This window comes from Streptomyces sp. NBC_00224, from assembly GCF_041435195.1.
Lineage (GTDB): Bacteria > Actinomycetota > Actinomycetes > Streptomycetales > Streptomycetaceae > Streptomyces.
Window position 1 is genome coordinate 1,266,687 of record NZ_CP108106.1, and the last position, 449,564, is coordinate 1,716,250.

The 449,564-nt window shown below is 72.5% G+C and carries 411 protein-coding genes, 1 tRNA gene and 6 pseudogenes (2 of these 418 cut by a window edge); 209 read left to right on the top strand and 209 right to left on the bottom strand.

Going from position 1 to position 449,564, the window contains the following annotated elements; genetic code table 11:
• The 8 genes from OG965_RS05540 to OG965_RS05575 form a co-directional block, all read right to left on the bottom strand.
• A protein-coding gene (locus OG965_RS05540; RefSeq protein WP_371649709.1) for a hypothetical protein crosses the window boundary here: on the bottom strand, positions 1 to 394 show its 5' portion. Its footprint begins 146 nt before the window's first position; the window shows 394 of its 540 coding nt (coding positions 1–394); the start codon lies at positions 392 to 394; its stop codon lies off the left edge, out of view.
• 142 nt (positions 395 to 536) lie between these two features.
• Positions 537 to 908 carry a MerR family transcriptional regulator gene (locus OG965_RS05545; protein WP_371656850.1) on the bottom strand — a complete coding sequence of 124 codons (372 nt, stop codon included), beginning with the start codon at positions 906 to 908 and terminating at the stop codon, positions 537 to 539.
• A 26-nt stretch (positions 909 to 934) separates the two neighbouring features.
• Positions 935 to 1,720, bottom strand: a complete 786-nt coding sequence (locus tag OG965_RS05550) for an SDR family NAD(P)-dependent oxidoreductase (protein ID WP_371649711.1) — start codon at positions 1,718 to 1,720, stop codon at positions 935 to 937.
• A gap of 72 nt (positions 1,721 to 1,792) precedes the next feature.
• The gene (locus OG965_RS05555) at positions 1,793 to 2,017 is read right to left on the bottom strand and encodes a hypothetical protein (RefSeq protein WP_371649712.1); all 225 of its coding nucleotides are present in this window, start codon (positions 2,015 to 2,017) and stop codon (positions 1,793 to 1,795) included.
• A 684-nt stretch (positions 2,018 to 2,701) separates the two neighbouring features.
• Complete coding sequence (locus OG965_RS05560) at positions 2,702 to 3,337, bottom strand: disulfide bond formation protein B (protein WP_371649714.1); 636 nt, start codon at positions 3,335 to 3,337, stop codon at positions 2,702 to 2,704.
• 31 nt (positions 3,338 to 3,368) lie between these two features.
• A complete protein-coding gene (locus tag OG965_RS05565; protein WP_371649716.1) occupies positions 3,369 to 3,530 on the bottom strand; it encodes a hypothetical protein in 162 nt (53 codons plus the stop codon).
• Positions 3,531 to 3,674: 144 nt separating this feature from the next.
• Positions 3,675 to 4,133, bottom strand: coding sequence for a cytidine deaminase (locus OG965_RS05570; protein WP_371649718.1), 459 nt, complete (start codon positions 4,131 to 4,133; stop codon positions 3,675 to 3,677).
• 42 nt (positions 4,134 to 4,175) lie between these two features.
• Positions 4,176 to 4,946, bottom strand: a complete 771-nt coding sequence (locus OG965_RS05575) for an ArsR/SmtB family transcription factor (protein WP_371656851.1) — start codon at positions 4,944 to 4,946, stop codon at positions 4,176 to 4,178.
• A 398-nt stretch (positions 4,947 to 5,344) separates the two neighbouring features.
• On the opposite strand from OG965_RS05575, the gene OG965_RS05580 reads away from it, so the two are divergent.
• Positions 5,345 to 7,273, top strand: coding sequence for a helix-turn-helix domain-containing protein (locus OG965_RS05580; RefSeq protein ID WP_371649720.1), 1,929 nt, complete (start codon positions 5,345 to 5,347; stop codon positions 7,271 to 7,273).
• Between the two features lie 87 nt (positions 7,274 to 7,360).
• On the opposite strand, the gene OG965_RS05585 is transcribed toward OG965_RS05580, so the two are convergent.
• Positions 7,361 to 7,972: a TetR/AcrR family transcriptional regulator gene (locus tag OG965_RS05585; RefSeq protein ID WP_371649722.1), complete on the bottom strand. Its 612-nt coding sequence runs from the start codon at positions 7,970 to 7,972 to the stop codon at positions 7,361 to 7,363.
• 332 nt (positions 7,973 to 8,304) lie between these two features.
• On the opposite strand from OG965_RS05585, the gene OG965_RS05590 reads away from it, so the two are divergent.
• Positions 8,305 to 8,952, top strand: coding sequence for a hemerythrin domain-containing protein (locus OG965_RS05590; protein WP_371649724.1), 648 nt, complete (start codon positions 8,305 to 8,307; stop codon positions 8,950 to 8,952).
• Positions 8,953 to 9,086: 134 nt separating this feature from the next.
• On the opposite strand, the gene OG965_RS05595 is transcribed toward OG965_RS05590, so the two are convergent.
• Positions 9,087 to 9,950 (bottom strand): NAD(P)H-binding protein, encoded by an 864-nt coding sequence (locus tag OG965_RS05595; RefSeq protein WP_371649727.1) that lies wholly within the window; start codon positions 9,948 to 9,950, stop codon positions 9,087 to 9,089.
• Positions 9,951 to 9,988: 38 nt separating this feature from the next.
• Positions 9,989 to 11,569 (bottom strand): FAD-dependent monooxygenase, encoded by a 1,581-nt coding sequence (locus tag OG965_RS05600; protein WP_371649729.1) that lies wholly within the window; start codon positions 11,567 to 11,569, stop codon positions 9,989 to 9,991.
• A gap of 258 nt (positions 11,570 to 11,827) precedes the next feature.
• On the opposite strand from OG965_RS05600, the gene OG965_RS05605 reads away from it, so the two are divergent.
• The 6 genes from OG965_RS05605 to OG965_RS05630 are packed head-to-tail and all read left to right on the top strand — an operon-like array spanning position 11,828 to position 15,472.
• Positions 11,828 to 12,139 (top strand): antibiotic biosynthesis monooxygenase, encoded by a 312-nt coding sequence (locus OG965_RS05605; RefSeq protein ID WP_371649731.1) that lies wholly within the window; start codon positions 11,828 to 11,830, stop codon positions 12,137 to 12,139.
• A complete protein-coding gene (locus OG965_RS05610; protein WP_371649733.1) occupies positions 12,136 to 12,615 on the top strand; it encodes a nuclear transport factor 2 family protein in 480 nt (159 codons plus the stop codon). The genes OG965_RS05605 and OG965_RS05610 overlap by 4 nt, the downstream gene beginning before the upstream one ends.
• Positions 12,616 to 12,619: 4 nt before the next feature.
• On the top strand, positions 12,620 to 13,144 hold the full coding sequence (locus OG965_RS05615) for a nuclear transport factor 2 family protein (protein ID WP_371649735.1): 525 nt from the start codon (positions 12,620 to 12,622) through the stop codon (positions 13,142 to 13,144).
• Positions 13,125 to 13,586 carry a nuclear transport factor 2 family protein gene (locus tag OG965_RS05620; protein WP_371649737.1) on the top strand — a complete coding sequence of 154 codons (462 nt, stop codon included), beginning with the start codon at positions 13,125 to 13,127 and terminating at the stop codon, positions 13,584 to 13,586. Before OG965_RS05615 ends, OG965_RS05620 begins: the two co-directional genes overlap by 20 nt.
• Positions 13,583 to 14,359 carry an SDR family NAD(P)-dependent oxidoreductase gene (locus tag OG965_RS05625; RefSeq protein WP_371649739.1) on the top strand — a complete coding sequence of 259 codons (777 nt, stop codon included), beginning with the start codon at positions 13,583 to 13,585 and terminating at the stop codon, positions 14,357 to 14,359. The genes OG965_RS05620 and OG965_RS05625 overlap by 4 nt, the downstream gene beginning before the upstream one ends.
• A 57-nt stretch (positions 14,360 to 14,416) precedes the next feature.
• Positions 14,417 to 15,472, top strand: coding sequence for an LLM class flavin-dependent oxidoreductase (locus OG965_RS05630; protein ID WP_371649741.1), 1,056 nt, complete (start codon positions 14,417 to 14,419; stop codon positions 15,470 to 15,472).
• Between the two features lie 126 nt (positions 15,473 to 15,598).
• Here the strand turns inward: OG965_RS05630 and OG965_RS05635 are convergent, their stop codons facing one another.
• The gene (locus tag OG965_RS05635) at positions 15,599 to 17,068 is read right to left on the bottom strand and encodes an FAD-binding protein (protein ID WP_371649743.1); all 1,470 of its coding nucleotides are present in this window, start codon (positions 17,066 to 17,068) and stop codon (positions 15,599 to 15,601) included.
• 81 nt (positions 17,069 to 17,149) lie between these two features.
• Complete coding sequence (locus tag OG965_RS05640) at positions 17,150 to 18,223, bottom strand: phosphotransferase family protein (protein ID WP_371649745.1); 1,074 nt, start codon at positions 18,221 to 18,223, stop codon at positions 17,150 to 17,152.
• Positions 18,224 to 18,416: 193 nt separating this feature from the next.
• On the opposite strand from OG965_RS05640, the gene OG965_RS05645 reads away from it, so the two are divergent.
• Positions 18,417 to 18,959, top strand: a complete 543-nt coding sequence (locus tag OG965_RS05645; RefSeq protein ID WP_371649747.1) for a flavin reductase family protein — start codon at positions 18,417 to 18,419, stop codon at positions 18,957 to 18,959.
• 83 nt (positions 18,960 to 19,042) lie between these two features.
• Here the strand turns inward: OG965_RS05645 and OG965_RS05650 are convergent, their stop codons facing one another.
• The 3 genes from OG965_RS05650 to OG965_RS05660 form a co-directional block, all read right to left on the bottom strand.
• On the bottom strand, positions 19,043 to 20,002 hold the full coding sequence (locus OG965_RS05650) for an MBL fold metallo-hydrolase (RefSeq protein ID WP_371649749.1): 960 nt from the start codon (positions 20,000 to 20,002) through the stop codon (positions 19,043 to 19,045).
• A gap of 136 nt (positions 20,003 to 20,138) precedes the next feature.
• Entirely contained in the window at positions 20,139 to 21,086 is a 948-nt protein-coding gene (locus OG965_RS05655) for a zinc-binding dehydrogenase (protein WP_371649751.1), read from the bottom strand.
• Between the two features lie 108 nt (positions 21,087 to 21,194).
• Positions 21,195 to 21,932 carry an SDR family NAD(P)-dependent oxidoreductase gene (locus OG965_RS05660; RefSeq protein WP_371649753.1) on the bottom strand — a complete coding sequence of 246 codons (738 nt, stop codon included), beginning with the start codon at positions 21,930 to 21,932 and terminating at the stop codon, positions 21,195 to 21,197.
• A 216-nt stretch (positions 21,933 to 22,148) separates the two neighbouring features.
• Here OG965_RS05660 and OG965_RS05665 point away from each other — a divergent pair, with 216 nt between their 5' ends.
• The 3 genes from OG965_RS05665 to OG965_RS05675 all read left to right on the top strand — a co-directional run bounded on the left by OG965_RS05665 (position 22,149) and on the right by OG965_RS05675 (position 27,808).
• A complete protein-coding gene (locus OG965_RS05665; protein ID WP_371649755.1) occupies positions 22,149 to 22,985 on the top strand; it encodes a BTAD domain-containing putative transcriptional regulator in 837 nt (278 codons plus the stop codon).
• Between the two features lie 534 nt (positions 22,986 to 23,519).
• Positions 23,520 to 24,767: an IS701 family transposase gene (locus tag OG965_RS05670; RefSeq protein WP_371649757.1), complete on the top strand. Its 1,248-nt coding sequence runs from the start codon at positions 23,520 to 23,522 to the stop codon at positions 24,765 to 24,767.
• 227 nt (positions 24,768 to 24,994) lie between these two features.
• Entirely contained in the window at positions 24,995 to 27,808 is a 2,814-nt protein-coding gene (locus OG965_RS05675) for an alpha/beta hydrolase family protein (protein WP_371649759.1), read from the top strand.
• A 45-nt stretch (positions 27,809 to 27,853) separates the two neighbouring features.
• Here OG965_RS05675 and OG965_RS05680 read toward each other — a convergent pair whose 3' ends face one another.
• From OG965_RS05680 to OG965_RS05695, 4 genes are all read right to left on the bottom strand, one after another.
• Entirely contained in the window at positions 27,854 to 29,224 is a 1,371-nt protein-coding gene (locus OG965_RS05680; protein ID WP_371649761.1) for a S41 family peptidase, read from the bottom strand.
• A gap of 85 nt (positions 29,225 to 29,309) precedes the next feature.
• Complete coding sequence (locus tag OG965_RS05685) at positions 29,310 to 30,512, bottom strand: serine hydrolase domain-containing protein (RefSeq protein ID WP_371649763.1); 1,203 nt, start codon at positions 30,510 to 30,512, stop codon at positions 29,310 to 29,312.
• 135 nt (positions 30,513 to 30,647) lie between these two features.
• Positions 30,648 to 32,231: a glycerol-3-phosphate dehydrogenase/oxidase gene (locus OG965_RS05690; RefSeq protein WP_371649765.1), complete on the bottom strand. Its 1,584-nt coding sequence runs from the start codon at positions 32,229 to 32,231 to the stop codon at positions 30,648 to 30,650.
• A complete protein-coding gene (locus OG965_RS05695) occupies positions 32,228 to 32,827 on the bottom strand; it encodes a TetR/AcrR family transcriptional regulator (RefSeq protein ID WP_283145062.1) in 600 nt (199 codons plus the stop codon). Before OG965_RS05695 ends, OG965_RS05690 begins: the two co-directional genes overlap by 4 nt.
• Before the next feature lie 98 nt (positions 32,828 to 32,925).
• Between OG965_RS05695 and OG965_RS05700 the strand changes: the two genes are divergently transcribed.
• From OG965_RS05700 to OG965_RS05715, 4 genes are all read left to right on the top strand, one after another.
• Positions 32,926 to 34,524 carry an FAD-binding oxidoreductase gene (locus OG965_RS05700; protein WP_371649767.1) on the top strand — a complete coding sequence of 533 codons (1,599 nt, stop codon included), beginning with the start codon at positions 32,926 to 32,928 and terminating at the stop codon, positions 34,522 to 34,524.
• 64 nt (positions 34,525 to 34,588) lie between these two features.
• Complete coding sequence (locus OG965_RS05705; protein WP_371649769.1) at positions 34,589 to 35,470, top strand: diacylglycerol kinase family protein; 882 nt, start codon at positions 34,589 to 34,591, stop codon at positions 35,468 to 35,470.
• Positions 35,471 to 35,510: 40 nt separating this feature from the next.
• A complete protein-coding gene (locus OG965_RS05710) occupies positions 35,511 to 36,071 on the top strand; it encodes a VanZ family protein (protein WP_371649771.1) in 561 nt (186 codons plus the stop codon).
• Between the two features lie 247 nt (positions 36,072 to 36,318).
• Complete coding sequence (locus tag OG965_RS05715; RefSeq protein WP_371649773.1) at positions 36,319 to 37,098, top strand: VOC family protein; 780 nt, start codon at positions 36,319 to 36,321, stop codon at positions 37,096 to 37,098.
• A gap of 16 nt (positions 37,099 to 37,114) precedes the next feature.
• On the opposite strand, the gene OG965_RS05720 is transcribed toward OG965_RS05715, so the two are convergent.
• The 3 genes from OG965_RS05720 to OG965_RS05730 are packed head-to-tail and all read right to left on the bottom strand — an operon-like array spanning position 37,115 to position 39,509.
• Positions 37,115 to 37,648 (bottom strand): GNAT family N-acetyltransferase, encoded by a 534-nt coding sequence (locus tag OG965_RS05720; RefSeq protein ID WP_371649776.1) that lies wholly within the window; start codon positions 37,646 to 37,648, stop codon positions 37,115 to 37,117.
• Complete coding sequence (locus OG965_RS05725; RefSeq protein ID WP_371649778.1) at positions 37,641 to 38,978, bottom strand: MFS transporter; 1,338 nt, start codon at positions 38,976 to 38,978, stop codon at positions 37,641 to 37,643. Before OG965_RS05725 ends, OG965_RS05720 begins: the two co-directional genes overlap by 8 nt.
• A gap of 36 nt (positions 38,979 to 39,014) precedes the next feature.
• Complete coding sequence (locus tag OG965_RS05730; protein WP_371649780.1) at positions 39,015 to 39,509, bottom strand: hypothetical protein; 495 nt, start codon at positions 39,507 to 39,509, stop codon at positions 39,015 to 39,017.
• A 75-nt stretch (positions 39,510 to 39,584) separates the two neighbouring features.
• Between OG965_RS05730 and OG965_RS05735 the strand changes: the two genes are divergently transcribed.
• A complete protein-coding gene (locus OG965_RS05735) occupies positions 39,585 to 39,905 on the top strand; it encodes a hypothetical protein (protein WP_371649782.1) in 321 nt (106 codons plus the stop codon).
• A complete protein-coding gene (locus tag OG965_RS05740) occupies positions 39,902 to 40,270 on the top strand; it encodes a hypothetical protein (RefSeq protein ID WP_371649784.1) in 369 nt (122 codons plus the stop codon). Before OG965_RS05735 ends, OG965_RS05740 begins: the two co-directional genes overlap by 4 nt.
• A gap of 256 nt (positions 40,271 to 40,526) precedes the next feature.
• On the opposite strand, the gene OG965_RS05745 is transcribed toward OG965_RS05740, so the two are convergent.
• From OG965_RS05745 to OG965_RS05755, 3 genes are all read right to left on the bottom strand, one after another.
• Positions 40,527 to 41,054 (bottom strand): hypothetical protein, encoded by a 528-nt coding sequence (locus tag OG965_RS05745; protein ID WP_371649786.1) that lies wholly within the window; start codon positions 41,052 to 41,054, stop codon positions 40,527 to 40,529.
• A gap of 51 nt (positions 41,055 to 41,105) precedes the next feature.
• On the bottom strand, positions 41,106 to 42,995 hold the full coding sequence (locus tag OG965_RS05750) for a protein kinase (RefSeq protein WP_371649788.1): 1,890 nt from the start codon (positions 42,993 to 42,995) through the stop codon (positions 41,106 to 41,108).
• A gap of 183 nt (positions 42,996 to 43,178) precedes the next feature.
• Positions 43,179 to 43,385 carry a DUF1918 domain-containing protein gene (locus OG965_RS05755; protein ID WP_371649790.1) on the bottom strand — a complete coding sequence of 69 codons (207 nt, stop codon included), beginning with the start codon at positions 43,383 to 43,385 and terminating at the stop codon, positions 43,179 to 43,181.
• Between the two features lie 129 nt (positions 43,386 to 43,514).
• Here OG965_RS05755 and OG965_RS05760 point away from each other — a divergent pair, with 129 nt between their 5' ends.
• Positions 43,515 to 44,351 carry an NAD(P)H-binding protein gene (locus OG965_RS05760; protein WP_371649792.1) on the top strand — a complete coding sequence of 279 codons (837 nt, stop codon included), beginning with the start codon at positions 43,515 to 43,517 and terminating at the stop codon, positions 44,349 to 44,351.
• A gap of 60 nt (positions 44,352 to 44,411) precedes the next feature.
• Positions 44,412 to 45,617, top strand: a complete 1,206-nt coding sequence (locus tag OG965_RS05765) for a cation:proton antiporter (RefSeq protein WP_371649794.1) — start codon at positions 44,412 to 44,414, stop codon at positions 45,615 to 45,617.
• Between the two features lie 18 nt (positions 45,618 to 45,635).
• Here the strand turns inward: OG965_RS05765 and OG965_RS05770 are convergent, their stop codons facing one another.
• From OG965_RS05770 to OG965_RS05780, 3 genes are all read right to left on the bottom strand, one after another.
• Positions 45,636 to 45,902: a hypothetical protein gene (locus OG965_RS05770; RefSeq protein ID WP_371649796.1), complete on the bottom strand. Its 267-nt coding sequence runs from the start codon at positions 45,900 to 45,902 to the stop codon at positions 45,636 to 45,638.
• A 44-nt stretch (positions 45,903 to 45,946) separates the two neighbouring features.
• Complete coding sequence (locus tag OG965_RS05775) at positions 45,947 to 47,209, bottom strand: sigma-70 family RNA polymerase sigma factor (RefSeq protein WP_371649798.1); 1,263 nt, start codon at positions 47,207 to 47,209, stop codon at positions 45,947 to 45,949.
• A 177-nt stretch (positions 47,210 to 47,386) separates the two neighbouring features.
• Entirely contained in the window at positions 47,387 to 48,706 is a 1,320-nt protein-coding gene (locus OG965_RS05780; protein ID WP_371649800.1) for a tetratricopeptide repeat protein, read from the bottom strand.
• 147 nt (positions 48,707 to 48,853) lie between these two features.
• Here OG965_RS05780 and OG965_RS05785 point away from each other — a divergent pair, with 147 nt between their 5' ends.
• Positions 48,854 to 49,714 (top strand): SigB/SigF/SigG family RNA polymerase sigma factor, encoded by an 861-nt coding sequence (locus tag OG965_RS05785; RefSeq protein ID WP_371649802.1) that lies wholly within the window; start codon positions 48,854 to 48,856, stop codon positions 49,712 to 49,714.
• A gap of 62 nt (positions 49,715 to 49,776) precedes the next feature.
• On the opposite strand, the gene OG965_RS05790 is transcribed toward OG965_RS05785, so the two are convergent.
• Together OG965_RS05790 and OG965_RS05795 are read right to left on the bottom strand one after the other, a co-directional pair.
• Positions 49,777 to 50,142 carry an ATP-binding protein gene (locus OG965_RS05790; RefSeq protein WP_371649804.1) on the bottom strand — a complete coding sequence of 122 codons (366 nt, stop codon included), beginning with the start codon at positions 50,140 to 50,142 and terminating at the stop codon, positions 49,777 to 49,779.
• A 313-nt stretch (positions 50,143 to 50,455) separates the two neighbouring features.
• Positions 50,456 to 50,623: a hypothetical protein gene (locus tag OG965_RS05795; protein WP_371649806.1), complete on the bottom strand. Its 168-nt coding sequence runs from the start codon at positions 50,621 to 50,623 to the stop codon at positions 50,456 to 50,458.
• 359 nt (positions 50,624 to 50,982) lie between these two features.
• Here OG965_RS05795 and OG965_RS05800 point away from each other — a divergent pair, with 359 nt between their 5' ends.
• Positions 50,983 to 51,627: a BlaI/MecI/CopY family transcriptional regulator gene (locus OG965_RS05800; RefSeq protein WP_371649808.1), complete on the top strand. Its 645-nt coding sequence runs from the start codon at positions 50,983 to 50,985 to the stop codon at positions 51,625 to 51,627.
• Between the two features lie 109 nt (positions 51,628 to 51,736).
• Here the strand turns inward: OG965_RS05800 and OG965_RS05805 are convergent, their stop codons facing one another.
• Both OG965_RS05805 and OG965_RS05810 read right to left on the bottom strand, forming a co-directional pair.
• Complete coding sequence (locus tag OG965_RS05805; protein WP_371649810.1) at positions 51,737 to 51,976, bottom strand: hypothetical protein; 240 nt, start codon at positions 51,974 to 51,976, stop codon at positions 51,737 to 51,739.
• Complete coding sequence (locus OG965_RS05810) at positions 51,973 to 53,277, bottom strand: MFS transporter (protein WP_371649812.1); 1,305 nt, start codon at positions 53,275 to 53,277, stop codon at positions 51,973 to 51,975. The genes OG965_RS05805 and OG965_RS05810 overlap by 4 nt, the downstream gene beginning before the upstream one ends.
• An 85-nt stretch (positions 53,278 to 53,362) precedes the next feature.
• Between OG965_RS05810 and OG965_RS05815 the strand changes: the two genes are divergently transcribed.
• A complete protein-coding gene (locus tag OG965_RS05815) occupies positions 53,363 to 54,229 on the top strand; it encodes an ArsR family transcriptional regulator (RefSeq protein WP_371649814.1) in 867 nt (288 codons plus the stop codon).
• Between the two features lie 143 nt (positions 54,230 to 54,372).
• Entirely contained in the window at positions 54,373 to 56,043 is a 1,671-nt protein-coding gene (locus OG965_RS05820; RefSeq protein ID WP_371649816.1) for a sigma-70 family RNA polymerase sigma factor, read from the top strand.
• A gap of 6 nt (positions 56,044 to 56,049) precedes the next feature.
• On the opposite strand, the gene OG965_RS05825 is transcribed toward OG965_RS05820, so the two are convergent.
• Positions 56,050 to 58,131 carry a SpoIIE family protein phosphatase gene (locus tag OG965_RS05825; RefSeq protein ID WP_371649818.1) on the bottom strand — a complete coding sequence of 694 codons (2,082 nt, stop codon included), beginning with the start codon at positions 58,129 to 58,131 and terminating at the stop codon, positions 56,050 to 56,052.
• Between the two features lie 171 nt (positions 58,132 to 58,302).
• Entirely contained in the window at positions 58,303 to 58,581 is a 279-nt protein-coding gene (locus OG965_RS05830; RefSeq protein WP_371649820.1) for a hypothetical protein, read from the bottom strand.
• A 272-nt stretch (positions 58,582 to 58,853) separates the two neighbouring features.
• Here OG965_RS05830 and OG965_RS05835 point away from each other — a divergent pair, with 272 nt between their 5' ends.
• Together OG965_RS05835 and OG965_RS05840 are read left to right on the top strand one after the other, a co-directional pair.
• Positions 58,854 to 59,255: an STAS domain-containing protein gene (locus OG965_RS05835; RefSeq protein WP_371649822.1), complete on the top strand. Its 402-nt coding sequence runs from the start codon at positions 58,854 to 58,856 to the stop codon at positions 59,253 to 59,255.
• An 11-nt stretch (positions 59,256 to 59,266) separates the two neighbouring features.
• A complete protein-coding gene (locus OG965_RS05840; protein WP_371649824.1) occupies positions 59,267 to 59,743 on the top strand; it encodes an ATP-binding protein in 477 nt (158 codons plus the stop codon).
• Between the two features lie 10 nt (positions 59,744 to 59,753).
• Here OG965_RS05840 and OG965_RS05845 read toward each other — a convergent pair whose 3' ends face one another.
• Together OG965_RS05845 and OG965_RS05850 are read right to left on the bottom strand one after the other, a co-directional pair.
• Positions 59,754 to 60,656, bottom strand: coding sequence for a SigB/SigF/SigG family RNA polymerase sigma factor (locus tag OG965_RS05845; RefSeq protein WP_371649826.1), 903 nt, complete (start codon positions 60,654 to 60,656; stop codon positions 59,754 to 59,756).
• A gap of 189 nt (positions 60,657 to 60,845) precedes the next feature.
• Positions 60,846 to 61,355 carry a DUF6328 family protein gene (locus OG965_RS05850; RefSeq protein WP_371656852.1) on the bottom strand — a complete coding sequence of 170 codons (510 nt, stop codon included), beginning with the start codon at positions 61,353 to 61,355 and terminating at the stop codon, positions 60,846 to 60,848.
• A gap of 157 nt (positions 61,356 to 61,512) precedes the next feature.
• Here OG965_RS05850 and OG965_RS05855 point away from each other — a divergent pair, with 157 nt between their 5' ends.
• Genes OG965_RS05855 through OG965_RS05865 form a run of 3 tightly spaced genes read left to right on the top strand, consistent with a single transcriptional unit; the run spans position 61,513 to position 63,445 of the window.
• Positions 61,513 to 62,565: an iron-containing redox enzyme family protein gene (locus tag OG965_RS05855; RefSeq protein WP_371649828.1), complete on the top strand. Its 1,053-nt coding sequence runs from the start codon at positions 61,513 to 61,515 to the stop codon at positions 62,563 to 62,565.
• A gap of 48 nt (positions 62,566 to 62,613) precedes the next feature.
• Positions 62,614 to 63,267 (top strand): HemK2/MTQ2 family protein methyltransferase, encoded by a 654-nt coding sequence (locus OG965_RS05860; protein WP_371649830.1) that lies wholly within the window; start codon positions 62,614 to 62,616, stop codon positions 63,265 to 63,267.
• Positions 63,248 to 63,445, top strand: a complete 198-nt coding sequence (locus OG965_RS05865) for a CDGSH iron-sulfur domain-containing protein (protein ID WP_101386583.1) — start codon at positions 63,248 to 63,250, stop codon at positions 63,443 to 63,445. Before OG965_RS05860 ends, OG965_RS05865 begins: the two co-directional genes overlap by 20 nt.
• Before the next feature lie 3 nt (positions 63,446 to 63,448).
• Here OG965_RS05865 and OG965_RS05870 read toward each other — a convergent pair whose 3' ends face one another.
• The 3 genes from OG965_RS05870 to OG965_RS05880 are packed head-to-tail and all read right to left on the bottom strand — an operon-like array spanning position 63,449 to position 67,084.
• Positions 63,449 to 65,536, bottom strand: a complete 2,088-nt coding sequence (locus OG965_RS05870; RefSeq protein WP_371649833.1) for a xanthine dehydrogenase family protein molybdopterin-binding subunit — start codon at positions 65,534 to 65,536, stop codon at positions 63,449 to 63,451.
• Positions 65,537 to 65,558: 22 nt separating this feature from the next.
• Entirely contained in the window at positions 65,559 to 66,545 is a 987-nt protein-coding gene (locus OG965_RS05875; protein ID WP_371649835.1) for a xanthine dehydrogenase family protein subunit M, read from the bottom strand.
• A complete protein-coding gene (locus OG965_RS05880; RefSeq protein WP_371656853.1) occupies positions 66,542 to 67,084 on the bottom strand; it encodes a 2Fe-2S iron-sulfur cluster-binding protein in 543 nt (180 codons plus the stop codon). The genes OG965_RS05875 and OG965_RS05880 overlap by 4 nt, the downstream gene beginning before the upstream one ends.
• A gap of 281 nt (positions 67,085 to 67,365) precedes the next feature.
• Here OG965_RS05880 and OG965_RS05885 point away from each other — a divergent pair, with 281 nt between their 5' ends.
• Entirely contained in the window at positions 67,366 to 68,457 is a 1,092-nt protein-coding gene (locus OG965_RS05885) for a glutamate--cysteine ligase (RefSeq protein ID WP_371649837.1), read from the top strand.
• 40 nt (positions 68,458 to 68,497) lie between these two features.
• On the opposite strand, the gene OG965_RS05890 is transcribed toward OG965_RS05885, so the two are convergent.
• Positions 68,498 to 70,894: an ATP-binding cassette domain-containing protein gene (locus OG965_RS05890; protein ID WP_371649839.1), complete on the bottom strand. Its 2,397-nt coding sequence runs from the start codon at positions 70,892 to 70,894 to the stop codon at positions 68,498 to 68,500.
• A 324-nt stretch (positions 70,895 to 71,218) separates the two neighbouring features.
• Between OG965_RS05890 and OG965_RS05895 the strand changes: the two genes are divergently transcribed.
• Positions 71,219 to 72,031, top strand: coding sequence for a SigB/SigF/SigG family RNA polymerase sigma factor (locus OG965_RS05895; RefSeq protein ID WP_371649841.1), 813 nt, complete (start codon positions 71,219 to 71,221; stop codon positions 72,029 to 72,031).
• 139 nt (positions 72,032 to 72,170) lie between these two features.
• Here the strand turns inward: OG965_RS05895 and OG965_RS05900 are convergent, their stop codons facing one another.
• Together OG965_RS05900 and OG965_RS05905 are read right to left on the bottom strand one after the other, a co-directional pair.
• Positions 72,171 to 72,527 (bottom strand): PRC-barrel domain-containing protein, encoded by a 357-nt coding sequence (locus tag OG965_RS05900; protein ID WP_371649843.1) that lies wholly within the window; start codon positions 72,525 to 72,527, stop codon positions 72,171 to 72,173.
• Positions 72,528 to 72,677: 150 nt separating this feature from the next.
• The gene (locus tag OG965_RS05905) at positions 72,678 to 72,839 is read right to left on the bottom strand and encodes a hydrophobic protein (protein WP_371649845.1); all 162 of its coding nucleotides are present in this window, start codon (positions 72,837 to 72,839) and stop codon (positions 72,678 to 72,680) included.
• A gap of 189 nt (positions 72,840 to 73,028) precedes the next feature.
• Here OG965_RS05905 and OG965_RS05910 point away from each other — a divergent pair, with 189 nt between their 5' ends.
• Entirely contained in the window at positions 73,029 to 74,039 is a 1,011-nt protein-coding gene (locus tag OG965_RS05910) for an SDR family oxidoreductase (protein WP_371649847.1), read from the top strand.
• Positions 74,040 to 74,094: 55 nt separating this feature from the next.
• Positions 74,095 to 74,769 carry an HAD family hydrolase gene (locus OG965_RS05915; protein ID WP_371649849.1) on the top strand — a complete coding sequence of 225 codons (675 nt, stop codon included), beginning with the start codon at positions 74,095 to 74,097 and terminating at the stop codon, positions 74,767 to 74,769.
• Positions 74,770 to 74,920: 151 nt separating this feature from the next.
• Here OG965_RS05915 and OG965_RS05920 read toward each other — a convergent pair whose 3' ends face one another.
• Both OG965_RS05920 and OG965_RS05925 read right to left on the bottom strand, forming a co-directional pair.
• On the bottom strand, positions 74,921 to 76,738 hold the full coding sequence (locus OG965_RS05920) for a thiamine pyrophosphate-requiring protein (RefSeq protein ID WP_371656854.1): 1,818 nt from the start codon (positions 76,736 to 76,738) through the stop codon (positions 74,921 to 74,923).
• A 42-nt stretch (positions 76,739 to 76,780) separates the two neighbouring features.
• Positions 76,781 to 78,573 (bottom strand): annotated as a pseudogene (locus OG965_RS05925) (FAD-binding and (Fe-S)-binding domain-containing protein).
• A gap of 353 nt (positions 78,574 to 78,926) precedes the next feature.
• On the opposite strand from OG965_RS05925, the gene OG965_RS05930 reads away from it, so the two are divergent.
• Positions 78,927 to 79,169, top strand: coding sequence for a DUF6479 family protein (locus OG965_RS05930; protein ID WP_371649851.1), 243 nt, complete (start codon positions 78,927 to 78,929; stop codon positions 79,167 to 79,169).
• Positions 79,170 to 79,198: 29 nt separating this feature from the next.
• Here OG965_RS05930 and OG965_RS05935 read toward each other — a convergent pair whose 3' ends face one another.
• Positions 79,199 to 79,669 (bottom strand): Dps family protein, encoded by a 471-nt coding sequence (locus OG965_RS05935; RefSeq protein ID WP_371649853.1) that lies wholly within the window; start codon positions 79,667 to 79,669, stop codon positions 79,199 to 79,201.
• Between the two features lie 208 nt (positions 79,670 to 79,877).
• Here OG965_RS05935 and OG965_RS05940 point away from each other — a divergent pair, with 208 nt between their 5' ends.
• A complete protein-coding gene (locus OG965_RS05940; protein WP_371649855.1) occupies positions 79,878 to 80,465 on the top strand; it encodes a nucleosidase in 588 nt (195 codons plus the stop codon).
• Positions 80,466 to 80,479: 14 nt separating this feature from the next.
• Here the strand turns inward: OG965_RS05940 and OG965_RS05945 are convergent, their stop codons facing one another.
• On the bottom strand, positions 80,480 to 81,538 hold the full coding sequence (locus OG965_RS05945; RefSeq protein ID WP_371649857.1) for an aldo/keto reductase: 1,059 nt from the start codon (positions 81,536 to 81,538) through the stop codon (positions 80,480 to 80,482).
• Between the two features lie 127 nt (positions 81,539 to 81,665).
• Between OG965_RS05945 and OG965_RS05950 the strand changes: the two genes are divergently transcribed.
• Entirely contained in the window at positions 81,666 to 82,286 is a 621-nt protein-coding gene (locus OG965_RS05950; protein ID WP_371649859.1) for a TetR/AcrR family transcriptional regulator C-terminal ligand-binding domain-containing protein, read from the top strand.
• A gap of 28 nt (positions 82,287 to 82,314) precedes the next feature.
• On the opposite strand, the gene OG965_RS05955 is transcribed toward OG965_RS05950, so the two are convergent.
• Positions 82,315 to 84,537 (bottom strand): RICIN domain-containing protein, encoded by a 2,223-nt coding sequence (locus OG965_RS05955; RefSeq protein ID WP_371649861.1) that lies wholly within the window; start codon positions 84,535 to 84,537, stop codon positions 82,315 to 82,317.
• A 254-nt stretch (positions 84,538 to 84,791) separates the two neighbouring features.
• On the opposite strand from OG965_RS05955, the gene OG965_RS05960 reads away from it, so the two are divergent.
• The gene (locus tag OG965_RS05960) at positions 84,792 to 87,098 is read left to right on the top strand and encodes a family 20 glycosylhydrolase (protein WP_371649863.1); all 2,307 of its coding nucleotides are present in this window, start codon (positions 84,792 to 84,794) and stop codon (positions 87,096 to 87,098) included.
• 28 nt (positions 87,099 to 87,126) lie between these two features.
• On the opposite strand, the gene OG965_RS05965 is transcribed toward OG965_RS05960, so the two are convergent.
• A complete protein-coding gene (locus tag OG965_RS05965) occupies positions 87,127 to 88,080 on the bottom strand; it encodes a cupin domain-containing protein (RefSeq protein WP_371649865.1) in 954 nt (317 codons plus the stop codon).
• Positions 88,081 to 88,180: 100 nt separating this feature from the next.
• Here OG965_RS05965 and OG965_RS05970 point away from each other — a divergent pair, with 100 nt between their 5' ends.
• Positions 88,181 to 89,086, top strand: coding sequence for an MBL fold metallo-hydrolase (locus OG965_RS05970; RefSeq protein WP_371649867.1), 906 nt, complete (start codon positions 88,181 to 88,183; stop codon positions 89,084 to 89,086).
• A gap of 15 nt (positions 89,087 to 89,101) precedes the next feature.
• On the opposite strand, the gene OG965_RS05975 is transcribed toward OG965_RS05970, so the two are convergent.
• Entirely contained in the window at positions 89,102 to 89,968 is an 867-nt protein-coding gene (locus tag OG965_RS05975; protein ID WP_371649869.1) for an LLM class flavin-dependent oxidoreductase, read from the bottom strand.
• 189 nt (positions 89,969 to 90,157) lie between these two features.
• Between OG965_RS05975 and OG965_RS05980 the strand changes: the two genes are divergently transcribed.
• Together OG965_RS05980 and OG965_RS05985 are read left to right on the top strand one after the other, a co-directional pair.
• Positions 90,158 to 90,808: a hypothetical protein gene (locus OG965_RS05980; protein WP_371649871.1), complete on the top strand. Its 651-nt coding sequence runs from the start codon at positions 90,158 to 90,160 to the stop codon at positions 90,806 to 90,808.
• A gap of 104 nt (positions 90,809 to 90,912) precedes the next feature.
• A complete protein-coding gene (locus OG965_RS05985; RefSeq protein WP_371649873.1) occupies positions 90,913 to 91,686 on the top strand; it encodes a maleylpyruvate isomerase family mycothiol-dependent enzyme in 774 nt (257 codons plus the stop codon).
• A gap of 79 nt (positions 91,687 to 91,765) precedes the next feature.
• Here OG965_RS05985 and OG965_RS05990 read toward each other — a convergent pair whose 3' ends face one another.
• Both OG965_RS05990 and OG965_RS05995 read right to left on the bottom strand, forming a co-directional pair.
• Entirely contained in the window at positions 91,766 to 92,941 is a 1,176-nt protein-coding gene (locus OG965_RS05990; RefSeq protein WP_371649875.1) for an agmatine/peptidylarginine deiminase, read from the bottom strand.
• Between the two features lie 105 nt (positions 92,942 to 93,046).
• Positions 93,047 to 93,631, bottom strand: coding sequence for a TetR/AcrR family transcriptional regulator (locus tag OG965_RS05995; protein ID WP_371649877.1), 585 nt, complete (start codon positions 93,629 to 93,631; stop codon positions 93,047 to 93,049).
• A 174-nt stretch (positions 93,632 to 93,805) separates the two neighbouring features.
• Between OG965_RS05995 and OG965_RS06000 the strand changes: the two genes are divergently transcribed.
• The 15 genes from OG965_RS06000 (at position 93,806) to OG965_RS06070 (ending at position 103,934) form a co-directional block, all read left to right on the top strand.
• Positions 93,806 to 95,137, top strand: coding sequence for an NAD(P)/FAD-dependent oxidoreductase (locus OG965_RS06000; protein ID WP_371649879.1), 1,332 nt, complete (start codon positions 93,806 to 93,808; stop codon positions 95,135 to 95,137).
• A gap of 2 nt (positions 95,138 to 95,139) precedes the next feature.
• Complete coding sequence (locus OG965_RS06005) at positions 95,140 to 97,002, top strand: transketolase (protein WP_371649880.1); 1,863 nt, start codon at positions 95,140 to 95,142, stop codon at positions 97,000 to 97,002.
• Positions 97,003 to 97,061: 59 nt separating this feature from the next.
• Positions 97,062 to 97,376: a gas vesicle protein gene (locus tag OG965_RS06010; RefSeq protein WP_371649882.1), complete on the top strand. Its 315-nt coding sequence runs from the start codon at positions 97,062 to 97,064 to the stop codon at positions 97,374 to 97,376.
• A 47-nt stretch (positions 97,377 to 97,423) separates the two neighbouring features.
• Positions 97,424 to 97,843 carry a gas vesicle structural protein GvpA gene (locus tag OG965_RS06015; protein WP_371649884.1) on the top strand — a complete coding sequence of 140 codons (420 nt, stop codon included), beginning with the start codon at positions 97,424 to 97,426 and terminating at the stop codon, positions 97,841 to 97,843.
• Entirely contained in the window at positions 97,840 to 98,556 is a 717-nt protein-coding gene (locus OG965_RS06020; RefSeq protein WP_371649886.1) for a GvpL/GvpF family gas vesicle protein, read from the top strand. Before OG965_RS06015 ends, OG965_RS06020 begins: the two co-directional genes overlap by 4 nt.
• A 25-nt stretch (positions 98,557 to 98,581) precedes the next feature.
• On the top strand, positions 98,582 to 98,818 hold the full coding sequence (locus OG965_RS06025) for a gas vesicle protein GvpG (protein WP_371649887.1): 237 nt from the start codon (positions 98,582 to 98,584) through the stop codon (positions 98,816 to 98,818).
• Positions 98,815 to 99,381 (top strand): DNA primase, encoded by a 567-nt coding sequence (locus OG965_RS06030; RefSeq protein ID WP_371649889.1) that lies wholly within the window; start codon positions 98,815 to 98,817, stop codon positions 99,379 to 99,381. Before OG965_RS06025 ends, OG965_RS06030 begins: the two co-directional genes overlap by 4 nt.
• Positions 99,374 to 100,465 (top strand): SRPBCC family protein, encoded by a 1,092-nt coding sequence (locus OG965_RS06035; RefSeq protein WP_371649891.1) that lies wholly within the window; start codon positions 99,374 to 99,376, stop codon positions 100,463 to 100,465. The genes OG965_RS06030 and OG965_RS06035 overlap by 8 nt, the downstream gene beginning before the upstream one ends.
• Complete coding sequence (locus OG965_RS06040; protein WP_371649893.1) at positions 100,465 to 100,818, top strand: gas vesicle protein; 354 nt, start codon at positions 100,465 to 100,467, stop codon at positions 100,816 to 100,818. Before OG965_RS06035 ends, OG965_RS06040 begins: the two co-directional genes overlap by 1 nt.
• Positions 100,811 to 101,611: a GvpL/GvpF family gas vesicle protein gene (locus tag OG965_RS06045; RefSeq protein ID WP_371649895.1), complete on the top strand. Its 801-nt coding sequence runs from the start codon at positions 100,811 to 100,813 to the stop codon at positions 101,609 to 101,611. Before OG965_RS06040 ends, OG965_RS06045 begins: the two co-directional genes overlap by 8 nt.
• On the top strand, positions 101,589 to 101,855 hold the full coding sequence (locus OG965_RS06050; protein WP_371649897.1) for a gas vesicle protein: 267 nt from the start codon (positions 101,589 to 101,591) through the stop codon (positions 101,853 to 101,855). The genes OG965_RS06045 and OG965_RS06050 overlap by 23 nt, the downstream gene beginning before the upstream one ends.
• Positions 101,852 to 102,169, top strand: a complete 318-nt coding sequence (locus tag OG965_RS06055) for a gas vesicle protein K (RefSeq protein WP_371649899.1) — start codon at positions 101,852 to 101,854, stop codon at positions 102,167 to 102,169. Before OG965_RS06050 ends, OG965_RS06055 begins: the two co-directional genes overlap by 4 nt.
• Positions 102,135 to 103,142, top strand: coding sequence for a cation diffusion facilitator family transporter (locus tag OG965_RS06060; RefSeq protein ID WP_371649901.1), 1,008 nt, complete (start codon positions 102,135 to 102,137; stop codon positions 103,140 to 103,142). Before OG965_RS06055 ends, OG965_RS06060 begins: the two co-directional genes overlap by 35 nt.
• Before the next feature lie 105 nt (positions 103,143 to 103,247).
• Positions 103,248 to 103,418, top strand: coding sequence for a hydrophobic protein (locus tag OG965_RS06065; RefSeq protein WP_371649903.1), 171 nt, complete (start codon positions 103,248 to 103,250; stop codon positions 103,416 to 103,418).
• Positions 103,419 to 103,676: 258 nt separating this feature from the next.
• Positions 103,677 to 103,934 (top strand): DUF5133 domain-containing protein, encoded by a 258-nt coding sequence (locus OG965_RS06070; RefSeq protein ID WP_371656855.1) that lies wholly within the window; start codon positions 103,677 to 103,679, stop codon positions 103,932 to 103,934.
• 21 nt (positions 103,935 to 103,955) lie between these two features.
• On the opposite strand, the gene OG965_RS06075 is transcribed toward OG965_RS06070, so the two are convergent.
• Positions 103,956 to 105,089, bottom strand: a complete 1,134-nt coding sequence (locus tag OG965_RS06075) for an AI-2E family transporter (RefSeq protein WP_371649905.1) — start codon at positions 105,087 to 105,089, stop codon at positions 103,956 to 103,958.
• A gap of 60 nt (positions 105,090 to 105,149) precedes the next feature.
• A pseudogene (locus tag OG965_RS06080) lies at positions 105,150 to 105,263 on the bottom strand (protease); the annotation flags it as partial.
• 406 nt (positions 105,264 to 105,669) lie between these two features.
• On the opposite strand from OG965_RS06080, the gene OG965_RS06085 reads away from it, so the two are divergent.
• The 6 genes from OG965_RS06085 to OG965_RS06110 are packed head-to-tail and all read left to right on the top strand — an operon-like array spanning position 105,670 to position 109,427.
• Positions 105,670 to 105,846, top strand: a complete 177-nt coding sequence (locus tag OG965_RS06085; RefSeq protein ID WP_371649907.1) for a hypothetical protein — start codon at positions 105,670 to 105,672, stop codon at positions 105,844 to 105,846.
• A complete protein-coding gene (locus tag OG965_RS06090) occupies positions 105,843 to 106,304 on the top strand; it encodes an MrpF/PhaF family protein (protein ID WP_371649909.1) in 462 nt (153 codons plus the stop codon). Before OG965_RS06085 ends, OG965_RS06090 begins: the two co-directional genes overlap by 4 nt.
• A complete protein-coding gene (locus OG965_RS06095; RefSeq protein ID WP_371649911.1) occupies positions 106,297 to 106,557 on the top strand; it encodes a Na(+)/H(+) antiporter subunit B in 261 nt (86 codons plus the stop codon). Before OG965_RS06090 ends, OG965_RS06095 begins: the two co-directional genes overlap by 8 nt.
• Positions 106,554 to 107,312: a hydrogen gas-evolving membrane-bound hydrogenase subunit E gene (mbhE, locus tag OG965_RS06100; RefSeq protein ID WP_371649913.1), complete on the top strand. Its 759-nt coding sequence runs from the start codon at positions 106,554 to 106,556 to the stop codon at positions 107,310 to 107,312. The genes OG965_RS06095 and mbhE overlap by 4 nt, the downstream gene beginning before the upstream one ends.
• 22 nt (positions 107,313 to 107,334) lie before the next feature.
• Complete coding sequence (locus OG965_RS06105) at positions 107,335 to 107,682, top strand: sodium:proton antiporter (protein ID WP_371649915.1); 348 nt, start codon at positions 107,335 to 107,337, stop codon at positions 107,680 to 107,682.
• On the top strand, positions 107,679 to 109,427 hold the full coding sequence (locus OG965_RS06110) for a complex I subunit 5 family protein (RefSeq protein WP_371649917.1): 1,749 nt from the start codon (positions 107,679 to 107,681) through the stop codon (positions 109,425 to 109,427). Before OG965_RS06105 ends, OG965_RS06110 begins: the two co-directional genes overlap by 4 nt.
• Before the next feature lie 102 nt (positions 109,428 to 109,529).
• On the opposite strand, the gene OG965_RS06115 is transcribed toward OG965_RS06110, so the two are convergent.
• Positions 109,530 to 110,495 (bottom strand): LLM class F420-dependent oxidoreductase, encoded by a 966-nt coding sequence (locus tag OG965_RS06115; RefSeq protein ID WP_371649919.1) that lies wholly within the window; start codon positions 110,493 to 110,495, stop codon positions 109,530 to 109,532.
• 134 nt (positions 110,496 to 110,629) lie between these two features.
• Between OG965_RS06115 and OG965_RS06120 the strand changes: the two genes are divergently transcribed.
• Together OG965_RS06120 and OG965_RS06125 are read left to right on the top strand one after the other, a co-directional pair.
• Positions 110,630 to 110,857, top strand: a complete 228-nt coding sequence (locus OG965_RS06120) for a hypothetical protein (protein WP_371649921.1) — start codon at positions 110,630 to 110,632, stop codon at positions 110,855 to 110,857.
• Positions 110,858 to 110,950: 93 nt separating this feature from the next.
• On the top strand, positions 110,951 to 112,201 hold the full coding sequence (locus OG965_RS06125; protein WP_371649923.1) for an MFS transporter: 1,251 nt from the start codon (positions 110,951 to 110,953) through the stop codon (positions 112,199 to 112,201).
• Here the strand turns inward: OG965_RS06125 and OG965_RS06130 are convergent.
• Positions 112,189 to 112,785 (bottom strand): TetR/AcrR family transcriptional regulator, encoded by a 597-nt coding sequence (locus OG965_RS06130; RefSeq protein WP_371656856.1) that lies wholly within the window; start codon positions 112,783 to 112,785, stop codon positions 112,189 to 112,191. The two genes, OG965_RS06125 and OG965_RS06130, sit on opposite strands and share 13 nt — an antisense overlap.
• Before the next feature lie 180 nt (positions 112,786 to 112,965).
• On the opposite strand from OG965_RS06130, the gene OG965_RS06135 reads away from it, so the two are divergent.
• Positions 112,966 to 113,148 (top strand): hypothetical protein, encoded by a 183-nt coding sequence (locus OG965_RS06135; RefSeq protein WP_371649925.1) that lies wholly within the window; start codon positions 112,966 to 112,968, stop codon positions 113,146 to 113,148.
• Positions 113,149 to 113,165: 17 nt separating this feature from the next.
• A complete protein-coding gene (locus OG965_RS06140; protein WP_371649927.1) occupies positions 113,166 to 113,930 on the top strand; it encodes an alpha/beta fold hydrolase in 765 nt (254 codons plus the stop codon).
• A 23-nt stretch (positions 113,931 to 113,953) separates the two neighbouring features.
• On the opposite strand, the gene OG965_RS06145 is transcribed toward OG965_RS06140, so the two are convergent.
• From OG965_RS06145 to OG965_RS06155, 3 genes are all read right to left on the bottom strand, one after another.
• Positions 113,954 to 114,499, bottom strand: a complete 546-nt coding sequence (locus OG965_RS06145) for an N-acetyltransferase family protein (protein WP_371649929.1) — start codon at positions 114,497 to 114,499, stop codon at positions 113,954 to 113,956.
• 80 nt (positions 114,500 to 114,579) lie between these two features.
• Positions 114,580 to 115,272 carry an IclR family transcriptional regulator gene (locus tag OG965_RS06150; RefSeq protein ID WP_371649931.1) on the bottom strand — a complete coding sequence of 231 codons (693 nt, stop codon included), beginning with the start codon at positions 115,270 to 115,272 and terminating at the stop codon, positions 114,580 to 114,582.
• A gap of 198 nt (positions 115,273 to 115,470) precedes the next feature.
• On the bottom strand, positions 115,471 to 115,734 hold the full coding sequence (locus OG965_RS06155) for a UBP-type zinc finger domain-containing protein (protein WP_371649933.1): 264 nt from the start codon (positions 115,732 to 115,734) through the stop codon (positions 115,471 to 115,473).
• A gap of 130 nt (positions 115,735 to 115,864) precedes the next feature.
• Between OG965_RS06155 and OG965_RS06160 the strand changes: the two genes are divergently transcribed.
• Complete coding sequence (locus tag OG965_RS06160; RefSeq protein ID WP_371649935.1) at positions 115,865 to 116,137, top strand: DUF1876 domain-containing protein; 273 nt, start codon at positions 115,865 to 115,867, stop codon at positions 116,135 to 116,137.
• Between the two features lie 147 nt (positions 116,138 to 116,284).
• On the opposite strand, the gene OG965_RS06165 is transcribed toward OG965_RS06160, so the two are convergent.
• Positions 116,285 to 116,647 carry a cupin domain-containing protein gene (locus OG965_RS06165; RefSeq protein WP_371649937.1) on the bottom strand — a complete coding sequence of 121 codons (363 nt, stop codon included), beginning with the start codon at positions 116,645 to 116,647 and terminating at the stop codon, positions 116,285 to 116,287.
• Positions 116,648 to 116,983: 336 nt separating this feature from the next.
• On the opposite strand from OG965_RS06165, the gene OG965_RS06170 reads away from it, so the two are divergent.
• The 4 genes from OG965_RS06170 to OG965_RS06185 all read left to right on the top strand — a co-directional run bounded on the left by OG965_RS06170 (position 116,984) and on the right by OG965_RS06185 (position 120,562).
• The gene (locus OG965_RS06170; RefSeq protein ID WP_371649939.1) at positions 116,984 to 118,507 is read left to right on the top strand and encodes a chitinase; all 1,524 of its coding nucleotides are present in this window, start codon (positions 116,984 to 116,986) and stop codon (positions 118,505 to 118,507) included.
• A 170-nt stretch (positions 118,508 to 118,677) separates the two neighbouring features.
• Positions 118,678 to 119,454 carry a vWA domain-containing protein gene (locus OG965_RS06175; protein WP_371649941.1) on the top strand — a complete coding sequence of 259 codons (777 nt, stop codon included), beginning with the start codon at positions 118,678 to 118,680 and terminating at the stop codon, positions 119,452 to 119,454.
• A gap of 132 nt (positions 119,455 to 119,586) precedes the next feature.
• On the top strand, positions 119,587 to 119,970 hold the full coding sequence (gene gcvH / locus OG965_RS06180; RefSeq protein ID WP_371649944.1) for a glycine cleavage system protein GcvH: 384 nt from the start codon (positions 119,587 to 119,589) through the stop codon (positions 119,968 to 119,970).
• A 31-nt stretch (positions 119,971 to 120,001) separates the two neighbouring features.
• Complete coding sequence (locus tag OG965_RS06185; RefSeq protein ID WP_371649946.1) at positions 120,002 to 120,562, top strand: CchlQ; 561 nt, start codon at positions 120,002 to 120,004, stop codon at positions 120,560 to 120,562.
• Positions 120,563 to 120,620: 58 nt separating this feature from the next.
• On the opposite strand, the gene OG965_RS06190 is transcribed toward OG965_RS06185, so the two are convergent.
• On the bottom strand, positions 120,621 to 120,821 hold the full coding sequence (locus OG965_RS06190; RefSeq protein WP_371649948.1) for an antitoxin: 201 nt from the start codon (positions 120,819 to 120,821) through the stop codon (positions 120,621 to 120,623).
• A 97-nt stretch (positions 120,822 to 120,918) separates the two neighbouring features.
• Complete coding sequence (locus tag OG965_RS06195; protein ID WP_371649950.1) at positions 120,919 to 121,605, bottom strand: pyridoxal 5'-phosphate synthase; 687 nt, start codon at positions 121,603 to 121,605, stop codon at positions 120,919 to 120,921.
• A gap of 103 nt (positions 121,606 to 121,708) precedes the next feature.
• Between OG965_RS06195 and OG965_RS06200 the strand changes: the two genes are divergently transcribed.
• The gene (locus tag OG965_RS06200; protein WP_371649952.1) at positions 121,709 to 122,017 is read left to right on the top strand and encodes a putative quinol monooxygenase; all 309 of its coding nucleotides are present in this window, start codon (positions 121,709 to 121,711) and stop codon (positions 122,015 to 122,017) included.
• Positions 122,018 to 122,034: 17 nt separating this feature from the next.
• On the opposite strand, the gene OG965_RS06205 is transcribed toward OG965_RS06200, so the two are convergent.
• The gene (locus OG965_RS06205; protein ID WP_371649954.1) at positions 122,035 to 122,637 is read right to left on the bottom strand and encodes a phosphoribosylanthranilate isomerase; all 603 of its coding nucleotides are present in this window, start codon (positions 122,635 to 122,637) and stop codon (positions 122,035 to 122,037) included.
• 158 nt (positions 122,638 to 122,795) lie between these two features.
• Here OG965_RS06205 and OG965_RS06210 point away from each other — a divergent pair, with 158 nt between their 5' ends.
• The gene (locus OG965_RS06210; protein ID WP_371649957.1) at positions 122,796 to 124,661 is read left to right on the top strand and encodes an alpha-L-fucosidase; all 1,866 of its coding nucleotides are present in this window, start codon (positions 122,796 to 122,798) and stop codon (positions 124,659 to 124,661) included.
• A 157-nt stretch (positions 124,662 to 124,818) separates the two neighbouring features.
• Positions 124,819 to 124,892: transfer RNA gene (locus OG965_RS06215), tRNA-Met, on the top strand.
• Positions 124,893 to 124,954: 62 nt separating this feature from the next.
• Here the strand turns inward: OG965_RS06215 and OG965_RS06220 are convergent.
• The 4 genes from OG965_RS06220 to OG965_RS06235 form a co-directional block, all read right to left on the bottom strand.
• Complete coding sequence (locus OG965_RS06220; protein WP_371649959.1) at positions 124,955 to 125,710, bottom strand: dienelactone hydrolase family protein; 756 nt, start codon at positions 125,708 to 125,710, stop codon at positions 124,955 to 124,957.
• Between the two features lie 182 nt (positions 125,711 to 125,892).
• Positions 125,893 to 126,807 carry a hypothetical protein gene (locus OG965_RS06225; protein ID WP_371649961.1) on the bottom strand — a complete coding sequence of 305 codons (915 nt, stop codon included), beginning with the start codon at positions 126,805 to 126,807 and terminating at the stop codon, positions 125,893 to 125,895.
• A 114-nt stretch (positions 126,808 to 126,921) separates the two neighbouring features.
• Positions 126,922 to 128,328, bottom strand: coding sequence for an adenylosuccinate lyase family protein (locus OG965_RS06230; RefSeq protein ID WP_371649963.1), 1,407 nt, complete (start codon positions 128,326 to 128,328; stop codon positions 126,922 to 126,924).
• A complete protein-coding gene (locus OG965_RS06235; protein ID WP_371649965.1) occupies positions 128,325 to 130,292 on the bottom strand; it encodes an FAD/NAD(P)-binding protein in 1,968 nt (655 codons plus the stop codon). Before OG965_RS06235 ends, OG965_RS06230 begins: the two co-directional genes overlap by 4 nt.
• A 342-nt stretch (positions 130,293 to 130,634) precedes the next feature.
• On the opposite strand from OG965_RS06235, the gene OG965_RS06240 reads away from it, so the two are divergent.
• Complete coding sequence (locus OG965_RS06240) at positions 130,635 to 131,435, top strand: maleate cis-trans isomerase (protein ID WP_371649967.1); 801 nt, start codon at positions 130,635 to 130,637, stop codon at positions 131,433 to 131,435.
• A 33-nt stretch (positions 131,436 to 131,468) separates the two neighbouring features.
• On the opposite strand, the gene OG965_RS06245 is transcribed toward OG965_RS06240, so the two are convergent.
• Positions 131,469 to 132,443: an NADP-dependent oxidoreductase gene (locus OG965_RS06245; protein WP_371649968.1), complete on the bottom strand. Its 975-nt coding sequence runs from the start codon at positions 132,441 to 132,443 to the stop codon at positions 131,469 to 131,471.
• Positions 132,444 to 132,602: 159 nt separating this feature from the next.
• Here OG965_RS06245 and OG965_RS06250 point away from each other — a divergent pair, with 159 nt between their 5' ends.
• Both OG965_RS06250 and OG965_RS06255 read left to right on the top strand, forming a co-directional pair.
• Positions 132,603 to 132,968 carry a winged helix-turn-helix transcriptional regulator gene (locus OG965_RS06250; protein WP_371649970.1) on the top strand — a complete coding sequence of 122 codons (366 nt, stop codon included), beginning with the start codon at positions 132,603 to 132,605 and terminating at the stop codon, positions 132,966 to 132,968.
• 200 nt (positions 132,969 to 133,168) lie between these two features.
• Positions 133,169 to 133,633: a hypothetical protein gene (locus OG965_RS06255; protein ID WP_371649972.1), complete on the top strand. Its 465-nt coding sequence runs from the start codon at positions 133,169 to 133,171 to the stop codon at positions 133,631 to 133,633.
• Between the two features lie 90 nt (positions 133,634 to 133,723).
• On the opposite strand, the gene OG965_RS06260 is transcribed toward OG965_RS06255, so the two are convergent.
• Entirely contained in the window at positions 133,724 to 134,107 is a 384-nt protein-coding gene (locus OG965_RS06260) for a winged helix-turn-helix transcriptional regulator (RefSeq protein ID WP_371649974.1), read from the bottom strand.
• A gap of 62 nt (positions 134,108 to 134,169) precedes the next feature.
• Here OG965_RS06260 and OG965_RS06265 point away from each other — a divergent pair, with 62 nt between their 5' ends.
• Both OG965_RS06265 and OG965_RS06270 read left to right on the top strand, forming a co-directional pair.
• Positions 134,170 to 134,880 carry an NAD(P)-dependent oxidoreductase gene (locus OG965_RS06265; RefSeq protein WP_371649976.1) on the top strand — a complete coding sequence of 237 codons (711 nt, stop codon included), beginning with the start codon at positions 134,170 to 134,172 and terminating at the stop codon, positions 134,878 to 134,880.
• A gap of 46 nt (positions 134,881 to 134,926) precedes the next feature.
• On the top strand, positions 134,927 to 135,049 hold the full coding sequence (locus tag OG965_RS06270) for a hypothetical protein (protein WP_371649978.1): 123 nt from the start codon (positions 134,927 to 134,929) through the stop codon (positions 135,047 to 135,049).
• Positions 135,050 to 135,077: 28 nt separating this feature from the next.
• Here the strand turns inward: OG965_RS06270 and OG965_RS06275 are convergent, their stop codons facing one another.
• Positions 135,078 to 135,614, bottom strand: coding sequence for a GNAT family N-acetyltransferase (locus OG965_RS06275; RefSeq protein WP_371649980.1), 537 nt, complete (start codon positions 135,612 to 135,614; stop codon positions 135,078 to 135,080).
• A 92-nt stretch (positions 135,615 to 135,706) separates the two neighbouring features.
• Complete coding sequence (locus OG965_RS06280; RefSeq protein ID WP_371649982.1) at positions 135,707 to 136,648, bottom strand: acetyl-CoA carboxylase biotin carboxylase subunit family protein; 942 nt, start codon at positions 136,646 to 136,648, stop codon at positions 135,707 to 135,709.
• Between the two features lie 206 nt (positions 136,649 to 136,854).
• Here OG965_RS06280 and OG965_RS06285 point away from each other — a divergent pair, with 206 nt between their 5' ends.
• The 3 genes from OG965_RS06285 to OG965_RS06295 all read left to right on the top strand — a co-directional run bounded on the left by OG965_RS06285 (position 136,855) and on the right by OG965_RS06295 (position 140,193).
• A complete protein-coding gene (locus tag OG965_RS06285; RefSeq protein ID WP_371656857.1) occupies positions 136,855 to 137,766 on the top strand; it encodes an ornithine carbamoyltransferase in 912 nt (303 codons plus the stop codon).
• A gap of 223 nt (positions 137,767 to 137,989) precedes the next feature.
• Positions 137,990 to 138,991 (top strand): 2,3-diaminopropionate biosynthesis protein SbnB, encoded by a 1,002-nt coding sequence (gene sbnB / locus OG965_RS06290; protein WP_371649984.1) that lies wholly within the window; start codon positions 137,990 to 137,992, stop codon positions 138,989 to 138,991.
• Positions 138,992 to 139,062: 71 nt separating this feature from the next.
• The gene (locus OG965_RS06295) at positions 139,063 to 140,193 is read left to right on the top strand and encodes a PP2C family protein-serine/threonine phosphatase (RefSeq protein WP_371649986.1); all 1,131 of its coding nucleotides are present in this window, start codon (positions 139,063 to 139,065) and stop codon (positions 140,191 to 140,193) included.
• Between the two features lie 15 nt (positions 140,194 to 140,208).
• On the opposite strand, the gene OG965_RS06300 is transcribed toward OG965_RS06295, so the two are convergent.
• Positions 140,209 to 141,300, bottom strand: coding sequence for a glycosyltransferase (locus OG965_RS06300; protein WP_371649988.1), 1,092 nt, complete (start codon positions 141,298 to 141,300; stop codon positions 140,209 to 140,211).
• Positions 141,301 to 141,614: 314 nt separating this feature from the next.
• Between OG965_RS06300 and OG965_RS06305 the strand changes: the two genes are divergently transcribed.
• Entirely contained in the window at positions 141,615 to 142,445 is an 831-nt protein-coding gene (locus OG965_RS06305) for a hypothetical protein (protein ID WP_371649990.1), read from the top strand.
• 80 nt (positions 142,446 to 142,525) lie between these two features.
• Here the strand turns inward: OG965_RS06305 and OG965_RS06310 are convergent, their stop codons facing one another.
• The 4 genes from OG965_RS06310 to OG965_RS06325 all read right to left on the bottom strand — a co-directional run bounded on the left by OG965_RS06310 (position 142,526) and on the right by OG965_RS06325 (position 147,056).
• Positions 142,526 to 142,867: a hypothetical protein gene (locus OG965_RS06310; RefSeq protein ID WP_266990060.1), complete on the bottom strand. Its 342-nt coding sequence runs from the start codon at positions 142,865 to 142,867 to the stop codon at positions 142,526 to 142,528.
• 299 nt (positions 142,868 to 143,166) lie between these two features.
• On the bottom strand, positions 143,167 to 143,652 hold the full coding sequence (locus OG965_RS06315) for a lamin tail domain-containing protein (RefSeq protein ID WP_371649992.1): 486 nt from the start codon (positions 143,650 to 143,652) through the stop codon (positions 143,167 to 143,169).
• Between the two features lie 296 nt (positions 143,653 to 143,948).
• On the bottom strand, positions 143,949 to 144,746 hold the full coding sequence (locus OG965_RS06320) for a class I SAM-dependent methyltransferase (RefSeq protein ID WP_371649994.1): 798 nt from the start codon (positions 144,744 to 144,746) through the stop codon (positions 143,949 to 143,951).
• A gap of 135 nt (positions 144,747 to 144,881) precedes the next feature.
• The gene (locus OG965_RS06325) at positions 144,882 to 147,056 is read right to left on the bottom strand and encodes an FGLLP motif-containing membrane protein (RefSeq protein WP_371649996.1); all 2,175 of its coding nucleotides are present in this window, start codon (positions 147,054 to 147,056) and stop codon (positions 144,882 to 144,884) included.
• A gap of 43 nt (positions 147,057 to 147,099) precedes the next feature.
• On the opposite strand from OG965_RS06325, the gene OG965_RS06330 reads away from it, so the two are divergent.
• Complete coding sequence (locus tag OG965_RS06330) at positions 147,100 to 147,453, top strand: hypothetical protein (protein ID WP_371649998.1); 354 nt, start codon at positions 147,100 to 147,102, stop codon at positions 147,451 to 147,453.
• Between the two features lie 287 nt (positions 147,454 to 147,740).
• Entirely contained in the window at positions 147,741 to 148,481 is a 741-nt protein-coding gene (locus tag OG965_RS06335) for a hypothetical protein (RefSeq protein WP_371650000.1), read from the top strand.
• A gap of 192 nt (positions 148,482 to 148,673) precedes the next feature.
• On the opposite strand, the gene OG965_RS06340 is transcribed toward OG965_RS06335, so the two are convergent.
• The 4 genes from OG965_RS06340 to OG965_RS06355 form a co-directional block, all read right to left on the bottom strand.
• Complete coding sequence (locus OG965_RS06340) at positions 148,674 to 149,981, bottom strand: S1 family peptidase (RefSeq protein ID WP_371650002.1); 1,308 nt, start codon at positions 149,979 to 149,981, stop codon at positions 148,674 to 148,676.
• A gap of 190 nt (positions 149,982 to 150,171) precedes the next feature.
• Positions 150,172 to 151,257 carry a serine protease gene (locus OG965_RS06345; RefSeq protein ID WP_371650004.1) on the bottom strand — a complete coding sequence of 362 codons (1,086 nt, stop codon included), beginning with the start codon at positions 151,255 to 151,257 and terminating at the stop codon, positions 150,172 to 150,174.
• A gap of 163 nt (positions 151,258 to 151,420) precedes the next feature.
• A complete protein-coding gene (locus OG965_RS06350) occupies positions 151,421 to 151,663 on the bottom strand; it encodes a WhiB family transcriptional regulator (protein ID WP_371650006.1) in 243 nt (80 codons plus the stop codon).
• Between the two features lie 104 nt (positions 151,664 to 151,767).
• Positions 151,768 to 152,973, bottom strand: a complete 1,206-nt coding sequence (locus OG965_RS06355; protein WP_371650008.1) for a phosphodiester glycosidase family protein — start codon at positions 152,971 to 152,973, stop codon at positions 151,768 to 151,770.
• A gap of 117 nt (positions 152,974 to 153,090) precedes the next feature.
• Here OG965_RS06355 and OG965_RS06360 point away from each other — a divergent pair, with 117 nt between their 5' ends.
• The 3 genes from OG965_RS06360 (at position 153,091) to OG965_RS06370 (ending at position 154,920) form a co-directional block, all read left to right on the top strand.
• Positions 153,091 to 153,255, top strand: coding sequence for a hypothetical protein (locus tag OG965_RS06360; protein ID WP_371650010.1), 165 nt, complete (start codon positions 153,091 to 153,093; stop codon positions 153,253 to 153,255).
• A gap of 218 nt (positions 153,256 to 153,473) precedes the next feature.
• Positions 153,474 to 153,740, top strand: a complete 267-nt coding sequence (locus OG965_RS06365) for a hypothetical protein (protein ID WP_371656858.1) — start codon at positions 153,474 to 153,476, stop codon at positions 153,738 to 153,740.
• Between the two features lie 94 nt (positions 153,741 to 153,834).
• On the top strand, positions 153,835 to 154,920 hold the full coding sequence (locus OG965_RS06370) for a hypothetical protein (protein WP_371650012.1): 1,086 nt from the start codon (positions 153,835 to 153,837) through the stop codon (positions 154,918 to 154,920).
• A 303-nt stretch (positions 154,921 to 155,223) separates the two neighbouring features.
• On the opposite strand, the gene OG965_RS06375 is transcribed toward OG965_RS06370, so the two are convergent.
• Together OG965_RS06375 and OG965_RS06380 are read right to left on the bottom strand one after the other, a co-directional pair.
• Entirely contained in the window at positions 155,224 to 155,751 is a 528-nt protein-coding gene (locus OG965_RS06375) for an RNA polymerase sigma factor (protein ID WP_371650013.1), read from the bottom strand.
• 85 nt (positions 155,752 to 155,836) lie between these two features.
• Entirely contained in the window at positions 155,837 to 157,135 is a 1,299-nt protein-coding gene (locus OG965_RS06380) for a condensation domain-containing protein (protein ID WP_371650015.1), read from the bottom strand.
• A gap of 819 nt (positions 157,136 to 157,954) precedes the next feature.
• Between OG965_RS06380 and OG965_RS06385 the strand changes: the two genes are divergently transcribed.
• The 4 genes from OG965_RS06385 (at position 157,955) to ccrA (ending at position 172,026) form a co-directional block, all read left to right on the top strand.
• Positions 157,955 to 166,717 carry an amino acid adenylation domain-containing protein gene (locus OG965_RS06385; protein WP_371650017.1) on the top strand — a complete coding sequence of 2,921 codons (8,763 nt, stop codon included), beginning with the start codon at positions 157,955 to 157,957 and terminating at the stop codon, positions 166,715 to 166,717.
• Positions 166,710 to 170,516, top strand: coding sequence for a type I polyketide synthase (locus OG965_RS06390; protein ID WP_371650019.1), 3,807 nt, complete (start codon positions 166,710 to 166,712; stop codon positions 170,514 to 170,516). The genes OG965_RS06385 and OG965_RS06390 overlap by 8 nt, the downstream gene beginning before the upstream one ends.
• A 77-nt stretch (positions 170,517 to 170,593) precedes the next feature.
• Complete coding sequence (locus tag OG965_RS06395; protein WP_371650021.1) at positions 170,594 to 170,809, top strand: MbtH family protein; 216 nt, start codon at positions 170,594 to 170,596, stop codon at positions 170,807 to 170,809.
• A 56-nt stretch (positions 170,810 to 170,865) separates the two neighbouring features.
• On the top strand, positions 170,866 to 172,026 hold the full coding sequence (gene ccrA / locus OG965_RS06400) for a crotonyl-CoA carboxylase/reductase (RefSeq protein WP_371656859.1): 1,161 nt from the start codon (positions 170,866 to 170,868) through the stop codon (positions 172,024 to 172,026).
• 42 nt (positions 172,027 to 172,068) lie between these two features.
• On the opposite strand, the gene OG965_RS06405 is transcribed toward ccrA, so the two are convergent.
• From OG965_RS06405 to OG965_RS06415, 3 genes are read right to left on the bottom strand one after another with little or no spacing between them, the layout of a single operon-like run.
• The gene (locus OG965_RS06405) at positions 172,069 to 172,785 is read right to left on the bottom strand and encodes an enterobactin synthetase (RefSeq protein WP_371650023.1); all 717 of its coding nucleotides are present in this window, start codon (positions 172,783 to 172,785) and stop codon (positions 172,069 to 172,071) included.
• Positions 172,778 to 174,247 carry a class I adenylate-forming enzyme family protein gene (locus OG965_RS06410; RefSeq protein WP_371650026.1) on the bottom strand — a complete coding sequence of 490 codons (1,470 nt, stop codon included), beginning with the start codon at positions 174,245 to 174,247 and terminating at the stop codon, positions 172,778 to 172,780. Before OG965_RS06410 ends, OG965_RS06405 begins: the two co-directional genes overlap by 8 nt.
• Complete coding sequence (locus OG965_RS06415) at positions 174,247 to 174,498, bottom strand: acyl carrier protein (RefSeq protein ID WP_371650028.1); 252 nt, start codon at positions 174,496 to 174,498, stop codon at positions 174,247 to 174,249. Before OG965_RS06415 ends, OG965_RS06410 begins: the two co-directional genes overlap by 1 nt.
• 167 nt (positions 174,499 to 174,665) lie before the next feature.
• Between OG965_RS06415 and paaA the strand changes: the two genes are divergently transcribed.
• From paaA to OG965_RS06465, 10 genes are all read left to right on the top strand, one after another.
• Positions 174,666 to 175,697, top strand: a complete 1,032-nt coding sequence (paaA, locus tag OG965_RS06420; RefSeq protein ID WP_371656860.1) for a 1,2-phenylacetyl-CoA epoxidase subunit PaaA — start codon at positions 174,666 to 174,668, stop codon at positions 175,695 to 175,697.
• A complete protein-coding gene (gene paaB, locus OG965_RS06425; RefSeq protein ID WP_101386676.1) occupies positions 175,694 to 175,996 on the top strand; it encodes a 1,2-phenylacetyl-CoA epoxidase subunit PaaB in 303 nt (100 codons plus the stop codon). The genes paaA and paaB overlap by 4 nt, the downstream gene beginning before the upstream one ends.
• Positions 175,986 to 176,759 (top strand): 1,2-phenylacetyl-CoA epoxidase subunit PaaC, encoded by a 774-nt coding sequence (gene paaC, locus OG965_RS06430; protein WP_371650031.1) that lies wholly within the window; start codon positions 175,986 to 175,988, stop codon positions 176,757 to 176,759. The genes paaB and paaC overlap by 11 nt, the downstream gene beginning before the upstream one ends.
• Complete coding sequence (paaD, locus tag OG965_RS06435; protein ID WP_371656861.1) at positions 176,753 to 177,250, top strand: 1,2-phenylacetyl-CoA epoxidase subunit PaaD; 498 nt, start codon at positions 176,753 to 176,755, stop codon at positions 177,248 to 177,250. Before paaC ends, paaD begins: the two co-directional genes overlap by 7 nt.
• A gap of 9 nt (positions 177,251 to 177,259) precedes the next feature.
• Positions 177,260 to 178,375 (top strand): 2Fe-2S iron-sulfur cluster-binding protein, encoded by a 1,116-nt coding sequence (locus OG965_RS06440; RefSeq protein WP_371650033.1) that lies wholly within the window; start codon positions 177,260 to 177,262, stop codon positions 178,373 to 178,375.
• A gap of 112 nt (positions 178,376 to 178,487) precedes the next feature.
• Positions 178,488 to 179,270, top strand: coding sequence for an SDR family oxidoreductase (locus OG965_RS06445; protein ID WP_371650035.1), 783 nt, complete (start codon positions 178,488 to 178,490; stop codon positions 179,268 to 179,270).
• A 34-nt stretch (positions 179,271 to 179,304) separates the two neighbouring features.
• Complete coding sequence (locus tag OG965_RS06450; protein WP_371650037.1) at positions 179,305 to 180,156, top strand: tryptophan 2,3-dioxygenase; 852 nt, start codon at positions 179,305 to 179,307, stop codon at positions 180,154 to 180,156.
• Positions 180,149 to 180,946: an alpha/beta hydrolase gene (locus OG965_RS06455; protein ID WP_371650039.1), complete on the top strand. Its 798-nt coding sequence runs from the start codon at positions 180,149 to 180,151 to the stop codon at positions 180,944 to 180,946. Before OG965_RS06450 ends, OG965_RS06455 begins: the two co-directional genes overlap by 8 nt.
• A 199-nt stretch (positions 180,947 to 181,145) precedes the next feature.
• Positions 181,146 to 182,621: an MFS transporter gene (locus OG965_RS06460; RefSeq protein ID WP_371650041.1), complete on the top strand. Its 1,476-nt coding sequence runs from the start codon at positions 181,146 to 181,148 to the stop codon at positions 182,619 to 182,621.
• Positions 182,618 to 183,193 (top strand): TetR family transcriptional regulator, encoded by a 576-nt coding sequence (locus tag OG965_RS06465; RefSeq protein WP_371650044.1) that lies wholly within the window; start codon positions 182,618 to 182,620, stop codon positions 183,191 to 183,193. Before OG965_RS06460 ends, OG965_RS06465 begins: the two co-directional genes overlap by 4 nt.
• A gap of 72 nt (positions 183,194 to 183,265) precedes the next feature.
• On the opposite strand, the gene OG965_RS06470 is transcribed toward OG965_RS06465, so the two are convergent.
• Together OG965_RS06470 and OG965_RS06475 are read right to left on the bottom strand one after the other, a co-directional pair.
• Positions 183,266 to 184,468: an ATP-binding protein gene (locus OG965_RS06470; protein WP_371650046.1), complete on the bottom strand. Its 1,203-nt coding sequence runs from the start codon at positions 184,466 to 184,468 to the stop codon at positions 183,266 to 183,268.
• Positions 184,465 to 185,124 carry a response regulator transcription factor gene (locus OG965_RS06475; RefSeq protein ID WP_371650049.1) on the bottom strand — a complete coding sequence of 220 codons (660 nt, stop codon included), beginning with the start codon at positions 185,122 to 185,124 and terminating at the stop codon, positions 184,465 to 184,467. The genes OG965_RS06470 and OG965_RS06475 overlap by 4 nt, the downstream gene beginning before the upstream one ends.
• An 89-nt stretch (positions 185,125 to 185,213) precedes the next feature.
• Here OG965_RS06475 and OG965_RS06480 point away from each other — a divergent pair, with 89 nt between their 5' ends.
• The 4 genes from OG965_RS06480 to OG965_RS06495 are packed head-to-tail and all read left to right on the top strand — an operon-like array spanning position 185,214 to position 188,690.
• Positions 185,214 to 185,711, top strand: coding sequence for a hypothetical protein (locus OG965_RS06480; protein WP_371650051.1), 498 nt, complete (start codon positions 185,214 to 185,216; stop codon positions 185,709 to 185,711).
• Positions 185,708 to 186,766, top strand: coding sequence for an efflux RND transporter periplasmic adaptor subunit (locus OG965_RS06485; RefSeq protein ID WP_371650053.1), 1,059 nt, complete (start codon positions 185,708 to 185,710; stop codon positions 186,764 to 186,766). The genes OG965_RS06480 and OG965_RS06485 overlap by 4 nt, the downstream gene beginning before the upstream one ends.
• A complete protein-coding gene (locus OG965_RS06490; RefSeq protein ID WP_371650055.1) occupies positions 186,763 to 187,467 on the top strand; it encodes an ABC transporter ATP-binding protein in 705 nt (234 codons plus the stop codon). Before OG965_RS06485 ends, OG965_RS06490 begins: the two co-directional genes overlap by 4 nt.
• Positions 187,467 to 188,690, top strand: coding sequence for an ABC transporter permease (locus OG965_RS06495; protein ID WP_371656862.1), 1,224 nt, complete (start codon positions 187,467 to 187,469; stop codon positions 188,688 to 188,690). The genes OG965_RS06490 and OG965_RS06495 overlap by 1 nt, the downstream gene beginning before the upstream one ends.
• 67 nt (positions 188,691 to 188,757) lie before the next feature.
• Here OG965_RS06495 and cynS read toward each other — a convergent pair whose 3' ends face one another.
• On the bottom strand, positions 188,758 to 189,228 hold the full coding sequence (gene cynS / locus OG965_RS06500; RefSeq protein ID WP_371650057.1) for a cyanase: 471 nt from the start codon (positions 189,226 to 189,228) through the stop codon (positions 188,758 to 188,760).
• A 47-nt stretch (positions 189,229 to 189,275) separates the two neighbouring features.
• Positions 189,276 to 189,863: a carbonic anhydrase gene (locus tag OG965_RS06505; RefSeq protein ID WP_371650059.1), complete on the bottom strand. Its 588-nt coding sequence runs from the start codon at positions 189,861 to 189,863 to the stop codon at positions 189,276 to 189,278.
• 122 nt (positions 189,864 to 189,985) lie between these two features.
• On the opposite strand from OG965_RS06505, the gene cynR reads away from it, so the two are divergent.
• Positions 189,986 to 190,882 (top strand): transcriptional regulator CynR, encoded by an 897-nt coding sequence (cynR, locus tag OG965_RS06510; RefSeq protein WP_371650061.1) that lies wholly within the window; start codon positions 189,986 to 189,988, stop codon positions 190,880 to 190,882.
• Between the two features lie 10 nt (positions 190,883 to 190,892).
• Here cynR and OG965_RS06515 read toward each other — a convergent pair whose 3' ends face one another.
• Both OG965_RS06515 and htpX read right to left on the bottom strand, forming a co-directional pair.
• Complete coding sequence (locus OG965_RS06515) at positions 190,893 to 191,471, bottom strand: hypothetical protein (RefSeq protein WP_371650063.1); 579 nt, start codon at positions 191,469 to 191,471, stop codon at positions 190,893 to 190,895.
• Between the two features lie 62 nt (positions 191,472 to 191,533).
• Positions 191,534 to 192,439 (bottom strand): zinc metalloprotease HtpX, encoded by a 906-nt coding sequence (gene htpX, locus OG965_RS06520; RefSeq protein WP_371650065.1) that lies wholly within the window; start codon positions 192,437 to 192,439, stop codon positions 191,534 to 191,536.
• 154 nt (positions 192,440 to 192,593) lie between these two features.
• Between htpX and OG965_RS06525 the strand changes: the two genes are divergently transcribed.
• Complete coding sequence (locus OG965_RS06525) at positions 192,594 to 193,760, top strand: alpha-hydroxy-acid oxidizing protein (protein WP_371650067.1); 1,167 nt, start codon at positions 192,594 to 192,596, stop codon at positions 193,758 to 193,760.
• Positions 193,761 to 193,832: 72 nt separating this feature from the next.
• Here OG965_RS06525 and OG965_RS06530 read toward each other — a convergent pair whose 3' ends face one another.
• From OG965_RS06530 to OG965_RS06545, 4 genes are all read right to left on the bottom strand, one after another.
• Positions 193,833 to 194,648: a BTAD domain-containing putative transcriptional regulator gene (locus tag OG965_RS06530; RefSeq protein ID WP_371650069.1), complete on the bottom strand. Its 816-nt coding sequence runs from the start codon at positions 194,646 to 194,648 to the stop codon at positions 193,833 to 193,835.
• A gap of 294 nt (positions 194,649 to 194,942) precedes the next feature.
• Positions 194,943 to 196,175, bottom strand: coding sequence for an alpha/beta hydrolase family protein (locus tag OG965_RS06535; protein WP_371650071.1), 1,233 nt, complete (start codon positions 196,173 to 196,175; stop codon positions 194,943 to 194,945).
• Positions 196,176 to 196,310: 135 nt separating this feature from the next.
• The gene (locus OG965_RS06540; protein WP_371650073.1) at positions 196,311 to 197,009 is read right to left on the bottom strand and encodes a TetR/AcrR family transcriptional regulator; all 699 of its coding nucleotides are present in this window, start codon (positions 197,007 to 197,009) and stop codon (positions 196,311 to 196,313) included.
• Between the two features lie 2 nt (positions 197,010 to 197,011).
• On the bottom strand, positions 197,012 to 198,607 hold the full coding sequence (locus tag OG965_RS06545; RefSeq protein WP_371650076.1) for a DHA2 family efflux MFS transporter permease subunit: 1,596 nt from the start codon (positions 198,605 to 198,607) through the stop codon (positions 197,012 to 197,014).
• 356 nt (positions 198,608 to 198,963) lie between these two features.
• Between OG965_RS06545 and OG965_RS06550 the strand changes: the two genes are divergently transcribed.
• The 7 genes from OG965_RS06550 to OG965_RS06580 are packed head-to-tail and all read left to right on the top strand — an operon-like array spanning position 198,964 to position 208,159.
• On the top strand, positions 198,964 to 200,760 hold the full coding sequence (locus tag OG965_RS06550; RefSeq protein WP_371650078.1) for a fatty acyl-AMP ligase: 1,797 nt from the start codon (positions 198,964 to 198,966) through the stop codon (positions 200,758 to 200,760).
• Between the two features lie 45 nt (positions 200,761 to 200,805).
• The gene (locus tag OG965_RS06555) at positions 200,806 to 201,120 is read left to right on the top strand and encodes an acyl carrier protein (RefSeq protein ID WP_371650080.1); all 315 of its coding nucleotides are present in this window, start codon (positions 200,806 to 200,808) and stop codon (positions 201,118 to 201,120) included.
• Positions 201,117 to 204,170, top strand: coding sequence for a type I polyketide synthase (locus tag OG965_RS06560; RefSeq protein ID WP_371650082.1), 3,054 nt, complete (start codon positions 201,117 to 201,119; stop codon positions 204,168 to 204,170). The genes OG965_RS06555 and OG965_RS06560 overlap by 4 nt, the downstream gene beginning before the upstream one ends.
• A complete protein-coding gene (locus tag OG965_RS06565; protein WP_371650084.1) occupies positions 204,167 to 205,198 on the top strand; it encodes a 3-oxoacyl-ACP synthase III family protein in 1,032 nt (343 codons plus the stop codon). The genes OG965_RS06560 and OG965_RS06565 overlap by 4 nt, the downstream gene beginning before the upstream one ends.
• Positions 205,195 to 207,117, top strand: a complete 1,923-nt coding sequence (locus OG965_RS06570; RefSeq protein ID WP_371650086.1) for an HAD-IIIC family phosphatase — start codon at positions 205,195 to 205,197, stop codon at positions 207,115 to 207,117. Before OG965_RS06565 ends, OG965_RS06570 begins: the two co-directional genes overlap by 4 nt.
• A 2-nt stretch (positions 207,118 to 207,119) precedes the next feature.
• Positions 207,120 to 207,359 (top strand): acyl carrier protein, encoded by a 240-nt coding sequence (locus OG965_RS06575; protein WP_371650088.1) that lies wholly within the window; start codon positions 207,120 to 207,122, stop codon positions 207,357 to 207,359.
• The gene (locus tag OG965_RS06580) at positions 207,356 to 208,159 is read left to right on the top strand and encodes a thioesterase II family protein (RefSeq protein WP_371650090.1); all 804 of its coding nucleotides are present in this window, start codon (positions 207,356 to 207,358) and stop codon (positions 208,157 to 208,159) included. The genes OG965_RS06575 and OG965_RS06580 overlap by 4 nt, the downstream gene beginning before the upstream one ends.
• A 9-nt stretch (positions 208,160 to 208,168) precedes the next feature.
• Here the strand turns inward: OG965_RS06580 and OG965_RS06585 are convergent, their stop codons facing one another.
• The 4 genes from OG965_RS06585 to OG965_RS06600 are packed head-to-tail and all read right to left on the bottom strand — an operon-like array spanning position 208,169 to position 213,379.
• Positions 208,169 to 209,020 carry an MBL fold metallo-hydrolase gene (locus OG965_RS06585; protein ID WP_371650092.1) on the bottom strand — a complete coding sequence of 284 codons (852 nt, stop codon included), beginning with the start codon at positions 209,018 to 209,020 and terminating at the stop codon, positions 208,169 to 208,171.
• Between the two features lie 53 nt (positions 209,021 to 209,073).
• Complete coding sequence (locus tag OG965_RS06590; protein ID WP_371650094.1) at positions 209,074 to 211,011, bottom strand: AMP-binding protein; 1,938 nt, start codon at positions 211,009 to 211,011, stop codon at positions 209,074 to 209,076.
• Complete coding sequence (locus OG965_RS06595) at positions 211,011 to 212,183, bottom strand: acetyl-CoA C-acyltransferase (RefSeq protein WP_371650096.1); 1,173 nt, start codon at positions 212,181 to 212,183, stop codon at positions 211,011 to 211,013. Before OG965_RS06595 ends, OG965_RS06590 begins: the two co-directional genes overlap by 1 nt.
• Positions 212,183 to 213,379 (bottom strand): alpha/beta fold hydrolase, encoded by a 1,197-nt coding sequence (locus OG965_RS06600; RefSeq protein WP_371650098.1) that lies wholly within the window; start codon positions 213,377 to 213,379, stop codon positions 212,183 to 212,185. The genes OG965_RS06595 and OG965_RS06600 overlap by 1 nt, the downstream gene beginning before the upstream one ends.
• Positions 213,380 to 213,495: 116 nt before the next feature.
• On the opposite strand from OG965_RS06600, the gene OG965_RS06605 reads away from it, so the two are divergent.
• Positions 213,496 to 214,113: a TetR/AcrR family transcriptional regulator gene (locus tag OG965_RS06605; RefSeq protein ID WP_371650100.1), complete on the top strand. Its 618-nt coding sequence runs from the start codon at positions 213,496 to 213,498 to the stop codon at positions 214,111 to 214,113.
• Between the two features lie 73 nt (positions 214,114 to 214,186).
• Here OG965_RS06605 and OG965_RS06610 read toward each other — a convergent pair whose 3' ends face one another.
• The 4 genes from OG965_RS06610 to OG965_RS06625 form a co-directional block, all read right to left on the bottom strand.
• Positions 214,187 to 217,384 (bottom strand): amidohydrolase family protein, encoded by a 3,198-nt coding sequence (locus tag OG965_RS06610; RefSeq protein ID WP_371650102.1) that lies wholly within the window; start codon positions 217,382 to 217,384, stop codon positions 214,187 to 214,189.
• A 92-nt stretch (positions 217,385 to 217,476) separates the two neighbouring features.
• On the bottom strand, positions 217,477 to 217,848 hold the full coding sequence (locus OG965_RS06615; RefSeq protein WP_079126386.1) for a toxin Doc: 372 nt from the start codon (positions 217,846 to 217,848) through the stop codon (positions 217,477 to 217,479).
• Positions 217,849 to 217,850: 2 nt separating this feature from the next.
• Positions 217,851 to 218,099 (bottom strand): ribbon-helix-helix protein, CopG family, encoded by a 249-nt coding sequence (locus tag OG965_RS06620; RefSeq protein ID WP_101386713.1) that lies wholly within the window; start codon positions 218,097 to 218,099, stop codon positions 217,851 to 217,853.
• A 94-nt stretch (positions 218,100 to 218,193) separates the two neighbouring features.
• On the bottom strand, positions 218,194 to 219,354 hold the full coding sequence (locus tag OG965_RS06625) for a serine hydrolase domain-containing protein (RefSeq protein WP_371650105.1): 1,161 nt from the start codon (positions 219,352 to 219,354) through the stop codon (positions 218,194 to 218,196).
• A 149-nt stretch (positions 219,355 to 219,503) separates the two neighbouring features.
• Here OG965_RS06625 and OG965_RS06630 point away from each other — a divergent pair, with 149 nt between their 5' ends.
• Together OG965_RS06630 and OG965_RS06635 are read left to right on the top strand one after the other, a co-directional pair.
• Positions 219,504 to 220,307, top strand: coding sequence for an alpha/beta fold hydrolase (locus tag OG965_RS06630; protein WP_371650107.1), 804 nt, complete (start codon positions 219,504 to 219,506; stop codon positions 220,305 to 220,307).
• Positions 220,308 to 220,386: 79 nt separating this feature from the next.
• A complete protein-coding gene (locus OG965_RS06635; RefSeq protein WP_371650109.1) occupies positions 220,387 to 221,301 on the top strand; it encodes a hypothetical protein in 915 nt (304 codons plus the stop codon).
• 82 nt (positions 221,302 to 221,383) lie between these two features.
• Here the strand turns inward: OG965_RS06635 and OG965_RS06640 are convergent, their stop codons facing one another.
• Entirely contained in the window at positions 221,384 to 222,220 is an 837-nt protein-coding gene (locus OG965_RS06640) for a helix-turn-helix domain-containing protein (protein WP_371656863.1), read from the bottom strand.
• Between the two features lie 453 nt (positions 222,221 to 222,673).
• Here OG965_RS06640 and OG965_RS06645 point away from each other — a divergent pair, with 453 nt between their 5' ends.
• Positions 222,674 to 223,297: a histidine phosphatase family protein gene (locus tag OG965_RS06645; protein ID WP_371656864.1), complete on the top strand. Its 624-nt coding sequence runs from the start codon at positions 222,674 to 222,676 to the stop codon at positions 223,295 to 223,297.
• Here OG965_RS06645 and OG965_RS06650 read toward each other — a convergent pair.
• Positions 223,277 to 223,927: pseudogene (locus OG965_RS06650) on the bottom strand (hypothetical protein); the annotation flags it as partial. The gene OG965_RS06645 and the pseudogene OG965_RS06650 sit on opposite strands and share 21 nt — an antisense overlap.
• A 197-nt stretch (positions 223,928 to 224,124) precedes the next feature.
• Between OG965_RS06650 and OG965_RS06655 the strand changes: the two are divergent.
• A complete protein-coding gene (locus OG965_RS06655; protein WP_371650111.1) occupies positions 224,125 to 224,940 on the top strand; it encodes an SDR family NAD(P)-dependent oxidoreductase in 816 nt (271 codons plus the stop codon).
• 19 nt (positions 224,941 to 224,959) lie between these two features.
• Here OG965_RS06655 and OG965_RS06660 read toward each other — a convergent pair whose 3' ends face one another.
• On the bottom strand, positions 224,960 to 225,991 hold the full coding sequence (locus tag OG965_RS06660; RefSeq protein ID WP_371650114.1) for a LuxR C-terminal-related transcriptional regulator: 1,032 nt from the start codon (positions 225,989 to 225,991) through the stop codon (positions 224,960 to 224,962).
• 231 nt (positions 225,992 to 226,222) lie between these two features.
• Here OG965_RS06660 and OG965_RS06665 point away from each other — a divergent pair, with 231 nt between their 5' ends.
• Complete coding sequence (locus OG965_RS06665; protein ID WP_266990181.1) at positions 226,223 to 226,594, top strand: hypothetical protein; 372 nt, start codon at positions 226,223 to 226,225, stop codon at positions 226,592 to 226,594.
• Between the two features lie 65 nt (positions 226,595 to 226,659).
• Here the strand turns inward: OG965_RS06665 and OG965_RS06670 are convergent, their stop codons facing one another.
• Positions 226,660 to 228,885 carry an RICIN domain-containing protein gene (locus tag OG965_RS06670; protein ID WP_371650117.1) on the bottom strand — a complete coding sequence of 742 codons (2,226 nt, stop codon included), beginning with the start codon at positions 228,883 to 228,885 and terminating at the stop codon, positions 226,660 to 226,662.
• A gap of 548 nt (positions 228,886 to 229,433) precedes the next feature.
• On the opposite strand from OG965_RS06670, the gene OG965_RS06675 reads away from it, so the two are divergent.
• Positions 229,434 to 230,540 carry a sugar ABC transporter substrate-binding protein gene (locus tag OG965_RS06675; RefSeq protein ID WP_371650119.1) on the top strand — a complete coding sequence of 369 codons (1,107 nt, stop codon included), beginning with the start codon at positions 229,434 to 229,436 and terminating at the stop codon, positions 230,538 to 230,540.
• A gap of 100 nt (positions 230,541 to 230,640) precedes the next feature.
• Here the strand turns inward: OG965_RS06675 and OG965_RS06680 are convergent, their stop codons facing one another.
• The 5 genes from OG965_RS06680 to OG965_RS06700 all read right to left on the bottom strand — a co-directional run bounded on the left by OG965_RS06680 (position 230,641) and on the right by OG965_RS06700 (position 237,709).
• Positions 230,641 to 231,174: a hypothetical protein gene (locus tag OG965_RS06680; protein WP_371650121.1), complete on the bottom strand. Its 534-nt coding sequence runs from the start codon at positions 231,172 to 231,174 to the stop codon at positions 230,641 to 230,643.
• Between the two features lie 385 nt (positions 231,175 to 231,559).
• Positions 231,560 to 231,910 (bottom strand): VOC family protein, encoded by a 351-nt coding sequence (locus OG965_RS06685; protein ID WP_371650123.1) that lies wholly within the window; start codon positions 231,908 to 231,910, stop codon positions 231,560 to 231,562.
• 209 nt (positions 231,911 to 232,119) lie between these two features.
• Positions 232,120 to 235,521 carry a WD40 repeat domain-containing protein gene (locus OG965_RS06690; protein WP_371650125.1) on the bottom strand — a complete coding sequence of 1,134 codons (3,402 nt, stop codon included), beginning with the start codon at positions 235,519 to 235,521 and terminating at the stop codon, positions 232,120 to 232,122.
• 131 nt (positions 235,522 to 235,652) lie between these two features.
• Entirely contained in the window at positions 235,653 to 236,537 is an 885-nt protein-coding gene (locus OG965_RS06695; RefSeq protein ID WP_371650127.1) for a class I SAM-dependent methyltransferase, read from the bottom strand.
• Between the two features lie 47 nt (positions 236,538 to 236,584).
• Entirely contained in the window at positions 236,585 to 237,709 is a 1,125-nt protein-coding gene (locus OG965_RS06700) for a DUF5954 family protein (protein ID WP_371650129.1), read from the bottom strand.
• A 182-nt stretch (positions 237,710 to 237,891) separates the two neighbouring features.
• Here OG965_RS06700 and OG965_RS06705 point away from each other — a divergent pair, with 182 nt between their 5' ends.
• On the top strand, positions 237,892 to 239,328 hold the full coding sequence (locus tag OG965_RS06705; RefSeq protein ID WP_371650131.1) for a lipase maturation factor family protein: 1,437 nt from the start codon (positions 237,892 to 237,894) through the stop codon (positions 239,326 to 239,328).
• On the opposite strand, the gene OG965_RS06710 is transcribed toward OG965_RS06705, so the two are convergent.
• Positions 239,301 to 240,938: a phospholipase D-like domain-containing protein gene (locus tag OG965_RS06710; protein ID WP_371650133.1), complete on the bottom strand. Its 1,638-nt coding sequence runs from the start codon at positions 240,936 to 240,938 to the stop codon at positions 239,301 to 239,303. The genes OG965_RS06705 and OG965_RS06710 overlap by 28 nt on opposite strands.
• A 333-nt stretch (positions 240,939 to 241,271) precedes the next feature.
• Between OG965_RS06710 and OG965_RS06715 the strand changes: the two genes are divergently transcribed.
• The gene (locus OG965_RS06715) at positions 241,272 to 241,835 is read left to right on the top strand and encodes a dihydrofolate reductase family protein (protein WP_371650135.1); all 564 of its coding nucleotides are present in this window, start codon (positions 241,272 to 241,274) and stop codon (positions 241,833 to 241,835) included.
• A gap of 27 nt (positions 241,836 to 241,862) precedes the next feature.
• Here the strand turns inward: OG965_RS06715 and OG965_RS06720 are convergent, their stop codons facing one another.
• The 4 genes from OG965_RS06720 to rpmG form a co-directional block, all read right to left on the bottom strand.
• Positions 241,863 to 242,027 carry a hypothetical protein gene (locus OG965_RS06720; protein WP_371650137.1) on the bottom strand — a complete coding sequence of 55 codons (165 nt, stop codon included), beginning with the start codon at positions 242,025 to 242,027 and terminating at the stop codon, positions 241,863 to 241,865.
• Positions 242,028 to 242,163: 136 nt separating this feature from the next.
• Entirely contained in the window at positions 242,164 to 242,685 is a 522-nt protein-coding gene (locus OG965_RS06725) for a histidine phosphatase family protein (RefSeq protein ID WP_371650139.1), read from the bottom strand.
• Complete coding sequence (locus tag OG965_RS06730; protein WP_371650141.1) at positions 242,682 to 243,401, bottom strand: hypothetical protein; 720 nt, start codon at positions 243,399 to 243,401, stop codon at positions 242,682 to 242,684. Before OG965_RS06730 ends, OG965_RS06725 begins: the two co-directional genes overlap by 4 nt.
• Positions 243,402 to 243,496: 95 nt before the next feature.
• The gene (gene rpmG / locus OG965_RS06735; protein ID WP_044382365.1) at positions 243,497 to 243,661 is read right to left on the bottom strand and encodes a 50S ribosomal protein L33; all 165 of its coding nucleotides are present in this window, start codon (positions 243,659 to 243,661) and stop codon (positions 243,497 to 243,499) included.
• A 408-nt stretch (positions 243,662 to 244,069) separates the two neighbouring features.
• On the opposite strand from rpmG, the gene OG965_RS06740 reads away from it, so the two are divergent.
• A complete protein-coding gene (locus OG965_RS06740; protein WP_371650143.1) occupies positions 244,070 to 246,628 on the top strand; it encodes a LuxR C-terminal-related transcriptional regulator in 2,559 nt (852 codons plus the stop codon).
• Between the two features lie 264 nt (positions 246,629 to 246,892).
• On the opposite strand, the pseudogene OG965_RS06745 reads toward OG965_RS06740, so the two are convergent.
• Positions 246,893 to 248,299: pseudogene (locus tag OG965_RS06745) on the bottom strand (ATP-binding cassette domain-containing protein); the annotation flags it as partial.
• Between the two features lie 130 nt (positions 248,300 to 248,429).
• Positions 248,430 to 250,277 carry an ABC transporter ATP-binding protein gene (locus tag OG965_RS06750; protein ID WP_371650145.1) on the bottom strand — a complete coding sequence of 616 codons (1,848 nt, stop codon included), beginning with the start codon at positions 250,275 to 250,277 and terminating at the stop codon, positions 248,430 to 248,432.
• Between the two features lie 389 nt (positions 250,278 to 250,666).
• Between OG965_RS06750 and OG965_RS06755 the strand changes: the two genes are divergently transcribed.
• Complete coding sequence (locus OG965_RS06755) at positions 250,667 to 251,719, top strand: radical SAM protein (RefSeq protein WP_371650147.1); 1,053 nt, start codon at positions 250,667 to 250,669, stop codon at positions 251,717 to 251,719.
• Between the two features lie 25 nt (positions 251,720 to 251,744).
• Here OG965_RS06755 and OG965_RS06760 read toward each other — a convergent pair whose 3' ends face one another.
• From OG965_RS06760 to OG965_RS06775, 4 genes are all read right to left on the bottom strand, one after another.
• Positions 251,745 to 252,590 (bottom strand): NAD(P)H-binding protein, encoded by an 846-nt coding sequence (locus OG965_RS06760; RefSeq protein ID WP_371650149.1) that lies wholly within the window; start codon positions 252,588 to 252,590, stop codon positions 251,745 to 251,747.
• Positions 252,591 to 252,678: 88 nt separating this feature from the next.
• Complete coding sequence (locus OG965_RS06765; protein ID WP_371650151.1) at positions 252,679 to 253,566, bottom strand: peptidoglycan-binding protein; 888 nt, start codon at positions 253,564 to 253,566, stop codon at positions 252,679 to 252,681.
• A 332-nt stretch (positions 253,567 to 253,898) separates the two neighbouring features.
• Complete coding sequence (locus OG965_RS06770) at positions 253,899 to 254,255, bottom strand: hypothetical protein (RefSeq protein WP_371650153.1); 357 nt, start codon at positions 254,253 to 254,255, stop codon at positions 253,899 to 253,901.
• Between the two features lie 121 nt (positions 254,256 to 254,376).
• Positions 254,377 to 254,979 (bottom strand): formyltransferase family protein, encoded by a 603-nt coding sequence (locus OG965_RS06775; RefSeq protein ID WP_371650155.1) that lies wholly within the window; start codon positions 254,977 to 254,979, stop codon positions 254,377 to 254,379.
• Between the two features lie 254 nt (positions 254,980 to 255,233).
• On the opposite strand from OG965_RS06775, the gene OG965_RS06780 reads away from it, so the two are divergent.
• Positions 255,234 to 256,610 carry an AMP-binding protein gene (locus OG965_RS06780; protein WP_371650157.1) on the top strand — a complete coding sequence of 459 codons (1,377 nt, stop codon included), beginning with the start codon at positions 255,234 to 255,236 and terminating at the stop codon, positions 256,608 to 256,610.
• Here OG965_RS06780 and OG965_RS06785 read toward each other — a convergent pair.
• Positions 256,570 to 257,538, bottom strand: a complete 969-nt coding sequence (locus tag OG965_RS06785; RefSeq protein ID WP_371650159.1) for a helix-turn-helix domain-containing protein — start codon at positions 257,536 to 257,538, stop codon at positions 256,570 to 256,572. The two genes, OG965_RS06780 and OG965_RS06785, sit on opposite strands and share 41 nt — an antisense overlap.
• 225 nt (positions 257,539 to 257,763) lie before the next feature.
• Here OG965_RS06785 and OG965_RS06790 point away from each other — a divergent pair, with 225 nt between their 5' ends.
• Positions 257,764 to 258,063 (top strand): DUF2087 domain-containing protein, encoded by a 300-nt coding sequence (locus OG965_RS06790; protein ID WP_371650161.1) that lies wholly within the window; start codon positions 257,764 to 257,766, stop codon positions 258,061 to 258,063.
• Between the two features lie 31 nt (positions 258,064 to 258,094).
• On the opposite strand, the gene OG965_RS06795 is transcribed toward OG965_RS06790, so the two are convergent.
• A complete protein-coding gene (locus tag OG965_RS06795; RefSeq protein WP_371650163.1) occupies positions 258,095 to 259,300 on the bottom strand; it encodes an alpha/beta hydrolase family protein in 1,206 nt (401 codons plus the stop codon).
• Positions 259,301 to 259,541: 241 nt separating this feature from the next.
• Here OG965_RS06795 and OG965_RS06800 point away from each other — a divergent pair, with 241 nt between their 5' ends.
• Together OG965_RS06800 and OG965_RS06805 are read left to right on the top strand one after the other, a co-directional pair.
• Entirely contained in the window at positions 259,542 to 259,868 is a 327-nt protein-coding gene (locus OG965_RS06800; protein ID WP_371650165.1) for a plasmid stabilization protein, read from the top strand.
• 202 nt (positions 259,869 to 260,070) lie between these two features.
• Entirely contained in the window at positions 260,071 to 260,892 is an 822-nt protein-coding gene (locus tag OG965_RS06805) for a VOC family protein (RefSeq protein WP_371650167.1), read from the top strand.
• 57 nt (positions 260,893 to 260,949) lie between these two features.
• On the opposite strand, the gene OG965_RS06810 is transcribed toward OG965_RS06805, so the two are convergent.
• A complete protein-coding gene (locus OG965_RS06810; RefSeq protein ID WP_371650169.1) occupies positions 260,950 to 261,687 on the bottom strand; it encodes a 2OG-Fe(II) oxygenase in 738 nt (245 codons plus the stop codon).
• Between the two features lie 193 nt (positions 261,688 to 261,880).
• On the opposite strand from OG965_RS06810, the gene OG965_RS06815 reads away from it, so the two are divergent.
• A complete protein-coding gene (locus OG965_RS06815) occupies positions 261,881 to 262,444 on the top strand; it encodes a PadR family transcriptional regulator (RefSeq protein ID WP_371650172.1) in 564 nt (187 codons plus the stop codon).
• Positions 262,445 to 262,491: 47 nt separating this feature from the next.
• On the opposite strand, the gene OG965_RS06820 is transcribed toward OG965_RS06815, so the two are convergent.
• The 4 genes from OG965_RS06820 to OG965_RS06835 form a co-directional block, all read right to left on the bottom strand.
• Positions 262,492 to 263,706 carry a glycosyltransferase gene (locus OG965_RS06820; protein WP_371650174.1) on the bottom strand — a complete coding sequence of 405 codons (1,215 nt, stop codon included), beginning with the start codon at positions 263,704 to 263,706 and terminating at the stop codon, positions 262,492 to 262,494.
• Positions 263,703 to 264,512: a MerR family transcriptional regulator gene (locus tag OG965_RS06825; RefSeq protein ID WP_371650176.1), complete on the bottom strand. Its 810-nt coding sequence runs from the start codon at positions 264,510 to 264,512 to the stop codon at positions 263,703 to 263,705. Before OG965_RS06825 ends, OG965_RS06820 begins: the two co-directional genes overlap by 4 nt.
• A 167-nt stretch (positions 264,513 to 264,679) precedes the next feature.
• Complete coding sequence (locus OG965_RS06830; RefSeq protein WP_371650178.1) at positions 264,680 to 265,066, bottom strand: signal peptidase I; 387 nt, start codon at positions 265,064 to 265,066, stop codon at positions 264,680 to 264,682.
• A gap of 22 nt (positions 265,067 to 265,088) precedes the next feature.
• Positions 265,089 to 265,880, bottom strand: coding sequence for an SDR family NAD(P)-dependent oxidoreductase (locus OG965_RS06835; protein ID WP_371650180.1), 792 nt, complete (start codon positions 265,878 to 265,880; stop codon positions 265,089 to 265,091).
• A 221-nt stretch (positions 265,881 to 266,101) separates the two neighbouring features.
• Here OG965_RS06835 and OG965_RS06840 point away from each other — a divergent pair.
• The 5 genes and pseudogenes from OG965_RS06840 to OG965_RS06860 all read left to right on the top strand — a co-directional run.
• Positions 266,102 to 267,163, top strand: a pseudogene (locus OG965_RS06840) (type III polyketide synthase); the annotation flags it as partial.
• 129 nt (positions 267,164 to 267,292) lie between these two features.
• Positions 267,293 to 268,489 (top strand): cytochrome P450, encoded by a 1,197-nt coding sequence (locus OG965_RS06845; protein ID WP_371656865.1) that lies wholly within the window; start codon positions 267,293 to 267,295, stop codon positions 268,487 to 268,489.
• Between the two features lie 35 nt (positions 268,490 to 268,524).
• Positions 268,525 to 269,130 (top strand): cupin domain-containing protein, encoded by a 606-nt coding sequence (locus OG965_RS06850; protein ID WP_371650182.1) that lies wholly within the window; start codon positions 268,525 to 268,527, stop codon positions 269,128 to 269,130.
• Complete coding sequence (locus OG965_RS06855) at positions 269,127 to 270,365, top strand: cytochrome P450 (protein ID WP_371650183.1); 1,239 nt, start codon at positions 269,127 to 269,129, stop codon at positions 270,363 to 270,365. The genes OG965_RS06850 and OG965_RS06855 overlap by 4 nt, the downstream gene beginning before the upstream one ends.
• Positions 270,366 to 270,390: 25 nt before the next feature.
• Complete coding sequence (locus OG965_RS06860) at positions 270,391 to 271,029, top strand: maleylpyruvate isomerase N-terminal domain-containing protein (RefSeq protein ID WP_371650185.1); 639 nt, start codon at positions 270,391 to 270,393, stop codon at positions 271,027 to 271,029.
• A gap of 7 nt (positions 271,030 to 271,036) precedes the next feature.
• Here OG965_RS06860 and OG965_RS06865 read toward each other — a convergent pair whose 3' ends face one another.
• Positions 271,037 to 271,795: a trypsin-like serine protease gene (locus OG965_RS06865; RefSeq protein WP_371650186.1), complete on the bottom strand. Its 759-nt coding sequence runs from the start codon at positions 271,793 to 271,795 to the stop codon at positions 271,037 to 271,039.
• Between the two features lie 300 nt (positions 271,796 to 272,095).
• Between OG965_RS06865 and OG965_RS06870 the strand changes: the two genes are divergently transcribed.
• From OG965_RS06870 to OG965_RS06900, 7 genes are all read left to right on the top strand, one after another.
• Positions 272,096 to 272,764, top strand: coding sequence for a hypothetical protein (locus OG965_RS06870; RefSeq protein ID WP_371650188.1), 669 nt, complete (start codon positions 272,096 to 272,098; stop codon positions 272,762 to 272,764).
• A gap of 74 nt (positions 272,765 to 272,838) precedes the next feature.
• The gene (locus OG965_RS06875) at positions 272,839 to 273,522 is read left to right on the top strand and encodes a hypothetical protein (protein ID WP_371650190.1); all 684 of its coding nucleotides are present in this window, start codon (positions 272,839 to 272,841) and stop codon (positions 273,520 to 273,522) included.
• Positions 273,522 to 275,774, top strand: a complete 2,253-nt coding sequence (locus tag OG965_RS06880) for a tetratricopeptide repeat protein (protein ID WP_371650192.1) — start codon at positions 273,522 to 273,524, stop codon at positions 275,772 to 275,774. Before OG965_RS06875 ends, OG965_RS06880 begins: the two co-directional genes overlap by 1 nt.
• 103 nt (positions 275,775 to 275,877) lie before the next feature.
• Positions 275,878 to 276,180, top strand: coding sequence for a hypothetical protein (locus OG965_RS06885; RefSeq protein WP_371650194.1), 303 nt, complete (start codon positions 275,878 to 275,880; stop codon positions 276,178 to 276,180).
• Positions 276,181 to 276,239: 59 nt separating this feature from the next.
• Positions 276,240 to 276,737 (top strand): peptidylprolyl isomerase, encoded by a 498-nt coding sequence (locus tag OG965_RS06890; protein WP_371650197.1) that lies wholly within the window; start codon positions 276,240 to 276,242, stop codon positions 276,735 to 276,737.
• A gap of 138 nt (positions 276,738 to 276,875) precedes the next feature.
• Positions 276,876 to 277,379, top strand: coding sequence for a hypothetical protein (locus OG965_RS06895; RefSeq protein WP_371650199.1), 504 nt, complete (start codon positions 276,876 to 276,878; stop codon positions 277,377 to 277,379).
• Between the two features lie 48 nt (positions 277,380 to 277,427).
• Complete coding sequence (locus tag OG965_RS06900) at positions 277,428 to 277,982, top strand: DUF2165 domain-containing protein (RefSeq protein WP_371650201.1); 555 nt, start codon at positions 277,428 to 277,430, stop codon at positions 277,980 to 277,982.
• A gap of 12 nt (positions 277,983 to 277,994) precedes the next feature.
• Here the strand turns inward: OG965_RS06900 and OG965_RS06905 are convergent, their stop codons facing one another.
• Positions 277,995 to 279,527, bottom strand: coding sequence for an SDR family oxidoreductase (locus OG965_RS06905; protein WP_371650203.1), 1,533 nt, complete (start codon positions 279,525 to 279,527; stop codon positions 277,995 to 277,997).
• Between the two features lie 143 nt (positions 279,528 to 279,670).
• Between OG965_RS06905 and OG965_RS06910 the strand changes: the two genes are divergently transcribed.
• Positions 279,671 to 280,024, top strand: coding sequence for a nuclear transport factor 2 family protein (locus tag OG965_RS06910; protein WP_371650205.1), 354 nt, complete (start codon positions 279,671 to 279,673; stop codon positions 280,022 to 280,024).
• On the opposite strand, the gene OG965_RS06915 is transcribed toward OG965_RS06910, so the two are convergent.
• The 6 genes from OG965_RS06915 to OG965_RS06940 all read right to left on the bottom strand — a co-directional run bounded on the left by OG965_RS06915 (position 279,972) and on the right by OG965_RS06940 (position 286,071).
• Complete coding sequence (locus tag OG965_RS06915; RefSeq protein WP_371656866.1) at positions 279,972 to 282,863, bottom strand: NACHT domain-containing NTPase; 2,892 nt, start codon at positions 282,861 to 282,863, stop codon at positions 279,972 to 279,974. The genes OG965_RS06910 and OG965_RS06915 overlap by 53 nt on opposite strands.
• Before the next feature lie 95 nt (positions 282,864 to 282,958).
• On the bottom strand, positions 282,959 to 283,408 hold the full coding sequence (locus tag OG965_RS06920; RefSeq protein ID WP_371650207.1) for a VOC family protein: 450 nt from the start codon (positions 283,406 to 283,408) through the stop codon (positions 282,959 to 282,961).
• Positions 283,409 to 283,519: 111 nt separating this feature from the next.
• The gene (locus tag OG965_RS06925) at positions 283,520 to 283,882 is read right to left on the bottom strand and encodes a hypothetical protein (protein WP_371650209.1); all 363 of its coding nucleotides are present in this window, start codon (positions 283,880 to 283,882) and stop codon (positions 283,520 to 283,522) included.
• Positions 283,883 to 284,052: 170 nt separating this feature from the next.
• Positions 284,053 to 284,340, bottom strand: a complete 288-nt coding sequence (locus OG965_RS06930; RefSeq protein WP_371650211.1) for a hypothetical protein — start codon at positions 284,338 to 284,340, stop codon at positions 284,053 to 284,055.
• A gap of 93 nt (positions 284,341 to 284,433) precedes the next feature.
• Positions 284,434 to 285,471: a PHP domain-containing protein gene (locus OG965_RS06935; RefSeq protein ID WP_371650213.1), complete on the bottom strand. Its 1,038-nt coding sequence runs from the start codon at positions 285,469 to 285,471 to the stop codon at positions 284,434 to 284,436.
• Between the two features lie 147 nt (positions 285,472 to 285,618).
• Positions 285,619 to 286,071 (bottom strand): subtilase-type protease inhibitor, encoded by a 453-nt coding sequence (locus OG965_RS06940; RefSeq protein WP_371650215.1) that lies wholly within the window; start codon positions 286,069 to 286,071, stop codon positions 285,619 to 285,621.
• 423 nt (positions 286,072 to 286,494) lie between these two features.
• Between OG965_RS06940 and OG965_RS06945 the strand changes: the two genes are divergently transcribed.
• Entirely contained in the window at positions 286,495 to 286,704 is a 210-nt protein-coding gene (locus OG965_RS06945; RefSeq protein ID WP_371650217.1) for a hypothetical protein, read from the top strand.
• A gap of 37 nt (positions 286,705 to 286,741) precedes the next feature.
• Here OG965_RS06945 and OG965_RS06950 read toward each other — a convergent pair whose 3' ends face one another.
• The 5 genes from OG965_RS06950 to OG965_RS06970 form a co-directional block, all read right to left on the bottom strand.
• Positions 286,742 to 287,260 carry an ATP-binding protein gene (locus OG965_RS06950; RefSeq protein ID WP_371650219.1) on the bottom strand — a complete coding sequence of 173 codons (519 nt, stop codon included), beginning with the start codon at positions 287,258 to 287,260 and terminating at the stop codon, positions 286,742 to 286,744.
• Positions 287,261 to 287,550: 290 nt separating this feature from the next.
• Positions 287,551 to 288,855: a radical SAM protein gene (locus tag OG965_RS06955; protein WP_371650221.1), complete on the bottom strand. Its 1,305-nt coding sequence runs from the start codon at positions 288,853 to 288,855 to the stop codon at positions 287,551 to 287,553.
• A 385-nt stretch (positions 288,856 to 289,240) separates the two neighbouring features.
• Complete coding sequence (gene hemC / locus OG965_RS06960; RefSeq protein ID WP_371650223.1) at positions 289,241 to 290,176, bottom strand: hydroxymethylbilane synthase; 936 nt, start codon at positions 290,174 to 290,176, stop codon at positions 289,241 to 289,243.
• Between the two features lie 270 nt (positions 290,177 to 290,446).
• A complete protein-coding gene (locus tag OG965_RS06965) occupies positions 290,447 to 290,890 on the bottom strand; it encodes an SPW repeat protein (RefSeq protein ID WP_371650225.1) in 444 nt (147 codons plus the stop codon).
• Between the two features lie 148 nt (positions 290,891 to 291,038).
• The gene (locus OG965_RS06970) at positions 291,039 to 291,782 is read right to left on the bottom strand and encodes a hypothetical protein (protein WP_371656867.1); all 744 of its coding nucleotides are present in this window, start codon (positions 291,780 to 291,782) and stop codon (positions 291,039 to 291,041) included.
• Between the two features lie 317 nt (positions 291,783 to 292,099).
• On the opposite strand from OG965_RS06970, the gene OG965_RS06975 reads away from it, so the two are divergent.
• The 3 genes from OG965_RS06975 to OG965_RS06985 all read left to right on the top strand — a co-directional run bounded on the left by OG965_RS06975 (position 292,100) and on the right by OG965_RS06985 (position 294,393).
• The gene (locus OG965_RS06975; protein WP_371650227.1) at positions 292,100 to 292,621 is read left to right on the top strand and encodes a winged helix-turn-helix transcriptional regulator; all 522 of its coding nucleotides are present in this window, start codon (positions 292,100 to 292,102) and stop codon (positions 292,619 to 292,621) included.
• Positions 292,622 to 292,723: 102 nt separating this feature from the next.
• Positions 292,724 to 293,650, top strand: a complete 927-nt coding sequence (locus tag OG965_RS06980) for a ketopantoate reductase family protein (protein ID WP_371650229.1) — start codon at positions 292,724 to 292,726, stop codon at positions 293,648 to 293,650.
• A complete protein-coding gene (locus tag OG965_RS06985) occupies positions 293,650 to 294,393 on the top strand; it encodes a thioesterase II family protein (protein WP_371650231.1) in 744 nt (247 codons plus the stop codon). Before OG965_RS06980 ends, OG965_RS06985 begins: the two co-directional genes overlap by 1 nt.
• A 61-nt stretch (positions 294,394 to 294,454) precedes the next feature.
• On the opposite strand, the gene OG965_RS06990 is transcribed toward OG965_RS06985, so the two are convergent.
• Both OG965_RS06990 and OG965_RS06995 read right to left on the bottom strand, forming a co-directional pair.
• Positions 294,455 to 295,156, bottom strand: a complete 702-nt coding sequence (locus OG965_RS06990) for a 4'-phosphopantetheinyl transferase (protein WP_371656868.1) — start codon at positions 295,154 to 295,156, stop codon at positions 294,455 to 294,457.
• An 8-nt stretch (positions 295,157 to 295,164) separates the two neighbouring features.
• Complete coding sequence (locus OG965_RS06995) at positions 295,165 to 296,007, bottom strand: metallophosphoesterase (protein ID WP_371650233.1); 843 nt, start codon at positions 296,005 to 296,007, stop codon at positions 295,165 to 295,167.
• 142 nt (positions 296,008 to 296,149) lie between these two features.
• Here OG965_RS06995 and OG965_RS07000 point away from each other — a divergent pair, with 142 nt between their 5' ends.
• Positions 296,150 to 296,971 (top strand): hypothetical protein, encoded by an 822-nt coding sequence (locus tag OG965_RS07000; protein WP_371650235.1) that lies wholly within the window; start codon positions 296,150 to 296,152, stop codon positions 296,969 to 296,971.
• On the opposite strand, the gene OG965_RS07005 is transcribed toward OG965_RS07000, so the two are convergent.
• Positions 296,953 to 299,073: a BTAD domain-containing putative transcriptional regulator gene (locus OG965_RS07005; RefSeq protein ID WP_371650237.1), complete on the bottom strand. Its 2,121-nt coding sequence runs from the start codon at positions 299,071 to 299,073 to the stop codon at positions 296,953 to 296,955. The genes OG965_RS07000 and OG965_RS07005 overlap by 19 nt on opposite strands.
• Positions 299,074 to 299,331: 258 nt before the next feature.
• Between OG965_RS07005 and OG965_RS07010 the strand changes: the two genes are divergently transcribed.
• On the top strand, positions 299,332 to 301,386 hold the full coding sequence (locus OG965_RS07010; protein WP_371650239.1) for a histidine kinase: 2,055 nt from the start codon (positions 299,332 to 299,334) through the stop codon (positions 301,384 to 301,386).
• Positions 301,379 to 302,077: a response regulator gene (locus OG965_RS07015; protein WP_371650241.1), complete on the top strand. Its 699-nt coding sequence runs from the start codon at positions 301,379 to 301,381 to the stop codon at positions 302,075 to 302,077. Before OG965_RS07010 ends, OG965_RS07015 begins: the two co-directional genes overlap by 8 nt.
• A 179-nt stretch (positions 302,078 to 302,256) precedes the next feature.
• On the opposite strand, the gene lanL is transcribed toward OG965_RS07015, so the two are convergent.
• Positions 302,257 to 305,097 carry a class IV lanthionine synthetase LanL gene (gene lanL, locus OG965_RS07020; RefSeq protein WP_371650244.1) on the bottom strand — a complete coding sequence of 947 codons (2,841 nt, stop codon included), beginning with the start codon at positions 305,095 to 305,097 and terminating at the stop codon, positions 302,257 to 302,259.
• A 152-nt stretch (positions 305,098 to 305,249) separates the two neighbouring features.
• On the opposite strand from lanL, the gene OG965_RS07025 reads away from it, so the two are divergent.
• Positions 305,250 to 306,083 carry a helix-turn-helix transcriptional regulator gene (locus tag OG965_RS07025; protein ID WP_371650246.1) on the top strand — a complete coding sequence of 278 codons (834 nt, stop codon included), beginning with the start codon at positions 305,250 to 305,252 and terminating at the stop codon, positions 306,081 to 306,083.
• Positions 306,084 to 306,113: 30 nt separating this feature from the next.
• Here the strand turns inward: OG965_RS07025 and OG965_RS07030 are convergent, their stop codons facing one another.
• The 4 genes from OG965_RS07030 to OG965_RS07045 form a co-directional block, all read right to left on the bottom strand.
• Entirely contained in the window at positions 306,114 to 306,506 is a 393-nt protein-coding gene (locus OG965_RS07030) for an SsgA family sporulation/cell division regulator (protein ID WP_371650249.1), read from the bottom strand.
• A 495-nt stretch (positions 306,507 to 307,001) separates the two neighbouring features.
• Positions 307,002 to 307,250, bottom strand: a complete 249-nt coding sequence (locus OG965_RS07035) for a DUF397 domain-containing protein (RefSeq protein ID WP_371650250.1) — start codon at positions 307,248 to 307,250, stop codon at positions 307,002 to 307,004.
• Positions 307,251 to 307,407: 157 nt separating this feature from the next.
• Positions 307,408 to 307,911 (bottom strand): hypothetical protein, encoded by a 504-nt coding sequence (locus OG965_RS07040; protein ID WP_371650252.1) that lies wholly within the window; start codon positions 307,909 to 307,911, stop codon positions 307,408 to 307,410.
• 95 nt (positions 307,912 to 308,006) lie between these two features.
• Positions 308,007 to 308,465, bottom strand: coding sequence for a nuclear transport factor 2 family protein (locus OG965_RS07045; protein WP_371650254.1), 459 nt, complete (start codon positions 308,463 to 308,465; stop codon positions 308,007 to 308,009).
• Between the two features lie 130 nt (positions 308,466 to 308,595).
• Between OG965_RS07045 and OG965_RS07050 the strand changes: the two genes are divergently transcribed.
• The 4 genes from OG965_RS07050 to OG965_RS07065 all read left to right on the top strand — a co-directional run bounded on the left by OG965_RS07050 (position 308,596) and on the right by OG965_RS07065 (position 315,575).
• On the top strand, positions 308,596 to 309,153 hold the full coding sequence (locus tag OG965_RS07050; RefSeq protein WP_371650256.1) for a TetR/AcrR family transcriptional regulator: 558 nt from the start codon (positions 308,596 to 308,598) through the stop codon (positions 309,151 to 309,153).
• A gap of 170 nt (positions 309,154 to 309,323) precedes the next feature.
• Positions 309,324 to 310,751 (top strand): alkaline phosphatase family protein, encoded by a 1,428-nt coding sequence (locus OG965_RS07055; protein ID WP_371650258.1) that lies wholly within the window; start codon positions 309,324 to 309,326, stop codon positions 310,749 to 310,751.
• 155 nt (positions 310,752 to 310,906) lie between these two features.
• On the top strand, positions 310,907 to 314,353 hold the full coding sequence (locus tag OG965_RS07060; RefSeq protein WP_371650260.1) for a LamG-like jellyroll fold domain-containing protein: 3,447 nt from the start codon (positions 310,907 to 310,909) through the stop codon (positions 314,351 to 314,353).
• Positions 314,354 to 314,438: 85 nt separating this feature from the next.
• Positions 314,439 to 315,575, top strand: a complete 1,137-nt coding sequence (locus tag OG965_RS07065) for a serine hydrolase domain-containing protein (RefSeq protein ID WP_371650262.1) — start codon at positions 314,439 to 314,441, stop codon at positions 315,573 to 315,575.
• Here OG965_RS07065 and OG965_RS07070 read toward each other — a convergent pair.
• On the bottom strand, positions 315,559 to 316,392 hold the full coding sequence (locus tag OG965_RS07070) for an alpha/beta fold hydrolase (protein ID WP_371650264.1): 834 nt from the start codon (positions 316,390 to 316,392) through the stop codon (positions 315,559 to 315,561). The genes OG965_RS07065 and OG965_RS07070 overlap by 17 nt on opposite strands.
• A gap of 144 nt (positions 316,393 to 316,536) precedes the next feature.
• Between OG965_RS07070 and OG965_RS07075 the strand changes: the two genes are divergently transcribed.
• Complete coding sequence (locus tag OG965_RS07075) at positions 316,537 to 317,142, top strand: class I SAM-dependent methyltransferase (protein ID WP_371650266.1); 606 nt, start codon at positions 316,537 to 316,539, stop codon at positions 317,140 to 317,142.
• A gap of 37 nt (positions 317,143 to 317,179) precedes the next feature.
• On the opposite strand, the gene OG965_RS07080 is transcribed toward OG965_RS07075, so the two are convergent.
• Positions 317,180 to 317,938, bottom strand: a complete 759-nt coding sequence (locus OG965_RS07080) for a TNT domain-containing protein (RefSeq protein WP_371650267.1) — start codon at positions 317,936 to 317,938, stop codon at positions 317,180 to 317,182.
• A 352-nt stretch (positions 317,939 to 318,290) separates the two neighbouring features.
• Between OG965_RS07080 and OG965_RS07085 the strand changes: the two genes are divergently transcribed.
• From OG965_RS07085 to OG965_RS07105, 5 genes are all read left to right on the top strand, one after another.
• The gene (locus tag OG965_RS07085) at positions 318,291 to 319,643 is read left to right on the top strand and encodes an ABC transporter substrate-binding protein (protein ID WP_371650269.1); all 1,353 of its coding nucleotides are present in this window, start codon (positions 318,291 to 318,293) and stop codon (positions 319,641 to 319,643) included.
• The gene (locus OG965_RS07090; RefSeq protein WP_371650272.1) at positions 319,640 to 320,659 is read left to right on the top strand and encodes a carbohydrate ABC transporter permease; all 1,020 of its coding nucleotides are present in this window, start codon (positions 319,640 to 319,642) and stop codon (positions 320,657 to 320,659) included. The genes OG965_RS07085 and OG965_RS07090 overlap by 4 nt, the downstream gene beginning before the upstream one ends.
• A complete protein-coding gene (locus OG965_RS07095) occupies positions 320,656 to 321,543 on the top strand; it encodes a carbohydrate ABC transporter permease (RefSeq protein ID WP_371650274.1) in 888 nt (295 codons plus the stop codon). The genes OG965_RS07090 and OG965_RS07095 overlap by 4 nt, the downstream gene beginning before the upstream one ends.
• A 63-nt stretch (positions 321,544 to 321,606) precedes the next feature.
• Complete coding sequence (locus OG965_RS07100) at positions 321,607 to 322,584, top strand: carbohydrate kinase family protein (RefSeq protein WP_371650276.1); 978 nt, start codon at positions 321,607 to 321,609, stop codon at positions 322,582 to 322,584.
• Positions 322,581 to 323,927 carry an alpha-glucosidase/alpha-galactosidase gene (locus OG965_RS07105; RefSeq protein ID WP_371650278.1) on the top strand — a complete coding sequence of 449 codons (1,347 nt, stop codon included), beginning with the start codon at positions 322,581 to 322,583 and terminating at the stop codon, positions 323,925 to 323,927. Before OG965_RS07100 ends, OG965_RS07105 begins: the two co-directional genes overlap by 4 nt.
• Positions 323,928 to 323,994: 67 nt before the next feature.
• Here the strand turns inward: OG965_RS07105 and OG965_RS07110 are convergent, their stop codons facing one another.
• A complete protein-coding gene (locus OG965_RS07110) occupies positions 323,995 to 324,633 on the bottom strand; it encodes an NAD(P)-dependent oxidoreductase (RefSeq protein WP_371650280.1) in 639 nt (212 codons plus the stop codon).
• Between the two features lie 116 nt (positions 324,634 to 324,749).
• Between OG965_RS07110 and OG965_RS07115 the strand changes: the two genes are divergently transcribed.
• Positions 324,750 to 325,247 (top strand): MarR family winged helix-turn-helix transcriptional regulator, encoded by a 498-nt coding sequence (locus OG965_RS07115; protein WP_371650282.1) that lies wholly within the window; start codon positions 324,750 to 324,752, stop codon positions 325,245 to 325,247.
• A 441-nt stretch (positions 325,248 to 325,688) separates the two neighbouring features.
• On the opposite strand, the gene OG965_RS07120 is transcribed toward OG965_RS07115, so the two are convergent.
• Complete coding sequence (locus OG965_RS07120; protein WP_371650284.1) at positions 325,689 to 326,420, bottom strand: SDR family NAD(P)-dependent oxidoreductase; 732 nt, start codon at positions 326,418 to 326,420, stop codon at positions 325,689 to 325,691.
• Between the two features lie 245 nt (positions 326,421 to 326,665).
• Between OG965_RS07120 and OG965_RS07125 the strand changes: the two genes are divergently transcribed.
• Both OG965_RS07125 and OG965_RS07130 read left to right on the top strand, forming a co-directional pair.
• On the top strand, positions 326,666 to 327,157 hold the full coding sequence (locus tag OG965_RS07125) for a DUF2269 family protein (protein ID WP_371650287.1): 492 nt from the start codon (positions 326,666 to 326,668) through the stop codon (positions 327,155 to 327,157).
• A gap of 112 nt (positions 327,158 to 327,269) precedes the next feature.
• Positions 327,270 to 327,722, top strand: coding sequence for a nitroreductase family deazaflavin-dependent oxidoreductase (locus OG965_RS07130; protein ID WP_371650290.1), 453 nt, complete (start codon positions 327,270 to 327,272; stop codon positions 327,720 to 327,722).
• Positions 327,723 to 327,780: 58 nt separating this feature from the next.
• On the opposite strand, the gene OG965_RS07135 is transcribed toward OG965_RS07130, so the two are convergent.
• Positions 327,781 to 327,972 carry a ferredoxin gene (locus tag OG965_RS07135; RefSeq protein WP_371650292.1) on the bottom strand — a complete coding sequence of 64 codons (192 nt, stop codon included), beginning with the start codon at positions 327,970 to 327,972 and terminating at the stop codon, positions 327,781 to 327,783.
• 12 nt (positions 327,973 to 327,984) lie between these two features.
• A complete protein-coding gene (locus OG965_RS07140) occupies positions 327,985 to 329,172 on the bottom strand; it encodes a cytochrome P450 (RefSeq protein ID WP_371650294.1) in 1,188 nt (395 codons plus the stop codon).
• A 204-nt stretch (positions 329,173 to 329,376) separates the two neighbouring features.
• Between OG965_RS07140 and OG965_RS07145 the strand changes: the two genes are divergently transcribed.
• The 4 genes from OG965_RS07145 to OG965_RS07160 all read left to right on the top strand — a co-directional run bounded on the left by OG965_RS07145 (position 329,377) and on the right by OG965_RS07160 (position 333,297).
• Entirely contained in the window at positions 329,377 to 330,039 is a 663-nt protein-coding gene (locus tag OG965_RS07145) for a transcriptional regulator (protein ID WP_371650296.1), read from the top strand.
• A 115-nt stretch (positions 330,040 to 330,154) separates the two neighbouring features.
• On the top strand, positions 330,155 to 331,711 hold the full coding sequence (locus tag OG965_RS07150; RefSeq protein ID WP_371650298.1) for an alpha/beta hydrolase: 1,557 nt from the start codon (positions 330,155 to 330,157) through the stop codon (positions 331,709 to 331,711).
• Positions 331,712 to 331,850: 139 nt separating this feature from the next.
• Positions 331,851 to 332,540, top strand: a complete 690-nt coding sequence (locus OG965_RS07155; protein ID WP_371656869.1) for an esterase/lipase family protein — start codon at positions 331,851 to 331,853, stop codon at positions 332,538 to 332,540.
• A gap of 127 nt (positions 332,541 to 332,667) precedes the next feature.
• Positions 332,668 to 333,297, top strand: a complete 630-nt coding sequence (locus OG965_RS07160) for a histidine phosphatase family protein (RefSeq protein WP_371650300.1) — start codon at positions 332,668 to 332,670, stop codon at positions 333,295 to 333,297.
• Here OG965_RS07160 and OG965_RS07165 read toward each other — a convergent pair.
• Together OG965_RS07165 and OG965_RS07170 are read right to left on the bottom strand one after the other, a co-directional pair.
• A complete protein-coding gene (locus OG965_RS07165; protein ID WP_371650302.1) occupies positions 333,245 to 334,084 on the bottom strand; it encodes a RimK family alpha-L-glutamate ligase in 840 nt (279 codons plus the stop codon). The two genes, OG965_RS07160 and OG965_RS07165, sit on opposite strands and share 53 nt — an antisense overlap.
• Positions 334,081 to 334,959, bottom strand: coding sequence for a RimK family alpha-L-glutamate ligase (locus OG965_RS07170; RefSeq protein ID WP_371650304.1), 879 nt, complete (start codon positions 334,957 to 334,959; stop codon positions 334,081 to 334,083). Before OG965_RS07170 ends, OG965_RS07165 begins: the two co-directional genes overlap by 4 nt.
• Positions 334,960 to 335,390: 431 nt before the next feature.
• Here OG965_RS07170 and OG965_RS07175 point away from each other — a divergent pair, with 431 nt between their 5' ends.
• Entirely contained in the window at positions 335,391 to 336,830 is a 1,440-nt protein-coding gene (locus tag OG965_RS07175; protein WP_371650306.1) for a PP2C family protein-serine/threonine phosphatase, read from the top strand.
• An 86-nt stretch (positions 336,831 to 336,916) separates the two neighbouring features.
• Here OG965_RS07175 and OG965_RS07180 read toward each other — a convergent pair whose 3' ends face one another.
• Positions 336,917 to 338,410 carry a hypothetical protein gene (locus OG965_RS07180; RefSeq protein WP_371650308.1) on the bottom strand — a complete coding sequence of 498 codons (1,494 nt, stop codon included), beginning with the start codon at positions 338,408 to 338,410 and terminating at the stop codon, positions 336,917 to 336,919.
• Between the two features lie 233 nt (positions 338,411 to 338,643).
• Between OG965_RS07180 and OG965_RS07185 the strand changes: the two genes are divergently transcribed.
• On the top strand, positions 338,644 to 339,783 hold the full coding sequence (locus OG965_RS07185) for an aminoglycoside phosphotransferase family protein (protein WP_371650310.1): 1,140 nt from the start codon (positions 338,644 to 338,646) through the stop codon (positions 339,781 to 339,783).
• A gap of 125 nt (positions 339,784 to 339,908) precedes the next feature.
• On the opposite strand, the gene OG965_RS07190 is transcribed toward OG965_RS07185, so the two are convergent.
• From OG965_RS07190 to OG965_RS07200, 3 genes are all read right to left on the bottom strand, one after another.
• On the bottom strand, positions 339,909 to 341,243 hold the full coding sequence (locus OG965_RS07190) for an N-acetylmuramoyl-L-alanine amidase (protein WP_371650312.1): 1,335 nt from the start codon (positions 341,241 to 341,243) through the stop codon (positions 339,909 to 339,911).
• Between the two features lie 138 nt (positions 341,244 to 341,381).
• Positions 341,382 to 341,882, bottom strand: coding sequence for a hypothetical protein (locus OG965_RS07195; protein WP_371650314.1), 501 nt, complete (start codon positions 341,880 to 341,882; stop codon positions 341,382 to 341,384).
• Between the two features lie 57 nt (positions 341,883 to 341,939).
• The gene (locus OG965_RS07200; protein ID WP_371656870.1) at positions 341,940 to 344,861 is read right to left on the bottom strand and encodes an AAA family ATPase; all 2,922 of its coding nucleotides are present in this window, start codon (positions 344,859 to 344,861) and stop codon (positions 341,940 to 341,942) included.
• Between the two features lie 259 nt (positions 344,862 to 345,120).
• Here OG965_RS07200 and OG965_RS07205 point away from each other — a divergent pair, with 259 nt between their 5' ends.
• Positions 345,121 to 346,182: an isoafricanol synthase gene (locus OG965_RS07205; protein ID WP_371650316.1), complete on the top strand. Its 1,062-nt coding sequence runs from the start codon at positions 345,121 to 345,123 to the stop codon at positions 346,180 to 346,182.
• Positions 346,183 to 346,203: 21 nt separating this feature from the next.
• On the opposite strand, the gene OG965_RS07210 is transcribed toward OG965_RS07205, so the two are convergent.
• From OG965_RS07210 to OG965_RS07235, 6 genes are all read right to left on the bottom strand, one after another.
• Positions 346,204 to 346,893: an ABATE domain-containing protein gene (locus tag OG965_RS07210; RefSeq protein ID WP_371650318.1), complete on the bottom strand. Its 690-nt coding sequence runs from the start codon at positions 346,891 to 346,893 to the stop codon at positions 346,204 to 346,206.
• Between the two features lie 158 nt (positions 346,894 to 347,051).
• On the bottom strand, positions 347,052 to 347,291 hold the full coding sequence (locus OG965_RS07215) for a DUF397 domain-containing protein (RefSeq protein WP_371650320.1): 240 nt from the start codon (positions 347,289 to 347,291) through the stop codon (positions 347,052 to 347,054).
• A 172-nt stretch (positions 347,292 to 347,463) separates the two neighbouring features.
• A complete protein-coding gene (locus tag OG965_RS07220) occupies positions 347,464 to 348,630 on the bottom strand; it encodes a thiolase domain-containing protein (protein ID WP_371656871.1) in 1,167 nt (388 codons plus the stop codon).
• 11 nt (positions 348,631 to 348,641) lie between these two features.
• Entirely contained in the window at positions 348,642 to 349,697 is a 1,056-nt protein-coding gene (locus tag OG965_RS07225; RefSeq protein ID WP_371650322.1) for a thiolase domain-containing protein, read from the bottom strand.
• On the bottom strand, positions 349,697 to 350,653 hold the full coding sequence (locus OG965_RS07230) for a Zn-ribbon domain-containing OB-fold protein (RefSeq protein ID WP_371650324.1): 957 nt from the start codon (positions 350,651 to 350,653) through the stop codon (positions 349,697 to 349,699). Before OG965_RS07230 ends, OG965_RS07225 begins: the two co-directional genes overlap by 1 nt.
• A 186-nt stretch (positions 350,654 to 350,839) precedes the next feature.
• A complete protein-coding gene (locus OG965_RS07235; protein ID WP_371650326.1) occupies positions 350,840 to 351,640 on the bottom strand; it encodes a crotonase/enoyl-CoA hydratase family protein in 801 nt (266 codons plus the stop codon).
• Positions 351,641 to 351,805: 165 nt separating this feature from the next.
• Here OG965_RS07235 and OG965_RS07240 point away from each other — a divergent pair, with 165 nt between their 5' ends.
• Entirely contained in the window at positions 351,806 to 353,431 is a 1,626-nt protein-coding gene (locus OG965_RS07240) for an acyl-CoA synthetase (protein ID WP_371650327.1), read from the top strand.
• Positions 353,432 to 353,433: 2 nt separating this feature from the next.
• On the opposite strand, the gene OG965_RS07245 is transcribed toward OG965_RS07240, so the two are convergent.
• Positions 353,434 to 354,960: an alpha/beta fold hydrolase gene (locus tag OG965_RS07245; RefSeq protein WP_371650329.1), complete on the bottom strand. Its 1,527-nt coding sequence runs from the start codon at positions 354,958 to 354,960 to the stop codon at positions 353,434 to 353,436.
• A 220-nt stretch (positions 354,961 to 355,180) separates the two neighbouring features.
• Between OG965_RS07245 and paaK the strand changes: the two genes are divergently transcribed.
• Both paaK and OG965_RS07255 read left to right on the top strand, forming a co-directional pair.
• Positions 355,181 to 356,461, top strand: a complete 1,281-nt coding sequence (gene paaK / locus OG965_RS07250; protein ID WP_371650331.1) for a phenylacetate--CoA ligase PaaK — start codon at positions 355,181 to 355,183, stop codon at positions 356,459 to 356,461.
• Positions 356,462 to 356,768: 307 nt separating this feature from the next.
• Positions 356,769 to 359,138 (top strand): penicillin acylase family protein, encoded by a 2,370-nt coding sequence (locus OG965_RS07255; RefSeq protein ID WP_371656872.1) that lies wholly within the window; start codon positions 356,769 to 356,771, stop codon positions 359,136 to 359,138.
• Positions 359,139 to 359,222: 84 nt separating this feature from the next.
• Here OG965_RS07255 and OG965_RS07260 read toward each other — a convergent pair whose 3' ends face one another.
• Positions 359,223 to 360,782: an acyl-CoA synthetase gene (locus OG965_RS07260; protein ID WP_371650333.1), complete on the bottom strand. Its 1,560-nt coding sequence runs from the start codon at positions 360,780 to 360,782 to the stop codon at positions 359,223 to 359,225.
• The gene (locus tag OG965_RS07265) at positions 360,779 to 361,888 is read right to left on the bottom strand and encodes an NAD(P)H-dependent flavin oxidoreductase (RefSeq protein WP_371650335.1); all 1,110 of its coding nucleotides are present in this window, start codon (positions 361,886 to 361,888) and stop codon (positions 360,779 to 360,781) included. Before OG965_RS07265 ends, OG965_RS07260 begins: the two co-directional genes overlap by 4 nt.
• Positions 361,889 to 361,992: 104 nt before the next feature.
• On the opposite strand from OG965_RS07265, the pseudogene OG965_RS07270 reads away from it, so the two are divergent.
• Positions 361,993 to 363,177: pseudogene (locus OG965_RS07270) on the top strand (serine hydrolase domain-containing protein); the annotation flags it as partial.
• 26 nt (positions 363,178 to 363,203) lie between these two features.
• Here OG965_RS07270 and OG965_RS07275 read toward each other — a convergent pair.
• The 4 genes from OG965_RS07275 to OG965_RS07290 form a co-directional block, all read right to left on the bottom strand.
• On the bottom strand, positions 363,204 to 364,763 hold the full coding sequence (locus tag OG965_RS07275; protein WP_371650337.1) for a phytoene desaturase family protein: 1,560 nt from the start codon (positions 364,761 to 364,763) through the stop codon (positions 363,204 to 363,206).
• A 70-nt stretch (positions 364,764 to 364,833) separates the two neighbouring features.
• On the bottom strand, positions 364,834 to 367,047 hold the full coding sequence (locus OG965_RS07280; RefSeq protein WP_371650339.1) for a tetratricopeptide repeat protein: 2,214 nt from the start codon (positions 367,045 to 367,047) through the stop codon (positions 364,834 to 364,836).
• Between the two features lie 23 nt (positions 367,048 to 367,070).
• A complete protein-coding gene (locus tag OG965_RS07285; RefSeq protein WP_371650340.1) occupies positions 367,071 to 367,982 on the bottom strand; it encodes an oxygenase MpaB family protein in 912 nt (303 codons plus the stop codon).
• A gap of 27 nt (positions 367,983 to 368,009) precedes the next feature.
• Complete coding sequence (locus OG965_RS07290) at positions 368,010 to 369,200, bottom strand: acyl-CoA dehydrogenase family protein (RefSeq protein ID WP_371656873.1); 1,191 nt, start codon at positions 369,198 to 369,200, stop codon at positions 368,010 to 368,012.
• 264 nt (positions 369,201 to 369,464) lie between these two features.
• Here OG965_RS07290 and OG965_RS07295 point away from each other — a divergent pair, with 264 nt between their 5' ends.
• Positions 369,465 to 369,884, top strand: a complete 420-nt coding sequence (locus tag OG965_RS07295; protein ID WP_371650342.1) for a CBS domain-containing protein — start codon at positions 369,465 to 369,467, stop codon at positions 369,882 to 369,884.
• Between the two features lie 36 nt (positions 369,885 to 369,920).
• Here OG965_RS07295 and OG965_RS07300 read toward each other — a convergent pair whose 3' ends face one another.
• Entirely contained in the window at positions 369,921 to 370,121 is a 201-nt protein-coding gene (locus OG965_RS07300) for a hypothetical protein (RefSeq protein WP_371650344.1), read from the bottom strand.
• 373 nt (positions 370,122 to 370,494) lie between these two features.
• On the opposite strand from OG965_RS07300, the gene OG965_RS07305 reads away from it, so the two are divergent.
• Complete coding sequence (locus OG965_RS07305; protein ID WP_371650345.1) at positions 370,495 to 371,835, top strand: CAP domain-containing protein; 1,341 nt, start codon at positions 370,495 to 370,497, stop codon at positions 371,833 to 371,835.
• 20 nt (positions 371,836 to 371,855) lie between these two features.
• On the opposite strand, the gene OG965_RS07310 is transcribed toward OG965_RS07305, so the two are convergent.
• Positions 371,856 to 372,506 (bottom strand): TetR/AcrR family transcriptional regulator, encoded by a 651-nt coding sequence (locus OG965_RS07310; RefSeq protein WP_371650347.1) that lies wholly within the window; start codon positions 372,504 to 372,506, stop codon positions 371,856 to 371,858.
• 203 nt (positions 372,507 to 372,709) lie between these two features.
• Here OG965_RS07310 and OG965_RS07315 point away from each other — a divergent pair, with 203 nt between their 5' ends.
• From OG965_RS07315 to OG965_RS07330, 4 genes are all read left to right on the top strand, one after another.
• Entirely contained in the window at positions 372,710 to 373,753 is a 1,044-nt protein-coding gene (locus OG965_RS07315; RefSeq protein WP_371650349.1) for a zinc-binding dehydrogenase, read from the top strand.
• A gap of 593 nt (positions 373,754 to 374,346) precedes the next feature.
• Complete coding sequence (locus OG965_RS07320; RefSeq protein ID WP_371650351.1) at positions 374,347 to 374,775, top strand: tyrosinase cofactor; 429 nt, start codon at positions 374,347 to 374,349, stop codon at positions 374,773 to 374,775.
• Between the two features lie 53 nt (positions 374,776 to 374,828).
• Positions 374,829 to 375,656, top strand: a complete 828-nt coding sequence (locus OG965_RS07325; protein ID WP_371650353.1) for a tyrosinase family protein — start codon at positions 374,829 to 374,831, stop codon at positions 375,654 to 375,656.
• Positions 375,657 to 375,741: 85 nt separating this feature from the next.
• The gene (locus OG965_RS07330) at positions 375,742 to 377,142 is read left to right on the top strand and encodes a pyridoxal-phosphate dependent enzyme (protein WP_371650355.1); all 1,401 of its coding nucleotides are present in this window, start codon (positions 375,742 to 375,744) and stop codon (positions 377,140 to 377,142) included.
• 185 nt (positions 377,143 to 377,327) lie between these two features.
• On the opposite strand, the gene OG965_RS07335 is transcribed toward OG965_RS07330, so the two are convergent.
• On the bottom strand, positions 377,328 to 378,014 hold the full coding sequence (locus OG965_RS07335; RefSeq protein WP_371650357.1) for a FadR/GntR family transcriptional regulator: 687 nt from the start codon (positions 378,012 to 378,014) through the stop codon (positions 377,328 to 377,330).
• A gap of 284 nt (positions 378,015 to 378,298) precedes the next feature.
• Here OG965_RS07335 and OG965_RS07340 point away from each other — a divergent pair, with 284 nt between their 5' ends.
• From OG965_RS07340 to meaB, 3 genes are read left to right on the top strand one after another with little or no spacing between them, the layout of a single operon-like run.
• Positions 378,299 to 380,149, top strand: a complete 1,851-nt coding sequence (locus OG965_RS07340; protein WP_371650359.1) for a methylmalonyl-CoA mutase family protein — start codon at positions 378,299 to 378,301, stop codon at positions 380,147 to 380,149.
• Positions 380,146 to 382,335 carry a methylmalonyl-CoA mutase gene (gene scpA / locus OG965_RS07345; RefSeq protein ID WP_371650361.1) on the top strand — a complete coding sequence of 730 codons (2,190 nt, stop codon included), beginning with the start codon at positions 380,146 to 380,148 and terminating at the stop codon, positions 382,333 to 382,335. Before OG965_RS07340 ends, scpA begins: the two co-directional genes overlap by 4 nt.
• 6 nt (positions 382,336 to 382,341) lie before the next feature.
• Positions 382,342 to 383,343 (top strand): methylmalonyl Co-A mutase-associated GTPase MeaB, encoded by a 1,002-nt coding sequence (gene meaB / locus OG965_RS07350; RefSeq protein ID WP_371650363.1) that lies wholly within the window; start codon positions 382,342 to 382,344, stop codon positions 383,341 to 383,343.
• 57 nt (positions 383,344 to 383,400) lie between these two features.
• Here the strand turns inward: meaB and OG965_RS07355 are convergent, their stop codons facing one another.
• The 5 genes from OG965_RS07355 to OG965_RS07375 form a co-directional block, all read right to left on the bottom strand.
• The gene (locus OG965_RS07355; RefSeq protein ID WP_371650365.1) at positions 383,401 to 384,006 is read right to left on the bottom strand and encodes a sigma-70 family RNA polymerase sigma factor; all 606 of its coding nucleotides are present in this window, start codon (positions 384,004 to 384,006) and stop codon (positions 383,401 to 383,403) included.
• Between the two features lie 143 nt (positions 384,007 to 384,149).
• Positions 384,150 to 384,785: a hypothetical protein gene (locus tag OG965_RS07360; protein WP_371650367.1), complete on the bottom strand. Its 636-nt coding sequence runs from the start codon at positions 384,783 to 384,785 to the stop codon at positions 384,150 to 384,152.
• Positions 384,786 to 384,941: 156 nt separating this feature from the next.
• Positions 384,942 to 385,421 (bottom strand): luciferase family protein, encoded by a 480-nt coding sequence (locus tag OG965_RS07365; protein WP_371650369.1) that lies wholly within the window; start codon positions 385,419 to 385,421, stop codon positions 384,942 to 384,944.
• A 96-nt stretch (positions 385,422 to 385,517) separates the two neighbouring features.
• On the bottom strand, positions 385,518 to 386,762 hold the full coding sequence (locus OG965_RS07370) for a flotillin family protein (RefSeq protein WP_371650371.1): 1,245 nt from the start codon (positions 386,760 to 386,762) through the stop codon (positions 385,518 to 385,520).
• A 61-nt stretch (positions 386,763 to 386,823) separates the two neighbouring features.
• The gene (locus OG965_RS07375) at positions 386,824 to 387,066 is read right to left on the bottom strand and encodes a hypothetical protein (RefSeq protein ID WP_371650373.1); all 243 of its coding nucleotides are present in this window, start codon (positions 387,064 to 387,066) and stop codon (positions 386,824 to 386,826) included.
• Between the two features lie 509 nt (positions 387,067 to 387,575).
• Here OG965_RS07375 and OG965_RS07380 point away from each other — a divergent pair.
• Positions 387,576 to 389,027 carry a multicopper oxidase family protein gene (locus tag OG965_RS07380; protein ID WP_371650375.1) on the top strand — a complete coding sequence of 484 codons (1,452 nt, stop codon included), beginning with the start codon at positions 387,576 to 387,578 and terminating at the stop codon, positions 389,025 to 389,027.
• 214 nt (positions 389,028 to 389,241) lie between these two features.
• Here the strand turns inward: OG965_RS07380 and OG965_RS07385 are convergent, their stop codons facing one another.
• Both OG965_RS07385 and OG965_RS07390 read right to left on the bottom strand, forming a co-directional pair.
• Positions 389,242 to 390,327 (bottom strand): serine protease, encoded by a 1,086-nt coding sequence (locus tag OG965_RS07385; RefSeq protein WP_371650377.1) that lies wholly within the window; start codon positions 390,325 to 390,327, stop codon positions 389,242 to 389,244.
• 55 nt (positions 390,328 to 390,382) lie between these two features.
• Complete coding sequence (locus tag OG965_RS07390) at positions 390,383 to 392,149, bottom strand: adenosine deaminase (RefSeq protein WP_371650379.1); 1,767 nt, start codon at positions 392,147 to 392,149, stop codon at positions 390,383 to 390,385.
• Positions 392,150 to 392,334: 185 nt separating this feature from the next.
• On the opposite strand from OG965_RS07390, the gene OG965_RS07395 reads away from it, so the two are divergent.
• From OG965_RS07395 to OG965_RS07425, 7 genes are all read left to right on the top strand, one after another.
• The gene (locus OG965_RS07395; protein WP_371650381.1) at positions 392,335 to 393,600 is read left to right on the top strand and encodes a hypothetical protein; all 1,266 of its coding nucleotides are present in this window, start codon (positions 392,335 to 392,337) and stop codon (positions 393,598 to 393,600) included.
• A gap of 52 nt (positions 393,601 to 393,652) precedes the next feature.
• Positions 393,653 to 394,645, top strand: coding sequence for a dihydroxyacetone kinase subunit DhaK (gene dhaK / locus OG965_RS07400; protein ID WP_371650382.1), 993 nt, complete (start codon positions 393,653 to 393,655; stop codon positions 394,643 to 394,645).
• Positions 394,646 to 394,716: 71 nt separating this feature from the next.
• A complete protein-coding gene (gene dhaL, locus OG965_RS07405; protein ID WP_371650384.1) occupies positions 394,717 to 395,313 on the top strand; it encodes a dihydroxyacetone kinase subunit DhaL in 597 nt (198 codons plus the stop codon).
• Positions 395,310 to 395,723 carry a PTS-dependent dihydroxyacetone kinase phosphotransferase subunit DhaM gene (locus tag OG965_RS07410; protein ID WP_371650386.1) on the top strand — a complete coding sequence of 138 codons (414 nt, stop codon included), beginning with the start codon at positions 395,310 to 395,312 and terminating at the stop codon, positions 395,721 to 395,723. The genes dhaL and OG965_RS07410 overlap by 4 nt, the downstream gene beginning before the upstream one ends.
• A 212-nt stretch (positions 395,724 to 395,935) precedes the next feature.
• Positions 395,936 to 397,957 carry an FAD-dependent oxidoreductase gene (locus tag OG965_RS07415; protein WP_371650388.1) on the top strand — a complete coding sequence of 674 codons (2,022 nt, stop codon included), beginning with the start codon at positions 395,936 to 395,938 and terminating at the stop codon, positions 397,955 to 397,957.
• A 36-nt stretch (positions 397,958 to 397,993) separates the two neighbouring features.
• Complete coding sequence (locus OG965_RS07420; RefSeq protein ID WP_371650390.1) at positions 397,994 to 398,530, top strand: PadR family transcriptional regulator; 537 nt, start codon at positions 397,994 to 397,996, stop codon at positions 398,528 to 398,530.
• Positions 398,531 to 398,606: 76 nt separating this feature from the next.
• Entirely contained in the window at positions 398,607 to 399,041 is a 435-nt protein-coding gene (locus OG965_RS07425) for a MarR family winged helix-turn-helix transcriptional regulator (protein ID WP_371650392.1), read from the top strand.
• 22 nt (positions 399,042 to 399,063) lie between these two features.
• On the opposite strand, the gene OG965_RS07430 is transcribed toward OG965_RS07425, so the two are convergent.
• The gene (locus tag OG965_RS07430) at positions 399,064 to 399,732 is read right to left on the bottom strand and encodes a response regulator (RefSeq protein ID WP_371650394.1); all 669 of its coding nucleotides are present in this window, start codon (positions 399,730 to 399,732) and stop codon (positions 399,064 to 399,066) included.
• 22 nt (positions 399,733 to 399,754) lie between these two features.
• Positions 399,755 to 400,885, bottom strand: coding sequence for a sensor histidine kinase (locus tag OG965_RS07435; protein ID WP_371650396.1), 1,131 nt, complete (start codon positions 400,883 to 400,885; stop codon positions 399,755 to 399,757).
• Between the two features lie 145 nt (positions 400,886 to 401,030).
• Between OG965_RS07435 and OG965_RS07440 the strand changes: the two genes are divergently transcribed.
• Positions 401,031 to 401,807, top strand: coding sequence for a GNAT family N-acetyltransferase (locus OG965_RS07440; protein ID WP_371650398.1), 777 nt, complete (start codon positions 401,031 to 401,033; stop codon positions 401,805 to 401,807).
• Between the two features lie 19 nt (positions 401,808 to 401,826).
• On the opposite strand, the gene OG965_RS07445 is transcribed toward OG965_RS07440, so the two are convergent.
• Entirely contained in the window at positions 401,827 to 402,996 is a 1,170-nt protein-coding gene (locus tag OG965_RS07445) for a phosphodiester glycosidase family protein (protein WP_371650400.1), read from the bottom strand.
• A 118-nt stretch (positions 402,997 to 403,114) separates the two neighbouring features.
• Here OG965_RS07445 and OG965_RS07450 point away from each other — a divergent pair, with 118 nt between their 5' ends.
• On the top strand, positions 403,115 to 403,594 hold the full coding sequence (locus tag OG965_RS07450) for an NUDIX domain-containing protein (protein WP_371650402.1): 480 nt from the start codon (positions 403,115 to 403,117) through the stop codon (positions 403,592 to 403,594).
• Between the two features lie 4 nt (positions 403,595 to 403,598).
• Here the strand turns inward: OG965_RS07450 and OG965_RS07455 are convergent, their stop codons facing one another.
• Genes OG965_RS07455 through OG965_RS07470 form a run of 4 tightly spaced genes read right to left on the bottom strand, consistent with a single transcriptional unit; the run spans position 403,599 to position 408,193 of the window.
• Positions 403,599 to 404,963: a GH1 family beta-glucosidase gene (locus tag OG965_RS07455; protein WP_371650404.1), complete on the bottom strand. Its 1,365-nt coding sequence runs from the start codon at positions 404,961 to 404,963 to the stop codon at positions 403,599 to 403,601.
• Positions 404,964 to 404,998: 35 nt separating this feature from the next.
• Positions 404,999 to 405,856 carry a carbohydrate ABC transporter permease gene (locus OG965_RS07460; RefSeq protein WP_371650406.1) on the bottom strand — a complete coding sequence of 286 codons (858 nt, stop codon included), beginning with the start codon at positions 405,854 to 405,856 and terminating at the stop codon, positions 404,999 to 405,001.
• Positions 405,849 to 406,868: a carbohydrate ABC transporter permease gene (locus OG965_RS07465; RefSeq protein ID WP_371650408.1), complete on the bottom strand. Its 1,020-nt coding sequence runs from the start codon at positions 406,866 to 406,868 to the stop codon at positions 405,849 to 405,851. The genes OG965_RS07460 and OG965_RS07465 overlap by 8 nt, the downstream gene beginning before the upstream one ends.
• An 8-nt stretch (positions 406,869 to 406,876) precedes the next feature.
• Positions 406,877 to 408,193, bottom strand: coding sequence for a sugar ABC transporter substrate-binding protein (locus tag OG965_RS07470; RefSeq protein ID WP_371650410.1), 1,317 nt, complete (start codon positions 408,191 to 408,193; stop codon positions 406,877 to 406,879).
• Positions 408,194 to 408,378: 185 nt separating this feature from the next.
• On the opposite strand from OG965_RS07470, the gene OG965_RS07475 reads away from it, so the two are divergent.
• Both OG965_RS07475 and OG965_RS07480 read left to right on the top strand, forming a co-directional pair.
• Positions 408,379 to 409,743, top strand: a complete 1,365-nt coding sequence (locus tag OG965_RS07475; RefSeq protein ID WP_371650412.1) for an ROK family protein — start codon at positions 408,379 to 408,381, stop codon at positions 409,741 to 409,743.
• A gap of 212 nt (positions 409,744 to 409,955) precedes the next feature.
• Positions 409,956 to 412,133: a discoidin domain-containing protein gene (locus OG965_RS07480; RefSeq protein ID WP_371650414.1), complete on the top strand. Its 2,178-nt coding sequence runs from the start codon at positions 409,956 to 409,958 to the stop codon at positions 412,131 to 412,133.
• A gap of 78 nt (positions 412,134 to 412,211) precedes the next feature.
• Here OG965_RS07480 and OG965_RS07485 read toward each other — a convergent pair whose 3' ends face one another.
• Positions 412,212 to 412,838 carry an LAETG motif-containing sortase-dependent surface protein gene (locus OG965_RS07485; protein WP_371650416.1) on the bottom strand — a complete coding sequence of 209 codons (627 nt, stop codon included), beginning with the start codon at positions 412,836 to 412,838 and terminating at the stop codon, positions 412,212 to 412,214.
• Between the two features lie 452 nt (positions 412,839 to 413,290).
• Between OG965_RS07485 and OG965_RS07490 the strand changes: the two genes are divergently transcribed.
• Positions 413,291 to 414,676 (top strand): family 2B encapsulin nanocompartment shell protein, encoded by a 1,386-nt coding sequence (locus tag OG965_RS07490; RefSeq protein WP_371656874.1) that lies wholly within the window; start codon positions 413,291 to 413,293, stop codon positions 414,674 to 414,676.
• Entirely contained in the window at positions 414,663 to 416,039 is a 1,377-nt protein-coding gene (locus OG965_RS07495; RefSeq protein ID WP_371650418.1) for a SufS family cysteine desulfurase, read from the top strand. The genes OG965_RS07490 and OG965_RS07495 overlap by 14 nt, the downstream gene beginning before the upstream one ends.
• Before the next feature lie 40 nt (positions 416,040 to 416,079).
• On the opposite strand, the gene OG965_RS07500 is transcribed toward OG965_RS07495, so the two are convergent.
• Positions 416,080 to 416,586, bottom strand: coding sequence for a two-component system response regulator (locus OG965_RS07500; RefSeq protein ID WP_371650420.1), 507 nt, complete (start codon positions 416,584 to 416,586; stop codon positions 416,080 to 416,082).
• A 303-nt stretch (positions 416,587 to 416,889) separates the two neighbouring features.
• Here OG965_RS07500 and OG965_RS07505 point away from each other — a divergent pair, with 303 nt between their 5' ends.
• The 5 genes from OG965_RS07505 to OG965_RS07525 all read left to right on the top strand — a co-directional run bounded on the left by OG965_RS07505 (position 416,890) and on the right by OG965_RS07525 (position 420,668).
• Positions 416,890 to 417,678 (top strand): uracil-DNA glycosylase, encoded by a 789-nt coding sequence (locus OG965_RS07505; protein ID WP_371650422.1) that lies wholly within the window; start codon positions 416,890 to 416,892, stop codon positions 417,676 to 417,678.
• A 184-nt stretch (positions 417,679 to 417,862) separates the two neighbouring features.
• Positions 417,863 to 418,366, top strand: coding sequence for a hypothetical protein (locus OG965_RS07510; protein ID WP_371650424.1), 504 nt, complete (start codon positions 417,863 to 417,865; stop codon positions 418,364 to 418,366).
• Positions 418,367 to 418,470: 104 nt separating this feature from the next.
• Entirely contained in the window at positions 418,471 to 419,394 is a 924-nt protein-coding gene (locus OG965_RS07515; RefSeq protein WP_371650426.1) for an NADP-dependent oxidoreductase, read from the top strand.
• Entirely contained in the window at positions 419,391 to 420,116 is a 726-nt protein-coding gene (locus OG965_RS07520) for a GNAT family N-acetyltransferase (protein ID WP_371650428.1), read from the top strand. Before OG965_RS07515 ends, OG965_RS07520 begins: the two co-directional genes overlap by 4 nt.
• 114 nt (positions 420,117 to 420,230) lie before the next feature.
• A complete protein-coding gene (locus OG965_RS07525; protein ID WP_371650431.1) occupies positions 420,231 to 420,668 on the top strand; it encodes an STAS domain-containing protein in 438 nt (145 codons plus the stop codon).
• Here OG965_RS07525 and OG965_RS07530 read toward each other — a convergent pair.
• The 6 genes from OG965_RS07530 to OG965_RS07555 all read right to left on the bottom strand — a co-directional run bounded on the left by OG965_RS07530 (position 420,631) and on the right by OG965_RS07555 (position 430,699).
• Positions 420,631 to 423,678 carry an alpha-mannosidase gene (locus tag OG965_RS07530; protein ID WP_371650433.1) on the bottom strand — a complete coding sequence of 1,016 codons (3,048 nt, stop codon included), beginning with the start codon at positions 423,676 to 423,678 and terminating at the stop codon, positions 420,631 to 420,633. The genes OG965_RS07525 and OG965_RS07530 overlap by 38 nt on opposite strands.
• A gap of 59 nt (positions 423,679 to 423,737) precedes the next feature.
• Positions 423,738 to 425,780, bottom strand: a complete 2,043-nt coding sequence (locus OG965_RS07535; RefSeq protein ID WP_371650435.1) for an endo-beta-N-acetylglucosaminidase — start codon at positions 425,778 to 425,780, stop codon at positions 423,738 to 423,740.
• A 235-nt stretch (positions 425,781 to 426,015) separates the two neighbouring features.
• On the bottom strand, positions 426,016 to 427,266 hold the full coding sequence (locus OG965_RS07540) for a glycosyl hydrolase (RefSeq protein WP_371650437.1): 1,251 nt from the start codon (positions 427,264 to 427,266) through the stop codon (positions 426,016 to 426,018).
• Between the two features lie 243 nt (positions 427,267 to 427,509).
• Positions 427,510 to 428,385, bottom strand: a complete 876-nt coding sequence (locus OG965_RS07545; protein ID WP_371656875.1) for a carbohydrate ABC transporter permease — start codon at positions 428,383 to 428,385, stop codon at positions 427,510 to 427,512.
• Between the two features lie 47 nt (positions 428,386 to 428,432).
• Positions 428,433 to 429,404, bottom strand: coding sequence for a carbohydrate ABC transporter permease (locus tag OG965_RS07550; protein ID WP_371650439.1), 972 nt, complete (start codon positions 429,402 to 429,404; stop codon positions 428,433 to 428,435).
• 8 nt (positions 429,405 to 429,412) lie between these two features.
• Positions 429,413 to 430,699, bottom strand: a complete 1,287-nt coding sequence (locus OG965_RS07555; RefSeq protein ID WP_371650441.1) for an extracellular solute-binding protein — start codon at positions 430,697 to 430,699, stop codon at positions 429,413 to 429,415.
• Between the two features lie 374 nt (positions 430,700 to 431,073).
• Between OG965_RS07555 and OG965_RS07560 the strand changes: the two genes are divergently transcribed.
• Entirely contained in the window at positions 431,074 to 432,087 is a 1,014-nt protein-coding gene (locus OG965_RS07560; protein ID WP_371656876.1) for a LacI family DNA-binding transcriptional regulator, read from the top strand.
• On the opposite strand, the gene OG965_RS07565 is transcribed toward OG965_RS07560, so the two are convergent.
• A complete protein-coding gene (locus OG965_RS07565) occupies positions 432,074 to 434,194 on the bottom strand; it encodes a SpoIIE family protein phosphatase (protein WP_371650443.1) in 2,121 nt (706 codons plus the stop codon). The two genes, OG965_RS07560 and OG965_RS07565, sit on opposite strands and share 14 nt — an antisense overlap.
• A 440-nt stretch (positions 434,195 to 434,634) precedes the next feature.
• On the opposite strand from OG965_RS07565, the gene OG965_RS07570 reads away from it, so the two are divergent.
• Complete coding sequence (locus tag OG965_RS07570; RefSeq protein WP_371650445.1) at positions 434,635 to 436,236, top strand: phosphodiester glycosidase family protein; 1,602 nt, start codon at positions 434,635 to 434,637, stop codon at positions 436,234 to 436,236.
• 27 nt (positions 436,237 to 436,263) lie between these two features.
• On the opposite strand, the gene OG965_RS07575 is transcribed toward OG965_RS07570, so the two are convergent.
• The 3 genes from OG965_RS07575 to OG965_RS07585 all read right to left on the bottom strand — a co-directional run bounded on the left by OG965_RS07575 (position 436,264) and on the right by OG965_RS07585 (position 440,441).
• Positions 436,264 to 438,309 (bottom strand): SpoIIE family protein phosphatase, encoded by a 2,046-nt coding sequence (locus OG965_RS07575; protein WP_371656877.1) that lies wholly within the window; start codon positions 438,307 to 438,309, stop codon positions 436,264 to 436,266.
• Between the two features lie 92 nt (positions 438,310 to 438,401).
• On the bottom strand, positions 438,402 to 439,355 hold the full coding sequence (locus OG965_RS07580) for a phosphatidylinositol-specific phospholipase C (RefSeq protein WP_371650447.1): 954 nt from the start codon (positions 439,353 to 439,355) through the stop codon (positions 438,402 to 438,404).
• Positions 439,356 to 439,490: 135 nt separating this feature from the next.
• Complete coding sequence (locus OG965_RS07585) at positions 439,491 to 440,441, bottom strand: SDR family oxidoreductase (RefSeq protein WP_371650449.1); 951 nt, start codon at positions 440,439 to 440,441, stop codon at positions 439,491 to 439,493.
• Between the two features lie 67 nt (positions 440,442 to 440,508).
• Here OG965_RS07585 and OG965_RS07590 point away from each other — a divergent pair, with 67 nt between their 5' ends.
• Entirely contained in the window at positions 440,509 to 441,042 is a 534-nt protein-coding gene (locus OG965_RS07590; protein WP_371650451.1) for a GNAT family N-acetyltransferase, read from the top strand.
• Here OG965_RS07590 and OG965_RS07595 read toward each other — a convergent pair.
• Genes OG965_RS07595 through OG965_RS07605 form a run of 3 tightly spaced genes read right to left on the bottom strand, consistent with a single transcriptional unit; the run spans position 441,039 to position 444,383 of the window.
• A complete protein-coding gene (locus OG965_RS07595; protein WP_371650453.1) occupies positions 441,039 to 442,247 on the bottom strand; it encodes a sensor histidine kinase in 1,209 nt (402 codons plus the stop codon). The two genes, OG965_RS07590 and OG965_RS07595, sit on opposite strands and share 4 nt — an antisense overlap.
• A complete protein-coding gene (locus OG965_RS07600; RefSeq protein WP_371650455.1) occupies positions 442,244 to 443,992 on the bottom strand; it encodes a cation acetate symporter in 1,749 nt (582 codons plus the stop codon). The genes OG965_RS07595 and OG965_RS07600 overlap by 4 nt, the downstream gene beginning before the upstream one ends.
• A gap of 34 nt (positions 443,993 to 444,026) precedes the next feature.
• Complete coding sequence (locus tag OG965_RS07605; protein ID WP_371650457.1) at positions 444,027 to 444,383, bottom strand: hypothetical protein; 357 nt, start codon at positions 444,381 to 444,383, stop codon at positions 444,027 to 444,029.
• 178 nt (positions 444,384 to 444,561) lie between these two features.
• On the opposite strand from OG965_RS07605, the gene OG965_RS07610 reads away from it, so the two are divergent.
• The 3 genes from OG965_RS07610 (at position 444,562) to OG965_RS07620 (ending at position 448,450) form a co-directional block, all read left to right on the top strand.
• Positions 444,562 to 445,155: a TetR/AcrR family transcriptional regulator gene (locus tag OG965_RS07610; RefSeq protein ID WP_371650459.1), complete on the top strand. Its 594-nt coding sequence runs from the start codon at positions 444,562 to 444,564 to the stop codon at positions 445,153 to 445,155.
• Positions 445,148 to 446,005: an alpha/beta fold hydrolase gene (locus OG965_RS07615; protein ID WP_371650461.1), complete on the top strand. Its 858-nt coding sequence runs from the start codon at positions 445,148 to 445,150 to the stop codon at positions 446,003 to 446,005. The genes OG965_RS07610 and OG965_RS07615 overlap by 8 nt, the downstream gene beginning before the upstream one ends.
• 120 nt (positions 446,006 to 446,125) lie before the next feature.
• Positions 446,126 to 448,450, top strand: coding sequence for a glycosyl hydrolase family 18 protein (locus OG965_RS07620; protein WP_371650463.1), 2,325 nt, complete (start codon positions 446,126 to 446,128; stop codon positions 448,448 to 448,450).
• Between the two features lie 30 nt (positions 448,451 to 448,480).
• Here the strand turns inward: OG965_RS07620 and OG965_RS07625 are convergent, their stop codons facing one another.
• A protein-coding gene (locus OG965_RS07625; RefSeq protein WP_371650465.1) for a beta-ketoacyl synthase crosses the window boundary here: on the bottom strand, positions 448,481 to 449,564 show its 3' portion. It continues 440 nt past the right edge of the window; only the last 1,084 of its 1,524 coding nucleotides appear in the window; its start codon lies off the right edge, out of view; it ends in the stop codon at positions 448,481 to 448,483.

The following is a 449,564-nucleotide window of genomic DNA, read 5'->3' on the forward strand; positions in this document are numbered from 1 at the left end:
ACCCCCAGGCGGAGACGTCCTTCTGGGTGATCGGACCGCACACGTAAGGCTCGACCTTGCCGCTGGTGGGCGAAACCAGGGCCACGCAGACCGTGCCCTGGCTGTGGGCTCTCTGGAACGAATCTGCCCACTGCCAATGGGCCTGGAGCTTGTTGCAGGAGGAATCCCAGAGCTGCTGCACCTGCCCGGCGTAGGTGCCGTACATGGTGAAGTTGCCCGGGCTGCCGATGTAGTGCCAGTTGCCGGTACAGGTGCCGCCGTCCATCGGCTGTACGAGGGCGGGCGGCTGCCCACCCGCCTGCGCGGCACCGGCGCCGGACAGGGCGAGGGCGCCCCCGGTCAGCAGTGCGGCAACCCCGAGTAACGCGCGTCTTGTTCTGTGAAGCATGGCCATGTGGCTCATCTCCTGACGGTGACGTCGGTTGAGCCGCCCAGGTGGTGGCGGCTCGATGCCGCCAGCAACTAGACCACCCGTCGACGCCGGGGGCCAAGCCTTTCGGCGCAGAGCGAATAAGCCCAAATGGCGCCAACAGGAGCTACGCCACCGGCCGGATCCGGTCGCCCGTCTTCTCCCGGAGCGCGGCCCGCAGGCGGTCGCGGGCCTCCGTCTGGGCGGCGATGCGTTCGTTGAGGACCGCCAGTCGCTCCAGGGCGACCCGCAGCCCCCGGTCCGAGGGCGGCGCCGCGGTCACGTCACCGTCCAGGCAGGGCAGGAAGACCTGCACGTCGTCCAGGGTGAGGCCCGCGGCCAGCAGATGGCGGATGTTGCGGACCCGTACCACCGTACGGTCGTCGAAGACGCGGTAGCCGTTGGCGGCCCGCTCCGAGGCGATCAGCCCCGCCTCCTCGTAGTGCCGCAACGCGCGCGCCGTCGTCCCGGTCGCCTTCGCCAACTCACCGATCCGCACCCGTTCCACCTCCCGGGCCACTCTTATCACGCCACCACCGCACCCCCGTCGACCGGGAGGACCACCCCGGTGATGAACGACGCGGCCGGTGCGGCGAGGTGGGTGATGGCCCAGGCGACATCCTCCGGTCTGCCGATCCGGCCCAACGGAGTGTGCGCCAACTGCCACTCGCGCAGCGCGGCCAGCCGCTCGGGCGTCAGTCCCTGGTGTGCGCCGATCGGTGTGTCGATCGCGCCGGGGGCGACGGCCGCCACCCGGATGCCCCGGGGCGCCAACTCGACGGCCCAGCTGCGGGTCAGCGCTTCCAACGCGGCCTTGGTCGCCGCGTAGAGCGAGTTCCCGGGCCAGGCCCGCTGCCCCACCGAGGTGCTGACGTTGACGATCACCCCGCCGGACGCTTCCAGGGACGGCAGCGCGGCCCGGGCCAGCAGAGTGGGGGCGATCAGGTTGGTGGCGATCTGCGGTGCGATCAGCTCCGGAGTGAGGGTGTCGAGCGCACCACTGCGTACGATGCCGGCGTTGTTGACCAGCACGTCCAGGCGCCCGTGCAGTTCCAGCGCGGTCCCGATGATCCGCGCGGGCTCGCCCTCGGCGGTGATGTCGGCGACCAGCGGCGTGATCCGTCCCCGGTCGGCCGCGGTCTCGTGAAGCGGTTCGGCCCGCCGCCCGATGGCCAGCACATGGGCGCCCTCGTCGGCGAAGGCACGCGCGGTGGCCCGGCCTATGCCGGTACCGGCCCCGGTGACGACGACGATCCTGGTGGTCGGCGATTCGGTGGTGGTGTGGGTGATCGTGGTGTTCATGCCGGTCATCGTTCAACCCTGCCGCCAGTGGCAAGGTCAAGGAGAGTCGCCGCCCTGTCCGCCTGACACCCGGCACAGGCATCATCGGCACGCCGCAAGCGCGACCAGCCCCCCGCACATCAGGGCGTACGCGGCGAGTCCCGCCCACGCTCCCCGGTGGCTGAGCCGCTCCGCCCGGGCCGTGCTGCCGCCCCGGGCGGTCCAGCGCCAGGCCAGGACGGTGCCGGCCACCGCGAGGAGGAGGAAGGCGAGGGTGACCAGGTGGAGCCAGTCGATCAGGGTCAGCCCGATGGTGCTGGTGACCACCGAGTCGACCTGTTGCCCCTTCGTCGAGCGCGAAGCGGAAACGGGCGGTGTCGTCCGGCGCGGTCACCAGGACCTCGATGCGGTGCCGGTCGAAGGGGAAGTCGCGTACGTCCCACTCCTGGCGGAAGCTCGACTGCACCAGCACCTGGTCGAGCGTCCGGCCGCCCCGGTCGAGTACGTGCGGCTCCGAGGTCACGGGGCCGTCCGCGTTGGACAGGGACACGTGCGGCAGCGGGTCGGAGCTCCGGTCCGGGCAGATCGTCCACAGCCACAGCCGTGCGGAGAACCGGCTTCTGACCGGGTCGATGTCGAACAAGTCGCTGAAGTAGGCGCCCAGTTCGCAGCGGGCCACGCCCGCTCGCGTGGGTGCGGCCGCGTACGCGGCGGGGGCGGCCAGGGCCCAGTACGCCCACGCGCCGAAGGCGGCCGCCAGTACGGCCCCGAGCAGGGACAGGACAGCGCGACACTTGCGCGCGCAGGGTTTCGCGACGATGGGTTTCGCGACCATAGACGTCCATCGTCACCCGCCCCGACCGGGAGTGGACAGGCTCGCGGACCGGATGCGCCGGTGTGGGGGACGTCTCCGCTCCCGCGTCCGAATGCGGGCGGCCGCGCGTCCACGGACCCGTACGCCTCTTCCCCGGCCGAGGTCGGGGTCGGCCGGGGAAGAGGCGGGCTCGGGGGTCAGAGGAGGTCGGTGAGGAGCTGGTAACTGGTGGGGTCGCCGGGCATCTGCCAGTGGAAGCCCTGGAGGAGGAAGCAGGCGACGAGGTTGCTGGCCGCGAAGGCGAGCAGCACGGCGAGGGTCACGGCCGACGCCCTGCGCAGGGCGGGCGAGGCGACGGATGCGTCCAGGGGCTCGGCCTCGGGGGCCAGGAACAGGGCGGCTCCGGCGGCGACCGCGGCGGCGAGGAAGGCGATCAGGGCCCAGGTGTACAGGTGCAGGCCGAACAGGGCGCCCGCGTACCCGGGATCCGGGGGCACGATGTGCATCAGGACCTGGGTGGCGGAGACGGTGCTCCCGATCAGCGCGGCCACCACGGCCCACCCCCAGCCGGAGGCGAACTCGCGGGTGGTCACCGCGCCGTTGCGCGAGCGGGCGATGATCCAGGCCGGGCCGACCGCGCTGAGCAGGAAGAACATCCGCTGGAGCAGACACATGGGGCAGGGGTACTCCCCCAGCCCGAACTGGAAGAAGTAGGCACCGGCGAGGGTGCCGCACATGCCCAGGACGTAAGCGTGGGCGAACCACAGTCCGAGGCGGTGGGAGAGGCGGGCCGAGGTGGCGGGGGCGGGGGCGGCGGTGAGTGTGGCGGTCATGAGAGGTCTCCTCCTCCGAGGGGCGTACGGCTCAGAGGGCGATGTGGAAGGTGTGGTCGAGGACGTGGGGCAGGAACGCCAGCACCGTGACGGCCAGGGTTCCCGTCCACAGCAGCGTCCGGGACCGGCGGGGCCACTCACGGACCACCGCCATGACGCACAGGAAGATGAGGAGGAAGAGGAGGGTGTACATGGTGTCCCTGCTTCAGCGGAAGGCTTACGACCTCACCCTCCGCCCGCGCCCCGCACCCCGGTAGGGGCAACGCGTCGATGTACTCATAGAGCCGCTCTATGAGTGCGCACCGCGCGCACCGACCGGTTCGCCGCGGCCACCGCGCTACGGCGTGCCGGACTCCTCGCCGTCGTACACCGTCGAGACCGCGTCCGGGCTCCAGGCGTAGGCGAACGGCAGGAGGTCCTTGATCCCGACGCTTGCCACGACACCCTCGGCCGTGGGGAGGAGCACGCGGATGCCCGGGTGGTAGTCGAAGAGCACCTGCCGGTCCCTGCCGCACGGGCCGGCCACGCCGCGGCCCATGTTGCCGACGGCGACGATCGTGGAGAGTTCCCGGGCGCCCGAGGCGCGCGCGTGGCCGAGGGCGACGAGTTCCGCGCAGGGGCCGCCGGTGAAGTGGTAGAGGTTGATGCCGCCGTACATCGTGCCGTCGGCGGCGCGGACGGCGGCGCCCATGGTGTGGACACCGTCCTGCCCGTCGGTGTTCGCGTCGACGATGTCACGGGCGAAGTCGATGAGTTCACGGTCGGCCGCGGTCAGTTCGTGGATCGGGATCTGCATATCCGCAGGCTACGGAGGTGCGGCTCGCGCCGCGAACGCGGGTCAGTCCTCACTGCCGGGGTGGGTCCACATCGGCAGGGACAGCGGCTTGCCCGACTCCACATAGGTCTTGAGGTTGGACAGGACCGCCGACCAGCCGCCCGCGGCCTCGCGGCGCTCCTTCTCGTCGCGCAGGTTCTCGTGGGTGACGGTGAGCCGGACCGTACCGCCCAGCGGCTTGAGTGCGAACGTGACCGTGGCGGGGCCGTCGGGGCGGTCCTCATCGGGGCCGGCCCAGGTGAACACCAGGCGCTCGGGCGGGACGGACTCGACGATGGTGCCCACGACGTCGGCGACGCCGGAGCCGTCGGTGCGGCGGTGCTCCCAGGCGGAGCCCGGCTGCCAGTCCGAGACGTTGCTGTGGCCCCAGTACGCGGCGGTCATGTCGGGGTCGGTCAGGGCTTCCCAGACCTTCTCCGGGGTGGCCTCGATGTAGGTGGTGTAGACGAATTCCGGCTTGGCGGACATGGCGGACTCGGCTTTCCGTTTCAGTGCGCTCAGCGCCTGGAGGCGCGGGCGCTCGAACTTCTGGATCCACCGCTCCTGGATCTCGTGGAGCGGCACGGGGTTGAGGTAGTGGAGCTTCTCGCGGCCCCTGCGGACCGTGCTGACGAGATGCGCGGCCTCCAGCAGGCCCAGGTGCTGGGTGGTCGCCTGGCGGGACATCTCCAGACCGTCGCACAGCTCACCGAGGGTCTGGCCGTTGTCCTCGAACAGCCGGTCCAGCAGACGCCTGCGGGTCGGGTCGGCGAGGGCCTTGAAGACCTTGTCCATCTCATCGCTCACCCTTCCATCATGCAAGCATTTACTTGCATGTCAAGTTCCGGAAGCCCGTCCCGAGCCCCATCAGCGCCGATCCCCGCGGCGCCGCACAGTTCTGGCCAAAACACGGGAAATTACTTGATCGCGCCATCGTGATGAAGTCCTAATGGCCGCGGGGGGTCCTGTCGTGGTGACGAAGAATGCAGCCGGAGAACTCAAGAGCAGGTCAGCGGTCCCGCTACCGCTCTGCCGGGCGATCCGCCCGCCACGGCCCACCCCCGGGTGCCGTGCGTCCTTCCGCCGTGCGACGGACCGGCGGAGACTGGACACCCCCCATCACCCCCAGTCGCTCAGCCGCGTCGGCGCAACCCGTCGGCGGAGCGTCCCCCCTGCGCACAGTACGGAGTGAGATGTCCGAAGACACGGCCACCCTGAGCGGTGCCGTCACCTATCTGGAACTGCTGGCCATGCGGTCCTCCCGCGGAGCCTTCAGTCAACCGGCGCTGCAGGCACGGCGGGGAGGCGCTCCGCCCCACGTCGTGGACGACCTGGAGCGGGCCGAGCAACTCGCCCTAGGGGTCGAGCAGCAGATGGCCGACCTGGAGCGGCGCAAGAACGAGCTCGCGCTGCTGATGGACACGACCCGGGCCCTGGCGGAGCAGGAGGACCTCGACTCGCTGCTCACGACCCTCGTACGCCGCACCCGGCTCCTCCTGCACGTCGACATGGCCTGGGTGCTGCTCCTCGACGGCGAGGACGGCTCGTGCATCCGCGCCGCCGACGGCGCGATCTCCGTACTCGGCGGGGTCGCCCGCGTCCCCGTCTGGCAGGGCCTCAACGCCATCAAGGCGGTGGGGCAGTCGCCCGTGTGGACCTCCGACTGCCACCGGGACGACACGATCCCGCGCTCCGAGCACATCGAGGCCGTCGTCCTCGAAGAGGGGCTGACGGCGCTGCTCGCGGTGCCGCTGCGCAGCGCGGGCAAGGTGGTCGGCGTACTCTTCGGCGGCGACCGGGTCGCCCGCTCGTACACCGCGGACGAGGTCGCGACGATGTCCACCGTCGCCAACTACGCCGTCGCCGCCGTGAAATCGGTCCAGGCCCTGGAGCTCGCCCGCGGCCGGGTCACCGAGCTCGCCGCCGAGCTCGACCGACTGCGCACCGGGGAGCGGGCGCGGCGGCAGACGGCACAGGACGGTCGACGGCTCGTGGAACTCGCCCTCGGCGGAGTCGATGTGAAGGCGTTCACCGTCACCGCGGGCCAGACGCTCGACGGCTCGGTCTGGCTGCGCGACGAGAACGACGACACCATGGCCCGCACCAGCGGCCGGTGGGACGACGAGGAGGAGCTGGCCGCCGCCACCTTCACCGCCCGCGCCGAGCAGCGCGTCGTCCACCTGGACGACGGCACCGTGGTGGTGCCCGTCCGCACCGGCGAGGAGGACCGGGGCGCGTTCGTCCTGCGCTGCCCGGCGGAACGCACGCCCGACATGGACCTGGTCCGGTACGCGGTCCAGGCGGCGGCGATCCTGGTCACGCTCAGCCGCGGCGGCGAGTCCGCCGACCGCAAGTTCCGCGACGAGGCGCTGGACCGGCTGCTCAACGGCGTCCCCTTCAGCCGCCGTTGCCAGCGCCGCCTCAAGGGGCTCGGGCTCGATCTGAGCCGTCGGCACGCCGTGATCGTCACCCAGCTCCCGGTCGGCGACGGACACGCGCTGTCGACCTGGACGTCGACCTTCGTCTGGCTCCGCGGGGGCGCCAGAACGGTCCACAACGGCCATCTGGTGATCCTGCTGCCGCACTCCGACGCCCGTGAGGCCGCCCGCGATGTGAAGCAGCGCCTGGCCAAGACGCTCGGCCGGCCGGTCGCGGTGGGCGCGGCTTCGGCCGGTGGCGGCCCGGAGGAGCTCCTCGCCGCGTATCAGGAGGCCGCCGCCTGTCTGGACGTCCTGACGATCCTCGGCAAGGAGGACGCGGACACTCCGGCGATGGCCGACGAACTCGGCTTCGTCGGCATGCTGCTGGGCGGCAGCCGGGACATCGGCGCGTTCATCGAGCAGACGCTCGGCCCGATCCTCACCTACGACGAGCGGCGCTCCACCAATCTCGCCGCCACCCTGGAGGCGTACTTCGCGGCGGGCGCCAGTCCCACGTACGCGGCGGAGGCGCTGCGGGTGCACACCAACACGGTGGCCCGGCGCCTGGAGCGCGTCTCGCAGCTCCTGGGCCCCGAGTGGCAGCAGCCGGGCCCGGCCCTGGAGATCCAGCTCGCGCTGCGCCTGTCCAAGGTCAGCGCGTCGCTGCGGGGCCACGCGGTGGCCGGGCAGGTCGTGCGCTGACGTCGCTCCACGAGGCTCCCCGCGCCCGCCCCGGTACGGGCTCCCAGGAGCGTGTGCCGGGGCGGGTCCCGGTTCAAAGACAGGCTCTCAGGCGGGGGCGTGCGCCGTAAGGAAGTCGTCGACGACGCGCTCGACGTACTCGGCGGTGACCGAGCGCCCGGCGAGCAGACGGCGGTACATCAGCGGGCCCGCCAGCTGGTCGACGGCCAGGTCCGCATCGAGGTCCGCGGCCAGTTCGCCGCGGGCCTTCGCGTCGTCGAGCACGGTGCGGAAGACGCGGGAGCCCTCGCGGTAGAGCGCCTCCTTGAGCTGGGCGAAGACCGGGTCGACCCCGGCGCGTTCGATGACCGCGCGCAGCCCGCGGTCGCTCACCGGGTCGTGCAGCAGGCGCCGCAGCCCGTCGAGTTCGCGGATCAGGTCGTCGCGCAGGACGCCCGTCGGCGGTGTGTGCGCGGTGGAGATCCGCTCGGCGATGACGTCGCGGACCAGGCCCGAGGCGTCGGGCCAGTGGCGGTAGAGGGTGGTGCGGCCCACGCCGCTGCGGGCGGCGACGGCGACATGGGTGACGGCCGACCAGCCCTGCTCGATGAGCAGGTCGCGGGCGGCGGCCAGGGCGGCGGCCCGGCTGCGCTCGGCGCGCGGATCGGGCCCGCGGCCCGGCGCGTCGGAGGTGCGGCTCGGCTCGGTGGGCGCGGACATCCGGCTCCGTCCTGTCGTCGTCGTGGCACGAGTGTAAGTCGTACGGCCCTGCCGGCCGCGCCTCCTCCGCGTGGCGTATACGCAGGTCACACCCGTCGGCGGTACGGCTCACCACCATGCGCCCCGCCGCACCGGCCGCCGTGCGACCCGCCGCTGAACCGTCTTCCCCGACAAAGCTTATGGAACAGCTTGCCCCACAGCTAGGTGTGGGGCAAGCTGTTCCATAGGTTCGGAACAACGTGCACCGTTGAGTGCCGGCCCGGCGTCTTCCCCCACCGCCGCAATGACCGCAGCAGCGACACCCGACCCCGCTTGTGAGAGGACCCCCTGCCATGACCGCCACCGAGGGCCGCGCCCAGCCCGACCTGACGCTGATGTACGCGACCCACGACGCCTTCCGGCGCGACCTGGGCCTGCTGGCCGCGGCCGCCCGGGACAACGGCACCGCGCCCGGCTCGGCCTTCCGGACCGGGTGGGAGACCTTCCAGACCTTCCTGACGATCCACCACACCGCCGAGGACAAGGTGCTGTGGCCGCTGATGCGCGCCAAGCTCGCCGACGACCCGGAGCGGTTGAGGATGCTCGACGAGATGGACGCCGAGCACGAGGTCCTCGACCCGCTGCTGGAGAGCGTCGAGGACGTACTGGCCCAGCGGCAGCAGGAGCGGCTGCCCGCCCTGATCGCCACGGTCGCCGACAAGCTGGCCCACCACCTCGACCACGAGGAGCAGGCGGCGCTGCCCGTCGTCCTGTCGGTGCTCAGCGCCCCGGAGTACGACACGTTCGGCGCCGAGCAGCGGCGGATGCTGGGGGTCAAGGGCGGCGCCCTGTACTTCCCCTGGGTCCTTGACGGCGCCTCCGAGGAGACGCAGCGCACCGCGCTCGGCGTGGTGCCGCCGCCGGTGCGCTTCCTCTACCGGGCCGTGTGGCGCCCGCGCTACCAGAAGCGCACCCGGGCCTTCTCCCAGGCCGCCGCCTGACACCCCTCCGGCGAGCACGACGGTGCCCGGCGTCCATCCGATGGACGCCGGGCACCGTGCCGTAACGGGTCTGCCGGTCAGTCGAATTCAACCGAGGCCGAGACCGAGACCGAGGTCGAGGCCGCGACCGGGGCTCAGGCGAAGTCGGCCGTGTGCGCCTCGGCCCAGTCCCGGAAGCTGCGGGCGGGGCGGCCCAGCACGCTCTGCACATCCGGGAACAGCCGCCCGCGGAAGTCGTCGCCCGATTCGAGCGCCTTCCGCAGCGCCGCCACCACGCCGTCGGCAGTCGCCTCCCCATATACCCCCGCCATGACCGCGCGGTGCTCCTCGATCGAGATCTGCTCGAAGCGCAGCTTCCGGCCGAGCACCGATCCGAGCACCGCCACCTGCTGACGGGCCGTCAGTGCCTCGGGGCCGGTCAGCGCGTAGGTGCGGCCCCCGTGGCCCGGCTCGGTCAGCGCGCGCACCGCGACGTCGGCGATGTCCTCCGGGTCGACCAGCGCCTCGGGCAGATCGGCGACGGGGCTGCGCACCACACCGTCCCCGCGCGCCGCGTCCGCCCAGCCGAGGGCGTGCGTCATGAAGCCGTTGGGCCGCAGGATCGTCCAGGCCAGGCCCGACTCCGTGAGCGCCTTCTCGGCCTGGCGGTGCCACAGGCCCAGCGGGGTGTCGTTCTCCTCCTCGACCTCCGCGACGCCGAGCGTGGACAGCTGCACGATGTGCTCGACACCCGTCTTCCGCGCCACGGCCACCAGATTCGCGTCGTGAGTGCGCTTGTTGTGCCCGAGCGACATGAGGAAGACCTTGCGTACGCCGTCGAGCACGTCCGGCAGCGTGTCGGGCAGGCCGAGGTCGGCGCCCACCACTTCGATCCCGGCGGGCAGTCGGGCGCGGGCGGGGTCACGGGTCAGGGCCCGTACGGAATGGCCCGCCGCGTGCAGGCGCGCCAGCACCTTGCCGCCGACGTTGCCGGTCGCCCCGGTCACCAAAATGGTCATGGGTGTCTCCGATTCAGCTGGTTGGGAAGGTGCGGTGGTCAGTTGGCGGGGCGGTCCAGGACCGTGCGCAGGGCGTCCTCCAGGCCCGCCGCCCCCGAGTCGTCCGCCGCGCGCCAGGCGATGAAGCGGTCGGGGCGCACCAGCGCGGCGCCCGTGGGCGTCACGCCATAGCTCTTCTCCCAGCCGCTCGCCCGATGTACGGCGATCTCGATGCCGAGCCGCTGGGCGGCGCTCTTCGCCGCCTGCTCCCACCCCGTGGCGTCGGCCCCGGCGAGCAGGACGAAGGACCGGCCGAACAGGGCCGTGGTGGAGCCGCCGCCGTCGAGCGACACGTACGGCGCCCGTGAACCGGGGCGCCCGGTGGGGGCCGTGGGGTCTTCCAGGAGCTCGCCCTCGTCGCCCGGCTCCAGGACCACGGCGCCCTGGGCGCAGCGGTAGCCGAAGACCTGGACGACCGGGTGGATGGGCGCGGCCGCCGTACCGTCGTCGAGGTCGGGACCCAGGCGCTCCACCGTGTTGGCGAACTGCTGTTCCGCGATCATGTCGGAGACCGGCCTGCGCTCCGCGTCATGGCTGGCGAGCAGCCCGGGACCGGCCTGCCCCCGCACCGTCATGGCCAACTTCCAGGCGAGGTAGAAGCCGTCCATGATGGCCGTGTTGCCGCCGAGCCCGCCGGGCGCCGGCACCACCTTCGCCGCGTCGCCCACGAGGTGCACCCGCCCCACGGAGAACCGGTCCGCGACCTCGCACACGATCTCGGTGCGCCCCGAGCCGGCCACCGTCAGCTCCAGATCGGGCATGCCCAGACCGGTGCGTACGAGGGCGGCGCACTGCTCCTCGGTGTAGCCGCGGAAGTCGGGCTGGTCCTTGGTCATGCCGTGGATGTAGCCGTAACGGCCCGGGATGTCCGTGGTGTAGAAGACGCCCGGCACCGGCTGCAGGAGGTGGAAAAGGGCGAACCTGCGGGCCTCAGTCACCCCGCCCGCAAGCCCCTCCAGGGGGCCGCTCATGTCCGCGTCGAAGAAGACCCGGAAGACCTCGCCGAGCCGTCCGCGCCCGTGGATGCCGACGCCCAGGGCCCGGCGCGCCGGGCTCTTGCGGCCGTCCGCCGCCACCAACTGGTCGGCGTGCACGGTGCGTTCAGCGCCGGTGGCCACGTCCCGCAGGAGCGCGGTGACCCCGTCGGCATCCTGGGTGAAGGAGACCAGCTCGGTGCCGAAGGCGAGCTCGGCGCCGAGCTCGCGGGCGCGCTCGGCGAGGATGACCTCGGTGTGCTCCTGGCTGGCCATGGCCCAGTCCTCGGGCGAGACATGGCCCATGCTCATCTCGCCCTGTGTCATGATGCCGCGCAGCACCGGGCCGGAGAGCGTGTCGGCGAGCGCCATGTAGAAGTCGCCGGTGCCGCCCGGCGAGGCGGCGGTGATCCGGTCGGCCACGCCGCCGACGCGCAGCGCCTCCATCGTGTGCGGGTACTGCCCGCGCGCCTTCATCACGACGGAGGTGCCGGGGTGTTTCTCGACCAGCAGCGGCCGGACGCCGTGCAGGCCGAGGAAGAGCGCGGTGGACAGGCCTGACAGACCGCCGCCGGCGATGAGAACGGGCACGGATGCCTCGGACACGGACACTCCCGGGTTCGGTGGACAAGACGGTGCCTTCAGCATCGACAGCCGGGACGGTGACCGGATCGGGGCGCGATGCCGACGGGCTGGGGGCCCGGTCGTGACGTACGGCGCCGTCGTCCTCCAACGAGTCACCAACCAGGCATCAGCGGCGGAGCGGAGTGTGGAGAGCGCCCCGGGGGCCACCACCCCGCGATCCGGAGCCTTCCGGCCCGCACCGGTGCCCGGTGTCACCGTTCGTCCTAACGAGGAGTCTTCGTGGTCGTCTTCGTCAACAAGCTGACGCTCATCGGCAAGCCCGAGGAGCTGGAGCGGATCTACGCGCACGTCGCCGAGTTCATGGAGGTGCAGCCCGGTCTGATCCGCTACCAGCTGATCCGCTCCCAGAAGGAGCCGGGCATCTACTTCAACGTGGCCGAGTGGGACAGCAAGGAGTCCTTCGACACGGCGCTGACCGAGCCCGAGTTCCGGGCCCGCCTCAAGGCGCTGGGCACCGTCATCAAGGGCGAGCCGCACCTGAGCGACGTCGTGGTCGAGGGCGTCGCCCGCCAGGCCGGAGCGGCCCGGTGACCCCCGACGTCGCCGCGGTCATGGCGTCCGCCGGCACCCATGTGCCCGCCGTCTCGGCGGACACGTACGCCCAGATCCTCCAGTTCTACGCCCGCCACATGCAGCTGCTCGACGCGGGCTCCGCGGAGGAGTGGGCGGAGGGCTTCACCGAGGACGGGGTGTTCGCGCAGAACGTCAAACCCGAGCCGTGGAAGGGCCGTTCGCACATCGCCACCTCGATGCGGCGCGGCGTGGACCGCCTCGCGGGACGCAATGTCCAGCGCCGCCACTGGTTCTCCATGGTGGTCGCGGTCCCCGAGAGCGCCGGGGCGGGGGAGGAGGAGGCGGTCCGCACCCAGTACTACGCGGTGGTCTTCGAGACCCCGCACGGCGGCAAGGCCTCGGTGTATCTGAGCACCACCGGCGAGGACGTGCTGGTCCGGCGGGCCGGCCGGTGGCTGATCAAGCACCGCGACATCAACCACGACGGGTCCTGAACCGATGGCGCCCCCGCTCCCGGAGCTTCCCGAGACCGCGGACGGCCGCCTCTACGCCGAGATCCAGCGGTTCTACGCCCGCCAGGTGCGCCTCCTCGGCGAGGGCGACGTGGACCGCTGGGCGCTCACCTTCACCGAGGACGCCGTCTTCGAGCAGGAGGCCCCGGCGGACAAGGTCTTCGCCGGGAACGCGCCGCCCGTACGCACCGGGCGCGCCGCCATCGCGGCGGCGGCGCGCGGGGCGGTCGGCGAGCGCCGGGCGGACGGGCGGGTACGGCGGTATCTGATCGGGATGCTGACCGTGCGTCCCGCCTCGGACGGCGCCGTGCACACGCGCTACGACGCGGTGCTCGTACAGACCCCGCGAGGCGGGCCCTGCGAGCTCCACTTGAGCACCACCGGGCGGGACGAGCTGGTCCGTCACGACGACGGCTGGCTCGTCCGGCACCGGGTCAACTCCCATGACAGCGTGGCCGGTTCGCACACCGGCACCGAGCAGGAGGAACACCATGGCCGATCTGACACGTGAGCGGGTGGAGGCTGCCTACGCGGCCCTCATGACCGGCGACCGGAACAAGATCACCGAATACTGGTCCGAGGACCTGCGCTTCCAGATGCCCGGCAACCACCAGTTCGCCGGCTGGTTCAACGGCCTGGACGACTACCTCCAGAAGATGGGCAAGCTGGGCGAGGCATGCGGCGGCCGCATCCAGGCCGACACACTCAGCATCCTGATCAACGAGGCGGAGGGCATCTCCGTCGACATCTACCGGCTCGACGGCTACCGCGCGCACGCCGAGGAGGGCACCGTCTCCCCGTACGAGCGGCTCCAGGTCGAGGGCGTGCACATGCTGCGCTGGGAGAACGGCAAGATCGTCGAGGGCCGCAGCGCCCTGTTCGCCGACGGTGTCACCCGCGGCAACCTGTGGTGGTCGCCGGTCGGCACCGACGGAGAGCGCACGGAGCTGTGACCGGGCCGGCCACGGGCGCCGACACCGGCCTGGCCGGGCGGTGCGTCGTCGTCACCGGGGCCGGTACCGGCATCGGGCGGGCGGTGGCGCACGCGTTCGCCGACGAGGGCGCCCGGGTCCTGGTCGTGGGGCGCGGGGCCGCCCGGCTCGCCGAGACCGCGGCCGGGCGCCCCGGCATCCACCCGTTCGCCGCCGACGTCTCGACGCCGGACGGACCGCGGCTGGTCGTCGAGGCGGCCGTCCGCGAACTCGGCGGCCTCGACGTCCTGGTGAACAACGCCGTGACCATGCGGTCCGCCCCGCTCGGCACCATCGAGGCGGACGACACCCACCGCCAGGTCGCCACCAACCTGCTCGCGCCGCTCTTCCTCACCCAGGAGGCGCTCCCCCACCTGGAAGCGGCCAAGGGCACCGTCCTCAACGTCACCACCGCCGGCAACCAGCGCGGCTGGCCCGGCCATTCCGTCTACGGCGCCACCAAGGCGGCGCTCGACTTCCTCACCCGCACCTGGGCGCTCGAACTCGCGCCGCGCGGCATCCGGGTCGCCGCCGTGGCCCCCGGGCCCGTCGAGACACCCATCGGCGAGCACGCCGGGCTCGACCCCGCGGGCATCGAGCGGATGCGCGAGCGACAGCGCGCCCGGGTGCCGCTCGGCCGGGTCGGACAGCCCGAGGAGATCGCCTGGTGGCTGGTCCACCTCGCCCGCCCCGAGGCGTCCTTCGCCACCGGCCTCGTACTGCCGGTGGACGGCGGCGCCGGGGTCGTGTTCTGACCGCACCGCGAAATCGATACGTCCACACCGACACGTCTGCAACGACACGGAGTAGCAATGGAATTCGGTATCAATTTCTTCCCCACCGTCGGTCCGGAAGAGAAGCCCGCCGATGTGTACTTCGACGAGGCCCTGCGGCTGGTGGAGCTCGCCGAGGAGCTCGGCTACGACCACATCAAGACCGTGGAGCACTACTTCTTCAAGTACGGCGGCTACAGCCCTGACCCGGTGACGTTCCTGGCCGCCGCGGCCGCCCGGACCAGCCGCATCAAGCTGGTCACCGGCGCCGTGATCCCGGCCTTCACGCACCCGCTGAAGCTGGCGGGCAAGCTCGCCATGCTGGACAACATCTCCAAGGGCCGCCTCCAGGTGGGCTTCGGCCGGGCCTTCCTGCCCGACGAGTTCGACGCCTTCGAGCTGGCCATGGACGAGAGCCGGCCCCGCTTCCTGGACGGCCTGCGCGCCTGCCAGAAGCTGTGGTCCGAGGAGAACGTGGTCTGGGACAGCGAGTTCCACAAGTTCGGCCCGGTCACCCTGCTCCCCCGCCCCTACCAGCGCCCGCACCCGAGGATCCTGGTGGCCGCGGCCATCACGCCCTCGTCGTGCGAGCAGGCCGGTCACGACGGCCACGGGCTGCTGCTCGTGCCGTCCATCTCCAAGCGCGAGAAGGTGCAGGAGATGCTCACCCTGTACCGCAAGGCGTACGCCGACGCGGGCCACGCGCCGGGCGGCGACGAGGTGCACCTGAGCTACGGGTGCTACCTCAGCGAGGACTCCGCCGAGGCACGGGCCAAGGGCCGTGAGTACTCGCAGCGCACCAACGCCGTGATGGTCGACGCCGTCGCCGCGTGGGGCACCCGCCGCAGCGAGGGCTACGCCGGATACGAGGCCATCGTCGACAAGATCAAGAAGTCCGACTTCGACAAGTCGGTGGCCGAGAACAAGACGCTGGTCGGCACCCCCGACGAGGTCACCGAACGGCTGCGCACCATCCGCGAGTGGTACGGCGACGTCACCATCAGCCTCCAGATGATCTCCGGCAACCCGCCCTACGAGGAGACGGCCCGCACCGCCCGGCTCTTCGCCGAGCAGGTGATCCCGAACTTCCGGTAGGCACACGGCAGTTCGCACCACCGCGAGGCACGAGGAAGGGGCTCCCCCGAAACCATCGGGGGAGCCCCTCTCGTATGTCCGCTGTCAAAAGCGGTGCGTCAGACGCGGTGTATCAGGCGCGGTGCGTCAGGCGCCCGCGACCGAGGCCACCAGGAGCGAGGCCACGCGCGCGGCCACCGCCGAGATGGTCAGCGCGGGCGGTACGGCGCCGGACGAGCCGTGCAGCAGCGAGCTGTCGACGACGTACAGGTTGCGCGCGCCGTGCACACTGCCGTCGGCGGCGGTGGCGAGGCCGAGCGGCACACCGCCCACCACGTTCCCGCCCGTGGTGCCGATGCGGTTGAAAGCGGTCCTGCTGCCCGGGGTGACCGCGTTGAGCCGGTCCAGGGTGTGCTGGACCGCATGGGTCGCCCGCACCGCGCGCGGGTCCTCCACGGGCCAGTTCAGGACGACGTCGTCCTTGCCCGCGTCGTAGCGGAAGGAGCCCAGGGGTTCGGTCGGCGAGGCGCCGATCGTGGTGATCCACCCCTCGTCGGACGGGGCGTCCACCCAGGGGAAGTTGAGGAGGGTCACCGGGGCGTGCGGGTTGTCCTGCCAGTCCTTGACGACGACCGAGCACGGGCCGCCCTGCGCCGGGTTGTTGGGGGCCATCCCCGTCCGGGCGGTGATCACCTCGCTGTTGCCGACCCTGGTGCCCACCGAGGCGTCCAGGCCGGGCAGGTACCCCGCGGCCTTGGCGCGCAGCAGCAGCCGGGTGGTGCCCAGCGTGCCCGCCGCCAGGACCAGGTGCGTGGTGCGCACCTCGTGCCGGGCCACCAGCGTGCCGCGCTCGTCCAGTTCGTCGTACGAGACCAGGTGGCCGTCGCCCTGCGGACGGATCCCGGTGACCACGCTGAGCGGGCGCACCTCGACGCGGCCCGTCGCCTCGGCGCGGGCCAGGACGGTGAGGTCGACGCTGCGCTGGGCGCCGCTGTTCACCCCGAAGACGTTGAGCCCGGCGATGTGCGAGGCGGCCCGGCGGCCGGCCATCTCCTCGCGGACCGCGTCCCAGTCGACGGCCAGGTCGACCAGGTCGTAGGGGATGCCCGCCCGCTCCAGCTGGTCCATGAAGTCGCGCGAGGAGCGGTAGAAGTCCGAGTCGAGGACGTCCTTCGGTATCGGGGAGCAGCCGATCAGCTCCCGCGCCTGCGGGTACCAGACGTCGTGCATCTCCTGCTGGTCGAGGAAGTCCCCGAAGGCCCGGCGGAACAGCTCCGGCGAGGGCTCGACCATCGTGCCGTTGCTGAGCAGCGAGGCGCCGCCGACACCGGCCGCGGCGATCATCGTCAGGCCCTCGCCCTCCAGGGATTCGAGGACGCCGGGGTAGATGTCGAGCGTCTGGTCGGTGAGCGGGGACTTCGGGCTCAGCCAGGACGCGCGGCCGTCCGGTCGGTGCTGGGTGGCGAAGGTGTCGCCGTCGGCGCCGACCTGCCAGCGGCGGCCGCGCTCAAGCACGATCGTGGCGACCCCGGCCTCGGCGAGCCGCAGGGCCGCGATCGATCCGGCGTAACCGCTGCCGACGACCAGGGCGTCGGTGCGGTGCTGATGGGTTTCCATGGGACGGCCTCTCTGAACGGGTCCGAACATACGTAAGGGTTAGGCGAGTTGGGCGTGTGGGGGGAAGCGGGGGCATGGGACTCAGCCCAGCGGTTCCAGCGTGCGGGCGAGCAGGTTGGCGGCGTTGCGCGCCAGCGGGACGTCGGCCTCGGCGGCGACCAAGCCGTGTTCCACCAGGAGCCGTCCCACCCGGGAGGCGATCAGGGCGAACCGGAAGCCCGCGAACACCTCGTACCAGTCCATGTGTGCCGCGACGGGCCGCCCCGCCAGCTCCTCGTAGCGCCGTATCGTCTCGGCGCGCCCGGGAAGCCCGGCCAGCCGGGGTGCGCCGACGCCTTCGCTGAGGTGCCGGTCGAGGTAGAGGTACCAGCCGAGGTCGGCCTCGCCGGGGCCCAGGAAGGTCATCTCCCAGTCCAGTACGGCCACGGGGGCCACACCGGAGAACATCAGGTTGCCCAGGCGCGCGTCACCCCACAGCAGGCTCGGCCGCTCCGGCTCGGGCGGCAGCCCGCCCCGCAGCAGCGCCAGCGCCTCGCGGACCGGCACCGAGTCCGCGCCACCGAAGTGGTCCATGTGGGCTTCGTAGTAGTCGAGTTGGGCGCCGAGGCCGTACGGGCCGTGTGCCGAGAGGCGCAGGCCGTCGAGGCCGAGCGCGGTGACGTCGAGGCGGTGGATGCGGTGCAGCGCCTCCACACCGCCCCACCACACCGCCGCGCGGCCGCCTTCGTCGAGCGCGGCCACCGGTCCGCCGTCGCGGTGGTACGAGGGCAGGTCCGGCGGGACCCAGCCCTCGACGCGGTCCATGGCGTAGAAGGGCGCGCCGAGCAGTCCGGGGTCGGGCTCGAAGCCGATGACACCGGGCACCGGAACATCGGTGTCCCGCAGGGCGTCGAGGACGCGGTACTCCTCGTCGAGCCGGGAGCCCGGCATCACCTGATAGCGGGTGGGGGCGACCCGGACGACCAGGCGGCGGTGCCGCTCGGCGCCCGCCCGCCCCCACTTGGTGTCCACGAGCAGCGTCTCGTTGGAGAAGCCGAGGCCCTCGGGCACCTCGACGCGGACGCGCAGGTCCGCCGCCTCCGGCAGGCGTTCACCGAGCCAGGTCGTCAGATGTTTCCGGGTGAGTTCGGGATCACGTTGCTGGGGCACGGGCATGGCCGGCTCCTCCATCCATATACGGGTGTCCCCCATGGTCGAGGTGGCCGATGGGGGGCGGATGGAGGATGAACGGCGACGCCGGGCGCGGCGTGACGCGCTCATCGGCGGCTCTGCATCCGCCTCCGACCGGTTCCCCAACCGCCTCCCCCAGCATGGCTGTTGACCAGAGAACACCATTTGGGAGGTCGACATGTCCTGGGCACCGCCTGTGGGTGCGTTTGTGGAGCCGCAGCTGTTCCGGCACATACTCGGCCACGTCCCGAGCCCCGTCACCGTGGTCACCGCGGCGACGGCGGCCGGGCCCGCCGGGCTTGTGGTGGGGTCGTTCGTGTCGGTGTCGCTGGAGCCGCCGCTCGTCGGCATCTTCATCGACGAGAAGTCGGTGAGCTGGCCGCCGATGAGCGAGGCGGGGTCCTTCACCGTCAACATCCTCGCCCATGACCAGCAGGAGCTGTGCGCGCGCTTCGCCAAGAGCGGCGGGCCGGGCGACACCGCGGGCAAGTTCGCCGGTCTGACGTGGTGGGAGTCGCCGCACGGCAACCCGGTGCTGCCGGGCACCACCGCCTGGCTGGACTGTCTGGTGCGCCAGGTCCAGCGGCTCGGCGACCACTTCTTCGCCGTCGCCGAGGTGGTGGGTCTGGGGGTGGACGCCGCGCGCCCGCCGCTGGTCTTCCACCGGGGCGCCCTGCACACCGTCGCGCCCTCCTCCGAGGCGTCGGCCGAGCACGGCTAGCGTTCGCGCCGGACCATGACGTCGCCCCGCCGGTCGAACCGGCGGGGCGACGTCGTGCGCTGTGCGCTCGGGCCGGACAGAGCTCAGGCCAGACAGACCAGTGCGCTCCCGCCGTTGAGGCGGGCCATCTCGCCCATCACCGGGGCCGAGCGGATCTGGGTGTCCAGGGGCTTGCCGAGCGCCTCGGAGTAGGCGCGGTGCAGATTGGCCACCAGCCGCTCCGGGTCGCGCAGCTCCGCGTACGCGCCGAGCTGGGTGTCGCGGGCCGCCTCGAAGGGACTGATTCCCGCCTCGGTCCCTTTCCTGGCGACCTCCTGCAACCAGCGCAGATACGCCTCCGCCTCGTCGAGGGCCTCGGGCCCGGCCACCGGCCCGTGCCCGCCCACGACGGTACGGGGCTCAAGCGCCCGCAGCCGCGCGATCGCCTCCAGGGAGCCGACGATCGACCCCGCGAGCAGGAACGGCGTGCAGCCCGGCATCAGGACGTCGCCCGCGAACAGCACCCGGTGCTCGGGCACCCACACCACGACGTCGTTGTTGGAGTGCGCCGGGCCCACGTACAGCAGCTCGACCGCCAGCTCGTCGACGTACACCGTCAGCCGGTCCTCGAAGGTCACCATCGGCAGGGAGCGGCCGAGGTCGCCGAGGTCGCCCCAGTCGGTGTCGGGCCACACGTGTTTGAGGCCCTCGCCCTTCTCGGCCATCTCGGCGCGGGTGTGCGCGTGCGCGATGACGGTGGCGTGCGGGGCGGCGACGGCGTTGCCGAAGGTGTGGTCGCCGTGGTGATGGGTGTTCAGGACGGTGCGCGGCTCGGCGCCGCCGAGTTCGAGCGCGGCGGCGCGCAGGGCGCGGGCCCTGGCCTCGGTGGCCGCGGTGTCGACGAGCGCCACCGAGTGGGGGCCGGCGAGGATCCCGGCGTTGTTCAGGCACCAGCCCCCGTCGGGCTGGACGTACGCGAAGATCCGGTCGGCCACCTCCTCCACTCGGGGCGGCGGTACCTGGGCGAGGTGGCTGTCGGAGGGCGTTGTGGATGGCAGGCTCATGCGTTCCACGGTGGCCGGACCTCCTGGAGGACAGGAGGTGCGCCGATGACCGGCGGCTGGAGGGACCCGGGCCGCGTCACGGCAGGGGGAGGGCCCGGCGGTCCGCACAAACCGCCGGGCCCAGGGGAGGAAGGTCTCAGAGGGTGAGGACGACCTTGCCGTTTGCCTGCCGCTGCCGCAGCGCGTCGAGCGCGGGCTCGGGATCGCTCCAGGACCCGACGGCCGCGACCTCGGGAGTGAGCCGCCCCTCGGCCACCAGGCGCACCAGCGAGGCGAGGTCCCGGGCGACGCTGCGGCGGGTCACCTCGTCGAAGAGGTGGAGATAGCTGATCCGCAGTCCGGGGCGCGCATGGCCCCAGTCCAGCGGCAGCCGCAGTTCCTCACGCACGGTGTTGCCGTAGCACACGACCGTGCCTCCCGGCCGTACGCGCCCGAAGGCGCCGGCGAGCACCCGCCCGCCGACGCTGTCGACGAGGACGTCCACCGGACCGCCGGTGGCGTCGCCCTCCTCGTACGTCTCGACGGTGTGGGCGCCCAGGGACCGCAGGCCCTCCGCGCGGCCCGGGGAGCCGACCTGGGCGATCACCTCGGCGCCGGCCGCGGCGGCGAGCTGCACCAGCATCCGGCCCACGCCGCCGCCCGCGCCGGTGATCAGCACGGACCTGCCGAGCAGCGGTCCCGCGTACTCCAGTGCGTACAGCGCGGTCAGTCCGGCCACCGGCAGAGCCGCGGCGGCGGGCCACTCCATGCCGCTGGGCACGGGGGTGAGCCGGGTCGGCGACAGGGCTATCCGCTCGGCCCAGCCGTCGCGTTCGGCGAGCGCGGTGACGCGGGTGCCGGCCGCGGGCCCGGTCCCGTCGGCGGCGGCGCGCAGGACCGTGCCCGCCACGTCCCAGCCGAGCCGGGACCCCGGGGGAAGCTGCCCCATCAGTGCGAGCTCACCGCGGTTGACGGCGATCGCGTGCACCTCCACGAGCGCCTGGTCGGGGCGCGGCTCGGGCTCGGCGACCGAGTCGAGGCGCAGTCCGGAGTCACCGGACACCAGTGCCTTCACGAGGCCTCCGCCCAAGTCGCTTTGGTCCATGGGGACATGGTTGTGGATCTCCTTCTCGGAAGGTTACGAGGGCGACGAAAGTTACGAGGGTTGCTGCTCAGCGGTGCGTACGAGGTCCGGGCCGCGGGTGGTCGCCGGTCACCACCTCAGCCCGCCGTTGACCTCCAGGACATGGCCGTTGACGTAGTCGGAGCCGTCGTCGGCCAGGAAGAGCGCGGCGTCGGCGACCTCCTCGGCCCGCCCGGCGCGCCCGGCCGCGATCTTGCCGCGGTAGTAGTCCCAGAGGGCTTCGTGGCGGGCCAGCTGGCGCCCCATCCCCTCGTCGATGAAGCCAGGGCTCAGGCAGTTCACCGTGATGGGCTGTCCCGCCAGTTCGACGGCGACGACCCGGGTGAGCATCTCGATCCCGGCCTTCGACGCCGCGTACGCCGACGAGCCGGGGGCCACCCGGGTCGCCAGGGCCGACGACATGGTGATGACGCGGCCCCCGCCGTCGCGCAAGAGGTACGGCACCGCTGAACGCACGGACAGAAACGTACCGTTGAGGTTGGTGGAGATGACGTCCGCCCAGTGGGCGGCGTCCAGCCGCTCGGCCGGACCGGCCCGGCTGACGCCCGCGCCGGCCACCAGGACGTCCAGGCGGCCGTATGCCTCGTACGTGCCGCGCATCAGTGCTTCCACCGAGTCCGGGTCGCGGACGTCGACGGGGTGGTAGGCGAGGTCGCCCTCGCCCACCGGCGGCAGTTCGCGTCCCTCGTCGGGCTCGCGGGCGGCGCAGACGACGCGGCACCCTTCCTTGGCGTATGCCTGGGCGATCGCGTACCCCAGGCCTTTGGTGCCACCGGTGACGATGGCGACCTTCCCTGCGAGTCGCACGTGTGCCTCCTCGGGGATCGTGTCGACGGGGGCCGACGTTACGGAATCCCGAGGGAGGCTGACTGAACTCCCGATGGGGGGCCGCGATGGAGCGAGTTGACGGATCCTGAACTCTCCTGGGAGAGCTGCCCGGACCCCGGGGATAGTCTCGCTGAACAACGAAGCCGTCGGTCGTCGCCGGTTTCGTTATTACGGGGAAACAAGCGAGAGGTCGTCATGGAATTCTCGGTGCTCGGTTCGCTGCGCGTGCGTGAAAACGGTCACGATTACGCCCCCACGGCACCCAAACAGCGCCAGCTCCTCGCGCTGCTCGTCTTCAACGCCAATCAGGTCGTCACGGTCGGCACATGTATCGAGGAGCTGTGGGGAGAAAGCCCCCCGGATACCGGGCTTTCCACGCTCCAGTCGTACGTTCTGCAGCTCAGGCGCATCCTGAAGCGGGTGCCACGCATCGGCAGCCTCAAGGCGGCGCGCGAATTGCTGCAGACCAGGGACGGCGGATATCTGCTCGCCGTCCACCCCGAGGAACTCGACGTCAATCTCTTTCACGAGCTCGTACGACAGGGCAGGTCCGAACTCGGTAAGAACGACGCCGCCGCTTCCGAACTGCTGTCGACAGCACTGGGGTTGTGGCAGGGATCGGCACTCTCCGACGTCCAGGCGGGACCCGTTCTGCGTATTCATCTGGCGGGCCTGGAGGAAACCCGGATCAGCGTCCAGGAACAGCGCATCGACGCCGATCTCAGGCTCGGCAGGCACCATGACCTTCTCGGTGAACTGAGCGCGCTGTGCGCGTCGTATCCCACCCATGAGAATCTGCACGCCCAGTTCATGCTGGCGCTGAGCCGTTCCGGCCGACGCACCCAGGCGCTGGAGGTCGTACAGCGGCTGCGCAGGATGCTGGGCGACGAACTCGGGCTCGAACCGTCCCCCCGGATGAACCGTCTCCACCAGGCGGTGCTGGCCTGTGACCCGGTGATCGACGCCCCCAGGGAGACCATCCCGCTGCTCTCGCTCGACCTGCTGGCCCACAGCGGAGCCCGCTCGGCCTGACCCTGAAAGCACGCCGGAACGCCCGGCCGCGAAGACCTCCACGGTCTTCGCGGCCGGGCGTTTTCCGTATACGCGGCAGGGTGTTTCCCGCCGAGGACGCGGGCATACGCTGAGCGCGGCGGCCGTACCGCCGGTAGCAGGGTGCACCGCCGCTCCGGCGTCCTTTCAGGGTGTGCCCAGTGTGGCCGGACCACACATGCGCCGCCCTCGGCCACCACCACAACAGCGCCCTGACCAGGGAATTGGGGAGAGTACGCCAGTCGGCCGCCCTGCCCTTTGCCGGAGCATGCCGTTCCCCGTGGTGTCCGCCACCACCTCGGATCGGCACGTGTGACGGTTGTCTCCGGCAAGAAGTGGGGGCCGGAAGATTGGAAGCGGCAGGAGGGAGGTTACCCCTCTCCCAGGAGCGGTCAGAGGGTGCCCCCTCTACCTTGGCACGCGAGTGCGCGACGAGCATCGTTGGATCCGGAATCAAGTGGTTCGCCGGACTGCGCGAGCCTTCCTCCCACTCATTCCAAGGTCCACGGGGGACTCATGAACGCCGTTGCCGAGATACTGGAGAACTGCCCGCCGGACGACGACTGCCACCGGCCCAGCACACCCGCGGCCTGGGACGAGCGGGTGCTCACCGAGGTGAGCACGGTGCTGTTCGCCTCCTTGCGCCGCAGCGACCAACGCCTCAGGGGCATCGCGTACTTGCGCGGTCTCCTCGGAGCGAAGGGGCGCCGTTCGATACGCAACATGGCGGCCCTGCTGGGTGGTTCGGCCACCGAGCAGAGCCTCCACCACTTCGTGAGCGACTCGACCTGGGACTGGGTCCCGGTGCGCCGATCGCTCGCCCGTCACATCACCCAGCTGGACCCGCCGTTGGCGTATGTGGTGCGGCCCATGGTCATCCCCAAGACCGGTGAGAACTCCGTCGGTGTGGACCGGCAGTTCGTCTCCGAGCTGGGCCAGCTCGTCAACGCCCAGCAGGCGGTGGGCGTCTGGTCCGCCACCGAGCGGATGAGCGTGCCCCTCAACTGGCGGCTGCACCTGTCGTCCTCCTGGCTCAACGACCGCATGCGGCGCCGCCAGGCGTCGATCCCCGACGACCTCGGCGACCGCACCCTGGGCGACTCGGCGGTCGAGGCGGCCGTGGAGACGGCGAGCGCCTGGGGGCTGCCGCAGCGGCCGGTCGTACTGGACGCCCGGCACATGGACCTGGCCTCCACCATCGCGTCGTTCCGGGCCGCCGGCGTCCCCTTCCTCGCCCGGATCAACGGCGCGGTCCAGCTCACCGTGACCGACCCCGGGCTGCAGGGGCGGATGCCGGAGGTCCAGCAGGCCATCCAGATCATGACCGCCGCCCGGGACCGGATGCGCCCGGCCCCGCTGCCGGGACGCGGTCCCGAGAGCGGGCGGCCGATCCACCTCACCACCAAGATCCGCGTCCGCCCCTCGCCCGCCGTGCGGCAGTTGGCGGGACCGGGCGAACTGGTCCTGCTGGGTGTGGCGGAGAGCCGCCGCCAGGGCCCCGTGGAGCTGTGGCTCACCGATATGACGGAGACCCGGCTGCCCACCCTGATGCGGCTGAGCCGACTCGTCCGACGCGCCGACCACGACTTCCGCGAGACCACCGACCGCCTCGGCATCCGCGACTTCACCGGCCGCTCCTACGCCGGCTGGCACCGCCATGTGACCCTGGCCTCGGCGGCCCACGCCGTGTCCGTGCTGGACGCGGACGAGCCCGGGGTGAACGGGGCGGACCCAGAGGGGGCGGGTCGGCGGCGTCGGGGCTGACCACCCGTGACGGCCGGAGCTGACTACCTGTCAGTGAGCGTTCCCACTCCCGGCGACCTTCCCGGGTGGCGGACAAGTATCCGCCACCCGGCCGCGTTCCGGCCATGCTCGCGGCGCGCCGCACACCACGGGGCAACCCCCGCCCATCAGTTGCCGTCCTCCGGAAAACGAAGAGCCCTCGGCATTGCCCGGGGCGCTCGACGAGAACGATGACGAGGACGACCACTTTGATACGTGTGAAACGCATCGTGACCGCCACCCTGGCGGTACTCACGCTGGCGGCGGTGTCACCGGAACTGGCACAGGCGCAGCCGTCCGCCCTGTCCGCCCGGCCGTTGGCGAACCCCCTGTCCAAGACCGCCGACGGCGACCGTCTGCCGCCGGGTTGGCGGATCAGCGGCACCGGCGCCGCCCGGCAGCTCATCTGGACCTCCCCCGACCCGGTGCCCATGGGCGATGCCCGGGTCGAGTTCCACGCCGGGGACCGGCTCCTCGGGCGGCCGGTGGCCGCGCGGGACCGGCACTCCTTCCATCTGGCGCTCGACGGCGCGCGGATCGGGTCGGCCGCCGAGCTGAAGGTGCTGGCGGGTGGCCGCCGCCTCGACGCGGCCGGGACGGATGCCGGGGCCGGGCACACCACACCTCCGCCCACCGGCCTCGCCCCCGCCGCCCCGCAGCCGGAAGCCCCGCTCCCCGCGAACCAGGTGGATCCCGGAGTGCCCGGCCCGTACCGCACGGCCCGGGGCGCGTACACCCTCGACTCGGTGCGGCTGCCCGGCTTCAAGGCTCCGGTCGAGATGCGCGGCACCGTGGTGGGACCGACGAACGCCCCGGGCAAGCGCCCGCTGGCGCTGTTCCTGCACGGCCGCCACTACACCTGCTACACCACCACCGGCGAGGACGGCGGCGAGTGGCCGTGCAAGGCCGGTGCGCTGCCGGTGCCCAGCGAAGAGGGTTATCTGCGCGCCCAGCAGCTCCTGGCCTCGCAGGGCTATGTGACCGTGTCGATCGCCGCCAACGGCATCAACGGGCAGGACGGCAACGTCGACGACGGCGGCGCCCAGGCCCGTTCGTCCCTGGTCCGTCTGCATCTGGCCCGCTGGGCGCAGTGGGCCGCGAAGCGGTCCGGCGCACCCGCCGCCGTGCGCGCCGTCGCACCGCCGGACCCGTCCCGTGTGCTGCTGGTCGGCCACTCCCGGGGCGGCGAGGGCGTCAACCGGGCGGCCCTCGACAGCCTCTACGCACCGGCCGCCGACCAGGACGGCTACCACGGCCCGGTCCGCTGGAACATCCGCGGCACCGTCCTGATCGGCCCGACGATCTTCGGCCAGAACCCCGCCCCCGACGTGCCTTCGCTGACCATCCTGCCGGGCTGTGACGGCGATGTGTCCGATCTGCAGGGCGAGATATACGTCGACGGCACGCGCGGAGTGAGCCGCGGCGCCGCGCTGCACAGCGCGGTGTACATGGTCGGCGCCAACCACAACTTCTTCAACAGCGAGTGGACCCCCGGCCAGGCCAAGGCGCCCGCCACGGACGACTTCGGCTCCGACGACACCCCCGACCGGGTCTGCGCGCCCGGTACCAGGACCCGGCTGACCGCGACCGGGCAGCAGCAGGCGGGCGCCACCTACATCGCGGCGGCGGCCCGGCTGTTCGTCGCGGGCGACGACCGGGTGCGCCCGCTCCTCGACGGCTCCGGCCGCCGAGCGCCCTCGGCGGACCCCGCCCGGGTGCTGTCCCACGCGGTCGGCGCCCACCGCACCCCGGCGTTCCTGCCGGGCCCCGGACTCGCCGTGTCCGGCGGGCGGGTGTGCGCCCAGGTCGACCCCGATCCGGCCCGCGCCTGTCTGCCGCCCGACACCGAAGGGGCGTCGCCGCACTTCGCGGGGTGGGAGGCCGCGCGGGAGCCCGGCCGCGACGCGGTGGCGCTGCGCTGGTCGAGCGCGGGTTCGGCGGTCGCCGTGCGGCCCGCGCGGCCGGTCTCCCTGGCGGGCGGCGAAGCGCTGGCGCTACGGGTGATCGTCCCGCCGAACACCACCGGCACCCAGCTGGACGTCACCCTCGTCGACGCCTCGGGCCACCGGGCCACGCTGGGCCGGGCACGCGTCGACGGGCTGCCGGGCACCGGGCGCACCGCCTCGTACTGGGGGCGTGAGGTCCGTATGCCGCTGTCCGCCGCCGCCCGCGCCGGGCTCGACCTGAAGCGGGTCGCGGCCCTGGAGCTGACCCCGCGCACCAGGAGCGGGCAGGCGTGGCTGATGGACGCCTGGGGCTGGAAGCCCGGCACCCCGGCCGTGCACGCACCCGAGATGCCCCGGGTCGACATCGGCCGGCTGACGGTCAAGGAGGGCGACTCCGGTACGCGTACCTACCGCGTCCCGGTACGGGTCTCGGGCCAAGGCAGCGGCCAGGTCCGGCTGTTCGTGCCCGAGCCGGGCACGGACAAGGTCGCGGTCCGCACGGTCACGGTACGGCCGGGCAGGCATGACCTCGACGTGCCGGTGACGGTCCGGGGCAACACCCGCTACGGCTACGACGTCTCCCATGACGCGTTCGTCAAGGCGGTGCGCGGCACGGTGGTCGGCTCGCACCGCGGTGGCGTCACCGCGCAGAACGACGACCCGATGCCGACGGTCACGGCGACACCCGTCGCGGACCACGTGGTCGAGGGCCAGGCGCTGACCTGGCGGGTCTCCCTGTCGACGGCCGCCGACGCGGACGTCATGGGCGAGTTCGCCCTGCTGCCGGTCGGCAAGGGCGCGGAGTTGTCCACCCTGGATGTCAGCCCGCAGTGGCTCAAGGACACCTTCGACGCGTCCCCCGCCCCGGCCCGGCCGCTCTCCAAGGTGGTGGACGGCCCCTCCCTCGTGGCCACCGTGCCCGCGGGTCGGTTGAGCACCGACGTGACCGTGCCCACGGTCAAGGACGGACTCAGCGAGCCGGTGGAGTCGCTGCGGGCCCGTCTGATCACGTACGACACGTCCTGGGAGCCGCACCCCGGCCCGGAGTTCACCGGGACCGTACGCGACGCCTCGTAAGGCCGACCGGACCCCGGCGCTCGGAAGAGAGCCGGGGTCCACGCCCTAGGGCCTGTCCCCCAGCCACCCCACCGCACGGTCGAACGCCGAATCCCTGTCGTGGGCGAACTCCGTGTCCGTGAAGACGGGTTCGGGCAGCAGGGGCGGTACACCGGTCCCGTCGAACGTCGTCCTGCCGTCGCGGGTCAGGAACTCCTCGTTGGGCAGCCCGAACCACCACTTCCCGTGGCCCTCGCCCGGCAGCCCGCGCTCCATCACGTCGGAGAAGACACCCTGGGTGGGCTCCCCGATCCGTGTCGTCGGCGCGGGGCGCTCCATCATGGCCTGGGTGAACGTCTCCCCCGCGCTGAACGTCGACCCTCCGGTGAGCAGCGCGACCGGTCCGGCGTAGCGCGTGGCGGCGGACGGGCGGACGTGCTGGGGCTGGGGCGCGGTGTGACGGGTGCGCTTGGCGTAGGCGAAGTACGGGCGGTCGGTGAGGCGGGCGGCGAGGTCAAGGCCGAGGCTGTCGGAACCGCCGCCGTTGATGCGTACGTCGAGGATCAGCCCGCGCAGCCGGTGCACCCGGTCGGGGGTGAGGATCGCGTCGAGGGCGCGGTCGAGCTCGGCGCGGTTCGCCGCGTAGGTGTTCCGCTCGCTGTAGCCGCTGAACGCGGAGAGCCGCAGATAGCCGTAGCTTGCGCCGCCCGGCGCGGGCACGTCGGCGTACCCGATCCGGCCGCCCGCGTACCGCTGGAGCGGCCGTCCCGCCAGATCGCGCCGCTCGACGAACGCCGTGACCTTGGCGTCGAGGTCGGGGCCGGGTACGACGGTCCCGGGGCGGGTCATGCCGAAGAACCCGGTCTTGTCGGCGGAGACGACGACATGTGCGTCGTGCAGTGGCGCGACCATCTCGGTGAGGATGTCGTAGAGCTCGGCGTCCGTGCGCGCCGCCTCGGCGCGCGGCCGGTAGCGGTCGCGCACCTCCTGCCAGTCGATCCCCTTGGCGGCGAAGAAGGGGTAGTTCTCCTGGAACGTCCGCCAGAAGACGTCGAACGCGCCGGGCTGCGGTGCGCGGCAGGTGGCGGGCAGTGCGGCGAGCCGTCGCAGGGAGCGGTCCCCCGGCGCCCCGTCGATGTGCATCTTCGCCCGCGACCCGGCGCGGAGGGTGTATACGTCTCCGTCTGTCATCGCGTACCGCGCCGGGGCGCCCTTCTCGCGGGTGCCCGCGACGCCCTTCAGACAGCTGACGGCCGTCACCTGGTAGGTGTCGAGACGCCCGCCGTGTACGTCGAGCACGGTCCCGTAGTCGTCGACCTGCCACAGGCCGTCGGGGCCGGGCCGTTCCGCGGCGTCCGCCATACCGGTGGTGGTCAGTGCGCCGAGCGCGCACAGTCCGGCGACGAGCGCCGCGGTCTTCCTGAACTGCGTGATCATGCAGTCATGGTGGCCCGCCTGACCTGGGCGGGAACATCCGGCAGGCCGGTGAGTGGCGGGTGGGGATATCCCCCGGACCTCCCCCTCAGCGCCGCAGCAGCGCGCACGCGAAGTCCTCCTGCGCCTTGCGCACTTGGGCAAGGAGCGCGGGCTTGATGCTCTTGCTGGTCTGCGTCGTGATCGAGAACGTCAGGGACTTTTTGCCGTCCGGTGTCGCGGCGGCCAGCTGGGTGTATCCGGCGGTGTTGCCGGTGTGGCCGTACAGCACGCCGCAGCGGGTGGCGTAACGGAAGATCGCCAGTCCGGCCGAGTTGACGCCCGGGCCCGCCGGTTCGGACGCGCCACCGGGGACGAACTTCAGCTGTTCCTTGCGGGTGTGCGCGGACAGGAGGCTTCCTCCGGCGTAGCCGCGGATGAACCGGCCGAGGTCCTTCGGGGTCGCCACGACGGCCCCGGACGCCCAGAGGCCCGAGGAGCCGAAGAGCTCGGTGACGTCCTCGGGCGGGGCGGGCGGGTCGACCGCATAGCCGTGCAGATACGGCTCGGGCAGCCGGAAACCCTGGGGCAGGCTGGTCTGCCGCAGGCCCAGTGGGTGGTACACGAGGTGCTTGAGCAGGTCCTCGTAGCGGCGGCCCGTCGCGGCCTCGGCCATGAGCGCGACGGCGATGTTGTCGGAGTTGGAGTACTGGTAGCGCGAGCCCGGCGGGAAGGCGAGCGGTTCCCCGGCGGCGAACTCAAGGAGCCTGCGCGAGTCGAAGACGTGGTGGGGGTCCTCGCTGAGGATCCCGCGGAAGTCGTCGGAGGCGGTGAAGTCGGGGAGCCCGCTGGTGTGGTTGAGCAGCTGACGCAGTGTCACCTTGCGCCAGGCGGCGGGCAGTCCCGGCAGGCGCCTGCCGATGGTGGTGTCCAGCGTCAGCCGCCCCTGGTCGACCAGCCGCAGGGCCACGGCCCCGCTGTACGCCTTGGAGAGGCTGGCGAGCCGCATGTGGTCGGTGGGGCGGGGTGGCCGCCCGGTCTCGATGTCCGCGACCCCGGCCCGGTAGACCTCGGCCCGGTCGCCCCGCTTCAGTACGGCGATGACGCCGGGCGGGCCGCCGACCGCGCCCACGAGTTGATCGAGCCTTCGTTGCAGCCCCCGGTCCTGCGGCGGCGGAGGCGTCTGCGCGGCCTGCGCGGGCTGGACGAGTGCGCCGGCCGACGCGGCGGCGAGCAGAGCGGCGACGGCCAGCGGCAGACGGGCACGGCGTCCGGGCGGGTGTGCGACCACGTGGGTACCTCCTGAAGGCATGGCAGCGGCCGGGTCCGGCTCGCCCGTTTCCCCTGACCCAGCATCAGACGCCCTGGCGTCTCACGCCTTCACACTGCTCCATCCGGCCCAGGGCCACGTCTCCCTGCTGGCCCTGGGCAGGTGTCCCGAAGCGGCTCAGGACCCGGCCGGCTCGTGCGCCGCCGCGTCCAGTGCCTCGCGCGCCGCGTCGAGGGCCGCGGCCCGGTCGGTGGGCACCAGGCCGACGCGGGTGCGGCGGTCGAGGAGGTCGGACTCGTCGAGCGCGCCCTCGTGCCTGACCGCCCACCACAGTTCGGCCCGGGTGGTCTCCACTCCTTCGGCCACCGGTTCGCGCAGCCGGGGGTCTGCCTCGCCGAGCGCGTGCAGGGCGGTGGCCTCGGTCCCGTACCGGGTGAGCAGCCTGCGCGGTACCGGCAGGGCGGCGAGCTCCGCGGGCGCGGCGGCGCCGACCAGGGGCAGTCGCGCGGTGCGGCAGGGCGCCGCCGACATGCCCCGGGCGGTCAGCGCGGCGTCGAGGGCGTCCTGGGCCATCCGCCGGTAGGTGGTCAGCTTGCCGCCGACGACGGTCACGACGCCCTCGCTCGACGTCAGCACCGCGTGCCGCCGCGAGATGTCGGAGGTGCGGCCGCCCGGCGCGCCGTCGGGGGCGTCGTCGAGGAGCGGCCGCAGCCCGGCGAAGGCGCCCACCACGTCGTCGCGGTGGACCGGTGTGTCCAGGGCCGTGTTGAGGATGTCGAGCAGGAAGCCGATGTCGGACTCGGGGGGCGTGGGCTCGTCCTGGAGCGGCCCGTCGACGGGCTCGTCGGTGAGCCCCACGTACACCCTGCCGTCCCCTTGCGGCAGGACCAGGACGAAGCGGTTGCTCTCGCCCGGGACAGGGATGTGCAGCCCGGCGGTGAGGCCGGGCAGGGTGCTGCCGCGCAGCACCAGGTGGGTGCCGCGCGAGGGGCGCAGCTTGACGCCGTCGACCAGCTGGTCCGCCCAGACGCCGGTGGCGTTGACGACCGCCCGGGCCCGGATGGTCAGCTCCTGCCCGGTCAGTTCGTCACGTACGAGGGCGCCGGAGCCGGTGACGGACAGGGCGCGGGTCCGGGTCAGGATGCGTGCCCCGTGTCCGGCGGCCGTGCGGGCGATGGCGGTCACCAGGCGGGCGTCGTCGGCCAGTTGGCCGTCCCAGGAGAGCAGCCCGCCGTACAGACCGTGCGGGCGCAGACCGGGCGCGGTCCGCAGGGTCTCGACGGCCGAGAGCCGGCGCGGGCCGGGCAGGGTGCGCCGTGCGGTGCCCGCCGAGATGCGCAGCAGGTCGCCCGCGTGCAGCCCGGCCTGCACGACCGCCGCGTTGCGCCGGGAGGTCAGCGAGGTGAGGGGCAGCACGAACGGCTGCGCACGCACCAGGTGGGGGGCGGTGCGCTCCATCAGCACCCCGCGCTCCACCGCGCTCTCGTGCGCGACGCCGAGCTGCCCGGAGGCCAGGTAGCGCAGTCCGCCGTGGATGAGCTTGGAGCTCCAGCGGGAGGTGCCGAACGCCAGGTCGTACGCGTCGATCGCGGCGACCGACAGGCCGCGCGAGGCGGCGTCCAGGGCGGCTCCGGCGCCGGTCGCGCCGAGGCCGATGACCAGGACGTCGACGGCCGTCCCGGCGGCCAGCCCGTCCAGTTCGCGGGCGCGGCGGGCGGCGGTGAGGGAGAAGGAGTCCGAGCGGGGTTCGGTACGGCTCATGGGGCGAGGGTCCTCTCAAGGATGTGCCGGAGCTCGTCGTAGAACGCTTCGTCGGCGAGTTCGGGGTCCGCCGCGTCGGTCATGGTCTGCAGTGAGAGCGCGAAGGACTGGATCACCAGGAAGAGCGACCTGGTCTGGCGCAGCGGGTGGTCGGCGCGTACCGAACCGTCCGCGTGCCCCTGCTCCAGCGCCTCCTGGACGAAGGCGAGCAGCGCGTCCTGGCTGGCGCCCCGGCGGTCGAAGAGGTACGGCAGCAGCAGTTCCGGGTCGACGTCGAGGATCTTGCACAGCAGCGGATGGGACCGGAAGGCGCGCAGCCCCGCCACCAGCCCGTCGACCAACTGCTCGCGCACGGGTCGGGTGGTGTCGGTCGTGGGCGTGTCCCCGAGGGTGACGGACACCCACTCCCGTGTCATGACGTCGCCCACCAGGGTGCGCACGTCGGGCCAGCGCCGGTAGATGGTCATGCGGGAGACCCCGGCCCGGCGTGCGACGTCGGTGAGGGTCGTCCGGCGGACGCCGACCGCGAGAACGCAGTCCCGGGCGGCGTCGAGCACCGCCTCGTCGTCCCGACGGTTGTGACGAATGGGCTTCATCTGTCACAGTGTAACGACGGAACGGGCGACGGCAAGCCGCCCCCCACGCCGTGGGACCGGAACAACTGCGCGACGAAGCGGGTGATCAGGTGGGTTCGGTGGACATGCTGTGGAGTGGCTGGGGCGATCCGGCCAAGGCGGCGCCACTGCCCGAAGAAGTGGTGGGCCTGCTGCGGGACCTGCTGGGGGTGCGCCCGGCGGACGCCCCGGCGAAGGCCCTCGCGGCCGTCACGCCCGGCCCCTCGCGGCTGACCGAGGCGGCCGGGGCCGCCCTGGTGGCGGCGGTCGGCGAGGCGCACGTACACGGCGACGACGAGACCCGGGTGCGCCACACCCGCGGCAAGTCCACCCCCGACCTGCTGCGCATCCGGGCCGGTGAGGTCGGCGACGCGCCGGACGCCGTGGTGCTGCCGGCCGACCACGACGAGGTCCTGGCCGTCCTCACGGCGTGCACCGAGCACCGGGTCGCCGTCGTCCCCTTCGGCGGCGGCACCTCCGTCGTCGGCGGACTGGCCCCCCAGGCGCACGACGCCTTCGTCGCGCTCGACCTGCGCCGTATGAACCGCCTCGTCGCCCTCGACGAGGTCTCGCGCACCGCCACCCTGCAACCCGGGCTGCGCGGCCCCGAGGTGGAGGCGCTGCTCGCCGAACAGGGCTACACGCTCGGCCACTTCCCGCAGTCCTTCGAGTGGGCGACGGTCGGCGGGTTCGCGGCCGCCCGCTCCAGCGGCCAGGCCTCCGCGGGCTTCGGGCGCTTCGACGACATGGTGACGGCCCTTCAGGTCGCCACCCCGCGCGGCACCCTGGACCTCGGCCGGGCCCCGCGCTCGGCCGCCGGACCGGATCTGCGCCAGCTGGTCCTCGGCTCCGAGGGGGCCTTCGGCGTCATCACCTCGGTGACCGTACGAATCCACCCCACGGCCCGGGCCAAGGTCTACGAAGGCTGGCGCTTCCCGTCCTTCGCCCAGGGGCAGGCCGCCCTGCGTACGCTCGCCCAGGACGGGCCGATGCCCACCGTGCTGCGGCTGTCCGACGAGACCGAGACCATGATCGGCCTGGCCAAGCCGGACGCCATCGGCGGTGGCCTCGCCTCCGACGCGGGCTGCCTGGCGATCGTCGGGTACGAGGGCACCGCCGACGAGGTCGCCCACCGCAAGGCGCGCGTGCACACCGCACTGAGCGCGGCGCAGGGCGAGCCGCTCGGCGAGGACCCGGGCACCGGCTGGGCCCACGGCCGCTACAACGCGCCCTATCTGCGCGACGCGCTCCTGGACGCCGGCGCCTTCGCCGAGACGCTGGAGACGGCCGCGTTCTGGTCGGACATCCCCGCCCTGTACGAGGCCGTGCGCACCGCCCTCACCCAGTCCCTCACCGACGCGGGCACCCCGCCGCTGGTGATGTGCCACGTCTCGCACGTCTACCCGGCGGGCGCCTCGCTCTACTTCACGGTGGTCAGCGCCCAGGGCAAGGAGCCGGTGGCACACTGGGCCCCGGCCAAGCGGGCGGCCAACGACGCCATCCTCGCCGCCGGCGGCACCATCAGCCACCACCACGGCGTCGGCACCGACCACCGCGACTGGTACGCCCGGGAGATCGGCCCGCTCGGCGTCGAGGTCCTGCACGCGGTCAAGGACCGGCTCGACCCGGCAGGCATCCTGAACCCCGGGATCCTGCTGCCGCCGCTGCCCGCCGTCTGACCGCGCGCAGCACCCGCGTACCCCGCCCGCAAGCAACACCGTCGTCGCCCATCGGAGCGTAGCCATGCGACAGTTCACGGCCGTCGTCAACCCCACCGCGGGCGGGTCACAGGGCGCCGCCGCCCTGATCCCGCTGGCCCGGCTGCTGCGCGAAGGGGGTGCGGAGCTGGAGGTCGAGTACAGCCGCGGCCTCGATCACGCACGGACGCTGGCCCGCCGGGCCGCCGAACAGGGCCGCGTGGTGCTCGGGGTCGGCGGCGACGGCATGGCGGGATGCGTGGCCGGGGCCCTGGCCGGCACCGACGCCCTCGTGGGCATCGTGCCGGCCGGGCGCGGCAACGACTTCGCCCGCGCGCTCGGGCTGCCCTCCGAGCCCGCCGCGCTGGCCGAGCTCCTGCTGCGCGGCGCGCCCAGGAAGGTCGACGCCATCGAGGTCGAATCGGCCGTGCACGACAAGGTCGCCGTCCTCGGCAGCGTCTACGCCGGGGTCGACGCGGTGGCCAACCGGCACGCCAACGCCTCGCGGCTGCTGCGCGGCGCCGCCTCGTACTACATGGGCGGACTGCGCGCGGTCCTCGGCTGGCGCACCGCCCACTACCGCATCACCATCGACGGCACGCTCCACGAGCGCAGCGGCTACACCGTCATCGCCGCCAACTCCGGCTTCTACGGCTTCGGTCGGCACATCGCGCCGGGCGCTGCGGTGGACGACGGACTCCTCGACGTGGTCATCCTCAACGACTCCCCCCGCCGCCTGTTCTTCAAGGTCATGAAGGAGCTGGAGGACGGCAGCCACGTCCACCGGCCGCAGGTGGAGATCCTGCGCGGCCGCGAAGTGCGCATCGAGGCGGACCGCCCCCTGCCGTACGGGGCGGACGGTGAGGTCGAGGCCGTCCTGCCGGTCACCGCGCGCGTCCTGCCGGGAGCGCTGACCCTGCTGGCGTGACCCGGGGCGTACCGTCCGTGTTACGGGGAATCCGCACGGCATGACCACTCAAGTCGAGCGGGCCAAGGCACGAACGGCCAGGCGGGTCATGGCCGTTCGGATTCTGATCACGGTGGTGGCGATCGCGGCGCTGGTCGCGTTCTCCGTCGTCCTCGCCGAGGTGACCCTCACCCCGTCGCCCGCGTCGCGCGACATCGCGGGGTCGAATCTGCGGCCGGGGCACTCACTGCGCCAGTACGCCGACGACTACACGTTCCTCGACGCCTGCCGGCAGGCCGGCGGCAATCTGCTGCTGGGCGCGCCCTTCGGGCTGATCCTGCCGGTGCTGGTGCGCCGACGGCTGCGGGCGGTGCGCGTACTGCTGTACACGGTCGTCGTGATGGTCTTCATCGAGCTGGCGCAGGGGGCACTGGTCGAGGGGCGCGCGTTCGACGTGGACGACGTGCTGCTCAACACGTCCGGGGCGCTGCTCGGCTATCTGGTGCTCGGCCGCCGCATGGGACGCGGCTTCCACCACCTCGGGGAGCGGCGGCGCGCGGGCGGGAAGACGAGCCGGACGTGGCGCTTCGGCGAACGGCGGGCCGCCGCACCTCGCCGCTGAGGACCGCTGAAGGCCGCTGAGGACTGCTGAAGTCCGCGACCGGCCTCACCCGGTGGTGCGCGGCCCGCACGCCCGCGCGCGGCCGGGCCGTGTCCGTCCGGACGTCACCCGTTCCGCCGTTCCGTATGCCCGATGCGGGGTCTGTCACTACGATCCGTTATGGGCTGGTTCGCCCCCGGGAGTACACCGGCCCGGCCGCGGACTCCCCGCCCTCACGGCCAGACCCGCGAAAGGCAGGCACGCAACCATGCTCAGCACCGACTTCGTCACCGGCGCACCCAACTGGCTCGACCTCGGCAGCCCCGACACGGCGGCCGCGGCGGACTTCTACAGCGGCGTCTTCGGGTGGGACTTCCAGTCCGCGGGCCCCGACGCCGGCGGGTACGGCTTCTTCCAAAAGAACGGCAAGACGGTCGCCGCCCTGGGTCCGCTCACCGAGGAGGGTGCGAGCCCGGCCTGGACGGTGTACTTCCAGACGCCGGACGCGGACGCCACCGCCAAGGCGGTCCAGAAGGCCGGCGGGAAGGTCCGGGCGGAGCCCTTCGACGTCATGGACGCCGGACGGATGGCCTGTCTCACCGACCCGGGCGGCGCCGAGTTCTCCGTCTGGCAGCCCGCCGCCACGAAGGGCCTGGAGGTGACGTGCCAGGACGACACGCTGCTCTGGGCCGAACTGCACGCCAAGGACGTACCGGCCGCGCTCTCCTTCTACCGCTCCCTGTTCGGCTGGCGGTCCCAGGAGATGGAGTCCCCCGGCATGACCTACACCGTGCTGTCCACCGCCGAGGGCGACCAGAAGAACGCCTCGTTCGGCGGCCTCGCCCCGGCCCAGGAGGGCATGGAGCCGCGGTGGATCCCGTACTTCGCGGTGGCCGACGCGGATGCCACGGTCGGGCGGGCGCAGCAGCACGGCGGCTCGGTCATCATGCCCGCGGCGGACGTGCCGGACGTAGGCCGGATCGCCTGGCTCGCCGACCCCCACGGCGCCCCCTTCGCCATCCTCAAGCCCGACCCGCGGATGGCCTGACCTCGCCGTCCGGCACTCACATGGGGTACGAGAGCAGCCTCACCGGGCCGTCGGGCCACGGCTCGTCGTCGTGCAGCGGGATCCACATGGTCCGCAGCGGCATGACGACGGGGCCTGCGGGCTGCTCCACTTCGACGTCCCGGTCGAGGGTCCGCCAGCCGAGGCGCTGATAGAGGGCGACGAGCGGTGGCCGGCAGAACAGGAGCGCGTGCCGCGGCCCCCTGGTGCGCGCGTGGTCCAGAGCCGCGCCCACGACCAGCCGCGCCAGACCGTGCCCGCGCAGAGCCGCGGCGACGGCCACCCCGCCGACGCCCATCACCTGTGTGTCGGCGCCGCCGATCGACATCCGCAGCGGCAGCAGTCCCGCGTGCGCCACCAGCCGGCCCTCGTGGCGGACACCGAAGTGGTCCTCCTTGGGCAGCCAGGTCAGACCGGCGTCCGCGACACCGAAGGGATCGGCGCCATCGCCCAGGATCTCGCTCTGGTCGGCCTTCGTGTACCCGGGCAGCCGCACCGCGGCAAGCGGCGCCGAGGAAAGTGGATCAGTCATCTCGACATGATCCACTACGGGCCGACTCCTGGCCAGGCCCGCTCAGGACGGGGCCGCCCGCGACCGGCCCGGCCTGCTCGGGGCGGCGCGCGCGGACCGGGGTGAACAGCGCGAGCACCGCGGTGAGCAGACAGCACGCCCCGGCGACCAGGCACACCGACCCCGTTCCGTAGCGCTGCGCGGCCCAGGTGAGGACGGCCGCGCCGATGGGGGCCGCCGAGTAGTGGATGGTCCAGAAGGCCGAGGTGACCCGGCCGAGCAGATGGTCCGGGGTCACTTCCTGCCGCAGCGACATCGAGCAGGTCCCCGACACGCTGACGCACCCGAGGAACGCGGCGGTCAGGGCCGCGATGCCCGCCACGCTCCCGGCCGAGCCGATCGCCGCCAGGGCGAGCCCGCAGACCGCGACGCCGCCGGTCCAGGTCGCGCCGAAGCCGAGCCGGTGGCGGATCCGGGCGACGAGCAGCGCGCCGACGACCGTGCCCAGGGCGCCCACGGCGAAGACGGTGCCGACCGCGCCGTCGCCCTGGCCGAGGTCGTGCTTGAGGTGATAGATGATCAAGTCGTTGAGACCGAGCGTCAGAAAGCTGAAGACCGACAGCAGAACGGTGAGGCTCCGCAGCACCGGATGCCGCCGCAGGAACGACACCCCGGCGGCGAACTCCTTGCCCATCGACTCCCGCCGAGGGCCCGGCACCGCGTCATCGGACGGCGCGGTACGGCCCTTGAACCGTACGAAGCTCAGGCAGGCGGCCGACACCCCGAAGCTCGCCGCGTCCACGGCGACGGCCGCCGCCGGGCCCAGCCACGCCGCCAGCACGCCCGCGAGCAGCGGCCCGACGACTCCGGCCGCCGCCGCCGTCGCGTTGAGCCTGCCGTTGGCCTCCGTGATGCGGTCGCCCGGCACGAGCGCCCGTACAGCGGTGACGTAGGTGACGGAGAACAGCATCCCGACGGTCTCGGCCAGCGGAAGGACCACGTACAGCAGCCAGATCTGCGGGCCGAACGCCCACACCAGCGGAATCAGCGCGTACAGCACCAGGCGGGCGAGGTCGCACGCGATCAGCAGCTTCCTGCGGTCCAGCCGGTCGACCACGACCCCGGCGAACACCCCCGCGCCGACCGCGGCCGCGCCCGCGGCGCCGGTCAGCAGGCCCATCTGCGCGACCGAGCCCGTCGCGTGCAGCACCAGCAGCGGCAGGGCGATCAGGGCGAACGAGTCACCGACGACGGAGAGGGTCTGCGCGGCCCAGAAGACGCCGAAGTCGCGGTCGCGCGACAGCGAGCGCGACCGCCCGGACAAGGGCTCGTCACCGGTGAGTTGAGGCATTCGGGGAGGGTAGTACGCGGCGCACGCGAAGTCTCATCATTTCTCCACGGCAGGCGAGCTCGCCTTCGAAGCGTGCGCGGGTGCGGCCCGTCCGCCGGCGGACGAAGTCAGGTCCCGGCCGGGCCAGGGCGCGTCGTGGAGAGCGGTTCGTCGGATCCAGTCGTGGCGTGCCGCGTGCAGCGCGAGCTGGAAGCGGGAGACGGACCCCGCGAGCTGGTGGAGCTGTTCCAGGTTCCTCGACAGGGTGCGGCGGCTGATGCCGAGCAGGTCCGCGATGTTGTCGTCGCTCACCCCGGTGCCGAGCAGCTCCAGGATGCGGCGCTGGACGGGGCGCAGCGCACGCGGCACCTGACCGCTCAGATACATCGGGTAGGCGGAGCGCCAGGCCGTCTCGAAGAGGCCCGTCAGGGCGGAGAGCAGGCTGGAGGGGCGCACCACCGGCAGGGAGCCGTTCGACTCGGCCTCGACCGACGACGAGGTGCTGCGCACGGCGGACGCGGAGTACACCACGCCCCGCCCGAGTCGCTCCACCTCGGTCGGGTTGGGCCCGCCCGCCGTGTGGTACGGCGGTGAGTCGAAGCGCAGGACCTCGGCGGGGTGTATCTGATGCTCGGCAGCCCGCTGTCGGGCACACCGGCGACCGTGGCCTGCCTGTGCCTGTACGGGGCGTTCTACGCGGCCACGGACGGAGTGCTCATGGCGCTCGCGGCCCCCGCGTTCCCCGAGGCCCTGCGGACGACGGGACTGGCCTGCGTCCAGACCGCCCAGGCCCTCGCCTACTTCGCCTCGTCCGTCGCCTTCGGCCTCGCCTGGGCCGCCTGGGGCCCGGCCACCGCGTCCAGGGCCGCTCTGGTCGCCGTGCCGGTGGCCCTGGGCGTCACGATGACGGCCCTGCGGGGCCACCCCATGAAGGAGACCGTCCGATGACCGCCCGGACCACCTGGCTCACCCACGTCTCGCGCTCGCCCCGACGCCGTGTGGTGAGTGCGTCGATCGGTTTCACCGCGCTGGCGGTACTGGCCGGCTCTGCCATCGTCGCGGCTCGTCCGGACACCCCGGCCGCGGTGGCCGGGCAGGGCGCGGTGTCCCTGCTGCCCGTGTCCCCGTCCGTCCGGGAAGGGCCCGGGCTCGCGGCGTTGAGCACCGCGTCCGACAGCCACGGACGGCTGATCGCGGTACCCTCGGGAGCACCCGGCACCCCCAGGACGGTCTCCCGGCTGAAGTGCGCGAGGTTCCACGCGGCGGTGGGCACGGGGCTGTGCCTCCGCCTGGACGGTGTTCGTCACCCGTGACTCCTACAACGGCGGACGCTTCTCCACCCGGGCCGGCATCCTCGACACCCGCACCGACGCTCTCGTACCCACCCTGGAGGACTGGCCGGTCACGGTCGCGGACCGGCACCCGGATCGCGTTCAAGGCCGCGCGCGACGGCAACCCCCGGCACGGGTGGCGCCTGTCGGTGCTCAACCTCGCCACCGGCCGGGTCACCCCGCTCGCCGAGGAACACAGCGTCGATGACCAGGCGGTGTGGCTCGACTCCGCGGCCGTCTACAAGTCGTGCACCGCTGTGCGGGCGGCGGAGACGAAAGCCAGGACCGACTCCCAGAAGGGGTCGTAGCACTGGTCGAACAGTGCGACGGCGTCCGGCTCGCCCTCGATGGACGCTCCAAGTGCCCGGTGCGGAGGGCGGGTCGAGAGCCTGAGCGTCTCGGCGGCCGCGGCCACGTTGTCCGGGCCCTCCAGGTTGATCACCCATATGAAGTGGCGGAGCCTGCCGTACTCCACCCGCAGGCTGGACTGCACCTCTCGCAGCGCGGGGAGCTGTTCGGCGTGGCTGCCGCCCGACTTGTGGATGTCCGACACCGTCCAGTACAGCTCCGCCATCTTGTGCGCCTGCTCGATCAGGCTCACATAGGCCGACCGCCGAGCCTCGCTGATCCGGAGGGTGCGCTGGGTCCGCTCGGTGGCGGCGGCCTGGATCTGGGCCGCGCGGGCCGTGCCGCGGCTGGTGACCCAGCTGGCGAGCACGGCCGTGCCGGCGGTCAACGACGAGATCCAGAGGGCCGAGTCAGTCACGCCCCGGACCCTTCCCCGGCACGCCCCCTCCGACTCGCCGCTGGCCGAACCTCACGAGGCGGACCCGCCGTTGAACCACAGCTGGGCGTGCTGGGTGGAGTCGCACGGGGTCACCATCGCGCCGTTGCTGCCCACTTCGAGGCATTCACCGCTCGATGTGTTCTTGATGGTGCTGCCGGACGACGTGCGGGTACCTATCCGCCAGTGCTGGCCGCCGGCGGTCTGGCCGCAGGGGAAGGTGGTGGCGTAGCCGGTGAAACCGCCGCCCCCGCCGAAGTCGCTGCCGCCCACGAGGCAGTAGCCGCTGCCCCGGTTGATCAGCTGGAAGGTGCCGTCGGAGGCGTACTTGAAGGTCCACGCGTACGACGAGGTGGACTCGCAGGGTCCGTACGAGGCGCCGGTGCCGCCGGCGCTCAGGCACTGGCTGTTGGAGACGTTCTTGATGCGGTAGGTGCCAGGCGAGCCGATCGTCGAGCCGCCGGTCTGGGCAGGCGGATCCGCCGGGGGACGGTTGGTACGGGTGCCGCCTCCGGCTGGTGTGCCGCCGCCCGAGCCCGAGCCACCCGCATCGGAGCCGCCCGCCGCGCCGCCCGGACGCGGGCCGGATCCCGGGGGTGCGGCGGTCGCACCCGAGGATTCGGACGCTCCCGAAGGTCCCGAGGAGGCCGCGCCCGACGGGCCCGACGAGGCACCGGGGGCGGACGGCGACGGCGTGCCCGAGCGGTTCGGCTGCGCCGAAGAGGCTCCCCCGGACTGCCCGGCGGAGTGTGCGGCGGGGGACGACGCCCCGGTGGAGGGCCGGTCCGCGCCGCGCGTGTCGGATCCGTACGGCATGAGGCTGACGCCGATGACCGTACCGCTCACGACGACCACGGCCGGGACCACGGCGAGCAGCACGCGGGTGCGGCGTTCGCGCGGCTTCTTGGGGGCGGGCGCGTCCCGCACCACGCCCACCTCCGGCCCGGCAGCGGGGCGGAGGTTGACCGTCGAGCGGGTGAACTCGGCCAGGTCGGGCACCTTCGCGGCGAAGGCGGCCCGCTCGGACAGCCGCTCGGCGATGGCCGACGGCCACGCCGGGGAGCCGGACGGCGCCTTCTCGCGGGCGAGGTCGGCCAGGCCGGCCGCGGCGGGCCGGGCGGCGGGGTTCTTGGCCAGACAGGTTTCGAGGAGGTCCGCCAGGTCGGCGTCGACGCGGCGCACCGCTTCGAGGTCGGGCTCCTCGTGCACGATGCGGTACAGCTGGGCGTGCCCGGCCCCCTCGCCGAACGGCGGCCGTCCCGTCGCCGCGTACACGAGCAGACAGCCGAGGGAGAACACATCGGCGGCGCCCGTCAACCGGACGCTGCCCGCGGCCTGTTCGGGTGCCATGTAGGCGAGCGTCCCGATGACCATGCCGGTCTGGGTCAGCCTGCTCTGGTCCGCGGCCCGCGCGATCCCGAAGTCGATCAGGGTGAGGCCGTCCAGGGTCAGCATCACGTTGGAGGGCTTGAGGTCCCGGTGGACGATCTCCCGCGAGTGCACGGCGTGCAGGGAGGACGCGGCGTCCCGCAGCAGCCGCCAGAGCGCCTCGCGCGGCAGCGAGCCGCCGTGCAGCTCGACCGCCTCGTCCAAGGTCAGTCCGGGTACGTATTCGGTGGCGAACCACGGCGGCCGCGCGGTGCGGTCGGTGGCGAGGAGCGCCGCGCTGACACCGGTGGGCAGCCGGCCCAGGTTGTCGAGTTCGTGCCCGAAGTGCCGCAGGAAGTCCTGGTCTTCGGCCAGGACCGGGAGGACCTGCTTGACGGCGGTGTAACGGCCCGAGGCCAGGCCGAGGTACACCCGCCCCATTCCGCCGGAACCGAGCCTTCCGACAAGCGGGAACGAGCCGATCTGCCGAGGGTCGTCCGGCCCGAGCGGCTCCGCCCCACTGCCACTCAGATCGACACCATGCTCCCCGCCCACCGGCGTGCCCCCTTCACTCGTCCACCCCTGGTGCCCCACCCGTCACTCCAGGGAGATCGACACCTTCCCATGGATGACATGTTCCTGCACGGAAAGGTTCCCGGGAGGGGGAACTGGCGTACGAGAAGATCCCTCAAGTGGGGCTTGTCGGCAGCGATTTCAGGACGAGAGCCGAAAGCTCGCCTACCACTGCTCCTTCCTCGGTTCGGCCGACGGTCGAACCGCGCAGTCGGGGCCCGGCGCCATGATCGACTCATGGCCGTCCGAGAAGCGGACCCGGTAGGGCGGTGTGCCGTTCTCCCCCAGCACCTGGACGATCTCGCCCGTCTTGTCGTGCTGGCCCACGACCCTGCCGTGCTGCACCAGGTGGTCACCCTTGGTCGCTCGCATCGAGGCCTCCCTCGGAAGCGGACTGGTCGGTAACAGCATTTTATGACCGTCTGGCGCGACAAGCCCGTTCTGACGTCGTTGACCATGCGGGAGGGAACCCGGAAGGCACGGCGACCGAGGAGGACGTACATGACCACGCTGGTGATCGGGGCTCGCGGAAGCGTCGGACGGCAGGTGCTCGACCAGCTGCTCGCCCTGGGCGAGCCGGTCCGGGCGTCGGCACGCGACCCGAAGACGGCGGACCTGCCCGCCGGCGTCCCGGTGGTCGCCGCCGATCTCACCGAGCCGACGACACTCCCGGCCGCGCTGGACGGCGTCCGCAAGGTGTTCGTGTACGCCACCGCGGCGGGCATGGCCGGCTTCGCCGCCGCCGCCCGCGCGGCAGGCGTCGAGCACGTGGTGGTCCTCTCCTCCGGGAGCGTGCTCCTGCCGTACGCGCGGGGCAACGCGATCGCGGAGGAGCACCGGGCGATGGAGGCGGTGCTCGCCGCCTCCGGTCTGCGGTGGACTCCGATCCGGCCGCTCGTCCTCGCGAACAACGCGCTGACCTGGTCGTACTCGATCCGCGCGGAGGGCGTGGTGCGGATGTTGCACCCCGAGGCGGCCATGGCGCCGATCCACGAGCGCGATGTCGCCGCCGCCGCGGTCACCGCACTGACCGGCCGCCCGCAGGACGGGGTCAGCGACCTCCTGACGGGCGGCGAGCTGATGTCGCAGCGCCGCCAGGTCGAGCTGATCGGCGAGGCCGCCGGACGGTCCATCCGGATCGAGGAACTCACCGAGGCGCGGGCACGGCAGGAGTTCGAGCGGTTCGGGTCGCCCGCGGCCGCCGCCTCCATCGTGCAGTTCATCGTCGCCGCCACCCGGGGCGGTTCTCCGGCGACCGGGACCGCGCGGCGGATTCTCGGGCGGCCGCCACTGCCGTTCGCACGGTGGGCGGCCGACCACGCGGCCACGTTCGCCTGACCGCGACGCAGACAGGTCCCCTTTGATGGATCCTGTCCATATTTATGCTAGATACGAGCCATGCCGCACACCGGGACGCTCATCCTGATCATGGCCATCGCGGTCCTCGCACCCCTGCTCGCGTACGCCGTCGGCCGCTGGGCTCCCGTACCGGTCGCCGTCTTCGAGATCCTGCTCGGCGTCCTCATCGGCCCGGACGTCCTGGACTGGGCCGAGAAGGACCAGCTCATCGACGTGCTGTCACACCTCGGGCTGTCCATGCTGATCTTCCTGGCGGGGTACGAGATCGACTTCGGCGCCGTGCGCGGGGACACCCTGCGCCGGTCGGTCCGGGCCTGGCTGGTCACGCTCGCCCTGGCCCTCGGCATCGCGTTCGCGCTGACCGGCGGCGCCGCCGACAAGAGCTTCGTCATCGGCACCGCGCTCACCAGCACCGCCCTCGGGGCCGTGCTGCCGATCCTGCGCGACTCCGGCAACCTGCGCGGGCGCTTCGGCACCGTGGTGATGGCGTTCGGCGCGGTCGGCGAGTTCGGCCCGATCATCGCCATGGCCGTACTGCTCAGCGGACGCGGTCCCGGGCGGGCGGGTGTCGTGCTGCTCGCGTTCGCCGCCGTCACCGCCGCGGCCGTCGTCTGGGCCCTGCGGCCGCGGCCGCCCTGGTTCTCCCGGATCATCGCCAGGACCCTGCACAGCAGCGGTCAGTTCGCCGTCCGCTTCGTCATGCTGCTGCTCGCCTGCATGCTCGGGCTCTCGGCCGCCTTCGGCCTGGACTCCCTGCTCGGCGCGTTCGCCGCCGGTCTGCTCACGCGGCTCATCCTGGTCGGCGCCGCGCCCGACCACAGCGGCGACGTCCTGGGCAAGGTCGAGGCGATGGGCTTCGGCTTCCTCGTACCGATCTTCTTCATCGTCACCGGCATCGAGTTCGACCTCTCCGCACTCCTGCACGGCGGGCGTCCACTCGCCCTGGTCCCCGTCTTCCTCCTCCTCTTCCTGCTCGTACGCGGCGCCCCCGCCCTCCTCCTCGCGCCGAAGGACCTCCAACGCCGCGACCGCACGGCACTCGGCCTGTACTGCGCGACCTGTCTGCCCCTCGTCGTCGCCATCACCACCATCGGCATCGACGACGGCACGCTCGGCACCAGCGAAGGCGCGGCGCTCGTCGGCGCGGCCATCCTGTCCGTACTGATCCTGCCGCTCGTCGCCCTGCGCATCCGGGCGGCGGGAGCCGGGGAGCGGCACCGGGCCGAGGTGTCGGAGTCCTGGTGAGCCTTCCGGCCACCCCGCTCATCTGCTCGCGGCCCAGCCCAGGACCACGGCGGCGACGGCCGCGAGCGCGGCCACGGCGCTCCAGAGCACCGAAGTGCGGTGCCAGAAGGGCGGGTTGGGGATCGGCGGGGGCGCGGTCGCGCGACTGCCGCCGTCCGCCTTCGTGATCGCCGCGTCGACGCGCACCCGCGAGCCGCCGTGGACCGTGATGCTGATGACCGGGGCGGTCAGAGGCGCAGGCTCCGGGGGCGGGCCGGGGACGTTGTCATCGTTCTGGTCGCTCAACGAGTTCTCCTTCTTCGAACGTTGCCATGTGCATCCGGCGCGCCTCACCACTCCGCCTCATCGGCTCGCACTCCGAGCCTCGCGGCCAGGCGTCGTCGGGCCGCGTTCTGGTGGCTGCGGACGGTGGCGGGCCCCAGGCCCATGAGGTGGGCGACCTGATCGGTCGAATAACCCAGGACGTAGCGCAGCACGATCACGTCGAACTGGCGCTCAGGGAGCTCCGCGATGGCGTCGTAGAGGCCGAGCTCGCTCGGCATCCCGCCCAGCGACGCCCTCGCGTCCCGCATCGCCTGGCCCAGCACCTGCTGGGGTGACACACGGCGGGCCTGCTCCGCGACGCTGCGGCGGAGGATCTGCCAGGCCCAGGCGGCGGGTTGGGGCTGCTGCAGGAAGCGCAGCCAGTCCTGGAGAATGGCGTCGAAGGTCGCCAGGACGGCGGTGTCGACCATGTCCTTGCGCAGGTGCAGGCGGGCGTAGGCGGCGTAGCGCGAGACGTTCATGGCGAAGAACGCCTCGAAGGCGGGCGGCAGCCCTACCGCCCCGACCGGCAGGCCGGGACCGGAGGCCCGAGCGTCGGCGACCAGAGTCACGGCCACGCCGCGCTCGCCGTGGACTTCCCGCGCGGGCCCGGAACCTGCTCGCGGGGCGGGACCACCACGACCCGACCCACCCGGCCCCCTGCCCGGACCGTCCGCAGGCGGCTCGGGCCCCTCGGAGTCCTCGTCACCGGGCTCAGCGGAACCGGCCCGCTTCTCCAACTGCTCCGTCAGGCCCCGTACGGTCGACTGCGACGCCGAGAGGGCGCGCGCCAGGATGGCGCAGCGCCGCCGCAGTTCGTCGCGCTCGGACGTCAGCGCGGCATTGTCCTCCAGCGCCGCCCGCATCCGTCTGCGCATCTCCACGACGTTCAGCCGTAGTTGAGCGACCTCCTCGGGCGAGGGAGGCAGCGATACGGATCCACCGGCGGCCGACGGGATTCCGGCGAAGGCCTCGGGCGGGCGTACGGGAGAGGTGAGGAGCTCGCGCGCCTGCTTGATCCGGTCGGGCCTCTCGACGGCGTCGAAGCAGACCTCGGCCACCGCGTCGATGAACTCGCCGGTGAGGCGGTGGCCCGCCAGTCGTTCCGCCACCGTCGTGCGGCACGGCACCGGCCCGCTCAGGACGTCCCCGCGCCGCAGGGCGCTGTGCAGACCTCCAACGGTGACATCCGCCTCGTCCAGCCAGCTCCGCAGAAGGGTCGCGGCCTGGTTCTCCTGCGGGGTCGTGCCCCGTAACGGCCCCCACGGCCGGCCGCCCCGGCTTGCCATCCGCTCTCCTCGTGCTCGCTGGGTGCACCACTCTGGTGCAGGCACAGCACGTACGGCAGTTGTCCGCCCGAAGACGCGGACAACCCGGCCGGGATACGAACGCCCGGCCCCCGGGGCCGGTGGCTTCGCGCTCTGGGCGGCGGTCGGGTTCGACCCCGGGCGACACCGCGTCGGGCGTCAGGCGAACTTGGAACTGGGCACCGGGCCGGTCGACTTCAGCCCGGTGCGCTCGCCCCGGAGCCACGAGCCCCGTACGGCCGTGACGAACTCGGTGAAGCGCTCGTCCGGGTCCGCGGGCGTCTCGCCGTCGCCCTCGTCCGGGGACGGGTCGGCGCCGACGATCTCGGCGGCGATCAGCGCGTCCGGGCGCTCGTCCGCCCCGGCCCGCTCCACCTCGCCGCCCTCACCCGCGCGCAGCTGCCCGTCCCAGGGCGCGACCACCGCCTGGTGCAGCAGCGCGACGCTGTCGGCAGTGATGACGGGCGGGTCGGTCCAGCTGCTCGCGTGCTCGTGGAGCACCTGCCCGGGGACCCGCCCGTGGAGCTGCCCGAGGATCTCGGGGCCCTCGTCGACCGCCGCCAGCTCGTTCAGGTCGTACGCGATCACCACGGTGTCCTCGCGCCCCGGCGCGAACGGCTCGGCCGGGAGCCCCAGGAGCTCGGCGGCGGCCAGGCCGAGGATCCGGCTGCCCCGGTCGGGCAGCAGGGACACCGAGCACGGCCGCACCCCGGCGGCGTCCAGGAGCGCCTTCAGCCGCAGCAACCCCTGGAGGCACTCGCCGTGCGAGTCCTGCAGCCAGGCGTACCGGCCGTTCATCCCGGCGCCGAAGCCGAACGGGGAGAGCGCGCCCAGCACCGTACCGCCCGTGACGAACTGCCAGCCGCGCAGATCGGTGCGGTCGAGGGCGCTCACGGGACCGGCGCTCGCGGCGCGCTCCAGCATGTGGCGCTGGCGCTGGTGCGCGGGCAGCCACATCGGGTCCTCCGGTTCGGGCAGCAGCGCGTACTGGCGCTTCGCCAGGGCCAGTTCGCCCGCCATGATGGCGTTGAAGACCAGCAGGTAGCGGTCGGGCCACTCCTCGAAGCCGCTCTCGTGCCGCGCCAGCAGCTCGACCGCCTCGCCGTGCCGGTTCTCGCTCTCGTACGCGGCCACCAGCTCGCGCATCACCTGGAGCGCGCCCGGGTTGCGGGTCAGCACCTCGCGCAGGGCGGGTACGGCGAGGAAGGACAGGCCGCGCTCGATGCACGCGTACCCGAAGTCGTACAGGGCCCGGTCGTCGCCGGGGCGGGCCGCCACCGCCGCGGCGGCCCGGTCGAGGTCGTCGAAGCCGGCCGCCTTGGCGGCGCGCCCGGCCACGAGCGCCACCTCGCCCAGTGGCAGGTCCTCCCCGGCGGTCCGGAGCAGCCGCACGGCGCCGGGTATGTCACCCGCGTCCAGGCACTCCCACGCCTTGAGGAGTTCGGCGGACTTCGGACGGCGGTGCCTGCGCGAGAACATGCCCGCGATCCTCTCCGACGGCGGGTGCCGCGCTCAAATCATTTCGGCCTGTTCACGAATGGGCCCGTGTGCGAGGTGACTCCCCGGGTACACGCTCCTGGCACCGGAACACGTTGGAAGCTGTACAGGTCGGTCCAGGGAGGGATCATGACGACGGTCGAGGTCGGCACCATGGTGGGTCAGCGGAGCCAGGTGGCACCCGAGCTGCCTTTGGTCGAGTGCCCCGACAAGCTCGCACCACGTGACGCCAGGGAGTTGTCACGGCTCTTCTTCGAGCAGCTCGCGGTACTGGAGGAGGGGACGCCCGGCCATCAGTACGCGCGCAACACCCTCATCGAGATGAACATGTCGCTCGTGCGCTTCGCCGCGCGGCGCTTTCGCCAGTACGCGGACGAGATCGAGGACGTCGTCCAGGTGGGCATGATCGGACTGATCAAGGCCATCGACCGGTTCGAGCTGTCGCGCGAGACGCAGTTCGCCACGTTCGCCGTGCCCTACGTCGTCGGCGAGATGAAGCGCTTCTTCCGCGACACCACCTGGGCCGTGCACGTCCCGCGCCGTCTGCAGGAGCGCCGGACGGAGCTGGGCAAGGCCCGTGCCGAGCTGGAGAGCCGTCTGGACCGCTCGCCCACCGTGAAGGAGCTGGCCGAGCTGATGGACATCAGCGAGGAGGAGGTCCTGGAGGCCCAGCTGGCCGCCAACGGCTACCACTCCTCGTCCCTCGACGCCGCCCTGTCCGGCAACGAGGAGGAGGGCGAGGCGGCCCTCGCCGACATCATCGGCTGTGAGGACCCGGCCATGGAGCTGGTCGAGGACTTCCAGGCCCTCGCGCCCGCGATGGACACCCTGACCGAGCGCGAGCGTTTCGTCGTGCACCTGCGGTTCGTGGAGGAGCGCACCCAGGCGGAGATCGGTGAGACGCTCGGCGTCTCCCAGATGCAGGTCTCCCGCATCCTGCGCCGCATCCTCACCAAGCTCCGTACCGGCATGGGTGTCGCCACGGAGTGACGCGGCTGTTTCACCTGTTTCGCCCTCCGGGCCGCGCACCGCCTCGCGGTGCGCGGCCCGGATCACAGCGGCAGGAAGACCTGGATGCGTTTGCCTCCGGCGGGCAGCAGGCTGACGGTGACGCTGGTCGCCAGGCGGCAGATCATCGGCCATCCGTAGCCGCCGGGAGTGAAGTCGCCGCTCGGCTCCTTCGTCGACGGCAGCCCCGTGCTCGCGTCCTCGACCACCAGCCGCAGCCCGACGCGGTCCGCCATCGCCTCGAACGCGGTGACACCGCCCGCGTGCCGCAGCGCGTTCGTCACCAGCTCCGACGTCACGAGCAGCGCGTCCGCGACCACCGGGTCCCGTGTCGACAGCGGCGCTCTGCCCAGCGCGGCGCCCAGCAGCGTCTTCACGCGCCTGCGCGCCTCCGCGGCGTCGACCGGCACCAGTCCGGTCCTCCATGTAGGAGCCGTTTCCTCACTCACCTCAGTGCCCCCGTCCTGCATGCGGAACCGCCCGCACTCACCCCTTGCGCACTTGCCCAGGGTTCCCATGAGCCAATCCCCCTCGCTTTCACGAAAGAGCTGCCTCGCCCGCCGCCGGGCCGGACCGCACAGGGTACGGGGACGGGGGCGGCCCCGTCGCGACGGGGGACGCGACGGGGCCTGGAGTTCGGGTGCCCCGGTGCGACGGGACCATGCTCGTGATGCCGGTCACAGCCCACGTGGCAACATACGCACCGGCGCCTGTACGGCCCGGTCAGTTCTTGGTCGGGACGACCACCCGGCAGCCGTCGGTCAGCCACACGTCCTTGCCGCCGTTGTTCCGGGCCACCATGAACTCGATCGTGCCGCCGGTGTCCGGGCCCACCATCAGTGCCGCCGCACGCAGAGCGACCGACACCCGACGCCCGTCGACAGCACCCATACCGTCTCCCGATTTCGCGTTCGTTTCCGCATCCGTCTTCCCGTGCGAATTCCAGCAACCGCACACTTGGAGGGCGCTACTGACGGGGCATCAGGCGGCGGTTTCATCCGGGGTCAACTCTCGCGGCAGGCAACCTGGTCCACCTACCACGCCGGTCGTAGGACGTGTTCAATAACCAACGGTCCCCGCATGATCGAGAGATTCACCGTTTCTCTCATCAACTCTTTAGTGTGCAGGCGATTCAGACGGGCTGCGTTTATTTGGGTTGGGTGTGTATCTTTTTGCGTACTCGCCTGTGCTGTGCCCGCAGCAGGGCCGGCATCCGGCGGCATCATCCAGCACGAGGAAAGCGAACTCCCATGGCGGACGAGCCGGACACCACCACACTCAAGGACCAGTACGCGGCGCGGGTCACCGCGGATCTGGATGCCAACCAGCAGGACCAGTCACGTATCCGCGCCGAACTCGACACACTCAAGGGCCAACTCGAAGACCTGGAGCGGGACCACGGCCTGCTGCAGACCATGCACCACACCCTCGCCGGCGCCCCGGCGAAGGCCACCCCCACGAAGGCCGCCCCCGCCAGGTCTGTTCCCGCGAAGGACGCCGCACCGGCGAAGGTACCCACCCCCCGGACGAAGAAGCCCGAGGTCAAGGCCGCGGCGGCCAAGCCCGCGCAGGCCCCGCGCAAGAACACGGCTCCGGCGAAGACCGCTTCCCGGGGCAAGGCGGAGACCTCCGGACCCACCCTGCGCGAAGTCGTCCTCGGCCTCTTCGCCGGACACCAGGAGCCGCGTACGGTCTCCGACATCCTCACCGAACTGACGACCGCCCACCCCGACCGCACGACCAGCCCCCAGGTCGTCCGCAACACCCTCGAAGCACTCGTCGCCAAGGGCGAACTGGAGCGGGAGCGCAAGCAGGGCTCCGTCTTCTACACCGCCCGCACGGACAAGACGTCGGCCGTGACGCCCACCGCGGACACCGTTCCCGCGAAGGCCTGACACCTCTCATCCGCCGGGTTGGATCGGGTCGATGACTTTCTCGCCGTACGGCATCAGCCGCACGGAGCCCGGCGGACAGCACCTGTCCGCCGAGCCCCGTGCTCCCTGGTCAGGCGCAGCGGCCGGCGGGCCGGGTGCGCGTCACCACATCGCTGATGCCGGTGGTCGCGTCGAGCCACACCACCTGGCGGCCGCTCGCCGCGGCGGCCGACAACTGCTCGCCCCGGTTGCACGACATCCGCTCCCCGCGCACACCCTCACCGGTGGGTGAGGCCGCCGGGAACTGCCACAGCTTGGCGAGCGACTCGTTGCGGTACTCGGTGTCGGGGATCCGGGCGCCGACGGTCACCGCGTCCTCGGAGGCGGTGAGCTCGTAGGCGTCCAGCGCGTCCGGGCCGCACGCGCGCCCCGCACGGTCGCGAGGAGGACGGGCACCACGGCGAGCAGTTCGCCCAGCGCTCCCACCCACAGTGCCGCGCGGGCGCCGAAGTGCTCGCCCAGGGCGCCGCCCAGGAGCGCGCCGACCGGCATGGAGCCCCACACCACGAAACGGAACGTCGCCGTCATCCGGCCCAGGAGCGGTGGCGGGCAGAGCTGCTGGCGCAGCGCCACCGAGGTGATCTTGAAGGTCATGAAGGCCGTCCAGCCGAGGCCCTGGAGCGCGACGGCGAGCGCGAAGCGCCAGTCGGACTGGTAGAAAGGCAGCGCGAGCAGCCAGAGCACCCCACTGGCCAGCACGGACAGACACATCGCCGGTCCCTGGCCGAGGCGGGCGGCGATCCTCGTGGTGAGCAGACTGCCGAGGAAACCCCCGGCCGCCTCCGCGGTGAACACCAGACCGCACAGGAACGGCGAGAGGCCGAGGTCACCGGCGAGCAGGACGAGGAGCATGGACGCGCCGACCGTGCCGCACAGGTTGGAGATCGCCGAGGTGAGTGTGAGCGCCCGGAGGGTGCGGTGGGCGAAGAGGAAGCGCAGGCCTTCGGTGATCTCGGCCCGCAGGTCCGGCGCCTTCGTCGACGCGGGCGGGGCCGCATCCGGGCGGCGGACGCGGGTGAGGAGGAGCGCGGAGGCGAGGTAGCTGACGGCGTCCACCGCGACGGCGAAGGGCGCGGTGAGCGCGCCGACGAGCGCGCCTCCCGCGCCGGGGCCGGCGGCCTGGGTGAGGGTGCGACTGGCCTCCAGCTTGACGTTGGCCTCCATCAACCGGCTGCCGTCGAGGAGTTGGGGAAGGTGGCTCTGGGCGGCCACGTCGAAGAACACGGTGCACACGGACATGCCGAAGGCCACCGCGTACAGCTGGGGCAGCCTCAGCACATCCAGCGCGCTCGCGACGGGAACCGAGGCGAGGAGTGCGGCGCGGCCCAGGTCACCGGCGACCATGACGCGGCGGCGGCGCGCCCGGTCCACCCACGCCCCGGCGGGCAGCCCCAGGAGCAGGAAGCCGAGGTACTCGAACGTCACGAGCAGACCGGCCTGGAAGGGGGTCGCGTCGAGGGCACCGATGGCGATGAGAGGAAGGGCGAGCACGGTGACGGCCGTACCGGCCTGGCTGACGGTGTCGGCGGCCCAGAGTCTGCGGAAGTCGCGGTCGCGCAGCAGAGCGCCGGGCCGCGCCGGGGTGGTGTCCGTGGAGCAGGAGAGCGTCATGATCGCGCACTCCACCATCGGCGGGGCGGCCCGGCCATTGTTTTAGTCTGGCCGAAAACGTCATGGGGCGATCGGGGGCGCGGTCATGGGAGCGGTGCGGTTCGGGGTGGACGATCTGGTCAACCTGAGGTTCGCGATATCACCGTTGTGGGAGACGGTGGCGAGCCTGCGGGCCTCGGAGGACCCAGGGCGGCACGCCGTGCATCTGCCGTGGATCAAGAAGGCGTTGGTCCTGCGCCAGGACCCCCGACTGGCCCGGAAACTTGAGCCGCTGCGTACGGAACTCGCCCGTTTCGAGACTCCTCCCCCACGCTGTCCGCTCGCCGAGATCGAGGAGGAACTCGCGGTCTCCGGGGCGCCTTCCGAGGTGAACGACGCGGTGCTCGCCTGGTGGCGGGCCGCCGTACAGCCGTACTGGCCGCGCATCCGTGCCGTCCTGGAGGCGGACGTCGTGCACCGCACCCGCCAACTGGCCGAGGACGGCATCCAGGAGGTGTTCGCCCACCTCCATCCCACCCTGCGATGGACGCGGGACCGGTTGGTGTCGGTGGATCTGCCGCCGGGCGAGTCGGGGCTCGGCGGGGGCGGGATCACCCTTGTCCCCACCGCGTTCGCCACCCGCTGCCGCCTCCTGCCAGGCCGGGGCCCGACACCGCCTTGCGTCCTCTACCCCGCGCGCGCCGTCGGCACCCTGTGGGAGCGGCGCGGGACCGCCGAGGAGGGCCTGGCCCGCCTGCTCGGCCGCAGCCGCGCCCAGGTGCTCGCCGATACGAGCTCACCGGCCACCACCACACAGCTGGCCGCGCGGACGGGCCTCAGCCTAGGCGCGGTGTCCCAGCACCTCGCCGTGCTGCGCGACGCCGGTCTGGTCACCAGCCACCGCTACCGGCGCGAAGTCCACTACACGGCCAGCGGCATGGGCCTCGCACTGCTCGGGCGACGGACGGCGTGACGCGGCGTGACCGGGAGCGCGAAAAAAATCCCCTCCGCGTTTTTCGTTATCCGCCGGTCCCCCGTCGATCTCCCACGGTGGAGAAGCAGTCGGTTGGAGCCCGGAGACCACCGGGGCCCGGGGAGAGTGGACGAGGCGTGAACATGGAGTACGGGACAGCGACGGTCGAGGCGGCGCGAGCCGGTGATCAGCAGGCCCAGGACGAGCTCGTCGCGGCCTGCCTGCCGCTGGTGTACAACATCGTCGGGCGGGCGCTGAACGGTCACGCCGATGTCGACGACGTGGTCCAGGAGAGCGTGCTGCGGATGCTCGACGGCCTGGCGGGGCTGCGGGATCCCGGCAGCTTCCGGTCGTGGGTGGTGGCCATCACCATGAACCAGCTGCGCCAGTACTGGCAGCGCGCCCGCACCCGGCCGGACGGCACCGGCATCCAGGAGACGTGCGACCTGCCCGACCCCGGCGCCGACTTCGTCGACCTGACGATCCTGCGGCTCGGGCTCTCCGGGCAGCGCAGGGAGGCCGCCGAGGCCACCCGCTGGCTGGAGCCCGAGGACCGGGGGCTGCTCTCGCTGTGGTGGCTGGAGACGGCGGGGTGCCTGACCCGCGCCGAGGTGGCCGCCTCGCTGGAACTGTCCCCGCAGCACACGGCCGTACGCGTGCAGCGCATGAAGGAGCGGCTCGACGCGTCGCGCCAGGTGGTGCGGACCCTCGCGGTCGCCCCGCGCTGCCACGAACTCACCGGCCTGCTCTCGCTCTGGGACGGTGTGCCCTCCGCGCTGTGGCGCAAGCGCATCACCCGGCACACCCGCGTGTGCCCGGTCTGCTCCGGCCTGGGCAGCGGACTCGTACCGCCCGAAGGCCTGCTGGCGGGGCTCGCCCTGGTGCCGGTGGCTTCGGCGGCCGGTCTGTTCGCGGCCCTGGCCGCACACCGGGGTACCGCGCCCATGGCGTACGGGGTGGCCGACCCGGCAGAGCCCCTACGACCGCCGTCGGCGCCGGGCCGCCACCGCCAGGCACCCCGTGGCAAAGGCGCACACGCCGAGGCGGCGACCCGGGGCGAGCTCCGCCGCGACCGGGACCGTGCCAGGCGGCGCCGCCGTGCCGCCGCGGTGCTGGCGGGCGCCACCGCGATAGGCGGCCTGGCCGTGGTCATCCACATGTCGTCGGATCCGTCCGGGCCCGGCCACACCGTCGCGGACGCCCCGGCCGACGCCACCGTCACGGCGGCGAGCCCCGACGGCGCCGCCGCCGCCGGGCCGACGCCCACCCGAGCATCCAACTCGCCGTCCCCGAAGCCGAGTTCATCGCCGTCACCGAGCCGCTCGGCCGCCTCACCGAAGCCGACCGCGCACAGCCCCGCACCCCACAGCGCCGCCGCGCGGACTCCCGCCCCGCACTCCCCCGGCGCGCCGAACTCCCTCACCAAGCAGGGGTCGACCGCCCAGCAGGTGATCGCGCTGGTCAACACCGAGCGGGCCAAGAACGGCTGCGGACCCGTGACCGACAACTCCCGGCTCGCCACGGCCGCACAGCGCCACTCCGACAACATGGCGGCACAGAACTTCTTCGACCACACCGACCCGAGCGGGGCGGGCCCGGGCGAGCGCATCCACGCCGCCGGCTACCAGTGGTCCACCTACGGCGAGAACATCGCCCGCGGCCAGCAGACCCCGGCCGACGTCATGAACTCCTGGATGAACAGCCCCGGGCACCGCGCGAACATCCTCAACTGCGCCTTCAAGGAGCTGGGGGTCGGGATCCACAACGGCTCCGGGGGCCCCTGGTGGACCCAGGACTTCGGCACGCGGATGTGAGCCCGGTCAGGTGGCCGTGAGGGCGTGGGCCCGGGCGATGAGCAGGGCGACGTCGTCGTGGGTGTCCGGGCGGCGCAGGGCGGCGAGGAGGAAGTCGCAGGCGTCCTCCAGCGGGCGGCTGGGGCCGGTCAGCAGATCGGTGAGGGTCGCCAGGCGGGTGTCGATGTCCTGGTCGCGGGTCTCGATCAGGCCGTCGGTGTACAGGACGAGGTCGTCCCCCGGGTCGAGGGTGACGGCGGTGGTCGAGAACGGTACGCCGCCCACGCCCAGCGGCGCTCCGGTGGGCAGGTCCAGGAGCCGGGGCGGGCGGCCGGGCCGCAGGTGCACCGGGGGCGGGTGACCGGCGACGGCGATGTGGCACAGGTGAGTGTGAGGGTCGTACAGCGCGTACACACACGTCGCCGTCGCATCGCCCAGATCGGCGGTGGCGGCGTCCAGATGGGTCAGTACGGTGGCGGGGTCCAGGTCGAGACGGGCCAGCGCGCGGGCCGTGGCGCGCAGTTGGCCCATGGTGGCGGCGGCGTTGATGCCGCTGCCCATCACATCGCCGACGACGAGGGCCGTACGGTCGCCGCTGAGGGCGATGACGTCGAACCAGTCGCCGCCCGTCTCGTCGTCGGCGGCGGCCGGCTGGTAGCGGTAGGCGATGTCCAACCCGGCGGGGGCGACCGGGCGTTGGGGCAGGAGGTGGCGCTGCAGCATCAGAGCCGTCTCGCGCTGGCGCTGGTACCAGCGGGCGTTGTCGATGGACACCGCCGCGCGGGCGGCGAGTTCGGTGGCGAGCAGGACGTCGTCCTTGCTGAAGGGGGCGGGGTTGCGGGCGCGTTTGAGGTCGAGCGCGCCGAGGACCTGGCCGCGGGCGATGAGGGGGACGGCGAGGTAGGAGTGGACTCCGGCGGCGGCGAGGAGGTGGACGGCCTCCTCATTGCGGGCGATGCGCGGCAGGTCCTGGGGGCGCACCCGCGGGACGAGGACGGGGCGTCCCGTGCGGGCGCACTGGGTCACCAGCCGGGTGGGGCCGTACAGGGCGACGTCGCCGACCGGGTCGGCGGCTCTGGTGGCGGGGGTGGGGTAGGCCGCGTTGAGCGCCAGCGCGCGGAACCGCACGGCGCCGCCGTCCGCCTCCCCCGGCCGGGGACCGGCCAGGACGGTGTCGAGCACGTCGACGGCCGCGATGTCGGCCACCTCGGGGACGGCGACGTCGGCCAGCTCGCGGGCCGTCACCTCCAGGTCGAGGGTGGTGCCGATGCGGACGGACGCGTCCGCGATCAGTGACAGCCGGCGCCGCGCCTGGGCGGCGGAGACGGCCGCCTCGTGCTGCTCGGTCACATCGACGACGGACACCGCGATACCGAGGACGTGGCCCGCCTGGTCGTCGAGCCGGTACACCGACACCAGCCAGGCGTGATCCCGCTCGGGGTCGGCGGCGGTGCGGCCGGTGGTGAACTCGTCGAGCACCGGGCGTCCGCTCGCCATCACCTCGCGCATCCTCGTCTCGACGGTGGCCCCGTCCAGGAACGGCAGTACGTCGACGATCCGGCGCCCCAGGTGCTCGTCGGCCGGAACGCCGTTGATGCGTTCGAGCGCGGGGTTCACCAGGACGTACCGCAGTTCGGTGTTGAGGACCGCCAGGCCGATGGGCGACTGGTCCACGAGCCGCAGCGAGAGGGCCAGATCGCGCTCCACCCGCCGCAGCGTGGCCTGCTCGGAGGCCAGGCCGAGCGCGAACATACGGCCGTTGTCGGCTTCGAGGCGTACGTTGCGGAACTCCACGAGGAGCGTGCTGCCGTCCTTGTGCCGGACGGGGAACACCCCCGCCCAGGTGCCCTCACCGGACATCACCTGGGCGAAAAGACCCAGCACCACCTCACGGTGCTCCTCGTCCACCAGCAGCTTCGCGGCGTACTGCCCGAGGGCCTCCGCGGCGGTGTACCCGTACACCCGTTTGGCCTGCGGACTCCACAGCCGGATGCGGCCCTCGGCGTCGAGGACGACCGCGGCCACCCCGAGCACGTCCAGCAGGCCACCGGCCACCAGCGACGGATCCCTCGCCCCCGAACGGGCCGGGAAGGACTGCGCACCAGCCATCACCGGCCTCCTCACCCGTACGCCCCTGTGCGGGACACGCCCGCTGGCCAGGCCCAGGCCGATCGGCACGACTTTCCGCCTTCCATGCTGCGCCCGGACGCCCGCGCGTGCGACCGGGCGAGGTCCTCGTTCGGCCGAACGGCGTGCGGAGCGGCTTGGCGGCGGGCTCCGTCACTTCTTGTCGCGTCGGCCCCGCAGGACGAGAAATGCCGCCGCCACGGCCGCCGCGGCCAGCACGAGCTGCCGGGGGTGGGCGCGCCCGGCCACCGCTGCCACGGCCGTCGCCCGGCGTACGGGCGCGGGGGTGTGGTCCCGGACCGTGCGGGCCGCCTGGCCCACCGCCGTCTGGACCCCGGCCACCGCCTCGGTCGTCCGGTGGGTGGCGTGCGTCGTGCGTCCCTTCAGGTCCGCCTCGGCCGCGAGCCTGGCCGCGCTGTCGGTGATGCCCATCGGTGCCCCTCTCTCTCGTTCTCCGGGTTCTCACGCTGTCTGCCGGGTCACCCCGTATCAGCAGCTCAAACCGGGGAGGCCCCGATACGGGGCGCCGGCCGGGGCACGCACCCGGCCCGGCCACACCGATCGCGGAAGCCTGCCGGGCCGGGCAGGATGGGTGGGCCGGGCCCACGGCCCCGCCCACGCACTAGATCGCCGATCATTGGGCACTCTTCCTACAGGCGCCCGGTGCGGAGCATCGGGCAGTGGCGAAGGAGGCGGGTGAACCCATGGCATCGGACACGAGCGACGACACGCTCGGCGGGGGCACCGCCGGAGGCAGACGGTTCGCGGTCGGGGTACGGCAGATCGGCGGGGCCGCGGTGCTCTCGCTCACCGGTGAGCTGGACCACGACACGGTGGAGCCGTTGCATGCCGCCCTGGCGGAGCAGATCGCGGCCGCCCCGGCACGGATCGTGGTCGACTGCGCCGGCCTGTGGTTCTGCGACTCGACCGGGCTGAACGTGCTGCTGCGGGCCCGGGCGGCGGCCGCGCAGGCCACGGGTGCCGGCATCGAGCTCGTGGCGCTCCAGCCGCCCGTCGCCCGGATGTTCGCGATCACCGGTGCGGACTCGGTGTTCCGTATCCACGCCGACCTGGACCAGGCGCTCGCGGGCCGCCCGCCGGATTAGCGGAGAAGGCGATGGGTGAGACGAGCGGGGCCGGGCGGAGCCAGATCCGCCGCCTTGAGCTCTTCGGCACGAAGGGCGTGGTGACCCGCTGCCGGGACTTCACCGCGCACGCGCTGGCCGACTGGGGGTGGACCACGGCCGTGCGGGAGGACGACCGCGCGCGCGTGGACGATGTGCTCCTGCTCGTCTCCGAGGTCGTCACCAACGCCTGTCTGTACGCGGGCGGCCCCCGCGAGCTGGTGCTGCGCCACGAGGACGGCCACCTCCGGGTGGAGGTCGCCGACGGCAGTCCCGTCGCCCCCGTACGCCGCCCCCGGGCCCCCTCGCTGCCCGGCGGCCACGGCCTGATGGTGCTCGACCGGCTCGCCGGGAGCTGGGGCTCGATGCCGCTGGGGAGGGGCAAGGTGGTGTGGATGGAGGTCGTACTGCCGTCGCGGGCGGAGCACACGCACTCGCCCGGGTACCGCCGCTCACCCGAGAGCCTCTGACGGGCTTCGGCTATTCCGCGGTGACCGCCTCCGGGCCGTCTTCGAGCAGCCCCTCGCGCAGCCGCTCCAGGATCTGGGCCAGCAGGCGTGAGACGTGCATCTGCGAGAGTCCCACCCTGGCGCCGATCTCGGCCTGTGTGAGCTCCTCGCCGAAGCGCAGGGAGAGCAGCGTGCGCTCGCGGTCCGTGAGGCCCGCGATGAGCGGTTTGAGGGATTCCAGCGAGTCGACGACGTCGAACGCGCCCTCCTCCTCGCCGAGCCTTCGCATGAGGCCGGCGGCGGCCCCGGTGTCGTCGTCCGGGATGTCGAGCGAACGCGCCATGTACCCGTTGGCCGCCTGCTCGCCCTCGACGACCTCGGCCTCGGTCACCCCGAGGTGGACGGCCAGCTCCGCCGTCGTCGGCGGGCGGCCCAGCTCCTGGCCGAGTACCTCCAGGGCCCCGGCCAGCCGCAGACGCAGCTCCTGGAGCCTGCGGGGTACCTGGACCGCCCAGCTGGTGTCGCGGAAGAACCGCTTCATCTCACCGGTGATCGTGGGCAGCGCGAAGGAGGAGAACTCCACTCCCCGCTCCACGTCGAAGCGGTTGATCGCCTTGATCAGTCCGATCGTGCCGACCTGGACGATGTCCTCCATCGGCTCGGCGCGGTCGCGGAACCGCCGCGCCGCGAACCTGACCAGGCTGAGGTTGAGCTCGACCAGTGTGTTCCGTACGTACGCGTGCTCGGGCGTGCCCTCGTCGAGCTCGGCCAGGCGCCGGAACATGGTCTCCGAGAGGGACCGCGCGTCGTCGGTGCTCAGAGCCTGGGGCCGGGCCACCTCGGGTATGCCGTCCAGCGCGCGGCTACGGACCGTGGCCGCCGGTGCCACGGGCGGCGGTTCCGTGCGGATGGTGTCTTGTCGGGCGGTGGGCATGGGGGCTCCTTCGACGGGGCGTGGGCCTGCGCCGCCCCCATTGGCGGCGGGTCCGTCGTCCGAGCGTCCTGACATGCTGATGCCCGTTTTGCCATGGTTTGATGCGGCGCGGAGGGCGCGCTGCGGCCGCGCCCGCACGGGAGGCACCGCCCGGCCCGGTCGTCGGGGCACGGCCTGTATCTGCTGCAATCAGTCCGCCTCACCCTCCGTGTGCCAGTGGCGCACCCACAGCGGCAGCACGAACCAGCACACCAGGTACCAGGCCACCACCGCACCGACCAGCCACGGCCAGTACCCGCCGTGCGACGCCACCCGCAGCACCAGGACGAGTGACGAGGTCATCGTGGCGAACAGCAGCACGAGCCCGACGACGGTGAACCGGGAGGCCCACGCGACGGCCGTGGGTTTGATGTGGCGGCCGGACAGGATCCGGTGGAAGGAGACCGGCGCCACCAGGGCTCCGGTGGTCGCCGATCCGAGCACGACCGTACAGACGTAGATCGCCTTGTCGGTGTCGCCGAGTTGGTGGAAGAGCGGCGTGAAGGCCACGGTCAGGAGGAACCCGAAGAGGATCTGCACACCCGTCTGGGCCACCCTGACCTCCTGGATGAGATCTCCCCACTTGCGGTCCGCACGCCCCTCGGCGGTTTCGTCGCGCCCGACGTCGTCGGTACGCCGCTTCCTGTCGTCGCTGTCCATCACGGCCTCCAGCCACTCTCCGTGCCCCGGCACGGCCATCCGCTCCCGCGGTGCACTAGGGGTCACGCATCGGTACCCGCTCTGCCGGATCGCAATCCGACGGGCACCCCCGGGAGGGACAGCGGGTGCGTCGGCGTACAGCGGGTACACGCAGGCCATGACCATCGATCAACGAGGCCCTGCCCTGCCGGACGGCCGCGGTGAGGTCTCCGCGACGGTCATCGCCCACCTGCGCGGCGAGGGCACCCCCCTGCCGGACGCGCGGGCAGCCGCCGACGCCGACCCCTACGGCGACGACCTCCAGCTCGCGCTGTACGTCTGCTACGAGCCCCACTACCGGGGCTTCGCCGGGGTGGATGACGCCATGGAATGGGATCCCGCGCTGCTCACCGCGCGCGCTCTGCTGGAGGCCCGGTTCCTCGACGCGCTGCGGCGCGACGCGGCACGCGCGCACGACGTGGACGACGCCCTGGGCGAACTGCTCGTCGAGCCCGTCCACGGCACCGGTGTCTCGCACCACCTCCAGGAGGAGGGCCGCCTGTGGCAGCTGCGCGAGTACGCCGCCCAGCGCTCGCTCTACCACCTCAAGGAAGCCGACCCGCACGCCTGGGTGCTCCCCCGGCTGTGGGGCCGGGCCAAGGCGGGGATGGCGGCGGTGGAGTTCGACGAGTACGGCGGCGGGCGCGCCGAGCGCGTGCACGCCCGGCTCTTCGCGGACCTCATGACCGACCTCGGCCTCGACCCGGCGTACGGCCGCTACCTCGACTCCGGATCGGCGCGCATGCTCGCCACGGTGAACCTCATGTCGCTGCTCGGGCTGCACCGGAGTCTGCGGGGCGCGCTCGTCGGCCACTTCGCCACTCTTGAGGTCATCTCGTCGCCCGGTTCCCGGCGCATGGCGCTCGCGATGAAGCGCGCGGGCGCGGGCCCCGCCGCCGAGCTCTTCTACACCGAGCACGTGGAGGCCGACGCGGTGCACGAGCAGGTGGTGCGGCACGAGGTGATCGGCGGCCTCCTGGAGCGGGAGCCGCAGCTGGCGCCCGATGTCGTGTTCGGCATCGACGCCACCATGTTCCTGGAGGACCGCTTCGGCGAGGATCTGCTGGGGCACTGGCGGGCGGGGCGCACCTCACTGCGGGCACCCCTCGACGGCGGAGAAACCGCCCCGGCCACGCTCTCCGCCGGTCCGGAATCGGCCTCCGACCGATAAACACGCATTTGGGAGGATCTTTCCCGTATCGCCGGGCACTCGGCGTACATGACTCTTCTGGCCCCACCCGGCGTCTACGCCCCGCAGGCCGACACCGCGCTGCTGGCCGAAGCCCTGCGTGACGAGCCGGTGCCGCCGGGTGCCCACATCCTCGATGTGGGCACCGGCACCGGCGCGCTGGCCCTCGCCGCCGCCCGGCGCGGAGCCAGGGTGACCGCCGTGGACATCTCCTGGCGTGCCGTTCTCACCGCACGCCTCAACGCGCGGCTCGCCGGTCTGCCGGTGCACGTGGTCCACGGAAACCTGCTGGCGCCGGTCGCGGGGCGCGCGTACGACCTCATCCTGAGCAATCCGCCCTACGTTCCCGCGCGCACCGCCACCGCTCCCCGGCACGGCCCGGAGCGGGCCTGGGACGCCGGACACGACGGGCGGCTGCTCGTGCGCCGCATCTGCCGCGAGGCACCCCGCCTGCTGCGCCCCGGCGGTGTGCTCCTGCTGGTCCACTCCGCGCTCAGCGGCCCGGAAGCGAGCCTGCGGGAGCTGCGCGGCGCGGGGCTGAAGGCGGCGGTGGCCGCGCGGCGGTTCATCCCCTTCGGCCCGGTCCTGCGGGCCCGGCGGGCGTGGCTGGACGCGCAGGGTCTGATCGAGGACGACGAGACGACGGAAGAACTGGTGGTCATCCGTGCCGAACGACCCGTCTGACAAGCCGCGCCGCATCCGAGTCCGGCGCGAGGGGCCCGTCCTCGTCGAGGGGCCGGTGGAAGTCGTCCTGGAGGACGGCACCAGCGCGGTCTCCGACCGCTGTGTGGTCGCGCTGTGCACCTGCCGTCGCAGCCGAACCTACCCGTGGTGCGACACCAGCCACCGCCGCCGCGTCTGAGTGTCAGACGTGTACCCGGTCCGGGGTGAGCGGCAGTTCCCGGAAGCGGACACCGGTGGCGTGGTGGACCGCGTTGCCGATCGCGGCGGCCGTCCCCACGATCCCGATCTCCCCGATGCCCTTGCTGCCCATCGGGTTGAGGTGGGGGTCCTTCTCGTCGATCCAGTGCGCTTCGATCGCGGGCACGTCGGCGTGGCTGGGCACGTGGTAGCCCGCGAGATCGCTGCCGATGAAGGCGCCGGAGGCGGGGTCCACGCTGCCGCCCTCGGTGAGCGCCATGCCTAGGCCCATGACCATGCCGCCGATGAACTGGGAGCGGGCGGTGCGCGCGTTGAGGATCCGCCCCGCCGCGTACACCCCGAGCAGTCGCCGCACCCGTACCTCGCCGGTGTCCGTATCGACGGCGACTTCGGCGAAGTGGGCGCCGAACGCGTGCCGCGCGTAGGGGGATTCCGCGTTCGCCGTGCCTTCGGTGTCGGCGGACGCCGTCAGTCCCCCGGGTGGCAACGGACCGGACCGATCGGCCAGTTGACCGGCCAGGGACCTGCACGCCTCGTGCACGGCCCAGCCCCAGGACGCCGTGCCGGCGGACCCGCCCGCGAGCGGGGCCCTGGGCAGCCCGGTGACGCCGATCTCCGTACGGACCGACTCCACCCCGACGCCGAGCGCCTCCGCCGCGATCTGGGTGAGTACGGTACGGGCGCCGGTGCCGATGTCGGTGGCGTTGAGCCGTACGACGTACAGCCCGTCGGGGTGGGCGGTGACCGTCGCGCGGCTGGGCGAGAGAAGCACCGGATAGGTGGCAGCCGCGACCCCGGTGCCGGTCAGCCACGGTCCCGAGCGCCGTACACCCGACCGGGGGTCGCGCTCGGCCCAGCCGAAGCGCGCCGCGCCGTCGCGCAGGCACTCGACGAGGTGCCGGCTGCTGAAGGGGCGTCCGCTGTCCGGCTCGGCCGGGGGTTCGTTGCACACCCGTAGGTCGATGGGGTCCATACCGAGGGCGCAGGCGAGTTCGTCGACGGCGGACTCCAGGGCGTACATACCGGGTGTCTCGCCGGGGGCGCGCATCCAGGACGGGGTGGGGACGTCGAGGGCCACCACCCGGTGGCTCGTGCGGCTGCTCCCGCCGGCGTACATCACGCGGGCGGGCACCGCCGCCTGCTCGACGAACTCCTTGACCCGCGAGGTGTGCGTGGTGGCCTCGTGGATCAGCGAGGTGAGCGTGCCGTCGGGCCGGGCGCCGAGCCGGACGCGGTGCAGGGTCGGGGCGCGATGACCGACCAGCTCTGTCAACTCACGCCTGGACAGGGTGAGTTGGACCGGTCGTCCGGTGTGCCGGGCGGCCAGTGCGGCGAGGACGACATGGGGGCGGGGTGTGCCTTTGGAGCCGAAGCCGCCGCCGACGTGCTCGCAGACGACGCTCACCCGTTCCTCGGGCAGGGTGAAGAGCTTCGCCAGGACGGCGCGCACGGTGTCGCCGCCCTGACTGGAGTCGAACACGGTGAGCACGTCGTCCTGCCAGAGCGCGGTCGCCCCGTGCGGCTCCATGGGGTGGTTGTGCAGCGGCGGCACCGCGTACGACACGTCCACCCTGACCGCCGCGTCGGCGAACGCGCCCTCAGGATCGCCCTGCCGACGCTCCCCGGGGTGGCCCCCGTTGACCTCCTCGGGGCTGTAGGCCTGCGGGTGGTCCCGGGTCAGGGTCACATCGTGCGGCTCGGTCGCGTAGCGCACCCGTACGGCTCCGGCGGCGGCCCGTGCCGTCTCCAGGGTCTCGGCGACGGCCAGGGCGACCGGCCAGCCGTGGTGCGGCACCTGGGAGTCCTGGAGCACGGCCAGCGTCGGATCGCCCGCGTCGGCGAGACGGGCCGCGGACTCCGGGGTGAGGACGGCCAGCACGCCCGGCAGTGCGAGTGCGGCCGAGACGTCGAAGGAGACGACCTTGCCGCGCGCGACGGTGGCGGGCACGGGCCAGGCGTGGACCCGGCCGGGCGGCGCGTACTCCGTGGCGTACTTGGCGGCGCCGGTCACCTTCGCGCGGCCTTCCCGGCGCTCGACGGGCGCGCCCAGGGCGCTCGGGGACGGTCCCACGGCGGTTCACCTCCCGGGGTGTTCAGGACCTGGCGATCAGCGAGCCGAGTACTTCGCGGGCGAGGTCGCGGGCGAGCGACACCTTGTACGCGTTGTCGCGCAGCGGGACGGCGGCGGCGAGCTCGGCGTCCACGGCCTGGGCGACCGCCTCGGGGGTGGGCGCGCTGCCCAGCAGCGCGGCCTCCGTCCGCCGGGCGCGCCACGGGCGGTGGGCCAGGCCGCCGAACGCGACCCCGATGTGCCGGACCACTCCGCCCTCCACCTGGACGGCGGCGGCGACGGAGGCGAGCGCGAAGGCGTACGACGCCCGGTCCCGCGCCTTGCGGTAGCGCGAGACGGCGCCGCCGGGCAGCGGCGGCAGCAGCACCCCGGTGATGAGCTCGCCGGGGCGGATCACGGTGTCCTGGTCGGGGCTGTCCTGCGGCAGCCGGTGGAATTCGGTCAACTCGACGGTCCGGCCGCCGCCGGGCCCCGCCATCTCGACCACCGCGTCGAGGGCCGCCAGCGCCACGGCCAGGTCGGAGGGGTGGGTGGCGACGCAGTGTTCCGAGTGGCCGAGCACCGCGTGGTCGCGGTTGACGCCGTCCAGGGCGCCGCAGCCGCTGCCCGGCACCCGCTTGTTGCACGGCTTGGCCAGGTCCTGGAAGTAGGCGCAGCGGGTGCGCTGGAGGAGGTTTCCCGCCGTGGTGGCCACATTGCGCAACTGGCCCGAGGCACCGCTGAGCACCGCCTGCGACAGCACCGGATACCGCTCGCGGACCAGCGGATGCGCGGCGAGATCGGTGTTGCGCACGGTCGCGCCGATCCGCAGCGCGCCGTCGGGCGACTCCTCCACCTGGTCGAGGGGCAGCCGGGTGATGTCGATGAGCACGTCGGGCCGTTCCACGCCGAGCTTCATCAGATCGACGAGGTTGGTGCCGCCGCCCAGGTACCGGGCCTCCGGGCGGCCGGCGTGGGCGGCTGCCGCCTCCGCGACGCTCCCGGCCCTCACATAGGTCACCGGCTTCACGCGGTCACCTCCCGCGCGGCCATGTCCCGCACCACCACTTCCTGCACGGCCTCCACGATGTGCGGATACGCCCCGCAGCGGCACAGGTTGCCGCTCAGCCGCTCCCGGATCTCCTCGGCGGTCAGCCGTACGGGGGCGTCGGTCGGCCGTTCGGTGTCGGTGACGACCGACGGCTGACCGGATCTGGCCTCTTCCAGCATGCCGACGGCCGAGCAGAGCTGCCCCGGTGTGCAGTAGCCGCACTGGAGCGCGTCCCGGTCCAGGAACGCCTGTTGCAGAGGATGCAGATCGCCGTCCGCGCCCACCGCATCGGCGAGCCCCTCGATGGTGACGACCTCGCGGCCCTCCTGCGCGACCGCCAGCAGCAGACAGCTGTTGACCCGTCTGCCGTCGACGAGCACGGTGCACGCCCCGCACTGGCCCTGGTCGCAGCCCTTCTTCGACCCGGTGAGGGCGAGGTGCTCGCGCAGCAGGTCAAGGAGCGTGGTGCGGTGGTCGAGCTCGATGACATGGACGGCGTCGTTCACCCGCAGGGTCATGCGCGAGTGCGTCGGCGGGAGCACTCCACCGCGGTCGGCCGGATCGGAGCCGGGCTCGGGGCTGTGCTCAGGCGGGCCATCGCTTGCTTCCATCCTCACGGCTCCTCGGTCTGACGGGTCGGCGGGGTCTCCACCCTCGTACAGCCGACGCCCTACGGCATCTCGGCGGCCCGTCCCACTGCTCCGACCGCCGCTCAAGGGCCGCCGCCCCGGGTCCGTACCGGCCGACTGGCGCAAACGCACACCGGTTCGAGTGGTCCGGACGCGGGTAACCACCTCTCATGCTCACCTTTGGGGTCGAAGAAGAGTATTTGCTCGTGGACCCCGTGACCGGCCGGCCCGTGCCCCGTTCGGAAGAGGTACGGGCACTGACCGGACCGGATACGGTCGACGAGCCGGAGGTACAACTAGAGCTGCTCCAGGCCCAGTTGGAGGTCGCGACCCCGGTCTGCCTGGCCCTGGGGGAGCTCGGCGACCATCTGGTGCGCCTGCGGCACACGGTGGGAACCGCTGCGGAGCAGCTGGGCTGCAGGGTCGCCGCCGTGGGGGCCGCCCCCGTCAACGGCACGGGCCCCGTCCCGGTCACTCCACGGCCCCGCTATCTGGCGATGCAGACGAACGCGGGGCAGCTGGTCGACGAGCAGCTGATCAACGGCATGCATGTGCACGTCGGAGTACCCGACCGGGAAGTCGGCGTCGCCGTCCTCAACCGGATCCGCGTCTGGCTTCCCACCCTGCTCGCCATGTCGGCGAACTCACCGCTGTGGCACGGCCGCGACACGGGATTCGCCAGCTGGCGCACCCTCGTCTTCAGCCGCTGGCCCGTCAGCGGCCCACCACCGCGCTTCGCCGACCTCGACGACTACGAGAGCCGCACGGAAGCCCTCATCACCGCCGGGGCGGTCAGCGACAGCGGCCAGTTCTACTGGCACGCGCGCCTCTCCGAGCGCTACCCCACCATCGAGGTGCGCTGTCTGGACGTGCAGGTGCGGGTCGACGAGGCGGTGATGCTCGCCGGGATCATCCGCGCCCTGGTCGCCACCGCCATCCGGGAGCACAAGGACGGCGACCCGGTACCGGAATGCCCCCTCGAACTGCTCCAGGCCGCGACCTGGCGCGCGGCCAGGGAAGGGCTGAACGGGGTGCTCCTCGACCCCGTCGGGCAGCGGCGCAGCTGCGGCGACGTGCTGTGCCAGCTGGCCCGGCACATCGGCCCCGCCCTGGAGGCGGCGGGTGACGGGCTTGAGGTGAACTCCCTGATGCAGCGCACCCTGCGCCGGGGAACCGGCGCCGACCGGCAGCACCGGGCCTTCACGGAAGGCGGCATTCCGGCGGTGATCGACCTGGTCACGAGCCAGAGCGTCAGGACCTAGCGCTCCGGCTCCCGCCGTACGGTGTCCACGAGCACGGGGTTCACGCGCCGACGTACCGCGCGAGGTGCTCGCCCGTGAGGGTGGAGCGGGCGTCGACCAGGTCCGCGGGGGTGCCCTCGAAGACGATCCGGCCGCCGTCGTGGCCCGCGCCGGGGCCGAGGTCGACGATCCAGTCGGCGTGCGCCATGACCGCCGGGTGGTGTTCGACGACGATGACCGACTTGCCGGAGTCGACGAGCCGGTCGAGCAGGCCGAGCAGCTGCTCCACGTCGGCGAGGTGCAGGCCGGTGGTCGGCTCGTCGAGCACGTAGACGCCGCCCTTCTCGGCCATATGGGTGGCCAGTTTGAGCCGCTGCCGCTCGCCGCCGGACAGTGTGGTGAGCGGCTGGCCGAGGGTGAGGTAGCCGAGCCCGACGTCGGAGAGCCGGGTGAGGATCTTGTGCGCGACCGGCGTGCGCGCCTCACCGTCGGCGAAGAACTCCTCCGCCTCGCTCACCGACATCGCCAGCACCTCGCTGATGTCGCGGCCGCCGAAGTGGTGGTCGAGGACCGACGCCTCGAACCGCTTCCCCTCGCACTCCTCGCATGTGGTGGCGACGCCGGCCATCATCGCCAGGTCGGTGTAGATCACTCCCGCGCCGTTGCAACTGGGGCAGGCGCCCTCGGAGTTGGCGCTGAACAGCGCCGGCTTCACGCCGTTGGCCTTGGCGAACGCCTTGCGGATCGGGTCGAGCAGCCCCGTGTACGTGGCGGGGTTGCTGCGCCGGGAGCCCTTGATGGCTCGCTGGTCGACCGAGACCACGCCGGCGCCGGGCGGGATCGAGCCGTGGACGAGGGAGCTCTTGCCGGAGCCCGCCACACCGGTGACCACGCAGAGCACGCCCAGCGGAAGGTCGACGTCGACCCCGCGCAGGTTGTGCGCGGTCGCGCCGCGGATTTCCAGCTTGCCACCGGGCGTACGCACCTTCTCCTTGAGGGCGGCCCGGTCGTCGAGGTGCCGACCGGTGACGGTGTCACCCGCCCGCAGCCCCTCGACGGTGCCCTCGAAGCAGACGGTGCCGCCCGCCTGACCCGCGCCGGGGCCGAGGTCGACGACGTGGTCGGCGATCGCGATGGTCTGCGGCTTGTGCTCCACCACGAGCACCGTGTTGCCCTTGTCGCGCAGCCGCAGCAGCAGCTCGTTCATCCGCTGGATGTCATGGGGGTGCAGACCCGCGGTGGGCTCGTCGAAGACGTACGTGACGTCGGTGAGCGCGGAGCCGAGGTGGCGGATCATCTTGACGCGCTGGGCCTCGCCGCCCGACAGCGTGCCCGACGGCCGATCGAGGGCGAGGTAGCCGAGGCCGATCTCCACGAAGGAGTCGAGGGTGCGCAGCAGGGTCGTGAGGAGCGGCGCCACGGAAGGCTTGTCGAGGCCACGGATCCATTCGGCCAGGTCGCTGATCTGCATCGCGCAGGCGTCGGCGATGCTGATGCCCTCGATCTTCGACGACCGCGCCGCCTCGCTGAGCCGGGTTCCGTCGCACTCTGGACAGGCGGTGAAGGCGACCGCCCGGTCCACGAACTCGCGGATGTGCGGCTGCAGCGCCTCCCGGTCCTTGGAGAGCATCGACTTCTGGATCTTCGGGATCAGCCCCTCGTAGGTGACGTTGACGCCGTCGACCTTGACCTTGGTCGGCCCCCCGTGGAGGAAGTCCTGCATCTCCTTCTTGGTGAACCTGCGGATCGGCTTGTTCGGATCGAGGATGCCCGACTCCGCGTACACCCGCACGGTCCAGAAGCTGTCCAACGTCCAGCCGGGGATGGTGAACGCGCCCCCGGCGATCGACTTGGAGTCGTCGTAGAGCTGGGTGAGGTCGATGTCGGAGACCGAGCCCCGGCCTTCGCAGCCGGTGCACATACCGCCGGTGCGGTTGTAGGTCGCCTTCACGGCCTCGGTCTTGCCGGCCCCGCGCTCGACCGTGATCGCGCCGCTCGCCCGCACCGAGGGGACGTTGAAGGCGAACGCGTTGGGCGAGCCGATGTGCGGCTGCCCGAGCCTGCTGAAGAGGATGCGCAGCATCGCGTTGGCGTCGGTGGCGGTGCCGACGGTGGAGCGGGGGTCGGCGCCCATCCGCTGCTGGTCGACGATGATCGCGGTCGTCAGCCCTTCGAGGACGTCGACCTCGGGCCGCGCCAGATTGGGCATGAAGCCCTGGACGAAGGCGCTGTACGTCTCGTTGATCAGCCGCTGCGACTCCGCGGCGATCGTGTCGAACACCAGCGAGCTCTTGCCGGAGCCGGAGACACCGGTGAACACCGTCAGCCGGCGCTTGGGGATCTCGACGCTGACGTCCTTGAGGTTGTTCACGCACGCGCCGTGCACCCGGAGCAGATCGTGGTTCCCGCCGCTCTGCGGCGCGGGCGACCCCGCGCCCGTCCTTTTGGCCGTGCCCATCGTGTCTCCCTCTGCCCTGCGGGCCGCCTTCGCGATCTACGCCGGGATCGCGCCTGGCTCGATCTAACCAGCTTCGGGCAGCGGCGTCGCCCCTCATGACGGAAGACGGGCGCGGGCAATGCCCCGGCATTCGCACGGCCTGGCACCCAAAGTCATCCCTCACACACGCCACGAAGTTCTCGGAAATTCCGCTCCGCCGCATGCATACGGCCCGTTTCAGTGGAAATACGCTGCCACGGAATGGGCGGTGGCAGGGACCCGCATCCCGGCCTGCGCCCCATTCCTTTCGACGGCGAACCCTTTACCGTCCTAGGAGCGCAAGTCATGTCCACTCGCTGCGCCAATCGCCGCACGTATGACGACACACCGGATACCGATGAAGCGTTCGTACGGCTCGCCGCACTTCCGGACGGGCCCGAACGGGCAGCGCTGCGCGAAGAGTTGGTGAATTCCTGGCTTCCGCTGTCGCAACGGCTCGCCGGGCGTTTCCGCGACCGCGGCGAATCCGTGGAGGATCTGCGCCAGGTCGCCGCAGTCGGGCTGCTCAAAGCCGTCGACGGCTTCGATCCCGTCCTGGGCACGCCGTTCGTCGCCTATGCCGTCCCCACCATCACCGGCGAGATCAAGCGCCATTTCCGCGACCACATGTGGACCCTGCATGTGCCGCGCCGCGTCCAGGAACTCCGCAACCGCGTCCGCACGGCCCGCCACGAGCTGCAGTCCGCAGGAGTCGGCGAACCGACCGTCCGGGAAGTAGCGGAACGCACCGGCCTGAGCGAGACGGACGTACGGGACGGGCTGGAGGCCCTCGACAGCTTCCGCGCCATGTCCCTGGACGCCGAACAGGCCGGCGCGCGGAACCCCTGCACACTGGCCGACACCATCGGCTCCGAGGACCCGGCGCTCGACACGCTGATCGACCGCGAGTCCGTCAAGCCCGGTCTGCGCGAACTCCCCGCCCGCGACCGGAAGATCCTCTATCTGCGCTACTTCCAGGGCATGACACAGAAGAACATCGGCCTCGAACTCGGCATCTCCCAGATGCACGTGTGCCGTCTGCTGCATCAGTGCTGCACGCGCCTGCGCGAGGAGGCGATGTGCCCGGCGCCGGGCGAGGCCGCGTGCGGTGAGCGGTGAAGCGGGTGAGCACGCGGCGTGGCCGCCCGGGCTCTGGGCTCGGGCGGCCACGCTGAAGCATGCTGCTCTGTGTCCTGCTGGATCTCTGTGTCCTGCCGGATCTGTGTCCTGCCGGATGGTCGTGATCGTGATGCCGACGTCAGACGACCGGCGGGCGGCCGCTGTAGTAGCCACCGACCTGATCGTGGTAGCCGGCGTCCCCGAGGTGCTTTTCCCTGTCGAACTCGGGGGCGGCCTTGATCTGGGCCTTCGTACGGTCCACGTAGACCTTCTTCTCGGCCGCGTCGAGCCGCGTCACCGTACCGGCGGGCAGCAGCACGTGCTTGCCGAAGATCCAGACGCCGGTGTCGACCACGATGTACGCGGAGCCGACCTCGTCCGAGTGCTTGTCGACCTTGCCGATGCTCCCGTCGGTGGCCTCGACGCTCCAGCCCCGCAGATCCGCACCCGCGAGATGGCCACTGGTTTCCGGGTAGCCCCAGATGTTCTCCGTCATGAAATGTCATTCCTTTCTTGACTGTGCACGGAAGAGCGTCGCCGTGTAAATCACTCGGTGACGCTCTCTTCCGACGGGCCGGGTGCCCGAGTTCTTCCGGCCGACACATTGCGTTTTCAGCCCTTGCGGAACCTCCCGCTCGGAAGACCGCTACCAGCGATACCAGCGGCCGGATCCGCCCCTGGGCCGGGCGACGAAGCCGATGAGCCACAGGACCAGTACAGCGATCGCGAACCACCACAGGATTTTCACTGCGAAGCCGGCGCCGAAGAGGATCAGGACCAGCAGGAGAACGAGGAGCAAAGCGACCATGGCAATCAACCTCCAGCTCTCCGTGTGCCCCCATCGGGCGGCCACACACATTTCAGGAGACGATTTATCGGTGGACCATTTCCGGTGGCCGTGCCGCGCTCATTCAGGCACGCGTTCAAGGGAATGGGGAGGCTTCTGGGGGGTATCCCACCGCAGGGCTGCCGATGCCCGGAGGGACGGGACGAGATCATGCCGCAGACCGTTGTGATCACCGGCGCCAGCGCCGGGGTCGGCCGCGCCACCGCCCGGCTGTTCGCGCGGCGCGGAGCCAACATCGCGCTCCTCGCACGCGGCCGGGCGGGGCTCGACGCCGCCGCCGGGGAGGTCGAAGAGGCCGGCGGGCGAGCCCTGGTGCTGCCCACCGACGTCGCTCACCACCAGGAGGTGGAGAAGGCGGCGGAGCTGACCGAGGCCGAGTTCGGTCCGATCGACGTATGGATCAACGTCGCCTTCACCTCCGTCTTCGCGCCCTTCACCGAGATCGGGCCGGAGGAGTTCCAGCGCGTCACGGACGTGGCGTATCTGGGCTTCGTCAACGGCACCCGCGCCGCCCTCGACCGGATGGTCCCGCGTGACCGGGGAGCCGTCGTCCAGGTCGGCTCGGCCCTCGGCGAGCGGTCCATTCCGCTCCAGTCGGCCTACTGCGGCGCGAAGCACGCCGTCAACGGCTTCACCTCGTCGCTGCGCACCGAACTCCTGCACAACGGCAGCCACGTGCGCACCACCGTGGTGCAGCTGCCCGCGGTCAACACCCCGCAGTTCTCCTGGGTGAGCTCACGGCTACCCGAGCACCCCCAGCCGGTGCCACCGATCTACCAGCCCGAGGTCGTCGCCCGGACCATCGTGCACGCGGTGGACCACCCCCGCCGCAAGCAGTACTACGTGGGCGCCTCCACGGTCGCGACCCTCTGGGCCAACCGGCTCGCCCCGGCCGCACTCGACCGCTATCTGGCCCGTACGGGCTACTCGGCGCAGCAGACCGACTCCCCCGCGCCCGTCACCGGGCCCGGCAACCTGTGGCAGCCCCTCGACGACCGTCCGGGCGACGACCACGGCGCCCACGGCGCCTTCGACGAGCGTTCGACGCCGTGCTCCGCCCAGGCGGCCCTCGCCCGCCACCCGGCGCTCACCGCGGGCGCGGGCGCCCTGGCCGCGGCGGCCGTGCTGCGCCGGGCGAGCGCACGCCGCACGGGCGGCTGAGCCGACCAGCCCGTACGGTCGGAGCGAGGCAGGGCGGCCCGGAAGGCGGCACGGTATGACGCGCGCGGCGATCTTCGACGTCGACGGCACTCTCGTCGACACCAATCATCTGCATGTGGTCTGTTGGTGGGAGGCGTTCCGGCAGGCCGGCCACGAGGTGGCGACGCATGCCGTCCACCGGGCGGTCGGGCTGCCCTCGGAGGACCTGATCGCGCATCTGCTGGGCGAGGACCGCGACAAAGACGAGGACTCCGACCTCAGCTCCGCGCACACGACCCTGTACGCCACGTACTTCGAGCGGCTCGCCCCCATCGCGGGCGCCGCGGACCTGCTGCGGGCGCTGGACGGGCGTGGCTGGCGGGTGGTCCTCGCCACCTCGGCGGGCGGCGCCGAACTGGGCGCGCTGCGCAAGGCCATCGACGCCGACGACGTGATCGCCGGGGTGGCCTCCGCGGACGACGTCGAGTCCGGGAAACCGGCCCCCGACCCCGTCCAGCATGCGCTGGAGCTGGTCGACGGGGACGCCGGGTCGTCGGTGTTCGTCGGCGACACGGTCTGGGACATGAAGGCGGCGGCCAAGGCCGGGGTGCGTCCTGTGGGGGTGCTGGCGGGCGGCATCCCGCGCGGCGATCTGGAAGAGGCGGGCGCGGTGGCCGTCTACGACGACCCGGCGGCGCTGCTGGCGGCGCTCGACGACAGCCCGGTGGCGGAGCTGGAGCGCCACGGCTGAGCGGCGGCACGGCTCGCGGACATACGCGTATGTCCGCGGCCTGCTCCTACCGCCCCCGAAGCCGCAGTTGCAGATCCACTTCCTGGTCGCCCGAGGCCGCCGATGCCACTCTGCCCGCGTTCCCGGGCCCCCGCCTCTCCCCGCCATCGCGTCAGGCGTCGCCGCCCGCGCCGGGCCGGTCCTCCCGGTGCCTGCTGCCCGGCAGCATCTCCTGCACCTTCGCCTTCAGCCCCTGCCGGATCATGCCGACCCGGTCGCTGTCGCCCTTCACGATCGAGGCGGCCGCGGCCTCGATCTGGTCGAGGGAGGCGTGCGGCGGGATCGGCGGCACCGCCGGGTCGGTGCGGAACTCGACGACGAACGGCCGGTCCGCGTCGAGCGCCCGGCGCCAGGCCCCCTCGACGTCGCCGGGCTTCTCCACCCGTACCCCGTCCAGCCCGATGGAGCGCGCGAAGTCCGCGTACGGCACATCGGGCAGCTCCTGCGACGGCAGGAACTGCGGGGCACCGGACATGGCGCGCATCTCCCAGGTGACCTGGTTGAGGTCCTGGTTGTTGAGCACGGCGACGACCAGACGGGGGTTCTCCCACTCGCGCCAGTACTTGGACACGGTGATCAGCTCCGCGAGCCCGTTCATCTGCATCGCCCCGTCGCCGACGATCGCGATGGCCGGGCGGTCCGGGTGGGCGAACTTGGCGCCGATCACATACGGGACGCCCGGCCCCATCGTGGCCAGCGTGCCGGAGAGCGAACCGCGCATCGTGCCGCGCATCCGCAGGTGGCGGGCGTACCAGTTGGCGGCCGAGCCGGAGTCCGCGGCGAGGATGACGTCGTCGGGGAGCAGCGCGTCGAGTGCGTGCACCACGTACTCGGGGTTGATCGGATCCGCGTCGACGGCCGCACGCCGTTCCATCACCCGCCACCAGCGGGCGGTGTCCTTCTCGATCTTCTTCCGCCACTTGTCGTGCTTCTTGCGCTTGAGCCTGGGCAGCAGCCGGGTCAGCGTCTCGCGGGCATCGCCGACTAGGTTCACCTCGAAGGGGTAGCGCAGTCCGACCATGAACGGGTCGATGTCGATCTGCACCGCCCGCGCCTGGTCGAGTCCGGGCAGGAACTGCGTGTACGGGAAGCTCGATCCCACCACGAGCAGCGTGTCGCAGTCCCGCATGAGCTCGTACGAGGGCCGGGTGCCCAGCAGGCCGATGGCGCCGGTGACGTAGGGCAGGTCGTCGGGGAGCGCGTCCTTGCCGAGCAGCGCCTTGGCGACGCCCGCGCCCAGCACGTCCGCGAGCCGCTCGACCTCGGCCCGGGCGCCCCGGGCGCCCTGCCCGATCAGCACGGCCACCTTCTCCCCCGCGTTCAGCACCTCGGCGGCCCTGGCGATCTCGCCGTCGGCGGGGACGGGAGCGTAGTGGGCGGTGCCGAGGCTGGAGGGCACCATCTTGAAGGCGTGGCCGGGCGGGGTGTAGTCGAGTTCCTGCACATCGGCCGGAATGATCACGGCGGTCACGGTCCGCCGGGCGGCGGCGGTGCGCATGGCCCGGTCGATGACGTTGGGCAGCTGCTCGGGGACGGTCACCATCTCGCAGTATGCGGAGGCCACGTCCTTGTACAGGCTCAGCAGATCGACCTCCTGCTGGTACGAGCCGCCCATGGCGCTGCGGTTGGTCTGCCCGACGATCGCGACGATCGGCACATGGTCGAGTTTGGCGTCGTAGAGGCCGTTGAGCAGATGGATCGCGCCGGGGCCGGACGTGGCCGCGCACACCCCCACCCGCCCGGAGAACTTGGCGTACCCCACCGCCTCGAACGCGGCCATCTCCTCGTGCCGCGCCTGGATGAACCGGGGCTTGTCGTCGGCCCGGCCCCAGGCGGCGAGCAGGCCGTTGATGCCGTCGCCCGCGTAGGCGAAGACATGCTCGACCTCCCACTGCCGCAGCCGTTCCAGAACGTGGTCGGAGACTTTCATCGACACGGGATGACCTTTCCAGGGGTGGGGACTCGGGAGCGCTCAGGGGGTGGAGGGGCGGTCGGCGGCTCTTTCCGGGTGGTTCGTGGGGAGTGGGCCGTCGAGGCCCAGGGCGAGTGCCTCGGCGAGGTGGAGTGCGCGGCGGCCGGTGCCGCCCTGCCCGATCTGGGTGCGGCAGCTGAAGCCGTCGGCGAGCACCAGCGCGCCGGGCGCGGTGTCACGCACGGCGGGGAGCACGCCCTGCTCGCCGATCTTCATGGACAGCTCGTAGTGGCCGCGTTCGAAGCCGAAGTTGCCGGCGAGACCGCAGCATCCGGCGTCCAGGACGTCGGCGTCGAGGCCGCTGCGGCGCATCAGCTCGCGGTCGGCGTCGTCCTTCAGCACCGCGTGCTGGTGGCAGTGGGTCTGCACGGTGGCGGCCCGGCTCACCGTGGGCGGGCGCCAGCCGTCCGAGGCGTGGTTGACCAACTGCTCGGAGAACGTGCGGAACTGCCCGGCGAGACGGTGTACGTCCTCGTCGTCCGGCATCAGGTCGGGCGCGTCGGCGCGGAACACCGCGGTGCACGAGGGCTCCAGGCCGATGACCGGGGTGCCCGCCTCGATCCACGGGCGCAGTACGTGCACGCTGCGGCGCAACACCCGTTTCGCGACGCCGAGTTGGCCCGTCGAGATCCAGGTGAGGCCGCAGCACACCGGGCGGCTCGGCACGGCGACCCGGAAGCCGGCGTCCTCCAGGACCTCTACGGCGGAGCGGGCGACCGACGGATGGAAGTACGTGCTGAAGGTGTCCGGCCACAGCACCACGGCCCGCGGATCGCCGGGGAGGGGTTCGACCGTGGCCCGGGCCCGCCACCACTGGAGGAACGACTGCCCGGCGAAGGCGGGCACCTCGCGCTCGGCCGCGACCCCGGCCATACGTTTGCCTGCCCGGCCGAGCACCGGGACCCGCAGCAGCGCGTTGACCGCGCCGGGGCCGATCCGGGAGAGCCGTGCCCACAGCGGCAGCCAGCCCAGCGCGTAGTGCGCGGCCGGGCGCAGCCGACGGGCGTAGTGGTGGGAGAGGAACTCGGCCTTGTAGGTGGCCATGTCGACACCGGTCGGGCAGTCGGACTTGCAGCCCTTGCAGGCCAGACAGAGGTCGAGGGCGTCGCGTACGGCGGTGGAGCGCCAGCCGTCGGTGAGGGGTGTGTCGGTGTGTCCGCCGAGCATCTCGAAGAGCAGCCGGGCACGGCCGCGCGTGGAGTGCTCCTCCTCGCCGGTGGCACGGAACGAAGGACACATCACTCCGCCGGTACGGGTGCGGCAGTGAGGACCTCCAGGCGTCGCTTCCCGTACGCCTGGGCCGAGGCGCCGCACGAGTTGTTGCCGATCATGCCGCCCAGCGAGCAGTGGTTGTGGGTGGCGGGTCTGGGCCCGAACTTCAGCCGGTGGGGCGCCAGTCGGCGGTTGAGTTCGTCCAGTACGAGACCGGGCTCGACGACGCACGTACGCCGCTCGGGGTCCACGGAGACGAGCCGGTGGCAGTACTTGGTCCAGTCGACGACCACGGCCGTGTTGGTGCACTGCCCGCCCAGACTGGTTCCGCCACCTCGCGAGAGCACCGGGGCGTCGTACTCCCGGCACACCGCGATCGCCGCGACCGCGGCCTCGACCGTGTGCGGCACCACGACGCCGATCGGCACCTGGCGGTAGTTGGAGGCGTCGGTGGCGTAGGCCGCGCGGCTGCCCGGGTCGAAGCGCACCTCGCCGTCCACCCGGTCGCGCAGCGCCCGCTCCAGCGAGGGACGGTCCTGCCGCACACCGTCACGTGGAGCCGTCCCGCCGGTCGTCCCCATGGAAAACCCTCTCCGTCGAACCACTGCGGCACCGGCCGGGCTGCCACGGGCCCGACCGACGCGCTTGCGCCGGTACCCCTGTGCGGGCGCCTCACACGGTCGCGGGGTGGATGTTTTCTTTCACGCCCACCGGTCACCCGGCGTGCACCAGCACGCCCGAAGGAGCGGCCATGACCGAGTGCGGCTACTTTCCGTCGAGCGAGGCACCCGCCCGCCGAGCTGGTCGAACAGGCCCGGATGGCCGAGCAGGCGGGATTCACGACGAGCCCGTGCCCATCGACGTGTTCGACTTCTACCGCACCAAGGTCCTGCCGCGGCTCGCACAGGAGCCACCGCTCGCTTAGGAGCCACCCATGAACTCCCTCATGCTCTCCCAGTCCCTCGCCGCGAGCAGCTCGTCCTCCTGGCTGTTCCTGATCGTGGGCATCCTTGTCGTGGCCGTGCTGCTCGCGGCCTTCTGGTACGGCAGCCGCCGGGCCGCGCGGCAGCCGAAGCCCCCGCAGGAGCCCCAGCCGCGCGCGGACTCCTGGCAGACGCCGGACACCGACGGGCCGCCGCAGGCACCGGAGGCGCCGGAGCACGACCACCGCGCGTAGCGCGCCGCGGGCGGGCGCGGGGGCGCGGGTCAGGCATCCTCCGCCTGGAACATCCAGGCGTGCTTCTCCAGCTCCCCGGTCAGGCTGATGAGCAGGTCCTGAGTGACCGGATCCGGCTTCTCGGTCGCCGCGATCCGCTCGCGCATGCGCCCGATCACCCTGCCCAGGGCGACCACCAGCACCTGCACGGCCTCGGTGTCCTTGATCCAGCCCTCCGGGACGGTGCCGATCGCGGAGGTCGCCGCCACGGTGGCGGCCCGGCCGTCCGGGGTGACACCGAGCGCGGAGGCGCGTTCCGCCACCACATCGGAGTGCCGACGTGCCGTGGCGACCACCTCGTCGAGCTGGAGGTGGACCGAGCGGAACCGCGGGCCGACCACGTTCCAGTGCACCTGCTTGGCCGCCAGCGACAGATCCACCAAATCCACCAGGGCACCCTGCAGCGCGGTCCCCACGACCTTCAGGTCGGCATCCGGCAACGAGCTCTTCACGGCAGCCACTGTGTTCTCCATTCCCTGTGTACGGATCCCGGTCCACGGGATGCGGGCGGGAGGCGTGCGCCGTCCCTACGCTGCGCCTTCCTTGAAACACGAGGGTCAAACTGGACGCAGGTCAGGGACCACACACACCGGCCACCTCCACACGGCACACCTCCCCGCACGCGACCCGCTGCCGTGGCGCCGAGCGCGCGGAAATACCCTGGTCCCCATGGAGCTCTCAGGACACATCGCCACCAACCGCCCGCTGCTCGTGCTGGCCGTCAAGGAAGAGGCGCAGTTCCTCGACACGGATCTGCCCGTCCTCCTCACCGGCATGGGCAAGGTGAATGCGGCGGGCGCGCTGGCCACCGTCCTGGGGCGCGGGCCGCACCCCTCCCGGATCGTCAACCTGGGGACGGCCGGGGCGCTGCGCCCGGGGTGGACCGGCACCCATGTCATCGGCTCGGTGCTCCAGCACGACCTGGACAGTGACGTACTGGCGGCGCTGACCGGCGAGATGTACGGTCCGCCGCTCGATGTGTCCGACCGGGGCGGGCCGACGCTGGCGACCGGCGACTCGTTCATAGCCGACGAGGAAGCACGCGCCCGTCTGGCGCTGCGCGCCCACCTCGTCGACATGGAGGGCTACGCGCTCGCGTCCGTCGCGCAACGGGCCGGGGTCCCCGTCGACATCGTCAAGCACGTCAGCGACGAGGCGGGCGAGGGCGCGGCCAGGACTTGGCGCGAGTCGGTGGCCGACTGCGCCCGCGTCCTCGCCGCCTGGGCCGAGGCGAACATCCCGGATTACACCGCCTGATCCCCGGCGGGGCCTCATGCCTCCAAGGCGGCCCCGCGACCGGCCATCGGCGGGTTGAGCCGGGCGAACCCCTCCTGGCGCTCGTACGGGTAGTACGGGTAGGGCGCGGTCCGGGTGCTCGCGGCGTCGAGGCGCGCCACCTGGTCGGCCGTCAGGCTCCAGCCGAGCGCGCCTAGGTTCTGCCGGAGCTGCTCCTCGTTGCGGGCGCCGATGATGACGGAGGACACGGTGGGGCGGCGCAGCAGCCAGTTGAGGGCGATCTGCGGGATCGTCCTGCCGGTCTCCTCCGCCAGCTCGTCGAGGGTGTCGACGACCCGGTAGAGCAGCTCGTCCTCGACGGGCGGGCCGTAGTCCGCAGTGCGGTGCAGACGGCTCTGCTCCGGCAGCGGCTGGCCGCGGCGGATCTTGCCGGTGAGCCGGCCCCAGCCGAGCGGGCTCCACACCACCGCGCCGACGCCCTGGTCGGCCGCGAGCGGCATCAGCTCCCACTCGTAGTCACGGCCCACGAGGGAGTAGTACACCTGGTGCGCCGCATAGCGCTGGTAGCCGTACCGGTCCGCCGTGGCCTGGGACTTCATCAGCTGCCAGCCGGAGAAGTTGGAGACGCCGGTGTAACGGATCTTTCCGGCCCGTACGAGGTCGTCGAGCGTGGACATGACCTCCTCGATCGGGGTGCCCGCGTCGAAGGCGTGCAGTTGGAAGAGGTCGATGTAGTCCGTGCCGAGGCGGCGCAGCGCGTCCTCGACGCTGCGGATGAGGCGCGAGCGGGAGGTGCCCGCGTCGCCCGGCCCGTCCCCCATCGGCAGTCCGGCCTTGGTGGAGAGGATCACCTCGTCGCGCCGCCCCTTGATCGCCGCGCCGAGCACCTCTTCCGAGGCGCCGGCGGAGTAGACGTCGGCGGTGTCGAACATGGTGACCCCGGCCTCCAGGCAGATGTCCACCAGTCGGCGCGCCTGCTCCGCGTCGGTGTCGCCCCAGGCACTGAAGAGCTCTCCGCGCCCGCCGAAGGTCCCGGCCCCGAAGCTCAGTGCCGGAACCATCAGCCCCGACGCGCCCAGCCGCCTGTATTCCATGACAGGTTCCTCTCCATACGCAGCCGGTGCGGTCGCCGGTCGGCAACCACTAACGGTTCTGCGGTTCCGTTAGGATGTGTCCACAACGTAGCAGACCCTCACCCGTTAATGGAACAGGAGTCCCGTTATGACTTCGGGAGACGCAGACCCAGGGACCCTCCGACCCGGCGGCCGGACCGCTCGCGTACGGGCCGCGGTGCTCGGCGCCGCCGGCGACGCGCTCGCGGAGGGCGGTCTCGCCCAGCTGGACCTCGCCGATGTGGCCCGCCGCGCCGAGGTCGGCAAGACCACGGTCTACCGGCGCTGGGGCACTCCGGCCGGTCTCGTCGCCGACCTGCTCGCGGACATGGCCGAGCAGTCGCTGCCGCGCACGGAGACGGGGACGCTCCTGGGCGATCTGCGCGCCAACGCCCGGCTCGTCCAGCGCACCCTGGCCGACGCCCGCCAGGGAGGCCTCTTCAAGGCGGTGATCGCCGCCGCGACCTGCGACGGCCAGACGGCCGCCGCCCTGCACCGCTTCTACGAGACGCGCGTCGAGGAATGGGCCGTGTGCGTCCAACAGGCCGTAGAGCGCGGGGAGTTGGCGGAGGGGACCGACACCCGCGAAGTGATCCGCGCGGTCTCGGCCCCCCTCTACTACCGCCTCCTGACGACCGGCGCCCCGCTCGACGAGGCGGCCGCGGACCGCGCCGCCGAGGCCGCGGCCGCCGCCGCACACGCGGGGGTGTTCACGACCGCGCAGGTCTGATGTGTGCGGCCGGTCGGTCGCGGACCCGTCAGGTGATCGTCCACTGCTGCAGCGCCGTATGGGCGTCGGCCTGCTGCGTCACCAGGCCGCCGTCGGAGCCCGACGACGTCGTCAGCAGCAGTCCGCTGTGCGCGTTGGCGATCGTGTAGGCGCCCGAGGCGAGTCCGGTGACCTTCCAGCGCTGGTTCGCACCGCCGGTGCACGTCCACTGGATCACCGCCGTGCCGGGTGCGGTGAGCCCGCCCTCGTCGTCGGCGCACAGGTTCGAGTAGGCGTTGACGAGCGTGTACGAGCCGTCGGGCTGCTGGGTGAAGTTCCAGGTCTGGTTGGACCCGCCGGTGAGCGACCAGGTGACCAGCCGGACCCCGGTCGCCTTGGACCAGTTGGGGTCGTCGAGCCCCTTGCCGGACACGGAGATGGTGTGCGGGCCGTTCAGGCTCGCCGGGGCCGGGCCGGTCGCGGTCAGGGTCAGCGTCTGCTCGGCGGCGGTGCGCGAGCCGCCGACGCCGCTGCCCGTCGTGTTGGTCCAGGTACGGGTCGGCGTGGTCTCGGCGAGGCGGGCGGTCTCCGACGACATGCCGAGCACCAGTCCGCTGTAGCGGTTGACCAGCCGGTACGCGCCGCTCCGCACACCGCCGGACGACACGTCCGGGACGACGAACCACTGCTGCCCGACCGTGGGGCCGCCCGATCCGGGCACGGTGGCGGACGGTGTGGCCGCCCAGGCTCGGCCTGCCTTGGCCGCGGAGTCGACGCCCAGCAGGTTCCCGGTGGCCGCGTTGGCGATCCGGTACGAGCCGTCGCCGTTGCCCGTGAAGGTCCACGCTTCCAGGTTCGCCCCGGTGGCGGAGGCCAGCGACGTGACCGTCGAACCGCCGGAGGTCTGGGCGAGCACCCGGCCGGATCCACTGCCGATGAGGTAGGCCTTCGCGGGGTCGACGGGCGGGGCGGCGGGCACGGACGAGCCCACGGTGACCTCCGCGTACTCGCCGTCGGAACGGGCGCACGCGATGGAGCAGTACGACCGGAAGGTCTTGCCGACGATCGTCGAGTTCGTCCGGTTCGCGGCGTCCACCATCCAGCGGTACCAGGACCCGGAGGTATAGCTGCCCGAGTCCCCGATCAGCCGCCACTTCTGCGTCGACAGGTCGTCGGTCACGTAGAAGCGCTGGGGCGCCGTTCCCGAGACGACCTCGGGCTCGCCGATGTAGAGGCCGAGGTGGGCGTCGTAGGCGATGTTCATGATGAACAGGTCCGACTTGGCGGGGAGTTCGCCCGCCGCGACCTGCTGGTCGACGGTTCCGCTGTTGGCGGGGTCGTAGTCGGCGGCCACGGGCGTGTAGCCGGTCGGGGCAGCCGCGGTCGCCGGCACCATGTTGCTCTCCAGGCCGCCCACACCGGGCTGCGACCAGGAGCCGTCGTACCACTTCGACCAGGAGCCGCTCGCCATCTTCGACGAGATCGGCGCCCGAGCGACGTGCGCCAGTCCGCCCGTGCTCCCGCCGACACCGCCCTTGGGGACGACCCGCGAGCCGTAGTAGACGTAGAAGTAGCCCGACGCCGGGTCGACGAACAGCCGCTGGTCGCCGTCGCCGTAGTTGTACGTCTGTTTGGGGAAGGCCGTCGAGTCGTTGCGGGTGGTGCCGTACGGCGAGGTGATGGCGTGGCCCAGGATGGTCCACACCTTGCCCTGGTTCTTGGAGACCGCGTAGTCGATGGCGTCGTAGTGCAGGCCGTCGCCGAAGGGTTGCGGGGTGAACTCGTTGTGCACCAGGCCGTACCAGTCCCCCGTGTCCGGGTCGGCCCACACCCCGACCAGGTCGCAGAAGTTCTTCTGGGAGTAACCCGAGCCCGAACCCGCCGACGTCGCCCGCACGCCGGTGGGGCTGTTGTTGCAGCGCCAGGTGGTGTCGTTGTTCCTGTCACTGGAGTTGGCCGGGTTCACGGCGTTGCTGATCGCACTCGACCGGGTGGCGTCGTCGAAGTCCGTACCGGTGTAGAAGTCCCAGTACCGGGGCTCGCTCGCGCCGTACAGCGCGGCGGACTGCTGGAAGTAGAACGTGCCGTCCTTGTCGATGTAGGAGGCGGCCGGGGTGTCGGTCGGGTACTTGTACGAGCTCACCGAACCGATCGAGACCGTGTACGTGGCGCCGGGCGCGGCCGCCGACGCCGGTTCCGGGGCCAGTACGACGCCGACAATCAGGGGGATGGCCGCGGCCGCTGCCGCGAGGGCTCTTCGCAGGCGTGACACAGGTCGTCGTCCTTTCTCTCCGAGGAGCGGTGACCCCGATCCCACTGCCGCGGACAGCCGGAGTACATGTGTTTTCGTCATCGCCTCTTGGGTTTTCCTTCACCGTCGCGGCCGGTTCCCGCGGACACTTCTGCGCGATTGCGCTCGATACGGCGACGTTTCGAGCATCTATTGACATGTGCGCGCCACTGCGCTGCACTGGTGCGCCACTTGCCTCGCAAGCCCCCTGCCCCTCTGATGACCAGGGATACGCCATGCGACTGCTCAGATTCCTGATCGCCGCGGTCTGCGCGCTGGCCGCACTCGCCCTGCCCGGCGTCGCCGCCGCGCCCGCACGAGCGGCCGCCGCACCCCCGCAGACCGTTCCGGCGCTGCGACAGTGGGCGGCCGGCTCCGGCACGTACACCTTCACCGCCACCAGCCGGATCACCGTCGACCCCGCCTACACCGCCCAACTCTCCGACGAGGCAGCCACGTTGGCGGACGACCTCGCCGCGCAGACCGGGCGGACCGTGGCCGTCGTCACGGGGACGCCCGCCGCCGGCGACATCGGGCTCACACTCGGCGACACCGCACTGCCCGCCGAGGGCTACCGGATGACCGTCGACCAGGCAGTCACCATCCGGGCCGGAACCGACACCGGCGCCTTCTACGGCACCCGCACGCTCCTCCAACTGCTGCACCAGTCCGTCTCAGTGCCCGCCGGGACGGCCGTGGACTGGCCCACCAAGCCCGAGCGCGGCCTCATGATCGACCAGGGCCGTAAGTTCTTCACCGTCGCCTGGGTCCGGCAGCACATCAAGGAGCTGGCCTACCTCAAGCTCAACTACTTCCACTTCCACCTGTCGGACACGTTCGGCTTCCGCCTGGAGAGCTCCACCCACCCCGAGATCGTCTCCGCCGACCACTACACCAAGCAGGACATCGCCGACCTGGTGGCGCTCGGGCAGAAATACCACGTCACCATCGTCCCGGAGATCGACACCCCCGGACACATGAACGCGGTCCTGGCCGCCCACCCCGAACTCAAGCTCAAGAACAGCTCCGGCACGGCCAGCGCCGAGTTCATCGACCTCTCGCTGCCCGGTTCGTACACCCTGATCAAGGATCTGATCAACGAGTACCTGCCGCTCTTCCCCGCCCGCTACTGGCACATCGGCGCGGACGAGTACGTCACCGACTACAACAGCTACCCCCAGCTGCTCAGCTACGCCCGCGCCCACTACGGCGCGAACGCCACCGCCAAGGACACCTACTACGGGTACGTCAACTGGGCCGACGCGCTGGTGCGGGCGGGCGGGAAGACCACCCGGATGTGGAACGACGGCATCAAGTCCGGCGACGGCACCGTCACCCCGAACGCGGACATCCTCGTCGAGTACTGGTACAACTACGGCCTCACCCCGCAGCAGCTGGCGGCGGCCGGACACACCGTGGCCAACGAGTCCTGGACTCCCACCTATTACGTCCTCGGGGGCGCCAAACCCGACACCAAGTGGATGTACGAGACGTGGACCCCGGACCTCTTCCAGGGCGGCAACACCCTCACCGACCCGGCCAGGAACCCGGGCTCGCTGATCCACGTGTGGTGCGACAACCCCAACGCCGAGACCGAGGACCAGATCGCGGGCGGCATCATGTACCCGCTGCGCGGCCTGGCCCAGCAGACCTGGGGGTCCCCGAAGCCGACGAGCAGTTACGCCTCGTTCACCCCGATCGTCGCGGCCGTCGGCCACAACCCCGCCTGGCCCGGTCTGGCCCAGCCGGGCAACCTCGCCCGCAACCGCCCCACCACCGCCTCCAGCAACGAGACCGCGAACTTCCCGCCCGCCTCGGCCACCGACGGCGACCCCGCCACCCGCTGGTCCAGCGCGTACACCGACCCGCAGTGGCTCCAGGTCGACCTCGGCTCCACCCAGAACGTCAACCGCGTGGTGCTCCGCTGGGAGGCCGCGTACGGCAAGGCCTTCCAGATCCAGCTCTCCGACGACGCCACGACCTGGCGCACCCTCTACTCCACCACCAGCGGCACCGGCGGTGTGCAGGACCTCACCGGGCTGTCCGGCTCCGGGCGCCACATCCGCCTGTACGCCACCCAGCGCGGCACCTCGTACGGATACTCACTGTACGAATTCGAGGTGTACGGCGGCCAGTTGAGCGGAACCCGCACCCTCACCGCGGGCGGCAAGGCGCTCGACGACCCGGCGAGCTCCGGCACGTCCGGCACCCAGCTGATCACCTGGACCCCGCACGGCGGGCCCAACCAGCAGTGGCAGCTGACCCTCAACGGCGACGGCAGCTACACGATGGTGAACGGCTCCTCCAAGCTCTGCGCGGACGTGGCCGGGAGCGCCACCACCGCGGGCGCCGCCGTAGTCCAGGCGACCTGCGCCGGCCGTGACAGCCAGCGCTGGCAGCTCACCGGCCTCGGCGGAGGCCGCTACACGGTCGCCAACAAGAACAGCGTGCTCCTGCTGACCACCGCTTCCGCCACCGACGGCGCCCTGGTCACCCAACAGGCGGCCAACGGCTCCGCGTACCAGCAGTGGCAGGTCACCTGAGCCGTGTCTCCAGGAGCCGGGGCCCCGGCTATGCCGGTCCGCGGGCGCGATCGCCTTGATGGCCTTCGCGGTAGCGGCCGGGTGTGGTGCCGAACTCCCTGTTGAAGGCGTGGGAGAAGGCGTACGGGGTGCCGTAGCCGATCCGGGCGGCGATGGCGGCCAGCGGGTCGGTCGTGTCGCGGAGCAGGGTCGCCGCGCGGGTCAGCCGCCACCAGGTGAGGTACGCCATCGGCGGGCGGCCCACCAGCGCGGTGAACCGGCGGGCCAGGGTGGGGCGGGAGACACCGGCCTCGGTGGCCAGCCGGTCGTTGCTCCACGGGGCGGCCGGGTCCGCGTGCAGCGCGCGCAGGGCGGTCGCCACCACCGGGTCGCCCAACGCGGCCGACCACGCTCCGGCCGTGCTCTCGTTCATCCAGGCCCGGATCATATAGACGAGCAGGAGGTCGAGCAGGCTGGGGACCGCGATGCCCGCGCCGGGGCGCGGGCTGCCGAGCTCGCCGCCCAACAGGTCGATGGCGGCGCGGAGTTCGGGGTGGCGGCCCACACGGTGCGGCAGATGGACGACCTGCGGCAGCTCCGCCATGAGCGGGTGGACACGGCTGTGGTCGAGCCGGTACTTCCCGCAGAGCACGTGGAGTCGCGCCTGCGTGTCGGCGGAAACGGCAGGCATGGGCCCCGAGGGCGGATACCCGTCACCGGACCAGTCGTCGAACGGCACCGCCCGTGCCACGGCCTCCGCGTCGACGGCGGAGTCCGCGAGCACGTGCCCCGCGCCGTGCGGCAGCAGCACCGCGTCGCCCACGCCGAGCGCGACCGGGGCGCCGCCGTCGGGCAGCAGCCAGCAGGAGCCCTCAAGGACGATGTGGAAACCGGCTCCGTCGTAGGGGGCGAGGCGTGTGCACCAGCTCCCGCTCGCCCGCACCCGGTTGGAGGAGGGCCGCCCTACCCGTACGGCCGAGATCGCATCACTCACCACATCCACCCCGGCAGCGTATCTCCCGGGCCGACGATGAGACGTACGCGTATCTGGATGAGCTGAACGGGCATTGAGAAGCTCATCTCCTGCGCCGTACGGTCGAGACATGAACTTGGAGAGCGAGCAGAGCATCACGCTGGGGGACGTCGAGGTAACCCGGGTCGTCGAGTGGCAGGGGCCGTTCGTGCCCGCCCGCGGCCTCGTCCCGGAGGCCGGGGCCGAGGTGTGGAAGGACAACGAGGACTGGCTGGCGCCCGACCACTGGGAGCCGGAGAGCGACACGGCGGTGCTCGCGCTCCAGACGTGGGTGCTGCGCAGCGGCGGACGGACCGTTCTGGTCGACACCGGGGTGGGCAACGGGCGCGAGCGGCCCGACTCGCCGCGCTTCCACCACTGGCAGGGCGACTTCCTCGGCGCTCTGGCGCGGGCCGGTGTGCGCCCCGAGGACGTCGACGTCGTCGTCAACACGCACATCCACAGCGACCACGTCGGCTGGAACACCAGGGATGTCGACGGGGAGTGGGTGCCCACGTTCCCCAACGCCCGCTATCTCCTCCCGGCCGCCGACGACTTCCACTACGGACCGGACAACTCGTACGCGAACGGCGTCCGCCGGGACGACCGGCTGCTCTACGAGGACAGCGTGGCGCCGGTCCACCGGTCCGGGCAGTCCGTGCTGTGGGACGGCTCGTACCGCATCGACGAACACCTCACCCTGGAGTCCGCCCCCGGCCACACCCCCGGCTCGTCCGTCCTGCGGCTCGCGTCCGGGACCGACCGGGCGGTCTTCGTGGGGGACCTGCTGCACAGCCCGGTGCAGATCCTCGACCCGTCCTGCAACAGCGGCTTCTGCCTCGACGCGGAGCAGGCGGCCGCCAGCCGCCGCCGCATCCTCGAACGGGCCGCCACCGAGCGGGAGTTGGTCGTCCCGGCACACTTCGCCGGGTCCGGTGTCGTCGAGGTCCGGCGCGAGGGCTCGGGGTTCGCCCTCGCGCCCTCGACCATCGGGTGAGGAACGGGCGGGCGGTCAGGGCACCAGCGGGCGGACCTCCTCGGCGGTGAACCGGACGAACGCCTCGGTGTCCGGCTCGTCGGCGGTGGGTTCGAGGATCACACTGTCCGCCCCGGCCTCGGCGAGCCGCCGCACCGCCTCCGCGACGGCAGCGGCGTCCCCGGCCACGGCGAAGCCGTCCCCGCCCTTCTTCGCCGCGAGCTCCGCGCGCACTCGCTCCGCGGCGTCCGGCCCGGTGGCGGCGAGCAGATAGACGACCAGGGGGTGGTGGTCGGTGCGGGCGGCCGCGGCCCGGCCTTCGTCGACGAGCGTACGGGCGCGGCGCACCCCGTCCGGGCCGGTGCCCGCCACCAGGACACTGCCGTCGGACGCCTCGCCGGACAGGCGCAGGGTGCGCGGGCCGGTCGCGCCGGACAGCACCGGGGCGGGCCCGTGCGGCGGATAGTCAAGGGCCACCCCGTCGAGCCGCACATGGCGTCCGGCGACGGTGACGCTCTCCCCGCCCAACAGCCCGCGCAGCGCACCGAGATGCTCCCGCAGCAGGGTCAGCGGCGACTCGGCCCGCGCCCCGACCTGCTCCATCCAGTCCTGCACCCCGTGCCCCACGGCCAGGGTGACGCGGCCGGGGAAGAGCCGGTGCAGCGTCGCGCTCTCCATCGCGGTCAGCGCCACATTGCGCAGCGGCACCGGCAGCAGCCCGACGCCCACGTGCAGCCGCTCGGTCCACGCCAGCGCCGCCGCCGCACTGGCGATACCGCTCTCCAGGAAGCAGTCCTCCCAGAGCCAGAGCTGTTCGAGACCGGCGGAGTCGGCGGCGAGGGCGACGGAGCGGAGGCGTTCGGGAGCGTTCTGCGGGCGGAACACGGCGCCAAGTGTGGTCATGGCGGGGTTACTTCCCCTGGTCGCGGCAGGCCGAAACGGGACGGATGGAACTGGTGTGCCCCAGGGATCCGGGTACGGGTGAGCGGTCCGGGTACGGGTGAGTGGCCTGAGCACGGGTGAGTACCTGTGAGCACCGGACTGAGTACGACCGCTCAGGTCCGCGCCGACCTCGCCCCGGAAGCTGGGGCCATGACAACACCGCCCTCCGTCAGCCCGCAGCCCCTTCAGCCGATGCCTCCGGTCCAGCCCGGACGGCCGCGCACCCGGCGCGCCCGGATCGTCGGTGTCATCGTCGGCGCGCTGGTCCTGGTGCTCGTCGCGGGGGCGGCGGTGTGGTGGCTGACCCGGGACGAGGACAGTTCCCCGCTGGCCGGGCGGCCGCGCGTGACGGACGCCTCGGCCGGGCTCTCGTACGCCGTGCCCGAGGGCTGGAAGAGCAACGACGGCAAGGACCTGATCCAGGCCTTCACTTCCTCGATCACCACCAAGGGGCCCGACGGCCAGGGCGGCGCCGCCGTACTCGCCGGGCGGGGCAGGGGTATCGACGAGTCGGCCCTGAAGCAGCGGACGGAGACGGCGGCCCGGTCCAACGCGGAGTTCTTCTACCCGGACGGCAAGTCGACGGTGGAGGAGTCCAGGGCCACGACGGTGAGCGGCCGACCCGCGTACACGGTGGCGCTGAGCGTGCACGACGACACCGGCAGGGCGGGCCGGCTGCGCCTGACCATCGTCACGCGGAGCGGCGACCGCTTGGCCTTCCTGCTCGGCGTCACCGAGTCGCCCGAGCCGACCGACAGCCGGATGGTCGACGCGGTGCTGGCCAGCGCCGCCGTGAAGTAGCGCGCGCACCTCACGCGCGAGCCTCCTGCCCGCCCGCACCGGGCCGGGGCGGCTGTGACACGCTGCCGGTGAAGTAGAACCGGTATGCCAGGAGGCGCGACACCATGAACACTGCCGAACCGCTCGACCACCGCACGGCCGTCGCCGCGGAGAGCGCCCGGTTCGCGGGCCTGGTCAAGGGCGCCGACCTGACCCTCGCCGTGCCCACCTGCCCGGGCTGGACCCTCGTCGACCTGATCAAGCACACCGGCGGCGCGCAGCGCATGTTCACGGCGCTGCTGCGCGGTCGCGTCCAGGAGCGACCCAAGAGCCGCGACGTGGACCTGCGGCTGCCGGAGCGGGAGGACGGCTACGCCGACTGGCTGGCGGCGGGCGCGGGCGAGGCGGCGGAGGCGTTCGCGGGCACCGACCTCGACGCGTCGATGTGGGTCTGGGGCGCGGACGGCCACGCCCGCTTCTGGGTGCGCCGGATGCTGTTCGAGACCCTGGTGCACCGCGTCGACGCGGAGCGCGCGCTGGGGCTGGACTCCGAGATCGACCGCGCGCTCGCCCGGGACGGCGTCGACGAGTTCCTGGTCAACCTCCCCTTCGCCACGTTCTTCGCACCCAAGGTCGCGAATCTGCGCGGCGCCGGCTCCGCCCAGCACCTGCGCTTCACGTGCACGGACACGGACGGCGAATGGCTCGTACAGCTGCGCCCCGACGGCTTCGGCCTCGTCCAGGACGTGAACGGCACGGCCCCCGACGCCACCGTCCGGGGAACCGCCGCCGACCTCCTGCTGCTCGTCTACGGCCGCCTCGACCGCTCGGCCGGGACGGTGGAGACGAGCGGGGACGCGGAGCTGCTGGAGCGCTGGTTCGCCAACTCCGAGTTCTGAGCGAGGTCGGGCACCCGCCCGCCAAGAGGGGCAGGGGTTCCCGGCGGGCCGCCCCCTCACCGGAACGGGCGGCCGCGCCTCACTCCGCGGGCTTGCCCGGCTGGTCGTGGGTCGAGCAGTGGATGCCGCCCCCGCCCGAGGCGATGGCGTCGATCTTCACGGCGACGACCTCGCGGCCGGGGAAGTGGTCGCGCAGGATCCCCTTGGCGCGGTCGTCGGCCTTGGTGTCACCGAACTCCGGCAGGAACACGGCCCCGTTGGCGACGTAGAAGTTGACGTACGAGGTGAGCATCTCGGGGTCGGTGCCGGTGATGCGGTCGGGGTCGGGCTGCGGCAGGTCGATGACCTCGATCTTCTTGCCGCGGGCGTCCGTGGAGCCCTTGAGGACCCGTCTGGCCTGGTCGGCCGAGCGTGACCAGGAGTCCGCGGGCTCGCCCGGGAACGCCCGGTCCAGGAGGACGACTCCGGGCGCGACGAAACGGGCCAGCGAGTCGACGTGGGCGTCGGTGATGTCCTCACCGCGCACACCGTCGAACCAGATCACCTTCGCCACGCCGAACACGCGCTTCAGCTCGTCCTCGATCTGCTGCCGGGACTTGCCCCGGTTGCGGTTGTCGTTGACCACCGAGCTCTCGGTGACCATCAGGGTGCCCGCGCCGTCGGTCTCGAACGAGCCGCCCTCGGCCACGAGCCAGGTCCGCTCGCGCGCGATGCCGTACTTCGCGAGCACCGCGCGGGCGACCCCGGCGTCGTCGGCGTGCCGCTGTTTGCCGCCCCAGCCGCTGAAGTTGAGGTCGACGCCGCGCACCTTCCCGCCGTCCTCCACGAACACCGGGACCGTGTCCCTGGCCCACAGGTCGTCCACCGGGATCGGTACGACCTCGACGTCCTTCCCGCAGGCCTGCCGCGCCGCCTCCGCCTGCCCCGGACGGGCCAGCAGGACCACGGGCTCGTAGGCGCCGACAGCGCGCGCGAGGGCCGCGATGTCCTTACGGACCGCGGCGAGCTGGCGGCCCCAGACGCCTGTCGAGGCGGGCCAGCACATGTACGTACGCGCATGGCTCTCCCACTCGGCGCCCAGGCGGCGGCTCCCGGCCGGGCTCGATGCCCGACCGGAGGGCGACTTGGACGAGGCGGTCTGCGACATCGCGTCCTCCGGGGAACACGCCGCGCCGCCGAGGGCGACCGCGCCGGTCGCCGCCAGGGTCCGCAGTGCGACGCGACGGGTGAAGGGGGCTTTCGAGGGCTGTGCCATGTCCGCACTGTCTCACTGACTGAAAATTCAGTCAAGAATTGAGGGACGGGCGCGCCCGGTGGATGTTCTTTACCGAAAGCGGATGTTTTGCCGACAGGAGCGGGGCTACTTCCGCGCCGCGGGCCCCAGCTCCAGCACCAGCGCGTCCCGCAGCAGGCCCCGCGCGCGCTTCAACGTCAGCGTGCCCGTGAGCCAGCGCTCACTCAGGCCCTCCACCAGCGCGGTGATCCGCTCGGCCGCGTCGGGGGCGACCACCTCGTCCCGTGCCGTGCCCGCCTGCTGGGCCCGCTGGATGAGGTCGGCCGCGTACTCGACCCAGCGGGCCGTGGACTCGCGCAGTTGCTCGCGCAGGTCGGGATCGAACCTGGCGCTCGCCCGGAACTCCCCCCACGCGGTGCTGTTCTCCACCACCATCGGGTCGTCCTGCAATTCGAGGAGCAGCATCTCCTCCAGGTGGCGCCGGGGGTCGGTACGGCGGCTGGCGGACGGCTCGGTATAGCGCTCGGCGCGCTCGTTGATGAATTCGAGCGTCCGGCGCATGAGGCCCGCGCGGTCACCGAAGTGGTAGTAGATGAGCCCGGTCGACACCGACGCCTCCGCCGCCAGTTCCTCGACCCGCAGACCGCGCACTCCGCGCCGGGCGATGAGGCGGGTGGCGGTTTCGAGGATGAGCTGCTGGCGCGTGGACACCCGGACAGCCTATCCGCGTGATCGCGCGCGGACGGTCACACCCACCGGCGTCCGACACGGCCGTCCGACGCAGCCGTCCGCCACCCGCCGACGCGCCCCGCCCCGTGTTTGGCCCCGCCCGCCGAGGGCACGCGGGAACCCTGTCCGCCTGCCCCCAGCCACCGGGAGCCGAACGTGACCACCCATGCTCCGGACCGTCCCCGCATCGTCGTCGTCGGGGCCGGGTTCGCCGGATACCAGGCCGCCCGCACCCTCTCCCGCCGTATGCGCGGCCGCGCCCGGATCACCCTGCTCAACCCCATGGACTACTTCCTCTATCTCCCGCTGCTCCCCCAGGTCTCCGCCGGGATCCTGGAGCCGCGCCGGGTCACCGTCTCCCTGACCGGGACGCTGCCCGGGGTGCGGCTCGTCCTCGGTGAGGCCGGAAGCGTCGATCTGGACGCCTCGACGGTGCACTACACGGGGCCGGAGGGGGTGCCGGGCGAGCTGGCGTACGACCGGCTGGTGCTTGCCGTCGGCAGCGTCAACAAACTGCTTCCGGTGCCGGGGGTCACCGAGCACGCACACGGCTTTCGCGGGATGCCCGAGGCGCTGTATCTGCGCGACCACGTCACCCGGCAGATGGAACTGGCCGCGCAGGGCACCGACACTCCCGAGGAGCGGGCCGCGCGGCGCACCTTCGTGGTGGTCGGCGGCGGCTACACCGGCACCGAGGTGGCCGCACACGGAAAGCTCTTCACCGACGCCCTCGACCGGCGCGAACCGGCGCGCTGGATCCTGCTCGACATCGCCGACCGGCTGCTGCCCGAACTCGACCGCAGGCTGTCCGCCACGGCCGACCGGGTGCTGCGGCGCCGGGGTGTCGACGTACGCACGGGCACGTCGGTGAAGGAGGCCACCGACGACGGAGTGCGCCTGGACGACGGCGAGTTCGTCCCGACCCGCACCCTCATCTGGTGCGTGGGGGTGCGGCCGGATCCGCTGGTCTCGGAGCTCGGTCTGTCCGTGGAGCGCGGACGGCTGCTGGTGGAGCCGCAGCTGAGCGTGCCGGGCCGCCCCGAGGTGTTCGCCTGCGGCGACGCGGCGGCCGTACCCGACCTCACCCGGCCGGGCGAGTTCACCCCGATGACCGCGCAGCACGCCTCCCGGCAGGGAAAGACGGCCGCGCTCAACGTCGCCGCCTCGCTCGGCTTCGGCACCCAACAGCCTTACAAACACAACGACTTGGGGTTCGTCGTGGACCTCGGCGGGGTGCAGGCCGCGGCCAACCCGCTCGGTGTACCGCTCTCGGGCATCCTCGCCGGCGCCGTCACCCGCGGCTACCACCTCGCCGCCATGCCCGGCAACCGGGTGCGTGTGGCGGCCGACTGGCTGCTCGACGCCGTACTCCCCCGCCAGGGCGTCCAGCTGGGCCTCGTGCGGTCCTGGTCGGTGCCGCTGGACACGGCGACCCCGGAGCAGGCCCGCATCCCGGGCGGCCCCGCACCCACGACCCGAAAGGACTGACCATGAAAAGCACCCGCACCGCCGACCGCACCGAACTGGCCGTACTGGGACAGCAGTTGAGGGTCGACGCGGTTCGCGCCGCCGATGCCGCCGGGTCCGGCCACCCCACCTCGTCGATGTCCGCGGCCGACCTGGCCGCCGTGCTCCTGGCCGGGCACCTGCGGTACGACTTCGAACGGCCCGAGTACCCCGCCAACGACCGGCTGATCCTCTCCAAGGGACACGCCTCGCCGCTGCTGTACGCCATGTACCGCGCGGCCGGGGTCGTCGGCGACGAGGAGCTGCTCACCTTCCGGAGGCAGGGCAGCCGCCTGGAGGGGCATCCGACGCCACGGCTGCCGTGGGTGGACGTGGCCACCGGCTCGCTCGGCCAGGGGCTGCCGGTCGGGGTGGGCATGGCCCTGGCGGGCAAACACCTCGACCACCTTCCGTACCGCGTCTGGGTGCTGTGCGGCGACAGCGAGCTGGCGGAGGGCTCGGTGTGGGAGGCGGCCGAGCACGCCGGGGACCAGCACCTGGACAATCTGACGCTGATCGTCGACGTCAACCGGCTGGGCCAGCGCGGCCCGACCCGCCATCAGCGCGACCTGGCCGCGTACGCGCGCAGGTTCCGCGCGTTCGGCTGGCACACCGTCGAGGTCGACGGCCATGACGTCGAAGCGATCGACGCGGCGTACCGGGAGGCGGCGGCCACACCGCGCCGGCCCACCGCGATCCTCGCGGGCACGGTGAAGGGCAAGGGCGTCGCCTCCGTCGAGGACCGCGAGGGCCTGCACGGCAAGCCGCTGCCGGACGCCGAGGCCGCCATCGTCGAGCTCGGCGGCCCCCGCTTCATCCGCGTCGACGTCACCACACCACCCGCCGCCCGAGCGCCCCGGCCCGTATCGTCCGGCCCTCTTGAGCTGCCCCGCTACGAGGCGGGCGAGAAGGTCGCCACCCGCACGGCGTACGGGCAGGCGCTCGCCGCGCTCGGCACGGCGCGCGGCGACGTCGTGGTGCTCGACGGCGAGGTGGGCGACTCGACGAAGGCCGAGCTGTTCGCGAAGGAGCACCCCGAGCGCTACTTCGAGTGCTACATCGCGGAGCAGCAGATGGCGGCGGCCGCCGTGGGGCTCGCGGCCCGGGGCTGGACACCGTACGCCGCCACCTTCGCCGCGTTCCTGACCCGCGCCCACGACTTCGTACGGATGGCCGCGATCAGCCGTGCCTCGCTCATCGTGGCGGGCTCGCACGCCGGGGTCGCCATCGGGCAGGACGGGCCTTCGCAGATGGGCCTGGAGGACCTGGCGATGTTCCGGGCGGTGCACGGCAGTACGGTGCTCTACCCCTGCGACGCCAACCAGACGGCGAAGCTCGTCGCGCAGCTGGCGGACGGCGAGGGCATCCGCTATCTGCGCACCACCCGGGGCGCCACCCCGGTCCTCTACGGGCCCGACGAGGAGTTCCCGGTCGGCGGCGCCAAGGTGCTGCGGTCCTCGCCGCACGACAAGGTGACCCTGATCGCGGCGGGCGTCACCGTCCACGAGGCGCTGGTCGCGGCGGACGCGCTGGAAGAGGGCGGCATCCCGGTGCGGGTCATCGACCTGTACTCGGTCAAGCCGGTCGACGAGCGGGTGCTCCAGGAGGCGGCGGCGCTGACGGGGTGTCTGGTCACCGTCGAGGACCACCGCGCGCAGGGCGGCATCGGCGACGCGGTCGCCGAGTGCTTCGCCGACGGCCGCCCGATGCCCCGCCTCGTCAGGCTCGCCGTCGAGAACATGCCCGGATCCGCGACCCCCGAGGAGCAACTGGCCGACGCCGGGATCGACGCGGCGTCCATCACGGCGACGGTCCGGGTGCTGTACGAGCAGGTCGTCACCGGCTGATCGAGCGGGTTTGCCCCGCCTGCGCGGGGCTACCCGGAAGGCCTCAGCTGCGAGGTGACATGGCGAACACATCAGAGAACCCGTCCGGCAACAAGAGCAAGTCCCAGGAGGAGCTGCCCGGCGCGATGGACGTGCTGCACGGCGCACGGGCCCAGCTCGCCGAACTCACCGGTATGACGGCGGAGTCGGTCTCGTCCTTCGAAAGCGCCGAGAACGGCTGGGTCCTGCGCATCGAGGTCCTCGAACTCGCCCGGGTCCCGGACACCATGAGCCTGCTCGCCTCGTACGAGGTGGAGCTGGACCGGCACGGCAAGCTGACCGGCTACCGGCGGCTGCGCAGGTACGAGCGGGGACGGGCCGACTGCAACCCCTGAGCGACGACTTCACAGACGACTTCACAGGACAAGGAGGGCCGGACACCATGACGGTTGTCCCGGCACAACAAGGCGGCAGCGGCGGGACCAGTGGTCTCTACGACGTCCTGGAGCTGGTGCTCGACCGGGGGCTCGTGATCGACGCGTTCGTGCGCGTCTCCCTCGTCGGCATCGAGATCCTCAAGATCGACGTACGGGTGGTCGTCGCGAGCGTCGACACCTATCTGCGCTTCGCGGAGGCGTGCAACCGGCTCGACCTGGAGGCGGGTCCGCGCAAGAGTCCCGGACTGCCCGACCTGGTCGGGGAGATCACCGAGTCCGGTGCGCGCGGCAAGTCCAAGGGCGCGCTCTCGGGCGCCGCCCAGACCATCTCCGACGCCTTCCAGCAGGCCCGCGAGGAACCCGAACCCGAACAGCGTCCCCGCACCCGGCGTACCGCCGCGCGCCGCAAGGAGGAGCAGGAATGACCACGTACGTCTACGGGATCGCGCACCGCACCCACGCGCACCTGCCCGAGGAGATGGGCGGCGTCGGCGATCCGCCGCGCCCGGTGCGGACCGTCGCCCAGGGCGAGCTGGTGGCCCTGGTCAGCGACGCGCCCGACGACCTTCGGCCCAAGCGGCGCGACCTGCTGGCCCATCAGAGCGTGCTCGCCGAGGCGGGCGCGGGCGGCGCGGTGCTGCCGATGCGCTTCGGCGGCGTCTCGCCCGACGACGAGGCCGTGAAGGCCGCGCTCGCCGAGCACGGCGAGCGGTATCTGGAGCGCCTCGAAGCTCTTGAGGGCAGGGTCGAGTACAACATCAAGGCCGCCCACGACGAGGAGGCCGTGCTGCACCAAGTGCTCGCGGACAGCCCGGAGTTGCGTGCCATGAGCGACACCAACCGCCGGGCGGGCGGCGGCACCTACGAGCAGAAGCTGCAGCTCGGCGAGCGGATCGCCGCCGCGGTCCAGCAGCGTGAGGCGCGGGACGCGGTGCTGATCCAGCGGGCCCTGGAACACGCCGCCGAGGACGAGCGGCCCGGGCCGCAGTCCACCGGCTGGCTGGCCAACCTCTCGTACCTGGTGGCACGCGAACGCGCCGACGAGTTCGTGGCGTCCGTGGAGGCGCTGCGCAAGGAGGCGCCGTACCTCATCGTCCAGGTGCACGGCCCGCTGCCCCCGTACAGCTTCACGGACTGACGCACGCGACGACGGGAGGCTCCGCGTGGGCCTGCTCAAGGAACTGCTGCTGCTTCCCGCGGCCCCCGTGCGCGGCACCTTCTGGGTGCTGGAGCAGGTGGTCGCGCAGGCGGAGCAGCAGTACTACGACCCCTCGGCCATTCGCAACGAACTCGCCCTGCTGGAGGAGCAGTTGATGGCGGGCGAGATCGACGAGGCCGAGTTCGACCGCCGCGAGGACGAGCTCCTCGACCGGCTGGAGAACAGGAATTCCTCACGATGAACAACCGGTTGGCAATAGGGCTCGCGGTAGGCGCGGGCTATGTGCTCGGCCGCACCAAGAAGGCCAAGCTCGCGTTCGGCATCGGCACCATGGTGCTCGGCAAGCGGCTCAAGCTGAGCCCCGGGGCGCTCGCGGAGTTCGCGGCCGGGCAGTTGGAGAGCAACCCCCAGTTCAAGGAGATCGGCGACCAGTTGCGCGAGGACCTGCGCGGGGTGGGCAAGGCGGCGACCGGCGCCCTGGTCAACCGGCAGCTCGAAGGGATCGCGGACCGGCTGCACGACCGCACCCTCGATGTGCGGGACCGTATCGCCGGGGTGGTGCCGGACCCGGAGAGCGGGGCCGAGGCGGCCAAGAAGGCCACCGCCCCGGCCAGGAAGGCGACCGGCCGGGCGGCCGACCGGGCGAAGCGGTCCGCGCCCGCGAAGAAGGCGGAGTCGGCGGAGAAGTCCGAGCCGGTACGCCGTGCCGCCGCCGCGAAGAAGACCGCGGCGCGCCGGCCGCCGGGCGCCAGGTCCCGCTCCTCGGAGCGCGCCGAGGCGAAGGGGGGCCGGTCCAGTGACTGAGGCGAAACAGGCGACGGGCCTGGTCGACAGTGCGGTCACGGACCGCCTCAAGTCCGAGCTCCAGGCCCTCGCGCTCGCCCAGCTGGAGCGGGCACTGACCGGCATCGGGCGCAAACTCGGCCAGTCCACGGTGAAGTTGAACGACATCGCCGAGGGGCGCAGCCCCGGGTTCTCCGCGCTGGCGCTGAAGGGCGGCCGCAAGCTCACCGAGGGCAAGGGACCGGTCCGTACCGCCCTGGAACTGGGCGCCGGCCACCTCAAGGAGAACGTCACCGACACGCTCAAGAACCTGGGCGGCAAGCGGGGAAAGGGCGGCGGCGGCCGCAAGCCGACGGTCATCATGGAGTCGGTGGACGTCGGTGTGCCGGTCCGTGACGCGTACGACCAGTGGACCCAGTACCAGGAGTTCTCCCACTTCACCAAGGGCGTCCGCAGCGCGAGCAGCGCCGACGACACGAGCTCCGACTGGAAGCTGAAGGTCTTCTGGTCGAGCCGCAGCTGGAAGGCGCACACCACCGAGCAGGTCCCCGACGCGCGCATCGCGTGGACCTCGGAGGGCACCAAGGGCACCGCCAAGGGCGTGGTGACCTTCCACCCGCTGGGCGACTCCCTCACCCGGGTGCTGCTGGTGGTCGAGTACTACCCGAAGGGCCTGTTCGAGCGGACCGGCAACATCTGGCGCGCCCAGGGCCGCAGGGCCCGGCTCGACCTGAAGAACTTCGCCCGGCACATCGCCCTGCGCGGCGAGGCCCCGGACGGCTGGCGCGGCGAGATCCGCGACGGCGAGGTCGTCCTGAGCCACGAGGACGCGCTGGCACACGAGGAGAAGACGCGCGACGAAGACGTGTACGACGACGAGAAGGCTTCCCAGGGCACCTACGACCCTGAGGACGAGGAGCCGTTGGAGGGCGAGTACGAGGAGGAGCCGGAAGGGGACGAGGACGTTCCCGAGGACTCCGAGGAAAGCGACGCCGTGGAATACGGCGACGAATGGGAAGGGGCCGAAGAGGACGCGGCCGAAGAACCCGAGCCCGTGGAATCCGGGCGCCGTCGGCACGTCAAGTCCGGCTCGCGGAGGCGCTGATGACGACCCCGGGACGGCTCTCCGATCCGTATGCGTCGGACGGCGGCAGTGCGAATCTCGCCGACATTCTCGAACGCGTCCTCGACAAGGGAATCGTCATCGCCGGGGACATTCGCATCAATCTCCTCGACATCGAACTTCTCACCATCAAGCTCCGCCTCATCGTCGCCTCCCTGGACAAGGCGAAGGAAATGGGCATCGACTGGTGGGAGGACGACCCGGCACTTTCCGGCGCCGCCCGCCGCCGTGAACTCGCCCGGGAGAACGAGCAGTTGCAGGCCCGCATCGCCGAACTGGAGAGCCGTCACGACGATTCCCGGGACGCGCACGCGGAGGTGGTACGTGATGAATGAGGCGCTGTGGTACGTCTACGCGGTGGTGCGGCCTTTCGACGGGGTGCTGCCCGAGGGAGTGCGCGGCCTGGACGGCGAGCCGCCGCGGCTGATCGTCCACGACGGTCTGTGCGCGGCGGCGAGCCCGGTGCCCGCCGGGGACTTCGACGCCGTCCCGCTCCGCGCCCACCTGGAGGACCTGGACTGGCTCGCCGCCACCGCCCGCGCCCACCAGGCGGTGGTGGCCGCGCTGTCCTCGGTGACCTGCGCGATTCCGCTGCGGCTCGCCACGGTGTGCCGGGACACGAGCGGGGTGCGCCGGCTGCTCGACTCCGGGCGCGCCGGCTTCGTACGGGCCCTGGAGCGGCTGGACGGACGGGTCGAATGGGGCGTCAAGGTGTACGCAGAGGCCGGCGGCTCCGAGCCCGTGACCGCGCCGGAGGCGAAGCCCGCGAGCGGGCGGGACTATCTGCGCCGCAGGCTGGGGCAGCGCCAGGCCCGTGAGGACACCTGGCGCCGGGCGGGCGCCCTCTCCCGCGGTCTGCACCAGGAACTGTCCGGGCACGCCGAGGCGGAGCGGCTGCACCGGCCGCAGAGCGCGCGGGTCTCCGGGCAGCCGGGCGAGAACGTGCTCAACGCCGCCTATCTGGTGCCGCGTGAGCGCAGCGCGGAGTTCGTCGCCCTCGTAGAGCGGCACAGGTCGCGGGTCGCGGGGGTGCGGGTCGAGGTGACCGGGCCGTGGGCGCCGTACTCCTTCGCGGGCGCCGTGGACGCGGGCGGAGGAGGAGCCGGTGACTCGGACGACATCCGCTGACGGCGCGCACGGCGAGCGGCGGATCGCCCTCGTCGATCTGCTCGACCGGCTCCTCGCGGGAGGTGTGGTCCTCGCCGGCGACCTCACCCTGCGCATCGCGGACGTGGACCTGGTCCGGGTCGACCTCAACGCGCTGGTCAGCTCGGTGAGTGCGGAGGTCCCCTCGCCGTTCGAGAGCGCGTACGAGAGCGACGGGGCCGCGCTGTCGGCAGGCCCGTACGGCCGCCTCGGGGAGGGCGCATGAGCGGGCGACGGCGCGTGGAGCTCGACGCCGACACGGTGGAGCGCGATCTCGCCCGGCTGGTCCTGACCGTGGTGGAGCTTCTCCGTCAGCTGATGGAACGCCAGGCCCTGCGCCGCGTCGAGACCGGCGAGCTCACGGACGAGCAGGAGGAGCGGATCGGGCTCACCCTGATGCTCCTGGAGGACCGGATGGGCGAGCTGCGGTCGAAGTTCGGGCTGCGCCCGGAAGACCTCAACATCGACCTCGGCCCGCTCGGCCCGCTGCTGCCCACCGAGCCCTTTGGCGGCGGCCCCCACGAGGAGCGCGGGCAGTGAGCGGGAACACCGACGGGCACCGGAGAAGAGCGGCGGCAAGGACGCGGGCACCCGGCTCACCGTCCTGGTCGCGCTCGGCGCGAATCTGCTCATCGCCGTGGCGAAGGCGGTCGGCGGGGTCTTCGCCGGTTCGCCGGCGCTGCTCTCCGAAGCGGCCCACTCCGTCGCGGACAGCTTCAACGAGGTCTTCCTGCTGGCCGCGCTGCGCCGCAGCCGCCGCCCGCCGGACCGCCGCCACCCCTTCGGCTACGGCAAGGAACGCTTCTTCTGGTCCCTGCTCGCGGCGGTGGGCATCTTCGTGATGGGCGGCTGCTTCTCCGTCTTCCAGGGCATCGAGGCGCTGCGCTCGGGCGCGGAAGAGTCGCACTCCGGGTACGTCGCCGGGCTCGTCGTCCTCGGGGTCGCCTTCCTCGCCGAGGGCGGGTCCCTGCTGCGGGCGCTGCACCAGGTGCGCGGACAGCCGGGCGGCGGCATCGGGCGCGATCCCGCGCTGCGCACAGTGGTCGCGGAGGACGGGACGGCCGTGCTCGGCGTCGCCCTCGCGATCGCCGGGATGGCCCTGCACATGGCGACCGGTCAGCCGGTGTGGGAGGGCTCGGCCTCGCTGGCCATCGGCGTACTCCTCGGATACGTGGCCTACCGGCTCGGCAAGGACGCCCGCGACCAGCTCATCGGGGAGGCGGTCGACCCCGAAATGCGCGACCGCATCCGGGCGCTGCTGGACGCGCAGCCGGAGATCGACAGTGTGGAGGCCCTGCTCACCATGCGGCTCGGCACCGACTCCGCGCTGGTCGCGGCCCGTATCGACCTGGCGCCGGGGCTGGAGAGCGAGGAGGTCGAGCTGGTCTGCGAGCGCGTCAAGGAGTCGGTGGCCAACATCTGGCCCGGCGCCGACCAGGTGTTCCTGGACGTCACGGACGCGGCGACGGCCGATGCCCGTAAGCCCGGGCGGCGGCCGGGCCGTACACCGTGAAGGGGAACTCTCCTACCCGGAATTGTCGGCGCATGACTCCTGTCCGGAATTCGCCGAGCATGACACGGCCCGGCAGGGGAACCCGTTTTTATGGAGGTGCATAACATGGTTCCCCTTCTTGTCGTTCTGCTGCTCGCGCTGCTTCTCTTCGGCGCCGGTTTCGCGCTCCAGGTTCTGTGGTGGGTCGCCATTGCCGTACTGGTCCTGTGGCTGGTGGGCTTTGTCGCGCGTCCCGCCGCCGGCGGTGGACGCCGGAGCCGCTGGTACCGGTGGTGAATGCGGTACCCAGGGAATTCTCGGCGTGCGAAGCGGACGTTTGAGAATCCACTGGACGGTCGGGCTCGGACGTGACCATCGAATTCGGAAAAGGCGTTCAGGAAGTAAGCGGTTCCCGACGCTGCGGGGCCCGGCGGAGTCGCTCCGCCGGGCCCCGTTCCGGCGGGTCGTCACGGAGCGCAGTACTACGGCTCGCGCACGTCCCCGGACCCCGTCAGGATGGGTGGGCCGGGGCCCGACCATGTGCAGGAGGACATGATGCTGCTGCCCGACAAACAGACGCTCGCACGGCTGCTCTCGCACTACCGGGCGCACGAACGCGCGGTCCTGGCACAGCCCCATGAGCCCGTCCTGCGCAGACGCTTCGAGGACACGGCGTACACCCTCTGCGTGCTCATGGGAGAGCGCACGGCACGCGAGGCGGTGCACGCCGCCGAGCGGTACCTCAGCCGCGCCCGCGCGGCGGCCCGCCCTCCCCTCGCCCCGGCCGCTCCCCCGTCGTCGCCGACCAGCTAGCGCACGCCGGCCAAAGGCACGTCAGGACGCGTCCGTCCTGGAGAAGACGTGCTCGTCCAGGACGATGCCGATGGCGACCGCGGCCGGGATGGCGACCAGGGCGCCGATGACGCCGAGCAGCGCCCCGCCGATGAGTACGCCCACGACCGTGACGAGCGGGTGGACGTCGACGGCGAACTTCATGACCCGGGGCACGATCAGATAGTCCTCGGCCAGCCGGAACCCGACGTAGAAGCCCGCGGTGGCCAGGGCGACCGGCAGGGACACCGACAGGGCGACCAGGCTCACGACGAAGCCGCCGATGGTGGTGCCCACGATGGGGATGAGGTCCATCAGTGCGATGAAGACGCCGAGAGCCGCGGGGTAGGGGACGCCGGTGACCGCACACCAGACGAAGGTGGCCGCACCGGCGATCACCGAGGTGGCCACGTTGCCGAGCATGTAGCGCCCCACGCGGTTGAGGACCTCCTCGGTGACCTCCTGGGCGTGCGGGCGTTTGTGGGCCGCCACGAAGTGCAGGCAGAACCGTTTGAGCGAGGGCAGGAAGGCCATCACGTACACCGTCACGACGATGACGATGGCGGCCGAGGTGACCGCTCCGACCACGAACTTTCCGGCGCCGAGCAGCCCGCCGGCGAGCCCGGCCGCCCCACCGGAGGAGAACTGCTGCTTGGCCTTCTCCACCAGGTGGTAGCGGTCCTCGAACCGGCCCAGCGTGGAGTTGTGGTCGTGCAGGTCCCGCAGCCAGCCGGGAACGGCCTTCACCAGCGCGTTGATCTCGTCGGCTGCCGGCGGTACGACCAGCGCCAGGAACCCCGCGAACAGCGCGAGCAGCAGGACCAGGACGACCGCGACGGCCCCGCCGCGGCGCAGCCGGTGGCGGGTGAGCCACACGACGACGGGTTCGAGGGCGAGCGCGAGGAACACGGCGAGCAGCAGCAGCGTGAGCAGGCTGCCGACCTCCAGGACGGTCTGCACCGTCAGCCACGCCAGTGTCGCTCCCAGGCCCAGCGAGAAGCCGACGGCGAACCACGACCGGCCGCCCACGCCCTTCCTGCTCACGCCCCGGGCACGCTCGCCCGTCGGCCCCGGTTCCGCGGGGGCCGACCGCTCCGGCTCGCGGCCGTCCTCGCCGTCACGTCCCACGGACGTCATCGCGCACCCGCGGGGTCAACCGGTGCCTTCCCGCAGGGTCCGCAGGACCGTGTCGCAGAAGCTGTCGGTGGACACCAGCTTGGCCGTGTGGTCCGCCTTGGTGACGGCCTCCCACGGCTCGGTCAGCTCCACCTGTTCGACGCCCTCCGGCGCCACGAGAAATGCCACCTGCATGGCGTGCGCTCCCTTCCCGTCGCACCGCGCGCGGACGCGGACCCGGCCGTCCGCCGTCTCTTGACCGAGCATCTCCGACCGCCGGGCATCCGGCCACATGGACCGCGCCGCACACGGGCCGCGGCGTGCCCCGCCCCGGCCCCGGATGTGTCGTGGAGCCGGATGCCCCTCCCGGTTCTCGCGAAACTCCGGCACCGCCTTCCGGGGGATTGCCCGGCGGACCGCCGGGTACCCGCTCGCCCGGAGGAGCCGGGGCGACCAGGCGCGCGGTGTGGTGCACGGTGGCGCCGCGCGCCGTCGGCGGCCCGCGTACCCGCGGTGCTTTCATGAGCGCACTCCATGCGACGCGGGTGCGCCCGACCGGGCGTGCCCACCGATTCCTGACTGCTGTCGAGGTGATGTACGGATGGGTCGAGCGGCGGCCGTGACCGCCGAACTCCTCGCGTGGTGGCTACTGCTGATGGCCGCGTGGCTGGTGTTCATCAGTACGGTCGACGCCCTGGAAGGGTTCGTCGGGGCCGGGTGCGCCCTGCTGGGGGCGTTCGCGGCCTGCGCGGCCCGGCGGGCGATGAGCGACCGGTGAACGGGTGGCTGTGGGCCGCGACCGTACTGCTCGCGGCGGGGTTCGGGCCGGTGGTGTGGGCCGTCGCGTCCGGGCCGGTGGGGCGCAGGGTCGTCGCCCAGAACTTCGGCACGTCGGCCGTCTGCCTGGTCATGCTGCTGCTCGCCCAGGGCTACCAGCGGCCGTCGTACACCGATCTCTCCCTGGTGCTCGCCGTGCTCGGCCCGGTCGGCACCCTGGTGTACGCACGGCTGCTCGCCGACGACCTCTCCCCCCGTCCGCCGCACACCCGGGTGCTGACCGCGACAGCCGCCCTCGCCACCACGGCGGTGGTCGTGGCGGTGTGCGCGGCCACGGGACCGGGCCGGGCCATGGTGAAACTCCTGGTGACCGGGGCGCTCCTGGTCGCCGGGAACGTCATCGCGTCCCGGGCGGTGTCGGGCGGTTACCAGAGCGCGGAGGCGGGGTCCCATGGCTGATGTGCTCACCGTCCTCGCGCTGCTCCTCGTCGCCGTGGCGGCGACCGCGGCGGTGGCGGTCCGCGACCCGGCCCGCCAGGCACTGGTGCTCGCGGTGCTCGGGCTCGCCCTTGCCGTCCTGTTCACCGTTCTGCAGGCACCGGACGTGGCCCTGTCGCAGCTCGCGGTGGGCTCGGCGCTCACCCCGCTGCTGATCCTGCTGTCCGTACGCAAAGTCCGCCGCCGGGGCCGGGAAAAGGACGGCGGCCGGTGAGCCGGCGGCTGCGGATGTGGGTGCTGGCCGTGGGCGGCCTCGGCGTGGCCGCGCTGCTCGCGGCCGCGTATCTCCAACTGCCGGGCTTCGGCGGCGACATCCACCCTTACGGGGACCGCGCCGTCAAGGCCTCCCTCGCCCGCCGCACCTCCAACACCATCGCGTCCGTCAACTTCGACCAGCGGGCCTTCGACACCCTGGGCGAGGAGACCATCCTGTTCGCCGCGGTGCTCGGGACCGTCGTCCTGCTGCGCCAGACCCGCGACGAGCGCCATGTGCGCCCCGCCCCCGAGAAGGTCGCCGCCCCCGTCCGCCGCTACGCCCTCATCATGCTCCCGGTCGCGCTGCTGACCGGGCTCTATGTCATCGCGCACGGACAGCTGAGCCCGGGCGGCGGCTTCCAGGGCGGCGTGGTCGTGGCGACCGCACTGCACCTGCTCTACATCGGGTCGGACTACCGCGCCCTGGAGCGGATCCGGCCGGTCGGCCTGTACGAGGTCGGGGACGCGGCGGGCGAGGCGGCGTATCTGATCCTCGGCGTCGCGGGACTCGTCGGCGGCTCCGCGTTCCTCGCCAACACCCTGCTGCCGTACGGCACGTTCAACACCCTGGCGTCGGGCGGGACCGTGCCTCTGTTGAACGCGGCGGTCGGCATGGAGGTGGGCTGTGCGGTGGTGGTGCTGCTCGCCCGCTTCCTCGACCAGGCCGTGGAGATCGAGAAGAGCACCGGAACCGGGAAGGGACGAGCGGAATGAACGGGGGCGCGAGCGCGCGGTGATGTCCGTACTGCCGTATCTGGTGGCCGGCTGGATCTTCCTGGCGGGCTGCTACGGCCTCGCCACCAGCCGCCATCTGGTCCACGCGGTGGGCTGTCTGGCGGTCTGCCAGTCCTCCACGTACGTCCTGCTGCTCGCCGTGGGCTACCGCCACGGCGCCACGGCGCCGGTCCACTCCGACCTGGCACCGGGCTCACGGCCGGTCGTGGACCCCGTGGTGCAGGCGCTGGCCCTCACCGACGTCGTGGTCGGGGCGACGGTGACCGCGCTGCTGCTCGCGCTGGTGATGCAGGTGGCCAAACGCCACGGCACGGTGGATCCCGACGAGCTCTCCGAGCTGCGCGGATGAACCATCTGCTGCCGCTGGTCGTGGCCCTGCCGCTGCTCGGCGCCGCCGTCCTGGTGGCCGCCGGGCGCAGACTGCCGCGGGTCGCCGCCGAGTCGATCGGCGCCTGCACCGCGGCGGCGACGGCCGTACTCGCCGTCGTCCTGCTCGTCCACTCCTCGCCCGGCGCCGAGGAGTGGGTCGGCGGCCGGCGCCCCGAGGACGGGGCGAGCGTCGGCATCGTCCTGGTCGGGGACGGCCCCGGCACCGGGCTCGCCGCCCTGGTCTCCGTCCTCGTCGTCGCCGTGCTCGTCTACTCCTGGCACTACTTCGACGAGCCGCCGCGGCGCCACGCGGGCTCCTTCCCGGCGCTCGTCCTGCTCTTCCAGGCGGGCATGTGCGGCTTCGCGCTCACCGGTGACCTCTTCAACGCGTTCGTCTTCTTCGAGCTGATGAGCGTGGTGGCGTACGCGCTGACCGGCTACCGCGTCGAGGAGGCCAAGGCCGTCCAGGGCGCGCTCACCTTCGGGGTGGTCAACTCGTTGGGCGCGTACGCCACGCTGACCGGCATCGTGCTGCTCTACGCCCGCACCGGCGAACTCGGCATGCGGCAGATCGGGGCGCGCCTGGACGCGCAGGGCGGGCCGGACGCACTGACCCTGGCCGCCTTCGCCCTCGTCCTGACCGGCCTCCTGGTGAAGGCGGCCGCCGCGCCGTTCCACTTCTGGCTGCCCGACGCGCACGCGGTCGCGCCGACGCCCGTGTGCATGCTGCTGTCCGGGGTCATGGTGGAGCTGGGGGTGTACGGCACCTGGCGGGTGTACACCACCGTCTTCGCGGGACCGGGCGGGCTGCCCGGCCCGGACGCCGAGCGCGCCCTGGTCGTACTCGGCACGCTGACCGCGCTGGTCGGCGCGGTCATGTGCTGGCAGCAGCGCCACATCAAGCGCCTGCTCGCCTACTCGACCGTCGCCCACACCGGGCTCTTCCTCATCGGCATCGGCCTGCTGCGGCCGGAGGCGAGCGGCGGGGTGGCGCTGTACGTCCTGGGCCACGCGGGCGCGAAGGCGGCTCTGTTCGCCTGCACCGGCATCCTGCTCGACCGCTACGGCAGCGTCGACGAGCACGAACTGCACGGCTGCGCCCGGAAGTTGCCGGTCGTCGCGGCACTGTTCACGGTGGGGGCGCTGGCCCTCGCCGGACTGCCGCCGTTCGGCACGGGACTGGGCAAGTCGGTCGCGGAGGAGGCGGCGGGCGGCGGCTTCACCGTACTGTTCGTCGCCGTTTCGGCCATCACCGCGGGCGCCGTGCTCAGGGTGGCCGCCCGGGTGTTCCTCGGCCTGGGGCCCCCGCCCCTGAGCGAACCGGCCTACGGGACCAGCGGCGAGGGCGAGGAGCCGGAGACCGAGGGCCGGATCGGCCGGGTGCCCGCCACCATGATCGGGGTGCCCGCGGCGCTGCTCGCCGGGTCGCTGGCGCCGGGTCTTGTGCCGGGCCTGGCGGAGGCGACCGGCCGGGCGTTCGGCGTGCAGGAGCACCACGCGCCGCACTGGAACCCGCCCGGCGTGGTCCTCGGGCTCGTCTCGGCGGTGCTGGCGGCGGGCCTCGCCGCGGCGGCCGTACGCGGCCCGGCGCGCCGCGAACCGTACCGCTGGACGGAGCCGCTGCGGCGGCTGCACTCCGGCCACTTCGGCGACTACGTCGCCTGGCTCCTGGCGGGCACCGCCCTGCTCGGCGCGCTGGCGCTGCCGGGCATCCTCACGGGCTGACCGCGACGCGCGGACATGGGGGGAGGCCGGGCGGGTACCCCACTGCGGCTCGCATCCGGCTCCCCGTTCGATGCCGGGGCCCGGCTCGACGCCGAGGCGGCGTCACAGCTCGCGCAGGGCGGGCATCAGCTTCGTCTCGGCCCAGTGGATGAAGGGGAGTTGATGCTCTCCGCCGATCTGGACGAGGGCGACCTCGGTGAAGCCCGCCTCGACGAACGGCCGTACGGCGTCGACGAAGGCGGTGACGTCGTCGCCGCACGGGATGGCCTTCGCCACGTCCTGCGGTGTGACGTACCGAGTGGCGCCCTCGAAGCCCGACGGCCCGGGGAGCTCCGCGTTCACCGGCCAGCCGCCGCCGAACCAGCGGAACTGGTCGTGCGCGCGGGCGATCGCCGCGTCCCGGTCGGTGTCGTAGCAGACGGGCAGCTGGCCCACGCGGGGCTTTCCGCCGCCGCCGTGCCGGTCGAAGGCGTCGAGCAGCTCCGACTTGGGCTCGGTGGCGATGACGAGGTCGGCGGAGCGGCCCGCGATCGCGCAGGAGCGCTCGCCGGAGACGGCGATCCCGATGGGCGGCAGCTCGTCCGGCAGATCCCACAGCCGTGCGTTCGCCACGTCGAAGAAGGCGCCCTGGTGGTTGACGTTGCCGCCTTCGAAGAGGGCGCGGATGACGTCGACGGCCTCGTCCAGCATCTCCAGGCGGACCTGCGGAGAGGGCCATCCGGCGCCCACCACGTGCTCGTTGAGGTTCTCCCCGGAGCCCAGGCCGAGGCGGAACCTCCCCTGGGACAGCAGCTGCATCGTCGCCGCCTTCTGGGCGACGACGACGGGGTGGTAGCGGACCGTCGGGCAGGTCACGTACGTCATCAGCGGAATCCGCGTGGTGGCCTGGGCGGCCGCGCCGAGCACGCTCCACGCGTACGACGCGTGTCCCTGGGATTCCAGCCAGGGGAAGTAGTGGTCGGAGGTGACGGAGAAGTCGAAGCCCGCGCGCTCCGCGGCGACCAGGTCGGAGACGAGGGCACGGGGACCGGTCTGCTCGGTCATCATCGTGTAGCCGATTTGCACCATATTTCACCCATTGCCTGGCTCCTCGAATCAAAAACATCACTTTCGTCGCCCTCCCCTCCCCGCCACCTCGATGTTTTCGATGCGCGTATGGGGCTACGCGGTCCAGTGGACCCGTTCGCCCTTGAGGAGTCGTCGTGGTCATCGTGGCCCTGCTGATCCCGCCCCTGATGCTGGGCGCGCTGCTCGCCCTCGCGCGCTACGAGGAACGCATGTTCGGCGAGCCCGAGGCGGTACGAAAGCGCGGGCGCCATCTGCACGCCGTACCGAAGGGCGGCACCAAGGCCCCGCCCCTGCGGCCCGTGCCGCACACCGAAGCCGGCCCCGTCGCCCGGCACCGCCGCAGGCCCCGCGACGCGGCGTGATCCACCGGCACCCCGGAGGTCGGCGATTGGCCCACTCTCATCCATGCGAAATGGACCAGAGGAAGGAGCCACCTGGGCCATAGTGTCCAGTCCATGACGACCAGAGCGGTGTCTCCCGCAGGCCCCCGGCGCCTTCTCGCGCTGGCCCAACTGACCAATTCCGTGGGCGACGGCGCGTACCTCGTCACCTCCGCCCTGTACTTCACACGCGTCGTCGGCCTCGCCCCGGCGCGCATCGGCCTGGGGCTGACCCTCGCCTGGGCGGTCGGCTCGGTCGCGGGCGTACCGCTCGGACGGCTCGCGGACCGGCGCGGGCCCCGGGGGACGGCGGTGCTGCTGGCCCTGGCGACCAGCGCGGCGGTGGCGTCGTTCCTGGTCGTACGCTCCTTCGTACCGTTCCTCCTGGCCGCCTGCCTCTACGCCACCGCCCAGTCGGGGCTGTCGGCGGCCCGTCAGTCGCTCCTCGCCGGACTGGTGGCCGAAACGGAGCGGACCGCGACGCTGGCGCGCCTCCAGGCCACGCTCAACGCGGGGCTCGCCGTGGGCGCGGCGCTCGGGGGCGTGGCCCTGCACTCCGGCACGACCGGCGCGTACCTCACGGTCTTCGCCCTGGACGCGGCGAGCTTCCTGGTGTGCGCACTGCTGCTGACGCGACTCCCCCGGGTCGCGCCCGTGCCGTCACCCGGCGGCGAGCGCGGCGGCCCGACGGTCCTCAAGGACCGCCCGTACGTCGTCGTCGCCCTCCTCAACACCGTGCTGCTCCTGCGGATGCCGCTGCTCAGCCTGGGGATTCCGCTGTGGATCACTCAGCGCACGGCCGCACCGGCCTGGCTGGTATCGGCGCTGTTCGTACTCAACACCGGTGCGGTGATGCTCTTCCAGGTCCGAACGGCCCGGAACGTCAAGGGACTTGCGAGCGCCGTGCGGGCCGTGCGCCGCTCCGGCGCGGTGATGCTGGCGGCCTGCGCGGTCTTCGCGCTGTCCGCCGCGGGCGACGAACCGTGGGTGGCCACCGCGGCGCTCGTCGGTGGCTCGGTGCTCCTGGTCGTGGCCGAGATGCTGCACTCGGCGGGCTCCTGGCAGATCGGCTTCGACCTGGCCCCGGCCGACCGGATCGGCGAGTACCAGGGCCTGTTCGGCACCGGCGTCACCGTCGCCCGCACCCTGGGCCCGCTCCTGCTGACCGCGCTCCTGGTGGACTGGGGCAGCCCGGGGTGGCTGCTGCTCGGCGGGATGATCCTGGTGGCCTCGTACGCGATGGGGCCCGCGACGCTCAGGAGCGCGCGCCGAGCGGCCCCCCTCGCCGCGGCCCCCACCCGGGTCCCCTCCGGTCAGTCCGGCTGAAGCGAGCGCCAGACCCGGTCGGGCAGGATCCGGTACGCCTGGGCCAGGTCGATGTCGTACGTACTGGACAGCCAGCGGCGTGCGGTTTCGGCCGGGGGCCCGAGGATGAGGACGTCGATCAGGGGCGAGGGGAGGGGTGCGATCTCGCCGGCCTCGACTCGGGGGCCCAGCCAGGCCGCGATGGCCGCCAGCTTGTTCGCCTTGACCCTGCGGATCTCGTCGGCGTGGGCGGCGAGGTAGCCGGAGTAGGCGGAGGCGTGCAGGAAGAGGGCGACGTCCGGGTGCTCTTCGGTGAAGCGCAGATAGCACTGGACGAGCGCGCGGATGCCGGTGCGGGCAGTGCGGGCCCGGGTGAGCACGGCGGTCATCTCGTCGAACAGCTGCTCCATGCACCGGGTGTAGAGAGCGGCGGCGAGACCGTCGAAGCTGCCGAAGTGGTGGTAGAGGCTGCCGAGGCTGACCCCGCTGGCACGCGTGACGGCACTGACGGTGAATCCCTGCTGGCCCGACTCGGCGAACACCCGCAACGCGGCGGTCAGCAGGCGGTCGACGGTGACCTCACCGCGCTGCTGCCTAGGCGACATGACCGTGCCCCGCTCGGTGCGTACCGTGCCCGCCGCGTCGGCCTCGGGCGCTGGGGGCGCCCCAGGGGGCACCGATCGGGATGCTGTCTGCCATGACGGCAACCCTAGCGTAGCAATCTGTAGAAAACTGTTCTAGAAATCGACTCCTCAACGGGCGCCCCACCGGCCACACTTGACGGTATGACTCGACGCCTGACCGGCGAACAGCCGGAGATCGACGCAGCCACCGAGGACGGCATCCGGGAAGACGACTTCTGGTGGCCCGCTGCCACGCTGCCCACGGCGGGTGACGATACGGCGGAGCCGCGGAACCCGGCCGACTCCCGTGCGGCCGGGAAATACGGGTGTACGGCGCGGGTGTGATCGTTTACTGTCACGCGGTGACTCTTTCCCATGATGTGGCCGGAACCGGCCCCGCAGTGCTCCTGCTCCACTCCACCGTCTGCGACCGGCGGATGTGGGACCCCCAGGTGTCGGCGCTCGTCGGCGCCGGCTACCAGGTGGTGCGCTGCGACTTCCGCGGCTTCGGCCAGACGCCCATGCCGGACCGGCCGTACAACAACGCGGAGGACGTCGTCGCCCTGCTGGACGCGCTCGGCATCGAGCGCACGGCGGTGATCGCGGCGTCCGGCGGCGGCCGGGTCGCGCTGGAGATCGCGGCCCGTTGGCCAGGGCAGGTCGCCTCGCTGGGACTGCTCTGCACCGCGCTGGCCGGGCACGAGCCCACCGCCGAACTCGACGCGTTCGGCGACCGCGAGGACGCGCTGATCGAGGCCGGCGACATCGCCGGGGCGACCGACCTCAACGTGGACGCCTGGGTGGGCCCCGACGCCGACCAGGCCACCCGGGAGCTGGTGCGCCTGATGCAGCGCAACGCCTTCGACGTCCAGATAGCCGCCGAGGAGGAGTTCGGCCAGATCAAGGTCGAGCCCGACCTCTCCGCGATCAAGGCCCCCACCCTGCTCGTCTCCGGCGACCACGACTTCGCGGACTTCCGGCAGATCGCCGTCCACCTCACCGGTGTGCTCGCCGACGCCCGCCACCTCGAACTCTCCTGGGCCGGTCATCTCCCCAACCTGGAGCGCCCCGACGAGGTGAACCGCATACTCGTCGACTTCCTGCGCGAGACGTACGCGGCGGTCTGAGCCCGGGTGGGACCCCGGCGCCGTCAGACGCCCGCCGCGTAGCAGCGGACGGCCACGGTCTGCCGGGGTCCCCACTCCTGCTCAACCTCGGCCAGCAGCTCCCAGCCCAGGCGTTCGTACAGCGCCGTCGCTGCGGTGTCCGAGGCCACCACGTCGAGCACCGGATGCAGACCGCGAGCTTGGGCTTCGCTCACCGCCCGGGCCAGCAGCAGCCCGCCGATCCCGTGGCCGCGCGCCTCGGGAGCCACGAACAGCCGGCTGACCACGGCGGTCGCATCCGGACCCACTCCCGCGCGGGCGCTCCACAGACCGGGCGCCACATCCCCCGTACCGCTGAGCGACAGACCGACATGACCGGCGACGCGGCCGTCCAGCTCGGCCACCCAGGCCGAGAGGAGCGACGGCTGAGCGAGCCAGTCGGCGGGGCGGTCCGGCCAGTTCACCGGGTAGCCGTCGCGCTCGTGGACGGCGGCGAGCGCGTCGACGCACGCGTCGAGGTCGCGATCCGTTCGGGGGCGGACGTACGGGGTCGGGCGGGCGCCGGACCGGTCGGTGTTCTCGCTCTTCACCGCGTCATGGAAACACGGTCCGGGGCCGGGCCCACACGATTTTCGGCGGCGCCGTTTTCGGCGGCGACCGCGCCCGTGCCTCAGAGCTGCCACGCCCGCGGCATCCGTGCCAGATTCGCGCCGATCATGCGGGCCGCGCGGCGCAGCGGTTCGCCCGCCTCGGCGAGCCGACGGCGGTCGAGGACGGACACGGCGAGCGCGGCGACGACCTTTCCCGACGGGGCGCGCACGGGCGCCGCCAGACAGGCCACCAGCACATCGGCTTCGTAATAGTCGATGGCCGTGCCCTGCTCGTGCGCCACCTCGATACGTCGCCGCCAGCGCGTGGCGCAGTGGCCCTCGGGCGGCGCCGTGGCCGGTCCGGCCGTCACCAGGACCACCTCGGCTGCGCTCCCGGGCGGCAGGACCGCACCGGCCCGCAGCGGGAAGACGTCGTCCACTTCGCCGGGCAGCGCGGCCACGACCAGCGGGCTCCCAGTGCCGGACACCGTCACGCTGACACTGGCGCGGGTGGCCGCGGCGAGGTGCCGCAGCGGCCCGGCGGCGGCCGTGCGCAGCGGCCGGTCGGGGCTCCAGGCCCGGCCAAGCCGGACGATCGCCGGTCCCATCCGGTACCGGCCCGACCGGCGCTCCACCGCGTCCAGCGCCACGAGCTGGTCGAGCATGCGGTGCACGGTGGTCTTGGGCAGCCCCGCGCTGGCCGCCAGCTCGCTCAGTCCCCCTTCCTCCACCCGCGCCAGCGCCTCCAGCAGCGAGAACGCGCCCTCCAGCACCCCCCGCCCCGCCGCGCCGGCGTCTCCCCCGTCTTCCCCGTGCCGAACCGGTCTCCGTGCGTACTCCACTGCCGCCCCCCGTCGCCGTGACTCCCGTCCATGGTCGAACCAGGTGCCGGGCGCCCGGTATCCCCAACGTTGGGTATGGCGCGGCACGTTGTCCAGGTGGTGGGATGGTCGACGGCCCGCGCCCCGGCGTCAGACGAGGGCGTCGTGGACGAAGCACCAGCGCCAGTCCTCGCCGGGTTCGAAGGAGCGCACGACGGGGTGCTCCTCACTCGCGGCGTGCGCGCGGGCATGGCGCAGCGGGGAGGAGTCGCAGCAGCCTACGTGGCCGCACGTGAGGCAGAGCCGCAGGTGGACCCAGGGGGAACCCAGGCGCAGACAGTCCTCGCAGCCCTGCGGGGTTCGGGGCACCACGTCGCGGATCATGGCCAGATGCGGGTCGGGCTTGCTGGTCATCGCGTCCTCCGGGGTCTGGCACCCAGGGTAGGAACGCCCGGCGGCCGCCGCACCCCGGCCCCGCGTCGCGGCCGGGGCGCCGCGGAGGGACCCTGGAGGTACGAAGGGTGAGTCCTGGAGGTGATCCGTCATGACCACACTCGTCGGGTGGCATGTGGAGCTGGAGTTCTCCGAGGTCGGGGACCGCACCAGCGCCGTGGGCCTGGTCAGACTCGGTGACGGCACCGAGGTGAAGGGGCACGGCTACGCCATGCGCCACCCCTCGGACCCCGAGCAACTGCGGGTCGGAGAGGAGATCGCGGGCTCGCGGGTCCTGATGGACCTCGCGTCCCAGCTGTTGCAGAAGGCCCACATCGAGATAGACGAGGCATCGGGGCGCCGGTCCCGCCCGCTGAACCGCTGACGGTGCCGCCGACCGCCTGCCCCGGCTACTTACGGCGGGCCACGGTGACGGACAGACGGAAACCGGCCGTTCGCACGGCAGTCGCGACGCGCCGCGCCCCCTCCTGGTGGAGGGGGCGCGGTGCGTATGCGCGTGGGGTGCGTGCGGCTACCTCTTCGCGTAGTCCGAGAAGCCCATCCAGTCGACGACGACGCACGGGTCGTCGCCGAGGACCCAGGCGTCGTGGCCGGGCGCGATGTTCATGTAGTCGCCGGGGCCGAAGTCCTCTTCCTGGCCGTCGTTCATGACGACTTTCATACGGCCGGAGACGACATAGGCCGCGTGGGCGACCAGACAGCTGTCGGTCTGCGCGATCGGCTTGACGTGCTCTGACCACTTCCAGCCTGGCTCGAACGTGGCCCGGCCGACCTGCCCCCCGCCCACGTTGACCAGCTCCAGGCGCCCCTTGCCGCCCTCGAACGGACGGACCTCCTCCGGCGCATCGAAACTCTTCCGTACGAGACCGGCCATGAGCGCTTCTCCTTGGGCGGCGGGTGGGGGTGAACGATCGACGGTCCGAACGTACCCACGGCGGCGGGGGGCTGCGAACGGCATGGGCCGTACGGGTGACGCCGCCGGGCCCCGCCCCGCCCCCGCACCGCCCGCCTCCCCCGAAATTCCCACGGCCAGTGGTCCAGTGCGCCGCATCCCCCGTGACCAACGCCGCAGCCACCCGTCCCCCGAAATTGGTCTAGTCCTGTTTTGGTCCAGTCCATTGACATGTCTCTGATCACGGAGATATCCCATATCCAACACCGCTGCGCCCCACGGGAATTGGCGGACGCCCCCCTCACACCTTGGACGGACATGAGACGCATGCGTACCCTCCGCGCGGTCCTGACCGCGACCGTCACCGCCGTGGCCACGGCGGGTCTCGCCGTGCTCGGCGGCGGCTCCGCCCAGGCCGCGACCCCCCTGCCGGCCCATGTCTTCGCCCCCTACTTCGAGGCCTGGACCGGCGAGAGCCCCGCCGCCCTTGCCGCGCAGTCCGGCGCGAAGCACCTGACGATGGCGTTCATCCAGACGGCGTCCAAGGGCTCCTGTACGCCGTACTGGAACGGCAACAGCGGTATGCCGATCGCCTCGTCCACCTTCGGCAGCGACATCAGGACCATCCAGGCCAACGGCGGGGACGTCATCCCCTCCTTCGGCGGCTACACCGCGGACACCACCGGCACCGAGATCGCCGACAGCTGCACCGACGTCGGCCAGATCGCCGCCGCGTACGAGAAGGTCATCACGACCTACGACCTCTCCCGCCTCGACATGGACATCGAGGTCGACTCGCTGGACAACAGCGCCGGAATCGACCGGCGCAACAAGGCGATCAAGCAGGTCCAGGACTGGGCGGCGGCCAACGGCCGCAAGATCGAGATCTCGTACACCCTCCCCACCACCACCTCGGGTCTCGCCTCCAGTGGCCTCGCCGTGCTCCGCAACGCGGTGAGCAACGGGGCGCGCGTCGACGTCGCCAACATCATGACGTTCGACTACTACGACAACGCCTCCCACAACATGGCCAACGACACCCAGACGGCGGCCCAGGGGCTGTACAACCAGCTCGCCCAGCTGTACCCCGGCAAGACCTCGGCCCAGCTGTGGGGCATGATCGGCATCACCGAGATGCCGGGCGTCGACGACTTCGGGCCCGCCGAGACGTTCACCCTGGCCAACGCCACCCAGGTCTACAACTGGGCGGTCTCCAAGGGCATCAACACCCTCTCGTTCTGGGCGCTCCAGCGCGACAACGGCGGCTGCCCCGGCGGCGCGGCCGCGGACAACTGCTCCGGCATCCAGCAGAACACCTGGGACTTCAGCCACATCTTCGAACCCTTCACCTCGGGTACCACCGCTCCCGCCAATGACTTCTCGGTGACGGCCTCGCCCGCCACCGGCTCGGTGGCGGCGGGCAGTTCGGCCACCACCACGGTCAAGACGGCGGTCACGGCGGGCCAGGCGCAGTCCGTGAACCTCACCGTCGGCGGCGCCCCGGCCGGTGTCACCGCCTCGCTCAGCCCCACCTCGGTGACGGCGGGCGGCTCGTCCACGCTGACGGTGTCGACGACCTCGGCGGCCGTGTCGGGCACGTACACCCTCACCGTGACCGGCTCCAACGCCTCCGCCGCTCACTCGGCCACGTACACCCTGACCATCACCGGCGGGAACGGCCACCAGTGCACGGCCACCGCGTGGAACGCCACGTCCGTCTACACCGGCGGGATGCAGGTGTCGCACAAGAGCCACAACTGGAAGGCCAAGTGGTGGACGCAGGGCGAGGAGCCCGGCACCACCGGTGAGTGGGGTGTCTGGCAGGACCTGGGGGCCTGCTGAGCTCAGCGCGCGTGATGGGGTGGTGTCCGGTACGGAGTCCCGTGCCGGACACCACCCCGTCGGGCAACCACGTTGCGCACACACCCTTCCCAAACCGCCGCCTCCTCCCACACCCTTTTAGCCTGATGTCCGCGCAACGGCGCGGGCGACTCGGCGGCGGGGGTGGGGCGATGCCGGACGCTCCGGCGACAGACGGCTGGGCCGTGGACGTCGTGCTCTGCATCGATGTGACGGGCAGCATGTCCCCGGTCCTGAAACAGGTGAAGGAAGGGGCGCTGTCCTTCCACGGGCGGCTGAAGGCCGTGATGGCCCGGCGCGGGATGGACATCGGCCGCATGCGGTTACGGGTGATCGCCTTCCGCGACTTCGGCGCGGACCGCGACCGCGCGATCGAGCGCACGTCGTTCCTGGACCTGCCCGAACAGACCGCGCAGTTCGCGGAGTTCATCGCGGGGCTCAAGGCGACCGGCGGGGGCGACGTCCCCGAGTCGGGGCTCGAAGCGCTCGCACTCGCGGTCCGGTCGCCCTGGTCGGCGCGGAACGAGTCGAACGGCGACCGGCGGCACATCGTCGTCCTCTTCACCGACGCGCCGGCCCACCCCCTGGGCAGACACACCCCTCGTCGGCGCGCCGCCAAGTCCCCCTCGGACCGGCCGCCGTGGTGGTCGTCCCGACGCAGGTCCGGGTCGTCCGCCTCCCCCGAGGACTACGACGTCTACCCGCGCAGCCTGGACGAACTCCACGACCAGTGGGGCCGCGAGGGCCAGGACGGCGCCGTGATGGACCAGTCCGCCAAACGACTGCTGATCTTCGCGCCGGAGCAGAAACCGTGGCGCGACATCGCGGAGACCTGGGACAAGACCCTGTTCGTCCCCTCGGTGGCGGGCACCGGGCTCAAGGAGATCGCCCTGGACGAGGTCATCAGCACGATCGCCCGCAACCTGTGACGGTGTGCTTCCTCACATCTCCCCGCTGTCCAAAAACCGTCTCCGACCGGCCGCCGGACAGGCAAGCTGCTCCAGTGATCGTCCGCCGTGGACGGTACGTACGTGTGCCATGTGTGCCGAATGGAGCCGAGCATGTCGAAGATTCCCGCCGACCTGCGCTACACCCTGTTCCACCAGTGGGTCCGGGACGAGGGCGACGGCGTTCTCGCGGTGGGCCTCACCGACTACGCACGCCAGGCCCTGGGCGACATCGAGTTCCTGGAACTGCCCGCCGCCGGAAAGACCGTTTCCCGCAAGGAGGCCGTCGGCACGGTGGAATCGGTGAAGGCGGCGAACGACATCTACGCGCCGCTCGCCGGTGAGATCGTCGCCACCAACGCGGACGCCGTCGCCACCCCGCAAACGGTCAACACCGACCCGTACGGCGTCTGGCTCTTCAAGCTGACCCCGGCCCAGGGCGAGCCGACGGACGACCTCCTCACGGCGGAGCAGTACCAGGCGGCTGTCGGGGGCTGAGCGCGGCCGCAGGACCGGTGGGGAGGCAAAGGTGGACTGGGGCACGCTCGTCGCGACGTTCAGTGGTGGTTCGATCGCGATTTCCGGGACCGTGCTGGCCGACTATCTGCGCCATCGCCGTGAGGGCGAGCGCGGGGTCGGGGCGCGGCGGCGGGCGGTGTATCTGGAGTTCATCACCGCCGCCGAGGCGTGCTTCACGCGGTTGCGCCACCTCGCGCAGACGCCCGGTGAGGAGCCCGACTTGGAGGCGGCCACGCGGGTGGCGCTTCGCGAGGGCGGGATCCAGGAGGTGCGCGAGCGGCTGTTCATCGAGGCCAGCACGGGCGTCGCCGGCGCCGGGCAGGGCATGTTCGAGCAACTCCGCGCGCTGCGCAGGGCGGTGGCCACCGGCGCCGGGGCGGATTCACGTGTGTTCCACGAGGCGTACCACCCCTACATCGCGGCGGTGTGGGCCTACCGGGTCGCCGTGCGCGAGGAGTTGGAGGGTCAGTCCCTTACGCCCGCGGCCTTCGGATGGGCCAGGTGGGACGGGAAGGACCGCTGCCCCGTGTGCCGGGAGGCAGGATCGGCCGCGGCGGTCGCGGGAGCCTGAGCGACGGGCCGTCGGCCCCGGCAGGTGCCGCGGCCGACGGCCCGTATGCCCAAGTGGTTCACATGGGCGGGCCTTCCCCGCGCTCCTCACGGCGGTCCGACCCCAGCTGCTCCTTGAGCTTGTCCTGGGCCGTGTCGACCTGGCTGCTGTACTTGCCCTGGGTCTTTTCGTCGACGAAGTCACCGGCCTTGTCGATGCCCTGGCCGGCCTGGTCCTCGTGCCCCTTGAGCATTTGCTTGAGCTTGTCCATCACGGACATGTCGAGTCCTCCTAGGAACAGCCCCCGCACCCAGGATCACCCCTTCCCCCGCCACTCCGCATCCGGGCGGGCTCGCGGGGTGCCGCCGGGCCCCGGCTCAGGGCCACAGCAGGTGCCGCTCCCAGGGCGCGCCGGCGGCCTCGCGCTCGTAGCGGAGCCGGGTGTGGACGCGGCTCTCGTCCGCCTGCCAGAACTCCACCGTGAGCGGGGCGACGGTGTACAGGTTCCACGCCTCGGCCACCAGGCCCGGCTCCCGCTCCACCCGGGCCAGTGCCTCCGCGATGACCCGGTCGCGCTCGGAGGCGCTGTCCAGGTGCCGGCTCTGCCGTCCCACCAGCGCCTCCGCACGGGCCGATGCCGAACGGGACAGGTAGTCCGTCGCCCCGCGCTCGGCGGGCTCCAGGACCACCGGGCCCCGTATCCGTACCTGGCGCCCCAGGGCGGGCCAGTAGAACGTCAGGGCCGCGCTGGGGTGCGCGGCCAGCTGCCGCCCCTTGGGGCTGTCGGCGTGCGCGGCGAACTGCCAGCCGTCGGCGTCCACGTTCTTCAGGATCAGCACCCGGGCCCAGGGGTCCCCGTGCTCGTCGACGGTCGAGACGGTCATGGAGTGCGGGTCGGGCAGTCCGGCCTCGACGGCCTCCGTCAGCCAGTCCAGGAACAGTGCGACCGGCTCGCCCGGGGCCGCGCCCGGATCGAAGGCGGCCAGCGGTCCGGCGAACACCTCCAGGCCGCGCAGCCACGCCCGTACGTCCCTCGGCCGCCCCGCTCCCTCTGCCGTGCTCATCGCCTCTCCCTGCCCCGACGCGCCCCGTCCGGAATCGACCCTACTCGGACAGGGGGGAGGGCCCACCCCGCATGCCGCCCGACGCCGCGATAGGGTCGGACCCATGCCCGTCGTCATCGCCCGCGTCCACCCCAAGCCCGGCCGTCTGCAAGAGGTGTTGGACGTGTACGCGGAAGCCGTTCCGCACGTCCACGAGGAACCGGGGTGCGAGCTGTTCGCCCTGCACACCGACCAGACGTCGATCTTCGTCGTCGAGCGCTGGACCACCGGCGAGGACCTCGCGGTCCACTCCGCCACGCCCACCTTCGCGCGGACCCGTGCGAGGGTGGAGGGACTCCTGGGCGCTCCCGCCGACGTGTGGGTCCTCGACGCCTTCCCGTCCGGTGACCCCCTCAAGGGCGTCATCCAGTAGGCCCCTCCCCGGGGGGCCTACCCGCGCGCCGCCGCCACGAACGCCCGGATCAGCCGCTCCGACTTCACCCCGCGTTCGCTCTCCACACCGCTGGAGACGTCCACACCCCACGCGCCGGTGGTCTCGACCGCCCGGCGGACGTTGTCCGGGTGCAGGCCTCCCGCGAGCAGCCAGCGGCCCGCAGGGGCGGTGAACCCGGGCGAGGCCCAGTTCCACGGCTTGCCCGAGCCCGGGTCGGGGGCGTCGAGCAGCAGCATGTCCTCGTCCAGCTCGCCGCAGCGGACGGGGACCCCGGTGGCGGCGGTGGCCCGGATCAGGGTGCGGCCCGGCGCGCGCAGGGCCTCGTAGTACTCCGGTCCCTCGTCGCCGTGGAGCTGGACGGCACGGATGCCGCTCTCCTGCGTCAGCCGCCGGACCTCGTCCACCGACTGGCCCCGGAAGACACCGACCGTGAGGACGTGCTCCGGAACCCGCCGGGCCAGCCGCCGGGCGGTTTCGGTGTCCACCGTGCGCGGGCTGACCGCGAAGACGAAACCCACCGCGTCGGCCCCGGCCTCGACGGCCGCGTCCACATGGCGCTCGGTCCGCAGACCGCAGATCTTGACGAAGAGATCGCTCATGCCCTCAGTCAACCAAACCCATAGTCATCGGACCACTGGCGGCCAATTACGCAAGGTGTGGACCAAGTTGCCGCCAACTCAAGGGCGTTGGACGCATTGACATCCGATGTATTCGTCCCTACGTTCCCGGGCGAACCCTCACACCAGGGAGTCGCCCCATGCACACCTCGCTCAGTCGCACCGGGCGCACAGTCGCCGGGCTCGCCGTGTTCCTCGCCTCCGCCCTGGGAGCCTCGGTGGCTCCCGCCGCTGCCGCGAGCGCGGCGGATCCGCTCGCCGCCGCCCCGGCCGCACGGACCGGCCAGGTCGCGGGCCCCGGTACGGACTACGCCACCGACGACCCGTTCACCTCCGCCCGCACCAACTGGTTCCGCCAGGACCGCTTCGGCATGTTCATCCACTTCGGCTCGTACTCCAACTGGGAGGGCGAATACCGTCGCCCCGACGGCAGCGTCTGCCGCAACGCCGAGTGGATCAAGCGGGAGTGCGGCATCCCCATGGACGCGTACGAGAAACAGGCCGCGACCTTCAACCCCGCCGACTTCGACGCCAAGGCCGTCGTCAAGGCGGCCAAGGACGCCGGGATGCGCTACATCGTCATCACGTCCAAGCACCACGAGGGCTATGCGATGTGGCCCACCAAGGTCAACTCCTGGAACCTGCGCGACCATTCGGCCTTCGACAAGAACCGCGACATCCTCGCGGAACTCAAGCGGGCCACCACCGAGGCGGGCATCAAGCTCGGCTTCTACTACTCGATCTGGGACTGGCACGACCCGGACTTCGCGAACCCTGCGACCTTCCCCAAGTACGAGCAGCGCATGTACGCGCAGCTCAGGGAGCTCGTCGACGGCTACCACCCCGACCTGCTGTGGTTCGACGGCGAGTGGTCGACCGAGAACCCCCACAACCCGTGGACCGAGCGGGACGGCGAACGCCTGGAGTCCTATCTGCACGGCCTGAGCCCGGACCTCGTCGTCAACAACCGGGTCGGCAAGCGCCGCGTCGTCGACGGCGACTACGGCACCCCCGAGCAGGAGATTCCCGCCGCGCCGGTCGACGGCCAGCTCTGGGAGTCGTGCATGACGCTCAACGACCACTGGGGGTACGCCCGTTACGACCAGAACTGGAAGTCCAGTACGACGCTGGTGCGCAACCTTCTCGCCACCACCTCCCGCAGCGGCAACTACCTCCTGAACGTCGGCCCCGACGCCCACGGCCGCATCCCGCAGCCCTCCGTCGACCGCCTGCGGCAGATGGGCGACTGGCTGCGCGCCTCGGGTCAGGGCGAGGCCGTCTACGGCGCACGCTACGGCGGCCTGGTCGAGGAGCCCGCCTGGGGGGCGGTCAGCCGCAAGGGCGACAAGCTGTACGCGGCGGTCACCCAGTGGCCGTCGAGCGGCGCGGCCCTGCATCTGAAGGCGCGTACGGCCTTCGATGTGAAGGCGGCGCGGGTACTGGGCAGCGGCCAGCAGGTGCGGGTCACCAAGGCCGGTGACGGGTTCGACATCAGGCCGTCGGGCGCCGCGACCAACGCCGTCGCCACGGTCATCGAGCTGACCGTGAACCCCGGCCCCACCTCCCCCGCCGGGACCGGCCATGGACTCAAGGAGGAGATCTTCGACAACGGTGACCTCAGCGGCGCCCCGAAGGTCACCCGCACCGATCCCACCGTGAACCACGCCTGGAGGTTCGGCGGTTCGCCCGACAAGGCGGTCCCGGCGGACTGGTTCAGCGTCCGGTGGACCGGCACGATCGAGCCGCGCCGCTCCGAGACGTACACGCTCACCACCGTCTCGGACGACATGGCGCGCGTCTGGATCGACGGCAAGCTCGTGATCGACTCCTGGTCGCCGCACGGGCCGCGCGTCGACAAGGCCGGCGTCGGCCTCACCGCGGGCAGGCGTCACACGATCAGGATCGACTACGCGGAGCAGACCGGGGAGGCGCATATGAAGCTCCTGTGGTCCAGCCCGGGCCAGGACCAGCAGGTTGTCCCGGCGTCCCAGCTGTACGCGAGCTGAGCCCCGCCCGGGGCGGCCGCCCGGCTCATCCCGGTGGCGGCCCCGGGCGGTTCGCTCAAGGATTTCCGCCGCTGACTCACGCTCCGCGCGCGAGGTGGGGTGACGGGGACGGCTGGTCAACGGGATGCCTGGAGTGCCGTACAGTTGTGTTTACCGACGCGGGGTGGAGCAGCTCGGTAGCTCGCTGGGCTCATAACCCAGAGGTCGCAGGTTCAAATCCTGTCCCCGCTACTGTACGAAGAGGCCCGCATCCCCTGGGATGCGGGCCTCTTCCTTTGTGTACGCGCGCGCCGTCAGAGCGTGCGGTTCAGCAGGGCGAGCAGGGCTTCCCAGTGACGGGCGTCACCTTCGGCGTTGTACGCGGCGGTGTCGGCCTGGGTGTAACCGTGCTGGGCGCCCGCGTAGACCTCGGCCTCGTGGCGGACCCCGGCTGCCGAGAGGGCCTTGTTCAGGCGGTCGATCTGCTCGGGGGGCATGCCCTCGTCCTGGTCGGCGTGGCCGAAGTACAGCTCCGCGGTGATGTGTTCGGCGAGCAGGTGGGGGCTGTCCGGGGCGTCGGTCGCCATGCGGCCGCCGTGGAAACCGGCCGCCGCCGCGACCCGCTCGGGGAACGATCCGGCGGTGCGCAGGGCCAGGCCCGCGCCCATGCAGTAGCCCGTGACGCCCACCGGTCCGTCCGTGGCCAGCGGGGAGTCGGCCAGCCAGCGCAGATACGCGTCGGCGTCACGCACGACCAGCTCGGAGGTGAGGGCGAATATGTGCGGGCCGATGACGTCGAAGAGGTCCGGCCGCTGCTGGGGGTCGATGAAGTCCGGCAGCTCGACGATCGGCGCCCGCCCGACGCGGTAGAACACATTGGGGACCAGGACGGTGTAACCGGCCGCCGCGATGCGGTCGGCCATCCCCTTGAGGTGGGGGCGGAGCCCGAAGGCGTCCATGTAGAACAGGACCGCGGGGTGCGGGGAGTTGTCGTCGGGGTGGACGAGATAGGCGTCGGCGGTGCCGTCCTGCGTGGGGATGTCCACGGAGGTTCCGAGCACTGTGGTCATGAACGTCTCTCTTCTCGTTCGTTCTTGCACATGTGACAGACCAACAGCCTGTCACAATCGTCCGAACGTGAAGATCCTTTTGTTGCCGTTCCGCACCGGTTGGACCGGTCAGAGGCTCGGCGCGTTCCGGCCAAATCCGGCCTGACAGGCCGGATTTGGCCGACGGCCCACCCTCGACGCCGTCAGGTCAGCACTACGACCTTGTGCATGCCCTCGGCGACGTGCGGACGCCCCGTCTTGTCGTCCGGTACGAAGCAGAGCAGCGCATACGTGCCCGGGGGCAGGTGGTGGGTCTCCAGCAGCGCGGTGCGGCCCGGGGAGACGGCGCCGAGGCCGAGGGAGGGGCCGGTGAACGGCGGCGTCCCGGAGCCGTTGCCGCCGAAGAACGCCTGGATCTGGGCGTCGGTGGTGCCGCGCTTGACCGGCTGGAGCGCCATCTCATGGAGCTCGTCCGAGGAGTTGTGGACCAGGACGTTGTCCGCGGCCTTGTGCAGGCCGTTGACATCGAAGCGGGGTCCGGCCGACGTCTCGCGGGTGATCACGATGCTGTCGGGGAAGGCCGCGAGGTCCTCGGACGCGCCGCCGCGCCTGCTCCCGCGCAGGTTCAGCGTGCGGGTGACCGGATGGGCCGGGTCGGCCAGGAAGGCGGTGAAGTCCAGGAGGACGACGGGGCCCGCGCCGATCGGGGTGGTGAAGGTCTCCGACACAGCCGGGGTGACCTGGGCGCCACCGAGCGCGTCCACCTCGTCACGCACCGCGGAGATGCCCCGCGCGGCAGTGGCGGGGTTTCTGCTGATGGCCTTGGTCAGGTCGGCGAGCACCTTGCGCATGGTGACACCGCGGTGCGGCCGCAAGGCCTGGAGAGAACGGCCGTTCGGGTCGTCGGTCTTCACATGGAAGGCGACCAGACCGGCCTGTGCGGTGTCCGGTGCGTGAATGCCCGAGGCCCCGATCGACACCTCTACGGGGTGGCGGCCGTGGCCGCCGTAGTCCCCGCGGACGGTGGCGTCGGCCGTGGTGGCGCCGGCGAGGGCGGTGGTGAAGGCCAGGGCGGCGGCCGCCGTCCTCACCCCGTTGCGCAGCAGTGCGGTACGCATGAATCTCCTGTCGTCGCGTGACCCCCTGTCACAGGGCAGCACCTTCGGTGCTGAGTGATCGTCAGCCACGCAGACGGCAGGGCCGATCGGCGTATCCCCGGACCGGCGGGGTGATCAGTGCGGCTTGCCCACCGCCCGGTCCACGAGGGCCGCCGCCCCGCCCGTGTACCGGGCCGGGTCGCACAGCTCGGCCAGTTCCCCGGCGGTGAAGTGGCCGCGCAGCTCCTCGGACTCGGCGAGCACGTCCCCGAGCGGGCGGCCGGACCGCTGTGCGGTGTGCGAGGCCCGGGTGAGCGCCTGCTTGGCCTCGGCCTTGCCGAGCCTGGGCGCCAGTACGGCGGCGATGCGCTCGGAGACGATCTGGCCGCCGGTCAGCGCCAGGTTCTCGGCCATCCGCTCCGGCCGCACTTCGAGCCCCTCGGCCAGTTCGACCAGGGTGTGGGTGGCGCCGCCGGTCAGCCGCAGGCACTCGCGCAACAGCTGCCACTCCGCATGCCAGGCCCCGGCGGAGCGCTCGTCCTCGGAGAGCATGCACTGGGTGACGCCAGCGGCCAGGACGGGCACCTGGAGGGCCGCGCTGCGCAGCAGCGTCGCCAGGACCGGGTTGCGCTTGTGCGGCATGGCCGAGGAGCTGCCGCGCCCGGTGACCGCGGGCTCCGCGACCTCCGCGACCTCGGTGCGGGTCAGCGACTGCACATCCACCGCGATCTTGCCGAGGGCGGCGGCCGTGAAGGCGAGGGCGGCGGCGAGGTCGGCGATGGGCGTACGCAGGGTGTGCCAGGGCAGTTCGGCCGTGGCGAGACCCGTCTCCCGCGCGAACGTGTCGGTGAGCCGTGCCGCGTACTCGTCCGGGTCCAGTGAGCCGTCACCGTCGAGCCGTGCGTACTCCAGGTATCCGGCGAGCGTTCCCGCCGCCCCGCCGAGGGAGACGGGCAGCCCTCCGTCCAGGACGCGCTCCAGGCGCAGGTCGGCGTCGAGCAGCAGCTTGCGCCAGCCCGCCGCCTTCAGCCCGAACGTGGTGGGGACGGCGTGCAGGGCCAGGGTGCGGCCCGCCATGGTGGTGTCGCGGTGCCGCCGGGCGAGAGCGGCCAGGGCGTCGGCGGACCTGGCGAGGTCGGCGCGCATCAGCCGCAGCGCCCGCTGGGCGACGAGCATCGCGCCGGTGTCGAAGATGTCCTGGCTGGTGGAGCCGCGGTGCACGTATTCGGCTGCCGCCGGGTCCACGGCGGCGACGCGCCGGCTGAACGCCTGCACCAGGCCGACGACCGGGTTGGCGGTCTCCCGCGCGGCCAGCGCAAGCTCCCTCAGGTCGAGGTGCTCGGCGCGGGCCTGTGCGCCGATGACCTCGGCGACCCGCTGCGGCAGGGTGCCGAGCCGCGCCTGCGCCCGGGCGAGGGCGGCCTCGGCGTCGAGCATCCCCTGAAGCCACGCCAGGTCGCCGACGGCCTCCTCGACGGGAGTGCCGACGCGGACCGGCGAGAGCAGGCCGGAGTCGAGCAGGCTGTCGGGGCGGCCGGTCATACGAGTGCTCCTTGCAGCCGGTCGGGGGCGGCGACCGAGGTGGTGGGGCGGGGTGCGAGTGCCAGCACCGCACGGGCGATGGCGTCGGAGTCGGCCAGGGTCACCGAGTCCACCCCCGGCCGGATCCCGGCCGCGGTCACCCAGTGCACGGCCTCCGTGGGCACACCGTAGGCGAACCGGCGCGGGTGCGCCCGGCCCCGGGCGTCGCGGACGCGGTAGGGGCGCTCGGCGACGGCGAGGCCGCCGGTCTCGTACCCGGCCCCGCCCGCGTTGGGCACCCGGTGGTTCACGGCCTGCCCGGTGGCGACCAGGTGCTGGAGCAGCGGGTCGGCGGCGCGCCGCAGATCCGACTCGGGCAGCCGCGCCTCGATCAGTACGTGGGCCCGCAGGGGCGGTCCCGGTACGGCCCGGGACTGGGCGACGAAGGCGGGGTTGACCGTGTCGATGCGTATCTCGGTCTGAGGGCCGGTGAGTTCGAGGATGCCCGCCTCGATGAGCGCGATCATCTCCTCGATGCGTGAAGTGGGCGGGCCGATGGAGAGGAAGGCGTTCAACGGCGTGTACCAGCCGTCGAGTTCGTCGCGGTGCGAGTCGCCGTGCAGACCGCTGTGGTCGACCGCGAGCCGGATCTCGTTGCGCAGGTCGCGCAGGACGTCGAGGGCGGACTTGAGCGGGCCGCTGAGGTTGCCGTGCTTGGCCTCGCGCACGTCGTCGCGCAGATACTGGAGCAGCCAGTCGCGGAACGCGGCCCGGTCGCCGAACTCCTGGCCTCCGTACGGGCGCGAAAGCCGCTCCCAGCTCCAGCGCTCCGCCTCGGGTATGCCGGCCGCGTCGAGCAGCCCGCTCCGGTCCTCGGCGCTCTCGCAGGCCAGGAAGCGGTCCACCAGGTCCGTGCGCTCGGCGTCGCGGCCGTGGGCGGTGAGCCAGGTGCCGTAGTAGACGCTCTCCACCTCTCGGGTGATCAGCGGCCACAACTCGTCGCGCAGACCGATCCGTTCGCCGTCGTCGGCCCGCTTGCGCAGGGTCTCGACGTGCTCGGGGGTGAGCAGGCGGGGGTAGTAGCGCTCCGAGGCGCCCTTCTCGTTCTCACCGCGTGCGTGGTACGGAACGCCTCGGCGGGACGTGGCGTACATCACCGGCTCCTGGCCCGAGGGCCGGTACACCAGGCGGCCGTCGACGCGCTCGAAGGAACCGCCGCGCCCCTGGGTGAGCAGGGTCATGTGGTCGAAGAAGTTGAGGCCGAGGCCCCGCAGCAGGACCGGCTCGCCCGCCTTGACCCCGCTCAGGTCGAGGTCGGCGGGGTTCGCGGGCTGGAGGTAGCGCAGGCCGTGCACCCGGGCGAGGCTGGCGGTCCGCTCCTCGTGGGCGGTCGGCCGCACCGGGACGTGGCCCTGGGCGAGGACGACGGCGTCCAGACCGCTGAGCCAGGTGCCGTCCAAGAGGCCGACGGCCTGCTCGCAGTCGGCCTCTCCGTGGCTGTCCGTCAGGGCGACGGCGCGCGAGCGGTGGACCTCGATCGTGACGTGCGCGGGGGCGCGCCGGACGACCTGCTGGAACATCGCGGAGAGGTAACTGCCGTAGAACGCGCGGGTGGGGTACGTGTTCGGCCCCAGGTCGCGGGCCTCGGCGAGCGTCTGCTCGTCGTGACCGGCACGCCCGCCGGACGCGGCGACCTCCCTGGCCCACTCCTCCAGGGTCGGGCCGGGCTCGATGGGCCCGTCGATGCACGAGCTGGCATCGGTGTGGACCGTGATCTGGGACGCCACCGTGTTCATCAGCAGCAGACGGGACTGGTCGGTGCGCCACACCGCACCGGCACCGGGCTCGCACGGCTCGACGACGTGCACGGTCACCGCGGAGTGTGTCGGCTGCGCACGCTCGTTGGCACACAGCCGCTCCAGCACCGAGAGTCCTCGCGGTCCGGCGCCGACTATGCACAGCGTCCTGGGAACGCCACTCCTCATACCAACACTCTCCTGTTGTCGTGACCGAGCGGTCCCGGGGGCGGTACGGAACGACTTCCGGGGGAAAGGGGCGGTTGGCTGCTGGTTGTCGTTCCTCACATCGGGAAGATAGCCATGGTGAGGTCGTTCGATCCACGGACACCGATCAACTGCGGCATCGTGCACAGGTGTTGGTCGTGCGCCGCTCAACTCGCCGGGGAGCGAGGAAGCGCAGGTCACAGTGGTCGCGCCGGCGCACCCGGATGGCGTCGGCGTGTCGCGCGGGCGACGTCGAGCACGCACGATGGACAAGCGGAAGCAACCAGTCCGCAGAGGAGCCGTCCGCGTGGAGGTGCGAGAGCGATGTGGCGACCTGATGGCTGGGACGTACGGGTACGCATCGGTGTACTCACCCCGCACGCCGATGTGGGCCCCGAGTCGGAGTTCCGCGCGATGGCTCCGCCCGACGTGGGCGTGCACGCCGCCCGGGTGCCGTTCGGAGCCATGCGCCGGGGCGGAGCCATGGATTCCACGATCCCGCTCGCCCCCGTGCGGGCCTTCGCCGAGCCTCCGTACGTCGACGAGGCCGCCGCGCAGCTCGCCGCCGCGCCCGTGGCGGCCCTCGCCTACGCGTTCACCAGCTCCGCGTACGTCATCGGCGCGGACGAGGAGGCGGCGATGCTCACCCGCCTCTCCGCCCGCGCCCACGGCCTCCCGGTGGTCGCCACCTGCGCCTCGACGGTGGAGGCCCTGCACGCCGTGGGCGCCACCCGGATCTGCCTGGTCGATCCGCCGTGGTTCGACACCGCGCTCAACGACCTCGGCCGGGCCTACTACGAGGCCGCCGGATTCGACGTACGGTTCTCCGCCCCCTGCGACCTCCCCAGCGGGCAGGCCCTCATCCGGCCGGGCGAGCTGCACGACTGGGCGGCCGGCCACGTCCCCGAGGAGGCGGAGGCCGTCGTCGTGGGAGGCAACGGCTTCCGGGCCGTGGGGATGGTGGAGAACCTCGAAGCAACCCTCGGGCGGCCCGTACTGACCGCCAATCAGGTCCTGCTGTGGGCGGTGCTGCGCGCCGCCCGGAGCGACACCGCCGCGATCACGGGGTACGGCCGGCTGTTCACGCCGGCCGCCCCGCCCCCGGCCGGGGGCGGGGCGCCGTGACACCGGGGCCGCACCGCCCCTACCGCTCCCGCATCACTCGGCCACCCGCAGGACGATCTTGCCCCGGGTGCGGCCCGAGGCCTGCCGGCGGTGGGCCTCGGCGGCCTGCTCCAGCGGCAGCACCGCCGCCACCTCGACCTTGATCGCGCCGGCGTCGATCAGACCGGCCAGGGTGGTCAGGGCCGTACCGTCCGGCTCCACCAGGAACGGCCTGGCCCGCACGTCGGCCGCGGCGGCCTTCGCGGCGAGCTCGTCCGACACACCGGAGGGGACGGCGACGAGCAGGCCTCCCGGGCGCAGCACGGCGAGGGAGCGCGTGCTGGTGCTGTCGATCTCGTCACCCACGAGGTCGACGACCACGTCGACGCCGGACAGCTCCTTCTCGAAGCGGGTGGCGGTGTAGTCGACGACCTCGTCGGCGCCGAGCTCCCGCAGCCAGGCGTGCTTGCCCGCGCTGGCGGTGGCGATGACGTGGGCCCCGAGGTGCTTGGCGATCCGGACGGCGAAGTGACCGACGCCACCCGCGGCGGCGTGGACGAGCACGCGCTGCCCCGGGCGCACATCGGCGGTGTCCACCAGGATCTGCCAGGCGGTGAGCGCGGCGAGCGGGACGGCCGCGGCCTCGTCGTGGTTCAGGGACGCGGGCTTGCGGGCGAACTGCCGGGCGGGAGCGGTGACGTACTCGGCGTAGCCGCCGGCGGCGCGGGGGAACCACGGCATGCCGTACACCTCGTCCCCCACCTCCAGGGTGTGCACGCCGAAGCCGAGCTCCTCGACCACTCCGGCGACGTCCCACCCGAGGACGAACGGCGGCTCCCCGAGGACGCCCGCCATCCCGTGGCCCTCCCGCGTCTTCACGTCGACCGGGTTGACCCCGGCGGAGACGACCCGCACCAGGACCTCCGTCGGCAGCGGGACGGGGCGCGGCGCCTCGGTGACCCGGAGGACCTCGGGGCCGCCGAAGGCGGACTGGGTGACGGCGCGCATCGTGGGGGTGGTGTGAGACATGGGTGACTCCTCGAATGCGGGGCGGCTGCGCCCGCGCGGTGAACGATGCGGCCAAGCTATGGGAGGGGTAGTAGTAACCTGCAAGGGCACCTACTATCTTTTGGATAGTGTCCACTCGACCGCGCTCCCCCGCGCGGAGGAATCGCCGAGGAACCGCCCATGAGCAGGAACTGCACCACCGGCAGTCACGACAAGCACGACGTCTACGCGGCCCTGTGCCCCTGCCGGAACCTGCTGGAACTCCTGGCCAACAAGTGGAGCGCGCTGGCCATAGGGGCCATGGAGGACGGTCCCGTACGGTTCGGGGCGATGCAGCGCGTGCTCCAGGGCGTCAGCCCCAAGGTCCTCACCCAGACCCTGCGCCGCCTGGAGGAGGCGGGGCTGGTCTCCCGCACGGTCTACCCCGCCGTGCCCCCGCACGTCGAGTACGCCCTCACCGAGCTCGGCCACAGCGCCGCCGAGCCGCTGGCGCACATGCGCGACTGGGCGGAGCGGAACGTGGATCTGCTCTACTCCGGGCAGTGAACCAGAGGTGACTCGTGTAGGGATCACTCGGCTGGTACAACCCTGACGTTTGGTCCTGTCGTTTCAGGTCGAAGAGGGACAGGAAACACGTCACCCGGGCCCGGAGGGGGCCCTTCCGGTGCGGCCGTGGTGTCAGAGTCCGAGTGCGGCGCCCGGACCGGGCGCCCATGGATGAACTACCTGACCCAAGGAGTTTTCTCGTGGGGAAGAGAGTCACCACACTTCTGGCCACCGCCACCCTCGCCACCATGGCCCTCGTCGGGCAGGCGAGCGCGACACCGTCGCACCACACCCCGTCGCCCACCACCGCCAAGTCGGCGGCGGCGCGCGTGGCTTCGAACCAGACGCGGTATGCGCCGTTCACCCTCAACCACAACCAGTCGGTGAGCTCGAACACGGCTCGGCTGATCATGCAGTCCGACGGCAACCTCGTCATCTACGACGAGTTCAACCGGGCCCGCTGGGCCTCGAACACCGTCGGCCGGGGCTGGACCGCCCGCTTGCAGACGGACGGCAACTTCGTCGTCTACACCCGCTCCAACCGCCCGGTGTGGGCCTCCAACACCGACGGCCACCCGGGCTCGCGCCTCGTCGTCCAGGACGACGGCAACGTAGTCGTCTACGACGGCAGCCGGGCCGTATGGGCGTCGGGCACCAACCACTGACGACCCGTCGCGGCAACCACTGATCACCTGCATCCGGCAGGCCGGGCACGCGCGGGCCCGGCCTCGCCGGCGTACGTTCCCTGACGTCCGCTACCGGCCCGTGTACTGCTCGCGGGCATCCGTGACCTCGGTCAGATGCGCCCGGGACCACTCGCACGTGGCATTGAGGGGATCGATCAACGAGCGTCCGAGCGCGGTGAGTTCGTACTCGACACGGGGCGGGTTCTCGTCGTACGCGGTACGGGTGAGGAAGCCGTCCCGCTCCATCGCGCGCAGGGTCTCGGTCAGCACCTTCGCGGTGATCCAGTGCAGTGGCACCCGCAGTTCGGAGAACCTGCGCGGGCCGTCCTCCAGACAGCGCAGGACCACACCGGTCCACTTGTCGCCGACGCGGAAGGGCACCAGACCGCCCGCGCAGTCGGGGCGGTCGAAGAGGTCGGCGGGCAGGGGTGCGGAGGTGGGGCGGTCGCTCATGGGGCCGACGCTAGCCCAGTACCTTTGCGGTAACCAGGGGTGCCCGTCCTAACGTTCCCGTCATGACCTCGACGAACGCGAATTCCGCGCCCTCCGTGAACCCCGCCCGCTCCACCGAATCCGCCGACTCCCCCAAGCGCATCGCCGTTTTCGGCGCGGGAGGGCGGGTGGGCCGGGCCGTGGTGGCCGAGGCGGTGGCACGCGGCCACTTGGTGACGGCCGTCGTGCGCGACCCCGCGAAGTATCCCGGCCTCGGCTCCGACGCCGTGACCGTCGTACGCGGCGACGCCACCGACGCCGCCTCGGTGGCCGCCGCGGCGGTCGGCCACGACGCGGCCGTGAACGCCTCGGTGCGGCTCGACGTGCCCTCCGAGGAGTACTTCGTCTCCGCCGCCGAGGCCATGACCGGCGGCCTCGCGGCGGCCGGGGTGGGCCGGCTCGTGGTGCTGGGCATCGCCACGACGCTGGAGACGGCGCCGGGTGTACGGATCATGGACGCGCCGGAGTTCCCCGAGCAGTACCGGGTGTTCTCGCAGGGGCACGTTGCCGAGTTCGCGACGCTGAGCGCGGCGGGGCCCCAGCTCGACTGGCTGATGGTGGTGCCGCCCCTCGACCTGGACGCCGAGGGCCCGCGCACCGGCCGGTACCGCACGGCGGTCGGCACGGTCCTCGACGGCCCGGGGCACATCTCGCACCCCGACCTGGCGCTCGCCGTGCTGGACGAGATCGACGCGCCGGGGCACACCCGGGTGCAGCTGGCCGTGGCGGACTGAGGGAACTCCCTTGCCGTGATCGTCGTGGGGCGGTGAGGGTGGCGTCGTGCCTGCGTTCGAGCCCTCACCTCGGGACATCGCCAACGGCGTCCGCTTCGGCGACCACGGCGGCTTCCTCGGGCAGCCCGAGGAGTTCGCCGAGGTGGTACGGAGGGTGCTCAAGGGCTGATCCCCCGCGGGCGAGCGCGGGCGTCGCCTCACAGCCCGTCCGTCCACTCCTCCGCACACTCCCCCATCCACTCCTCCGCCCACTCCACCGCGTAGTACTTCAGCCGCTCGTCCTGCGCGACAAGGCTCATGCCCGCCGCGGTCATCACCCGCTGGGAAGCGATGTTGTCGTGGGACGTGTCGCCCTTGACGCGGGTGATGCCCTCGGCACGGGCGAACAGCAGCAGGGCGCGCAGGGCTTCGGTGGCGTATCCGTTTCCCTGGACCGCCGGCACCAGGCCGTAGCCGATGGTGACGGTGCCGTCGAGGTCGGGAGCGCCGTGGAAGCCGAGGCCGCCGATGGCGCGGCCGTCCTCGCGGCGACGGATCTCGTACGTCCCGAACGGCTGCGGGTCTCCGGCGCTCTCGCAGGTCTCAAGGTAGCGCCGGGCCCCCGCGGTGTCGGCTTCGGTGGGGTATCCGGGCGCCCAGCGCGCGTTCCCGCCCGGCTCGTCCGAAGTCAGCGCCACGGCTTCCTCGACGCTCATCGGGTGGAGTACGAGCCGTGCTGTCACGAGGCATTCCATACCCGGTGGGATATCACCAGGTATGGCGCGCCGCAAGCGAATTGTCCAACGGGTGTGGCCTGATGTGACCCCTGCCGGGAACTCCTTGCACGCTACGGGAGTTCGCCGTGGGCGGTGGGTGCGCCCGCAAACCAGATGGCTTCGCTGCGGCCGGTCCGGTCCGGGTCGTCGAGCGTGGCGCGGATTCCGGGCAGCACCTTCTCGCCGAGGATCTGCTGGAGTTGCGACTCGATCAGGTCCACACCGGTCACGTCGGTCACCATGTTCCGGATTTCGTCGCCGCCGGTGCGCAGACGCGTCTCGATGACGCGCGGCCCGTGCTCGGTGAGGATGACCTCGGTGTGGGTGGGCCCGAACTCGACGCCCAGGGCGTCCAGCGTGGCGATGACGTGCCGGGTGACGGCCTCTGTCCGCTCGGGCTCCAGCGGAGCGGGCACCACTCGGCCCGGCTCGACCGGGCCGACGGCGTCGGAGTGCTTGCGGGTGACGGCGACGACCACGTGCTCGCCCCGCTCCGAGAAGGCCTCCACGCCGTACTGGGCGCCCACGAGGAACTCCTCTACGGTGGCCCGCGGGTCGGGTCCCGTACCGCCGGCGCGTTCCAGTGCCGACTCCGCCTCGGCGGGCCCGGCGACGACGGCGCAGGCCGTGGCCTCGACACCGGCCCCCGCGAGCCGCTGCCTCATCGCGTACTTGTTCATGACGAGTTCGACGATCTCGGGGGTGTGCGTGTCGAGCCCGAGGACCTCGGCGACGAGGGCCGCCTGCGGGCGGCAGTCGTCGTAGAAGGAACCGATCCGGGTCACCGGCTCGACGGCGTCGATGGCCCGGGCCATCGCGATCCACTCCTCGTCGGAGGCGTCGGGGCTCAGGACGACGATCCGGCCGTGCTCCTCGGTGTCGTCCGTCTTCGCGAGGTGTTCGGGCCAGCACATGACGGACGTGGTGACCTTCCGTCCGGCCGTCTCGCCGAACGCGCGCATGCGGGCCGGTATGTCGTACCCGACGCCGAACACCAACACGTGTTCCGTCACGGCAACCCCTCTCCTCGGTGATCTTTTCCGTAGCGATATCAACTGTCAAGGTCTGTACGCCACTTCACGCAGGGCGTGAGAGCCTTGGTGCCGGTCCTGGCGCGTCGAAGGGTTCGAAGCGAGGAGAGTGCACGTTGAGTACCGAAGCCGGCCGCGAACCACGTCCGAGTGCGACGGACGGGACCGGCACCGGTGCCGTACGGCATCTGATTTCCACGAACGACCTGACCGACGCCGACCTCAGAGCCCTCGTCGAGCGGGGCGCGGAGTTCTCGAACGGATCGGTCCGCTCCGGTGAGCAGCTGACCGACCTGGTCGTCGGCATCCTCTTCCTCAAGACCTCCACACGGACCCGTACGTCGTTCTCCGCCGCCGCCCTGCGGCTCGGCGCGAAGATCATCTCCTTTGGGCCCGACGACCTCCAGACCAACACCGGCGAGACGCTGGAGGACACCGCCGAGGTCCTGTCGCGGATGCTCGACATCCTGGTGGTGCGCTCCGCCGGAGACCCGGCCGACCTGCGCACCTTCGCCGCGCAGCCGCGCATGGCCGTGGTCAACGCGATGACCGCCGACGAGCACCCCACCCAGGCGATCGCCGACCTGACCACGATCCTGTGCCGCTTCGGCCGGATCGAGGACCTGCGGATCTGCTACATCGGCGAGGGCAACAACACGGCGGCCGCGCTGGCGCTGACGCTGAGCCGCTTCAAGGGCGTCCACCTGGAGCTGCGGACGCCCCCCGGCTACGGTCTGGATCCCACCACCCTCAAGCGCGCGGCCGCCAACGCCGCCGCCTGCGGGGCGAGCGTGGTGGAGCTGCACTCCATGGACAGCCGCCCGCAGGGCTTCGACGTCATCTACACGACGCGCTGGCAGACGACCGGCACCAGCAAGCCGGACCCCGACTGGCGCCGGATCTTCGCGCCCTTCCAGGTCACCACCGCCCTGTGGGACAGCAGCCCGGACGCCGTGTTCCTGCACGACCTCCCGGCGCACCGCGGCGAGGACGTCACGGCCGAGGTCCTCGACGGGCCGCACAGCCTCGCCTTCGATCAGGCGGAGAACAAGATGTACGCGGCGATGGCCGTTCTGGAGTGGTGCGCCGGACGGCGCTGACCGACTCCCTTTTCCACAGCGCGCTTCCAGGGATCCCGCCGGGAATTCGCGGCTCGGCGGCATTCCCTCCCTTGGCATTCCGTCCTTCGGCATTCCCTCCTTCGGCATGCCCGCGCACATTTCAGCGACCTGGCCGCGCTCGGACGAATCACGACCATGTGACACACCCGGCGCCCCCAGCCCCAGTCCACCGCAGTCGCACTCTCGGAACAGGAGACACCCCATGGCCGACTTCACCGTCGTACCCGGCGCCGCAGTGTCCGCCATCCTCGCCGACTCGCACAAGGACGTCCTGCGCATCGTCGCCGAAACCTACATCGCCCACGAGCAGGGCCGGTCGGTCAACCCGGACAGCTGCTTCCTGCACTTCCCCGCGAAACCCAACGCCCGTGTCATCGCGCTGCCTTCCTACCTCGGCGGCACGGTGGACACCATCGGCATCAAGTGGATCGCCAGTTTCCCCGACAACATCCAGCAGGGGCTGCCACGCGCCTCGGCCACCCTGCTGCTCAACGACTCCGCCACCGGGTACCCGCTGGCCTGCCTCGAAGCCGCCAGCATCAGCGCGGCCCGCACCGCCGCGTCCGCCGCGGTCGCCGCCGCCGAACTGGTCGCCGCCGAGCAGCCCGTACGGGTCTCCTCCGTCGGGGCCGGAGTCATCGCCCGCACCATCCTCGACTACCTCCACGCGAACGGCGTCGCCGTCGCGGACGTCCTCGTCCATGACCTGGACGCCACCAGCGCGGGCCACCTCACCGCGCACGCCGCCGAGCGTCTCGGCGTCCCGGTCGCCACGGGCAGCCTGGCGGAGGCCCTCACCCGGGACCTCGTCGTCTTCGCCACCACGGCCGCCACGCCCTACGTGAGCGGCGACACCCCGCTGCGCCCCGGCCAGGTCCTGCTCAACGTGTCGCTGCGCGACCTGGCGCCCGAGCTGCTGCTCAAGAGCAACAACGTGGTGGACGACGTCGATCACTGCCTCAAGGCGCACACGTCGCCGCACCTGGCCGAACAGCTCACCGGCGGGCGCGACTTCATCACGGGAACGCTCGGGGCGCTGCTCCAGGGCAAGGTCACGCTCGACCCGGCCAAGCCCACCGTCTTCTCCCCCTTCGGCCTCGGCATCCTCGACCTGGCGGTCGGCCACCACCTCCTCGGCGAGGCCCGGCGCCGGGGCAGCGCCGTCGAGATCCCCGACTTCATCGGGGAGACCACGCGCTGGTGACTCGCAGGACTTCACGGTCGCGTCGGCCGGGCTTGGGGGATCCGGGCCACGGTGCGGTGTAAGCAGGAGTCATGGATCTTCGGGCACTGAGCGCGCGGCGTTACCCGTACCGCCGACTGCGCCACGCACTGCTCGCGGCGCCGTTCGCGCTGATCGCGTTCGTCACGGTGAGCGACATCCTGGCTCCGCCCGACGTCCACCTCGGGCCCTTCCTGGTGGCCGCGCCCGCCCTCACCGCCTCCTTCGCCGGGCCCCGGACCACGGGTCTCGTCGGGGCCGTCGCCGTCCTCGCGCAGGTCGTGGTGGCGATGGTGCGCAGCAGCGCCACCAACCTCAACCACTCGGTCCAGATCATCTCGCTGATCCTGATCTCGGTGTTCGTGACGCTCTTCGCCCATCTGCGCGAGGTGCGCGAGAAGGAACTCGTCCAACTGCGTTCGGTGGCCGAGGCCGCGCAGCAGGTCGTGCTGCGGCCGCTGCGGGAGCGCATCGGCCCGTTGCGCATGGCGTCGATGTATCTGGCGGCGGAGGCGGAGGCGCAGATCGGGGGTGACCTCTACGCCGCCGCCCGCACCGCCCACGGCACCCGGCTGCTCATCGGGGACGTGCGCGGCAAGGGCCTGGAGGCCGTGGGGGACGCGGCCGTCGTCCTGGGCGCCTTCCGGGCCTCGGCCCACCAGGAGGCCGAACTGTCCGGCCTCGTGGCCTATCTGGAAGGCGCCGTCACCCCGGACCTGGACGACGCCTCCGCGGGCGACGGCGCCGACGACCCGGGCGAGGCGTTCATCACGGCGGCGGTGCTCGACGTACCCGACGACCGACAGACCCTCGGCCTGGTCAACTGCGGGCACCCGCCGCCCCTGCTCCTGCGCGGCGGCCGGGTCATCCGCCTCGACGTGGCCCATCCGGCACCGCCGCTCGGCCTCTCGGAGCTCGTCGGGTCCGGCATCGCGGCGCAGACCTTCGCCGCGGAGACCTTCGTCTTCGAGGCGGGCGACATCATGCTGCTCTACACCGACGGCGTCATCGAGGCGCGTGACGAGACGGGGGCGTTCTACCCCCTGGCGGAACGCCTGGCCGCCTGGTCGGGCACGGGCCCCCGCGCCCTGCTCGACCACCTCTGCGACGACCTGCTCACCCATGCGGCGGGGCACTGCCTGGGGGACGACGCCGCGATGGTGGCGATTGAGCGGTTGGCGTGAGGGTGAGGGTGAGGCTTACGAAGCGGGCACGGCCGCACCCGCCCCACGACCCGCCCCCGCCGCCGCACCCGCCAGCCGCTCCTCGGCGAACCGGCGGTTGGCCCGGGTCTGCTTCCGATAGGACTCGGGCAGGTCCGGCAGGGCGAGGAGCCGGTCGCAGGCCCGCAGGGAAGCCGCGAAGTCACCGGTCCAGTAGGCCGTGATGGAGAATTCGAACAGCAGCCCCCACCGGTACACCCAGGGCTGGGTGAACAGGAGGTCCTCCGGCGCGGCGCGGTCCAGACCCGCGCCGACGATCGCGTGTGCCGACTGGTGACGACCCATCGTGCGCAGCCTCGACGCCAGCTCGTAGCAGGCCTCCAGACGCTCCGGGCGGACCTCCCAGGCCCGTACGAGGGCGTCCATCGCGGACGGCCAGTCACCGCTCTCCGCGCGCAGGACGCCCACCTGGAGCAGCGCGTAGTAGACCTCCTCCACCCAGCCGCCCATCTCGGCGCGGCGCTGGTAGAGACCGATCGCCTCGTCGGTCCTGCCCATGTCGCGCATGGTCTGGGCCAGGTAGAAGACGGTTCGGTGGTTCCCCGGGTCGCGGTCCAGCTCGGCGCCGAGCAGCCGTGCGTCGCGTTCGAACTTGTCGTGGCGCGACCCGCCGTCGGCGAAGTCGCGGATCGTCAGTGCGTCGAGGTTCTCCTGGCCGGTCGTCCGGTCGCAGGTGAGGTATTCGTGGGTGACGCCCTCGTAGTACCAGGCGAAATCGGCGCGGACCAGGCGCTTGATGCGGTACGAGGTGTCGCCCTCGTGGCGCAGCATGTACGCGTCCGCGGTGAGGTCCGGGAGCGGGCCGTCCTGGCGGATCACCAGGTCCGCGTCGAGCAGCAGCAGGTAATCGGCCTTGTTCCGCGCGTGCGAGATGTTCAGGGTGCGGTTGTGGCCGAAGTTCACCCAGGGCTCTTCCCACAGCTCGCCCGGGACGCCGTCGAGGGCGGCCCGGATCAGCTCCTGCGTGCCGTCGGTGGACCCCGTGTCGGAGATGACCCAGGTGTCGATCAGGTCGCGTACCGAGGCGAGACAGCGCTCGATGACCCGCGCCTCGTTCTTGACGATCATGCAGAGACAAATGGACGGCTTCACGGCATCACCCACCCGGTCCGGTGCGTCGTTCGAACAGCGGCCCACTGTGACACCCACGCGTCGGCTGCCCGCGTCACCCACGCCGGAGCGGGGGAAGGGTCACCCGTTCTGGCGTACGCGCAGGCCCGCACGTCGGTGTCCCACTGGCCCATCGGAGTGGTTTCACTACTCCGAACCGCTGACCCCCCCGCGTGTTCTGCGGGATCGGGGCGAACGAGTCCCTTCCGAACGGGGATGTCTTCGAATGCGTTCACGGAACGCACCAGACCTTTTCGAAGAGGGAGCAGGAAGTGAATTCTGACTACAGGTCGGGGTCACGGCTCGGTCCGCTGCCGAGGCGTGGCAAGTGGCTCGCCGGAAGCGCCGTCGCGTCGCTCACCCTTGTGCTGGCCGGCGTGGCCGTACCGGCGGCGGCTGCCGCGCCTCAGGGCGTGGGCACCCGGGTCGCATCCGGTGAAGAAGACCGAGGCGGAGACGACGACCACTGCCGACCCACGCACTGGCCGGACGCGAAGGCCGCGCGTCCCGCCATGGGCGGCGACGACGACCACTGCCAGCAGGGCCCACCCGGACCGCAGGGCCCGAAGGGACCGCCCGGACCCACGGGTCCCACCGGGGCGACCGGAGCCACGGGCGCAACGGGTGCGACCGGCCACACCGGCGCGACCGGAGCCACCGGCGCCACGGGGGCGACTGGAGCCACCGGAGCAACGGGGGCGACCGGAGCCACCGGCGCGACTGGCGCCACGGGCCCGACCGGACCGTGCTACGAGATCGACAGCAACGCCCCGTCGAGCACCGAGACCTTCAGCGCGGTGCTCATCAACGGGAAGGCGTTCGCCGGCCGGCAGGCGACGCCAGGGGGTGTGGTCGTCTGGACTGATCTGACCAACGCCGACAACCCCCGTTACCCGGCCAACGTCTGTGGGATCGCCATCGATTCGCACGGCAACGACACCTGGATCAAGGTGGTCACCACAGCCGGCACGGTCTTCCAGACCCATGGCGACACCAACGGCACGACCTTCACCTGGGACGAAGGCTGGACCGCACTCGCCACACCGGTAGCGGGCACGCTCCGCGCCACACCGTCCAACGCAGGAAGGCCCGAAACCTCCTGAGTTCGTGAGGGAGACCCCCGCGCGTGCCGCTGTCCGGCGCCATACGCGGGGGTCTCCCCGTCCGGCCGGAGCCCGTCGGCTCACGGCTTGACGTTGACGACCTTCATCTCCAGCGGGTAGCCGGACGTGCCGCAGTTGAGCGTCGACGCCTTCTCCCGGCCGAGCTTGCGGTACCCCTGGTCCCCCTTGTACGGGCCGTTCACCCTGCCGGGACCGGCGCACTTGGCCTGTACGTACCAGGTTCCGTTGCCGTGCGAACACCAGCCCACGGCAACATGGTCGTTGGTGTGCGAGACATACGCACTGCACCCCGTCGGGCCGACCGCCGCGTTCGCCGTCGGAGCGACGCCCAGCATCACACCGGCCGCCAGCAGACCCACCGCCGAAGCCATGCCGCCCAGCTTCTTCGTCCTGTCGTTCATATGCCCTCCATCTCAAAGGATGTTCAGCTTGAGCGAGCGAGACTAGTGCGATTGAGGTGTACTCGCGTCCTGCTGGAAGACGATGACGAACGGCGTTTCAGGCTCTTCCCGACTGCCCAACCACCGCTCCTCCGCCCGGAGTTGTACCGATTCGCGGAATCCGTCACGCCGAGGCCGACCGCGCTCGCGGGGACAGACGAAGCGCGGCGCACCCGGCGGCCGGTGTGGCCGCGGGGTGCGCCGCGCGGTGGTGCTGGGCAGTGACCGGCCCCTGTGTCGGGGCCGGTCACCGACGGGTGTCAGTGGTGGCGGTGTCCACCCTGGTGGGCACGCCCCCACATGGCGGTGTCGAGGATCCGGCCGTTGTCGTTGCGCAGGGTTGCGGTGTCGCGGTGGTTGTCCCAGACGTAGCTGTGACGGTCCTGGTAGACGTCGTGGCTGCTGTCACGGCCCATGCCCGAGTGGACCTTGACCGTCGAGTGGCCCTCAAGGCGCATGGCGTGGAAGCGGTAGCGGGCGCCGTCGCTCGCGGTGAGGGTGAACCCGCGCAGGTTCACGGCGTGGCGCCCGGTGTTCATGACCTCCACCCACTCGCCGTTGAGGCTGCGGTTCGAGTGGTCGTCGCGGCCCGGGCTGTTGTACTGCACCTCGCCGATGACCACAGTGGAGCGGGGAGCGTGCCGGTGGTGGCCGTCCGCCGCGGCGGGCAGGGCCGCGGCCCCGATCAGGGTGCCGGCGGCGAGGACGGTGGCGAAGATACGGCGGCTGGTGCGCGAAGCAGACATGTGCGTGCTCTCTCAAGGACAAGCCCCGGACCAGGCCTTGATCGGGCCGGTGACGGAGCGGGCCAGGTTCCCGGCTGGTGCCGAGGACCCACACTTTGGCCCGCCGGAGCGATCAGGACCCGCCGACCCGACGCTCTTTACAAATTCAGGACATTTCCGTAACCACCACTTATGTCAACTCCCAGTGTGCATACGCCCTCCGCTCGGACGCGCGGCTCCTTCGTAACAGCGCCGCACACCGCGCGTCGTGGCGAGCCGCCCGCCCTGGGAGGGCAGCCCCTGCCTCGCGCCCGGCGTCAACGCTTCACCGCGGTGGTGACCACCAGCGGGGGGCGCAGCCGCTCGGCGGACCAGTCGCGGCTGCGCACATGCTCCGGGTCGGCCACCCCCACCGCCTCGTCCGGCGTCGGATGGTGCTGTGCCACATCGGTGAAGCCCACGCGTTCCAGCAACGGCGGGAACGTCTCCACCGGCCAGGCGTGGTTCCGCACTGACTGCCACGTCCCGTCCGTACGGCGCAGTCGTACGGGCATGGCTTCGCCGGGGCCGTAGCTGACACCCGACTCCCCCACCCGCAGCGACGCGTACTCGATACCGGCGCAGACGGGGTCCGTGGTCAGCAGCGCGAACGGCGCCCCGGGCCGGAGCAGGCGGTGGATCTCGGTGAACACCTCCAGCACCGTCCGCTCGTCGGGGAGCGACGCCAGCACGTGGTTGCACATCGCCGCGTCCGCGCAGGCGTCCGCCAGCCCGCCCACCCGGCCATCCGCGACCAGGTGGTACTCAGCCCCGGGCGTGCCCTCTTCCCGGGCCAGCGCGAGCATGTCCGGCGACGCGTCCACACCGATGATCCGCATCCCGAGCGCCCGGGCCGCGTGACCGGCGACTCGGCCCGGCCCGCAGCCGAAGTCCAGCAGCACCCCGCCCTCCCGGCCCGCCCCGGACAGGGCCTTGAACACGAACGGATAGCCGAGCAGCCAGTCGGTGCCCGCCTCCACCGCCGCGAACGCCTCCGCCCCCTCGTGCCCGGACCAGGCCCGCCCCGCTTCCGGAGACGACGGCTCGGCCGGTCCACCCGCTCGATCCTGCGGCATCACTGGGTCCCGTCTCTCGCATACGTACACGGCACAGGGCTCCCATCATCGACGCCGTCCCCGCACCGCGCACGCCGCCGCTCCGCCGACCGCGCGCCCCGGCGAAGGGTGTTCCGGTGCCGCCCAGCACGACGCTCAGCCCACCGCCGCCGCCCTGCGTTCCAGCCTCGCCACGTGCCTGCGCAGGCCCAGTGAGAACACCCACGCCGCCAGGAACAGGGCGGTGGCGATGGCCAGGGTGCACCAGCGCAGATCCTTCGAGACCACGAACCCCGGGCCGAGGCCGGGATGTACGGAGTTCAGCAGGACGTGGAAGAACAGGGTCAGGGCGAGCAGATACAGGCCGTACCAGGCCGGTTTGCTCCAGCTCTTCAGGACGTGGCCGTCCATGCCGGAGAGCGGCAGCATCCCGAAGACCACGACCTCTATACCGCCGACGACCATCAGACCGACGGTGTACGCGAGCACGTGGTGGAAGCTGCTGGGACCGGCCGTACGGCCCTCCTCGATCAGCGGTGTGCCGAGGACCCACACCAGCAGAGAAGCGCTCAGGACGCTGATGCCGCCGACCATCACCGCCTGCCCCTTCGGCATGGCGTGGCGCGGGTCGCGCGAGCCGGGAGGCACGGCGCCGAGCACCATGTAGACCGCCACCAGGCCGTAGACGTACGGGACGGGGAACGCCAGGCCGCGCGAGAGCGCCGCCATCAGAGCCGCGAGGAGCAGGCCCGCGGGAACCACCCGCAGCTCGGCCCGTATACCTCCCCGCCCGGGGCGCAGCAGCGAGTCCTTCGTCTTCTCGTATGTCACCAGGATCAGCAGGGTGCCGACCGCCGCTCCCAGCACCTTCGCCACGGTGGGCGCGCTCCAGCGGGCCGTGGCATCGGCCCAGACGACCAGCGCGCCACCGAGCAGGGCGAAGGTGCCCATCCGCACCCAGCCGGGCAGCCGGGCCGCACTCGCCCGCGCCGACCGTTCCTCGCGGCGCCGGCGCCACCGACGGCTCAGCGCGTTGTCCGCCAGCTGCGAGGGGAACGCCTTCTCCAGCAGGAGCACGAGCAGCAGGAACCAGGCGGCCATACCCACCGATCCCGCGATGTCCTTGAGCGCCCAGGACACTTCCGCCGGGGTGGGCATACTGCCCACCAGATCGCCCGGACGGTCGTGGCCCACAGGCGGCTTCGGCTCCTGCGTGGGTCCGCTGGGCCAGGGGGTCGGCTCGGGTTCGGGCACGCCACTCACGTCGTCCGAGGGGGTGGGACGGGGGCCCGGTGTGCCGGAGGCGGGAGGGGGCGGAGGGGGCGGTGTGATCCCCGGCAGGTCGGGTTTGGGCAGGACGCCGGTCCTGTCCTCGGTGTGGGGCGCGACCGGCGAGCCCTTGGGCAGGAAGAACGCGGTGAACGGCTCGGGCGGGAGGTCGATGGTCCCCGCCCGTTCCACCGCACGCCCGGGACAGTCGAGGTCCACGGGCTGGTAGCCCTTCATGTCCGGGGGAATGTAGGCATGGAGATCGATGAACCTCCAGCGGCCGGGCTCGGCGTCGCCCTTGTACGAGTCGGCGTCCAGCCATGGGTCGAGCAGGCCTTTGCCGTCGATGAGGATCCGGCCCCAGGTGCAGGCGGCGGGGTAGTCGGTCATGTGGATGGTGATCTCGTACGTCCCCACGGGCGGCGGGGTGATGGGCGGTTGGATCACCGTGAAGGTCTGCGACGCCGCGACGACGCCTGCGGCGGCCACCGACCGAGCCCCCACCGGCCCGGCGCCCAGGGGCGCCGCTTCGCAGGTCGCCGTCACCTTGTACGTACCGGCACCGGCGCCGGGCGGTACGGAGAAGGAGGCGGCCAGTTTGCCGTCCGCCGTGGGGGTCGCGCCGGTCCCCGGCAGGTCGGCCCCGTCCCACAGGAGGCGGGCGGGTCCTCGGCACAGGAACCCCTCGCCGGAGACTTTCACCTTGGTCTCGGGCGCCCCCGAACTGGGCGAGAGGGCGAGGACCGGGTTGGGGTGCGGTGGTGTCACCACTGGGGCCGCCACCACTTCGTAGGAGGTCTCCTGGGTCACGGAAGGGCGCGCGTCACAGGTCGCGACCACCTCGTACCTGCCCAGGGGCGCTTTCTCGGCCACTTTGACCGACTGCGAGAAACCGCCGGACGCGTCGGTCCGTACGGCGATCGGTACCGGTAGGTCGCCGGTCAGCGTGAGCGGGCCCGCCTTGGTGCCTTCGCCCGTCCCGCAGTCGAAGTGACTGCCGGACACGACCACGTTTTTGCCCTGCTGCACCTTCTCCGAGGACGGCCACAGCACGGGAGTCACGGGAGGGTGGGTCGGAGGGGTGGAAGGGCCGGAAGGCACGGGCTTGGTCGGATTCACCGTGGACTTGGAGGGCTTGGGCGCCGACGGGGTGGGCACCGACGGCTTCGGCGCCGACGGGGTGGGCTCCACCTCCGATGGTGGCGGCGGTGGCTTCGAAGGGGACTGTTTCTCCTTGGACTTGGAGGGTGCGGGGCCCGAGGCGGAGGGCGTCGGGCCGGGCGATGGCGGCGGCGACGTCGCCCCTGCCGCCGCCCTCGTCCCCTGCTCACGGCCCGGCACGCCCGCGAAGCTCGGTGCCGCCATCCCCGCGAGCAGCACCATCGTGAGCAGCGCCGTCAGCACCGCCATCGGTAACCCGCGCGTCTTCCGCCTGCGTCCCACAGTGTCCCCCTCGTAACCGCACGGCCTCCCCAGACCGTCCCCGTTCGGGTGCACTTGTTAGACGTCCCGGCCCCACGCCTTCGTTTCCCTCGTGGGTACGGCGCATGGGAGCGCAACGGCGGAAATGGGTGCCTGCCGCACGCCCCTTGGACCGACACCCCCGGCCAAACCCCTGTCGCGAAGGGACGGTTTATGGCCCGTGGTGTCTCCAACGTGTGAATCTTGTGCACACTCACCTGTGCTGTTGCCGCAGAGATGGGTAGCATCCGGCGGCAACATCCAGCACGAGGAAAGCGAATTCTCATGGCGGACGAGCCGGACTTCACCACACTCAAGGACCAGTACGCGGCGCGGGTCACCGCGGATCTGGATGCCAACCAGCAGGACCAGTCACGTATCCGCGCGGAACTCGACTCGCTGAAGGGCCAACTCGAAGACCTGGAGCGGGACCACGGTCTGCTGCAAACCATGCAGCACACCCTCGGCGGCACCGCCGCCGCGGCGGCGCAGACGCCGACAGCAACGCGCAAGCGCACCACCAAAGCACAGCCCCCGGCCAAGGCATCGGCCCCCGCCGCAGCACCCGCCCCCGCGGCCACACCCACCGTCGCAGCGGTGCCCAGGCCTCGTAAGGCTCAGGCCCAGAAGCCGGAGACCAAGGCGGCCAAGACGGCCAAGACGGCCAAGAGCCCCAAGAAGGCTGCCGCACAGGCCAAGAAGCCGGCCGGCAAGAGCACGGAGAGCGGTGGACCCACCCTGCGTGAGCTGGTGCTCGGCCTCTTCGCGAACCACGAGGAGCCCCGTACGGTCGCCGACATCCTCACCGAACTGACAACCGCCCACCCGGACCGCCAGACCAGCCCCCAGGTGGTCCGCAACACCCTCGAAGCACTCGTCGCCAAGGGCGAGTTGGAGCGCGAGCGCAAGCAGGGCTCCGTCTTCTACACGGCACACCGCAACCCGGCCCCTGCCGAGAAGACCGAGGCACCCACCGCCGAAGCCGTGGCCGCCCCCGCTACGGCTCCCGCGCCCGCGACCGTCTGACGGGACCGCGCCCCCACCGCGCCGTGGCCACCCCGGTGCCGAGGCACCTGAAACGGGGTGGCCACGTCCGTGGGAAGAACCCGGCCGCCGTCTGTCGAACAGAACGGCCGCCGGGTTGTTCTCAGTGGTTGTCCTCAGTGGATGTGTTGTCCTCAGTGGGTGTTCTCAGTGGATGTTCTCAGTGGGCCTCTCTCATTGCCGGGCGTAGCCGGATGCGGGATCCGTGGAGATCACTCCGTCCCCCTGCTGTCCCGAACCGTCCGCGCCACCTGAGGCACCCGCGCCACCGGAAGCACCCGCGTCGCCCATACCGCCATTGCCGCCTGCACCACCCGCGCCGCCTGCGTCACCCTCTCCGCCCGAGGCGCCGGATCCCTGGCCCCCCGCACCGATCGTCGCGCCCACGGCCGCGAGGGCGGTCGTGACGGGCTGGAAGAACGTCTCGCCGCCGGCGGTGCAGTTCCCGCTGCCACCGGAGGTGAGCCCGACCGCGCTGCCGTCGGCGGTGAACAGGGAGCCGCCGCTGTCGCCCGGTTCGGCGCAGACGTCGGTCTGGATGAGCCCGGTGACCGTGCCCTCGGGGTAGTTCACCGTGGCGTCGAGACCGGTGACCTTGCCGTCGTGCAACCCGGTCGTGCTGCCCATGCGCAGTACGCGCTCGCCCACGGACGCGTCGGCCGCCCCGGTGATCTCGACCAGCTTGCCCGCCCCCGTATCGACCGCGCTGGGGGCTTCCGTGGCGGCGTCGTCATACGTGAGCAGGGAGAAGTCCCCGTTGCCGGGGAAGGTCGCCTTCTGGACGGTGGCGGCGGGCGCCCCGTTCGCGCTCAGCGACCACTGCTTGGCCGCGACACCGCAGTGGCCCGCGGTGATGAATCCCGGTTTGCCGTCCTGGGTGGTGACGTTGAAGCCGAGGGAGCAACGTGCGCCGCCGCCGAAGATGGCGTCACCGCCCTCGCTGAACGGCTTGAACTGCCCGGCGGACTTCTGGATCCGGGCCGTGTCCGCGCCGAGGGACCGGACGGCCTTCTCCAGTCTGGTCCACTGCGCCCCCTTCACCGTCCGGTCCGCCGAGACCACGATGCGGTTGGTCCGGGGGTCGACGGCCCAGGCGGTGCCGGGGATGGTCGCCGTACGGGCGAGGGTGTGCGCCGCCGAGCGCAGTTCGGCCGTGCTGTTGCGGACCGCGCGCGGCACCGCCCCGGCCTTCTTCACCTGTGCGTTCGCGTTGCTGTTGTTACCGGCGACGTTCACGATGACCTGCTGCTTGGCGGCGTCGTAGTACGAGCCCGCGAACGCGTCGCCGAGTTGCTGGGCCAGGCCCCGCACCGCGGCTGCGGCCGAGGCCGCGTTCGCCTTCCCGGCCGTGGCCCCGGACGGGGGTTCGGGCTGCGCCTGTGACGCGTTCGCACGTGGGAGCAGTACAGCCGCCGCGATGAGGCCCGCGGCCCCCGCTCCTGCCATTACTGCCCGCCGCTTGGGTATGCGCCTGTGAGTCAACTCGCCGCCTCCTGGGATGTGTTCCGTAGCCGATGGGGATCGGCGGAAGGTGTGCAGTCCTAGGTACGGATGGGACGGGTGTGGTGTTCACCGTGATTGCGAAAGAACATTTTTGAAGGTTGGTCAGCAAACGCACACACCGCCCGCACGCACCACCCACCCGCACCCCGGTGGCCCCACCGCCGATCCGTCAACTCCCGGCGAACCGCCCGCTCACGGACGTCAGTACGCGGCGCGCGTCCGCGCCCAGATGCGGCCCCGCGAGCCAGGCGGCCGGGTGGGAGCCGAGCGAGGTGTTGGACACGAGGACCAGCGCGCCGTCACCCCGGCGCACCAGCCAGCCACCGCCCGACGAGCCCTCGGTCATGGTGCAGCCCATGCGGTACATGTCCGGCTGGTCGGCGGCGACGGAGAACGAGCCGGGCCGGTCGGCGCAGTGGAAGAGGGACGAGCCGTCGAAGGGGCGCCCCGCCGGATACCCCACGATGTCGACCAGGCTCCGGGAACCGGAGAGTTCGGCGTCGAAGCCGACGTCCGCCGCCGCCCCGACGGTCTCCTCCAGCGACCGCGTCGCACCGGCCGCCTGCCGCACGTGGAGCACCGCGAAGTCGAAGGCCGCGCCCGCCCCGGCGCTGGACGTGCCATGGTCGATCCACTGCTGGGAGGTCTGCGCCCAGTCCGCCCACCAGATCCCCAGGGGCGCCGCGCTGTTGCGCCCGCCCGCTGTCGCCGGCCCGCTCTTGTCGAACTCGGGCACGAAGACGATGTTCCTGAGCCATCCGCCGTCCTTGCCCGAATGGACGCAGTGCCCGGCGGTCCACACCAGGTTGGACCGGCCGGGGCGGGCGGGATCGCGCACCACCGTGCCGGAGCAGGCGGCGGGCCCCTTGGGGGTGTCGAAGAAGAGCCGACCGGCCGTGGGCGCCTGCTCGCCGTACGGGCGGGCGACGGGCCGCGCGCTCACGGCGTCCGGCTCGGGGTCGGAGACTCCCCGGGGCATGGCGCTGCCGTCGAAGGACCGCTCGCCCTCGGCGGCTCCGGCCATCCGCTCCGGCCCCCACAGCCCGTCGACCACGGGGTTGACGAAGTCCGCCGCACCGCGCAGCCAGCCCCGCACGTTCCAGTCCTGCCACCCGCCCGGCGTCCGCCCCGGGTCGGCACGCCGGGCGGCCCCGGCCGGGTCGGCGGACCCGATCGAGCCGGAACCACCGTGTGGGCGCGTGGAGTTCTTGGTGACGGTGTACGCAAGTCCGCCCGCCACCACGGCGACGAGCAACCATGCGGCCGTCCTCCGGAGGCGACGGCTGAGACGGCGAAAAGGCACGGGACCCTCCTCGGGCGCGGCACGCTACTGACCGGTTGATACGGCGCCGCGCCCCCGGGCGTTCAGTCACCCGGTCACGCACCCGGTCACGCATACGCGATCGGGCCCGCCTGCGTCAGGCGACTTCCGCACCCGTCCGCCGCCTCACCCTCCGCAGTTCGCTCTCGCTGAGCCCGCCCCACACTCCGCGCTTCTCGTTGTTCGACAGCGCCCACTGCAGGCAGGCGGTGGTGACCGGGCATCTGCGGCAGATCGCCTTGGCCTCTGCCAGCTGCTGGTCCGCGAAACGCCTGCTGTACGTCGGGAAGAACAGCTCCGGGTCCTCCGTACGGCACGCCGCACGCTTTCGCCAATTCACAAGAAGACTCCCTCCTCGGCAACGAGTGACGCGATCGACTCCCTTAGGGGTCTTGCGCGTTGTTACGTCAGCCGCTGACGGACCGTTCAATGCGGACCGCGCCTTCAGCGCCGGAAGAAGACCCCGATGCCGTTGGCCACCGTGCGTTCGAAGGTTCCCGGCGGCCGGTTGCGGACGACGACGCCGTGGTCTCCCGGGCCACGCGTGGCGAGCGTGGAGGAGCCGCCGCCGTCGAGGTTGACCGCGTCTTCGGCGCCCATGTCCCGCATCAGCCGGGCGAGTTCGGCGAGGGTGAGGCCCGCGTCGTTCTCGGCCGAGCCGTTCAGGGCGATGAGGTAGAGGCGGTGTCCGCGGCCTCCGATCCCCGCGCCGGTGCGGGTGGCGGCCGTACGGTCGTCGAGCCCGTTCAGCGGTGCGCCGGCCCGCAGCACCGGCATACCGCCCACCGCGAACGCCAGCGGCCCCTTGCGGCCGCGCAGCCGGTAGCTCAGCCCGGCCCGGTCGCCGAGCCTGAGCGCGCTCAGGGCGCGGGCCCCGTTCTCGCGCCCAACCAGGACGAAGGTGCCGACGGGCACCGGCCCCTTGCCCAGGACGGTCGACGTGCTGACGACACGGCCCCGCCGTACCGTCACTTCGTAGGTGTCCTTGGTGCACGGCGCACCGCGCGCCGCGTCGGTGCCGCACGCGGCGCGCTCCCGGGAGGCGGACCCCCACTTCGCGGTGAAGGCGCCCACCCCGCCCACCGGCAGGGCGTACTGGTTGAGCCCGTCGAGGCGCAGCCCGCCCCGGCCGGTGTCGACCGTTCCCTCCAGGGTGAGGCGGTCCAGGCGCCCGGTGCGCGCCGAGTTGACGCCGATGACGTCCCGGGCGGTGGTGCCCGGCGGCAGGGTGGGGCCGAAACGTTGGCCGTCGGGCACGGCGGCCTTGAGCGGGCGGCCGGACTCGATGGCCGGGCCCGAGGAGGCGCCGGTGGCCTCCACGCCCGGGTGCTGGGTCTCGCTTATGTTGAAGAAGTCCCCGTTGACGGCGGCCACCGCGTCCTGTGCGTCGGCCATCGCGGTCACCTTCGCCCGGGCGGCCACCGCGCCCGGTGTGAGAAGGTCCACCTTGACGTGCGGGTTGCTCAGGTCGGCCAGCACGAGGTGACCACGTGTCAGCCCGTGGGACGCGGTGACGGTGAAACTCCGGTAGGAGATGCCGGGCGCGACGGACACCGTGCGCCCGAACCCCACGGCCGGCGCGCTCTGCGCGGCACCCGGGGCGAGTGCGCCCTCACCGACGACCATTCCCACCGCGGCGATCCCTGTCATCGCCATTCTCGCCCAGCCCAGGGACCACCCCATCGCGCCTCATCTCCTGAGACCCACACCGCATCGGCAGCCGCAGCCTAGCGAGCCGCGCGGCGGCCCACGGGCAGGCTCGACGCGATGACCGAGAACAGCCCCCCGGCAGCCCTCGTACGGTCGTACGGGCGGTCGGCCGCGCGTTCCCGTGGCGCGGAAAGCCCCCCGGCCCGCCACCACTTGAGGGTGACGGACCGAGGGGCGTATGCCTGGGCCGGCCGGGACGCCATGGTGCGCCAGGCCACCTGAGGGCGTCACGGGTGTTGGGGCCGTAGACGCCGTCGGCGGACAGGCCGAGGCTGCGCTGCCGGGCCGGTCGTGACCATGCCAACGGTGATGACGGCAAAGGCGCCAAGGCATGCCAAAGTACGCTTCATAAGAGTCTTGCTCCCCTGGAAATGGTGCTGAACTGGCCGCGTCTCAGATGGCGGCGAAGCGAGAATTGAGCAGACCTGGAGAGGTACTTGATCACTTCACCAACCGGCGGCACCCCGGGTGAAGTTCACGGCACAGCGCTTCCCCCGGCGCCCGCGACGGCGTTCGCCCCGGAGATCACCCACGCCGAGTGCCGCCAGTGCGGTACGCGTGTGGCCGGGCTCGACGGCCGGTACGCCTGCGGCGTCTGCGGGTGGACCAACGACTGGTCCGAGGGACACCGGCCGCTGCCGCGCGCCGAGGACGACCCCGACTTCCCGGGCCCCGGCGTCTCCCCCGAGAACCCGCTGGCCGACTGAGGCGGCCTGCGGTCCGGCGCGAGGGGGAAGCGGGGTGCCCGCGTGCGCCGTGCGCTTGAATGATCCCCACGACCTGGGAAGGAACAGAGCTGCGGTGCGTGTACTACAGGGCATCATGGGTGCCGTCATCGTCCTCGGGATCTTCTCCTCGGTGCTGCGCACCCTGGTGATACCCCGGCCGACGCGCTCCGGCTTCACCCAGGTCGTCCACGGTCTGGTCCGGCGGCCGTTCCAGCTGGTGGCCGACCGGCTGCCGGAGGCGGAGGCGAAGGACCGGATACTCGCCCCGGTGGCGCCGCTGGCCGTCGTGGTGACGCTGATGGGCTGGCTGGCGTGCTTCATGGTCGGCTACGCGCTCCTGGAGGCGGCCGTCAGCCGGCTGCCGTTCCAGGACGCGATGATCGAGTCCGGCTCCTCGCTCTTCACCCTCGGCTTCGCCGGCGGCACCCGCGTCACGCTCAACGTCATCGACTTCTGCGCCGCCGCCACCGGCCCCATCGTCATCGGCCTCCAGGTCGGCTATCTCCCCACCCTCTACGGTGCCTACCAGCGCCGCGAGACGGAGGTGACCCTCCTCCAGTCGCGCGCAGGCAGCCCGCCCTGGGGGCCGGAGATCCTCGCCCGCTACGCCCAGGTCGAGATGCTGCACAGCCTCACCGAGCTGTTCCGCAACTGGGAGCGGTGGAGCGCCGAGGTGAGCGAGAGTCACACCACCTACCCGGTCCTGATCCACTTCCGCTCCCCCAAGGCCAACCGCAACTGGCTGATCGCCCTGCTGGCCGTGCTGGACGCGGCGGCGCTGCGGCTCGCCTTCAACCCCTCCCAGCCCAAGGCCGAGGTCCGGCTCGCCCTGCGGGCCGGGTTCGTCTGTCTGCGCGACATCGCGGATCTGCGGGGCATTCCGTACGACCGCGACCCCCACCCCGACGACCCGCTCCGGCTCACCTACGAGGACTTCCTGCACGGCGTGGCGCGGATGGCCGACCAGGGCTATCCGATGGAGCGCACGCCCGAGGAGGCCTGGCCGCACTTCCGCGGCTGGCGGATCAACTACGAGCAACTGGCCTACTGGCTGGCCAGGGACATCGACGCCGTGCCCGCCCCGTGGTCCGGCCCGCGCCGCACCACGGTCGCCGTCCGCACACCGGTCACCCCGGTCGACCGCCGCCCCGTGGGCTGACCGGGGACCCGGCTCGCGGTGGACCGCGCACCTGCCGAAGGAGGCGTATGAACACCTCTCGTGTGAACGTCGCCGGGCCGCTGCACCGCGGTGCCGCGCGCCTCTTCCCGGGCGCAAGGGACCACCGTGACGTCCTGCCGCCGCTGCTCGACCTGCTCACCTTCGTCACCGGTCTGGTGGACGCCGTGAGTTATCTGGGGTTGCACGCCCGCCGCGCCGGCGCCGGCGCTGCTCCTGCTGGCTGCCGTCGCCCTGGCGGCCGGGTCCGCCGCCCGGCCCGCCCCGGCGTGAGCTGCTTCCGGGTCACGCCGACTGCTGGTGCCAGGCGTCCTGGAAGTTGCGGCGGGCTCGGTGCAGCCGGGAGCGGACGGTGCCGACGGGGAGGGCCAGCGTCGCGGCCATCTCCTCCTCGTTCATGCCGTAGACGGCGCGCAGCATGAGGACTTGGCGGTGCTGGTCGGGCAGCCGGTCCATGGCGTCGGAGATGTGGACGGTGTCCAGGGGGTTGCCGTCCAGGGCGCGGTCGGTGAGGTCGTCCGTGGGCCCCTGGCTCAGCCGTTTCGAGGTACGGACGGCCTCCCGTACGGTGACCGCGCGGACCCAGCCGTAGAAGGCCTCGGGTTCGCGCAGCCCCCGGATGCCGCGGAATATGGCGAGCATGGCCTCCTGGGCGGCGTCGGAGCTGTGGCTCTGGGCGATCGGCAGACAGAGCCGGCCGACGAAGGGCGCGATGTGCAGGAGGATGTCGTTCATGGCCCGGTCGTCCCCGGCCTGTGCGCGCGGCAGCAGGGCCGTGGTGACGGGGGCCTGCGCATCGTTCGTCGTGGTCACCGTGGGAGTACTCCTGGACTCGGTCTGCTCGAACAGGTGCGTGGCGGGTGCGGGCCGCGCCGGGCAGGCGTCGGCGGTGCGTCCCTCACGCGGGCACCGTCACCGTGTCCTCGGCGTCGTCGCGGTGGGCGGCGAACGCGAGCAGGTTGGTGTGCAGGGCGGCGCGCAGCTCGTCCACCTGCTCGTGGGTGAAGCACCCGGCGCTGTAGGGCAGTTCGATGCCGAGCCGACCGTCGAAGGAGACCACGCACGCCATCACGGGGCCGCGCCCGGCCTCGGGGAAGTAGTGCTCGCGGGCCGGGGCGAGGCGTACGTCGGTGACCTCCAGACCGTCCGGGGTCACCGGGCCCGAGACGCGGCCCATGTTGGTGACGATCACGCTGGTGGCGAGGAGCGCGGGGTGCTGCGGGACCTTCGGCAGCAGGTGCAGTTCCTGGAGGAAGTCGCCCCGCTCGATGGCCGCGTGCAGATTCTCGGTGACCTGGCGGGCCAGGGTCAGCGGGTCGGCGTCGTGCGCCACTTCGAGCACGTCCAGGCAGGAGGTGACGGCGGGCACCATCACTTCGCGGTCCAGCGGCGGCGTGAGCCGGGAGCGCAGGTCCACCGGGGAGAGACAGCCGAGGGTGCGCGCCCCGGGCTCGCCGCCGAGGCGGTGGCGGACGGCGGTCAGGGCGGCTGAGGCGATCAGGCCGTGCACGGACACGCCCTCGGCCTTGGCGAAGCGCAGCAACCGCGCGGTGTCGTCGGGCTCCAACAGCACGCGCTGTACGGCGAGTTCGGGCTGCCCGGGTTCACGCTCGGTGCCCACGGCCTCGTACGGCAGGCAGACGACGGGGGCCTGCCGGGTCCGCTCGACGCGGCGCGCGAGATACTCCTCGGCCTCCTGCGCGGAGACGGGCGGCAGCAGTTCGGAGATGGGGCTCGGCCACTGTTCGCCGTACTCCGCGGCGCCGTCGGGGAGTTCACCGGCAAGCGCGGTGTAGGCGTCCCACAGGGCGTTCTGGAGGGCGATGGCGCTGTGGCCGTCGGTGATGGTGTGGTCGACGCTGAGCATCACGGTGTGCTCGTCGCCGCCCCGCAGCAGCACGGCCCGCACCAGCGGACCGCCGACCGGCAGCGGGGTGTTGAACTCCTCGGTGAAGGAGTCGGGCCCGCCGTCGCGCACCAGCAGCCTCGGCAGTTCGTCCGCCGCCATCGGCTGGAGCACATGGGCCCCGTCCTCGACGGCGATCCGGCAGCGCAGCGAGGGGTGCTCGGCGACCTTGGCGGCGAACGCCGCGGCGAACAGCTCCTCGTCGAGGTCGCCGCGCACGGTGCAGGAGAGCACGGCACGGCTCCGCTGCGCCACGTAGATCGTTTCGACCGGGCATAACTTGCGCTGCATCCCCATTGCCTTTCAGTTTCCCTTACCCGGCACTGCGCCGGTCCGGCCGCGTCCTGCCCCATGCACACGCTCCGCCTTGCCGCGCGAGCGGCCCTTTTCGGGGTTCGCGCGTTGAGCCCTGGCCGTATTGGCCGATGCATGGATCCCGAATCGCGCTTCAGTGAAGCGGCAATTCCATTCTCCCGCAAGGGTTTCAAGGAGGCTTGTGCAGTGACCTATCCCTCAGACCCTCCGGCACGCGGCCCGCTTCCGCAGCCGGGGAATCCCCAGGGTGCCCCGAACGCCGACCGGAGCGCAGCCCTCTCCTTCGCCGCGCAACCGGATTTGGCTCAACATCGGCGCTCGGCCGACCCCGTGGATCGCTCGTATACAGCGCTTTCCCCAAGGGGGCACTTGCCAGCAGCACGATTTTTTAACAGGCCATGGCTTGTTCATTGACGCGAACTGAACTTCGAAAGCTGGCCAAATTCATGCGGCCGTGCACATGACACCTGACAGGGTGAACCCCGTAATCCAAGGGGTTTTGACCCTCCGTCGGGGACACGCCCGGGAGGATGATCCTCTTGACCCGCCGACTTACCCTCATGCAGGGTTGCTGTTCCGAGGAAGGCTGCGCCCCGTCACGGCACTGCCGGCTCTCACCAAAGTTCCGCCCCCGCAGCGGCATTTCGGCGATGCATTCCTCGCTTCCGTCCCCATGCAAATTCCGCTCACTCGGTGGGCGGATCGCACACGCCTGCCCAACGGCTTCCCAGCGAGGGCCCGCGGGTTCTTTCTGCGTGCCGAGAATTTCAAAGACGCCTAATGAGGGTTGGTGCCATGTCTGTCCAGGAGGACACCAGTAGCCCGCTGACCGGAGCCCAGCAGGGACTCTGGTTCGCCCAGCGGCTCGACCCCGCGAACGCCGCCTACAACACCGCCGAGTACGTGGAGATCCACGGGCCCGTGGACACCGCGCTGTTCGAGACCGCGCTGCGCCGCACCGTCGGCGAGGCGCAGACCTTCGCGCTGCGGTTCACCGACACCGCCGACGGCCCCCGCTCCGCGCCGGCCGCGGGTGACGACTGGCCGCTGCGACTGGTGGACGTCAGCGGCGAGGCGGACCCGCGCGCGGCGGCCGAGGCATGGATACGCGCCGACATGGCGACGGCGGCCGACCTCTCCGAGGGGCCGCTGTTCACCCACGCCCTCTTCACCGTGGCCCCCGACCGCTTCTTCTGGTTCCTGCGGGCCCACCACATCCTCCTCGACGGCTACAGCTACAAGCTGGTCGCCCGGCGCCTGTCCGAGGTCTACGCGGCGCTCGCGGCCGGCCGCGAGGTGCCCGAGAGCACCTTCGCCCCGGTGAGCCGACTGCTCGACGAGGAGACGGCCTACCGGGCCTCGGACCGCTTCGTACGCGACCGCGCCTACTGGACCGGCCGGTTCGCCGACTCCCCCGGCGCCACCGGACTCACCGAGGCCGTCGCACCGCCCGCCGCCTCCTTCCTGCGCCGGACGTCCCTGCTCTCCGCGGCCGACACCGAGCGGCTGTCCACCGCGGCCGCGCGCCTGGGCGGAGCGCGCAACGACCTCGTCGTCGCGGCCGTCGCCGCCTATCTGCACCGGGTCACCGCACAGCACGACATCGTGCTCGGTCTGCCCACCATGAGCCGGCTCGGCTCCACCGCCCTGCGCACGCCCGGCACCGCGTCCAACATCCTGCCGCTGCGCCTCGCCGTCACCCCCGCCACCACGGCCGGTGAGCTGGTCGGGGCCGTCGCCGCGGAGTTACGCGACGTCCGCAGGCACCAGCAGTACCGGGCCGAGGACCTGCGCCGCGACCTCAAACTCATCGGCGGGGCACGGCGGTTGTACGGGCCGGTCGTCAACCTCGTCCCGTTCGACGAGGAGCCGCCCTTCGGCGGCCACCGCACCACCTCGCACCACCTGTCCGGCGGCGCCGTCGAGGACCTCCAGATCAGCGTGCGGCCCGGCGCGGGCGGCGAAGGGCTGTGGATCGCCTTCGACGCCAACCCGGCCCTGTACACCGAGGCCGAACTGGAGGACCACCAGCAGCGGTTGCTGCTCCTGCTCGACCAGCTCGCCGAGGCCGACGCCACCCTGCCGCTCGCCCGCACGAGCCTGCTGCACCCCGGCGAGACACCGTCGTACGCCCCCGCCGAGGCCGCGCGCACCGCGCCCGACGCCGTCCTGCCCACCCGTTTCGAGGCCCAGGCCGCCCGCACCCCGCACGCCGTCGCCGTCACGTACGAGGGCGCCTCGCTGACCTACGCGGAGCTCAACGCCCGCGCCAACCGGATCGCCCGACTGCTGGTCGAGCGCGGCGCGGGACCGGGCAGGGTGGTTGCCCTGGCGCTGCCCCGCTCACTGGAGCTCGTCGTCTCCCTGCTCGCCGTGGTCAAGTCCGGCGCCGCGTATCTGCCGCTGGACCCCGGCTACCCGGCCGAGCGCATCCGCGCGGTGGCCGCCGACGCCTCGCCCGCGCTGCTCGTCACCGACGCGGCCACCGCTGCGACGCTTCCCGAGACCGGCGCCGCCGCCGTGGCCGTCGGGGACCCGGCCGTCGAGCGCGACCTGGCCGCGCGCCCGGACACCGACCTCACCGACGCCGACCGCCCCGCGCCGCTCACCCCGGGCGACCCCGCGTACATCATCCACACCTCGGGCTCCACCGGGCGCCCCAAGGGCGTGGTCATCCCGCACTCCAACGTCGTGCGGCTCTTCGAGACGTCCGCCGCGCACTTCGCCTTCGGCCCGGACGACGTGTGGACGCTCTTCCACTCGTACGCCTTCGACTTCTCCGTCTGGGAGTTCTGGGGGCCGCTGCTGCACGGCGGCCGGCTCGTCGTCGTCCCGTACGACACCAGCCGCTCCCCGCGCGACTTCCTGCGGCTGCTGCGGCGCGAGGGCGTCACCGTCCTCAACCAGACGCCCTCCGCCTTCCAGCAGCTCGTCCAGGCCGACCAGGAGGCCGGTGACGAGGACGGCCCACTCGCCCTGCGGTACGTGGTGTTCGGCGGCGAGGCCCTGGAGCCCGCGCATCTGCGCCCCTGGCTGGAGCGGCACGGCGACGAGTCGCCCGCCCTCGTCAACATGTACGGCATCACCGAGACCACCGTGCACGTCACCCACCAGCGCGTCACCCGCGAGCTGATCGAGGACCCGCGCGCCCGCAGCGTCATCGGCACCGCGCTCCCGGACCTTCGGGTGTACGTCCTCGACCACTGCCTCCAGCCGGTTCCGCCCGGTCGGGTGGGCGAGATGTACGTGGCGGGCCCCGGTCTCGCCCTCGGCTACCTCGACCGCCCCGAGCTGACCGCCGAGCGGTTCGTCGCCGACCCCTTCGGCGCGCCCGGCGAGCGGATGTACCGCACCGGCGACCTGGCCCGGCGCGCGGCCGACGGCACCCTGGAGTACGCGGGCCGCTCCGACCAGCAGGTGAAGATCCGCGGCTTCCGGATCGAGCCCGGCGAGATCGAGGCCGCGCTCGTCGGCCACCCGGGCGTGGCCCGGGCCGCCGTGGTGACCCGGGAGACGGAGGGAGCGGCCGACCGGATCCTCGTGGCGTACGCGGTCCCCGCCCCCGGATCGCGTCCGGAACCGGCCGAACTGCGTCGCCATCTGGCCGAGTCGCTGCCCGAGCACATGGTGCCCAGCGCGTGCGTGGTCCTGGACGCGCTGCCCCTGACGGCCAACGGCAAGCTGGACGGCAAGGCCCTGCCCGCCCCCGACTTCGCCGCCGCGGCCACCGGCCGCGCCCCGGCCACCGGGTCCCAGGCGCTGGTGTGCCGCCTCTACGAGGAGCTGCTGCGGCTGCCGGAGGGGACGGTCGGCGCCGACGACAACTTCTTCGACCTCGGCGGGCACTCGCTGCTCGCCACCCGGCTGATGACCCGGCTTCGCGCGGCCACCGGCGCCGAGGTGTCGATGGCCGTCTTCTTCGCCCTGCCGACCCCGGCGGCGCTCGCCACCCACGTCACGTCCGACGGCGGACGACCGGCCCGGCCGACGCTGGTCCGGGCCGAGCGGCCGGACCCGGTGCCGCTCTCCGCCACCCAGCAGAGCATGTGGTTCCTCAACCAGCTGGACGGGGCGGCCGCCACGTACAACATTCCGCTGGTGGTCCCGCTGGAGCGGGAGATCGACGTGGACGCCCTGCGGGCGGCCCTGGCCGATGTCGCCGACCGGCACGAGAGCCTGCGCACCCTGCTCCCGGAGACCGGCGGCACACCCCGCCAGGAGATAGCCGCGCCGGGCACCCTGCGGCCCGTGCTGCACGTCGTCGACTGCCCCGCGCAGGAGGTCGAGGCGCATGTCGCCCTGGCGCGCGGGCACCGCTTCGACCTCACCCGGCACCAGCCGCTGTGGGCCGGTCTGTACGGGACGGGAGCCGCGCGGACGCTGGTGATCGTCCTGCACCACAGCGCGGCCGACGGCTGGTCGCTGCGCCCGCTGGCCGAGGACCTGTCCGCCGCGTACGCGGCCCGCGCCGAGGGCCGCGACCCGGGCTGGGACGAACTGCCGGTCCAGTACGCCGACTACACCCTGTGGCAGCGCGAGTTGCTGGCAGGCGCCACCGGCCTGGCAGACCGTCAGCTGGCCTTCTGGAAGGACGCGCTCGACGGCCTTCCGGTGGAGATCCCGCTGCCCGCCGACCGCCCCCGCCCCCAGGCCCCGGGCCGCCGCGGCGGCCATCTGACCCTCGACGTCTCCGCCGACCTGCACCGCGCCCTGCTGCGCCTCGGAGACGAGAGCGGCGCGAGCCTGTTCATGGTGCTGCAGAGCGCCCTGGCCGCCCTGCTCACCCGCTGGGGCGCGGGCACGGACATCCCCGTCGGCACCCCCGTGGCCGGGCGCGCAGACGAGGCGCTCGACGACCTGATCGGCCTGATGGCCAACTCGCTGGTCCTGCGCACCGACACCTCGGGCGACCCCGAGTTCCGTGAACTGCTCGCCCGCGTACGGGACTTCGACCTGGCCGCCTACGACCACCAGGACCTGCCCTTCGACCGGCTCGTGGAGGAGCTCAACCCGGCCCGCACCCCGGCCCGCCACCCGCTCTTCCAGGTCATGCTCGCCCTGCAGAACAACACCGAGGCCGTGCTGCGGCTCGGCGGAAACGAGGCGCCGCTGCGGCCCAGCGCCACCGGCACCGCCAAGTTCGACCTCTTCGTGGACGTGGTGGAGCACCGCGGGCAGGACGGCGCCGGGGACGGCCTCGCCTGCCACATCGAGTACGCCGCCGACCTGTTCGACCACGCGACCGTGGAGCGCGCCGCGCTCGCCCTGCACGCCCTGCTGGCCGCCGTGGCGGACGATCCCGGTCTGCACCTCGGCGCCCTGCCCGCGCCCGAGCCCGCCGTCCGGGGCGAGGCGGCTTCGGATGCGCTGTTCGACGGCGCGGACCTGGAGCGCGAGCTCCTCGCCCGGGGCGATCTGCGCGACGCCGTGGCCCTGGCGGGCGCGGACGGGCGGCCGACCGTGTTCGCCGTGCCCACCCGGGCCGCCGCGACCGAGCAGGCGGCCCGCGCCCTGCGGCGCACCGACTCCGAGCCCGCTCCCCGGATCACCGCCGTCAGCGACCTGCCGAGGAACCCCGACGGCACCCTGGACACCGCGGCGCTCGGCCAACTGCCCGTCATCGACACCGAGACCGCCGAGCAGTGGGAGCGCGGCCTGGCCCAGCTGCCGGGCATCCGCTCGGCGACCGTGGCCCTGGAGGAAGTCACCGAGCAGATCGGCCGGTTGTACATCGGCTCGTCCTCCTCGCGCACGGACGCACCCGCGCACAGCTCCGACGCCGGCGCAGGCAAGGCCGTGCCCGCACTGAGCGAGGGGCCCGAGCTGCCCGAGCCGACGGTGGGCAGTTGGGCCGAGGCGCTGCGGCGGGCGGCCGAGGGCGGCCCGCACGCCGAGGTCGTCCACGTCCGCGCCGACGGCACCGAGACGCGGCGCGGCTACGCCTCGCTGATCGAGGAGGCCTCCCGCGTCCTGGGCGGCCTGCGCGAGCTCGGGCTGCGCCCCGGAGACCAGGTGATCCTCCAGTGCGAGGACACCGAGGACTTCCTCGCCACCCTGTGGGGCTGTGTCCTGGGCGGCTTCGTCACCGTGCCGCTGACCGTCCCCGTCTCGTACGCGACGACGTCGGCGCCCCTGACCAAGCTGGAGGGGGTGTGGGAGATGCTGCACCGCCCCTGGATCATCACCTCCGCGTCCGGCGAGGCGGGCCTGCGCGACCTCGCGCGGCGGCGGGAGTGGCCCGGTCTGCGGCTGACCACGACCGACGCGCTGCGCGCGGGAACCCTCGACGAGGACTGGCACCCCTCGCAACCCGACGACGTGGTGCTGATGCTGCTGACCTCGGGAAGCACCGGGCTGCCCAAGGCGGTCCGGCTCAGCCACCGCAACGTCCTGACCCGGGCGGCGGCCACCGCCTCCCTCAACTCGCTGACCGAGCACGACGTCTCGGTCAACTGGATCCCGCTCGACCACGTCACCGGTGTGGTCATGTTCCATCTGCGCGACGTCTATCTGGGCTGCCGCCAGGTGCACGCGCCGACCTCCTGGATCCTGGAGGACCCGCTGCGCTGGGTGGACCTGGCGCACCGGCACCGGGCCAGTGTCACCTGGGCGCCCAACTTCGCGTTCGGCCTGGTCAGTGAGCAGGCGCACCGGATGGCCGGGCGGCCCTGGGACCTGTCTCCCATGCGTCTGGTGATGAACGCGGGCGAAGTGGTGGTCGCCGCGACCGCGCGGCGCTTCCTGGAGGTACTGAAGCCCTTCGGGCTGCCGCAGGACGTCATGCACCCGTGCTGGGGCATGTCCGAGACCTCCTCGGTGGTCACCGACACCGTGCTCGCGGCCGAGCCGCAGCCCGGCGAGGAGACGTTCGTCAGCTGCGGGCTGCCCTACCCGGGCTTCGCCATGCGGATCGTGGACGACCAGGACCGTATCGTCGCCGAGGGCACCGCGGGCCGGCTCCAGGTGCGCGGCACCACCGTGACCTCCGCCTACCACGACAACCCGAAGGCGAACGCCGAGTCGTTCACCCCCGAGGGCTGGTTCGAGACCGGCGACCTGGCCTTCCTGCGCTCCGGCGAGCTCTACATCACCGGCCGCGCCAAGGACGTCATCATCGTCAACGGCGTCAACCACTACAGCCATGAGATCGAGTCCTGCGTCGAGGAACTCCCCTTCGTCGTACGGAGTTTCACCGCGGCCTGCGCGGTGCGCACCGACCCCGCGGCGGGCACCGACGAGCTCGCGCTCTTCTTCCACGTGGAGGAGGGCACGGACGTCACCCAGGCGCTGCGCGCCGTCCGCGGCAAGGTCACCCGGGAGATCGGCATCAGCCCGGCGCACCTGATGCCGGTCGAGGCGGCCGTGATCCCCAAGACGGAGATCGGGAAGATCCAGCGCACCCAGCTGCGCAAGCGGTTCGAGGCGGGCGAGTTCGACTCGGCCGCCCAGGCGTCGGAGATCCTGCTCGGCAGCACCGCGACCGTGCCGGACTGGTTCCTGCGCCCGGTGTGGCAGCGCGCCGAGCGCGTCCACGCCCCGGCCGTGCCCGGCGGGCACACCCTGGTGCTTGCCGGGCGCCACGCACCGGCCGCCGAGGTGGCCGACGCGGTCGCGGAGCGGCTGCGCGTACGGGGCGGGCGGTGCACGGTGGTCACCGCCGGGCCGGAGTTCGCCCGGCTCGACGCCGCCGCCTACCGGGTGCGCGTCGACGCGGCCGAGGACTACGGACGCCTGCTGGACGGGCTCGCGGCGGACGACCGGCCCGTGGACACCGTCCTGCACCTGGGCACGCTCGGCGTGGAAGGCGGCGAACCGGGGAGCGTGGGCGAGCTGTTGGAGGCTCAGCGCGACGGCGCCGACTCCCTGCTCTGCCTCGCCCAGGCCCTGACGGCCCGTCACACCTCGGGTCGCCGGGTCGCCGTCCACTTCGTCGGCGTGGAGGCTCAGGCGGTGCGCGCGGGTGAACGCCCCTCCTACGCGCACGGCGCCGTCGGCGGTCTCCTCAAGAGCCTGCGCGAGGAGCTGCCCTGGCTGAGCACCGTCCAGCTGGACCTGGCGGCCGGAGGCAGCCCGCACGAGACCGCCGAACTGCTGCTCGCCGAGGCCGCCGCGCCGGTGGCCGACGCCGAGGTGGCCTTCCGCGACGGGCAGCGCTGGATCCGCCGCCTCGCCCCGCTGCCCGACCCCCTGCCGCGCACGCCGGTGCCCGTCGCCGAGGGGTTCCGCCTCGTCAGCGGCGGCCTCGGCGGAGTGGCCGGGCGGCTGGCGGAGCACCTGCTCAGGACGCCGGGCACCCGGCTCCTCCTGGTCGGGCGCACCCAACTGCCCGACGAGGACAGCTGGGACAAGCACCTCGCCGAGGGCGGGCCGCTCGCCCGCCGGATCGAGACGTACCGGACCCTGCGCGAGCAGGGCGACGTGCGGTACGCGAGCGCCGACATCACCGACCTGGACGCGCTGCGCGCCGTCGTCGACGAGGCGTCCGCCGCCTGGTCCGCCCCGCTGGCCGGGGTGGTGCACCTCGCGGGCCGCTTCGAGCAGCGGGCGGTGGCCGATCTGGGCCTGGACGAGTGGCGGGCGGCGCTGGCCGCCAAGGTCACCGGCGGCTGGGCACTGCACCGGCTCGCCCAGGAGCACGCGGCCCGCTCGTTCGTCTCGTTCTCCTCGGTCAACGGCTACTTCGGCGGCTCCATGAGCAGCTCCTACGCCGCCGCCAACGCCTTCCTCGACGCCCTCGCCGCCCATCAGCGCGGCGCCGGCCTGGACGCGCAGAGCCTGGCCTGGAGCATGTGGGACGAGCTCGGCATGAGCGAGGGGTACGGCCTCAAGTCGCTGACGGAGGCACGCGGTTACCGCGTCCTGGACGCCTCCGCCGCACTGCGCTCCTTCGACCTGGCCCGCACCCTGGACGAGCCGCACCTGCTGATCGGCACCGACCGGGCCATGCCCTGGGTGCGCGGGCACGTCCGGGCAGCGCTGCGCCCGGTGCACCGCCTCGCGGGCCGGGTGGTCCTGGAGGACGACGCCGACCTCGGCGCCCTGTACACGGCGGCCGGGAAGTCCGCCGAGGCGGCCGGGGCCACCGGCAACTGGGTGCTGCGCGCGGCCGGTTCGTCGACGGCCGAGGCGGCCGGAGGAGCCTCCGACGACTCCGCCGAGGGGCTGCGCCGACTGGAGAAGATCCTCAGCGCCATCTGGTGCCGCGTCCTGGAGCGCGACCGGGTCGGCGTCGAGGAGAACTTCTTCGACCTCGGCGGCCACTCGCTGCTCCTGGTCCGCGCCCAGGGCGCGGTCAACGAGGAACTCGGCTGCGAGCTGAGCGTGGTGGACCTGTTCAGCCACCCCAGCGTCCGGGCGCTGGCCCGCCACCTCACCGACATCGGCGCCGGCGGCGCTCCCGCCGACCCCGTGCCCGCCACGGCGCCGGACAGCGCCCCGTCCGCCGGTCTCGACCGCGTACGGCAGCGGGCCGAGCGCCAGCGCGCCGCGCGGGCGGCCCGCCGCCCCGCCCCGAACACCCCGCACACCGAGCACGAAGGACCCCGTAACGATGGATGAGACAGACCGGCCGGAGTACGGGCCCGACACGGCGATCGCGGTCGTCGGCATGGCGGCGCGCCTCCCCGGCGCCGACACGGTCGAGGAGTTCTGGGAGAACCTGGCGGCGGGCCGGGAGTCGATCCGGCCCATCACCGACGAGGAGTTCCTGGCGGCGGGCGGCGACCCCGACGGTCTGGCCGACCCCGACCTGGTGCGGATGGCCTCGGTGGTCGAGGGCATCGACCGGTTCGACTCCGCCTTCTTCGGCTACAGCCCGGCCGAGGCCGAGGTCATCGATCCGCAGCAGCGCCTGCTCCTGGAGTGCGCCTACCACGCCCTGGAGGAGGCGGGATACGCCGACGGGCACGGCGACCTCCAGGTCGGCGTGTACGCGGGAGCGGGCGACAGCCGCTACTACCCCGGGCACGTCCACCCCCGCTTCGCCGGACAGAGCGCCTCGGTCGCCCTGGTCCACGCGGCCACCAGCAACTCGCTGGGCACCCTGGCCACCCGGATCTCGTACGAACTGGGCCTGACCGGGCCCAGCCTCTCGCTCCAGACGGCGTGTTCCACCGCGCTCGTCGGGATCCACACCGCCTGCCAGGACCTGATCGACTACCGGTGCGACGTCGCGCTCGCCGGGGCCGCCTCCCTCAACCCGTCGGCGCTGCTGGGCTATCGGCACGTGCCCGACGGGCCGTTCTCGCCGGACGGCCGCTGCCGGGCGTTCGCCGCCGACGCGGCGGGCACCTCCTCGGGCGACGGCGTCGGCATGGTGGTCCTCAAGCGCCTGGCGGACGCCCTCGCCGACGGCGACCGCGTCCGCGCGGTGATCCGGGGCTCGGCCATCAACAACGACGGCCGCCGCAAGGTCGGTTTCACCGCCCCCAGCACCGAGGGCCAGACGGAGGCGATCCTCGCCGCCCAGGTGGCCGCGGGCGTCGACGCCGACTCCATCGGCTATGTGGAGGCCCACGGCACCGCCACCCGCATCGGCGACCCCATCGAAGTGGCCGCCCTGACCCGGGCATTCCGCGAGAGCAGTGACCGCGAGCAGTTCTGCGCCCTGGGGTCGGTCAAGAGCAACATCGGCCACCTGGGCGCCGCCGCCGGGATCGCCGGGTTCATCAAGATCGTGCTGGCTCTGGAGCACCGGCAGATACCGCCGACCCTCCACTTCGAGCAGCCCAACCCGCTGATCGACTTCGCGGCGAGCCCGTTCCGGGTGCCGACCGCCCTTGAAGAGTGGGACTCCGGCTCCGCGCCGCGCCGGGCCGCCGTCAGCGCGTTCGGGGTCGGCGGCACCAACGCCCATGTGATCGTGGAGGAGGCCCCGCCCGCGCCGCCCGCACCGGCTCCCCGCAAGGAGGAGAACCCGCGCTGGCACGTGCTGCCGCTCTCCGCCCGCACCCCCGGCGCGCTGCGCGGACAGGCCGAGAGCCTCGGGCGCCACCTCACCGAACACCCCGAGCTCGATCTGACGGACGTCGCCCACACCCTGCGCACCGACCGTCCCGCCATGCCCCACCGGGCGGCGGTGGCGGCGCAGAGCGCCGAGCAGGCCGCGCGGATCCTGCTGCACCCGCTCCAGGCACCCGCCGAGGTGCGCGGCGAGGACGCCCCGCCGGTCGCGTTCCTGCTGCCCGGCGGCGGCACCCAGTACATCGGCATGGGCGCCGGGCTCTACCGCGATCTGCCGGTCTACCGGGACGCCGTCGACCGCTGTGCCGCGATCCTGCGGCCGGTGACCGGCCGCGATCTGCGCACCGCGCTGTACGAGCACTCCGAACCCGGCGGCGTCGACGCCTTCCTGGCCCTGGTGGTCACCGAATACGCCCTGGCCACCGCGCTGATGGAGCACGGCGTACGGCCCGCCGCCTTCATCGGGCACTCGCTGGGCGAGTACACCGCGGCCACACTGGCCGGGGTGATGACGCCGGAGGAGATGCTGCCGCTGGTCGCGGAGCGGATCCGGCTGATCGCCTCGGCCGGGGGCGCCACCGTGGGCGTGGCTCTCGGCGAGGAGGCCCTGCGCGGCTACCTCACCGACGACTTGTCGCTGGCGGCCGTCAACGGCCCGGCCGCCTGTACGGTCGCGGGGCGCCAGGACGCGGTGGCGGCCCTGGAGGCGCGGCTGCTCGCGGACGAGGTCGCCTTCCGCCGGCTGCGGTTGCCGGCGGCCGCGCACTCCCACGTCCTGGACCCGATCCTGCCCGCCTTCGCGGACGTGCTGCGGACCATGACACTGCGGGCGCCGACCATCCCGTACATCACCAATGTCACCGGCACCTGGGTCACCGACGAGCAGGCGACGAGCGTCGAGCACTGGCTCGACCACACCCGCCGCACCGTCCGGTTCGCGGACGGCATCGCCTCGCTCTGGCAGCACGGCAACCCGCTGTTCGTCGAGATCGGCCCCGGCGACAGCCTCGCCAAGCTGGCCGGGGCGCGGCTGGGGGACGCACCGGTGGCCACGGTCCCCACCATGCGCCACGCCAAGGCCGCCACCCCCGACGGACAGGTCTTCGCGGAGGCACTCGGCCGGCTGTGGAGCGCGGGCGTGCCCGCCGACATCACCGGCCCGGACGACGCGCGCGAGCCGTGCCGAGTGCCACTGCCGGGGTACGCCTTCGAGCGGCGCCGCCACTGGATCGAGGCGCCCGGCGCCAGGCCGACCGCCGGTACGGACGACGAGGCGGCGCCGGGGAGCGGCTCCGGCCGGGCACCCCGCCCCTACCTCACGACCGAGTACGCCGCGCCCCGGACCCCGCGGGAGCGCGCCGTGGCCGGGCACTGGGAGGAGGCCCTGGGCATCGAGGGCATCGGCATCCACGACAACTACTTCGACCTGGGCGGCGACTCGATGCGCGCCGTGATCCTCGCGGGCCGGATGCGCACCGAGGGCGTCCTGGACGTCCCGGCCGCCGCGTTCCTGTCGGCGCCCACCGTCGCGGGGCTCGTCGCGCTGGCCGGGCGCGGCGGCGCGGCCGGGCGGGACGCGTTCGCCCCGCTGCTGCCGCTGCGCGCCGACGGCGACCAGCGCCCGCTGTTCTGTGTGCACCCCGGCGCGGGCATCGCCTGGCGCTACACCGGTCTGCTGCCCCACCTCGGGGCCCGCCAGCCGGTCTACGGCCTCCAGGCCCACGGCCTGGACGGCACCCGGGAACCGGCCGCCGACGCCAAGGACATGGTCGACTCCTATCTCGCCCATCTGCGCGAGGTGCAGCCGGAGGGCCCGTACCGGCTGATGGGCTGGTCCTACGGCGGGTTCGTCGCCCACGCGATGGCCACCGCGCTGCAACGGCAGGGCGAGGAGGTCGAGTTGCTGGCCATGCTGGATGCCCCGCTGACCCAGGACGAGGCCGCCGACCCGGCCGCGACCGAGCGCCAGGTGGCGTCCCTGCTGGTGCGCGTCGCGGGCCTGGAGATGCCCGACGGCGGGGCGAGGGACGTCGACGAGGTGGTCCGGCTGATCGGCGAGGACGGCGCGGAGCGGGGGCCCTCGCCGGTGACCCGCGAGGAAGCGCTCGCGATCGCCCGGGTGATGCGCAACAACCTCGCCATCGCCGGCGAGTTCGCCCCCGAGGTGTTCCGCGGCGACGTGCTCTTCTTCAGCGCCACCGAGGACGCCCCCGCCTCCGCCGAACCGGCCGACCTGTCGCTGGCGACCGGAAAGGCCGACAGCTGGCGCCCGTACGTCGGCGGCGTCCTCACCGACCACGCCGTGCCCTGCGGCCACTACGAGATGACCGAGCCGGAGCCGGTGGCCCGCATCGGCGCGGTGCTCGCCGCCGCCCTGCGGCCCGCCGCCGGATGACCACCCCAACGCCGCGCCGCACACCCGACCGTGCGGCGCACCGCGGCCCCGGCCGCGCAGCAACGAAGGGAACAACCGTGCCAAGTCCGTTCGAGCCCCGCGGCGAGGACGAGCCGTCGCACCTGGTGCTCGTCAACGCGGCGGGAGAGCACTCCCTGTGGCCCGCCTTCGCCGCCGTACCGGCCGGATGGGACGCCACCGGACCCGCCGCCGCCCACCGTGCCTGCCTCGCCCGCCTGGCGCGGGCCGACCGCCACCCGTCCCCCGAGACACCCTCAGGAGCCACCACGTGACCCAGGACCTGTACGAACTCGGTGACGCGCCGCCGCTGGGCGAGGCGCCCAAGCGCATGTACGCCTCGCTCATCCGGCCCGAGCGCTACGGGCAGCCCATCGACGCCTTCCGTACCGAGGTCGTGGACGTGCCCCCGGTCGGGCCCGGCCAGGTCCTCATCAAGGTGATGGCGGCGGGCGTCAACTACAACAACGTATGGGCCTCGCTCGGCGACCCCGTCGACGTCATAGCCGCCCGGCAGAAGCGCGGCGCCGTCGAGGACTTCCACATCGGCGGCTCCGACGCGTCCGGCATCGTGTGGGCGGTCGGCGAGGGTGTGCGGCTCAAGCCCGGCGACGAGATCGTGCTGCTCGCCAGTGTGTGGGACGAGAGCGCCGAGGACATCCGGCTCGGCGCCGACCCCTGCACCTCGTCCTCGCAGAGCGTGTGGGGGTACGAGGAGAACTACGGGTCGTTCGCCCAGTTCGCCGTCGTCGACGAGTACCAGTGCCACCCCAAGCCCAAGCGGCTCTCCTGGGCGGCGGCCGCCTGCTACATGGCGACCGCCGCCACCGCCTACCGGCAGCTCTTCGGCTGGGAGCCGCACACCGTGCGCCCCGGTGACGTGGTGCTGATCTGGGGCGGGGCGGGCGGCCTGGGCTGTATGGCGATCCAGTTGGTGCGGCAGCGCGGCGGCATCCCCATCGCGGTGGTGTCCAGCGACGAACGCGGCGAGTACTGCGTGGAGTTGGGCGCCAAGGGCTACATCAACCGCCGCGACTTCGACCACTGGGGCCGGCTGCCCGACACCTCCGACGACGAGGCGATGGCCCGGTGGCTCAAGGGCGCCCGCGCCTTCGGCCGCCGCTTCTGGGAGGTCCTCGGTGAGCGCCGGGCCCCCAGGATCGTCCTGGAGCACTCCGGCGCCGACACCATCCCGACCTCCATGTACCTGTGCGACAACGCGGGCATGGTCGTCATCTGCGGCGGCACCACCGGCTACAACGGCGATGTGGACCTGCGCTTCCTGTGGATGCGCCAGAAGCGGCTGCAGGGCTCCCACGTATCCAACGCCCGCGAGGCCCGCGAGGTGACCACGCTCATCGACCAGGGCCTGCTGGACCCGTGCCTGTCGCTCACCCTCGGCTTCGAGGAGATCGGCAAGGCCCACCAGCTGATCCACGACAACCAGCACCCGGCGGGCAACATGGCGGTTCTGGTCAACGCGAAGGCATAGCAGGGCAGTTGGGGCTGGTCGGCGGCGCCGATCAGCCCCTTCTCACCCGTCGATCACGGCCCAGCTGAACACACCGGATCCGGCGATGCGCACTCCTACGTCGATGACGTGCCCGGGCAGCTGCCTCGGCCAGGCACGGAAGCCTCCCGGAACCAGGCGGGTTCCGATGCCCAGCAGGGTCGCGGGCGCGTCCGCGCCCAGTGCCGCGCTGAACGCCTTGAACGCCGCCTCCTTGGCCGAGAAGGCGGCCAGCAGACGGCTCTCGGTGTCGACGCCGGTCCGCTCGTCGGGGCCGAGCACGATGTGGGCGCTGTCCAGCGGGAGGCCGCGCAGTTCGAGGTCGCAGCCCAGTGCGTGGGCACCCGGCGCGACCAGGGCGACGGCCAGACCGCCGGAGTGGCTGATCGAGCCCGCGAAACCGCACGGAAACAGCGGCCGTCGGCCGGCACGCGGGATCTCCCCGGCCGGGCCGCCCGCCTCGGCCAGCGCCCGCCGGGCCGCACAGCGTCCGGCCAGGAAGTCACGGCGGCGCGGAGGCGGCATCGCGGCGGCGGACTCCCACTCCCCGGGCCCGGCCGGGCGCGCCCGCGGGTCGTCGGCGCGGGCCAGTCCCAGAGAAAGTCCCCGGGCGCGCAGGACGGGGCGCAGCAGAAGCACCGCGTGTTCGGCGCCTGCCCGGCCGGACACGGGGTCCGGCCGGGTGGCGCGGGCGCCCGATGCCCGGTCCGCCGCCCCGCCGCGCGTCAGCGCGTCACGCACGCAGCAGCTTCTTGATGATCTTCCCGGCCGGGTTGCGGGGAACCTGGTCGATGAACTCGATGCGCCGGGGGCGCTTGTACGAGGCCAGGCGCTGTGCCAGATGGGCCTGCAACTCGACCGTGCCAGTGCCCTCTTCGACGACCACGTACGCCAGCGGGACCTCGCCGAAGTCCTCGTCCGGGACCCCGACGACCGCCGCGTCGCGCACCGCCGGGTGGGCCTGGAGCGCGCGCTCGATCTCCGAGGGGTAGACGTTCTGACCGGCCCGGATGATCAGGTCCTTGCTGCGGTCGATCAGCCGGATGAGGCCGTCCCGGTCGATGAATCCGAGGTCGCCGGTGCGGATCCAGCCGTCGACGGTGATCTCGGCCGTGGCGGCCTCGTCGCCCCAGTAGCCGCGCATCAGGCCAGGACCGCGTACGCAGATCTCCCCGATGGCGCCGGGCTCGACCTCCTCGCCCCGGGTGTCCAGGGCGCGTGCCGACATTCCGGGGATGACCCGGCCGGCCGGAATCACCTCGGGCACCGCGCCGGGTGCCGGGTGCTCGTCGGGGCCGAGCGTGACGAACGGGCCGCCGACCTCGGTCATCCCGTACACCTGCCGGAATCCGCAGCCGAGCCGTTCGACGGCCTCGGCGTAGATGTCCGGCGGCATGGGCGCGGCCCCGTACAGGATCTCGCGCAGGGTCGAAAGGTCCGCGGTGTCGGCGGACTTGGCGCGCAGCAGGAAGCGCAGCATCTGCGGGACGAGCCAGACGTGGGTGGCGCGGTGGGTCTCGATGGCGGCCAGCGCGGTCTGCGGTTTGAAGCCGGGCATCAGGACCACGGTCGCGCCCGCGGCCATATAGGTCAGCGAGACGACCATGCTGCCGTGGTAGAGCGGGCAGCAGTTGACCAGCACCATGTCGTCGGCGGGCCGGGCCACGGCGAGCCAGCCGAGCGCGATGGCCCGGAAGGAGGCGTGGTCGACGGTGACGCCCTTGGCCTGGCCGGTCGTCGCCGAGGTGTGCAGGATCGCCGCGGGAGCGTCGTCCGGGATGTCGTCGAGCGCCGGTCCGCCCTCGGCGCCGAGCGCGGCGAACGCGTCGTCGTCCAGGCAGATGCGGGTGCTCACCGGCAGATCGGGGTGGCGGGCCAGCAGCGCGGCCTCGCCGATCACGGCGGCGGCGCCGGTGCGTTCGACGATCCCGGTCACCTCGGCCGGGGTCAGACTGTGGTTGAGCGGGACGAAGAGCGCCCCGATGCGGGCGAGCGCGAAGTACGACTCCAGGACCTCGATACGGTCCAGGGAGAGCACGGCGACGCGGTCACCGCGCCGGATGCCGAGCCCGGCGAGCCCGTGGGCGAGGCTGACGCCGCGGTCGTGGAACTGGGCCCAGGTGACGGAGCGGTGCTCGTCCACCAGGGCCGTCCGGTCCGGGAAGCACTGGCGGTTGCGCTCCGCCAACTGGGTCAGCCACATCAGGCGGCGCCCTGCTGCGGGGTGGCGGCGTCGCGGCCCGCGATGAACCTCTCGTAGTCCGCGATGGTGGTCAGGCCCTCCATGTCCTCGGCCGTCACCTCGACGCCGGTGCGCTGCTCGATGAGCAGGATGAGGCGGACCAGGTCCCCGGAGTCGATCCCGCTGGCGCTGAGGTCCTCGTCGTCGCCGATGACCTCGGCGAACTCCGGCGTCCCGGTCAGCTCGACCAGCATCGTCCTGATGGTGCTCATGGTGTACCCCTCTCGTTGCACTGACTACCGAAGAGAGAGGCGCACTTCCCCCCGCACACTCCCCGGCCCCCGCGTGACCTTCGTCACGGGTCCACGGTGTGCGCGCAGGGATTGAACGCCCCAGGTCAGACCTCTTCATCTGTGAAGGCACCGCCACCGCGGCGGTCCTGGACGAAGGGGTGATCGACGGCGTGGAGCAGCTCAACGCGCACTTCGAGGCGCTGCTCGCGGCCGGGGAGCAGATCGAGCCCCGGGACTGGATGCCCGACGGCTACCGACGGATGCTGATCCGGCAGATCTCCCAGCACGCGCACTCCGAGATCATCGGTATGCAGCCCGAGGGCTCCTGGCTCACCCGGGCCCCCTCGCTCCACCGCAAGGCCAGTCTGCTGGCCAAGGTGCAGGACGAGGCGGGCCACGGGCTCTACCTCTACTCGGCGGCGGAGACCCTAGGAATGTCGCGCGCCGAGCTCCTCGACGCGCTGCACCGCGGCCATCAGCGCTATGCGGCCACCTTCAACCACCCCGCCCTGACCTGGGCCGACACCGGAGCCATCGCCTGGCTCACGGACGGCGCGGCCGTCGTCAACCAGGCGCCGCTGTGCCACACCTCGTACGGTCCGTACGCCCGGGCGATGCGCCGGGTGTGCCAGGAGGAGGCGTTCCACGTCCGCCAGGGCTACGACGTGCTGTGGTCGCTGTGCCAGGGGACGCCCGCGCAGAAGGAGATGGCGCAGGACGCCGTCAACCGCTGGTGGCTGCCCGCGGTGGCGCTGATGTTCGGCCCGCCGGACACCGTGGCGGGCGGTGCGGACGACCGCACCGCGGCCATGGGCGCCGCCGTCTCCCAGCGTTCGATGGCCTGGGGCATCAAGCGCCACACCAACGACGAGCTGCGCCAGCGGTTCGTCGACAACTGTGTGCCGCAGGCGGAGCGGATGGGGGTGACCCTGCCCGACCCGGCGATCCGCTGGAACGAGGAGCGGGGGCACTACGACTTCAGCCCGATCGACTGGCAGTTGTTCCGCGGCGCGCTCGGCGACGGTTCGCAGTGCGCGCGCCAGCGGCTCGCCCACCGGGTGGCGGCGCACGAGGACGGCGCCTGGGTGCGCGAGGCGGTCGACGCCTACGCGGCGCAACTGGCCGACGACGACCGCGAGTTCGCGGCGCAGGACGACGAGGGAAGGCGCGTGTCATGAGCGAGCGGTCCGCACGGGTGCTGACGCCGTGGGAGGTGTTCATCCGGCCCCGGCGCGGCCTGGCCCACCAGCACGTGGGCTCGGTCCACGGGGCCGACGCCGACATGGCGCTGGCCAACGCCCGGGATCTGTACACCCGTCGGGGCGAGACGGTCTCGGTGTGGGTGGTGCGCTCCGACTCGGTGCACGCCGCCTCACCGAGCGAGAAGGACCCGTTCTTCAGCAACGCCGCCCACAAGCCGTACCGGTACCCCGAGCACTACATCCCGTTGAACGAGGAAAGCGGCCATGACGGCTGAGCGCACTGGTGAAGACACGGATCTCGCCGAGTACGTCCTGCGGCTCGGCGACGACGCGCTGGTGCTGTGCCAGCGGCTGTGCGCCCTGGTGACCCGGGCGCCCACCATCGAGGAGGACCTGGCGCTCTCCAACATCGCGCTCGACCTGCTCGGCCACGCCCGCACCCTGCTCGCGTACAGCGGCCGGCTCGACGGCACCGGCCGCGGCGAGGACGAGCTGGCCTACCACCGCACCGAGCGCCAGTTCCGCAACGCGCTCCTGGTGGAGCTGCCGTCCGGCGACTTCGCGGTGACGATCGCCCGCCAGCTGGTGTACGCGCACTACAGCAGGCTGCTGTGGACCGCGCTGGAGAAGTCCTCCGACGACACCCTCGCGGCGTTCGGCGCGCGGGCGGCCAGGGAGGTCGAGTACCACCAGATGCACGCCGACCAGTGGACCGTCCGCCTGGGCCGGGGCACCGCCGAGAGCCGCCGCCGGATGCAGGCCGGACTCGACCTGGTCTGGCCGTACGCGGCCGAACTCTTCGCGCCGGACGCCCTGGTGGACCGGCTGGACACGCAGGGGAGCGCGATCGCCCCGGCGCGGCTGCGCGAGGAGTGGGAGCGGGAGGTCACCGCCGTCCTCGACGAGGCACGCCTCGCGGTGCCGAGCCCCGCGTGGCAGGCGACGGGCGGCCGGGACGGGCTGCACACCGAGGCGTTCGCGCCGCTGCTCGCCGAGTTCCGGTCGGTACGCCTCCAGTACCCGGGAGGCACCTGGTGAGCGCCGCCCGGCTGGACGCCGCCGAGGTGCGGGCTCGGGTGAACACCGTGCCCGACCCCGAACTCCCGATGATCTCGCTGGCCGATCTGGGGGTCATCCGCGCGGTGGAGGCGGCCGACGACGGCGCCCTGGAGGTCGTCATCACCCCGACGTTCCTTGGCTGCCCGGCGATGCCCGCGATCGAGGCCGGCATCCGGGCCGTGCTCACCGAGAGCGGCCACCCCGACGCACGGGTGCGGCAGGTGCTCTCGCCCGCCTGGACCACCGACTGGATCACCGCCGAGGGCCGCCGCAAGCTCTCCGAGCACGGCATCGTGCCGCCGGGTCCCGCCCGGGCGCCCCTGTCGGTCCGGGTCGGTCTGGGCGTGCCCTGCCCGCACTGCGGCTCGGTGGCGACCCGGCCGCAGAGCCCGTTCGGGGCGACCCGCTGCCAAGCCGTCCTGGTGTGCACCTCGTGCCAGGAGACCTTCGCGCATCTGAAGGCGATGTGACGCACCATCATGACGACAGCGACGACTAGCGGCGCCGCCGCTCCCCCGGCAGCGCCCCGACGGGCGACCGGCTGGTACCGGCTGCCGGTGACCGCCGTGGAGCGGGTCGGCGACGAGTCGGTGGCGATCAGCCTCGCCGTGCCGGGCCCACTCGCGGACACCTTCGCGCACCGGGCCGGCCAGCACGTGGTCGTACGGCACCGGCCCGAGGGGCGCGAGCTGCGCCGCAGCTACTCGGTCTGTCTGCCGCCCCGGGACCCGGCGGGGCTGCGTCTGGTGGTCAAGCGCCTGGGCGCGGACGGCTTCGCCGAGTACGCCACCACCGAGCTCGCCCCCGGCGACACCCTCGAACTCGGCCCGCCCACCGGCGACTTCCGCCTGGCGGACGTGCCCGGCGCGCACCACGTCCTGGTGGCGGGCGGCAGCGGCATCACGCCCCTGCTGAGCATGGCGGCGGCCGCCTTGCGGGAGGACCCCCGGTGCCGGGTCTCGCTCGTCTACGCCAACCGCAGCGCCCAGTCGGTGCTCCTCGCGGACGAGCTGACCGACCTCAAGGACGCCCACGTCGGCCGGTTCTTCGCCCTGCACGTGCTCTCCCGCGAGCAGCGCGAGAGCGAGTTGCTGTCCGGCCGGGTCGACGCGGCCCGGCTGCCCAAGCTGCTGGCGCTGCTCGGCGCCGAGCCGGACGAGCGCACGCACTTCTACCTGTGCGGGCCATGGGGACTGGTGGAGACCGTCCGGGAGGCGCTCACGCGGTGGGGCGCGGACGAGGCGCGGGTGCGCTTCGAGCTCTTCTCCACCGGCGGAGGGCTGCCGCCCGCGCCGCCCCCGGAGCCGCTGGGCCGCACCGGTCTGATCTCCGCCCGCCTGGACGGCCGCACCACCGAGACGGTGATGAAGCCCGAGGACCGCGTGGTGCTCGACGCGGTGCTGCGTGCCCGGCCGGAGACCCCGTACTCCTGTCGCGACGGCCTGTGCGGCAGCTGCCGCGCCAAGGTGGTCCGGGGCAGCGCGGTGATGGACCGTCAGTACGCCCTGGGCCCGGCGGAGCTGGCCGCGGGCTACACCCTGCCGTGCCGGGCGCGCCCGGAGTCGGACGAGATCGCGCTCGACTTCGACGCCTGAGCGTCCGCTCCGCCGCCCGAACAGCCGCGCCCAGCCCATGGATTGCGCACCCGACCGCCCCAAGACCGCAGCGACGACCGCGCGGTCCCCCGAGATCACAGGAGTGTGGAGAATGACCAGTACGGGCAGGCTGAGCGACCGGACGGCCCTGGTGACCGGCGGCAGCCGGGGAATCGGCCGGGCGATCTCGCTCCGGCTCGCCGCCGAGGGCGCCTTGGTGGCCGTCCACTACGGACACCGCACCGAGGCGGCCGAGGAGGCCGTCGCCGAGATCGAGGCGGCGGGCGGCCGGGCGTTCGCGCTGCGCGCCGAGCTCGGCGTGCCGGGCGACGCCGAGGCGCTGTGGACCGCCTTCGACAAGGGGCTGTCCGAGTACGGCGCCCGGCCCGGCCTGGACATCCTCGTCAACAACGCCGGGATCACCCTGCCGAAGCGGATCGGTGACGTCAGCGAGGAGGAGTACGACCGGCTCTTCGCCATCAACGTCAAGGCTCCCTTCTTCGTCATCCAGCAGGGGCTCGGCCGGCTGCGCGACGGCGGCCGCATCATCAACATCTCCTCCGGCGTCACCCGGATCGCCATGCCGAACATCTCCGCGTACTCGATGACCAAGGGCGCCCTGGACACCCTCACCCTCGCCCTCGCCCCGGAGCTGGGCACCCGGGGGATCACCGTGAACGCGGTGGCGCCCGGCTTCACGTACACGGAGATCAACCCGACCCTGAAGGTGCCGGAGGTGCTCAACGCGTACGCGGCCACCTCCGTGTTCAACCGGATCGGCCGCCCGTCGGACATCGCCGACGTGGTCGCGTTCGTGGCGAGTGACGACGCGCGCTGGGTCACCGGCCAGTGGCTGGACGCGACCGGGGGCGCGCACATCGGAATGCCGGTCTGACCACCCGGCCCCGCCCCACGACCTACGGAGACCCATGACCGAGCAGACCAGCGCCCTCGCCACGCCCCCGGCCGCCGACGAGGCGCCCCAGGTGCAGTTCGAGGGGACGACGCCGTACGAGGACTACGTCCACGCCTCGCTGCTTTCCACCCTCCAGCGGCCGCTCTCCAACGACCCCGGTGAGATGGCGTTCATCGTCACCACCCAGGTGATGGAGCTGTGGTTCACCCTCATCGTCTACGAGTGGCGCACGGCCCGGGACGCGTTACTCAAGGACGACCTGGAGCAGGCCCTGGACGCGCTGCGCCGCAGCCGACGCTCGCACCAGGCGCTCAACGACTCCTGGACGCCGCTGGCCGCGCTGACCCCGGCCCAGTTCAACGGGTTCCGCGCGGCGTTCGGCGAGGCCTCCGGGTTCCAGTCGGCGATGTACCGGCACATGGAGTTCCTGCTCGCCGACAAGTCCCGCTCCATGGTGCAGGCGCACCGGGGCCACCCGGCCGTCTACGCCGAGCTGGAGGAGGCACTGGCCGAGCCGTCGCTCTACGACGAGGTGCTGCGCTTCCTGTACCGCCGCGGCCTGCCCGTGCCGGAGCACATCGTGGAGCGGGACGTGACCGAGGCGTACCAGCCGGACTCCTGGGTCGAGGAGGTCTGGCGGCAGATCTACGCCGGGCCGCAGGACGACCCGCTGGTGCGGCTCGGCGAGGAGCTCACCGAGGTCGCCGAGCTGGTGCTGCGCTGGCGCAGCGACCATCTGCTCGCCACCCGCCGGGCGATGGGCGCCAAGGCGGGCAGCGGCGGCTCCCCGGGCGTGGCGTGGCTGGAGAAGCGCGCCCACCGGTCCGTGTTCCCCGAGCTCTGGACGGCGCGCAGCTATGTCTAGGACCCCTTCCGCGTTCGCGGCCGAGGAGGAGCGCCGGGTGCTGAGCATCCGCCCGGTGCTGGCCCCCGTGCACCGCAAGTACGGCTCGCACCCGCACCAGGTGTACGACCTGTGGCCGGCCGAGGACCCCGAAGCGCCGCTGGTGATGCTGCTGCACGGCGGCTACTGGCGCTACGACCGGATGCATCTGACCCCCTTCGCGGCCCATCTCGCACAGCAGGGCTTCACCACGATCCTGCCGGGCTTCCGCAGGTCGGGCGGGGCGGGCGGCTACCCCGCCACCTTCGACGACATCGCCCTGGCCGTCGACACGATCCCGCAGGGGCGGCCCTTCGTCCTGGCGGGCCACTGCTCCGGCGGCCACCTCGCCCTGTGGGCCGGGGCGCGCGGGCTGCTGCCCGAGAGCTCGCCCTGGTACACCACCCGGCTGCCCACGGCGATCCTGGGACTTGCCCCGCTCACCGACCTGGCGGCCACCATCCGCGACGACCTCAGCGACGGCGCGGGCCTGCAGCTGCTGGGCGGCGCCGACCAGGTCGAGGCGAGGCTCCCGCTGGTCGACCCGCTGACGCTGCTGCGCGGCAAGGGCACGACGGGGGTGCGCACGGTGGTGCTGCACGGGGCGGCGGACGAAGAGGTGCCGCTGGGGCAGTTCACGGACTACGTCGCGGTGCATACGGATGCCGAGCATGTCGTGCTGCCGGGGACCGGGCATTACACGCTGATCGAGCCCGGGTCGGAGGCATCGCTTGCGGTGATCGAGACGATCAGGCGTCTGGGGCGCGGCTAGCGACGGGCCGTTACTCGTCTGCGGGCCGTCGTGGGCTGGTCGCGCAGTTCCCCGCGCCCCTGAGGGCACCCGGGGCCGAGGGACTTCCAGGAGTCCCCTTGCAGCCTTCACAAGCCGGAGACTCGGGGGTGCACAAGCGTTTACCCTAGGCGGGGGTGAACGCTTGTGCACCCCCTCTCCGAACAGCCTCTGGAGCAGCATGACCGCGGCGACAGCCACCCCCGCCCACGACCCCCGCACCCGCTTCGTCGTGCCCGTCCTGGCCTTCTGCGGTGTGGTCGTCGCCGTGATGCAGACGCTGGTCGTGCCACTGCTGCCGCACATCCCGGCCCTCACCGGCAGCACACCGGGCGCCGCGGGCTGGCTCGTCACCATCACACTGCTGACCGGCGCGGTCTTCACCCCGGTCCTCGGCCGCGTCGGCGACATGTACGGCAAGCGGCGCGTCCTGCTCGCCTCGCTCGGCGTGCTGACCGCCGGGTCCGTCCTGTGCGCCGCCACCTCCGACATCGGCGTACTGATCGCGGGCCGGGCGCTCCAGGGCGCCGCCCTCGCCGTCATCCCGCTCGGCATCAGCATCATCCGCGACGAACTGCCGCCCGCCCGTGTGCTGCCGTCCATAGCGCTGATGAGCTCCACGCTCGGCATCGGCGCCGCCGTGGGCCTCCCGGTGGCGGCCCTGGTCGTGGAGAACTTCGACTGGCACGCCATGTTCTGGGCGTCGGCGGCCCTCGGCCTGCTCGATCTGCTCCTGGTGCTCTGGATCGTGCCGGAGTCCCCGGTGCGCACCCCCGGCCGCTTCGACGTACTCGGCACCCTCGGCCTCACCGCCGCCCTGGTCGGCCTGCTGCTCGCGATCACCCAGGGCGCCGACTGGGGCTGGACCTCGGCGCGCACCCTCGGCCTGCTCGCCGGGTCACTGGTGGTGGCCCTCGTCTGGGGCCACTACGAGCTGCGTACCGAATCCCCGATGGTCGACCTGCGCGTCTCGGCACGGCCCGCGGTCCTGCTCACCAACCTCGCCGCCCTCTTCATCGGATTCGCCTTCTACGCCAACTCGCTGGTGACCGCCCAGATGGTGCAGGAGCCGAAGACGACCGGGTACGGCCTGGGCGCCTCCCTCGTGGTGAGCGGTCTGTGCATGCTGCCCGGCGGCCTCTCGATGGTCGCCCTGTCGCCGGTGTCGGCCAAGATATCCGCGAAGTACGGCCCCAGGACGGCCCTCGCCCTGGCCGCCTGCGTCATGGCGGTGGGCTACGTCGTACGGTTCTTCACCAGCCACAGCCTCTGGCTGATCGTGGCCGGCGCCACCGTGGTCTCCGCCGGCACCGCCATCGCGTACTCGGCGCTCCCGGCCCTCGTCATGCAGGGCGTCCCGGTGAGCGAGACCGGCGCCGCGAACGGCCTCAACACCCTGATGCGCTCAGTGGGCCAGGCGTGTTGCAGCGCCGTGGTCACCGCGGTCCTGGCGAATGTCACGTTCGTGGCGGCGGGCCGCACCGCCCCCACCCTCCACGCGTATCTGCTGATCTTCCTCATCGCGGCGGGCGCCGCGCTCGCGGCCCTGGTGGCGACGGCGTTCCTGCCCGCGCGGCGGCCGGAGCGCACCAAGGCGGCCGAGCCCGGTACGGTCGGAGAGTCGACATCGGTGCCCGCGGCCCAGGAGGGCAGATGACCACCGCCGAGCACACCGGCGCCACCGCCCCCGAGCAGGGCACCGGCCGCGACGCCATCCTGCGCGCCGCACGCCGCGCCTTCGCCCTGCGCGCCTACGCCGAGGTGACCATGCGGGGCATCGCGGCCGACGCGGGGGTCAGCCCGTCCCTCATCGTGAAGCGGTTCGGCAGCAAGGAGCAGCTGTTCCACACGGTCGCCGACTTCCAGCCCGTGGCCGATGAGCTGTTCGCGGCGCCGCCCGCCGAGCTCGGGCGGCACCTGGTGCTCACGATGCTGCGGCTGCGCGACGAGTTCCGCGGCGACCCGCTGCTGCGCGTCGTCTTCTCGCTCGGCCGGGACGACGAGCGCACGCTGCTGCGCGACCGCTTCCGCGAGCAGGTCACCGCGCGGCTGTCCAGGCTGCTGCCCGGGCCCGACGGGGAGTTGCGGGCCGAGTTGATCGCGGGGCAGTTGCTGGGACTGGGCGCGACCCTGAGCCTGCATCGGCCCGGCGCGGGCAACCTCGCCTCGGCCGAGCGTGTTGCCGATCTCTATGCACCGGGCTTGCAGCGGCTGATAGACGGGGACTAGGCGCTCCCGCCGGTAGTTTTGTCGCCGCGGGCCGTCTTGGGCTGGTCGCGCCCACGCGGCGGAGCCGCACAATTACACAGCCCCGCGCCCCTGTAGGGCCTCCGGGAATGTCACGCGTACCGTCAGCCCGCCGCCCTCCCCATTCGCGTACGCCGCCGTCGTCCCCCCATGCGCGCGGGCGATCGCGGCGACGATGGACATGCCCAGACCGGCGCCCTCGCCCGGGGTGTGGCGGTGGCGCTGGGTGAGGCGGCGGAACGGCTCGAAGAGCAGATGGACCGTGTCCGGCGGGATCTCGGGGCCGGTGTTGGACACCGTGATGCCGTCGGGGCCGGTGCGGACCTCGACCCGGCCGTGCGGCACGTTGTGGCGGATGCCGTTGGCGACCAGGTTGTGCAGCAGCCGGTCCAGGAGCACCGCGTCCCCGGGCACGGTCAGGGGTCCGGCCGTGACCGTGACGGTGACGTCCCGCTCCCCGGCCTCCTCCGCCAGCGCGCCCACCGCCTCCCGGGCGACCTCGTGCACCGCCACCGGCTCCCGGCGCTCAAGGCCCTGCTCGGAGGCCGCGAGCAGCAGCAGCCCTTCGATGATCCGCTCGCTGTCGTCGGCGACCGCGATGAGCTTGGCGCGGATCCGCGCCACTTTCCGCGCGTCCGGCTCCCCCGCGAGCCCGATCTCCGCCGCCGCCCGCTGCACGGCCACCGGGGTGCGCAGCTCGTGGGCGGCGTTGGCGGCGAACCTCTGCTGGGCGGAGACGAGCTGCTCCATCCGCCCCAGCATCCCGTCGAAGGTGTCCGCGAGCTGCTTGAGCTCCCCCGGCGGCGCCTCCAGGGCGATCCGCTCATGCAGGTTCTGGCCGGACAGGCGCCGCGCGGTCTCGGTGATCACGGCGACCGGGCGCAGCACCCGGCCCGCCATCCACCAGGCCAGCGCGATGGAGAGCACCGCGTAGGCGCAGAGCACGATCACCGAGACGGCGAGCAGCCGGTTGAGGGCGGCGTCCTCGGCCGCGTCGCTGAGCGTCCGGGTGACCGCGAGGCCTTGGACGACGCCCGGCGGCAGCGGGGACGGGCTCGCGGGTGCGGCGCTCTGCCGGGGGATGACGGTGGGGAGGTCCTTCAGTTCCTTGGCGGGGACGGCGGTCGTCACGGCCGAACTGATCGAGGTGTAGAGACCCTGCTGGACCAGCAGGTACACCACCGCCGTGAGCAGGGCGCCCGCCAGGACGAGGAGTCCGCCGTACAGGGCGGTCAGCCGGGCGCGTTCGGACTTCATGCGCCGATCCGGTAGCCCGCGCCCGGCACCGTCTCCACCACGGGCGGCTCGCCCAGTTTGGCGCGGAGCTTGCTGAGGGTGACGCGTACGGCGTTGGTGCGGTAGCTGGTGTGCTCCTCCCACACCTGCTCGATGAGGTCCTCGCCGCTGACCACCGCGCCCTCGGCCCGCAGCAGCGCCTCAAGCACCGCGAACTCCTTGCGCGACAGGTGCAGATGGCGTCCGTCCCTGGTGGCCTGGCGGCGGGCGGTGTCCAGGACGATCCCGGCGCGCTCCAGGACGGGCGGCAGCGCGGGCCGGGCACGGCGGCCGAGCGCGAGAACGCGGGCGAGGAGTTCGTCGTACGCGAAGGGCTTGGCGAGGTAGTCGTCGGCGCCCAGGCCCAGGCCGTCGACCCGGTCGCGCACGGTCCCGGCGGCCGTCAGCATCAGGACCCGCGTCAGCAGCCGCCGCTCGACCACGTGACGGCACACCTCGTCGCCGTGCAGGCCGGGCAGATCGCGGTCGAGGACCATCACGTCGTACGCGCCGAAGGCCAGTTTGCGCAGCGCCTCCGGGCCGTCCGGGGCCACGTCGACGGCGAGGGCGTCACGGCGCAGCCCCTCGGCGATCATCTCCGCCAGGAATTCCTCGTCCTCCACCACCAGTACGCGCATGCCCCCTGTGTATACGAAGAGCACCTTTCGCCGTTGTTAACGCATCCGCTGAGAGAAACGAAACACCCCCTCGCGGCAGGCTCCCGGCCATGACGACTTCGCAGCGACACCTCGGCAGGATCATGGCGCTCACGGCCCTCTCCGCTCTCGCGCTCGTCGCCACCGGCTGCTCGGGCGACAAGGGCTCGGACGCCGGGAACGACAGCGTGAGCGACGCGGGCAAGAAGGCGGACCAGGCCTTGGAGCACCGCAAGTGCCTGCGCGAGCAGGGGCTGAACGTCCCCGAGCCCAAGCCCGGCCAGGACGACCGCGCCATGAGCATCTCCGGCGACGGCATGACGAAGGAGAAGATGGAGAAGGCGCTGAAGGCGTGCGCGGGCAAGGGCGGCTCGGGCAGCGGCAAGGGCCCCACCCAGGCGGACAAGGACAAGATGCTCAAGTACGCCCAGTGCATGCGCAAGAACGGCTTCAACATGCCCGACCCGAAGTTCGACGGCGGGATGATGTCGGCGCAGCGCATCCCCGAGGGCGCCGAGAAGCAGAAGTTCGACAAGGCGAACAAGGCGTGCGAGAGCGTCAACCGATGAGCCGCCGCCGACTGGCCGTCGCGCTCACCACGATCGTCCTGGTCGCCGGGGGCGGCGTCGCCGTCACCGCCCTCGGCACCCCCGAGCACAAGAAGTCCGAGGACCGCTCCGGGCTCCCGCCCGCCACCGCCCCGATCACCCGCGGCGACCTCAGCGACAGCTCGCAGCAGGACGGCACGCTCGGCTTCCTCGGCGAGCGCCGGATCAACGCGGGCGCCACCGGCACCCTCAACTGGATCGCGGGTACGGGTGCGACCGTGCGGCGCGACGGACGCCTCTACGAGGTGGACGGCAAGCCGGTGCGGCTGATGTACGGCTCGGAGCCGATGTACCGGACGCTGAAGAGCGGCGACAAGGGCAAGGACGTGCGCCAGGTCGAGGAGAACCTGGCCGCGCTCGGCTACACCGGCTTCACCGTCGACGACGAGTACAGCTCGGCCACCGCCGCCGCGGTCAAGCGCTGGCAGAAGTCGCACGACCTGAAGCAGACGGGGCAAATCGGACCCGACCAGATCGCCTTCGCGGGCAGCGCCCTGCGGATCAAGGAGGCGGGCGCCGCGGCCGGCGACCCGGTGGGCCCCGGCAAACCGGTGCTCACGATCACCGGCTCGGAGCGGGTCGTACGGTTCAAGGTGCCGGTCGCGGACGCCAAGTTGGCGAAGAGCGGCACGAAGGTTTCCGTACAGCTGCCGGACGGCACCCGGGCGCCGGGCAGGGTGAGCGGGGTCGGCAGGACCGCGAAGCCCGGTGACGACGCCCAGGACAAGACCCCGAAGATCGAGATCACGGTCTCCTTCGACGACCCGGAGAAGGTCGACGGCTTCGACCAGGCGCCCGTCACGGTCGAGCTGACCGGCGAGACGAAGAAGGGCGTCCTGTCCGTGCCGGTCAACGCGCTGCTCGCGCTGCCCGGCGGGGGCTTCGGGGTCCAGGTGGTGGAGAACGGCGCCGCCCGCGAGGTCGCGGTCGAGCTCGGCATGTTCGGGCAGGGGCGCGTGGAGGTCAGCGGCGGCGGGCTGCGCGAGGGAATGAAGGTCGGGGTGCCGTCCGTATGAGCACGGTCGCCATGAGCACGGTCGTCCGGCTGACGGGCGTCACCAAGGAGTACGCGGGCGGCGTCCGGGCCCTCGACGGGGTCGATCTCACCATCGGGCAGGGCGAGTTGCTGGCGATCGCCGGTCCGTCCGGCTCCGGCAAGTCCACCCTGCTGCACATCGTCGGCACCCTGGACCGGCCCTCCGCGGGCACGGTGGAGATCGCGGGCCACGACGTGGCCTCGCTCAGCGACCGGCGGCTGTCCGCCCTGCGCTCGCAGCACATCGGCTTCGTCTTCCAGGCGTTCCATCTGGTGCCGGGCGTCAGCGCCCGGGACAACGTGGCCGAGGGACTCCTCTACTCCGGGCTCCCGCGCGCCCGGCGCCGCTCCCTGGCCGCCGACGCGCTCGCCCGCGTGGGCCTCGCGGACCGGATGAAGCACCGTCCGCACGAGCTGTCCGGCGGGCAGAAGCAGCGCGTCGCCATCGCCCGGGCCGTCGTGGGCGAGCCCGATCTGCTGCTCGCGGACGAGCCGACCGGGGCGCTGGACTCGGCGTCCGGGGAAGCCGTGATGGAGCTCCTGCACGATCTGAACCGGGAGGGGGCGACCATCGCCGTCATCACCCACGACACCGAGATAGCGGCGGGGCTCCCCCGCCAGGTGCGCATCCGCGACGGGCGCGTGGTCGCGGACACCGCACGGGGAAAGGTCGCGGCGTGATGGCTCCTGCTCGTACGGAAGACACTTCGCGCACCCGGCTCAAGGCAGCCCGGCTCAGCCCCCGGGACGTCCTGCACGTCGGTTCGGCCGGGCTGCGCAGCCGTCCGGTGCGGGTGGTGCTCTCGGCCCTCGGGATCGCCATCGGCATCGCGACGATGATCGCCGTGGTCGGTATCTCGGCCTCCAGCCAGGCGCAGTTGATGCGCCAGTTGGACGCGCTCGGCACCAACATGCTGGTGGCGAAGCCGGGCGAGAGCATGTTCAGCGGGCAGGAGGTGAAGCTGCCCAAGGACGCGCCGGGCATGGTGGGCCGCATCGACGGCGTCCAGGAGGTCGGCGCCACCGGCGACCTCAAGCAGTCCGTGCGGCGCACCGAGAAGATCCCCAAGGACGAGACCGGCGGGATCGCCGTCAAGGCGGGCACCGAACGGCTCCTTCAGGTCCTGCGCGGCAAGGTCGCCTCCGGGACCTGGCTGAACGCCGCCAACGGCCGCTACCCGTCCGTGGTGCTCGGCCATGTCGCCGCCGACCGGCTCGGCGTCACCGGGCCGGGGCAGCAGGTGTGGATCGGCGAGCGCTACTTCACGGTCGTCGGCGTCCTCGGCCCGATGCCGCTGGCGCCCGAGATCGAGCGGTCGGCGCTGGTCGGCTGGGCGGCGGCGCAGCAGCTGCTCGGTTTCGACGGACACCCCACGGCCGTGTACGAGCGGTCCACGGACGCCTCCGTGCGCCAGGTGCAGAAGCTGCTCGCCCCGACGGTCGACCCGCGCAACCCGCAGAACGTCGCCGTGAGCGACCCGTCGGCGGCGCTCCAGGCGAAGGCGGCCACCGAGGGCGCGCTGTCCACGCTGCTGCTCGGCCTGGGCGGGATCGCGCTCCTGGTGGGCGGGGTCGGGGTCGCCAACACCATGATCATCTCGGTGCTTGAGCGCCGTCACGAGATCGGGCTGCGCCGCTCGCTCGGCGCCACCCGGGGCCAGATCCGCGTCCAGTTCGTCGCGGAGTCGCTGATGCTCTCGGGCCTGGGCGGGCTCGCGGGCATCGGCCTGGGCGCGGCGGCGACCGGCGTGTACGCCTCCTCGGGCGGACTGCCGTGGGTGGTCCCGCTGTGGGCGGTCGGCGGCGGCTTCGGCGCGACCTTGGTGATCGGCACGGTCGCGGGCCTGTATCCGGCGGTACGGGCGGCACGGCTCTCCCCCACGCTGGCGCTGCACGCGGCGTAGGGAGGGAGGCGGTGGGTGGGCGGCGGGTCGTCGTGGGGGACGACCCGCCGCCCATCGCCGCATCGGGTCAGAACGGCTTGGTCGGCAGGTACTTGCCGTCCAGCGTGATCACCGCGCGCTCGCCGCCCTCGGGGTCGGCGACCTTCTTCACGTCCAGCTTGAAGTTGATCGCGGAGATGATGCCGTCACCGAGCTCCTCGTGGACCAGGGCCTTCAGCGTGGTGCCGTAGACCTGGAGCATCTCGTAGAAGCGGTAGATGGTCGGGTCGGTGGGGATACCGCCGGGGATGGAGCCGCGGGTCGGGATGGTCCGCAGCGTCATGGCGTCATCGGCGTCCAGGTCCAGGAGCTCGGCCACGGCCTCGGCCGAGGCCGTGGGCAGCGGGTGCTGGCCGAGGACCGCGGCGGTGACGAAGGCGACCGACAGGCCCGCGACGTCGGCTATCTGCTGCCAGGACAGGTCCTTGCGGATCTTGGCGTCGACGGCCTTGGCGGCCAGGGCCTGACGAGCGGTGTTGTCGAACTGGGCGTGCACCATGGGAAAGAGCTCCTTTTCGAGCGGGTGAAACGGTGGGAGGAGGGGGGTCAGGCCGCGGCGGCGAAGGGGTTCACGACGTCGAGCTGCTCGACGGCGCCGGTGGCGATGTCGTAGCACCAGCCGTGCAGTGCGACCGTGCCCTGCGTCAGGGCACGGGCCACCGACGGGTGGGTGACCAGGTTCGCCAGCTGGGCGCGGACGTTGTTCCGCACGAGGGCGTCGACCCCGGCCGTGGTGGTGCGGGCCCGCGCGGCGTCCGCGTGACGCAGCCAGTCGGCGGTCGTCGGCAGGGCGCCCATGTCGTGGCTCTCGGCCAGGGCGGTCATCGCGCCGCAGGCGGAGTGGCCGCAGATGACGATGTCGGTGACACCCAGGGCGGCGACCGCGTACTCGATGCTGGCCGCGACGCCGTCGATGCCCGGTGTGTAGGCGGGGACGAGGTTTCCGGCGGTGCGGATGACGAACAGCTCGCCCGGCTCGCTGCCGGTGATCAGCTCCGGGACCACACGGGCGTCGGAGCAGCTGATGAACAGCGTCGAGGGCCGGTGGGTGGTCGCCAGGTGTGCGAAGAGCTCCGCCTTGGCCGGGAAGACGTCCCGGCGGAACCGCGCGACGCCCTCGGTGAGGTCTTGCATGTCACTCCCTTCGGTGGCTGTCGGCCCCGTGGGGCTGACGAGATCCACCATGCATGACCTGCCTCTATAGTGTCCAAGACGTGCTATCCATGTCTGCTATTGGTCTCATCTATAGTTGGAGCATGGCTCCGGAACTGCGTCATCTGCGCTATCTGCTCGCCGTCGCCGAGCAGGGCAACTTCACCCGTGCCGCCGAGGAGCTGCGCATCTCCCAGCCCACGCTCTCCCAGCAGGTCAAACAGCTCGAACGCACGGTGGGGGCGCAGCTCCTGGACCGCACCGGCCGGACCGTACGGCTGACCGACGCGGGCGAGACCTACGTCCACTACGCCCGCCGCGCGCTGCGGGAGCTGGCCGCCGCCGAGCGCGCCGTCCTCGACGTGGCCGACCTTTCGCGCGGCAGCCTGCGCCTGGCCGTGACACCGACGTTCACCGCGTATCTCACCGGCCCCCTCGTCGCGGAGCTCCACGCCCGCCACCCCGGAATCACCCTGGACGTCAAGGAGCTGGCGCAGGACCGCATCGAGGCCGGTCTGCTGGCCGACGAGCTCGACCTCGGCATCGCCTTCCACCGGCCCCATCTGCCGGGCATCGCCGCGACACCCCTGTTCACCGAGACCCTGACCCTCGTCGTGGCCACCGGCGCCGCCCCCTCCGGGCCGCTCTCCGTCCGCGACCTGGAACACCGCCAACTCGCCCTGTTGAGCGGTGACTTCGCCACCCGTGGCCACATCGATGCCTACCTCGCCGCGCACCGGGTGCGGCCGCATATCGCGGTGGAGGCCAACTCCCTCCAGGCCCTCACGGAGATCGTCCAGCGCACCCCGCTGGCCACCGTCCTGCCCGACGCGGTCACGCACGACCACCCGCGGCTGCACCCGGTCCCGCTCGAACCGGCCCTGCCCGCTCGTACGGTGACCCTCCTGCGGCGGGAGAGCGCGTACGAGAGCGCCGCCGCCCGCGCCTTCACCCGCCTCACCCGCCGGCTCGTACGCGACCGCGACTACCCGCCCGCCTGAGAACGGGCGCTCACAGCCCGGGCGCGCCCCACACCGGGAACCAGCGGGCGAGGTCCTGCTCGATGCGCAGGTCGTCCGCGAGCACCGCCTTGATCCGCAGCTCCAGCGCACTGTCGCGCTTCTCGCCGGGCAGCGGGGCGAAGGGGTAGAACGTGCCGCGCTTGTAGAGGTACACCAGCGCGAGCGCGTGCCCGCCGTCGTCCTGGAAACCGACCAGGGAGCACAGCAGTTGGGGGCCGAAGCCGCTCTCCTGGAGGGCGGTGTTCACCGCGTGCAGATCCCCGGCGAGCGCGGCCGACTCGGCGGGCCCGCGCCTCGACAGGAGCCAGGTGTAGCCGTACTCGTCACGGCTGAACTCCACCGGGCTGCCGCCCCGTTCGGCGTCCGCGTTGAGCAGCTCCTCGACGTCCTTCCGGATCCGGGTGAAGGCCCCGCCCTCGACCGTGGTGAAGCAGACCGAGCCCCGTCCGGTCGGGGTGAATCCGGCCGCCGCCTCCAGGGTGACGGCCGCCGACGGCACCGCGAAGAGCCGGTCGAGGTCGGGGGCGACGGGCTTGGTCCGCCCGAGCAGGATGTCCAGGAAGCCCATGCGGATCAGTCACTCCGTCCTGTGCGGGCTCTCGTCGTACGGTCGGGGGCGCGCGGGGCCGCTCATGCCGGGCGGCCCAGCTCCGCCGAGATCCTGGCCAGCCCGTCGAGGCGCTGCTCCAGGGTGGGGTGGGTGGACAGGAGCCGCGAGAGTGTGGCGCCGGCACCGAGGGCGGGCACGAAGTAGAAGGCGTTGAAGGCACTGGCCGTGCGCAGGTCCTTGCTGGGGATGCGGGCGATGTCGCCGTCCAGCTTGGTCAGCGCCGAGGCGAGCGCGGAGGGGCGGCCGGTGAGCAGGGCGGCCGCGCGGTCGGCGGCCAGCTCCCGGTAGCGGGACAGGGCCCGGATCAGCAGGAAGCTCAGCGCGTACACCGCCGCCGAGACCGCCATGACGACCATCAGGATCGCGAAGGTGTTCTGGTCGCCGCGGCGGCGGCCGCCGAACATCTGGGAGTAGAAGGCGAAGCGGACGATCAGCCCGGCGATGACGCCCAGGAACGAGGCGACGGTGATCACGGCGACGTCGCGGTGGGCCACGTGCGAGAGCTCGTGGGCCAGCACGCCCTCCAGCTCCTCCGGCTCCAGGCGCCTGAGCAGTCCGGTGGTGACGCAGACGACGGCGTGGTCGGCGTTGCGCCCGGTGGCGAAGGCGTTGGGCAGATCGGTGTCGGCGAGGGCGACCCGGGGCACGGGCATGTCCGCCGTGGCGCACAACCGGTCGATGACACCGTGCAGTTGGGGCTGTTCCTCGCGGGTGACGAGGCGGCCGTGCATGGCGTAGAGGGCGATGCGGTCGGAGAACCAGTACTGCCCGAGCAGCAGGGCCGCGGCGATGACGACGACCAGCACCGTCGACTTCAGCAGGACGAGCAGCGCGGCCACGAACCCCACGTACAGCAGGCCGAGCAGAAAAAGGGTGACCAGCATGCGCGCGGTCAGCTGCCGGTCGGGCTGGAAACGGCCGATCATGATGTCTCCCCGGGGCCCGGGTCCTTGGGTTCTCACTCTCCACCATGCCACTTACGGCGGCCGTAAAGGGGCGTTGTGAGCGGAGCCGGCCAGGTCGAGGATTGAGGACCGTCCACCGACCAGGCCCATCGACCGACCGTGGAAAGGCCGCCCCATGACCCAGGCATTCGGTTTCTACCAGAACGAGATCTACTTCGAGGGGCTCGGCGGCGTGGTGCCGCGCTTCCCGTTCACGTACGAGGAGCTGGAGTCCCGCGCCGAGGCCGCACTCGGGCCGTCCCTGTGGTCGTACGTGGCGGGCGGCGCGGGCGACGAGCGCACCCAGCGGGCCAACGCGTCGGCCTTCGAGCGCTGGGGGCTGTACCCGAGGATGTTCGTCGGGGCCGCGCGGCGCGACCTGTCCGTCGAGCTGTTCGGGACGACCTTGCCGTCGCCGCTGTTCATGGCGCCGATCGGGGTCATCGGGCTGTGCGCCCAGGACGGGCACGGCGATCTGGCGACGGCCCGCGCGGCCGCCCGCACCGGCGTCCCGATGGTCGCCTCGACGCTGACCGTCGACCCTCTGGAGGAGGTCGCCGCCGAGTTCGGCTCGACGCCGGGCTTCTTCCAGCTGTACACCCCCACCGACCGCGAGCTGGCCGAGAGCCTGGTGCGGCGCGCCGAGAAGGCCGGGTTCAAGGCCATCGTCGTCACCCTCGACACCTGGGTCACGGGGTGGCGCCCGCGCGATCTGAGCACCGCCAACTTCCCCCAGCTGCGCGGCCACTGCCTGGCCAACTACACCTCCGACCCGGTCTTCCGGGCCGCCCTGGACCGTACCCCTGAGGAGGACCCGCGGGCCGCCGCCGGGCGCTGGGCGCAGATCTTCGGCAACCCGCTCACCTGGGACGATCTGCCCTGGCTGCGGTCGCTCACCGAGCTGCCGCTGATCGTGAAGGGCATCTGCCACCCGGAGGACGTCCGGCGCGCCAGGGACGGCGGCGTGGACGGCATCTACTGCTCCAACCACGGCGGCCGCCAGGCCAACGGCGGGCTGCCCGCCCTCGACGCGCTGCCCGGCGTGGTCGAGGCGGCCGACGGCCTGCCGGTCCTGTTCGACTCCGGCGTCCGCACCGGGACGGACATCGTGAAGGCCATCGCCCTGGGCGCCACGGCCGTCGGCGTCGGCCGCCCCTACGCGTACGGACTCGCTGTGGGCGGTACGGACGGCCTCGTCCACGTCCTGCGCTCGCTGCTCGCCGAGGCCGATCTGCTGATGGCGGTGGACGGCTATCCCGCCCTCGCCGACCTCACACCCGAATCCCTCCGGCGCGTCCTCTGACCCGCCCCGCTCGCGCGGCCGCACGCCGGCTCAGGGAGCTGCCTGAGCCGGCTCGCCATGGTCCGCGGTGGGTCAGCGCGCCGACGCCGTCACGCCGACGGCTTCCAGCCTGGCCGGATCGGCCCGCAGGATGGCTTCCTGGGTCAGCCGCAGCGGCGGGCCCGGTTCGACGCCCAGCTCCTCGCGGATGACCTGGCGCGCGCTGCGGTAGACGCCCAGGGCGTCGCCCTGGCGGCCCACCCGATACAGGGCAGCCATCAGCTGCCGGTAGAAGGGCTCGCGCAGCGGGTGCTGGACGACGAGTCCCTTCAGCTCCTCTATCACGGCGTGATGGCGGCCGAGCGCCAGGGCGGATTCAATATTCAGCTCGATGCAATTCAGCCGTTTTTCGTCCTCCACGGCGGCGAACGAGCTGATCTCCGAGGACCCCGACATCCCGTCCAGAACCGGCCCCCGCCACATGGCGAGGGCATTTCTCAGACACTCGGACGCGGCCGGGTAGTCGGCCGCCAGGTAACGGGCCCGGCCGCTTTCATAGAGTCTCTCGAACGTCCGGACATCGAGTTGGTTCTGACTGACGTCGAGAATGTAACCCGGGGAAACAGTGACGATCGGCGAGGCCCGGCCGGGTGTGCCGAGCAGCTTGCGCAGCTGTGACACATAGACCCGCAGGCTCGCCGCCGCACACCGCGGTGGATGCTGTTCCCAGAGCTCCGCCATGAGTTTGTCGCCCGGTACCGTCTCCCCTGCCCGGATCGTCAGCAGGGCGAGCAGCTTGGCGATCTTCGGTGGCGCCGGCGTCAGATCGACGTCGCCGCAGGTCACCCGGAGCCGCCCCAGTACTTCGTAGCGCAGCGGATGACTCGATTGTGCATAGGACAGGGACACGTGACGCAACCCCCTTGAATGCATGCCAGGCATTCAACTAGTACGGATCTCCCCGTTCACCCGGGCCCGCGCGCCCCAGGTGCACGCGATTGCCGATAAACATCGTAGTCGAGCAGTCGTTACGTAACCATTAAAAGGGCGCTAACACCTGGAGCGCAGCACCCAGGGGCCATTTCGGCCACCAATCAGCGGGAATTCGATTATTAATTCCGGGTGCCGTATACAGAGCGCCCGAGGCGGGCGGCCCCGGGTGTCCCCCGGGGCCGCCCGCCTCGGGCGTGCGTGTGCGAACGGTCAGACGGACGGCGCGGGTTCGGGCTCCTGGGCCTTGGGCTCCGCCGTCTCGGCGAGCCAGGAGAAGACCCGGTCGTGGAAGAGGGTCATGGAGCCGGAGTGGCAGTGGGCTCCCCCGCCCTCGTCCGAGGTGAAGACATGCAGGGTCTTGGGGGAGTTGAGGCCCGTGTACACCTTCTTCGCGTGTTCCAGACCGGCGAAGAACATGTCCTCCTCGGCGTCCAGCACCAGGACCGGACAGCGCACCTGCCCGACCACGTCCGCGAGGCCGAACGCGGGCATCCGGCGCAGCAGTTCGGACGGGCTCTGGACCCCGAACGTCCACATCGCCTGCCGCAGCAGCCAGCGCGTGAAGGTCTGCTGGACGGCGATCCCGTACATCACGGGGTTGGCGAAGTCGTCGCAGCCCTGCTCCACCCACTCGTGGACGAACGGCGGCAGCCACACCACGTCCCCCAGCTGCCAGACCGCGTCATGCGCGACGCACCCCGCGAGCCGGTGCTCGAACGCGGCGGCCCGGACCGCGAGCAGCCCGCCGAGGCTGGTCCCCACCAGCGTGACGCGCTCGGGGTCCACCCCCGGCTGCGCCAGCGCGAAGTCCACCACGGGCGTGACCACCTCCTCCCAGTCCGGCCGGAAGGTGAGCCCCTGCTCGCGCAGCACCGAGCCCTGCCCCGGCCCCTCGAAGCAGAGGACGTGGTAGCCGCGCGCCTGGGCGGCGGCCGCGATGAAGAAGTAGCCCTCCTCAAGCGTGGAGTCGATGCCGCCGTGGTGGATCAGGGTCGGGCGCGGCCCCGCGGAGTCGTCCGCGCGGTAGAAGTACCCCGGCAGCGAACCGTCCCCGTACGGGATGCGGACGAACTCCGGCGGGCGTTCCATGAGCCCGGCCGCCTCGGCGAAGGTCTCCTTGGAGAGCCGCATCAGCCGCGCCGCCTCGGGGTCGTGCAGCGGGTCGTCGCGCAGGAAGAACTCGGCGGTGCGGTAGTACGTGTGGGCGCGCAGCAGGGCGCCCCGGGCGTCGAGGGTGCGGCGCTGGGCGAGCGCGGCCGCGGCGAGGCCGTGGACGCGCTCGGCCAGCGCGGTCCACTCGCGCCGCCAGGCGTCCGTGTCGCCGCCGGGGATGCGCGAGGCGACGGCGATGATCTCGCCGAGCTGGGCCCCGCCGAAGTCGGCGTAGCCGGCCGCCCGTAAGGCCTGGTAGTCGAAGGCTGGGTCGTCGAAGAGGAACTTCATGGTTGCGGCTCCTGGGTGGGGAGGTGGTTCGGTGCCCGTCCATGCGGCGGACGGGCGGATGGCGCTGCGCTCGCGCGCGGCCGACCAGTGCGTGCGCCCGGCGCCCGGTTTCCCGTTCCGGTGGGCGCGGGCCGTCTACCGGGGTGCGGGGTGGGTCCGGGTGCCGTCGAGGAAGGTGTCCACGATCGCCTCCGCGAACGCGGCGGACTCCACCGGGCGCTGACGAAGGATCAGCCGCGCGAGCATCGGCCCCGTCAGCAGCTCGATGGCCTGGTCGACGTCGAGGCCGGGGCGCAGCTCTCCGCTGTCCAGCCCGTCGCGCAGCACCTGCCGCATGGCGTCCCTCCGTGCGGCGACCGCGGTGTCCTCGTACGCCTCCACCAGCTGCGGCCGGTGCACCGCCTCGCCGAGGAGGCCGGCGAGCAGGCGGTGCAGATTGGTGTCCTGGCCGCGGTGGCGGATCTGGTCGACCAGGTCCACCAGACGCTCCCGCAGAGGGAGTCCGTCCGAGGGGGCGACGGGGACGTCGAGGCTGCTCAGGGCAGCGAGCACCAGCTCTTCCTTGTTGCGCCAGCGGCGGTAGATGGTGGCGCGGGCGACTCCGGCCCGCTGGGCCACCAGGTCCATCGACAGCGCGCTGAAGCTGCACCCCTCGCCCAGCAGGCCCAGGGTGCTCTCCAGGATCGCCCGGTCGGCCGCGGGGTCGCGCTGGCGCCCGCCGCGGGCGGCGCGCTGCGCGGGCGGCGCGGGGGCGGGCCCGTCCCCGGTCGCGGAGACGGGCCGGAGGCCGGCGGGCGCGGCGCCCTCGGCCTCCGGTGGAACGGGTGGTGGCATGCTCAGACCTCCGAGGAGTGGTGGACCCTGGCCGCTTCGTCCGCACCGGCGGGTTCGTCGGGCGTACGGGCGGGCAGCAGGAGCAGGCTGACGAGGGCGCCGAGGAAGGTGACCCCGGCGGCGACCAGTGCGGTGAGGTGCATCGCGGAGACGAACGAGTCGACGGCGTGGCCCGCGAGCCCGGCGCCGCGCGGGCCGAGCGCGTCGGCCACGGCGAGGCTGCTCTGCACGGACTCCCCTGCCTTGTCGCGCAGTTGGCCCGGCACGGCTCCCAGGTGGTCCGACATCCGCGAGCGGTACGCGGTGGACAGGACCGAGCCGAGGACGGCGACGCCCAGCGCCCCGCCCACCTGACGGAAGGTGGTGTTGACGGCCGAGCCGGTGCCCGCGCGCCGGCGGGGCAGGGCCGACATGACGGCGGCCGTGGCGGGCGGCATCACACAGGCGATGCCCACGCCCAGGACGAAGAAGACGGATTCGAGGAGCCACAGCGAGGTGTGCTCGTCGACGGTGGCGACGACGACGAACGCCAGGGTGGTCAGCAGCATCCCGGTGGTGCACACCGGGCGGACCCCGATCCGCTTGGCCGCGAGCGTGGCGGGCGGCGAGAACGCCAACTGGGCCACGGCCAGCGGCAGCAGACAGTACCCGGCCTGCAGGGGCGTCCAGCCGCGCACGCTCTGCAGATAGAAGACCAGGAAGAAGGTGGCGCCGAGCAGCGCGAAGAACACCAGGCCGATCACGGTCACGGCGGCCGAGAAACGCGGGACGCGGAACAGCGCGATGTCGAGGGCCGGGCGCTCGGCCCGCCGTTCCCAGCCGACGAAGGCCGCCAGCACGACGAGCCCGCCGAGCATCGTCCCCCACACCCGGCCCGCCGCCCAGTCGTCCGACTCGCCGCCCTGGATCACCCCGTACACCAGCAGGGTCAGACCCGCCACGGACAGGGCGACGCCCACCGGGTCGAAGCCGCCGCGCCCGGGGTCCCTGGACTCCGGCACGACGACCAGCGCGGCGACGGTGCCGATCACGACGATCGGGATGTTGATGAGGAAGACCGAGCCCCACCAGAAGTGCTCCAGGAGCGCGCCGCCGGTGATGGGGCCGACGGCGACCGCCAGACCGGCCGCGCCGGCCCAGATGCCGACGGCCTTGGCGTGTTCGGCGGGCGGGAAGACGTTCATGATGATCGCCAGGGTCGCGGGCATCACCAGCGCGCCGCCGACGCCGAGTCCGGCGCGCGCGGCGATCAGTTCGCCGGCGCTGCCCGCGTACGCGGACCAGAGCGAGGCGCCGCCGAAGACGACGAGCCCGGTCACGAGCGTACGTTTGCGTCCCCAGCGGTCGGCCAGCACTCCGGTGCTGAACAGGAGGGCCGCGAAGACCAGCGTGTACGAGTCCACCGACCACTGCAGCGCGCTGGAGGAGGCGCCCAGGCCCTGTGGTGCGGGCTCGGCGAGCGTCTTGAGCGCGACGTTCAGGATCGATGTGTCGAGGACCACGAGCAGGAGGCTCACCACGAGCACGCCCAGTACCCACCAGCGGTGGGCGGCCGCCTGGTCCTGCTCGGCATTGCGATGTTCGAGCTGAGTGGTCACGGGTGCCGCTCCTCGGAAGGAAGAGGGTGTTGCGTGAACTGCCGTCTGTGGCTGTGCGGTTCACGACGCTAGACCCGTCCACCAATCGAGTCAATGCCGTATCGAAACAGTGCTGACTCACATCCCGGCGGCGGCAGGAGAGCGCGAGAGCCTGCGGCACTGGGTGCCAACTTCTCCTCCCTACACGTGTGAACGCCCCCCGTACTCCCCCTCTCCACCGCACCCTGCGGGAAGACCCGAAGCTGCGACGTGCACCTCAAGGCTGCCTTTACACGTCCTTTTCACTTCCCGCCAACGATGGGTCAGCAGATGGCACTTGGTGCCGCGCCAGCCCGAACAGAGCGACAGGGGAAGAGATGCACAGGACGTTGACCGAGGCCGTACGCGCCGGAGCCGAGCAGCACCCCGACCGGCTCGCCTTCGTGTACCTGCACGAGGACGGCCGGACCATGCGGCCCGAGGAGCTCACCTACGCGGAGCTGGACCGCCGCGCCCGGCTGATCGCCACCCGGCTGCGCCAGGAGTCACTGGGCGACCCGACCCGCCCGGTGCTGCTGCTCTACCCGCCCACGCTCGACTTCGTCACCGCGTTCCTCGGCTGCTTCTACGCCGGGCGCACGGCCATCCCGGCCCCGCTGCCGGACGAGCCGGGCGAGCGTCTCGCCCGGGTCAGCGGCATCCTGCGGGACGCCTCGGTGGGCGCCGTCCTGACGCTGCCCGAGCACCGCCAGTCCCTCGCCGCCTGGCTGGCCGCCGCCGGGGAGCAGGACGTGGTGTGCCTGGCGCCCGAGGACGACGGCGAGGACCCCGCGCTGTGGTTCCCGCCGCAGGTCCGCGCCGACGACATCGCCTTCCTCCAGTACAGCTCGGGCTCCACCAGCCAGCCCAAGGGCGTCATGGTCACGCACGCCAACCTGGCCGCCAACCAGGAGGCCATCCACCACGCCATGCTGACCGAGCCCGGCGTCGTCACCGGCAGCTGGCTGCCGCTCTACCACGACATGGGCCTCATCGGGATGACCCTGCACCCGCTGTGGATGGGCGGCACGAGCGTCCAGATGTCGCCCATCTCCTTCATCAAGCAGCCGCACCGCTGGCTGCGGATGATCCACGACTACCGCGTCGAGGGCACCGCCTCGCCCGACTTCGGGTACGAGCTGTGCGCCCGCCGCACCACCGACGAGCAGGCCGAAGGGCTCGACCTGTCCAGCCTGCGGGTGGCGCTGAACGGGGCCGAGCCGGTGCGCGCCGCCACCATCCGTACCTTCAACGCGCGCTTCGCCGCCTACGGGCTGCGCCCCGAGGCGCTGTTCCCGAGCTACGGGCTCGCCGAGAACACCCTGGTGGCCTCCGGCGGCGACACCACCGCCCCGCACGTCGAACTGGCCGTCGACGCCCACCTCCTGGAGCAGCACGAGCTGCGGCCCGCCCGGGCCGACCGTGCGTCCAGGACCCTGGTCGGCTGCGGCGCGCCGGCCGGGAGCGAGGTGCTCGTGGTCGACCCCATGACACGCCAGGCGCTGGCGGACGGCCAGGTCGGCGAGATCTGGCTGCGCGGCCCATCGGTGGCGCGCGGCTACTGGAACCGCCCGGAGGCCACCGACGAGACCTTCCGCGCCGAGACCGCCGACGGCCGCACCGGCTATCTGCGCACCGGCGACCTCGGCGGCCTGGTCGGCGGGGAGCTGTTCGTCACCGGCCGCATCAAGGAGATGCTCATCCACCACGGCCGCAACCTCTACCCGCAGGACATCGAGCAGGCCGTGCAGGACTCGGGGCCCGCCCTGCGGCGCGGCGGCGGGGCGGTGTTCACCGTCGGGGACGAGGAGGGCGACCGCTCGCACGTCGTGGTGGTGCAGGAGGTCCGCCCGAACCAGCAGGGCGAAGCCGATCTGCCCGCCCTCGCCGCCTCGGTCCAGACCGTGCTCAGCCGCAGGTTCCAACTCCCCGCCGCCAGTGTGGTCCTGGTGCGCCCCGGCGCGGTCCGCAAGACCACCAGCGGCAAGACACAGCGCACCCTGATGCGCCGGCTGTTCCTCGACGGCGCGCTGTCCGTACTCCACCAGCGCCTGGAACGGCCGGTCGCGGAGCTCGTCGCCCGCCCGGCCGAGACCGCCGAGCACTCCGCTCCACTGGCCGCCCCCGGCCGCTGAGCCCGCCCGGTCCACCGAGCGCCGCCCCCAAGGAAGAGGTACCTCATGTCCATCGCCCCCGACACCCGCACCGCGATCCGGCCGCAGACCCCCGTACTGGCCCCCGCGGACCTGGAGAAGTGGCTCACCGACCGAGTGGCCTTCCATCTGCACCGGCCCGCCCGGGAGATCGACCCGACGACCCCGCTCGCCGACTACGGCATCGACTCGGTGGCCGCGATCGGCATCTGCGGCGAGATAGAGGAACGCCACCTCCTGGCGGTCCCGCCGACCCTCGCCTACGACTTCCCGACGGTACGCGCCATCGCCGGGCACCTGGCCGAGCTGCTCGCCGTCGGTGATGCCGGGGCCGCCTCATGAGCGCACCCGAACCGGTCGCGGTCGTCGGGCTCGACTGCCGCTTCCCCGGGGCCCGGGACGCAGGCGAGTTCTGGAAGCTGCTGATGGAGGGCGGGGACGGCACCCGGCGCGTCCCCGAGGAGCGCTGGGAGGCGGACCGCTACCGGCTCGCCGACCCGGCCGCCCCGGGCGAGGCCCGGCCCCCCGGCCGCTCCAACACCGTGCGCGGCGGTTTCATCGACGACCCGGACGCCTTCGACCCCGCCTTCTTCGGGATCTCGCCGCGCGAGGCGGCCGCCATGGACCCGCAGCAGCGACTGCTGCTCCAGTGCTCGTGGCGCGCCATCGAGGACGCGGCGGTGGCGCCCGAGGACCTGGCCGGCACGGACACGGGCGTGTTCGTGGGGGTGATGGCCAACGAGTGGGCTCACCTCCAACTGGCCGACTACGACGGAATAACCGCCCGGCACGGCTCCGGCAACGGCTACTTCATGGGCGCCAACCGCGTCTCGTACCACCTGGACCTCAAGGGCCCCAGCCTCGCCGTCGACACGGCCTGCTCGTCCTCGCTCGTCGCCCTGCACCTCGCCTCCGGCGCGCTGCGCGCGGGCGACTGCGACTACGCGCTCGCCGGCGGCACCAACCTGATCATGACGCCCGTACTCAACATCTTCTACACCCAGGCGGGCCTGTCCGCGCCCGACGGCCGCTGCAAGCCGTTCAGCGCCTCGGCCGACGGCATCGGCCGCGCCGAGGGCGTCGCCGTACTCGTCCTGCGCCGCCTCGCCGACGCGCTCGCCGACCGCCAGCCGGTCTACGCCGTGCTGCGCGGCACCGGCGTCAACCAGGACGGCCGCAGCAACGGGATCACCGCGCCCAACCGCTGGGCCCAGCAGCAGCTCATCGAGCGGGTGTGGCGCTCGGCCGACGTCGGCGCCGACGACATCGGCTTCATCGAGGCGCACGGCACCGGCACCCTCCTCGGCGACATGATGGAGGCCCAGGCGCTCGGCCACCTCACCAGCGGCCGCAGCGGCGGCAGCGTCGCGCTCGGCTCGGTCAAGAGCAACTTCGGGCACGCCGAGGGCGCCGCCGGGATCGCCGGGGTCGTCAAGACCGTCCTCGCGCTGCACCACCGCACGGTGCCGCCCAGCCGCTTCGCCGACGACGAGAACCCGGGACTCCAGCTGCCCGAGCGGCGCCTGACACTGCTCAGGTCCCCGCTGCGGCTGCCGTCCGGCACCGTGCACGCCGCCGTCAGCAGCTTCGGCATGGGCGGCACCAACGCGCACGCCGTGCTCTCCTCGCCGCCGCGCGCGGTCCACCGCTCCGGCGAGCGGGTCCCGGGCGTCTTCACCGTCTCCGCCCGCTCCGCGCGCCAGCTGCGCCCCAATCTGCTGGCGCAGGCCGACGCGCTGGCCCGGCTGCCCGAGGACCGGCTCGCCCAGCTGTGCTGGACCAGCAACCGCGTCAAGTCCCGGCTGCCGCACCGCGTCGCCGTCGCCTCGGGCGATCTGGCGGGGCTGGTGGCGGGGCTGCGCGAGGCGGCCGAGCGCACCCACGACGAGGAGGGCGGGGTGCGGCGCACGGCGCCCACGGTGGCGTTCGCGTTCACCGGACAGGGCGCCCAGCACCCCGGCATGGCCGCCTCCTGGTACGCCTCCTCCCCCGTCTACGCCCGCCTCTTCGACGAGATCGACGAGCACCTCGCCGTCCACCTCGGCCGCTCGGTGCGCGACGCGGTCCTGGAGGGCGATCCCGGGGTGGACCGCACTGGTCTCGCCCAGCCCGCGCTCTTCGCGGTCGAGTACGCGATGGCGGGCGCCCTGGCCGACGCCGGGATCCGGCCCGCCGCCGTCATCGGCCACAGCATCGGCGAGTTCGCCGCCGCCTGCGCGGCCGGAGCGCTCGAACCCGCCGACGCGGCCCGCCTCGTGGCCCGCCGGGGTGCACTCATGGAGGCGCTCCCGGACGGCGGCGGCATGCTCGCCGTACCGCTGCCCGAGGCGGAGGTGGAGGCGCTGCTCACCGATCCCGCGCGGGTATGCGTCGCGGCCGTCAACGGTCCGCGCAGCACCGTGGTCGCCGGGGAGCTCGACGAACTCGCCCTGCTGCGCGCCACGTTGGCCGACCGGGGCGTCACCGCCCGGCCGCTGACCGTCTCGCACGCCTTCCACTCCCCGCTGATGCGACCCGCCGTCGAGCCGTTCCGGCGCGAGGGCGCGGACTTGGCGGTGCACGCCCCCTCGGTGCCGGTCTTCTCGACCGTGTACGGACGGGTCATGGGCGGCGAGGAGCGCATGGACGCCGCGTACTGGGCGCGCCAGATCACCGCGCCGGTGCGGTTCGCCGACGCCGCCGCCGAACTGTTCTCTTCCGGCGTCACCCACATCGTGGAGATCGGCCCGCGCGCCGTGCTCACCCCCATGCTCGCCCGGCTCAGGCCGACCGACGGCGACCCGGTGAGCTGCCTCGCCGCCCACCCGGGCGACCGCGCGCCCCGCCACCCGCTGCACCACCTGCTCGGGCAGCTGTGGAGCGCCGGGGCCGACCCCACCTGGGACAGCCTGTACCCGGAGGCGGACCGCGTGCCGCGCCGGCTGCCGCCGTACATCTTCGACGACAGCTTCCGCGCCTGGCGCTCCGCCACCGCCCCCGAACTGCCCGCGCCCCGCCTCCCCGCCATGGACGCGGCAGCCGCGGGACCGCCGACGGCGGAACTCGCCCAGACGTGCCCGCCGACCCCGGACGGTGGTTCCCCCCACGGGGTGTCCGAGGTGACGCACCGTCTGGTGTGCCGGGTCGGCGGGCACGACCCCTCGGCGGTACGGACCCACTCCCGCCTCGCCGAGGACCTCGGCTTCGACTCGATCCAGGTCATGGAGCTCAAGACCCGCATCGAGAACGAACTGCCCGAGCTCGGCAGCCTGCCCGTCGAGGAGCTGCTCGCGAGCCTGGAGACGGTGGGCGACCTCAGCCGCTATCTGGGCGAGCGCCTGCTCGTACCGGCCGCGGCGTCCGCGCCGACCGCACCGACTGTCCCGACCGCCCCGGAAGGACCGCGCACATGAGCCCGTCATCCGCCCCCGTCGCCCACCTGGTCTCGGTCGGCACCTGTCTGCCGGGGGAACCGGTGGACAACGCCACCCTGGCCAAGCTCGTCGGCGTCGACGAGCAGTGGGCCGAGATGTTCATCGGCAACGTCAGCAGGCACTTCGCCGTCGACCTGGCGACCGGCCAGGTCCGCCACTCCCTGGCGGACATCGCGGCGACCGCGGCGGACCGGGCCCTGGCGGCGGCGGGTCTGGAGGCCGTCGACATCGACTGCGTCGTCATGGGCACCGCGACCCCGGACCAGCTGATGCCCGCCACTGTCAACCTGGTGGCGGACCGCCTCGGCATCGACAACGTCCCCACCTACCAGCTCCAGTCCGGCTGCGCCGGGGCGATCCAGGCGCTCGACGTGGCCCGCACCATGCTCCTCGCCGGGCGCTGCTCGACGGTCCTGGTGATCGGCGGCGACGTCTGCGCCAAGCATCTGGAGACGGACTTCGACCCCGGCTCGCGCACCCCCGCCGAGCTGGTCAACTACATCCTGTTCGGCGACGGGGCGGGCGCGGCCGTGCTCAGCGCCGAGTCCTTCGGGCAGCGCGTCGAGATCCGCCAGGTCCTCAACCGCCTGGTGGGCCTGGGCAAGGCGCCCGGCCAGGTCATCGACTGGTTCGGCCTGGGCGACCGGCACAGCGACCGCACGGCGATCTCCGAGGACTACAAGGCGATCGAGGCGGCGGTCCCGGTGCTTGCGACCCAGATGTTCTGGGAGCTCATCGGGGACGTGGGCTGGACGGCCGACCAGGTGGACTATCTGCTCCCGCCCCAGCTCTCCGGCCGTATGAGCGACCGCATCTCCGACTCGATGCCCGCCCCGCTCGCCCAGCGCGTCAACGTGGTGCGCACCGTGGGCAACAACGGCAACGCACTGCCCTTCCTGCAACTGGCCGAACTGCTCGACAAGTGGCAGGGCGGCGGGCGGGCCGTCACCGTCGCCGTGGAGTCCAGCAAGTGGATCAAGTCCGGCATCGCCCTGGAGCGCGCATGACCACGATCGCAACCAACACCCCGGCGGCAAGCGGCAGTTGGCGGGATCCCGAGGCGCTGCGCACCCTGCGCGCCCGGTACGCCGCCGGGAGCCTTGAGGCCGAGTACCCCTCGGTACGGCCCCTGCTCGCCCGTCTCCCGGAGCGGCAACTGCCCGCCGCGGGACAGCTGCTCGCCCGGCTCGATCGCGAGGAGGTCGTCCGCCACCACGCCGACGTGCCGGTGGTGACCGTCGCCGTCACCGGCCAGTCCACCGTCGCCCCGCTGGTGGCCCCGCTCACCGCGGAGCTGGCCCGCCACGGACTGCTGCTCGACCCGGTGGTCTCGCCGTACGGCTCGTATCTGGCGGACCTGCTCGGACCCGGCTCCGGCACCGGGCCGCAGCCCCGCGTCACGCTGTGCCTGCTGGACGCGCACACCGTCTTCGAGGAGGTGCCGCTGCCCTGGCGGGTCGAGGACGTCGAGGCCGCGGCCCGGTCCCGGCTCGCCCTGATCGGCCGGGCCGTCCGCACCCATCAGGACGGCGGGCGCGGGCCCTTGGTCCTCAACACGGTTCCGCTGCTGCACCGCCACGCCCGCCAGCTGGTCGATCTGCGCTCCCGGGCCCGACTGGGCGTCGTCTGGCGCGAGTTCAACAGCGGGCTGCTCGCCCTCGCCGAGGAGCACCCCGGGCTGATCGTCGTCGACCTCGACCCGCTGATCGCCGAGGGGACGCCCGCGTACGAGCCGCGCACCGGTCTGTACGCCAAGGCGCGCCTCGCCGAGGGGCTGCTCGCGAGCTACGCCCGCGACGTCGGCCACCTCGTCACGGGGCTGCTCGGCCGGACCCGCAAGTGCCTCGTCCTGGACCTGGACGGGACGCTGTGGGGCGGGGTGCTCGGCGAGGACGGCGTGGATGGCATCGAGCTCGGCAGCGGGTTCCGCGGCGAGGCGTTCGCCGAGTTCCAGCGCGTGGTGGCCCAGCTCGGCTCGCAGGGGGTGCTGCTCGCCGTCAGCAGCAAGAACGACGAGGACAGAGTGCGCGAGGCGCTGCGCGAACACCCCTCGATGCTGCTGCGCGAGGACGACTTCGTCCGCGTCAACGCCAACTGGTCGGCCAAGCACGACAATCTGCGCGACATCGCGGAGCGGCTCGGGATCGGTCTGGACAGCTTCGTCTTCGTCGACGACAGCACCTTCGAGTGCGGTCTGGTCCGCGAGCAGCTGCCGCAGATCGCGGTGGTCCGGGTCGACGAGGAGCCGGCCCTGCACCCCGCCGCGCTCCTCGCGGACGGCTGGTTCGACCTGCCCGTGCTCACCGACGAGGACCGCGAGCGGGCGGGCCGCTACCGCACCGAGGCCAAGCGGCAGGAGTTCCGCGAGGACACCGGCTCGTACCAGGACTATCTGGACGGTCTCGGCATCGAGGTGACGGTGCGCCCGCCGGAGCCCGCGGAGCTGTCCCGGGTCTCCCAACTGACCCTGCGCACCAACCAGTTCCACCTCGCCCCCGAGCGCCTCCAGCTGCCCGAGGTGCGGGAGTGGGCCGAGCGCCCGGACCGCGGTGTGCTGGTGGTGCGCGCCCGCGACCGGTTCGGCGACCACGGCCTGGTCGGCGCGGTGTTCCTGCGCCGCGACGCGGAGGACCTGCACATCGACAACTACGTGCTGAGCTGCCGGGTGTTCTCACGCGGCATCGAGAGCGCCTGTCTGGCGGCCGTCCTGGAGCACGCGGCGGCGTCCGGAGCGAACGGCGCGCTCGCCCACCACCGGCCCACCCCGCGCAACGCCGCCTTCGCCTCCTTCTACATCGACCACGGCTTCGTCCCCACGGGCGTCGCCCCCGACGACCCCACCACCGTCGTCTTCCGCCACGCCCTGCGCGACATCACGCCCGCCCCCGCCCATCTGCGGCTGCACACCGCCTTCGAGGAGAACTGACCATGACCGCCACCGCCATCGCCGACGCCACCGAGTTCTGCGCGCTCCTGGAGGACGAACTCGGTATCCGCGTCGCCCCCGAAGACCTCGGCCGCCCCCTCGACGAAGTGGCCGAGTGGGACTCGGTCCATCTGCTGCGCCTGGTCACCGTGGTGGAGAGCGTCACCGGCCGCCGCATCCCGGTGGCCGACCTCCTGGAGGCCGTGACCTTCCAGCAGATGTACGAGGCGGTACGCGCGTGAGCGGCCCCGCCACGGCCGCCACGGCGGGCTGCCTCGTCCGGGCGCCGCGCGAGGACGCTCCGCTGCGGCTGTTCTGCTTCCACCACGCGGGCGGCGGGGCGTCGTTCTACGCCCCGTGGGCCGCCCGGGTGATACCCGAAGTCGACGTCCTGCCGGTGCAGTTGCCCGGCCGCGAGTCCCGGTTCCGCGAACCGCGGTTCCACGACGCGGGGACCCTGGCCGAAGCCCTCGCCGACGAGCTCGCACCGTGGCTGGACCGTCCGTACGCCGTGTACGGGCACAGCATGGGCGCGCTGATCGGCTTCGCGGTGGTGGCGGCCCGGATGCGGGCCGGGGGCCGGGCGCCGCTCGCGATGTTCCTCGGCGCGTACGCGGCCCCGCATCTCACCCCGCCCCTGCCGCCCGCCGATCTGCACGACGACGCCGGCCTCGCCCGCCTCCTGGTGGACATCGGCGGGCTGCACCCGCAGTTCCTGGGCCGCGACGACTGGCTGCGCGCCCTACTGCCCATCGTCCGGGACGACCTGCGGATCTGCGCCAGCCACCGGGAGGCGGGGCTGCCGGACCCGGACGAGGCGGAGCAGCGGCTGCCGCTCGACATCCGGGCCTTCGCGGGCGCGGACGACGCGCTCGTGGACCCCGGCGCGGTGTACGCCTGGGAGCGGTACGCGCGCGACTTCCGGCTGACCACCGTGCCGGGCGGCCACTTCTTCCCGCGCGACGCCCCCGAGCCGTTCTTCGAGGAGCTCAACCGCTCGCTCGCCGGGCTGCTCACCGAGGCGCGGCGGGCCCCCGCGTGACGGGCCGCCTCACCGCGGGCGCACCACGCGCGGCACCCCGGCCATGCGCCGCCGGGCCTCCTCCGCGTTCTTCTCGTACAGCGTGCGCTGCTCGTCGACGCCGGGCATGACCCACAGCGGGCGCGAGGAGCCGTCGGCGAAGGCGAGCCCCTCGGTGTCGGGCCGCAGTCCCGTCAGGGTGAGCGCGAACGGCTCCTGGTAGTCGATGGCGCCGTCGGAGGTGAGGCGGAAGGGGCGGTCGTGGCCCGGGTAGATGACATCGGCCGCCCCGATCACCCGGTCGATGCTGCGGGCCGCGAGGTCGGCGTCCCAGAAGACCAGCGGGTTGCGGCGCGTCGTGGCGACGTACGCGAAGTGCAGGGCGTCGCCGGTGATCGCGGCCACTCCGGCGTCGGTGTCGACCAGTACGCCGATGCTGCCGGGCGAGTGCCCGGGCAGGCCGATGACGCTGACGCCGGGCACGATCTCCTCGCCGTCCGCCACCTCGCGGATGCGCAGCTGTTCGAGCAGCAGTCCGGTCCAGGCGGGGGTCGCCCAGTCGTTGGAGTGCGGCGCGTGGGCGTAGCGCCGCTCGTCGCCGTGGAGGAGGAGCTCGGCGCGCGGGAACAGATCGATGTTCTGTACGTGGTCCCAGTGGGCGTGGGTGAGCACCAAGGTGTCGATGTCCGCCGCTGTGAGGCCGCGCGCCGCGAGCGCCGCCCACAGATGGGGGCGGCGTCCGACGTGGGCGGCGTCGACGAGGATGGTGCGGGGGCGGCCGGTGGCGTCGGCGCCCCGGACGAGGAAGACGCCGCAGAAGGCGGGGTAGCCCTGGTCGGTGTCGATGGCGAAGCCGGGCAGGAGAATGTCGATCGTCGGCATGGAACTCCCTTGTGTGTGGCCGCTGTTGACACTCATGCGGCCGTGTTCCGGTGTCAGCCGTCGGCCGCCTCGTGGACGGCGGCGCGCAGCGCTTCGAGGCTGTGCGGGTTGGCGAGCGTGGAGAGGTCGCCGGGCACGTCCTGGGTGACGCAGTCGCGGATCAACCGGCGCATCACCTTGCCGGTGCGGGTGCGTGGCAGTTCGGGCAGGGCGACCACGCGGCTGGGCCGGAAGGCGGGCCCGAGGGCGTCGGCCACGCGCGCGCGGATCCGGTCGGCGTCCGGCGCCGACAGCGTCCCGTGCGCGGGCACCACGAAGCACCAGAGCGCCTCGCCCTTGACCGGGTGCGGAATCCCGACCGCCGCCGCCTCGGCCACGGCGGGGTCGCCGAGCGCGGCCTCCTCGACCTCGGCGGGGCCGAGCCGTTTGCCCGCCACCTTCATCACGTCGTCGAGGCGGCCGTGCACGAACCACTCCCCGTCGGACCGGGACGCCAGGTCGCCGTGGGACCAGCGGCCGGGCCTGCGGCTGAAGTAGGTGTGGGCGAACCGCTCGGGCGCGCGCCACAGGCCCCGGGTCATGCCCGGCCAGGACTGGCGCACCACCAGTTCGCCCATCACGCCCTCGCCGACCTCGGCGCCGTCCGCGTCCTCGATGACCGCGTCGATGCCCAGACAGGGGCCGGTGAAGCCGCACGGCGTCTGGGGGACGGTGGGCGCGGACGCCAGGAGCGAGCCGCCCACCTCCGTACCGCCGCTGATGTTGATGACGGGGCAGCGGCCGCCGCCGACCTCGTGGAAGTACCAGCGCCAGGCGTCCTCGGTCCAGGGTTCGCCGGTGGAGCCGAGTATCCGCAGCCGGGACGCGGCGGACCCGGGCCCGGCGGTGGTCATCATCGCCCGCGCGAGGCTGGGCGAGCTGCCGAAGACGCTGACCCGGTGGTCGTCCAGGAGCCGCCACAGCCGGGCCGGGTCGGGGTGGTCGACGGCGCCTTCGTACGCGAGGACGCAGGCACCCGCGAGGGTGCAGCCGACGACGACGAGGGCGAACATGATCCACCCGGGGTCGGTGACCCAGAAGGCCACGTCGTCGGGGCGCACGTCGAGGTTGTAGCGGACCTCGGAGCCGACCTGCACGGGAAACCCGCCGTGGGTGTGGACGGCGCCCTTGGGGCGTCCGGTGGTGCCGGACGTGTACAGGAGGAGGAAGGGCGCGCTGGCGGGCAGCGGCACGGTCTCGGCGGGCTTCGCCTCGGTGAGCGCTTGCCAGGTGGTGATGGCCGCGCCGGACGGCGACGCGGTGTCGGGCGGTTCGTCCGCGACGACCACCAGGTGGTGTACGTCGGGGACCTTGTCCGCCGCCGCGCGGGCGACGGGCAGCATCTCGTACCGCTTGCCGCGCCGGGTCGTGGCCACGGCCGTCACCAGCACCCGGGCCCCGGCGTCGGCGAGCCGCACCGCCAGTGCCTCGGTGCCGAAGCCGGAGAACATCGGGACCAGGACGGCGCCGATGCGGGCGCAGGCGAAGAGCAGCACGAAGGCCTCGGGACCGGGTGGCAGACAGCCCGCCACCCGGTCCCCCTCCCCCACTCCCAGGCCGCGGAGTCCCGTGGCGACCCGGGCGCTGAGTCGCGCCGTCTCGCGGTAGCCGAGCCGTCCCCGCGTGCCGTCCTCGCGCTCCCAGCGCAGAGCCGTCGCGTCCGGGCGGCCACGGCGCACATGGCGCTCAAGACAGGACTCGACCAGGTTGGTCCGACCCCCGGGGAACCAGCGCGTGGCGGCGATCCCGCCCCGCCCGTCGCGGGCGCACAGCGGCTGCTCGTGCCAGACGATGCCCATGTCGCGGGCGGCGCTGGTCCAGTACCACTCGGGGTCCGCGACGGAGCGGCGCTGCAGCTCGCGGTATCCGTCCAGGCCGTGGGCCTGGCAGAACCGGGCGACGTTGCTGTGCTCGGTCAGCTCCCGGCCGGGGTACCAGGCGTACTCGCCCATCAGTGCGCCTCCGGGTTCTCGATGAGCGCGGCGATGCCCTGGCCGCCGCCGATGCACAGCGCGACGACCGCGAACCGCGCGCCGGTGCGGCGCAGTTCGTGGGCGGCCTTGAGCAGCAGGATCGTTCCCGTCGCGCCGATCGGGTGGCCGAGCGCGATCGCCCCGCCGTTCGGGTTGACCCGGTCGGGGTCCAGCTTGAGGTCGTCGAGTACGGCGAGGACCTGCGCGGCGAACGCCTCGTTGAGCTCGACCACCGCGATGTCGTCGATGTCGAGCCCCGCGCGCCGCAACAGCTTCCTGATGGCGCCGGCGGGCGCGAATCCCATGATCTCCGGCTCCAGGGCGGTGACCACCACATCGCGCAGCAGACACAGAGGGACGGTGCCCGGGCGCAGATCCGTGGCGCGCGTCATCAGTACGGCGGCGGCCCCGTCGTTGAGCCCGGCCGAGTTCCCGGCGGTGACGGTGCCGTCGGGAGCGAACGCGGGGTCGAGCTTGGCGAGCCGCTCCACGGTGGTGCCGGGGCGCGGGTGTTCGTCCCGCCCGACCTTGCCGTCCGGGGTGAGCACGGGCACGATCTGACCGGCGAACCGCCCTTGCGCCACGGCCTCGGCGGCCCGCTGCTGGCTCCGGGCGGCCCAACTGTCCTGGCGCTCCCGGGAGATGGCGAACCGTGCGGCCACGGCCTCGCCCGTGAGCCCCATCGGGCCGTGCGCGAAGGGGTCGGTGACCAGCGAGAACGTCCCGTCGATACGAGGTGGTCCGGGCAGCTCGTCGGCGGCGCGCTCGCTGTAGTCGAGCAGCGGCTGACGGGTCATCGACTCATTGCCGCCGGCCACCATGACCTGCGCCTCGCCGAGGGCGAGCGTCTGCGCGGCGGACCAGACGGCCTGGAGGCCGGAGCCGCACAGCCGGTTGACGTTGTACGCGCGCACCTCGACCGGCAGCCCGGCGGCCAGCGCCGCGCGCCGCGCGTTGAACGCGTCCGGCCCCACCTGGCCGACGCAGCCCAGGACGACCTCGTCGACCTCGTGCAGGTCGATACCGGCCCGCAGCAGCGCCTCCTGGATCACCAGGGCGCCGAGCCGGTGCGCCGGGACCGACCGCAGCGCCCCCTTGAACCGCCCGACGGGCGTGCGCGCCCCGTGGACGACGGCTATGTCGGACAGCATCAGATCCCCCGCTCGTCGAGCCAGTCGAACACCCGCTGGTGGAAGTGGAGGGCCGCGCCCTCCTGGCAGTGCTCGCCGGAGCCGTCGGCGGCGGCGAACCGGATGAGGCCCTTCTCGGCGCGCAGCGCGGCGTGGACCCGCTGCGCCTCGCCGCGCGCGACCACGTCGTTCTCGGCTTCCAGGACCAGGGTCGGGCAGGTGATGTACTCGGCCACGCCGTCGAGGTTGTACGGCATGCAGGCGCGCAGGGCCTCGGCCGGGGTCTTGGCCCCGAAGGCCCACATGCCGTGCCGCAGGAACCAGCGCAGCTGGGTGCTGTGCGACATGGCGACCCCCAGGGCGGGCCCGGCCACCTCGTCGCGGCTCTCCGTTACCCATTCGGCCAGGTGCGCCGGGATGCCCGCGAGGGGCAGCCGGTAGAAGTCGTAGATGCCGTTGTGCAGGACGCAGGCCGCGAAGCGCCGTTCGAAGGCGGCGGCCCGGGCGCCGAGGAGCCCGCCGAAGCTGGTGCCGAAGAGGACGAGCCGGTCGGCGTCGACCCCGGGCAGGGTGAGTGCGTGGTCCACCACCGGGGTGACCACCGACTCCCAGTCGGGCCGGAAGGCCAGGCCCTGTACGCGGCGCACGGACTGCTGTCCGGGCCCCTCGAAGGCGAGCACGTGGTAGCCGCGCCGCAGGGCGCCCGCGCCGACCATGAAGTACAGCTCCTCCAGCGTGGAGTCGTACCCGCCGTGGTGGATCAGGGTCGGCCGGGGCTCGTCCGTGGGCCCGGCCAGGAAGAGGTAGCCCGGCAGGGTCGTGCCCTCGTACGGGATGCGGAGCGGGACGACCGGGGTGTCGAACAGTTCGGCGGCGCGGGCGAACGTCTCGCGCGAGTGCAGTGCGAGGCGGTCGGACTCCCGGTCGTGGTCGCGGTCGTCGAGGCGGAAGAAGTCGGCCGTGCGGTAGTAGTTGGAGGCCCGCAGCAGCGCCTCGCGCGCGCTCACCCGGTGCCCGGCGGCCAGTGCGTCGTCGCCGGTGCGGTGCAGCCGCGCGGCGGTGGCCGACCAGGCGCGGCACCAGGCGGCCTCGTTGCCGTCGGGAACGTCCTGGCAGGTGACGAGCACCTCCCCGAGATCGGCGCCCCCGCAGGCGGCGTGTCCCGCCGTGCGCAGCGCCTGGAAGGAGAACGCCTTGTCGTCGAAGAGGAACTTCACCGCGGGCCTCCCGCTGAACCCACTGAACGGAACGGCACCGTTCCGGCTCGTAGGGCGCGAACGTACACCCGCCACTCACGGAACGCAACCGTTCCGTTCCGTGTTAATCTCCGATCATGGCCAGCCTCCGTGACAGCGAACTGCGGCGCCCGCCCGCCGGCGCGGGCGTACTGCGCGAGTCCGTGACCGAAACGATCCGCCGGGCGATGTTCGAAGAGCTGGCGGAGTCCGGGTACGCACGGATGTCGATGGAGGCCGTGACCCGCCGCGCGGGCGTCGGCAAGGCGGCGCTCTACCGCCGCTGGCCGTCCAAGGAGGCCATGGTCGTCGAGCTGGTCTCCGAGGCGGCCGCCGCGCACATCCCCACGACGACGGACTCGGGCTCGCTGCACGGCGACGTCGAGCGGTTCGTCCGGGAGACCCTGCGGGCGCTGCGGCACCCCCTGGTGGGCCGGATCATCCCCGACCTCCTTGCCGAGTCGGCCCGCAGCGCCTCACTCCACGACGCGCTCCACCACACCGTCCTCGCCCCGCGCCGCGCGGCGGTCGCGACCCTTCTGGACCGCGCGACGGTACGGGGCGAGCTGCCGCCCGACATCGACACGGCCCTGGCCACCGACCTGTTCGGCGCGCCGCTGTACTTCCGCATGCTGGCGGCGGGCGGCCCGACGGACGACGCCTATGTCGCACGGCTGACCCACGCCATCGTCGCGGCGGTAGCCGCGAGCCGCTGACCGCCCGCGACCCTAGAGCCTGTCTTTGAACCCCCGTCGTCCGCCCGGAGGGCGGGGGTTCAAAGACAGGCTCTCACCCGGGCAGCAGCTCGGCCTCCATGTCGCAGCACCCGCCGCGCCGCATCAGCCGCCCCACCGAGAGCCACTCGCTGTCGGCGGCCGCGTGCCGCACCGGCTGCCCGAAGGCGGCCACCAACTCCTCGGTCTCGTACGGCACTCCTCCCCGGAGCACGGAGACCGTCCGTACCATCGCGTCGAAGTCCTCGAACGGGTCGCCGTCCACCACGGTCAGGTCGGCGATCTTCCCCTCCTCCACGGTGCCGAGATGCCGCTCGACCCCGAACAGGCGGGCCGGGAGCACGGTCGCGGTGCGCAGGGCCGCCGCCGGGGAGAGACCGCCCCGGTGCAGCGCGCGCAGGCCCAGGTGCAGGGAGAGGCCGACGGGCACGATCGGCGCGTCCGTACCGAGGGCGACCAGGCCGCCGGCCGCGAGCACCCGGCGGTAGACGTCGGTCTCCGTGCGCAGCGTGGCCAGTTGGGCCGCCGTCGGCGGCACGCCCGCCGACTGCCGCACCAGCGCGGAGTCCCACGGCGGCATCACGACGGTGACCCGGGGGTCCGCCGCGAGCCCGGGGTCGGCCCCGATCAGCGGCGTCGAGGTGAACGGCGTGGCGATGAGCGCGAAGTTGACGCCGCGCGCGGAGTAGACCTCCACCACGTCCTCGTAGGCGCGTCCCGACGTGGTGGTGGCATGCCCGAACTCGGCTCGCTGGGTGGCCTGCAGATGGGTCGTCAGATCCTGGCCCAGCTGCACGCCGGGCGAGAGCAGATGGCTTCCGGCGCGCACCCCGAGGCGTTCGTGCGCGAACCGGGCCGCCTCCTCCATCACCCAGCTCGGCGCCCGCACATAGGTCTTGACGAAGTCCCAGTCGAGCGCGGCACCCCGCTCCAGCGACCGCCGCAGCCCCTCCCTGGTCCGGTGGGCGCGCCCCATGCTGTACGCCACCCGTGAGCCGTCCAGCAGCTCCCCCGTGGTCAGCAGCCGGGGCCCGGCGAGCTGCCCGGCGGCCACCGCCTCACGGATGCGGGCCTGTTCGTACGCGAATCCGCCGAAGGAGACAGCCGTGGTGATCCCGTAGGTGAGCTGGCCCACGGTCTGACGGCCGCCGTAGGTGCTCTGCCAGGGGTGGGTGTGGGTGTCCCACAGGCCGGGCACGACCGTACGCTCCGAGGCGTCGATCCGCCGCAGCGCCCCACGGCCGCGGTGCGGCTCGACGGCCGTGATGCGCCCGTTCCGTACGACGATGTCGACGTCGTCGCGGACCTGCTCGCCGGTGCCGTCCCACAGCCGCCCGGCGTGCACCACCGTGTCGGCGGGCGCGGGCCTGCGCGCGTCCAGCGGCACCCGGACGGTGCGCGCGGGCCCGCCGTCGACGCCGATGAGCCGCAGCCGCGAACCGGACAGATACAGCAGCGTCTTGGAGTCGCCCGACCATGACGGGTGGTCGGCGGGCTCGTCGGTCAGGGTGCGCGGCGGGCCCTGCGGGGTGCCGTCGGGGGCGACGGGCAGCAGACAGAGCGCGGACTCGACGATCACCGCCATCCAGCGCCCGTCGGGCGACCAGACGGGCCCCGAGTCGTACCGGTCGGAGACGGAGACGTGCGGCGCCACCGCGTGGAGGCGGGCGGTGCCGGTCTCCGTGTCGACGACCCGGATGAGGTTGTAGCCCTCCCTGAAGCGCGCGTTGAGGCGGTTGCGGTCGCAGAGCGCGAGACGGCGGCCGTCGGGCGACCAGCTCGGGCGGCCGGGCAGCCCGCCGCCGCCGAGGGGCGCGGCCAGGACGCGTTCGGCGCCGGAGGCCAGGTCGCGTACGAGGAGGTGGCCGGTCATGTCGAGGCAGGCGAGCCGCTTGCCGTCGGGCGAGAGCGCCGGGTGCACACGCCCGCCCGTCGCGAGCGTGCTCTCCGCACCGGTGGCCAGATCCCGACGGTGGATGCCGAGCAGCCCGTCGCGGTCGTCGGCGTACAGCAGCGCCCGCCCGTCGCGGCTCCAGACGGGACCGAGCAGATAGCGCGTCGGCGCCGACTCGCGCAGCCGCTCGGGCGGCCGGGCGCCCGAAGTGTCCGCCAGCCACAGCGTGTTGAGGGCGGCGAACGCGATGCGCCGCCCGTCCGGCGAGAGCGCGGGCAGATGCACGCCCCGCACCGGCCGCGCGCGCCCCTCGCCGAGGTCGTACTCCTTGACCCGGTAGCGCGGCCGCTCCACGGGCAGCACACCCTCGAACGGGATCGTCTCCGCCTCCCCCGGCCGGTCGGGCCGTACCAGCGTGAAGCGCCCGTCGACGGTCAGCAGCAGCTCCCCGGCCGCCGTCCAGCGCGGGGGCACCGGCGCGAGGTCCCCGGCGACGGCGACCGGCCTGCCGTCGACGACGAGCACGCAGGAGCCGTTCGGCGCGGCGGTGGTGCGCAGATGGGCGAGCCGACGGCCGTCGGGCGCGAGGGCCGGGCACATGACCTGCGCGGCTTCGCTCTCGGTGTACACGACGCCGACGGGCCCGGCCCCCTCGGCCGCGACGGCGGCGACGGTCCGCGCCTCCACGCCGAGCCCCGTGGGGAGGGTGACGACTTTCGCGCGGACGAACAGGATCCTCGCCCCGTCCGGCGACCAGGTGGGGTCGAAGTCCTCCCAGGCCCCGTCCTGGAGCGGCCCGTCCTGGCCGGGCAGCCCGGTGAGCCGAGTGAGCCGCCCCGTTCGCAGGTCCAGCACGTGGACGCGGTACGGGCTGCCCGCCACCGGATCGCCCGCGCGCTCGGACGCGAACGCGAGCCGCGTCCCGTCGGGCGACCAGGCCGGCCCCCGGTCGTCCCAGGGCCCCTCGGTGCGCCGCCGCACGTCCGAGCCGTCCGGCCGCATGGTCCACACGTGATAGCCGCCGCCCTCATAGGCGCAGAAGGCGATGAGCGACCCGTCCGGAGAATGGACCGGCCGACCCGGTTCAAGACCCGCCGGGGTGAGCGGCACGGCCCTGCCCCCGTGCCGGGGCAGCGACCACAGCACGCTCTGGACCTCGGCGACCACCCGGTCCCCGGCGGGCGCGAGGCTCGCGGAGCCGTTGGTTGCGGCACTGAACGACAGCGAGAGCCCGCTGCGCTGCCGGGCCGCCGCCGGCACCGTCCCGACGGCGGTGACGGCCCCGGCCGCACCGGCGGCGGCGAGCAGTTGACGACGGGAGAGGGAGCTCGCGGCGACGCCGCTCGGGTCACGATCCATGCCCCCACACGCTGGTGCACCACGCACCACGTGGGCAACCCTGCCATTCAGGCCAAATGGGTGGGGGCGGAGGAGCAGTTGAAGGCGAACGGTCAGATGCGCCAGGACCGTATCCGGTCGGCCGCGTCGTAGGCGTCGGTGTGGCCCGCGTCTATGTCGCGGGCGAGATCGATGAGGGCGCCGTACGGGGCGTCCAGGCCCTCGCCCGCCGCGTTCATGTACGCGACCACCACCGCCGCGCCGAAGAGCGCGTTGCGGGCGGGCAGGGGGCGCAGCCGGATGATCGCGTGCATCAGGGCGCCCGCCCGCCAGGAGTTGTCGACGGTCGCCTCGACCCGGGGGGTGTTGACGCGGTGGCGGCCGACGGCGGCCACCAGGCTGGAGAAGTCGTGGACCGTGGGCTGCTTGGGCAGCACTTCCGTCTGGCGTTCGAGCAGCCAGCGGATGTCGATGTGGAACTCCACCGTCAGGCGGCCCGCCCCGAGGAGTCCCGCTGGTCGGGGGCGTCGTCCGGGAAGGCCGCGTCGAAGGCGTCGCCCTGTTCGGCGATGAAGGAGCGGAAGACCTCCGCCGCGCCTTCCAGCCGTGGATCGCGCACCGCCTCGTACGCGGCCTGCGTGATGAGCGCGGTCACCGTCGACCCCTCTGCCTCCGCGCGCTCCTTGAGCAGCGCGTGCAGTTGGTCGTCGACCCGGATCGTCACTGACTTGGACATGCTTCGACCGTACAGCAGGCCGTACAGCGCGGGACCGCTTCCGCCGAAACGGCCCCGCGGCGGACGCGCCCGGCGGGCAAGTCCCGGACGGGCGTCAGGCGTTCGCCGCGTATCGCCAGAAATCCTGCATGGCGACGGGAGGCGGAGTGGGTCCGGTCAGCTCCAGCTGCGTGAGCAGGATCGTGGCCGTGCCGGTGGACGGGACGATGTGCGCCGCCGTTCCGGTGCCGCCCATCCAGCCGAACCGTCCCGGCACGTTCCACGGCTCGACCGCCTCGACGTCGACCGAGGCCCCGAAGCCCCAGCCCTGCCCCTCCAGGAACAGCCTGCTCGCCTCGCGCTGGGCCGGGGTGAGGTGGTCGGTCGTCATCCGCCGTACGGAGTCGGGCGACAGGAGGCGGTGGCCGTCGAGCGTGCCCCCGGCGAGCAGCATCCGGGCGAAGGCGTACAGATCGTCGACGGTCGAGACGAGCCCGCCCGTCCCGGACGGGAACGCGGGCGGCGTGCTCCACTGCCCGTCCTGCGCGTCGACCAGCTCCAGGCCGTCGGAGTCCGGGGCCCCGGCCCGGTAGTAGCCGGTGAAGCGGCCGAGGTCGGCGGCCGGGACCGCGAACCCGGTGTCGGTCATGCCCAGCGGCTCGAAGATCCGCTCGGCCAGGAACTCGGGCAGCGGACGCCCGGCGACCCGGGCGATCAGTACGCCCTGGATGTCCGAGCACGCGTTGTACAGCCAGGCCTCGCCGGGCTGGTACAGCAGCGGGATCCGGGCGAGCGCCGCCATCCACGCGTCCGGCGCCGCGACGGCCTGCGGCTGCGGCGGGCCCTGCAGCAGCTCGGTGAAGAGCGGCGCGACCGCCGGGAGCGAGAAGTCGGAGGGGAAGCCGTATCCGGCGCGGAAGGTCAGCAGGTCGGTCACCGTGATGGGACGGACGGCCGGGACCACGTCGTCGACCGGGCTCTCGGGCGTACGGACCACGCTGGGCGACGCCAGCTCCGGCAGCCACTCCGCCACCGGCGAGTCCAGGGCGATCCGGCCGTCCTCGACCAGCGTCATCACCGCCGCCGCCACGATCGGCTTGGTCAGCGACGCGATCCGGAAGATCGAGTCCCGGGCCATGGGCGCGCTGCCCTCGACGTCGGTGTGCCCGACGGCCTCCACCTCCACCCGGTCGCCCCGGGCCACCAGGCCCACGGCCCCGGGCGCACAGCCGTCGCCGCCCACGTGCTTCGTGAGGATGTCGTGCAGATCGCTCATCGGTCCACCTTCGGAAGTCGGAAGTCATCAGCGGTCGGTCGTGGGGAAGACCGGTGCCGACGCGCGAACTCATCGGTCCTGCGGCCATCGGATCCGCGTCCCGTCCATGAGCACCGATGAGTTGCGCGCTCCCCCACGGTCTATCCGTCATGGACCACACGGACACGGCCTGGTCGCCGGACGGAACGCCCATCGCCTACGAACGTGCCGGGGAAGGGCCACCGGTGATTCTCGTCGGCGGCGCCTTCTGCACCCGGGAGACGCATCGGGAGCTCGCCGGGCTGCTCGCCCCCCGCTTCACGGTGTTCAACTACGACCGCCGGGGCCGTGGCGCCAGCGGGAACACTCTCCCGTACGCGGTCGGCCGCGAGGTCGAGGACCTGGCCGCGGTCGTCGGCGCGGCGGGTGGCACCGCCATGCTCTACGGGCTCTCCTCGGGCGGCGCGCTGGCTCTGGAGGCCGCGGCGGGCGGGCTGGCGGTGGCCGCGGTCGCCGTGTACGAGCCGCCCTACGCCCTGGAGGCCGAGCGGCGGGCGGGGAACGTCCGGTACGGCGAACGGCTCGCCGCGCTCCTGGCCGCCGAACGGCGGTCGGACGCGGTGGAGTTGTTCCTTTCCCGGATCGGCATGCCCCCGGCGATGATCGAGCAGTTCCGGCTCGCCCCCATGTGGCCGGGCATGGAGGCGCTGGCCCACACCCTCGCGTACGAGCACGCCGTGCTCGGTGACGCCGCGCTCCCCGTCGAGCGCCTGGCCTCGGTCACCGTCCCGGTGCTCGCGCTCTGCGGCGGGGCGAGCCCGGAGTGGATGCGCGCCCCGGCCACCGCGATCGCCGGGGCCGTGCCGGACGGCCGCGCCCTCTCCCTGCCGGGCCAGACGCACGAGTTCTCGGCACAGGCGCTCGCCCCGGTCCTGGCCGAGTTCTTCGGCGGCGGGCCGCGCCTTCTGTCCTGACTTCCTGACCAACCCCTCCCACCTGCGAAGACGGCTAAGATCACGAGGATTTTTCACCAACGGGGAAGGAATGCGACCTGTGCGCGTTTGGGGCACGGGCATCGCGCTGGCGACCGCGGGGGCGGCGCTCGCGGTGATGCTGTCGGGATGCGGAAGCGGCGAGTCCGAGCATGACGGTCCGGACGGCGGCGGTGCGAAGGGCGGCACGGGTGTGCCCGAACCGGAGCGGGCCGAGGACGAGGGAGCGGCCTCCGGCAAAGGAGCCGCGAAAGGTTCCGGCAAAGGAGCGGAGGTCCGCGCCGCGTTGACGGCCGCGGCCAGGAAGACCGGCGAGCAGGCCTCGTACAAGACGCTCCAGACGGGGGCGCCGGGCTCGGGCCGCTCCGAGATGCTGTTCCAGAAGTCGCCGTCCGCGAGCGCCATCAAGTCGTGGAGCAAGCCGTCCTCGGCCAATCCGAGCGGCTTCAGCCAGGTGATCTCGCTCGGCGGGAAGACCTACATCCATACGGACGAGGTGCCCGGCAAGAGCTGGTACACCATGGACGACACCGCGTACGCGGGCGCCGACAAGGGCTCGGGCGAATCGCGGGCGGCGGGATACGTCCCCGAGTTCGCGGGCGCGCTCGCCGCGTCCCCGTCCACCCGGCGCCTCGGCGAGGAGCGGGTCGGCGGGCGTCCGGCCGACCACTACCGCGGCACGGTGGTCGTGGACGAGCTGGCCGCGTACACCGGTCCCGCCATCGACAAGGGCGTCCGCGACAGCTATGTCGCGAGCACCCGCCAGCAGGGCATGAGCTCGGTCGTCATCGACCTGTGGGTCGGCAAGGACGGTCTCGTCCTCAAGTCGCGGGAGGAGGGCCGGGGTTCGAAGGGGCCCGGGCTCGTCGTCGAGGAGTACTCGGACTTCGGCGCGGTCCCGGCGATCACGCCACCTCCGGCGAACACCGTCGCCAGCTGGAACGAGTACGTCGACGGCCTCTCGCAACGGTCGTAGGCGGTACGGGAGTACGTGAAGGGTGCTGCCGGGCCCCGCAGGTCCGGCAGCACCCCTCCTCAGTTGTCGCCTCGGAATGTGGTCAGCGGTTGAAGACGCTGGTGCGGCTCCCTTCGACGGCCGCGGTGCCGTCCAGCGGGGTTTGGTTCGCGAGTCCGCACAGCTGCGCGGGTGTCAGGCCCGCCAGCGCCTTGAAGTCGCGGTTCAGATGCGCCTGGTCGTAATAGCCGCACGCCGCCGCGAGTTCGGCGAGCGACCCGTGCGAGCCGTACGGCAGCGTCAGCGCACGCTGGAACCGCAGGATCCGGGCGACGGACTGCAGCGGCAGACCGATCTGCTCCCGGAAGAGCACCTGCAGACGCCGGCCGCCACGGCCGGTGGCCCCGGCCAGTTCGCCCAGCGTCATCCCGCCGTGGCGCGCACTCAGCCTGCTCCAGGCCTCGGCGACCACGGGGGACGGCACGGGACCGTCGGCCAGCAGGCTCGCCAGGGCGTCGTCGAGGAGCGCCCAGCGTGCCTCCCAGTCGGGTGCCGCGGCGAGCCGTTCGGTCAGCCGCTCCGTCCATCTCTTGCCCAGCAACTCGTCCGGGTGCACGGTCTCGTTCGCCAGATGGTGCATGGATATGCCCAGGCACATATAGGCGCCGAGCGGGGTGAAATCCACTTCGACGGCTTGTCCGGATCCCCGGTAGCCGCCGAGGACGGGTGACGTCCGCAGACCTCCGACCAGCGAGTACCACGCCCCGCCCGCCGATTCGCTCTCACCGGCGCCGAACAGGTGCAGCGGGTCGCCCCAGCCGACGATCATCGTCACCGTGGCGCCGGGGAGGGTCAGCCTGGCGGGCATCCCTCCCGGTGTGCGGCGGCCCCGGTACTTGACCACCTGGCCCCGCAGCCAGTCGGGTGCCGCTCGTTCCACGCTCTCCCCTCGGTCTTCCTCCTCTCGGTCTTCGGTAATCAAGGATGCTTTGGCCTCCACCTGCAACCCTCTCCTCACCATGCGCGTGTTCCGCCGACCGGAATCCGGCAAGGCAGTGCGCCTTCTTACAAGACCAGCGGTCGGCCTCGGCAGCAGTCTGTGATGGCAGAGGTGGTGAAGGCCAGGAACAGCCGAACCCCTGGCCGAATATCGGCCATCGCCCGAATGCCGAGCGCATATGCCCCTGGCCTTCGGCCAGTCGAGCGGTGGTACGACGGGGCCCGGCGGGGCCGGCCCGGCCCGGTCCGTTTCCCTGTTGTCACCCGCCCACGGGGGTGGCGGGTGACAACAGGAAAGCGGACCGGGGCACGGGAAGGGCGGAACCGCACGGCGAGGCCCGGCGTCCCTTCGGGCATCCGCGTGATCGCCATCTGCCCCAAAAGGACCTCGCCCATGGCCGGAACGGCTGCCCGCTACCTCTACCTCGCGCGCCACGGCGAGGCCCTGCCGGACGAGAGCGGACTGACGGAGAACGGGCGGCGCCAGGCCGTCCTGCTCGGCCGACGACTCCGGGACAGCCCGCTCTCGGCGGTGCTGCACAGCCCGCTCGCGCGCGCCGCGGAGACCGCGCGCCTGATCCACGGCGAACTCGACGGCGTCCCCATGGAACCGTCGGATCTGGCCGGGGACTACATCCCGTACGTGCCCCGCAAGGAGGAGCTGCCGCCCGAGTACGCGGACTCGCTGCTCGAACGGCTCGCCCAGTTCCCTGCCGAGATGAGCGAGCGCGGGCGCGAGCTGGCGCCCGCCGCCCTCGCGCGGTTCGCCCGGCCCGTGGACGGCGACGAGCCGCGCCACGAGCTGGTCGTCACCCACAACTTCCTCATCGGCTGGCTCGTCCGGGCCGCGCTCGACGGACCGAAGTGGCGCTGGCAGGGCCTCAACCACGCCAACGCGGCACTGACCGTGATCCGGTACGCGCCCGACCGCCCGGCCTCCGTCGTCTTCTTCAACGACATGGGGCATCTGCCCGCGGAACTCCACTGGACCGGCTTCCCACCGGAGTTCCGCGTCTGAGCGGTCGCGCAGCTCCGCGCCGATGTCGCTCATCCGCGGGTTCACCAGCGGGGCGCTGTCCGCGTAGAGCGCCCGGTACTGGTTGATGATCCCGTCCAGGACCGGATAGCCGAGGCGGTCCTCGGCGATGTTGGACTGGTGGATGAAGTGCGGACGGGGGTCGTTGGCGAGCACATGGCCCAGCGCGATCCGGGTCTCCAGCGGCACGATGTAACCGGCGTACCCCGTCCCGAGGTCGAGCGGCGCGGGCAGACAGGTGCTCGTCCGCGGGTCGGCCTCGCAGATGCCGCTGCCGCCCTGGGCCCGGCTGGTGTAGATCCAGTTGTACTCGTCGACCTCGTCGGCCGCCCGGCCCGCGTTGTAGAAGATGTTCATCGGGTAGCGCGACACGGTCAGGGCCGGGCCGATCTGCCGCTGCACGGGCTCGCGGGACAGGTCCGAGCCGACCCACCGCACCCCGTTGGCCGCGAGCGCGGGGGCGAAGTCGGGGTTGTCGCCGGGCTGCTGCGGCAGCAGCTTCAGCCCCGAGTGCTCACCGGGGACCATTTCGCTCGGGTCGATCGGCAGGCCGCCGCGCTGCGCCCCCTCCAGGTTGTCGGAGAGCTGCCTGGAGATCATCTGACGGGTCACATCGTGCTTCGCCTTGTGGGGCTTTCAGGGGTCCTATGTGAAACATGACGTGAACCGGTTGCTCGCGGCCAACAGGGCCCGCACCGGTGCGGATTCCCGGCAGCGACGCGCCGACGGCGGCTGCCTATGATCGTTCGAGGGTTCGATCGAGGTGCTGGTCGAACCGCACCGCACACGACCACGGAGGCTGAACGGGCATGGCTGAACGACAGGTTGTCATCGTCACCGGAGGCGGGACCGGGATCGGCGCCGCCACCGCCCGGCTGCTCGCCGACGCCGGACACCGGGTGGTCGTGTCCGGGCGCCGCCCCGAGCCCCTGCGCGAGATCGCCGAGGAGACCGGCGCGCTGGCCCACCCCTGCGACATCGGCGACCCGGACGCCGTGCGGGGTCTGGTGGAGGCGGCGGTCGCGGCGTACGGCCGGCTGGACGGCGTGGTGCTCAACGCCGGGACCGGGCGCAGCGGGGCCGTCGGCGACACCTCGGTGGAGGACTGGGACCTGGTGATGCGCACCAATCTCACCGGCCCGTTCCTGCTGCTGCGCAGCGCGCTGCCGCATCTGGTCGAGGCCCGCGGGTCCGTGGTCGCGGTCGCCTCGGTGTCCGCGCTGCGCAACGGGGTGGGCAACGCCGCGTACGCCACGTCGAAGGCCGCGCTGCTCCAGCTGTGCAGCTCGCTCGCGGTCGACTACGGGCCGAAGGGGCTGCGCGCCAACACGGTGTGCCCGAGCTGGGTGCGTACGGAGATGGCCGACCGGCGCATGGCGCGGTTCGCCCAGGACGCGGGCCTCGCGGACGTCGACGCGGCGTACGAGACGGCCACCCGGCTGCTGCCCGCCCAGCGCCCGGGTGAGCCGCGTGAAGTCGCCGAGGCCATCGCGTGGCTGCTCTCCCCCGCGGCGTCGTTCGTGAACGGCGCGACGCTCACCGTCGACGGCGGGGTGACGGCGCTCGACCCCGGGACCGTGCCCTTCGGGTTCCACGTCGAGCGCCGCGGGGACGCGACCGGCTGAGGCCCGTTCTGACGATCCGTCAGGCAAGGCCGGTGAGGAGCTCCTCGCGGCTGTTGACGCCCGTCTTGCGGTAGATCGCCTTGAGGTGGTCGTTGACCGTGTGCGGTGACAGGTCGAGCCGGCGGGCGATGTGCTTGGTCGGCAGGCCCTGGAGCACTTCCTGCATGACGGTCCGCTCCCGGGTGGTGATCCCGTACCAGACGGAGACGGCCGGCAACAGCAGGCGGCCCGGGGCCGGTTGGATCGTGACGGCCACCGCGCCCGCCTCCGGGCCTTCGAGCAGCTGGCCGTGGAGCGCGATCCAGCCGTCCCGGGTGGGGACGCGGCTCAGCGCCTGGCCGCCCGCGCGCCGGGCGAGGTGGGCGATGTTCCAGACGGTGGCGGTCAGGTCCCTCTCGTCGGCCGAGGTGCCCACGGGGGCCAGCAGCCGCATCCACTCGTGCGCCGAGGGCGTGGCCGAGGTGACCTTGTCGTCGGCGCCGACGACCGCGACGCCGGGCGAGAGGCTGTAGCGCGACGGCCGCAGCGGCGTAGCGGCCACGAACCGCTTCAGTGCGGCGGCGAGCGGCTCGGCGAGCGTCTGCGCATGGGCCGCCTCGGCGGCCGAGAAGGGCCGACCGCCCCTCTCCCGTACGAGGATCAGGCCGCCCCAGGCGACGCGCGCGTGGGTGAGCCCGATGCGCATCTCGCTGTCGAACCCTTCGGGGACGCTGACGTTGTGCAGCCGCACGCTGTGCCGGTAGCGGGCCGCGCCGAGGCCGGCCACGCCGACCTTGGCGGGGCCCGCGACGAGCCGTTCGAAGGGGTGCCGCTCGGCTCCGGCGGCGTCGTCGAGCGCCATCCGGCGCGAGGCGGCCTCGCTGTAGTCGTGTTCCTCGGTGAAAAGGCAGCTGGCTCTGTTCAGCGGGTCGAGCCCGGCCAGCATGTAGCCGTCGTGCGGCACGATGCGCCCCAGCTCGTCCGAGAGCGCCCGCCCGAGATCCGGCACGGTCACCGCGTCCGACGCCTCGGCCGACAGGGCACGAAAGATCGCTTCAACTCCCCCGGTCACCCCACGAGCGTAGCCCGTGGCCGTCGTGGAATCGCGGCAATTTCCGCCGGTCCATGGCCACTTGGCCGGAAGACGTCCGACGGTCCGCACGTCAACCCCTCAGTTCTGGGGATTCCGGACGATCCACGGCCGGAGCACAGTCGTTGAGCCGGCCGCGTCGCACCGCGTCTCCACTAACCGCGCCGCTGTTCCAGGTGTTCCCAGGTGCTCCAGGACATGAAGGAGAAGGCCGTGACCGATCAGTCTCAGACGCGCCGAGGCGTCATCAGGGCCGCCGGCGGTGCGGCCCTGGCCGCCGGAGCGATGGCGCTCGCCGCGCCCGCGGCACAAGCCGCCCCGCACCACGGCACCAAGTCCGCCCCGGCGGTGCCGCCCGGCGCCGCCGCCCACAACGAAGTGAGGGCCGCCATGGGACTGCCGATCCCGGACGAGGTAACCGCGTACCAGAACAACTGGAGATTCTGCAATCACTGCTTCGGCCTCTGGTGGAACGGCGCCCCGACCAACGGCGCCTGCCCCTCCAGGAACTCCCCCGACGGCCAGCACCACGGCCCCGGCAGCTGGAACTTCATCCTGCCGGCGAACCCGGCCGAGCACATCTGACATCGGACCCCCCTCAGAAAAGAGGGCGGCGGCACGGCTACACATGGCCGTGCCGCCGCCCGGCGTCAGGGACCCGAGACCAGGTTCACCACGTTGTTCGAGGAGTTGGCGGTCCCTCCGGTGTTGTTGATGACGTGGTTGATCGTCCCCGTGCCGCCCAGCGAGACCGTCACCATGTCGTGGAAGCGGACCCCCGCCGTGCCCGGCGCCTCGAAGGAGCGCTCGGCCACCACCGACGGATTGGCGTTGAAGTAGCAGTAGCTGCCGAGGCCCCACGCCTCGTGGCCGGTCACCGAGCTCGCGACCTTGTACGCGTCGTAGCCCCGGGTCGAACCGTTCATCCACGCGGCCTGGTTCGGCGGGTCGTACGGCATCTCGTTCTGGAAGAAGTACGTACGGCCGCCGTTGCCGTTCCAGAGCACCTGGTGCTGCTGGTAGTGCTCGACGAACAGGCCGTACATCGTCACGTCACTGCCGTTGACGACCAGCCCGTTCGCGGCCGTGTTGCTGGTCCAGCCGACACCGCTACCGTGGTCGGCGCGCCACAGCCACATGTGGTCCCCGATGACGTCCGAGCTGTTGATCACCAGGCTCTGGGTGGCCCTGCCGACGCCCGCCCCGCCGATGCGGAAGAAGACGTCGTGCAGTGAGGTCGGGTCGGCGGTGTGGCGGGCGGTCGCGCCCGGGGTGCCCACCCGCATCAGGAGCGCGGAGTTCGTGGGCCCGGCGTCGACGAGCAGTCCGGCAACCTTCACCCCGTCGACGTCCGCGATGTTCATCGCGGTGATGCCGTTGTCGGGGACCAGGGTGGCAAGGCCCAGGCCGAGCACGACGGTGTCCGGGCGGTTCACCTCGATGGTCTGGTTCAGGTGGTAGACGCCCGGCGTGAACAGCAGGTTCTTGCCCTGGGCCAGCGCGCCGTTGATGTCCGCCGCCGTGGCGCCGGGCTTGACGACGTAGAACTGGTCGATCGGGAGCGAGGTGCCCGCCGGGTTGCCGTTCGCCCAGGTCGTGCCCTGGGCGGCGGTGCGCAGCGCGGGGACGAACACCTTGTACGCGCCCGCCGCGTCCACGTACAGGAACGGCTTCTCGCGGATCACGGGGCTCTGCGCCACCGTGGTGTAGGGCGGGCTGGGGAAGGTGTTGGCCGGGGCGTTGGTGTCGCCGACGAAGACCATGTTCCAGTTCGAGCCGTTCCAGCTGCCCCACTGGCTGTTGCGCGAGAGCCACTGCTGCTGCGAACCGGACCGCACCTGGCCGTCGATCTTGGAGTCGGCCATGAACCCGCCGCTCGACCAGCCACCGTCGTCCAGCTGGAGGTCTCCGCGCACGTGCATACGGCGGTACGGGGCGGCCTGCGAGACGGCCCACCGGTCGCTGCCGCCGCCCGGGGTGACCGACAGGTTCTCGGCGGAGCGCCAGAAGTTCTGGGTGGCGTTGCCCTGGAACCAGTCAGCCTCGGCGTGCACCGCGCCGTTGATGGTCACCGCGTCCGGCGACAGACCGAGCCCGGCCACCTGGGTGTAGAAGCCGACGTTGGCGTCCACGTTGTAGCTGCCCGGCTTGAAGAGCAGGGCATAGCGCTGGGCGCCGAACTGATTGGACTCCTGCTGGCCGAAGACCTGGTTGAGCCTGCTCTGGACGGTGGCCGAGGACATCGACGGGTCGAAGACGGACACATTGGGGCCGAGGTCGGGATTGCCTCCACCCGGTGGCTGTGTGTCGACGGGGCCGACGTGGAACGACTGGGCCGCGCTGCCGTTGCACGCGTACTGCTGCATGCGCGCCCCGTCGGCCGTCGAGGCGCCCGGGACGTCGAGGCACTTGCCGCTGTGGCGATTGACGAAGTGGTAGGTCCCCGCGGCCTCTTCGACGGGCTTCCACTGCTGGTTGCCGCCGCCGCTGTACGTCCAGAGCTGGATCGGGGCGCCGTCCGCGGTGGAGACGTCGGTGACGTCCCAGGCCTTGGTGGCGTCGTTGCGGTTGTCCACCCGTACATAGCCGTCGCCGGCGTCCTGGAACCGCCACTGCTGCGCGGTGGTCGCGTTGCAGCCGTACTGCTGGACGGCGGTGCCGTCGGCGGTACCGGCCGACGCCGCGTCCACGCACTTGCCGCTGTGCTGGGCGGACACGGTGACCCACCCCGTCGGCAGCGGCGCGGCTTCGGCCCTGGGGGCGGCGACGGCACCGGTGGTCAAGGAGGCTGCGAGCGCGCCGACGGCCACCAGTGATGCGGCTCTGCCACGCGCGCTCCGACGGTCGGGCGGAGTGGGGGTTGCGGGAATGGTCATGGCCTCACCCTTTCTTCAAGGCGTGAAGTTAGAGCTCCACCATGGACACGTCAAGGGTTCAGACCTCGAACGTCTGGTCTGCACCAGGGGCTTGACAAGTTGTTAGCTCACCACTTAAGTCACGTAGTGAAATAAGAGGGTTCCGCTAAGGTGTAGACCAATTCGGCCCGCCTTTGGCGATCTTGCGTTCAATAAATGAACGAACATTCCACCTTTTCCATCAACACGCCGTATTCCTTGAATGCAATGACCGGCGACCAGACCACATGGGCACCTCTCGACGAGCACTACCCACCTGAGCTGCGAGACTGCAATTCAGCCTCTCGTCAAATTGACGAACCATCAGCAATCGCCCAGCAAAGCAAAAAGCAGCCGTAAGCCCGTTTCACCCCGTATTGCCGGGCAGATTAAGCCCCTCCCACCCGTATCCGAAAATTCCGTTGTCATCTCGTTAAGGGCTAACTTCTTGACGTCACCGCAGGGGCAGGGTTGGCTTCCAGCCACCTCGGCCGAAATTTATGCGGCCATGTCAGGGAGGTTGTTTTTAAGTGAGCACGCGTACCGGCCGTGGAGCGATGACCGTAGGTGTCGTCGCGATGGCCGTCACCCTCGCCGCATGCGGCGGCGGGAGCAAGTCCGGCGACGGGTCCGACGGAGCCGCCAAGAAGAGGGACCTCAAGATAGGTCTGCTGCTGCCGGAGAAGCAGGCTGCTCGCTACGAGAAGTCGGACAAGCCGCTGATCGAGAAGATGGTCGGCGAGCTGACCAGCGGCAAGGGCCAGGTCGTCTACGCGAACGCGGAGCAGGACGCGGCGCGCCAGAACCAGCAGGTCGACGCCATGATCGCCAAGAAGGTCGACGCGCTCATCATCGACGCGGTGGACTCCAAGGCCATCGGCGGCGCGGTGCAGCGGGCCAAGGACGCGGGCATCCCCGTCGTCTCCTTCGACCGGCTCGCCGAGGGCCCGGTCGACGCGTACGTCTCGTTCGACAACGAGGACGTCGGCCATGTGCAGGCCAGGGCCCTGCTGGAGAACCTGGGCGAGAAGGCCAAGGACGGCCAGATCGTCATGATGAACGGTGCCCGCACCGACCCGAACGCCGCCCAGTTCAAGAAGGGCGCGCACACCGAGCTGGACGGCAAGGTGAACATCGGGAAGGAGTACGACACCAAGGAGTGGAAGCCGGAGAACGCCGCCGCGAACATGCGCAGCGCGATCGCGGCCCTGGGCAAGGACAAGATCATCGGCGTCTACTCCGCCAACGACGGCATGGCCGGCGGCATCATCAGCGCCCTCAAGGCCGCGGGTGTCTCCAAGCTGCCGCCGATCACCGGCCAGGACACCGAACTCGCCGGAGTCCAGCGCATCGTGGCGGGCGAGCAGTACATGAGCGTCTACAAGTCGTACGCGGAGGAGAGCCCGATCGCCGCGCAGATGGCGGTCGCGCTGGCCAAGGGGCAGAGCCTCATCTCCATCGCCAACTCCAAGACCAACAGCCCGACCAAGAGCGACATCCCCACCGCGCTCGTCCCGGTCGTCGCCGTGATCAAGGAGAACATCCGCTCCACCGTCGTCAGCGACGGCCTCTACACGATCGACGAGATCTGCACGGCCAAGTACAAGGCCGCCTGCAAGTCCGCCGGGCTGCAGTAACGGCCGCAGTCGTACCGCCCGACCGTAAAGACTTCTGCCCGGCCCGCGTGACGCGGGCCGGGCAGAAGTCTTTGGTCCCTTTTGCGGGCCTCAGGGGCGGTCAGCCGCCGTACGCGCCCTTGGGCGGGCGGCGCAGCCGGGGCTCCGGGCGGGCCGCGCCGGAGGCGCAGGGCTCGAACCCGAAGGGTGCCAGCAGCTCGGCCTGGAAGGACGCGGGAGCGGTGGCGTAGGCGGGCAGGGACGCACCGTCCACGATGCGCAGGACCGGGTCCAGGACGGCTTCGAGGGCCGCCGGGTGGGCGGTCGGGGCGATGCCCACGGCCGCGAGCAGCCAGTGGTCCTCCTCGCCCGGTATCCGTCCGTCGTGGTCGCGCGCGGGCATCAGGGTCGGCCGGAGCCCGTGCAGTCGCAGCAGGGCTCTGTGCTCCTCCTCATCGATGGAGACGCCCGGCGGAATCCACACCGCGGCCGCCTCGGGCGCTCCGGAGCCCGACTCGGCGACCCACACCTTGCCGGTCTCCAGACCGAAGTGCGCGAGGATGAGCCGGAGTTGGGCCTGTGAGGCCGAGACGAGAGCGGCGGTCTCGGGCGGCAGCCCGTGGTCGCCGGAGAGCAGGCGCACTATCGCGTTCACATCCTGCAGGGACGCACGCCGAGCGCTGACCCTGTGCGCAAAAGTGAGGGCCATAAGCCGTGCCTTTCGCTGTGGTGCGCGAGGACGGCAGTGGCCTCACGCACCTCTTTGGCTTCTCTTTACCGAGGCTACCCGCACAAGGGTAAGGGCATCGTATGAATCGGGGACCCCCCAGCCGGCCGGGAATTGTGCGCTGAAGGAGGCGCCCGGGGCGTGCGACGGCACCTGGGCGCCCTCGCCGCCCGCCACGAATCCGTCGAACCGGTCCGGTCACCGCTTCAGGGGCTTGCGGTGACGCCATCGTGGCGCCACTCTGGCGTCACGGACCTTGTGCCCCACGTCGGCAACCTCCGCCACACGGTCGAGGTCCGGCGGCCGCGCACCCTCAGAGGCTGTGGGCGACCGGGTGAAGAGGCTGGTAGAAGGCGAGCTCGGCCCCGCTCGGCAGACGGACCGCCGCGATGCGGCCCCAGGGCTGGTCGGTGACCGGCCGCGTCAGCTCGACCCCCTTGGCCGCGAACTCCTCCACCTGGGCGGTGATGTCGTCGCACATCAGATACAGCTCGTGCTTGGGCTCGTCCGTGGTGGGGTGGACCGCCAGTTCGGTCGGCGGGAGCCGGAAGATGAGCCAGCCCTGGCCCGCGTCCACCCCGGGGAAGCCGAGCACGTCCCGGATGAAGGCCCGGTCTGCATCGGCGTCCGTGCTGTAGAAGATGGCGTGCGCGCCACTGAACATGCTGCCCTCGCTTAGTCGTTCCGTCCGCACCGGCTGGTCCCCGGCATCCTCGCAGCCGGGCCACGGGCCCCTCGTCGACACGCGCGACCCGGCCGGAACCTACCGGGTCCGGACGCGGCGGGAGTCGAGCGCCGCTGGAGCGCGCGGATGGCGGACGGGGCCGACGCCAAGGCCAGGGCACCTCGATCCCTCGCGCACCCGGCTCGGCGTCAGCCGACCGTCGCGCCGAGTGCGGACAGCGCCTCCAGCTGCCGGGCGCTCAGCCCCCGCACCCCGCGCAGATCGAGCCGCTCGTACACGCGCGGGGCGTGGAACGTACTGACGCAGTGGCCGGTGCCGGTGTCCCAGAGGCGTACGTTGCCGTACTGGTCGCCGCTCGCCAGCGTGTCGTCGTCGCAGAAGGCGACCCGCAGGACCCAGCCGTGGTGGCCGGACAGCCTGCACCGGGGCTCCTCCGCCTCCAGGTCCCACAGCACCACGACCTCATCACCGCCCGCCGTGGCGGCCAGCCGCCCGGACGGGCTGGTCGCCGCGTTCCAGACCGGGCCGGAGTGCGAGCTCGCGAAGACCGCCCGGCAGGACAGGTCGGCGGTGTCCCAGAGCCTGACCTCGCCGTTGTACGCGCCGGTCAGGACGCGTCCCAGGGGCTCGCTCACACAGACGCCGGTGACCGGCGAGGTGTGGCCGGTGAACCGGCCGAGCAGCCGTCCCGACGCGGTGTCCCACCAGCCGACGGTACGGTCGTAACTGGCGGTGGCGACGCGGGAGCCGTCGGGGGTGGCCGCGACGCTCCACACCCAGCCGCTGTGCCCGGCCAGTTCGCGCTCCACGCGCCCGCCGTCGGCCATGTCGAGGAGGCTGACGCTGCCGTTCTCGGTGACCACCGCGATCCGGCGGCCGCCGTCCAGTGCCTCGACGGACCAGATCTGCTTGTTCAGGTCGGCCACCACCCGGCCCTGCCAGTGGTCGTCCGTGTACAGCCAGAGCCGGACGGTGCCGTCCTCTCCCCCGCTGACGATCCGGTCGGCGCCCACCACCCGCAACGACCAGACCCGGCCGGTGTGCCCCACGAGCTCGGCCTCCGGCTCCGGCGCCGCGCCGCCCTCGTGGCGCCGCCACACCCGAAGGACGCCGTCGGCGCCGCCCGTGACGACCTCCTTCGCCCTGGCGTGCAGGGCGCACAGCTGGCTGGTGCTGCCGTGCAGCGAACGTACGCACTCGCCGGAGGAGGCGTCCCACAGCCGCAGCGTCTCGTCGTCCCCTCCGGAGGCGAGCAGCCCGTCGCTCCCGGAGAATCCGAGGCTCCACACGCGTTGGGTGTGGCCGAGCAGGGTGCGCCGGACCGCCGGGCCGTCCTGCCCGCTGAGCCAGCTGCAGAGCGTGCCGTCCCCGTACCCGGCGGCGATCCGGGAGCCCCGCGCGGCCACCGCCCAGACCCAGGCGCCGTGGCCCACCTCGACGTCGACCGCACCGGTCTCCAGGTTCCACACCCGTACGGTGCCGTCGTGGCCGCCGCTGATCAGCCGGAGCGGCGGTTCGGTGAAGGCGAGGGAGAGCACCCAGTCGGAGTGGCCGGTGAGGACGCTGTGCGGCTCCAACGTGCCCGCGTGCCACAGCCGTACGGAATGCTCCTCGCCCGCCGTCGCGATCAGATCGCCGTCCGCCGAGCGGGCCAGCGCCCACACCTGGCAGTCGTGGGCGCGGACGCGTGCGCGCTCCCGCCAGGTGCGGGTGGACCAGGCGACGAGGAAGCCGTCGTCGCCCACCGAGAGCAGCTGCTCGTGCCCGGCGTCGAAGACCACGCCGGTGACCTTGCCCTCGTGTCCGGTGCAGCGGGCCACCTCCCGGCCGGTGCGGTGGTCCCAGATCCGGATGGTGCCGTCGTCGGCGGCGGAGGCGAGCAGGCGGCCGTCCGGGTGGAAGGCGAGCGCCCGAATCCAGTCGACGTGTCCGCGCAGCCGCCCCACCTCGGCGAGGTCGCTCACCCGGCTGATCCAGATGTCACCGGTCGAGCCCCCGAAGGCGACGAGCAGCCCGTCCGGGCTGAAGGCGATGGCGTGGATGCTGCTCACCGGCGTGTGCAGGCGGCAGCCCACCAGGCGCGCGCCCCGGAAGTCGGCCCCGGCCACCCGGGCCCGGGTGAAGTCGGCGCGGCGCACGGTGCTTCCGGCGAACGTCCAGCCGCCGAGCTCGACGCCCTCGGCGGCGGCCAGGTTGATCAGATTGCCCGCGAGACAGCTGGTCGCCCGCAGCGTGCGGTCGTGGAGCTGGGTGTGCGTGCGGTGGAGCATCACGGCGGGTTCGACCGTGGCGGCGGTGCGGTAGCGGTCGAGGACCGCCTGGAAGAGATAGCGGATCTGGGCGCTCTGCAGGTGGTCGGGGGCGTCCGGGTCGAACAGGGCGACGGTGTCCAGCACGCGCGGCTCGACGGCGAGCAGTTCCGCGACGCAGCGCTCGACCAGACTGTCCGTCAGATACTCGGACACGGCGGGCTGCAGCACGAACTGCCCGGCGTCGGTCCGCTCCACCAGGCTGCGCCGGTACAGCGAGGTGACGGCCCCGGACACCTCGCGCGCGGCGTGCCGGTCGGGGACGAGGGCCGTGAGCTCCGGGACGGTCAGCGCCGTGCGCTCGACCGTCAGCCAGTCGAGGAGGTGCTGCTCCAGCGGACTGATCCGCTCCACCTGCGCCCGCACCAGGGCGCCCAGATCGCCCGGCGCCTGCTCGTACGACACCAGGAAGGCGGCTATGTCCCCGCCGTACGTCTCGGCGGCGGCGCTCGCGGCGAGCTGGAGCTTGAGCGGGTTGCCGGACAGCGAGTGGCACAGGCCGCGCAGTTCGGCGGGGCTGCCGTGGAGATCGTACTGCCCGACCAGGGCCCCGGCCGCCGCCTCGGAGAGCCCGGCCAGCCGCAGCACCTTGACCCGGCCGTCGCGGGTCGCCGCCAGATGCACGTGCTCGGGCATCTCCCGCCCGGTGAGCACGAGCGTGGAGGGCCGGGCGGCCGTCAGGAAGAGGTCCATGAGCTGCCGGTAGCCCTCGAACCCGGCAAGGTAGTGCCCCGCGGTGGTGGTGCCGTCGAGGACGGACTCCACGTTGTCGAGGACGAGGAGGACCCGGGCGCGGCCGAGCAGCGCGGCCAGCTGCGCCAGGTCGTCCGCCGCCTGCCCGGTGGCCGCCTGGCGGCCTCGGGAGAGCAGCGTGAGCAGTTGGGCCAGGGTGGTCGCGGGCGCGGGCCCGTCCTTGAGGCTGCGCCACACGACGTAGTCGTACGCGCCCGCGCGCCGCTCCGCCGCCGCCTCGGCGATCTCCGAGGCCAGTCGGCTCTTGCCGATGCCCGCGGGACCGAGCAGCCCCACGAGCCGCTGCCGGTCCGCACCGCCGGTCCACGCCCGGAGCCGGGCGATCTCGTCCTCGCGACCGAAGAGCGCGCCGGGCCGGGCCGCGGTCGCCATGTCGACGGTCACCCCGGAGAGGCCGCCGCGCCGACGCTGCGGCGCCGGGGCCCGACGGGTCTCACTCCTCGCGCGCCGGAACTGGTAGTACGCGGTCGCCAGCCCCAGCAGGGCGGAGGGCACGGCGACCAGGGTGGTGAGGGCGGTCACGTCCATGCTCGCTCCGCTGAGTCGTGACTCCGGGTGACTGATCGGTGACGTCGTCCAGAGTGGCACGCGGGATGCGGTCGCGAAACGCGTTTGCCGAAGGCCGCGCACGCGGAGCGCGCACGGAGCCTGAACACGCGTTACGGCTGAACGGCCGCTGCCCCGCCGGGCTTTCGGCCCCGTACCGCCCAGGCGCGGGCGGTGAGAGCGATCGAGCCGTCCGGCCGGGCCGGTACGGCCTGGCGCAGCGCGGTACGAAGCCGGTCACGGGCGGGTGGGGCGAGTGCGGCCACATAGCCGGGAGCCGGGCCCTGCCCGCTGAGGAAGGGTTCCCACAGATCCGCGAAGCCGGTGAAGACGGTGTCCACCTCGATCTCGGCGACGGCCACGTCGAGGAGGCCAGCGCCGGTCCACAGGCCCCGCAGCGGATCCGGGCGGCACTGCGGGAACCGGCGGCCCTCGTGCAGCGCGGCGGCCGCCGGGTCCAGGGCGAGGGCGGCGTCCCAGAAGTGGCGCAGGAGGCGCATCCCCTCCGCGTAGTCCCAGACGTACGCCGCCACCGTCGCGCCGGGCCGCCCGACCCGTACCGCCTCGGCGAGCGCGGAGCCGGGTCCGGGCAGGAAGTTGAGCACGAGCCCGCTGACCACGACGTCGCAGGAGGCGTCCGGCACCGGCAGCGCACCGGCGTCCGCCACGGCGAACCGCGCCCGCGCGGCGGTCCCGGGTACCTGGGCCGCGGCGAACCGCCCCCGTGCCGAGGCCGCGAACCCGGCGGACCGGTCCACGCCGAGCAGCGCGGCCGGTCCGCACCGCGCGGCCACGGTCGTGGTCAGGGCGCCGGTGCCGCAGCCCACGTCCAGCCACCGCAGCCCGTCCGGGCAGCCCAGCCACGTCACGAACCGCTCGGCGACCGTGCGGCTCCAGCGGCCCATGTACCGCTCGTAGGCGTTCCCGGCCGCCCAGACGTCGAAGCGCCGGTCCTGCGCGATGTGCTCGGCCTGCCCGCCTGCCGTGTCCGTGTCCATGGGACTCACGATCCCGGTCGCGGCCGGGCGGCGCGAGGCCGCCGCGTTCAGCCGTCCCCGGGGCGGTGCCCGCGTTCCTTCGCGGCCGCGGCGCGCACCATTTCCTGCTCCCACAGGCGGGAGAGCTCCTGGGCCTGTTCGTTCAGCTCGATCGGCTCGTCCTCCTCCTTCCAGAGGCCCTGTTCCTTGAGCCGGCGCACTTGGATGTCGACGGGCGGCTCCGGGTCGTAGTCGGAGGGGCGCGGGCCCTCGGGCCCGTCGGGGCCGATCCGGACGAGCCGTTCGACGCGGGTGACCCGGAAGCGCCGCTCGGCGACGCTCAGGGCGTTGCGGCGCTTGTCGTCGAGCCGGTCGGCCGCCTCCGCGTACACCGCCCGGGCAGCCTCGTCCAGCTTGAGCGTGAACGGCGCCATCACCCGCAGCCAGTCCGCCAGGGAGTCCCTGGCGGACTGGGGCGTCGTGTACGCCGCCCCGGGGTCGTGCGCCCGCCACTTCCCGTCCTCCCGCTCGGAGACCATGAAGACGGCGGGCAGCAGCACCCCGCCGGGGTACCGCTCGGCGGCCCGCCACGCGTCGTCCGTGACCTCGCGGGGCGCGCCGGGGGCAGAGCCGACGAAGCGGACCAGGTCCAGCTTGAGGATGCCGTCGGCCAGGCCGGTTCCGGTGTACGGGTCGATCACGAAGCCCTTGGTGCGCGAGGGCACCCGATGCGACTCGCCCGCCTCGCCCGGGTCCGGGTCGGACGGGCGCGGCGGCTCCGGCCCACTGGCCCCCATCCGGATGAAGCGCGAGGCCCGGACGATCCGGAACCGCTCCCCCAGGACACGCACGTCGTCGACGACCTCCCGGTCCATCCGCGCGGCCGCCGCCAGCCACTTGCGACGGGCCTTGTCCCGACCGGCGCCCGAGGCGTCCTGCGCGCGCCCGCGGAAGCGCGAGCCCAGCGCGTCCCGGGCGCCCTGCGGAGTGTCGCTGCTGTACTCGGACAGCTCCCAGCCGCCCGTCTCGCACTCTCTGGCGTGGAAGAACTCCGGACTCCCGACCCCCAGGATCTCCGGGTACCGCTTCCGGGCCTGCCACGCCTCCTGTTCGGCGAACGCGGCGATCGGACCTTCCTGCGGCGTCACACGGAACGTCAGAAAGGCCGGCACCTTGTCCTCGTAACCGCTCATGCACCGACTGTGCCCGACCCGGGGACGGCGTTGTGGGGCGAAGCGTGAAATCAACTCATCGCGGGTGACGGGCGAAACCCCGCTGACGCGGACCCGCCGCCGAAGCCCAGCCCGTGAGGCCCCCACAGCCGGGCCCGCCCGCCCCGCAGGCCACCCGCGTCACCCAGCGTCACAATGAAACCGTGGAGTGGTTCGTCGCACCCGACTACTGGCTGAGCCGGCTGGTCTTCCAGCGGGCGCTCGCCGCGATCTACCTCGTCGCGTTCCTGGGCGCGGCCCTGCAGTTCCGGGCACTGATCGGCGAGCGCGGCATGCTCCCGGTCCCCTGGTACGTGGAGCGGGTGCCGTTCCGCCACGCGCCGAGCGTCTTCCACTTCCGCTACTCGGACCGGTTCTTCGCCGGCTGGGCCTGGGCGGGCGTCCTGGTATCGGCGGGGCTGCTGGCCGGGGTCGACGCCCGGGTGCCGCTGTGGGGCGCGATGCTGCTGTGGCTGCTGCCCTGGGCGCTGTACCTGTCGATCGTGAACGTGGGCCAGACCTGGTGGTCCTTCGGCTGGGAGTCGCTGCTCCTGGAGGTGGGGTTCCTAGCGGTGTTCCTGGGCAACGACGAGGTGGCGCCGCCCATCGTCGTGCTGTTCCTGATGCGCTGGGTGCTGTTCCGCGTCGAGTTCGGGGCGGGGCTCATCAAGATGCGCGGCGACGAGTGCTGGCGCAAGCTGACCTGCCTCGACTACCACCATGAGACACAGCCCATGCCGGGCCCGCTGAGCTGGTTCTTCCACCATCTGCCCCGGCCCTTCCACCGCGTGGAGGTCGCCGCCAACCACGTCACGCAACTGGCCGTCCCGGTCCTGCTGTTCACCCCGCAGCCCGTCGCCACGGCGGCCGCCTCGCTGATGATCCTCACCCAGCTGTGGCTGATCCTGTCGGGCAACTTCTCCTGGCTGAACTGGACGACGGTCGCCCTCGCCGTCACCGCCGTCGACTTCTCCCCGGCCGCCGGCACCCGGCACTTCGCGGCCACCCCGCTCTGGTACGAGGTCGTGGTCCTCGCCGTCGCCGCGTTCCTGCTCGCCCTGAGCTACCGCCCGGCGCGCAACCTGCTCTCGCGCCGCCAGATCATGAACTACTCCTTCGACCCGCTGCACCTGGTCAACACCTACGGCGCGTTCGGCAGCGTCAGTCGGCTGCGGCTCGAAGTCGTCGTCGAGGGCACGGCGGACCCGCTCCCGCTCGCCGACTCCGACTGGCGGGAGTACGAGTTCAAGGGCAAGCCCGGGGATCTCCGGCACTGGCCGCGCCAGTTCGCGCCGTACCATCTGCGGCTCGACTGGCTGATGTGGTTCGCCGGTCTCTCCCCGGGCTACGCGCGGCCGTGGTTCGGGCCCCTGGTGGAGCGCCTCCTCGACAACGACCCCGACACCCTGCGCCTGCTCAGGCGCTCCCCGTTCCCGCCCGACAGCCCGCCCCACTACATCCGCGCCCGGCTGTTCCGCTACCAGTACACGACGTGGCACGAGCTGCGGGCGACGGGGGCATGCTGGAAGCGGACGTACGTACGCGACTTCATGCCGCCCACGCGGCTCGGCGATCAGGCCGAGCAGACCCCGCGCTCGTAGTCGAACGTGGCGGTCGCCTGCGAGTACTTCCACTGCGGAGCGAGCAGCTTCGCCTTCAGCTGAGCGGCGGCTTCGGGGCTCTCCACCACGTATCCGAAGTCCTGGAGCCACGAGGGGTACAGGTTCTTGGAGCCGATGTAGAAGGCCGAGTCGTCGACGGAGACCAGCTTGTGGTGCTGGGCGTACGGGTGGCCGTCGGCCCACTTCGGGCTGTCCGAGCTGCGGAAGGTCGCCAGCTGGAGGCTGGAGCACATCTTGGCGCGGGCGGCGCCCTTGTCGCCCGTCAGCAGCGCGAGGCGGTCGCGCAGGGTGTCGCTGACCTCGGAGAGCGACTTGATCTGCGAGTAGCCGCCGCTGCCGACCGCGCCGCGGTTGGCGGGGTCGCTGACGACGATCCGCACCTTGACCCCGGCGGCCATCTTCGCGGCGAGCGCGTCGTAGAGCCGGATGTCGTAGCGCGGGAGCGGCGGGCAGGTGGCGTTGAGGTCCTGCTGGGAGATCTCGATGTGGTCGCGCGCGCTGGCGACGAGGGCGCGCAGGGCGCTCTCCTCCGGGTTGACCGTGTCGTAGTCGCGGTCGGCGTTGGTGTTGTCGTGCAGCCCGACGACGCACTTGGTGTCGGCGGCGGTGGGCAGCGTCGGGCGGAACGCCGAGGCCGGGTCGTTGTTCTTGATGCCGACGCCGAGGCCGCCGACGGCGATCACGGGGACGTTGCCGTCGGCGGGGGCCGGGGCGGGGGCGTCCTGCGCGAGCGACGGCATGCAGCCGGCGCCGTTGGAGGAGGCGAACCAGACGCTGGCGATGTTGGACTTGTTCTGGCAGGTCCAGGCCCACAGCGTGTCGAGGTACTTGCCCGCGGAACCGGCGGCCGGTCCCGTCAGCGCAAGGTCGACGTCCGACACCGGGTGGGCGGTGTCGAGGTAGTCGTCCTTCCAGCCGTTGATGCCGCCGGTGACGGCCGACCGGTTGTCGACGACCAGCAGCTTGGAGTGGTTCCACGAGAACGCGGTCTTCGAGGTGGTCATCGACGCCACGTTGAGCGTGACGTTCTTCGCCGCCTCGCCCAGCCTGCCGACGAGTTCGTCGCGGTACTTCGAGGGGACCACGTTGAGGTGGTAGATCGGCGCGGCGCCGACGAGGACGCGGACCTTGAGCTTGTTCCCGGCGGCGGCCGAGGCCTTGAGGCCGTCGACGACCGCGTCCTCGAACGCCCCGTTGGGGAACGGCGCGAGCGTGGATATGTCGACCGTGCTCCTGGCCTTGGAGATGTTCTCGGTCATCTTGGCGAGCAGCCGCTTGGTCCCGGGCCGCTCGGCGCACTTGTCGTCGCCCCAGCAGCCGGGGGTCTGGAGCAGCCAGTCCGAGGGGTCGGCGCCCGAGGCGTCGAGCCGGTTGCCCGCGGTGCGCTCCCAGACGGTGCCCTCCAGGCCCGGCGAGACCTGGCGCAGGGCCTGTTCGACGGCGTCGAGGTGCGCGGTCGCGCCCGGGGCGGGCGGGGTGTCGCCGGAGTCCGCGAGCGCCGGGGCGGCGGGCAGGACCGCGAGCACGGTGGAGCAGGCCACCAGGTGACCGGCGAGGCGGGTGCGGCGGCGAAGCTGACGGTGAGCCAATTCTTTTCGCATTCTGGTCGGGGAGGGCGTTCGCGAACGCCCGCGCGGGGTGGGCGAGTCGGAACACCGGGACCGCCCACCAAGATCAACTCACTGAGGTTACCAATCGGTCGGAAGCGGTCGGACCCGACCGGGACGCGGGGAGCCCCCGATGGCCGGGAACCGCTGGTCGGCGAACGTCGCCACAGGGCGCACGTCTCCAGCGTCGACTTCCAGCGACCGGCACCCAGTGACGGACATCCGCTGACCGGCCTTCGGTGGTCCCACCGTCGTCGCCGTCACGGGCGTATCGTCGCGCCCGTACCCGTCCCGGCTGACTTCGGCGAGGCCGCCTTGAGGAAGATCATCCTGATGATGTCCGTGTCCCTGGACGGATTCTTCGAGGGACCCGAGCGCCGGCTCGACTGGCACCGGGTCGACGACGAGCTGCACATGCACTTCAACGACGAGATCCGGTCGATGGGCGGCCTCCTCGAAGGCCGCGTCACGTACGAGCTGATGGCCGGGGTCTGGCCGACCGCCGAGGCCGACCCGGCGAGCACCGCGCCGATGAGGGATTTCGCCAGGATCTGGCTGGACATGCCGAAGTTCGTGTTCTCGCGGACGCTGGAGCGGGCCGACTGGAACACCACGATCGTGCGGGAGGTGGTCCCCGAGGAGATCGAGGCGCTCAAGGCCCAACCGGGCGGCGACCTGGTGGTGGGCGGTCCCGACCTCGCCGCGAGCTTCCTGCGCCACGACCTGGTCGACGAGTTCCGGGTGTACGTCCACCCCGTCCTCATCGGGCGGGGCAAGCCCCTGTTCCCGTCCTCCGACGCGATCGTCCCGCTCCGGCTCGCCGAGAGCCGGGCGTTCGGCAACGGAGTCGTCCTGCTGCGTTACGAACGGGACGCCTGAAGATCCTCAGCGCCGGGCCCGGACCGCTCAAGGGCGCCGCGTGCGGCCCTTCTCCTTCTTCGGGGCGGCCGCCCGGGGCGGGTGGGGGTCGAGTTCATGGAGCTGTACGCGGTGCAGCAGGTCGGCCAGATCGACGCCCGGCCGACGCGCTTCGGCGCGCAGGGCGTCACAGCCAGGACAGCCGTACTGCATCGCACTCCGTCCTCTCCCAGGGGCCTGCCGGACGCGGCAACTCCATCACGCCGCCCCCGCTCCAGCGGCGCAGCGAAACGATTCGTCACTCCGATGGCCGGTCCCGCTCCCGCGCTCCCCGCGCCCGGCGGGCAGTTCAGGGACGGAGTCCGCGCGGTACCGCGAAGTCGGTGAGCAGGGCGGCGCCGGGCGCGAGGTCCGACCAGGAGCCGCGCCAGGTGAGCACGGCGATCGCCGAGGTGGGGAACTTGCTCCCGGCCCGGTCCAGGCTCTCGCCGAGGGCCTCCCCGGTGAGCAGCAGGGTCAGGTCCTGGACGCCGGGGTTGTGGCCGACCAGGAGCAACGTCTCGATGTCGGCGGGCCCTTCGCGCACGGCGTCGAGGAGGCCGCGGGCGTCGGCCGCGTAGAGCCGCGGGTCGTGGCGGACCGGGGGCGGGCTGCCCAGCTCGGCCGCCGCGAGCTCCCAGGTCTCGCGGGTACGACGGGCGGTGGAGCACAGGACGAGGTCGGGCAGGCAGTCGGCCGCGCTCAACCACCGCCCGGCGGCCGGTGCGTCGCGCAGCCCGCGCCGTCCGAGCGGCCGGGCGTGGTCGGGCACGCCGTCGGGCCACGCCGACTTGGCGTGGCGCAGGACCACCAGCCGCCGCAGCGGGCTCATGCCCGCGCCCCGTCGGAGGGCGCCTTGCCGATCTCGCGGGTCAGCTCCAGGCCGAGGACCCGGTCGAGCCGGGCGAACGTCTCGAACTTGGCGCCCGCCGGTACGTCGGCGTCCGTCGCCAGTTCGCCCAGGATCCGCAGCACGGCGGCGGTGTCGAGGCTGTCCTCCAGCCCGTCGCGGGCCGTGCGCTCCAGGTCGGCCCGGAGCGGCTTGGACGGCTCCTCGGCCCACCCGGAGACGGCCCGCCGCCACTGCGCGAGGAGCCGTTCGGCGCCCTCGACAGCTTCGGCCGTGACCACGACGGGTTCGTGGTAGAGACGATCGAGCAGCAACAAGCGCACGGCGAGCGCGTCCCCCTCCAGGTCCGTGCTCCCGCTCGCGCGCGCCTCCGCGATCCGTACGAAGGCACCGCCCCCGCCTTCGTACGCCCTGCTGGTGAGCTGTACGGCCGGTGGGCCGCCCAGGGCGTCGGCGATCTCGTCCGGGGTGCCCTCGGCGTCGGCGGGGTGGATACCGGCGGCGTCGGCGTCGGGGACCCGCGGTCCGGTCCGCCCCGTCAGGACGGCCCGGCCGCGCAGTTCGACGACGCGCGCGAGCACATCGGCGGTCAGGAGCACCCGTAGCCCGGCGAGATCGCCCGGACCACCGACCTCCGGCACATGCGCACAGATCCGCAGCGGCCCCCGGCCGACGAGATGATCAACGATTCGCAGCACACCACCGAGCCTAGGCGTTCACCCGCCCAGTGACAGGGACTCGCGCCACCGCGCCCGCCACGTGCCCGAAAACGATCGCATCAGCTTGATCGGGGTCAGCGCTCCTCTCGGAAGTCGACGTGACGGCCGGCGACCGGGTCGTACTTGCGCAGCGTGAGCCGGTCGGGGTCGTTACGGCGGTTCTTGCGGGTGACGTAGGTGAAGCCGGTGCCCGCGGTGGAGCGCAGCTTGATCACGGGGCGTAGTTCGTTGCGTGCCATGACACCCACTATACCGAAATGGTTTTCATTACCGTTAAGGTGGTGACGTACGGAACACCGTCAGCCACGAAGGAGCCCTCTCCCATGTCCGCCCACCACCAAGAGAATGAGCGGCGCCGCCTCGTCGTGGCCTGGTACGCGGTCAGGCGGGCCGCGCTGATGGCGATCATCCAGAGCTCGCGCGGCTCCGACGGCGGGTGAGCCGGTGACGGGAAACCGGCCCTCGGCGGCACCCGCCGAGGGCCGGATCGCGGTGTACAGAGGGTGACCGTCCGGCAAGCGGGAGGGACCGGAATCCGCTCTTCCTGACACAGTTCCGGCCAAAGGGAAGCCGGAAAACGCGCTGTCCCCGCTCCATGCGGGAGCTTGTTGTACGCGGGAAGCCCGATGACCTGCGCGGGGGGAACGATGCCGTACGACCTGGTACCGGGGGCGTTCGTCGCCAGGGAGCAGGAGCGGAAACAGGTGCTGGGGGCCGTTCTGGCCAGGAGAGGGGCCGCGGTCGTCGGGCCCGGCGGTGTCGGCAAGACGGCCCTGCTCACGGCCGTCACCTCACAGCTGGGCGCCTCCCGCTTCGAAGTCGTCTGGACAGCCGCCACCGAGGCGAGCCGCCAGGTGCCGTTCGGGGTCTTCCGCGGGCTGCTCGGCGTCGGCGGCCGCCTCGACCACGGCCAGGCGTACGGTCTGCTGCGCACCGAGCTCGCCCGCCGCGCGGGGCGGCGCACCCCGGTGCTCGTCATCGACGACGTCCACCACCTCGACGACGCGTCCGCCGCTCTGACGCTGAGTCTGGCCGGTGACGGGAATCCGCGCCTCGTCGTCTCCGCGCAGTCAGGGCTGCCCGCCTCCGACGCCGTCGTCGCGCTCTGGAAGGACAGCTATCTGGAGCGCCTCGACATCGCGCCGTTCGGCCTCGCCGACACGGCCCGGCTCGTGCACGCGCTGATGGACGGCGCCGCCGCCCACCCCACGGTGGACCTGCTCTACCAGTGGACCGGCGGAAATCCGCTCTTCCTCACCGAACTGGCCCGCCACGGCCGCGCCACGCGCCGCCTGGTCAGCGCGGGCGGCCTGTGGTGGTGGCGGGGCCCGCTGAGCGTGCCGCCCCGGCTGGCCGAACTCTTCGAGCGCGAACTGCGCGGCCTCGACCCGCGCCACCAGGACGCCCTGGCGGCGGTCGCCCTGGGCGAACCGCTCTCCCTGCCCGTACTGGAAGCGGTCGCCCCGGACGTCGTGGAGAGCCTGGAGGAGCAGGGCCTGCTGTGCACGGTGGAGATCGGCGGGCAGATCCTGGTCCGGCTCGGCCAGCCGATGCTGGGCGCGGCGCTGCGCCACCGGCTGCCCCGGCTGCGGCGCCGACGGCTCGCCGCGGCCCTGCTCGACGCGTGCACCCCCAGCGGCCCCGATCCGGTGACCCGGGCGCGCTGGCAGCTCGACGCCCACGGCCCGGTCGACTCGGCGCTGCTGATCCGCGCGGCGGAAACGGTGTGCCGCCAGGATCCCGAGCTGGCGTGCCGCTTCGCCCGCCGGGCCCTTGAGCGCTCCAGCGCCGCCGCCGTCCCGCTGGCCCACGCGCTGGTCGAGCTGGGTGACACCGCACAGGCCCGCAAGGTGCTGGAGCGGACGCGCGAGGCGGCGGCCACACCCAGCGGCCGGCTGCGGCTCGCCACGGCACTCGCCGCCCACCGCTGCTGGGCCGACCGCGACCCGGCGGGCGCCTCCGACGAGCTCGTCGCCCTGCGGGCCGAGGCGACGGCGCCCAGCGCGCAGGCCGCGCTGGACGGCGTCCACGCCCTGGTCCTGCTCTTCGGCGGCCGCACCGCCGCGGCGGCACGGCTGGCCGAACGGGTCCTGCACGAGGCCTTCCACGGGCCCGGCGTCGCCGCCGCCCGTCTCGCGCTCGCCGCCTCCCTCGCCCTGACCGGGCGTACGGCGGACGCCGCGACGCTGGCCGAGGACCCGTCCCCGGACCGGGCACTGCCTTCCTATCTGCCCGATCTCGCCACCTCGCTGCGCGCCTTCGCACAGCTGTGGCCCGCCTCCGGCCCGCTCAGACCCATCGACTCCCGGCCCCTTCCCCGCCGGGCGGGCCAGGGCCTGCCGCCCGGTGGGGAAGGGGCGTTGCTCGGTGGCTACCTCCAGTGGGTGAGCGGCCGGCGTACGGAGGCGATGGCGCGGCTGCGCGAGGCGGTGGTCCAACAGGCGGGCGGCCCCCGCCTGTTCCTGACGGAGGCCTCCAGCTGGCTCGCCATCTGTCTGGCCGAGGAGCAGCGCCCCGACTGCGCCGAGCAGGCCATCGCGCCCTGCTGGGCGGACCGGGTGGCGGTGGTTCCCGGCCAAGTGCACCGGGCGGCCGCGGTGATAGCGGCCGCGCGCGGGGATTCGGCGGGCGCGGCGGTCTCGATACGGGCCGCCGTGGACGCGGCGCGGGAGGCGGGGTGCTGGGCGGTGGAGGCCGAGTACCTGACCTGCGCGGCGTGGCTGTCCCCCGCCGGACCGCCGCCCGCCGTGCTCGACCGGCTGACCGAAGTCGTCCGCCACGTCGACGCGCCGCGGCTGGTCACGGGGGCGGAGGCCGTGCTGGCGCTGGCCCGCGGCGCCGGTCCGGAGCTGCTCGACCACGCCGTACGTCTCGACGCGCTCGGTCTGAGTACCCAGGCGTGGCGGCTCGCGGAGCGCGCGGCCGCCACGCTCCAGAAGCAGGGTGGCAGCCGCCGCGGTGACGCCGTGGTGCTGGTGGGGCGGCTGCGCGAGCGGCTCGGGGTGGCTGCGCCACCCGCCCAGCCGGTCGCGCTCACCACCCGGGAGGTGGAGATCGCCTCACTGGCCGCCGGTGGCCTGTCCGACCGGGCGATCTCCCACCGGCTCGCGGTGTCCGTCCGTACCGTCGAGAGCCACCTCACCCGGATCTACCGCAAGCTCGGCGTGCACTCCCGGCGCGATCTGCCGCCCGTGCTGCGCGGCTGAGGAGGCGGGCTCCGAGGTGTACGCGGCCGCGTGGAGCGCGTACATGTCCGCGTAACGGCCGCCGCGCGCCAACAGGTCGGTGTGCGCGCCCTGTTCGACGATCCGGCCGCCGTCCAGGACGACGATCAGGTCGGCCTCGCGCACGGTGGTGAACCGGTGCGACACGATCACGGTGGTCGTCGCCGGGCCGGGCGCGCCCGCCCGCAGATACCGGCTGAGCAACTCGGCCTCGCTGTCCGGATCGAGACTGGCAGCGGGCTCGTCGAGGAGGACGAGGGCGGGCCGGGTCCGCATCCGGGCGCGGGCCAGTGCCAGCTTCTGCCACTGTCCCGCCGACAGGTCCGTGCCGTCCGGGAACGTCCGGCCGAGCTGGGTGTCGAGCCCCCGGCCCAGCGCCGCCACCACCTCGGCGGCGCCCGCCGACTCCAGGGCGGCCCACACCGCCTCCGGGTCGTCCAGCGCCCCGAGTTCACCGACACCGACCGCCTCCCGGGCGAGCAGCTCGAACCGGCAGAAGTCCTGGAAGCACGCCGTGATCCGCGCCGACCACTGCTCGGCGGGCATCCCGGCCAGGTCCTCGCCGCCGAAGGTGATCCGCCCGGCGGACACCGGTTGCAGCCCGGCGAGCAGCGCGATCAGCGTGGACTTGCCCGCCCCGTTGTCGCCGACCACGGCGACGGTGGCCCCGGCGGGCAGGCTCAGGTCGACGGGCCCGAGCGCCGGTTCCGTACGGCCCGGATAGGTGAACGAGACGCCTTCCAGGACGAGATCGCCGCCGGATTCCTGTACGTGGCCCGGCCGCGCGGCATCCTGCCGTTCGGTGCCCCGCCGCGTCCCGCTCCCCCGCGCGTAGTCGACCAGCCGCAGATACAGCGCGACCGTGTCGAGCGAGCGGCGCAGCCAGCCGATCAGCCAGCCGAGGCCGGTGGTCGCGCCGACCAGCCGCGTACTCAGCAGCAGGACCAGCACCGCCTGGCCCGCCGAACCGGTTCCGTCGATCACCGATCGCGCGATCAGGTAGAGGCCGCCGATGAGCGCCGACGCGAAGACCAGCCACCCCGCGGCGACGGCGACCGCGCCCTTGGCCCGGGCCGCCTCACGCGGACCGCTCGCCGCGAGGAAGGCGTCCCGGTGGCGTGCCGAGAGCTCACCGGCGAGCCGGTACAGCCGCACCTCCCGGGCCGGTGCCGGATCGGTGGCCAGGGAGAACACGGCCCGGCGACGGCGGTCGGCCGCGGCACCCGCCCGCTCCGCCCCCGCCACCAGCCGCGCCTGCCGGCGGTTGGCCCCGGCCAGCGGCACGATCGTCAACGGCAGCAGCGCGAGCAGCGGATGCGCCCCCGCGAGCAGGACCAGCGCGCCCAGGAACCGGGCCACCAGGTTCGCGTTCTCCACCAGCGCGGCCAGGGCGGTGCCGAACTCCCCGCGCCGCTGGCGCACCACCTCGGCGGTGTCGAGGAACTCGGGGTCCTGGTAGTGCCCGATGTGCGGCGGCTCCGAGCACAGGGTCATCAGCCTGCGGTCGAATTCGAGGCCCACCCGGTGCTGCAGCACCAGCCGCAGATCGGTGGCGATCGCGGCGGCCTGGTGCACGAAGACGGTGACGCCGAGCAGGAGCAGCCCGCCGTGCACCGCCTCGGTACGGTCGTGGCCTCCGGCGCCGTCGACCATCCACTGCAGGCCCACCGCCTGGAGCGCCGCCACGACGTTGAGCAGCGGGGAGAGGGTCAGGACCACCAGGGCGCGCCGGGGGTCCGCCCTGACGGCGGTCCCGACCAGCAGACGGACAGCTGCGAGGCTCTTACGCACGGCTGCTTCCTCCCCGTATTCCTTCCCGTATTCCTTGCCTTGCCGCAAGCGTTTCGTCCCGTGCCGCGAAGGGCTGGGACTGCACACGGAACATCCGTGCGTACCGGCCACCGGCGGCCACCAGCTCGTCGTGCGTGCCGTACTCGCTGACGCGGCCGTCCTCGACGACGGCGATCCGGTCCGCGAGGCGGACGGTGGCGAACCGGTGCGAGACGAGGACGGTGGTCAGCCCGGCGGTGATGTCCAGGAAGCGGGCGTACAGCTCGTGTTCCGCCTGGACGTCGAGGTGGGCCGTGGGCTCGTCGAGGACGAGCACGCGGGCGCCGTGCCGGACCGCGTACAGGGCCCGGCTCAGCGCCAGCCGCTGCCACTGCCCGCCGGACAGCTCGGTGCCGTCGGTGTAGGCGCCGCTGAGCAAGGTGTCCCAACCGCCGGGCAGTTCGGCCTCGACACCGAGGAAGCCACCGAGCCGGGTGGCCTCGGTGAGCGCCTCCTCGTCGGCGTCCGCCTCGATCCGGCCGAAGCCGACGTTGTCGCGTACGGAGAACGGGTAGCGGACGAAGTCCTGGAAGACCACGGCCAGTTGGCGGCGCCAGGACTCGGGGTCGTGGGCGCGCAGATCCTGGCCGTCGACGGTGATGCGGCCGCTGTCCGGCCGGTAGAGCCCGGCGAGCAGTTTGGTGAGCGTGCTCTTGCCCGCGCCGTTGTCCCCGACGATCGCGAGCGAGGAGCCCACCGGGAGGGCGAGGTCCAGGCCGTCGAGGACCCGGCCGCGACCGCCGGGGTAGGCGAAGCCGACCTTCTCGAAGCGGATCTCCCGCTGCGGCAGACCGGCCGCGCCGAGCCGTCCCGCTTCCCCGTCCGTCCCCAGCTCACCGACCGCCAGCGCGGCCGGGACCGCGGCGCTCGCCGTGTGCAGCATCCACTGGAGGTCCCCGCTGAAGCCGAGCGCGAACAGGCCGAGCAACGCCTGCAGGGCGACGGTCAGTTGCTCCACGGAGCGGGCGCCGTGGGTGGCCTGGTGGACGAGCGGGAGCACGACCGCGAGGTGCGCCGCGAGCAGCAGCAGGATCGCCATGGCGTGGCGGCGCGGGCTGACCCTGGCCCGGCGCATCTGCACCATCCCGTCCCACCAGGCCGCGGTGAACCGCTCGACGAGCCAGGAGCGCAGGCCGAAGAGGCGCACCTCCTTCGCGGCGGGCGCCGTGGTGGCGACCTCGCGCAGATAGGCGGCGCGGCGCAGTTGCGCGGTCTCGCCCGCATGCGCGGACACCGACCGCTGGATCTCCTTCTCCTGCCAGCGCCCGGTGACCACCCAGGCGGAGCCCAGCACGACCGGCATCCACCACTGCCCGGCCCAGCCGAGCAGCACGGCCGACACCAGTCCGGTCAGCCGGAGCGGAACGAGCCCGGCGAGCGCGGTGACCGCCTGCCCCGGGGGGTGCGCGCCGAGGCCGACGGCCCGGGCGCGCTCGATGCGGTCGGCCACGTCCGCGTCGTCCAGGTGGCCGATCTGCGCCGGGCGCAGGGCGCCGTCGACCGTGGCCTGGGCCGTCGCACCGTCGAGCGCGGTACCGAGGCGCCAGGCGAGCATCGTACGGATGGGGTCGAGGACGACATCGAGGAAGAGCACCACGCCGAGCAGCACGAGCCCGACCCTCACGCCGTGCATCGACTTGGAGGCGTCCGTCAGCGCGGCCACCAGCCGCCCGGTGGCCAGCGGCAGCAGGGCACTGCCCGCGGCCTGCCCGACGACGAGCGCGGCGAGCGCGATGGTCAGCCCTTTGGCGATCCGGGGCAACTGCCGGACCAGGAGCAGGATGTCACTGGTGGTCTTCATGACCGGTTCACCCTCCGCCGGACGGGGTTCGCCGGCCCTCCCGGCCGACGGGTGCGGTGGCCGCTCCAGGACGGGAGCGACCACCGCTTCGCGTTAGCGACCGGTACCGACGGTCGGGGGCGGATACATCATGAGGCTCACCTCCTCCGTGCTCTGGGTCACAGGAGAGGAAGCTAGCCGGAGGAGCGGGGCCGGGAGATCCGTATTCGACTACGTAACTCAAAGCCGCCGCTACGCAGTTGGGGGCGCGCGGCTTGCGTACGTACCCCATGTGCGTACGTACGCGCCCGCGCTCATTGCGTACTTCGCCACGGACGACCGGCGGGCCGGGCGTTCGTAGCGTGCGGATCCGGCGACGTGTGTCGCCCCCGCGGCCTGGAGGTACGCCCATGGACACCGTCGAGAACCCCAACGCCATCATCTGGGACGTCACGTTCGCCTGCCCGTTGCGCTGCTACCACTGCTACACGGAGTCGGGGCGGCGCCCCGCGAAGAACCTCAGCCACGACGAGATGATGCGGGTCGCGGACGCGATCCTCTCCCTGGAGCCGCAGCAGATCACCCTGTGCGGCGGCGAGCCGCTGACCATCAAGCGGATCGTGGACGTCGCCCGCTACTTCTCGGACGCCGGGCTTGTGGTCTTCGTCTACACCAGCGGCTGGGCGGTGCCGGTGGCGACGGTCGAGGCCCTGGCCGAGGTGGTCTCCAAGATCGTGGTGAGCCTCGACGGAGCGACCGCCGCGACCCACGACCGGATACGGGGGCGCGCCGGTTCCTTCGCGCGGGCGACCGGCGCACTGGCCCGGATCGACGCGGAGGTGGGGCGCAGGATCGCGGCGGGGCTTGTGGCCCCGCGCTTCGGCATCGACTATGTCGTGATCCGCAGCAACTTCGACGAGTTGGACCGGATGTGCGCGGAGGTGGCGCCGCGTTTCCCGCATCTGGAGACGCTGTACTTCGGGGCCGTGGTGCCCACCGGGCTCGCCAGCCGCCCCTCGTTCGTCGAGCACGAGCTGCTGCGGGACGAGCAGGTGGCCGAGCTGATCGCGCCCGAGACCCGGCGCCGGCTCCAGGCGGCCGCCCCCGCCTCGGTCGCCGTGGAGACCACCGAGAACTTCGAGGTCCAGATGAACCCGGACTTCCTCGCGCGCACCCCGGGTTTCCGCCCCATGGAGATCGAGCCGGACGGCGAGGTGCGCGGCATGCCGATCTACGAGGGCACGGTGGGCAGCCTGCTCACCGAGGACCCCCTGGTCGTGTGGCGGCGGTCGCGGGCGCGCTGGGACGACCCGTTCGTCGTCGACTGCCTCAACGCCGTGCGCACCCGCGCCGACTGGGCCGAGGCGGTGCGCCGCATCGACCTGCGGTTCGGCTCGCCCGAGGTGCGCGAGCGGATCGAGGCCCGCCCGGTCCAGCTGCCGGTGGCCGGCCGACCGGTATGAGCGCGGCCGGCCGCGGCCGCGCGGCTCAGCGGAAGTCGTCGGCGTGGTCGTCCGCCCAGATCCGGAACGTACGCGCGGGCTTCCCGGTGATCTCCTCCACCGTGCCGGTGACCAGGTCCGACCGCGACCGCTTCTCGGCGCTCGCCAGCAGGGCCTCCACGAGGGCGGGCGGGCGGCCGTCCGCGAGCATCTGCTTCCGGGCGATCTCCACGGGCACCTCCTCGAACCGCAGCGGGCGCCCGATCGCCTCGCCGATCGCCCGCACCTGCTCGGCCCTGCTCACGACCTCCGGGCCGGTCAGGACGTGCTTCACACCCGCCTGCCCGGTATCGGCCAGCGCCCGTACCGCCACCGCCGCGACATCACGCTCGTGGATCACGGCGGTGGGCGCGATGTCGGGGCCGCGCATCGCACCGGTGCTCCGGATCTGCGCGGCCCAGCCGAGGGTGTTGGAGGCGATCGTGTTCGACCGCAGGACGGCCCACTCCAGTCCGGACTCCTCGATCAAGGCCTCCATGTCGGCGTGGAGTTGGTTGATCGGATCGCTCTGCCGGTCGGCGTCCTCGCGCACGCCCGACGACGAGAGGTAGACGATCCGGCGCGCCTGCCGTTCGATCGCCTCCAGGACGGCGGGCGCGCCCTCCGTGGTGAGGAACGGCCAGATCAGGAACACCGTGTCGATGCCCGTCAGTGCCGCATCCAGTGACGCCGGCTCCGCCAGGTCCCCCGTCGCGACCTCGGCGCCGTCCAACGCCCCGGCCGCTTGCGGCCGACGCGCCAACGCCCGTACGCCGATGCCCTCGGCCACGAGTTGCGCGACCACCTGACGTCCCACATTGCCGGTCGCGCCGGTCACCAGAATCCCGTTCATGATCAGCTCAACCGGCTCGTACCCGGGTTATTCCTCGGGCGCCACCCGCACCGTACGGTTCGGTGCTGCGCCCGGGGAACGGCCCGTGTCAGACGACCGTGAAGCCGTGGCGGGCGCCGAGCCGGGTGAGCGAGTCACGGCCGGGGATCCCGTCCGCGTCCGGGCCCGAATAGCCGCACCGCCGCTGCCAGGCGGAGTACGCCGTCTTCGTCTTCGTGCCGAAGGAGCCGTCCACCCAGGTGGCGCTGAGCAACCCCTCGGCTTGCAGGGCGCGCTCCACGACCAGGACCTCCGCCTTGTACGTGGTGCCGCCCTGGGGGAGGCCGGGGTCGCGCCTGGCCGCGGCGACCACATGGGCCAGCGAGACCTTCGCCTTCGGTGGAGCTCCGGTGAACTGGGGCCAGGAGCCGGGGTCCTGATGGGTGTTCTCCGGCACCTGCTGGTGTCCGTACCAGCCGCCCTGTGTCTCCCACACGTGCTCGTTGCGGTGCGAGGTGAAGTCGACCGGCCGCCCCATGGGCCAGGTGTCGGGCACGCCCCAGGAGCGCACCCAGGCGTTCAGCGTCGCCCAGCCGGTGCAGGGGGTGTCGACGAGCCGGGCGTAGACCTTGCCGCCGACCCGGCAGTACGGGAAGAAGTGCGACTCGATCTGTATGACGACCGTGCCCGCTCTGTTGGTCCGGGTGCCGCCGGATAAGTCGACCAGCGACTTGGAGCGCGAGTTCGCCGGGAAGAACTGGGTGAACGCGCCGGTGAAGGGCGACCAGAGCAGGTGGGGGGCGGACGGTTTGCCGTCGGGGTTGCGGCCGAACCACTCCTGCAGGTTCCCGTACGGCACCTGGTCCTGCGGGTGGGCGGCGGTGGCGTTCTTGTCCCAGGTGATGTGGGCGATCGCCTTGGCGGGGTAGGTGCTGTCGGTGGGGGCGTGGTCGCCCACGTCGATCCGTTGTGCGCCGGGCAGCCAGAGGTCTGGCATCGGTGCCTCCAGAGCAGAGCCCCGGTCGTCCGGGGCCCGTGGGGGGATGGGGGAATGGGTGGGGGCCGGCTGATGACGTCGAAGCCGAAGGCCCCACGGGCGCGTCCCGCCCGAGGTCTTCCGTGACGCTCCGTCGACCAGCCGGTGGGTCGAGGCGGAGTTGGCCTGTCATGAACAGTGTTGCGCGCAACGGCCCCGCCGAAACGATTCGGCGGGCCTCCTTGCCAAGGGCGTTACCAACACCGTCCGCATCACGAGGCCGGGCCGCAGGCCTGTCTGCTGGACCGCGGGCCGGAGTCGCCGTAGCCGACTCCGGCCCGCGGTCAGGTGGCTCAGCGGCCGGCGAGGAACACCGAGCGGAGCTTGAGGCGGTCGCTGGCGGGCCGACCGTGGGGCCGGAGGGTCCAGGAGTCACCGGTGCAGTCGGGCTCGGTGAAGACCAGCGCGTATTCGTCGGTGTTGTTGTGCGGGGCGAAAGCGGGTTCGGAAGCATCCGGGTCGGCGGCCTCGGGGATCGTGATGCACAGGCGGCTTGCCGGGTCGTGCAACGTGGCCGACTGCGCGCTCCCGTCGAGCCCCGTGAACTTGTACGAGAAGTCGCCGGTCGCGGCGTTGGCCGTGCCCGACACGGCGAGCAGGAGCGCGAAGGAGCCGGCCGTGACGGCGGCGGCAGCGGTGCGTAGACGCATGGAGACATAACCCTTTCGAAGAGCACCGACGCGCACAGCACACGCGTCAAGATCACCCCAATGGTCACTCTCCGCGAGCAATCGATTCTCCTGCGCCACCAGATCTACCGGAAAGCGTGGTTTACCCCTTCGTACCCTTCACGCTCCGCACATCCGGCCACGAGCGGCGGCGCAATTGCGCCCAAGTGTGCAGCGGGCCGCACCACTCCTCCGTCGACACGGGGAGTTCGGCGCCCTCCAGGACGAGGGGCATGACCCGCAGATACAGCAGATACGCCCGGGCGGCCGCCTCCTCGCACAGCGCGGCGGCCGTGGCGCGCTCGGCGACGGCGAAGCGCTCCACCTCGACGATCGGCCCCGCGTCCACCCGCTCGACCATGTGGTGGCAGGTCACCCCGAACGTCTCCGCCGACCGCGCCAGCGCCACCTCGTACATCCCCACGCCCCGGATGTCGGGCGGCCCTGGATGGAAGTTGAGGGCGCCGCGCCGGGCGCGCTTCAGATCCTGGCCGGACAGGATGTAGTCGGCCTTGAAGCCGACTATCCAGTCGCCCTCCCAGCCGCCGAGCGGGTCCTGGGGGACCGGGTCGCCGTGCTCCCACAGCACGTGCGAGACGGCCGCACCGGCCGCCCGGGCGAACCGCCCGACCAGTTCGCCCCATGCCGACCTGTCCGTGACCAGCAGCAACGACGGATCGCCCCGTCGCGCGTGATGAGCTCCCACGCGTCCCCCCTCGCTCGGGCCCGCCTGCCCGGCATGAGCCAGGGTGCTGACAGGGTGACGACACGTCAAGAGCGCCCGGGAGCGGGCGCCCGGCGGACCGGCGCCACTCTCCCGCGACTTCGCCAACCCCCGCCCCACCAGCCCCAATCGTCGCCCTGTGCACGATCCGGCAAGGAGCGCGCACGGATCGTCAAGGACATCTCTAGTCGGCCCTCGTTGAATGAGGCACAAGCCGACCAGGAGGGGGCAGGCAGTTGAACACCCCATCGCAAGCAGACCACGGATCCGCCCACGCGGACACCTTCGTACGGGACCACCTACCACCCGGGCCGCTCCAGCCCGACCTGCTCCTCGGCATGCCCTCCTTGCGCTTCCCCGCGCGGTTGAACTGCGCGTGGGAACTCCTGGAGGGGGGCGGTTCGTTGGACCGGGCACAGCGGACCGCCGTGCTGTCCCCGCACGGCGTGCGCTGGACGTATGAGCATCTCACCGCCGTCGTGGCGCGCATCGTGCACGTCCTGACCGAGGACATGGGCCTGGTGCCGGGCAACCGGGTGCTGCTGCGCGGCGCCAACACACCGCTGCTGGCGGCGATCTGGCTCGCGGTGGTGCGGGCGGGCGGGGTGGTCGTGGCCACGGCGCCCACGCTGCGGACCGAGGAGCTCACCTATGTGATCGACAAGGCCCGGGTCACCCACGCCCTGTGCGAGTCCGGCCTGCGGTCCCAGCTGGAGTCGACCGGGCGCGTGCCCCGGACGATGTTCTTCCGTGGCGGGGCGGGCGACGAGGCCGGTCTGGAACGGGCGATGGCGGACAAGCCCGACTGGTCGCTCCCGGTCGACACCGCCGCGACCGACCCCTGTCTGATCGCCTTCACCTCCGGCGCCGGGGGGATGCCCAAGGCCACGGTGCACTCGCACCGCGATCTGATGGCCGCGTGCAACTCCTTCCCCCGGCACGTCCTGAGGGCCACCAGTGACGACCGCTTCATCGGCACCCCCTCACTCGCGGACACCTACGGGCTGGGCGGACTGCTCCTCTTCCCCCTGCACGTCGGCGCCTCGACCGTGCTGCTCGACACCTCTTCGCCTCGCCAACTCGCCCGCGCCATCGGGGAGTTCCGTGCCACGGTCTGCTTCAGCGGGCCCGCCCGCTACCAGGCGATCTGCGCCGACACCACCCCGTACGACCTGGCCTCGCTGCGTGAGTGCGTCTCGTCGGGAGAGGCGCTGCCGACCGAAACGCGCCGGAGATGGAAGCAGCGGACCGGCAACAGCGTGATCGACGGGCTCAGCTCCGCCGAGATGTTCCACATCTTCGTCTCGATGCGCGGCGAGGAGGCCTGGTCCCGGCCCGGCGCGATCGGGCGGGCCGTCCCCGGCTATCTCACCGCGATCGTCGACGACTCCGGGCGCCCCCTCCCGTACGGCCAGGTCGGCGCCCTCGCCGTCAAGGGGCCCACGGGCTGCCGCTACCTCGACGACGTACGCCAGCAGGACACCGTGCGCAACGGCTGGACCTTCACGGGCGACGCCTGCTGGGCCGACGAGTACGGCTTCCTCTACTACCACTCCCGCATGGACGACCCGCTCAGCGATTCCGGACTGCCTCGCGGTAGTCACGCGGGCTGATCCCGTACGCCGCACGGAAGGCGCGGCTGAAGTGGGACGGCTCGATGAAACCCCAGCGGGCGCCGATCGCGTACACCGGGCGGCGGCGCAGGGCCGGGTCGGCCAGGTCCCGGCGGCAGCACTCAAGCCGCCGGGCCCGGATCCACGCGGCGACCGTCGTACCGCGCGAGTCGAAGATCTGGTGGAGGTGGCGCAGGGATATCCGGTGTGCGGCGGCGACCGTCGCGGGCGAGAGGGAGGGGTCGCTCAGATGCCGGTTGATGAAGTCGCAGACCTCCACCCGCAGCGCCTGCTTGCGCGACTCCGGGGTCATCTCGTCCTCGACGGCCATACGGCGCCCGAGCACGGCGGCGAGCAGGTCCACCGTCACCGAGGCCAGGGCCGGGATGTCGGCGGGCGCGCACTCGTCGGCGCGGGCGTCGAGGTCGGCGAGCCAGCGCCCGAACACCCCGCCCATCCCGTGGTCCGCCGCGATCGGGGTCGCGGTGACGCGCTGGACCACGTCCTGGGGCAGCGGCAGCAGGGTCCGGGGCAGCTGCACCACCGTCATCGACGAGAGCTCTCCGTCGAAACCGCCCTCGAACGGGCGGCTGCTGTCCACCAGCACCAGTTCTCCGGCGCGCACGACCGCCGCCCGCCCGCTCTGCGCGGCGTGACCACCGCCCGACCTGAGGACGTTGACCTGGTAGACCTCGGGATCGTCCTGCCGTATCAGCTGGGGCGTACGAGTGATCTCCACGCTCGGGTACGTGAGCGTGGACACCCGCACATCGCCCAGGTCGAGGACACGCAGCCGGGCGTGGAAGTCCTCGGCCCACTCGCTGCGCAGCCAGTTGCGCACATGGGACTGGCCGGCCAGCTCGCTCCACAGCGCGAACCGCTCGGCCGCCGGCACGACCGCGGTGGTGAACTCGCTCGTCAGACCCATCCCACACCCCCGTTGTGCCAGATGTCCGATGTGGCGCGAGCATGGCACACGTGTTCGCCTAGCGTCGAGCGCGTCGTCGGCCATCCACCGCCGTATACCTGCCGCGTCCCACTTGAATCCGGAACACGTCGAAAATGCCGCGAAGAGCCGCGCGGCAGCCGTCTCACCTCGGCGCGGGCCAAATTCCGTTGCCCCGCGGCCGACCCATGAGGAAGGCTTCGCGCCATGTCAGAGAACACCGCCGACGGCACGTCAGAGAACATCACCAACGGCTCCCGAGCCGTGGCCGCGCTCTTCTCCCACGGCCGGCTGACGGCGATCCCCCGCAAGGCGGCCCGCCGTGAGCAGTTGCTCGTCCACCTCAAGGAGACGCTCTTCGAGCCGGGACGGCAGTACACCGAGCGCGAGGTCAACGAAGCGCTGCTCACGGTCCATGACGACTTCCCGGCGCTGCGCCGCTACCTGATCACGGCGGGCCTGCTGACCCGTACCCGCGACGGCGCCAGCTACCAGCGGGCGGCGTAACCGGTCGGGCATCGGCTCGGCCCCCAGCCCTTCAGGGGTTCTCAAACCTCACCTCCGGGTTCCCGGCCGTCGGCCCCGCGAGCACCGGCTGCGGTATCCCCCGCAGATGCTCGTCGAAGAACGCGGCCACGTACGTACGCGTGATGCCGATCGCGCGCCGCGCGGGCAGCGGTGGCCGGGGCAGCCCGAAGTGCTCCTCGATGGCGGGGCTGTCGGAGAAGCTGAAGTGCTCCGATCCGGCCACACTCAGCCAGCGCTTCCAGCCGCCGAGCGTCGGCCACGTCCGGTCCCAGGTCTTGTCCTCGCCGCCGGGCCGGTGCTCGTCCGTGCCGAGCATCATGAAGGGGCGCCCGCCGAGCCCTCCCGCGGGCAGGGCGTCCCAGAACGCCCCGTCCATGTTGATCCCGGCCCCGACCCGCCGGTCCTCCAGCATCGTCGTGGCCGCGCTCGCGCCGCCTATGGAGTGCCCGGCCATGCCGATGCGCCGATTGTCGATCATGTCGGCGTACCGCCATATCGGATGGCGTCCGGTGAGACGGTCGAGGACGAAGGAGACGTCCTTGGCGCGCGTCGCGGTGACGACGCTCCCCGACACACCGCCGTCGCCCACCGCGTCGCAGGCCAGACAGGTCAGGGTCCGGCCGCCGGGGACGGAAATGCCGTACGACTCGTACGCGTGGTCCAGCGAGGCGACCACATAGCCCCTGCTGGCGAGGTCCTCGGCGAGATTGGTCAGGGTGTAGCGGGACACGCCGAAGCCGGGCGAGAGCACGATCAGGGGGTGACTCCCCCGCGCGGGCCGTGCGTCGGGGCGGCTGTTGGTCCGCGTGGCGCTCAACTGCGCCGCCGGGACGGCCGCTTCGATGCCGAGGCCCTTCACCAGGAGGGCCGTCTCCTCGGTGGTGGCGTACGGCGCCGGGCGGCCCGGCCCGGGCCGTGCCGCCGGATAGTGCAGCGTGAGCATGAGCTCGCGCGCGTCGGCGCCGGGCTTCCACGGGTCCGTACGCGACCGGTCGACCAGGTGGAACACGGAACTGCCCACCCCGTACTCACCGGTGGGGCGCGGCAGTTGCAGGGGGCCGGCGGCGACGTCGGCCGGTGCGGCCGGTGCCGGCGACGCCGCCGCGGGTAACGCCGATGACTGCGGCGCCGCCGAAGCGGTACTCGCGGCGACGACGGGCAGCGCGAGAGCGAAGGAGAGTGCGACGGCCGTGACCGCCCGAGTGCGTCCGATCATGCTCTCGACGGTAGAGCGCGGGGCCGGGCGTGCGCGTCGTCCTCTGGTCCCTATTCGCAGGCCGCCGCATCCACCCGAGGGTTGCCCCTCGCCTCCACCCGGAGGTGGGCTTGCGTGATCACTGCCCCCCGGGACCGGTTGCGGCGGGCCGTGGGACGACGGAAGGTGATTCGGGTGCCGCTTACACCCGAATCGGGGTACCCGGATCGACACAGAAACACGAAAGCCTCAGGGAGTCGTCATGCCCCGTGGATCCAGCCCGAAGCGGGAACGTCAGTACGAGCACATCAAGGAGAGCGCCGAAGAGCGCGGCGAGAGCACCAAGCGGGCGAAGGAGATCGCCGCCAGGACCGTCAACAAGGAGCGCGCCCGCTCCGGTGAGTCCAAGACCGCCGGCAAGAGCTCCACGCAGGACATGTCGTCGTCCAAGCGCGGCGGCCGGCGCTCGCACAGCGGCTCCCAGGGACCGACGTACGACCAGCTCTACGCCGAGGCCCGGCGCCGCAACGTCCACGGCCGCTCCGACATGAACAAGGCCCAGCTCAAGCGGGCTCTCGACGGCAAGTGAGCCGTCGGGCGGGACGGCGGCCGGACGGCCCGGGCCCCTCCGGCGGCCGGATACCGCCTCCGATACGGTGAGCGACACCATACGCAGCGTAGCCACTACACTGTGTAACGACCCACCACCCAAGCGGCTGGGTGCGGGGTGCCCGTTTTGCGGGAAAATGGTGACGCAGGAAGCCGCCAAGCGCTAGCGAACGGCATCAGCGATGGACAGGACAACCACGGTTCCGGACCGCAAGGCCTCGTCGAGTGCGGCGGTGCTCGGGGCACCGTGCTGGGTGAGCCTCATGGCGCGCGAGCTGGAGCCCGCGCTCGACTTCTACGGGGCCGTCTTCGGCTGGACGTTCCGCACCGGGCGGCTCGGCGAACAGTTCCGGGTGGCGCTCGACGGCGGCGAGCCCGTGGCCGGGATAGGAGCCCTGGCGCCCGCGCTCCAGGTGGCCGTGGCCTGGACGCCGTACTTCGCGGTCGAGGACGCCGACAAGACCGCCTCGCGCATCCGCGAGCGGAGCGCCACGGTCGCCGTGGGCCCGGTCGCGTTCCAGACGGGGCGCGGCGCGCTCGCCGCCGACCGGGACGGCGCGGTCTTCGGCATCTGGCAGGGCAAGCTCGTCGACGACTGGGAGTCCTGGCGCGACCGCGAGCCGGCCTGGCTGCGGCTGCGCACCCGTAACGCCTTCGAGGCAGCGATCTTCTACGGCGAGGTCCTCGACTGGGCGGACGAACGGCCTGGCTGCTGCGACGTCCAGTACGAGGCCGAGGAGGTCGTCCTGCGGCACGGCGGCCACATCGTGGCGCGCCTCGGCTCCGGCGCCCTGGAAGCGGCGCCGGACCCCACCATCCGGCCGCACTGGGAAGTCCACTTCGTCACCACGGACGTCCCCGCCAAGACGGCCACCGCCCGCGCCCACGGCGGCATGGTCATCGCCCAGGGCACGGCCGCCAACGGCCCCTGGGCGACCATCCGCGACCCCGACGGCGCCACATTCACCGTCAACACGCGCGCGGTGGCGCAGCGGAAGGCGTGACCGGGCGCCCGGTCGGCCCGGGTACGGCAGACGCCGGGATCACCGGCATCACCGGCGTCACTGCGCGTCGTGGAAGACGAGCCCCAGGGTGTGCCGTCGACCGGAGCGGACCGTGCTCACCCCGTGCCGCATGGGGCCCGCCGACCAGCCTCGCTGTGAGCGCACGGGCCGGTCGCGCATGGTGAAGACGAGCCCGTGGCCCTGCGGCAGGGTGGCGGCCGACCCCCTCGACTGTGCGCGGGGCCGCTGCTCGGTCATGAGGAACTCCCCGCCGGTGAAGTCGGTTCCGGGTGCGTTCAGGCCGATGACGACCTGGAGCGGGAAGACGGCCTCGCCGAACACGTCGCGGTGCAGGGCGTTCCAGTCGCCGGGTCCGTAACGCAGAAGGATCTGGGCGGACTTGGCCTGCCCGGCGTCATGGCACATCCGCAGCCACTCCCCCAGCGTGTCGGGCCACGGCGCCGGACGTCCCAGCTTCGCGGCCCACTCGCGCGCGATGGGCAGCAGGCGTGGATAGAACGCGGCGCGCAGGTCGGCGACCACGTCGGGCAGGTCGTGGGTGAAGTAGCGGTACTGGCCGGAGCCGAAGCGGTGCCGGGCCATGTCGACGGTCGTACGGAAGTGCTCGCCCTCGTCGTAGAGCGCGGCGATCTCGTGGCACTCGTCCGGGGTGAGCAGCGGGCCGGTGGGCGCGCTGCCGTGCTCGTCGAGTTCTTCGGCCAGCGCGGGCCAGGCCACCGCCGCGACACGGTCGGCCGGGCGGCCCGCCGGACGCGTGGCGTCGTTCGTGTTCATAGTGCGAGGGTGGCGCTTCGCGACAGGGGTTGCTGGCGGGATCCGGACGCCACGGTGCGGCCGCGTCCGGGGCGCGCGGCGAGGACCGCGCCCCGGTCTCCGTCCCGGTCCACGCATCACTCGATCTCGACCGATCTCAAACGTGTCGATTATTCACCTAATTGCCTAGTGAAGAAAGTGATAAATTGGCGCGATGGCACTGCGCAACGCCGTTCTCGCCGCGCTCCTGGAGGGCGAGGCTTCCGGGTACGACCTGGCCAAGGGATTCGACGCGTCCGTCGCCAACTTCTGGATGGCGACCCCGCAGCAGCTCTACCGGGAGCTGGAGCGGATGGAGTCCGAGGGGCTGGTCGAGGCGCGGCTCGTGCATCAGGAACGCAGGCCCAACAAGCGTCTGTTCTCGCTCACCGACGCGGGCTGCGCGGCCCTGTACTCCTTCACCGCCGAGCCTCCCCGCCCCAGCGCGATCCGCGACGAACTCCTGGTCAAGGTGCAGGCCGTGGACGCGGGCGACGCCGAAGCCGTACGGGGCGCGGTCGCGGAGCGGCTGGAGTGGGCCCGGGCCAAGCTGGCCCGCTACGAACGGCTGCGGGACCGCCTGCTCGACGGGCGCACCGAGGACGAGTACCTGGCCCTCGCCGAACGCGTCGGTCCCTATCTGACCCTGATGAGGGGCCGCGCGTTCGAGGAGGAGAACATCCGCTGGGCGGAACGGACCCTCGCGATCCTGGACCGGCGTGCGGCCGTGACCAAGTGACCTTGGGCCTCTGACAATTGGGGGCCACGAGTAGGCACCCCCCGCCCTCACCCCGCCACGCGCGCGACCGCCCGAGCCACCGCCCCCGCCCCGTCCTCCGTCGCCATGCGACGCGAGAGCGCGGCGGCGGCGCGGGTGTGGGCCGGGTCGCGTACGGCTCGGTCCAGGGCGTCCGCGAGGCGCGCGGCGGTCAGTCGCCTGAACGGGACCGGGTGCGGGGCCGCACCGAGCGCGGCCAGCCGGGCGGCCCAGAACGGCTGGTCGGCGGTCACCGGCACCGGCACCGCGGGCTTGCCCGCGCGCAGCCCCGCCGCCGTGGTGCCCGCTCCCGCGTGGTGCACCACGGCCGCGACCTGCGGGAAGAGCAGGGCGTGCGGCACTTCGCCGATGGTGAGCACGTCGTCGCCGCAGGCACAGAGGCCGGCCCGGCCGGTCTGGAGGATGCCACGGAGTCCCGCGCGGCGCAGGGCCTCCACGGCGATGGCACCCAGGCGCTCCCCCTCGCCCGCCGCCATGCTGCCGAAGCCGATGAAGACGGGCGGCGGTCCCGCTTGGAGGAAGTCCTCAAGCAGTGACGGAAGTTGGGACTCCGGATCGAGGTGCGGCCACCAGTTGCCCACCGTTTCCAGGCCCTTGCGCCAGTCCCCGGGCTGCGGCACCACGGCGGGGCTGTAGCCGTGCAGTACGGGCCAGGCCGCGGCCTCCTGCCTGCCGCGGGCTTCGCCGGGCGTGGCGGGCGGAAGGCCGAGGCGCGCCCGCAGGTCCGCGACCGCGCCCGCGAAGATCCGGTCGACCATCCGCAGGGAGAACCGCCCCGCCGCGCGGTTGCCCCACGGCCCGAGCGACCTCGCACCCCCGACCACCGGCGCGAACTCCCGGGTGGGGTGTGTCGGTTGGAGATACACGCCGAGGCGGGGTATCCCCGTCGCCTCGCCGATGTGCCAGCCCAGCGGGGCCGTGGTCGTGGAGAGCAGCATCAGGTCGGTGTCCTGGGCCACCACGTCCACCAGGCCGCCCGCCATCTCCCCGACGGACACGCTCGCCGCCCGCATCAGGGCCCGCTTGCCGGCGCCGGGCGCGGCCTGCGTCCGGGGGTCTGCGGGCAGCGGCCGGAACTCCAGTCCGGCGTCCTTCACCAGCGTGGCGAAGGGGTCGGGCGCGGCGAGGGCCACTTCGTGCCCTTCGAGCCGGAGCCGGGCGCCGAGGCCGGTGTACGGGGCGATGTCACCGTACGACCCCGCCGCGGTGATCAGAATCTTCATGACTGCCCTTCGGTGGCTTCGGTACTACCGGCACTACCGGCATGACGTGCCGCATTGGCCTCGATCGCGGTACGCAAGTAGGCGGCCAGGCCGGGCCGTTGCTGCGACGGGGGCACGACCAGCGCGAAGGCGCGCGGGTCACCGGCGAAGTCGTCGCCGATGCGGCGGTGCGTCTCGGGCGGGCAGGGCGTGAACCAGCGGCCGATGTGGGCGCGGTGCTCCTCGGCCAGGTCCATGACCGTCTCACCGTCGGCAGGCTCGCGGCCGTCGAAGGCCTTCAGCAGGTCCTCGCGCCAGGCGGCGGCCTCGGCCATGATGCGGGCCCAGTCGTCCTTGGTGTGCGCGGCAGCGCTGGCCATGGACTGGCGGTAGCCCTCGCTGTCCTGCCACCTGAGCTGCGCCTCGGTGGCGTAACTGAGGTCGAACGCGACCTCCCCGAAGACCTCGAACCGCTCCTGCGGAGTGAGCCGGACGCCCGTTTCCTGCACGGCCATGGCCCGCTCGGCAACCTCCATCATCCGCTGGAGCTTGCCGATCTGCTCGCTCAGCCGCCGGTGCCGGGCGCGCAGTTGGTCCAGGGCGTTGGCCTCCGGGTCCTCCAGGATCGTGCCGATCTCGTCGAGGGAGAACCCGAGCTCCCGGTAGAAGAGGATCTGCTGGAGCCGTGCGAGGTCGGTGTCGCTGTAGAGCCGGTAGCCCGCGGGGCTGCGCTCACTGGGGGTGAGCAGCCCCGCCGTGTCGTAGTGGTGCAGGGTGCGCACGGTGATCCCGGCGAACCCCGAGACCTGGCCGACGGAGTAACTCATCACGGTGCCTTTCGTCGTGCCGCAGCGTGCCGCCTCACGTGGCGTGAGGGTCAAGCCGATCATGCGACGCGATGCGCACGGGCAGGTCACGGCCGCCCGGAGATGCGGGTCGCCGAGCACCTCGACGCGGTACGCCCCGAGAGCGGCGCCCCGGAGACCGAGCGCGCTCAGGGCACCCGGTAGCCCGGAACCGAGGGCCAGCGGACGGTCAGGACGACGGACTCCTCCTCCGCGTGCCAGGAGTGGTCCACCCCTTTGCCCCACACGACGTAGTCGCCCTGCTCCGCCAACGTCACGGTGCGGCCCGGAAGTTCCACCCGGAAGCGGCCGCTGATCAGGACGAGCAGCGCCGTGCGCTCCTCGCCGGTCACCCACCGCGCCCGCTCGTCGCCACGGGGGTGGACGCCCCACTTGATCTCGACGGCGTCGCTGTGCCGTGGATCCCCGGCGTCCTTGAAGTGCCCGAGCAGCCAACCCCGGTCGAGCGCGGCGTCCTTGCCCGCGTTGCCCACGTACACCTCGTCGGCGGGAAGGGCGTCCACGTCGTCGTTCATGGTGTCGACCCTAACCGCCGCCTCAGATGAGCGTGCGGCCGCCGTCCAGTGGCAGGAACGTGCCCGTGACCTTCCTCGACAGGTCGCTGGCCAGCACCACGACCGCATCGGCCACATCCTCCGCCCGGATCGGCTCGGGCAGCGGTGTGCCGGCGGCGACATGGGCGATCAAGGACGCCTGGTGCGGGCCCGCGTTGGCGTCGGTGGGGACGAAGCCGGGGGCGACCGTGTTCACGCGGATGTTGTCGGGGGCCAACTCCCGTGCCAGCGCCCGACCGACCGCGTCCTGGGCGCTCTTGGCCGCCGTGATCTCGACGGGGACGGGATAGGGGTTGTGCGTGGCGGAGGCGCCGATCAGGACGATCGAGCCGCCGCCTTGGCGCCGCATCGCGGGGACGACGGCGTGGCAGCAGGCGAGCGTGGCGTCCAGTTGGGAGGCGACCGCGTCCCGGACCGAGGCGATGCCCTCCGGGGTGTCGATGAAGCTCCCGGCCGCACCCGCCCTGGCGGCGACGGCCTCGGTGCCGACCATGACGTTGCAGACCAGCACGTCCGGCGCGCCCAGCGCCGCCGTGCTCGCCGCCACCACGGCCCGTACCTGTTCCAGGTCGCTCATGTCTCCCGCCACCGCCACGGCCCGGCCGCCGGACTTCTCGATGTCGGCGACCACGCCCGCGGCGGCGTCGGCACTGCGCAGGTAGTTCACGGCCACCGCCGCCCCGTGCGCCCCCAGCGCCCGGGCCACGGCGGCACCGATCCCCCGGCTCGCACCCGTGACCAGAGCCACCCGACCGTCCAGTAACGCCGACGACATGCCCACTCCCCTTCGTATGGCCCTCGCATGGCCCTCGTACGCCCCGACTCCTGGCAGTCCGGCGTCACACTCGCCACTCGTATGACACTTTTGTGTACTTTCAGATGGATCTGAGAAGTCTTCCCCCATGGGCCTGGAATGATCCAACACGGCTGTCCGGCAGCCCGCCCGTCCCCCGTCACGAGACCGGGCGCCGTCTACCCCCTCAGGATGTTCCGCCCATGGCTGTCTTGTGCCGACCTGCCGTCGCCGTGCCCGAGCACGTGATCACGTCAGAGCAGACTCTCGACCTGGTGCGCACCGTTCACGCCGACCATCCCCAGCTCGCGCTCGCGCTGCGCCTGATCGAGAACACCGGAGTGGCCAAACGGCACGTCGTCCAGCCGCTTGAGGACACCCTGCGGCATCCGGGCTTCGAAGTGCGGAACAAGCTGTACGAGGCGGAGGCCAAGGCGCGGGTGCCGCAGGTGGTGCGGCAGGCGCTGGAGACCGCCGAGTTGTCGCCGCGCGACATCGATCTGATCGTCTATGTGTCGTGCACGGGGTTCATGATGCCGTCCCTGACGGCCTGGTTGATCAACAGCATGGGTTTTCGGCCAGAGACCCGCCAGATCCCGATCGCCCAGCTCGGCTGCGCGGCGGGCGGCAGCGCGATCAACCGCGCGCACGACTTCTGCACCGCCTATCCCGAGGCCAACGTACTGATCGTGGCCTGCGAGTTCTGCTCGCTGAGCTATCAGCCGACCGACCTGGGCGTCGGCACGCTGCTGTCCAACGGGCTGTTCGGCGACGCGGTGGCCGCGGCGGTCGTCCGGGGCTCGGGCGGCACCGGCATCCGACTGGAGCGCAACGGCTCGTACCTCGTACCGCAGACCGAGGACTGGATCGCGTACGCGGTGCGCGAGACCGGATTCCACTTCCTGCTCGACAAGCGGGTCCCCGGCACGATGGAGGCGCTGGCACCCGTCCTCAGCCGACTCGCCGACCAGCATGGCTGGAACGCCTCCACCCTGGACTTCTACATCGTCCACGCGGGCGGGCCGCGCATCCTGGACGACCTCTGCAAGTACCTCGGCGTGCCGCCGGAGGCGTTCCGGTTCAGCCGCGCCACGCTCACCGAGTACGGGAACATCGCCAGCGCCGTCGTCCTCGACGCGCTCGGGCGGCTGTTCGACGAGGGCGGTGTGGAGCACCAGGCCAAGGGCCTGATCGCCGGGTTCGGCCCGGGCATCACCGCCGAGGTGGCCCTCGGACACTGGACCGCCGTCCCGGCCGTACCGAAGAAGGCCGCGGCGCCGAAGGAATCGGCCGTGCCGAAGGCCGCCGCACCGAAGGCGGTCGTACCGAAAGCGGTCGTCGTGCCGGACTCGGCCGCCTGTCCCCGCACCCCCCAGCCAGGAGGCGAGAACGCCATGGCCGAACCGCAGATCCACTTCTGGGCGCCGCCGGACCTGCCCGGCCTCGCCTTCGACCCGCTGCTCGCGCGGCTGCTGCACGAGGAGCCGGTCGCCCGGGTGAAGCTGCCCAACGGCGAGGGCCACGCCTGGCTGGCGACCCGCTACGACGACGTGCGGTTCGTCTCCGTGGACCCCCGCTTCAGCCGTCAGGCCGTGATGGGACGCCAGGTCACCAGGCTGGCCCCGCACTTCATCCCGATGGACGGGGCCGTCGGGTTCGCCGACCCGCCGGACCACACCCGGATGCGGCGCGTGGTCGCCAGCGCCTTCACCGCCCGGTCGATGCGCCGGCTCCACGAACACGCCCAGCGGGTGGTGGACCGCCTCCTCGACCGGATGGAGGGCCGGGGCGGGCCGCTCGACCTCATGGCCCACCTCAACCGGCCCTTCCCGCTCGCCATGGTGTGCGCGCTGATGGGGGTGCCGGACGAGGACCAGTCCAGGATGGCGCACTGGTCGGACACCATCATCTCCGCCGCGCGCGGCCGCGAGGCCAGCGAGCGGGCCAAGGCGGAGATGGCCGAATATTTCCGCGATCTCATCGAGCGGCGCAGGGCGGAGCCCGAGGAGGATCTGGCGGGTGTGCTGGCGGGCGCCCTGGAGAACGAGGTGCTCGACCAGGACGAGGCCGTCGGGCTCGCCGTGCTGATCCAGATCGGCGGCGCACACGCCGTGCGCAACAACAGCGCGAACATGGTGTACGCACTGCTCACCCGACCCGGGCACCTGGCCCGGCTGCGCGCCGAGCCGGAGCTCGTCCCGCAGGCCGTGGAGGAGTTGCTGCGCTACATCCCGCACCGCAACGCCGTGGGCCTGTCGCGGATCGCCCTGGAGGACGTCGAGGTGGGCGGGGTGCTGATCCCGGCGGGCGACCCCGTCTACGTCTCGTATCTGACGGCCAACCGCGACCCGCAGGTCTTCGCCGACCCGGAGCAGCTCGACTTCGACCGGACCCACAACCCGCACGTCGCCTTCGGACACGGCCCGCACTACTGCCCCGGCGCCACGCTGGCCCGGATGGAGTCCGAGATCCTGCTGCGCTCGCTGTGGGACCGCTTCCCCGGCCTGCGGCTCGCCGTGCCGGAGGACGAGCTGGTGTGGGAGCGCGGGGCGCTGATCCGCGGGCCCAGGGAACTGCCGGTGCAGTGGTGACGGAGCGTCAGGACCCGTACCGAGAGGAGAGAGCCGTGGACGACGTCGACCCGTACACCCGCCCGACCGACGGCCTGGTGATCCCGCCCGGCGGCGGCCGGACCGTCAGGACCGCCGCCCAGCAGGTGACCTTCAAGGTCACCGGCGCGCACTCGACCGTCGCCTCCACCTTCGAGGTGGTGGTGCCGCCCGGCTTCGACGTCGGCGCGCACGCCCACAGCCGCAGCGAGGAGCTGTTCTACCTGCTGGAGGGCGAGCTGGACGTGATGGCCTTCGAGCCGAAGGTCCGTACCCTCGACGACTGGCGGGAGTGGGAGTCGCCCTCCGGCCGGCGCCACCTCCGGGCGACGGCGGGGACGATGATCCTGGTGCCGCCCGGCTGCCCGCACGCCTTCGCCAACCCGACCGGCCGCCCTGCCAGGATGCTGTTCCAGGCCGCCCCTCCCCCGGACCACGAGCGGTACTTCGAGGAGCTGCTCGAACTGCTCAACAGCGGGGGCGGGATCGACCCGGCGGCGGTGCAGGAGCTGCGTGTGCGGTACGACATCGAGCAGCTCACCCCGCTGCGGCACTCGCCTCCCGTACAGGCCCCGACGGCGGACGCAGCGGCTCCGACGGCGAATGCGCGGGTCACGTCATGAGCGAGGACGTACGTGTCGACGAGCTGCGCCGCCGCACCTCCGGCGAGGCCACCGAGCACTTCTGGCCGGTGGAGCACCTGGAGGCGCTGGAGTTCGACCCGCTGCTGCACCGGCTGCTGCGCGAGGAGCCGGTCGCGCTGGTGCGGATGCGGTTCGGGGACGGGCACGCCTGGCTGGTGACCCGGTACCAGGACATCAAGGAGGTCACCTCGGACTCGCGGTTCAGCCGGGCGCTGACCGTCGACCGGCCGGTGACCAGCATGACCCCGCACGTCGTGGCCCCCGCCGGAGGCATCGGCCGCACCGACCCGCCCGACCACACGCGGCTTCGGCGGCTCCTCGCGCAGACCTTCAACCGCAAGCGGGTCGCGGTGCTCAAGGTGGAGGCGGAGGCGATCGCGGAGCGGCTGGTCGGGGAGATGCTGGCGCAGGGCCCGCCCGCCGACCTCACCGAGTGCGTGACCGGCCCGATGCCGGAGCAGGTGATCGGGAAGCTGCTCGGGGTGCCGGAGTCCGACCTCGGCCGACTCCAGGCCTGGCGGGGCGTCATCCTCTCCAGCGACCACTCCCTGGAGGAGAGCAACGCGGTCAAGGCCGAGATCGCCGGGTACTTCAGGACGCTCGCGGACCATCGCCTCGACCACCCGGGCGACGACCTGTTCAGCGAGCTGTCCCTGGCGCAGGCCGAGGGCGCGCTCAGCCGTCCCGAGCTGATCTCGCTGGCCGTGATGATCGTCCTCAACGCCCTCGACCAGGTCCGCAACCAGTGCTCCACGATGGTGTACACGCTGCTCACGCACCCCGAGCAGCTGGCGCGGCTGCGGGCGGACCCGGAGCTGCTGCCCACCGCCATCGAGGAGTTGCTGCGGTTCATCCCGCAGCGCAACGGCGTGGGGCTGCCCCGGATCGCCACCGAGGACGTCGAGGTGGGCGATGTGCTCATCCGTGCCGGGGAGGCCGTGTACGTCTCCTATCTGGCCGCCAACCGCGACCCGGAGGTCTTCACCGACCCGGACCGCTTCGAGTTGACCCGCGACGAGTCCCCCAACCTCTCCTTCGGGCACGGCGCGCACTACTGCCTCGGGGCGGCGGTGACCCGGATGGAGTCGGAGGTGATCCTGTCCACGCTGCTGCGCATGGCCCCGGAGCTGCGGCTGGCGATCGAGCCGGAGCAGGTGCGGTGGCGCCGGGGCTCGATCAACCGGGGCCCGGAGACGCTGCCGCTTGCCTGGTGAGGAACGGGGGCGGGATCGTACGGGGATGACCTCTCTCCGGCACGACTTCCTCGCCCTGGCGGGCTCGGTCCCGGACCTGCTGCGCGACCCGGCGGTCGCCGCCGCGTGGCCGGGGCCGAGCGCGCTCGCGGAATTCAGCGTGGGCGGTCTGGCGGGCCATCTCGCCTACCAGGTCCTGTCGATCCCGCCCGCGCTGGCCGCACCCGTACCGCCCGAACCCACGGTCCCGCTGCTCGGGCACTACGAGCGGGTGGAGTGGATCGGGGCGGGACTCGACGACGAGATCAACGTACGGATCCGGCAGGGCGGCGAGAGCACGGCCGCCGACGGGCCCGAGGCGCTCGCGGACCGGGTGGACGCGGCCGTCACCGAACTCGCGGACACGCTGGCCTCGGCGGAGAACCGGCCGGTCCGCATCCCGCTCTGGGGCCCGTGGTCACTGCTGCTCGACGACTTCCTGACCACTCGGATGATGGAAATCGCGGTGCACGGCGACGACTTGGCGGTGAGCGCGGGCATCGCCCCGCCGCGGCTCGCGCCGAGCGCCGTCGAGACCGTCGTCGATCTGCTCTCGCGCCTGGCCGTGCGGCGCCACGGCCAGGCGGCGGTCCTACGGGCGCTGAGCCGTGCGGAGCGGGCGCCCCGCACGATCGCCGCGTTCTGAGGCCCCCCTACAGCCCGAGCTCCGGGGCCACCGCGCTGACCTTGGTGAACACGGAGAGCGGGTACTGGGTGTCGCAGTACTTGTTGCCGGTCGAGACGATGCCGATCAGCTTGCCGTCCGCGACCAGCGGGCCGCCCGAGTCCCCGGAGCAGATGCTGTCGGTGGTGCCGGTGCGCGGCAGTCCGCAGACCCGGAGGTCGCGCGTGTCGCCGGGGTCGGTGAACGGGGCGCAGGAGTCCTGCGGGGCGAGCGTGAGCGTGGCCTGCTTGAGCTTGCCGCCGAGGACACCGGGGCCGGTCATGCCCCACCCGTACACGGTGGCCGTACGGCCGTTGCGGTACAGCGCGGTGTCCGTCTTCTTCGCGAGCGGCAGCGGCTTGTACGGGAGGGGCTTGTCCAGGGTGATGACGGCCGCGTCGTGATCCAGGTTCCAGTTGAAATCGGGGGCGACCTTGAACTTGGCGATATGGCGCACCTGTCCGCCCGTGGAGGACAGGTCGGACCGGCCACCGACCACGAGCAGCGACTTGGGGTCCGCCGCGTTCATCAGACAGTGCCCCGCGGTCAGGACCTTGTCCGGGGCGATCAGCGTGCCACCGCACCACTGCGACCCGTCGGGGTTCTCCAGCACCACCGCGAACGACGGCGAACCGCTCACGGTCTTCCCTCCGTGCACGGCGGAGGCCGGAACGGCGCCCGCCGCCACCAGCCCGGCGGCGGCCACGACCGCACCCACAACGGCCCGGCTCGTCTTCTTCGACATCATGTTCTCGCATTCGTCAGGGAGGAAGCGGGGCCGACCGACCCCGCGACCACACACTCGCCGCCCACCCGTCCCACCTGCCAGCTCCCACGGCGAGTTGGGGACGCTGGAACGTTCCTACCGCCCTGACCTGCACGAACACCGTTTCCTGGAACACGGAACTGGGACGGGTGCCGCGGGTCCCGCCCGCGCGGACTTCTTCACCGGCTCGGTCCCCCTTCGTCCCGATTCGGTGACCGCGCCCCTGGAGTCCGTTGTGTGGCGGTACGGTCCCCGTGCGTACCAGACCTCCGGGGGGAATCCATGCGCAAGACCCTGCTCGCCGCCGCTACCGCCACCGCCGTCGCCTGCCTCTCACTGACGGCCTGCCAGAACGACTCCGGCGCCAAGTCGCCGTCCGGCCAGGCACCCACCACCCAGGCGCCCAGCACGCAGCCGCCCACGACCGCGCCCACCGACGCGCCCGGCGGCGGCGCCGGCAGCGACCCCACGTCCGGCACGGTCGCGCAGGCGCTGGGCGAGCCGTCGCGGACGGTGGGCGCCAACACCGTGGGCATCCTGGAGATCACGCCGATGACCGTCGTGTACCTCAAGGACGCGGGCGGGCAGAGCTCGAAGTACGGCACGTTCGCCGTCGTGACCATGGACGAGAAGTCGCTCAGCGCCAACCCGGCCGCCGAGACCGCGCTCGCCAAGGGCGGCGGCTGGCACTGGATCGCGCCGAACGGCACGCTCATCGCGGAGGGCGCGGGCAACGCCGCCCGGGTCGCCCTCGGCAAGTACCAGCACTCCGGCGCCATCGAGCCCGGCGCCCACCAGCTGCGCGCCAAGGTCTTCGACCTCACCCCCGCCCAGGCCGGGGGCGGCAGGCTGATCTACACGGACGGAACGGAGTCCTCCGACCGCTGGAGCATTCCCGCCAAGGACTCCGGCCCCCAAGTCACGGACGTCAAGGCCGAGTTGAATCACTGAGCGTCTGACAAGGTGTCCGCTCCACGGATACCTTGTGCGGGCGAATCCGTATGGACGGTCCGGGACGGGGTGCGATGGCGATACGTGGGGCGCGCGGCCGTGCCTGGCTGATAGGTGGCGCGGGCGCGGCCGCGGTGGGCGCGGTCCTGCTCTGGGCCCCGGGCGGAGCCCTGTCGTGGTCCGGCGGAGTGGCGGCCGCGGCCGCCGCCGCGTATCTGAGCCAGGACCTGCCCCGGCAGTTCAGCGACCGGCTGGCGCGGCGCCGGGGCCGGCAGGACTCAGGCACCACGATCCCGGTCCTCGTCTCGACGCGGATCAGGAACCAGGACCTGGTGGTCCTCGACGACGGTGGCCGGACCGTCGAGATCCCGGCGAGCGGGCACACGGTCCGGCTGGTCGCGACCGGGGCCGGACCCCTTCCCGTGGTGCTCACGGACCTGCGCGTCGAGGTGATCGCGCGGGCGGACCGCTCCGGGGACCTCTCCCGGCACGCGGCGGAGGTCCCGCTGCGGCGGTTCGAGGTGCTGCTCGACGCACGGCCGCCGCGCGTACGTCCGCTTTCCAGCAGCGACTTCCCCTACCAAGTCGGCCAGGACGAGGTGGAGGTGCTGGACCTGGAGGTCAGGACCGAGGCCGGGGACGTCGAGTGGGTGCTGTGGCTCGACTGGTCCTGCGGGGGCCGGACCGGGAGCGTCCGGGTGGACCTCGGCGGCCGCCCGTTCCGGACCGCCGCCCGCCACGCCCGTCCGGCCCGCTGATGGCGTCGGCACCCGCGCTGCGCGGCGCGGCCCTCACCACCCTTGTCCCGCTCGTCCTGGGCGGCGCGGTCCTGCTCGCGGGCGGAACCCACGCCTGGCCCGCGTGGGCGGCCGTCGTCGCGGTGTCCGTCATCTCGGGAGCTCTGGCCCTGCGGCGGACCGCGCCACCGAAGCTCCCGGCCACGCCCGCCCGGCCCGCCCGGCCCGCCCCCGACGAGAGCGGCTCGGCGATGTACGCGATGCAGCGGCCCGTCCGAGGAGTGCTCACTAACGGGCTTCCCGACAACGTGCCGTACACCCTCAAGGTGACGACGCGCAGCCACCTCGCGGTGATCGGACCGCCCGGTTCGGGGACCGGCTCCGAGGCGGTGCACATCCCGCTCACCGGCCACAACCTGGTGTTCTCGCTGACCGCCGACGGGCCGTGCGACGTCACTCTGGTACGCCTGGAGGCCCGGGCCACCCAGCACGCCTCGATCGTCGCGGACGGCATCAGCATGGCCCACCGCCGGGTGCCGGACATGGTGTACAGCCCCGACCTGCTGGAGTCGATCCAGCGCTCGGTGGACGCGTTCGAGCCGCTGAAGCGGCCGGACTTCGAGGTCCGGCTCGACGACGGGCCGGCAACCGTGCGCCCTGTCGGCGAGGACGCGCCGTCGCTCCCGCTGACCGTCCCCGGGGGCGAGAGCGCCACCCTGGTCCTGGCCCCCGTCACCGAGTCCGGCGCCTGGGTGCACTGGCGGCTGGAGGCCGAGATCGCGTGCGACGGCCGTACGCACACCCCGAGCTGGGACCTGACCGTCACCGCCACGACCGGTATGTCGGCCTACCATCCGGGCGGCGGCCGAACCAGCACGCCCGCGCACGAACTCTTCCCGGACCACTGGGACCCGTCCGCCCCGGACGGCGAGCCCGGACAGGACCCCTCGAAGCAGCGCTTCGAGGTCGCCGCCCATATCGCGGCCGACGGCGCCGGCGTCATGCGCGGCCCCGCGCGGCCCGCCCCGGATCTGGAGCCCCGCGAAAGCCTGCGCCAACGCGAGGCGGGCGACCGGCACCGGGCGGCAGGCCGGGTGCGCGAGGCGGCGGACGCCTACCGGGCCGCGGCCGAGGCGGGCAGCGGCCAGGCCGCCTTCGCATTGGGCCAGCTGCTGCACGAGCAGGGCGACCTCGCGGGCGCGGAGCACTGGTACGGGGTCGCGGCCGAGCGCCGCGTCGCGGTGTCCTTCAACAACCTGGGCATGGTGGCGCTCCAGCGCGGCGAGGCGGCCGAGGCCGAGCGGTGGTACCGGCGGGCCATGGACGAGGGCGACTGGACAGCGGCCGACGGACTCGGCGCGCTCCTCGCCGGACGGGGTGACACCGCCCAGGCCGAGACGCTGTGGAGACTCGCCGCCGACAACGGGCAGCCCAACGCGGCACAGAACCTCGCGGTCCTGCTCAACCGGCAGGGGCGCACCGCCGAGGCGGAGGAGCTGTGGGCCCGCGCGGCCCGGGAGGGCAACACCGAGGCCGCGGTCCACCTCGGCTTCCTGCGGCACGAGGCCGGGGACCTCAAGGAGGCCGAGCGCTGGTGGCGCGAGTCCGCCGAGCGGGGCAACAGCCGGGGCGCCTACTACTTCGGCGTGCTCCTGGCCCGGGCCGACCGCACCGACGAGGCCGAGCACTGGTGGCGGCTGGCCGCCGGGCGGCTCGGCGACCCGGAGGATTTCACCGGCTCCCGGATCAGCGAGGAGGGGTTCAGCTACACGCTCGGCACCGCCGCCGACTCGGGCGAGGCGCTCTCCGCGTACCAACTGGCCTGCCTCCTGGACGAGAAGGGCGACCGGGCGGGGGCCGAGCGCTGGTGGACCGCCGCCGCCCGGGCCGGTCACATCGAGGCGGTGCTGCGGATCGCGCAGGTGGCCATGAACGACCACGACGACCTCGACGGCTGTCTGCACTGGCTGCGGCTCGCCGTCGAGGACGAGCGGACCCCGGTGGAGCGGCTGCGCACGGCGGCGGACGCGCTGCACCGCCTCGCGGGCGGGCTGTACGACCGGACGCGCCCCGACAACCCGGACGCGCTCGCGGCCTGCGCGCTGGCGGTCGACGCCTACGAGCGGCTGCACGGCCAGGACGCGGCGGCCTACGCGCAGCCGTACGGCCTGGTGCTGGCGGACTCCGCCCGTCTCCACCGGGAGGCGGGAGAGGCCGTGGCGGCCGACGCGGCCGACCGGCGGCTGAGGGCGCTCGGGCTGCCGCCCCGCTGACAAGGGCGGCTCAATCCAACTGCCTGCCCGGTGAGTTGGCTTGTCCGTCCGGCTCGCTGGGAATGGCCCTATCGTTCCGCTGTGCACCAGCGAGGAGGGGCGTGTGGACAAGGACGAGGAGCGGCGGTTACGGGCCATCGCGCCGGACATCACCCGCGTCACCATCGACCTGCTGAGGACGGTCGTCGGCCTCGAACCGGCGGAGCGGGTGCCCGAGGAGGCGCTGCGGGCGGCCGACGCGGTGCTGGCGAAGTACGGCTCCGACGGGCTGCGGGTGCTCATCATGAGCATGGCGGGGTGGACGGCGGTCGGTATCGAGTCGAACGCGCATCTGACCGGCAAGACCCACGAGGCGTACCTCGACGAGATGGAGCTCACCTGCTGGGAAGCCAACCCCGACGGCTGACGCGGACGCAAAGGGTGCCCGAAGAGCGGGTTTGCCGGACGGGATGTCAGGATGGGGGCATGACGACCAAGGTCTACTTCGACATCACCATCAACGACGAGCCCGCCGGGCGGATCAACTTCAACCTGTTCGACGACGTGGTTCCCAAGACGGCGGAGAACTTCCGCGCGCTCGCCACGGGCGAGAAGGGCTTCGGCTTCGCCGGCTCCTCCTTCCACCGTGTGATCCCCGAGTTCATGCTCCAGGGCGGCGACTTCACCCGGGGCGACGGCACCGGCGGCAAGAGCATCTACGGCGAGAAGTTCGCCGACGAGAACTTCAAGCTCAAGCACGACCGGCCGGGCCTGCTGTCCATGGCCAACGCCGGCCCGAACAGCAACGGCTCGCAGTTCTTCGTCACCACCATCGTGACCGGCTGGCTGGACGGCAAGCACGTCGTCTTCGGCGAGGTCGCGGACGAGGACAGCATGAAGCTCGTGAAGAAGATCGAGGGCCTCGGCTCGCAGAGCGGCAAGACCAAGGCGAAGATCACCATCGCCTCGTCCGGCCAGCTCTGACGGTCCCCTTCCGTCTGCTGTCCGCCGACGGCGGTCCGAGGGGCACACGTCCTGCGTGAGCCCCTCGGCGCCCGGCGCGGCCCGCGCCACCCGAGTGGGCGATCCCGGTCCCGCGTGATCGGTGTTTGACTCGACGGCATGATCATTCGTACGCGCGTCCACACCGCCGGTCGTACGCGCGCCCACACCGCCGGTGTCGCGGCGGCCGCGGCGCTGCTCGGCCTTCTGGGCGCCGGGCCCGTCGCCGCCGACCCCGTCCCCGTGCCCACCCCGGTGACCGCGGCAGCGCCCGCGCCCGTCCTCGCCGCACAGGACCAGGTCGAGGCGTTCTTCATCGCCTACCGCAACGCGCGCCTCGGCACGACCGAGGACGCGACCCCGGCCGAGGTGCGGACCAGGTTCCTCACCAAGGAGCTGAACCAGGCGCTCGACGCGTGGGCGGCCGCGCACACCGGCCAGGACCCGGTGTTCCGCGCCCCGAACGTCCCCTCCACGTGGACGTTCACCTCCTCCGGTGCGGACGGGGCGAACGTCGTCGTCACCCAGAAGTGGGGCGACGGCACCACCGCGGACGTCGCGTACACCGTCCGGCCGGGCGACCTCATGATCACCGCGATCGCGGACCCACCCGCCACCGCCTGATCCCCGGGCCGCTGGTTTCACCGGCCGCCCCGCCGGGGAGAGTCCGGCATGAATCCAAGGCCCCGGTCCAGGTCCTCGCTGCGCCGACGCGCGGGCGCGCTCCCCGTACTGCCCCTCGCCGCCGCCCTGCTCACCTCAACCGTCGCGCTCTACATGGCACTTGTGGCGTTCGGGAACATCACCGACTTCGACACCAACCGCGCCTTCGTCCGCCATGTCCTGGCCATGGACACGACGTTCAAGGACCCGGACCTCATGTGGCGGGCCGTCGGGTCGACGACGCTCCAGGACATCGCGTACGTCCTGATCATCGCCTGGGAGACGGTCGCCGCGCTGGTGCTCGTCGCGGCGGGCGTCGGGTGGGCGCGGGCGCTGCGGGGTGGCGGTGGCTTCGCCCGGGCGCGGCGGCTGAGCACGGCGGGGCTGCTGATGGTGCTGCTGCTCTTCGGCGCCGGGTTCATCGCCATCGGGGGCGAGTGGTTCGCGATGTGGCAGTCCAAGGCGTGGAACGGCCTGGACGCGGCGATGCGCGACTTCATGCTGGCCGCGTTCACCCTGCTCATCGTCCACCTTCCCGGGGTCGAGGAGCGGGGCGGCGGCTGACCCGGCGGGCCGTCAGCCCGCCGCTCCCCGCTCCACCCGCGCCGCCGCCCGCGTGATGTTCCGCGCCATCCCTCCGAACACCACGGCGTGGAACGGCGACACGCTCCACCAGTACGCGTGCCCGAGCAGCCCGTGCGGATGGAACAGGGCGCGCTGGTGGTAGCGGGTGCGGCCGTCGGGCTCGCGCTCCGCGTACATCTCCAGCCAGGCGAGCCCCGGCAGCCGCATCTCGGCGCGCAGGCGCAGCAGATGCGGCCGGGTGATCTCCTCCACACGCCAGAAGTCCAGCGAGTCCCCCACCCTCAGCCGTGCGGCGTCCCGGCGGCCCCGGCGCAGTCCCACCCCGCCGGTGAGCCGGTCCAGCCAGCCGCGCACGGCCCAGGCCAGCGGGAAGGAGTACCAGCCGTTCTCCCCTCCAATGCCCTCGATGACCTGCCACAGCGCCTCCGGCGACGCGTCCACGACGCGCTCGCGGCGGTCGGTGTAGAGGCTGCCGCCCGCCCAGTCGGGGTCGGTGGGCAGCGGGTCGCTGGGGGCGCCGGGGAGCGCGGCCGAGGACCAGCGGGTGGCCACGTTGGCCTCCTTGATCCGGCGCAGGGCGAGCTCGATCGCCTCGTCGAAGCCGATCGGCGTGCCGGGCGGGTCGGGCACATGGCGCGCGATGTCGTGCTCGTGGCAGACCACTTCATGGCGCAGCGACTCCGCGAGCGGTCGCGCTAGCGCCCTGGGGACCGGGGTGACCATGCCGATCCAGTGGCTCGACGGCCGTGGCGGCAGCATCGGCACCTTCAGGATCAGCCGGTGCGGCAGCCCCGCCACGGCCGCGTACCGCCGCATCATCTGCTCGTACGTGAACGCCTCGGGGCCGCCGATGTCGAACGTCCGGTTGACGTCGGCGGGCATCCGGGCACTGCCGACGAGATACCGCAGCACATCCCGTACGGCGATCGGCTGGATCCGATTGGACAGCCAGCTCGGGGTGATCATCACCGGTAGCCGCTCGGTCAGATGCCGCAGTATTTCGAACGAGGCCGATCCGGAGCCGATGATGACGGCGGCGCGCAGCACGGTCGTCGGCACGGCCGAGTCGAGGAGGATCCGGCCGACCTCGGCGCGGGAGCGCAGATGCGGGGACAGGTCCTCCTGCGGCACGCCCACGGGTGTGAGGCCGCCGAGGTAGACGATCCGCCGGACCCCGGCCGCCGCCGCCTGCTCGGCGAAGATCCGGGCGGCCGAGCGGTCGGTCTCCTCGAAGCCCGGCCCGGCGCCGAGCGAGTGCACCAGGTAGTACGCCACGTCCACGCCCCGCAGCGCCGCCCCGACCGACTCCGCGTCCGTCACATCGCCGCGCACGGTCTCCACACGCCCGGCCCACGGGTGGTCGCGCAGCTTGCGCGGCGTACGGGCCAGACAGCGCACCCGGTAGTTCGCGTCGAGGAGCTCGGGCACCAGTCGGCCGCCGATGTAGCCGGTCGCGCCGGTCACCAGGACGAGTTCCGGGGTGCCGTCGCTCTTCATACCCGCCTCCGCGGCTCGCCGTGCCATCGAGCAACGATCTCCCGCGCGCACCGCTTCCCGGCGGCACGACACCACACGGTTTGCCGTTCGCGTCCCGGCGGAGGAGGCTCGAAGCGTAGGCCCCTCGCGGCCCACCAGGCGCGGGCCGCGACCTTCTGAAGGAGGTCATCATGGGCACCGCCTTCGACACCGAGACGCTGCGCCGCGGCATTGAGGGCCACGACGCGAAGGCCCTGCTGTCGCTCTACGCGGACGACGCGGAGATCCGCGTCGTCGACCGCAACACCCAGCCGAGCCACCCGATGGTCATGCACGGCCAGGGCGAGATCTCCAAGATGCTCGACGACGTCTACAGCCGTGAGATGACGCACAAGCTGGAGCAGTGCGTGGTCCAGGGCGACACCGTCGCCTTCACGGAGTCCTGCGAGTACCCCGACGGCGTACGGGTGCTGGCCAACTCGATGATGTCGCTCAAGGACGGGAAGATCGTCGAACACACCCTGGTGCAGGCCTGGGACGAGTAGCGGGAGCGGGAGAAGAGGAGAGGCGTTCCTGCAGGCGCGCGTGCCGGAACTGGTACACCGCGCCCGCCTGCCGCAGCACGCCCAGGCGGTGGGCCTCGCCCAGGAACGCCATCAGCCGCCAGGGCAGGGCGCCGCGCGCGCACAGCCACAGCCGGGCCACGGCGAGTCGTCCCCACGCCGACATCGCCACCGTGACCACGCCGGTGGGGATCAGCGCGTACGCACCGATGCTCGCGGCGTCCGGGAGGCCGAGGAGGCGCGGCAGGGCGCTGCCCGCGAGGACGGCGGCCAGATAGGTGAACAGCGCGCGGGCGAGGGCGGTGCCCCGGTCGGTTCCCAGGATCGCCGAGGGGCTGAGGCTGCGGGTGACGTCGACGGGCGCCCCCAGCCACCGGTGCAGCCCGGCCGCGATACCGCCGACGAGCCCGAGGCCGAGGCCGCCCGCGAGCCCGAAGACCACAGCGGTACGCAGGATCGCGCCCGGGCTCTGCCGGGTCACCCACTCGCTCCGGGCGCGGTCGAGGAGCGGTGACAGATCGTACGAGCCGGCGTCGCGGCCGTCCGTGAGCCGGACGGTGAAGACCTCACCGTCCGGCCGGTAGTCGTGCGCGGAGATCGCGAGCCGCTGGTCGATCGCCGTGCAGCGGGCCGGTGGGGCGCACAGCTCCAGGTCGCGTACGTCGGCGGGCAGCGCGAAGTCACGCGTACCGCCGCGCTCGACCAGCGTGCCGTGGACCGGCTCCGGCAGCACGAGGTAGGTGTGGCCGTGCGCGCGCAGGCCGTAGCGGGTGCCGTCCGCCGCGTCGACGTAGCGCGAACCGTCCGGCGCGTGGCGCACGGGCCCGCTGACGGGGAAGTCGTCGCGCAGCGCCGCGCGCGTCGCCGCCGTGCCTCCTTCGGCCAGGGTGAAGACCGCCCCGAGCGTCAGCCCCGCGAGCAGGCCGACGGCGAGGCCGTGGACCATCGCCCGGCCCAGGCGGCGCGTCCGGCCGGCGGGGTCGCGCCGCCCGCCCTTGGCCACCACGGCCGACTCTCCGCGTACGAGGTACGCCGTCACGGCGCCCGCGACCACCGCCCCGAGCGCGGTGAGCAGCGGTGCGTCCGGCAGGACCCCGGCGCCGACGAGCAGCACCCCGGCGGCCGTGAGCAGCCCGGCGCCCGCCCGCCGCGCCCAGCGGCCGCGCGGTCCGCGCCGCCGGCGGCCGAAGAACGGCATCGTCGACGGCAGGGGCGACGCCGGCATGCCGACGGCCGCGAGCCCGGTGGCGATCACCAGGCCGTAGAGGCCGCCCACGGCGAGCCAGCCGAGCGCCCGTGGCATGCCCGCGAAGGGCACGGCGAAGTAGGGGTCCTGGCTGAGCGGCCGGGTGAGCCCGACGGCGAGGCTGAGCGGCACCGCGTACACCAGCGGCAGCAGGAACTGCCGTCGCGGCCGGCCCCGCGCGGCGTACCCGGCGCAGACCCCGGCCACCGTGGCGGCGGTCACCGCGGGCAGCGCGGGGTCCTGGCCGAGCGCCCACAGCGGCAGGCACACGGCCTCCGCGAGCAGTCCGAGCAGCAGGAGCGGGCCGAGGCTCGGCAGCGGCCGGGGCAGTGCGGTGTGCAGCTCCCACCAGGCGAGGTCGCGGGTGTCGCGGTGTTCCAGATGGCGGGCGAGGAAGCGCAGCCAGTGCACGGCGCGCCCGGTGTCCCAGCGCGTGGACCCGGCGAAGGCGGCGGGGACGAAGGCGTCGAGCAGATACTCCTCCAGGGCCGTCGGATCGGCGAACTCCGGGCGCCGCAGCAGCTCCTCGGGGTCGTTCCCCGACTCGCCGTAGACGGCCCTGGCCATCGCCACCATCAGGGGCGAGGCGAGCACCCGGCGCACCGGGTCCCCGGGCCGCGTCCGTGCGAGCACCGGGTCCCAGGCGGTGGTGCGCTCCCCCGCGGGGCCGCGCACGGGCCGCGCGGTGCGCCGCAGGAAGTCGGCGGCCTCCTCGAAGGCCAGCGGCTGGAGCTCGACGACCGCCGCCGCCGTGAACACGTCGCCGTCGGCGACGACTTGGGCGTACACCTGGCTGCGGCAGGTCAGCAGCAGCGGACTGCCGTCGTCCAGCGCGGAGTTGAGGCGGCGGACGGCCTCCGCACGCAGGGGCGCGGCGAGTTCGTCGAGCCCGTCGAGCACGGGCAGGACCCGCCCGGACTCAAGGAGCTCCGCCGCCAGCGAGGACCCCGACCGCTGGAGGGATCCCAGGGCCGGATACCCCTCCGCGAGCCGGGCCGAGAGCCAGGCGTACAGCTCCGTGCTGTCGGGCTGCCAGGTGGCGAGCGGGAAGATCACCGGCACCGGGTCGCCCGTGTCGCGGCGCTCCAGGAGGTCGAGGGTGAAGCGGACGGCGAGGACGGTCTTGCCGCTGCCGGGTGCGCCAAGCACCACGAGCCGCCGCGCGGGGACGCGGGCGAACACCCGGGCGATGTCGTCCAGTACGCCGTCGAACCGGGCGTCCCCGCCGCCCCCGATGTTCTCGGCCGCGTCGGCGAGCCAGGGGTCCGCCGTGGTCCAGCGCACCGGCAGCGGCTTGGGGTCCTGGAGCCTGCGCAGCCGCCACTCCGCCTGCCAGTGCAGCCGCACCCCCTCGGCCAGCGCGTCGGCGGCGTGCTCCAGGTGCTCGGCCGGAGAGCGCTCGCCGGGCCCGGTTCTGAGCGTGTTGGCGACCAGTCCGGCCATGGAGACGAGGAAACCGAGCACCGAGACGAGCGAACCGGCACTGCTGAGGCTGCGCTCCCGCACCGCCACGGCGACAACCGCCCCGGTGGCCAGCACCGCCCCCACCCAGATCCCGCGCCGCCAGTACCGCATCACGCGCGCCCCCCGTCAGGGTCACCCCTTTGGTGCGCGCCATTGTCCCAGCGGACGGCCGGGACGGAACCGGGTGCGGCACTGCGAACGTGCGGCTACTGGACGCAGAACTCGTTGCCCTCCGGGTCGGCCATGACCACATGGTTGGTGCCGGGCTCGACGACGACCTGGAGCACGCTCGCGCCCAAGCCCTCCAGCCGCTTCACCTCCGCCTCGCGGCGTTCGGGGCCGAAGTGCAGGTCCATGTGGAGGCGGTTCTTGACCTGCTTGGGCTCGGGGACGCCCTGGAAGAGCAGGCGGCGGCCGAGGCCCACGCCGGAGGCCGCCTCGACGGGGTCGTCGGGGTGGCGCACGGCGGCCAGGGTCCGCCAGGCCTTGCGGCCGTCGACCACCGTGTACAGCTCGTCGGTGACGGCGCCCGCGGCGACCAGCCGCTCGATGAGCACGGTGTGGTCCTCCACCTCGTAGTCGAGGGCCTCGGCCCAGAACGCGGCGAGGCTCAGCGGCCGAGCGCAGTCGACGACGAGTTTCCAGTGGACTGCCATACGGCTCTCCCAACGGTCGGATGCCCGCGTGGGCGTACGGAGTTCGGCACACCCATTGTCCGGGGCGCCCGGCATCGTGCGTGCCGGGCACCTCCGTTCCGTGCGCGTGACTCAGCCGGTTCTGACGATGGTCCAGGCGTTGGGGTCGATGCTGGGGACGACCGAGTAGCGGCAGGAGCTGTTGTAGTACGTGCTGGTGATGGTCCAGCCCGCGGGCGGGTACGTGGAGGCGCAGGCGTTGACCCTGGTGCCCACCGGGTAGCCGGTGAGCTGCATGATCCGCTTGCTGTTCGGGCTGAAGCCCGATCCGCAGCCGGCGCTGTTCCACCACTGGGTGTCGATCCAGCCGGTCGGGGTGAGCGTCGAGGCGCACATGTTGAGCGTGTCACCGGGCGCGGCGTTGGCGGGGGTCGTTCCGGCGACGCCGGCCGCGGCGGCCAGGAGGGCGAGACAGGCGAAACGGGTCCGAATCACGTTGGGTCTCCTCGTCAGTGCAGCGGGGATGCGCCGACGACGTCGGCGTCCGGTCACTTGCGCTGAGCAATTACTACCGGCACATGCGGACCTGCGGACAGTCACCTTTCAGCCCTGGCGACGAACGCACATTCGGCCTCCGTTCGCCTGTTCCCCTCCTGTGAAGTGCCCTAGCCCACGGAGGGCAGCAGACCCGTGATCGGGGCGACCGGGTCGGTGACCTGGTGGAGCTGGTTGAGGTCGTTCAGCTTGTTCAACTGGCTGAGCTGGGCTTTCACGGTGGGCATCTCGCCGCGGTGCTCCGCCGGGATGGAGTTCTGTACAAGCCCGTCGAGCACGGCGACCGGGGAGATGGGCTGGATGCCGGCCGTGCCCGCGGCGCTCGCCGCGGACGCACCGAGGCCCGAGACTCCGGCGGCGAGGGCGAGGACTGTGGCGATACGTCGTGTTGAGATCACGCCCTGACAACCGGCGGACCCCGCCGATGGACACGGCCGCGGCCCAGCCTCACCCGAGAAGCCGATGCCGAGGTCTTCGGCGCGGATGACGCGTCAACCCCGCGCCGGTGTCCTGCCCTCGCGCGTCCAGGCCAGCAGCTCCTCTTCCGTCCACGTCGTGATGACGCGCTCGGCCGGGACCCCGCACTCCTCGGCCCGTACACAGCCGAACACCTGCCAGTCCAGCTGCCCGGGTGCGTGCGCGTCGGTGTCGATGGAGAACAGCACGCCCGCGTCGACCGCGCGCCGCAGCAGGCGGCGCGGCGGATCCAGGCGTTCGGGACGGCTGTTGATCTCGACGGCGGTGTCCGACTCGGCGCAGGCGGCGAAGACCTCGTCCGCGTCGAACTCCGACTCGGGCCGCTTGCCCCGGCCCCCGGTGACCAGCCGCCCGGTGCAGTGCCCCAGTACGTCGGCGTGCGGATTGCGGACGGCCGCGACCATGCGGCGGGTCATCGCGGCGCCGTCCATGCGCAGCTTGGAGTGGACCGACACCACCACGACGTCCAGCTGCTCCAGGAGCTCCTCCTCCTGGTCGAGCGAGCCGTCCTCCAGGATGTCGCACTCGATGCCGGTGAGCAGCCGGAAGGGCGCCCAGCGCTCGTTCGCCCGGGCCACCACCTCCAGTTGCCTGCGCAGGCGTTCCGGGGACAGGCCGTTGGCCACGGTCAGCCGGGGCGAGTGGTCGGTGAGCACCGCCCACTCGTGGCCGAGCTCCGCCGCCGCCCACCCCATCTCCTCGATCGGGCTGCCGCCGTCGGACCAGTCGGAGTGCAGATGGCAGTCGCCGCGCAGGGCCGCGCGCAGTTCCTCGCCGCCCTCGACGAGGGGCGCGGAGGCGCCTTCCTCCTCCAACCGCCGCAGATAGTCCGGCAGTTCTCCCGCCAGGGCCTCGCGCACCACCCGCGCGGTCTTCGGGCCGATCCCCTTCACCGACTCCAACGACCCGGCGGCCACCCGCTCCTCGACCTCGCCGCCCGCCATCTCCTCGACCACGCCGGCGGCCGTACGGAACGCCTGTACGCGGTATGTGGGGGCCTGCGTGCGCTCCAGCAGGAACGCGATCCGCCTCAACGCCGTCACCGGATCCATCGACACCTCCGACCGCCCACCATTGTCCGCCGACCGGCCGCCAGGCGCCTCCCGTACGGGGCCGGGCGACGCGGCGGCGGGGCACCCCCGCTCGGGGTGCCCCGCCGTTCCTGCTGTCGCGTGCGGGCGACGAAGCGTGCTCGTCGGTCAGAAGTTGAACACGACGCCCTGGCCCGCCTGCTTCTCACAGGGGTTGCCGAAGGTGTGCCGGTAGGAGACGCGCTGGCCGCCCCAGACGCCGTCGGCCATGACGGTCATCGGATTCCACTCCTTGGTACACACCGCACCGGCCGGCGGGCCGGCCGTGATCGCGGCGAAGTCGCCCTGGTTGCGGTCGAGCTCCGCGCAGGCCCGCTTGGCGGCCGGGTGCGTACCGGAGGGGGTGGGCGCGCAGCTGAGCGTCACCGCGCGAAGGACGGACGCGCCGTCGTCGCCGGTGCCCGGCGCCACGGTCAGGACGAGCGCGGACGGCGGGTAGAGGCTCATCGCGGCGCCCCGGGTGTCGTGCTGATCGGCGCCGGCCGCACCCGGTACGGCAACCGCTGCGCCGACGAGCGCCAGCGCGGCCACCAGAGTCGTACGCCCAAGCGTCTTACGCATATCAAACACTCCTGTCATTCAGGGACTGTTGTTCAGGGACCGATGAACGAGCCCGAGTCTTGTCCAGACCTGGGAGTGCCGCAGACCGCCGTATACGAATCCGGTCACCCTCCGCCACGCCGCGATCGCATGAAGTTGCAGGCCACAGCCACCCGAACGGTCGGACGGGCTGATGGGTGCCCGTAGAGAAGAAGGCGCAAAGCCGCCTCTACTTTGTTTTCTAAAGCAACAAGAACATTGAATCTTGAATAGTGAGGTTTCGATTACATTTCATTCTCGGTCCACGATCAGGCCCTCCGCCTGTGCCTTCGGCGCCGCCGGACGTGCGCACACCCGGGGCGGGCGTCAGAGTGGGGACGGTGCCGCGCTCGCCGTGCCCGGCCCGCCCGGCGCCCACGGGCCCATACGAAGGAGCAGCACACGATGGAACACCACATCGTCGCCGAGATGATCGAGCCCGGCGGCAGCACACTCAAGGAGTGGCACATGGTCCGCGCCGGTCAGAGCGTGTCCATGTGCGGCCGGGAACTCGACATGAATGAGCAGGAGTTGCCGGCCGACGCCTGGGGGACCGAGCGGGCGCGGCCGTTCTGCCACACCTGCGGGGCCCTGTTTCTGCGCGAAGTGCCGTGAAACAGGGCGCCGGTGCCGCACCCGCCCGCCGCTCCCGCTATCCGCGCGCGAACGCGGCCAGCGGGAGCAGCGGGCGGCGCACCGCCGCGGTGGGCGGGCGCTGCGCCTCGGGCAGCGCCCGCAGGGGGCGCACCCGGACCAGGGTCTGCGCGTCGGGAACCTCGGCCCGCAGCGTGAACCAGACGACCTTGCCGTCGGCCGTGCCGTGCGTGCCCCAGCTGTCACTGAGGGAGGCCACCATGGCCAGGCCCCGGCCGCGGCTCTCCAGCGGCTCGCCGCCGCCGAGGACGGGCAGCCGGGGGTCGCGGTCGAGGACGGCGGCGGTCAGGCGCCGCCCCGTCCACCGCAGTTCGAGCGTGCAGCGCTTGTCGCCCTCGGTGTGCCGGAAGACGTTGGTGAGCAGCTCGCACACGCCGAGGCTGACCGGCTGGATCAGGCACTCAAGCTTCCAGTACCGAAGGTGTGCGGCGACGATCCGGCGGATCTGCGGCACCCGTTCGGGGGCGGCTTCGAGATCCAGGGTGTACTGACGGTTCACTTCCACGACCACGCCCACGACTGCGCTCCTCATCAGGACGGCCGGCGGACCGGCTGCCGCTTTGACAATGACAGCCCCGAGAAAGCGGAAAGTAATCATTCAGATACGGAGGGAACGCAATCAGCGTGACCCCATCCGGGTGAACGCGCAACACAGGCCGCACGACGGCGCCGGTCCGGGCCGGTCCGGGCCGGTCCGGGCCCGTCCGGACAGGAAAGAGCCCCGGCAGGACGGGGGAGACCTGCCGGGGCTCGTATATGGGCGGGCGGTTCAGCGCGGCCCGCGTATAGATGAATTGTAAACCATGGCTAGACCGACAGGCTGTCCATGAAGGAGCTCACCGAGAACACCGCGTTCCCCGGCCCCGCCGGCCCGTATCCAGGCGGGGAGGCCAGGCCGTACTCGTCCATCGTCGCCCGGTACGCCTCCAGGAGGCGGATGTGGTACTCCAGCGGGGCGCCCTGCGGGTTGGCCTTGCCGAGCGGGGTGGTCGGCTCGGGGCACCAGGTCGTGAAGCGTGGGGTGATGCCGCGCGACATGAAGAAGCGCAGCCCCTCGACCGTGGAGTCGATCGCCTCGTCGACGGTGGTGAAGCCGAAGGGCTCGGCCATCTCCACGCCCGCGACGAAGTTGGGGATCACATGGCGCGGGCCGAAGATCTCCGCCGAGTCGAGGATGCGCCGGTGCCACTCGTCACGGCCGACGTACTCCTCCTTGCCCGGGCAGTACAGCTCGAACAGCCGCCGGTCCCACACCTCGTAGTTGGGGTGGTAGATCCGCACGCCGTAGTCGTGGAAGCGCTGCACGTCCTCCTTGGGCAGCGCCTGGGCGACGACCTTGCCCGTCCAGCGGCCGGGGAAGCGCTCCTCGATCGCCTTGGCGTACATCCCGTAGAAGTCGGCCTCGTCGCGCCCGCCGACGTGCGAGGTGATCGCGCCGCCGGTGAGGGTGTACGCGGTGGACGCCTTGGCGGTGTCGTACCGGTCGATGATCTCCAGCGCTTCGAGGATCTCCTCGACCGGCTTGACGCCGGTGTAGGGGCGCCCGGCCGCCTTGTGCTGGCGCCAGTTGTGGTTGATGTCGCAGTACTGGCACTCCTGCTTGGCGCCGAAGTACTGGCAGACCCGGAACACGGTGAGGTAGATCAGATAGCCCCACTGGATCGTCGGGGCCACCTCCATCACGGACTTGCCGTTGGACAGCTTGTGACGGTAGTACTCCGGCATCGGCGGCAGCCCCACGTCCGAGATCCGCTTGCCGTCCAGGTACAGGCCGAGCATGCCGTGGTCGTCGGCCGCGACCCGGTACGGGGACGCCGGGTTGACCCGCACCGACACGACCGTGCGGCGCAGCTCGTACGGGCCGCCGGTCAGCACGATCTCCTCCGGCGGGCGGCGCAGCGCGGCGGCGCCCAGCTCCGGCAGGGTGCGGTGGTCGAAGGAGAAGATGAAGTACGACTTCGGCTTGACCTCTCCGGACTCGTTGTCGCTGAGGGCCGAGTCGTCGAAGGCCATCCCTCCGCGCAGCAGGTCTTCCTTGATCACGGCTTCCCTGGGCACCCCGGGGAACCGCGCCATCAGTGATTCGACCTCATCGGTACGGCTGCTGAGCATGTGCTGACGTCCTCCGGTCCAGTCGCTTTCCTGTCGTACTGAACCTATGCTCTCGCCGGCTTCACCGATGGACTGGGCATCGACGACGAAGCCGGCGAGCGATCGCCAGACTATCCACGGGGCGATCTTCGGCGGATCGGTCTGCGGTCGCGCTTCTCCTCATCCGAAAGGCCTAGGGCCTGTCCGGCGGATCTTGTCTGGGACGCGGGGGTCTGGTGCGCCCATCTGCGGCGTTGTCGTCGGTTGCCGACGCTCCGCGTCGACGCCCTCCTCCGCCTTGCAGCTGGACGCACCAGACCCCCGCTCACCAGCACCGAAAGGCGGAGGCACCTCGCGGGCGACCAGATCCGCCGGACAGGCCCTAGGCACTCGGGCCGGTACGCGCTCAGTGGGCGATCGAGTCGATCAGCTCGCGGGCTCCCTGCCGCAACAGGGTGACCGCGACCGAGGTGCCGAGCGTGGCCGGATCGAGCGGGCCCGCCCACTCGTGTGCGTTGAGGACCGTCTTTCCGTCGGGGGTGAACACACAGGCCCGCAACGAGAGATCGCCGTTGCGGGCCGCCCTCGCGTACCCGGCGATCGGGCTGTTGCAGTGACCTTGCAGGACGTGGAGGAACATCCGCTCGGCCGTCGCCTCGCGGTGGGCGTCGGGGTCGCCCAGGTCGCTCACCAGGTCGATCAGCTCGCGGTCGCCCTCGCGGCACTGCAGCGCCAGGATGCCCGCGCCGATGGGCGGACACATCACCTCCGCGGAGAGCACCTCGGTGATCACGTCCGTACGGCCGATGCGCTCCAGGCCCGAGACGGCGAGCAGCAGTGCGTCGGCGTCGCCCGCGGCCAGCTTCTCCAGGCGGCGGTTGGCGTTGCCGCGCATCGGGACGCAGCGCAGCTGCGGATGGGAGGCGGCCAGTTGGGCGATGCGGCGGACGGAGGAGGTGCCGATGCGGGTGCCGGCGGGCAGCTCGTCGAGGGTGAGACCGCCGGGGTGGATCAGGGCGTCGCGGATGTCGTCGCGTTTGAGGAAGGCGGCGAAGACGGTACCGGCGGGCAGCGGGCGGTCGGCGGGCACGTCCTTCACGCAGTGCACGGCGAGGTCGGCCTCGCCCGCGAGCAGCGCGGCGTCCACCTCCTTGGTGAACGCACCCTTCCCCTCGACCAGCGAGAGGTCGCCCATCCACTTGTCGCCGGTCGTCTTGACCGGGACGACCTCGGTGGCGACACCGGGGTGCAGGGCCGCGAGTTCGGCGCGTACGCGTTCCACTTGCGCGAGCGCCATGGGCGAGTCGCGCGAGACGATCCGGATCAACTCGGCAGTAGACATGGGTCCACGATATGGGGAGGACCCGGATCCCGCTCACACCGCCTCGTGGCCTCAGCGTCTTTGTACGCCAAGGGAGTTGACCCCCGCCTCAGTCGCGGTCCGCGACGATCAGCAGATAGTGAAAGCTGCCTTCCTCGTGGGCGGTGAGGAAGGCGTCCTCAATTCCGGTGGCGGCCGGGGACGGCCCCGGCGGACGGCGACGGGCCCCCGGCCGCGGCTCGCGCGGGCGGGGACCCTGGGGCGGGCGGCTGTGCGGGCAGCCGCCGTGGATCAGGTCGCCCTTCTGTTCCTGCTCATCAGCATGCCGCCCGCGACCAGCGCGAACAGACACACCGCGGCGCCGGTGATGACGTTGCTCAGGATTGCTCCGGTACCGGGGTGGCGGGCGACCACCCACGGAGCGACGATCAGCCAGGCGCCCAACAGCAGGACCACGAAGTTCAGGTCCTGCGACCGCTCCGGGACGATGGACATGCACAGGCCCACCACCGCGAGAGCGATGCCGACGATCAGGTTGGTCAGGGCGAGCGTCGGTAGCGCGCCGGAGAAGTGCACGGTCCAGCCGGAGATGGCCGCGTAGATTCCGGCGAGGATCACGAGTTCCTCGACCGCCGCGACCCCTCGCGTCTCCATCATCGCCGCGTACCTGTCCCGCATCTCCGATACGTCGGGGTGCCCGGATATGTCACCTGGTCGGTGAGAGACGTCGGCCATGTGACTCGCCTCCTTCTGATGCCTGCAAGTCTTTGGCCCCGATGCGACATCCGGTCGCGGTTCCAGTGTGCTCTTATCTGGCCTTTATATGCACATTGAGCAGCTATCCGATATCTACAGAACTTTTTGGCGTTCTGTGTAGAAATGCCTAGGCCGTGGCCTCGACGACCGCCATCGCACGACGGTTGCGCCGACGCGACCACCTGCGGCGCAGCGCGGCCGGGCCCAGGTCGACGCGCCCGTGCAGCAGACCGAGCACGATCGCCGTGCCCACCGCTATCAGATGCTCACGGCCGGCCAGATTGGGCTTCACCATCGCCTCGAACAGCATTGAGCCGCCGGTCAGCGCGAACACGATCGGGGCCCGCCGGACCACCGAGAGATAGGTGAACAGCCCGACCACGGCCGCGGACGGCCCCGTGTCCAGCACCCGCCCGATCTCCGGCGGCAGCCCGAGGCCGCCCCAGGTGCCGGGGCCGAGCGCGATCATGACGCGCGCGCTGAGCGTCCCGGCCAGCGTGGTGACGTACGCGATGACCAGCGTCCGGGTCCGGCCGAGCGCGAGCTCGGCGAGGGCGAACCCGAGGAACAGCTGGGTGAGGCCGGCCCAGACCGGCAGGTCGAGGGCCGGGACGAAGAGCGAGATGGGGGTGCGCAGCAGCGCCAGCCACAGCGGCAGATCGGCCTTGACCTCGCCGGTCAGCCGGACCACCACCGCGCCGGTCTGCGTCAGGTGGATGGCGTGGAAGACCGTCACGGCGACACAGGCGAGCACGCCGAGGAAGAGGCCGCGCAGGCCGCGGTTGATCAGTTGCCGGACGGGGTCGACGACGATGCCGTGGAACTCGCCGCGCAGGGTGCGCGCGATGAACCGGACGAACCGCACCAGCAGGTCGGCCGGTTGGGAAAGGTCCCCGCCGCTGGTCGCGGGCGGCGCTATTGCCGCGCCGGCGCCCCCGACCGCGTCGGCGTGCCCGCCCTGGACCCCGTCACGACGGCCGTCGGCAACTCGGAACACTGCTTGATCAACCCCTCACGCTGCAGCGCCAGGCGGTCACGACAATCGGCGCAGCTCCCCACGTACCCCCAGATCGTGCACCAGGTCGAACACACGCCGCACATGGGGGTCCTCACAAAGGTAACCACGGTGGGGAGGACGTTCAAAGATTTTGGTTCACTCACCGAACTGTTCTGGGTTAGGGTCGGTCCGTGACCCTGCCCCGCGACTACACCGGCCAGTCCTGCTCCCTCGCCCGCTCGCTGGAGATCGTCGGCGAGCGCTGGACGCTGCTGATCGTGCGGGACGCGTTCTACGGGGTGCGCCGCTTCGGCGACTTCGCGGCGCACCTCGGGGTCCCCCGCGCCGTCCTCACCGACCGGCTCACCACCCTCACCGAGGCGGACGTCCTCGCAAGGGTGCCGGGCACCGGGCGGCGCGAGGTGTACGAGCTCACTCCCAAGGGTGTGTCGCTGTGGCCCGTGGTGCGGGCGCTCACCAGTTGGGGCGACGAGCACTACGCGACGGGCGGCCCGCGCCGGATCTTCCGGCACACCGCCGACGACGCGCCGATCGCCGCCGACGGGCGGTGCACGCGCTGCGACGCGGCCGTCGAGGTGCGGGACATCCTCGTCACGCCCGGCCCAGGGCTCGGCCCTGGCGGCGAGGACGACGACCCGGTGACGGTGGCCCTGAGCCGCCCGCACCGCCTGCTCCACCCACTGCGCGGCTGAGAAACCCCGGCCGAGAGACCTCGACCGAGGAACCCTCGGCTGAAAAGAAACCCTTCGCACAACCTCTCGCACGACGATGTTCACGACGAAAGGTGTACGCACATGAAGATCCTGGTCGTCGGCGCAGGAGCCACCGGAGGCTACTTCGGCGCCCTGCTCGCCCGGGCCGGACGCGACGTCACGTTCCTGGTACGGCCACGCCGCGCCGCCGCCCTGCGCGAGCGGGGTCTGCGGCTGACCGGCGCGGGCGAGGACGAGGTGCTCACACCGCGTCTGATCACCGCCGACGAGATCACGGAACCGTACGACCTCGTCCTGCTGTCGGTGAAGTCCACCGCCCTGGAACAGGCCGTCGAGGACCTCGCCCCGGCGGTCGGCCCGGACACCGCGATCGTGCCGCTGCTCAACGGCATACGCCACCTCGACGTGCTCAACGCCCGCTTCGGCAAGGAGCCGGTCCTCGGCGGGGTGGCCAAGGTCATCACCACACTCAACGACGAGGGCGACATCGTCCGGCTGGCCCCGCTCGCGGTCCTCGCCCTCGGCGAGCAGGCCGGCGGCGCCTCGGCCCGTACCGAGGAGATCCGCGCCGTACTGGCCGGGGCGGGCATCGACGCGAGCGTGTCGCCCGACATCCTCGCCTCGATGTGGCACAAGTGGGTCTTCATCACGACCCTGTCCACCGTGACGTGTCTGCTGCGCGGCGAGGTCGGTGACGTCAACGCCGTTCCCGGCGGCTCCGGCATCGGCCCCGCCGTCCTCGCCGAGGGCGCCGCGGTGTCGGCCGCGGCGGGCTTCCCCGTTCCCGAGAGCGAACAGGCCCTCACCGCCTCCCTGGTCACCCAGACCCCCTCCACCTTCGCGTCCTCCATGTACCGCGACGTGGTGTCCGGCTTCCCCACCGAGGTGGAGCACATCTTCGGCGACCTGACCGCACGCGCCCGCGCCCTGTCCGTGCCGACGCCGCTGCTCGACCTGGCCACCCTGCACCTGCGGGTGCACCAGCACCGGGTGGGGGCGAAGCGGTAGTGAACAGCCCCTGGATCAAGCGGTACCACCCCGCCCCGCAGGCCCCCACCCGCCTCGTCTTCTTCCCGCACGCGGGTGGCTCGGCCACGTCCTTCTTCGCCGCCGCCAAGGCGCTGTCGCCGGAGGTGGACGTGCTGGCGATGCAGTACCCCGGGCGGCAGGACCGGCTGGCCGAGGCCCCGATCGAGGACATGGGCACCCTCGTCGACCGCGTCACCGAGGAGCTGATGCCGTGGACCGACCGGCCGCTCACGCTCTTCGGCCACAGCATGGGCTCCTCCGTCGCGTACGAGGTCGCGCTGCGGCTGGAGGAGAAGGGTGTCCGGCCGCTCGGGCTGTTCGCGTCCGGCCGCTCGGCGCCCTCCGTCCCCGTCTCCCGCCGGCTCCACCAGGCGGACGACGACGAGCTGGTCCGCCATCTCATGGAGCTCTCCGGTACGGACGCCCAACTGCTCGCGGAGGAGGGTCTGTTGCGCATGGTGCTGCCCGCGCTGCGCGGCGACTACCGCGCCCTTGAGACGCACGTCCCCGAGCCGGGCCGGTCGCTGGCCTGTCCGGTCGTGGCCCTGTGCGGGGACGCCGACCCGGTGGTCGACCCCGACGACGTGGCCCGCTGGGAGCGGCACACCTCGGCGTCGTTCCGGATGCGGGTCTTCACCGGCGGCCACTTCTTCCTGGACGCCCATCTGCCCGCCGTGGCCCAGGAGATCCGGGACCACATCGAGGCGACGACGGCACGGTAAGGGGCGACCGCACGGTGGGAGTGAGCGCGCGGGGCGTGCGAGCAGGGCACGCCCCCCGCGCTCATCCCCCGGCGCCCTGCCGCCCCACAACCACACCGGTGGCCACCAGACCGCCGTTCTCCGACTCCACCGTGCGCCACCGCCCCCGGAACACGTCGACGCGGACCCCGTCGACCACCGGCCCCGGCACCTGCAACGCACCGGTGAAGGTGCCGCGCTCGGGGTCGGGGGTGATCACGCAGTCACCGAAGTCCAGCCAGCGGCCGGTCAGCGGGAACCACGCCTTGAAGACGCTCTCCTTGGCGCTGAACAACAGACGGTCCCAGGCCACGGCCGGATGCGAGGCGGCCAGCCGGTCCAGGGTGAGGCGCTCCTCGGGCCGGGTGACCATCTCCCGTACCCCGTCGGGGACCGGCGCGTTGGGCTCGGCGTCCACGCCGACCGAGGCGACCGCCGAGGCGGGGGCGACGGCCGCCGCGCGGTAGCCGTCGCAGTGCGTCATGCTGCCGACGACGCCGTCCGGCCAGCGCGGGGCGCGCTGGGCCCAGGCCGGACCCTCCCGCGCGGGCAGGATCGGGCCGGGCGCGTGCCCGAGCTGGGCGAGCGCGGTGCGCGCGCACAGCCGTACGGTGGCGAATTCGCGCCGGCGCTTGTCGACGGCCTTGGCCACCACCTCGGCCTCCTGCGGGAACAGCTCGACCGACGGCGGGTCGGCGAACAGCTCCGCCACCACCACCTGTGCCGGGAGCAGCCCTGCGAGCAGCGCGCGGGTCACCATCGGGGCACCGAGGCCGGTCCGGGCAGGATGCGGCAGAGCCCCTGCGGCGGCGCCGACCGCTTGCCCCACTCCCGGGGATAGCCGAGCGACACCTCCAGGTGCGGCACCCCGTCGACGTCGATGGCGCGCGGGATGTGCAGATGCCCGTAGACGACCGCGGCGGCCCGGTAGCGCACGTGCCAGTCGGCGGTGGCCTCGGTGCCGCACCACTGGGCGAACTCCGGGTGGCGCAGAATGTCGGTGGGCCGGCGCACCAGCGGGAAGTGGTTGACCAGCACGGTCGGCAGCGCCGGGTCGACGGCGTCCAGCCGCGAGCGGGTGTACGCGAGCCGCGCCCGGCACCACGCGTCGCGGCTGGGGTAGGGGTCGGGGTGCAGCAGGTACTCGTCCATGCACACCACACCGGTGCCGTGGGCGACGGCCAGCGCCTCTTCCTTGGTGTGCGCGCCCTCGGGGCGGAACGTGTAGTCGTACAGCACGAACAGGGGCGCGACGACGACCGGCCCGTCCGGGCCCGGCCACTGGCGGTAGGGGTCCTCCGGCGTCGCCACCCCGAGGTCGCGCAGGCGCTCGACCAGATACTCGTAGCGGGCCTCGCCGCGCAGCCGCACGGGATCGGCGGGCGGCGTCCACAGCTCGTGGTTGCCGGGCGCCCAGACGACGGTGGCGAACCGGCCCGCGAGGTGCTCCAGCGCCCGGAGCACGTCGTCCGCCTTCTCCCCCACGTCCCCGGCGACGATCAGCCAGTCCTCGGGCGAGTGGGGCCGCAGCCCGTCGACGATCGCGCGGTTCTCCGTATGGCCGACATGCAGGTCGCTGATGGCAAAGAGACTCATGGTGATCACAGCCTACGTCGGCCCTCCCGCCGCCCGGCCCCCCGGATGGCCGGTTCGGACCGGGCGGCCTACCGGCGTGCTCCAGGAGTCCGATAGAGGTTCATCCGCGCAACACCGCCACCTGCCTGCGGAGGTACGCCCCATGAGCCGAGGAACGAGCCATGCGTCGCCGGGCAAGACCCGCTTCGACGAGATCTACGACGCACCCGACCCCCGCACCTACTTCCGCCGCCTCGCCCCGCTGGAGTACGAGATTCCGCATCATGCGCAGGCGGTGTTCCGTCATGACCGGGCCGCCCGGGCCGCGGCCTGCGGTCCGGGCGGCCCGGTCACGGTGCTCGACCTGTGCTGCTCGTACGGGATCAACGCGGCGCTCCTCAACCACCACCTCACCCTCGCCGAGCTGTACGCGCACTACACCGGCCCCGAGGCGGCGGAGCTCTCGACGGCCGAACTCATCGCGTACGACCGGTCGTTCTACGCCTCCCGGCGCCGGGCCGACGCGAGCCCGGTCGTCGGTCTGGACGCGGCACAGCACGCCGTCGGCTACGCGCTCGCGGTCGGGCTGCTCGACGAGGCGTACGCCGAGAACCTGGAGCTCGCCCCGCCGAGCGAGCCGCTGCGCAGGGCGATCGCGCGCACCGGGCTGATCACGGTCACCGGAGGCATCGGCTACATCGGCCACCGCACCTTCGAGGCGCTGCTCGGGTGTGCGCGGCTGCCGGTGTGGGTGAGCGCGTTCGCCCTGCGCACCGTCTCGTACGCGCCGGTGGGTTCGGCGCTCGCCGCACACGGCCTGGTCACCGTGTCGGATGCCTCGCGGGCCTATCGGCAGCGGCTGTTCACCGGCCCGGACGAGCGTGACCACGCGATCGGGCAGGTCGTTCTCGCGGGCCACGACCCGGCCGGTCTGGAGAGCGCGGGCCGCTACCACGCCCGGCTGTATCAGTCCCGGCCGCGCTGAGCCGGGCGGGCGGGGCCCCGGGCGCGCCGGTCCGGGCGCGGGAACGGGGAGGGCTCCACGTCGATCTCCTCCATCCGCCCGACATAGAGCACATGGCGGCGCCGGGCCTCGCCGTGCCGGCCCGCCGCCGCGAGCAGGGCGATCAGGGCGAGATGGGTCTCCTCGTCGTACGGGTCGCGCTCCAGCAGGCGCAGCCGGAAGTGGACCTCGGCGTGGTGGTCCCCCCGCTCGGCCGCCGCCGTGGCGAGCCGGGCCAGCAGCTCCGAGTGGACGGCCTGGGCCTCCTCGCGCAGGGCGACCGCCCACTCCGCGTACGGCTCGTCCTCCAGCACGTCGCCCCGGTAGAGCCCTTCGGCGTCCGCCAGCGCGGCGTAGGCGTGGCCGCCGGAGCGGTCGGCGAGCGCGAGGGCGTGGCGGGCGGCGGCCAGGAAGTCCCGGACGTCGACGCGGAGCCGGGCGATACCGATGACGTGCTTGTCCGCCGCGATGAAGTGGTCCTGCGCGAGGCGGCGTTCCGGGTCGAGCACCATACGCAGGATCGACAGCGCCACCGAGAGCCGGTTGGCGCACCGGGCCGGGTCCTCCTCGGGCCACAGCGCCTCCACCACGACCTCCCTCGGCGTGGCCAGCCCGCGCCGGGCGACCAGGAGTTTGAGCAGGTCGCGGGCCTTCTTCGACTGCCACTCCTCAGGTCCCACCGGGTTGCCGTCGCGCAGGACCTGGAAGCCGCCGAGGACCCGTACGGCTGCCGAGGGCCGCAGCGGCGCGGTCGCCCGGTTGAGCAGCCCCGCCGCGTCCGCCGCGCGCTCGCGCACCCCCAACTGCCGCAGCGCGCCGACCGCTTCGCGCAGATCCGGGCCGCCGGCTCCGGACAGCAGGGCGCGGGCGGCGGCCACCCGGGCCACCGCCACGGGCCGGCGCGCGGCGGTCCACATCGCCTGGGCGTCCTCCAGGAGCCGCTCCCGTACACGGGGTTCGCGGGTGCACATCGCCTCCAGCTCCAGGAGCTCCGCGAAGACCGGGCGGCAGGCCTGGGCGCCGGGTTCGCCCGCCGCCTGGCGGGCCGCCTCGGCCGCGATTTCCGGCCGTTCGTCGGCGAGCGCCACCCAGCCCGCCGCGACCAGCGCGCGGATCCTGGTCCGGCCCGCGCACTGGCCGACCGCGCGCCGGGCCAGCAGGGCGGCGGCGCACGGCTCCTCGGCGCCGCGCGCCAGGGCCAGCCCGGTGAGTGCCGCCGCGAGGACCTGGCGGTCGCCGCACTGCTCGCTGCGCACGACCGCCTCCTGGTAGGCGGCCCGCGCGGGGCCGAGCGCCCCGCGCTCGCGGTGGACGTCGCCGAGCCCGAGCAGCGCCCGGGCGCCGAGCGCCGCGTGCCCGGTGGCCTCGCCGAGGCGCTGGTAGCCCGCCAGCGCACGGCCGAACTCGGCCGCCGCGTAGTCGAGTTCACCGACGGCCAGATGTGCGGAGCCGCGCAGACACCCGGCGGCCAGCAGGAGCTCCGGCGTCTCGGCCCGGTCGCCGTCCGGGCCGAGCGCGGTGAGCGCCGTGTCGAGCCCGGCGAGGACGCGGCGGGCCTCGCCCTGCTCGATCCGCTCCTGCGCGGCGCAGGTGCGCACGAGCAGGACGAGCGCGGGGTCCCCCGCCTCGCACGCCGCCTCCCCCGCCAGCTCGCGGTGGTGCTCGGCCACCGCCCCCCGTCCGTCGCAGGCGGCCACCACGGCGGCCACCGCGTGGGCGACCGCCTGCGCGCCCGGGTCGCCGCAGTGGGTGAGCCCCCGGACCGCGCGGCGCACCGACGCCTGCGCCTGGCGCAGTTCACCGTGCGCGCAGTACGCGGCGGCGGCCCACGCCAGGGCCGTGATCTCGTCCGGGGTCGCGGCGCCGGTGAGCTCCGTGCGCCGGTGGACCTCCAGCGCCCGCGCGGGCTCCCCGAGCAGTTGGTGCGCCATCGTCAGGCGCCGCCCCGCGGCCGCGCCCAGGGTGCCGGTGCGCGGCTCCCCGCCCGCCGCGCCGGCCGGACCCGGCAGATGGGCGGAGCGGGCCGGCTCGCCCTCCGCCCCGGTGGACTCCCGCTTGTGGTCCTCCAGTTGAGCCGTACTCATCGTTCCCCCCTTGCCCGTCCCGTCGGACGGGTCTCATCCGTTCGTACGCCCACGGGTGGGTCCGCCGGGCCGCGCTGGTCAGGCGCGGCGAGCGGGAGTGTCCGCCTCCCGCGCCGCCGGACTCCACCGCTTCAGTGTGCGCACTCGCGCCGCGTCGCAGAATCCGGGCCGCCTCGCTCCCTTATGGAGGCTGTCCGCCATACGGGTGGTGAGGGAGGCTTTCTGTACAGCGCTCGCGCGGCCCGGGAAAATGGTGGAATGGCGGAGCCTGAGGGACGGCCGATGCGCGTTCTCGCGATCTGCGGCGGATTGGCATTGCTCTACGGGGTGCCCAATGGTGTACGGATCTCGACGGCCCAGACGCTTCCGTGGACCATGGCCTGCATCCTGCCCTGCTATGTGGCCGGGCTCTCGCTGTCCTGGCACACCCCGCAGCACCCGGTCGCCCGACGGCTGCTGGCGGCGGGGTCGTTCGCCGCGATCGGCATGGCCGTACGGTTCACGCTCGGAAGGCCCCCGGCGACCGGATGGCACGCCGACGCACCCCGCGCATGGGCGTTCCTGGGCGTGGCCCGGACCTTCGACGTCCTCGCCGCGATCACGATCTGCCGACTGGTGGCGCTCCTCCCCGACGGGCGCGTGCGCCACGGCTACGAGCGGGTCGTGCTGCGGGCGCTCTGGCTGCTCGTGCCCTATCCCGTACTGCTGATGGCGCTGCCCATCTCGGACCGGACACTGCCGTGGCTGCTCGTCCTGCCGGAATCGTGGGCGCCGGGGCTCGGCGCCGGGCTGCTCCTGATCCGCTCGCTCCTCGACGCGCGCGAGCAGCGGGCCGGGCGCGCGGAGCGGGCGGACCGGGTGTGGGTGATCGCCCTGATCGCCCTCCTGGTGTTCGGCGGACGCGGCTCGGCCCGGCTGTTCCGGCTGTGGCTGGCCGGCAAGGGCCTCGACTACTTCATCGGCTCCGCGCTCGGGGCGCTGCCGTACATCACGATCTCGGCCGGTCTGGTGTTCGCCGCGTTCCGCCACCGGCTGCCCGGCATGGACTTCGCGATCCGGCGCTCGCTGGTCTACGGCGTGCTGTGGACCATCATCGGGGCCTGGTACCTGGGCATGACCACGGCGCTCGGGCTGACCGCCGGCCAGTATCTGCCGATCGGTCTCGCCGTCCTGGTGGCGGTGACCGCGACCATGCTGTTCCAGCCGGTACACCGCCAGCTCAACCGGCTCGCCGCACGGCGCGTGTTCGGGGCCCGGCCGTCCAACTTCGAGCTCCTGGTGCAGTGCGGCACCACTCTGGAGCACGCCTACGACCTCGAACGGCTCGGCCCGCAGCTGGCCGTCACCCTGCGCGAGGGGCTCGATCTGCGCTGGGTGCGCGTACGCCTCGGACCCGCCGGCACGGCGCGGGCGCCGTTCGGCTCCGGGTCCGCCGGGGCGGAGGCGGACACCGGCCAAAGCCCGTGGGGCGAGGTGCGGCTGCGGTACGGGGAGGAGGTGCTCGGCTCCATCGAGTACGGGCCCAAGGAGGAGGGCCGGTTCACCCCCGAGGACCAGGACCTGATCGAGACGCTGGCCCGGCAGGCCGCGCTCGCCGTCCACAACGCGCTCCTCACCGCGGAGCTGTCCACCCGGGTCGACGAGGTGCAGCGGCAGGCGTGCGAGCTCAACGCGTCGCGCACCCGGATCGTGCAGGCCCAGGACACCGAACGGCGGCGCATCGAGCGGCAGTTGCACGACGGGATCCAGCAGGAGCTGGTCGCCCTGGTGGCCAAACTGGCGCTCGCCCGCAACCAGCTCTGCCGCAACGGCGACACCGTGCACACCACGCTCACCGAGCTCCAGGACGACGCCTGCCGGGTCATCGACGAACTGCGCGAGGTCGCCCACGGCATCCACCCGCCCGTCCTCACCGACCAGGGGCTCGCGGCCGCCGTGATGTCCAAGGCCCGCCGGCTGCCCATTCCCGTCGTCGTCGAGGTCGACCCCTCGGTGTCCTCCGCGCGGTTCGCGCCGGAGATCGAGGAGGCAGCCTTCTTCCTGGTCTCCGAGGCGCTGACCAATGTGCTCAAGCATGCCCGGGCCGACGGGGTGACCATTCGGATCGCCCGCGCCGACGGCTCGCTCTTCCTCGACGTCAGCGACGACGGCGTGGGCCTGCCCACGGCCTCCCGGCTGGGCTCGGGGCTGACCGGGATGCGCGACCGGATCGAGGCGGTCGGCGGCCGGCTGTCCATCTCCGGCCGGCCCGGCGGCGGCACCACGCTCTGTGCCCAGCTCACCGAACGCTCAAGAGAGACGGCCCATGCCTGACGCCCCGGACCGGATGCGCATCGTGATCGCGGAGGACCACTATCTCGTACGGGAGGGAACACGACGGCTCCTGGAGGACACCGGCGAGGTCGACGTGATCGCGGCGGTGGGCACGGCGGAGGAGCTCCTGGACGCCGTCGACCGGTTCCGCCCGGACGCGGTGATCGCGGACATCAGGATGCCGCCGAACCACCACACCGAGGGCATCACCGCCGCGCACACCATCCGGGCCGCGCATCCGGGCATAGGTGTGGTGGTGCTGTCCCAGCACGCCAACGAGCAGTACGCCTTCGCCCTGTTCCAGCAGGGCACCAACGGCCTGGCCTATCTGCTCAAGGAGCGCATCGGCGAGCTGGAGGAGCTGCTCCGCGCCCTGCGCGAGGTGTCGGCCGGGCGGTCGGTGATCGATCCGCGCATCGTGGAGGTGCTGGTCGGCAGCCACATCCGTACCGTCGACGCACCCCTGGCCCAGCTCACCCGCCGGGAGCTGGACGTGCTGCGGCAGATGGCCCAGGGCAAGAACAACCGGAACATCGCCGAGTCGCTCTCGCTCTCCGAGTCGACCATCGAGAAGCACGTCAACTCGACCTTCGCCAAGCTCGGCCTGGTCGAGGAGTCCCAGCTGCACCGAAGGGTCACGGCGGTGCTCACCTATCTGCGGTACGGGCCAACAGGGCCGCCTGACCTGTGAGTTGACGCCCCGCGGTCACCGTCGCCGCGCGGGGAGGCGGTGGCGACGGTGACCGGGGAGGGCGGGTCAGAACGTGCTGCAGCACGAGCCGGCGGTGGGCGGCGGCCAGGACCCGGAGTCGGGCGCCTCCTCTTCTTCGAGCATCTGGAGAGCGCTCACATCGGATTCCCTCACGGTGTTCACCCCCTCTGCTCGGTGTCACGTACCGGCACCGTCCCGGTGCCGGAGTCATGGGCGGGCGGCTGTGTGAGCGAGCCAGGGAGCCAGAGGCGCGGGCCCCCGCAGGCGAACCTCAGCAGGAAGGCGATCACTCCGGACAGGCCCGTGCCGTAGTCGGCCCACACCTGGGTGCCGGTGTCGTCGGGGACGAGGGTGCGGCCGTCGCGGACGACGTTGCGGGCGTACAGGCCCGCCGCGAGTTCCGCCGCCCAGCCGCGGTACGCCGGGTCGGCGCAGCCGTCCGCCAGATCGAGCAGGAACTCCCCGTCCCCGGCGAGGCCGTGGCACTGGGCCGTGCCGATGTGCCGGCGGGAGCGGCGCACGGCCACGGCCGCCCGGCGCGCCGCCACCAGGAAGTCGTCCTCACCGGTCTCCTGCCAGACCCGCAGCAGGAACGTGCCGATCCCCGACGATCCGCTGCACCAGTGCGTCTTGCGCGGGCCGCCCTGCTCGCCGGAGCGCCAGTACGCGGCCCCGTCGGCCACTTCGGCGACGGCGAGCAGCGTCCGGGCGCCCTCGACGGCCAGTTCGGCGGGCACGGTGTCGCCGGTGGCGCGGGCGAGGGCGAGCAGGAACGCCCCGATGCCCGCGACCCCGTGGGCGAAGCCGTAGTGGACGACGTCGGCGGGGGTGGACAGGATCGCGCGCGGCACCGGCCACAGCAGCTGCCCGTCGCGCCGCCGGGCCGTCGCGGCGAGTTCGGCGCCCGCCTCCTGGGCCCGGTCGAGATAACGCCGGTCCCCCGTCGCCTCCCAGAACCTCAGTTGGGTCAGCCCGGCACCGGCCACCCCATGGCAGACGTCGGGGCTGGGCCAGCGGACCGGGACCCGGGCCGCCAGCTCCATGGCGTGCCCCAACAGCCGTTCGTCACCCAGGAGTTGGGCGGCGTCGAGCAGCGCCCAGGCGGTGCCGGAGCGCCCGTAGTGGAGACCGGGAAGGGTGCGGGGCTCGCGGCCGACCCGGTGGGCGATCCAGGTGGCCGTGCTCCGTACGGCGTCGAGCACCGCCGGGTGCTCACCCGCCTCGTACGCACGGACGAGCACCCCGAGGACACCCGCCGCGCCGTGCTGGACGTTGAACGCGTCGGTGGCGCCGCCCACCGGTCCCGAGGGCCAGAGCCGGTCCGCCGCCTCCGGGGCGGCGGTGGCCAGCAGCTGGTCGATCCCGTCGGCCATCAGCTCCTTGAGCTCGGCCTCGGTCAGACCGCGCGCTCCGGCCGCCGGGGAGGGATCGGCCTCGGTGACGGCGAGGCCGATCACCCCCGCCGCCGTGGCGGCGGCACCGGGCCCGTCGGCGGCGCGGGCGCTCTCCGCCAGCCGGTCGAGCACCTCGTCGAGGCCGGGGCGCCGGGCCGGGTCGTCATCGAGCAGGGCCACGATCAGCGGGGCGAGCAGGCGTGCGGCCTCGTTGCCGGGGACGAGCCGGCCGAGCCAGGCGGCGAGCCGGCCGGCGTTGCCGCGGATCCCGGGGTCGTCGGCGGCGAGCAGCGGGTCGACCCCGGCGGCGAGGTGGAAGAAGGTCGCGCCGAGGCTGTAGAGATCGGCGGCCGCGCCGGGGGCGGGGCCGTAGCGCGGCGCGTTCATCTGTTCGACCGCCGCGTATCCAGGAGTGTGGATGCGCAGGGCGGGCTCGCCGGGGCGGGCCAGCATCTCCAGGTCGATCAGGCACACTTCGCCCTCGTCGGTGACCATGACGTTGTTGGGGTTGAAGTCCCGCAGAACCCATCCCTCGGAGTGGACGAGCCGCATCAGACAGGCCAGGGAGCGCGCCCGGCGCAGGACGTCGAGGGCCGGTACGCCCCACCGCTCACCCGCACCGAACTCCAGTCTGTCCAGGACCCATTGCCGAAGCGTCACACCGTCGACGGCCTCCTGGACCAGGAACAGATCCCCCTGCTGCTCGAAGAGCGCGACCGGGGCCGGGGTGAAGCCGCTCCCGGCGAACGCCTCCAGCATCGCCGCCTCGTGGCGCCGCAGGTCCCGGGCGTCCCGGCCGGTCAGGGTGGCGGCGGTGTGCGGGCGCGCCTGCTTGATGATCACAGGCGTGCCGGTGGACTCGTCGACGCCCCGGAAGACGCCGCCCCCGAAGGCGTGCCGGATTACTCCCCGTACGAGGAAGCGCCCGTCGAGCAGCACCTCGGCCGGGGCTGCCCGGCCCCCCACGGCGGCGGACTCGCCCTGGGTGAACGGGTCGCGCGGGGCCCACTCGGGCGGCGCGAACCAGGCCCGGCGCCGGTCGGGGACCAGCCGGCCGTCGGGCGCGACCAGCATGGCGCCGCGGATGCCGTCGTCGCCGAGCGCGGGCACCCCGGTGAACACCCCGTACCGGTAGTGGACCAGGCTGCCGGGGAAGCAGGGCCGGTCGGAGAGGATCCCGGGGCCGGGCAGGCCCAGGGTCGCGCGGTGCAGCTCGACGGCCAGCTCGCGCAGCCGGGCGTCGTCCCCCTCGGGGTAGACGGTGAGGAACTTCCCTCCGCCGCCCCGGTCGTAGCGGTGCGAGACGAGGTCGCCGGCCCGGCCGACCGTCCCGGCGAACTTGAAGCGGCACCCGTGGCGCACCAGGATCTCCGCGGCCCGCGCCAGGACCAGGGGCGCGGCCAGCGGGGTCGCGGCGACGTGCAGCTTCCAGCCCTGCAGCCGCCCGGCTTCGCCCGGCGGCGAGACATGGCACCAGAAGTCCCCCTCGCGCAGCCGCCACGGCCCGCCGGTGACTGGCCCGACCCCCGTGCGGGCCAGCACCGCTTCCACGATCTCCACGAGCAGCCGTTCGGCCGGTTCGCGGATCCCCCTCGCAGACTCCATGCGCCCATCGTGGCCGCGGCTCTGTCGGTTGCCTTACACCTGCCTTGCGGGCCGGGAGGGCACTTCCCGCCGCCGGGTCGAGCGGGGGTCCAGCGGACCCTGGTACCGCCGGTCCCTGGTTCCGGCGGCCGGGTTCCGTCATGATGATGATCATGACGACTGACCGCCGCCAGCTCGCTGATTTCCTGCGCCGCTGCCGCGACCGGGTCACCCCGCAGGACGCCGGACTGCCCGCAGGGCCGCGCCGCCGCACCCCGGGGCTCCGGCGCGAGGAGGTTGCGCAGCTCGCCGGGATGTCCGCCGACTACTACATCCGCCTGGAACAGGCCCGGGGACCGCAGCCCTCGTCCCAGATGCTCACCGCGCTGGCCCGCGCCCTGCGGCTGAGCGACGACGAGCGCGACCATCTGTTTCTGCTCGCCGGGCACCGGCCGCCCGTCGCGCACTCGTCCGACGGCGAGGTGAGCCCCGGTCTGCTGCATCTGCTCGAACAACTCACCAGCACCCCGGCCGTGGTGCTGAGCGACCTCGGTGACGTGCTCGTCCAGAACCCCATGGCGCGGGAGCTCCTGGGCGAGGTGTGCACGGTCACCGAGCACGGCCGCAATGTCGTCTGGCGCTGGTTCACCGAACCGTCCGCCCGTGTCCCGTACCCGGAGGAGGAGCACAGCTACTACAGCCACCTCCACGTGGCGGATCTGCGCGCGGCCGCGGCGCGCCGCTTCGGCGACGCGGAGTCCGCACGGCTGATCTCCCGGCTGCAGAGCGTCAGTCCCGAGTTCACGGCGCTGTGGGAACTGCACGAGGTGGCCGTGCGCAGACGTGACCGGGTCCGTGTGCTCCACCCGGAGCTCGGCCCGTTCGACCTGTTCTGCCAGGTGCTGCTCGCCCCCGAGGGCGACCACCGCCTGGTGCTCTTCACCCCTCCGCCGGGGAGTACGACCGCGGACCGGCTGGCGCGGTTCGGCGCCTCGCAACTGGGCTGAGGCGCTCCGGTACGGCGGGGGCGACGGGGTTCACTCGGCGCCGTGGTCCAGACACGGGTACTCCCGGCCGCACCAGCAGCGCCCCTGCACCGGTGTGGTGGCGAGCAGCAGCCGGATCACCTCGTCGACGTCGAAGCCGTCCAGCTCGCTGCCCTCCGGGACGAGTTGATACGTACGGGAGAGGAAGTCCGCGACGTCCTCGATCTCGGCGAGGAGGTCGGCGCTGCCCTCGTCCGAGTGCAGCCGGATCCGCAGCCCGCCCTCGCCGTACTGCCAGACCCGCACGTCGCCGAGGCCGACCGGGCAGCGCGAGGTCAGGCCCTCCGCCACGAGATCACGGCCCATGGTCCATGTCGTATGCATGCCATTGCCGCAGACGAATTCCACCGAAACGGCGAGCGGGTCGGCGGGGTCGTAAGCCATCAAGGCCTCCACGGGGGTCATGGCATCACCCTCGTGCAGTAGTTCGACATACAACGGAACGCAGATCTCTTCCATGTCGCCCCCCTCGTCGGGACCGTCCCCGGCGGCCGGTCGCCGGGCGTTGTTCGGTATACGCATCTATGACGTACTCAACGGCCGTGATAGTGACCGACTTCGCGAACAAATTCGCCCGGGGATGTGGAAACTGTGCGTACGGTGTCGCAAATTCGCATGCCCGCACGGATCCCTTACCCCGTACCGCGCCGGCCGATCCCCCCTGCGAACGGGCTGGTACACCCGCTGCTGCCGCCTCAACCAGCGGTGGCGCGGGCTCCGGGGCGGGTCGCGCGGCTTGTGGTGAAGGCTTCACAATCCCGGCCGCGGCAGCGCCGATTCGGCCGGAACATTGCGTTCACCAGGGCCTCGTGATCACGACGCCACACCGCCCGCGGCCGCGTCGGTGGCGGCCGCGGGCGGCTGGGGGGAGGAGCGGGCTCAGCAGAACTTGTCCAGCTGTCCCGCTTTCGCCGCGCGGACCATGGCGGCGATCTCGGACCGGGTGTACCGGAGCACCGGTGCGTCGGCGTCCTTCGTATGCGTCACGGCGATCCGCTCACCGTCCACGGCGAATCCGACGCAATCCTTGGAGTAGTCGAGGTCACTGAAAGACGACTTCTCGAATGCGAGGTGAGGGGCATTGCGGTTCACGTATTCACTGACCTCGACAAGGCGGGAGTGATCCACGGAAGAGCTCCTTCGTGCAACAGTGGGGGCTGTTCAGCACGCTACGAGCCCAAGTCGGCGCATTTCTAGTGCCCTTGACAGATATACGCGTGATGCGCTAGCGACTCCTGGGAGACGGACGGAAGCGCCTGGGTGCGGAAGGCCTTGGCGGAAAGCCTTACAGGAGGCCGAGGTTGGCGGTGGGCGCGCCGCGCAGCGTCGGGGCGAGCAGTCCGGCCTGGGGCTCCTCAAGCGCGGGCAGCCCGAACAGTTCGGCCTGCGGCGGGGTGAGCGGCGCTTCGAGGATCGCCCCCGGGCTCTCCGCGCGCAGCGGCGAGGACGGCGTGGTGACGGCGGCCGAGCCGATCTTGTCGTCGGTGAGCGGATCCGTCAGCGGCGCCTTGAGCAGCGTCGACGGCAGCTCCGTGGTGACCGGCAGACTCGGCAGCAGCGGGGACGGCATCAGCGAGCCGACGACGTGCCGCGGCCCGCCCGGGGAACCCGGCATCGGGATCGGTACGCCAGTGCTCACCGTGGGGGATTCGAACGGCAGCGTCGTCTCCAGACCTTCCAGCGGGACCACGACGGGTACGGACGACCCGGCCGCGGCGGGCGCGACCGCCGCCGCCGTGGCCATGCACGTCATCATGGCCGCGAGGCCGGCCCGCTTGGTGAGCTTCATAGGTACTTCCATCCCTCTGGGTCTCGGATCTCTGACGGACAGGTGCCGCCTGGAAGAACGAGACCAGCGGGCCGATCACTCCAAAATTCCCCTGTTCAGCGGAGCGGAAAGGCAACTCCGCGCTCGGAGTCGGGGCGTGTTCCGAAGATCCGACGTTCCGATTCATCGATCGGCACATCATTGATGCTCGCTTCGCGGCGGTCCATCAGACCGTTCTCGTCGAACTCCCAGAGCTCGTTCCCGTAACTGCGCCACCACTGCCCCGCCGCGTCCCGGCTCTCGTACTGGAAACGAACCGCGATGCGGTTGCCGTCGAACGCCCACAGCTCCTTGCGCAGCGCGTAGTCGAGCTCGCGCGCCCACTTGGCGGTGAGCAGCTCGACGATCCCGGCCCGCCCGGTGACGAAGGTGTCCCGATTGCGCCAGCGGGAGTCCTCGGTGTACGCGAGCGAGACCTTCTCGGGGTCACGGGTGTTCCAGGCGTCCTCGGCGGCCTGGACCTTCTGCCGGGCGGTGTGCAGGTCGAAGGGGGGCAGGGGCGGGCGAGCGGTCATGGCGGGGTCCTCCGGTCGAATGGTGCGAACGGTGCGAACGGGCAGGGGGGACGGGGGAGAACGTGCGTTCTCCTCTGTCGTGGCGCTACTCTAGAGAACGAACGTTCTCAGTTCAAGGAGTGATGAGGTCATGGACAGCGCAGTCGCACGGGAGCGGGTGCTCGACGCCGCCGGGACGCTGTTCTACGGGCGGGGCATCCAGAGCGTCGGCATGGACGAGATCCGCAGCGCCTCCGGCGTCTCGCTCAAGCGCCTCTACGCCCTCTTCCCCGCCAAGGACCAGCTCGTAGAGGCATATCTGGAGCGCCGGGACACGGTGTGGCGCGGTCGCCTGGCGGAGTACGTCGAGCAGCGCGCGGAGCCGGAGGAGCGGATCCTGGCGGTCTTCGACCATCTGCACCGCTGGTTCGGCGAGCCCGGCTTCCGCGGTTGCGCATGGATCAACGCGTACGGCGAACTCGGCGCCTCCTCGGCCCGCGTCGCCGCCCAGGCCCGCGCCCACAAGAGCGCGTTCCGGGAGTACCTGGGCTCGCTCGTCGCGGACGCGGGGCTGCCCGAGCGTCTGGCCGACCATCTGACACTCCTCGCCGAGGGCGCGATGGTGACCGCCGGCATCTTCCACAGCCCGGACCCCGCACTCCAGGCCCGCGAGGCGGCGGCCGCACTGCTGGCGGCGGCGCGGGCCTGAGGCTGAACCTGAACCGCTCGACCGCCGCCGGTCTCCGCGCTTGACCACGCGCTAGCTGCTCGTTGGCCACTTGTTCACCGGTTTGCCCCGCTGCCCCGCCCCCCGCGCCGGGAAGGCTTCGGTCGGGTCCACGACAAGGGACCCCACCGACAGCTCAGGAGGCAATCCTCATGGCCGAGTTGACGCGCCGCAGACTCCTCGGATCGGCGGCGGGCGCGATCGGCGGCACGGCGGCGCTCTCCCTGCTTCCGCCCAGTGTGCAGAAGGCGGTGGCGGCGGGGCCGCCGCGCCGGGGGTCCATCCGCGACATCGAGCACGTCGTCCTGCTGATGCAGGAGAACCGTTCGTTCGACCACTACTTCGGTACGCTCTCCGGCGTACGGGGCTTCAATGATCCGCACGCGCTGCGGCTCCCCGACGGCCGTTCGGTCTTCTACCAGCCGGACGCGGTCAACCCCGACGGCTATCTGCTGCCGTTCCACCTGGACACCCACCACTCCAGCGCGCAGGCCATCCCGTCCACCAGCCACGCCTGGGGCGTGCAGCACGCGGCGTGGAACGGCGGCAGGATGGACCAGTGGCTGCCCGCGCACCGCAAGGCGGACGGGGTCAACGGGCCCTATGTGATGGGGTACTACACCCGCAAGGACATCCCGTTCCAGTTCGCGCTCGCGGAGACCTTCACGGTCTGCGACAACCACTTCTGCTCGGTCTTCGGGCCGACCTGGCCGAACCGGCTGTACTGGATGACCGGCACGATCGACCCGGGCGGCACCCTGGGCGGCCCGGTGATCACCAACAAGGCGCCGACACCGTACCGGTGGACGACGTATGCCGAGCGGCTCCAGGTCGCCGGGGTCAGCTGGAAGGTGTACCAGCAGGACGACGACTACGGCTGCAACATGCTGGAGCGGTTCCAGTCCTTCCGCGCGGCCGCGCCCGGCTCCGATCTGTACGAACGCGGGGTACGCCCGCAGCCCGAGGGCACGTTCGAGGACGACGCCCGGGCCGACCGGCTGCCGACGGTGTCGTGGATCATGCCGACGAGCTTCCAGTCCGAGCACCCGGACTATCTGCCGGCGGCGGGTGCGGACTTCGTGGCCCGCAAGATCGAGGCGATCGCGGCCAACCCGAAGGTGTGGGCGAAGACCGCGTTCATCCTGAACTACGACGAGAACGACGGTCTCTTCGACCATGTGCCGCCGCCGACGCCCAAGGCGGGCACGGCGGACGAGTTCGTCCAGGGGCTGCCGATCGGCGGTGGCTTCCGGGTCCCGGCGATCGTGGTCTCGCCCTGGACGGTGGGCGGCTGGGTGGCGAGCGAGGCGTTCGACCACACCTCGGCGCTCCAGTTCCTGGAGGAGTTCACCGGGGTCGAGGAGCCCAACATCAGCCAGTGGCGGCGGCGCATCTTCGGCGATCTCACGTCGGCGTTCCGCTTCGCCCAGGCCCGGCCGCGCCCGCCGCGGCTGCCGCAGAACACGGCGGAGCAGTTGGAGGAGGCGAAGAAGGAGGTGGCGACGCTGCCGAAGCCGACGCTGCCGGGCGCCGACCAGTCGTTCCCGCGCCAGGAGAGGGGCCACCGGCCGCACACGTAGACCCATACGGGCAGAAGTTGTCTTGCGCGAGGCCGTCCTGGACCGGTCGCTTCCGGTTCCGGGCGGCTCTCGCCCGGAAGTGAACAGACTTTCACAGGGCGTTCAGCAGCTGGTCACCAGGTGTTGGTCGAATCCGGTACCTGACGATCATCACCATGATCTCCATGTCGTTCATCCCGTACAACTCATCGGCACCAGGTGGCGCTTCCGTCACACGGTGCAGACCGTCGCCCGCCGGGGCCCTCGCCGGGCTGCTCGCCCTCGCCGTCGCGGCCGTCTCCCTCCTTCTCGCCGCGCCCGCGTCGTACGCGAGCGGCCCGCTGGCGTCCTCGCGCGCCCTCGTCGGCGCCGAGCAGGTGCTGTTCCGCTCCGGTGTGGGCGGTTACGGCTGCTATCGCATTCCGGCCCTGGTCAAGACGAAAGCGGGCAGCCTGCTCGCGTTCGCGGAGGGGCGCAAGTCCCCCACCTGCGCCGATCGCGGTGACATCGATCTGGTGATGCGCCGCTCCACCAACGACGGCCGCACCTGGGGCCCGGCACATGTGGTCCTGGAGGGCAGCCCGGCCGACGGTACGGCGCCCTTCACCCGGGGCAATCCGGCGCCCGTGGTGGACCGCGAGACCGGCTCGGTGTTCCTCCTGACCACCTCCAACGAGCAGACGCCGACCGGTCTGCGGCTCCCCTGGGTGCAGCGGAGCGACGACGACGGGGTGAGCTGGGGCGCACCCAAGGCGCTGCCCACGTTCACCGGTGCCAACAACGGCTGGTTCGCCACCGGCCCCTCGCACGGCGTCCAGCTGACCGAGGGCGCGCACGCCGGACGCCTGGTCGTCGGCGCCCACCAGAACCCCGACGCGACGACCCGTTACGCGGGCGTCCTCTACAGCGACGACCACGGCGCCACCTGGCAGGCGAGCTCCACCGCCAACTCGTATGTGGCGGGCGCGGTCAAGCCGGGCGAGGTCTCGGTGACCGAACTGCCGGGCGGCAGCGTGTACTTGGCGGCCCGCAACGAGATCGGCGGCAGCGCCAACCACCGCACCCGCGCGGTGAGCACCGACGGCGGCACCACGGTCCCCGCCTCCACCGTCATCCCCGGTCTGATCACCCCGGAGGTCCAGGGCTCGGCGCTCACCCTGCGCCAGACGTATCAGCGCACGCCCGGCGACACCATGGTCTTCTCGGCGCCGTCGGACCCGTCCGACCGCAAGCTGATGAAGATCCGTTACTCCACCGACCAGGGCACCACGTGGACGGCGGCTTCCAACGGCCTGATCAGCAACGACCGGGCCTCCTACTCCGACCTCGCCGAGCTGGACACGGGTGAGCTCGGCCTGCTCTACGAGGGCGGCCCGAGCAACTCGGCCGACGAGATCCGCTTCAACGTGACCACGCCGGGCGCGCTGGGGATACCGGGCACATTCGCGGGCAAGGGCTCCCCGCAGAAGAGCCCGACAGCGGGCCGCACCAGCCCGGACTCCGGCCCTGACGCCAACGACGCCTACCTCCAGGGCAACGCGGCCCTCGGCAGCGGCCGGTTCGGGCAGGGCCTGGTCCTGGACGGCACGGGCGACTACGCCGATGTGCCCTACGGCAAGACGATCGACCCGGGTGCGGGCGACTTCACGTACTCGATGTGGTTCAAGTACGCGGCGACGACCGCGAGCAAGCAGCAGGCCCTGTTCTGGGCGTACGGGCAGGGCAGCACCAAGCCGCAGGTGTGGCTGCGCTCCCAGCCCGTCGACGACCGGCTGTACGCCTGGGTGCAGGGCGCGGGCGGCGGCGCCTGGCTGACGCTGACCGACACCTCGTCGGCCGTGGCGTTCGGCGACGACCAGTGGCACCACGTGGCGCTGATCCGCTCGGGCGCGCAGATCCGCCTCACCGTCGACGGCACGGTCACCGGGACGGCGACGGGCGTGTCCGGCTCGGTCACGGACGCCCCGCAGAACGGCGTCGAGGGCATCCGGATCGGCGCCAAATCGGACACGGGCGTGAGCGACGCGTTCGGCGGCGCCATCGACGAATTCCGCGTCTACCGCTCGGCGTTGACGGATGCGGCGCTCACTCAGGTGCGTGCCAACGCGACGGAGCTGGACACGGACACCGCCACCCGTTCGATGGGGGCGCGGCTGCCGTTCCAGGTGATCGACACAGCGGTCGTCCCGGACCGGCGCCGCATCACCATCGAGGACGACGTCTCCGGCCACTGCGCCGGCGGCACCCTGCTGGGCGGTGTGCCGACCCTGCCGGCGGGCCGGATCGGGTCGTTGGCGGCGACCGTCGACAGCACCCACCCGGGCACGGAGACCGGGTTCTCGCCGACGCTGGACGTCGGCGCGGGCGACTTCACGTACAGCCTGTGGTTCCGGTACGCGGCGGGCTCCACCACGCCGGACCAGGCGCTGGTGTGGGCGTACGGGACGGGGAGCAGCAGCCCGCAGCTGTGGGTGCGCGCCCAGCCGTCGCAGGACCGGCTCTACGCCTGGGTGCAGACGGACTCGGGAACGGCGGCCGTCGCGCTGCCGGACACGACGTCGACGAGGTCGTTCGGGGACGGCGCCTGGCATCTGATGACGCTGACCCGGTCGGCGGACAAGGTCTCGCTCGGTGTGGACGCCCGTACTCCGGTGACGGTGAGCGGTCTGACCGGCTCGCTCACGCCCGCGCAGGGCAGTGGTCAGCAGGGGGTGCGGGTCGGCTCGAAGCTCGACAACACGAGTGTGTTCGACGGTGACGTGGACGAGTTCCGGGTCTACCACCGGGCGTTGACGACGGCCGAGGTGTCGACGGTGGCGGGTTCCACTGCGGGCTCTTCCGGCTCCTACCCGGCCGATCTTCCGGCACTGTGGTGGTCGTTCGAGAACCAGTACACGGGCGCGAAGGACGTGGTGCGGCCGGTGGCGGGTCCGGCGACGCCGGACTCCACGGTTCACTGCGGCCACGGTTTCGTGCGCGGCGGCGCGGCGAGCGTGCCGGGCAAGTTCGGCAACGCGCTCGCCTTCGACGGCTCGAACGACGCCGTCGACCTGCCGTACGGCGCGGCCACCGCGCTCGGCTCGGCCGACTTCACCATCAGCACCTGGCTCAAGTACTCGGCCACCACCAGCAGTCCGGACCAGGTTCTGGTGTGGGCGTACGGGACGGGCGCATCGGAGCGGCAGATCTGGCTGCGGGCCCAGCCCGCGCAGGACCGGCTGTACGCCGCGTTCGAGACGGACACGGCGACCACGGTGGTGGCGGCGGTGGACGACTCGGGGGCGGCCGGTTTCGGCGACGGGGCCTGGCATCACGTGGCCCTGCAACGGGCGGACGGACAGCTCCTGCTGATCGTCGACGGGCAGACACTGGGCAGCGCGGCGGCCCCGGCGGGTTCGGTGACGACGGGTGACACGTACGCGGTGGACGGCTTCCGCCTGGGCGCCAAGCCGGACGGAACCAATCCGCTGACCGGCTCGCTGGACGAGTTCCGGATCACCCGCAAGGCGCTGTCGGCGGACGAGCTGACGGCGCTGCGCACGCAGAACAGCCTGCCGGGGACGGCGACTTCGACGTGGCTGCCGTTCCAGGTGATCACGGGAGCGGAGTTCGCACGTATGTAGCTATGTAGCCTGGGAGTTACGTATGGGGTGGCCGTCCGTCGCACTTCGCGGCGGGCGGCCACCGGCGCGAGTGGGGGGTGTGGGGATGACCGATCGAGGACTGCGTAATGCTGCCCAGACACGAGTCGAGGAGATCCTGGCTGAGGTGACGGCGTCCGGCGAGGAGACCGGCGTCCAGGTGGCGGCCTATCTCGACGGCGAACTCGTCGTGGACGCGTGGGCGGGCCTGGCCGATGTGAACAGCGGTCGGCCGATGGAGGCGGAGACGCTGGTGCCGTCGTGGTCGACGGGCAAGGGGGTTGCGGCGGCGCTGGTGGCGGTGCTGGTGGACCGGGGAATGGTGGGTTACGACACCCCGATCGCCGCGCACTGGCCGGAGTTCGGGGCACGGGGCAAGTCGGGGATCACCCTGGGCCACGTCCTGTCGCACTCGGCGGGACTGCCGCAGCTGCGCCCCGAGGTGACCCCGGAGGAACTGTTCGACGTCCCGTCGGTCGGAGACTGGCTGGCCGGGCAGGCGCCGCTGTGGGAGCCGGGCACGGCGAGCGGCTACCACGGCTGGACGTACGGCGTACTGCTGGCGGAGACCCTGCGCCGCGCCACGGGCCGTACGTGCGACGAGCTGCTGCGGGACGAGCTGGCGGAGCCGCTGGGGGTGGCGGACTCGCTGCTGTTCTCGGTCCCGGACAATCTGGTCGACCGGGTGGCCACCTGCTACGACGGCGGCTGGTCGGCGTACTTGGACCGTATGCCGCCGGACTCCCCGTTCTTCACGTTCGCCCCGCGCCCGGTGCTTCCGGTGGCGTCGCTGGCCAACCGCGCGGACTTCCGCCGGGCGGCCCTCCCCGCCAACGGGACGATGACGGCCCGGGCGGCGGCCCGGATGTATGCGGCGCTGGTCTGCGGGGAGCTGGACGGAGTACGGCTGGTGTCGGAAGCGACGCTGAAGGAGGCGACGACCCCGAGGACGAGCGGCGAGGACCGCTCCCTGGGCTTCCCGCTCCTGAAGGGCTACGGCTTCATGCTGGGCGGCGCGGGCTCGGTGGTGCGCTCCCCCGACGGCGGCTTCGGCACGAACGGCTCGGGCGGCAGCGCCGCCTCCGCCGACCCGGCCCACCGCTTCTCCTTCGCCGTGACGAAGAATCGGATGAGCGTGAACGGGTTGGACAAGCGGTTGTTCAGGGAAGTGCGGGCCGCGCTCGGTGTCAGCGGCCGCTCGTGAACTCCCGCAGGTCTGCCGTGAGGCGGTCCGCGTGGGTGACGAACAGGCCGTGACCGGCGTTCTCGTACACGTGGAACGTGCTGCCCGGGATCAGGCGGGCCGCCCGCTCCCCCGTCAACGCGATCGGCGCGGACGCGTCGTGGGTGCCGTGGATGACGAGGGCCGGGACGTCGATCTTGGCGAGTTCGGGGGCGAGGTTCAGGGTCACGACGAGGTCGCCGAGGGCGTTGGCGGCGCGGGCCGTGGCGCCTGCGCAGCGGTTCTCCCAGTACTGGACGTGGGCGGGCGAGACGTCGTTGCCGGGGCGGTCCAGGGCGAAGAACGCGGCGGCGCCGTCGGCGAAGAAGCCCGGGCGGTCCTTGCGGAAGACCTCGTTCCCGGCGGCGATGAGGGCGGGGTCGACGCCTTCGGGGTGATCGGCCGAGCGGACCGGGCCGGGGGCCATCCCGGCCACCAGGGCGACCCGCGCCACCCGCCCGCTGCCGTGCAGGGTGAGGTGGCGGACGACCTCGGCGGTGCCGATCGAGTGGCCGACCAGGGTGATGTCGGTGAGGTCGAGGTGGTCGAGGAGCGCGCCGACGTCCCCGGCCAGGGTGTCGAGGTCGAAGCCGTCCCACACGTCGTCGGACCGCCCGTGCCCGCGCCGGTCGAGCCCCACGCACCGGTAGCCGTCGGCGGCCAGTGCGAGCATCTGGAACTCCCACATCTCCGTACCGAAGTACGAGCTGTTGACGAAGACGATGGTCCGGCCCTCGCGCGGCCCGTAGTCGACGTAGTGGAGGCGGGTGCCGTCGGTGCTGGTCTCGAAGTACGGCATGGCGCTGGGTCCTTCCCCATCGGTGACCGCCTCGGCGCGGCGGTGCTGGTGTGATCAATCGTGCGGGGAGCGAGGCCCGTTGGTCGATTACCTGGTGGGTAATGCCCGGCTGTCCGCGCCAGGCTGATCGTTTAGCCTGATCGTGTGAACGACACCGTCGCGGGGACGCAGGGGTACGGCGCTGACGCCGACGCGCTGGCCGAGCAGTACGAGAGCGTGACCTTCGAGGAGGTCCACGGCGGCCTGCTGCACCTCTATCCGGCGACGCCCGTACGGGCCCTGGACCTCGGCGCCGGGACCGGGCGGGACGCGGCCGCGCTGGCCCGCCTCGGCCACACCGTCACGGCGGTCGAGCCGACCCCCGAACTCCGCGTCCACGGCGAACGGTTGCACCCGGCACCCGCTCTGACCTGGCTCGACGACGCGCTCCCGGACGTCCCGGTGCTGACCGAGCGCGGCGAGCGTTTCGATCTCATCCTGCTCACGGCGGTGTGGATGCACCTGGACGCCGCCGAGCGCGCCCGGGGCATGCGGGCCGTCGCCGCGCTGCTCGCCCCCGGCGGCATGCTGGCGATGACCGTACGCAGCGGCCCGGTGCCGTCCGGGCGCCGCATGTTCGACGTGCCGGAGGCCGAGACGGTCTCGCTGGCCGAGGCGGCGGGGTTGCGGGTCGCGCACCGGGGCGGCCGGGCGGATCTGCACGGCCGCCCCGGGGTGCGGTGGTCGGAGCTGGTGTTCACCGCCCCCTAGCAGGAAGCGGCACCGAAACAAGAACCGGAACCCTCGCTCAGCCGGTCGCCACCCCCGCCAGCGCGCTCCTCGCCGCCTCCGCATTCGTCTCCGCCTTCAGATACCCGTGGTCGAGCAGCCACTTCACATTGAGCTTCTGGCCCTCACCCGGGTTGACGAACGCCGGGTCCAGCTTGACCTGTTCGCCGCCGCCGCGCTGTTCGAACCAGGGCGCGATCCGGCCCTCCCAGACGGTGAAGCTCTTGGTCACCTCGTACGCGTGGTACGCACACGGGTAAGCCGCCTCACGCGTGATCAGGCTCTGCGGCGGCAGCGCCCGGCGGCCGTAGCCCGCCCCGGCCGGGGCGAGGAAGGCGCCGTACTCGGAGCCGAAGCGGTCCAGGTCCTCGCCCACCCGCAGCCGTACCGCACGCTTGTCGAGGCTGCCGTCGGGGCGGTTGGCGAAGCCGTCGTTCGGCGGATACTTCCAACTGCCCGCCGTAGTGTCCCAGTAGGTGGCCAGGAACGCCGTCGGGCTGAGGCGGCCGGTGCGGTGGTAGCCCAGGACCAGCGGGCCGACCGGGTCCTGCCAGGGCCTCGGCAGGTACTGCGGGCCGAGGCGTTCGTCGCCCTCGTACGTGCCCGAGCAAGCCGCCGGGGCCACCGGCTGCGACGCGGCACTCGCGCTCGCGGCCGTGCCCTCGCCGGACCCCGTCGCCTGCGCCGGTGCGGCACCGAACAGGACCGTCGCGACCAGCGCGACCCCCGACGTGCCCGCGCCCATGAGAACCCGCAGCCTGCTGAAACGTTTCGCCATGTACGCCTCCTGAGATGTGACAACGCCTCACATCTAGTGGCGCCGCGATCAGTTGGGCATCCCGTACGCGCAAGTAGGCCGAAAGATCACCGGGCGCGGCCGGAAGCGCACTGTTGTGCCCCGAAGTGGTGCGTGGTGCCCGGCGGCACGCGGACGGCAGGCCCTCTCGGGTACTTGACGCGTGACCCCCGAGGCGCTTTCATCCAGCCAGTGCAGGGCCCACGCGGCCCGGCGCTTCGAGAGGTGCACCCAGCCGGTAGCGGATCCCGACCCGATCCCGAGTCCGGCCCGAGTCGCCAGGGCGTGTGTCCCGCGTCCGAGGCGGGGCGCATCCGCGAAGGGATGGACGACCATGCCCGCCGGTCAGGACCGCACCAGCAAGCCCCACCCCGCCCCGGGCCTCCCGCGCCGCCGGGTGCTGCGCACCGGGGCGGGCGTCGTCGCCGGGGCCGCGACCCTCCCCCTGCTCGACGCCTGCGCCTCGACCACCTCCGACGGCGTCGGCTCCGACGGCCGCGTCAACATCGAGATGTGGCACGGCCAGAACGAGATCGGCGCCAAGGCGATCGAAGGGCTCGCCGCCGACTTCAACCGCTCGCAGTCCCGCATCCGGGTGAACGCGAGCGGCGGCGGCGTGGTCGCGGACGCCATGCTCCAGAAGGTCACGGCCGCGCTGGCGGCCGGCTCCTACCCCGACATCGCGTATATCTTCGGCTCGGACCTCGCCAGCATCGCCCGCAGCCCGAAAGTCGTCGATCTGACCGGCGTGATGCACGACGGCTCGCCGCCGTGGAACGACTTCTGGCCCTCCGTCCGGGAAGCCGTCACCCTGCACGGCAAGGTGCGGGCCGCGCCCTCGCTGCTCGACTCGCTCGCCGTCGCCTGCAACACCACGCTCTTCCGCCGCGCCGGAATCCCGCTGCCCAAACCCGGCTGGACCTGGCCCGAGTTCGTGGCCACCGCCAAGAAGCTCACCGACGCCGGGCACGGCGTCTTCGGCACCGGCTGGCCGGGCGCGGGCGACGAGGACACCGTGTGGCGGCTGTGGCCGATGGTGTGGGACCTCGGCGGCGACGTGATCGGCCCCGACGGCAAGAGCATCGGCTTCGCCGACGCCGGTAAACGGGCCCTGGAGACCGTGGCCCAACTGGTCGCCGACAAGAGCGTCTACATCGACCCCAAACCCGGCAGCGAGCAGATGTACCAGGTGTTCACCTCCGGCCGGATGGGCATGGTGATCACCGGGCCGTGGCAGCTGCCCAACATCGTGGAGTCCAAGCTGCCGTACGACGTGGTGCCCATGCCCACCTACAGCGGAAAACCGCTCACCATCTCCGGGCCCGACACCTGGACCGTCTTCGACAACGGCAAGGCGCGCGCCCGGGCGGCCGTGGAGTTCGTGCGCTGGCTGATCACGCCCGCGCAGGACGTGCGGTGGGACGTAGGGGGCGGCAGCCTGCCGCTGAGCAGACAGAGCGAGGCCGAGAGCGCCTGGCAGCGGCACTCCGCCGACACCGTCGGCCTCCCCGTGTTCACCAAGGCCCTGGAAACCGCCCGGGTGCGGCCCATCCACCCCGCCTATCCGCAGATCTCCCAGGCCACCGGCGAGGCCGTGGTGTCCGTGCTGCTCGGCCGCGCCTCCCCCGCCAAGGCGGTGCGCCGGTGCGCCGACAAGGCCGACGCCGCCCTGCTGATTCCCCGATGAGGAGGGTCGTCGTGGACCGAGGATCCCGTACGGGCGCACCCCGCCCGCTCACCCTGGCCCCTGCCGAGCGGGAGCCCGCCGAACGGCGCCGCGCCCGGCGCCGGAGGGCACGCGGCGAGACGGCCACCGCCTGGGCGTTCATCACCCCGTCGGTCCTGGTCATCCTGGGCTTGAGCGTGGTGCCGGTCATCTGGTCGCTGCTGCTGTCGTTCCGCGCCGACGACCTGGTCACCCCCGGCCGCTGGGTCGGCCTCGACAACTACCGGGCCCTGTCGAAGGACCCCGGCTTCCGCAAGGCCGTCGAGAACACCCTGACGTACGCGGGCATCTACGTGCCGCTGAGCCTGGCGGGCGGGCTCGCGCTGGCCCTGGCCCTCAACCGGCGGATCCGGTTCGTCGGCATCTACCGCACCCTCGTGTTCATACCGTTCGTCGTCTCGGCCGCCGCACAGGGCGTGCTGTTCTCCTTCATCTTCGACCCGCAGTTCGGCGCCGCCAACTCGATTCTGCACAAGCTCGGCGTCTCGCCGCAGGGCTTCCTGACCGACCCGGGCCAGTCGCTGTACGTCCTGCTGGCGATCTCCCTGTGGAGCGGCATCGGCTTCTGCGTCGTCGTCTTCCTCGCCGCGCTCCAGGACGTACCCACCGAACTCGTCGAGTCGGCACGCCTGGACGGGGCGAACCGGGCACAGGTCCTGCGGTACGTGACGCTGCCGACGCTCGCCCCGGTCACCGCGTTCCTGGTGCTGTGGCAGCTGATCACCGCGCTCCAGGTGTTCGACCTGGTGTACGTGACGACCAAGGGCGGGCCGCTGGAGTCGACCACGGTCATCGTGTACTTCGTCTGGCAGCAGGCGTTCCGCACGTTCACCGCGGGCTACGGCGCCGCCGCCGCGTACGTACTCGCCGTCGCCCTGCTCCTCGCGGGCACGGCCGTGACGCTCTACCGCCGCCACCGGGAGCGCACCACCGGCACCACACCCGGACTGCGGCGCGCGGAAGGAGTGGCCCGATGACCGCCTCCACCATGGTCACCGAGGGCGCCGCACCCGCGGCCGCCCCGGCGGCGCGCACGGCCAAGCGGCGCCGACTGCCGTTCAGCGCCTGGCACTTGCTGCTCGCGCCGCTCTCGCTCTGCTTCGCGCTGCCGCTGGTGTGGCTGGTGCTCAGCTCGTTCATGACGAACGCCGAGATCAACCGGTTCCCGCCGGCGCTGTGGCCCAAGGGGATCGACTTCGGTGGGTACCGCTATGTGCTGGGCAACGCGATGTTCCCGCGCTGGTTCGCCAACTCGTGCATCGTCTCGGTCGTCGCCGTGGGCTCCAACCTGGTGCTCGGGGCGCTCGGCGGCTACGCGTTCGCCCGGATGCGGTTCCGGGGTTCGCGGGCGCTGCTCGCGCTGATGCTGGCGACGATGGTGATCCCGTTCCAGCTGACGATGATCCCCACGTTCCTGGTGATGAAGTGGCTGGGGCTGATCGACACGCTGGGCGCGCTGATCGTGCCGTCCCTGGTCACCCCGTTCGCGGTGTTCCTCTTCCGGCAGTTCTTCCTCGGGCTGCCCAGGGAGATGGAGGAGGCCGCCTGGATCGACGGGTGCTCACGGCTGCGGGTGCTCTTCTCGATCGTGGCGCCGCTGGCCCGGCCCGCGCTCGCCACGGTCGCGGTGCTGACCTTCCTCGCCACCTGGAACGACCTGTCCTGGCCGCTGATCGCCATCAACCACGACACCCAGTACACCCTCCAGCTGGGGCTGACCACCTTCCAGGGGCAGCACCACACCCAGTGGGCGGCGGTGATGGCGGGCAACGTCATCACGGTGCTGCCGGTGCTGCTCGCCTTCCTGTTCGCCCAGCGGACCTTCATCCAGTCGTTGACGTCGAGCGGGCTGAAGGGCTGAGGCGACCCGCGCCTTCACGGGACGCACCCGAGCACCCGCCCCCGGACCAGAGAGCCCTTCGCCATGCCTTCACCACCTGCGCCTCCGTCCTCCTCCCGCCCCTTCGACCTGCTCGTCGTGGGCGACGCCAACCCGGACGTGGTCCTCGGCCCGGTGCCGCGCGACCTCGCGTACGGCCAGCGCGAGCAGCTGGTCGAGCGGGCCGACCTCGTCCTCGGCGGCTCCGCCGCGATCATGGCGTGCGGCGCGGCCCGGCTCGGGCTGCGCGTGGCGTTCGCAGGCCGCGTCGGCGACGACCCGGCGGGCGCCTTCGTCCGTACGGCCCTGGCCGCGCGCGGAGTCGACACCTCGGCCCTGGCCACCGACCCCGAACGGGCCACCCCGCTCACCGCCGTCCTCACCCGGGGCGCCGACCGGGCGATCCTCACCGCGCCGGGATGCCTGACCGCGACCGGACCCGGGGACGTCCCCGAGGAACTGCTCGCCGGGACCCGGCACGTCCACGCGGCCTCCTTCTTCCTGATGCCGCGGCTGGCCGGGGCGCTCGCCGAGGTGTTCGCGCGGGCGCGCGAGCTGGGCGCGACGACCTCGCTCGACACCAACGACGACCCGTCCGGCCGCTGGGACCCGGAACTACTCGACCCGGTCCTGAAGGTGACGGACCAGGTGCTGCCCAACGCGGCCGAGGCGCGCGCCATGACCGGGGTCGCCAAGGGCGTGGCCGAGGCGGCGGCCGCACTGGCCCGGCGCGGCCCGCTCGTCGTGGTCAAGAACGGTGCCGACGGGGCGCTCGCGCACGACGGGACGCGGGTCACCACGGCTCCCGCCCTGCCCGTCGAGCCGCTCGACACCGTCGGTGCCGGGGACAGCTTCGACGCCGGATTCGTCGCCGCCGTACTGCGCGGGCTCGGCCTCGCGGACGCCCTGGCCGTCGCCGCGGCCTGCGGCTCGCTGTCCACCCGCGGCCGCGGCGGCACCGCGGCCCAGCCCACCTGGGACGAGGCGCTGGCCCATGTCCCCGGGACCGGAGTTCCCGCATGACCGAGACGACTGGAGTCACCGAGATGGCCGAACCGGCCGAAGTGAAGATCGCCTTCATGGGCGCGGGCAGTGTGGTGTTCACCCAGGGGCTGCTGGCCGACCTGTTCGCCTTCCCCGAGTTCACCCGGCTGCGGATCGCGCTGCACGACATCGACCCCGAGCGGCTGGCGACCAGCGAGGCGGCGGCCCGGCACATCGCGGGGGCGCTGAAGGTCGCCCCCGTCATCACCGCGCACCCCGACCGGCGCGGCGCGCTCGACGGCGCGCACTTCGTCATCAACACCGTCCAGGTCGGCATGAACGCGGCGACCCGCACCGACTTCGCCGTCCCCGCGCGCTACGGACTGCGCCAGACCATCGGCGACACGCTCGGCGTCGGCGGCATCTTCCGTGCCCTGCGCACCTTCCCCGTACTGCGCGGGATCGCCGAGGACATGGCCGAACTCTGCCCGGACGCCTGGCTGTTGAACTACACCAACCCGATGGCGATGAACCTCCTCTATCTGCACCGGATCGCCCCCCGGCTGAAGGCGGTGGGCCTGTGCCACTCGGTGTACTGGACGATGCACGACCTGTCCGAGCTGGTCGGCGTGGACTTCTCCGAGGTGTCGTACCTGGCCGCCGGGATGAACCACCAGGCGTGGGTGCTGCGCTTCGAGCGCGACGGCCGGGATCTGCACCCGCTCCTGGATGCCGCCATCGAGAAGGACCGCGAACTGCTGCGCCGGGTCCGCGTGGACATGTACCGCAGGCTCGGCCACTACCCCACCGAGACCAGTGAGCACTCCTCCGAGTACGTGCCGTGGTACCTGCACCACGACAGCGAGGTGGAGCGGCTGCGGCTGCCGATCGGCGCGTACCTCGACATCATCGAGGACAACACGGTCAGCTACGAGCGCACCCGCAACGCCCTGGCGGCGGGCCGGCCGCTGCCGGTCGAGGGCACCATGGAGTACGCCCCGCAGATCGTCCACAGCATCGTGACGGGCACGGTCCGCACGATCTACGGCAACGTCCCCAACACCGGCCTGATCAGCAATCTGCCGACCGATGCCGTGGTCGAGGTCCCTTGCCTGGTCGACGCGTCGGGCGTGCAGCCGACCCACGTCGGCGCGCTCCCGCCGCAGTGCGCGGCGCTGAACCGTACGTACGCCAGCGTCACCGATCTGGTGGTCCGGGCCGCCACCGAGGGCGAGCCCCGGCATGTGCGGCACGCCGCGATGACCGACGCGGCGACCGCCGCCACGCTGCCGGTGGAGCGGATCTGGGACCTGTGCGACGACCTCGTACAGGCCCACGGGGAGCTGCTCCAGCCCGAGTTGAGAGTGCTGCTCGGGCACTGAGGGCGGCGCCTGAGAGCCTGTCTTTGAACCCCCGCCGCTGCGCAGGCGGGGGTTCAAAGACAGGCTCTCAGTACGCCACGGTGAACCTCGTGCGGTGGTGGCGGGGCTGCTCGGCCTCGTCGAGGAGCGCCACCGCGAGGTCCTCCATCGAGATCGCGGACTCGCCCCGGTCGTCCACCAGGAGCTCGTCGGCGCCGAGCCGGTAGCTGCCGGTGCGCTCGCCCGGCTCCAGGAGGGCGGCCGGGCTGAGGTAGGCCCAGTCGACCTCGGTCTCGGCGCGCCAGACGGCGAGTTGCTCGGTGCACGCCTGCGCGATGGGCTGCCAGTCGGCGGGGAAGTCCGGGTCGTCGACGACGGTGGCGCCCCCGCCCCCGGGCAGCGTCAGGGTGGCGGCGCCGCCGACGACCAGCACCCGCACGCCGGTTCCGGTGAGCCCGGCCAGGAGTGCCTTGGTCACCGTGACGAGGTCGCCCTCGCTGCCCGGCGCGGGCCTGGTGGCGCTGATGACCAGGTCCTGTCCGGCGCTCAGCTCGGCTATGTCCTCGACGTTCCGCGCGTCGCCGGTACGGGCGACGGCGGCCGGGTGGAGTTCGGGGAAGCGGGCCCGGTCACGCACGACGGCGGTGACCTCGTGCCCCCGGGCGACGGCCTCGGCCACGACGCGGCTGCCGACGTTTCCCGCGGCTCCGAAGACGGTGATGCGCATGAGTGTCCGCTCCTTCTGGTCCGTCCGGTCGCGCCGGAAGGTTTCCCTTAGTCTCTTAGCACTAAGAGACTAAGGGGAAAGTATCTCATCGCTAAGAGATTGGCTAGTCTGAGTCCGTGACCGACCATGTGGACCTCCTGCTCGCGCAGTGGGGCGAGCGCCGCCCCGACCTCGATGTGTCGCCGATGGCGGTGATCGGGCGGCTGAAGCGCCTCTCCCGGCTGATCGAGACCGAACTGCGCCGCACCTTCGCCGAGCACGGCCTCGACCCCGCCTCCTTCGACGTGCTCGCGACCCTGCGCCGCAGCCCGCCGCCCCATCTGCTGACCCCCGCCGAGCTGATGCGCTCCGCGATGGTCACCTCGGGCGCCGTCTCGCAGCGCCTCGACCGGCTGGAGGCGCGCGGCCTGGTGACCCGCTCCCCGAGCGCGACCGACGGCCGGGTCGTCGAGGTCGCCCTCACCGCCGAGGGCCGGGCACTCATCGACCGGGCGCTGCCCGACCACCTCGCCACGGAGGAACGGCTGCTCGCCGCCCTCGGCACGGACCGGCGGGACGCGCTCGCGGGGACCCTGCGCGAACTCCTCGAATCCCTCGGGGACGGCGTCGACTGACCCGGCGGTCGCGGACCCCGGGCGGGGCGGCGCCGGGCGACGGATGGAGTACAGCCGACGGGCGTGGGCACGCGCTGGAGGAGACAGTGGAGACGGCGTCGGGCCGCACGGGCCAGGTTCCGGGCGCGGAGCCGACGCCCCGCCCACCGGCCCGGAGCAGGGCCGGAGCACCCCAGGAGGTCCCGATGACCCAGCCCCCGTACCCGGATCCCAACCCGCCGACGCCGGGTCCCACCCCGGGCCCGACCCCGGGACGGCCCGATCCGGTGCCGCCGACGCCGGGGCCGACGCCCGGCCCGCCCGCACCCGGGCCCGGACCGCTGCCGGGGCCCCTGCCCGTACCGGAGCCGGATCCCGTGCCGAACCCGCCGGGGCCCGACCCCGTACCGGAACCGATGCCCTCGCCGGGTCCGCTGACCTGATGCCAGGGCGGCTCCCCGGCTACATCCCGCCCGCCACCCGCATGACCGTCCCCGTCGCGTACGAGGCGTCGTCGGAGAGCAGCCACGCGACCGCTCCGGCGATCTCGTCCGGCCGCCCGGCCCGGCCCATCGGGATGGCGCCGGCGAGCTTCGCGGGGCGCTCGGGGTCCTCGTGGAAGCCGGTCCAGATGATGCCCGGCGCCACACAGTTGACCCGGATGCCGTCGGCCGCGACCTCCTTGGCGAGGCCGACCGTCATGCCGTCGACGGCCGCCTTGGTGGCGGCGTAGTGCACGTACTGCCCGGGGCTGCCCAGGGTGGCCGCGGCCGAGGAGATGTTGACTATGGACCCGCCGCCCCGCGCCGCCATGTCGCGCACGGCCCGGCGGGCGCAGAGCAGATAGCCCAGCACATTGACGTCGATGGCCCGGCGCATCCCCTCCGCGTCGGCGTCGGCGAGACGGCCGTTGGGGCCGCTGACCCCCGCGTTGTTGACGAGCCCGGTGACCGGGCCGAGCGCGGCGGCGGCATCGAAGAGCCGGTCCACGGAAGCCTCGTCCGCCGTGTCGACCGCCACCGCCAGGCTCTTGCGGCCCGCCGCGCGCACCTCCTCGGCGACGGCTTCGGCGGCCGCGGCGTCCGAGCGGTAGCCCACGACCACGTCGTGGCCGTCGGTGGCCAGCCGGGCGCAGACCGCGGCGCCGATACCGCGACTGCCGCCGGTGACGACGGTGACGAACTGCTGCTCCACAACGAACCTCCGGCGCCGGGCGAGCGACCACTCCGAATGGAAGTGATCTTCCACCATCGTAGGTTCCGGCACTGACAACGCCCCGGGGGCCCTGTGTACGGACGACGGCGCACCCGTCCGAGCGAGTTGGCGGGAATCCGTTGGATACTGGCACTCCCGCCACTTCTCCGGCGCACGAGCACGCCATAACGTCGGCCGGGGCTCCCGTCCGGAAGCCCTCGCACCCGTACGAAAGTGCCCTGCTCGTGACGAAGTTCCTCCTCACCGTGCACATCCTGGCCGCGATCCTCGCCGTCGGACCGGTCACCGTGGCCGCCAGCATGTTCCCGCCCACCGCCCGGCGGGCACTGGCCGCACCCGACGACGCGCAGGCGCTGGCATCGGTGCGGCTGCTGTACCGGATCTGCCGGGTCTATGCCGCCGTGGGCGTCGCGGTACCCGTCTTCGGGTTCGCCACGGCGAGCAACATGCACATCCTCGGCGACACCTGGCTGATCGTCTCGATCGTGCTGACGACCCTCGCGGCGGGCGCGCTGATCGCGCTCGTCCTGCCCCGCCAGGACGCGATACTCACCGAGCTCGACGCGGCCGCCACCGGCGGGCACACCGGGCCGGTGACCGCCGTCGACGTGCGCGGGACCGCCCGACTGGCCATGTTCACGGGGGTGTTCAACCTCCTGTGGGCGGCGGTGACCGTCCTCATGATCCTGCGGCCCGGCTCCACCACCGGAGGCTGACGGCCGGCGGCCGCGAGGAAACGTTTCCGGCCGCCCGGGTGCGCTCCGACGACTCGCCCCCGCCGAGTGGGGCAGGCTGGAAGGCGAATCACCCTCGGCAAGGGAGGACGCAGTGGCTCTGAAACCCGGAGACGGCGGCGCGGTGGAGATCAGCCCGACCGGCTGGGTGGCCCAACAGGCCCAGCTGTACGAGGAGTCGGGCGGCACCGAGGGAACGACCCTGCGCGGCGCGCCCTGTCTGCTCCTGGACTACGTCGGCCGCCGCAGCGGCGCGGTGCGCCGCACCGTACTGATCTACGGGCGCGACGGCGACGACTACCTGATCGTGGCCTCCAAGGGCGGATCCGACGACCACCCGCTCTGGTACCTCAACCTCGTGGACGAGCCGGACGTCAGCATCCGGGTCGGCACCGAGCGGTTCCCGGCCCACGCCGAGACCCTCTCCCCGCAGGAGAAGGCCCGGGTGTGGCCGCACTTGGTGGAGGTGTTCCCGCCGTACGCGGAGTACCAGGCGAAGACCGAGCGGGACATTCCCGTCGTACGGCTGCGGCACACCGACCGCTGACGGCCGCGCCGATCGGTGGTACGGCACGGGGGATCCGTGCCGTACCACCTGCGCGGCGTCAGTCCTCCACCGAGATGGCCTGCACCGGGCAGGCGCGGGCCGCCTCGCGAACCATGGGGTCTCCCCCGCCGTCCGCGCGCCCCGGCAGCAACTCGCTGAAGCCGTCGTCGTCCTGGGTGAACACACCCGGCGCCGTCAGGGCGCACTGCCCCGAGCCGATACAGACGTCACCATTGATGCTGATCTTCATGAGCCCACTCCACTACCAAGTGACGGGGAGTTCCAGCATTCCCTGGAGGGTGTCGCCCGGTTTGAACGGAATCCGGTCGGCGGGCGCCGCGAGCCGCAGCCCCGGCAGCCGCGCGATGAGGCCGCCCAGGGCGATCTCCATCTCGGCCCGCGCCAGGTTCTGCCCCAGGCACTGGTGGATGCCGAACCCGAAACCCACGTGGTGGCGGGCCGATCGGCGCCAGTCGAGCGCGTCGGCGTCCGGGTAGACCGAGCCGTCCCGGTTGATCAGGGAGGTGGAGAGCACGACACCCTCCTCGGCGCGGATCACGGTCCCGGCCACCTCGATGTCCTCGGTGGCCACCCGCAGAATGCCGTCGGCGATGGAGAGGAACCGCATCAGCTCCTCGACCGCCACCGGCATCAGCGACACGTCCGCCCGCAGCTCCGCGAGCCGCTCGGGGTGCTCCAGGAGCGTGAAGGTGCCGAGCGACAGCATGTTCGCGGTGGTCTCGTGCCCGGCGACGAGCAGCAGCACCGCCATCCTGACCAGCTGAGCCCGATCCATGCCGCCGGTGTGCAGCTGGTCCTCGATGAGCTCGTCGAGCAGCCCGTCACCCGGCTCGCGGACCTTGTGGTCGATCAACTTGCCGAGATAGCCGTCGAGTTGGTCGCGGGCGTCCTGGGTGTCGGACGGAGCCGGCCCGCGCAGCAGCCGCCGGGACTGCTCCTCGAAGAAGTCGTGGTCGTCGTAGGGGATGCCGAGCAGCGCGCAGATCACCATGGACGGCACCGGTAGCGCGAACGCGGAGACCAGGTCGACCGGCGGCCCCTTCTCGACCATGGCGTCGAGCAGGCCGTCCACGGTCCGGCTGATCATCGGCCGCAGGGCGGCGGTGCGCTTGAGGGTGAAGCCGGGGATGACCTTGCGGCGCTGGGTGTTGTGCTCGGGGTCGTCCACGCCGAGGAGTTCGGTGCGGCGTTCGTTCAGCGCCGCGAACCGCTCGGTGGTCGTCGGGAAGGCCGGGTGGAGCCGGTCGGAGGAGAGCCGCGGGTCGACGAGCAGCGCCCGCGCCTCGGCGTGGCCGGTCACGAACCACGCGGTGCGGCCGTCGAAGAGCGTCACGCGCGACAGCGGGCTCGCTTCCCGCAGCGGCTCGTACGCGGTGGGCGGCTGATAGGGGCAGGTGCGGTCCTGGGGGAAGGAGACAGATTCGGTCATGGGTGAACCTCGCAAGCGAAGAGTCCGTCTTGCCGATCTCCATTACATGCCCAAGGCAGCTAAGTACTCTACGCAGAGTTCGGCCGAATCACCCGTGCGGGACGATCCAGCTGATTTCTGCCGCAATGGGCCGACTCGCCCCGTGTGCGCATGAGAGCCTGGGGCCCCAGCACCACGAGCGCGCAGGCGGAAGAGGGGTCCCGCATGGCAGTCACGGCCCGGGAACTGGTGGAGAGGGTCACGGCGGAGCTGGCTCCCGCGAAGGACGCCAACCGGCTGGTGCCGCGGATCGCGAACGGCTCGGCCACCCTGCCCTCGCTGGCCGCGCTGGCGCTGGAGCAGCACCACGTCATCGGCTCCGATCTGCGCGCCTTCGCCTTCCTCGCCGACCGGTCGGCGGGAGCGGGCAACTCCGCCTGCGCGGAGTTCTTCACCTCGCTCGCGACCGGCGAGAGACTCGCCCAGGAGCGGCTCGGCGCATACGGGGCCGCCTGCGGGCTCGACGCGGGCGACATCGAGCGGTACGAGCCGCTGGCCGGCTGCCAGACGTATCCGGCCCATGTGGCGTGGCTGGCACTGAACGGCGAGCCGCCCCTGGTGGCGCTCGCGCTCACCGCCAACTTCGCGGCGTGGGGCGGCTATTGCGCCACCGTGGCCGAAGCACTGCGCGGCCGCTACGGATTCTCCGACGAGGCGTGCGGCTTCTTCGACTTCTTCGCCGAGCCCTCGCCCGACCTGGAGCGCCAGGCCCTCGCGGCCGTCGCCTCGGGCGTCCACTCCGACGCCGAGACCGCCCTGGCCCGCCGCTACGGCAGGCTGCTGCAGACGTACGAGGCGATGTTCTGGAACACGCTCGCCGACCGGTGACCGGGTGGCCGGTGGCACCAGTGCCACCGCCGATCCGGGTACCAGCGGGATCGATCGGGCCCTGCCCGCGGCAGGAGGATCGCAGACGACCGATCCACCCCGACGGGGAGTACCCATGAGCACGTTGAGCACGTTCCGGAACGCGGCCCGGTGGTCGAACGCGACACGCTGGTCGGTCGCCGCCGCGGCCGGACTCCTCGTGGCCGCCACGCTGCCGGCCGCCACGGCCCACGCCTCCACCGCACCTCCGGCAGGCGCCGCCCGCGTGCCCGACCGCTATCTGCGGCAGCACCTCGACTGGCGGCCCTGCGACTCGGGCGCGCTGGAGTGCGCGGCCATGGCGGTCCCGCGCGACTGGCGCCACCCCGGCGCGGGCCCGGACCTCACCGTCGCGGTCTCCCGTCACCGCGCGACCGGTCCCGGGGCGCGCAAGGGCGTCCTGATGATGGCGGCGGGCGGTCCGGGCGCCTCGGGTCTCACCCGGCCCACCGGCTTGGCCGAGGGCGCGCCGAAGCTGGCGGCCGCGTACGACATCGTCGGGTTCGACCAGCGCGGCGTCGGCAGCAGTACCCGCGTGGTCTGCTCGGGCCAGCCCACCGTGGACTCCTTCTTCGACAGCGGCGACCTGCGCGACCGCACCTCCCCGGCGATCCGCCAGACCTTCGCCCGGGCCCGCGCGTTCGTACGGGACTGTGAGCGCAACTCCGGCGAGCTGCTGCCGTACATCACCACCGACCAGGCCGTCCACGACATGGACCTGTACCGCGCGCTGCTCGGCGTGGACAGGATCTCGTACTACGGGCCGTCCTACGCCACCTTCCTCGGCGCGTACTACGCGACGGAGTTCCCCGGCCGGGTCGAGCGGATGGTCCTGGACAGCAACGTCGACTTCAGCGGCTCCTGGCAGTCGTTCATGACGGGGCAGCCGCTCGGCTTCCAGCGCCGGTTCGAGCAGGACTTCCTGCCGTGGCTGGCCAAGAACGACACCGTCTACCACCAGGGCCGCACCCCGGCCGAGGCCAAGGCGAGCTACGAACGGCTGCGCCGGGCCCTGCACGAGCACCCACTGGAGCTGGAGGGCACCAGCGTCACCGCCAACAGCCTCGACGTCGCCGCGACCGACGCGATGTACAACACGGGGCGCTTCGGCGGGTTCGCCTCGGCGCTCGGTGTCCTGGAACACCCCGACACGGCCGCACCCGCCGACCGCAAGGCCCTCGCCCGGCGCCTCCAGCACGCCATGGGCGCGGACTTCTTCGCCGACTTCTTCGCCGTGACCTGCGCCGACACTCCGTGGAACCGGGACAGCGGCCACTGGGTCCGCGAGAGCGCCGAGGCCACCCGCGCCTACCCGCTGGCGGGCGCCCGGGAGTTGACGTTCGCGTCGATCTGCGCCTCCTGGCCGCGCTCGAAGGCGCCGCACATCGAGGTCACCGGCAAGGGCCTGCCGCCCGTCCTGATGCTCAACTCCGTACACGACCCGGCCACCCACTACGAGGGCGCCCTGCGCGCCCACCGCGCCCTGCCCACCTCGCGTCTGGTGACGGTGACCGGCGGCGGCGACCACGGCCAGTACCTGAACGACAACGCGTGCGTGGACGGGCTCGTCGAGGGCTATCTCCTCGACGACCGGATCCCGGCGGGCGACACCAGCTGCCCGGCGCGCCCCTGACGGGCGACGGCGGGCGTGACAGGTTGACGCACGCATCTGGCCATCACCGGCCCCAGGGCCCACCATGCTCCCAACTACCCGGTCGTAACCACCGTGATCCGCACCGCCGTCGCGGAGTGAGGGGGACATCGTGCTGTCCATGCGCCTGCGCCGAAGTGCAGTGTCACTGGTGGTGACGTTCGCGGCCGCTGCCGCCGGGCCGGGGCTCGCCCCCGGACCGGCGGCGGCCGCCCCCGCCCACACCCCGGTGATCTTCGTGCACGGCTACAACGCCGACCCCGGGGTCTGGGGCGGGATGCGCGACGACTTCAAGGCGTCCGGGTACACCGACGACGAGCTGTTCTCCTGGGGCTACGACACGAGCCAGTCCGTCAACGAGGTGCTGTCCGGCCGGTTCGCCGCCTATGTGGACCAGGTCCGCGCCCGGACCGGCGCGGCCAAGGTGGACGTCGTGGCGCACTCCTTCGGGAGCCTGGTGACGCGCTGGTACGTCAAGTTCGGCGGCGGCACCGCCGCCGTCGGCCACTGGGTCTCGCTCGCCGGGCCCAACCACGGCACGTCCACCGCCTGGGCCTGCGCACTGTGGTCCCAGGCCTGCCGCGACATGACCCCGGGCTCGTACGTACAGAAGCACTTGGCCGAGGGCGACGAGACGCCCGGCGCCGTCCCGTACGCGACCTGGTGGTCGAACTGCGACGAGGTGATCAACCCGGACAGCAGCGTGCCGCTGACCGGCGCGGTCAACAACCCGGCGGGCTGTCTCAAGCACAACGACCTGCTCGGCGACGACGCCGTCTCGCAGGGCGTGCGCGCCTTCCTCGCCCGCTGAGCCCGCTGAGCGTGACCTCCGCCACCGGCCCCACCTGCCGGAATGCCACCGCTCGCGGCTTGGTTGTGCCGTACACGGTCCGGCGGGACGAGCCCGGCGGGCCGGTCGCGGAGAACGGGAACCATCCATGGGCGAGTTGATCCTGATACGGCACGGCGAGACGCCGTGGACCCTGACCGGGCAGCACACCAGCCACACCGACCTGCCGCTGACCGAACACGGCGAGGCCCAGGCCCGCGCGGTGGCGCCGCTGCTGGCCGGGCGCCGGATCGGGCTCACCCTGGTCAGCCCGACGGCCCGGGCCCGGCGCACCGCCGAACTCGCCGGACTCACCGCCCCGAAGGTGCGGCCCGATCTGAGCGAATGGGACTACGGCGGGTACGAGGGCGTCACCACCCCCGAGATCCAGCGCGACCGCCCCGACTGGAACCTGTGGACGGACGGGGTCGCCGCCGGGCCCGCCGCGCACCCGGGCGAGAGCGCCGAGCAGGTCGGCGAGCGGGCCGACCGGGTGCTCGCGGAGGCACGGGCCGCACTCGCGTCGCCGGAGGATGCTGACAGCGACGTCGCCCTCGTCGCCCATTCGCACTTCCTGCGCGTTCTGACGGCCCGCTACCTCGGGCTGCCCGCCTCGGCCGGGTCGCTGTTCCTGCTCGGCACCGGGGCCGTGTCGCGGCTGGGGACCGAGCACGACCGGCCGGTGATCACGGCGTGGAACACGACGCTTCCGCGGAGCGTGCCCGCGCCCGTGGGATGAGGCGGCCGCCGCCTGCCGCCAGGGCGAGCTCCGCGAGCGCCTCGGGGGCGCCCCGCTGACCCCGTATCCCGGGAAAGGCGTTGGCGTCCACGACCAGCGGGCTCCCACCGCCCGCGTCGATGAGGTCCACCCCGTACACGTCCAGGTCGAAGACCTCCCCCACCCGGAGCGCCAGCTCGGCCCAGCCGGGCGGCAACGCGTCGAGGGAGAGCGAGCGGGTGGGGCCGCGGCCCCCGGGCGCGAGCTCGGAGCGGCGCAGGGCGGCGAAGACCCGGTCGCCGATCACCCACAGCTTGTGGTCCCAGCCGCTGTTGGCGGTGAACTCCTGCACCACCACCGGCTCCCGCGCCCACGCCCCGGCCAGCGCCCGCAGCCCCGCGGCGTCGTCGGCCCGGGCGACCAGGTCGTGGCGGCGGCTGTGACGGCTCTTCACCACCAGCGGATACGCGAGGTCCGGGTCGTCCGGCAGCGGGGCGAGCGCGGCGAAGGTGCGGGTGGCCGCGAACGGCAGCCCGGCCCGGTCGGCCAGCTCCGCCATCGCCGTGCGGTCCTGGCAGAGGGCCGTCGCGGACGCCGAGTTCAGCACCGCGGCGCCCCGCAGCTCCAGCTCCCGGGCGAGCGCGAGGGCGCGGGGCGTACGGGACTTGAGCAGGTAGACGTCGGCGACGCGGTCCGGGGGCGCCGAAGCCGGGTCCACCGCCTCCACCGTGTGCTCGCGGCCGAGCAGGGCGGTGGTGGCGGCGAGGAGCGGATGGCCGGGCTCCGGGGTGATCAGCCCGATCCTCATACCGCCGCCCCCGGCTGCTGCTCCGGGATGCGGGCGGCGGGGAAGGCGTCCGGGCCGCTCCCCCGGCCCGTGCGGGCCAGTTCGAGCACGGCGCGCGCCACCCGTTCCGCCGCCTGGGGGACCTGACGGAAGCTCGGGAAGTCGTTCACGTCGACCACCACCGGCCCGTCGGGACCGAGCAGCACGTCCACCCCGTACAGGTCCAGGCCGTAGACCGCGCCGACCTGCGCGACGGTCGCGGCCACCTCGGCGGACAGCGCCACCTGCCGCTCGCGCACGGCGTGGTCGGGGTGGAGCGGGGAGCAGCGCTCGGTGGCGTACAGCTCGCCGCCCACGCAGTACACCTTGAGGTCCACGCCCGAATTGGGCACATACGGCTGGGCCACCAGCATGCCCTGGCCCGCCAGTTGCCCGGTCATCGCGGCGAGCCGGTCCGGCGAGGGCACCAGGCACACACCGCGCCCGGCGCTGCCGTCGGCGGGCTTGACCACCAGCGGGAACTCGGATTCGGGTATCTCCGCGAGGAGCTCGGGGACGGCCGCCGCGTACGTCGTCGGCATCGGCAGGCCCCGGCTGCGGCCGATGGCCGCCGCGAGCGCCTTGTCCCGTACGCCCCGTATCGACCGGGCGTCGTTGACCGTGGTCAGGCCGACCGCCGCGGCGGCCTCAAGGAGCGTGAGGCCCGGGCCGCCGGACACCGTCTTGAGCACCCAGGCGTCATGGCTGCCCGCGCTGACCGCCTCGGACATCCGCAGCAGGGAGCCGCCGGGGCGCAGCACATCCACTCGATGACCCCAGTCGACGAGTTGGCGGATCACCTCCACCGGCATGCCGTCGTGGCGGTAGTGCTCCTCCACCAGAAAGCAGAGCCTCATCGACCTTCCCCTGTAACCCCCCGGACGTCCGCCGATCTGTCCGGCGAGCTGTGACGACACAGGATGTCATGAACGGCCGGGAACCTCGCTCCCCGCCCCGGGACCGGTTCCTGCGCAGGTCAGCGCGGTCGCCGACGAAATGGGACTTACCCTTCACACGGATGTGAGGGTTCGGTCGCACTCTGGGCGATGCCCTGGACGGCGCTGGCGCTCGTAATCAGTGCTGTGCTGGTGGTTTGGAATTCACACACCCATGGTTTCGCTGTTCGGCGACGGGTGCGCTGATCGCCTCTGGTCGGCCGCAGGCATATGCCAGAAGCACCACCGTATCGAGTGTTGCCAAATCCCTTACGGGGCATCGCTCCCTGTGCAACAGTCGTTACCGGTCCATCCTTCCGACTTGCAGTGCCGCGCCTGTATCGGAGTACGTCATGCCGTCCCATCTGTTCGCGGACCGTCCCAGCCCGCAACCGCCGGAGCGGGAGACGGTCGACGCACTGATCACACAGACCCGTCGGCTGCGCGGCGGAGTGGACGCCGTACGGCGGGACGCGCTCGTGGACGACGACGACCCGCACGGCCGCTGGCAGCGCGCCCTGTGCGATCTGGCGGTCCATCACCTCGACGACCTCGGCACACACCTGGACCAGCTGAAGGAGGGCCTCCTCCCCGAGCCCGCCCCGGAGGAGACCGGCGAAGAGGAGCCGCAGCCCGAGTTCGCGCTCGACCCGCTGCCCGGATCCCTGCTCAGCCGGGTCGGCAGCGCCGAGTGGAACCTGCTCACGGACGCGGTGGACTGGTCCGAGGAGCTCTTCCAGATATTCGGACGGGCGCCCGAGAGCGGAGCGATGTCGCTCGACGAACTGCCTTCGATGGTGTTCGCCGACGACCAGGCGCTGCTCACGGCCATGGTGACGGACTGTCTGGTCGACGGGAAGCCGATCGACGGCGAGTTCCGCATCGTCCGGACCGACGGGCGGGTGCGGACGCTGCACATGATGGGCGAGCCCGTGCTCGACGCCGACGGCTGCACCGCGTCGATGTGGGCCGTGCTGCGCGACGTCAGCGAGCTGCGCCGCAGCCAGCGCGCCGTCCGGGAGTCGCGCGACTCGCTGCGGCGCGAGCAGCACATCGCCCAGACCGAACACCGGCTCGCGGTCGAGCTGCAGGAGGCCGTACTGCCGCCGTGGCGCGGCTCGCTGCGGCTGCCCCAGGGCAACCCGGCGGCGCTCGACGTGGCGGCGCACTATCTGCCGTCGGCCACCAGCGCGCTCATCGGCGGCGACTGGTACGACGCGCTGGAACTGCCCGACGGCAGGTCTTTACTGACCGTCGGAGACCTCACCGGCCACGGCGTCACCGCCACCGGTGCCATGGCCATGCTGCTCGGCGCACTGCGCGGCATGGCCGTCGCCGGCATTCGCCCCGGCGACCTGATGGGCCACCTCAACCAGTTGCTCGACCACTCGGTCCAGCCCGCGCTCGGCAGCGCGGTCTGCTGCCAGTACGACCCGGCCACCCGCGTCCTCTCCTGGGCGCAAGCAGGACACCCCGCCCCACTGCTGTTCCGCGGCGGGACGGGGTGCGCCCTGACGTCGCCGGACGGGGTGCTGCTCGGAGCGACGTCAGGAGCCGGGTACGGACAGGCCGAGGTGCAGCTGGTCCCCGGCGATCTGCTGGTCCTGCACACCGACGGGCTGACCCGGCGGGGCACCTCCAATGAGCCGGGGTGCCGCAGGCTGCTGGAGCTCGCCGCCCGCCTCGAAACGGTCCGTACGGCCCAGGACGGGGTGCGTACGGTGGTCGAGGAGTTCGGCGAGACGGACCGCGAGGACGACGCGTGCGTGCTGGTGGCACGCATCGGGTCGTGAACTCCCCGGCGGCAGGGATCGGTTGACGGCGGTACGGATCGATTGAGCGGAATGGGACGGTGAGCGGGTCCGGTTGACCGGGCCCGCTACAGGTCCATGCTCCTGCCCCGGCGCGTCGGGGCCTTCGGCAGGGCCAGCTGGATCTCCTCGCGGAGGTCCTGGATCTTCTGGTACCCGGAGTACTGCCCGGTCAGCCGGTACATCTCGCGCAACCGGTCCCAGGTGCGGTGGGAGGAGGTCTCCCCCATCGACACCAGGGCCAGCCGGGCGTAGCGGTCCGCCTGTTCGGGGTCGTCGGCGATGAAGCAGGCCGAGGCGAGCGAGATGTAGTCGAAGATCTTCGAGCGCTGGCGCCCGTTGACCCGCAGTTCGAGCGCCTGTTTCGCATGGCGGGCCGCGATGCCCGCCGCGCTCGCGTCGTGCTCGGCGAACGTACGGAACGCCAGGGCCTGCATGCCGTGGAGGTCCGCCTCGTCGAACATCTGCATCCAGCTCGGCGGGGGCACGTCGCCCCGGTCCGAGACGAAGAGCTCCTCGGCCTCGCCGAGGGTGCGCCGCATCGCCTGGCCCTGCCCCATCGACGCCTGCGCCCAGGCCTCGATGGTGTGCAGCATGGCCCGCGTGCGCGGCAGGGTCTCCTCGCCGGAACCGGACTTGGCGAGCTTCATGAGGTCGAGCGCTTCGTCGGGACGGCCCAGATGGACCATCTGCCGGGCGGCGCGGGAGAGTGCTTCGCCGGCGCGCGGGCGGTCGCCGCCCTCGCGGGCCGCGTGCGCGGCGATGACGAAGTACTTCTGGGCGGTCGGTTCGAGGCCGATGTCGTGGGACATCCAACCGGCCAGGACGGCCAGGTTGGCGGCGACGCCCCACAGGCGCCGCTGGAGATGGTCGGGGTGACGGTAGGCGAGCATGCCGCCCACCTCGTTGAGCTGGCCCACCACGGCCTTGCGCTGAAGCCCGCCGCCCCGGGACGCGTCCCAGGCACGGAAGACCTCGACCGAGCGCTCCAGCGCCCCGATCTCCTGCGACCCGATGGGGGCGGCCTCATAGCGGTCGTACCCGGCGGGGTCGGCGTAGAGGGGATCGTCGAGGTGGGGGGCGTCGGCCGAGAGTGCGGGGTCGGTGTGCAGCCAGTCGTGCATGGCGCTGCTGAGTGCGGAGCCTGCGGCGAGCGCGGCGCCCGCGCCCACCAGACCGCGTCGGTTGAGCATGAGGTCCATTCCCGTGAATTCGGTGAGGACCGCCGCCGTCCGTTCAGGCGCCCACGGTAGGCCGTCGGGATTCTGCTTGGGTCCGACGTCCCGCCGCTTTCCGGCGCGCCCTTGCCGGTCGAAACCGAGGTCCTCGATGGTCACGACACGGCCGAGCCGCTCGGTGAACAGAGCCGCCAGCACCCTCGGCACCGGATCGCGCGGGGACTCCCCCATGTCGATCCAACGCCGCACCCGCGAGGTGTCGGTGGCCAGCTGGGGGTGGCCCATTGCCGCCGCCTGCCGGTTCACCAGCCTCGCGAGTTCGCCCTTGGACCAGCCGGCGAGGCCGAAGAGGTCGTTCAGGCGAGTGTTGGGTTGTCCGTTCACTTCAAGCCCCCAGGTTCTCGGCTGAGTTGACAGTAACCCCCTGTCAGATGCGGTGGGAGCATTCGCCACGGTTCGCCAGGGTGCGCCAGATGGTGTGCCACCCGCAGTCGGGTGTCAGGTAAGAAGGCGCCACCCCGCCCCGGCAGGCGGACCCCATTCCCCAGGGTGGGATCAGGGCCACCGGGCCGGGCTGGCCAGCAACTCGTCGGCGCACGAAGGGATCTGTTTCGCCCATGTACACAGCATCGTCCTCCGTGTCAGCCCCGCCCCGGCCGCACCGTCACCTGGTGGCGGGCGGCGGACCGTACCTCGACCCCTCGCACGCCGCTCCGGCGGCGCTGGGCGCCGGCCGGACCGCGCGCCGGCCCGGGGCGGGCGTCCAACCGCCCAGCGGCAGGATCGACTTGTCCGGGCCGCAGGGCGCACAGCTGCGGATGGCCATCGCGTCGGTGCACCGCATCTGTCCCGAGTTCAACCCGGTGCAGGTGCTGCGGCGCAGCGGCCGGTCCGTGCTGCTCGTCGGATCCACCGGGCGCGCCACGGCGGTCGCCAAGTGCCTCCTGGACCACTCGCCCGTCTGGGCCGAGCGGTTCAGGCACGAAATAGCGGTCTACCGCGCGTTCGTCCGGCACCGCCCACCGGTGCGGGTGCCGCGGCTGATCGCCGCGGACCCCGACAACTGCACCCTGGTGATCGAGCGGATGCCCGGCCGTGCGGCGGCCCTGTCCCGGCACCCGGTCGAGGCTCCGCCCCGGGCCGACGTCCGGGCGGCCCTCGGGGCGATCAGCCGGGTCAACGCCTGGCGGCCGCCGGCCGAGATGTTCACCCGGCCGCTGGAGTACGCGCCGCGGATCACCCGCTACCACGAGCTGGGGCTCTTCACCGACCGGGATCTCAGCGACCTCCAGAAGCTGCTGCACGGTCTGGCCCACTCGGGCCGCCCGGTCGCGTGGCAGTTCTCGCACGGCGAGGCGCTGCTGACGAACATCCTGTTGTCGCCCGCGGGTCCGGTGCTGGTCGACTGGGAGCACGCTGGCTGGTACCTGCCGGGGTACGACCTGGCGACGCTGTGGGCGGTGCTCGGGGACGCCCCGGTGGCCCGGCGGCAGATCAGCCAGGCGGCACAGGCGGCCGGCCCGGCCGCGCGGGACGCCTTCCTGGTGAACCTGATGCTCGTACTGACGCGGGAGATCCGGACGTACGAGACGGCCGTGCAGCGCACCATGCGCGAGTCGGCGCCCTCGGGCGCGGGCTCGTCGCAGCAGCCGGGTGTGCCCTCGGCCGGGGAGCAGCAGAGGCTGCTGCTGCGCAGACTGCACGACGACTGCGCGCTGGCGCGTCGGGCCGTGCGTGCGGCGGTCGGGACCCGCTGACCGCCGTGTGAGGGGCCCGTTCCGGCTACCTGCTCCGCCGGACGGGCCCCGGGGAAAGGTGCGCGCCGCGCGCCCGGTGCCGACACACCGGACGCGCGGCGCGCCGCCGTGTGCGCGCGCCGCGCTCAGCGCACCCGTACGACGTCGACGTCGGCGGCCCGCACCACGGCGATGCGGTGGCCGATCTGCACGGTGACGTACTTCGCCGTGCCGGGGAAGTACGTGTGGTCGTACGGGAGGGACGAGTCGATCGTCGGCGCGTAGAAGTAGCCGGTGGGCGCCTCGCCGCCGCCGGGGTAGGACTGGCCCGCCTTGATGGTGTACGCGAGCGGGGTGCCGACGCGCGGAGCGGTGAAGTCGGCCGGGTAGTCGGCCTTCTCGGGGTAGGCGACGCCGTACACCGCCACCTCCGTCAGGCCCGCCCTCGGCCGTACGACGTAGCCGGCGGTCGGTGTGGTCGTGCGGGTGTGCTCGGGCGTCTGGAGCCAGGCCTTCTGGCCGTACCACCAGATCGCCGTCCAGCCCGGCCTGCGCTCGGCCACGACGGCCTGCTGGGTGGCGCTGATCTTGCTGCCCCAGTCGTTGGCGCAGTTGGTGCCCGCCTCGCCGGGCGCGTGCAGGCCGGGGTCCGCGAACAGCGGGGCCGTGGCGGAGGGTTCGGTGTGCAGCGGGACGGCGCTGCTGCCCTGGACGGGCAGGTCGGCGTTCTTCTCGCAGTCGCGGAACACCTGCTGATTGGAGCCGAACCCGGGGCTGATGGTGACCAGTTGACTGCTCGGCCGCGCGGTGGGGCGGGTGGGTGCGCCGAGCACGGCCATGAAGCGGTTCCAGTCCCAGTACGGGCCCGGGTCCCAGTGCATGTTCTTGGTGCCCCCGGCCGTCGTCGGCGGCACGTTCTCGTGGCCGATGATGTGCTGGCGGTCCAGGGGAATGTCGTACTTGGCGGCGAGGTGGCGCACCAGGGCGGCCGTGGAGCGGTACATCTCGGGCGTGTACCACTTGGCGCCCTCGACGGCGACGCCCTCCTGCTCGATGCCGATGGAGTGCGTGTTGACGTACCAGTTCCCGGCCTGCCAGGCCACGTCCTTGGTCTTCACCATCTGCGCCACATGGCCGTCCGAGGAGCGCACGACGTAGTGGGCGGAGACGGCTCTCTTGGGATCCTGGAAGATCCGGATCGTACCGGCGTAGTCCTCTTCCGTGTCGTGAAGCACGATGTACTTGATCCGGTTGGTGGACGGCCGGTCGGAGATGTCGTAGTTCCCGTACGCCTGTTTGTTGGCCGGATCGCCGTTCTGCTGGTAGGCCGCCGGGATCCAGTCGCACTTGAGCACGCGCGGGCACTCGGTGGCGTGGTCCTGGGCCGCGCCGGCCGGGGACACGGGGGCGAGCAGGGTGAGGCCGAAGGCCCCGGTGGCGGTCAGCGCGAGTGCGAGCCTGGTCCTCTGATGGGGTGCCATGACAACCCTTCCTGCCGGGAGTTCACCTCGGGTGCGGTGCGCGCACACTGTGTGACCCCGGGTGAGGGCGCGTCAAGAGCGCCGCCAGAAGGGTGAGTTGTATCAGTGGATCAGACCAGTGGCAGGCCGGTGACGCCGTCAGCCCTGCTGGAAGAGCTCCGCGGGCAGCGGCTTCAGGAGCGCGTACAGGTCGTCGGTGATCGGCCGGTCCCAGCTGGCGATGGTGACCAGCACCTTGTCGCTGCGGTCGAACTGCACACAGGAGACCCGGCTCTCGGAGAGCTTGAGGCGCCGCACGATCAGCAGGTTGTCGCCCTGCATCACGGGGATGTCCTCGGCGCCGACGACCTCGACGGGCTCGTCGTTCTCCAGCGCCAGCAGGAGCTGGGAGACCTCGAACGGCACCTGGCCCTCGTCGAGCTCCCGGGCCGGGGAGCCCTCGGGCAGATTACCGATGACCATCGCGGGGCCGCGGCCGCCGAACAGGTCGTAGCGCAGGAAGACGCCCTGGCAGCTTCCGTCGGGCGCGGGCAGCAGCCCGGCACCGAGGTTTCCGGGCCAGTCGCCCGGGTCCATGGCCAGGACATCGAAGTCCGGGCCCGCGGGAGTGGCGGAGCTGCGGCGGCGGAGGAACGACATGCCGCCCATGGTACGTGGCCGGGGCACCCCGACGGGCCCCGGCCCACGTCCGGCGGTTCAGTGCAGCGGCGTGCCCGGCACCGGGCGGCCCTCGGTGTGCCGCAGGAGCTCCGGCAGCCCAGCCCGGTCGGTGCCGATCTTGCGGAAGACGCCCGAGAGCAGCAGCTCGACGGCCCGCTCCCGGATGCCCAGCTCCTCGGCGATACGGGTGTTCTCCCAGCCCCGCGCCGCCCGGTCGGCCGCCGTCTTCTCCTGTGCGGTGAGCGAGTCCGTGCCCACCGCACGCAGCCGCAGCGGGCGCAGCCCCGACGCGGCCAGCTCGTCGCGCGCCCGGGCCGCCAGTGCGTCGGCGCCGCAGCCCACCGCGTTCTCCATGCCCCGGATGAGCAGCTCCGAGGCGTCCTGGGGCAGCCCGGCCCGGCTGAGCGCCGTGCCGTGGTCGACCAGCGCGCACGCCAGCTCGTACGCGGACGGCGAGCGCTCCAGGTGCTGCACCGCCTCCGCGAGGAGCTTGAGGCTCTTCGCACCGGTGGCCACCTTGGCGGCGGCGTGCAGAGCCCGGCCGATGGCGCCCGCCGTGCCGAACCGGCGGGCCAGCTCGACTCCCTCGTCGGCCACCTTCTGGGCCTCCGCCGGGTCCGCCTGGGCCAGCGCCTCGGCGAGCAGCGGCCGCCAGGGGCACCACGCCGGGTTGCGCATGCCCCTGCGGTCCAGGCGCCGGCCGACGGCGCGCAGCCGCTGCTCGGCGTCGCTGCGCAGACCCCGGGCGAGCAGCAGCTCGCTGTAGACGGTCTCGGAGTCGGGGTAGACGACGGCGTTGGGGACGACCTGGCCGTAGTTGTACCGGTCGGACAGGTCCTGCGCCTCGTCCACCCGGCCTCGGGCCAGCAGGATCTCGATCAGGATGCCGAGGGCGAACCACTGGGCCGGGATGCGCTGGCCGACCCGGTCGGCGATCCGCAGCCCGCCGTGGACCAGGTCCTCGGCCTCGGCGAGGCGGCCGCGGCAGAACCGGATGTAGCCGAGCAGGGTGAGGCCGAACGAGAGGTGGGCGCCGCGCCAGCCGCGGTTCTCGCACTCCGAGATGCCCTTGCTGAACAGCTCGTCCGCGCGGCCCGGCTGGTCGCAGTACATGAAGGTGAGCGCGACCATGACGGGGACCTCGAAGCCCCATTCCTCGTCGGTCCAGGAGAGCCCGTCGCCCAGTGCCTCCTCCGCGTAGGCGAGCGCGACGGCGGCGGGCTCGCCGCGGACCATGGCGTCCCAGGCGCGCAGGCCGAGGATGTAGCGCTCGGCCATGCCCCGGGTGGTGAGGTGGTCGGAGAGTCGGGCGAGCCTGCGCGAGCGGGCGGCCGAGTCCTCCTCGTCGGCCCGGAACGCGTTCCACTTGAAGCCCTCGGCCTGCATGCGCAGCCGGGTGCGGGGGTTGGTGGAGCTCCTGCCCTCGACGGCGACCAGCTCGGCGGCCTCGCCCATCCGGTCGGTGTGCGCCAGCGCCTGGGCGAGCCGGTAGGTGATCGCCTCGCGCAGGGCGGGTTCGAGCTCCGGCTCCTCCAGGGCTGCCTGGAGGTGGTTGACCGTGGTGGCCGGTTCGTTCAGGAGCGCCGAGCAGCCGAGCTCGAACAGCACCTCCGCCCGCTCCTCAAGGGCAGGCGGCTCGCGCAGGGCCCGGGCCAGACAGCGCCGGGCGGCCTCGGGAGCACCGGCCCGCATGCACTCGCGCGCGGCGGCCCTGAGCTGCTGCACCGCCCAGCGGTCGTCCTCGGGATGCATTTCCAGGAGGTGGCGGGCGGCGACGGTGGGGCCGAGGCCCGCCTCGGTGACGCAGACCGCGGCCTGGCCGTGCATCGCCACCCGCATCGCGGGCGGAATGGCGCGGTAGACCGCCGTACCGACCAGTGGGTGGAAGAAGTCCAGCCGGTCGGGGTCGCCCGCGCGGCCTGCCAGGATGCGGGCCTCGCGCAGCCGCTGGATCGCGTCGACCGACTCCTCGGCGCCCAGTCCGCCCACGCTGCTCGCCATGTGCGGGTCGACCGCGGTGCCCAGGATGGCGACGGCCCAGGCCAGCCTGACCGGCGAGGGGCCGAGCCGCTCCAGGCGCTCGACGAGTCCGCTGCCGCGCGCCGAGGAGGCGAGCTCGCGCAGCTCGGCGGCGTTGGCGTAGTGCGGTTTGATGTTCCGCTCACGGATCTTGGCGATCAGCTCGACCGCCTCGAACGGATTGCCTCCCGTCAGCGCCCAGCACTCGCGCGAGAACAGGTCGTCGGCGCCGTTCTGCAGCACGTCGTGGACGAGCCTGCCCACGGCGTGCGGGGAGAGCGGCGCCAGGGTCACCGGCCGGGAGCCGTGCCGCTCGGCGAGCCTGCGGAACTCGCTCGCCTGCACGGGCAGTTCCTCGGGCCGGTAGGCCGCCACGATCAGGATCGGCAGCTCGGCGGCGCGCAGCGCGAACGAGCTCAGCCAGGTGAGGGACTCCTCGTCCGCCCAGTGCGCGTCGTCGACGATGAGCACGACGGGCGTGTGCTCGACGGCGAACCGGGTCACCAGCCAGTCGAGGCCGTCCCGCACGCCCTGCGGGTCGGGCGAGCCGCCCGGGACGGCGACCAGGCCGACCGCGGGCGCCACGATGTCGTACCAGGTTCCGAGTATCCGCCGGTGTTCGCTCTCGCCGGCCGCGGCCAGCACGGGCTGCACCAGCTGGCGCACCACATGGAAGGCCACGCGGTTCTCCTGCTCGCCGCCGCGGGCCGTCAGCAGGGTGCAGCCCCGGGCGACGGCCTCCCTGCGGACCTCGGCGAGCAGACTCGTCTTGCCGAGCCCGGCCGCTCCCGAGACCGCGAGCAGCCCGCCGCTCGACGCGGCAGTCTCCCCTTCGGGCCCCGTGCCGCACAGGTCGTCCAACATGCCTTCGAGAAGCAGGAGTTCATTCTCCCGCTCGAACAGCCGCCTGCGCGCACCACTGGTCCGCCGGCCTTTCATGTCCGCCACAACCGTCCCCTTTTGGCAGTAGGGCCGAGCCTACGCTTTCGGACACGCACCGTGACACCGATGTGACCGTCTTGCAAACCCGGCTTGACTAACTCGCCTGGATATGCTGGGGGGTTGACGCGGCTCCAGGGGGCGCGAAGCACCGGTTCACACGCCGCTTGTGCGGTTCCGGCCACGGGCGCACTATGAGCTTTCCGGACAGCAGCTCCGCCCAAGGCTGCTCACCCTTCGGCGCAGAGGAGGCGGAGCGATGTCGTCCCCAGCAGGCTCACAGCTGTCGGAGGACCGCACGGGGCTCGTCGACATCCCGTTCCCCGCCCGCTGCCATCCGCGCCACACCGTCGCGCGTCAGCACACGCTCGACTGGCTTCACCGGTTCGGGATGCTCTCGGGCGAGTGCGCGACCAATGAGTACGACGCGATGGGGCTAGAACGTCTGATGGCGTACTTCTATCCGGACGCCACGGACTCGGATCTCGCGCTGGCGACCGACCTCAACGCCTGGTTCTTCGTGTTCGACGACCAGTTCGACGGCCCGATCGGCCGGCAGCCGGACGCGGTGGCCCGGCAGATCGACATCATGCTGCGCACGATGAGCGACCGGGGCCCGGCGCCGGGCGACCCGACCAACCATCTCGCGGGCACGCTCGCGGAGTTGTGGAAGCGGCTGGGCGACGGCACTCCCCGGCTGTGGCAGGAGCGCTTCCGCGGGCACTGGCGGGAGTATCTGACGGCCTATCACTGGGAGGCCATCAACCGCACCCGCACCGGGCCGCCGTCGCTGCCGGGGTTCCTGCGCGGCCGCCGCGACTCCATCGGCGTACAGCCCTGTCTGGATCTCGTCGAGCGGTGCGGCCGCTACACGCTCCCCGACGAGCTGCACCGCGGGAGCCCGCTGGCCGAGATGCGCTGGATCACCGCCGATGTGGTGATCTTCGTCAACGACATCGTGTCCGCGGACAAGGAACTGGCCGCCGGGGACGTCAACAACAGCGTCATCATCCTGCACAAGGGCTCCGGGCTCTCGGTGGACCGGGCCGCCCGTGAGGTCGCCCGGCTGGCCAACTCCCGGGTGGAGCACTTCCAGACACTCGCGCTGGAGCTGTCCGAGGCGCTCGCGGTCGCCGGGGTCCCGGGCCAGCTCCGCGCCCAGGTCGACGACTATGTGGCGGGCATGCGGGCGCTGATGAGCGGCAATCTGGCGTGGTCGCGCACGACGGCCCGGTACGGCAAGACGGGCATCGAGGCCGCGGGCCGGGGCCAGCGGCCGTGGGCCCATCTCTTCGAGGAGGAGGACGCGCTGGAAGCCTGACGACCGCAGGGCCGGCAGGTCCTACGGCTCGGCGTGGAGCTGGTGGCGTCGCTGGTGGCGGGCGACCCGGGCGCGGTTGCCGCAGGAGGGCCTGCACCACTCCTGGCGCGGGTGCTCCTTGAGGAAGTACCGCACGCACCGGGGCGCGTGGCAGGCCCGCAGCCTCGCCCGGTCGGGCCCGGCCAGGAAGTCGACGGCGGCGCGGGCGAGCGCGGCGCAGAGCGCCGTGACGGCGTCGGGGGTGCCGGTGCCGCGGTGGACGGCGTACGGGTCGCGGCCCTCGGGCCATTCCAGGCGCGGCACGGTGGGGACGGCGGCCGCGGCCGAGTTCAGCAGCTCCAGGGCCATCCCGGCGGGGAGCAGCCGCTGGGCGTCGGCGGGGCTCGGCGGGTCCGGCCGTACCGCGCGGGCAAAGAGGGCGCGCACGGCGGCCCGCAGCGCGCGCACCGCCGCGAGGGCCTCGGCGTCGGCCGTGAAGGCGCCGGCGGCGAAACCGTCAGCCGTGAAGCCGCCAGCCGTGAAGCAGTCAGCCGCAGAGGGTTCGGCCGCGGAGCCATGCGTATCCACAGTCGTATCCGCATCCAGCGCCGCCGCGTGCTCGCGCACCCACGTGGTCAGCCCCTCCGGCCCGCTCAGGTCGTCGGCGACCCCGCCGTGTCCGTCGTGGCGGACGGTGAGGGCGAGATCGAGAACGAGGGAGTGGGCGGCCATGCGGCTAATGGTAACCACGGCGGCAAGCGTTAGACGGAGACGGCGTCCGGGACCCCGGGGCGCGGGCGCTCGCCGCGCTCCGGCCCCGCCCGGCCCACGGGCCGGGCGGGTGCGCGGACGCTCGCGATCGGGCGGGGCGGCCCCGTCCGTCCCGCCGCTCAGGTGAGGTCGAACTCCCCGTCGCGCGCGTTCAGCACGAAGGCGCGCCACTCGCCCGGGCTGAAGATCAGCGAGGGGCTGCCGGGGCGGCCCCCGTTGCGCATCGCGATGAACCCCTCGACGAACGCGATCTGGACGTCTCCCGTCCCTTGACTGCTCGACCTCCAGTCGGCCTTGCTGAGATCGAGATCCGGCTTGTCCCAGCCCACAAGGGTCTGCTGGGTGGTGCTCTCGGCCACGTCCCTGCTCCTCCCGGTTCCCTGTCGTCCGTGGGCCAGACTAGCGATCGCATCCGGTCCGGGACAGGCCACGGAAGGAGTACCGCGACCCACCCGCGACGACGGCCGCACGGCCCCGGTGACCGACCGCCCGCGCCCCGCGCCGAGGCCGACCGGATCCACCGGGCAGGCGCTACCGGCTCGGCGGCTCGGACCCCACCAGCCACATGGAGAAGAACTGCGAGCCGCCGCCGTAGGCGTGCCCCAGCGCCCTGCGGGCCCCCTCCACCTGGTGCTCCCCGGCCCGGCCCCGCACCTGGAGGGCCGCCTCGGCGAAGCGGATCATGCCGGAGGCGCCGATGGGGTTGGTGGAGAGCACCCCGCCCGACGGGTTCACCGGGAGATCCCCGTCGAGCTCGGTGACGCCCGCCTCGGTGAGCTTCCAGCCCTCGCCCTCCGCCGCGAAGCCCAGGTTCTCCAGCCACATGGGCTCGTACCAGGAGAACGGCACGTACATCTCGACGGCGTCGATCTCGCGGCGCGGGTCGGCGATGCCCGCCTGCCGGTAGACGTCGGCGGCGCAGTCCTTGCCCGCCTGCGGGGAGACGAAGTCCTTGCCCGCGAAGAGCGTGGGCTCGCTGCGCATCGCGCCGCCGTGCACCCAGGCGGGCGGATGGGGCGAACGGGCCGCCCCCGTACGGTCGGTGAGGACCATCGCGCACGCCCCGTCGGACGACGGACACGTCTCCGAGTAGCGGATCGGGTCCCAGAGCATCGGGGACGCCTGCACCTTCTCCAGGGTGATGTCCCGCTCGTGCAGATGCGCGTACGGGTTCAGGAGCGCGTTGCGCCGGTCCTTGTACGCGACGAGCGAGCCCACCGTGTCGGGGGCGCCGGTGCGCCGCATGTACGCGCGCACGTGCGGCGCGAAGAAGCCGCCCGCCCCGGCGAGCAGCGGCTGCTGGAAGGGGATCGGCAGCGACAGGCCCCACATGGCGTTGGACTCGGACTGCTTCTCGAAGGCCAGGGTGAGGACCGTGCCGTGGACCCGGGCGGCCACCAGGTTCGCGGCGACCAGCGCGGTCGAGCCGCCGACCGAGCCCGCCGTGTGCACCCGCAGTATGGGCTTGCCGACCGCGCCGAGCGCGTCGGCGAGGTACAGCTCCGGCATCATCAGCCCCTCGAAGAAGTCGGGGGCCTTGCCGATGACGACCGCGTCGATGTCCGCCCACCCCAACTCGGCGTCTTCCAGGGCGCGTTGGGCCGCCTCGCGGACCAGTCCCGCGATCGAGACGTCGTGCCGGGCCGCGACGTGCTTGGTCTGGCCGATTCCTACGACGGCCACGGGTTCCTTGCTCACGGCTTCCCTGCTCACGACGGCTCCCCCTCCAGGACGGCGACGAGGTTCTGCTGGAGGCACGGCCCCGAGGTGGCGTGGGCCAGCGCCCGGTCGGACTCGCCCCGGTGGATCGCGGCGGCCGCCTCACCGATGCGGATCAGACCGGCGGCCATCACGGGGTTGGCGGCCAGCGCTCCCCCGGACGGATTGACCCGTACCGTGTCGTCCAGCCGCAGCGCCTTGCGCAGGACGACCTCCTGCGAGCTGAAGGGGGCGTGCAGTTCGGCGGTGTCGACGGGCCGCTGGAAGGCCCCGGCGCGCTCGGCTGCGAGCCGGGCCGACGGCGAGTCGGTGAGGTCGCGCACGCCCAGGCCGTGCGCCTCGATGCGGTGGTCCATGCCCCGGATCCAGGCGGGCCGCTCGCACAGCCCGCGCACGGCGTCCCCGGCGGCGAGGATCACGGCCGCGGCACCGTCCCCGACCGGCGGGCAGTCGCCGGTGCGCAGCGGGCGTACCAGGTAGTCGCCCTGGGGCCGTGAACCGCGCACCTGGGCGTGGCTGTTGGCGGTGGCGGAGTCCCGGCTGCGGGCCGCGACGGCGGCGAGCGCGGGCTCGTCGGTGTCGCCCGCGTCGATCAGGGCCTGCGCCTGGAGCGCGGCCAGCGCCACGGAGTCGGGCCACAGGGGCGCCACGTAGTACGGGTCGAGCTGGCGTGTCAGTACGTCACGGACCTCGCCGGGCGAGGACTTGCCATAGGAGTAGACGAGCGCGGTGTCGGCCTCGCCGGTGAGGATCTTCACCCAGGCCTCGTAGAGCGCCCAGGCGCCGTCCATCTCGACGTGCGACTCGGCGATCGGCGGCCAGGCGCCCACACCGTCGAGGGCCATGGTGAAGGAGAAGGCGCGGCCCGCGAGGTAGTCCGAGGAACCCGAGCAGGTGAAACCGATGTCGCGGGTCTTCAGCCCGGTCCGGTCGAGCACCTCGTGCAGCACCGGCATCAGCATCTCGACCTCGGAGAGCTCGTCCGTGCGGCGCCGGTGGTCGGTCTGCGCGAAGGCGACGACGGCCACATCCCGTGCGGGGCCCATCAGATCAGCTCCTTGTACGTGTCGTAGTCGGCGTCGGGCTCCCCGGTGGGCCGGTAGTGGTCGGGGTGGCGGCCGGCCGACGAGGACTCGGGCCACACCGGCTCGACCCGCAGCCCCATCCGCACCTGGTCGTAGGGGATGCCGCCGATCCGGCCGTGCAGGGCGAGGTCGGCGCCGTCGAGGGCGATGTGCGCGTAGACGTAGGGAACTTCTATGTCCAGGTTCTTCGCCTTGATGTTGACGATGCAGTACGTCGTGACGGTGCCGGCCGGGCCCACCTCCACCCGCTCGTCGGTGGCGACCCCGCACGTGGGGCAGGCCCCGCGCGGCGGCACGTACACCTTGCGGCACGACGGGCAGCGTTCACCCACCGTCCGGCGCTCGGCCAAGGCCTCGATGTACCCGGTCTGGGCGCGGCCCGGACTGTAGGTGTAGTCGAGCCGGGCCGGGGCGACGATCCCGGTGACCGGGTCCGCGAACTCGCCGCTGTGCGGGCTCGGTTCACCCGCCGCCGCCTCACTCTCGTACGGTTCGAAGCACGCGATGTCGGTGATGGCGCCGCCGCGCTCCGGCGCCCATCGCACGCGTACCCGCATGCCGGTCCGCACGGCGTCGGGGCCCGGCGCGTCCAGGGCGTGCAGCAGCGCGGTGTCGGCGCCGTCGAGCCGCACCAGGACCCAGGCGAAGGGGCGCTCCAGCGGCTGGCCCCGGCGCGGGGACGGGTTCCAGGCCCAGGTGGTGACGGTGCCGGTGGCGGCGACCTCGACGAGGTCACGGAGCTCTTCGGCGGTGGCCGGGTCGTACTCGACGGGAGGCACCAGCGTCCGGCCGTCGCAGGTCCGCACACCGAGGACGGTCCGCTCGCGCAGCCCGGTGAGGAAGGCACTCTGGACGGGGCCGAGGGAGCGGGTGAACGGGAACTCGACCACCAGGGGGGCGCTGAGGACTTGGGGCATCGGTAATTCCTTCTTGAGTGCGTCGACTTGGAGCCCGGGTCCGCGCCCCTTCAGGGGCGCGGGGCTGTGACATATATGCGGCTCCGCCGCGATGGGGGTCCCCCCTGTTCGAGCGAAGCCGAGAACTTGGGGGAGCGACCAGCCACAGACGGCCCGCAGTCGAATCACCGCACTTCCAGTGGAGCGTCAGGCTCGCCGGTAGACGGGCGGGCGCTTCTCGGCGAAGGCGCGGGCGCCTTCCTTGGCGTCGGCGGTGTCGAAGACCGGCCAGCCGCGCCCCAGTTCGGCGGCGAGCCCGTCGGTCTCGGTCATCTCGGCGGTCTCGTACACCGAGGCCTTGACCGCCTCGACGGCGAGCGGCCCGCAGGCGTTGATCTGCTCGGCGAGGGCGAGCGCCTCCGCCAGCGCGGTGCCGTCGGCCACCACCCGCCCGACGAGCCCGATGTCCCGCGCCTCCGCCGCGCTGTAGGCCCGTCCGGTGAGCAGCATCTCCAGGGCGTGGGTGCGCGGGATCTGGCGCTGGAGCCGGACGGTCGAGCCGCCGATCGGGAAGAGCCCGCGTCTGACCTCGAAGAGCCCGAAGGTGGCGCTCTCGCCCGCCACGCGGATGTCGGTGCCCTGGAGGATCTCGGTGCCGCCCGCCACACAGGGCCCCTCGACGGCCGCGATCACGGGTTTGCGGGGGCGGTGGTGGCGCAGCATCGCCTTCCAGTGCAGATCCGGGTCGGCCTTGAGGCGGTCCCGGTACCCCTCGCCCTCCATCCCCTTGCCCGCCAGGGCCTTGAGGTCCATGCCCGCGCAGAACGCGCCGCCGGCGCCGGTGAGGACGACCGAGCGGACCGCGTCGTCCTCGTCGGCCTCCAGCCAGCCGTCGTAGAGGCCGACCAGCATCGAGAGCGAGAGCGCGTTCTTGGCCTCCGGCCGGTTGAGCGTGAGTACGAGTGTGGCGCCCTCGCGCCGCACGGTGAGGTGTTCGGTGCCACCCATGCGCATGCCTCCCGTCGTCGGACTGGAACAGGTTGCAGGAGCGGGGGACGCAGTTCAATAGTTTTCTGACAGTCAGTCAGATTCTTTCGGCGGGGCCCCTTCCCAGTTGTGGTCGGCTCTGCTCTGATGACGGCCACACGGATGGCGCCGGGGTCAGGAGGAGCGGTGGAGTACAACCTTGCCGACCTGTTCGAGTCGGTCGTCGACGTGGTCCCCGACCGCGAGGCACTGCTCTACCTCGACCACCCGGGCACGGGCGCGGAGCGCCGGCTGACCTACGCGCGGCTGGACGCCGCCGCCAACCGGATCGCCCACCACCTGATCGACAGCGGCATCGGGCCGGGCGAGCACCTGGGGCTCCATCTGTACAACGGCGTCGAATACCTCCAGACCGTGCTCGGCTGCCTCAAGGCCCGGATCGTCCCGGTCAACGTCAACTACCGCTATGTCGAAGACGAGTTGGTCTATCTCTACCGGGACGCCGATCTGGCGGCGCTGGTCTTCGACGCGGAGTTCACCGAGCGCGTGGCGGGCGCGCTGCCGCACACCGGGAAGCTGCGCCATCTCGTACGGGTGGGGGAACCGCCCCAGGGTGCGCCCGCGCTGGACGCGGTGCCGTTCGCCGAGGCCGAGGCGGCCGGGTCCGACGGGCGCGGGTTCGCACCCCGCTCGCCCGACGACCTCTTCATCATCTACACCGGCGGCACCACCGGCATGCCCAAGGGCGTGATGTGGCGCCAGGAGGACCTGTTCTTCTCGGGGCTCGGCGGCGGCGCCCCGACGGGCGAGCCGGTCGCGCGCCCCGAGGAACTGGCCGAGCGGGTCGCGGCGGGCGGCGAGGGCATCACCTTCTTCCCCACTCCCCCGCTGATGCACGGCACCTCCACGCTCACCGCGTTCATCGGCTTCAACTTCGGCCAGCGCGTCGTCATCCACCGCAAGTTCGTGCCCGAGGAAGTCCTGCGGACGGTGGAGAAGGAGAAGGTCACCAGCATGTCTCTGGTCGGGGACGCGATGCTGCGCCCGCTCATCGACGCGCTGAGCGGTCCGATGAAGGGCACCGACTGCTCCTCCATGTTCAGCGTCTCGTCGTCCGGCGCGATCATGTCGGAGACGGTCCGCGCCCAGTTCAGCGCACTGGTCCCGACCGCGATGCTGCTCAACAACTTCGGCTCGTCCGAGTCCGGGTTCAACGGCACCGCCACCGACGACTCCGGCCCCGACAAGGGCTTCCGGCTGCGCGTCAACTCCCGTACGGCGGTGGTCGACCCGGCCACCCACGAGCCGGTGAAGCCCGGCGAGCCCGGCCGGATCGCCCAGCGCGGCCATGTGCCGCTCGGCTACTACAACGACCCGGCGAAGACCGCCGAGACCTTCTTCCAGCGGGGCGACGAGCGCTGGGTGCTGCTCGGCGACATGGCCACGGTCGACGAGGACGGCATCGTCACGGTCCTCGGGCGGGGCTCGCAGTGCATCAACACCGGCGGCGAGAAGGTGTATCCGGAGGAGGTCGAGCAGGCGCTCAAGTCCCATCCGGACGTGTACGACGCGCTGGTCGCCGGGGTGCCGGACACCACGTGGGGCAACCATGTCGCGGCCGTGGTGCAGCTGCGCGAGGGCGCCGAGGAACCGACCCTCGACGACATCCAGAGCCACTGCCGCACCCGGCTCGCGGGGTACAAGGTGCCGCGCCAGCTGGTGATCGCCCCGAGTATCCAGCGCTCACCCAGCGGCAAGGCGGACTACCGCTGGGCGCGGTCGGTGGCCGTTGCGGAGTCCACGGCGGGGTGACCTCAGATCCCGAACTCCCTTAGTTCCGCGACGAATTCGTCCGGCCGGACCGCGTGGGCCGAGTGACCGGCGTCGATGGTGACGAGGCGGCCGCCGGGGATGCGGGCGGCCATCTCGGCGATCCGGGCCTGGATCTCGATCCCGCCGGACTCGCCGCCCGCGACCAGCAGGGTCGGCACGGTGAGCTCGGCGAGCCGCTCGCGCCAGGCCGGGTCGGGCGCGTTCAGCTGGGCATTGGTGTCGGCGACCACCGGCCAGTCGAACGCGAGCTCCTCGTCGGGCCGCGCCACGAACCCGCGCGGCGGATCCAGCGGCACGAACGCGGGTGGCTCCTCCAGGACCAGCCGCCCGACCAGCTCGGGCGCGTCCTGGGCGAGCAGCAGCGCGGCCGCGCCGCCCATGGAGTGGCCGACCACGTCGGCGCCGGCCAGGCCGAGCGCGTCGACGAAGCCGCGCAGGTCGTCGCGGAACCCCTCGAACGAGTAGCGGCCGGGCCAGTCGCTGAGACCGTGGCCGCTCAGGTCGAGCGCGTACACCCGGCGCGTCGCGGCGAGCCGTTCGGCCACCTCCGTCCAGTGCGCGCCCGATCCGCCGCGCCCGTGCGCCAGCACGACGGGCGGTGCGGAGGCGTCGCCCCAGGTCCGGTAGGCGAGCCGGACGCCTGAGTCGGTCCGTACGCTGTGGACACCGGGCTCCAGGAACGCCGCGACCGTACGGGCGAAGTCGCCGGGCGCGTCCACCCACGGGAAGTGCCCGGCGCCCGGCAGCACGGCGGCCTCGCCGTGCGGGAAGAGCGCGGCGAGCCGGGATGCGAGCGCGGGCGTGGGGCCGCCGTCGTACTCCCCGGCCAGGACCAGCACGGGCGCTTCCACGGCCGCGAGCGCCTCGGTGGTGGCGGCCGGGTCGAAGACCCCGTCCTCGTCGTGGACGGCAGCCGCTTCCCGGTTGGCCCCGGAGCCGGCGGCGGCCGCGTGCGCCCGGGCGGCCGCGTCCCAACGCCCGTACGTGAACGGCTCGATGGCGGACCGGACCTCGTCGAAGTCGCGCCCGCCCCAGATCTCCTCGAAGGCGGCCCGCCCCTGCGGATACCAGCTCTCGCCCTCGCGCAGCGCCACCGCGCCGCGCCAGTCGTCCTCGGTGACGGGGAGGCCGACGGCCCGGGTGCCGGGCGTGACCAGGACGAGCGAGCCGATCCGGTGCGGGTGGGCGGCCGCGTAGAGCGTGGCGAGGTTGCCGGCGGCCGAGTGCCCGAGGAGGTCGACCTCCGCCAGGCCGAGGTGCTCGCGCAGCGCCTCCACGTCGTCGACCAGCCGGTCGCAGCGGTACGAGGACACGTCGTCCGGCACCGCCGAGTCACCCGTGCCCCGCTGGTCGAGCAGGACCAGTTGGCGGTGGATGTCGAGGCCGCCCAGGTCGCCCAGGTAGGCGGAGGCCCACGCGGGCCCGCCGGGCAGACAGATCAGCGGCTTCCCCGCCCCCACCAGATGGTAGGCGAGCTCGGTCCCGTCGTACGCGGTGAACTTCGGCATGATCGTGATCCTCACAGCCCGTGGTGGTCGGGCCAAGGGGTTTTCGCGGAGAGCGCGAACGGCAGCGCGATCGGCAGCACGGCCGACGCGGTGAAGCACGTTGTCCACAGGCCTTGACGGTGCGGTTCGGTGGCTGGATTACTGAACCCGAGCAGATCTACCGAATGATCGGTCGTCCGATTTCGGGCGGAGTGACGACCGGCGAGGACGGGAGCGGCCCATGGAACCCCTGCTGGACGCGGCGGAACGGCTGAGCCGGGCGGAGCTGGAGGCGCTCCAGCTCGACCGGCTGAGAGCTTCGCTGCGCCATGCGTACGACAACGTGGGCTTCTACCGGGAGGCGTTCGACAAGGCGGGCATACGGCCCGAGGACTGCCGTTCGCTCGCGGACCTCGCCCGCTTCCCGTTCACCACCAAGGCGGATCTGCGCGACCACTACCCGTTCGGGATGTTCGCGGTCCCCGACTCCGAGGTCCGCCGCATCCACGCCTCCAGCGGCACCACCGGCCGCCCGACGGTGGTCGGCTACACCGAGCGCGACCTGGACACCTGGGCGGACGTGGTGGCCCGCTCCCTCCGCGCGGCGGGCGCCAGACCCGGCCACAAGGTCCATGTGGCGTACGGATACGGGCTGTTCACGGGCGGCCTGGGCGCGCACTACGGGGCGGAGCGGCTCGGCTGCACGGTGATCCCCGCGTCCGGCGGCATGACGGCCCGCCAGGTCCAGCTGATCCAGGACTTCCGGCCCGAGATCATCATGGTGACCCCCTCGTACATGCTGACCATCCTCGACGAGTTCGAGCGACAGGGCGTCGATCCCCGGGCGACCTCGCTCAAGGTCGGGATCTTCGGCGCCGAGCCGTGGACGGAGGAGATGCGCCGCGAGATCGAGGAGCGCTTCGCCATCGACGCGGTCGACATATACGGGCTCTCGGAGGTGATCGGGCCCGGTGTGGCGCAGGAGTGCGTGGAGACCAAGGACGGGCTGCACATCTGGGAGGACCACTTCTACCCGGAGGTCGTCGATCCGCTCACCGGCGAGGTGCTGCCCGAGGGCGAGCGGGGCGAGCTGGTCTTCACCTCGCTCACCAAGGAGGCCATGCCCGTGATCCGCTACCGGACACGGGATCTGACCCGGCTGCTGCCGGGCACGGCGCGGGTCTTCCGGCGGATGGAGAAGGTGACCGGCCGCAGCGACGACCTGGTGATCCTGCGCGGGGTGAACCTCTTCCCCACCCAGATCGAGGAGATAGTGCTGCGCACGCCCGGCCTCGCCCCGCACTTCCAGCTGCGGCTCACCAAGGAGGGCCGACTGGACGCGCTGACGGTACGGGTGGAGGCGCGCGCCGATACCTCGCCCGAGCAGCGTGACGCGGCCGCGCGGTCGATCGTCTCGGCGGTGAAGGACGGCATCGGGGTCTCGGTGGCGGTGGAGATCGTCGACCCCGACACCATCGAGCGGTCGGTGGGCAAGTTCAAACGGATCGTGGATCTGCGCTGAGCGCTCCGCTGGAAGTGCGGTGATTCGGCTGCGGGCCGTCTGTGGCTGGTCGCGCAGTTCCCCGCGCCCCTCAAGGGCGCGGTACCGCACCGGACTTCCACAAGCCTGCTTGGGGCGCTGCGGGCCGGGCCTGAGTGTTGACAGGCGTGCGCCGGGCTGACTGAGTGGCTGGCGGCACTTCGTGTGTCACGAGCAACCACCTGTGTCACCCCCTGAGTTGGGAGGAACGTTGGCTCTCCGCGCCCGCACCGCCACCCGCACCCTCACCCTCACCCGGATCAGGCGCCTCGCGCTGGTCGGCATCGCCATGCTGACCGCATCGGCGTCGCTGTCCCCCACGGCCTCGGCCGCGTCAGGCGACCGCGAACACCACCCCTCCGGCGGCGGCCTCTCCGCCGTCATCCGGTACACCGAGTACGGCGTTCCGCACGTCCTCGCCAGGAGTTACGCCGACCTCGGCTTCGGCACCGGTTACGCCCAGGCGGCCGACCAGGTGTGCACTCTGGCCGACGGGTTCGTCACGCTGCGCGGAGAGCGGTCGAAGTGGTTCGGCCCGGACGCGGCTCCCGACGGCTCGCTCTCCGCCGCCACCAAGAACCTCTCCAGCGACCTGTACTTCACCTCCGTACGCGACTCCGGCACGGTCGAGAAGCTGCTGGCCACCCCCGCGCCCACCGGGCCGAGCCACCAGTCCAAAGAGCTGATGCGCGGCTGGACGGCGGGCTACAACGCCTGGCTGAAGCAGCACCGCATCACCGACCCCGGGTGCGAGGGCGCGGCCTGGGTGCGCCCGGTGACCCTCGTCGACGTGGCCGCACGCGGCTTCGCGATATCCGTGCTCGGCGGGCAGGGGCGCGTCACCGACGGCATCACCGCCGCACAGCCGCCGACCGCCGCCTCCACACCTGCGGCGCCCGACCCCGCCGACAGCGCGCGGGCCACCCAGCGGCTGTTCGCCGCCGACCAGGCCGACATGGGCTCCAACGCCGTCGCCTTCAGCGGCGCCGCCACGGCCGACGGGCGCGGACTGCTGCTCGGCAACCCGCACTACCCCTGGCACGGCGGCCGCCGGTTCTGGCAGATGCAGCAGACCATCCCCGGAGAGCTCAACGTCTCCGGCGCGGCCCTGCTCGGCACCCCGACCATGAGCATCGGCTTCAACGACAAGGTGGCCTGGAGCCACACCGTCGCCACCGGCGTCACGCTCAACCTCCACCAGCTGACCCTCGACCCGGCCGACCCGACCGCCTACCTCGTGGACGGCACCCGTGAGCGCATGACCCGGCGCTCGGTGACGGTCCCGGTGAAGGGCGGCGCGCCGGTGACGCGCACCCAGTGGTGGACGCGGTACGGGCCGGTGGTCACCGCGCTCGGCCCGACGGTGCCGCTGCCCTGGACCAGCACCACGGCGTTCGCGCTGAACGACCCCAACGCCCTCAACCTGCGCGCCGCCGACACCGGTCTGGGCTTCTCCAAGGCGGGGAGCACCGACGACGTCCTCAAGACGCTGCGCCGCACCCAGGGCCTGCCCTGGGTGAACACCGTGGCCGCCGACGCGCACGGGCACTCCCTGTTCACCCAGTCGCAGGTGCTCCCCCGGATCACCGACGAGCTGGCCGCGCGCTGCTCGACCCCGCTGGGCAAGGCGCTCTACCCGGCGTCGGGCGTGGCCGTCCTCGACGGTTCGCGCGGCGACTGCGCCCTCGGCTCGGACCCGGACGCGGTCCAGGCCGGGGTCTTCGGGCCCGCCCGGATGCCGGTGCTCAAGGACGCCGCGTACGCGGAGAACTCCAACGACAGCGCCTGGCTGACCAACGCCGACCATCCGCTCACCGGTTACGAGCGGATCTTCGGCACCATCGCCACGCCGCGCTCACTGCGCACGCGCGGCGCCGTCGAGGACGTCGCGGCCATGGCCGCGAAGGGACGGCTCACCGTCGCCGACCTCCAGCGCCAGGAGTTCGCCGACCGGGCGCCCGCCGGGAACCTGGCGGCCGCCGACACGGCCAAGGCCTGCGCCGCGCTGCCGGGCGGCACCGCGACGGACAGCAGAGGCAAGGCCGTCGACGTCTCCGGGGCGTGCGCCGTGCTGGCCGGCTGGGACCGTACGGTGGACGCCAGGAGCCGGGGCGCGCTGCTCTTCGACCGCTACTGGCGCAAGCTGACGGCGGCGGTCCCGGCGTCCGAGCTGTGGAAGGTGCCGTTCTCGGCCGCCGACCCGGTGCACACGCCGAACACCCTCAACACCGCCTCGCCCGGCGTCGCCCGGGCACTCGCCGACGCGGTGGGCGAGCTGCGCGCGGCCGGCATCCCGCTCGACTCGGCGCTGGGCGACCACCAGTACGTGGTGCGCGACGGCAGGCACCTGCCCGTCTCCGGCGGGACGGAGGCCCTCGGCGTCTGGAACAAGGTCGAGGGGATATGGGACCCGGCCCGCGGCTACTCGGAGGTGTCCACCGGATCCAGCCACATCCAGGCGGTCGGCTGGGACGGCGGCAAGTGCCCCGTCGCCCGCACCCTCCTCACGTACTCCCAGTCGGAGAACGTCCTCTCCCCGCACTACAGCGACCAGACGAAGCTCTACTCACAGCGGCGCTGGGTCACCTCGCGCTTCTGCGAGCGGGACATCCTCTCCTCGCCCGCCCTGCGGGTCGTCCGGGTGCGCGAGCACCGCTGACGTCCGCGCGGCCCGCCGTCCGCCGTCCGCGCGGGCCGCGCCGGAGGCTCACACCGGGAGGTGGCGCCCCCTGGGGCAGGCGGTTCACATCGCCCGCTCGTGGCCCTCCCAGTACGGCTCGCGCAGCCGTCGCTTGTAGAGCTTGCCGTTGGGGTCGCGCGGCATGGCCGCGATGAAGTCGACGGACTTGGGGCGCTTGTAGCCCGCGAGCCGTTCCTCGCAGTGGGCGAGGATCTCGGTGGCGAGCGCGTCGCCCGGCTCGTGCCCGGGCGCCGCTTCGACGACCGCCTTGACCTCCTCGCCCCAGTCCGTGTGCGGGATGCCGAACGCGGCGGCGTCGGCGACGGCCGGGTGGGTGAGGAGCGCGGCCTCGATCTCGGCCGGGTAGATGTTGACCCCGCCCGAGATGATCATGTCGATCTTGCGGTCGCGCAGGAAGAGGTAGCCGTCCTCGTCGAGGTAGCCGAGGTCGCCCACGGTGAAGAAGTCCCCGATGCGGTTCTGCCGTGTCTTGGTCTCGTCCTTGTGGTAACTGAAGCCGCCCGTCGACATCTTCATGTAGACGGTGCCGAGCTGACCGGAGGGCAGCCGGTAGCCGTCGTCGTCGAAGACCGCGAGTTCGCTGATGGGCCACGCCTTGCCGACCGTGCCCGGCTTCTTGAGCCAGTCCTCGGCCGTGGCGAACGCCCCGCCGCCCTCGCTCGCCGCGTAGTACTCCTCCACGCAGCTCCCCCACCACTCGATCATCGCCCGCTTCACATGGTCGGGGCAGGGGGCCGCGCCGTGGATGGCGTGCCGCAGCGAGCCCACGTCGTAGCGCGCTCTCACCCCCTCGGGCAGCGAGAGGAGCCGGTGGAACTGGGTCGGCACCATGTGCGTATGGGTGCAGCGGTACGCGTCGATCAGGCGCAGCATCTCCTCGGGCGTCCACCTGTCCATCAGGACCAGCGGATGCCCGATGTGCAGGGACGCGCCCGCGAACTGGAGCACGGCCGTGTGGTAGAGCGGCGAGCAGACCAGATGGACGTTGTCGTCGAACGGCTTGATGCCGAAGATGCCCAGGAAGCCGCCGAGGTAGGACTCCTCGGGAAGCTTGCCGGAGAGCGGGCGCCGGATGCCGCGGGGGCGGCCGGTGGTGCCCGAGGTGTAGTTCATGACCCAGCCCAGGGTGCGCCCCTCGGGCACGGACTCGGGCTGCCCGTCGAGGAGTTGGCCGTACGGGCGGAATCCCGCCACCTCGCCCACCGCGTACCGGTGGCTGCCCGGCAGCTTCGCCTCGTCGGCGGCGGCGGTAGCCGCCTCCGCGAACCGCTCGTGGGCGATGAGGACCTTGGCGCCGGAGTCCGCGACGATCCACGCGATCTCGGGCCCGACCAGATGGTGGTTGACGGGGACGAGATAGAACCCGGCCTGGGAGGCGGCCAGATACGCGGTGAAGAACTCGACCCCGTTGGGCAGGACGACGGCGAACGCGTCGCCCTGTTCGAGTCCGGCCGCGCGCAGCCCGTGCACCAGCTGGTTGACGGCGGCGTGCAGCCGCCCCGCCGTCCAGCGCTCGCCGTCGGGCGCGGTGAGCACCACCCGGTCGGGGTCGGCCGCGGCCTGCGCCCAGAACCCGTTGGGCGGCTGCTGGGAGTCGGTCATGCCCCACTCCTTCGGGCGATGCGGCTGATGCGGTCGACGGCCTGCTCGAAGCCGCGGGTGAGGTCGTCGAAGACCTCCTGGACGCTGCGCTCGGAGTTCATCCGGCCGACGATCTGGCCGACCGGCGTGCCGAGCAGTGGTGCGATCTCGTACTTCTGGATCCGCGACAGCGCCTCGGCGACCAGCAGCCCCTGCAGGGGCATGGGCAGGGTGCCCGGGCCGCTCGGGTCGTCCCAGGCGTCGGTCCACTCGGTGCGCAGCTGGCGGGCGGGCTTGCCGGTGAGGGCGCGCGAGCGGACGGTGTCGCCGGAGCCCGCCGCGAGGAGTTTGCGGGTGAGCGCGCGCGAGTGCAGATCGGCCTCGGTGGTGGTGAGCCAGAGGGAGCCGAGCCAGACGCCCTCGGCGCCGAGGGCGAGTCCGGCGGCCACCTGGGCGCCGCTGCCGATGCCTCCGGCGGCGAGCACGGGCAGCGGCCCGACCGCGTCGACGACTTCGGGCACGAGCACCATGGAGGCGATCTCCCCGGTGTGGCCGCCGGCTTCGTAGCCCTGGGCGACGACGATGTCGATGCCCGCGTCGGCGTGGTGGCGGGCGTGCTTGGCGCTGCCGGCCAGCGCGGCGACCAGGACCCCGTTGGTGTGGGCCCGGTCGACGATGTCGGCGGGCGGGGAGCCGAGCGCGTTGGCGAGCAGCTTGATCGGGTAGGTGAAGGCGACGTCGAGCTGGTTGCGGGCGACCTGCTCCATCCACCCGGTGATCCGCCAGCCGGACGCCTCGCCCTCGGCGAGCTCGGGGACGCCGTGCTTGGCGAGCGTCTCGCGCACGAACTGCCGGTGCCCCTCGGGGATCATCGCGTCGACGTCGGCCTCGGTGACGCCCTCCACCTTTCTCGCGGGCATCACGACGTCGAGGCCGTAGGGCAGCCCGTCGGTGTGGTCCTGCATCCAGTCGAGGTCGCGCGCGAGGTCGTCGGGGGCGGTGTAGCGGACCGCGCCGAGCACGCCGAATCCGCCGGCCCGGGTGATGGCGGCGGCCACCGCCGGGAACGGCGTGAAGCCGAAGATGGCGTGCTCCACTCCCAGTCTTCTGCTCAGCTCCGTCTGCATGGGGCGCAGGATGCCGCAGCCCGGGCGACGAGGGAAGAGATTTTCTGATGCTGCGTCAGATTCTTTACGCAGGCGGCGCACCCGGGCCGGTTAGGGTGGCGGCCATGATCCGGAGCGACGGGACGGGGCCCGTACTGCGGTACGGCACCGCCGAGGAGGCCGGCCTGCTGCCGGGGCCGCTGGGCGAGCTGGTCGCCGTGGCCGAGCGGTTCCTGGGGCCGTCGCCGGCCCACCCCTGGTACGCGGGCGCGGTGGTGCTCGCCGGGCGCGGCTCGACGGTGGCGCTGCACCACGCCGTGGGCACGGCCGTGCGCTACTCGGCCTACGACGAGCGGACGGACACCGGCGTCGAGCTCCCTCCTGAGCGGCGGATCCCGATGGCCCGCGACACGGTCTTCGACCTCGCCTCCGTCTCCAAGCTGTTCACCTCGCTGCTCGTGGTGCGGCGGATCGAGCGGGGCACGCTGGAGCTGGAGGCCGAGGCGGCCGCGTATCTGCCGGAGTTCGCGGCGGCGGGCAAGGGGGCCGTCACCGTACGGCAGTTGCTCACCCACACCTCGGGGCTGCGCGCCTGGCTCCCGCTGTACGAGGAGCCGACGTACGAGGGGAAGCTGCGGCTGCTGTGGGACGAGAGGCCCGAGCGGCCACCGGGGAGCGCGTACCGCTACTCCGACCTCAATCTCCTCGCGCTCCAGGTGCTCTTGGAACGGATCACCGCTCGCACTCTGGACGACCTGCTCCACGACGAGATCACTGCTCCACTCGGGATGCACCGCACTCGCTACAACCCGCCCGCCTCCTGGCGATCCGGCACCGCCGCGACCGAGGACGCCAGAAAGCCCTGGTCGGGGCTTGAGCGGGGGCTGGTATGGGGCGAGGTCCACGACGAGAACGCGTTCGCGCTCGGCGGGGTCGCCGGGCACGCCGGAGTGTTCTCGACCGCCTGGGACCTCGCGGCCCTGGCCCGCACGCTCCTGAACGGCGGCGCGTACGGCCCCGCCCGCATCCTCCGCCCCGCCTCGGTCGAGCTGCTCTTCACCGACTTCAACACCGCCTTCCCCGGCGACGCGCACGGCCTCGGCTTCGAGCTCGACCAGCGCTGGTACATGGGCGCGCTCGCCTCCCCGCGCACGGCGGGCCACACGGGCTTCACCGGCACCAGCCTCGTCATCGCCCCGGACACCGACACGTTCCTGGTGATCCTCGCCAACTCCGTTCATCCGGTACGGAGTTGGCGATCCGGCTCGGCGCCGCGCATGGCCCTGGCCGACGCCCTGGCCCGGGCGATCGCGCGCTGAGAGCCTGTCGGCCGGTCCTACCTCCCCAGCACCGCCATCGCCGCGTTGTGGCCCGGGATGCCGCTGACCCCGCCGCCCCGGACCGCACCCGCCCCGCACAGCAGGACGTTCGGGTGTGCGGTCTCCACGCCCCAGCGCCCGGCGGACTCCTGCGCGTACGGGAAGGCGAGCGGGCGGTGGAAGATGTTGCCGCCGGGCAGCCGCAGCTCCCGTTCCAGGTCGAGCGGGGTCTTCGCCTCGATGCAGGGCCGCCCGTCGGCGTCGGTGGCCAGGCAGTCCGCGAGCGGCTCGGCCAGGTGCGCGTCCAACTGGGCCAGCGTCGCCTCCAGCAGCACCTCGCGCGTCTTGTCGTGGTCTTTGGCGGTGCCCGCGAACAGCCGTGCCGGGGTGTGCAGCCCGAACAGCGTCAGCGTCTGGTAGCCGCGCCGCGCCAGGTCCGGGCCGAGGATCGACGGGTCGGTGAGCGAGTGGCAGTAGATCTCGGAGGGAGGCGCCGTCGGCAGCTCGCCCGCCGCGGCCTGCGCGTACGCGGCCGCCAGCGCCCCGTACCCCTCACCGATGTGGAAGGTCCCGGCGAACGCCTCGCGCGGGTCGACCGACGTGTCCTTCAGCCGGGGCAGCCGGGTGAGCAGCATGTTGACCTTGAGCTGGGCGCCCTCGGCGCGCTCCGGGGCCGTGGTGCCGGTGAGCGCGGCCAGGGCCTCGGGCGAGGCGTTGACGAGGACGTGCCGGGCCGTGACCGTGCCCTCGCCCGACGCCGTACGGAAGTCGACCTCGGCCTCGCGGCCGTCGGTGCGCAGCGCGGTCGCCTCGTGCCCGGTGACGATCTCCGCGCCGGCCGCTAGTGCGGCGCCCGCGAGCGCGTCGGTGAAGGCGCCCATCCCGCCCACCGGTACGTCCCAGTCGCCGGTGCCGCCGCCGATCACGTGGTAGAGGAAGCAGCGGTTCTGGGCGAGGGAGGGGTCGTGGGCGTCGGCGAAGGTGCCGATGAGGGCGTCGGTGAGGACGACGCCGCGCACCAGGTCGTCGCCGAACCGCTCCTCCACGGCGACGCCGATCGGCTCCTCGAAGAGCACCCGCCACGCCGTGTCGTCCCCGAGGCGCTCGCGCAGGGCCGCGCGGGTGGGCAGCGGCTCGGTCAGTGTGGGGAAGATCCGCTCGGCGGCCCGCCGGGTCATCCCGTAGAACGCCTCCCAGGCCGTGTGTGCGGCGTCGGAGCCGGTCAGGCGGCGGAACGAGGCTCGGGTGCGCTCCTCGCCGCCGCCGACGAGCAGCCCGGTGGGGCGTCCGTCGCGTACCACCGGCGTGTACGAGGAGACGGTCCGCTTGCGGACGGCGAAGCGCAGTCCCAGATCGTCCACGATCTTCTGCGGCAGCAGCGAGACGAGGTAGGAGTAGCGCGAGAGCCGGGCGTCGACGCCCGCGAAGGGGCTGGTCGAGACGGCCGCGCCGCCGGTGTGGCCGAGGCGCTCCAGGACCAGCACCGACTTGCCGGCGCGGGCGAGGTAGGCGGCGGCCACCAGGCCGTTGTGGCCTCCGCCGACGATCACGGTGTCGTACACCTGGTGTGCGGGCATGGCCCTTCCTAGCACGCGCCGATCACCGGCGGCCAGGGCGGCGCCGGTGCCCCGCCGCCCGCGCCGCCCGCTACCGCCCCGGGCGCCCGCTCTCCTGCCTCAGCACCGCGACCCGCCGGTACAGGGCCGCCGCCTCGGCGCCGCGCCCCAGCTGCTCCAGACAGTGGGCCTCGTCGTTCCGGCTCGCCAGGGCGTCGGGGTGGGTGGCGCCGAGGACCCGCTCCCGGGCGTCCGCGACCTGCCGGTAGACCGTGAGCGCCTGCGCCCACCGACCGAGCCAGCCGAGCGCGACGGCGATCTCCCGTCGGCTGACCAGGGTGTCGCGGTGGTCGGGGCCGAACACGCGCTCGCGCCGCGCGCCCACGTCACGGGCCTCGGCCAGGGCCTCCTCCCAGCGGGCGAGGCGCCCGAGGTTGACGCCGAGGCCGTGGCGGGCGCGCAGGGTCTCGGGGTCCTCGGGGCCGTCGACGCGGGTGCGGTCGTCGACGAGCACCCGGTACAGCTCCAGCGCCTCGGCGCTGCGGCCGAGGCGGCCGAGGGCGATGCCGACCTCGTACCGGGTGGCGAGCGTGTCGGGATGGTCGGCCCCGAGCGCGGTCGCGCGCGCCGAGGCGACCTCGCGATAGAGCTGCAACGCCTCGACCCAGCGTCCCGACTGGCCGAGCACATAGGCGACTTCGGACCGGGAGACCAGGGTGTCGGGATGGCCCGCGCCGAGCACGCGCGCGCGGTCGGCGGCGACCTCGCGCGCCATGGCGTGCGCCTCCTCCAGACGGCCGAGGCGCCCCAGGTTGAAGGCGAGGTTGTGGCGGCAGCGCAGGGTGGCCGGGTGGTCGGCTCCCATGACGCGCTCCCGGGCGGCGAGCACCGAGGAGTACACCTGGTGCGCCTCGAAGTGGCGCCCGAGGCGGCCCAGGACGTACGCGGTCTCCTGGCGGGCGTCGAGCGTGCCCGGGTCGTCGGGTCCGAGCGCGCGGGCCCGGGCCTGGGCGACCAGGCCGAACTCGCGCAGCGCGTCGGCCTCGCGCCCGGTCCGGCTCAGGGCGAAGGCCACCTCGTACTGGCTGACCAGGGTGTCGGGGTGGTCGGGGCCCAGCGTCTGGGCGCGTTCGGCGGCGACCGCGCGGTGCACCTCGCCCGCCTCCGCCCAGTGGCCGGCGCGAACCAGGGCCAGCCCCTCGCGGTGCCGGTCGTCGAGCGCGGCCAGGAGCTCGGGCGGGGGCGGCGGCGGCCGGTCGGGTTGGGGCGGGGCGGGCGGCAGGGCGGTCGTCCACGCGCCGGTGAGGCTGGCGTCGGGGTCGGGCGGGGCGGGGTCCGGCGGGGTGGAGCCGGTCGCCTTGTGGCCGGTGGTCATCCCGCGTGCCCAGGACGGCAGCCCGCGCAGCCCCACGGGCTGCGGCGCCACCAAGGAGGGGAGGGCCGGGGCAGGGACGAGCCCGCGCCCGGCGGCCAGCCGCCGCACCAGCTCCCTCGCGTCCTGGGGCCGCGAGCCGGGCTCCTTGGCGAGCAGGTCGAGCACGATCTCCTCGAAGAACACGGGGAGTTCGGCGCGCGTGGCGCGCGGGGGCACGGGCGCGGTGTCGCGGTGGCCGACGAGGATCGCCCAGGCGTCGTCGAGGTCGAACGGCGGCGCCCCGGTGGCCAGTTCGTACAGCACGCACCCCAGCGAGTACAGGTCGCTGCGGTGGTCGACGGGGGCGCCGCCGATCTGCTCGGGCGACATGTAGTGCGGGGTGCCCATGGCGATGCCGGTGCCGGTGAGCCGGGAGGTGAACCCGATGTCGGCGCCGAGGCGGGCGATCCCGAAGTCCAGGATCTTCACCGTGCCGTCCGGCAGCCGCATGATGTTGGCGGGCTTCAAGTCCCGGTGGACGATGCCCTGTTGATGGGTGTAGGCGAGGGCCGAGGACAGCTGCTCGGCGATGTCCACGACGTCCGGCACCGGCAGCGGGTGGCCCTTGTCGTCCTGGAGGAGCTGGCTCAGGTTGCGGCCGTCGAGCAGCTCCATGACGAGATAGAGCCCACCCTCGTACTCCCCGAAGTCATGGACGACCGTGACGCCGCGGTGCTGGAGCGCGGCCGCGACCCGCGCCTCGCGCCGGAAGCGCTCGCGGTGCACCCGGGCGAACGACTGGTCGTGCTGCGGCCCCAGCGGCTTGAGGCACTTGACGGCGACCCGCCGCCCCAGTGATTCGTCGCGGGCCGCCCACACCTCGCCCATGCCGCCGCGCCCGATCAGCTCCAGCAGCCGGTACCGGCCGTGGATCAGCCTGGTGTCCGCCATCGCGCGATGTCGCCCCCGTCACGTCACTCCGCTGCGCCCTCCCCGGCTCCCTCCAGTATGGCCGCCTGTCTGCGGAGTGTGTACGGCGAGGGGCGCGTTCCCGGCCCCATCCGGTCGACCGCGCGCAGAATGTGCTTCGGCGGCAGCTGCCAGCGGACGGTCGGCGGAATGCGGCGCAGCAGGCGCCCGGTGGCGGCGAGCCGCCGGGTGACCTCGGGCGGGCCGGGCGCGGGTCGCCCGTACAACTCGTGGGCGTACGGGGGCAGCGCGTCGTAGGCGAGTCTCGCCACGCGCTGCCACAGCACCGCGCGCGCCGGTGCCAGCAGCGGGTGGACGGGCGGCCGCCGCAGAAAGGCGTCCACGTCGCGCGCGTCGGCACCGGCGGCGAGTTCGGGCCGTATGTCCGCGAAGTAGGCGGCGAGCTGCGCGGTGGACGCCGGGACGGCGGCGGGGTCGAGCCCGATGAGCCGGGCGGCCTCGCGCTGCTCGTCCACATAGCGCTCGGCCTGCGCGTCGCTGAGCGGATACCCCGATCGGCGCGCGACGTGCAGATAGCTGTCGACCTCCGCGCAGTGCACCCACAGCAGCAGCGCGGGATCGTCGATCCGGAACCGCTCCCCCGTGACGGGGTCGTCGGCTTTCAGAAACCCGTGAATGCGCCGCACCCGGGCACCCGCACGCTCCGCGTCGTCCTTCGTCCCGTACGAGATGGTCGCCACGAACCGGGCGGTGCGCAGCAGCCGCCCCCAGGTGTCCTTGCGGATGTCGCTGTTCTGCATGACCCCGCGCACGGCGCGCGGATGCAGGGCCTGAAGGTACAGCGCCCGCACCCCGGCGACCCACATGATCGGGTCGCCGTGCAGCTGCCAGGTCACCGACTCGGGGCCGAAGTAGCCGGGGTCGGGTGCGGTGGACGGGGGGCTGGGTTCGGGCATGCGGCGCCACCTTCCTGTAGGGCCAGGCTATCGGCGCACCCGCGGCATCCCCAGACCGATCCAGGAGATGATTTCGCGCTGGATCTCGTTGTTGCCGCCGCCGAAGGTGAAGATCACGGCCGAGCGGTAGCCGCGCTCCAGTTCGCCGTGGAGCACCGCGCCCGCCGAGCCCTCCTTCATGGGGCCCGCGGCGCCGACGATCTCCATGAGCCAGGCGTACGCGTCACGGCGGGCCTCCGAGCCGTACACCTTGACGGCCGAGGCGTCCTGCGGGGTGAGGGTGCCCTCCTGGACGGCGTTCACCATCTGCCAGTTGAGGAGTTTCATCGCGTCGAGCCTGGTGTGGGTGCGGGCGAGGCGGCCGCGTACCCAGCCGAGGTCGATGACGCGGCGGCCGTCGGCGAGCTTGGTGTCGGCGGCCCAGCGCTGGACGTCGTGCAGGGCGCGGATCGCCATGGTGCCGTGCGCGGCGAGCGTGACGCGTTCGTGGTTGAGCTGGTTGGTGATCAGCCGCCAGCCGTTGTTCTCCTCGCCGACGCGGCGGGAGACGGGGACGCGGATGTTCTCGTAGTAGCTGGCGGTGGTGTCGTGCGAGGCGAGCGTGTTGATGACCGTGCAGGAGTAGCCGGGGTCGGAGGTCGGCACGAGGAGCATGGAGATGCCCTTGTGCGGCGGCGCGCCGGGGTCGGTGCGCACGGCCAGCCAGACCCAGTCGGCGGTGTCGCCGTTGGTGGTCCAGATCTTCTGGCCGTTGACCGTGTAGTGGCCGGTGGCCTCGTCGCCGTCCCGCACCGCCCTCGTCTTGAGCGCGGCCAGGTCCGTGCCCGCGTCGGGCTCGCTGTAGCCGATGGCGAAGTCGATCTCACCGGAGAGGATCTTCGGCAGGAAGTACGCCTTCTGCTCGTCCGTGCCGAACCGCATCAGGGTCGGGCCGACCGTGTTCAGCGCCATCAGCGGCAGCGGCACCCCGCCCTGGGCGGCCTCGTCGAAGAAGATGAACTGCTCCATCGGGCTCAGTCCGCGCCCGCCGTACTCCTCGGGCCAGCCCACCCCCAGCCAGCCGTCCGCGCCGAGGCGGCGCACGGTGTCGCGGTAGAAGCGCTTCTGGGTGGCGGGGTCGGTATGGCGGGCGTACGCGTGGTCGGGTACCAGCTCGGCGAAATAGGCGCGCAGCTCGGCGCGGAGCCGCTGCTGCTCGGGCGTGTATTCGAGGTGCACGGGCCCCTCCAGGCTGGTCACGGTCCGTCACTGTGCGCGTGGCTGTACATCGCTGTACGTCGTGCGAGCGGGCACACAGTAGAACGTGTTCCAAGAATCTGGAAGGGCGGTGCGGTGGGGAGTGGAGCCGTCCCCTCGGCGGGTCACCCGTTCGTCTCCATACGGTCGCCGCGCGCCCGGGGCGCGGCCAGCATGACGAGGGCGTACCCGAGGCCGCCCACAGGACCCGACGGCCTTCCCCGCTCAGGACCCCCGGAGGCCCCCATGACCAGCGCCCGCGATCTGATGACCGTCGACGTCCGCTGCATCCCGGCGAGCGAAACCCTCGACCGTGCCGCCCAGTTGATGCGGGACCACAACATCGGCGCGCTGCCCGTGAAGGGCAGCGACGGCACACTGACGGGCATCGTCACGGACCGCGACATCGTGGTGAAGGTCCTCGCCGCCGGGAAGGACGCGGCCGACGTGACGGCCGGCGACCTCGCCGACGGCAAGCCGCGTACGGTCTCCGCCGACGCGGACGCGGCCGAGGCGGTGCGGGTGATGAGCGACGCGCGCATCCGCCGCCTCGTCGTCGTGGACGACGGCGAGCCGGTCGGTGTGATCACCGAGGCGGATCTGGCCCGGCACCTCCCTGCGGACCAGTTCGCCTCGTTCGCGAGCAGCGTCTACGCGGAGGCCTGAGCCCGAAGGGGCGAGGGCCACGCCTCCGCGAGCGGGTCAGGGCAGCAGCTTGTCGATCGCCGCGCGGCCGTCCTCCGCCAGTCGGCGCTCCGCCCACGCCATGCTCTTCGGGTTGATGTCGCGCCCCGACGCGAGCACCAGGTCCTCGGCGGTGACCTCACCGCCCGAACCGGTGTGCAGCAGTGCGTCCGGGGTGATCCCCTCCCGCTTCGGCGCGGGATCGGACTGAGCGTTCATGCCGCCTCCTCATTAGTCCGGCGTGGCTCCATTCTGGTACCCGGTCCCGCAGAACGCATCCGCCCCAGAAATGTCACCCGTACGGCCCGGCCCCCGGCCCCGCCGATGGCGTCCTCCGGGCCCTGCCGCCGCACGCGCTCGCGGGCCGGGTGACCCGTGTTCCCGGCCCTTCGAGGGCCCGCCGCGGGCCCCTCGGCGGGCCGCACGGACACGTCCGCGAAAGTCACCCGTACGACACGCCGGAGCCGGGAACCAGCCGCCGCGCTCACCGCGTTCTCCCCACAGCAACGCGGTACGACGTTGCGGAACGCAGCGCAACACAGGAGCGCGGCGCGGTGGCGGACCGCGGCGGGCCCGTGGACAGGTGGTGTCGATGAGCGAGCTGGTTCCCGGGGGCAACCGGCCCCTTCCGGACGGCGTTCTGACGATCGGCGTGCCGGGGCCCTTCGATCTGTCGGTGCTGATCACCGACGACACCGGAAAGGTCGGCGGCGACGCCGACTTCGTCTTCTACAACCAGCCGTCCGCGCCCGGCACCCGTCTCGACGACGACGTCATCACGGTCGACCCGAACCGGCTGCGGGCCGGGGCGAGCCGGCTGACCGTGGTCGTCAGCCCCGCCGAGCCGGGCGTTCCGCTCGGCCGGCTGCCGGTGCCGAGCCTGCGGCTCAGCGGTCCCGGCGGCGAGATCCTGGCCCGGTTCACACCGCCGAGGCCGGAGCGGGAGACCGTGCTGCTGCTGGCCGAGATCTACCGCCGGGGCACCGGCTGGAAGGTGCGCGCGCTGGGGCAGGGGTACGCGGACGGCCTCGCGGGGGTGGCCCGCGACTTCGGGGTGGACGTGGCCGACGACGACCCGCCGCCGCACGCGCCCACCGTCCAGCTGCCCACCGCGGCGATATCGCTCCCCGCCGCGCGGCGGTCGGAGGCCGAACAGGGCGACGGCTTCGGCGGGTTGGTCAACGCCGAGCGGGTCCGGGCCGGGGCCCCGCCGGTGACGGTCGACGGACGGCTGACCTCGGCCGCCGAGTCGCACGCCGCGACCATGGCCGCCCAGGGCCGCCTCAGCGTGGAGAGCCCGGACGGTATGTCGGTCTTCCAGCGGGTGACCACGCGGGGGTACGCGTATCTGAGCATCGCCGAGCATCTGGTGTCGGGGCCGCGCACACCGGCCGAGTTCCTGGCGTACTGCCTGGAGGACGCGCACACCCGGCGCCCGCTGCGGGACGCCGCCTTCACGGAGGCAGGCATCGGCCGTGCCACCGACGACCGTACGGGCGAGGTGTACTGGACGGCGCTGTGGGCCAGGCCATTCAGCGGGGACGGGCTGCACCGGACGGTGTCCGAAGTGGTCGCGCTCACCAACGGCCGCCGTGTCACGGCCGGACTGCGCCCGCTGGCGGACGACACCCGCCTGGGCTCGGCAGCCCAGGCGTACAGCGCGGACATGGCGGCGCGCGGCTTCTACTCCCACACCTCGCCGGAGGGCCTGGAGCCGTGGGACCGGGCCCGGGCGGCCGGAGCGGCGCACCGGGGCATCGGCGAGAACATCGCGTGCGGGCAGCGCACGGCGGCCGAGGTGGTGGAGGGCTGGATGAACAGCCCGGGCCACCGCGCCAACATCCTCAAGCCCGACTTCACCCACATAGGCGTCGGCTTCGCGGGCGGCGGCCGCGCGGGCACGTACTGGACGCAGCTGTTCGGCCTCGCCTGACGGTCGCGCAGGCCCCCTGGCTACTGGAGTGCGTCGGCTGAGGCGCCCGCCTGCCGGGCCGCCACCTCCGCCAGGCCCACGGGGCGGTCCAGCGTGCCCAGCAGGCTGACGAAGCTGGACTCCAGGAACGCCGTCAGCTCCTCGCGCGCGCCCGGTTCCGCCACCGGCCAGCCGGTCACCGCCTCCTCGGCGAACGCCATCCAGCCGCGGGAGGCGATGTCGAGCCGGGGCGACTCCGGCATGCCCATGCGCCGCTGGGCGTCGACGACATGGCGGGCCACCGCCTCGCGGGTCTCGCCCAGGATGTCCGCGACCGCCGGGTGGCTGCCGGACGCGCCCCTGACCAGAGCCAGATAGACCTGCCGGTGCTCCAGTACGTAGGCGACGAACCCGTCGATGAACGCTTGCAGCCAGGCGACCGGCGGCAGGGCCGGGTCCGGCTCCACCGCCTCGATGAAGCGTGCGCACTCCTTGGCCACCACCGCGCGGTAGAAGTCGCGCTTGGAGTCGAAGTAGTGGAAGAGCAGGCCCCGCGAGATCCCGGCCCGGCGGGCGACCTCGTCCGTGGACAGCTCGTCGAGCGAGCGGTCGGCGAGCATCTCCAGTCCGATGTCGACCAGCTGGGTCCTGCGTTGGTCGGGGGTCAGGCGGGTGATGCGCTTTCCGGACATGCCCGCAGTGTACGAGCGGTCGAGGCGCCGCGCGCCGAGGCGGGGCGCTGGACGGACAGCGCTATTGACAAGCGCTCAACAACAGTCGTACAACGTTATTGAGCATTGCTTAACAACACCGACTCAGGCTCAGGCTCGGCATCCCGACCCCCCGCCTGCCGCCTGCCGAGCCCGCACCCCGTCCGGGCACTGAGGAGACCGCCATGCGCACCATGCGCGCCGCACGATTCCACCCCGCCTCCGGCAAGCTCGGCGTCGAGGAGGTGCCGGTCCCCGTGCCCGGCCCCGGCGAGGCCCTGGTCAAGGTCGCCGCCTGCGGAATCTGCCACTCCGACCTGAGTCTCCTGAACGGCGTCTTCCACACCGACCTGCCGTCCATCACCCCGGGCCACGAGGCCTCCGGCACCATCGACGAGCTGGGCTCGCCGGTCCCGGGCTGGCAGCGGGGCGACCGGGTCGTGGCGCACGCGGGGCGCGCCTGCGGCTCCTGCCCCGCCTGTGTGTCGGGCATGGCGATCGACGACTGCGAGCGCGTGCAGATCATGGCGTTCGACTACGACGGCGCCTGGGCCGAGTACGTACTGGTCCCGGTCGCCGCGCTGGTCCGCGTCCCCGACTCCATCCCGCTGGAGCGGGCGGCGATCCTCGCGGACGCCGTCTCCACGCCGTACGCGGCGGTGATCGACACGGCCGCGGTCCGCCCGGCCGAGAGCGTCGGCGTCTGGGGCCTCGGCGGCATCGGTACGCATGCGCTCCAGGCCGCCCGGCTGGCCGGAGCCGCTCCGGTGATCGGCCTCGACCCGCTGCCCGCGGCCCGCGAGCGCGCCCTCGAACTGGGCGCCGACCACACCGTGGACCCCACCGCCGAGGACGCCCTCGACCGGATCGCCGAACTCACCGGCGGCCGGGGCCTGAAGGTCGCGATCGACGCGGTCGGCCGCGCGGGGACCATCGCCCAGGCCAACCGCGCCCTGGGGCACCGGGGTCGGCTGGTACTGGTCGGCATGTCCATGGACAGGGTCGAGCTGGGCCCGCTGGCCGCCTTCACCCGCGACCGGCACTCGGTGACGGGTCACCTCGGCTATCGCAAGGAGCACATCGAGCAGCTCGTCGACCTGGTGGCCGCGGGCCGCCTCGACATCAGCCGCTCGATCAGCGCCGAACTCCCGCTCTCGGAGATAGCGGAGGGCGTCCGCCGCCTGGAGCACAAGGAGGGCAACCCGATCCGGATCGTCATCCGACCCTGACCGGCCCGCCCCCCGCGCCACCGCCCCGACCCGCACCGCACCCCGCACGACCCCGTCCCCATACCGCCGCTTCGGCCCGCTCGGCCGTCGGCACCCCCCGATCCCCCGTCCCCGCGGGGCTCCAACCGCCGCCCACGCCTGCCGCTCAGGTGTGGGCGGCGGCGTGCGTCCCACGCCCCGTCACATGCTGATCACGAGGCGCGAAACCGGCCAGGTTTCTCGCGTGAGGGCCGCCACACCTTCGCCACCCCAGCAACAAAATCTTCACAGGATCGGCAGATTCCGTGAAGGATCTGCACTTTCGGCGAGCCGGGCGGGTGCGGACAGCAAGATCATCTTCGTTCAACATTGCACTTCGAATCTGGACATGTCCGCATTGAGCCCAACCTCTTTGGTGACGCTTTGCCGTTCCGTTGCCGGGCTGTAGGCATTTGTCAGGACGGTCCCCGACGGACGTCCCCGGCCATGACCAAGCCGGACGAAGGTCCGTCAACGACCCGTCAAGCGCGTTGACAGGGCCGCGACTTCACACTTCCGCGCCCTCGACGCCGCTGGACCACTACCGAGCAATGCCGAACCACTGGGGGTTACCCATGTCCCGACTCACCCGCCGCAGCGCGCTGGGCCTCACCGCGACCGCGGTGGCCGGCCTCGGCCTGGCCGGTACCGCCTACGCGGCGACCGCGAGCGAACCCGCCAACGGTGTCGTCCCCGCCGCGGGCGACGGCCACACCGGTCACATGGACGGCATGGACCACACGGGGCACAACACGCCTGCCCCGTTCGACGAGGTGTACCAGGGCCGCCGCATACAGGGCGCGCCCGCACAGGGAGGTGCGCACGGCGGCCACCACGGGGGCTACCAGGTGCGGATAGACGGCAAGGAACTGCACGTCATGCGGAACGGTGACGGCACCTGGATCAGCGTGATCAACCACTACGAGACGTTCGCGAACCCGCGCGCCGTGGCCCGCGCGGCCGTGGTGGAGCTCCAGGGCGCCACGCTCGTCCCGCTCGCCTGATCCTTCCGCCCCCGCACACGCACCCGCGCAGCACCACCATCTGGAGCATTTCCATGACCGTACGCAAGAACCAGGCGACGCTCACCTCCGACGAGAAGAAGCGTTTCGTCAATGCCGTCCTGACGCTGAAGCGCAACGGCAAGTACGACGCCTTCGTCACCACGCACAACGCATTCATCATGAGCGACGGCGACGACACCGACCGTGTGGGCCACCGCTCGCCGTCCTTCCTGCCGTGGCACCGCAGATTCCTCATAGAGTTCGAGCAGGCCCTCCAGTCCGTCGACTCGACCGTCGCGCTGCCCTACTGGGACTGGACCACCGACCGCACCGCCACCTCCTCGCTGTGGGCCGCGGACTTCCTCGGCGGCACCGGCCGCAGCCGCGACGGCCAGGTGATGGACGGGCCGTTCGCCTCCTCCGGCGGCCAGTGGGCCATCAACGTCCGGGTGGACGGCCGCAACTACCTGCGCCGCGCGCTCGGCGCGGGCGTGCCCCAGCTGCCCACCAAGGCCGAGGTCGACAGCGTCCTGGCCATGACGACGTATGACGAGGCGCCCTGGAACAGCCAGTCCACCGGCGGCTTCCGCAACCACCTGGAGGGCTGGCGCGGGGTCAACCTGCACAACCGCGTGCACGTCTGGGTCGGCGGCCAGATGGGCACCGGCGTCTCCCCCAACGACCCGGTCTTCTGGATGCACCACGCGTTCATAGACCGGCTCTGGGCGCAGTGGCAGGAGCGCCACCCGGCCTCGCCGTACCTCCCGGCCGCCGGGACGGCGAACGTGGTGGACCTGCGCGAAACCATGCGCCCGTGGAACAACGTGACGCCGGCGGACATGCTGGACCACAAGAAGTTCTATACGTTCGACGCCGCGTAGTGCGCGCCGTGCGGGCCCCGGGCGGATCCCCGCCCGGGGCCCGCACCGGCATTCCGGGGTGCGCGCGCCTCGTAAGCTCGGCCCCATGGACGTTCACGAATCAGTGCTCGAACTCGTCGGCGGCACCCCGCTGGTACGGCTGCGCACACCCGGCGGCGACGGGTCGGCCGCCCTCTACGCGAAGCTCGAATACCTCAGCGCCGGCGGCAGCGTGAAGGACCGGATCGGTCTGCACATGATCGAGCAGGCGGAGCGGGACGGGCTGCTGCGCCCCGGCGGCACCGTCGTCGAGGCGACCTCCGGCAACACCGGGGCCGGGCTCGCGATGGTGGCGGCGGCCAAGGGGTACCGGGCCGTCCTCGTCGTCCCCGACAAGACGAGCACCGAGAAGATCGCCACGCTGCGGGGGTACGGCGCGGAGGTGGTCGTCCGGCGCAGCGGGCTGCCCGCCGAGGACCCGGACAACGTGTTCAACACGGCGGCACGGATCGCCGAGGAGACGCCGGGCAGCTGGCTTGCCGGACAGTACGACAACCCGGCCAACCCGGGGGCGCACTACGCCACGACCGGCCCCGAGATCTGGCGCCAGACGGACGGCCGGGTCACGCATCTGGTGGCGTGCGTCGGCACCGGCGGGACGATCAGCGGTACGGGCCGCTACCTCAAGGAGGTCAGCGGCGGCGCGGTGCGCGTGACCGGGGCGGATCCGGTGGCGTCCGTCTACTCGGGCGGCGACGGCCGTCCGTACTTCGTCGAGGCGACCGGGCACGTCCGACACCCGGAGACCGTGGAGGACGTCTGGCCCACCTCCTACCACCAGGACGTGGTCGACGAGCTCCTCCCGGTGAGCGACCGGGACTCACTGCTGACGGTGCGTCAACTCGCCCGGGAGCAGGGCCTGATGGTCGGCGCCTCGGCCGGTCTCGCGGTGGCGGCCGCACAGCGGGTGGCCGCCGGGCTCGGCCCCGAGTCGCTGGTCGTGGTGATCCTGCCGGACTCGGGGCGCCAGTACCTCTCGAAGTACTTCAACGACGCGTGGCTGCTGCGGCTGGGGTTCCTCGACGGGGAGGAGGGGGCGGCGCGGGTCGGGGACGCGGTACGGGACTCCCCGCTGCACTATGTGAACCGGCTCAGCACCGCCGCCGAGGCGCTGGCCGCGCTGCGGGCCCTGCGCGACCTCGGCCTCCCGCCGGTCGTCCCGGCCGGGCCGTGCCCGGTGGGCCCGGACCGCGCGCCGACCGTCCCGGAGCTGGCGGGGTCCCTGTCGTTGGAAGCGCTGTCCGCCGCGCTGTCGGACGGCACGGTGAAGCCGGACACGCCGGTACGCGACCACCTCGGCGCACCGCTCCCCCACTTCGGGGTGGGCGAGCGGGCGGAGTCGGTGCTCGCGGAGCTGGAGGAGCGGGGGGCGGAGTTGGCGGTGGTGGTGCGGGATGGGCATGGGGTGGGGTTGGTGGGGCGGGCGGGGCTGCGCGCCCTGCTCTGATTGGGCCCCTCCCCGCCCCTTCCCCTAGACCCTCCGGGGGTGGGTGGGGGTGGAGGTTCGTTTCCCGGGGGCTACGCCCCCGGACCCCCGTTGCGGGGCCTGCGGCCCCTGCACCCCGCTTCGGGGCTCCGCCCCGGACCCCGCTCCTCAAACGCCGGAGGGGCTGAATGCGCCCCGGACCCCACTCACGCCAGCCCTTCCAGCATGATCCGCTCGGTGGCGGTCAGATAGGCGTCCGCCGCCGCGTGTGCGGCCCGGCGGTCGCCCGTCGCCACCGCCTCGACGACCGGGGCGAGCCGCGCGTACGCCGCCTCCGGGTCGGTGAACGGCCCCACCAGCGCGGCCCCTACCGGAAGGTAGGCGTTGAAGAGGGTGTTGGTGAGGAGCGCATAGACCCGGTTGCCGGTGGCGCGGGCCAGCGCCCGGTGCACTTCGGCGTCGGCCAGCTGCACCGCGTCGCCGCCCTCCGACTCCCGTACGGTGTCGAGGAGTTGGCGCAGCTCGGCGACAGCCCGGTCGTCGGAGCGGGCCGCCGCACGTTCGGCGATCAGTGCGCCGATACTGCGGCGCACCTCGAAGATCTCGCCGATCCAGGCCGGGCTGTGGCGCACCAGCATCGGCAGCAGGTCGGCGCCGCCCAGACGCGCGTAGTCGCGGACCCGGGTGCCGACGCCGTGGCGGGTCTCCAGGAGTCCCGCCTGGACCAGTCGGCCGAAGGCGTGCTTGAGGGTGGTGCGGGTGACGCCGTAGCCGTCGGCGAGGCTGCGTTCGGGCGGCAGGTAGCTGCCCGCCGGATGGCGGCCGGTGAGGATGTCCTCGCGCAGCCGGTTCTCCAGGACGTCGACGATGGTCTCGCGGGACAGCGCCTCCACGTGGTCCCTCCCCAGGGTGGTGCGGCAGGGTGGTGCCGAAGTTCGCGGTGCGGTTCAGTGGCTGAGCCACTGAACCAGTGGCGTCGCGACACCGTCAAGAGACGTGCGACGAGAGGGGTCGATACGTCCGGAGAGGTCGATACGGACCGTTGCGACCACGAACGCGCCCCCGTGTCCGCGCCGGATACGGCACCGTCCGTAAAGGATCAAGAGCGTTCCGGAGAGGGCAAGGTCACAGCCCTTCCCCCTGCTGCACCTTTGCGCCACTGCCCTAGCATCTGAGCATGACGGTCCTGCCTGACGACGGGCTTTCGCTGGCCGCCGAGTTCCCTGATGCAACCCATGAGCAGTGGCAGCGCCTCGTGGAAGGCGTGCTGCGCAAATCGGGTAAAGATGTCTCGGGCACGGCTGCCGAGGAGGCACTGTCCACCCTGGTCGAGGACGGGCTCATCACCCGCCCCCTGTACACCGCGCGAGACTCCGCGCCCGATGCCGGTTATCCGGGCTTTGCCCCCTTTGTCCGCGGAAGTCGGGCCGAGGGCAACGCGGCGGACGGCTGGGGCGTACGACAGCGCCACGCCGGAACCGACCCCGCCCGGGTCAACGAGGCCGTGCTGGCCGATCTTGAGAACGGCGTCACCTCGCTCTGGCTGGCCGTAGGCCGGGGCGGCGTGCCGGTCTACGGACTCGCCCGCGCCCTCGACGGCGTCTACCTCGACCTCGCACCCGTCGTCCTCGACGCGGGCGCCGAATTCGAGCCCGCCGCACGGGAGTTGCTCCGCCTGTACGAGGAGCGCGGCGTCCCCGCCGACTCCGCGCGCGGCGGCCTCGGCGCCGACCCGCTCGGCCACGAGGCCCGCACCGGCGAGGCGCTGGAGGTGGCTCCCGCGGCCGGGCTCGCCCGGCTCTGCGACGAGCGGTTCCCGCAGGTGCGCGCGCTCACCGTGGACGCGCTGCCGTACCACGAGGCCGGCGGCTCGGCCGCCGAGGAGCTCGGCGCGTCGCTGGCCACCGGTGTCGCCTATCTGCGCGCGCTCACCGAGGCGGGCCTGTCCGTCGAGGCCGCCTGCGCCCAGTTGGAGTTCCGCTACGCGGCGAGCGCCGACCAGTTCCTGACCATCGCCAAGCTGCGCGCCGCGCGGCGGCTGTGGGCGCGGGTCGCCGAGGCGAGCGGGGCCCCCGCCGCCGGGGCACAGCGCCAGCACGCGGTGACCTCGCCGGTGATGATGACCCGCCGCGACCCGTGGGTGAACATGCTGCGCACCACCGTGGCCTGTGTGGGTGCGGGCGTCGGCGGCGCGGACGCCGTCACCGTGCTGCCCTTCGACCACTCGCTCGGCCTGCCGGACGGCTTCGCGCGCCGCATCGCGCGCAACACCTCCTCGATCCTCCTGGAGGAGTCGCACCTGGCCCGGGTGATCGACCCGGCCGGCGGCTCCTGGTACGTGGAGCGGCTCACCGACGAACTCGCCCACAGCGCCTGGGAGTTCTTCCAGGTGATCGAGCGCGCGGGCGGCCAGGCCGCCGCGCTGCGCTCCGGGCTGATCCGCGAGCGGCTCGCCGCGACCTGGGCGGAGCGCGGCGCGAAGCTGGCGCGCAGGCGCGAACCGGTCACCGGCGTCAGCGAGTTCCCGCACCTCGCCGAGCGCGCCGTCGAGCGCGAGGCGGCCCCCGCCGAGCCCTCGGGCGGACTGCCGAAGGTGCGCCGCGACGAGGCGTTCGAGGAGCTGCGCGCCCGCTCGGACGCCCACCTGGCCGCGACCGGGACCCGCCCGCGGGTCTTCCTCGCCGCGCTCGGCCCGGCCGCCGCGCACACGGGCCGGGCGACCTTCGCCTCCAACCTGTTCCAGGCGGGCGGCATCGAGCCGGTGCACGACCCGGTGTCGGTGGACGCGGCCACGGCCGCCGAGGCGTTCGCCGCCAGCGGCGCCACCGTCGCGTGCCTGTGCTCCAGCGACGCGCTCTACGCCGAGCAGGCCGAGGCGGTCGCCGCGGCCCTCAGGTCGGCCGGCGCGACGCATGTCTACCTCGCCGGCCGCGGCGAGTTCACCGGTGTCGACAGTTACGTCTTCGCCGGCTGCGACGCGGTGGCCGTGCTCTCCTCCGCCCTCGACCGCATGGGAGCGGCATCATGACGATCCCCGACTTCTCGGAGCTGCCGCTGGCTCCGGGCGCCGGCGCCGACGGCTCCGAAGACCAGTGGCGCACCGCCGTGAAGGAGTCCACCGGGAAGGCCGACGGCGATCTGCTGTGGGAGACCCCGGAGGGCATCGCGGTCAAGCCGCTCTACACCGCGCGCGACCTGGAGGGCCTGGACTTCCTCGGTACGTACCCGGGCGTGGCGCCGTATCTGCGCGGCCCGTACCCGACGATGTACGTCAACCAGCCCTGGACGATCCGGCAGTACGCCGGGTTCTCCACGGCCGAGGAGTCCAACGCGTTCTACCGGCGCAACCTCGCCGCCGGGCAGAAGGGCCTGTCGGTCGCCTTCGACCTGCCGACCCACCGCGGCTACGACAGCGACCACCCGCGGGTCACCGGTGACGTCGGCATGGCGGGCGTGGCCATCGACTCGATCTACGACATGCGCCAGCTCTTCGACGGCATCCCGCTGGACAAGATGACGGTGTCGATGACGATGAACGGCGCGGTGCTGCCGGTCCTCGCGCTCTACATCGTGGCGGCGGAGGAGCAGGGCGTACCGCCCGAGAAGCTGGCCGGGACCATCCAGAACGACATCCTCAAGGAGTTCATGGTCCGCAACACCTACATCTACCCGCCCAAGCCCTCGATGCGGATCATCTCCGACATCTTCGCGTACACCTCGCAGAAGATGCCGCGCTACAACTCGATCTCCATCTCCGGCTACCACATCCAGGAAGCGGGTGCGACGGCCGACCTGGAGCTGGCGTACACGCTCGCGGACGGTGTGGAGTATCTGCGGGCCGGAATCGACGTGGGCCTGGACGTCGACGCGTTCGCGCCCAGACTCTCCTTCTTCTGGGCGATCGGCATGAACTTCTTCATGGAGATCGCGAAGATGCGGGCGGCCCGGCTGCTGTGGGCGCGCCTGGTCAAGCAGTTCGACCCGAAGAACGCCAAGTCCCTCTCGCTGCGCACCCATTCGCAGACCTCGGGCTGGTCGCTGACCGCGCAGGACGTGTTCAACAACGTCACCCGCACCTGTGTGGAGGCGATGGCCGCGACCCAGGGCCACACCCAGTCGCTGCACACCAACGCCCTGGACGAGGCGCTGGCCCTGCCGACCGACTTCTCGGCCCGCATCGCCCGCAACACCCAGCTGCTCATCCAGCAGGAGTCGGGCACCTGCCGGGTCATCGACCCCTGGGGCGGCAGCGCGTACGTGGAGAAGCTCACCTACGACCTGGCGCGGCGGGCCTGGCAGCACATCGAGGAGGTCGAGGCGGCCGGCGGCATGGCGCAGGCCATCGACGCGGGCATCCCCAAACTGCGCGTCGAGGAGGCGGCCGCCCGCACCCAGGCGCGCATCGACTCCGGGCGCCAGCCGGTGATCGGCGTCAACATGTACCGCGTCGAGAGCGACGAGCAGATCGACGTCCTCAAGGTCGACAACTCCTCGGTGCGCACCCAGCAGATCGCCAAGCTGCGGCGGCTGCGCGAGGAGCGCGACGAGGCGGTCTGCCAGGACGCCCTGCGCGCGCTGACGAACGCCGCCGCCTCCGGCAGCGGCAACCTCCTTGAGCTGGCCGTGAACGCGGCCCGCGCCATGTCGACGGTCGGCGAGATCTCGGACGCCCTGGAGAAGGTGTACGGACGCCACGCGGCGCAGACCCGTACGATCTCCGGCGTGTACCGCAACGAGGCAGGCGAGTCCCCCTCCGTGGAGCGCACCCGCGCGCTCGTGGACCGCTTCGACGAGGCGGAGGGCCGCCGTCCGCGCATCCTGGTCGCCAAGATGGGGCAGGACGGGCACGACCGGGGCCAGAAGGTGATCGCCACCGCCTTCGCCGACCTCGGCTTCGACGTCGACGTCGGCCCGCTGTTCCAGACGCCGGGCGAGGTGGCCCGGCAGGCGGTCGAGGCGGACGTGCACATCGTCGGTGTGTCGTCGCTGGCCGCCGGCCATCTCACCCTGGTACCGGCGCTGCGCGAGGAGCTGGCCGCCGAGGGCCGGGAGGACATCATGGTCGTCGTCGGCGGTGTCATCCCGCCGCAGGACGTCCCGACTCTCCTGGAGATGGGCGCCGCGGCGGTCTTCCCACCGGGGACGGTCATCCCGGACGCGGCGTACGACCTGGTGACGCGGCTCGGCGCGGCGCTGGGCCACGACGAGCTGTAGCCGCCCGTGCGCATCGATCTCGACAGCTATGTCAAGGGCGTGCTCGACGGGAAGCGGGCGTTCGTCGCCCGGGCGATCACCCTCGTCGAGTCCACCCGCCCCGACCACCGCACGCTCGCCCAGCAGCTCCTCACCGAGCTGCTGCCGCACACCGGCAACGCCCGGCGGATCGGCATCAGCGGGGTGCCGGGGGTGGGCAAGTCCACCTTCATCGACGCCTTCGGCACGATGCTGACGGGGCTCGGCCACCGGGTGGCGGTGCTCGCCGTCGACCCGTCGTCCACCCGTACCGGCGGCTCCATCCTCGGCGACAAGACGCGGATGGAGCGGCTCGCGGTGGACCCGGCGGCGTTCGTGCGGCCCTCGCCGAGCGCGGGCACCCTGGGCGGCGTCGCCAAGGCGACCCGCGAGTCCATGGTGGTGATGGAGGCGGCGGGCTACGACGTCGTCCTGGTGGAGACCGTCGGCGTCGGCCAGTCCGAGACGACGGTCGCCGACATGGTCGACTCGTTCCTGCTGCTCACCCTCGCGCGTACGGGCGACCAGCTCCAGGGCATCAAGAAGGGCGTCCTGGAACTGGCGGACGTGATCGCCGTGAACAAGGCGGACGGGCCGCACGAGCGCGACGCCAAGTCGGCGGCACGCGAACTGGCGGGCGCGCTGCGCCTGATGCATCCGGTCGACGCGGCCTGGACACCTCCGGTGTTGTGCTGCAGCGCCCGCGAGTCGAGCGGCCTGGACACCGTCTGGGAGCGGATCGACCAGCACCGCACGCTCCTCGACTCCACGGGGCGCCTTGCCGCCAAGCGGCGTGACCAGCAGGTGGACTGGACGTGGACGATGGTCCAGGACGAGCTGCTGGACCGGCTGCGCGCGCATCCGGGCGTACGGGACCTGGCCCCGGCGCTTGAGCGGCGCGTCCGCGACGGCGAGTTGACGCCGACGCTGGCGGCGGAGCGGATCCTGAGCGCGTTCCAGGGGGCGCCGGGGGCGCCCGAGGACGCGTGACCGTACGCCCGTGACGGGAAGGCCCGGACCGCACACGGTCCGGGCCTTCCGTGTCGCTCAGGCCGGGACGGCCGCGAGCTCGGCGCCCTCGGCGGCGTGCAGCCGCTCGATCAGCGCCTGGCGGGCCCGGGCCACCCGGGAGCGCACGGTCCCCACGGGGCAGTTGCTGACGTGGGCCGCGTCCGCGTAGGGCAGTCCGAGGAGCTGGGTGAGGACGAAGGCCTCCCGGCGTTCGTCCGGGAGCGCCGCGAGCAGGTCGGCGAGGGCCACCCCGTCGTCGAAGCCGGGCAGCCCCCGGGGCTGGGCCCGCTCGGCGGCCGACTGCCAGTCGTCGGTGTCGGACACCCGCGGCCGTGCGGCGGTGTACCGCAGGTTGTCGATCACCGCGCGGCGGGCGATCGAGAGCAGCCAGGTGCGGGCGGAGGAGCGGCCTTCGAAGCGGTGCAGGCTGCCGAGGGCCCGCAGGAAGGTGTCCTGGGTCAGATCGTCGGCGGCCTGCGGGTCGGCGCCGAGGTAGGTGACGTAACGGCGTACGTCACGGTGGAGCGCGCGGACGAAGTGCTCGACGGCTTCGGGGTCGCCGGTGCGGGCGGCGAGCGCCCAGGCCGTTATCGCCTGGTCCGTCGACTCGTCGCGCGAGCGGGGCAGGGCAGGAGTGATCACCTGATGTCCTTCTCGGGAATCCGGGATCCGGACCGGCCCGCGAGGCGGGGGTCCGGTGAAGGGGTACGGCGGCACGAAGGCGTGCGGCCGATGCCCGGGGCGCCGGAGAGGACTCCGGGGGCGCCGCGGGGAACCGGCTGTCGTCAGATGACAGCGGTCCCGGCGGGCGGGCCCCGTGAGGTGATCGCGTGGACGAGGAAGAGCTGCCGGGGCGCGCGGACCGTACGGTCCCGGCGGGCGCGCGGGCGCGGGGGCCGCGGCGGCGCGGCCGACAGCGGGGTCGGCCGCAGCGGGGCGAAGAGCCACCCGGCGAAGGCCCGCAGGATCCGGAAGGCCGCACGCTCACCGTGCGCCAGCCACAGGCCGCACAGCAGCGCGGCGAGGAGGTGGGCGGCGAGCATGCCGGTGGAGGACATCCCCAGGGGCATACCAGCCATGTCGTGGTCCATGGAGCCCATGTGGCTCATATGCCCCATGGACGTCCCGCTCATCGGCATGTCCATGGGCGACATGGCGGGGCGCGCGGTGGCCTGGGCCCACGAGAACATCTCGTGCAGCACCGCCTGCGCCCCCACGGCGACGGCCACGACCGGCCCGAACCCGCGCTCGCGCCCTGCCAGCGCCCACGCCGTGGCGCCGGTCGCGACGAAGCCGCAGCCCAGGGCCCACCAGGGCACCGGAGCCCCCGACATGAGGGCGTGCCCGAGCGCGGTGAGCAGCACACAGAGGGCCGCGAACATCGCGGCCCGCACAGTGCGGCAAGAGTCTCCGGCAGTCATGGCGCGCTCATCCTCGCATCCGCACCAGGCGTTTCACCGGCGGGTTCGCACATTGATCCGCCGATTCCGCCCTGAAAACATGCGTGATCCAGGCCACACCAACTCGCCGGAACCCGGCGCCGGTTCGCGCCGACTAATGGGGGGAGCCCAGGGGCGTCAGCCCGGCCTGTGGCCGTGCGGGATGAGGCGGCCCATCGCCCGCCGGGCGGCGGGGACCAGGCCGTGGGGGGTGGCCACGGGCGCCGCCCCGACCCCGATCGTGGCGCGCGGTGAGGGCGCGGCCGAGCCGTACCACTCGCACGGCGGGCCCGGGTGGCGCTGACGGATGTCGCCGTGCGCCTTCAGCGCCACGCTGATCAGACTGAGCAGCAGCTCGACGTCCGCGTCGCAGTCGAGGAGCACGGTGAGCCAGGCGGATCCGGGTGTCACCCGGATCGCGCTGCTGCGCCGGAGCTCGGGCAGCAGCCGCTCTATCGCCGTGTGGGTGAGATGCAGATCTGCGGCGTAGTCGGAGTGGAAGTGCACCACCTCGTACTCCGTCGTGCGGAAGGCTTGCCCAACGGCGCACCGGGGCGGGCCACTTACCAGATTCGGCCATGTCTCCAACTGAGCCATAGCGCGATGGGCCGCGGTCATAACCCCATCCTCGCGCACGATTCACCCGCAGGACACCCCCATCACCGTTCTCCCGGGCCGCTTGACCAATCCGTGCCCGAACCGCGATGGCCGGATTCAGTCCAGGGTGACCGGACCGTCGCCGGTGCTGGCCTGCGAGGTGCCCTCGGACGGCCCTTCTCCCTCTCCCCGCGCGGGCTTCCCGGACGCACCGAGGTAACTCTGCAGCTCCAGAACACCGCTCCCCTTGACGGAGCCGTCGCGCCGGTCCTGGCCCTGGCCGGATCCGCTCAGGTTCTGCCGTACGGAGTCGAGGATCGTCAGGCCCTGGCCGACCAGGCCCGCCGCGATCTCGCCCAGACCGTCGGCCCCGTTGAGCACGTTGACGTTGGCGCCCGCGAGACCGCCCGCCGCCTCCTTGACGATCTGCGGCAGCTGGTCGATCAGCATCCGGTCGAGCGCGACCCGGTCGTACGAGGCGGCCGCCTCGGCCTGGATCTTCATCCGCTCGGCCTCGGCCACGGCCAGCACCCTGATCCGCTCGGCCTCCGCCTCGGCGGGCTTGACGATCTCGGCCACCAGCTGCTGCTGGCGCAGCTTCGCCTGGCGCAGCGCCAGTTCGGTCTGGGCCGCGAGGACCTCCTGCTGGGCGTGGGCCTGGGCGAGCGGGCCGGCCTGGGCGGCCTTGGCCTGGGCGCGGTCGACCTCGGCCGAGTACTCGGCCTTGACGACGGCGGTCTGGCGGGCGTATTCGGCCTGGTTGCGCGCGGCCACCTGCTCGGCCTCGACCGAGGCCTGGGTGGCCTGCGCCTGGGCGATCTGCGCCTGGCGCTGGATGGCCGCCTTGTGCGGGGCCGACATCGCCTCGATGTAGCCGGTGTCGCCGTCGTCGATCGACTGGATCTGGAGCGAGTCGACGGTCAGGCCGATCTTCGCCATCTCCGACTTCGAGGTGTCCAGGACCTCGGCGGCCAGCTTCTGGCGCTCGGTCACGATCTCCTCGACGGTCATCGAGCCGATGATCGCCCGCAGATGACCGGCGAAGATCCGGCCGGTGAGCACCGACATCTGGTCCTGGTCGGAGAGGAAGCGCTGACCGGCGTTGACGATGCTCTCGTGATCGTTGCCGACCTTGAAGGCGATGACGGCCCGTACGGTGAGCGCGATGCCCTGCTTGGTCACACAGGTCTCGGTGACCTCGGCCTCGCACATCGCGAGGGTGAGGAACCGGGTCTTGCGGAAGACGGGGAGCACGAACTTGCCGTGCCCGGTCACCACCCGGAACGGCGCTCCCCCGAGGCCTCGTCTGCCGCCCGAGATGAGCATCGCCTCATCCGGGGCGGGCACGCGGTAACCGAACATCTGGGTCTCCCTTGTCTGTTGCCTGATGTGCTGATGAGCGGTCCCGAGGGGCCGGGCGGACTCAGCCGGTGCCGAGGCCCAGTTCGTCCAGCGGGTCGCCCCACTCGATGACGTCGACCTGACGCGTGCCCCGGGACTCCACGACGAGGACCCTCGCCCCGCGCGGCAGCGGCTCCTCGGACCAGGCGAGGAACGTCTCCGAGCCACCCCGGACCCGTACCAGGACCTCGCCGGGGCCGCCGGAACCACGGGTGTCGATCAGCACTTCGCCGGTGCAGCCGATCACGGCATCGTCCTGCTCCATGGCTCGACCGCCCCCCTTGTCACCGTGGAACCGGCCCTCTACGGTCCGGGGCCGCCCACAGGTTCCGGACACGCGACCGATCCGGACTTCTGACGATAGCTCCCCGCCCCCGTACAGCCCATCCTCGGGTACCTGACGGAGTCTGACGTTCGGATGCCAGAGCCCCTACACAACTGGCAAGTAATTTGCGAAATCTGACACAACCCTGAAACCAGAGTGTCTTGTTCGGCCACAGTGCCGCCGGGAGACTTGGAGACAAGATCTACCGCGTCGCGCCGGGCCCCACCCCGGAAGGACGCCGAAGCACCATGCGACACCCCGAGGCCGAGCTTCATGAACGAGGTGGGGCTGTTCCCCGGGACTGCCGGTCAGGCGGCGGCGAGCCGATCCACTCGCCGGACCGCGTGACAGGCCGGCGGCGCCTGCGGGAGTGCCCGCACGCCGCCCGCACGATCACTGCCAGGACGCCGCGGGGGCGTCCTCAGCATGTCTCGCTGGGAGAGTTTTTGATGATCACACGCAGAAATGCGATGAAGGCCGGCGTCGCGCTCACCGGCGCCGTGGGGGGCGCGGGGCTGCTGATTCCGGCCCTGAGCAGCGAGGCGCAGGCTCAGGCGACCGACATCGACCCGACCACCATCCCCAAGTTCGCCCTGGAGATGCCGGTCCCGGAGACCCTCAAGCCGGACCGCATATCGGGCACGACGGCGTACTACAGCTTTGAGATGCAAGAGGTCCAGACCGAGATCATCCCGGGCAAGCAGACGACCGTCCGCACCTTCGACGGCCACTTCCCCGGCCCGTGGATCAAGGCCTGTTCGGGCCACCGCGTGGTGGTGACGCAGAAGAACAACCTGCCGACGCCGACCTCGATCCATCTGCACGGCGGCCACGTCCCGGAGTCCAGCGACGGCACGCCGATGGACCTCATCCAGCCGGGCGGCGAGAAGACCTACACGTACCCGAACAGCCAGCCCAACGCGAACCTGTGGTTCCACGACCACGCGCACCACGTCGAGTCGGAGAACGTCTTCCGCGGCCTGACCGGGTTCTACACGCTGATGGACCTGCCGGAGAAGGCACTGGGGCTGCCGTCGGGCGCGTACGACGTCCCGATCGCCATCCGTGACGCCCGCTTCGACGACAACGGGCAGCTCATCTACCAGATGAACGACTTCCGGGGCCGCAACGTCATCCTCGCCAACGGCAAGGCGTGGCCGTACTTCGAGGTCGCGGCGCGCAAGTACCGCTTCCGGCTGTACAACACGGCCAACATGCGGTTCTTCACCCTCAAGCTGTCGGACGGCTCGACCGTCCAGCAGATCGGTGGGGACGGCGGCCTGCTGGAGGCCCCGGTGACCACCGACACGATCTCGGTGACCGCCGGCGAGCGCGCCGACGTCGTCATCGACTTCTCCAAGTACCCGGTGGGCACCACCGTGCAGATCGTCAACACGGAGAACGTGCCCGCGGGCGTGCCTCCCACGCCGGTGCTCCAGTTCCGGGTGACCCGCCAGGCCGCGGACTACAGCCGCGTCCCGGCGAAGCTGCGCACCCTGCCCGCGCTGCCGACGCCGACGGTCAACCGCAATGTGGTCCTGCGCGTGGACGAGGGCGTCGCGGACGGCATGGGGTACATCGACGAGAAGGTGTACGACGGCAACCGCGTCGACAACACCATCAAGTACGGCGACACCGAGGTGTGGACGGTCAGCAACGTCAACCAGCGGGTGCCGCACAACTTCCACATCCACCTGGTCCAGTTCCGGGTGCTGGAGCGCAACGGTGTACCGGTGACGTCCGGGCCCGAGACCGGGCTCAAGGACACGGTCCGACTGATGCCGGGCGAGAAGATAAAGGTGCAGGCCACCTTCACCGGCTACCGCGGCAAGTACGTCTACCACTGCCACATGTTCGACCACGCGGCGATGGGCATGATGGCGACGATGGAAGTCGTCTGACGCCTGTCGACCAGTGGCGGGGGCGCTCCGGGAATCCTCCCGACGCGTCCCCGCCCGCCCCTGATACGGCCGTGTCGCGACCCCGCCCCCTGCTGGCTCCTGCGCCCCCGCCAGGCAGCCCGGAGGGTACCCATGGCAGCGGGCCGCGGCGCGGTCAGGACGGCGGGCGGACCCGGTTCACCGGATCCGCCCGCCGTCCGCCCAACTCGGCCTGCTATGACTTGAGTTGACGGTACGAGCCGTAGTGCGGCCGTCTGCCGTTCTGGGCGTCGGCGTAGAGCCGGAAGAAGCGGTCTCCGTACACGGGGCTGTAGGTGATCTGGTGGTACCGGGGATCGGCCTCCGGCACGTCCATGCCGCCGCCGTAGTAGCCGCCGACGTTCCCGATGATCTCGCCGGTCCCGGTGTCCCAGTCGATGTCCGAGAACCACGGCCCGCCGGAGACCCCGCCCCACATGCCGGCGCACTCGACCCGCATCTGCCGGAACCCGGACAGCGGCCCCGACCGCGCCGCGCAGCGCACCGGCCGGTCCGCCGGATTGCGCCCCACCCGGGGATAGCCGAGCATCGTCACGTCCTGGCGGTAACCGGGCGTACGGACGAGGCGGTTGGCCCCCACCGCATCCTGGACGTCCCTCCCGTCGGCCGACGGCGCCAGCCGGGCGAAGGAGTAGTCCAGGTCGGAGACGGCCCCCTTGCTGTTGCGGACGTACTGGTCGTCCACGAACCAGTCGGTGACCCGGTAGAACCCGTACGGCTGGTCGGCCAGCTCTTTGCGCGAGCGGTACCGCGGTACGAAGACGGCCCGCCCGCCCGCACAGTGACCCGCCGTCAGGATCAGGTCGCGCCCACCGCTCTCCACCACGCTCGCCGAGCACTTGTGCGCGCGCAGCTCGCCGGTCGTCGGGTCCGGGCCCGCGGAGGTGAACAGCACGCCGACGGAGGCGATCCCGGGGATGTGCTCGGCGCTCGGCATACCGGGCACGGAGGCCGGGGGCCCGGGCGAGCCGGCCGGGACGCCGTCCGAGTCGGGGCGTCCGGGGTCGACGGCGGAGGAGATGCGCCCCGGGGTCCAGAAGCCGAGGACATCGGCGTCCGACCAGCCGTCGTCGCCGGGAGCCGCCTCCTCCCCCGTACGGGAGGTCACATCGGGGGCCGTGCCGGGTGCCTGGGCCGCGTCGGCAGGGGTACCGCCGGTCAGCAGGAGCGCCCCCGAGGCAGTGAGGGTGATCCCCAGCCGCAGCCCCCGGCCCAGACCCAGGCCTACCCCTGTCCCTGGCCGCAGTCGGAAAAGATTCATGGGCGACATCCTGCCCGAATCATCCGCATACGCCCCGAAGGCTCAACGGATGCGCTCAGTCACGTGCGCAGCGGCGCTCGAACGCCCGCCAGTCCGCTTCCAGCCGCCACTGGAGGACGGCCTTGGGGCTGGCGGCCAGGAACGTCCGGCACGCGGCACCGGGCCTCCGGTCCGGGTCGGGCGTGTCGTTGCGGCAGGGCGAGGCGAAGGTGTCGTACCGGTCCTGCTCCTGCCACAGGTTCGCCCCTTCGACGAAGGCGTGGTCCAGCGAGGCGCGCGCGGAGGTCCGCAGCTCCTCGATGCCCAGGCCCTGGTCGGTGACGCCCAGTTGGAAGACGTCGGTGAGGCTGCTGCGGCTCACCCCCGGGTCGTCGGTGGCCAGGGCGAGGGGCACACCGGCGTCGAGATAGGTGTGCAGGGGGTGCCGGTCGCCGCCGACCCGGAGGATCTGGGCGTGGCTGATCAGAGGGGCCTCGACCAGCACGTGCCGCCTGCGCATCCGGGCCGCCAGGGCCTGGTGGCCGCGCTCATGGACGAGATCGACACCGTGTCCGATACGGTCGGCGCCCGCCACGTCGACGGCCTGGGCGATGTGGAAGGCGAGATCGCGCCGGCCGACCCCGTTCAGGCCCTCGACCAGCTCACCGGCGTGCAGGCTGACGTGCACGGACGGGGCCCGGGACTTGAGGAAGCCGATCATCTTCATGTGCAGGGCGTAGTCCCGCAGGGCCACCGGCGCGTCTTCTGGCTGGACCATGTTGACGCCGACGACCCGGCCGATCCGGCGGCGCGCGAGCTCGAAGCCGAGGATCTGCTGGGCGAAGACATGGCGGGCGGCCTGGGCGCGGCCGACCTGGTAGTCGAAGCGGATGACGACGGAGCACCCGCGCGGCGCGGGCGCGCGGTCGCAGCCGAGGAGTTTGCGGTAGTCGGTGAAGCTCTGGTCATAGTCGGCCGCGGCCTGCTGAACGATCTCCTGGAACCGGGGATCCCTGGTGAGGGCGTCGTGGAACTCCGCCAGGCCGGACGCACCGGGGTCCGCCGGATGCACCCGGTCGACCAGCCGCCGGAGCGGCTCGGCCGCCACGGTCACCAACGTCTCCACGTACGCGGTCCGCTCCCGCGCGGCGTCCCGGGCCACCTCGGCCAGCATGTCCGCGTCGTGGCCCGTCTCGGCCTCGGCGAACTTCCCGAAGGTGTCGAAGAAGTGGTCGTGGCCGGGCTGCGGGTCGCCGTCGGGCGGCAGCACGAAACCGCGCATCGACCAGGCCCGGACGACCTCCCGGCGGAACGGCCCGGGCCGCGTGGCGTCCTGGGCGGACCGCTGTCCGGGGCGGCACGGCTGGGGTCCGGGTGTGACGACGTACGTGGCGACGTCCACGCACTTGCGGTCGCGGGCGGCATACCCGATGAGGGACTCCGCACGGACGGCACCGCCGAGGTGATGGTGCAGGTCACCCCCCTTGGGGAGGTCCCGCAGGAGGCGGGCGAGGTCGGCGGGGGTGCGGGTGGCGGGCGCCAACTGGTGTGGGGGGATGGTTGGTTGGCCCTGGGTCGGGGCGGCGTGGGTCGGGGCGGCGTGGGCCGGGGCGAGCTGGCGCGGGTCGAACTGGCTCGGGGTGAACCGGCTCGGGTCGAACCCGCTCGGGGTGAACCGGCTCGGGGTGAACTGGCTCGGGGTGAACTGGCTCGGTTGTGCCTGGCCCGGCTCGGTCTGGCCCGGCCCGGCGGCCGCCGTCGCCATCGGCAGCACACTCACGGCCAGCCCGAGCGCGGTCGCCCCGGCCAGCACCGGCCACCGAAGTCGCGGTCTCTTCTCCATGACGTCCCTCTCCCTTCCCTCCCCCCTCCCGGCCCATACTCACTACGGGGCACACCGGAACCGTCCGACGCGCGCACGGCAGGCCCCCGTGTGGCCGACACGCGGCAGTCGTCCCGCGCCGGGGAGCCCGGCAGTGGCTACGGTGATCCGCGTTCCCCGCCGAACGCCGAAGGGAGTACTCCCGTATGCGCGGTACGTCCTGGCTCCGGGTGCTCGTCGCGGCGCTGCTCCTGCTCGCCGCGGCTCCGACCACGGCCGGTGCGGCGAGCACCCGCCCCGCCCCCGTCGTCCTCTTCCCCGCCTTCCACCTCACCAAGCTCACGGTGAACGTCAGCGGCCAGACCGCGGCGCCCGGCTGCCCCCGCTCCGGCAGCTTCGAGGACTGGTACCTCAACGACCGTCCGAGCACCGTTTTCAGCCAGGTCTGCCAGGACCGGCTGCTGACCCTGCGCTACGACGCGGACCGCACCGGGCCGGTGCCGTCGCGCCTCTCGGAGCAGCGGGGCGTGACCGTACGGCTCAAGGAGTACGGCAGTACCCGCAGCGCCCCCTTCTACGAGCCGCTCTACCGCTCCCTCGAAGCCGTCGGCCTGCGGCGGGACCGGGGGATCCGGGTAGCCGGGTACGACTCCCGGCTCACTCCGGACCTGGGCGGCTTCCTCTCCCGTACGCGCGAGCTCGTCGAGAGCACCTACCGCGCCAACGGCAACCGCCCGGTCCACCTGATCGGCCACTCCAACGGGCCGCTGTACGCGCAGTACCTGCTCACCCACACCCCACCGGCCTGGCGGGACACCTACATCCACGGCTTCACCCCGATCGCGGGCAACTTCCCCGGGCAGGGGCTCCTCTACCCCACCCTGTTCACCGGGCTCAACATCCAGGACTTCGGCTACCCCACCACCAAGGAGAACGCCGAGAGCAGCGCCCGTATGTATCTGAGCGCCCCGTCGACGTACATGAGCGCGTCCGACCCCCGGGTGATGGGCGACCGGGAGACGGTGGTCAACGACCGCTCCACCGGCCGTGGTTACACCCCGCGCGACTACCGCCGGCTCCTGACGGACGCCGGACTGCCACCGGCGGCCCGCGCCCTGGCCGACCACTACATCGGCTTCGTGCGGTCCACCGACCCGCGCGACTTCCCCGACGTCGACGTGTACGCGGAGAAGGGCTCGGGCCTGCCCACCACCGTGGGGGCGCGACTGCCGGACCTGACGGTGGGACAGCTCGCGAGCGGGGCCGAGTTCCTCCACCGCGACGGCGACGGCAACCAGGAGGACCTCACCAACGACGCGGTCCTGGCCTGGCGCGCGATGCCCTGCCACCGCTTCGCGCTCACCGACAACCCAGGCGTCGACCACTTCGCCCTGCCCGGCAGCCCCGACGTCCTGACCCGCCTCACCACCGACCTGCGCCGCCCGCGCACGCACTGCCCGGCGGGCCGGTGAACACTTCGCCGGCGGCCGGCGCGACATCCGCTGACATCCCCCGGAGGCACCCATGAAGATGTTGATCAACGTGGCCGAGACCGTCGTCGCCGACGCGCTGCGCGGGATGGCGGTCGCGCATCCGGAGCTGACCGTCGACGTGGAGAACCGGGTGATCGTGCGGCGGGACGCGCCGTTCGCCGGGAAGGTCGGGCTGGTGTCCGGGGGCGGGTCGGGGCACGAGCCGCTGCACGGTGGGTTCGTGGGGCGCGGGATGCTCGCCGCCGCGTGTCCCGGTGAGGTGTTCACCTCGCCCGTGCCGGACCAGATGGTGCGGGCCGCGGCCGCCGTGGACAGCGGGGCCGGGGTGCTGTTCGTCGTCAAGAACTACACCGGTGACGTCCTCAACTTCGACATGGCCGTGGAGCTCGCCGAGGACGAGGGCGTACAGATCGCCAAGGTGCTCGTCGACGACGACGTCGCCGTGACCGACAGCCTGTACACCGCGGGGCGGCGCGGCACCGGGGCCACCCTCTTCGTGGAGAAGATCGCGGGCGCGGCGGCCGAGGAAGGCGCGCCCCTGGAACGGGTCGAGGCGATCGCCCGCCGGGTGAACGCGAGTTCGCGCAGCTTCGGCGTCGCGCTCAGCGCCTGCACCACCCCCGCCAAGGGCAGTCCGACCTTCGACCTGCCGCCCGGCGAGCTGGAGCTGGGCGTCGGGATCCACGGCGAGCCCGGGCGCGAGCGGCGGCCCATGATGACGTCCCGGGAGATCGCGGACTTCGCCGTCGACGTCGTCCTGGAGGACCTCAAGCCGTCGAGTCCCGTCCTGCTGCTCGTCAACGGCATGGGGGCGACGCCGCTCCTGGAGCTGTACGGGTTCAACGCCGAGGTGCACCGGGTGCTGGCCGAGCGGCGCGTTCCGGTGGCCCGCACGCTCGTGGGCAACTATGTGACCTCCCTCGACATGGCGGGCTGCTCGGTGACGCTGTGTCAGGTCGATGAGGAGCTGCTGCGGCTGTGGGACGCGCCGGTGAACACGCCCGCCCTGCGGTGGGGTTGTTGACCACCGTGGCCCGACCCGGCCCCGGCCCACATCCCATCCGTACACCTACAGCTGTACCTCAAGGAGGGCTCGTGCTCGACGCCGCTTTCTTCCGTCGCTGGATGACCGTGACGGCCTCGGCCGTGGACCGGGAGGCGGCTCGGCTGACCGAACTGGACTCGGCCATCGGCGACGCCGACCACGGCGCCAACCTCCAGCGCGGTTTCACCGCCGTCACCGCCGTCCTGGAGAAGGAGGCCCCGGACACCCCGGGCGCCGTGCTCGCCCTCGCCGGACGGCAGTTGATCTCGACCGTGGGCGGCGCCTCCGGACCGCTGTACGGGACGCTGCTGCGCCGCACCGGCAAGGCGCTCGGCGACCGGGCCGAGGTGAGCCGGGAGGAGCTCGCCACCGCGCTGGGCGAGGGCGTGGCGGCGGTGGCTCAGCTGGGCGGGGCCGCCGCCGGGGACAAGACGATGCTGGACGCGCTGCTCCCTGCCGTCGAGGCGCTCGGGGAGTCCTTCGCGGCGGCGGGCGCGGCGGCGGAGGCCGGGGCGCTCGCGACCGTACCGCTCCAGGCCCGCAAGGGCAGGGCCAGCTATCTGGGCGAGCGCTCCATCGGCCACCAGGATCCGGGCGCGACCTCGGCCGCGCTGCTCGTCGCGGGGCTCCAGGAGGCCGCCGCATGAGCGGGGGCGACGGACTCGTCGGCGTGGTCCTCGTCTCCCACAGCGCGGAGGTCGCCTCCGCCGTCGCCGCGCTCGCGACCGGTCTCGCGGGCGGCGGCGCGACCGCTCCCGTCGCGGCCGCGGGAGGCACCCCCGACGGCGGCCTCGGCACCAGCTCCGAGCTCATCGCGGAGGCGGCGGCCGCCGTCGACCGGGGTGCGGGCGTGGCGGTCCTGGTGGACCTGGGCAGCGCGGTGCTCACCGTGAAGGCGCTCCTCGCCGAGGGCGACGAGCTCCCGGCGGGGACGCGGCTCGTCGACGCCCCCTTCGTGGAGGGTGCGGTGGCGGCCGTCGTGACCGCCTCGGCCGGGGCGGATCTGGCCGCGGTGGAGGCGGCGGCCTCGGAGGCGTACGGCTACCGGAAGGTGTGATCCGCGCTGCCGGAAGGTGTGATCCACGCTCCCGGAGCGTGTGATCCGCGGCACGTGGGCGAGGGCCCGGCGGGACGTTCCCGCCGGGCCCTCGGGCGTGCGGCCCACAGCGGTCGGGGGACCCACCGCCCACCTTTATGCAACTTGTTGCACAACCGCGTCCCGTGCTCTACAACTGGAGCGACGACACCGCCGTATCTGGAGGCGCCCCGATGAGCGACTACCCCCACCTGCTGAGCCCCCTCGACCTCGGCTTCACCACGCTTCCCAACCGGGTGCTGATGGGGTCCATGCACATCGGGCTCGAAGAGGCCGAGAACGGGTTCGAGCGGATGGCGGCGTTCTACGCCGAGCGGGCGCGCGGCGGGGTCGGCCTCATGGTCACCGGCGGTATCTCCCCGAACGACGCGGGCCGCCCGTACGAGGGCGGCGCCAGGCTCACCACCGAGGCGGAGGCCGCCCAGCACCGTACGGTCACCGAGGCGGTGCACGCGGCGGGCGGGCGGATCGCGATGCAGATCCTGCACTTCGGCCGGTACGCCTACCACCAGGACCTGGTGGCGCCGAGCGCGCTCCAGGCCCCCATCAGCCCCTTCGTGCCGCACGCCCTGACCGACGACGAGGTCGAGCAGACCGTCGAGGACTTCGTCCGCGCGGCCGAGCTGGCCAAGTCCGCCGGGTACGACGGCGTCGAGATCATGGGCTCCGAGGGCTATCTGATCAACGAGTTCATCGCGGGCGCCGTGAACCGGCGCACCGACCGGTGGGGCGGCTCGTACGAGAACCGCATGCGCTTCCCCGTCGAGATCGTCCGCCGCACCCGCGAGCGCGTCGGCGACGACTTCATCCTCATCTACCGGCTCTCCATGCTGGACCTGGTGCCCGGCGGCTCCACCCTGGAGGAGGTCGTCACGCTGGCGCGGGCGATCGAGGCGGCCGGGGCGACCCTCATCAACACCGGCATCGGCTGGCACGAGGCCCGCATCCCCACCATCGCGACCTCGGTGCCGCGCGGCGCGTACACCTGGGTGACCAAGAAGCTGATGGGGTCCGTCTCCATCCCGCTGATCACCAGCAACCGCATCAACACCCCTGAAGTGGCCGAGCAGTTGCTCGCCGAGGGGCGGGCGGACATGGTGTCGATGGCGCGGCCGTTCCTGGCCGACCCCGAGTTCGTCGCCAAGGCGCGGGCCGGACGGTCCGAGACCATCAACACCTGCATCGGCTGCAACCAGGCCTGTCTGGACCACACCTTCAGCGGGAAGATCACCTCCTGCCTGGTCAACCCGCGCGCCTGCAACGAGACCGAGCTGGTCCTCTCCCCCACCAAGCGCCGCAAGAGCCTCGCCGTCGTCGGCGCGGGCCCGGCCGGGCTCGCCTTCGCGGTCTCGGCGGCCGAGCGCGGCCACGCGGTGACCCTCTTCGACGCGGCCGCGGAGGTCGGCGGCCAGCTGAACATCGCCAAGCGGGTACCCGGCAAGGAGGAGTTCGACGAGACGCTGCGCTACTACCGTACGCAGCTCGAACTCCGCGGCGTGGACGTCCGGTTGAACACCACGGCGACCGCCGATGAGCTCACCGCGGGCGGCTACGACGAGGTCGTCGTCGCCACCGGTGTGACGCCCCGCACCCCCGAGATCCCCGGCTCCGACCACCCCAGCGTCCTCACCTACCTGGACGTGCTGCGCGACGGCGCGCCGGTCGGCGAGCGTGTGGCGATCGTCGGCGCGGGCGGCATCGGCTTCGACGTCGCCGAGTTCCTCACCGACGGCGGCGACGCGGCGAGCCTGGACGCCGAGACGTACTTCCGGCAGTGGGGCGTCGACACCTCGTACAGCGAGCGCGGCGGGCTGCGCGCGCCCGAGCGGCCCAAGCCCCCGCGCGCGGTGCACCTGCTCCAGCGCAAGACCTCCAAGGTCGGCGCGGGCCTGGGCAAGACGACGGGCTGGATCCACCGCACCGAGCTCAAGCACCGGGGCGTGACGATGGTGCCGGGCGTCAGCTACGACCGGATCGACGACGCCGGGCTTCACATCACCGTCGACGGCAACTCCACCGTGCTGCCGGTGGACACCGTGGTCCTGTGCGCGGGCCAGGAGCCGCGCCGCGGCCTGTACGAGGAGCTGGCGGCGGCGGGCGCCACCGTGCACCTGATCGGCGGCGCGGACGTCGCCGCCGAGCTGGACGCCAAGCGCGCCATCGACCAGGGCACCAGGCTGGCGGCGGCCCTCTGAGCGCCTGGGCGGCGCGGCGGAATCTAGGATGCGCTCATGTCCCTCCCGTACGCGATCCTGACCGCCCTGCTCGAAAAGCCCTCGTCGGGGCTTGAGCTGACCCGTCGGTTCGACAGGTCGTTCGGCTTCTTCTGGTCCGCGACGCACCAGCAGATCTACCGCGAGCTGGGCAAGCTGGAGCAGTCCGGGTCCATCCGCGCGCTGCCGTCCGAGGCCCCGGCGCGCGGCCAGAAGAAGGAGTACGAGGTCCTGCCGGCGGGCCGTGCGGAGCTCGCCGCGTGGGCGGCCGCCGGGCAGGACCCGCGCCCCATGCGGGACCCGCTGCTGCTGCGGATGCGGGCGGCGGCGGTGGTCGGCACGGAGGGGCTCAATGCCGAGCTGCGCCGCCATCTCGATCTGCACGAGCGGCAGTTGGAGATGTACGAGGGGATCGAGCGGCGGGACTTCCCGCCGGATCGGGACAGCGAGCAGGACCGGCTGCGGCACCTGGTGCTGCGCGGCGGCATCGAGCTGGAGACGTTCTGGATCCGCTGGCTGACGCAGGCGCTGGATACGGTGGACGGGGAGGAGTGAGCCCGGCCCCGAGTGGCGGATGAGCACCGCCCCCACTGACGTTGTATTATGCAACTAGCCAGTGAGAGGACCAGCCGTGCCCAGCCGAGACCAGTCGGTCACCACCATCCAGCGGGAGCTGACCGCGTTCGCCCGCCGCGCCCGGGCCGCCGCCGCGCGTATGCACCCCGAGCTGTCGCTGGTCTCCTTCACGCTGCTGTCCCACATGGAAGACCTGCGGGGGTGCCGCGCGACCGACCTCGCCGCGTACTACATGCTCGACAAGTCGACCATCAGCCGGCAGATCGCGGCCCTGGAGAAGCTGGGGTTCATCGAGCGCCGCACCGACCCGGCCGACCACCGCATCCAGCTGCTCCACCTCACCGCCGCCGGCACCGAGAAGCTCGCCGAGGCGGCGGTGCTGCGGCGGCACGCCTTCCACGAGCGGCTCGCGGACTGGGAGGAAGCCGACCTCGACCGGTTCGCCGCGTATCTGCTCCGCTACAACAGCACGGCTCCCGATGGCAGTTGAGGCCTTCGGGCGCCCTCGGGAGCTATCCCGCTCCGCCGCCCGGGGTGACGAGCCCCGACTCGTACGCGAGCACGACCGCCTGCGCCCGGCTGGCCAGGTCCAGTTTGCTCATGGCCCGGTTCAGATGGGTCTTGACCGTCGCCTCGCTGATGAAGAGGTGGTCGGAGATCTCCAGGTTCGACAGGCCGCGCGCGGTGAGCTTGAGGACCTCGGTCTCCCGGGCCGTGAGCGCCGACAGGTCCGACGAGAGGCGCGGGGAGCGCTCGGCGGGCCGCGCGAAGGACTCCACCAGGCGCCGGGTGACGCTCGGCGCGAAGAGGGTGTCGCCGCCGCCGACCGCCGCGACCGCCGTGAGCAGCCGCTCCGGCCCCGAGTCCTTGAGCAGGAACCCCGAGGCACCGGCCCGCAGCGCGGAGTACACGTACTCGTCCAGGTCGAACGTGGTGAGGATGAGGATGCGCGGAGCCGGGTCCTCGGCGTCCGCGAGGATCCGCTCGGTGGCGGCGATGCCGCTCATCCCGGGCATCCTGATGTCCATCAGGATCACATCGGGGCGCGTCCGCGCCGCCTGGGCGACCGCCTCCTCGCCGTCGCTCGCCTCGCCGACGACGTCGATGCCCGCCGCTCTCAGCAGCGCGACCAGACCGGCCCGTACGAGGAACTGATCGTCGACCACGAGTGCCCTGGTCATGGCAGCGCGTCTTCCCCCTGTGTCATACGGGCTGGGCCGAGGTCGGCAGGAGCAGCCGGACCTCGAAGCCTCCCCCGCTCCTCGGGCCGGTGCTGATCGTGCCGCCGTAGAGCTTGGCCCGCTCCCGCATTCCGATCAACCCGTGTCCACTACCCGATCGATTTCTGACCGGATTCACTCCCGTACCCTCGTTCACGACGGCGAGGGCGACATGGTTCCGCTCGTACGAGACTTCCACGGTCGTGCGTGCGCCGGGCGCGTGTTTCAGGACATTGGTCAGCGCCTCCTGCGCCACCCGGTACGCGCACAGGTCGACGCCGGGCGCCAGGGTCCGCGCCTGCCCCTCGACCCGCAGCTCGACCGGCAGCCCGCCGGCCCGCAGCCGCTCCACCATCTCCGAGAGGCGTGAGAGGCCCGGCATCGGGGCCGACGGCTCGCCGTCGAGGTCCTCGGCGCGCAGCACGTGCAGCATGCGCCGCAACTCCTCCAACGCCTCCTGGCTGGTGGCCGAGATGGTGCCGAGCGCGCCGCGCGCGGTGGGCGGGTCGGACTCGAAGACGAAGCGCGCCAGACCCGACTGGACCGATATCACCGACATGTGGTGGGCGATGATGTCGTGCAACTCCCGTGCGATCCGGCCGCGTTCCTCGGCCACCTCGCGCCGGGCCCGGGCCTCCTGCTCCTTGGCGAGCTGGTCGGCGAGCTTGGTGGAGCGGCGGGCCACCCGGCCGAACCGCCAGACGACGGCCGGCACGGCGAGGGCCTGGACGACCACGGACGGCATGGAGTTGCTCCCGGTCCTCAACCCCGCGAACAGCCAGACCGCGCCCAGGATTCCGGCGAAGCTGACGGAGGTGCGGGCGGGGCGGGTGGCGGCGACCGTGTAACACGCGACCATCGCGCCGTACGTGCCCACCACCGGCCAGTTCCCCAGCGCGATGTAGAGCGTCCACGTCGCGATGACGAAGAGGCAGACTCCCACCGGCGCCTTGGTGCGGAAGGCGCACGCCATGTTGATGACCACGGCGAGCGCGTATCCGGCCAGGTCGAGCGGGGGTTGCCCCTGGCTGGAGGCCTCCCGGCCCAGCAGCACGGCGACACACGTCTGTGCCAGCGCGATGAGTACATCGGCGGCAACGGGGCGGATCCGCATTACCGCAGCCTAATTGCAGGTCAGACGCGCGGCGTCAACCAGTCGCGGTGCACGGACTACCGCAGGAGTTGTAGACGGATCCACTCCTTCCGGAGCGGTCCGAAACCCGTTTGTCACAGCCGCCCGCCGATGTTGGAGTGGGCGCATGGACAAAGAAGAAGTGCTGGCCCTGTTCGACCGGCAGATGCGCGAGACCTCACTGCCCGACGGCCCCGTCGCCCGGATCGAGCGCGCGGGCCGGATCGTGCGGCACGTCGGACCGGACCCCGTCTGGAACGGCGTCCTCTGGTCGGACCTCGACGAGGAGTGCGCCGACCGCGAGATCGCCGAGCAGGTACGGCACTTCGCCTCGCTGCACCGCGAGTTCGAGTGGAAGCTGTACGCGCACGACACCCCGGGCGACCTCGGCGAGCGTCTGCTGGCGGCCGGGTTCACGGCCGAGCCCGCCGAGGCGCTGATGGTCGCGGAGAGCAAGGACCAGATGGGCGCGGTGGAGCTCCCCGAGGGCGTCGAGCTGGTGCCGGTGACCGACAAGGCCGGGGTCGCGCTGATGACGGCCGTCCACGAGCAGGCGTTCGGCAAGGACTCGTCCCGGCTCGCCCGACGCATCGAGCTCCAGCTCACCGAGGCCCCCGACACCCTGGTCGCGGTGGTGGCGATGGCGGACGGGGTGCCGGTGTGCGCGGCCCGGATGGAGCTGATCCCGGGGACGGAGTTCGCCGGGCTGTGGGGCGGCGGCACCGCCGAGGCCTGGCGCGGCAAGGGCATCTACCGGGCGCTGGTCTCCTATCGCGCCCGTGTCGCCGCCGAGCGCGGCTACCGCTTCCTCCAGGTCGACGCCTCCGACCAGAGCGCCCCGATCCTGCACCGCCTGGGCTTCTCGCGGCTGAGCACGACCACGCCGTACGTCCACCAGCCGTAGCCGGGGCGCCTGTTGGGGGTCAGCGGGCGTAGACGGCGACGAAGTCGCGGGTGGCCTGGTTGTAGTAGCGCTCCGGGGGGTTCTCGAAGTCGAGGATGTTGGTGGGCGCGGGGTCGTCCGGGGTGCGGCTGCCGTCGTAGGTCATGAAGGACGGCCAGGCGCGGTTCATGTCGAGGGGCATGGCGCGGACCGCGCCCGCGCGCTCCATCAGCTCGGCGAGCGTACGGGCCGACAGGGCCTGGCCGACCACCATGATCACATCGCCCTCGGCGGTGACGCCGACGCCGGAGCGCGCCACGTACATCCTGCTCTGGTCGGTGGCGCCCCACTTGGAGTCGTTGTCGATGTCGGGCACCACCCGGCCGCCGTCGACCATCAGGTCGAGGCACTGGCGCACCCCCACGACCTCCGGGGTCATCCGCAGATCGCGTCCCCAGACGCCGATGCGGATCGAGCCGTCACGGTAGAAGACCTCGGAGGCGGCGCCGTCGCGGAGCTCCCCCGCGGTCTTCCCGGCGAGGAGGAAGCCGCCCCGGGAGCCGCCGTCGGTGATCTTGAAGCCGCCGTTCCAGGACGCCACCAGACCGGTGCGCTGCCCCTTGGGGATGCTGGGCGGGACGGCGAAGGACCCGCCCGGCTCGCGCAGTCCGGGGTGCAACTGGAAGCGGGAGTCCTTGGCGCTGACCCAGGCGACGGCCGCCTCGTACGAGGTGTGGGCGGCGTCGGGGCGCACATAGGTGCCCTGCACGATCGGGCGGCCGTGGACCGAGACCAGTGCGCGCCAGACGCCTTCGCCCGCCAGCGCGGGGGCGACCGGCGGCCGCATCGGGGACCGCAGCGGCAGCCCGTCGCGCGCCGCGACCGGTGGGGCGACGGCGGCCCTGCGCATCCGGGCCAGCGACTCGCTGGGCAGCGAGCCGCCGACCTTCGGCGGGTCCATCTCGTACTGGAGGTTCTCCAGCTTGTCGACGACGAAGCCCAGCTCATGCTCGCGGGCCCAGCCCGCCAGGCGCGCCGCCGTGCTGTCGTCACCCGGATAGGTCAGGGCCTCGCCCACCGACCAGCCCACGGTCCCGGCGCCGAGCACGCACACCGCCAGCGTGGAGCGGACGGCCAGACGGCGCCGACGGCGCTGGGGCGGTGTCAGATCGCGGCGGTGTCTCCACGGCAGCAGCCGGCGACGGGCCATGGCGCTCCCTCTCCGAGGCGGGTTCCGGGCGGACACGCATCCGAAATGCCCAGATAAATGACTTCTTTCTGCTATAACCCGATCGCCGGTGACCTAATCAGCCATCACACTGGGCGGCATGGCCGAGAAGCGCAGCGCGGGGCTCCTCCTCTACCGGACCGCACCGAGCGGTGTCGAAGTGCTGATCGGGCACATGGGCGGGCCGTTCTGGTCCCGCCGCGACGAGGCCGCCTGGTCGATCCCCAAGGGCGAGTACGGCCCGGAGGAGACACCGGAGGCGGCGGCCCTGCGCGAGTTCGAGGAGGAGCTGGGCCTGCCCGCCCCCGAGGGCACCCGGGTGCCGCTCGGCGAGGCCCGGCAGGCAGGCGGGAAGGTGGTGACGGTCTGGGCGGTCGAGGCCGACCTCGACCTCACGGCCGTGGTGCCCGGCACCTTCACCATGGAGTGGCCCCGGGGCTCCGGCGTGCAGCAGGAGTTCCCGGAGCTCGACCGCCTCGCCTGGCTCGCGCCCGCGCAGGCGTCGACCAGGCTGGTGGCGGGGCAGCGGGTCTTCCTCGACCGGCTGGCCGCGTACCTCCAGGAGCCGGGGCGGAGCTGACGGGTCAGGCCGCGCGCGGGGCGCGGCGGCGGTGGCCCGCGATGATCTCGGCGTAGTGCCGTCCGCTGCCCTTGACCGTCCGCTTCTGGGTCGCGTAGTCGACGTGCACCAGGCCGAACCGCTTGTCGTAGCCGTACGCCCACTCGAAGTTGTCCAGGAGCGACCAGGCGTAGTACCCGGCGAGCGGGGCGCCCCTGCGGGCGGCGCGGGCACAGGCCGCCAGGTGTTCGCGCAGGTACTGGACGCGCTCGGGGTCGTGGACGGTGCCGTCGGCCCGTACGACGTCGGGGTAGGCCGAGCCGTTCTCGGTGACGTGGATCCGGCGGGCCCCGTAGTCGTCGGTCAGCCGCATCAGAAGGGTCTCGATGCCGCTCGCGTCGATCTCCCAGTCCATACCGGTGCGCGGCAGGCGGGGGCGGGGCACCTGGCGGGCGAAGGGGTACGGGCCGTGCGGGTCGTCGGCGACGCGTACGCCGAAGTAGTAGTTGAGGCCCAGCCAGTCGAGCGGCTCGGCGATCGCGGCGAGGTCGCCGGGGCGCTCGGGCAGGTCGACCCCGTACACCTCGGTCATGTCGGCGGGGAAGCCCCGGCCGTGCACCGGGTCGAGCCACCAGCGGTTGGTGTGGCCGTCCGCCCGGCGGGCGGCGGCGAGGTCGGCCTCGGACCGGGTGGCGGGCTCGACGGTCGACAGGTTGTTGACGATGCCGATCCGCGCGCTCGGGGCGGCGGCCCGCAGCGCCCGGGTGGCCAGGCCGTGGCCGAGCAGCAGGTGGTACGAGGCGCGGACGGCGGCCGCGATGTCGGTGAGGCCGGGGGCCATCCGCCCTTCGAGGTGGCCGATCCAGGCCGAGCAGAGCGGCTCGTTGAGGGTGGCCCACAGCGGGACGCGGTCGCCCAGGGCCTCGGCCGCGACCGACGCGTATGCGGCGAAGTGCTCGGCGGTGTCCCGGGCGGGCCAGCCGCCCCGGTCCTGGAGGGCCTGGGGCAGGTCCCAGTGGTAGAGCGTGGCGTTGGGGGTGATCCCGGCTTCCAGGAGGGCGTCGACCAGGCGGGAGTAGAAGTCGAGCCCCGCCCGGTTGACCGGCCCGTCGCCGCCCGGGACGATGCGCGGCCAGGCGAGCGAGAAGCGGTACGAGGTGACACCGAGCTCCTTCATCAGCGCGATGTCCTCGCGCCACCGGTGGTAGTGGTCGCACGCGGTGTCGCCGTGGTGGCCGCCGTCGACCTTCCCGGGGGTGTGCGAAAAGGTGTCCCAGATCGAGGGGGCTCGGCCGTCCTCGGCCACGGCCCCCTCGATCTGGTACGCGGAGGTGGCCACGCCCCAGGCGAAGTCCTTCGGGAGGGCGGCGAGGTCGATGGGCTCGGTCACGAATGTCCTTTCGGGGAAACGGGGGTGACGGCTCGTCACTTCACGGCGCCGGCCGTGAGACCGGCGACGAGATAGCGCTGGAGCAGCAGGAACCCGGCGACCACCGGCACGCTGACGACCAGCGACGCGGCCATGACCTGGTTCCAGTACACGTCGTTCTGGGTGGCGTAGCCCTGGAGGCCGACGGCGAGGGTGCGGGTGGTGTCGTTCGTCATCACCGAGGCGAAGAGGACCTCGCCCCACGCCGTCATGAACGCGTACACCGCGACCGCCACGATGCCGGGGACCGCCGCCGGGACCACCACGCGAAACAGCGCGCCCAGCGGGCCGCAGCCGTCGACCATCGCCGCCTCGTCGAGGTCGCGCGGGACCGAGTCGAGGTAGCCGATGAGCATCCAGATGGAGAAGGGCAGCGAGAAGGTGAGATAGGTGAGGATGAGCCCGCCGCGCGAACCGTAGAGGGCGACTCCGGTGGTGTTGCCGACGTTGACGAAGATCAGGAACAGCGGCAGCAGGAAGAGGATGCCGGGGAACATCTGGGTGGACAGGACGGTCACGGTGAACACGCGCTTGCCGCGGAAGCGGTAGCGGCTCACCGCGTACGCCGCGAAGATCGCGACGACGACGGACAGGACGGTCGCCGAGCCCGCCACGATCAGCGAGTTCACGAAGTACTTGGCGAGCGGGACGGTCTTCCAGATGTCGAGGTAGGGACGGACGGTCAGCCCGCTGGGCAGCCAGCGGAACCGCCCCGACACGTCCTCCAGCGGCTTCAGGGAGCTGCTGGCCATCACGTACACCGGCAGCAGCACGAACCCGGTCAGCAGGGTGAGGAAGATCCGCCGGGACCGGACGAAGGACCGGGGCGGGGCGGTGGGGCTCGGGCTAGACATTCGCGGACTTCCTTCCCCTGGACGTGAGGAGCAGATAGACGCCCGTCACCACGAGCAGGAACAGCACCAGCAGGACCGACATCGCGGCGCCGGTGCCGAAGTTCCAGGTGACGAACGACGACTGGTAGATGTGGATGGAGATGAGGTCCGCCGCCTTCGGTGCCGAGCGCCCGAACAACACGTACGGCGTGTTGAAGTCGTTGAACGTCCACAGGAACAGCACCAGGACGAGGACCTGGTTGACCGGCCGGAGCGACGGCAGGGTGATGCGGCGGATCTGCTGCCACACCCCCGCGCCGTCGATCGCCGCGGCCTCGTACAGCTCCTTGGGGATGTTCTGCAGCCCGGCCGTCACGATGAGGAACGCGAACGGCCAGCCCTTCCAGACCGAGACGGTGAGCAGCGCGTAGAAGCTGTTGTCGCCTATCAGCCAGAAGGCGCGGTCGCCGCCGAGCCCGAGCTGGTCGTGCAGGACGTGGTTGACCAGCCCGTTGTCGCGCTGGAACATGAACGCCCAGGTGATGACGGCCGCGTAGACCGGCAGCGCGTACGGGACGAGGAAGAGCGCGCGCAGCAGCCCCCGGCCGCGGAAGCTCTCCTGCGTGAAGACGGCCGCCGCCGTGCCGAGCAGCCAGCACAGGGCGACCGAGGCCACCGTGAACAGGCAGGTGGTGACGAAGGAGTCGAGCAGGTCCTTGCCCACGGGTGCGGAGAAGTCGACGGAGAGCTTGTAGTTGTCGAGTCCGGCCCAGGGCGCGGTGGACCAGTCGCGGATGTAGAACTGGGTGAGCGTCTTGAAGCTCATCACGGCGCCGATGACCATCGGCACCAGGTGGATGAGGAGTTCGAGGGCCAGGGCCGGGAGCAGGAGCAGATACGGCAGGCTCGCGTGGCGGATCCGGCCGGGGGCGCGGGGGCCTCGGCGGCGGGCCCGCGCCGGCTCGGCCCGCTCGGCGCGCTCCGGTGGCGCCTGCGCGCCGACGGCGGTGGGCGCGGGGGTCGGCGGGGTCACGGGGGCGCTCACTTCGGCATCTGCTGCTGGGCCTTGGCGAGGGCCGCCTCGACGGACTCGGTGGTGACCGCGCGGCCCGCCGCCGCGTCGGCCCACAGGTCCTTGACGGCGGTGCCCACGGCGGTCTCGAACTGGGACTCCTCGGGGACCTGCGGCAGCGGGGCGGCGCTCCTGAGCAGCGTCTCCCTGAGCACCGAGGTGTCGGGGGCGCCGAAGGCGGGGTCCTGCTGTGCGGCCTTGACCGGCGGGATCGAACCGTACGTCTTGTTGAGGATCCGCTGTTCCTCGTCGCTGGTCATGAACTTCACGAACTGGAGGGCGCCATCGCGGTTGTGGGTGTTCTTGAAGACGGAGATGTTGATGCCCGCGACCATCGAGTTGACGTTCTTGGCCGCGTCCGGGGTCCCGGCCGGGACGGGCACCGGTGCGACGCCCCAGTCCTCGGGCTTCATGCCCTGCGCGGCGAAGGTGGAGGCGGCGGCCTGCCAGAGCACCATGGCGGTCCTGCCGGTCGAGAAGTCGCGCAGCGACTGGTTCTGGGCGTACTCGGCGCTGCCCGGCGCGACGATCTTGTCCTTGGCCATGAAGTCGACGTACTGCTTCACGGCGGCGACCGCGCCCTCCGAGGTGAAGGTGGGTTTTCCGGCGGAGTCGAAGAAGTCCGCGCCGTGCTGCTTGCCCAGGACGAACACCTGGTGGATGTTGTTGGCGAGGTTGGCGCCCTCGGCGCCGAGCGCCCACTTGCCGTCCTTGGAGAGCCGCTTGCCGTCCGCGACGAGCTCGTCCCAGGTCGCGGGCGGCTTCGCTATCCCCGCGTCGGCGAACATCTTCTTGTTGTAGTAGAGCGCGTACGACAGCGAGTACAGCGGGACGGCCGCCGGGTCCTTGCCCGGGGCGCCGGCCGCGGCGACCGCGGAGTCCGCGAACCGGGCCCGCCCGCCTATCGCGTCGAACGCCGCCCGGTCCCACGGCAGGAGCGCACCGGTGGCCTGGAGCGAGGCGGACCAGGTGTTGCCGATGTTCAGTACGTCGGGTCCCTGGCCGGACGTGGTGGCGGCGAGGATGCGGTTGAGCAGGTCGGACCAGGGGACGACCTCCAGCTTGACCTTGATCCCGGTCCGCTGCTCGAACTTCCTGAGCTCGGCGGTCAGGATCTTCTTGTCCGCCTCGATGCTCGGACCCTGGTTGGACGCCCAGTACGTCAGGGACTTCGGGGAGTCGTTGCCGCCCGATCCTCCCGTGTCGGAGCCGCCGCCGCAGGCGCTCGCGGTGGCGGCGAGAGCGGTGACGGTCGCGAAGGCAGCCGCGGCTCGGAGTCTGCGCATGACGGGATCGCCCCTTTCCAGGGTTCCAGAGGTGGTTGGGTTCCAGAAGGTGGTTGGGTTCCAGAGGTGGTCGGGTTCAGGCCCTGAACGGACTCACGCCTTAATTTAGGACGTGAGTTAAGACCCGAGAGAAGGTCGCGTCAAGGCCCCGCGCGACGGTATGTTGCACGCAGGGAGGGAGCCATATGGCCATGCCGAACAGACGAACCGTTCGTGACCTGCGGCGGGACAACCGGACCGCGGTATTGCAACGGTTGTATTTCGACGGCCCGACGAGCCGTCAGGCGCTCGGCCCCGCCACCGGGTTGAGTTCAGGTTCCATCAGCAACGTGGTCACCGAGCTCGCCGCCGACGGGCTCCTGGAGGACGCCGGCGTCGTCGACTCGGACGGCGGCAGACCGCGCACCCTGCTCCGGGTCACCCGCGACAGCGGCCACCTCATCGGGGTGGACGTCGGCGAGACGCGTGTGCGCGTCGAGCTCTTCGACCTGGTGATGAGCGAACTGGCGCGCGCGGAGCTGCCGTTGGAGGCGGACGGCTACGACGTGGACCACATCGTCGGACTCATCCGCGACGGGGTGGCCGCCGTGCTGCGCGAGGCCGCCCTGGCGCCCGAGCGCCTGCTCGGGATCGGCGTCGGGGTCCCGGGCATCGTCGACCGCAGCGGCGCCGAGGGCGCCGTGGTGCACGGGCAGACCATCGGCTGGGACGCGGTCCCGCTGGAGGCCCTGCTGCGCACCGCGCTCGCGGCCGAACTCCCGCCGGGCGTCCGCCTCTTCGTGGAGAACGGCGCCAAGACGCTCGGCCAGGCCGAGATGTGGTTCGGCGGCGGACGCGGTGCCCAGGACGCGGTGGTCGTGCTGTTCGGCTCGGGCGTCGGCGCGTGCATCGTCTCCGACGGGCAGATCTACGGGGGCGCGCACAGCAGCGCCGCGGAGTGGGGCCACACCACGGTCCACGTACGCGGCCGCCGCTGCCGGTGCGGCGCACCGGGCTGCCTGGAGGCGTACGCGGGAGCCGAAGCCCTGGTCGCGCGCTGGCGCGAGGCGGGCGCCGCCCTGCCGGACGGCATCGCGGAGGAGGTGGCGGTGTCGGCGCTGGTGGCGGCGGCTTATCCGGAGGCGGCGGAGGGCAGAGCGGAGACGGACGCTTCTACCGGAAAGGACGGAAGCCGACCCGCCCACGACCCCGTCGCGCGGGCCGTGCTCGACGAGACCGCCGAGTATCTCGGCGCCGGGCTCTCCGACCTCATCAACCTCTACAACCCCGAGCGCATCCTCATCGGCGGCTGGGCGGGCCTCCAACTCGGCCCGTACATCCTGGAGTCGGTGCGCGCGCACGCCACCGCGTACGCCCTGCGGCACCCCGCCGAGCGCGTCACCATCGAGCTCGGGCGGCTCGGCCCGGACGCGGTCACGGTCGGCGCCGCGACCCTGCCGCTGGCCGACTTCTTCGCACGCGGCGGCCGCCGCGCACCGGCCGACGCGGCGCCCGCCGTCCCCGAGCAGCCCGGCTGGCGGGCCTCGGTCGAGGAGCGCGCCGCACGCTGACCGACATACCGGCATACGGGGTCGAGGAAGCCGTGGAGCGCGGGCGCGCCGCCGGATCAGGGCCCAGGTGAGCGCGAACGGACCTGGGCCCCAACAACCGGTATGCGTACAACTCTTGACGTGTTGGTAGCACGGGAGAACCATCTGGGTGCAGTCGGAGAGCGCTCTCAGACATCCCGTTCCTCACCCCCACGACTCAGGATCGAGGCTCGATGCACGCTCCCCCCACCGGTTCGCCGGTGTCCCCCGGACCGTTCGCACACCCTCGGCGGCTCGCCGCGGCCGTGGCCGCCGCCCTGGTGGCCGCGCTGCTCCTGTTCGTCCCCGCGCCCGCCGCCCACGCCGATCCGCCGCCGCTCTCCCAGGGCAGGCCCGTCACCGTGTCCAGCCAGGAGAACGGCGGCACCCCGGCCGCCGCGGCCGTCGACGGGAACGACGGAACCCGCTGGTCGAGCGCGTTCTTGGATCCGCAGTGGATCCAGGTCGACCTCGGCGCCCCGGCCGCGCTCGGCAAGGTGGTCCTCAAGTGGGAGGCGGCGTACGCCAAGGCGTACCGCATCGAGCTCTCCACCGACGGCACCGCCTGGACCACGGCGTACTCCACGGCCGACGGAGCCGGCGGCACCGAGACCCTGAACATCTCGGGCACCGCCCGCTATGTACGGATGTACGGGACGGCCCGCGCCACCGGATACGGGTACTCCCTCTGGGAGTTCCAGGTGTTCGGCAGCGGCGGCTCCACCCTGCCCGGCGGCGGGGACCTGGGCCCCAACGTCCTGGTCTTCGACCCGTCGACCCCCGACATCCAGGGCAAGCTCGACCAGGTGTTCCGGCAGCAGGAGTCGGCGCAGTTCGGCACCGGCCGATACGCCCTTCTGTTCAAGCCCGGAACGTACAACGGCATCAATGCCAACCTCGGCTTCTACACGTCGATAGCGGGGCTCGGGCTCAACCCCGACGACACGACCTTCAACGGCGATGTGACCGTGGACGCGGGCTGGTTCAACGGCAACGCCACCCAGAACTTCTGGCGCTCCGCCGAGAACCTGGCGCTCAACCCGGTCAGCGGCACCGACCGCTGGGCGGTCGCCCAGGCCGCGCCGTTCCGGCGGATGCATGTGAAGGGCGGCCTCAATCTGGCCCCGAACGGCTACGGCTGGGCCAGCGGCGGCTACATCGCGGACAGCAGGATCGACGGCACGGTCGGGCCGTACTCGCAGCAGCAGTGGTACACCCGTGACAGCTCGGTGGGCGGCTGGACCAACGGCGTGTGGAACATGACCTTCTCCGGGGTGCGGGGCGCGCCCGCGCAGAGCTTCCCCAATCCCCCGTACACCACGCTCGACACCACACCGGTCTCGCGCGAGAAGCCGTTCCTCTACCTCGACGGCAACGACTACAAGGTGTTCGTGCCCGCGAAGCGCACCAACGCGCGCGATGTCTCCTGGGGGCCGGGTGCGACGCCGGGCAGTTCCGTCCCGCTCAGCCAGTTCTACGTGGTGAAGCCCGGCGCGACCGCGGCGACCATCAACCAGGCGCTCGCCCAGGGCCTCAACCTGCTGTTCACGCCCGGGATTTACCACGTCGACCGGCCGATCGAGGTCACCCGGCCCGACACGGTGGTCCTGGGCCTCGGGCTCGCCACGATCGTGCCGGACAACGGCGTCACCGCGATGCGGGTCGCCGATGTCGACGGGGTGCGGCTCGCCGGGTTCCTCATCGACGCGGGGCCGGTGAACTCGTCCGTACTGCTCCAGGTCGGGCCGCCCGGGGCGAGCGCGAACCACGCGGCGGACCCGACGACCGTCCAGGACGTGTTCGTCCGGATCGGCGGGGCGGGCGCGGGCCGGGCGACCACCAGCATGGAGATCAACAGCAACCACACCGTCGTCGACCACACCTGGCTGTGGCGCGCCGACCACGGCAGCGGCGTCGGCTGGGACACCAACCGGGCCGACTACGGGCTGACGGTCAACGGCGACGACGTCCTGGCCACGGGCCTGTTCGTCGAGCACTTCAACAAGTACGACGTGCAGTGGAACGGTGAGCGCGGCCGGACGATCTTCTTCCAGAACGAGAAGTCGTACGACGCGCCCAACCAGGCCGCGGTGCAGAACGGGAGTGTGCGCGGGTTCGCCGCGTACAAGGTGGCCGACTCGGTGACCACCCACGAGGGCTGGGGACTGGGCAGCTACTGCTACTACAACGTGGATCCGACGATCGTCCAGGACCACGGCTTCCAGGTGCCGGACCGGCCGGGCGTGCGGCTGCACGACCTGCTGGTGATCTCACTCGGCGGCCAGGGGCAGTACGCGCACGTGGTCAACGACACCGGCGCGCCCACCTCGGGCACCTCGACGACGCCGTCGACGTTGGTCTCGTATCCCTGAACCCTCGTGCCCCTGTGACACGCGACCGCGCCGGAGACCCGTCCAGGTCTCCGGCGCGGTCGCCACGGGGTGTGTGGTTCAGTGCCTGGCCGTGCGCCTCCGGCGCGCGGCCCAGACGATGGCGCCGCCCGCGACGAGCACCGCACCGCCCATGCCGGCGACGAGCGGGGTGGAGCTCGACGAGCCGGTCTCGGCAAGGTTGGGGCTCGGCTGGGGCGCGGGGGCCGCCGCCGAGGACGTGCTGGGCGCGGGGGCGGGCGTGCTGGGCTTGGCCGACGGGGTCGGGGTCGACTTCGGCGGCTTGGACGGCTTGGACGAGGGGGTGGGCTTGGTCGGCGGCACCGTGTCGCACACGGGAGACGTCTTGGTCTCGTCGCGCGAGTACTGGTCCCCGTCGCCCGCCTTCACGATGAGCCGGAGCGTGAGCTCCTTGTCGTGGGCGGGGAGCTTGAGGCTCTTGTGGAACTCGCCCTTGAACTGCTCGGTGGGAAGCAGGTCCTTGCCGTCCGCCGTCTTGATGGTCACCGTGTTGGCGGCCTCGCCGGAGTACCTGGTCAGGTCCACCGTGACGGCCGAGCAGGTCACCTTCCAGACCGGGTTGTGGGCCTGCGCGGGCACCGCGGTCAGGCCGACGCCGATGAGGCCCGCAGCGGCGGCTCCTAACAGCGCTCCACGACGACGCCCCGTTCCTCTGATTACGGTCACAGAATCCTCCACAGTTCCGCACCGCCGGATTGACGGTGCGCGCACAGTACCGCTCCCGTCCCACGACCGAGCAGCGGTCCCCCCAACCGCACCGGGCCCACTGGGGATCGCCACGCGTAACTCGCCAGCATAAGTCGGACTTTCAGGAGCTCATAGCGTCACCATCGGGTCATATCACGCCTTTCCCAGGGAAGTTGAATTTCCTTCAATGAATCCGGAAAAGGCGTACCAGCCACGCCCTGACGGCAGCCACCAGGCAACCTGTTGAAAGAATCCACCATTCCATTTCAGGAACCCATCGACTGAATGAACTGTTTCAGGCCGGGCGGCTCCGCGCGCCCGCGAATGGCGCCTTGTGGACTGCCCGGGGGCAAGCAGACGATCGGTCCTCGTTCCTGTGCGGCAGCCGTCCCGGCGGCTGCCCGCGTATGTCTTCGAGGAGGTTTCCTGTGGTGAATGACCGGATGACACTCAGCCCGGATGCGGCACGGCAACTCGCGACCGCCACCAAGACCACGCCGCAGATGCGCGGCATCACCCCGCGCTATCTGTTACGCGCGCTGCCCTGGGTGGACGTCGAGTCCGGGGTGTACCGCGTCAACCGGCGCCGCACCTTCGTCCTGGGCGACGACCGGATCACCACGTACACGGACAACGACGGCGCCAACCGCGTCGTACCCGGCGACCTGCGGGAGATGCCGTATCTGCGCGACGCCGACGACGCGCTCCTGACCGAGCTGGCCGGCGCCTTCACCGAGGTCTCCTTCGAGTCCGGGCAGGTCCTGGTGCAGAGCGGCGACCCGGCCGACCGGCTGTGGGTGATCGTGCGCGGCCGCGCCGAGAAGCGCATGACCGGCCGGTACGGCGAGGAGGCGCTGCTCGAAGTCATCGGCGACGGCCAGTTCTTCGACCTCGACAGCTGGACCCGCTCCGAGCCGATGCCGTACCGCGTGCAGGCGCTCACGCCCGGCGTGGCCCTGGTCGCCGAGCGCAGCGCGCTCGCCGCCCTGACCGACCGGGACGCGGGGGTCCGGGCCTCCATGGACGACTACGCCGCCGGGAACCACATGGTGCCGGGCGCCGAGGTGCCGGTGGACCTGTCCTCCGGCCATGTGGGCGAGCCGGATCTGCCGGGGACGTTCGTCGACTACGAGGACGCGCCGCGCGAGTACCACATGACGCTCGCGCAGACCGTGCTGCGCGTCCACACCCGCGTCGCGGACCTCTACAACGGGCCTATCGACCAGACCCGCGCCCAGTCCAACCTCACCGTGCAGGCGCTGCGCGAGCGGCAGGAGGCGGCGCTCCTGAACCACCCGGAGTTCGGCCTGTTCAACAACGTCTCGGCGGGGCAGCGCGTCCAGGCCCGCACCGGCTCGCCCACTCCGGACGACCTCGACGAGCTGCTCGCCAAGGTCTGGAAGCAGCCCGGGTACTTCCTCGCGCACCCCCGGGCGATCGCCGCGTTCGGCCGCGAATGTACCCGGCGGGGCGTGCCCCCGGTCACCGACACCCGGTTCGGCAGCCCGCTGCTCACCTGGCGCGGAGTGCCGCTGCTGCCGTCCGACAAGGTCCGGTTCGCGGGCGGCGTGGGCTCCGGCACCACCGAGATCCTGCTGATGCGGATGGGCGAGGCCGAGCAGGGCGTGGTGGGCCTGCGCCCGTCGAGCGTCCAGGACGAGGTCGAACCCGGTCTGGCGATGCGGAACATGGGCACCGACCAGAAGGGCATCACCTCGTACCTGATGACCGCGTACTTCAACACGGCCGTCCTGGTGGAGGACGCCGTCGCCGTCCTCCAGAACGTCGAGGTGTCCAACTACCATGACTATTCCTGACCTCACGCGACAGGTGTCGTCGGTACCGGTCACTGGACTGCCGTCGATGCCCCAGCAGGCCGCCGCGCCCGAGCAGCCGGCCGTCCCCGCACAGCCGAGCGCACCCGAGCAGCCGGGGCTCCCCCAGCGGCCCTCGGTGCCGGGTGCCTACTCGGCCGAGACGGCCCGCCAGGACTTCCCGATCCTGCACCGCACGGTCAACGGCCGCCCGCTGGTCTGGCTGGACAACGGGGCGACGACGCAGAAGCCCCGCCAGGTCATCGAGGCGCTCGGCGCGTACTACAGCGCCGCCAACTCCAACATCCACCGGGGCGCGCACACCATGGCGCGCGAGGCCACCGAGGCGTACGAGGCGGGGCGCGCGGCGGTCGCCGGGTTCCTGGGGGCGCCGGACCCCGACAGCATCGTGTTCGTGCGCGGCACCACGGAGGCGATCAACCTGGTCGCCCAGAGCTGGGGCCGGGACAACCTCGGGCCCGGCGACGACATCCTCGTACCGGTCCTCGAACACCACTCCAACATCGTCCCCTGGCAGATGATCGCCAAGGAGACCCGGGCCCGGGTGGTGCCGGTTCCGCTGACGCCCGAGGGGGAGATCGACCAGTCCGCGTACGCGGACCTGCTCTCCTCGCGGACCCAGCTGGTCGCGCTCAGCCACGCCTCCAACGTCCTGGGCACCGTCCCGCCGGTGAAGGAGATGACCGCGCTCGCCCATCGGTACGGGGCGAAGGTGCTGGTGGACGGGGCACAGGCGGTCGCCCACTTCCCGGTCGACGTGCAGGACCTGGACGCGGACTTCTACGCGTTCTCCGGGCACAAGCTGTTCGCCCCGACCGGCATCGGCGCCCTCTACGTCAAGCCGGAGGTCCTGGCGGGCATGCGGCCCTGGCAGGGCGGCGGCAACATGATCGACTCGGTGGACTTCGGCCTCACCACCTTCGCGCCCGTCCCGCACCTCATGGAGGCCGGCACCGGCAACATCGGCGGTGTGGTGGGGCTCGCGGCCGCGCTGGACTGGCTGGGCTCCTTCGACCGCGACGCCGTCACGGCGTACGAGGAGGGGCTGATGGCCTACGCCCAGCAGGCCATGGCCACGGTGCCCGGTCTGGAGCTGGTGGGCGCCGCACCCGAGAGGATCGCGGTGCTGACGTTCACGCTGGCGGGCCAGGACCCGGCGGGCGTCGCCGACTGGCTGGACCGCGACGGCATCGCCGTCCGCGCGGGCCACCACTGCGCGCAGCCCGCACTCGCCCACTACGGACTGGAGTCGGCGGCCCGGGCCTCGCTGGCGCTCTACAACACGTCGGAGGAGGTGGACCAGCTGGTGGCGTCGCTGCGGCAGCTGCAACTGGCGTCCGGCTGACGGCTCTTGACCCACGGACAACAGGTGACGGACGGCAGATTCAGTATCTGTCGTCCGTCACCCGCACCGCCCGCCACGGCGGGCGATGTGCCTGCGGCGGGACGGTCGGCATCGGCGGCAGCGGCGCGCCCAGCGAGTCGAGCCGGCGGCGCAGCAGCTGGTTCTCGACGTAGAGGTCGGCCAGGACACGGACCTTGGAGCGCACCGCCCACTGGTCCACCGGCTTCACCAGGAAGTCCGCGACGCCGAGGTGGTAGGCACGGGCCGCGAGGTCGTCGTCGCGGCCGATGCCGGTGACCAGGATGACCGGCAGGTTCCGGGTGTGGTCCAGGCGCTTGAGGTAGTCGACCACTTCGAGGCCGTTCATCTGCGGCATCAGCACATCGAGCAGGATCACCGCTATGCCGCCGCGCAGCACGGTCTTCAGCGCCTCGTCCCCGCTGCGGGCGCACACTATCGGGCGGCCCACGGGACGCAGCACACTCTCCATGGCGAAGAGGTTGTCCTCGCGGTCGTCCACCACAAGGATCTTCCACGAACTGTCCACGTCCCAACCACACTCCCCTGCAGCCGGACTTTCACAGTAGTGCGCACCGGGGCCGAGCGCAGGAGGCCCCCGGTACCTGCCAACGGCATCTGCGCCCGTCGCCGAGGGGGCCGGTGCCGGGGCGGCGGCCGTCTACGGGCGTCCGCCAGCGCAAACGGAAGCCCCGCCGACGCCTCTTCGCCTCCCGGGGCTCTCCGCGTGCGAATAATTCGGCCGGTTGTGACTCCCCCTTTTGGCTCTTCTGCATGCCTCGGCGGAACGACGGGCCGGGCCGGGGTCCCCGACAGGCCCTAGCGTGGAGGCATGGACGAGGCGCGCGGGGCAGGAGCGAGAGGGTCGTCGGCGGAGCCCGACGACCCCGCGTTCCCCGCCCGCCGGGCGCCGCGCTGCCGCAGCCTCGACGCGCTGGACGCGCAGGTGGTCCGCTGCCGTGCCTGCCCGCGTCTGGTGGCCTGGCGCGAGGAGGTCGCCGCGACCAAGCGGGCGGCCTTCCGGGACTGGGAGTACTGGGGGCGGCCGGTGCCCGGGTTCGGCCCGCCGGACGCGGCCCTCGCGGTCGTCGGCCTCGCCCCGGCCGCGCACGGCGGCAACCGTACCGGCCGGATGTTCACGGGGGACGCCTCCGGCGACTTCCTCTTCGCCGCGCTGCACACGGTGGGTCTGGCCTCCCAGGCCGAGGCGACGCACGCCGGGGACGGGCTCGAACTGCGGGGCGTACGGCTGGCCGCGCCCGTGCACTGCGCGCCGCCGGACAACAAGCCGACCCCTCAGGAGCGCGACAACTGCCGGCCGTGGCTGGCGGCCGAACTGGAGCTGCTGAGCCCGGGGTTGCGTACGATCGTCGTGCTCGGCGCGTTCGGCTGGCAGGCGCTGCTTCCGGTGCTGAGCGCGGCGGGGTGGCAAGTGCCGCGCCCCCGGCCCAAGTTCGGGCACGGCGTCCAGGTGACACTGTCCGCCTCGGACGGCGGGCGGCCGCCGCTGCATCTGCTCGGCTGCTACCACCCGAGCCAACGCAACACCTCGACGGGACGGCTCACGCTCGCCATGCTCGTCGAGGTGTTCCGCGATGCCGCGCGCCTGTCGGGCCTTTGAACGCACTCGTCCGAACGCACTCGGCGGGCTTCTGGAACCGCCCACTTTGGTTGAACCTTGACCGAAAGACCGGCTACCGGTGACCGCTTCCCGGGCTCCCACCTGCCCAGATCGCATCCGGAGCGGCCCGGGTGTGTGATGGAAGGGTTGGTCACAAGGGGCGGGAGCGACGAAAGGAGCCGGTATGCACACCGGACGGATACGTCGAGCGGCCGCCGCGACCCTGCTGTCGTGCGGTCTCGCCATGGGCACTTTCGCCACCGCGGCAGCGGCGGCGCCGGCTCACGACCAGGGTGACGACCACGACCGCGGCCAGGGCAGCGGCTGGTCGTGGGACGCCCACATCAGCGGCTGGATCCGCGAGGACCACGGCGGAGGATGGCGCTGGGACGATCACCGCGACGGCCGGAACCGGGACGACCACAACAGGGATCACTCCTGGGACCACCACGACGGCGGCCGGGTCTGGGGCACGGTGACCTCGCGCATCGAGCTGAACGTCCGCGACAACCCGAGCCTGAACGCCGGGGTCGTCGTCAGCCTGAGCCCGGGCAGCCAGCACCGCATCGAGTGCAGGACCCACGGTTCGGACGTCAACGGAAACTCCACCTGGTACTGGCTGAGCGGTGCCCGCGGCTGGGCCAGCGCGGCGTTCATGCAGGCCAACGGTGACGCGCCGAAGTGCTAGCAGTGCGGCCGCGGCCTTCGTTGCGGCCGCGTGAACAGTGCGTACTCCCGGGAATAGTGACACCGGGAACGACCTTGGAGCTGCTGAGAGCGAGGAGTCGGCAGATGCCCAAGGCGTACGTGTACACCCGCAACGGCGGGCCGGAGACCGAGGCGTTCATCGAGCGGGACCGGCCGCGCCCGGGCCCCGGAGAGCTGCTGATCGCGGTCCGGGCGGCCGGGGTGAACCCGGTCGACTGGAAGCTGCGCAACGGCTTCCGCAGGCCCGGGGCGCCGGAGCCGGAGCTGCCGGGCGTGTTCGGCAGCGAGGTCGCGGGCGTGGTGGCGGAGCTGGGTCCCGGGGTGACGGGGTTCGCCGTCGGGGACGCCGTCTTCGGCAATCCGGTGGGCGGCGGTTACGCGGAGTACGCGCTGCTGCCGGTCCCGGTGGCCGCTCACAAGCCGGAGGGCCTGGCGTTCACGGACGCGGCGACCCTGCCGGTGGCCGCGGCGACCGCGTACGACGGCGTGCGCCAGCTGGATCTGCCTGCCGGGGCGACACTGCTGGTCACCGGCGTCGGCGGTGGGGTGGGCGTGGCCGTCGCCCAGATAGCCCGGGCCTTCGGGGTGCGGGTGGTGGGCACGGCGAGCGAGGGCAAGAAGGAGTTCGTCGAGGCGCTGGGCGCGGTGCACGTGTCCTCGGCGGGCGACGGGCTCGCGGAGCGCGTCCGGGCGGCGGCGCCGGACGGTGTCGACGCGGTCTTCGACCTCGTCGGCGGCGAGGTCCTGGAGACGGTCGCCGCGCTCGTCGACGACCCTGCGAAGCTGATCACGGCGGCCGACCCGCCGGTGGCGGCCCGGCTCGGCGGCTCGCCGGTCCGGCGGGCCCGCACGGCCGCGGTGCTCGACGAGGTGGCGCGGCTCGCGGTGAGCGGGGCGCTGCGCCCGTTCGTCACGGCGACGTTCCCGCTGGAGCGCGCGTCCGAGGCGCTGCGCGCGGTCGAGGACGGCCATGCGCGCGGCAAGGTCGTGATCGAGGTGGCGGCGTGAGCGCACCGCACCCCCTCGACAACCCCGCCCGCGCCTCCCTCACCGGGCCGCACGCCCACTTCGCCGAGCGGCTGGGGCGGGTGCTGCGCTATCCGCCCGAGGTGACGCCGTGGCTGGCGCTCTCCGACGATCCCGGGCCCGAGGACTGGGCCGACGTCGCCGCGCTGGCCGGTCCCGGCACCGAGGTGCCGCTGCTCGGGATGAGCCATCTGCCGCCTCCGGGCTGGGAGTTGACGTTCGAGGCGGACGGGGTGCAGCTCGTGGACGACCACGTGGCCGCCCGGCCGTTCGCCGAGGCGGTCACGCTGACCGCCGACGACGTGCCCGAGATGATGGAGCTGGTGGAGCGGACCCGGCCGGGCCCTTTCCTGCCGCGCACCATCGAGCTCGGCACCTATCTGGGCGTGCGCAGGAACGGCGTCCTGGTGGCGATGGCGGGCGAGCGGCTGCACCCGCCCGGCTGGACGGAGATCAGCGCGGTCTGCACCGACGACGCCTTCCGCGGCCAGGGCCTGGGCACCCGGCTGATCCTGGCGGTCGCGGCGAACATCCGGGACCGGGGCGAACGCCCCTTCCTGCACACGGGTGCGCGCAACACCGGCGCCATCCGCCTCTACGAGTCCCTGGGCTTCCGGATCCGCCGTACCACCCGGTTCATGGCGGCGCGGGTGCCGGACGACGAACTGGCAAGCCTCACAAGATCACTTCACTCGATCGAGTGATGAAACGGTCGTGTGAATTGTTTCTGCACTTCTGGCGCTCCGGCTAGCGTCTAACGTTCCCCCCGGCGGCCCAAGCCCCCGGCCGTCACACCCGCTGCCTTTGGGGGAGAGACTGTGCTCCGCGACGAATTCGTCGACGACGGTCCGCGCGAGCTCGTGCCGGCCTCCCGCCCGCACCACGAGCGGCCACTCCTCAAGGTCCGCACACGGGCCGGAGTGACCGTCGTCGAGCTGCACGGCGAGATCGACATCCAAGCCGTCCAGGCGCTGCGGCCGCGCCTGGACACCCTCACCGGTGACGGGGTGGGTGCGCTGGCCGTGGACCTGCGCCCCATCCGGTTCCTGGACTGCTCGGGCCTCGCCCTGCTGGTGCGGGCCCACCGGAGGGTGACCGAGCGGGGCGGCTCCTGGGCGCTGGTCTGCGACCATCCGCTGACCCTGCGGATCCTGCGGATCACCGCCCTCACGGCCGTCCTGGGGCCTGCTCCCACACTGGAGCAGGCCCTGGACTCCCTCAGTTCCCCGGACGGGTCCGCGTCAGACGGAGGGTGACCAGCTCGAAGGGCCGCAGCGCCAACCGCACCACCCCGTCGGCCAGTTCGGGCGCGGTGCCCTCGGCGAGCGGCCGCTCCAGCAGGTCGGTCGCCGCCACCGCGTCCGCCTCGAAGCCCGGGGTGACCCGGGCCCGGGCCCGGCCGCCCCGCGACTCGTAGAGCCGTACGACCACGTCGCCGCTCCCGTCGTCCGCGAGCTTCACCGCGCTGACGACCACCGCGTCGTCGTCCACCGACACCAGCGGCGCCACCTCCGCGCCGCCCGCGACCCGCCGCTCCGGCAGATTGACGCGGTAGCCCTCGCGCACCGCGTCACCGATCGTGGCTCCGGGGACGAGCGCGTGCCGGAAGCGGTGCAGCCCCTGGTCGGTCTCGGGGTCGGGGAAGCGCGGGGCGCGCAGCAGCGAGACGCGGACCGTGGTGGTCGTGCCCGGGCCCTCGTCGGCGTCGCGCACGGTCCGGGTCACGTCGTGCCCGTACGTCGAGTCGTTGACGAGGGCGACGCCCCAGCCCGGCTCCTCCAGATGGACGAAGCGGTGGTTGCAGGCCTCGAACTTGGCCGCCTCCCAGCTGGTGTTGGTGTGGGTCGGCCGGTGGACGTGGCCGAACTGGGTCTCCGACGCGTACCGCTCGGCATGGATGTCCAAGGGGAACGCGGCCTTCAGGAACCTCTCTGTCTCGTGCCAGTCGACCTCGGTGTCGATGTCGAGCCGCTTGGCGCCGGGGGCGAGACCGAGCAGCTGGGTGACCTTGGAGTCGCCGAAGCTCCGCACGATCCGGACGGCGGCCACCCCCGCGTCCTCCACCGCCACGAGCTGGTCGAGGTCCGTCAGATCCGTCACCGTGTTGCGGTAGAACGCGTCCACGTCCCACGCGTCCCACATGTTCGGGAAGTCGGGGTGGATCTGGAGCAGGTTCGCGGCCTGGCCGGGGGCGACCGTCTCACGCCCGGCGCCGATGTCGTACGCGGACACCACGAGCCCCCGGGCGTCGATCTGCACCGAGAGGAGTCCGTTGTCCAGGACGAAGCCGCCGCCCTCGCGCGGGGCGGCGCGGCTCACGCCCGTACGGAGAGCGGGTGCGGCCGCGCCCGCCGCCACCCCGTCGCGCGCGTGGGGCGCGGAGTTGAAGACCAGGGTGGTACCCGAGGCGCTCTCCCCCGCGAGCGCCCGCTGCGAGCCGTCGATGATCGCGTTCAGCTCCCGCGCGACCGCCGCATACGTCTTCTCCGCCTCCCGGTGCACCCAGGCGATGGAGGAGCCGGGCAGGATGTCGTGGAACTGGTGCAGCAGCACGGTCTTCCAGATCCGGTCCAACTGCTCGTACGGATAAGGGAATCCGGCCCGCACGGCAGCCGTCGCGGCCCACAGCTCGGCCTCGCGCAGCAGGTGCTCGCTGCGCCGGTTGCCCTGCTTGGTCTTCGCCTGGCTGGTCAGCGTGGCGCGGTGCAGCTCCAGATAGAGCTCGCCCACCCACACCGGCGCGTTCGGGTACTCCGCCTGCGCCTTGGCGAAGAACTCGGCGGGACTCTCCCATGCCACGGTCGCCGAGCCCTCCAGGCTCCGCAGCCGGGCCGCCTTGGCGACCATCTCCCGGGTGGTGCCGCCGCCGCCGTCGCCCCAGCCGGTCGGGGCCAGCGAGTGCCGGGCGTGGCCCTTGTCCTTGAAGTTGCGGGCCGCGTGGGCGATCTCGCTGCCCTTCATCGAGCAGTTGTAGGTGTCGACGGGCGGGAAGTGGGTGAAGATCCGGGTGCCGTCGATGCCCTCCCACTGGAACGTGTGGTGGGGGAACTTGTTGGTCTGGCTCCAGGAGATCTTCTGGGTGAGCAGCCACTTGGCGCCCGCCGCCTTGATGATCTGCGGCAGCCCGGCGGCGAAGCCGAAAGTGTCGGGCAGCCAGGCCTCGTCGTTCTCGACGCCGAACTCGTCGAGGAAGAACCGCTTGCCGTGCACGAACTGACGGGCCATCGCCTCCGAGCCCGGCATGTTGGTGTCGGACTCCACCCACATACCCCCCGCGGGCACGAACCGCCCGTCGGAGACGGCCTTCTTCACGCGCGCGTACACCTCGGGCCGGTGCTCCTTGATCCAGGCGAACTGCTGCGCCTGCGACATGGTGAAGACGAAGTCCGGCTCGTCCTCCAGGAGCGCCGTCATGTTCGACGTCGTACGGGCCACCTTGCGCACGGTCTCGCGCAGCGGCCACAGCCACGCCGAGTCGATGTGCGCGTGCCCCACCGCGCTGATGCGGTGGGCGGTGGGCCCGGCCGGAACGGCCAGCACACCGGCGAGCTCGGCGCGGGCCGCCGCCGCACTGCCGTTCACGTCCTGGAGGTCCACCGCGTCGAGGGCACGGCCGATCGCCCGCAGGATGTCCCAGCGCCGGGCGCCCTCGACCGGCAGCTCGTGCATCAGCTCGCCCAGCACCTCCAGGTCGAGGACCAGCTGCCACACCGTCTCGTCGAAGACCGCGAGGTCCATCCGGGCCAGCCGGTACTGCGGCGCGGTGCCCGCGGTCTCCTTGTCGCCGAGGGTGGTCGGCACGAAGGGGTGGTAGTCGAGGATGACGGGGTTGGACGCGGCCTCGATGTGCAGCCGCACCTCCTCGCCGCCCACGGCGGGAGCGCCGACGCGCACCCACTGGTTGCGCGGGTTGAGGCCCTTCACCGGGGTGCCGTCGGGGCGGTAGACGAGGCCCTCGCACTGGAAGCCCGGCATGTTCTCGTCGAAGCCGAGGTCGAGGAGCGCCTCGACGGTCTTCCCGGCCCACTCGGCCGGTACGGTCCCGGTCACCCGGAACCAGCTGGTGCCCCACGGCGCCCCCCAGGCGTCCCCGACGGCGATCGGCTCGGGGACGCCGGCCAGGCCCTCGGCGACCGGGACGGGCTCGCCCGGCGCGTGCCACACCGCCACTTCCAGCGGGACGGATTCGGGGTACACGGCGGGGCGGATGCGCTCGTCGAGAACTCGCCTGAGGCGGGCTTCGACCAGGCTGCGGTCGTCATGCATGAGGGGCTGCTCCGTGGGGTCGAGGTCGTGCGAGGTGCGGATTCCAGGGGTGAACGGGGTTACCAGTGGTGGACGGTGGAGACGGGGGCGGAGGCTGAGTACAGCTCGTCGACGGCCCGTATCTCGAACCGCGCCGACCGCTCGCCTCCTTCCGGCTTCAGTGCGGGAACGAAGAAGGCATTCCCGCACGTTCCCCCGAGGAAGCGGCGGCTTCCGCCGGGCAGCACCCGGTGCAGCTCGTAGTGGCGTACCGCGCCGGGCGCCCGGCCCCACGCGAAGCGCAGCGAGGTGCCCGCGGCGCCGGTCGCGGAGCCGGTGACGCGCGGCCGGGTCGGTGCGGCCGGCTTCGTGGCGGCCGTGTCGCGCACCGCCAGCGCGCCCAGGCGCCACTTGACGCGCCCCTTGGCGGTGAGCCGGACGCCGAGCGAACGGGCCGTCCCGGAAAGGGTGTTCAGACGCAGAGTCGCGGTGGTCCAGCCGGCGCCGCCGGCCCGCAGTCTGCCCGCCGGGACGTAGGTGTACGGGACCGGGTCGCCGGGTCCGGCGGGCTCGCGCAGGGCGACCGCGAGCTCGACGGTCACCGTGCCCTCGTCGGCCCGGTGGGTGAGCTCGACGACCGTGGACCGGGACAGCGGCAGCCGGGTCGCGTGGAGCTCGACCGTGGCGGGGGCGTCGAAGTCGCCGTCGACCAGGAGGCTGGACCCGCCGCGCCAGGCGTCGGCGAAGTCGAGGGCGACGTCCGGGCGGCGGCCGCCCGTGCGGACCACCCAGCGGCGGCCCGGGAGCCGGTCCTGGAGGCCGAGGTGGTTCCACTCGGCGGCCGAGGTCACCTTGCCGCCCTCGTACCAGCGCAGGCCGTGCCCGGTGTTGAAGGTGGTCGCGAACGGCAGCCGGTCGACCGTCGAACGGTCCGCGACCACCGTCGCCGGGGCGCGCCAGCCGTCCGTGTCGGGCTGGGACGGGTCGAGCGAACGCCCGGTCCAGAAACGGTCGTCGGCCGCGTGGAACTGCGCCGGGGTGCGGCCCGCGGGCAGCTGGTTACGGGTCCACTCGGGCCGGTAGAGGCCGTACGAGACGATGTGCGCCCGGTCCCGGGGCACCATGGCGTCCCAGTCCACGGAGCTGTCCCACCCGTGCGCCTCGACGTCGACGCCCGCCCACAGCTCGTAGCGGCCGCGGCCGAGCCGCCCCGCGAGCTCGCCGGAGGACGCGAGGGTCTCGGCGGACCACCGGAAATCCACGAACATCGAGTCGGCGCTGCGGAAGAAGTCCTGGTTCCGGTCGTTCAGCGCACCCTGCCAGCCCACCGACCCGCCGACAGTCATCGCGTCGTACCACGTGATCCGCAGCCCCGCGGCCTCGCTGCGGGCCTTGAGGTCCCGTACGAAAGCGAGCATGTCGGCGCCGAGGGCCGCGTCGCCGCCGTCGGTCTCGGCGTTGACGAACCAGCCGTCGAAGCCGTGCGCGACCGCGACCTCGACGAGCTTCGCGGCGAGCGGGAAACGGCCGAGCGAGTCGCGTCGCACCAGGTCGCGGGTCCAGCGCAGCTCGCCGCCCCAGGCGGTCGGCGGCAGGAAGACGGTGCCGAGCACGGGCACGCCGTTGCGGTGGGCCGCGTCCACGATCGGGGCGTTGGGCGCCAGGATCAGCCCCTCCCCCGCCGAACCGCCCCAGAAGACCAGCTCGTCGAGGTAGGCCCAGTGGGTGAGCGCGTAGTAGTCGGCGGTGGCCGCGCCCTGGGACGGGTTGCCCGCGGTGTGCTCGAAGGAGACGAGCGCCTGGATACGGGCCTGCCCGGCCCGCGCGGTCCGGTTCACCGCCACCGGCGTGAACCGCCGGGCGAGCGGCACGGTCGCGGTGTTGAAGGGCAGATCCCGGTCGTCCTCGGCCCGCCAGTCCTTGAGACTCCGCCAGGTGATGCCGGTCCCGGGCGTGCCGGAGGGCAGCGAGTCCGGGTACCAGTACGAGGCGTACGGCTGAAGGTCGACGGACCCGCCCTCCGCGGCCCGGGCGGCAACGGACGGGACGACGACAGCGGCGGCCGTCCCCGCGCCCGCGAGGACGACGGCGCGACGGGTGGGGCCGGGGAGGTGCTGGGGCATGGTGTTCTCCGTTTCGGGTCGGGTCGGGATGCCGGAAGTGCGGTGTGTTCGGCTGCGGGCTGTCTGTGGTTGCTCGCGCCACGCGGCGGAGCCGCAAATGTCACAGCCCCGCGCCCCTTGAATGCCGCTGCGCGGCATCCTCGGGGCGCCCCGGAGGGGCGTATTCAGGGGCGCGGGGAACTGCGCGACCAGCCACGCACGGTCCGCAGACGAACAGGCCGCCGCCCAGCACCCCTCAGCTCACATCACCCGGCACCACAACCTCCCCAATCCCCCGCAGCGCCAGATACTCCTTGTCGGAGGCGCGGGAGGCCAACACCGCGGCGGGCCGAACCCCGTCCGCGACGAGCCGCGCGTACGCCTCGAAGACCGGTCCCCCGGGCGCACACACCGAACGGCGCGGCGCCACGACCTCGTCCCCCACGTCGACGACGAGCGCGGTCGTACGGGGCGCGGGCGCATGGACACGCCCCCGCCACTCCCGGGCCAGCCGGGCCACGACCTCGCCCGCCGGCTTGACCCGCCCGGAACTGGTCAACAGCCCGAGGCTGTACTCCAGTTCGGGAAAATCAGCCAGCGACCGATCCACATCGTGGGAGCACCACCAGGTGACCCCCCACAGATCCGCGCAGTCCAGCGCGTTCACCACGGTCGCCTCGGTGAACGCGGCCGCATGCCCGGCGGGGATCAGCGGGGCGGGCGCGCCGACCTCCTGGAGCCACACCGGCCGGCGCGGGTCGTCGGCCCAGGCCTTCGACAGCTCGACGAGGTACGCAGCGTGGTGCTCGGTGGCCGTGCCGGTGCGCCCGTGCGCCTGGGCCGTACCGTTGAACACCCAGGAGTGCACGGTCGTCATGGCGCCGAGCCGGGCGGCGTGCTCGGGGGTGAAGGGCTGGTCGTCCTGGTACCAGGCGGCGTCGTACTCGGCGTGCACATGCGGCTTGCCGGGGGCGCCCTCCTCGCACGCGGCGAGCATCCGCCCCAGCCACGCCCCGGCCTGCGCGGGCGTGATGCGGTCGGGATCGGGGTGCGGCCCGGCCGCGAACTGGTTGATCTCGTTCCCGAGCGTCATCCCGATGAAGTTGGGCCGGTCCGCGAGCGCGCCCGCGAGGGTGCGCAGCAGCGCCGCCTGCCCGTCGAGCACGTCGGGGTCGGTGAAGATGCTGCGCCGGTGCCAGGTCTGCGTCCAGGCGGGCAGGAAGTCGAAGCTCGACAGATGGCCCTGGAGCCCGTCGACGTTGACGTCGAGGCCGCGTTCGCCCGCCGCGTCGGCGAGCTGGACCAGCTGCTCGACCGCGCGCGGCCGGATCAGGGTGCGGTTGGGCTGGAAGTACGGCCACACCGGGAAGACCCGGATGTGGTCGAGGCCGAGCGCCGCGATCGCGTCGAGGTCGGCGCGTACGGCGTCGAGGTCGAAGTCGAGCCAGTGGTGGAACCACCCCTGGCCGGGCGTGTAGTTGGCGCCGAAGCGCACGGCAGCAGGCATGCGGGCCTGTTCTGAAGGCATGCGGGTCCGTTCTGTGGGCGTGTGGAGGGGCGGGGCCGCGGGGCTAAGAGCCTGTCTTTGAACCCCCGTCGTCCGCCCGGAGGGCGGGCGCAGCGGCGGTCGGTGCGTGCGATCGGTGTGCGGCGTCCCAGGTCATGTGGCGGAGCCACCTGTCCTGGGACACCGTGCGGCGAGCGTGCGTGCCGGGCGTCGCTGCGCAGACGGGGGTTCAAAGACAGGCTCTCAGCCCTTGACGGCTCCCTCGCCGACGCCGCGGAAGAAGTAACGCTGCAGGCAGGCGAAGAGCACGATGAGCGGGGCGACGGCGATGACCGTGCCCGCCGCGACGAGCCGTTCGTCGTTGGCGAAGGTGCCGTGCAGATAGTTCAGGCCGATGGTGAGGGTGAAGCGGTCCGGGTCGCTGAGGACGATCAGCGGCCACAGGAAGTCGTCCCAGGCGCCCATGAAGGCGAAGATGGCGACCACGGCGAGGGTGCCCTTGACGGCGGGCAGGGCGATCCGCAGATAGCGCTGCCAGGCGTTGGCGCCGTCGACGTACGCCGCCTCCTCCACCTCGTACGGCAGGTTGAGGAAGGCGTTGCGCATCAGCAGGACGTTCATCGCGCCGATGGAGCCGGGCAGGACGACCGCGATGAGGGTGTTGTTGAGGCCGAGGTCCCGCATGGTGGTGAACTGGGCGATGATGATGCCCTCGACGGGGACCAGCATGGCGAGGATGAACGCGAGGGTGGCCGCCCGGCGGCCCCGGAAGCGCATCCGGGCCAGTGCGTATCCGGCGAGCGAGGCGCCGACGCAGTTGGTGACGACGTTGGCGGCGGCGACCTTCAGCGAGTTCAGGGCGTAGTCCCAGACCGGGATGGTGTCGGCCACGCGCGCGTAGTTGTCGAGGGTCGGCTGCCCCGGCAGGAACTTGGGCGGGGAGCTGAAGATGTCCTCGTGCGGGCCCTTGAGCGAGGTGGAGAGCTGCCAGAGGAAGGGGCCCACGGTGAGGGCCAGGACCATCAGGAGCAGGGCGTAGCGCAGCACGAGCTGCCAGAGGGGGACGCGCCGCCCTTCCGCGTCGGTGACGCCCGCCCTGCGGCGGCGCACGGCGGGCACCGGGCCCGAACGGGGCTCTGTTGCGGTGTCGGTGTCGCTGTCGGTCTTCACGCGTCCTCCCTCCGGTCCGCCCGCAGCACGAGCAGCATCAGTACGACGGTGACGACGAAGACGACCACGGAGATCGCCGAGGCGTAGCCGACCCGGCCGGTGAGGCCGGTGCCGACGCGCTGGACGAGCATCACCAAGGTGGTGTCCTCGCCCGCGGGGCCGCCGCTGGGCCCCGCCATCAGATAGACCTCGGAGAAGACCTTGAAGGCCGAGACCGAGGAGAGCGCGGCGACCAGGACCATGGTGGAGCGCAACGCCGGCACGGTGACGGTGAAGAAGCGGCGCACCGCCCCGGCCCCGTCGACCGCCGCCGCCTCGTGCAGTTCGCGCGGTACGTTGGCCAGCGCCGCCAAGTAAATGATCATGTAGTAGCCGAGGCCCTTCCAGACCGTGACCGCCATCGCGCTGCACAGCAGCAGCCACTGGTCGCTGAGGAAGCCGACCTTGCCGACGCCCACCGCCTCAAGGACCGAGTTGATCAGCCCCCGGTCGTCGAGCATCCACACCCAGATGAGGCCGACCACGACGATGGAGGCCACGACCGGGGTGTAGAACGCCGCCCGGAAGAAGGCGATGCCGGGGATGTGCCGCTGGACGAGCAGCGCCAGGAGCAGCGGCAGGATCACCAGGGCCGGGACCACGCCGAGGACGTACAGCGTGCTGTTGCGCAGTCCGGTCCAGAACATGTCGTCGTGCCACAGCTCGCGGAAGTTGGCGAGGCCCACGTAGTGGCCGGGCACCAGGGTGCGGCGGTCGGTGAAGGAGTTCACCACGGTGCTGACGAACGGGTACAGGCTGAACACCCCGACGACGAGCAGTCCGGGCGCCGCGAACAGCCAGGGGCTGGACGGCAGATGGCGCCGGATGCGGCGGCCGGCCCGGAGCGGCCCGGAGCGGGTGCTCCGGGCCGCCGGGGCGGCGGCGAGGGTGCCGGACGGGTCCGCCGTGGAGGCGGTGGGGCTGTTCATCGAACGGCTCAGCTCTGCTTCAGCAGCTGGTCACAGGCCTTGACAGCGTTGTCAAGCGCTTCCTTGGGGCTCTGCTTGCCCTGGAGCGCCTTGGCCACCTCGTTGCGCAGCGCGGTCTTCATCTGCTCGCTGAACAGCACCGGCGTGTAATTGGCCGCCGTCTTCAGGGACTTGGCGGCGGCGATCCGCACCCGGGTGTCGTCGGTGCCGTCCTCCTTGGTGAAGTACGGGTCGTCGAGCGAGCCCGCGGTGCTCGGGAAGATGGCGACCTTCTTGGCGAACTCCATCTGGCGGGTAGCGTCGGTCACGAAGTGCGCGAAGGCGACGGCCGCGGGCTTCTGCTTGGCCTTGGAGTTCACCATGACGCCCATGACGTACATGTTCGCCTTGCCGGTGCTGGTGACCTGGTCGGTGATCCCGATGTTCTTGTAGAGCGTCGGGGCCTGCTTCCTGAAGTTGGCGAGGTCGAGGGCGCTGCCCGGGTTCATGGCCACCGACTCGGTGAGGAACTTGTGGCCGGCGGACTCGGGGGTGGCGGTCAGCGCCTGCGGGTCGAGCGCCTTGGCGTCGTACAACTCCTTGTACTTGGTGAGGAGTTCGACCCCCTTGGCGTCGTTGAAGGCGAAGCCGTCGCCGCTCTTGTTCATCGGCTCGACGCCGTAGCGCCCGAAGTCCTCGATGGCGGGCACGTTGGCGAAGGTCGCGATCTTGCCGTTGCTCTGCCGGGCCATCTTCAGCCCGGCCGCGAAGACCTCGTCGTAGGTCTTCGGCGGCTTCTCCGCGTCCAGCCCGGCTTCCTTGAACAGCCGCTTGTTGTAGAACATCGGGCCCGTGTTGAGGTACCAGGGGAAGGCGTAGGTGCCCTGCATGCCGGGTATCTGGTGGGCCTGCCAGGCGCCGGGCAGGTACTCCTTCCGGTACGCGGACGCCGCCTTGTCGAGGTCGAGCGCGAGACCGGCCTTCGCGAGCGGGGCCACCAGGTCGGGCGAGACGTTGACGACATCGGGCAGGGTGCCGCCGGCGGCGTCGGCGCTGATCTTGTCGGCGTAGCCCTCGGCGGGCCGGTCGACCCACTTCACCTCGGTGCCGGGGTACTTCTTCTGGAACTCCGCGATCACGCCGTTGAAATAGTCCTTGAAGTTCGCCTGGAGGTTCCAGGTCTGGAAGATGATCTTCCCTTCGACCTTGCCGGACGCGTCGGACGAACCGGAGTCGGAGTCGCTGGAGCAGGCGCTCAGCGGCAGGACGGTGGCGAGGACGGCGGCAGCGGCGAATGCCCTGCGGGAGATGCGCACGGTGTACGGCTCCTTTGCTCGGACCAGACGTGCGGACGGCGGAGGCCGGCCTCGCAGGGGGCCCGGGGGCTGTCCCCAGGAAAGGCGCGGTACCGGACGCTCACATCGGCAGACTTTGCGGTGCGATTCTTCAAAAAGTCAATAGGTAGCCCTAGTTGGATGCTGTACGTGCAGGTCATCGGCGTGCGATGGGGTAGTTGCAGCGATCTACTAATGCGCTTTAGAGTCATAGGGCTCAAGCGCTTTAGTACGCTGGGGCATTCACCGGCCGCAGACCGGCCGGATCCAGCGGGAAAGGGGCACGGGTGACGGACAGCCCGCCGTCCGGCAAGCACACGCAGGCGGCCCGGCGCACTGTGGCGCGCCGCCCGACGATGAAGGACATCGCCCAGCGGGCCGGGGTGTCGGAGAGCGCGGTGTCGTTCGCGCTCAACGACCGCCCCGGCGTCTCCGAGGTCACCCGGGACCGGGTCCGCCGGGTCGCCGAGCAGCTGGGCTGGCGGCCGAGCACGGCGGCCCGGGCGCTCTCCGGCGAGGGCGCGGCCACGGTCGGCCTGGTGGTGGCGCGCCCGGCGGCGACCCTCGGCGTGGACTCGTTCTTCCTCCAGCTGATCTCCGGCATCCAGGAGGTCCTGGCGGAGCGTCAACTCGGCCTGCTCTTCCAGGTGGTGGAGGACGTGAAGGCCGAGTGCGCGGTGTACCGGCGCTGGTGGGCCGAGCACCGCGTGGACGGCGTCCTGGTGGTCGACCCGCGCACCGACGACCCGCGCCCGGAGCTGCTCGACGAGCTCGGGCTGCCGGGGGTCGTGATCGGCGGGCTGCCGGACGCGCACCCGAACCTGTCCCAGGTGCGCGCCGACGACGCCGGGGCGATGGCGGCGGTCGTCGGCAGGCTGTACGAGCTGGGGCACCGCAGGGTCGTGCACATCGCGGGCCTCGACTCGCTGGCCCACACCGACCGCCGCATCCGCTCCCTGCGCGCCGAGGCCGAACGGCGCGGCCTGACCGGGGTGCGCTCGGTGACCACGGACTACTCGGACACCGAGGGCGCGGCGGTGACCCGCCGGGTGCTGGGCGGAGAGGCGGCGCCGACCGCGCTGGTCTACGACAACGACGTGATGGCGGCCGCCGGCGCCGCCGTGGTGGCGGGGCTCGGCCTCGCGGTGCCGGGCGACGTCTCGATCGTGTCGTGGGAGGACTCGGTGCTGTGCCGGATGGTCCACCCGTGGCTCACCGCGCTCTCCCGGGACACCATCGCGTTCGGGCGGCTCGCCGCGCGGGAGCTGACCGCGCTGCTCGACGGCGCCGCCGCCCGGTCGGTCCCGATGCCGCTGCCCCGGCTGATCGAGCGCGAGAGCACCGCTGCTGCGCCGCTCACCCGGGCCTGAGCAGCAGGAGCGCCACGTCGTCGCTGCGCCCCTGGGTCTCCTGGACATGGCGTACGAGGCTGTCGGCGACCTCCTCCAGGGGGCGCCCGCCCTCGGCGGCGAGCCGGTCGGCGACGGCGGCCAGCGACTCGTCGAGGTCGACGCCCGCGATCTCGATGAGGCCGTCGGTGTACAGGGCGAGGACCGACCCGGGCGGCAGCGCCACCTCCGTGGTCGGGTAGACGGCGTCCGCCTCGATGCCGAGCAGCGGGCCACCGGCCAGATCCAGCGTGCGCACTCGGCCGTCCGGGTCCCTGAGCAGCGGCTGGGGATGTCCGGCGCGGGCCAGCAGGGCGCGTCCGCGCGCGGTGTCCAGCTGCAGATAGATGCAGCTGGCGAAGCGCTCGGTGGCGAGGTCGACCAGGAGCCGGTTGGTGGACTCCATGACCCGGCCGGGGGTCTGGCCGACGGCGGTGTAGGCGCGTACGGCGGTGCGCACCTGGCCCATCAGGCCCGCCGCGGTGACGTCGTGGCCCTGGACGTCGCCGATCACGGCGGCGGCCGCGGTGCCGACGGGCAGCAGGTCGTAGAAGTCGCCGCCGATGTCCATGCCCAGGGTGGCCGGCAGATAGCGCGCGGCCACTTCGAGCCCGGGCAGGTCCGGCAGGGTGTCCGGCAGCAGGGCCTCCTGGAGGCCGTGGGCGAGCCGGTGCTTGGTGTCGTAGAGCTGCGCCCGCTCCAGGGCCTGCGCGATGAGGCCGCCCACGCTGGTCAGCACCGCGCGCTCCTCGGCCGTGAAGGCGCGCTCCTCGGCGTAGCCCAGCACACAGGTCCCCACGGCGCGGCCGGAGGCGATCAGCGGCAGATAGGCCCAGGCGGCCATGCCGTCGGGGGTGGCGTGCCGGACCGGGTAGAGGCGCTCCAGCTGCCGGCGCGACTCGAAGAACCCCGGTACGCCGGTGAGCAGGGCGCGCACGCCCGGCGTCGGGGCGGTCAGCGGCATCCCGTCGAACCTGTCCACCACCGAGGGGTCCTCGTATCCGCGCTGTCCCAGCACGTGCAGGCGGCCGCCGGAGGAGCCGAGCATGACCAGGGTCCGGCTGCCCACGGCCGGCATGATCTCGTCGGCCACCAGGTCGATCACGTCCTGTACGCCCACGGCCTCGGTCAGAGCGCTGGCCAGGCTCAGGACGTGCGAGATGGTCACAAGACGCCCCGGCCCCTCCCCCTCGTCGCGCGGCGGACGGCCTCCCCGGGGCGTGGCGCGGGCCCGGGTGATGCGCACGCTGAGCCCGGTGGTGCTGGGGTAGAGCCGGAAGGAGAGCCAGTCGCCGGGCGGGCGCAGCGCCACGAACGAGGTGATCCGCTGGCTGAGCAGCGCCGCCCGGTAGCGGTCCTCGTACATCGGGTCGTTCAGCCAGGGCAGGGTCACCCACGGCGGGGTGCCGAGCAGGCTCTCGACCGGGATGCCGAGCAGGTCGGCGGCCGCCTGGTTGGCGTACTCGACCCGTCCGTCGAGATCGAGCGCGCACAGCCCGTACGGCAGGCGCGCGGCCATCCGGGCGGCCTCGGCGGCGCCGCTCTCCCCCGGGGGCGGCTCCACGGGGCGCACGCCGGGCTCCGGCAGCACGGGTCTGCCCTGGCCCGCGGCCCACTCCATGTACTCGGCGAGCCGGTCGCAGGCGGCGCCGAGCCGCTCGCGCTCGTGGCGGGAGAGGTCCGCCGGGTGCGAGCCGGGCCAGGTTGCGTAGACGGCCCCGTAGACGGTGTCGGCGGTGGCCACGGGGAGCGCGGCCAGCGCGAAGGGGTAGGGCAGCACGACCGCGATCCGGGGGTAGCGGCCCGCCATCTCCTCCTCGCCGCCGACCCAGACCAGACGCCGTTCGCGGGCCGCGTCGGCGACCGGGATGGGGGCGGCGAGCCCGACCCGCTCCCAGGGCGCGGCGAACACCCTGGGCAGCCCCGCGATCGCGGCCATGACCAGGACGTTCTCCCCGCGATCGAGCACATAGACGGCACCGGAGTGCGCTTGGACGTCGTCCAGCAACCCGGTCAGCACCCGGGACAGGACCGCCTGGTGCGGGGGCGCGCGGTCGGGCCGGGGCCCGGGCGCATCCCGGTCGGGCACGGCGGACCACCTCCTCCACGGCCGCGCGCGGACACCTCTGGAAGATCCAGGCTGCCCGCTCGCGGCCGTCCCCGCACGGCGAGAGGGCCCGGCGGCGGGGCGGGGCGGCCCGGCGGGAGCCGACCGGGGGACAGCTCCGCCGGGGTGACGGCGATTCGCGTGGAAGATCCCTCCGCCTCCGTTATAAATCGGACGAAATAACTGACGGATCGTCTGACCGGAAGAGAGGGCTCCGAGTGCGACAAATGCCCCGGTGGGGGCCACAGCAGCCCTTATGTGAAAGGCAGTTGAACTTCGACGGAGCCAACTACTTCTGGCCTGCTGCCTCGTTCACTCATCAGTGAGAGTCACTTCATGTGGGCAGCGTGTGACGTATCAGCGCAAGCCATGTCCACACCATCTAATTTTCGACGCACCTTCCCACCCATGAAGGAAGCCTCATGCGCCGAACCACCCTCGCCGCCGCGCTGTCAGCCGCCGTCGCACTGACCGCCGCGGTCGCCATGCCGACTGCCGAGGCCGCCCCCCACGGCGCCCTCCGGCCCGCCCTCGACGCCAAGCCGTTCCAGCCGCCCCTGACGCCCACCGCGCCCCCGGTGACCCGGACCCTGAGCCCCGGTGTCACCCTCACCACGTACACCTTCGGCAAGAAGAACGCGGACGACTTCTGGACCGTGCACGTGTACCTGCCCGCCGAGCCCGGCGGCCGGGTCGGCAAGGCCACGACCGAGCTGGGCCCCAAGGACACGGCGGACCAGGTCGCACAGGCCCTGCGCGAGAAGGGCTTCACGCCACGGGTCGAAGAGGTCCGCTCGCCCGCGTACGCCGACCTCGCGGCCGGCACGCTGGGCTGGACGGTCCGGGTGGGCGGCTTCGCCGAGCGGCCCGACGCGACCGCCGAGCTGGCCAAGGTGAAGGCCGCCGGGTTCACCGGCGACACGCGCTACACCGCGCAGGACGGCACCGACCTCCAGGCCCCGCAGAAGGTCAACGTCATAAGAGTCGACTTCCGGGAGTTCCAGGGCAAGGTGGACACCGAGTTCGGGCCCACCCTGCACGGCACCGAGCCCGCGACCGACCTCGTCGCCCGCGCGCACGCGATCGCGGGCATCAACGGCCAGTGGTTCTACAACGACGCCCCCGGCGGGTTCTACGTCAAGGACGGCAAGGTGCTCGCCTCGGCGACCCAGGGCCGGGGCGCGATCCTCATCACCAAGGGCGGCCGGTCCGTCCGCGTCGACGCCATCAAGGCGCACATCTCGCTGCAGACGCCGGGCGGCGCCATCGAGGAGATCGACGGCGTCAACCGCTTCCCCGGCGACGTCTGGAACTGCGGCGGAGTCGGCGGCGACACCCCGACCGAGAAGCCGCAGCACGACTTCGAGTGCACGGACCCCAGCGAGCTGGTGCAGTTCACCCCCGAGTGGGGCGCCGCGCCGAAGGGTGCGGGCGCCGAGGCCGTCCTCGACGCCGACAACGAGGTGGTCGCGGTGAACGCCTCGCGCGGGGCCGCCGTCCCGGACGGCGGATCCACCATCCAGGCCATCGGGGACAGCGCCGAGTGGCTGCTCGGCCATGTGCACGTGGGCGACGAGCTCGGCATCCGCACCCGCGTCAGCGACAGCTACGGCCGGCCGGTCCCGCTCACCCGGGACACCACGATCATGCAGGTCGGCCCGACCCTGGTGCGGCACGGCAAGGTGTCGGTGAACGCGCTGGCGGACGGGATCATCCGGTTCGGCGCCGACCAGTCGTTCACGTACGACTGGACCAACCGGGCCAATCCGCGCTCGATGATGGGCGTGGACGACCGCGGTCGGCTGATGCTGGCCGTGGTCGACGGCCGCCAGGCGGGCTACAGCGAGGGGCTGAGCGTCGCGCGCACCGCGGAGCTGATGCGCCAGCTCGGCGCCCGTGAGGCGCTCAACCTCGACGGCGGCGGCTCCAGCGTGATGGCCACGGCGGCCGACGGCGTCATCAACCACCCGTCGGACTCCTCGGGCGAGCGCTCGCTGGGCGACGCCTGGGTCATCAAGCCCTGATCCCGTACGTCCCGGAGGACTGACCGGTCAGTCCTCCGGGGGCTCCTCCGGCGGCACCACCGGCCGCTCGGCCGACAGGTCCGCCTCCGTGCCGTCCGGCACGAACTCGCACCACACCGCCTTGCCGTCGCCCCTGGGCTCGATGCCCCAGCGGGCCGACACCGCCTCGATGAGCATCAGACCGCGCCCGGAGGTGGCCGCCTCGCCGGGGGTGCGGCGGCGCGGGCGGACGCTGGAGCGGTCCTTGACCCACAGCCGTACCCGCCGCACCGGCTCGGGCAGCACCTCCAGGGTGAGGACGGCGCCGCCCTCGGTGTGCAGCAGCACATTGCCCAGGAGCTCGCCCGCGGCCAGCTCCACGTCGTCGACGAGCTCCCCGAACCCCCAGTCCTCCAGAGCCCGGCGCAGGGCCACCCGGGACTCCGCGAGGCCCTCGGGGTCGGCCTGGTGGATGTACTGGTGGATGCGGGGGGCCTGCGGGGTGCCCGGGTCGGGGGCGCGGCGCAGCACGAGCAGGGCGACGTCGTCACCGGTGCCCCAGCGCTCCCAGAGGGTGGCGGAGAGGTGGTCCGCGAGCGCGTCGGCCCCCTCGGGGCCCGTTCTGACGGCCCCCTCCAGGGCGTCCATCCCGGCCGCGATGTCCAGGCCCGGCTCCTCGACGAGCCCGTCGGTGCACATCACCATCGTCTCGCCGGGCACCAGGTCCAGCCGGGTCTCGGGGAACTCCTCGTCCTCGAACTCGGTGGCGAGCCCGAGCGGGAGTCCGCCGCGCAGTTTGGGGCGGCCCACCCGGCCGTCGGTGTGCCGGATGAACGGCCCCAGGTGGCCCGCCCGGACGGCCCGTACACCGCCGGAGGAGAGGTCCACCTGGGCGTACGTACAGGTCGCGAAGCGTTCGGTGTCGAGCTCGGCCAGGAAGCGCGAGGCGCGGGCGAGCACGGTCGCGGGCGGGTGCCCCTCCCCCGCGTACGCGCGGATCGCGATCCGCAGCTGGCCCATGATCGCGGCGGCGTGGGTGTCGTGGCCCTGGACGTCGCCGACCACGACCCCGACCCGCCCCCGGGGCAGCGCGATCACGTCGTACCAGTCGCCGCCGACCTCCCGGCCGCCCCAGGCCGCGTGGTAGCGCACGGCGATCTCGGCGCCGGGGACCTCGGGCACGTGCCGAGGCAGCATCGACGCCTGGAGGCCGGTCGCGAACTCGCGCTCCTGGTCGAAGAGGATGGCCCGCTGGAGCGACTGGGCGAGGATGCCCGCGAGCCCCAGACAGAGGTTGCGGTCCTCGGCCGAGAAGTCGCTGCGCCCCCGGAAGAAGAGCGCGAGCCCGCCGACCGGGCGGGCCTGGGCGATCAGCGGCAGGAAGGCCGCCGCGTCCAGCTCCAGGTGCTGGATGAACGGGGCGAGCCGGGGAAAGGTGTGGCCGAGCTCGCCGAGCGAGGTGACGAACCGGGACCGGCCGGTCAGCACGGCCTCGGCGAGCGGCAGCGAGTCGTCCAGGCGGTGCAGCTTCAGCTCGTCGAGCGCGTCCATCGAGTCGCCGGCCGTCGCGATGACCTTGAGCGCGCCGCCCTCGACCAGGCCGAGGACGAGCCCGTCGGCGCCGAACCGTTCCATCCCGTCGGTGCCGGTGAGGACGGCGGCGACGTCCTCGACGGTCACCGCCTTGGAGAGGGCCTCGGTGGTGCCCTGGACCATGCCGGTGATGCGTCTTCGGCCCGCCTCCAGCGGGCTGATCAGCGTGAACTCGGTGAGTTCGGTGGAGGCGTTGCGGACGATCCCGAGGACGCGGTACGCGCTGCCCCGCTCGTCGCGCAGGATCCGCCCGCGCACATGGGTCCACTGCCGGTGTCCGTTGCGCCGCCGCAGCTGGAAGTAGGCGCCGTAGGAGGAGCGGCCGGTCTGCATGGCCTCGTCGATCACCGCGTTGACCCGCATGCCCTCCTCGGGGGGCACCCGGGAGACCAGCGAGTCGGGGTTCCCGTCGTATTCGTCGGGCTTCAGGTCGAAGACGGCGAGACCGGCGTCATCGAACGCAAGGGTGTTGTTCGCCAGGTCCCAGTCGAAGCTGCCCATGCGGTTGAGGGCCAGCCTCTCGCCCGGCCCGATCTCCCGTCGGTCGCGTCCAGCCACTGCGTCAGCTTAACTTCGGGGGTTTTTCCTCCGCATCACGGAGCCGCACCCGAGTGGCCCGTTGTGGTGCGGTCGGCCCACAGCCACCCGTTCGGCCGCGCCCCCCGGGCGCCGGGGGCGGGATTGTGCCGCAGTACCGCGTCGATCAGCCCCGAGGTCGCTTCGGGGAAGTCCATGGGGACGATGCCGAGGCCGGTCCTGCCCGGCAGCGCCGAACCGTTCAGGAAGTCGCGGACCTGCGGGTTGAGCCGGGCGGCGTTCCACTCGGGCGGCAGAGCGGCCGCCGTGCTCACATAGTTGATGTAGAGCTTGCCCGGCTGGTCGGCGGCCTTGCGGAACTGGGCCTCGATCTTGGGGTACTTGCCGAAGGGCTCGGCGTTGTAGTCGTCCTGGATGTCGAAGAGCGCCGGGTCGCCGTAGCGCACGCCGGGCAGACCGCCGTTGTCGGCGAGCAGCACCACCTTGCCCCGTGCCTCGCCCAGCGTGGGCAGCGCGCCGTCGAGGCGGAACAGCGGCCGCCAGCCCTTCTGGTCGAGGTAGAGGTCGAAGATCCGGCGGAACTCCGCGTCACCGACCGTCGAGTACTCCTGCTTGACGCGCATCAGCACGGTTTCGCCCGGGTGGGCGGCGAGGAAGTCCCGGCAGGCGATCAGCACGTCGCCGAACATCAGGTTCTGGTAGAAGGCGGCGTGGTGGATGGCGAAGGCGTCGCCGGTGGCCCGGCAGCGTACGTCCAGGAAGCGGATGCCGGCGTTCAGCTGAGCGGCGACGACCGCGCTCTGGCACTTCACCCACAGGCCGCCGAAGCGGGCGCCGGTGTCGTGCGTGCCGGGAATCGTCAGCTGCCGCAGCGCGGTCGTGCCGCCGAGGCCCGCCATCCAGTCGCCGGTGCCCAGCGCGCGGGCCCGGGCGGGCGCGGCGCCCGCGTACGCGAGGAGTCCGGCGGCCGGAAGCACGGCCGCTCCTTTGAGAAAGCCACGCCGGTCCATGCCCACGCTCCCCTTGCCGCTCGGCGGCCCCCCAGGGCCCACCCGGTCATCGCTGTGGCATGGAAGCACAGCGGGCCGCAGGAGAACAGGCGTCGCGCAGCACCGATTACCGCCCGGTAGTCCTGTCCGTACGTGTCACCGGTAGTCCCCGGGGTCCGCGTCGAGCCCCCGCTCGCGGTCCTCCAGGAAGCGCCAGATGTCGGGGCGGGAGCCGTCGACGTCGGTGAAGCCGTAGACGCGGGCGAGTTCGCCGGAGCTGACCGACTTCTGGTTCCAGCGGGCCCGGTCGCCGTCGGCCGCCAGGGCCGCGACCGCGCGCCCCACGAACCGCGGCGACTCCGAGAGCGCGAAGTCCGGCGGGGCCGCGGCCTCGCGCCAGTTCTCCTCGGTGACGCCGAAGGCGTCGAGCATCATCTCCGAGCGCAGCCAGCCGGGCGTGAGGGAGACGGCGGTGCCTCCGTAGGGCCCGAGCTCGTGCCCCTGCGAGAACGCCAGCCGGTTCACGGCGACCTTGGCCAGGTCGTAGAAGACGGAGAGCCGGTAGTGCGCCGCGTTGTAGGCGGCGGTGCCGTCGGTCACCTCGACCAGCAGGCCGCCGGGCCGGTCGATGAGCAGCGGCAGCAGGTGATGGGAGGTGATCAGATGGGTGTCGACGGCGAGCCGCAGGATGCGCAGTCCGTCGTCGAGGTCGTGCTCCCAGACCGGCGTGTTCCAGTCGGCGGGGCCGCCCTTGAGGAGTTCGGCGCCCCAGATGTCGTTGACCAGGACGTCGACGGCGCCGTACTCGTCGGCGATCCGCTCGGCCAGCGCCTTCACCTGGGCGGGGTCGAGGTGGTCGGCGGCGACCGCGACGCCGGTGCCGCCGAGCCGGGTGACCAGCTCGGCGGTCTCCTCGACGGTCTCGCCGCGGTCGTAGTCGGACGGGATCGGATGCCTGCGGCTGCTGCGGCCGGTGCACACCACGGTCGCGCCCGCCTCGCCCAGGGCGGCGGCGATGCCCCGGCCGGCGCCCCGGGTGGCCCCGGCCACCACGGCCACGCGCCCGCGCAGCGCCCGCCCGGCCGGTTCGGCCCGAGGTCCGTCCACGGTCCGAGTCTGCCCGCGCCGAGGCCGCGGATTACCGGTTCGGCCCCGTATTCGACAGGATGGGCGCATGACCGAGATCCACACCCCCCGTCTGCTCCTGCGCCGCTGGGACGAGGACGACCTGCCCGCCCTGGCCGACATCAACGCCGATCCGGACGTCATGCGCTGGACCGGGGACGGCTCGGTCCTCGATCTGGAGGAGACGGCCGAGGAGATGGAGCGCTGGGAGGAGGAGTGGGACGAGGAGGGCTTCGGGCTCTTCGCCGTCGAACTCCTCGGCTCGGGCGAGCTGGCCGGGTTCACCGGGCTCTCCGTCCCCACCTATCTGCCCGAGGTGCTGCCCGCCGTGGAGATCAGCTGGCGCCTGGGGCGGCAGTTCTGGGGGCAGGGGTACGCCTCGGAGGCCGCGCACGCGGCGCTGGAGTTCGCCCTCCAGGACCGCGGCCTCGACCGGGTCCTCGCCATCGCGCGGGTGGGCGACAGCGCGTCCGAGAACGTGATCCGCAAGCTGGGCATGGTCCCCGAGAAGGTCACGACCGACCGTCGGTACGGCAACCAGGTGGCGGTCCACTCCATCGACCTCACCGAGTACGAGGGCTAGCCCGCGCCCAACCGGCCCGGCGCCGAGTGGACGCCGGGCTGGTACTTGGGCAGCCGGACCGTGATCTTCATTCCGGCGCCCACCGCCGTCTCGATGACCAGGCCGTGGCCGTCCCCGTACACCTGGCGCAGCCGGTCGTCCACGTTGGACAGACCGATGCCGGCGGACGGGCCGGCCTCGCCCGCGAGGATGCGGCGCAGCCGGTCGGGCTCCATGCCGACGCCGTTGTCCTCGATGACGACCAGCGCCTCGGACCCGGCGTCCTGCGCCGTGATGCTGATGTGGCTCTTGTCGGTCTTGCCCTCCAGGCCGTGTTTGACGGCGTTCTCGACGAGCGGCTGGAGGCAGAGGAAGGGCAGGGCCACCGGCAGCACTTCGGGGGCTATCTGGAGGGTCACCGAGAGCCGTTCCCCGAAGCGGGCGCGGACCAGGGCCAAGTACTGGTCGATGGCGTGCAGTTCGTCGGCCAGGGTGGTGAAGTCGCCGTGCCGGCGGAACGAGTAGCGGGTGAAGTCCGCGAACTCCAGGAGCAGTTCTCGGGCCCGGTCCGGGTCCGTCCGGACGAACGAGGCGATCACGGCCAGCGAGTTGAAGACGAAGTGCGGGGAGATCTGCGCCCGCAGCGCCTTGATCTCGGCCTCGATCAGCCGGGTGCGGGACCGGTCGAGGTCGGCGAGCTCCAGTTGGACCGAGACCCAGCGGGCCACCTCGCCCGCCGCCCGTACGAGGACCGCCGACTCGCGCGGCGCGCAGGTGACCAGGGCGCCGTGCACCCGGTCGTCGACGGTGAGCGGGGCCACCACCGCCCAGCGCAGGGCGCAGCCGTCGTCGTCGCAGCGGATGCGGAACGCCTCGCCCCGGCCGGTCTCGCGGATGCGGCCGAGCCGCGCCAGGATCTCCGCGCTGTGGTGCTCCCCCGCCCCGTCCCAGGTCAGCACCGAGGACCCGTCGGTCAGGCACAGCGCGTCGGTGCCGAGCAGGGTGCGCAGCCCGCGGGCGGCGCGGCGCGCGGTGTCGGGGGTGAGCCCGGCCCGCAGCGGGGGCGCGGCCAGGGAGGCGGTGTGCAGGGTCTGGAAGGTGGCGTGCTCGACGGGCGTGCCCAGATCGCCGAGGCCCTGCGGGCGGGCGGTGCGCCGCCCGGCCCAGAACCCGGCGGCGACCAGCGGTAGGGCCGCCGCGAACATCCCGGCCAGGAAGCCGTTCACGCCTGGGCCTGACGGGGTGCGGTGCCTCGGGCCGGTCCGCCGTGCTGTCCCGCGTAGAGCGCCTCCGGCAGGTGGAAGCGGGCCAGTATCGCGGCGGTGCCCGCCGGGATCCGGGCCGCCGTCGCCAGGGACACCAGGATCATCGTCAGGAAGCCGAGCGGCACCGACCACAGGGCGGGCCAGGCGAGCAGCGCGTGCAGCGGTCCGCCGCCGGGCAGGCCCGCCATGGTGGCGGTGACCGCGAGCAGCGCCGAGCCGCCGCCCGCCACCATCCCGGCCACCGCGCCCGGCGGGGTGAGCCCGCGCCACCAGATGCCGAGTACCAGGAGCGGGCAGAACGACGACGCGGAGACCGCGAACGCCAGGCCCACGGCGTCGGCCACCGGAAGCCCGCCGACCAGGGCGCTGGCCGCCAGCGGCACCGCGACCGCGAGCAGGGTGGCGAGGCGGAAGTGCCGTACGCCCCGGGTCGGCAGCACGTCCTGGGTGAGGACGCCCGCGACCGCCAGGGTCAGCCCCGAGGCGGTGGACAGGAACGCCGCGAAGGCGCCGCCCGCGAGCAGCGCCCCGAGCAGGTTCCCGCCGACCCCGCCGATCACCAGGTGCGGCAGGACGAGCACGGCCGCGTCGGCCTGTCCGGTGAGGGCGAGTTCGGGCGCGTACAGCCGGCCCAGGGCGCCGTAGACGGGCGGCAGCAGATAGAAGGCGCCGATCAGGCCGAGGACGACGACCGTGGTGCGGCGGGCGGCGACGCCGTGCGGGCTGGTGTAGAAGCGGACCACCACGTGCGGCAGGCCCATGGTGCCGAGGAAGGTGGCGACGATCAGGCCGTACGTGGCGTACAGCGGGCGCTCCTGGCGGGCGTGGGCGAGCGGGGTGGACATGCCCGCGCTGCCCGCGTCGCTGCTGGGGACGGGGTCGCCGGGGGCGAAGACGAGCCGGGTGCCGCCCTCGACGCGGTGGGTGCCGGTGGGCAGGAGGACGCGTTCGGCGTGGTGGCGGGTGCCGTCGACGGTGCCGGTGGCGGTGACGGTGAGCGGGGCGGCGAGCCTGATGTCGAGGGTGTCGTCGACGCGTACGGCCCGCTGCTCGCGGAAGGCGGCGGGCTCGTCGAAGGCGACGCGCGGGGTGCCGTCGCCGTGCCAGGCGAGCAGCAGGAAGAGCGCGGGCACGAGGAGGGCGGTGAGCTTCAGCCAGTACTGGAAGGCCTGGACGAAGGTGATGCTGCGCATGCCGCCAGCGGCGACGGTGGCGACGACGACCACCGCGACCAGGACGCCGCCGAACCAGCGCGGCGCCCCGGTGAGCACGTGGAGGGTGAGGCCCGCGCCCTGGAGCTGCGGCAGCAGATAGAGCCAGCCCACCCCGACGACCAGGGCGGCCGCGAGCCGTCGCACGGAGCGGGATTCGAGCCGGGCCTCGGCGAAGTCGGGCAGGGTGTACGCGCCGGAGCGGCGCAGTGGGGCCGCCACGAACACCAGCAGGACGAGATAGCCGGCGGCGTAGCCCACCGGGTACCAGAGCATGTCCGGGCCCTGGACGAGGACGAGTCCGGCGATGCCGAGGAAGGAGGCGGCGGAGAGGTACTCGCCGCTGATCGCGGCCGCGTTGAGCCGGGGGCCCACTGTGCGCGAGGCCACGTAGAAGTCGGAGGTGGTCCGGGATATGCGCAGGCCGAGCGCGCCGACGAGGACCGTGGCGAGGACCACGAGGGCCACGGCCGGTACGGCGTAGTTCTGGTTCACGTTCTCACGTTCCTCGGCGGCGCCGGGCGGGCGGTCAGCGGTCCTCGACGAGGCGGGCGAAGTCCTGTTCGTTGCGCTCGGCCCGCTTCACGTACCAGCGGGCGAGCAGCACGAGCGGCGGGTAGACGCCGAAGCCGAGCACGCCCCAGACGAGCCCGGGGTTCTGCGGCCGCACCGCGAACACCAGCGGCAGCGGGCCGACCAGCAGCACGAGGACGGCAAAGACGGTGAGCCCGGCGAGCAGTTGGCTGCGCATGAGGGAGCGCACATAGGTGTGGCCGAGGGTGGTCTGCTCGTCGATCTCGGTCCGGGGGCGGTAGCCGGTGAGCCCGCGGGTGCGCCGGGGCACCCCGGTGACGACGACGCGGCGTTCCGTCGGATCCTGCGGCACGGCTGCCTCCCCCAGAGACTCTGTGTCGCCAGAGAGTAGTCGTGATGGCCCGGCAGGAGCACGGCCGCGATATGGATGGCGCCCGCACGGGTACCTATGTACCCTAGGTTTGCACCTAGGGATCCTAGGAACCGCCGGTTCCAGGGCGGAAAACAGCGACGACGGAGGTACGGGGCGCATGGCGCGTGCGGGACTCACGGCCGACCGGGTCACGGCGGCGGCCGCCGATCTGGCGGACGAGATCGGATTCGACAACGTCACCCTGTCGGCCCTGGCACGGCACTTCGGCGTGAAGGACGCGAGCCTGTACTCCCACGTCAAGAACGTGCGGGACCTGCGCACCCGGGTCGCCCTGCTGGCCGGTGGCGAGCTCATCGACGAGATCGCCGTCGCGGTGGCGGGCCGGTCGGGGCGGGACGCCCTGATGGCGTACGCCGACGCGTACCGGGCGTACGCACTGGCCCACCCCGGCCGTTACGCGGCGACCCAGATCCGGCTCGACCCGGCGGCCGCCGCCGACTCGCCCGCGATGCGGCGGACCGTGGAGATCACCTACGGGATGCTGCGCGGCTATGGGCTCGCCGAGCCGGACCTGACCGACGCGGTACGGCTGCTGCGCAGCACCTTCCACGGCTACATCAGCATCGAGGCCCAGGGCGGCTTCAACCACGTGCGCGACGTGGACACCTCGTGGCGGCGGGCCGTCGCGGCCCTGCACGTCCTCCTCGAACACTGGCCGGCCTCACCCACGGAGGAAGCGAACCATGCCTGAACTGCGCGTACCCGGCGCGACCCTGTACTACGAGAAGCGCGGCACCGGCCCGGTGCTGCTGATGATCCCCGGCGGGGGCGGGGACGCCGCCGCCTTCGACCTGGTGGGGGCCGACCTGGCCGACCGGTTCACCGTCGTCGCCGTCGACCCGCGCGGCAAGTCCCGCAGCGCTGCCGGTGAGCGGGGCCGGGACCAGCAGGTGGAGGTGCACAGCGACGACATGCGCCGACTGCTCGCCGAGGTCTCGCCGAGCGAGCCCGCCTTCGTCTTCGGCAGCAGCTCGGGCGCGATCATCGCGCTCGACCTGCTGGCCCGGCACCCGGAGCGGCTGCGGTTCGTCGTGGCCCACGAGCCGCCGACGCTGGGGCTGCTGCCCGACGCGGACCGGTGGCGGGCGGCCTTCGCGGGCGTCGTCGAGGCGTTCGGTCGCGACGGCCTGGATGCGGCGATGACCGCGCTCGGCACGGCGGCGGGCCAGGAGAGCGCCGACGAGCCGGACGACGAGCGGGACGGGAGCGCACAGCCGGACGGCACACCGGCGACCGCCGAGCGGTTCCGCCGGATGCGGGAGAACATGCCGCAGTTCCTGGAGCGCGAACTGCGCCAGTTCAGCGGGTACATGCCGGACATGGACGCGCTGGCGGCGCACTCCGGGCGACTGGTCCCGGCGTGCGGGCGCGCCTCCCGGGATCTACTGCTCGCCCGCCCGGCGGCGGTGCTGGCCGAGCGGTTCGGCACCGGGCTCGTCGAACTCCCGGGCGGCCACGTCGGTCTGAGCACGCATCCGGTCCGGTTCGCGAAGGTGCTGCGGCGGACGCTGGCGGCGGCCATGGCCGAGGACGCGGTGTAGCGGCCGGGAGCGGGCTCGCGAAAAAGGTCTGGACCAGACGGTTGACCGACTGGTCCAGACCTTCTACGTTGCGCAGCGATCCGCCCTGTCCCATCCCCCACGGCACCGCAGGGAGGAACGATGTCCTCGCCCTCGTCCTTACCGGGCTCGCCCTCGTCCCCATCAGGCTCGCCCCACCGAAGACTCCTCGCACTGCTCGGCGCACTGCTGCTCCCCGTCGCCCTGCTCACCGGCCTCGCCGCCACCCCCGCCCACGCGGCGAGCGGCCTCACCGCCTCCTTCAGCAGCCAGGACAACGGCTCCTGGTGGAAGGGGACGTACGTCATCCGCAACACCACCTCCTCCCCCGTCACCGGCTGGACCCTGGAGTTCGACCTCCCGGCCGGGGTCTCCATCAGCGGCCACTACAACGGCGACGCCACCGTCAGCGGCCGTCATGTGACGGTGAAGAACGCCTACTACAACGCGACCGTCGCGGCCAACTCGACGACCGAGCCGTACAGTTACTGGTTCGTCGCGAGCGGCCCGATCGCCGCGCCCGGCGCGTGCACGGTCAACGGCGACAAGTGCGACGGCACCCCCGACGCGCCGCCGTCCGCGCCCGGCGCCCCCAAGGTCACTTCGGTCACCGCGCACAGCGTGTCGCTCTCCTGGACCGCGGCTACGGGCGGCGACCACCCCGTGGCCTCGTACGACGTGCTGAGCGGCGCCACCGTCGTCGCCACCGCGACCACACCCTCGGCCACGGTCAGCGGGCTCACCCCGGCCACCGCCTACGGCTTCGCGGTCCGGGCCAGGGACACCCGGGGCAACACCGGTCCGCAGAGCGCGGTGGTCACCGCGACGACCACCGACCCGGCCTCCGACCCGACCCCGCCGACCGCGCCCACCGGCCTGCGCTCCACCGGCCGGACGTCGACGAGCGTGAACCTGGCCTGGAACGCGTCGAGCGACAACGTCGGCGTCGCCGCGTACGACATGTACCGCGACGGGGTGCTCTCCCAGACGCTCTCCGCCGCCACCCTCACCGCGACCGTCGCCGGGCTGACCCCGGCCACCACGTACACGTTCACGGTGAAGGCACGCGACGCGGCCGACAACGCCTCGCCCGCCTCCGCCGCCCTGGACGTCACCACCGACGACCAGGCCGGCACCGGCAAGTACCTGAAGGTCGGCTACTTCGCCCAGTGGGGCATCTACGGCCGCCAGTACTTCGTGAAGAACCTCGACACCTCGGGCTCGGCGGCCAAGCTCGACGTCGTCAACTACGCCTTCGAGAACATCGATCCGGGCAGCCTGACCTGTCTGGCCGGGGTCACCAAGGGCGTCGGCGCCAACCCGCAGGACCCCGACCAGGGCACCGGCGCGGGCGACGCGGACGCCGACTACGCCCGGCCGTTCAGCGCCGCCCAGTCGGTGGACGGCGTCGCCGACGACGGCTACGCCAAACTCCGGGGCAACTTCAACCAGATCAAGAAGCTCAAGGCCAAGTACCCCAATCTGAAGGTCGTCGTCTCGCTCGGCGGCTGGACGTACTCGAAGTTCTTCACGGACGCCGCCGCCACCGACGCCTCACGCAAGAAGTTCGTCTCGTCCTGCGTCGACGTGTGGATCAAGGGCAACCTCCCCGCCTACAACGGCGCGGGCGGCCCCGGCACGGGCGCCGGGGTCTTCGACGGCATCGACCTGGACTGGGAGTGGCCCGGCTCGCCCGACGGCCACGCGGGCAACCACTACTCCACGGCCGACAAGGCCAACCTCACCCTGCTGCTGGCCGAGTTCCGCAAGCAGCTCGACGCGCTCGGCGGCCCGCACAGGCTCCTGACCGCGTTCACCCCCGCCGACCCCGCGAAGATCCAGCAGGGCTGGGACCTCACCAGGATCTTCTCGTCCCTGGACTTCGCCAATGTGCAGGGGTACGACTTCCACGGCGCCGGCAGCGACAACTCCTGGGAGCCGAACCGCACCGGCCACCAGGCGAACCTCTACACCGACACCCAGGACCCGTACGCCACCCACTTCAGCGTCGACGGGGCCGTGCGGACCTATCTGGACGCCGGGGTCAACCCGCGCAAGCTCACCGTCGGCTTCCCGTTCTACGGACGCGGCTGGCAGAGCGTCGCGGACGGCGGGGCGCACGGCGAGTGGCAGTCGGCCAAGGGGGCCGCGCCCGGCCAGTTCCCGGAGGAGGCCGGGGTGCGCGGCTACAGCAACATGATCGGCGCCGTGCCCGGCCTGACCGTCTACCACGACGAGCAGTCCGTCTCCACGTACGGCTACACCGGGGCCGACGGGCAGTGGTGGACCTTCGACGACACCTGGTCGATCGGCAAGAAGACCGCCTACCTCAAGTCGAAGGGGCTGCTCGGCGCCATGATCTGGGAGATGTCCGGCGACACGCCCGGCGGCACGCTGATGAGCGCGCTGGCCGGGGGGCTCGGCTGAGGGACCCGGCGCGGCTCGGGCAGCCGGGCCTCAGCCGATGCTCCGGAACGCGAGCACCGCGTTGTGGCCGCCGAAGCCGAACGAGTCGCTGAGCGCGATGTCGCCGTCCAGCGGCAGTGAGCGCGGGCTGCGGCGCACGACGTCGAGGGCGATCCCGTCCTCGACGTCGTCGCACCCGGCCGTGGGCGGGATCAGTCCGTCCCGCAGCGCCAGGACCGTGGCGATGGCCTCCACGCCGCCCGCGCCGCCCTGGAGATGGCCGAGCGCGCCCTTGTTGGCGGTGACCGGGACGTCCGGGGTGTGCGCGCCCAGGACCCGGCCCAGGGCCCGCGCCTCGGCCCGGTCGCCCTCGACCGTGGCGGTGGCGTGGGCGTTGACGTGGACCACGTCCGCCGCCGTGGCGTCCGCGTCCGCGAGGGCCGACCGCAGCGCCGCCTCGATGCCGCGTCCGCCCGGCTCGGGGGCCGCCATGTGGAAGGCATCGGCCGAAAGACCCCATCCGGCGGCCTCGCAGTAGATGCGCGCGCCCCGGGCCCGGGCGTGCTCCTCGGCCTCCAGGACCAGCACGCCCGCGCCCTCGCCGAGGACGAATCCGTCCCGCTTCTTGTCGAACGGGCGGGACGCGGACGCCGGTTCGTCGTTGCTGGTGGAAACGGCTCTCATCGCGGCGAAGGCGGCCAGGATCGCCGGGGTGATCACGGCTTCGGTGCCGCCCGCCACCACCAGGTCGACGTGTCCGTCGCGGATGCGGTCCATGGCGTGCCCGATGGCCTCGGTGCCGGAGGCGCAGGCCGACACCAGGGTGCTCGCCTCGCCCAGGATGCCGAGGTCGATGGAGATCTGGGCGGCGGCCGAGGACGGCACCAGCATCGGCGCGGTGTGCGGCGAGACCGCGCGCGGGCCCCGCTGCTCAAGCCGCCGCTGGGCCTCGACGAGCACCGGCGCACCGCCGATGATCGACCCCAGCGACACCCCGGCGCGGGCGGGCAGCAGTCCGCTCTCGCGGGCGCCCTCCAGGTCCAGGCCGGCGTCCCGCCAGGCCTCGCGCGCGGCGAGCACGGCCAGTTGCGCGGACCGGTTCATCCGCCGCGCCTGGGGCCTTGGCAGCAGGTCG

What these genes read in the sequence shown, in the direction of transcription:
- OG965_RS06515 (WP_371650063.1), bottom strand. Translation starts at nt 191,471, where the DNA reads ATGGGCTTCCTGGACATCCTGCTCGGGCGGACCAAGCCCGTCGCCCCC.
- OG965_RS06765 (WP_371650151.1), bottom strand. Translation starts at nt 253,566, where the DNA reads ATGCCAGACCTCTGGCTGCCCGGCGCACAACGGATCGACGTGGGCGAC.
- OG965_RS06295 (WP_371649986.1), top strand. Translation starts at nt 139,063, where the DNA reads ATGGATCTTCGGGCACTGAGCGCGCGGCGTTACCCGTACCGCCGACTG.
- OG965_RS06380 (WP_371650015.1), bottom strand. Translation starts at nt 157,135, where the DNA reads ATGCAGCGCAAGTTATGCCCGGTCGAAACGATCTACGTGGCGCAGCGG.
- OG965_RS06235 (WP_371649965.1), bottom strand. Translation starts at nt 130,292, where the DNA reads ATGAGGAGTGGCGTTCCCAGGACGCTGTGCATAGTCGGCGCCGGACCG.
- OG965_RS06085 (WP_371649907.1), top strand. Translation starts at nt 105,670, where the DNA reads ATGGGTCGAGCGGCGGCCGTGACCGCCGAACTCCTCGCGTGGTGGCTA.
- OG965_RS07450 (WP_371650402.1), top strand. Translation starts at nt 403,115, where the DNA reads ATGGCCGAGAAGCGCAGCGCGGGGCTCCTCCTCTACCGGACCGCACCG.
- OG965_RS06955 (WP_371650221.1), bottom strand. Translation starts at nt 288,855, where the DNA reads ATGCTCAGCAGCCGTACCGATGAGGTCGAATCACTGATGGCGCGGTTC.
- OG965_RS06175 (WP_371649941.1), top strand. Translation starts at nt 118,678, where the DNA reads ATGCCGGACGCTCCGGCGACAGACGGCTGGGCCGTGGACGTCGTGCTC.
- OG965_RS07430 (WP_371650394.1), bottom strand. Translation starts at nt 399,732, where the DNA reads ATGACCAGGGCACTCGTGGTCGACGATCAGTTCCTCGTACGGGCCGGT.
- OG965_RS05595 (WP_371649727.1), bottom strand. Translation starts at nt 9,950, where the DNA reads ATGACCATTTTGGTGACCGGGGCGACCGGCAACGTCGGCGGCAAGGTG.
- OG965_RS06655 (WP_371650111.1), top strand. Translation starts at nt 224,125, where the DNA reads ATGGCTGAACGACAGGTTGTCATCGTCACCGGAGGCGGGACCGGGATC.
- OG965_RS07070 (WP_371650264.1), bottom strand. Translation starts at nt 316,392, where the DNA reads ATGCCGTACTTCGAGACCAGCACCGACGGCACCCGCCTCCACTACGTC.
- OG965_RS06460 (WP_371650041.1), top strand. Translation starts at nt 181,146, where the DNA reads ATGACCGCGGCGACAGCCACCCCCGCCCACGACCCCCGCACCCGCTTC.
- OG965_RS05855 (WP_371649828.1), top strand. Translation starts at nt 61,513, where the DNA reads ATGACCATCGATCAACGAGGCCCTGCCCTGCCGGACGGCCGCGGTGAG.
- OG965_RS07435 (WP_371650396.1), bottom strand. Translation starts at nt 400,885, where the DNA reads ATGCGGATCCGCCCCGTTGCCGCCGATGTACTCATCGCGCTGGCACAG.
- OG965_RS06815 (WP_371650172.1), top strand. Translation starts at nt 261,881, where the DNA reads ATGGCACTGCGCAACGCCGTTCTCGCCGCGCTCCTGGAGGGCGAGGCT.
- OG965_RS07095 (WP_371650274.1), top strand. Translation starts at nt 320,656, where the DNA reads ATGACCGCCTCCACCATGGTCACCGAGGGCGCCGCACCCGCGGCCGCC.
- OG965_RS07165 (WP_371650302.1), bottom strand. Translation starts at nt 334,084, where the DNA reads ATGAGGATCGGGCTGATCACCCCGGAGCCCGGCCATCCGCTCCTCGCC.
- OG965_RS06670 (WP_371650117.1), bottom strand. Translation starts at nt 228,885, where the DNA reads ATGACCATTCCCGCAACCCCCACTCCGCCCGACCGTCGGAGCGCGCGT.
- OG965_RS05680 (WP_371649761.1), bottom strand. Translation starts at nt 29,224, where the DNA reads ATGATCACGCAGTTCAGGAAGACCGCGGCGCTCGTCGCCGGACTGTGC.
- OG965_RS06865 (WP_371650186.1), bottom strand. Translation starts at nt 271,795, where the DNA reads ATGATGTCGAAGAAGACGAGCCGGGCCGTTGTGGGTGCGGTCGTGGCC.
- OG965_RS06525 (WP_371650067.1), top strand. Translation starts at nt 192,594, where the DNA reads ATGACCCAGGCATTCGGTTTCTACCAGAACGAGATCTACTTCGAGGGG.
- OG965_RS05985 (WP_371649873.1), top strand. Translation starts at nt 90,913, where the DNA reads ATGAACACTGCCGAACCGCTCGACCACCGCACGGCCGTCGCCGCGGAG.
- OG965_RS07030 (WP_371650249.1), bottom strand. Translation starts at nt 306,506, where the DNA reads ATGGCTTACGACCCCGCCGACCCGCTCGCCGTTTCGGTGGAATTCGTC.
- OG965_RS06595 (WP_371650096.1), bottom strand. Translation starts at nt 212,183, where the DNA reads ATGCTGTCCGACATAGCCGTCGTCCACGGGGCGCGCACGCCCGTCGGG.
- lanL (WP_371650244.1), bottom strand. Translation starts at nt 305,097, where the DNA reads ATGGAGTCTGCGAGGGGGATCCGCGAACCGGCCGAACGGCTGCTCGTG.
- cynR (WP_371650061.1), top strand. Translation starts at nt 189,986, where the DNA reads ATGGCTCCGGAACTGCGTCATCTGCGCTATCTGCTCGCCGTCGCCGAG.
- OG965_RS05725 (WP_371649778.1), bottom strand. Translation starts at nt 38,978, where the DNA reads ATGCCTCAACTCACCGGTGACGAGCCCTTGTCCGGGCGGTCGCGCTCG.
- OG965_RS07415 (WP_371650388.1), top strand. Translation starts at nt 395,936, where the DNA reads ATGAGCGACTACCCCCACCTGCTGAGCCCCCTCGACCTCGGCTTCACC.
- OG965_RS05975 (WP_371649869.1), bottom strand. Translation starts at nt 89,968, where the DNA reads ATGACCACACTTGGCGCCGTGTTCCGCCCGCAGAACGCTCCCGAACGC.
- OG965_RS07190 (WP_371650312.1), bottom strand. Translation starts at nt 341,243, where the DNA reads ATGGCACCCCATCAGAGGACCAGGCTCGCACTCGCGCTGACCGCCACC.
- OG965_RS05740 (WP_371649784.1), top strand. Translation starts at nt 39,902, where the DNA reads ATGACCGCCCGGACCACCTGGCTCACCCACGTCTCGCGCTCGCCCCGA.
- OG965_RS05775 (WP_371649798.1), bottom strand. Translation starts at nt 47,209, where the DNA reads ATGGCAAGCCGGGGCGGCCGGCCGTGGGGGCCGTTACGGGGCACGACC.
- OG965_RS05560 (WP_371649714.1), bottom strand. Translation starts at nt 3,337, where the DNA reads ATGACCGCCACACTCACCGCCGCCCCCGCCCCCGCCACCTCGGCCCGC.
- OG965_RS07255 (WP_371656872.1), top strand. Translation starts at nt 356,769, where the DNA reads ATGCTGACCGCATCGGCGTCGCTGTCCCCCACGGCCTCGGCCGCGTCA.
- OG965_RS06170 (WP_371649939.1), top strand. Translation starts at nt 116,984, where the DNA reads ATGAGACGCATGCGTACCCTCCGCGCGGTCCTGACCGCGACCGTCACC.
- OG965_RS06920 (WP_371650207.1), bottom strand. Translation starts at nt 283,408, where the DNA reads ATGGCAGTCCACTGGAAACTCGTCGTCGACTGCGCTCGGCCGCTGAGC.
- OG965_RS05840 (WP_371649824.1), top strand. Translation starts at nt 59,267, where the DNA reads ATGGGTGAGACGAGCGGGGCCGGGCGGAGCCAGATCCGCCGCCTTGAG.
- OG965_RS06685 (WP_371650123.1), bottom strand. Translation starts at nt 231,910, where the DNA reads ATGTTCAGTGGCGCGCACGCCATCTTCTACAGCACGGACGCCGATGCA.
- OG965_RS06310 (WP_266990060.1), bottom strand. Translation starts at nt 142,867, where the DNA reads ATGAACGACAGGACGAAGAAGCTGGGCGGCATGGCTTCGGCGGTGGGT.
- OG965_RS07065 (WP_371650262.1), top strand. Translation starts at nt 314,439, where the DNA reads ATGACCGATCGAGGACTGCGTAATGCTGCCCAGACACGAGTCGAGGAG.
- OG965_RS05810 (WP_371649812.1), bottom strand. Translation starts at nt 53,277, where the DNA reads ATGACGCTCTCCTGCTCCACGGACACCACCCCGGCGCGGCCCGGCGCT.
- OG965_RS06630 (WP_371650107.1), top strand. Translation starts at nt 219,504, where the DNA reads ATGGACCACACGGACACGGCCTGGTCGCCGGACGGAACGCCCATCGCC.
- OG965_RS06605 (WP_371650100.1), top strand. Translation starts at nt 213,496, where the DNA reads ATGGCCAGCCTCCGTGACAGCGAACTGCGGCGCCCGCCCGCCGGCGCG.
- OG965_RS05570 (WP_371649718.1), bottom strand. Translation starts at nt 4,133, where the DNA reads ATGCAGATCCCGATCCACGAACTGACCGCGGCCGACCGTGAACTCATC.
- OG965_RS07265 (WP_371650335.1), bottom strand. Translation starts at nt 361,888, where the DNA reads ATGCAGACGGAGCTGAGCAGAAGACTGGGAGTGGAGCACGCCATCTTC.
- OG965_RS07325 (WP_371650353.1), top strand. Translation starts at nt 374,829, where the DNA reads ATGACCGTACGCAAGAACCAGGCGACGCTCACCTCCGACGAGAAGAAG.
- OG965_RS05830 (WP_371649820.1), bottom strand. Translation starts at nt 58,581, where the DNA reads ATGGGCATCACCGACAGCGCGGCCAGGCTCGCGGCCGAGGCGGACCTG.
- OG965_RS06495 (WP_371656862.1), top strand. Translation starts at nt 187,467, where the DNA reads ATGGCTCCTGCTCGTACGGAAGACACTTCGCGCACCCGGCTCAAGGCA.
- OG965_RS06045 (WP_371649895.1), top strand. Translation starts at nt 100,811, where the DNA reads ATGAATGAGGCGCTGTGGTACGTCTACGCGGTGGTGCGGCCTTTCGAC.
- OG965_RS06740 (WP_371650143.1), top strand. Translation starts at nt 244,070, where the DNA reads ATGCCGTACGACCTGGTACCGGGGGCGTTCGTCGCCAGGGAGCAGGAG.
- OG965_RS07515 (WP_371650426.1), top strand. Translation starts at nt 418,471, where the DNA reads ATGCCCAAGGCGTACGTGTACACCCGCAACGGCGGGCCGGAGACCGAG.
- OG965_RS07330 (WP_371650355.1), top strand. Translation starts at nt 375,742, where the DNA reads ATGGACGTTCACGAATCAGTGCTCGAACTCGTCGGCGGCACCCCGCTG.
- OG965_RS05905 (WP_371649845.1), bottom strand. Translation starts at nt 72,839, where the DNA reads ATGGTCGCTTTGCTCCTCGTTCTCCTGCTGGTCCTGATCCTCTTCGGC.
- OG965_RS06645 (WP_371656864.1), top strand. Translation starts at nt 222,674, where the DNA reads ATGGCCGGAACGGCTGCCCGCTACCTCTACCTCGCGCGCCACGGCGAG.
- OG965_RS06010 (WP_371649882.1), top strand. Translation starts at nt 97,062, where the DNA reads ATGGCGAACACATCAGAGAACCCGTCCGGCAACAAGAGCAAGTCCCAG.
- OG965_RS05900 (WP_371649843.1), bottom strand. Translation starts at nt 72,527, where the DNA reads ATGACGGAGAACATCTGGGGCTACCCGGAAACCAGTGGCCATCTCGCG.
- OG965_RS07535 (WP_371650435.1), bottom strand. Translation starts at nt 425,780, where the DNA reads ATGCCCCAGCACCTCCCCGGCCCCACCCGTCGCGCCGTCGTCCTCGCG.
- OG965_RS06165 (WP_371649937.1), bottom strand. Translation starts at nt 116,647, where the DNA reads ATGGCCGGTCTCGTACGGAAGAGTTTCGATGCGCCGGAGGAGGTCCGT.
- OG965_RS06935 (WP_371650213.1), bottom strand. Translation starts at nt 285,471, where the DNA reads ATGGATCCGGTGACGGCGTTGAGGCGGATCGCGTTCCTGCTGGAGCGC.
- OG965_RS06275 (WP_371649980.1), bottom strand. Translation starts at nt 135,614, where the DNA reads ATGGAATGCCTCGTGACAGCACGGCTCGTACTCCACCCGATGAGCGTC.
- OG965_RS07530 (WP_371650433.1), bottom strand. Translation starts at nt 423,678, where the DNA reads ATGCATGACGACCGCAGCCTGGTCGAAGCCCGCCTCAGGCGAGTTCTC.
- OG965_RS07285 (WP_371650340.1), bottom strand. Translation starts at nt 367,982, where the DNA reads ATGCCCGAACCCAGCCCCCCGTCCACCGCACCCGACCCCGGCTACTTC.
- OG965_RS06750 (WP_371650145.1), bottom strand. Translation starts at nt 250,277, where the DNA reads ATGAAGACCACCAGTGACATCCTGCTCCTGGTCCGGCAGTTGCCCCGG.
- OG965_RS07360 (WP_371650367.1), bottom strand. Translation starts at nt 384,785, where the DNA reads ATGACTGCCGGAGACTCTTGCCGCACTGTGCGGGCCGCGATGTTCGCG.
- OG965_RS06725 (WP_371650139.1), bottom strand. Translation starts at nt 242,685, where the DNA reads ATGAGCCCGCTGCGGCGGCTGGTGGTCCTGCGCCACGCCAAGTCGGCG.
- OG965_RS07620 (WP_371650463.1), top strand. Translation starts at nt 446,126, where the DNA reads ATGTCCTCGCCCTCGTCCTTACCGGGCTCGCCCTCGTCCCCATCAGGC.
- OG965_RS06695 (WP_371650127.1), bottom strand. Translation starts at nt 236,537, where the DNA reads ATGGACACGGACACGGCAGGCGGGCAGGCCGAGCACATCGCGCAGGAC.
- OG965_RS06690 (WP_371650125.1), bottom strand. Translation starts at nt 235,521, where the DNA reads ATGGACGTGACCGCCCTCACCACCCTGGTCGCCGTGCCCTCCGCCCTG.
- OG965_RS07025 (WP_371650246.1), top strand. Translation starts at nt 305,250, where the DNA reads ATGACGACTGACCGCCGCCAGCTCGCTGATTTCCTGCGCCGCTGCCGC.
- OG965_RS05845 (WP_371649826.1), bottom strand. Translation starts at nt 60,656, where the DNA reads ATGCCCACCGCCCGACAAGACACCATCCGCACGGAACCGCCGCCCGTG.
- OG965_RS05585 (WP_371649722.1), bottom strand. Translation starts at nt 7,972, where the DNA reads ATGTCCGCGCCCACCGAGCCGAGCCGCACCTCCGACGCGCCGGGCCGC.
- OG965_RS05705 (WP_371649769.1), top strand. Translation starts at nt 34,589, where the DNA reads ATGCGACAGTTCACGGCCGTCGTCAACCCCACCGCGGGCGGGTCACAG.
- OG965_RS05800 (WP_371649808.1), top strand. Translation starts at nt 50,983, where the DNA reads ATGGCGGACGAGCCGGACACCACCACACTCAAGGACCAGTACGCGGCG.
- OG965_RS05645 (WP_371649747.1), top strand. Translation starts at nt 18,417, where the DNA reads ATGTCCTGGGCACCGCCTGTGGGTGCGTTTGTGGAGCCGCAGCTGTTC.
- OG965_RS07410 (WP_371650386.1), top strand. Translation starts at nt 395,310, where the DNA reads ATGAGCGGGGGCGACGGACTCGTCGGCGTGGTCCTCGTCTCCCACAGC.
- OG965_RS07310 (WP_371650347.1), bottom strand. Translation starts at nt 372,506, where the DNA reads ATGTCCGGAAAGCGCATCACCCGCCTGACCCCCGACCAACGCAGGACC.
- OG965_RS05940 (WP_371649855.1), top strand. Translation starts at nt 79,878, where the DNA reads ATGGAGCTCTCAGGACACATCGCCACCAACCGCCCGCTGCTCGTGCTG.
- rpmG (WP_044382365.1), bottom strand. Translation starts at nt 243,661, where the DNA reads ATGGCACGCAACGAACTACGCCCCGTGATCAAGCTGCGCTCCACCGCG.
- OG965_RS07395 (WP_371650381.1), top strand. Translation starts at nt 392,335, where the DNA reads ATGCGCGGTACGTCCTGGCTCCGGGTGCTCGTCGCGGCGCTGCTCCTG.
- OG965_RS06875 (WP_371650190.1), top strand. Translation starts at nt 272,839, where the DNA reads ATGGCGATACGTGGGGCGCGCGGCCGTGCCTGGCTGATAGGTGGCGCG.
- OG965_RS07060 (WP_371650260.1), top strand. Translation starts at nt 310,907, where the DNA reads ATGATCTCCATGTCGTTCATCCCGTACAACTCATCGGCACCAGGTGGC.
- OG965_RS06385 (WP_371650017.1), top strand. Translation starts at nt 157,955, where the DNA reads ATGTCTGTCCAGGAGGACACCAGTAGCCCGCTGACCGGAGCCCAGCAG.
- OG965_RS07575 (WP_371656877.1), bottom strand. Translation starts at nt 438,309, where the DNA reads ATGGGCAGCTTCGACTGGGACCTGGCGAACAACACCCTTGCGTTCGAT.
- OG965_RS07170 (WP_371650304.1), bottom strand. Translation starts at nt 334,959, where the DNA reads ATGAGGCTCTGCTTTCTGGTGGAGGAGCACTACCGCCACGACGGCATG.
- OG965_RS06125 (WP_371649923.1), top strand. Translation starts at nt 110,951, where the DNA reads ATGACGACCAGAGCGGTGTCTCCCGCAGGCCCCCGGCGCCTTCTCGCG.
- OG965_RS07365 (WP_371650369.1), bottom strand. Translation starts at nt 385,421, where the DNA reads ATGACCGCGGCCCATCGCGCTATGGCTCAGTTGGAGACATGGCCGAAT.
- OG965_RS06210 (WP_371649957.1), top strand. Translation starts at nt 122,796, where the DNA reads ATGCACACCTCGCTCAGTCGCACCGGGCGCACAGTCGCCGGGCTCGCC.
- OG965_RS07615 (WP_371650461.1), top strand. Translation starts at nt 445,148, where the DNA reads ATGCCTGAACTGCGCGTACCCGGCGCGACCCTGTACTACGAGAAGCGC.
- OG965_RS06790 (WP_371650161.1), top strand. Translation starts at nt 257,764, where the DNA reads ATGTCAGAGAACACCGCCGACGGCACGTCAGAGAACATCACCAACGGC.
- sbnB (WP_371649984.1), top strand. Translation starts at nt 137,990, where the DNA reads ATGGCCGACTTCACCGTCGTACCCGGCGCCGCAGTGTCCGCCATCCTC.
- OG965_RS07540 (WP_371650437.1), bottom strand. Translation starts at nt 427,266, where the DNA reads ATGCCTGCTGCCGTGCGCTTCGGCGCCAACTACACGCCCGGCCAGGGG.
- paaK (WP_371650331.1), top strand. Translation starts at nt 355,181, where the DNA reads ATGGAACCCCTGCTGGACGCGGCGGAACGGCTGAGCCGGGCGGAGCTG.
- OG965_RS06005 (WP_371649880.1), top strand. Translation starts at nt 95,140, where the DNA reads ATGAAAAGCACCCGCACCGCCGACCGCACCGAACTGGCCGTACTGGGA.
- OG965_RS06535 (WP_371650071.1), bottom strand. Translation starts at nt 196,175, where the DNA reads ATGAAGTTCCTCTTCGACGACCCAGCCTTCGACTACCAGGCCTTACGG.
- OG965_RS06945 (WP_371650217.1), top strand. Translation starts at nt 286,495, where the DNA reads ATGGAACACCACATCGTCGCCGAGATGATCGAGCCCGGCGGCAGCACA.
- OG965_RS07340 (WP_371650359.1), top strand. Translation starts at nt 378,299, where the DNA reads ATGACGGTCCTGCCTGACGACGGGCTTTCGCTGGCCGCCGAGTTCCCT.
- OG965_RS06110 (WP_371649917.1), top strand. Translation starts at nt 107,679, where the DNA reads ATGAACCATCTGCTGCCGCTGGTCGTGGCCCTGCCGCTGCTCGGCGCC.
- OG965_RS06415 (WP_371650028.1), bottom strand. Translation starts at nt 174,498, where the DNA reads ATGAGCACCATCAGGACGATGCTGGTCGAGCTGACCGGGACGCCGGAG.
- OG965_RS05895 (WP_371649841.1), top strand. Translation starts at nt 71,219, where the DNA reads ATGTCCACTCGCTGCGCCAATCGCCGCACGTATGACGACACACCGGAT.
- OG965_RS06590 (WP_371650094.1), bottom strand. Translation starts at nt 211,011, where the DNA reads ATGGGCGAGTACGCCTGGTACCCCGGCCGGGAGCTGACCGAGCACAGC.
- OG965_RS06480 (WP_371650051.1), top strand. Translation starts at nt 185,214, where the DNA reads ATGACGACTTCGCAGCGACACCTCGGCAGGATCATGGCGCTCACGGCC.
- OG965_RS07100 (WP_371650276.1), top strand. Translation starts at nt 321,607, where the DNA reads ATGCCTTCACCACCTGCGCCTCCGTCCTCCTCCCGCCCCTTCGACCTG.
- OG965_RS07420 (WP_371650390.1), top strand. Translation starts at nt 397,994, where the DNA reads ATGTCCCTCCCGTACGCGATCCTGACCGCCCTGCTCGAAAAGCCCTCG.
- OG965_RS05735 (WP_371649782.1), top strand. Translation starts at nt 39,585, where the DNA reads ATGCTCGGCAGCCCGCTGTCGGGCACACCGGCGACCGTGGCCTGCCTG.
- OG965_RS05630 (WP_371649741.1), top strand. Translation starts at nt 14,417, where the DNA reads ATGGAATTCGGTATCAATTTCTTCCCCACCGTCGGTCCGGAAGAGAAG.
- OG965_RS05710 (WP_371649771.1), top strand. Translation starts at nt 35,511, where the DNA reads ATGACCACTCAAGTCGAGCGGGCCAAGGCACGAACGGCCAGGCGGGTC.
- OG965_RS07280 (WP_371650339.1), bottom strand. Translation starts at nt 367,047, where the DNA reads ATGGCGGACACCAGGCTGATCCACGGCCGGTACCGGCTGCTGGAGCTG.
- OG965_RS06040 (WP_371649893.1), top strand. Translation starts at nt 100,465, where the DNA reads ATGACGACCCCGGGACGGCTCTCCGATCCGTATGCGTCGGACGGCGGC.
- OG965_RS06320 (WP_371649994.1), bottom strand. Translation starts at nt 144,746, where the DNA reads ATGCCGCAGGATCGAGCGGGTGGACCGGCCGAGCCGTCGTCTCCGGAA.
- OG965_RS05820 (WP_371649816.1), top strand. Translation starts at nt 54,373, where the DNA reads ATGGAGTACGGGACAGCGACGGTCGAGGCGGCGCGAGCCGGTGATCAG.
- OG965_RS06190 (WP_371649948.1), bottom strand. Translation starts at nt 120,821, where the DNA reads ATGTCCGTGATGGACAAGCTCAAGCAAATGCTCAAGGGGCACGAGGAC.
- OG965_RS06260 (WP_371649974.1), bottom strand. Translation starts at nt 134,107, where the DNA reads ATGAGCGACCGCCCCACCTCCGCACCCCTGCCCGCCGACCTCTTCGAC.
- OG965_RS07295 (WP_371650342.1), top strand. Translation starts at nt 369,465, where the DNA reads ATGACCAGCGCCCGCGATCTGATGACCGTCGACGTCCGCTGCATCCCG.
- OG965_RS07320 (WP_371650351.1), top strand. Translation starts at nt 374,347, where the DNA reads ATGTCCCGACTCACCCGCCGCAGCGCGCTGGGCCTCACCGCGACCGCG.
- OG965_RS06625 (WP_371650105.1), bottom strand. Translation starts at nt 219,354, where the DNA reads ATGAGCGATCTGCACGACATCCTCACGAAGCACGTGGGCGGCGACGGC.
- OG965_RS06570 (WP_371650086.1), top strand. Translation starts at nt 205,195, where the DNA reads ATGACCACGATCGCAACCAACACCCCGGCGGCAAGCGGCAGTTGGCGG.
- OG965_RS05945 (WP_371649857.1), bottom strand. Translation starts at nt 81,538, where the DNA reads ATGGAATACAGGCGGCTGGGCGCGTCGGGGCTGATGGTTCCGGCACTG.
- OG965_RS05550 (WP_371649711.1), bottom strand. Translation starts at nt 1,720, where the DNA reads ATGACCGGCATGAACACCACGATCACCCACACCACCACCGAATCGCCG.
- OG965_RS07185 (WP_371650310.1), top strand. Translation starts at nt 338,644, where the DNA reads ATGTACACAGCATCGTCCTCCGTGTCAGCCCCGCCCCGGCCGCACCGT.
- OG965_RS05590 (WP_371649724.1), top strand. Translation starts at nt 8,305, where the DNA reads ATGACCGCCACCGAGGGCCGCGCCCAGCCCGACCTGACGCTGATGTAC.
- OG965_RS06785 (WP_371650159.1), bottom strand. Translation starts at nt 257,538, where the DNA reads ATGGGTCTGACGAGCGAGTTCACCACCGCGGTCGTGCCGGCGGCCGAG.
- OG965_RS05580 (WP_371649720.1), top strand. Translation starts at nt 5,345, where the DNA reads ATGTCCGAAGACACGGCCACCCTGAGCGGTGCCGTCACCTATCTGGAA.
- OG965_RS06195 (WP_371649950.1), bottom strand. Translation starts at nt 121,605, where the DNA reads ATGAGCACGGCAGAGGGAGCGGGGCGGCCGAGGGACGTACGGGCGTGG.
- OG965_RS06700 (WP_371650129.1), bottom strand. Translation starts at nt 237,709, where the DNA reads ATGAGCGGTTACGAGGACAAGGTGCCGGCCTTTCTGACGTTCCGTGTG.
- OG965_RS07470 (WP_371650410.1), bottom strand. Translation starts at nt 408,193, where the DNA reads ATGCGCAGACTCCGAGCCGCGGCTGCCTTCGCGACCGTCACCGCTCTC.
- OG965_RS05720 (WP_371649776.1), bottom strand. Translation starts at nt 37,648, where the DNA reads ATGACTGATCCACTTTCCTCGGCGCCGCTTGCCGCGGTGCGGCTGCCC.
- OG965_RS06770 (WP_371650153.1), bottom strand. Translation starts at nt 254,255, where the DNA reads ATGCGTCTACGCACCGCTGCCGCCGCCGTCACGGCCGGCTCCTTCGCG.
- OG965_RS06315 (WP_371649992.1), bottom strand. Translation starts at nt 143,652, where the DNA reads ATGTCTGCTTCGCGCACCAGCCGCCGTATCTTCGCCACCGTCCTCGCC.
- OG965_RS06445 (WP_371650035.1), top strand. Translation starts at nt 178,488, where the DNA reads ATGACCAGTACGGGCAGGCTGAGCGACCGGACGGCCCTGGTGACCGGC.
- OG965_RS07135 (WP_371650292.1), bottom strand. Translation starts at nt 327,972, where the DNA reads ATGAAGATCAGCATCAATGGTGACGTCTGTATCGGCTCGGGGCAGTGC.
- OG965_RS06585 (WP_371650092.1), bottom strand. Translation starts at nt 209,020, where the DNA reads ATGCCGACGATCGACATTCTCCTGCCCGGCTTCGCCATCGACACCGAC.
- OG965_RS05565 (WP_371649716.1), bottom strand. Translation starts at nt 3,530, where the DNA reads ATGTACACCCTCCTCTTCCTCCTCATCTTCCTGTGCGTCATGGCGGTG.
- OG965_RS07610 (WP_371650459.1), top strand. Translation starts at nt 444,562, where the DNA reads ATGGCGCGTGCGGGACTCACGGCCGACCGGGTCACGGCGGCGGCCGCC.
- OG965_RS06550 (WP_371650078.1), top strand. Translation starts at nt 198,964, where the DNA reads ATGCACAGGACGTTGACCGAGGCCGTACGCGCCGGAGCCGAGCAGCAC.
- OG965_RS07260 (WP_371650333.1), bottom strand. Translation starts at nt 360,782, where the DNA reads ATGACCGACTCCCAGCAGCCGCCCAACGGGTTCTGGGCGCAGGCCGCG.
- OG965_RS07235 (WP_371650326.1), bottom strand. Translation starts at nt 351,640, where the DNA reads ATGGGTGGCACCGAACACCTCACCGTGCGGCGCGAGGGCGCCACACTC.
- OG965_RS07080 (WP_371650267.1), bottom strand. Translation starts at nt 317,938, where the DNA reads ATGGCGAAACGTTTCAGCAGGCTGCGGGTTCTCATGGGCGCGGGCACG.
- OG965_RS06565 (WP_371650084.1), top strand. Translation starts at nt 204,167, where the DNA reads ATGAGCCCGTCATCCGCCCCCGTCGCCCACCTGGTCTCGGTCGGCACC.
- scpA (WP_371650361.1), top strand. Translation starts at nt 380,146, where the DNA reads ATGACGATCCCCGACTTCTCGGAGCTGCCGCTGGCTCCGGGCGCCGGC.
- OG965_RS05620 (WP_371649737.1), top strand. Translation starts at nt 13,125, where the DNA reads ATGGCCGATCTGACACGTGAGCGGGTGGAGGCTGCCTACGCGGCCCTC.
- paaB (WP_101386676.1), top strand. Translation starts at nt 175,694, where the DNA reads ATGAGCGAGCGGTCCGCACGGGTGCTGACGCCGTGGGAGGTGTTCATC.
- OG965_RS06205 (WP_371649954.1), bottom strand. Translation starts at nt 122,637, where the DNA reads ATGAGCGATCTCTTCGTCAAGATCTGCGGTCTGCGGACCGAGCGCCAT.
- OG965_RS07045 (WP_371650254.1), bottom strand. Translation starts at nt 308,465, where the DNA reads ATGACCGCTCGCCCGCCCCTGCCCCCCTTCGACCTGCACACCGCCCGG.
- OG965_RS06855 (WP_371650183.1), top strand. Translation starts at nt 269,127, where the DNA reads ATGAGCGAGGACGTACGTGTCGACGAGCTGCGCCGCCGCACCTCCGGC.
- OG965_RS05665 (WP_371649755.1), top strand. Translation starts at nt 22,149, where the DNA reads ATGGAATTCTCGGTGCTCGGTTCGCTGCGCGTGCGTGAAAACGGTCAC.
- OG965_RS06820 (WP_371650174.1), bottom strand. Translation starts at nt 263,706, where the DNA reads ATGAAGATTCTGATCACCGCGGCGGGGTCGTACGGTGACATCGCCCCG.
- OG965_RS05635 (WP_371649743.1), bottom strand. Translation starts at nt 17,068, where the DNA reads ATGGAAACCCATCAGCACCGCACCGACGCCCTGGTCGTCGGCAGCGGT.
- OG965_RS07590 (WP_371650451.1), top strand. Translation starts at nt 440,509, where the DNA reads ATGACCGAGATCCACACCCCCCGTCTGCTCCTGCGCCGCTGGGACGAG.
- OG965_RS07445 (WP_371650400.1), bottom strand. Translation starts at nt 402,996, where the DNA reads ATGGCCCGTCGCCGGCTGCTGCCGTGGAGACACCGCCGCGATCTGACA.
- OG965_RS06575 (WP_371650088.1), top strand. Translation starts at nt 207,120, where the DNA reads ATGACCGCCACCGCCATCGCCGACGCCACCGAGTTCTGCGCGCTCCTG.
- OG965_RS07225 (WP_371650322.1), bottom strand. Translation starts at nt 349,697, where the DNA reads ATGGGCCCCGCACGGGATGTGGCCGTCGTCGCCTTCGCGCAGACCGAC.
- OG965_RS07375 (WP_371650373.1), bottom strand. Translation starts at nt 387,066, where the DNA reads ATGGAGCAGGACGATGCCGTGATCGGCTGCACCGGCGAAGTGCTGATC.
- OG965_RS07560 (WP_371656876.1), top strand. Translation starts at nt 431,074, where the DNA reads ATGAAGGACATCGCCCAGCGGGCCGGGGTGTCGGAGAGCGCGGTGTCG.
- OG965_RS05970 (WP_371649867.1), top strand. Translation starts at nt 88,181, where the DNA reads ATGAACTTGGAGAGCGAGCAGAGCATCACGCTGGGGGACGTCGAGGTA.
- OG965_RS06825 (WP_371650176.1), bottom strand. Translation starts at nt 264,512, where the DNA reads ATGAGTTACTCCGTCGGCCAGGTCTCGGGGTTCGCCGGGATCACCGTG.
- OG965_RS06200 (WP_371649952.1), top strand. Translation starts at nt 121,709, where the DNA reads ATGCCCGTCGTCATCGCCCGCGTCCACCCCAAGCCCGGCCGTCTGCAA.
- OG965_RS05760 (WP_371649792.1), top strand. Translation starts at nt 43,515, where the DNA reads ATGACCACGCTGGTGATCGGGGCTCGCGGAAGCGTCGGACGGCAGGTG.
- htpX (WP_371650065.1), bottom strand. Translation starts at nt 192,439, where the DNA reads ATGATCGGCCGTTTCCAGCCCGACCGGCAGCTGACCGCGCGCATGCTG.
- OG965_RS07085 (WP_371650269.1), top strand. Translation starts at nt 318,291, where the DNA reads ATGCCCGCCGGTCAGGACCGCACCAGCAAGCCCCACCCCGCCCCGGGC.
- OG965_RS06835 (WP_371650180.1), bottom strand. Translation starts at nt 265,880, where the DNA reads ATGTCGTCGGCGTTACTGGACGGTCGGGTGGCTCTGGTCACGGGTGCG.
- OG965_RS05755 (WP_371649790.1), bottom strand. Translation starts at nt 43,385, where the DNA reads ATGCGAGCGACCAAGGGTGACCACCTGGTGCAGCACGGCAGGGTCGTG.
- OG965_RS07105 (WP_371650278.1), top strand. Translation starts at nt 322,581, where the DNA reads ATGACCGAGACGACTGGAGTCACCGAGATGGCCGAACCGGCCGAAGTG.
- OG965_RS05685 (WP_371649763.1), bottom strand. Translation starts at nt 30,512, where the DNA reads ATGCCTTCAGGAGGTACCCACGTGGTCGCACACCCGCCCGGACGCCGT.
- OG965_RS05695 (WP_283145062.1), bottom strand. Translation starts at nt 32,827, where the DNA reads ATGAAGCCCATTCGTCACAACCGTCGGGACGACGAGGCGGTGCTCGAC.
- OG965_RS06105 (WP_371649915.1), top strand. Translation starts at nt 107,335, where the DNA reads ATGTCCGTACTGCCGTATCTGGTGGCCGGCTGGATCTTCCTGGCGGGC.
- OG965_RS06620 (WP_101386713.1), bottom strand. Translation starts at nt 218,099, where the DNA reads ATGTCCAAGTCAGTGACGATCCGGGTCGACGACCAACTGCACGCGCTG.
- OG965_RS06030 (WP_371649889.1), top strand. Translation starts at nt 98,815, where the DNA reads ATGAACAACCGGTTGGCAATAGGGCTCGCGGTAGGCGCGGGCTATGTG.
- OG965_RS06800 (WP_371650165.1), top strand. Translation starts at nt 259,542, where the DNA reads ATGCCCCGTGGATCCAGCCCGAAGCGGGAACGTCAGTACGAGCACATC.
- OG965_RS07005 (WP_371650237.1), bottom strand. Translation starts at nt 299,073, where the DNA reads ATGAGTACGGCTCAACTGGAGGACCACAAGCGGGAGTCCACCGGGGCG.
- OG965_RS07475 (WP_371650412.1), top strand. Translation starts at nt 408,379, where the DNA reads ATGGCCATGCCGAACAGACGAACCGTTCGTGACCTGCGGCGGGACAAC.
- OG965_RS05690 (WP_371649765.1), bottom strand. Translation starts at nt 32,231, where the DNA reads ATGAGCCGTACCGAACCCCGCTCGGACTCCTTCTCCCTCACCGCCGCC.
- OG965_RS06870 (WP_371650188.1), top strand. Translation starts at nt 272,096, where the DNA reads ATGCGCAAGACCCTGCTCGCCGCCGCTACCGCCACCGCCGTCGCCTGC.
- OG965_RS05715 (WP_371649773.1), top strand. Translation starts at nt 36,319, where the DNA reads ATGCTCAGCACCGACTTCGTCACCGGCGCACCCAACTGGCTCGACCTC.
- OG965_RS06485 (WP_371650053.1), top strand. Translation starts at nt 185,708, where the DNA reads ATGAGCCGCCGCCGACTGGCCGTCGCGCTCACCACGATCGTCCTGGTC.
- OG965_RS06095 (WP_371649911.1), top strand. Translation starts at nt 106,297, where the DNA reads ATGGCTGATGTGCTCACCGTCCTCGCGCTGCTCCTCGTCGCCGTGGCG.
- OG965_RS06610 (WP_371650102.1), bottom strand. Translation starts at nt 217,384, where the DNA reads ATGGATCGTGACCCGAGCGGCGTCGCCGCGAGCTCCCTCTCCCGTCGT.
- OG965_RS07570 (WP_371650445.1), top strand. Translation starts at nt 434,635, where the DNA reads ATGCGCCGAACCACCCTCGCCGCCGCGCTGTCAGCCGCCGTCGCACTG.
- OG965_RS07195 (WP_371650314.1), bottom strand. Translation starts at nt 341,882, where the DNA reads ATGTCGTTCCTCCGCCGCCGCAGCTCCGCCACTCCCGCGGGCCCGGAC.
- OG965_RS05890 (WP_371649839.1), bottom strand. Translation starts at nt 70,894, where the DNA reads ATGGGCACGGCCAAAAGGACGGGCGCGGGGTCGCCCGCGCCGCAGAGC.
- OG965_RS06845 (WP_371656865.1), top strand. Translation starts at nt 267,293, where the DNA reads ATGGCCGAACCGCAGATCCACTTCTGGGCGCCGCCGGACCTGCCCGGC.
- OG965_RS07495 (WP_371650418.1), top strand. Translation starts at nt 414,663, where the DNA reads ATGACTATTCCTGACCTCACGCGACAGGTGTCGTCGGTACCGGTCACT.
- OG965_RS07010 (WP_371650239.1), top strand. Translation starts at nt 299,332, where the DNA reads ATGGCGGAGCCTGAGGGACGGCCGATGCGCGTTCTCGCGATCTGCGGC.
- OG965_RS06250 (WP_371649970.1), top strand. Translation starts at nt 132,603, where the DNA reads ATGAGCAGGAACTGCACCACCGGCAGTCACGACAAGCACGACGTCTAC.
- OG965_RS06805 (WP_371650167.1), top strand. Translation starts at nt 260,071, where the DNA reads ATGGACAGGACAACCACGGTTCCGGACCGCAAGGCCTCGTCGAGTGCG.
- OG965_RS07370 (WP_371650371.1), bottom strand. Translation starts at nt 386,762, where the DNA reads ATGTTCGGTTACCGCGTGCCCGCCCCGGATGAGGCGATGCTCATCTCG.
- OG965_RS06160 (WP_371649935.1), top strand. Translation starts at nt 115,865, where the DNA reads ATGACCACACTCGTCGGGTGGCATGTGGAGCTGGAGTTCTCCGAGGTC.
- OG965_RS07175 (WP_371650306.1), top strand. Translation starts at nt 335,391, where the DNA reads ATGCCGTCCCATCTGTTCGCGGACCGTCCCAGCCCGCAACCGCCGGAG.
- OG965_RS06995 (WP_371650233.1), bottom strand. Translation starts at nt 296,007, where the DNA reads ATGAGTCTCTTTGCCATCAGCGACCTGCATGTCGGCCATACGGAGAAC.
- OG965_RS05880 (WP_371656853.1), bottom strand. Translation starts at nt 67,084, where the DNA reads ATGACCCTGCGGGTGAACGACGCCGTCCATGTCATCGAGCTCGACCAC.
- OG965_RS07390 (WP_371650379.1), bottom strand. Translation starts at nt 392,149, where the DNA reads ATGGAGAAGAGACCGCGACTTCGGTGGCCGGTGCTGGCCGGGGCGACC.
- OG965_RS05850 (WP_371656852.1), bottom strand. Translation starts at nt 61,355, where the DNA reads ATGGACAGCGACGACAGGAAGCGGCGTACCGACGACGTCGGGCGCGAC.
- OG965_RS06065 (WP_371649903.1), top strand. Translation starts at nt 103,248, where the DNA reads ATGGTTCCCCTTCTTGTCGTTCTGCTGCTCGCGCTGCTTCTCTTCGGC.
- OG965_RS05960 (WP_371649863.1), top strand. Translation starts at nt 84,792, where the DNA reads ATGCGACTGCTCAGATTCCTGATCGCCGCGGTCTGCGCGCTGGCCGCA.
- OG965_RS07150 (WP_371650298.1), top strand. Translation starts at nt 330,155, where the DNA reads ATGAGCACGTTGAGCACGTTCCGGAACGCGGCCCGGTGGTCGAACGCG.
- OG965_RS06015 (WP_371649884.1), top strand. Translation starts at nt 97,424, where the DNA reads ATGACGGTTGTCCCGGCACAACAAGGCGGCAGCGGCGGGACCAGTGGT.
- OG965_RS06300 (WP_371649988.1), bottom strand. Translation starts at nt 141,300, where the DNA reads ATGATCGTCAAGAACGAGGCGCGGGTCATCGAGCGCTGTCTCGCCTCG.
- OG965_RS06410 (WP_371650026.1), bottom strand. Translation starts at nt 174,247, where the DNA reads ATGTGGCTGACCCAGTTGGCGGAGCGCAACCGCCAGTGCTTCCCGGAC.
- OG965_RS06880 (WP_371650192.1), top strand. Translation starts at nt 273,522, where the DNA reads ATGGCGTCGGCACCCGCGCTGCGCGGCGCGGCCCTCACCACCCTTGTC.
- OG965_RS07300 (WP_371650344.1), bottom strand. Translation starts at nt 370,121, where the DNA reads ATGAACGCTCAGTCCGATCCCGCGCCGAAGCGGGAGGGGATCACCCCG.
- OG965_RS07160 (WP_371650300.1), top strand. Translation starts at nt 332,668, where the DNA reads ATGGGCGAGTTGATCCTGATACGGCACGGCGAGACGCCGTGGACCCTG.
- OG965_RS05575 (WP_371656851.1), bottom strand. Translation starts at nt 4,946, where the DNA reads ATGGACAAGGTCTTCAAGGCCCTCGCCGACCCGACCCGCAGGCGTCTG.
- OG965_RS07275 (WP_371650337.1), bottom strand. Translation starts at nt 364,763, where the DNA reads ATGCCCGCACACCAGGTGTACGACACCGTGATCGTCGGCGGAGGCCAC.
- OG965_RS07305 (WP_371650345.1), top strand. Translation starts at nt 370,495, where the DNA reads ATGAGCGAGCTGGTTCCCGGGGGCAACCGGCCCCTTCCGGACGGCGTT.
- OG965_RS07440 (WP_371650398.1), top strand. Translation starts at nt 401,031, where the DNA reads ATGGACAAAGAAGAAGTGCTGGCCCTGTTCGACCGGCAGATGCGCGAG.
- OG965_RS07015 (WP_371650241.1), top strand. Translation starts at nt 301,379, where the DNA reads ATGCCTGACGCCCCGGACCGGATGCGCATCGTGATCGCGGAGGACCAC.
- OG965_RS07090 (WP_371650272.1), top strand. Translation starts at nt 319,640, where the DNA reads ATGAGGAGGGTCGTCGTGGACCGAGGATCCCGTACGGGCGCACCCCGC.
- OG965_RS06130 (WP_371656856.1), bottom strand. Translation starts at nt 112,785, where the DNA reads ATGTCGCCTAGGCAGCAGCGCGGTGAGGTCACCGTCGACCGCCTGCTG.
- OG965_RS06760 (WP_371650149.1), bottom strand. Translation starts at nt 252,590, where the DNA reads ATGAACGGGATTCTGGTGACCGGCGCGACCGGCAATGTGGGACGTCAG.
- OG965_RS07145 (WP_371650296.1), top strand. Translation starts at nt 329,377, where the DNA reads ATGGCAGTCACGGCCCGGGAACTGGTGGAGAGGGTCACGGCGGAGCTG.
- OG965_RS06465 (WP_371650044.1), top strand. Translation starts at nt 182,618, where the DNA reads ATGACCACCGCCGAGCACACCGGCGCCACCGCCCCCGAGCAGGGCACC.
- OG965_RS06910 (WP_371650205.1), top strand. Translation starts at nt 279,671, where the DNA reads ATGGGCACCGCCTTCGACACCGAGACGCTGCGCCGCGGCATTGAGGGC.
- OG965_RS06720 (WP_371650137.1), bottom strand. Translation starts at nt 242,027, where the DNA reads ATGCAGTACGGCTGTCCTGGCTGTGACGCCCTGCGCGCCGAAGCGCGT.
- OG965_RS07480 (WP_371650414.1), top strand. Translation starts at nt 409,956, where the DNA reads ATGCACGCTCCCCCCACCGGTTCGCCGGTGTCCCCCGGACCGTTCGCA.
- paaC (WP_371650031.1), top strand. Translation starts at nt 175,986, where the DNA reads ATGACGGCTGAGCGCACTGGTGAAGACACGGATCTCGCCGAGTACGTC.
- OG965_RS05650 (WP_371649749.1), bottom strand. Translation starts at nt 20,002, where the DNA reads ATGAGCCTGCCATCCACAACGCCCTCCGACAGCCACCTCGCCCAGGTA.
- OG965_RS07580 (WP_371650447.1), bottom strand. Translation starts at nt 439,355, where the DNA reads ATGGACCGGCGTGGCTTTCTCAAAGGAGCGGCCGTGCTTCCGGCCGCC.
- OG965_RS06240 (WP_371649967.1), top strand. Translation starts at nt 130,635, where the DNA reads ATGTGGCGACCTGATGGCTGGGACGTACGGGTACGCATCGGTGTACTC.
- OG965_RS06830 (WP_371650178.1), bottom strand. Translation starts at nt 265,066, where the DNA reads ATGAACGACGACGTGGACGCCCTTCCCGCCGACGAGGTGTACGTGGGC.
- cynS (WP_371650057.1), bottom strand. Translation starts at nt 189,228, where the DNA reads ATGGTGCACGCCCAGTTCGACAACACCGCTCGTCAGGCCCTGGCCGCC.
- OG965_RS06540 (WP_371650073.1), bottom strand. Translation starts at nt 197,009, where the DNA reads ATGCCACCACCCGTTCCACCGGAGGCCGAGGGCGCCGCGCCCGCCGGC.
- OG965_RS07040 (WP_371650252.1), bottom strand. Translation starts at nt 307,911, where the DNA reads ATGAAGCTCACCAAGCGGGCCGGCCTCGCGGCCATGATGACGTGCATG.
- OG965_RS07110 (WP_371650280.1), bottom strand. Translation starts at nt 324,633, where the DNA reads ATGCGCATCACCGTCTTCGGAGCCGCGGGAAACGTCGGCAGCCGCGTC.
- OG965_RS05815 (WP_371649814.1), top strand. Translation starts at nt 53,363, where the DNA reads ATGGGAGCGGTGCGGTTCGGGGTGGACGATCTGGTCAACCTGAGGTTC.
- OG965_RS05780 (WP_371649800.1), bottom strand. Translation starts at nt 48,706, where the DNA reads ATGTTCTCGCGCAGGCACCGCCGTCCGAAGTCCGCCGAACTCCTCAAG.
- OG965_RS07210 (WP_371650318.1), bottom strand. Translation starts at nt 346,893, where the DNA reads ATGGCCGCCCACTCCCTCGTTCTCGATCTCGCCCTCACCGTCCGCCAC.
- OG965_RS07385 (WP_371650377.1), bottom strand. Translation starts at nt 390,327, where the DNA reads ATGAATCTTTTCCGACTGCGGCCAGGGACAGGGGTAGGCCTGGGTCTG.
- OG965_RS07055 (WP_371650258.1), top strand. Translation starts at nt 309,324, where the DNA reads ATGGCCGAGTTGACGCGCCGCAGACTCCTCGGATCGGCGGCGGGCGCG.
- OG965_RS06390 (WP_371650019.1), top strand. Translation starts at nt 166,710, where the DNA reads ATGGATGAGACAGACCGGCCGGAGTACGGGCCCGACACGGCGATCGCG.
- OG965_RS05920 (WP_371656854.1), bottom strand. Translation starts at nt 76,738, where the DNA reads ATGAAAGTCTCCGACCACGTTCTGGAACGGCTGCGGCAGTGGGAGGTC.
- OG965_RS06560 (WP_371650082.1), top strand. Translation starts at nt 201,117, where the DNA reads ATGAGCGCACCCGAACCGGTCGCGGTCGTCGGGCTCGACTGCCGCTTC.
- OG965_RS06155 (WP_371649933.1), bottom strand. Translation starts at nt 115,734, where the DNA reads ATGACCAGCAAGCCCGACCCGCATCTGGCCATGATCCGCGACGTGGTG.
- dhaK (WP_371650382.1), top strand. Translation starts at nt 393,653, where the DNA reads ATGAAGATGTTGATCAACGTGGCCGAGACCGTCGTCGCCGACGCGCTG.
- OG965_RS07460 (WP_371650406.1), bottom strand. Translation starts at nt 405,856, where the DNA reads ATGTCTAGCCCGAGCCCCACCGCCCCGCCCCGGTCCTTCGTCCGGTCC.
- OG965_RS06245 (WP_371649968.1), bottom strand. Translation starts at nt 132,443, where the DNA reads ATGTCTCACACCACCCCCACGATGCGCGCCGTCACCCAGTCCGCCTTC.
- OG965_RS07505 (WP_371650422.1), top strand. Translation starts at nt 416,890, where the DNA reads ATGGACGAGGCGCGCGGGGCAGGAGCGAGAGGGTCGTCGGCGGAGCCC.
- OG965_RS06980 (WP_371650229.1), top strand. Translation starts at nt 292,724, where the DNA reads ATGAAGATCCTGGTCGTCGGCGCAGGAGCCACCGGAGGCTACTTCGGC.
- OG965_RS06795 (WP_371650163.1), bottom strand. Translation starts at nt 259,300, where the DNA reads ATGATCGGACGCACTCGGGCGGTCACGGCCGTCGCACTCTCCTTCGCT.
- OG965_RS06475 (WP_371650049.1), bottom strand. Translation starts at nt 185,124, where the DNA reads ATGCGCGTACTGGTGGTGGAGGACGAGGAATTCCTGGCGGAGATGATC.
- OG965_RS06115 (WP_371649919.1), bottom strand. Translation starts at nt 110,495, where the DNA reads ATGGTGCAAATCGGCTACACGATGATGACCGAGCAGACCGGTCCCCGT.
- OG965_RS06055 (WP_371649899.1), top strand. Translation starts at nt 101,852, where the DNA reads ATGAGCGGGCGACGGCGCGTGGAGCTCGACGCCGACACGGTGGAGCGC.
- OG965_RS05655 (WP_371649751.1), bottom strand. Translation starts at nt 21,086, where the DNA reads ATGGACCAAAGCGACTTGGGCGGAGGCCTCGTGAAGGCACTGGTGTCC.
- OG965_RS07155 (WP_371656869.1), top strand. Translation starts at nt 331,851, where the DNA reads ATGCGCCTGCGCCGAAGTGCAGTGTCACTGGTGGTGACGTTCGCGGCC.
- OG965_RS06355 (WP_371650008.1), bottom strand. Translation starts at nt 152,973, where the DNA reads ATGACAGGGATCGCCGCGGTGGGAATGGTCGTCGGTGAGGGCGCACTC.
- OG965_RS07140 (WP_371650294.1), bottom strand. Translation starts at nt 329,172, where the DNA reads ATGACCGAATCTGTCTCCTTCCCCCAGGACCGCACCTGCCCCTATCAG.
- OG965_RS06265 (WP_371649976.1), top strand. Translation starts at nt 134,170, where the DNA reads ATGACCTCGACGAACGCGAATTCCGCGCCCTCCGTGAACCCCGCCCGC.
- OG965_RS07245 (WP_371650329.1), bottom strand. Translation starts at nt 354,960, where the DNA reads ATGCCGAAGTTCACCGCGTACGACGGGACCGAGCTCGCCTACCATCTG.
- OG965_RS07000 (WP_371650235.1), top strand. Translation starts at nt 296,150, where the DNA reads ATGAGCCGAGGAACGAGCCATGCGTCGCCGGGCAAGACCCGCTTCGAC.
- OG965_RS05980 (WP_371649871.1), top strand. Translation starts at nt 90,158, where the DNA reads ATGACAACACCGCCCTCCGTCAGCCCGCAGCCCCTTCAGCCGATGCCT.
- OG965_RS07550 (WP_371650439.1), bottom strand. Translation starts at nt 429,404, where the DNA reads ATGAACAGCCCCACCGCCTCCACGGCGGACCCGTCCGGCACCCTCGCC.
- OG965_RS06755 (WP_371650147.1), top strand. Translation starts at nt 250,667, where the DNA reads ATGGACACCGTCGAGAACCCCAACGCCATCATCTGGGACGTCACGTTC.
- OG965_RS06940 (WP_371650215.1), bottom strand. Translation starts at nt 286,071, where the DNA reads ATGCGTAAGACGCTTGGGCGTACGACTCTGGTGGCCGCGCTGGCGCTC.
- gcvH (WP_371649944.1), top strand. Translation starts at nt 119,587, where the DNA reads ATGTCGAAGATTCCCGCCGACCTGCGCTACACCCTGTTCCACCAGTGG.
- OG965_RS06220 (WP_371649959.1), bottom strand. Translation starts at nt 125,710, where the DNA reads ATGACCACAGTGCTCGGAACCTCCGTGGACATCCCCACGCAGGACGGC.
- OG965_RS05785 (WP_371649802.1), top strand. Translation starts at nt 48,854, where the DNA reads ATGACGACGGTCGAGGTCGGCACCATGGTGGGTCAGCGGAGCCAGGTG.
- OG965_RS06360 (WP_371650010.1), top strand. Translation starts at nt 153,091, where the DNA reads ATGACCGAGAACAGCCCCCCGGCAGCCCTCGTACGGTCGTACGGGCGG.
- OG965_RS06505 (WP_371650059.1), bottom strand. Translation starts at nt 189,863, where the DNA reads ATGCAAGACCTCACCGAGGGCGTCGCGCGGTTCCGCCGGGACGTCTTC.
- OG965_RS07230 (WP_371650324.1), bottom strand. Translation starts at nt 350,653, where the DNA reads ATGCCCCAAGTCCTCAGCGCCCCCCTGGTGGTCGAGTTCCCGTTCACC.
- OG965_RS06895 (WP_371650199.1), top strand. Translation starts at nt 276,876, where the DNA reads ATGATCATTCGTACGCGCGTCCACACCGCCGGTCGTACGCGCGCCCAC.
- OG965_RS06470 (WP_371650046.1), bottom strand. Translation starts at nt 184,468, where the DNA reads ATGAAGTCCGAACGCGCCCGGCTGACCGCCCTGTACGGCGGACTCCTC.
- OG965_RS05825 (WP_371649818.1), bottom strand. Translation starts at nt 58,131, where the DNA reads ATGGCTGGTGCGCAGTCCTTCCCGGCCCGTTCGGGGGCGAGGGATCCG.
- hemC (WP_371650223.1), bottom strand. Translation starts at nt 290,176, where the DNA reads ATGTCTACTGCCGAGTTGATCCGGATCGTCTCGCGCGACTCGCCCATG.
- OG965_RS06225 (WP_371649961.1), bottom strand. Translation starts at nt 126,807, where the DNA reads ATGCGTACCGCACTGCTGCGCAACGGGGTGAGGACGGCGGCCGCCGCC.
- OG965_RS06135 (WP_371649925.1), top strand. Translation starts at nt 112,966, where the DNA reads ATGACTCGACGCCTGACCGGCGAACAGCCGGAGATCGACGCAGCCACC.
- OG965_RS06810 (WP_371650169.1), bottom strand. Translation starts at nt 261,687, where the DNA reads ATGAACACGAACGACGCCACGCGTCCGGCGGGCCGCCCGGCCGACCGT.
- OG965_RS05910 (WP_371649847.1), top strand. Translation starts at nt 73,029, where the DNA reads ATGCCGCAGACCGTTGTGATCACCGGCGCCAGCGCCGGGGTCGGCCGC.
- OG965_RS07200 (WP_371656870.1), bottom strand. Translation starts at nt 344,861, where the DNA reads ATGAAAGGCCGGCGGACCAGTGGTGCGCGCAGGCGGCTGTTCGAGCGG.
- OG965_RS07050 (WP_371650256.1), top strand. Translation starts at nt 308,596, where the DNA reads ATGGACAGCGCAGTCGCACGGGAGCGGGTGCTCGACGCCGCCGGGACG.
- OG965_RS05640 (WP_371649745.1), bottom strand. Translation starts at nt 18,223, where the DNA reads ATGCCCGTGCCCCAGCAACGTGATCCCGAACTCACCCGGAAACATCTG.
- OG965_RS05950 (WP_371649859.1), top strand. Translation starts at nt 81,666, where the DNA reads ATGACTTCGGGAGACGCAGACCCAGGGACCCTCCGACCCGGCGGCCGG.
- OG965_RS07315 (WP_371650349.1), top strand. Translation starts at nt 372,710, where the DNA reads ATGCGCACCATGCGCGCCGCACGATTCCACCCCGCCTCCGGCAAGCTC.
- OG965_RS06335 (WP_371650000.1), top strand. Translation starts at nt 147,741, where the DNA reads ATGGCGGACGAGCCGGACTTCACCACACTCAAGGACCAGTACGCGGCG.
- OG965_RS07510 (WP_371650424.1), top strand. Translation starts at nt 417,863, where the DNA reads ATGCACACCGGACGGATACGTCGAGCGGCCGCCGCGACCCTGCTGTCG.
- OG965_RS06890 (WP_371650197.1), top strand. Translation starts at nt 276,240, where the DNA reads ATGACGACCAAGGTCTACTTCGACATCACCATCAACGACGAGCCCGCC.
- OG965_RS06490 (WP_371650055.1), top strand. Translation starts at nt 186,763, where the DNA reads ATGAGCACGGTCGCCATGAGCACGGTCGTCCGGCTGACGGGCGTCACC.
- OG965_RS05670 (WP_371649757.1), top strand. Translation starts at nt 23,520, where the DNA reads ATGAACGCCGTTGCCGAGATACTGGAGAACTGCCCGCCGGACGACGAC.
- OG965_RS06070 (WP_371656855.1), top strand. Translation starts at nt 103,677, where the DNA reads ATGCTGCTGCCCGACAAACAGACGCTCGCACGGCTGCTCTCGCACTAC.
- OG965_RS06020 (WP_371649886.1), top strand. Translation starts at nt 97,840, where the DNA reads ATGACCACGTACGTCTACGGGATCGCGCACCGCACCCACGCGCACCTG.
- OG965_RS06555 (WP_371650080.1), top strand. Translation starts at nt 200,806, where the DNA reads ATGTCCATCGCCCCCGACACCCGCACCGCGATCCGGCCGCAGACCCCC.
- OG965_RS06440 (WP_371650033.1), top strand. Translation starts at nt 177,260, where the DNA reads ATGACGACAGCGACGACTAGCGGCGCCGCCGCTCCCCCGGCAGCGCCC.
- OG965_RS05615 (WP_371649735.1), top strand. Translation starts at nt 12,620, where the DNA reads ATGGCGCCCCCGCTCCCGGAGCTTCCCGAGACCGCGGACGGCCGCCTC.
- OG965_RS06075 (WP_371649905.1), bottom strand. Translation starts at nt 105,089, where the DNA reads ATGACGTCCGTGGGACGTGACGGCGAGGACGGCCGCGAGCCGGAGCGG.
- OG965_RS06900 (WP_371650201.1), top strand. Translation starts at nt 277,428, where the DNA reads ATGAATCCAAGGCCCCGGTCCAGGTCCTCGCTGCGCCGACGCGCGGGC.
- OG965_RS05915 (WP_371649849.1), top strand. Translation starts at nt 74,095, where the DNA reads ATGACGCGCGCGGCGATCTTCGACGTCGACGGCACTCTCGTCGACACC.
- OG965_RS07380 (WP_371650375.1), top strand. Translation starts at nt 387,576, where the DNA reads ATGATCACACGCAGAAATGCGATGAAGGCCGGCGTCGCGCTCACCGGC.
- OG965_RS06965 (WP_371650225.1), bottom strand. Translation starts at nt 290,890, where the DNA reads ATGGCCGACGTCTCTCACCGACCAGGTGACATATCCGGGCACCCCGAC.
- OG965_RS05765 (WP_371649794.1), top strand. Translation starts at nt 44,412, where the DNA reads ATGCCGCACACCGGGACGCTCATCCTGATCATGGCCATCGCGGTCCTC.
- OG965_RS06455 (WP_371650039.1), top strand. Translation starts at nt 180,149, where the DNA reads ATGTCTAGGACCCCTTCCGCGTTCGCGGCCGAGGAGGAGCGCCGGGTG.
- OG965_RS06450 (WP_371650037.1), top strand. Translation starts at nt 179,305, where the DNA reads ATGACCGAGCAGACCAGCGCCCTCGCCACGCCCCCGGCCGCCGACGAG.
- OG965_RS05835 (WP_371649822.1), top strand. Translation starts at nt 58,854, where the DNA reads ATGGCATCGGACACGAGCGACGACACGCTCGGCGGGGGCACCGCCGGA.
- OG965_RS06915 (WP_371656866.1), bottom strand. Translation starts at nt 282,863, where the DNA reads ATGCGGTACTGGCGGCGCGGGATCTGGGTGGGGGCGGTGCTGGCCACC.
- ccrA (WP_371656859.1), top strand. Translation starts at nt 170,866, where the DNA reads ATGTACGCCTCGCTCATCCGGCCCGAGCGCTACGGGCAGCCCATCGAC.
- OG965_RS06905 (WP_371650203.1), bottom strand. Translation starts at nt 279,527, where the DNA reads ATGGCACGGCGAGCCGCGGAGGCGGGTATGAAGAGCGACGGCACCCCG.
- OG965_RS07205 (WP_371650316.1), top strand. Translation starts at nt 345,121, where the DNA reads ATGTCGTCCCCAGCAGGCTCACAGCTGTCGGAGGACCGCACGGGGCTC.
- OG965_RS05990 (WP_371649875.1), bottom strand. Translation starts at nt 92,941, where the DNA reads ATGGCACAGCCCTCGAAAGCCCCCTTCACCCGTCGCGTCGCACTGCGG.
- OG965_RS05930 (WP_371649851.1), top strand. Translation starts at nt 78,927, where the DNA reads ATGAACTCCCTCATGCTCTCCCAGTCCCTCGCCGCGAGCAGCTCGTCC.
- OG965_RS05860 (WP_371649830.1), top strand. Translation starts at nt 62,614, where the DNA reads ATGACTCTTCTGGCCCCACCCGGCGTCTACGCCCCGCAGGCCGACACC.
- OG965_RS06230 (WP_371649963.1), bottom strand. Translation starts at nt 128,328, where the DNA reads ATGACCGGCCGCCCCGACAGCCTGCTCGACTCCGGCCTGCTCTCGCCG.
- OG965_RS05795 (WP_371649806.1), bottom strand. Translation starts at nt 50,623, where the DNA reads ATGGGTGCTGTCGACGGGCGTCGGGTGTCGGTCGCTCTGCGTGCGGCG.
- OG965_RS06860 (WP_371650185.1), top strand. Translation starts at nt 270,391, where the DNA reads ATGACCTCTCTCCGGCACGACTTCCTCGCCCTGGCGGGCTCGGTCCCG.
- OG965_RS05885 (WP_371649837.1), top strand. Translation starts at nt 67,366, where the DNA reads ATGCTCACCTTTGGGGTCGAAGAAGAGTATTTGCTCGTGGACCCCGTG.